Below are 452,458 nucleotides of genomic sequence, written 5' to 3' on the forward strand. Positions count from 1 at the left end.
GCGCCGACGTCGACGCCCCGCGTCGGCTCGTCGAGGATCAAGGCCGAAGGTTTGGCGGCAAGCCATTTGGCGATGACCGCCTTCTGCTGGTTGCCGCCCGACAGAAGGCTGATGCGCCGTTCGCCGTCGGGCGGTGAAATCGAAAACTGCTTGACCGAATCCCGGGCAAGCGCGCGATCGGCGCTGCGGCTGATGCGCCCGAAACGGGTCAGGCGGCGCAGGATGGGCAGGCTGATGTTTTCCCGGACCGACATTCCAGGCACGACGCCATCGCCCTTGCGATCTTCCGGAACATAGGCAATGCCTGCCCTGACCGCCTGGGATGGCGAGTTGATCGAGACCTCGCGTCCGTTGACGCTGACCGTGCCCTCGACAAGCCGCGACAGGCCGAAGATTGCGCGGGCAACCTCGGTGCGGCCAGCGCCCACCAAGCCGGTCAAGCCCAGTATCTCGCCGGCGCGCACTTCGAAGCTGACATCGCGGAAGCGCTGTCCGTCGCTGATATGCTCCACGCGCAACACGGACTTGCCGATCGCGGCCGGACTTTTCGGGAAGACGTTGCTAACTTCGCGACCGACCATCAGCCTGATCATATCGGCAGCCTTTATGCCCTTGATCGGACGCGTCTCGATCATTGAGCCATCGCGCAGCACCGTCACCTCATCGGCGATTTCGAGCACCTCCTTCAGCCGATGGCTGATGTAGACGATGGCGATGCCGTCATCGCGCATCTTGCGCAGGATCCGGAACAGCGCCGCCGTCTCATGCTCGCTGAGGCTGGATGTCGGCTCGTCCAGCACGATGATCCTCGGCTGCGCCGCATAGGCCTTGGCGATCTCGACGAGCTGCTGCTGGCTGATAGAAAGGTTGCCGAGCCGTTCACGCGGATTAATGGCCGCTCCGAGCTCGTCGAGGACGGCAGCCGCCGCCCTGACCATCTCGCGCTTGCGCAGAAAGGTCCATTTGCCGGGCATGCGGCCGAGATAGACGTTCTCGGCGACGGTCAGGTCGGGGACCAGATTGATTTCCTGGTGCACCATGCGGATGCCGAGCGCCTGGGCGTCGGCGGGCCGGCGCATGCGCACCTCGGCGTCACCGACTTTGATCGTGCCGCTGGTGGGCGCGTAGGATCCGTTGAGGATCTTCATGAGCGTCGATTTGCCGGCGCCGTTCTCACCCACGACCGCATGAACGGTGCCGAATTTCACGGCAAAATTGACGTTGGACAGAGCCTTCACGCCTGGAAAGTTCTTGCTGATGCCTCGCATATCCAAGGCGCAATCGGCGGCGACGGTCATATCTGGCTAGGTTCCTCCTGGCGGCCGGCCGGTGCGCTACATCGGCCTTCGATATGTTAGTATAATAGCGCTGCAAACGCAGTTCGGGCTTCTTCGAACAAGCTTGAATGGCCTGCGCTGTTGAAGATCCAGGCCTCAGTCCCGGACTGAATTTTCCATCGTTCATCCTCACTATTGCACTAATATAACAGTTCTGGCAAGCTGGATTCTGGCGGGTCGTCATGACGTCGTGCGTCACCGACCCCCACGCTTGTATTGGATGCGTTCCAATTGACATTCTAGTATTATCTGGCCATTTCTGGTGAACGAAGACACGGATTTGCAATGGACCTGGATCCTTCGACGCTCAATCGGGCTCTTCCGCTCCGCGATCAGATCTACCACAAGATCCGCAACCTGATCGTCGTCGGGCAGTTGAAGCCGGGAGAGGTCATCAACGAGGTCGCCATCGCGGAGGCCCTGGGGGTGTCTCGCACCCCCGTTCGCGAAGCGGTCAAGCGCATCAGCGACGAGGGCCTGGTCAAGATCCTGGCGCAGACCGGCACCTATGTTGCTCCGATCAGCCGGGCCGACCTGGAAGAAGCCTATGTCATCCGGCGGGCACTGGAGATGGAAAGCGCCCGACGCGCGGCCGCCAAGTTCACAGCGGCAGCCAGCGAATTGCTGGAAGACAACCTGGCGGCGCACCGGCTTGCCATATCCCGCGGCAGATATGCCACCGCGATACAACTCGACGATGTCTTCCACCGCACCATAGCCGAGATCTGCGGCCTGCCGATGATCTGGAGAGCCGTCGACATCTCGAAGGCACAGATGGATCGCGGGCGCTATCTCGCTATCCCAAGACCGGGTTATGGCGAACAGACGATCGAGCAGCACGAGGCCATTTTCGACGCGCTGAAGCGCCACGACGCCGAGGGTGCGGCACGGGCCATGGAACATCATCTCGAGACGTCGTTCCGCAACACGCTCGAAGTCGCCGCCGACCTTCTCGGCTGAAGCCCCGCGAGCAACCAGCATGCAAAGAATGGGACTTTGTATCGGCGTGAAAGCCGAGGCGATCGCGGACTATAAGCGCGTCCACGCCGCCGTCTGGCCCGAAGTGCTCGACGTCATCAGCCGCGCCAACATCCGCAACTATTCGATCTTCCTGCGCGAACCGGAGAACCTTCTGTTCGCCTGCTGGGAGTATTACGGCAGCGACTTCGCCAGGGATGCAGCGCGGATGAGCGAGTCGCCGGCCATGCGCAAATGGTGGGAACTGTGCGGCCCCATGCAGACGCCGCTGCCGACGCGCGCCGACGGCGAATGGTGGGCGGCCATGGAAGAGGTCTTCCATCTCGATTGACCAGAACGTTATCGGGCAGTCGCTTCCCGGATATGCCCCAACGACGTGGCGACCGGTCCGTCTTTCATGACGACCTCATCCAGTCTCCGGCCTTGACCTCTGACATTCTATTATATTAGTATTCCAAATCATTTCTTGTCTCTCGACCTCCTGTCGCGGAGAACTTTTTCAGAGTTTGGGTCATGGCGCGGTTCATCAAGCTTTCGGGGGCCGACAACATTCTTCTGGCGGTCGATCCGTTGAAGATCGGCGAAAAAGCCGGTGACGTGGCTGCCAGGGCACGCATACCGCGCGGGCACAAAATGGCCTTGCGCGACATCGGCTCGGACCAGCCGATCGTGAAATACGGCCAGACCATCGGTTTTGCGCGGGAACCAATCGTCGCCGGCGACTGGGTTCACGAGCACAATGTGTATCTGCGAAATTTCGAACGCGACTACGTCTTCGGCACGAATACCAGGCAAACCGAGATCGTTGGCGAGGCCGAGCGCGCTACTTTCATGGGTTACCGCCGGCCGAGCGGCAAGGTGGGCACGCGCAACTTCATTGCCGTCCTGACCTCGGTGAACTGCTCTGCCAGCGTCGCCCGGTTCATCACCGACGAGGTCAACCGGTCTGGCATCCTGCGCGACTATCCCAATGTCGACGGTATCATCGCACTCGTCCACGGCACTGGCTGCGGCATCGACACCAAGGGTCCCGCTTACGACCTGTTGAAAAGGACGCAATGGGGCTTTGCCACGAACCCCAATGTCGGCGGCGTGCTGATGGTCGGACTCGGCTGCGAAGCGTTCCAGATCCCACGCTGGATGCAGTCGTACAACATCGAGGAGAGCACGATTTTCCGCACGATGACCATCCAGGAAACCGGCGGTACGCGAAAGACGGTCGAGGCTGGCGTGAAGGCGATCGTCGACATGCTGCCTACGGTGAACGCCGCCGAAAGGACGCCGCAACCAGCCTCCGAACTGGTGCTTGCGCTGCAATGCGGCGGATCGGACGGTTACTCCGGCATCAGCGCCAATCCGGCACTAGGTGCTGCGGTGGACCTGCTTGTCGGGCAAGGCGGTACGGCGGTGCTCTCGGAGACGCCCGAGATCTATGGCGCCGAACATCTCCTCGCCTTGCGCGCCGAGAGCCGCGCGGTGGGCGAAAAGCTGATCGAACGCATCCGCTGGTGGGAGGATTATACCGCCAGGCACGACATGGAGATGAACAACAACCCTTCGCCCGGCAACAAGCTGGGTGGGTTGACGACCATCCTGGAGAAATCGCTCGGCGCTTCCGCCAAGGGCGGCACCACCAATCTGCGCGCGGTGCTGGAATATGCCGAGCCGATCAACGAGCGCGGCCTCATCTTCATGGATACGCCCGGCTACGACCCGGTCTCGGCCACCGGGCAGGTCGCCGGCGGCGCCAACATATTGTGCTTCACCACCGGCCGCGGTTCGGCCTTTGGCTGCAAGCCGACGCCCTCGATCAAGCTTGCCTCCAACAGCTTCATCTTCGAGCAGATGCGCGAGGACATGGATATCAATTGCGGAGACATACTGGACGGCGTCTCGCTGGCCGAGAAGGGCGAGGAGATCTTTGCCGAGATCCTGCGCGTCGCTTCCGGCGGGCGCACCAGGTCGGAAGCGCTCGGCTATGGCGACAACGAGTTCGTGCCATGGAGCCTTGGCGCGACCATGTAGCGATCGCCCGCCTGCACAGGCCGGCCTTTATCCCGGAAGTAGCTCAAACGGAAAGAACCGCTCGACATGAACAGGATCGATCTTGACGGCCAGCACGCTGTGGTCACCGGTGGCGCCCAAGGCCTCGGCTTCGCGATGGCCAGGCGTTTCGTCGCCTCCGGCGCGACGGTCACCTTGTGGGATCTCGATGAGGCCCGCCTCGAAACCGCCAAGAAGGAACTCGGCAACGCTGCCACGACAGAGATCGTGGACGTCGCCGATTGGACGTCGGTGGACGCGGCGCGCGCCAGGACCGAAGATCTGGCCGGCAAGATTTCCATTCTGGTCAATTCCGCCGGAATTGCCGGCCCTGCCGCCCCGCTCGACGTCTACGACATCGAGACGTGGAAGAAGGTCATCGACGTCAACGTAAACGGTACGTTCTACGTCAATCGCGCCGTGGTTCCCGGAATGAAGGAGCGCAATTACGGACGGATCGTCAATATCGCTTCGGTCGCCGGCAAGGAGGGCAACCCCAACGCCTCCGCCTATTCAGCCTCGAAGGCGGCGGTCATCGGCTTGACCAAGTCGCTCGGCAAGGAACTGGCGCAGTACGACATCGCCGTGAACTGCATCTCGCCGGCCACGGCACAGACGCGCATTCTCGAACAGCTGACGCCGGAGCACATCGAATATATGCGCTCGCGCATTCCGCGCGGCCGCTTGCTGGAGGTCGACGAAGCCGCGGCGATGGTCGCCTGGCTCGTCTCCAAGGAGAACAGTTTCACGACCGCCTCCACGTTCGACCTGTCGGGTGGGCGGACGACCTATTGAAGGGCAGTTGCCGTTCAGCCAGGCAACCGACCGAGGCCAGCCGCAAAGCGCGCCACCATCGCCACGCCGGTCTCGTTGGGCCGCATCGCCGGAGCCCGGTCGTGTATCGGGATGCCTGCGCGGGCGCCGAACAGCCGCTTGCCGTAGCAGATCAGGTTCTCGATGCCCTGCATGACGAAGACCGCTGCCGGCAGCATTCTTGCATACTCGGCCTCGGCCGTTGCTTGGTCACCGATCCGAAACGCATTGTAGGCGCGCACGGCGAGGTCGATGCCATCGGGCGCCAGGATCATGCCGCGGCAACCGATGCGGAAATTGTCGATCAGTTCCAGGCCGCCGCGTCCGTTGAAAACGGGTATCCGGCTTTCGGTGCGTTCGATCAATCCGGCAATGTCGGTGACCGGGCCTTCGCCCTTGATCAGCCTTATGTTGGGATGAAGCGTGACAAGTTCGCGGATCTCGTCCGATGACAGGCCGCGCCCGAAAAACGCCGGCGCGTTCTGGATCGCCACCGGCAGGTCGGTTGCCTCGGCGACGCGGCCGAAGAACCTGGTGTATTCCAGCGCACCATAGGATCCGACCGGCGGCGGCTGCAGGATCACCCAATCCGCTCCCACGCTTTCAGCATGGCGAAGCTGTGCCACCTGCTCAGCCACCGAAGCGCCGAAGATGGTGAAGGCAAGCGGCACTTTTCCAGCCGTATCTTCCGCCGTCCAGTCCATGATCGTCCGGCGCTCGGCCTCGGTCAGCTTGGCGACTTCCGTCGCCAGGCCGAGCGCCGCCATGCCGTGCACGCCCGTCGCCAGGCAGATCTCGACCTGCCGACGCATCGCCGCGCGGTCCAGTTGTTCGTTCGCGTCAAAGAGCGCGTAGAGAATGGCGTGAATGCCGTGGAAATCGTCAGGCCGGAAATTAGGCATGCTGGTCGGCCTCAATGGCTTTCGCGTGGAATGGCGTGGCCACGGCATCCGACGAGAAAGTCGAGATCGGCGCCGCGGTCCGCCTGCAGGACACGGTCGACGTAGAGGCCCTGATAGCCGCCGCGCATCGCCGGGACGGGCGGTAGCCAGGATTCACGACGCCGCGCCAACTCCTGTGCCGACACGTCGAGATGCAGCTTCCTTGCTTCGACGTCGAGCTCGATGAAGTCGCCGCTCCTGACCAGCGCCAGCGGGCCGCCGATGGCGGCTTCGGGTGCGGCATGCAGCACGACGGTGCCGAAGGCGGTGCCGGACATGCGGGCATCGGAGATGCGGATCATGTCGCGGACACCCTGCTTCAGCAGCTTCCGGGGCAGCGCCATGTTACCGACCTCGGCCATCCCCGGATAGCCCTTGGGCCCGCAATTCTTCAGCACCATGATCGACGCTTCGTCGACGTCGAGCGCGGGATCGTCGACGCGCGCCTTGTAGTCGTCGATGTCCTCGAAGACGACGGCGCGGCCGCGATGCTTCATCAGGGCCGGTGACGCGGCTGACGGCTTGATGATGGCGCCGTCGGGCGCCAGATTGCCACGCAGCACCGCGATACCGCCATTGGGAGTAAGCGCCTTGTCGCGCGGGCGGATCACCTCGGGATTGTAGTTTTGAGCGTCACGGATGTTGTCGCGCACGGTCTTGCCGGTGACGGTCAGCACGTCGAGATCGAGCAGATCGCCGATCTCCTTCATGACCGCCGGAATGCCGCCTGCGTAGCAGAAGTCCTCCATCAGGAAGCGGCCTGACGGCATCAGGTCGAGGATGGTCGGTACATCGCGGCCATACCGATCCCAATCGTCCAGTGTCAGTTCGGTGCCGACGCGGCCGGCAATCGCCAGCAGATGCACGACCGCATTGGTCGAGCCGCCGATGGCACCATTGACACGGATGGCGTTGGCGAAAGCTTCTTTCTTGAGGATGGCGGACGGGCGGAGATTCTCATTGACCATCTCGACGATGCGCCGCCCCGTCATGCGGGCGATGCGGCTGCGGCGCGCGTCGACCGCCGGATAGGCAGCGTTGCCCGGCAGCGCCAGGCCGAGCGCTTCGACCATCGAGGCCATGGTCGAGGCCGTGCCCATGGTCATGCAATGACCCGGCGAGCGTGACATGGCACTCTCGGCATTAGCGAAATCCTGCTCGCTCATCACGCCGGCGCGGACATCCTCGGAGAATTTCCAGACATCGGTGCCGGAACCTATCTCGCGGCCCTGGAAACGGCCATTGAGCATCGGCCCGCCGGAAATGACGATCGACGGCAGGTCGCAGGAGGCCGCGCCCATGACCAGCGACGGGGTGGTCTTGTCGCAGCCTGCCATCAGCACGACACCGTCCATCGGATTGCCGCGGATCGCTTCCTCGACATCCATCGAGGCGAGATTGCGGAACAGCATCGCCGTCGGGCGCAGATTGGATTCGCCGCAGGAGAAGACCGGGAATTCCAGCGGCAGGCCGCCGGCTTCCAGCACGCCCGCCTTGATGTGCTCGATCAGGCCACGGAAATGCACGTGGCAAGGCGTGAATTCGGAGAAGGTGTTGCAGATGCCGATCACCGGGCGGCCGTCGAAGGCATCGTCGGGCAGGCCGTTGTTCTTCATCCAGCTGCGGTGAATGAAGGCGTCCTTGCCCTGCCCGCCGAACCAGTGCTGCGATCGTCTCTTGGTCATGATTTCCCGGAATTCAGGCTGGATGCTGGAGCTGGCTCAGCCCACCATCTACGACGAGCGTGGCCGCATTCATGAACGGGCACTCGTCGGAAATCATGAACACCGCAGCCAGCGCAATCTCGCGCGCCGTGGCGATGCGGCCGCCAGGATGTAGCGCCATGGTGTTGGCGCGTGCTGTGGCCGGATCGGCAAAGCTGTTCCAGTAGTCGATCGCCTTCTGGGTTTCGACATAGCCGGGCGCCAGCGCGTTCACGCGCACGCCTTGCACCGCATATTCGAGCGCCAGCGATTTGGTCAGGCCGAGCAGCGCGTGCTTGGCGACCGGATAGGGAAAGGTGTGTGGGATGATGGTGAAGCTGTGCGTCGAGGCGATGTTGAGGATGGCGCCGCCGCCGCTCGCGATCATGCCCGGCAACACCGCCTTGCTGCAATTCCAGGCGCCCTTGACGTTGACGTCGAAGTTGCGGTTCCATTCCTCCTCGGTCGCCTCGAGCGGCGTCGAGAACACATTGACCCCGGCATTGTTGATCAGCGCGTTGATGGGGCCGATCTCGGCGGCCGCTTGGCTGACGACAGCGGCAATCGCGGCACCGTCGCTGATGTCGGCTGCCGCATGCCCGACATGGCCGCGCGGCACGGCGAGGCCCGCGACGGTCTTGTCCAGCAGTGCGCCGTCGCGGTCGACCAGGAACAGTCTTGCGCCTTCGGCAAGGCAGGCCTCGGCGATCGCCAGCCCGATGCCTTGCGCGGCGCCGGTCAGGAAGATGCGTTTGCCGGAAAGGCGCTCAGCCATGGTTGTCGCTCCAGTCGAAGACGGTCATTGCGAATCTTGCTCTGAGAACCTCGCCGGGGGAAAGTACCTTGATCCCCATTGGGTCGGCATCGAAATGCTTCAACGCATTTGGGGTATGGCTCATCGGCTCCAGGCAGAAGAAGCTTCGGTCCGTGTCCGGCGCAAAGAGCATGTAGCGGTCGAGCTCCGCGTCCGCCTCGATGTCGATCCCCAGACAGTGCTCCGGCCAGATGATGCGCGCGATGCCGCTCCACCCTTCGAAGCCATTGTTCAGCCAACGGTCGGGCAAATGGCGCGGCGTTGAGAAATCGACATCGTCGGCAATGGCGCTCCTGGACGCTGGAAGGTGCCCGTCGCGCTCTGTCCACCAGGTTTCGGCCGGCGCAAACAAGGTCGTCCGCGGCGTGCGCGGAAAGAATGGATGGAAACCGAGGCCGAATGGCAGTGAAATGACGCCGGTATTTTCGACGGCAAGCCGGAGTTCCAGCCGCGCGCCGGCGAGCCGGAACGACTGTCGCGCATGGTAGACATAGGGCGAGTCGACGCGGCGCGGCTGATCGAAGGCCAAATCGAGGCGGTCGACGCGATGCTCCTCGACCTTCCAGTTCGCCTGCCAGCCGTCACCGTGAATATAGAAAGGATCAGTCGTGTTGGGCGCCAGCGTGAAGTTTTGACCGCCGCATGAAAACGCATTGCCCTCGACGCGATTGCCGATCGGCACCATCGGAAAGCAAGCGCAGTGCACAACGTCGAACTCGGCCTCGCCTTGGTAGGGACGCAGGAATGGCACCCCGTCGGCCGTATGGCCGTTGACGATTGCGCTGCCAGAGGGGCTGATCTCGACGCACAGCCGATTGCTTTCCAGTAGTATTCCAGCCGACATGCCCTGCCCCGAGTCAACGCCGGCCCAAAGCCGACGAGCGCAGATTGTCGAGCAGCACGGCCAGGAGCAAAATAACGCCGCGCACGATGTACTGGTAAAAGGCCGGGATGTTGAGCAGGTTCATGGCGTTCTCGGCGATGCCCATGATCAGCACGCCGACGATGACGCCCGACATGGTGGCGCGGCCGCCGGCAAGCGAGACGCCGCCGAGCACGCAGGCCGAGATGACCGAGAGTTCCAGTCCGACCGCCGCGTTGGGCTGGCCCGAGGTGATGCGCGACGCCAGCAGGATGCCGGCGATGCCGCAGACGACGCCTTGCAGCGCAAAAATCCAGATGCGCGTCCGGTCGACATTGACGCCGGCAAGGCGCGAAGCCTCCGGATTGCCGCCGATGGCCAATGTGTTCTTGCCGAAGACGGTGCGGTTGAGGACGAAGCCGAAGATGCAAAACAGGATGGCGAGCACCCAGACCGGCGTCGGAATGCCGAGCAGTTTGGACAGCGCGAGCTGGTAGAAATCCGGGCTGTTGATGCCGACGGCGCGGCCGTCGGACGCAATCAGCGCAAACCCGCGCACGATCTGCATGGTGGCCAGCGTCGTGATCAGCGCGTTGATGCGGAATTTGGCGATGACGACGCCATTGATGAAGCCGACGAAGGCGCCGCTGGCAATTGCCGCCAAGAGGCCAAGCAGGATCGAGCCGGTGTAATTCGACGCCATCACAGCGACCATGCCGGCAAAGGCGACGATGGAGCCGACTGACAGGTCGAAGTCGCGTGCGGCAAGGCAGAACATCATGGTGCAGGCGACGATACCGACGGTGACCACCGACTGCAGCAGGCCGAGCATGTTGCGGTCGGTGAGGAAATTCGGCACCAGAGCCGAGACCAGCGCGAAGGCGACGACAAAGATGACGACGAGGCCCTGTTCGCCGAGCAGGATTTTTTTCAACTGGTCGGTCATGCCAAAAGTCCTCAAGATGCGATCGCGTCGGGGGTTTTCTGATCGGGGAGAGCGGCGGCCAGGATCGCCCTTTCGGCGAACTGGTCGCGGGTGAGCTCGGCGCTGACGCGGCCGCCGCACATCACCAGAATGCGATCGCAGATGCCCATCACCTCCGGCAGTTCGGACGAGACGACAACGATCGCCATGCCGTCCTGCGCAAGCTGGTAGAGCAGTTCATAGATTTCCGATTTGGCACCGACGTCGATGCCGCGCGTCGGCTCGTCGACAATGAGAACCCGCACCCCTTGTTCGGACAGCCAGCGGCCAAGAATGACCTTCTGCTGGTTGCCGCCGGAGAGGTTGATGATATCCTGCTTGCGCGACGGCGTGCGCACCTTGAGCTTCTTGATGAAGGTTTCGGCGGTGGCGATCTCGCTGGCGCGGTTCAAAACACCGAAGCGCGTGTGATGGCGCCGCGACGAGATGTTGATGTTCTCCTCGACCGAGCGGCCCTGGATGATGCCGTCATGCTTGCGGTCCTCCGAACACAGCACGATGCCGGCCCGGATCGTACCACGCGGATCGGTGGCAGGGACCAGCTTGCCATCGACGGTGATGGTGCCGCCCGAGCGCGGATCGGCGCCATAGACCAGACGCATCAGTTCCGAGCGCCCGGCGCCGATCAGGCCGAAGAAGCCGACGATCTCGCCTGCCCTCGCCTCGAAACTGGCCGGCGTCTTCAGTTTGGGGCCGCTGAGAGCGTCGACCTTCAGGCGGACATCGCCCGTTTTTCGTGCGCGAAAACCCCAGATATCCGAAATCTCGCGGCCGACCATTTCGGCGACGACCTGGTCGCGGGTGACGCCTTTCAGCGACGCATGGTGCGCCGCCAGCTTGCCGTCGCGCAGCACGGTCAGGCTGTCGCAGAGCCGGAACACTTCGTCGAGCCTGTGCGAGACGTAGATGATGACCTTGCCCTCGCCGCGCAGGCGGTCGATCAGGGCAAACAGGATTTCGCTTTCGCGCGAGGACAGCGACGAGGTCGGTTCGTCCAGCGCGATAGCGCGTGCGTCGAGCATGATCGCCTTGGCGATCTCGACCATCTGGCGTTCGCCGATGGACAGCGTCTTGACCTTGCGGCGCATGTCGATGTCGATGCCGGCCGATTTCAGCTTGGCGCCGACGTCGTCCAGCATCCGGCGGCCGGCGATGATGCCGGCGTTGGCAGGGAAACGACCGAGGCTGAGAATTTCGGCAACGGTGAGTTCAGGAACCAGCTGCAGTTCCTGATGAATGACGATGACGCCATTGTCGAAGGCATCCCGGGTCGACGTATAGGCCTGAACCCTGCCGTCGATGCGGATCTCGCCCTGATCGGCATGCTGGTCGCCGGACAGTATCTTGATCAGGGTGGATTTGCCGGCGCCGTTCTCGCCCATCAGGCCGTGCACGGCGCCTTTGTCGACGCCGAACGAGATGTCCGACAGCGCCTTGACGCCCGGATAGGTCTTGGTGATGTGCGAGAAGTCGAGAAAGGACACGGGCAGCGATCCTCTTGTGGAATGGCAAACAGGCGGCGGGATGAGCCGCCGCCTGTTTGTACAGGGAGGATTATTCGATGCCGAGGCCCTGGCGGACCTTCTGGTAGTCGTCGCGCTTGGCGAGTGCACCGGAAGTCAGGATCAACTTCTCCGGCTCCTTGTTGCTGGCAACCCAGTCATACATGTTGAGCGCCGTTTCGTAGCCATGACGCTTCGGCGAGATGATCACGGTGCCGACGAAGCCGGTGGCCGTCGGCTTCTTGAACTCGTTGATCGCCGAATCCGCGCCGCCAATGCCAACGCCGATCACGCTATCAGCGGGGATGCCGACGCTTTCGGAGGCACGCACCGCACCCAGCACCGCTTCGTCGTTGAGGCCGAAAGAAACCCACTTCTTGATCTCGGCATGGGCGTTGAGCACGACGGTCGCCGCATTGAGGGCAGCTTCCGTATCGGTCTTGGCCTGAGGGGCGTCAAAAATGTTCTCGGCCTTGAAGCCGTTTGCCTTGAGCACCGAGATGGCGCCTTCGACGCGGTCGACCGCGGTCGGCAGTTGGTCGTAAGAGACGCGGATGGCGCCGACCTCGTCGGCCTTCCAGCCGCGCGCCTTCATCTCGTCGACGATCGCCTGGCCAACCGCCTCGCCGATCTTGGTTGCCGAGATGCCCATATGCGGCACGTCTTCCAGCGCCTTGCCGTCGGCGCCGACCAGGCGGTCATCGACAGTCATCAGCTTGAGATTGTTGGCGGCGGCCTTGGCGACGATGCCGGGGCCGAGCTTCACGTCGGGCGTGCAGACGATGAAACCCTGCGCGCCCTGCGCGCCGAGATTGTCGATGGCCGACATCAGCTTCTCACCGTCTTCGGCGCCGATCTTGACCAGGGTAAAGCCCTTTTCCTTGGCGGCCTGGTCAGCGAACTTCCATTCGTCCTGGAACCACGGCTCCTCGGGCTGTTTGACGATGAAGCCGATCTTGGTGTCCTGAGCATATGCAGCGATGGTCGTGACGGACAGCACGGCAAGCGCGCCCGCGACGAGCGCGGTCTTCAAAAGTCGCATGATTACCTCCCAGCGATAGACCGGGCGCTCAGCCCGGATGCCGGAGTCTCTAATCGCTTTTATCATACTCGTCAATTGATCTGGTATGATAATTAATGTACATGCTCTGACCAGCGATCGCTGGCGCAATTGATCCGCATCCGTTAAGGCCGGACCGGTTGTGCGAAACCAGCGGTTCGCCGCCTTGGAGGAGGGCTGAGGTGACCGGGACTTTGAAGAAACCGCAAGGCGACACAGCCACTCGCCGCCCGCGCGTCATGCCCGACGTGACCAAGGCGATTGCCTCGGACATCTTTTCCGGGCGCTATCCGGCCGGCTCCTCACTGCCGACCGAAAACGAGCTCGGCGTCGAATACAGCGTCAGCCGCACCGTCATCCGTGAGGCCCTGAAAGTGTTGGCGGCAAAAGGGCTGGTGCTGTCGCGGCCACGCGTCGGCACGATCGTCTGCAATGAGGACGACTGGAACATCATCGACCCGCAGGTGCTGGCCTGGCACGCGCCGCATGCACTGGACGACAAGCTCTTCGACGCCATTCTTGAGACTCGCCGGGCCATCGAGCCGCTGGTTGCCGAACTCGCCGCCACGCGCGCGACGCTGCAGGAGATCGCCGATCTCGAAGCCACCTGGCGCGGCATGGCCGGCGCCGGCGAGGATCTCGCCGCCTTCTCGCGCAGTGACATCGCTTTCCACCAGATCGTCTATGCCGCGAGCCACAACCCGATCTTTCGCCAGATCGGCAATCTCATCGACACCGGGCTGAAATTCTCGCTGGAGGCGACGGCGGTGATTTCGCTCGACCGGCGCATGGAGGCCGTGGCGGCGCACCGCGAGGTGGTCGAGGCGCTGCGTATGCGCAATGCCGATGCCGCGCGTGGGGCGGCAAACAAGATCCTCGACCTCGCGGCGCGCGACCTCGTCAGCGCCAAGAAACTCAAAAGCAACTGAGACTGCGCATGAAAATCATCTCGCTCACCACCTACATCGTTCCGCCGCGCTGGCTGTTCCTGAAGATCGAAACCGATGCCGGCGTCGCCGGCTGGGGCGAGCCGGTGGTCGAAGGCCGGGCGCTGACCGTCGAGGCCGCGGTCAAGGAGCTTGGCGATTATCTCATCGGCAAGGATCCCCGGCTGATCGAGGATCACTGGACGGTGATGCACCGCGGCGGTTTCTACCGCGGCGGCCCGATCCTGATGAGCGCCATTGCCGGGATCGACCAGGCACTGTGGGACATCAAGGGCAAGGCGCTCGGCGTGCCCGTGCACGAACTGCTCGGCGGCAAGCTGCGCGACTCGATCAAGGTCTATTCCTGGATCGGCGGCGACCGCCCGGCGGAGGTCGCGGCCGGCGCCAGGGAAATGGTTGCGCGCGGTTTCCTGGCGCTCAAGATGAACGGTACCGAAGAACTGCAGATCGTCGACAGCCATGACAAGATCGACGCCGCTGTCGAACGCGTCGCCATGGTGCGCGAGGCCGTCGGGCCCAACATCGGCATCGCTGTCGATTTCCACGGCCGCGTGCACCGGCCGATGGCGCGCGCCCTGGTCAAGGAGCTGGAACCTTACAGGCTGATGTTCATCGAGGAGCCGGTGCTCAGCGAAAACCGCGAGGCGCTGAAGGAGATCGCCGCGCTTGGCTCGACACCGATCGCGCTCGGCGAGCGGCTCTATAGCCGCTGGGACTTCAAGTCCGTGTTCGAGGAAGGCGTCGTCGACATCATCCAGCCCGACCTGTCGCATGCCGGCGGCATCACAGAATGCCGCAAGATCGCGGCGATGGCGGAAGCCTATGATGTCGCGGTCGCGCCGCATTGCCCGCTCGGGCCGATCGCGCTTGCCGCGTGCCTGCAGCTCGACGCGGTCAGCTACAACTGCTTCATCCAGGAGCAGAGCCTCGGCATCCACTACAACGCCGCCAACGACCTGCTCGACTATGCCGCCAACAAGGATGTCTTCCGCTACGAGGATGGTTATGTCGCCATTCCCGACGGCCCGGGCCTGGGTGTCGAGATCGACGAGGATTATGTCAAGGAACGCGCCAGGGAAGGCCACCGCTGGCGCAACCCGGTCTGGCGCCACAAGGACGGTTCCTTCGCCGAGTGGTGATCCGGGCTGGCTTTCAGACTCCAAGCACTCCAGGAATAGTGAAGACTTTGTCCGGCGAGCAGTTGCTCTCGAGAAATGGCTCGTTCGTTCCGTTTGATCGAGGGGCCTTCAGCGGCATTGCCTGAATTGACCATCAAACGCAGATGACCGCAGTGCGGCACATTCATCGGCTGCGAATTGCAGAGGGACTGTTTGGTGGAGCCAATCGGGATCGAACCGACGACCTCTTGAATGCCATTCAAGCGCTCTCCCAACTGAGCTATGGCCCCACTTCCGGCAGTCAACCGGCGCCGTTTCCGGCGAAGAGATCCGGCGCGGGTTGGAGACCGCGCCGTTAGTGCAGGCGGCTTCTAACCCCGCCCTTCTCAGATATCAAGCCTTCGAGAGCCGCTTTTTCTTCACAGGCCTCGAAAGCCCGCAAACGCCCGCTTTCAAGGCCGATCAGACCTCGTCGTCGTCGTCGCCGACGCCGATCATGTCGGCAACGTCGTCATCTTCTTCCTCTTCGTCGGCGAGGAAGGTGTCATCTTCGTCGTCGCCGAGATCAACGTCGTCCTCGTCGTCGCCAAGATCCGGCAGGTCGTCGCCCTTGACGTCCTCATCAGCCTCTTCGAGCGAGACGACCTCAACGCCTTCTTCTTCCTCGGCGTCCACTTCCTTCTCGGCCACTTCCTCTTCCTCCTCGAGAGCGGCAATCTTGCCTTCCTCGAAATAGGAACGCGGATAGGTCTTGCCGGTGTAGGGCGAGACGATCGGGTCCTTGTTCAGGTCGTAGAATTTTCGGCCCGTCTCCGGGTCGATACGTTTTGTGCCAAGTTCGGTTTTTGCCACGGCAAGCCTCGTCAATAAAAGAGTGGTCCCCTTAACCACAGTTTGCAGCGCTGTCAAAGCGAAAAGCCGGCGTCACAAAACCATGCATTGAAAGGCCTCGCGTGAAGTGACGACCATGGGGATGACCATTTCGGCCCACCGTGGTACGAGACCGCCGCAACAAATGAAAAGCGCCGGCCCGCCGGCATTCCGTCCAGGGAAATTCCATGTCTCACGCCGCCGCCCCCAAGCCGGCCACCGCCCGCCAATCCCCAGCCCTTTCCGGCATCGCGCGCGTGCCGGGTGATAAGTCGATCTCGCACCGTTCCTTCATGTTCGGCGGCCTCGCCTCCGGCGAGACCCGCATCACCGGCCTGCTCGAAGGCGAGGACGTGATGCGCACGGGCGCGGCCATGAAGGCAATGGGCGCGCATATCGAGAAGAACGGCGACGAGTGGGTGATCCGCGGCACCGGCAACGGCGCGCTGCTGCAGCCGGAAGGCCCGCTCGATTTCGGCAATGCCGGCACCGGCTCGCGGCTGACCATGGGCCTTGTCGGCACCTATGACATGGAGACGACCTTCATCGGCGATGCCTCGCTGTCGGGCCGGCCGATGGGCCGTGTGCTGGAACCCTTGCGCCAGATGGGCGTGCAGGTGCTGAAGGCGACGCCGGGCGACCGCATGCCGATCACACTGCATGGACCCAAGCATGCCGCACCGATCACCTATCGCGTGCCGATGGCCTCGGCGCAGGTGAAGTCCGCAGTGCTGCTCGCCGGCCTCAACACGCCCGGCATCACCACGGTGATCGAGCCGGTGATGACACGCGACCACACCGAAAAGATGCTGAAGGGGTTTGGCGCCAATCTGTCGGTCGAAACCGACGAGCGTGGCGTGCGCCACATCTTCATCGAAGGCCAGGGCAAGCTGACCGGCCAGACCATCGCCGTGCCGGGCGACCCGTCCTCGGCCGGCTTCCCGCTGGTGGCCGCCCTGATCGTGCCGGGTTCGGACATCACGATCGAAAACGTACTGATGAACCCGACCCGCACCGGCCTGCTTTTGACGCTGCAGGAGATGGGCGGCAACATCGACATCCTCAACCCGCGCAATGCCGGCGGCGAGGATGTCGCCGACCTGCGGGTACGTTACTCCGAGCTCAAGGGCGTCATCGTGCCGCCCGAGCGGGCGCCGTCCATGATCGACGAGTATCCGGTGCTGGCGGTCGCTGCGAGCTTCGCCGAGGGCGAAACGCTGATGCAGGGGCTGGAGGAGCTGCGGGTGAAGGAATCCGACCGGCTGTCGGCCGTCGCCAACGGGCTGACGCTCAACGGCGTCGACTGCACCGAGGGCGAAGCTTCGCTTGCCGTGCGCGGCAAACCGGGCGGCAAGGGCCTTGGCGGCCATCCCAACGGCAAGGACACCACCGTGCAGACCCATCTCGACCACCGCATCGCCATGAGCTTTCTGGTCATGGGGCTGGCGACGGAAAAGCCGGTGACCATTGACGACGCCGCCATGATCGCGACCAGCTTTCCGGAGTTCATGGGGCTGATGACGGCGCTGGGCGCGGAGATCGGGTGACGGTCGTGGCAACCAATAGCCTTGGTACGTTGGCAGGCCAGCGCCCAACCCTTTCGGCGGTCTGCCAATGACACACGTCTTCACCATCGCCATCGACGGCCCCGCCGGCGCCGGCAAGGGCACCCTCGCCCGCCGGCTGGCCGACCACTACCGCCTCAACCTGCTCGACACCGGCCTCACCTACCGTGCCGTGGCCTATGCGCTCATCCAGCACGCGCTGCCGCTCGACAATGTCTCGGCGGCTGAAACCGCTGCCCGCCAGGTCGATCTGGCAAAGCTCGACCGGACGGTCTTGTCGGCGCATGCGGTCGGCGAGGCGGCCTCCAAGGTCGCGGTGTACCCGACCGTGCGGCGCATCCTCGTCGAAAAGCAGCGCGACTTCGCCAAGACGCCGCCGGGTGCGGTGCTCGACGGGCGCGACATCGGCACCGTGGTGTGCCCCGACGCCGACATCAAACTCTATGTGACGGCGAGCGCCGAGGTGCGGGCACAGCGCCGGCTGGCCGAGATCGAGAGCATCGGCGGGACCGCTGATTTTACCGAGATCCTCGCCGATATCATGCGCCGCGACGAGCGCGACATGGGTCGAGCGGACTCACCTTTGAAGCCGGCCGCCGACGCGCACTTGCTTGATACCAGCGAAATGGCTATAGAAGCCGCGTTTCTTGCAGCCATGGCGATCATCGATGACGTCTTGGCCAAGAGAGACTAGGCCTGATCCGGGTTTTTCCCTCGTCTTTCCGTTGTCGGAGGCGAAGAAAATACCCATATCGGGCACGAACCAGCCTGCCAGCATTCTTCATGCGCCGGAATTGCCGCTTAAAGAGCGGCCCAGGGCTTTTGTAGCCCGGAACGCCGGCAGGCCAACGCAACGCTAACCCACGGCGCCCGTCCCGCTTGAGATGCGGGCACTCCAGGAGAAACAATGTCAGCTGCAAATCCCACTCGCGATGATTTCGCGAGCCTGCTCGAAGAATCATTCACCACCGGTCACTCCGGCGAAGGCCAGGTCGTCAAGGGCACGATCACGGCGATCGAAAAGGACATGGCCATCATCGACGTCGGCCTCAAGGTCGAAGGCCGCGTGCCGCTGAAGGAATTCGGCGTCAAGGGCAAGGACACTACCCTCAAGGTTGGTGACACCGTCGAAGTCTATGTCGAGCGCATTGAAAACGCGCTTGGCGAAGCAATGCTTTCCCGTGAGAAGGCCCGTCGCGAAGAGAGCTGGGTCCGCCTCGAAGAGAAGTTCACCAAGGGTGAGCGCGTCGAAGGCGTTATCTTCAACCAGGTCAAGGGCGGCTTCACGGTCGACCTCGACGGCGCCGTGGCCTTCCTGCCGCGCAGCCAGGTCGATATCCGCCCGATCCGCGACGTCTCCCCGCTGATGCACAACCCGCAGCCCTTCGAGATCCTCAAGATGGATCGCCGCCGCGGCAACATCGTGGTGTCTCGCCGTACCGTGCTCGAAGAGAGCCGCGCCGAACAGCGTTCGGAAATCGTGCAGAACCTCGAAGAAGGCCAGGTTGTCGAAGGCGTCGTCAAGAACATCACCGATTACGGTGCGTTCGTCGACCTCGGCGGCATCGACGGCCTGCTGCATGTCACCGACATGGCATGGCGCCGCGTCAACCATCCGACCGAAATCCTCAACATCGGTCAGACGGTCAAGGTGCAGATCATCCGCATCAACCAGGAAACCCACCGTATCTCGCTCGGCATGAAGCAGCTCGAGAGCGATCCGTGGTCCGAGATCGGCACCAAGTTCCCGATCGGCAAGAAGATCAAGGGTACCGTCACCAACATCACCGACTACGGCGCGTTCGTCGAGCTGGAGCCGGGCATCGAGGGTCTCATCCACGTTTCGGAAATGTCGTGGACGAAGAAGAACGTGCATCCCGGCAAGATCCTGTCGACGACCCAGGAAGTCGACGTGGTGGTGCTCGAGGTCGATCCGGCCAAGCGCCGCATCTCGCTCGGCCTCAAGCAGACGCTCGAGAATCCGTGGCAGGCTTTCGCCTCGAGCCATCCGGTCGGCAGCCAGGTCGAGGGCGAGGTCAAGAACAAGACCGAGTTCGGCCTGTTCATCGGCCTCGAAGGCGACGTGGACGGCATGGTGCACCTTTCCGACCTCGACTGGACCCGTCCGGGCGAGCAGGTCATCGAAGAGTACAATCGCGGCGACATGGTCAAGGCGCAGGTGCTCGACGTCGACATCGACAAGGAGCGCATCTCGCTCGGCATCAAGCAGCTGGCCAAGGATACGGTCGGCGAAGCGGCGACTTCAGGCGAACTGCGCAAGAACGCGGTCGTCACCTGCGAAGTCATCGGCGTCAAGGATGGCGGTCTGGAAGTGCGGCTGGTCGACAGCGGCATCGAAACCTTCATCAAGCGCTCCGACCTGAGCCGTGACCGCGACGAACAGCGCCCCGAGCGCTTCACCGTCGGCCAGAAGGTCGATGCCCGCGTCATCGCCTTCGACAAGAAGACCCGCAAGCTGCAGGTCTCGATCAAGGCGCTGGAAATCGCCGAAGAGAAGGAAGCGGTCGCTCAGTACGGCTCGACCGACTCCGGCGCTTCGCTGGGCGACATCCTGGGTGCCGCGCTGAAGAAGCAGGGCAGCTAAGTCTTCGCACCGCGAAGCCTTCGCACAGGCTCCAAAACAAAACCCCGCCGGAGCGATCCGGCGGGGTTTTTCTTTGACCTAGGTAAAGGTTGGAAAGTTACGCCCTGCCGTAAAGCGGCACCAGCGTGCCGCTCATCGCCTGATTGGCCGGCGAGGCGAGATAGGCGATGGCCTCGGCGGCGGCTTCGAGGCTGACCCATCTTGTGACATCGGCATCCGGCATATCGGCGCGGTTTGCCGGCGTATCTAGCGTCGACGGCGCCACGGCATTGACCAGGATGCCCTTGTGCTTCAGCTCTTCGGCCATCGCCACCGTCATGGCTGCCACCGCCGCCTTGCTGGCGGCGTAAGCGACCATGCCGGCGCCGCGCCGCGGATCGAGCCCGGCGCGCGCGGTGACGTTGACGATGCGGCCCGCCGTGTCCGACGACAGCATCGAGCGGATCGCGGCGCGGCAGCACAGGAAGGCGGTGCGCGCATTGGTGTCCATCATCTCGGCAAAGGACGCCGACTCGATCTTTTCAACAGGCGCCGAGGTGAAGCCGCCAGCCAGATGGATCGAGCCCCAAAGGCCCGGAACCTGGCTATAGAACGCTTCGACCTTCGCGGGGTCCGAGAGATCGACGTTGTGCACCAACTGGACACGGTCATGCGAGGTAAAGGGGAAATGCGTAGGGGCGGCAGCATGAGCATTGGGCACATGGCAGATCGCGCCGTCGCTCAGCAGTTTGCCGACAACCGCACCGCCGAGCGCACCGGTCCCACCAGTCACGACGATATGCTTGCCTTCAAGTGTTTCCGTCATCTTGGACGCTCCTGTCATTTTTTTATCGTTAGGTCGTTTCTGTGCCGCCGACGCGAAGCGTCGCGCCTTTTGCGCCATCACTCAATTGACATCTCGACATGGCAGTTGTCGCGTCTTTGCATGCGTCCGACACTTCAGCCGTGGCCCGCCAAAACGGGAAACCCGCGCTTCAGTCAACTGTGATTTCGATGACGCGCGGCAGTCCGGTGGCCCGGGCGCGCTTCAGCGCGTCCGCGAGAGCATCGATATCGGCAAGCCGTTCGGCGCCGATGCCATAGGCCTCGGCCAGCTTGCAGAAATCCGGCGGCGCCGGCGATACGCCGACCGGCTCGACGCCGACATCGAGCATCGAGGTTTCGATCTCGCGGTAGCCTCTGTTGTTCCAGACGACGAAGATGACCGGTACCCGCGCGTCGAGCGCGGCGCCCAGTTCCGGCAGCGTGAACTGGAAGCCGCCGTCACCCGTGAGGCAGACGACCGGCGCATCGGGTATCGCAAAGGCCGCGCCAATTGCGGCCGGCGGGCCGTAGCCAAGCGCGCCGAAGCCGGTGGCGGCATTGAACCAACCGCCTGGCCGATCATGGTCGTAATAGAGGTTGGCCGCATAGATTGGCTGCGTCGAATCGCCGACGATGAGCGCGCCCGGCAAAGCGTCGCGGATCATCTCGACGGCGCGCACCTGCCCCTGCAGTGTCGGATTGAGCTCGGCAAAGGCTGCTTTGCGTGTAGTAGCGGCGCGCGACGAACCGCCCTCGCTTGCCCGGACATGGCGGGTTTCCAGAAGCAGTGCTTCGAGCGCCTCGGCGCAATCGGCCTGGATCGAAACCGTCGCCGGGCGGCGGGCAAGCTGGTCCGCGCCGATATCGATGCGGATCAGGTTGGCGGGCAGGACGAAGCCGCCATCGCTGTAGCCGTCATAGTCGGTCGGGCCGAATTCGGTGCCGGCGGCAATGACCAGGTCGGCGTCGGCCATCAGCGCCCGTACTGTCTTCAGGCTGGGACTGGCCGGCACGCAAAGCGGATGACCATGCAGCAGGCCGCGCGCATTGGTGGTCTGGACGACCGGCGCCCCCAGCCGTTCGGCCAGACGCCGCAGTGGCGCTTCGGCGCGTTTGGCGCCGCCGCCGACCAGGATCAGCGGGCGGCGCGCTGCACTGATGAGTTTGGCCGCGTTGGCAATTGCGACACCTTCCGGCACGGGCGGCGTCACATTGCTCAGCATGGCAGCGATGCCATCCGCCGGCTTGACCATGACGTCGGTCGGGATCTCGATATGTACCGGGCCGGGCCGGGCCGATGAAAACAGGGCGAAGGCCTGCGCCAGCGCGCCGGGCAATTCGCCAGCCTCGGTAACGCGCTGCGAAAACAGCGCCACCTTCTCCATCATGCCGCGCTGATCCGGCAATTCGTGCAGATGGCCCAGCCCCTTGCCCAGCGTCGGCGTGGCGTTGACGCCTGAGATCACCAGCATCGGCACCGAATCGGCGCGTGCCTGCCCCATGGCGGTGATGGTGTTGGTCAGCCCCGGTCCGGTGATGACGAAGGCGACGCCCGGTCTGCCGCTGGCGCGTGCGTAGCCATCGGCCATGAAGCCGGCGCCCTGTTCATGGCGCGGTGTGACGTGGCGGATCTTGGAGCGCGCTAGCCCGCGGTAGAGTTCTACCGTGTGGACGCCGGGAATCCCGAAGACCGTGTCGACGCCATGGGCTTCGAGCAGCGAAATGAGCGCTTCGCCGAGTGTCGTCATTGGTTTTCCTCCCCTTCCGGCGCGAGGCCTAGTTCGGCCTCGACGGCCTTGATGCCGATCGCCGCCAATTCGCCGGGCGAGAACATCTCGCCGGCCAGGCAGCCTTCGATCCAGAGTCCGTCGATGATCGCATTAATCGCGATGGCATGGTGGCGCAATTGGCTTGCGTCCGATTTGCGCCGTTCGGCGGCGAGCACCTCGGCCACAACCGCTTCCACCTCATTGCGAAAACCAAGGTAGCCTTCGCGGTGGGCGTGGGCCAAGGTCGGAGCCGCTCTGGCGCGGCCGATGAAGGTTGCCCAGAGCGAAAACACCCGCGCGTCGATAATCGGCGCATTGAGGTTGGCGGTGACGAAAGCCGCAAGGCGCTGGCGAGGCGAGGCATTCTCCATGACCAAAGCCGCTTTCGCCTGCTCGGTCATGCGGCCCATCAGCGCTGCATAGGCTTCCTGCAGCAATTCTTCCTTGCCGGGAAAATAGTGCCGGATCAGCCCGGCGGTGACGCCGGCACGCAATGCGATGGTGCGCAAGGTGGCGCCCTGCAGGCCATGTTCCGCCACGCTGTCCAGAGTGGCCTCGATCAGATCCTGCCGCCGCCGCTCCTCGCCCTCGCGACGGAACCTGCGGCGGGATGGCATATTCATTGGCGCAGGATCGGTCGCGTCAGGCATGTCGGCCCGCCCTCGCAGGCGATGCAGAGCGCATCCGCCTCGAAGATTTCGACCGTGCAGCCGGCGGCTTCCATCGCGGCTTTGGTCTTTGGAAAGCCCGCGACGGCAATGATCTTGTGTGGGCTGGTCGGCAGCACGTTCAGGCTAAGGCCGTTGGAAGCCGCGAACTCTTCGGCGTCGCCTTCGACCAGCCGGATGTTACGCGCCTTCAGCATCTGATAGAATGGGGCCGGCAAAAGCGGTGAATGGACCAGTGCGAGGTCGTCGGCCAGCGGGCTGATCACCGACATCAGATGCAGGCACGCTTCTTCGCCTTGCCACAGCGGAAGATCAAAGCCGTAGACGGAAACGCCCAGCGGCGTCAGCAGGTTGGAAACCTGCTGGATGCCTTCCTGGTTGGAGCGGACACCGCGCCCGATCACCAGCGTACGGGCATCGAGCCATACGCAATCACCGCCTTCGACCTGGCCAGGAACCTCGACGCGGCCCAGGATTGGAATGCCCAGCCTTCGGTAGGTTTCCTCATGCAGCGAGGGCTCCCTGGCGCGCAACGGCTTGCCCATGGACAGAATCAGCGCGCCGCGATCGGTCATCAGCGACGGGTCGTGCGTGAACACCGAGTCCGAAAGTCCATCCGCCGTGTCCTCGATCCATTCGATTTCGGCACCGGAAGCCGCCACCAGTTCAGCAAGGAGCGCGTGCTGCGATGCCGCTTTCGCCGGATTGAATCCCGGGCCATAGTGCCAGGCAACCCTGTCGGCATTGCGCATGGCGTTGGCCGCCGACCGCATCAGCACGCGGCGCAGCGGCGCCGCCATGGACTGTGATCCGAAAGCGCTCATCGAAGTCCTTTTTCGCTGAAAAAAATCGAGAAAATTTCATGGAAGGCTATTTATACACTTGCACAACAAGCTCGCAAGTGCCGTAATAAGCAGGATTGACGGGCTCTCGCCGTTGGGTCCATGCTGAAGTCTGGAGCGGGGCAGTACAGCGTATATGTTAATTAGCCGGATACACGTTCGACGAACCGCAGCCGACCCGATAGAGGTCACCCGGTGAGCGTGGTGGAAGCTGCCGCAGTCCGATCCGGCAAGGCGCAGGACGGCGCCGCCGAAGCCATCCATGTCGAGAACCTGCACAAGAAGTTCGGTGAGCTGCATGTGCTGAAGGGCGTCTCGCTGTCGGCGCGCGACGGCGAGGTCATCGCCATCATCGGCGGCTCGGGCTCCGGCAAATCGACCCTGCTGCGCTGCATCAACTGCCTGGAAAACCCGACCAGCGGCATCATTCGCGTCAATGGCGAGGAGATCAAACTCAAGGCCGACAGCCACGGCCACACCATTCCGGCCGACCGCAAGCAGATCGAGCGCATCCGCTCCAAGCTCGGCATGGTGTTCCAAAACTTCAACCTGTGGAGCCACATGACGCTGATCGAAAACGTCATCGAGGTTCCGGTGCATGTGCTTGGCGTCAAGCGCGATGTGGCGATCGGCGAGGCCGAGAAGCTGCTCGCCCGTGTCGGTCTGGCTGAAAAGCGCGACGTCTATCCGGCCTATCTGTCGGGCGGCCAGCAGCAGCGCGCCGCGATCGCCCGGGCGCTGGCCATCAATCCGCGCGTCATGCTGTTCGACGAGCCCACCTCCGCGCTCGATCCCGAACTGGTCGGCGAGGTGCTGAAGGTGATCGGCGACCTAGCGCGCGAAGGCCGCACCATGGTGCTGGTCACCCACGAGATGAAGTTCGCCCGCGAGGTCGCGACCCATGTCGTCTACCTCTACAACGGGCTGGTCGAGGAAGAAGGGCCGCCGGAGCAGATCTTCGGCGCACCGAAATCCGAAAGGCTGAAGCAGTTCATCCGCAACATCGGCTAGGCAAGCCGGGACGGAAGAAAACCGGGAACCAACAACAAACTGGGAGTCATGAAATGAAGACCGTTCTGAAGACATTTGCCGCAGCGCTGCTGCTCGGCGTCGCCGCCATGGGCGTGGCCAAGGCCGATCCGGTCAAGATCGGCGTCGCCGCCGAGCCTTATCCGCCCTTCACCTCGCCCGATGCTTCGGGCAAATGGATCGGCTGGGAGATCGACTTCATCGACGCCGTCTGCGCCGAGGAGAAGCTCGATTGCGTCATCACCCCGGTTGCCTGGGACGGCATCATCCCGGCTCTGACGACCAAGAAGATCGACCTCATCGTCTCCTCGATGTCGATCACCGCCGAACGCGCGAAGACGATCGATTTCTCGGACAAGTACTATAACACGCCGACCGCGATCATCGGCCCGAAGGACCAGAAATTCGGCTCCGCTCCGGACGACCTCAAGGGCAAGATCGTCGGCGTGCAAGTGTCGACGGTGCACGCTGTCTACGCCAAGAAGCACTTTGGCAGCACAGCCTCCGAGATCAAGGAATACCAGACCCAGGACGAGGCCAACAACGATCTGGCCGCCGGCCGTCTCGACGCGGTGCAGGCCGATTCCATCGCGCTTGGCGAATTCCTCAAATCCGACCAGGGCAAAGCCTGCTGCGACCTGAAGGGCATGGTCGCTCCCGATGACGAAGTGCTCGGACCGGGCGTCGGCGCCGGCGTGCGCAAGGAAGACACCGACCTGAAGGGCAAAATCAACGCCGGCATCAAGGCGATCCGCGCCAACGGCAAATATGACGAGATCTCGAAGAAATACTTCGATTTCGACATTTACGGCGGCGGCGGCGCGCAGTCGAACTGACGATCCTCGTATGAGCTGTGGGGTGTGGCGTCGCGCCATGCCCCACCTGCTCGATCTTTCCCAGGCATGTTTGCCGCCCACGCAGCCGTCGGCGGTTAGTCAGCACTTCGGGGGCGACGCTGATCGACGCACTTCTTTCGGCCTCCGCGGCCGGCATCACCGAGCTTCTCTCGCCCTACCCGCCAGGCTGGGGCGGGGCGCTTCTGGTTGGGCTGCTGCATTCGATCGAGATCGCGCTGGGCGCCACGTGCCTCGGCCTTCTGATCGGCACCGGCGGCGCCTATGGCAAGCTTTATGGCGGGCCGGTGGTGCGCGATCTCCTGGCGGTTTACACCACCATCGTGCGCGCCGTGCCCGAACTGGTGCTGATCCTGCTGCTCTATTACGCCGGCACCGACCTGATCAATCAGGCGCTGACGGCCATGGGTTATCAGCGCGTCGACGTGAGCGGCCTTGCCGCCGGCATCGCCGTGCTCGGCTTCGTCCAGGGCGCCTATTCGACAGAGGTGATACGCGGCGCGATCCTGGCCATTCCGCAGGGCCAGATCGAAGCCGCCCGCGCCTATGGAATGTCTCCGGGCCTGATGTTGCGGCGCATCACCTTGCCGTCAATGCTGCCCTTCGCTATTCCGGGCCTCGCCAATCTCTGGCTGATCGCCACCAAGGACACCGCGCTATTGGCTGTTGTCGGCTTCTACGAGCTGGCGCTGGCAACGCGGCAGGCAGCGGGCGTCACCAAGGCCTATTTCACCTTCTTTTTCGCGGCGGGCGTGCTCTATCTGCTTTTGTCGCTGTTTTCCAACCTCGTTATCGGCCGGGTCGAGACCTGGTCGCGGCGCGGCATGCCTTCGCTCAAGGAGGCGCGCTGATGGCCAACGAGGCGACCATCATCGACGTCGTCGCGCGAACGTCGCTGTGGCTGCAGCCGCACCGCATCGTGCTGATCCTGATCGCACTGGGCCTTGTTCTGTCGGCCGCCTTTTTCATGCGCTGGGACTGGCTGCCGCAATATTATGAAATGGGCTTGATCGGCCTCTGGCGCTCGCTGTGGATCCTGGCCGTCACCTGCGTGCTGGGCTTCCTGCTGGCCGTCCCGCTTGGCCTGGCGCAGGCTGCCGGCTCGTTCTGGTTCGCCGCACCCGCCAAGGTGTTCTGCACGGTGATCCGGGGCACACCGCTGCTGATCCAGCTCTGGCTGCTCTATTACGGCCTGGGTTCGCTGTTCCCGCAATATCCGTGGATCCGCGAATCCTGGATGTGGCCATATCTGCGGCAAGCCTGGCCCTATGGCGTGCTGGCGCTGACCCTGTCGTTCGCCGGTTATGAGGGCGAGGTGATGCGCGGCGCCTTCGCCGGCGTGCCCAAGGGGCAACTCGAAGCCGCCCGCGCCTTCGGCATGAGCCGCTGGAAGGCGTTCCGGCGGATCTGGCTGCCGCAAGCCATCTACCGGGCGCTGCCGACGCTGACCGGCGAGACCGTGCTGCAATTGAAGTCGACGCCGCTGGTGGCGACGATCAGCGTCATCGACATCTTCGCCGTTTCGTCCAAAGTACGGCAGGACACCTACCTCACCTACGAGCCCTTGCTGCTGCTGGCGCTGATCTACATGACGATAACCGGCATTCTGGTCTTCGCCTTCAGCAGGATAGAGGCCAGGATCCCGAACAAGATTGGTTAGAGGGGAGTAGGGGAGTAGGGGAGTAGGGGAGTAGGGGAGTATCAGGCCACTATCCACATTCACATTTCCATCCCCATTCGCTATTCACTGCCCACTGTCCCGTACTCCCCTATTTCCTTACTCCCCTACTCCCCTACTCCCCTACTCCCCTACTCCCCTAGGACGGCCATGATGCAACTCAGTCTCGACCAGGCAAAAGGACTGTGCCGGATGGCGGCACTTGGCGCCGGCGCCAATGAGGAAGCGGCGCAATCGCTCACTGCTTCGATCATATCAGCCGAGGCCGAAGGGCTTTCCTCGGTCGGTCTGTCGCATTTCATCGACTATCTCGAGGCGCTGGAAGCCGGACGCATCGACGGCAATGCCGACCCGGTGATCACCCGGCCGGCGCTGGCGGTCTATCTCTCCGATGCGCGCGGCGGGCTGGCGCATACCGGCTTCGACCGCACCATCGACGACCTCGCCAAGGCGGCAAAGCTGTTCGGTGTCGCCATCTTCTCGCAGAAGAACGCCTATACATGCGGCGCGCTCGGCTATTTCACCGGAAGGCTGGCAGCACAAGGACTGGTGTCGTTCGCAGCCACCAACGGCCCGGCCGTGCTTGCCGGCTCGGGTTCGGTCAAGCCGGTCTACTGCACCAACCCGATGTCGTTTGCCGCGCCTGCCGCCGACGGGGCGCCGCTGGTGATCGACCAGTCGTCGAGCGCCACCGCTTTCGTCAACATCCGCAAAGCGGCCGAGGACGGCAAGACAATCCCGGAAGGCTGGGCGCTGGACGCCAGCGGCAACCCGACCACCGATCCCGCCGCCGCCATGAAGGGCGCAATGCTCGCCTTCGGCGGTCAGCGCGGCGCCAACATCGCGCTGATGGTCGAGGTGCTGGCGGCGGGCCTGTCGGGCGCCAACTGGTCGCTCGACGCGCCATGGTTCAGCGGCGGGCCGGACAGCCCCGGCACGGGACTGTTCGTGCTTGCTATCGAACCCAAGCTGCTCGATCCAGATTTCGAGCAACGAATGAAGGACCAGCTTGACCGGCTGCGGCGGCGCTTCGGCGTGCATGTGCCCGGTCGTGCCCGCGCAGAGGCCGCCGAGAAGGCGCAAGCGCGCGGCATTACCGCATCGAAGGCCGTGGTGCAGCGCATTTCCGAATTCGCCGCACGCTATTCTTCCTGAACATCTATTAAATATCAATTAGTTATCTGGAATTCGCCCGCCGCAGGCGCGGCGCAGTGCGATTTTCTTTGCGCGCCGCTGAACCTTTCCGCGCCTTGCTGCGACCCAGCTTTGTCCAGGGCAAGGCGAGCTTGCCCGATCCACACCGAGGGAAGCAGCAAACCGAAATCGAAAGCCTGCATCACGCGAAGGCCGGTCCTTCGCGCCTCGGAAAACTCAACCCAAATCAAAGGAAATTGCCATGACCAACACCAAGATTACCATGCTGACCGCCGTCCTTCTGCTCGGCTCGTTCATGGGCGCCACACAGGCAGCCACCCTGAAGGCCGCACCGGTCAAGCCGTCCAGCCCGGGTGTCATCGCTGCCCCGAGCGGCGGGGCCACCGAAGACCACTACTGCAAGAACGGCCATGCAAAATTCGCCAATTGCAGCGCCGATTTCGTCGCCGCCTGCAAGAAGGTTGGTGGCACCATGTCGGATGTTCAGGGCTGGGTGGGCGTACTTGCTTCACGCCCTCCTGATACCGTCTCAGGTCAGGCCGCGCCGTCGGCCCCTGGCTTCGCATGGATGTCACCCGGAAAACCCCGCTTCGGCGGGGTTTTCTGCGTTTTGATCGCACGATGGTAAAACATTCTCGTTTTGGTCAACTTTTGTTTATTTGACTTCGACCAACCTGATCGGCCGTTTGCGCTGGTTGAGCAAAACAGAGGAGCTACAATGTCGGCAAGCACGGACAATCCCCGCAACGCCCTTGTCATCCCGGTCCTTGGCAGGTTTTACGCGGCCCTGCACGATGGTGCCGAAACCGTTCTTCGCGTCGTCGCCGGCGGGTTTCTCGCCATCCACGGTTCGCAGAAGATCGCCAATCCTTTCGGCGCTGCCGAGATGGTCGAGGGTCTCGGCTTCTATCCGGGCGCGTTGTGGTCGTTGCTTCTGGCCTGCACTGAATTCTTTGGCGGCATCTTCATCGCCATCGGCTTTTTGACGCGGCCGGCCGCCTTTGCCGGCCTGTTCGTGCTGCTGGTCACGGTCTGGTTCCACTGGGTCACCATGGGCCAAGGCTATTCGGGTGCGGAAAAGTCGCTGCTGTGGGCAGCGATCCTGCTCTTCTTCGTCATTCGCGGCGGCAACCGCCATTCGGTCGACAACCGTATCGGCAAAGCGTTCTGACAGGCTGATAGCGACGACGCGTCGCCCTTTGCCTTTGGCACGAAACGGATTATGAAACGGCTTCAGCCAAGCCTACGAGCGCCGGAGCCAGCCATGACCGAAATCCTGCAGACCCCAAAGCTCGTCGTCGTCTTTGGCGGGTCAGGCTTTGTCGGCCGCCATGTCGTGCGCGCGTTGGCCAAGCGCGGCTATCGCATCAGGGTCGCCTGCCGGCGGCCCGATCTCGCCGGCCATTTGCAGCCGCTCGGCAATGTCGGCCAGATCCAGCCGGTCCAGGCCAATGTGCGCGTGCGCTGGTCGGTAGACCGCGCCGTGCAAGGCGCCGACCATGTCGTCAATCTGGTCGCCATCCTGCATGAGAGCGGCCGGCAGAAATTCTCCGCCGTGCACGAGTTCGGCGCCCGCGCAGTGGCCGAGGCCGCGCGCTCGGTCGGCGCCGGCCTGACCCACATTTCTGCGCTTGGCGCCGATCTGGACTCCGAATCAGACTACGCGCGCACCAAGGCGCTTGGCGAAAAGGCTGTCCTGGAGACGATCAAGGACGCCGTGATCTTCCGGCCGTCGATCAATTTCGGACCCGAAGACGGCTTCTTCAACCGCTTCGCCAACATGGCGCGCTATTCGCCGGTGCTGCCGCTGATCGGCGGCGGCCAGACCAAGTTTCAGCCGGTCTATGTCGGCGACGTAGCCGAAGCGGTGGCGCGCTCGGTCGACGGCAAGGTGGATGGCGGCCAGATCTATGAACTCGGCGGACCGAAGGTGCTCACCTTCAAGCAGTGTATGGAAGAGCTGCTCGACGTGATCGAGCGCAAGCGGCTGCTGGTGCCGGTTCCGTGGTGGGTGGCCAACATCCAGGCCTCGATCCTCGGTCTCCTGCCCAACCCGCTGCTGACCAAGGACCAGGTGATGCAGCTGCGCGAGCACAACATCGTTTCGGACGCCGCCAACCAGACCAACAGGACGCTTGCGGGGCTAGGCATCCAGTCGCAGTCGATCGCGACGATCCTGCCCAGCTATCTCTGGCGCTACCGCGCCGCCGGCCAGTTCCAGCAACGCAAGCCCGCGGCCTAATTCAGCGCAACTGCCTGAAGGTGTCACGCCTAACGCGGCGTGACCTGCATCGGTAGACCGCCTTGCGGCTGCGTGGTCAGTTTCTGTACCGGCCAGGGTTTCGTTTCGGCGGTGGTGTCGAAGCGGAAGCGCGACAGCATGATCGCCAGCGCGATGATCGCCTCCTGCATGGCGAAGCTGGCGCCGATGCAGACGCGTGGGCCGGCGCCAAACGGCAGATACTGGAAGCGGTCGATCTTTTCGCGATTTCCCGGGTGGAAGCGCTCCGGCAGGAAGGCATCCGGCCGGTCCCACAGTTTCCTGTGGCGATGCACGACCCAAGGCATCACCAGCACCGCGGCGTGCTTGGGGATATGAAGATCCTTCCACATTTCCGGTTCGATCGGCTCGCGGTTGATCGACGGCGCCGGCGGATAGAGCCTGAGCGCTTCGTCGAAAGCCGCGCGCGTGAACGGCATGGCATCGAGCCATTTCGTCGGATCGGGCTCGCGCGCCAGCACCTGGTCGATCTCCTGCTCGACCCGGTTGCGCTCCCACGGTGATTCAGCCAGGCAATAGAGCGTCCAGCCCAGCGCACGCGCCGTCGTCTCATGGCCGGCGCCGATGAAGGTGATGATGTTGTCCTCGACCTCGGCCCGCGTCAGTCCGTCGGGTCCCTCGGCCTTGAGCAGCAGTGTCAGGAAATCCTGCGGCACGGCATCGGGATCGCGCTTGAATTTCGCTTCGCGCATCTTGACCGTGTCGGTGACGATCTTGCGGAAATAGGCCATGGTCTTGCGGCCACGGATGCGGGTCAGCCTCGGCAGCCAGTCGGGCGCACGCAACAGGTCGAGCGGATCGACGCGACCCATGGTCTCGAACAGGCGGTCGATCTCGTTGGCGAAACTGCCGGGCTCGCCTGATATCTCGCCGGAAAACAGCGTCTCGGCCAGGATGTCATAAGTGAGCAGCGTCATGTCATGGGCGATGTCAGACGTGCCGCCGTCTTCGTAACGGGTGACGAAGTCCTGCGTGCGCCTCAGCATCGGCTGGGCGAAGCCGAAGATGTGGCGCGGCGTGAACACCGGCGCCATCGCCTTGCGCGACCGCTTCCAGACCTCGCCCTCGGCGGTGAGCAGGCCGTCGCGCAGGATCGGCCGCAGTATCTTCTGGCGCACCGTCGCCATCTTGTAGTTCCTGGCGTTGTCGACCAGCACATGCCGGATCAGGGCGGGATCATTGGCGACGATCAGATGTCCGCCAACGCCGTTCGCCGAGATCCACGGCTCGTTGTAGGTATGCTCACCCCACAATTCGAGCGGGTTGCGGTAGACGATGCGGATCATCTCCAACGTCGAGGGCGGCGTCGTGCGCGGCTTCGGCGCCGGGGGAATGAAGGGGGCGGGCTGGATGTCCATGCTGTGCTCCGCTGATGACCCAATGTAGTGGGCCGCAAAGCAGGCGTCCATGTGACCGAACGGCAAGGCCCTACTCTCCGGAATGTGACCGGTTACCGCGAGGTGCCTTCTTGTTGCCCCGAGCGGCATGCCCTAGGTGGCAGTCACCAATGGATACCGCCACCGCAGGAGCCCAGCTTGAAGCACCAGTTGAACATCATCATCGGCAGCACGCGGCCAGGCCGCGCCGGACCGATTTTTGCCGAGTGGCTGGAGAGGTTCGCGCGCGAGCACGGGAAATTCGAGCCTGTACTGACCGACATCGATGCGTTCAAGCTTCCGGTGCTGGACGAACCGCACCATCCAAGGCTTGGCAACTACCAGAACGATCATACCAAAGCCTGGTCCAAGGCGATCGATGCCGCCGATGCCTTCGTCTTCGTGGCGCCGGAATACAATTATTTCGTGGCGCCGGCGATCGTCAACGCGATCGACTATCTCTCGCGCGAATGGAAGTACAAGGCAGCCGCCATTTTCAGCTATGGCGGCGTCTCCGGCGGCCTACGCGCGGCGCAAGCGCTGAAGCCGCTGCTGACCTCGGTAGGTGTCATGCCGATCCCGGAAGGCGTCGCGCTGCCGATGTACCAGAAACTGCTCGACGAAAATGGCGCTTTCAACGCCAGCGAACAGGTGCAGGGCGGAGCCAAAACCATGCTCGACGAGCTGCTGCGCTGGAGCGAGGCTTTGAAGCCGATGCGGGCAGGCTGAAAACGCTGGTCTTCCGCAAAAAACCCCGGTTTGCTGCCATAGAGAGGTGGTCGTGCACAGGAACGAGCTGGGGGGCAGTTCGATTTGCGCTTGCTGTTTGCCTTGCTGCCTATGCTCACCACCGCCACCGCAGTGGTGGCGCTTGGCCCTGGTCATCGCCAACGACGACCACCGCCTGATCCGGCCGCCCGCCCGACATGACGCCGGGGCGCGACCGCAGCAGGCGGCTGGCGCCGAGATACAAGTTCATGATCAAGGTTTCTCAAGGACCCGCTGGCCGAAGTGAAATGGGGGCCGGCGGAGGCCCGCCATTGGCAGCCGGCCATCCCCAGTGAAATGCCTGCAAACCTTGGAAAAACCGCCTTTTGCGCCTATATCTAGTCGATATCAGAGGCGCGATTCGGCGCGGATTTTTCGCGCTGTGCAGGCGGCATCCAGACAACAGGTTTTCATGAGCGATCAGATCGACAACAACAACGGCGCTGAAGCCGAATACGGCGCCGATTCCATCAAGGTTTTGAAGGGGTTGGACGCTGTCCGCAAACGCCCCGGAATGTATATCGGTGATACAGACGACGGCTCGGGCCTGCATCACATGGTCTATGAAGTGGTCGACAACGCCATCGACGAGGCGCTGGCCGGTCACGCCGACCTCGTCACCGTGACGCTCAACCCCGATGGTTCGGTCACTGTGATCGACAATGGCCGCGGAATTCCGACCGATATCCACACCGGAGAAGGCATTTCGGCGGCCGAAGTGATCATGACGCAGCTGCATGCCGGCGGCAAGTTCGACCAGAATTCCTACAAGGTCTCGGGCGGCCTGCATGGCGTCGGCGTCTCGGTGGTCAACGCGCTGTCGGCGTGGCTAAAGCTGAAGATCCGCCGCAACGGCCAGATCTTCGAGATGAGTTTCACGCATGGCAATGCCGACGCACCTCTGAAGGCGACCGGCACCTATGAGCAGGACAAGCAGCCGGGCACCTATGAGGGCCGCAGCGGCAGCCAGATCACCTTCTTCCCCTCGGCCGAGACCTTCACCATGGTCGAGTTCGACTTCGGCACGCTGGAACACCGGCTGCGCGAGCTTGCCTTCCTCAATTCCGGCGTGCGCATCATTTTGACCGATGCCCGTCACGCCGATGTCGTGCGCCATGAACTGCACTACGATGGAGGCCTCGAAGAATTCGTCAAATATCTCGATCGCGTCAAGAAACCGCTGATCGACAAGCCGATCGCCATCCGGGCGGAGCGCGACGGGATCACCGTCGAAGTGGCGATGTGGTGGAACGACAGCTACCACGAGAACGTGCTGGCCTTCACCAACAACATCCCGCAGCGCGATGGCGGCACGCATCTGGCCGGCTTCCGCGGCGCGCTGACGCGTCAGATCACCGGCTATGGCGAATCCTCTGGGCTGACCAAGAAGGAAAAGGTCTCGCTGATCGGCGACGATTGCCGCGAAGGTCTGACGGCGGTGCTGTCGGTCAAGGTTCCCGACCCGAAATTCTCCTCGCAGACCAAGGACAAGCTGGTCTCGTCGGAAGTCCGTCCTGTCGTCGAAGGCCTGGTCAACGAAGCGCTTGGCACCTGGCTGGAAGAACACCCGAGCGAAGGCAAGGTGGTCGTCGACAAGGTGATCCAGGCGGCGGCGGCGCGCGAAGCGGCGCGCAAGGCGCGCGATATCACCCGCAAGAGTTCGCTCGGCGTCACCTCCCTGCCCGGCAAACTGGCCGACTGCCAGGAACGCGACCCGGCGAAATCCGAAATCTTCATCGTCGAGGGTGATTCCGCCGGCGGCTCCGCCAAGGGTGGGCGTTCGCGCCAGAACCAGGCGATCCTGCCGTTGCGCGGCAAGATCCTCAATGTCGAGCGGGCGCGCTTCGACCGCATGCTCGGCTCCGACATGATCGGCACGTTGATCACGGCGCTCGGCACCTCGATCGGCAAGGACGAGTTCAACGCCGACAAGCTGCGCTACCACAAGATCATCCTGATGACCGACGCCGACGTCGACGGCGCCCATATCAGAACCTTGCTTCTCACCTTCTTCTTCCGGCAGATGCCTGAGCTGATCGAGCGCGGCCATCTCTACATCGCCCAGCCGCCGCTCTACAAGGTGACGCGCGGCAAGAGCTCGCAATACATCAAGGACGAGAGCGCGTTCGAGGAGTTCCTGATCGGTTCGGGACTGGAGGAAGCATCGCTTACGCTCGGCTCGGGCGAGGTTCGCATCGGGCAGGACCTGCGTGGCGCCATCGATGACGCGCTGGCGGTGCGCCAGCTGATCAACGGCCTGCACACGCGCTACAACAGAGGCGTCGTCGAGCAGGCGGCGATCGCCGGTGGGCTCAACCCGGACGTGTTCGCCGATCTCGGCCGCGCCAACGACATGGCGGAGCGGATTGCAAAACGCCTCGACATCATCGCCGAGGACACCGAGCGCGGCTGGACCGGCCGCATGTCGACCTCGAATGAAGGCGTTGGCGGCTATGTGTTCGAGCGCACGGTGCGCAGCGTCAAGGAATATGCGCATCTCGACCTGGCGCTGATCAATTCGGCCGACGCACGCCAGCTCGACCGCTACGCACAGCGCCTCAGCGAGGTCTACGGGTCGCCGCCGGTGCTGCGCCGCAAGGATGTCTCCGAAACCATCTCGGGGCCGCTGGCGATGCTCAATGCGGTCTTTGCGACCGGTCGCAAGGGCCTGACGATGCAGCGCTACAAGGGTCTCGGCGAGATGAACGCCGAACAGCTGTGGGAAACCACGCTCGATCCGAACGTGCGCTCGCTGCTGCAGGTCAAGGTCAATGACGCGACCGATGCGGATTCGCTGTTTTCGCGGTTGATGGGCGACGAGGTCGAGCCCAGGCGCGAGTTCATCCAGGACAACGCGCTGTCGGTCGCCAATCTGGATATCTGATCTGGACGTTAAATCTGAATTGGCGCGCTGCGGCGCGCCAATTGTTCCACCGGCGGCAACAAAATCAATTTGCAACGCGCCGGAACGGAAGTCCCTGCGAGACATTGTGACAATATCGATCACAATTTCTAACAGGAGGCTTCCATGGGACGCGGCATCTTGCTCTGGTTGCTCGGCATACCGATCCCGATCATCATTCTGATCATGCTGTTCGTACGATAGGGGGCACTTATGCAGTCCACCCTATCGGCTGTCGACGTTTCCACTTCAACAGAATCCTCCTCCACCGCCGTCAGTTGGGGACCGATCATCGCCGGTGCCTTCGCGGCCTCGACGCTGACCTTCATCCTTATGCTGCTGGGCTCCGGGCTTGGATTGAGCATGGTGTCGCCCTGGTCGGGATCCGGCGCATCTGTCACCACTTTCGCGGCATCCACCGCCGTCTGGCTGATCATCGTGCAATGGCTGTCCTCGGGTGTCGGCGGCTACCTTGCCGGACGCCTGCGTACCAAATGGGTCGGCATCCACACGGACGAGGTGTATTTCCGTGATACCGCCCATGGCTTTCTTGCCTGGGCGTTGGCCACACTGCTCGTCGTCGGCGTGCTTGGCTCCGCGCTTTCCGCTGCCATAGGCTCGGGCGTGCAGGCGGTGTCCACCATCGCGTCTGGTGCGGCCATGGGCGCATCGGCGGGGGCTTCGGCCAATGCCGGCAGCGCGTCGGCCGACAATGCGACATCCTACCTGGTGGATTCACTGTTCCGTCCGGCCGATCCGGGCAAGCTCGCGGCCGCCAATCCGGACAGCGATGCGGCCGCGGTTGGGCAGGCTTCGCGCATCCTGATCGCCGGCGCCGCGGCAGGCGAGGTTTCCGCAGACGACAAAACCTATCTGTCGCAGTTGGTCGCCGTTCGCACGGGGCTTTCGGAAGCAGACGCCAGGACCCGGGTGGATGCCGTCCTCGCCAAGGCTCAGGACGCCAAGGTCAAGGCGCAGCAGGCCGCCGACACAGCCAGGAAGGCCAGCGCGACGTTTGCCCTGCTTGGTGCGCTCTCGCTGGCCATCGGCGCCTTTATCGCCAGTGCTGCCGCGGCCCTTGGCGGCAGGCAGCGCGACGATGAGGAAGCGGTTTTTATCACCAACCGTTGAACTGCACTTGCAACAAAGCCACTCTGGCCCGCCCGGAGCGGCTTTGCTTTGAAGTTGTCGAGCGGCGCTGCCTTGGCCCCGCTGAAATCCGTTCTTATTTTCGGGGAGGAATCGCCGGCACTTCGGCTTGGCTCGGCTCCAGTTTGCGACCGAGGTCGACAGCGTCGCGCAGCACGGCGAGATGCGAGCGCGGCTGATCGCCGGCGGCAACCTCGCTACCGGTCGCCGCCAACGACCAGTACAGCGTGTGGGTGAAGACACGGCCGAGGGAACCGCGCAGCTCGACCTGAACGTTCTCCACGCCCGGGCCGAAATTCTCCGCCATCGGCCCTGAGATCGGATCGCCCGTCAGCCAACCGTTGCCGCGGTCGAAGATATTGGTCCAGCGCGTCGCAGCAAACACCGCGCCATGATGCACCGCCCGCTGCGGCTTGCCGGAAGAACGGTTGCGCCCTTCCTGATAAAGCACGGTGCCACCGGCCGCCGCTCCCTCGGCAATCGGCGGACATGCCGAGAACAGGCGTTCGGCGATGCCGCGCCTGAATTCGGCGAGATTGTGCGTCACCAGAAATTCGCTGTGGGTCAGCGGGCTACCAAGCGTGACGAAATCGCTGATCTTCCAAGGCCGATGGTTGTCGTCCCTGGTGCGCAGTTGGCGATAGAGCTCCCACTGATCGCGCCTGAACCCGGCAAGGTCGTCAAGGCTGCCGGGCCATGCCGAGCCGTCGGCAACAAGCGTCGCCTTGTCGATGGCGTGGATAGCCTTCAGTTTCGCCTTGTCGCGGATGGCCTCCAGTTTTCGGGGCCTGAAATCGGACCACAAGATCTGCAACAGGTCATAGGCGATCATCGAGCCGAGGCTGTGCGAGACCAGCACGATGCGATCGTAGGTATCGTCCATCATCAGACGCTTCAGCAGCTTCAGGCCGCGGTCGCGGATCAGCGCCCGCTTCTCTACCGTGGCCGCTTCAGCGCGCACATAGGCCGCGACATCGCCGAAATAGGGAAGGCCAAAACGGTCCACCGACCAGATGACGAACGAGGCCAGGATGGTGACGAGGACGCCGACGGTCCACGAAATCTGCTGCTGCCAAACCGACGTCGCAAGCGCGAGCGTCGCGACCAGGACGATGATGACGGCAACCAGAGTGACCAGATAGAGCTTTCGGGCGTCCGGCGGTATGTCGGCGGGCTTGCGCCACAGCAGATTTGTCACCCAGGCGGCAAGCCGGCCTCGCGTCGTGCCCTGCGTGATGTCGGCCCAGTAAAGCTCGTAGAAGTCGGTGCGGCGGCCATCGACATCGTAGGGCGTGGTGATGCGGCGAAGTTCGTACGAATTGGTCCGGCTGTCGGGAGTGATCCAGCTGTGGTTGATCTTCGCGCCGGCGGGGTCGGCCGGATCGGCGACATGGGCATAAAACGGCGCGCGGTTGGGGTCATGGCTCCAGACAGCCTGGACAAAGCCTCGCAGCGTATCCATCGGCCGCTGTTCGCCCATGCCATGCACGATCACCACCGCCTGGCCAGGCTTGCGCGGCGCTTTCCCGGCGGGCGGCGATGCGATCGGGTCAGGCACCAACGTCTCCGTCGACGACAATCCCGCCGTCGAGGCGGGAATTCGTCATCGTAGCGCCGAAATCGCCGTCAAGCCAAGAAAGCCTGCCAAGAAAAAGCCCGGCGCGAAGCCGGGCTCTTCTTGGCGTGTCCCGGCGCTTATCCCGGATCAGTGATCCATGGCCTTGACGATCTCTTCGGTCATCTTCTTGGCGTCGCCGAGCAGCATCATGGTGCCGTCCTTGTAGAACAGCGTGTTGTCGATACCGGCATAGCCGGAACCGAGCGAGCGCTTGACGAACAGGCAGGTGCGCGCCTTGTCGACGTCGAGGATCGGCATGCCGTAGATGGGTGAGGACTTGTCGTCGCGGGCGGACGGGTTGGTGACGTCGTTGGCGCCGATGACATAGGCAACGTCGGCTTGCGCGAACTCAGAGTTGATGTCCTCAAGCTCGAACACCTCGTCGTAGGGCACATTGGCTTCGGCGAGCAGCACGTTCATGTGGCCGGGCATGCGGCCGGCGACCGGGTGGATGGCGTACTTCACGTCGACGCCATTGGCCTTGAGCTTGTCGGCCATTTCACGCAGCGCATGCTGCGCCTGGGCGACCGCCATGCCGTAGCCCGGCACGATGATGACTTTCTGGGCGTTCATCATGAGGTAGGCGGCATCGTCGGCAGAACCCTGCTTGACCGTGCGTTCGATGCCGTCATCGGCGGCCGCTGCCGTCTCCCCACCGAAGCCGCCGAGAATGACCGAGATGAAGCTTCGGTTCATGCCCTTGCACATGATGTAGGACAGGATCGCGCCGGATGAGCCGACCAGCGCGCCCGTGATGATCAGCGCCAGATTGCCGAGCGTGAAGCCCAGCGCCGCCGCCGCCCAGCCGGAATAGGAATTCAGCATCGAGACGACGACCGGCATGTCGGCGCCGCCGATCGGGATGATCAGCAGGATACCGAGCACCAGCGAGGCGGCAACGATCAGCCAGAAGACCAGCTTGGACTCGGTGGTGACCAGCAACACGATCAGCACGACGAGCGCGATAGCAAGTGCGGCGTTGATGAAGTGGCGTGCGCCGATCATGATCGGCTTGCCGGACATGCGGCCATCGAGCTTGAGGAAAGCGATGACCGAGCCGGTGAAGGTGATGGCGCCGATGGCGACGCCAAGGCTCATCTCGATCAGGGCCTGGGCATGAATGTCGCCATCCGTGCCGATGCCGAAGCTTTCCGGGGCATAGATCGCGGCAGCCGCCACCATGACGGCGGCGAGGCCGACCAGCGAGTGGAAGGCAGCGACCAGCTGCGGCATCGAGGTCATGGCGATGCGGCGCGCGGTAACGGCGCCGACGCCGCCGCCAATGGCAAGGCCGAGCACGATCAGGCCGAAGCGGCCGGCGGACGGGGTCGCCAGAGCCAGTGTGGTGGCGATGGCAATACCCATGCCGATCATGCCGTAGAGATTGCCCTGGCGGCTGGTGGTCGGATGCGACAGGCCGCGCAGCGCCATGATGAACAGGACACCGGAGACGAGGTAGAGGAAGGACGCGAAGTTGGCGTTCATGGCGCTCTACTTGTCCTTCTTCTTGTACATGGCCAGCATGCGCTGGGTGACGAGGAAGCCGCCGAAGATGTTGACCGAAACCAGCATCAGCGCGACGAAGCCGAAGCCCGCGGCAATGCCGGAGGCGGCGATGCCGACGGCAAGCAGCGCGCCGACGACGATGACCGAGGAGATGGCATTGGTGACGGCCATCAGCGGCGTATGCAGTGCGGGGGTCACCGACCAGACGACGTAGTAGCCGACGAAGATCGCCAGGACGAAGATGGCGAAGCGGAAGACGAAGGGATCGATGGCGCCGCCGGAGAGCGCATGCGCGGCATCACCGGCCGCGTCAGTGCCGCCGGGCGCGGTCGCCAGATTGTGCACCGCCAGCCGGACGGCGGCGGAGGCCTGGTCGAGCTGGTCGAGGGCTTTCTGCAGGGTCTGGTCCATCACGCGATCCCTTTCGGCTTCGACGAGGGCGACTTGGGTGCGGCCGCCTTCTTGGGGCCGGTTTTCTTGGGCGAAGCATCGGCGACCATGGTCTTGGCCGGGATCGCGGCCGGCTCGACATATTGGCCCTTTGCCGGCTGCTGGTCGGCTTTCACGAAAGCCGGATGAACCACCTTGCCGCCATCGGTCAGCATCGTTGCCTTGACCAGATCGTCGTCGCGATTGATGGCAAGCGTCTTGGTCGTCTTGTCGACCAGCGTCTCGAGAAAGGCGAACAGGTTCCTGGCATAAAGCAGCGAGGCCGACGCCGCGATGCGGCCAGGCACATTGAGATGGCCGACAATCTTGACGTTGTTGGCGGTGGTGACCACCTTGCCGGCTTCGGCGCCCTCGACATTGCCGCCGCGCTCGACCGCGAGGTCGACGATCACCGAGCCCGGCTTCATCGAAGCGACCATCGCCGCCGAGACCAGCTTGGGCGCCGGCCGGCCGGGAATGAGCGCCGTGGTGATGACGATATCCTGCTTGGCGATGTGCTCTGATGTGAGTGCCGCCTGCTTGGCCTGATATTCCTTCGACATTTCCTTGGCGTAGCCGCCGGCCGTTTCGGCCGCCTTGAATTCCTCGTTCTCGACCGCGAGGAACTTGGCGCCGAGCGAGGCGACCTGTTCCTTGGCGGCGGGGCGAACGTCGGTGGCGGTGACAACCGCACCAAGCCGGCGCGCGGTGGCGATCGCCTGCAGGCCGGCGACGCCAACGCCCATGATGAAGACCTTCGCCGCCGGCACCGTGCCGGCCGCCGTCATCATCATCGGCAAGGCGCGGTCATATTCCGAAGCCCCGTCGATCACCGCCTGATAGCCGGCCAAATTGGCCTGCGAGGACAAGACGTCCATCGACTGCGCGCGGGTGATCCGGGGCATGAATTCCATCGAGAAAGCGGTGACGCCGGCCTTGGCAAGAGCTGCCACGGCGACATCGTTGCCGTAGGGGTCCATGATGGCGATCACAGCCGCGCCGGGCTTGTAGCTCTTCAGCTCGGCATCACCAGGCCGGCGCACCTTCAGCACCACATCGGCCTTGGCGACATCGGAAGCCTTGCCGATAGCAGCGCCGGCGCTCGCATAGTCGGCATCGATGATGCGCGATTTCAGACCGGCACCGGCCTCGACGACGACGTCGAAGCCCAACGCCGCCAGCCGTTTCACCGTATCGGGCGAAGCCGCGACGCGCGGCTCGTTGGCATCGAGCTCACGAGGGATGAAAACCGTCTGCCCCACCGCATGATCCTTTCGGCCGGAAGCTATTTCCCGCAAGACGCCGGCCGGCCTCGCGGCGGCGCCGTGGACAAGATGTCGGAAAAATCTATCGGAGGATAAAGGCGCCGACAGCCAGAATCAGGACGAACAGAATGGTCGCCGAGAAGAAGCCGCCCGCGAAGAAGCCGAAGGCCATCGCCAGGAGCAGGGCGCCACAAAACAGCGAGCCGTACTTGGCCAGCGCGAGGAAGCCCGCATAGGTGCGGTCATGCTCGGCATAGTCCATCTTCGCGCCCAGTTCGATAGGACCAGTCGGCGAGTGATCAGCCATAGGAATACCCCTTCGAAGACATCTTTCAGGCACATAGCGAAAAGCCGCGCCGAGAGCAATGGCGCTATTGCCGCACAACAACCGACAACTGCCTCAAAGAAAGATTGAAGCCAGCAGTCGACGCCGCGACGGAGTCCGATCGCTGGATTCTGATGCTTGATGCGGAACTCCGAAGGGCGGACGCTTGCGTGGCCTAAGCCGGCGCCTCAGCCGGCTAGATGCGGAAATAGCAACCCGACGACGATCAGATAGAGCGCGACGATGTAGTTCAACAGCCTTGGCATGACCAGGATCAGCACGCCGGCGATCAGCGAGATGAGCGGGGTTAGCGCAAGTGTGGAAATGGTCATGGCGGGTTCCCTCAAAAACCTCAGATCGACCCGGAGCGCTGCTCGTGGCCTCACCCAGAACGCCGAAGTCGCCAAAAGGCTCCTGTCGGCCCTGCAAAATCGTGTGGATCCCTGCCGTATCAGGCGGCTTCGTGATAGTATTTTGCCGTCGGCAGGATGGTCAGCGGCGCGAGTTCCCCGACATGCGGCGTATCGAACAGCATGCGCTGCTCCATTGGCGTCGAGCGGAAGAACGGGAACCGTGAGAAGGACCGCTCGCGGATTGCGTTGACGTCGGCGCGGTAGAGCACGACCTTGTTGAAAACGCCCGGATAGGCGCGCGACTCGCTGATTTTCTCCGAGTAGTAGATGCGCTTGTAGAAGCCGGCGTGATCCTCGCGAATGGTCGACAGGCAGTAGGGCGCGTTGAAATGGAAGCACGCCATGCCGGCCAGCCGCAGCGTCAGGTAGGGAATCTGCGGGTAGACGCGCGACCATTCGGGATCGGACGCAAACCGGCTGGGACAGATGAAGCTCAGCCCGTCACGAAGCATCGGCATGACGATGTCGCCAAAGGCCTTGGTGGAAGGCGACATCGGCGTCGCCAAGGTGACGTGATGGATACGCAGCGTGCTGACGAGTTCCTGGTCGATATAGACCCCGAAGCGGTACACATTCGGTGCCTCGTCGAGCTCATCGTGAATGGTATGGTTTTCGTTGTCGGGCACCATATCGTTCGAGCGATATGACTTGTAGCGCAGGCGGTAGATGTCCTCGAGATCTTCGCCCTTGTCGCAGCGGCGGTATTCTGTCCGCTCAAGCATCGCCGAAACGTTGCGGGCGAAGCTGGACATGGTGTCGGCGGCGTCCTTGCCGTCCTCGCCCGTCACCGGACGAAGCGAACTCAACTGCACAATCATCAACTCAATCCCCGTACATTGCCGCCGCGATCCGACACTACGACAGGGTCTTGGGATGTAAAAGATGAAAACAGGAAGCAGCCCGTTTACCAGTCATTAAGGTTAACGATTGCTAAAATAAAACTAAAATTGGTGGTTTTCTTCGTTTTCTGCGTCGCGACGGGGAAAGAGCGTATCTCGAACATGACGGGAAGCGGCTGAAATTCTGGCATGGCCCGCGATGTGCAAAGAAACCTCGAATGCAGTGAATGCCTAAAGCCTGGGCGCCTGTTCAATCCTGATGGAAACAGGGATGGGCTCTCAGTGCCTGGACACCATGCGCCAGGCGCCTCAAATCAGCGGCGTACCGCCTTTTTGGCGGTCCTGATATCCTTGGCGAAGGGCCATACCGTGTTCGACATCGTCTCGATACCGGAAGCGCTGAGCGCCGAACCGAACAGGAACCCCTGGACAAGATCAGGCTTGACCTGCAGCGCCAGGATCTTGAGCTGCTCGAAGGTCTCGACCCCTTCGACGGTCACCGAAAGCCCCAGCGGCCGCGACAGGTTGACGATACCCTTGAGCAGCTCGAGCGAACGGGGATTCTGGGTGACGTCCATCAGGAAAGAGCGGTCGATCTTGATCTTGTCGAGCGGCAGCTTGTGCAGGTAGCTCAGGCTCGAATAGCCGGTGCCGAAATCGTCGAGCGCGATGCGCACGCCAAGCTGCTTCAGCTCCTCAATATACTGGCGCGTCAGCGACTTGTCATCGAGCAGCGCCGTTTCGGTGACCTCGATCTCGAGCCTACTGGCGGCGAGGCCGGAGCCGGCCAACGCATCGCGAACCTTCTGGATGACATCGCGGCTGCGGAAATCCTTGGCCGAGAGATTGACCGAAACGCTGGTCTGGTCCGGCCATTTGGCGCATTCGGCGCAGGCTGCCTGCAGCACGAAGGTGCTGATCTCGGAAATGATGCCCATTTCCTCGGCAAGCGGAATGAAGATGCTGGGCGAGATTGGCCCGAGATCTGGATGATCCCACCGGCACAGCGCCTCGCAACTGGCGATACGCATGGTGCTCATCGCCACGATCGGCTGATAGACCACCCGCAGGCTCTTGCCCTCTACCGCGGTGCGCAGATCCGCCTTCATCAGCTGACGGTTGCGGAAGGCGGCATCCATCGAAGCTTCGAACAATCGCCAGCTGTTCTTGCCGAGTTCCTTGGCCTTGTAGAGCGCCAGGTCCGCCTTCACGATCATGGCGTCGACATCGGTATCCTTGACCCGTGACAGCACCGCGCCGCCGCTGGCCTGAATGCGCAGCCCGTGACCGGCGACGTCGACTTCCCCTTGCAGGCCGGCGAATATCTCGTCGAGCTGGCTGGTCAGATGGCTCTCATCCTCGACGCGGTCGAAGAAGATCATGAACTCGTCGCCACCGAAACGGCTGACCGTGATATCTTGCTTGGCAATGGCGCCAAGCCGCTCGGCAACGGCATAGATCAAGCCGTCGCCGATCGGATGGCCAAGCGTGTCGTTGACGCTCTTGAAATCGTCGAGATCGAGCACCGCAAGGCCGCAGAGACGGTCGCGATCGCCGGACGCCATGGCCTCGCCCACCAATTCATGGAAATAGGCCCGGTTGGGCAGGCCGGTGAGATTGTCGTAGCGTGCCATGAAGCGGATCTTGTCTTCCGCCTCGACACGGGCGGTGACGTCCTCGAAGGTGATGACGCCCAGTTCCTGGCTGCCCTCGCGAGCCGAGAACTCGTAATGCTGGCCGTTGGCGAGGGAAACCAGCACCTTGCGGTCGCGACCCTCACGCAGGGCACGCGTCAGCTGCGCCTCGATGTAGCGGCAATCCTTGGGCGCCAGCATGCCGCCGGCGACACCGCGCATCAACAGACCGTGGATCGACCGTCCGAGCAGCGCGTCGGGCGACTTGAGCGACATCAGATGCGCGGCCTCGGCATTGGCCACCGCGACGCGGCCGTCCGGACCGAGCATGACAAGGCCGTGCGACATGGTGTTGAGCGCCCGGTTGAAGCGCTGGGCAATGCGGTTGGCCTTCTTCTCTTCCGAGACGGCCGCAAAAAGCACATCGCGTACGGTGTTGGCGAATTTCCGGATGGCGAACAGGAACGGCGCCGACAGGAGCCCGAGGAGGACATGGTAGATGTCGCCGCGCAGCAGGAAGCCAAGCGAGATCGGCCAGGTCAAGGCAATGGTCAGGATGGTGACCATGCGCGGCGAGCCGTAGTTGCGGCCGGCGATGGAGGTCGCCGTCGCGAGCGTCAGGCAAACGGAGGCGATTTCGGCGAAACCATCGCGCGCGAAATAGATGCCGAGCAGGCAGAAAGCGCCAAGCGTCAAGCCATGCAGGGAGCCATAGAGAATGTAGTCATTCTCACGCTTGTGCGCCTCTTCCCAGGTCGTCGGCGACGGCATGCTGTTGTATTTTCGAAAGTTTCTCATGCGGAACACACCGACGAGAACCATCGAGATCGCGACCAGCAAATACCGCGGATCGCCGCTCTTCCACCAGACCAGGCCGATCAGGAAAGTCTGCGCGAGAATGCCGATCGAAAGCGTCAGCCCGTCGCGAAACAGGGTTTCCACGAACGGAATATAGACGTCGACCGGGATCTCGTTCTTTTTTCGCAGATTCAACGCCTGAATCCCAACCCTGGGGAGCCAAGCAGTGCCACATCCGCCTTAAGAAAGATTTAGAGAGACCCTCGCGCTCCTGCCGTCAAGCCGGGTGACGCAGCGGAAAGCAAGGAAACTGTCGTTCAGGTAAACAAGACGTATCGGTCATTCGGCGGCCTGAAGTTCGGGCCGCGCCGGCGTACTCGACAGGCGTTCGAGCAGCCTTTGGCGCTCGCCGGCGGCCTTTTGCGCGCTGGCTTGGCGGACGTGGCCATAGCCGCGGATGAGGGCAGGCACCGAGGCCAGCGCAACCGCCGCATCGACCCTGGCTGGGGCCAACGATCCGGCGATGAGCTCCAGATCCGCCTCGTACCGCGCCAGCAGCTGCCGCTCCATGCGCCGTTCGGCGGTGTAGCCGAACAGGTCGAAGGCGGTGCCGCGCAGGCCCTTCATCGCCGCCAGCACGCGAAAACCCTTCATCATCCACGGGCCGAAGCTCGATTTCCGCGGGCTTCCGTCATTGCCGCGACGGCCCATGATCGGCGGAGCGAGATGGAATTCAAGCCTTTCGTAGCTCTGGAACTGCTTGCCCAGTTCGGCGGCGAAAGAGCCGTCCGTGTAAAGACGCGCCACCTCGTATTCGTCCTTGATCGCCATCAGCTTGAACAGGTTCCTGGCGGCAGCCTGCGACACCGCGGTCGAACCAGGCACGGCCTTCGCTTCGGCGGCGCGCAACGCGGCCAGTTTTCCGGCATAACGCCTGCCATAGGCGGCGTTCTGATAGGCGGTCAGGAAGGCGACGCGGCGGGCAATGATGTCGTCCAGCGTCTCGGCGATATCCGTCTGGCCTGCCTTTCCAGCCGCGGTCGGACCCGGCTGGGCAACCAGCCCGCGCACGAAATCCGGCTGATGGGCAGCGCGACGGCCCCAGCGGAAGGCGGCGATGTTCATCGCCACGGCTTCGCCATTGAGCTCGATCGCCTTCTCGACCGCCTCGGCCGACAGCGGCAGGCCGCTGTGCTGGAAGGCAAAGCCAAGCATGAACATGTTGGCGCCGAGCGAATTGCCGAAAAGTGCCGTGGCAGTGCGGGTGGCATCGAAGAAATGTGCCTTGTCGTCGCCCGCAGCCGCGCGGATCGCCTTTTTCAGCCGCTCTATCGGCAACGAAAAATCGGCCGAGCGGGCGAATTCGCCGGGCATGATCTCGGCGGTGTTGGCGACGAAGATGGTGTGGCCCTCGCGCACCGCGGTCAGCACCTTCTTGGCGCCCGACACGACGAGATCGCAGCCAAGCACGAGATCGGCCTTCCCTGCCGAAACGCGGATCGCATGGATGTCGTCCGGGGTACGGGCGATGCGGACATGGGTGAACACCGAGCCGCCCTTCTGGGCGAGGCCGGCCATGTCGATCATGCCGCAGCCCTTGTCCTCAAGATGCGCCGCCATGCCGAGCACCGCACCGACGGTGACGACGCCGGTGCCGCCGACGCCGTCGATGATCGCCGCCCAGCCCTGCTCGCCAAGCGGGAATTGCGCCGGAACGGGCACGTCTTCCAGCGGATCGGCCTTGCCGGCCAGGCCCTCGGCCTTGCGGATCTTGGCGCCGTGCACAGTGACGAAGGACGGGCAGAAGCCGTTGACGCAGGAGAAATCCTTGTTGCAGCTCGACTGGTCGATCTTGCGCTTGCGGCCGAATTCGGTCTCGACCGGCTGGATCGAGACGCAGTTCGACTGTACGCCGCAATCGCCGCAGCCTTCGCAGACCAGTTCGTTGATGAAGACGCGCTTGTCGGGATCGGGGAATGTGCCGCGCTTGCGGCGGCGGCGTTTTTCGGCGGCGCAGGTCTGGTCGTAGAGCAAGACCGAAACGCCCTTGACGTCGCGCAGCTCGCGCTGGACGAGATCGAGGTCGTCGCGGTGATGGATAGTGGCCCCGGCCGGGAATTCGGCTTTGCCAGCATATTTGTCCGGCTCATCCGTGACGATGGCAATGCGGTCGACACCCTCGGCCCGCACCTGCCTGGCAATCATATCGACGGTCAGGCCGCCTTCGTGCGGCTGGCCGCCGGTCATGGCGACCGCGTCGTTGTAGAGGATCTTGTAGGTGATGTTGGCATCGCTCGACAGCGCGAAGCGGATCGCCAGCGTACCGGAATGGTTGTAGGTGCCGTCGCCAAGATTCTGGAAGATGTGCTCGCGCTTGGAGAACGGCGCCTGGCCGACCCATTGCGCGCCCTCGCCGCCCATGGCCGTGAAGCCGACTGTGTTGCGGTCCATCCACAGCGCCATGAAGTGGCAGCCGATGCCGGCCGCGGCGATCGAGCCGTCCGGCACCTTGGTGGACGAATTGTGCGGGCAACCGGAACAGAAGAACGGCGTGCGCGAGCCGATGTCGGTGGCCTCGGTGAGCATTGCCTGGAACTGGCGCAGTTTTGCCACCCGCGCCGAAATCTCTTCGGACGGGCCGATGGTCCTGACGATCCTCTCGCCAAGCGCGATGGCGATCTCGTTGGGATCGAGCGCGCCTTTGGCCGGAAACAGCCAGTCGCCGCGCTCGTCCTTCTTGCCGATAATGACCGGTTGGGTGGCAGTGCCATAAAGGCTTTCGCGCAACTGTACCTCGATCAGCGAGCGCTTCTCCTCGACGACGACGACGGTGTCGAGGCCGCGGGCGAAACCGGCGATGTGATGCAGGTCGAGCGGCCAGGGGCAGCCGACCTTGAACAGCCGCACCCCGATGCGGTTGGCGGCCGCTTCGTCGATGCCGATATCCTCCAGCGCCTGGCGAACGTCGAGATAGCTCTTGCCGAGCGTGATGATGCCGATCTTCGGATTGCGGCCGCCCGAATAGACGATGCGGTTCAGCCCATTGGCAAGGATGAAGGCGGAGGCCGCGGCGCGCTTGTGTTCATGCAGCCGCTCCTCCTGGCCGAGCATGTCGATCTCGTGGCGGATGTTGAGACCGCCAGGCGGCATGTCGAACTCCGGCACGACGATGTTCAGCCGCTCGAGCGCGGCATCGACCGAGGCGGTCGATTCGATGTTGTCCTTGACGCATTTGATCGCCGCCCACGTGCCGGCAAAGCGCGACATGGCGAAGCCGTAGAGCCCGTAGTCGATGATCTCCTGGACACCGGCCGGGTTGAGGATCGGCACCATCGTGTCGACGAACAGGAATTCGGTGGCGTGCGCATTGGTCGAGGATTCGGCCATATGGTCGTCGCCCATCAGCGCAAGCACGCCGCCATGCTTCGACGATCCGGCGAGGTTGGCGTGGCGGAACACATCGCCTGAGCGGTCGACGCCCGGTCCCTTGCCGTACCAGACCGAAAAGACGCCGTCATGAGTGCCCTCGCCCAGCAGCTCCGTCTGCTGCGCCCCCCAGCAGGCGGTGGCGGCAAGCTCCTCGTTGAGACCCGGCTGGAAGATGATGTCAGCCTGGGCGAGCTGTTTCTTCGCCTTCCACAGCTGCATGTCGAGGCCGCCGAGCGGCGAACCGCGATAGCCAGAGACGAACCCGGCCGTGTTCAAGCCGGCGCGACGGTCGCGCTCGCGCTGCATCAAGAGCATGCGAATGACCGCCTGCGCGCCGGACAGGAAGATGCGCTCCTTTGCGAGATCGAACTTGTCGTCGAGCGCGACGTCGTGCAGCGTCATCAGGCATTTCCTCTGCGGAGGCCACGCGGGGCAGGCAGCCAACGTCGGGGTCGGATGACGCATCCTTTCTCCCCTTGCAAGGCAGGTCAAACAAAATCGCAGATGCCAGGCAACGCGCAACGAACAGTCCGCGGCCATCCTGAATCGGGTATGAAACCGATCCGCGGACATTGCCCGGCGCATGAACATTACAGCTGCGGCGCGGCCGGCCGCGACGCGTCAGCCGCCTTTCGAGCAATCTGGCTTCGGCTCGCCCGGCAGCTTGCCGTCGGGATGGCCGACGAGATCGGGATTGGCGGTGTAGAGCTGGTCGATGACCAGCGGCCGGTCGGGCAGGATCGACTGGTCTTCCGTCGACATCAGCGTGGTGTCGATCTTCTGCAGGACCGCGCCGTCGGCGCCCTTGATGCTGATGGCAATCGCATAGGGCTTGTTCTTGACGACGCAGGTCAGTGCCGGGCTCTCCAGCGTCACCTTGTCGAGCTTCGGCCAGACCTTCTGCTCGACCACCAGAGGTGCGCCGCCGGCGGGATCCTGGAAGCTGGCGACCGCCACCTGGCCCTCTCCCATCGGCTTCAGCGGCCGCAGGGTCACCACATAAGTCGCCCTGGCGAGGCGGTAGTTGAAAACGAATATCTTGCCGGAAATCTCGAACAGCTTGCCTTCGGCGTCGCCGGTATCGCGGCAGGCGCCGAGCGCAACGGCCACGATGAGCGCCGCGCCAACAAGGATCGAACGGGAAAGGCCGCTACGCATTCTTGACCTCATTTTCCGCCATGCGACGACGGCGATAGTGACGGCTTGCCTTCTGACGGTTGCCGCACACCGCCATGTCGCACCATAGGCGGCTGGAATTGCGGCTTCTGTCGACGAACAGCCAGGTGCAGTTGGGACAGATCCTGAGCCTTGCGAGAGTATCGTCGCGCAGAAGCGATAGCGCCGAAACCGCCAGCGCCGCCTCGAAGGCGATCGGCGTCAGGGGATCACCGAATGGCCTTCCCGGCGCACCGATCTCGGTCCGGCTGCCGGCCAGACCCTCGGCGCAGGCGCTCAGGAATCCGGGCAGATCAGCGGTGGCGACCGCGCCCTTCGACACCGCTCCACGAAACAGCCGGTCCGTCGCCTCGCGGATCGACAGCACGACGGGTGCGATCGCCATCGCTGAGGATACCGCCAGCGGCCTTTCGCCAAGCTCGGCGGCGCGAAAGCGGCTCGCCGCGTCGGCGAAGCGGGCAATCTCGGCCGGATCTTCGAAGCGGTCGAACGTCCGCCCCGGATCGCCGCGCAGCACGACGGTGTTCGCCGTGTCGAGCGCAAGCAGGCCGCCGGTGAAGCGGTGCGGGGTCCATGATACCGTCATGGCGAAAATCTAACCGATAAATCATATTTGACAAGTTAGATTCAGCGATGCAACCTCACTCCGGGATGCGGTGGTCTCCGCAGCCTTTTGAGCATGCTGTTGGCCAGGACCGCTTCGCACTTTTGGGCGGCATGCTTCGAGGTTTTGCATGCTCTATTTCTTCCAGCAGGTGCTGAACGGGCTGCATTCGGGCGCGCTGTATGCGTTGCTCGCCTTTGGCTATGTGCTGACCAACGGCATCCTGCACCGCACCAATCTCGCCTATGGCGCGTTGTTCGCCTTTTGCGGCCAGACCATGATCCTGACCGCGGCCTTCGGCTATCAGGTGCTGTGGCTGACGCTGCTGGCGGCGGTGGCGCTCGGCGTCGTCGCTGCGTTCCTCTATGCCGCGCTGATCAGCCACGTGCTGTCGCGCAGTGTCTTCGAACCGTTGGCCGACCGCACGCCCAATGCAATCGTGGTGACGACGCTCGGCATCCTGCTGCTGCTGTCCGAAGCGAGCCGCATCGCCGCCGACACGCATGATCTGTGGCTGCCGCCGATGCTGGCGGAGCCCATCGTTTTCGCGCAGGGCGCGACCTTCAAGGCAACGCTGACGCTCATCCAGCTTATCGACTGCGCCGTGGTGGTGGCGGCAATCGCGCTGGCCAGCTGGGCATTTGCCCGATCGAGCTTCGGACGGCGCTGGCGCGCCGTCTCCGACGACCCCAAGGCTGCCGCGATGTGCGGCGTCGACGTACGCGCGGTGTTCCGGCACGCGGTGCTGTTCGGCGGCTTCTGCGCCGCGCTGGCCGGTGTCATGGCCGGGCTCTATTACGGCAATGTCAGCTTCGGGTCGGGCCTCGTCTACGGACTGAAGATCCTGTTCGTGACGGCGGTCGGCGGCTATCTCTCGCCACCGCGCGCGGCGCTCGGCGCGGCCGTCTTCGGCATGGCCGAATCGCTGTGGGCCGGCTATTTCCCGGTCGAGTGGCGTGACGCGTGGATGTACCTGTTCCTGGTCACGACGCTGATCCTCATCGGCGCCGGCCGCGACACCGGCAAAATCGCCTGAAAACGTCAGACTTTGGTTGCATGACGCGAGGGCAGATCGCCGGTATTGGGCACTGTCTGCCATGCGATGATATTCGCTGCCTCTATCCTTGTTGACCCGTCAGTCCACGCGCGGCATACCGTTGGACCACGTGGCGTGACGGACAAAAAGGGGGAAGCCGGCACGCCTCCGGTACAAGGGAGGAATGCATGGCAGGGCTTCTCGCTCTATCCAGGACTATTGATCGCGCCAACGAGTTCATCGGCAAATGGATATCGTGGCTGATCCTGCTGGCGATCCTGGTGAGCGCCGCCAACGCCATTATCCGCAAGGTGTTCGACATATCGTCGAACGCTTGGCTCGAGCTGCAATGGTATCTGTTCGGCGCCGCCTTCATGCTGGCCGCCGCCTATACGCTGAAGCAGAACGAACATATCCGCATCGACGTCGTCTACGGCCTGTTTCCACGCCGCGTGCAGCACTGGATCGACCTTTTCGGGCATGTCTTTTTTCTGATGCCGTTCGTGACGCTGATGGTGATCTATTTCGTTCCTTATGTGTCGCTGTCGTTTCGCAGCGGCGAGATGTCCAACAATTCCGGCGGCCTGATCATCTGGCCCGCCAAGGCCATCCTGCTCGTCGGGTTTTTCCTGCTGGCGCTGCAGGGCATCTCCGAGATCATCAAGAAGATCGCCATCATGCGCGGAGACATGGACGACCCCAATCCCTTCATATCGGTGCATGAGCAGGCCGAACTCGAAGCCAAGGCGCTGGCCGACGAGGTGCGTTCGTGATGGAGTTCATCGCGCAGAACATGGCGCCGATCATGTTCGCTTCGCTGATCATCTTCCTGCTGATCGGCTACCCCGTCGCTTTTTCCTTGGCCGCCAACGGCTTGATGTTCTTCTTCATCGGCGTGCTGCTGTCTCCCTATTCCGGAGGATCGATCAACCTCGCCTGGCCGCTCCTGCACGCATTGCCGGATAATTTCTACGGCAGCCGGGTGATGTCGAACGACACGCTGCTGGCCATCCCGTTCTTCACCTTCATGGGCATCGTGCTCGAGCGATCGGGCATGGCCGAAGACCTGCTCGACACGATCGGCCAACTGTTCGGGCCAATCCGCGGCGGCCTCGCCTATGCGGTGATCTTCGTCGGCGCGCTTTTGGCGGCGACCACCGGCGTGGTGGCGGCTTCCGTCATCGCCATGGGCCTGATCTCGCTGCCGATCATGCTGCGCTATGGCTATGACCGCCGGCTCGCATCCGGTGTCATTGCCGCCTCCGGCACGCTTGCCCAGATCATCCCGCCGTCGCTGGTGCTGATCGTGCTTGCCGACCAGCTCGGCCGCTCGGTCGGCGATATGTACGCGGGCGCGTTGATCCCGGGCCTCGTGCTCACCGGCCTCTATATGTCCTATATCCTGATCATGTCGATCATCCGGCCGAACTCGATGCCGGCGCTGCCGCTCGAGGCCCGTACACTTGGCCATGGCGTGATGTCGCTGCTGGTGGCTTTGCTGGTCACATCGGCGGTTTCCTACGCGGCATATCGTTATCTGGCGCCGGCGCATGGCGACAATGCCGACATTCTTGGCGCGACTGCCGGGGTGCTGTTCATCTACATCGTCGCCATTGCCGACAAGCGCCTGAACTTCAACATGATGTCCAGGCTCGCGCAGCAGGTGATCATCGTGCTGATCCCGCCACTGGCGCTGATCTTCCTGGTGCTGGGCACCATCTTCCTGGGCATCGCCACGCCGACCGAAGGCGGCGCCATGGGCTCGGTCGGCGCCTTGTTCATGGCGGCGGCCAAGGGGCGCTTGTCGCTTGACGTCGTTAAGCAGGCACTGGCCTCGACGACAAGGCTGTCGTCCTTCGTGCTGTTCATCCTGATCGGCGCACGGGTGTTCTCGCTGACCTTCTACGGCGTCAACGGCCACATCTGGGTCGAGCACCTTTTGACGTCGCTGCCGGGCGGCGAGGTCGGCTTCCTGATCGGCGTCAACATGCTCGTCTTCTTCCTCGCCTTCTTCCTCGATTTCTTCGAACTGGCGTTCATCATCGTACCGCTGCTGGCGCCCGCCGCCGACAAGCTCGGTATCGACCTGATCTGGTTCGGCGTGCTCCTGGGCGTCAACATGCAGACCAGCTTCATGCACCCGCCCTTCGGCTTCGCGCTGTTCTATCTGCGTTCGGTGGCCGCGCGCGTGCCCTATCTCGATCGTCTCACCGGCAAACAAATCGCGCCGGTGACGACCGGCCAGATCTATTGGGGCGCGGTGCCCTTTGTCTGCATCCAGGTGATCATGATCGGGCTGACCATCGCCTTCCCGCAAATGGTGATGCACTACAAGGGAACGACCGTCGATCCGGGCACCATCGACTACAAGGTACCGGAGGTGCCCGGCCTGTCGCCGCTGGGCACGCCGCCGGCGGATGGAGCGGCGCCCGCTGGTGGCGCCACGGCGCCGGCCGCCCCTGACCTTTCGCAACCGCCCAGTTTCGGCGATCCGACACCGGCAAAGCCGGCAGCGCCGCAGCCCGACCTGTCGCAACCGCCAAGCTTCAACTGAACCGGCATGGTCAAGACCATGAAAGCGGTGCGGCTGGACGCAGTGGGCGACATCACGCTGCGCGACGTCGACATGCCTGACATCGGTGCGGATGAGCTACTGGTGCGCATCGAAGCCTGCGGCGTCTGCGGCACGGACCGGCATCTGTTTCACGGTGAATTTCCTTGCACGCCACCGGTGACGCCCGGCCATGAGTTTTCCGGCATCGTCGAGGCGATCGGAAAATCGGTCTCGGGTTTTGCCATCGGCGATCGTGTTACCGGCGACCCCAACATAGCCTGCGGGCGCTGCGCACACTGTCACGCGGGACAAGTCAATCTCTGCAGCAATCTGTGCGCGATCGGCATTCATCGCGACGGCGGCTTTGCCGACTATCTTGCCTTGCCGCAGAAGCAGGCTTTCGTCCTGCCTGCAGGCCTGAACCCCCTGCACGGTGCCTTCTGCGAGCCGCTCGGCTGTTGCCTGCACGGCGTCGACCTTGCCGGTATCAAACCGGGCAGCTCGGTGGTCGTGCTTGGCGGCGGCGTGATCGGCCTGCTTACCGTGCAGCTGGCAAGACTGGCGGGAGCCACGACCATCATTCTGTCGACCAGGCAGGCTTCGCGGCGCGCCCTCGCCGAGGACCTCGGCGCGACAGCGACGATCGATCCGACAGCCACCAATGTCATCGATGCGATCGCCGGACCGGCCGGTCTGGCGCCAGGTGGCGTCGACGTCGTCTTCGAATGCGCCGGCGTGCGAGAGACCGTCGAGCAGTCCATGCGCCTGGCCCGAGCCGGCGGCACGGTCGTCATTATCGGCGTGACGCCGCAAGGCATGAAAGCGGAATTCGAGCCGTTCGACCTGTTGTTCCGGGAACTGAAGGTGCTCGGTTCCTTCCTCAATCCCTACACCCATCGCCGCGCCGCCGAACTCATCGCTTCCGGTGCGGTCGAGATCGACAGGCTGATCTCCAGGCAGGTGTCGCTTGAAGAAGCGCCAGCGGTGATCGCCAATCCGCCGGCGCCCGGCGAGGTCAAGGTTCTGGTGGTGCCGCGCCGCGGCTGAACCGCCGGCTTCGCCTCCCGGCATATACAGAAAAGCTCCCTGAGCGGGGTCCGCCCAGAGAGCTTTTGAGCAGAAGTCCGGCCGACTACAGCTTGCCGTTGCGCTGCTGGACCATCATGAAGGTGTCGTAATTGTATTCGGCCACCTGTGCCCAGAGATAATGCTCCTTGCGGAAGCCCTTGATCGATTCCCAGATCTTCTTGAACGGGGCGTTGGAGGCTTCCATTTCGGTATAGACCTCGTTGGCCTTTTCGAAGCAGGCGGCCATGATCTCCTGGCTGAACGGGCGCAGTTTCGCGCCGCCGGCCACCAGCCGCTTCACCGCCGCAGGGTTCAGATAATCGTATTTCTGCAGCATGTTGGCGTCGGCCGCCTGCGCGGCAGTGTGCAGCAGCGACTTGTACGTCGGCGAAAGTTCTTCGTACTTCGCCTTGTTGAACATCAGGTGGACGGTCGGGCCGCCCTCCCACCAGCCGGGATAGTAATAATAGGGCGCCACCTTGTAGAAGCCGAGCTTCTCGTCGTCATAGGGACCGACCCATTCGGCCGCGTCGATGGTGCCTTTTTCCAACGCCGGATAGATGTCGCCGCCGGCGATCTGCTGCGGCACGACGCCGAGTTTCTGCACCACCTTGCCGGCAAAACCGCCGATTCGCATCTTGAGGCCGGAAAGGTCGGCCACCGTGTTGATTTCCTTTCGGAACCAGCCACCCATCTGCACGCCGGTGTTGCCGCCCGGCAGGCCGAAAAGGCCCTGCGTGGCGAGAAACTCGTTGAACAGGTCGATGCCGCCACCATGGTAATGCCAGGCATTCATGCCGCGTGCGTTGAGCGAAAAGGGAACCGCCGCACCGAGCGCCCATGTCGGGTCCTTGCCCCAGTAATAATATGCCACCGTATGGCAGGCCTCGACCGTGCCGGCCGTGGTGGCGTCGGCGGCCTGCAGGCCAGGCACCAACTCACCGGCAGCAAAAACCTGGATCTGGAAATTGCCGTCGGTGGCTTCCGACAGCATCTTCGAGAACACCTCGGCGCCGCCATAGATGGTGTCGAGCGACTTCGGGAAGGACGACGCCAGCCGCCATGTCACCTTGGGATTGGACTGGGCGATTGCAGGCGCCGCCAGCGTGGCCGCCGCCGCCGCGGCACCGACGCCGGTGACACCGGCCTTGCGAATGAATGAACGACGATCCATGAAGTTCCTCCCTTTTGGATCAACAGGCCGACGTCAGAAAATCCTCGGTTTCCGTGTCGGTTCGTTCGAGACAATACACAGGCAAGAAGTCGAGTCCAGCAGGCCGGCCCGATTTGACGGCGAAGCCCGGCTGCACTGCAACTATAGTCTAACAGGCCGTTTCGTGGCCCATGCGACACGCCGAAACTTGGCATGGAAAAATAACGTGGGATCGCCTATTTTGAAGGCAGGTATCCCTTGCCCAAATGGAACACAGAGCCCAAATGCATCAGCCGCTCGTCGCCATATCGACCGACGTCCGTCAGTTCGACAACTACACCTGGCACGCCGCCCCACAACAATATCTGGAAGCGGCGATCACCGGCGCCGGCGTGTTCCCGGTGCTGGTGCCATCGTTCGGCGACCGGCTCGATTTCGACGAACTCCTGTCGTCGGTCGACGGCGTCATGGTCACCGGCTCAAAATCCAATGTGCATCCCTCGCTTTATGGCGGCGACGCCAGTGAAGCCAATGGCCCCTATGATCCGGCGCGCGACGCCACGACGCTGCCGCTGATCCGCCGGGCGATCGAACGCGGCGTGCCGCTGCTCGCCATCTGCCGCGGCATCCAGGAACTGAACGTGGCGTTGGGCGGCACACTCGGCACCGAGATCCAGGATCGCGAGGGCTCGCTCGATCACCGCGCGCCGGTGAGCGACAAGCAGGACGAACGCTTCGCCATCCACCAGACCATTTCGATCAAACCTGACAGTTGCCTGGCCGGTGTGTTCGGTGCCGGCGACATCAAGGTCAATTCGTTGCACCGCCAGGCGATCGACCGGCTCGGTTCGAAGCTGCAGGTCGAGGCCGTCGCCACCGACGGCACGGTCGAGGCGGTTTCGGTGCGGGACGCCCGCGCCTTCGCCGTCGGCGTGCAATGGCACCCGGAATACTGGGTCAAGTCGGACAGCAATTCGGTGAAAATATTCCGTGCCTTCGGCGATGCGGTTCGGCTGCACGCCGCAGCGAAGGCGGGCGCGCGGGCCGCAGCGGAATAATCAGTCGCCGGATTTTTTATCACGGGTGGCCGCCAGCGACAGCAGCGGCAGCGCCGGGGCATAGGATTCGTAGCCGTCGCCATCGGCAGCCGCGAAGGTGACGATTGGATCGGTGCCATTGGCGCTGAAGGCAACGGTGCCATCGTTTTGCTCGCGCCAGAACTTCGCCTGTTCTATGCCCGGCAAGAGCCGACGGCATTTGGGAGCAACGGTGAGCAACGACAAACCGTCCGAAATTTCGGCCCCGCGGCTGACTGCACAGACCGCCTCATCGCCATTGGCGACCAGCCTGTAGCTGTTGGACGGGGCGGCCTCGTTGGCTACGCTTTCCCGGCTGCCGCCATGAAACAGCTGAATGCCACCAAACAGCGCTGCGGCAGCGATCAATGCGGAAAGTGCTTTCATCATTCTTCATCCACGTACACGGACAGGTTGAACAATGATTCCAAAGGGTTAAGCTGACGTTAATAAATGTGGCAGCCACCGATCAGTTTCTAGCCTTCACATGCGCCGTCTCGGGCACCGGCGTCAGCGGCCGGCGCTCGGTGAACCAGGACACCAGATTGTCGACGCACAGATCCGCCATGGCGCGGCGTGTATGGTCCGAGGCCGAGCCGACATGCGGCAGCAGCGAGGTGTTGGGCGCGTCGAGCAGCGCCTTGGGCACGTTCGGTTCGTCGGCAAAGACATCGAGGCCGGCAGCGGCGATGGTGCCGTTGGCAAGGGCTGCCGCAAGCGCTGCCTCATCGACCGTGCTGCCACGGCCGATATTGACGAAGACGCCGTTGGCGCCAAGCGCCGACAGTATCTCGGCATTGACCGCCTTCTCCGTCGAGGCGCCTCCCGGCGCGACCGAAATCAGCGTATCCACGGCTTCGGCAAGCCCTTTCAGGGTCGCATGATAGTGGTAGGAAAGACCTTCGACACGGCGCCGGTTGTGGTAGGCGACCGGCAAGCCAAAGGCTTCCAGACGCCGGGCAATGGCCTGCCCGATGCGGCCCATGCCGAAAATACCCACACTGCGCCCGCGCAAGGTCAGCCGGCTCAGCGGATAGTTGCCCTTGCGCACCCAGCTGCCGTCGCGCAGCCAGGTCTCGGCGCGCGGCAGGTCGCGGATGGTGTTGATCAACAGCCCGATCGTGGTGTCGGCGACCTCCTCGGTCAACACGTCGGGCGTGTTGGTGACCATGATGTTTTTCGCCGCCGCATGACAGACATCGACCGAATCATAGCCGACGCCGAAGGAAGCGATGAGTTCGAGGTTGGGCAATGCATCCATCATCGCCGCGTTGATGCCGGCGAAGGAAGCGATGCCGCGCACATCACTGCGCATCTCGTCGGTGACGAGCGCCGGATCGGCGCGTTCAATTCTGACACGCCTGAACGTGCGGTTGATGCGGTCGACCGCGTGGTCGTTGAAATCGCCCGGCACCAGGATGGCGACGGTCTGCAATTGTTCGGCCTTGGTCATGCACGCTCCACCGGCTTGCCGGTCGACTGACGCACATGCAGTTCCGGCTTGATCAATTCCTGCGAGGGTCGCACCGTCTGCCCGTTGAGCTTGTCGAGCAGCGCGCTGGCGGCGCGGCGGCCAACCTCGCGCTGGCCGTTCCAGACTGTGGTCAGCGCCGGCGTCGCGATCGCCGCCTCTTCGAGGTCGTCATAGCCGGTGACCGAGATGTCGACGCCCGGCACCAGGCCGGCGCGGGCAATGCCGTTCATCAGGCCGATGGCGACGAGGTCGTTCCAGCAGCAGGCTGCCGTCGGCCTGTCCTTCAGCGCCAGGAACTGTCCGGCGGCCTCGAAGCCGGCCTGCTTGGTGCGCGGCCCGGCGATGCGCCAGGACGGCCTGACTTCCAGCCCGGCCGCCTCCATCGCGTTGATATAGCCTTGGTAGCGGTCACGGCCGGTCGAGGTCTGGTCGGTGCCGCCGATCATGGCGATGCGCTTGTGGCCGAGCGAGATCAGGTGGTTGGTGGCGAGGCCTGTTCCATAAGAGTCGTCGCCGCGAAAGACCGGCACGTCGGCACCCTCGACGGTGCGCGCGATCAGCACAGCCGGCAGGCCGTTCTCCTCGGCCATCACGATGTCGGAAGCCGGCGTGCCGATCGCCGGCGACATGATGACGCCGTCGGCGCCGAGCTGCAAAAGCGTATCGATGAAGGTGCGCTGCTTTTCGAGCTGATCATAGTGGTTGGACAGGATGAAGGTTTGCCGGCTGCGGTCGAGCTCGCTTTCGATCGAGCGCAGGATCTCGGCGAAGAACGGGTTCATGATGTCGTGCACGACGACGCCGACAATGCCGGAACGCGAGGTGCGCAGGCTGGCGGCGCGTCGGTTGTAGATATAGCCGATGGCGCGGGCATGTTCCTTGATGCGGTCACGGGTGGTCCCGGCAACAAGAGGGCTGTCGCGCAGCGCCAGCGAGACCGTGGCCGTGGACACGCCGAGCGCATCCGCGATCGTCGAAAGCTTGATTTTTTGTGCCAGCGACGTGTGCTCCCCGGACCTGACTTTCCAGACCTAAACTGTTTAAAGGCGGCGTTATGCCACCGATCGGGGGCAAATCAAAGTTTTTTTGCCAACGCCTCGGCCTCGACGTCCGAGGCCGCGCGGCTCCGCAGCCGAAGCCTATGCTCGCGATGGACGATGTAGAGGCCGCTGGCGACGATGATGGCGGCGCCGACCAGCGTCCAGCGGTCGGGAAACTGCTTGAAGACGATCCATCCGGAAATGATCATCCACACCATCTGCGAATAGGGATAGGGCGCCAAAGCCGTGGTCGTCGCCAGCCGGTAGGCCTGGACGAGCAGCCAGTGACCGACGCCGCCGAACACGCCGAGCATCAGCAGCACGAACCAGTGCCAGCCGTCATGCGGCAGGGAAAACGAAAACGGCAGCAGGGGCAACAGCAGCAGCGCCGGCGCCAGCGCCGAAAACAGGATGAGGCTCTCCGATGTCTCGGTCGCCGACATGCGGCGCGTCATGATGACGTAGAAGCAGTTCGACAGCATCGAGCCGAGCGCGAAGAGATGTCCGATGCCGAACACGCCCACGCCCGGTCGGGTGATGATGAGGACGCCGGCAAAGGCCGCCAGGATGGCCAGCCAGCGCCGCCAGCCCGCCCACTCGCCAAGCAGCGGACCGGCCAGCGCCGTGATCACCATCGGCCCAAAGAAATAGATCGAGGTTGTCTCGGCCAGTTGCAGGGATTTGAGCGCCAGGACATTGAATATGGTCGATCCGAACAGGAAAGCCCCGCGCAGGATATGCGCAGGCAGGTTGACCGGGCGAAACCGCATGGGTTGGCGCCAGCCGCGCAACAGGGTGCCGACCAGGATGACATGCACGGCAAAGCGCACCCAGGCAACGACCAGCACGGAAACGCCGGCAAGGACGAGGTATTTGCTTGATGTGTCGAGGAAGGTGAAGCAGACGTAAGTGGAAAGCATGCACAGGATCGCCACCGGGGGCGTCGCGCTTTCTACATGTCTTTGGGGAGCACTCACTTGCAGGCCGGGTGGGAGCTGGGCTGGACCCACCTTTGCGGGAATTGCCGGCTCCCGGCAAGCCAATTGTCGGCTGTCGCCACGCCAAAGCCGGCTGGCACAACAAGTGTCGGCGGCAGGCTTAGTCGATACTTTTGAAAGCTACGGGTGCATACGGGCGCCCTTGGTGATCTTGTCGACCAGCTTCTTGTCGGCGCGAAGCGCGATCCCGACCGCCTTGGCGTCTTCAGGCGCAAATTCGGCGAAGACGGCCCGGTTGGCCGCGTCAAAGCCGGTCGAAAACATCTCCTCGACATAGAGCGAGGTGGTCACGCCGCGCTCCAATGTGCGCCGGTGGATCGTGCCCAGCGTGGCCTGGTCGGCGGACAAAACGATGACCGGCTGGATCGACAGCGGGTTGTAGAGATTGCCGGCGCGGTCGCGATAGGGTTCACCGATGATATCGGAAAACTGCGCGACGATGCCGCTGGTCAGGAAGGCGGTGACGTTGAGTTTCTGCCAGACCGGCAGATCTTCCCTGAGCACGATTGCAAATTTCGTATCGAACATGAGACATTGGCCATTCGGTTTGTGCCCCAATGCGAGGCTTACGGAGACGATGTCGCACGATCTAGACAGCCAGGCTTTCGAGGGTCTTGGACGTTTGTGCATCGATGCGGCGGAAAACCGTATTATCTCCGCCCCCGATCCCGCAGGCATGGAGCGGATCGAGGCACGCTTCCATGGCAGCGCGTTCGACCTGCATCGCCACGACACCTATGCGATCGGGGTAACGCTGCACGGTGTGCAGACGTTTCGCTATCTTGGTGCTGCGCGTCACAGCCTTCCAGGCCAGATCATCGTGCTACACCCCGACGAACTGCATGACGGCGGCGCCGGCACCGAGGACGGCTTGCGCTACCGAATGCTCTATTTGGAGCCGTCGCTGATGCTCGACTGCCTCGGCGGCGCTTCGCTGCCTTTTGTGAGGGATGGCGTGGTGACGGACGCCGCCTTTTGCGCAACGCTGCTTTCGGCGCTGGGGCCGCTGGAGCAGGAACTCGACGACCTGTTCGTCGACGACTTCCTGGTCCAACTGATGCAAAGCCTGACCCGGCATGGCGGCCAGCCGGCAAAGCCGATGACCCGGACGGCGTGGCGGGCGGCTGCACTGGCGCGCGACTATCTCACGGAAAACCTGACCCGGCCGGTGCGCTCCGGCGAACTGGAAGCGATAACCGGGCTCGACCGCTATGCCTTGTCACGGCATTTCCGCGCGGCGTTCTCGACCAGTCCGCATCGCTTCCTGGTGATGCGCCGGCTTCAGCGTGCGCGGCGAATGATCGCCGCCGGCGAACCGTTGGCGCAGATCGCGGTCGAAGCCGGCTTCAGCGACCAGAGCCATTTCATCAGACAGTTCAAGAAGGCGTTCGGCATGACACCGGGACGCTGGTCGTCGCTGATCCAGGGCTCTGCCGCGGCGGCTTGATCGCCTGCCGCGACAATCCGCCAGTCAGTCGTCCGACTCGGCGTCGTCGTCGATGAGCACCAATTCCTCGTTCGAGAGGTTGGCCTCGATGCGGGCAAGCAGTTTGAACAGCGACTTCTGGTCCTTCTTGTCGAGGCCCTTCAGCGCCTGCTTTTCGGTCTTCTTCACCGATTTCTCGATGGCGTGGATGATGTCGCGGCCTGTATCGGTGAGAAAGATGTGGGCCTGGCGGGCATCGGCTTCAGAAGCGCGCTTCTCCAGGAAACCCTGGGCCTGCAGCCGGTTGATGGTCTTGGTGATCGTCGGCGGGCGCACGCCGAGACGTCCGGCAAGATTGCCCGGCGTCTGGCCGTCCTCACGGTCGAGCGCCAGCATGATCTGGTCCTGGCCGGCATAGAAGCCGTGCGCCAGAAGCCGGGCAGCCAGCGCCGTCCTTGCCAGCCTTGCCGCGGAATGCAGCCGGCTCATTGTCGCAGTCTTGTCCGCCTTGGCCATGGTCTTCCCTCTTCGGCCGTACCGGTGCGGGCAGCATAGAGGCAGCCGGCCGGTTGGCAATCGACGATCAAAAAGATTCCGGTGCTTCAAACAGCTTTGCCGGCAAGCATTGTGGTGTCCGCCGTGGCTAATGCCAGATGTTTATTTCAGTTAGATGACAAACGAATTCGTGACCGGAGTTTTCGCCGCTGACAAGGTGCGTGAGGGAACGCTCAGCCGGACTTCACCGCCACGATCATCAGCGCCTGATAGGCATCCTCCAACTCGCGCAGCGCAGCCTGCGATTGCGATCCGGCCCGCCTGGCGATGCCGTCATCGGCATTTGAAGTGTCGCGCTTGCCGGGCCGGTCATTGTAGGGCGCGACAGAGGTGAAGATCTGCTCGCTGAGGCTGTCGGGGAAAAACAACTGGCCGGTCATCACCGACCTGTCGTCGGGGAAGACCTTGAAATGGATGTGGGTGGTGCGGCCGCGATACCAGCCGGGATAGATCGTGGCGAAGGAGACGATGCCGCTTGCATCGGTTTTCTGCCAACCACGCAGGAAGGTCTGGCCCGACGTGTCGACGTCGCGGCCGTCACCCTGTCCGGGATAGCCGGAATAGGCGCCCTGCGCGTCGCAATGCCAGATATCGACGCGGGCGCCGGCAAGTGGGCGGCAGTCCACGTCGACAACCTGCAGCCGGACGTCAAGGGCAATACCTTTCTTGCCTTCGGTGACATCGGCACGTTCGAGTTTCGGGTCGAAATAGAACGGTCCCTCGGTCACTTCAGGCGTAATGGTGCAGACACCGGCGCCGTTTTCGAACAAGGCCAGTCCGGCATAGGGTGAAGCCTGGGCAGCCGAAGATTGAGCGGCCATTGCCGAGGCCGGCAGGAAGGCACCACCTCCGGCGGTGACCGCGATCAACCCGAGCGCCTGGCGCCGGCTCAATGAGAAGGAGGATGGCTTGCCGGACATATCTTGCCTCTCAAATTGACCTTCCGCATCCCGAGCTAGGCAATCACAGCGGCTTTCGCCAGTCAAAATCCGGTATTGTAGCAAGCCGGTTTGGCCCATCGGTTTGCCCCGTGCAAAAGCCCGGCACACATCCTATATGGAACCGACAATCCCTTTTGAGGGCCGGATCTTTTGCGGCCCAGCACTTTCGAGGCAAGCCATGAGCGACGCACAGACGCAAATCCCCGTAACCGTTCTCACCGGCTATCTCGGCGCCGGCAAGACGACGCTGCTCAACCGCATCCTGTCGGAAAACCACGGCAAGCGCTACGCCGTCATCGTCAACGAGTTCGGTGAAATCGGCATCGACAACGATCTGATCGTGGAATCCGACGAGGAAATCTACGAGATGAACAATGGCTGCATCTGCTGCACGGTGCGCGGCGACCTGATCCGTGTCGTCGAGGGCCTGATGCGCCGCCCCGGCCGCTTCGACGCCATCGTCGTCGAGACCACCGGGCTCGCCGATCCGGTGCCGGTGGCGCAGACCTTCTTCATGGACGACGATGTGCGCTCCAAGACCAGGCTTGACGCGGTGGTGGCGCTGGTCGACGCCAAGCACCTGCCGTTGCGGCTCAAGGATTCCAAGGAAGCCGAGGACCAGATCGCCTTCGCCGACGTCGTCGTGCTCAACAAGACCGACCTCGTCACGTCAGAAGAACTCGCCAAGGTCGAGGCAACGATCCGCGCCATCAATCCGGCGGCAAAGATCCATCGTACCACCCGCGCCGGCGTTGACCTGACCGAAGTACTCGACCGCGGCGCTTTCGATCTGTCCCGGGCACTGGAAAACGATCCGCACTTCCTCGAGGCGCATGACGATCACGATCATCATGACCACGACGGCCACGATCACCACCACCATGATCATGACGGGCACGACCACCACCATCACGCGCATGCTTCGGACATTCATGACGTGACGGTGCAATCGGTGTCGCTGCGCGGCGGCGAGATGGATCCGAAGAAATTCTTCCCCTGGATCGAGAAGATCACCCAGATGGAAGGCCCCAACATCCTGCGGCTGAAAGGCATCATCGCGCTCAAGGGCGACGACGAGCGCTATGTCATCCAGGGCGTGCACATGATCATCGAAGGCGACCACCAGCGCGCCTGGAAAGACGGCGAAAAGCACGAGAGCCGGCTGGTGTTCATCGGCAGGGAACTCGACGCCGAGCGGCTGAAGAAGAGTTTTGACGCCTGCCAGGCGGCTTGATTTCCAAGCCTTATAACGCTAGCGCTGCCCCTTCTGTCCTTCTCCCCTTGTGGGAGAAGGTGGCCGTGCGAAGCTCGGTCGGATGAGGGGTGCTCCAGCTGGGCACCGACGGCGATCCGTCCAACACCCCTCAACCGTCTCGGCGCTGCGCGCCGATCCACCTTCTCCCACAAGGGGAGAAGGTTGGCGCCACACCCGGCCGCGCTGGCGACTTCCCGGGGATGGCAACAAACTTCATTGGAATGGTTCCCTGATGCCCACAGTCGCCCCCCTAGACCTCGAAGGCCATTGCATCGCCGCCGTCTTTCTCGGCGACGTGCCGCATTTCGCGATGGCCGACGGTGCCATCCATCGGCTCGACCATGGCCACAAGACGGTTCAGGCCAATGACGGGCTGCTCGCCGCCTTCCATGATGCGGCCAATGACCGGTTGATCACCGGCGGCGAGGACGGCAAGGTGTTTGCCGTGAAAACGGGCGGCGAGGCCACGGAATTGGCAAGCGCGGCCAGGAAGTGGATCACCAGCGTTGCCGCCGGGCCGCAAGGCGCCATCGCCTATGCCTCAGGCAAGACTGCCTTCGTGCGCTTCGCCGACGGCAAGACCAGGGAATTCGTCCATCCGCGTTCGGTGGAGGGGCTGGCCTTCTCGCCCAAGGGCATGCGCTTCGGCGTCGCCCGCTACAATGGCGCGACGCTGCATTTCCCGGCCGCCGAGGGCAAGCCGGTGGAACTCGAATGGGCCGGCGCCCATACCGGCATCACCTTCTCGCCGGATGGCGCCTTCCTCGTCACCACCATGCAAGAAAACGCATTGCACGGCTGGAAGCTCGCCGACGGCAAGCACATGCGCATGACCGGCTATCCCGGCAAGGTCAAAAGCCTGTCGTGGAGCGTAAAGGGCAAGTGGCTGGCGAGTTCCGGCGCGCCGGCGGCGATCGTCTGGCCGTTTTCCGGCAAGGACGGGCCGATGGGCAAGGCACCGCTGGAACTCGGCACGCGCGGCAACGCCATGGTGACGGCTGTCGCCTGTCACCCGAGCCAGGATGTCGTCGCCGTCGGCTATGATGACGGCATGGTGATGGCGGTGCGTTTTGCCGACGCCAAGGAAGTGCTGTTGCGGCGACCGGGCAAGGGCGCCATCACCTCGATGATGTGGGACAAGGAAGAACGCCGCGTCGCCTTCGGCAGCGCGGCAGGCGACTGCGGCGTCATCGACATCACGGCCTGACCCCGCTCACTCCGCTCCGCACGACACTTTGCCGCTGATTTCAACCGGTTTGCCGTCCTGGTCCGTATCCGCCGCGGCGTCGTAGATGGAGAGCGTATAGCTCCCGTCGTAGACGCCTTCGTCGCTGGTCCTGGTCAGGATCGTCAGTTCGACCGAGTTGATCTTTTGCGCGGCCTCGTGCTCACGATAGATGTTCAGCCGCAATTCCTTGCCGTCGAGCCAGTACTGCGTCAGGTTGGAATCCTCAAACACGGTCTTGCGCAGGCTGTCGCTGGCAGGCCGGCTCAGAATTTCGAGGTTGCCGCGAAAGTTGAAGGTCGGCCCGCCCATGCCTCTGGTGACGCCGGCCTCGACCTCGAATGTCGCCGCCGGGTCGTCGGTGGAGCACCAGATGCCGCCCGAGGCGAAGGCCGCGCTCGCCGACGACAGGAGCATCGCCACACAGATGACCGTCCTCATTTTACCCCTCCCCCCTCAATTCCCGCTCATATTGGCGCCGACTTCGGCAGCACGGTCAAGCGCCGCCGCCAAAGGCTGAGCCAACGCAGGACAGATGCGCGGCCAATTGCGGATGCAGACACGGATTGGCTAAGAGGAATCGACCAGAGGGGTTTTCATGCACAGCGATATGTCCAAGACGTCCATCGGCGGCATCGGCCGCGACCGCATTGCCGATCTGCGCGAGACCGAGGGGGCAGCCTTCCGCAAGGCGCGGCCGCAATCTCAGGCGAAGGTCGGCAACGGCCTGCCCGGCTTCTTCGGCGGCGTGCCGATGCACTGGATGAACGACTGGCCGACGCCGTTCCCGATCCTGGTCGACAGCGCCAAGGGCGCCACGATCACCGACATCGACGGAAACAAGCTCGACGATTTCTGCCTTGGCGACACCGGCTCGATGTTCGGCCATTCGCCGCCGCCGGTGGCGCGCGCCATCCGCCGCCAGGCCGGACGTGGCCTGACCTATATGCTGCCTTCGGAAGATGCGCTGGCCATCGGGCCGCTGCTGCAGCAGCGCTTCGGCCTGCCATTCTGGCAGATCGCGACGACGGCAACCGACGCAAACCGTTTTGCATTGCGCGTCGCCCGCGCCGTCACCGGCCGGGAGAAGATCCTTGTCTTCAACGGCTGCTACCATGGCTCGGTCGACGAGACGATGGTGCGGCTGATCGACGGCAAGCCCGTCAACCGGCCGGGATTGGCGGGCGAGTTCCGCGACCTGACCCGTACGGCCAAGGTCATCGAGTTCAACGATATCTCAGCACTCGAAGCCGCGCTTGGGGATAAGGACGTCGCCTGCGTCATCGCCGAACCGGTGCTGACCAACTCCTGCATGGTGCTGGCCGATCCGGGCTACCATGACGCCCTGCGCAAACTGACACGCGCAGCCGGCACACTGCTTCTGATCGACGAGACGCACACGATCTCGACCGGCCCCGGCGGCTACACGAGGAAATATGGTCTCGACCCGGACTTCTTCGTCCTGGGCAAGCCGATCGCCGGCGGCGTGCCGGCCAGTGTCTGGGGCATGAGCGACGACGTCGCCTCGCGCTACGCGGACTACAACAGGACCAAGGAGCCGGGCTATTCCGGCATGGGCACGACGCTCTCGGCCAACCCGCTGCAGTTCGCAGCGATGCGCGCCGCGCTTGAAGAGGTAATGACGCCGGAAAATTATGACCGCATGGATCACCTGGCGCGGCGGCTCGATGCCGGGTTGACCGGCGTGATCGATCGCTATCGCCTGCCCTGGCATGTTTCCCGTGTCGGCGCCCGCGTCGAGTTCATCTGCGCGCCCGGTCCGCTGCGCAATGGCGCCGAGGCGGAAGTGGCGCATGCGCCGGAACTGGAGGCCGCGATCCATGTCGCGCTGGTCAATCGCGGCGTGCTGATCGCACCCTTCCACAACATGATGCTGATCTCGCCGGCGACCACTGCGACCCAGGTCAACCGGCTGATCACCGCCTTCGGCGCGGTTGCGGCAAAGCTTGGGGCATGAGACAAGCAGCGATGGACCATCCCAATGCCATAATGACCTCACCTTCGGGCTCGACATCCGCCGAGGCGCAAGCCTTTCTCGACGCCCATCCCGAGATCGAAGCCTTCGATATCGTGCTGACCGACGCCAATGGCGTCGGCCGCGGCAAGATCGTGCGCCGGCATGAACTGAAGAGCATCTTCGAGGGCGGCCGCCATATGCCGATCTCGATCCTGGGCCTCGACATCACCGGCGAGGATGTGCACGAGACCGGGTTGATTTGGACGACCGGCGACGGCGATCTCAGGGCATGGCCGATCCCCGGTACGCTGGTGCCGCTCTACGGCACGAGCCCGCCGCGTGGCCAGTTGCTGATGGCGATGTACATGCTCGACGGCCGGCCGATGTCGTCGGATCCGCGGCTGGCGTTGGCTCGGCAAGTCGACATCCTGGCGGCCAAGGGCCTCTATCCGGCCGGCGCCTTCGAACTTGAATTCTTCCTGCTGGCCAATGAGCGCGATGCCGACGGCAAGGTGCAGCCGGCGCGCGCCGTGCTCGACGGCCGCGTCTCGGGCAAGACGGAAGTCTATTCCGTCGACCATCTGCACGGCATGGAGCCGCTGTTCTCCGACATCTATGCCGCAGCCAAGGCGCAAGGCATTCCGGCCGAGACGGTCATTTCCGAATATGCGCCCGGCCAGTACGAATTGACGCTGAACTACCGCAAGGATGTGATGCGGGCGGCCGACGACCTGGTCATGCTTAAGCGGCTGGTGCGGGCGCAGGCGCGCCGCCACGGCGTCACCGCCTGCTTCATGGCCAAGCCGATCGAGAAATACGCCGGCTCGGGCATGCATTTCCATGTTTCGCTGCAGGACAGAGCCGGCCGAAACGTCTTTGCCGAAGCCGGCGGCGAGAGCTGGTCGCTGCCGCTGCTGCAAGGGCTCGGCGGCCTCATCCAGACCATGGCGGAATCGATGCTGGTGTTTGCGCCGCACGCCAATTCCTGGCGGCGCTTCGTCTCGCAATCCTATGCGCCGGTGGCGCCGACATGGGGCGTCAACAACCGATCGGTGGCGCTGCGTGTGCCGGCCGGCGACGCCAAGAACCGGCGCATCGAGCACCGGCCGTCGGGCGTCGACGCCAACCCGTATCTGATCGCCGCAACCGTGCTCGCCGGCATCATCAAGGGCATGGATGAAGGGCTCGATCCGGGGCCCGAAACGACCGGCAACGGCTATGAGGCAGCGGTCACGCGCACAACCATGCCTGTCGACTGGCGCGCCGCGATCGAATCGGCCCGGGCGTCCAGCTTCCTGAAGAACGCGCTCGGCGAGGACCTGCACCGGACCTTCGTGGCGATCAAACAGTCCGAATACCTGCGCGTGGCACGCACGGTCAGCGAACTGGATTACCACCTCTATCAGCACGAAGTCTGAGGGCCGGGCGGGCGATCACTTTTTCGCCGTTTCCATCAAATGAGGTGGCATAAGGGCGGATAAGAACATATCATGAACGGATGAGCGCACTCACCGTCCGTGAAAAACTGGCTGTCCTCTCCGATGCCGCCAAATACGATGCGTCCTGCGCCTCATCGGGTGCGGCGAAAAAGGACTCGCTGGAATCAGGCGGCATCGGCTCCACCGCGGGCATGGGCATCTGCCATTCCTACGCGCCGGACGGCCGCTGCATTTCGCTGCTGAAAATCCTGCTGACCAATTTCTGCATCTATGATTGCAGCTACTGCATCAACCGTTCGTCTTCCAACGTGCGGCGAGCCCGCTTTGGCATCGACGAGGTGGTGAAGCTGACCATGGATTTCTACCGGCGCAACTACATAGAAGGCCTGTTCCTGTCCTCGGGTGTCGTTCGCTCGCCGGACGAGACTATGGGGGAGATGGTCGAGGTGGCGCGCCGGCTACGCCTGGAGGAGAAATTCTCCGGTTACATCCATTTGAAGACCATCCCGGAAAGCTCGGCCGAACTGGTCGAGCAGGCCGGTCTCTATGCCGACCGGCTGTCGATCAATGTCGAACTGCCGACCGACGAGGGTGTGAAGCGGCTGGCGCCCGAGAAGAAGCCGGAGACAATCCGGCTTTCCATGGCCAGGCTGCGCCAGAAGATGGAGGAGAAGGCCGAGCCGACTTTGAAGACCAAAAAGCGCGAACGCTTTGCGCCGGGCGGCCAGTCGACGCAGATGATCATCGGCGCCGACAAGACATCCGACGACGGCATATTGCACACGAGCGCCAGGCTCTATGGCAGCTACCATCTGCGGCGGGTCTATTACTCGGCCTTCAGTCCGATTCCGGATTCGTCGTCGTCGCTGCCCCTGCAGAAGCCGCCTCTGATGCGTGAGCACCGGCTTTATCAGGCCGACTGGCTGATGCGGTTTTACGGCTTTTCGCAACCGGAAATCCTCGCCGGCAGCAGCGACGGCATGCTCGATCTCGCCATCGACCCGAAGCTGGGCTGGGCACTGCGCAACCGGGGGCAGTTTCCCGTCGACATCAATCGCGCCGACCGCGAAGCGCTGCTGCGGGTGCCGGGCCTCGGCACCAAGGTGGTGGCGAAGATTTTGGAGACGCGTCGGCACCGGCGCATGCGGCTCGAGGACGTCGGACGGATCGGCCAGTCGATCGCCAAGCTCAGGCCGTTCATCATCGCCGAAGGCTGGTCACCTGGCGCGCTGACCGACAAGGCCGGCCTGCGCGAAAAGATTGCCTCCTCCTGCGAACAGTTGTCGTTGTTCTGATCATGCGGCCGGCGGAACTCGATCTCGCCAGATACAGAGTTCGGCTCGACAGCGAGACGGATTTTGCGGGCTGGCGTGACGCGGCACGGCGGCTGGCCTTGAATGAGGTCAGGCCCGAGGACGTCGACTGGCATGTCGCGCCAGGCTCTGATCAGGCACAATTGCCTGAAGTGCCTGCGGGCGCGCAACTCGTCGTGCCGCGCGACTTCCTCGGGCATGCCGAAACGGCGTTCTGCCATTCCGATCCCGGCCGGTTTGCCTTTCTCTACCGAATGCTGTGGCGATTGCGCGACGAGGCTAAACTGCTGGAAATCGCGTCGGATTCCGACACCAGGCGGCTCGAGGCCATGGAGAAGGCGGTGCGGCGCGACAGCCACAAGATGCACGCCTTCGTACGTTTCCGGAAAATCGGCGACGGTGCCGATGAGCGCTATGTCGCCTGGTTCGAGCCGGATCATTTCATCGTCGAGCGCAACGCCGATTTCTTCGTCAGACGTTTCACCGGCATGCGCTGGACGATCCTGACCCCTTATGCCTCTGCCGACTGGGATGGCGAAAGGCTGGCGATCGGGCCGGGCGCGGCCAAGGGCGATGCGCCTGATCAGGACGATACCGAGGCGCTCTGGCGCACCTATTTCGAGAACATCTTCAACCCGGCGCGATTGAAGGTGAAAGCCATGCAGAAGGAGATGCCGAAGAAATATTGGCGGAACCTTCCCGAGGCCTCGCTCATTCCAGACATGATCGCAGGAGCGGACAAGGCCGCCAAGGACATGATTGCGAAGATGCCGACAACACCCGCGCCGCACCACGCAAAGGTGCAGGCACGGCATTGGCCGAAGCAGCCCGTCGAAGCACCGGAAGATGATGCAAGCACGATTCCGGAATTGCGCGAGGCAGCGAAAGGCTGCCGCCGCTGCCCGCTGTGGCGCGACGCGACGCAGACCGTCTTCGGTGAAGGCCCTGACAATGCCAAGGTGATCTTCGTCGGCGAACAGCCGGGGGATCAGGAGGACCTCGCCGGCAAACCTTTCGTGGGTCCGGCCGGCAAGGTGTTCGATACGATCCTGGACGATGCCGGTGTCGACCGGCAAAAGGTCTATGTCACCAACGCGGTCAAGCACTTCAAGTTCGAGCCGCGCGGCAAGCGCCGCATCCACTCCAAACCGAATTCCGGTGAGATTCGGGCCTGCCGCTGGTGGATCGACCAAGAATTCGAGCTGATCAAGCCGAACCTCGCCGTGGCACTCGGCGCGACAGCGGCGATGTCGCTGCTCGGCAAGGCGATTCCGGTGACAAAGATGCGCGGACAAGTGATCGAGCGCGAGGACGGATTGCGCGTGTTCATCACCATCCATCCCTCCTTCATCCTGCGCATCCGCGAACCCGCGGACAAGGAGGCTGAACGCGAACGGTTCCTGCAGGATATGAAGCTGGTGAAGCGGCTGATGGCCGCCTGATTGGTCTGTTTTGCGCGATTCCGGACGGAAAACCTTCCTGGAATTGCTGCGGCTACCTGATCAGAATTGCCCTGAGATCGTTGACATTCGTACCGGTCGGGCCGGGTACGAAGAGATCGTCAACCGCGTTGAAGGCCGTCCAGGCATTGTTGCCGGCAAGCATAGCCTTGGCGTCCACCCCGGCAGCGCGCATGCGCGACACGGTCGAAGCATCGGCAAAGGCACCGGCATTGTCTTCCGAACCGTCGATGCCGTCAGTATCGGCGGCCAGCGCATTGATACCGTCGACGCCATTGATGCCGATGGCGAAGGCGAGCAGGAATTCCGAATTGCGGCCGCCCTTGCCTTTTGCGCGCAGCGTCACGGTTGTCTCGCCGCCCGACAGGATCAGCACCGGCTTCGAGAAAGGCCTGTTGCGGGTCGCCACTTCACGCGTGATCGCGGCGTGGACACCGCCAACCTCGCGCGCTTCGCCTTCGATGGCATCGGAGAGGATAACCGCCTCGACGCCTTGCCGTTTCGCTTCCGCAGCGGCGGCTTCCAGCGATACCCCGGCCGAAGCGATCAGATGCACCTCGTTGCGCAAAAAGCGCTCGTCATCCGGGCTTGGCGCATCGGCGGCCGACGAATTGATATGCGCCATCACCGAGGCCGGCAGTTTCATGCCATAGGCCGATATCGAGGCCAGCGCGTCGGCGCGGCTGCCTGTATCCGGTACGGTTGGGCCGGAGGCGACCATTGCCGGATTATCGCCGGGAATATCGGAGACGATCAGCGACACCACCCTGGCCGGCCATGCGGCCGCCGCCAGCCTGCCGCCCTTGATGGTGGAAAGGTGCTTGCGGATAGTGTTCATCGCCGCGATCGGCGCACCCGAGGCGAGCAGCGCCTCATTGACGGCGATCTCGTCGGCCAGCGTCAAGCTGCCGGCCGGCGACGGCAATAGCGCCGAGCCGCCGCCGGAAATCAGCGCCACCACCAGATCGTCCGCCGTCAGCCCTTGCACCTTCGCCAGCAGCCGGCGCGAGGCTTCAAGGCCGGCAGCGTCCGGCACCGGGTGCGCCGCCTCGATGATCTCGATGCGCTCGCAGGTCGCGCCATAGCCATAGCGGGTGACGACCAGCCCTTCGATGGGGGCGTCCCACACTTTCTCGAAGGCTGCCGCCATTTGCGCCGAGCCTTTGCCCGCGCCGATGACGATGGTACGGCCCTTGGGCTTGGCCGGCAGATGATCCCTGATGGTTCGTTCCGGATCGGCGGCGGCGACGGCGGCGTTGAAGATGGAGACGAGGAACGATTTGGGGTCGAGCACGGTCATTCGGCTTCCCGAGGCAATGCCAAGCCGCGCTTGTCGACGCCCAAATGATCGCACAGCGCATCGACGACGACGCCGTGATCCTCGCGCTCCGGCAGTCCGGAAACGGCGATGACGCCAATGACGCCGGTGCCCTTGGCGGCCACCGGAAAGCCACCGCCGGCCAGCACGTAGTCGGCAATATCCAGCCCTTCACCAATCTTGAAGGTGCGGTCGGGGCGCTGCTGTTCCAACACCATGCGATAGGTGCTTCTCAGGAACCGTTTGACCACATTGATCTTGCGCCGCGCCCAGTCGGGATTGGAAGCGTTCGAGCCCGGCAGCGCGGCGTAGAACAGCGGCCGGTCCCACAGCCTGATGTCGACTATGATGGGTAGATCTTCGGCGATTGCACGATCGCGAATGGCGGAGCCGATTTTGAAAGCGACGGCCTCGTCGAAGGTCGCGAAGACAAGGGTCTCTTCCTGTCTCTTGATCAGAGCGATGTCGTCAGCAACGGCCATTTTCTTTCTCCGAAATCGTCACACGTCGTGTGTACGACAAGCTCCGCTCGGTCAAGCTTCCGTGGCGTGGCCACCTTCTCCCGAGGGGAGAAGAGACGAGCACGGGCCTCGGCTTCCTCCTCTCCCCTCGGGGAGAGGCCGGATTGCCCCGAATTGCCTTCGCAATTCGGTTGGCAATCCGGGTGAGGGGGTCTTACCCCGCGCTCATGTCAGCCTTGGCTGGCCGCCCCGCCACATAAACTTCGCGGACGGAGCGGTCGTCGCCCAGCGTCTGCAGGAGAAACAGTTCCTGCGCCAGCGTCTCGACCGTCTCCATCCTGAGCCGCATTCCCGGCGTTGCCCTGGCGTCCAGCACGACGATGTCGGCGTCGCTGCCTTCGTCCAGCGTGCCTATCTTTTCCACCACCGACAGCGCCTCGGCATTGCCGCGCGTCGTCTGCCAGAAGGACTGGAACGGGTTGAGCTTTTCGCCATTCAGCGCGATCACCTTGTAGCCTTCGTCCATGGTGCGCAGCATGGAGTAGTTGGTGCCGCCGCCGACATCGGTGGCGGCGGCGATGCGGATCGGCTTGTCGCGTCGGCGAAAGCGCTGATAATCGAAGAGGCCGGAGCCGAGGAAAAGGTTCGAGGTCGGGCAGAACACCGCCACCGAGCCCGAGTCCGAAAGCGCATCCGCTTCGCGCTCCGTCAAATGGATGCAGTGGCCGAACAGGCTCTTTTTGCCTAACAGCCCGTAATGCTCGTAGACGTCGGTGTAGTCGCGCGCCCACGGGTAGAGTTCCTGCGTGAAAGCGATCTCGGCGTGGTTTTCCGACAGATGCGTCTGCATGTGCAGGCCGGGATGTTCGCGGCACAACACGCCCGCCATCTCCATCTGCTCCGGCGACGAGGTGATGGCGAAGCGCGGCGTGATGGCGTAGTGCTGGCGGCCCTTGCCGTGCCACTCCTTGATCAGCGCCTTTGTGTCGTCATAGCCGGATTGCGGGGTGTCGAGCACGCCGTCGGGCGCATTGCGATCCATCATCACCTTGCCGGCGATGTTGAGCATGTTGCGGTCATGCGATTCTGCGAAGAAGGCTTCGGCCGAGGCCTTGTGCACCGAGCAGTAGGCGGCGACCGTCGTGGTGCCGTGGCGCACCATTTCGTCGAGGAACAGCCGCGCGATGCGGCGGCCGTGCTGGGCGTTGGCGAACTTCGTTTCTTCCGGAAAAGTGTAGGTGTTGAGCCAGTCGAGCAGTTCGGCGCCGTAGGAGGCGATGATCTGCATCTGCGGAAAATGCGCATGGGCATCTATGAAGCCGGGCAGCAGCAGATGCGGCCGGTGGTTAATCCTTTTCACCGTTTCGTCGGCTTGCTTTTCAACATCGGCATAACTACCCGCGGCGACGATCCTGCCGTCACGGATCAGCAGTCCGCCATCCTCCTCGTAGCGCCAGGCGGAATGGTCTTCGAGAGTTTGCGGCCAGCGCACAAAGGACAGCGTGCGGCCGCGCAGAAGTGTCGAATTCATGCTATTTCCCTGCGCCTTCGAACCAGGCCACCAGCAGCGCCCGTTCCTTGTCGGTGATCTGAGAGACGTTGGCGGGCGGCATGGCGTGGCTGCGGCCGGCCTGCAGATAGATTTCGCGGGCGTGGTTGGCGATATCCGCATCGGTGTCGAGCATCACGCCCTTGGGCGCATGATAGATGCCCTCATAGACCGGCTCCGCCGCGTGGCACATTGAACAGCGGCCGAGCACGGTGTCGCGCACCGCCGGGAAATGCGCTGAAGCGACATAGATTTGCGCCGACGCGGATTCCTTGGGTTCGCCGGTCAGCACCTTCGGCGCGGTCGACAGCCAAATGATGACGATGAACAGGACGAGTGCCGCCATCCAGGTCCAGGTCGGATTGCCCTTGCGCGCATGGACCGAGTTGAAATAGTGCCGGATCAGCACGCCGATGATGAACACCAGCGAGGCGATGACCCAGTTGAACTCAGTGCCGAACGCCAGCGGATAGTGGTTCGACAGCATCAGGAACAGGACCGGCAGCGTCAGGTAATTGTTATGGAGCGAGCGCTGCTTGGCGATCTTGCCGTATTTCGGGTCGGGCTTGCGGCCGGCTATGAGGTCGGCGACGACGATCTTCTGGTTGGGGATGATGACCATGAAGACATTGGCCGACATGATCGTGGCGGTGATGGCGCCCAGATGCAGGAAGGCGGCACGGCCGGTGAATAGGTGGGTCAGTCCCCAGGCGATGAACACCAGCACGCAATAGAGCACCAGCATCAGGCCGGTATCGCTTTTGCCCAGCGGCGAGCGGCACAGCAGATCGTAGACCACCCAGCCTACGCCGATCGTTGCCAGCGACAGCAGGATACCGACCGGCACCGACATCGGCAGCACGTTCGGATCGATCAGGAACAGATCGGCTCCGGCATAATAGACGACGCACAGCATGGCGAAGCCGGACAGCCAGGTGGCGTAGGATTCCCATTTGAACCAGGTCAGGTGTTCCGGCATTTCGGCCGGCGCCACCAGATATTTCTGGATGTGATAAAAGCCGCCGCCATGCACCTGCCATTCCTCGCCGAAGGCGCCGACGGGCATGCCGGGACGCTGGCGCAGGCCGAGATCGAGCGCGACGAAATAGAACGACGAGCCGATCCAGGCGATGCCGGTGACGACATGCAGCCAGCGCACGGCAAAACTCAGCCAATCCCAGAAAATCGCGAAATCCATCATTGAAATCGTCCCTGCCGATTGGGTGACTTTACGGGCTGGAGCGCAAACGGAAAGAGGCGAGGCGCACGAGGACTTTCAAAAAAAAATGGAAAATACTAGGTTGATCCTGCAAACCGGCGAAGGTGCTCCGCATGGCCTATCTTGACAATATCGCCGTCTTCGTTCGCGTCGTTGAACTCGGCAATCTGTCGGCGGCCGGGCGCGACATGCGCATTTCGCCGGCGGTCGCTTCCAACCGCATCAAGGAACTGGAGAAGCACCTTGGCGTGCGGCTGTTCAACCGCACCACACGGCAATTGATGCCGGCCGAGCATGGCACGGTTTTTTACGGGGGCGCCAAGCAGGTGCTGGAGGCAATCACCGAGGCGGAAGCGGCGGTCTCTGCCCTTTCCGGCCAGCCGCGCGGCACCATCCGCGTCACGGCACCGCTCGGCCTCGGCCGCCGGCTGGTCGCTTCGGGCATCCCCGATTTCCACGACAAATACCCTGATATCGAGGTGCGGCTCAGGCTCTCGGACCACAATGTCGACATCATGAAGGAAGGCATCGACGTCGCCTTCCGGCTCGGCATCATCGAGGATTCCAGCCTCAGGATGCGCGGCATCATGGAATGCGAGCGCGTGCTGGTCGCGGCGCCGAAATATCTCGAAGCGCGCGGCGAACCGTTGGAGCCGCAGGAGCTGATCGGCAAGAAGCACGACTGCCTGATGCTGCGTTATTCCGGCGCGCGCGAATATGTGTGGACGCTGCAGACCCCCACCGGCCCGCAGAAATTCGAGGTACACGGGCCCTACGACACCGACGATGGCGACGTGCTCACCGGCTGGGCGCTTTCAGGCCGCGGCATCATCAACAAGCCGCGCTTCGAGGTCGAGCCATTCATCCGCGACCGGCGGCTGAAGGTGATCCTGCCCAGCACGCCACCGACACCGGTGCAGTTCGCCGCCGTCTATCCGCACAAGAAGCTGCAGGACCCAAAAGTGCGGCTGCTGCTCGACTTCATGGCCGAGCGCTGCCAGCGGCTGATCAACGATCTTCTTGCTGGCAAGTAAAGGCTGGCCGGCAAATAGGGACTGGCCGGTAGGTGAGCGGCGGTTTGGCCCAGCGCCGGCGGTTGCCATCCCAGGATGTGGCGAACATAGTTCGGGTGGCATTTCATCTCATAGGGAACCCTCGATGGACAACGGCGCCACAATGCATCTTGCCGTTTCGCTCGCCGATCCATCACTCGAGACTGGGTTGGAATTCAGCCGCCTGGCTGGTTTCGTGCAAAAGGCTGAAGCAGCCGGGCTGGACATGGTGCTGCTTGCCGATGCCGCGCCAGCGTCCGAAAGCGAAGCCGCGAACAAACGGATGCCCTTCGAAGCGACGACCTTGCTGGCCGCTCTGGCGACTGTCACAAGCAGGATCGGCCTGGTTGCCGCTGCCTCGACAATTGCCCACCAACCCTACAATCTGGCACGCCGTTTCGCTTCGCTCGACGTTATCAGCCACGGCCGCAGTGGCTGGAACGCAACCATGACGCAAGCGCCACGGGAAGCAGCCAATTTCAGCCGGCCCGAAGGATTTTCGCCTAACGATTTCCGCCGTCGCAGTGAGGAATATATCGGCATCGTGCAAGGTCTGTGGCAGGGCTGGGATGCGGACGCGCTGCTGTTCGACCAGCGCGGCGGCCGCTTCCACGACCCCGAAAAGATGCACCTGCTGGAGCACAAGGGCGAATTCTTTTCCGTGCGCGGACCGCTGAACGTCGCCCGGTCGCCGCAGGATACGCCAGTGCTCGTCTTGTCGGGCCTGCAGGAATCCGACTTCGATATTGCCACTCGCACCGCCGATGTCATCCTGCTGGACGGCGGACTGGTGGAGGGCGCGACCGAACGCTATGACGATATCAGGCGCCGTGTCACGGCGTGCGGACGCGATCCGGATGCTGTGAAAGTGCTGACGAACGTCGCGCTTATCGCCGATAGTAAGCCGGCTGCCGTCGCCGAGAGGCTGGAAAAGGAATTCCGGGCGAGAGGCTGCGACGGGTTCAACATCCTGATGCCGGCACAGCTTTCTGCGCTCGACGATTTCGTCGATCTGGTCTTGCCGGCGCTGCGGCGGCGTGGCTTGTTTCGAGAGAACTATCGCGGCACGATGTTGCGCTCGCATCTCGGGCTTGCCGGCGGAGGTGACCGATGACCGCTCGCCAGATGAAGCTCGGCGCTTTTCTGTGGGCGACAGGTCATCACATCGCCGCCTGGCGCCACCCCAAGGCGCACGTCACCGCCGGCATAGACATCGATCATTACATCCAGCTGGCGCGCACGGCGGAGGCGGCGAAGTTCGACATGGTGTTCTGCGAGGACGCCGCCGGCCTGCGTGAAGCCAATATCGGCATTGCCAGCCAGACGTCGCGCTCGATCGGTTTCGAGCCGATCAGCCTGCTCTCGGCGCTCGCCGTCCAGACCAGCCGCATCGGCCTCGTCTCGACAGCGTCGACAAGCTACAACGAGCCCTATGGGCTGGCACGAACCTTCCTGTCGATCGACCATCTGAGCGGCGGCCGGGCCGGCTGGAATCTGGTCACCTCGGCCAGCCCCATCGAAGCAGCCAATTTCGGCGCGACGGGCCTCAAGCCCCATGCCGACCGCTACGAACGGGCGCGCGAGTTCGCTGAGGTGGTGACCGGCCTGTGGCACGGCAAGGCTTCCGGCCATAACGGCCAGAGCTTTTCGGTTCGCGATCCGCTCGACCTGCCGCGCTCGCCGCAGGGCGCGCCGGTGATGGTTCAGGCCGGCGCCTCGGATGTCGGCCGCGACCTTGCCGCCCGCACCGCCGATGTGGTGTTCACGGCGGCGCAGACCTTCGAGGAAGCCAAGGCCTTCTATGACGATCTCAAAGGACGTCTGCCGGCCTACGGGCGCGAGCCGGACGACATCAAGATCATGCCGGGCGTCGCACCGGTGGTGGCGGAGACCGAAGCGGAGGCCCGTGAAAAATACGAGGAATTGCAGGAGCTGATCCCCCACGATGTCGGCGTGGCGCTGCTGTCCAGCTATCTCAGCATCTCCGATCTGTGGCGCTATCCGATCGATGGGCCACTGCCGGAACTGCCGGAGAGCGAGGGGATGAAGAGCAGGCAAGCGCTGGTGATCGAGCAATCGCGCCGCGACGGCCTCTCCATCCGCCAGCTCGCCCGGCATTTTGCCGGCGCGCGGGGCCATTGGCGCATCGTCGGCACAGCGGCCCAAGTCGCCGACGAACTGCAGACGCGGTTCGAGGGTGGGGCGGCCGACGGTTTCAACGTCATGCCCTCATATTTCCCCGGGGAACTCGATGCCTTTGCCACGCTCGTCGTGCCGGAGTTGCAGCGGCGCGGCCTGTTCCGGACGGAATACCAGGGCCGCACGCTGCGCGACCATCTGGGTTTGAAACGGCCGGTTTAGCTGCGGCGCAGCTTAGCCTGCCATCACCCTGCCATGCGGAATTTGATGGTCGGCATTAAAGGCTGCGTTGTGATTGACCAACGCCGTCATGATCTCGGCCGCAGCCAGCGCCGCGATGACCTGAGGGCGCTTGTCCTTGACGGTGTCGCCGCCAATTGGCGAGACGAGGCGGGCAAACTCAGCCTGGCTGCCGTCCGCCGATTTCAGGAACCAGGTCCTGAACGTCGCTTTCTTCGTCTTCGAGCCGATCATGCCGACATAGGCGGTGTCACCGCGTTTCAGCGCTTCCGCGACGATCAGGAAATCCAGCGCATGATCGTGGGTCAGGATGGCGAAGGCGGCGCCGGCGGGGGCATTCCGCACCATCGCTTCCGGCATAGCTGTCAGCCGTGTCTCGATGGTTTCGGGCATGCCTTCCAGTGCTTCGGCCCGCGTCTCGATGACGACGCCGTGCACGGGAAGAAGTGCGATCGCCGATGCCAGCGCCTGGCCGACATGGCCGCCACCGAAGATGTAGACGTACGGCAGGTGCGCCTCCTCGGCTTCCGCGGCCGCAACCAGGTCGCCGGCAAGCGCAGCATCGACGAGCCGGATCAAGACTTCAACGCGCCCGCCGCAGCATTGGCCGATCTCGGGACCCAGCGGGACGTCTAGGGTAGCGCAGACTTCGTCAACCTCGATGCGGGCTTCTTTGCCCAACATCTGCCTGGCCTTGTCGATCGCCATATATTCGAGCTGACCGCCGCCGATGGTGCCAAAGATCGCCGTCTGCGAGACGAGCATGAAGGCGCCCTTCTCGCGTGGCGTCGAGCCTTTTGTTCCGGCCACTTCGACCAGGGCAACCCGACCGGCGCTGGCGAGAAAGGCTTTCAGGCTTTGCACTTTCGAGTTCATGGTTCACGTTCCCGAATGGGAAATATAGGTTTTTTCGGCCCGGATTGCACGCATTGCCGACCCTGGGGCCGGATTCAGGCGCCGGCCTCCTTCTTCAGCCGCTCGATCGCCATCAGAACCCGCTCCGGGGTCGCCGGAGCATCGAGGCGCGGGCAGATCCTGTTGTCGGCGACACTGGCCACCGCGTCCGATAGCGCATGCAGCACCGACATGCCGAGCGGGAACGGCGGCTCGCCGACCGCCTTGGAGCGGTGGATGGTTGGCTCGCCGGCTTCCGGCCAGTCGGCCAAGGTGACGTTGAAGATCTTCGGCCGGTCGGAGGCGAGCGGGATCTTGTAGGTCGACGGCGCATGCGTGCGCAGCCGGCCCTTGGCGTCCCACCACAGTTCTTCCGTCGTCAGCCAGCCCATGCCCTGGATGAAGCCGCCCTCGATCTGGCCGATATCGATCGCCCGGTTCAGCGAGCGGCCACAGTCATGGAGAATATCGGTACGCTCGACCATGTATTCGCCGGTCAGCGTGTCGACCGAGACTTCCGAGCACGAGGCGCCATAGGCGAAATAATAGAAGGGGCGGCCCTCGCCCTTGTCGCGGTTCCAGTGGATTTTCGGCGTCTTGTAGAAACCAGCCGCCGACAGCTGGATGCGGGCCATATAGGCCTGCTTGACGAGGTCGGCGAAGGCGATTTCCTGGTTGCCGATACGCACCCGGTTGGGCAGGAACAGCACCTGATCACGCGGCACCTGATATTTTTCGGCGGCGAAATCGGTCAGCCGATCCTTGATCTGGCGCGCGCCATTCTGCGCCGCCATGCCATTGAGGTCGGAGCCGGACGACGCTGCCGTAGCCGAAGTGTTCGGCACCTTGCCGGTCGTAGTCGCGGTGATCTTCACCTGGTCGAGATCGATCTGGAACTCTTCCGCCACCACCTGTGCCACCTTGACGTAGAGGCCCTGCCCCATCTCGGTTCCGCCATGGTTCAGATGCACCGAACCGTCGGTGTAGACATGCACCAGCGCGCCGGCTTGATTGTAATGCGTGGCGGTGAACGAGATGCCGAATTTGACCGGCGTCAGAGCGAGGCCCCGCTTGATGAAACGGCTGTTGGCATTGAAGGCCGATATTTCACGCCGCCGCCGCGCATAGCTCGCGCTTTGCTCCAGCTCGGCGACGATGCGCTGGATGATGTTATCCTCGACCGTCTGGTGGTAGGGCGTGATGTTGCGGCCCTCCTCGCTACTGGTGCCGTAGAAATTCTTCTTGCGGATTTCGAGCGGATCCTTGCCAACGGCAAAGGCCACCTCGTCGATGACGCGCTCGGCGCCGACCATGCCTTGCGGGCCGCCGAACCCCCGAAAGGCGGTGTTCGACACGGTGTTGGTGTAGAGCGGCGCCGACTGCGCATGCACCGCCGGCCAGAAATAAGTGTTGTCGCAGTGGAACAGCGCGCGATCGGTTACCGGGCCGGAAAGGTCCGACGAAAAACCGCAGCGCGCCGCGAAAATGAAATCGACGCCGAGGATGTTGCCCTCGTCATCGAAGCCGACCTCGTAATCGACGAGGAAATCATGACGCTTTCCGGTGGCGATCATGTCGTCGTCGCGGTCGGGCCGGATCTTCACGGCGCGGTGGTGCTTCTTCGCGGCGATCGCGGCCAATGCGGCAAACTGATTTCCCTGCGTTTCCTTGCCGCCGAAGCCGCCTCCCATGCGGCGGATTTCCACCGTGACGGCATTGCTCGGCACGCCGAGCGCATGGCTGACCATGTGCTGGACTTCGCTTGGATGCTGGGTCGAGGAATAGATGGTGACGTCCTGATCCTCGCCAGGAACGGCCATGGCGATATGGCCTTCGAGGTAGAAGTGTTCCTGGCCGCCGATGCGCATTTTTCCCTTTAGCCGGCGCGGCGCCTGACGGATCGCCGTAGCGGCATCGCCGCGCTTCAGGGTGAGAGGCGGCGTGACGAGCTTGTCCTTCTTCGGATCGAGCGCGCCGATGTCGGTGACGAAAGGCAATTCCTTGTATTCGACCTTTGCCAATCTTGTGGCGCGGCGCGCCTGCTCGCGAGTTTGCGCAATAACGCAGAAGATAGGCTGGCCGTAGAATTGCACCTTGCCGTCGGCAAGCACCGGCTCGTCGTGGCGGCCGGTCGGCGAAATGTCGTTTTCGCCCGGCACGTCACTGGCCGTCAGCACGTCGACAACGCCGGGCGCCGTGCGTACCGCCGAGAGATCCATGCTGGTAATCGTGGCATGCGTGGCACTGGAAAGCCCGAGGCAGCCATGCAGCGTGCCTGATGGTTCCGGCATGTCGTCGATGTAGACGGCGGTGCCGCTGACATGTTTGTGCGCGGAATCGTGGCGCTGATCGGTGGCGACGCCGCCAGCGATCTTTTCAGCCTTGAGGTTGGGGGCAGCGTGCTTGTTCATCGAATGCCTCTTTTCCCTTCTCCCCGCTCACGGGGAGAAGGTGGCCCGAAGGGTCGGATGAGGGGCGACGCTGACCCTGACTGGTTTGCAGATACCGATCGACGACGGCGCCGCCCCTCATCTGCCTGCCGGCATCTTCTCTCCGCGAACGGGGAGAAGGACCCTATTGGTTTGCTGGCGCTGATATGCATCACGCCGCCTCGTGCCGTGAGACCTGGAATGGCGCCTTGGTGCCGCTGGTCTCGGCAAAAAAACGCAACAGCAGGTTCTTTGCCGCCAGCGCCCGATATTCGGCGCTTGCCCGCATATCGGTCAGCGGCGTGAAATCATTGGCGTATTCGGCCATGGCCGCCTCGACCGTGGCCTCCGTCCAGGGTTTGCCGAGCAGGGCCTGCTCGACACCGAGGGCACGTTTAGGTGTCGCTGCCATGCCGCCATAGGCGATGCAAATGTCGGCCACCGTTCCGTCCTTGGCCAGATCCAGGAAAAACGCGCCAAGGGCCGCGGTAATGTCCTCGTCGCGACGCTTGGTGATCTTGTAGACGGCAAACTTCGTTTCCTTGGCCGGCACCGGCACATGCACGGCCTCGACGAATTCACCCGGCTGCCGATCCTGTTTGCCGTAGGCGATGAAGAAGGTTTCCAACGGGATCGTCCGCTGCTTCTTGCCCTTGCGCAAGGTGAGACTTGCGCCAAGTGCGATCAATGGCGGTGGCGTATCTCCGATCGGCGAGCCGTTGGCGATGTTGCCGCCGATGGTGCCCATGTTGCGCACCTGTTCGCCGCCGATGCGATCGAACAATGGCCCCAACGCCGGGATGCGCTTCGCCAATGTCGCGAAGGCGTCAGTGTAGGTGACGCCGGCGCCGATCGAAATGACGCCCTTGTCTTCCGAGATGGTGCAAAGCCCGTCGAGATCGCCGATGAAAATGGCCGGTGAAATATCGCGCATGTGCTTGGTCACCCACAGGCCGACATCGGTCGAGCCGGCCACGATGGTAGCGCCGGGTTCCTTGTCCAGCACGGCGGCGAAATCGTCGACATCGGCCGGCACGACCAGCCGCGCCTTGCCGGTTCCGATCTCGACCCGGGCGCCGTCACGCATGGCCTCGAGCCTCGCGGTGATCGCCTTGCGTTCCGTGGCCAGCGGGTCCTTTGCCGCCTTGCCGTAGCTGGAGATGGCCTGCGCGGCGCGCATGATCGCCTCGTAGCCGGTGCAGCGGCAGAGATTGCCTTGCAAAGCCTTTTCGACATCCGCGTTCGAGGGATCAGGCGACTTCATCCACAAGCCATAGAGCGACATGACGAAGCCGGGCGTGCAGAAGCCGCATTGCGAGCCGTGGAAATCGACCATCGCCTGCTGCACCGGATGCAACTGGCCGGGTGAACCGCGCAGATGCTCGACCGTCACGACATGGGTGCCGTCGAGCGAGCCGAGGAAGCGGATGCAGGCATTGACGCTTTCATAGACCAAGCCGCCCTCCGACAGCTTGCCGACCAGCACGGTGCAGGCACCGCAGTCTCCCTCGGCACACCCTTCCTTGGTGCCGCGCAGCGAACGGTCGAGCCGCAGCCAGTCGAGCAAGGTCGCGTCGGGTGCCACCGACGAAAGCGCCACATCCCTGCCATTGAGAATGAAGCGGATTTCGTTGCGGATGCTAATTTTGGTCATGCCTCAGCTCCCCCTGTAGGTCGAGTAACCGTAGGGCGAGACCAGCAGTGGCACATGATAATGCACAGGCTCGGCCATGCCGAAGCGGATCGGTATCACATCGAGAAAGGCCGGTTTCGGCAGGCTCAACCCCTGCTGGCGCAAATAGTCGCCGGCGGCGAAGACCAGTTCGTATTCGCCGGTGCGGAATTCCGCGCCGGCGAGCAGCGGCTTGTCGCAACGGCCGTCGGCATTGGTGAGAACGGTCTTCAGATGTGTCCGCTCCTTGCCCTCGAGGTGATAGAGCGCGATCGACAGTCCCGCCGCAGGCTTGCCGGTCGCCGTGTCGAGGACATGGGTCGTCAGACGCCCGCCGTCGGCTTTCGACGTTTCTGCCATTGGCCGCCTCCCATTTCCGGTACGAGCGAATTGGCCCGGTACGGTCAAGTATCAACAGTGAATTGTGCGCCAATTAAAGGCGATGCATAAGTCCCGGTCGAGCGGAGTGCGACAAAAACACTTTCAAAAATTTTCGGGGGAATGCGAGAAGCACCCTTTCGATATTCTGATCATACTTCGGGCCGTGCCCGGCGGGAGGGACGATGCGTTACAGCAGAGACATGCGTGGCTACGGAGCCAATCCGCCGGACCCGAAATGGCCTGGCGGTGCACATGTCGCCGTGCAGTTCGTCGTCAATTACGAGGAAGGTGGCGAAAACTGCGTGTTGCATGGCGACAAGGCGTCCGAAGCCTTCCTGTCGGAAATCGTCGGCGCCGCACCCTGGGTGGGTCAACGCCACTGGAACATGGAATCCATCTACGAATACGGCGCCCGCGCCGGCTTCTGGCGGCTGCTCCGGCTGTTCACCGAGTCGCAAGTGCCGATCACCTGCTACGGCGTCGCCACAGCGCTCGCCCGTTCGCCGGATCAGGTAGCGGCCATGCAGGACGCCGGCTGGGAGATCGCTTCGCACGGCTTAAGATGGATCGACTACCGCGACCACAGCGCCGAGGATGAGCGCCGCGACCTCGAGGCGGCGATCAAGCTGCACTACGAAGTGACCGGCGCGCGCCCGACCGGCTGGTATACGGGTCGCACATCGATCAACACGGTGCGGATTGTGGCGGAAGAAGGCGGCTTCGACTATGTGTCGGACACCTATGACGACGAGCTGCCGTACTGGTTCGAGCATGAGGGCGGCGCGCAGCTCATCATCCCCTATACGCTCGACGCCAACGACATGCGGTTCGCCACGCCGCAAGGTTTTAACTCGGGCGACCAGTTCTTTGCCTATTTGAAGGACAGCTTCGATACGCTCTATGCCGAGGGCAAGGCCGGCCGGCCACGCATGATGAACATCGGCCTGCACTGCCGCCTCGTCGGGCGGCCGGGCCGGGTGGCGGCGCTGAAGCGCTTCGTCGACTATGTGAAGTCGCACGACAAGGTCTGGCTGGCGAGGCGCATCGACATCGCCAAGCACTGGCAAGAGGTCAATCCTTATCAACCGGCGGCACTCCGTCCATCGAAGATGGAATTCGAGACCTTCGTCCACACTTTCGGCGGCGTGTTCGAGCATTCGCCCTGGATCGCCGAACGCGCCTACGAACTGGAACTAGGCCCGGCGCATGACACTTCGGGCGGCCTGCACAATGCGCTTTGCCGTATCTTCCGCTCCGCCAGCGAAACCGAACGGCTTTCGGTGCTCAACGCCCATCCCGACCTTGCCGGCAAGCTGGCCAAGGCCAAACGGCTGACGGCGGAATCGACCAGGGAACAGGGTCGAGGCCGGCCGAGGCCCGCCGAGACGTTCTCGCAATACATTGTCGAGGTCGCGCCCGGCGGCGGCAGCGATCGGCCGGAACCCGATGCCGGCGCCGAAGGCGCTCTGTTTGTGGTCGAAGGCGAACTGACGGTTCTGCTTGCCGGCAAGACGCATGTGTTGCGGCCCGGCGGCTTTGCCTTCTTGCCGCCGGCCAGCGGCTGGACGGTTCGCAACGAAAGCAGGGCCGCCGTGCGCTTCCACTGGATTCGCAAGGCTTACGAGGTGGTCGACGGTCTCGATGTGCCGGAAGCCTTCTTCACCAATGAGCAGGAGATCGCGCCAACGCCGATGCCCGGCACCGAAGGCCGCTGGGCGACGACGCGGTTCGTCGATCCGGCAGATTTGCGCCACGACATGCACATGACCATTGTCACGCTGGAACCCGGCGCGGTCATTCCCTTCGCCGAGACCCATGTCATGGAGCACGGTCTCTATGTGCTGGAGGGTAAGGCCGTCTACCGCCTCAACCAGGACTGGGTCGAGGTCGAGGCCGGCGACTATATGTGGCTGCGCGCCTTCTGCCCGCAGGCCTGCTATGCCGGTGGCCCGGGTAAATTCCGCTATCTGCTCTACAAGGACGTCAACCGGCACGCCAAGCTCGGCGGCGCCGGCATCGCAAGGCGCGCGCTGTGACCCGTATCGTCGCGCGGCCGCTGACCCGCGAGGGCTTTGCCCCCTTCGGCGATGTCATCGACATGGGCGGCGACAACCACTACCCGATCAATGGCGGCAGGGCCGAGCGCTATCATGATCTGGCTACCGCCGAAGCAACCGGTCCGAACGCCCGCGTGCTGATCTCGATGGTGCGCGGCACGCCCTACGAATTGCCCCTGAAATTGAGCATGGTCGAGCGCCATCCCTTCGGCAGCCAGGCCTTCATCCCGCTCTCGCCGCGCCCCTTCCTGGTCGTCGTCTGCCATGACGGGGAGCAGGGGCCGGGCGAGCCGCATGCCTTCATCACCGCACCCGGACAAGGCATCAATTACCGGCGCAATCTCTGGCATGGCGTGCTGACGCCGCTCGGCGAGGCTCAGGACTTCCTGATCGTCGACCGTGGCGGCGATGGCTCCAATCTCGAAGAGTTCCATTTCTCGCACGCCTACGAGATCCACTTGCCCAACGAGAGCCTCCTGTGACCGATATTTCACTGATCGACCGCCTGCTCGATGTGATCGAGCACGACATCGTGCCGAAGACGGCCGAGGGCGTTACCTATGGCAACAAGCTGTTCGGCGCGGCGATCCTGCGCAAGGACGACCGTTCGCTGGTGCTGGCTGAAACCAACAACGAGATGGAAAACCCGCTCTGGCATGGCGAGGTACACTGCCTGAAGCGTTTCTACGAAATGCCCAGGGCTGAGCGCGTCGATACGAAAGATGCCATCTTCATCGCCACGCACGAACCCTGCTCGTTGTGCCTGTCGGCGATCACCTGGACCGGCTTCGATAATTTCTACTATCTGTTCAGCCACGAGGATTCGCGCGACAGCTTCGCCATCCCGCACGACCTGAAGATCCTGAAAGAGGTCTTCACCCTCGATCCCGGCGGCTACAATGCCGAGAATGCCTATTGGAAGAGCTTTTCTATCCGCAGGCTGGTGCGAGCGTTGCCCGAGGCAGAGCGGCGACGGCTGGAGACCCGTATCGGCGCGATTTCGGCGCGCTACGATGAATTGTCCAACATCTATCAGGCGAACAAGGACGATAACGATATCCCGCTGAACTGACGCGGATTGACCAGCCGAATTCGTTGGCTGGCCCACGACGCGGCACGGCAGGTTCCATCATCTGGCGATCCTGGAGCATGCCATGAAAACCGTCACCGAATTTGCCCGCAAAATCGTCGAATTCCCGGATATGGGCATCGTCACGCCGGATGGCTGCCGCCTGTCGGCGCGGGTGTGGATGCCGGAGGATGCGGGCGACGATCCGGTGCCTGTCATCCTAGAGCATCTGCCCTACCGCAAGCGCGACGGCACCATCTTTCGCGATCAGCTGACGCATCCTTATTTCGCCGGCCACGGCTATGCTTCGATCCGCGTCGACATGCGCGGCAATGGCGATTCCGAAGGGCTGATGGACGACGAATATTCCGAGCAGGAATTGCAGGACGCCTGCGACGTCATCGCCTGGGCGGCAAGCCAGCCCTGGTGCAACGGCAATGTCGGCATGATGGGCATTTCCTGGGGCGGCTTCAACTGCCTGCAGGTGGCGGCCAAGCGGCCGCCGGCGCTGAAAGCGGTGATCAGCCTGTGCTCGACCGTCGACCGCTATGCCGACGACATCCACTACAAGGGCGGCTGCCTGCTGATCGAGAATTTCGGCTGGGCCTCGACCATGCTGTCCTACTCGTCGCGGCCGCCGGATCCGCTTTTGGCCGGCGACAACCGGTGGCGCGATCTGTGGCTGACCCGGCTGGAGAACCAATCCTTCCTGGCGCCGCTGTGGCTGAAACACCAGCACCGTGATGCCTACTGGAAGCGCGGCTCGATCTGCGAGGATTTTTCCGCCGTCAAAGCCGCCGTGCTGTCGATCGGCGGCTGGCATGACGGCTACCGCAACACCGTCTCGCATCTGGCGACCAACATCCAAGCCCCGGTCAAGGGCATCGTCGGGCCATGGATCCACAAATACCCGCACTACGCCGGGCCCAAGCCTGCCATCGGCTTCCTGCAGGAGGCCTTGCGCTGGTGGGACCGCTGGCTGAAGGGTGTCGACACCGGCGTCGAGGCCGACCCGGCCTACCGCGCCTATGTCATGGACAGCGTGCGTCCGGCGCGCTGGCACCCCGAGCGTCCCGGCCGTTGGGTGGCGGAGCAGGAATGGCCCTCGCCAACCATTAAGATGCAAACGGTCGATCTGATCTCCTCAACGGAAAAACCCGCCATCATCGCCTCTCCGCAAAGCTGCGGCCTGGCCGGCGGCGAGTATTTTCCCTTCACCTTCGGTCCCGAACTGCCCGGCGACCAGCGCCCCGACGATGCGCTGTCGGTGTGTTTCGACCAGCCGGAACTCAGCGAGCCTATCGACATCGTCGGAGCGCCGGAGGTCGAGCTGCGGCTGTCCTCTGATCGTCCGCAGGCCAACATCGCGGTCCGGCTTTGCGATGTGCATCCCGACGGCGCCTCGGAGTTGATCTCCTATGGCGTGCTCAATCTGACGCACCGCAATTCGCACGAATTCCCCGAGGCGCTGGTGCCGGGCGAAACCGTCTCGGTGCGCGTCGTGCTCGATCAATGCGCCTATCGTGTGCCGGCCGGCCACCGGCTGCGTGTTGCCGTTTCGAACGCCTATTGGCCTGCCATCTGGCCGTCGCCGGAGCCGGTCCAGCTCACCTTGTCGACGGCGACGCTCAATTTGCCGCTGCGGCCGCTGGCGACAGGCGACGAAGTAACGTTCGCCGAGCCGGAAGGTGCCACCCCCTGGGCAACAGAGACGATCCGCGCCGCCAATTCAGAGCGTCATGTCGATCGTGATGAGAAGACCGGAATGGTGACGCTTTCCATTGTTGACGATTTCGGCGAGGTGCGTGATCTCGCCCATGGCCTCGCCAATGGCAGCATCGCCCGCGAGACCTGGACGATCCATCCCGACGATCCGCTGTCGGCCTCGGGGAAGACGCACTGGACGCAGACCCTGTCGCGAAACGGATGGTCAGTACGCACCGAAACGACAGCCGAAATGCGATCGGATGCGCAAAACTTCATCGTCAGCGCCAGAATCGAGGCCTATGAGGACGAAACTCTCGTCTTCGAGCGCAATTTCGAGGGGAAGGTGCCGCGCGCGCTTCTTTGAATGCCGATTTGATTGGTCCAATTGCGACGTACGATTTACGCCACGGCATGTCGCATTCGGTCTTGCTTACCGCTTTCCCTTGCGGTCATTATTCTCCTCACAAGAAACAAGAAAAACGACCGCAGAGTCGAACCAACAGAGTGAGGAACTCAAAATGTCGAACGAACTGGAATTTCTTAGCCGGCGTGTCGCGTCGGGCAAACTGAGCCGTCGTGATTTTCTCGGCCGGGCGGCGGCGCTCGGTATCTCCGCGCCCTTCGCCAACTCGCTGCTTTCAAGCGCTGCACGCGCGGCAGGCCCGGTCAAGGGCGGCACACTGAAGGCCGGACTTGTCGGCGGCGAATCCACCAACAGCCTTGATCCGGCACTGTTCATGACTCAGGTGCCGTTCGCCTTCGGCAAGATGTGGGGCGAATTGATCGTCGAGCTTTCGCCGGAAGGCAAGCTCGAGAACCGCATCGCCGAGGAGATCGGCTCGTCGGACGACGCCAAGGTGTGGACGCTGAAGATCCGCGACGGCGTCGAATTCCACAACGGCAAGACAGTGACCGCCGAGGACGTGGCCGCCACACTTGAGCGCCATTCCGACGAGAAGTCGAAATCCGGCGCGCTCGGCTACATGAAAGGTATCGAGACCATCAAGGCCAGCGGCAAGGAAGTCGTGCTGACGCTGAAGGAGGCCAATGCCGATCTGCCCTATTTGCTCAGCGACTATCACCTGATCGTCCAACCAAATGGCGGCAAGGACAAGGCTGACGCAGGCATTTCGGCCGGTCCTTACAAGGTCACGACCAATGAGCCCGGTGTGCGCCATGGCGGCGAGCGTTTCGCCAATTACTGGCAGGGCGACAAGATGGGCCATGCCGACCAGATCGAGATCATCGTCATCAACGATGCGACGGCGCGCACGGCCGCCCTGCAGGGCGGCCAGGTCAACGTGATCAACCGCGTCGAGCCGAAGATCGTCGACCTGATCAAGCGCCTGCCGGGCGTCACCATCCGCAACCACGCGGGTCCTGGCCACTACGTGTTCATCATGCATTGCAACACGGCGCCGTTCGACAACGCCGATTTGCGCATGGCACTGAAGCTGGCCATCGACCGCGAGGAAATGCTGGACAAGATCCTGCGCGGCTACGGTTCGCTCGGCAACGACTTCCCGATCAATGCGTCCTATCCGCTGTTTACCGAGATCGAGCAGCGCAAGTACGATCCCGACAAGGCCAAGTTCCACTTCAAGAAGTCCGGCCACGACGGCGCGGTCCTGCTGCGGACCTCGGACGTCGCTTTCCCGGGCGCCGTCGATGCATCGCAGTTGTTCCAGCAGAGCGCGGCCAAGGCCGGCATTCAGATCGAGCTGAAGCGTGAGCCCGGCGACGGCTATTGGAACGAGGTCTGGAACAAGCAGCCCTTCTGCGCGTCATACTGGGGCGGCCGCTCGACCCAGGACCAGATGTACTCCACCGCTTATCTGTCGACCGCCGACTGGAACGACACGCGTTTCAAGCGTCCTGACTTCGATAAGATGGTGCTGGCGGCGCGCGCCGAGCTCGACGAGACCAAGCGCAAGCAGATGTATCATGACATGGCTGTCCTGGTACGAGACGAGGGCGGCCTGATCCTGCCGATGTTCAACCAGTTCATCGACGCTACCGGCGCCAAGGTCGGCGGCTGGGTCGACGATCCGCATCAGGAGCTGATGAACGGCTACGCGCTGGCGAAGTGCTGGCTCGAAGCCTGAGCTTGGCCTTGCGGATATGTCCTCACCCATCTTGAAACTGGTGGCCCAGCGCGTTGCGCTGGGCATTCTGCTCTTGTTGGCCGTTTCGGTCCTGATCTTCGCCGGCACCCAGATCCTGCCCGGCGACGTCGCGCAAGCCATTCTCGGACAGTCGGCGACGCCGGAGTCGCTTGCCAATCTGCGCGAGCAGCTCGGACTCAACCAGCCAGCCTATCTCAGGTATTTTCATTGGCTGGGCGGCGTGCTGACCGGCGATCTCGGCACGGCCATGTCGAGCGGGCAGGACATCGCCACGTCGATCAAGGGACGGCTGTGGAACACGCTGTTCCTCGCCTTCTGGGCGGCGATCGTCGCCGTGCCGCTGGCGATCATCCTCGGCCTGATCGCGGTGCGCTACCGCAATGGCTGGGTCGACAAGCTGATCTCCGGGCTGGCGCTGGCCTCGACCTCGTTTCCCGAATTCTTCATCGGCTATGTGCTGGTCTATTTCTTCGCCGTGAAATGGCAGATATTCCCCGGCATTTCGACCGTCTATGACGGCATGCCTTTTGGCGAACGGATGCAGGCGATCGCCTTGCCGGCGACGGCGCTGACGCTGGTCGTGCTCGCCCACATGATGCGCATGACACGCGCGGCGATCCTCAATGTCATGCAGTCGGCCTATGTCGAGACGGCGGAATTGAAGGGCCTGTCGGCCTTCAACGTCATCCGCAAGCACGCCTTCCCCAACGCCATCGCGCCGATCATCAATGTCGTCATGCTCAACCTCGCCTACTTGATCGTTGGCGTCGTCGTGGTCGAGGTGATCTTCGTCTATCCGGGCATGGGACAGTATCTGGTCGACCACGTCACCAAGCGAGACGTGCCGGTGGTGCAGGCGGTCGGCCTGATCTTCGCCGCCGTCTATATCAGCCTGAACATCATTGCGGACATAGCGGCGATCGTCGCCAATCCGCGTCTCAGACATCCGAAATAGGGGGCGGATATGCTCGATATCAAACGCATCCCCATCCCCGCGCTGATCGGCATCGTGCTGACGGCACTGTTCGTGCTTGCGGCGGTCTTCGCCCCCTGGATCGCGCCGCACGGCAATGGCGAAATCGTCGGCGATGTCTGGGAACCGATGTCGGCTGCCCATTTGCTGGGCACCGACAATCTCGGCCGAGACCTGCTGTCGCGCATGATCTACGGCGCCCGCATCACTTTGTTCATCGCGGTGCTGGCCACCGCGCTGTCGTTCTCGCTCGGCGCCATTCTCGGCTTCTCGGCGGCCGTCTTCGGCGGCTGGTTTGACACGCTGCTGTCGCGCCTCGTCGATCTCTTGATGTCGATCCCGACGCTGATCATGGGTCTCGTCGTGCTGTCGGTGCTGCCGACCAATCTGGTGACGCTGATCCTGGTGATGGGCATTCTGGATTCGACCCGCGTCTATCGCCTGTCGCGCGCGGTCGCCGTCGACATCAACGTCATGGACTATGTCGAAGCGGCGAAACTGCGCGGTGAAGGCAGCGGCTGGATCATCTTCCGCGAGATCCTCCCCAACGCATTGTCGCCGCTGGTTTCCGAACTCGGTCTGCGCTTCATCTACGCGGTGCTGTTCCTGTCGACGCTGTCGTTCCTCGGCCTTGGCGTGCAGCCACCGGACGCCGACTGGGGCGGCATGGTCAAGGAAAACAAAGACGGCATCGTGTTCGGCATCGCGGCCGCACTCATCCCAGCGGGGGCGATCGCGCTGCTGGCGATTTCCGTCAACCTGGTTGCCGACTGGGTGCTCAACCGGACGACAAGCCTCAAGGGAGGACGCGGGTGATGGCCGACACCAAAGCGAAGCTCGGGCAACCGAAGTCAGGCCTGCTGCTCGACATCCGCAATCTGCGCATCGAGGCTACCGTCTTCCCGCCCGGCGAACCGCCGAAGGACATCGTGCTGGTGCACGATGTCTCACTGACGCTCGAGAAGGGCAAGGTGCTCGGCCTGATCGGCGAATCCGGCGCCGGCAAGTCGACTATCGGCCTGTCGTCTATGGGCTACGGCCGCGGCGGCGTGCGCATCACAGGCGGCGAGGTGATCCTGAACGGCCGCGACATCCTCAAGGGCGGCAAGGACGGCTTCCGCAAATTACGCGGCCGCGAGGTCTGCTATGTCGCGCAGTCGGCGGCCGCGGCCTTCAACCCGGCGCACAGACTGATGGACCAGGTGGTGGAAGCCACCCTGCTGCACGGCACCGCGACACGCGCCGAGGCCGAGAAGCGCGCGGTTGCGCTGTTCAAGAAGCTCAGCCTGCCGAACCCTGAAACCATCGGCGAGCGTTTTCCGCACCAGGTTTCGGGCGGCCAGTTGCAGCGTGTGATGACGGCGATGGCCCTGTGCTCCGAGCCGGACCTGATCGTCTTTGACGAGCCGACAACGGCGCTCGACGTGACGACGCAGATCGACGTGCTGGCGGCGATCAAGGACGCCATCCGCGACACCCATGTCGCTGCGCTCTACATCACGCACGACCTTGCCGTCGTCGCCCAGGTCTCCGACGAGATCATGGTGCTGCGCCATGGAAGGCTGGTCGAATGGGGCGGCACAAGGCAGATCATCAAGGAGCCGCGCCAGGAATACACCAACGCACTGGTTTCGGTGCATGAGATCGAACACCAGGAGCAGAAGCCCGGCACGTCGCCGTTCCTGTCGGTGAAGAACGTCACCGCCGCCTATGGCCGCAGCCATATCAAGGTGCTGAAGGACGTATCCGTCGACATCTATCCGGGCCAGACGCTGGCCGTGGTCGGCGAGTCCGGCTCCGGCAAGTCGACGCTGGCGCGCGCCATCACGGGACTTTTGCCACCCGAACAGGGCACCGTCACCTTCGACGGACGCCCGCTGGCCAACAGGCTGGCCGACCGGCCGAAGGAGGATCTGCGCCAGTTGCAGATGATCTACCAGATGGCCGATGTGGCGATGAACCCGCGTCAGACCGTCGGCACCATCATCGGCCGGCCGCTGGAGTTTTATTTCGGCATGCGCGGCCGTGAGCGCGACAGGCGCGTTGCCGAACTGCTCGACAAGATCGAGATGGGCAAGGGATTTTCCGACCGCTACCCGGCCGAGCTTTCCGGCGGCCAGAAGCAGCGTGTCTGCATCGCCCGGTCGCTTGCCGCCAAGCCGAAGCTGATCATCTGCGACGAGGTGACCTCGGCGCTCGATCCGCTGGTGGCACACGGCATCCTCGAGCTGCTGCTGGAGCTGCAGAAGGAAGAGAACGTCGCCTATCTGTTCATCACGCATGACCTTGCCACGGTGAAGTCGATCGCCGATTCAATCGCGGTTATGTATCGCGGCGAGGTGGTGCGTTACGGCCCCAAGGGCAAGGTGCTGAGCCCGCCCTTCGACGCCTACACCGACCTGCTGCTCTCCTCCGTTCCAGAGATGGAAATCGGCTGGCTGGAAAAGGCAATCAAGGGACGGCGCATGGCCAGCGCGGGGAACTAAAGCAATTCCGGGAAAACTGGGAACCAATACTGCCGGAAGAAAAAGGCAGGCGCTTCCCCTGGAAATTGTGTCAGACCAAGCTGCCACATAGGGGCGTCAGCGACCGTCATCCGGATGCAACACTAGAGCGCCACACGTCCTTCGGGACCAGCGCCGCTCGCACGACTTTTAAACAGGGGTAGGACATGAAAACTGAACTCGATTATCTCGCCGAACTCGCCGGTCACGGCCGGATATCGCGCCGTGCCTTTCTTGGGCGCGCCGCCGCGCTCGGCGTATCGGCGGCCATGATGCCGGCGCTGGCCGGCAAGGCATTTGCCCAGACGGCGGTGAAGGGCGGTATCATCAAGGCTGGCCTGCAGGGCGGGGAATCCACCAACAGCCTCGATCCGGCGCTGAATCTCAGCCAGGTAACCTTCAGCTTCGGCAAGCTTTGGGGCGAGTATCTTGTGCGCCTCACACCGGACAACAAGCTGGTCAACCTGATTGCCGAAGAGATTGGCGCCTCAGCCGACGCCAAGACATGGACGATCAAGATCCGCGATGGCATCGAGTTCCACAATGGCAAGACGGTCGGCGCGGAGGACGTTGCCGCCACCATCGAGCGCCATGCGGACGAGAAGTCCAAGTCCGGAGCACTCGGCATCCTCAAGAACATCAAGGGCGTCAAGGCGAGCGGCAAGGAAGTCATCGTCACGCTCGGCGACGCCGATGCCGACTTCCCCTATCTGATGGCCGACTACCATCTCGTCATCCAGCCGAATGGCGGCAAGGACGATCCGAATGCCGGCATCAGCGCCGGACCCTACAAGGTCAGCGTCAACCAGCCAGGCGTGCGCCATGGCGGCGAGCGTTTCGCCAATTACTGGCTTGGCGACAAGGCCGGCCATGCCGACCAGGTCGAGATCATCGTCATCAATGATGCGACCGCACGGCTTGCAGCCTTGCAAGGCGGCCAGGTGCACATGATCAACCGCGTCGAACCCAAGGTCGTCGATCTGGTCAAGCGCATCGCGGGCGTTTCCATCGAGAACGTCTCGGGCAAGGGCTACTATCCGTTCAACATGTTCTGCGACACCGCACCTTTCGACAGCAACGATCTGCGCATGGCGCTGAAGCTAGCCATGGACCGCGACGAGATGCTGGAAAAGATCCTGCGCGGCTATGGCTCGGTGGGTAACGACTTCCCGATCAACGAGGCCTATCCGCTGTTTTCCGCCGATATCGAACAGCGCAAGTTCGATCCGGACAAGGCGGCGGCAGCCTACAAGAAATCAGGCCACAGCGGCTCGATCGTGCTGCGCACCTCGGACGTCGCCTTCCCGGGCGCCGTCGATGCCGCACAGCTCTATCAGCAGTCCTGCGCCAAAGCCGGCATCAAGATCGAGATCAAGCGCGAACCCGGCGACGGCTACTGGTCGGAGGTCTGGAACAAGCAGCCCTTCTCGCTCTCCTACTGGGGCGGACGCGCCACGCAGGACCAGATGTATTCCACCGGCTATGTCTCGACCGCCGACTGGAACGACACGCGCTTCAAGCGGCCGGAATTCGACAAGATGCTGTTTACCGCGCGCGGCGAGCTCGACCAGGCCAAGCGCCAGGCGATCTACCACGATATGGCAGTGATGATGCGTGACGAAGGCGGGCTGATCGTGCCCTTCTTCAACCAGTTCATCGACGCGGCCGCCACCAACAAGATCGGCGGCTATGCCAAGAGCCCTATCGGCGAAATGATGGACGGCTACGCGCTTGCCGAGTGCTGGCTCAACGCTTGAGCGGACCCTGATCGTCCGATTTCATCTATCAGAACGCCGTGTGCCCGGGACGGCACACGGCGTTCCCGTTTCAACCGCCAACCGCATGGAGCAGCCCGTGGCGCTCAAATCCAAGCTTCTGCTGATCATCCTCGATGGCGTGCCTTACCGGAACTGGCGCCGGCTGATGGGCAATCTCGAAGGCTGGGTGCAATCGGGCGAGGCGCGCGTCTGGAAGATGCGCTCGGTGCTGCCGTCGACCTCGGCCTGCTGCTATGCCTCGATCCACACCGGGGTTTCGCCGCAGGTGCACGGGATTCTCTCCAATGAGAACCGTTTCCGCGTCGAGCAGCCCGATATCTTCTCCGAGGTCAGCAAGGCAGGCGGCAAGACGGGGGCGGTGACCCATTCCTACTGGTCGGAATTCTTCCGCGCCTACCCGTTCGACCTGGTGGAGGGCATGGAATTCGACGAGCCAGGCGGGCCGATCACGCATGGCCGCTTCCACACCATGACCGGTTACAATCTCCGCAACCAGATGACGCCGAGCGATGTCGACCTGTTCGCGACGCTGACCATGCTGACGAAACGCCATGGCATCGACTACGGCATCCTGCACACCTGCACGCTGGATTCGATGGGACACCGCTTCGGCCACGACTGCCACGAGATGGACCATGCCGTCTATGCGATGGACGGCATGCTGGCCGCCTTCCTGCCACGCTGGATCGAAGCCGGCTATGAGGTGATCGTCACCGCCGATCACGGCCAGACCGATCGTGGCCATCACGGCGGCCATGACGACGAGATGCAGGATTTCGCGCTGTATTATTTTGGACAAGGCAAAGGGCCGGATGCGGACACACTACTCGACCAGCTGCAGCTGGCGCCGACGGTGCTGAGCCGACTGGGCGTTCCCGTGCCCGCGACGATGAAGGCGAAGTCTTTCTTGGAGTGAGAAGCGGTCCGCGAAGCTCTTCCCTTCTGCCCTTGTGGGAGAAGGAAGAGGCGCACCTCTGGCAACCTCCGCGCTCTTCGGTTAGCCTCCGCAAAATTCCTTGGCGGAGGATGAACCTTTTTGGGCCGATCAGCGACAGAGCAGACAGGAGCCAGGCGGCTCGACCGGCCATGACGGCAGCGACGGAGACCGATCGCGCGCTTGTCGACCGGGTCGCGAAGGGCGACCGAGCCGCCGTGCGGCTCCTGTTCATGCGTCACCACGCGCGGGTCTACCGCTTCGTGGCGCGCCAGACGGGATCGGAAATGATGGCCGACGATATCGCCAACGAAGTCTTCCTCGAGTTGTGGCGCCAGGCGCCCGGCTTCGAAGGGCGTTCCGAAGTCTCGACATGGCTGCTCGGCATTGCCCGTTTCAAGGCGCTGTCCTTTCTGCGCAAGAAGAAGGAAGACTGGATCGACGACGAGGCCGCCGCCGCGGTGCCCGACGGCGCCGACACGCCGGAAGTCGTCACCATGAAGGAAGACAAGGCGGCCGCCCTGCGGCGCTTCGTCGACGCCTTGCCGGAAGAGCATCGCGTCGTCATCGATCTTGCCTATTATCACGGGCAGTCGGTGAGCGAGATCAGCGAGGTGCTCGACATTCCGGTCGCCACCGTCAAGACCCGGATGTTCTACGCCCGCAAGAAACTCGGCGAGGCTCTCAAGGCCGCCGGTTACGACAGGGGGTGGCCATGAGCGCCGCTGAAAAGATGTCGCGCCGCGACGAAATGGAAACGCTGCTGCCGTTCTACCTGAACGGCTCGCTGGAAGGTTCCGACCTGGAAGCGGTCGAGGAATGGCTGGCCAGCGATCCGGCCGCACTTGCCGCCCTTGGCGAAGCTGAAGCCGAATTCTCCGGCGCCACGGCCGCCAACGAAGCAATCCGGCCGCCGGCCGATGCGCTCAGCCGCTTTGCCAAGGCACTCGACGCCGAGGCCGGGCCTGCGCGCAAGCCGGCAGGATCGTCCTGGCTGGCGCAGGCCTGGGGCCGCTTTATGGCGGTGCCGGTCGGCGTCGCCTGGGCGGCAGCCGCGGTTCTGCTGGCGCTGGTCATGGTGCAGTCGTTTGTCGAACCCGGCGGAAAGGGCAATGATTTCGAGATTGCCGGCGCGCAAGACGATCTGGCGAAAATGCCGTACGCCCTGGTCAAGTTCAAGCCGGATGCGAAGATGTCGGACATTTCCGCCTTCCTCGGCAGCAACGGGCTGAAGATCGTCGGCGGACCGACCGCCGACGGCGTGTTCCGGCTTGGCATCCCGGCTGCCAACGCAGCCGACTACACCAGGCAAATCGGCCTTGTTGCCGCCCAGGCTTTCACGGAGACTGTGATCGAGGGAAGGAAACCGGTTGATGGCGGCTGAGGCGGTCATTCGATTTGCGGCAATGCTTGCGGCGGCGATGACAATCGTCGCCGTGCCCGCGTCGGCGCAGACCAACGATCCCAATCCCGACCAGACGAAAATCGACTGCCGCGACGGGACCAATGCGGCAGGCGCCGACTGCGCCAAGGATGCCAGCGACACAGAGGGCGGATCGGATGCGGCGCAATCCGGCGCGGTGTTCCTGCCGGCCCTGATCGTCGACCTGTTTCCCAACCCGGCGGCGCCCCCGACCCCTGTGCCGACGCCACGGCCCGAACCGGCGACGCCGCCGGCCGACACTCAAGCCGGCCCCCCGCCCGGTGGCCCGATCGTCTCGCCGACCGATCTCATTGCCGTTCAGCCGCGGCGCGCGGTGATTGGCGATTTCGTGCCCGACGAGGTGCTGGTGACCGTCGACGGCGATGCCGGCGCTATCCAGCAGATCGCCGCCTCCTTCGGCCTGCAGGTGCGCTCGCAGCGCCAGTCGCGGCTGCTTGGCACCACACTGGTGCGCTTCGGCATTCCCGACGGCCGGCCCGTCGGCGTCGTGCTGGCGCAACTGGCCGCCGACGGCCGCACTCAGCGGCGCGAGCCCAATCACGTCTATTCGCTGCAGCAGGCCGCCGGCATCGTCAACTATGCGTTCGACCGCATTGCGCTCGATTCCAAGCAAGCCAGCGGAGAAAACGTCCGCATCGCGGTGATCGACACCGGCATCGACGACACCAACCCGGCGCTCTCGGGCGTCATTGCCGGGCAGTTCGACGCCATGCCCGACGTGCCGATCGAAAAGCGCGATCACGGCACGTCGATCGACGGGCTGATCGCCGGCGTCGGCACGCTGGAAGGCATGGCACCGGGCGCAAAAATCTATCACGCCCGCGCCTTCGAGGGCGGCAAGTCGACCATGGACGTCATCCTGTCGGCGCTCGACTGGGCGGCGGAACAGGACGTGCGCATCATCAATATGAGCTTTGTCGGGCCGAAGAACGATTTGCTCGGCGTCGCCTGCCGCAATGCCCGCGCGCTCGGCATGGTGCTGGTCGCCGCAGCCGGTAACAACGGGCCGAAGGCGCCCTATGGCTATCCGGCCGCCTTCGATAGTGTCATCGCGGTGACCGCCACCGATGCCAAGGACGGGCTGATGCCGCAGGCCAATCGCGGCGCCTATGTCTTCATCTCGGCACCCGGCGTCGAGATGGTGGCGCCGAGCGGCGCCGGCTCGGATGTGGTCACAGGCACCTCGTTTGCCGCGGCGATCGTGAGCGGCGCCATCGCCAATCTCATCCATGCCGCGCCCGATCGCTCGGCCGACGACATCGAAAAGGCGCTGGCGGCAACGGCCAGGGATCTCGGCCCCAAGGGACGCGACAATGATTTCGGCTACGGCCTGCTGGACATCAAGGCGGCGGCAAAGGACTAGTCTGCGACAGTCCAAGCCGCGGCTTGCGGAGGACGCACCAGAAAATAGAATGCGACGATGTGCGTGATCATCAGCAGCGGCACGTAAATGATCGGGATCGCGTAGATGGCGCCCAGTTCGCCCGCACGCTGGGGGAGGCCGACCTGGATGGCGTGGTAATAGTCCACGATCAGATCAACCGTCCCGACCAGATTGAAGGCGACGACGAGCGCCCAGAAGAGCTGAGGTATCCTCACCGTGAGCAGCGCCAGCATGGCCAGAACTCCTGTTGCAAGGTCGCCGTAGGCAGCAAACACGGCAAAGCCGGCAGGCAAATCGGGGCTGACGACACCCGGAACGAGGAAGACCAGCCCGAAGAAGCGGAAGCTGTGCAGAGTGGCAACAGCGCGCTGCGCCGCGACCCGGTCCATCGACCTGAGCCACGGCAAACCGTATAAACCGAAGCAAAGCAGCCACGCGACATAGCCCAGAACAAGATGGATTTGGAACACGATCTCGGTTGACATCTGGCCTCCCTCGGCAACTGGTTCATGCGGCCTCGAACACTGCGGTCAGGATACCGAGCCGACCTTGCATAAGATTTCGTCCGAGGTTGGCCGCAAGCTCAGCGAAGTCCGGTCCCATCACCACGCCGAGATTGGGCGAAGGCGGCGGCCCCGACGCGCGCAACTGTGCGAACCACGCCTTGGCGGCGTCGGTGTCGTCTTGCCATGCCAGCATGCGGAAGCTGGCCGGTTCGATCGCCTCGCGCGTCGCACCGGCTGTTAGGAGAAAGCTCGTCGCCGGCGTTCTCGCCCAGGGAAGCGGATAGTGCGGCTCGCCTCCAGACAACACGACGTCGTATGTGGCAAACCTGCCGCCTGGCTTCAGCACGCGCCGAATCTCGCTGTAGAGCAGCGTCCGGTCAGAGATGTTCATCGCCACGTGCTGCAACAGCACCGCGTCGAAACGGCCATCGTCGAATGGGAGCTCCAATGCGCTGGCGGTCTGGAACGACAGCTGCCCGCTCTGTCCCGTGCGCTCGGTCAGATAGCGCGCGGCATCCACGAAAGGCTCGCTGAGATCCACGCCAGTAACCCGGCAGCCATAGGTCGCAGCCAGAAAGCGCGCCGGCCCACCGACGCCCGAGCCGACGTCCAGTATCGACATGCCGGCAGCGATCCCCGCCAATTGGGCAAGCTCGGCGGTGGCAGCTAGCCCACGGGTGTGAAACTGGTCGAGAACGCCCAATTGTTGGGGCGTGAGGAGCTGGTCCTCCGGGCCGAGGGCAGCCAACACCGTCTTCAGCCGCTCGGTCAGGCCCGTCGCGCGATAATGGTCGCGTACCCCTTCAAGTTCATCGGTCATCGCATGATGTCTCCTAGGTTCAGCTCATACCTAGGCCCACTTCCATAATTCGACTACCCGGCGTAATAACAACAACCTATGAAGCAGAACTACACAGTCCGACATGGTGCGCTGGAGGGCATCGAGGCGTTCCTGGCTGTCGCCAGGCACCGCAACTTCCGCCGCGCCGCAGCGCAACTCGGCGTGACACCGTCCGCCGTGAGCCAGGCGGTGCGCGCGCTGGAGGCACGCATGGGTGCGGCGCTGTTCGTCCGCACGACACGGAGCGTCGGCTTGACCGAGCCTGGCCAGCGGTTCCTCGATCGTGCCGGCCCTGCTTTCGAAGAACTCGTCGCGGCCGGCGAGGCCGTGCGTGACATCGGCCAACGGCCGACCGGTCTGCTGCGCCTGTCCGTGCCCCGCGCTGTCGTGCCGTTGATCCTGGAGCCAATGATCGCGTCGTTCTGCCGGGCTTACCCCGAGATCGAACTGGAGATCGCCGCGAGCGACGAGATGGTCGATCTCGCGGCCGGCGGGTTCGATGCCGGCATCCGTCTCGGCCAGTTCATCGCGGTCGACATGGTCGCGGTGCGGCTAACCCCATCGTTTTCGTTCGTGGTCGTCGGCAGCCCTGACTATCTCAAACGCCACGGCCGCCCCGAACGCGTCGACGATCTGCGCAACCACGCCTGCCTGCGCTTGCGCCGTTCGAATGGCGCCATAGCGCCCTGGGCTTTCGTCGACGGCAACGAGGCGATCGAGGCGATGCTCTCAGGCCCGCTGATAGCGCACGATTATCCGACATTGCTCGGGGCCGCGATGCGGGGCGTCGGGCTGGCGCAGACGCCTCGACCAATCGCTGAAGCTCCGATAGCCGAAGGTAAACTGGAACCGGTGCTGGACGGCATCGCCGCCACGACGCCGGGCGTCTTCCTGTATCATCCCGGCAAGCGCCAAGTCCTGCCGAAGCTGCGCGCCTTCATCGACCACCTCAAATCCGCGGCGTGAGATATCGGAATCCGGCCCCCTTGCGGTGGTCTCCCTACTGCCGGCGTCGGGCGAGATTGATGCGGCGTGAGTGTCGCGTCTCAACTCGATCCCGCAGAGCACATGGATTTGATCTCCAGCTACGCCGGCGCACCGGCGACTGACCCTCTCACCACCAGGTCGACCGGCCAGACCTCGCCTCGCGCGCCCTCCTCCAGTCCTGAAATCCGTGCCGCCAGCCGCTCGGCGACACGGGCGCCGGCGAGACGGATCGATGAACGCGTCGTCGACAGCGGCACCGAGAAATTCTCCGGTCTCAGCCAGGGGAAGACATCGTCATGGGCGATCAGCGAGACGTCGCCCGGAATGCTCAAGCCGAGGTCGCGCACCGCACGCACGACGCCCAGCGCCATGATCAGGCTGGAGCAGGCGATCGCCGTCGGCGCGTCGTCCCCTTCCAGCAAACGCCTGGTGGCGCGATAGCCGTTCTCCTCGGTCATATCGACCGAGCAGACATGGCGTTCGATCAATGTCAGTCCGCTCGCGGCGAGTGCCCGGCGAACGCCGCGTTCGCGATGGATGGCGAAGGTCTCGCGGTCGTCACCGTTGATCAGCGCCAGCCGCCGATGACCGAGCTGGATCAGCAGCCTGGCCGCTTCGTGGAAGGCGCCCTCATTGTCGATATCGGTGAAGGCGTAGTCGAAATCGAAGCCCTCACTGCGGCCATGGACGATGAAGGGAATGCCGAGCGTGTTGACCAGCGCCACGCGCCGGTCAGCGGGCCTTGGAGAGGAGATATAAACAGCGTCGACCTGCCGGTTGGCGACGATGCGCCGGTAGGTCGTCTCCTGGTCGTCCGCGTCGGCCGGCGACAGCACAAGGTCGAGCTCGTGCGAGCGAGCATAGTCGCCAAGGCCGGACAGGAACTCGACGAAATGCGGATCGATGTCGACGGACGCACCGGTCGGCAGGACATAGCCGATCATGCCGGTCTTGCCGGTCGCCAGCCGGCGCGCGCTCGGGTTGGGCCGATAGCCATGGCGCTTGGCGGCATCCATGACACGCCTGCGCGTCTCCTCATTGACCTCGGGATAGCCGTTCAGCGCGCGGCTTACCGTGGTTTGCGAAAGTGCCAGCATGTGGGCGAGCTGCTTGAGGTTCACGAAAGTCTCCATTCCCTCAAAGCGCTTTTTAATTGAATCGACCCAAGTGCCATCGGGGCCGAGCCATACGAAGCCCAACCATAGACGCGGTTTGGGCATGTTTGAAACAAAAATTGCTGCTGCACTGCCATAATAGCATGCTGCGACGCACTTTTAGGGCGCAAATGCGCGAACCTAAATCGATTGATTCGCCAGCCTCTTGACTTCCCCGCGATTCAATGGCGTGATCGAAAAAGCCAAAGCGCTTTGGAAGACTCTTCGAAAGGTTGCGGTTCCTTTCCGACTGAGTCACAGTCCTGCGGCGTCGGCGGGCGGAATGGAGGTTCCGTCCGGTGTGTGAGACCCACTGGGAGGAATACCGATGAAGAAAATGGTTTTGCTGGGTGCTGCGTTTGCCACGTTCGCCCTGAACGCGCCCGCGCAGGCCGAACTGAAGTTCAAGCCCGGCGAAGACAAGCGCTTCAACTGGGCGAACTACGAAGAGCTCAAGAAAGTCGACCTCAAGGGTGAGACGCTGTCGATCTTCGGACCGTGGCGCGGCGAGGACGAAGGCCTGGTGCGCGGCGTTCTCGACTATTTCTCGGAAGCCACCGGCGTCGAGATCAAATACTCCTCCTCGGAGAATTACGAGCAGCAGATCGTCATCGACACGCAGGCCGGCAGCCCGCCCAACATCGCCGTGCTGCCGCAGCCGGGCCTCATCCAGGACCTGGCGTCGAAGGGCCTTTTGACGCCGCTCGGTGACGACACCGCCAAATGGGTCAAGGACAATTACGGCGCCGGCCAGTCATGGGTCGATCTCGGCACCTTCAAGGACAAGGACGGCAAGCCGGGCTTCTTCGCCTTCCCTTACAAGGCCGACGTGAAGTCGCTGGTCTGGTACTCGCCGGATAATTTCGAGGAAGCCGGCTACAAGGTGCCGAAGACCCAGGAAGAACTCGCCGATCTCGAAAAGAAGATCATCGCCGATGGCGGCAAGCCGTGGTGCATCGGCCTCGGCTCCGGCGGTGCCACCGGCTGGCCGGCAACCGACTGGGTCGAAGACCTGATGCTGCGCACCCAGCCTCCGGAGGTCTACGACAAATGGGTGAAGAACGAGATCCCGTTCAACGATCCGGCGGTGGTCAATGCCATCGACATTTTCGGCAAGATCGCGACCGACGACAAGATGGTCGACGGCGGCGCCAAGGCGGTTGCGGCGACCGACTTCCGCGACAGCCCGAAGGGCCTCTTTTCGGTGCCGCCGAAATGCTACCTGCACCACCAGGCATCGTTCATTCCGACCTTCTTCCCGGAAGGCACCAAGGTCGGCCAGGACGCGGACTTCTTCTACTTCCCGCCCTATGCCGCCAAGCCTGAACTGGGCACGCCCGTGCTCGGCGCCGGTACGCTGGCGATGATCACCAAGGACAGCAAGAGTGCGCGCGCGTTCATCGAATTCCTGAAGATGCCGCTCGCCCACGAGATCTGGATGGCCGAGGGCGGCTTCGTGACGCCGCTCAAGTCGGTCAACAAGGATGCCTATGCCAGCGACGCGCTGAAGAAGCAGGGCGAAATCCTCGCCAATGCCTCGACTTTCCGCTTCGACGGTTCCGACCTGATGCCGGGCAAGATCGGCGCCGGCGCCTTCTGGACCGGCATGATCGACCTGGTCGGCGGCAAGTCGGCGCAGGACGTCGCCACCGACATCCAGAAGAGCTGGGACGCCATCAAGTAGACGGCTGGCACGTAGACGACCAACCATTCTCGCACTGGATCCGGGCCCTACCGGCCCGGATCCGACGGCGGCCCGTGCCGCAGCCTTTCGTCATGAGCGCATTGACATGAAGCGCGATCGGCAATGTGCGCAAGCCGCCGATGACGCGCTCCAAACAACTGAATCGGCGCCTGGTCCCCGTCACCAAGGTCATTCCTTGTCGGGTCATGCGCAGGGGGAGAGGGACCCATGGCGGCTCAGATTTTCTCGGCCATATTCGTCATCATCGTCGGCGTCGGCGGTTGCGTCGCCTATTTCTGGGGCGCCAACAAACTGGTCGACCTGATATTCCCGTCACGCGGCGTCGCCGGTGCCGCGGCCATCGACAATCTACGCCGGCAAGGGCTGGTCCGCCCATGGCTGTTCGTCGGCCCGGCGATGATCATCCTCACCATTTACCTGATCTATCCGGTGGTCGAGACGCTGCGGCTGTCGTTCCTCGATCGCGGCGGCATCAATTTCGTCGGCCTGGCGAACTATGAATGGGCGTTCGGCGACCGCGAGTTCCGCAACTCGATCCTCAACAACATCATCTGGCTGGCGGTGGTGCCGGCCGCCTGCACCTTCCTCGGGCTGATCATCGCCGTGCTTACGGACAAGATCTGGTGGGGCACGATCGCCAAGAGCCTGATCTTCCTGCCGCTGGCGATCTCCTTCGTCGGCGCCAGCGTGATCTGGAAATTCATCTACGAATATCGGGGCGAGGGCCAGACGCAGATCGGCATCCTCAACGCCATCATCCAGCATTTCGGCGGCCAGCCGCAGGTCTGGATATCGCTGCCGTTCTGGAACAATTTCTTCCTGATGATCATCCTGATCTGGATCCAGACCGGCTTTGCCATGGTCATCCTGTCTTCCGCCCTGCGCGGCATCCCCGAGGAAACGCTGGAAGCCGCCGTCATCGACGGCGCCAATCCGTTCCAGATCTTCTGGAAGATCATGGTGCCGCAGATCTGGGGCACCATCGCCGTGGTCTGGACCACGATCACCATTCTGGTGCTCAAAGTATTCGACATCGTGCTGACCATGACCAACGGCCAGTGGAACAGCCAGGTGCTGGCCAATCTGATGTTCGACTGGATGTTCCGCGGCGGCGGCGATTTCGGCCGCGGCGCCACCATCGCCATCATCATCATGATTGCGGTCATTCCGATCATGGTCTGGAACATCCGACAGGCGAACAAAGAGACGGGAGGACATTGAGATGGCCGTCGCGACCGGAAATTCCTTCGCCAGCCGCTTCGGCGTCCACATCGCCGTGCTCATCTTCGTCGCGATCTGGACCATACCGACCCTTGGCATCCTGGTTTCGTCGCTGCGCGACAAGAACCAGATCATCGCCTCGGGCTGGTGGAACTCGTTCGCCAGTTCCACACAGACGGAAGCCGGCCGGCTGCCGCCCGCCTCGGCGCAAGTCGAGAAGAACGGCAAGTTCGTGCTCGAGGGCAATATCTTCGGCGACGGCGCCAAGCGCGACATCAGCGCCTTCGGGGTCAAATCGGCGGCACCGACGCAGTATCCCGCCGGCACCACAGCCGATCTCGGCGACGGCGTGACCTTGCAGCTCAATGCCGACGGCAGCTTCGTCATGCAGTCCCCGAAAGCGTTCGAAGGCGATCGCGGCCAGCGCGTCTATTATGCTTCGTCGGCGCCGCCGAAATTCACCACCGATAATTACAAAACCGTGCTGTTCTCCGAAGGCATCGGACGGTCTTTCATGAATTCTCTGACCGTCACCATTCCGGCGACCGTCATCCCGATCCTGATCGCCGCCTTTGCCGCTTATGCGCTGGCCTGGATGCGGTTTCCCGGCCGGGCGCTGCTGATCGCGGTCATCATCGGCTTGCTGGTGGTGCCGTTGCAGATGTCGCTGATCCCGCTGTTGAAACTCTACAACGGCGTCGGCGCTTTCTTCGGCATGCCGTCGAAGACCTATCTCGGCATCTGGCTGGCGCATACCGGCTTCGGCCTGCCCTTCGCCATCTACCTGCTGCGCAGCTACATTGCCGGCCTGCCGCGCGAAATCATGGAATCGGCGCGCATCGACGGCGCCAGCGATTTCGAGATCTTCGTCAAGATCGTCTTGCCGCTGTCGTTTCCGGTGCTGGCTTCGTTTGCCATCTTCCAATTCCTGTGGGTATGGAACGATCTGCTGGTGGCGATGGTTTTCCTCGGTACGGAGGCAGACCAGATCGTGCTGACCGCCAAGCTCAACGCCCTGTTGGGCTCACGCGGCGGCGACTGGGAGATTCTGACGACATCGGCTTTCGTGACCATCATCGTGCCGCTGATCGTGTTCTTCTCGCTGCAGCGCTATTTTGTCCGCGGGCTGCTTGCCGGCTCGGTGAAAGGAGGCTGAGACGATGCAATCCGCTTTGAAGGCCAGCTCGAAGCCTGACCTCGCCATCGATGGCGACTGGTGGCGGGGCGCGGTGATCTACCAGATTTATCCGCGCAGCTACCAGGACTCGAACGGCGACGGCATCGGTGACCTCAAGGGCATCATCGGGCGGCTACCCTACATCGCGGCACTCGGTGCGGACGCCATCTGGATTTCGCCGTTCTTCAAGTCGCCGATGAAGGATTTCGGCTATGACGTGTCGGATTACTGCGACGTCGATCCGATGTTCGGCACGCTGGCCGACTTCGACGCGCTGACCGCCGAGGCACACAGGCTGGGCTTGAAGGTGATGATCGACGAGGTGCTGTCGCACACCGCCGACAACCACCCGTGGTTCAAGGAAAGCCGGTCGAGCCGCAGCAACCCGAAAGCCGACTGGTACGTCTGGGCAGACGCCAGGCCGGACGGCACGCCGCCCAACAACTGGCTGTCGATCTTCGGCGGCTCGGCCTGGCAATGGGACACCAGCCGCCAGCAATATTACATGCACAATTTTCTGGCCGAGCAGCCCGACCTCAACTTCCACAACCACGAGGTCCAGGACGCGTTGCTCGACGTCACCCGCTTCTGGCTGGAGCGCGGCGTCGATGGTTTCCGGCTCGACACCATCAATTTCTACTTCCACAGCCAGGGCTTGGAAAACAACCCGCCGCTGCCGCCGGAAGAGCGCAACGACCAGACCGCGCCGGCGGTCAACCCCTACAACTACCAGGACCATCTCTACGACAAGAGCCGGCCCGAGAATCTCGGCTTCCTCGAACGGTTCCGTGCCCTGCTCGATGAATATCCGGCAACGGCAGCGGTCGGCGAGGTCGGCGATTCGCAGCGTGGGCTTGAAGTGGTGGCCGCCTACACCGCCGGCGGCAAGCGCGTGCACATGTGCTACTCCTTCGATTTCCTGGCGCCGGAAAAGATCAGCGCGGGCAAGGTCCGCTCGGTGCTGGAATCCTTCGGCAAGGTCGCCAGCGATGGCTGGTCGTGCTGGGCCTTCTCCAACCACGATGTAATGCGCCCGGCCTCGCGCTGGGCCGCCAATGAGCCCGACCCGACCGCCTACCTGAAGGTCATCTCGGCGCTGCTGATGTCCTTGCGCGGTTCGGTCTGCATCTATCAGGGTGAGGAACTTGGGCTCGGCGAGGCCGACCTTCGGTTCGAGGATTTGCAGGATCCCTACGGCATCCGCTTCTGGCCTGAATTCAAGGGCCGCGACGGCTGCCGCACACCGATGGTGTGGGACGGCGGCGCCAAGAATGGCGGCTTCTCCCAGGCAAAACCCTGGCTGCCGGTGCCGGCCAAGCATTTGGCGCAAGCGGTCAATGTCCAGCAGGGCGACGAGGCTTCGCTGCTCGAGCACTACCGGCGCTTTCTCACCTTCCGGCGTGCCCATCCGGCGCTGGCCAAGGGCGACATCACCTTCATCGAAAGTGAGGGAGATACCGTCGCCTTCACGCGCCGCGCAGGCAACGAGCAGATCGTCTGCGTCTTCAATCTGGGAGCCGGGCGGGCCAAGGTTGACCTTGGCGGCCGATCGCTGCAACCTCTGCCCGGGCACGGATTTTCGGGGCAGGCGAGCAGCGGTTCCATCGAGCTTGGCGGCTACGGCGCCTGGTTCGGGCGTCTCGACTGAATTTCCAATCACTGGAGGAAACCAATGGCCGATGTCACGCTAAGACAAGTGAAGAAGTCCTACGGCAATCTGAACATTCTCCACGGCATCGACCTCGATATTAAGTCGGGCGAGTTCATCGTCTTCGTCGGCCCGTCGGGCTGCGGCAAGTCGACATTGCTGAGGTCGATCGCCGGGCTCGAGGAAATCACCTCCGGCGAACTCAGAATAGCCGGCGAAGTGGTGAACGACGTGCCGCCGTCGAAGCGGGGCATCGCCATGGTGTTCCAGTCCTACGCGCTGTACCCGCACATGACCGTCTACGACAACATGGCGTTCTCGATGAAGATCGGCAAAGAGAACAAGGCCGAGATCGACCGCCGCGTGCGCCAGGCCGCCGAGATCCTGCAGCTGACCAAATATCTCGACCGCCTGCCCAAGGCGATGTCGGGTGGCCAGCGCCAGCGCGTCGCCATCGGCCGCGCCATCGTGCGCAATCCGAAGGTGTTCCTGTTCGACGAGCCGCTTTCGAACCTCGACGCCGCGCTGCGCGTCGCCACCCGCATCGAGATCGCCAAGCTCAAGGAATCGATGCCCAACACGACCATGATCTACGTTACCCACGACCAGGTCGAGGCGATGACGCTGGCCGACCGCATCGTGGTGCTCAAGGACGGCCATATCGAGCAGGTCGGCACGCCGATGGACCTCTACAAGAAGCCCGGCAATCTGTTCGTTGCCCAGTTCATCGGCTCGCCGGCCATGAACATCCTGCCGGCGACCATCGAAAAGACCGGAAACCCGACCGTCGTCAGCCATGTCGGCGGACGCAAGGCGACCGTGCCGATTGCGACGCCGGCTTCGGCAAAGGGCGCTGCGGTGAGCTTTGGCGTGCGGCCGGAGGACCTGATCATCGCCAGCGGCGCGGACTATCTGTTCGAGGGGACGGTCGACTATGTCGAGCAACTCGGCGAGGTGCAGCTTGTCTATGTCGACATCGGCCGCGCCGATCTGCCGCTGGTGACCAAGCTGCCCGGCAATGTCGAGGTCAAGCGCGGCTCGACATTGCGGCTGAGCGCCAATGGCGAGGACCTGCATATCTTCGACGCGGATGGACGTTCTTTCGCGTTGCATGAAGTGGAAGCAAAGGCGGCTTAACCGCAATTACCGTGTCAGGCACAAAAAGAGCGGCGGGCCGGGCCCGCCGCTCTTTGACTTGGAGATCGACTTCGGTTGTTAGTTGTTGCCGAAGAGGTTGCGGTCGGCACCTTGCGGAGCAGACTTCTGGGTGGTGTCACCCGACGAGTTCAGCAGCTTGTAAACCGGCGAACCGGTGTTGCGTACCGAAGAGGTGCGCGTGCTGTCGACCGAAGTCGTGGCGGCAGGCTGATTGGCACCATTGGAGCCAAAGTTGTCGCTGCCGGCGAAGGCACTGCCGGTGATGGCCAGAACGGCGGCGGCAGCAATAAGGATCTTGTTCATTTTAGTCTCCCGAATTCTGGATTTCGCCAGGACGGCAGACACAGCTGCCGTCGGTTGCGAAATTGGTTGTTAGCGACCGAAGAGGTTACGGTCGCTGCCCTGAGCGGGCGTCTGGGCAGCCGGTTCCGAGGTCTTGGTGGAAGCCGTGTACGACTGGTCCACAGCGGCGGCAGGCTGGTTGGGGCCGTTCGAACCGTAGTTGTCGCTGCCCGCGAAAGCGCTGCCGGTGATGGCCAGAACGGCGGCGGCAGCAATGAGGATCTTGTTCATCTTGAATACTCCTGAATGTCTGGATTTCGCCACGGCGGCGGGCGAGCCCGCCGTCGACCGGGAAACTGGGAATCGGCTGTTAGTTGTTGCCGAAGAGGTTGCGGTCAGCACCCTGGGCAGGCGCCTGAGCAGCCGGTTCCGACTTCTTGGTCGAAGCGGTGTACGAGCTGTCGACAGCAGTGGCTGCCGCGGCGTTGGAACCGTAGTGGTCGCTACCAGCGAAGGCGCTGCCGGAAATGGCCAGAAGGGCTGCGGCAGTGAGAATGATCTTTTTCATTTTTGGTACTCCAGTATCGTCTTTTTTCCGTCCGTCTAGCGGCGTGTCTTGGAAATGAAATCGCGTCGTTCGGACAGCCCCGATGTGGGAGGGCAAGGTCCTCTTTTCCAATCACGAAGTTGTTCCGTGTGGACCATGAATCCACACCTTGAAATTGTGCCAATGGAATCTAGGGATGCATTTTTCTTCTTCATATCAGTGTGTTAGGTGTAGCCACCTGATGGATCACTGACTGTTTCAGAGGCCCAGCGTTCACACCGTCCTGCACGCACCGTCAACAGAAACGAACCGTTCGGTTCGATTTTAGGGCGAGCTAATAGTCACTTTTCGAAACCATTAACCTTTTTTGACCCCCGCGAAGGGTCGGATTCGGGAAGATCGCAGCCGGCAAATGGCCGCCCGGGAGGTGAGATCTCGGCCCACGACGATCTGCAGTAGCGTTTCGCATGCCGTGTCGCGCCGCATGGATACGATGTCGTTTTCATGCCGACGGCGCGCCCGCGATCGTGGTTAGATCATACCATCTCAGGTGCCGCTTCGTGACGACGAGGCGGAGAATTGGGAAGCCGGTCAGAATCCGGCGCTGCCCCCGCAACGGTGGTGGAGTTCAAGTCGCAACGGGAGACCACTGGGCAACCGCCTGGGAAGGTGTCGCGATGGTCCGCAAGGACAACTCCAGAGCCCGGAAACCAGCCCGAGATTTTTAGACTCGACTGATCGCGGTGGGCGGTCAAGAGGTGGATAGCGCATGTCCGGCACACAGCCGGCCTGCGTTTCAATCCTTCCTCCGTCACCACCAGTTCAGTCCTTAGGAACGAGGACAGGACATGGATATCCGCAACGACATGCTGAGGCTCCTGAAGGGGCGCCGGCAAGGCTTTTCGCTGGAGCAGCCCTTCTACACCGATCCGGACTACTTCAAGCTCGACATGGAGCTGATCTGGTATCGCGACTGGCTGTTCATCGGCCATGATTGCGAACTGCCGAAGCCGGGCAGCTACATCACCGTGCAGGTCGGCGACTATCCGGTCGTCCTTGTCCGCGACCAGCACGGCAAGATCAACGCCTTCCACAATTCCTGCCGCCATCGCGGCAGCCGCGTGTGCAACACGGAGAAGGGTACCGCGGCAAAGCTCGTCTGCCCGTATCATCAGTGGACCTACGAGCTGGACGGCCGCCTGCTGTTTGCCCGCCAGATGGCCGACGGTTTCGACAAGAGTGATTTCGGCCTGAAGCCGGTCGCCTGCGAGAGCGTCGGCGGCTACATCTTCATCTGCCTGGCCAAGGAACCGGCAGATTTCGCGCCGATGCGGGCGATGATCGAACCCTATCTTTTGCCGCACCGGCTGCGTGAAGCAAAGATCGCCTTCGAGAGCACGATCGTCGAGAAGGGCAACTGGAAGCTGGTCTGGGAAAACAACCGCGAGTGCTACCACTGCGCCGCCAATCATCCCGAGTTGTGCAAGACCTTCCCCGAGGCTCCAACCGTAACCGGCGTCCATGGCGCCGACAGCGACCCTGAAATGGTCGCACACTGGGCCAGATGCGAGGCATCAGGCTTGCCGAGCAAATTCCGCATCGATCCGGCAGGGCAGTACCGCGCCACCCGCGCGCCCTTGCTGCGCGATGCCGTCAGCTACACCATGACGGGAAAACGGGCGGTCCAGAAGAACCTGTCCGACAGCGTTTCAACCGACCGCATCGGCTCCTTGCTGCTCTATCACTATCCGACGACCTGGAACCATATCCTCGGCGACCACGCCGTTACCTTCCGCGTGCTGCCGATCAGTGCCACGGAAACCGCGGTGACCACGAAATGGCTCGTCCACAAGGATGCGGTCGAAGGCGTCGACTACGACCTCGCTGAGCTCACCCATGTCTGGACCGAGACCAACGACCAGGACCGCCGCATCGTCGAGGAAAACGCCTTCGGCATCCTGTCGCCTGCCTATGAACCAGGCCCCTATTCGGAGCTGCATGAGGGCGGCGTGATCCAGTTCGTCGAGTGGTACGCGTCGTTCATCGGGCCGCGCCTTGCCGAAGGCGGCCGGCCGGCCCTGCGCAGCGTCGCCTAGCCAGGGGATAAGAGGATGAATGCGATGACGGACCTTGGCCTCTATCGCCATCTCGACCAGATGACGCCCTGGAACGACAGGCTGCAGGTGCTGGAAGTGATCGGCGTCAGCGACGAAGCGCCTGACGTGAAGACCTTCACCTTCCGCTCCGACAACCAGACCTGGTTCCGCTACAAACCGGGGCAGTTCGTGACTCTGGAACTGCCGACATCGGACGGGCCGCTGATGCGCACCTACACGCTGTCGTCCTCGCCGTCGCGGCCGTTCTCGATCGCGGTGACGGTGAAGGCGCAGGCGGGCAGCACCGGTACGCGCTGGATGTTCGACCATCTGACGCCCGGTTCGCACGTCAAGGCCTATGGGCCGACTGGCGACTTCTCGCTGCACAGCCACCCGGCGGCCAAATACCTGTTCATTTCGGCCGGCTCCGGCGTGACGCCTATGATGTCGATGCTGCGCTGGCTGAACGACTGCGCGCCATGGACCGATGTCGGCTTCGTCAACTGCGCGCGCCGCCCGGAAGAGATCATTTTCCGCAAGGAGCTCGAACTGCTCGGCAGCCGCATGCCTGGGCTGTCGCTCGGCTTCATGATCGAGGAGCGGTCGAGCCGCGAGGGCTGGTTCGGCCATATGGGCCGCATCGACGCGATCCGGCTGCCATTGCTGGCGCCCGATTTCCGCGAGCGCGAGATTTTCTGCTGCGGCCCCGATCCTTTCATGCGCGCCGTGCGCGGCATGCTGGACGCAGCCGGCTTCGACATGGCGAAATACCATCAGGAAAGCTTTGCCGCGCCTGCCGTGGAGGAGATCCCGGCGCCGTTCTCGCCGCCGGCGGAAGACGGCGCCGCTAACACCGTGGAGGCCGTGACACCGATCCGGTTCTCGCATTCCGATGTCGATGCCGAATGCGTCGCCGGCCAGACCGTGCTGCAGACGGCACGCGCCTCGGGGGTGCGGATTCCCGCCGCCTGCGAGTTCGGCCTGTGCGGCACCTGCAAGGTGAGGAAGGTCGCGGGCGACGTCGAGATGAGCCACAATGGCGGCATCCTCGATCACGAAATCGAGGACGGCTTTATCCTCGCCTGTTGCTCGAAGCCGCTTTCGGCGCTTGAAATCGAGGCGTGACCGGCAGGCACGGTCAGAGACTGTCCATGCCCGCGCGGCCTGCAGCTGCGCTCACCCGGGCCTACGCCATCTTGCCAAAAACCTTGCAAATGGTTAGACGCCTGCAACGGTGGGGTTGACCGTAGGGCCCGAAGATCATCTCCGCGGCCTGCTTCGGCGGGGAGCAAACATGCGACAATCCGGCGTATATGCCATTGCCAGCAAGGATATCGTCTTTGAATCCTTCGATGGCGAAGCCGTCGTTCTCGACCTGACCACCGGTAAATATTTCGGCTTCTCTGATTCAGGCAGCAGGCTTTGGGATGCACTGTCGTCCGGCGTGCCTGCCTCCGAACTGGTCGGCGCCGCGACCGGAATTGGCGCCCTCGATGCCGCCGCGATTGACGGCTTTGTTTCACAATTGCTGGAATTCGGTTTGCTGGCGGCCGTAACCGATGGCGTGGCAAGACCGGTTCCCAGTGAATTGCTGGCTCAGCTCGCCGCTGCCGGCGAGCCCCTCAAGGTCGACATCCATGACGACCTTGCCGACCTCATTGTCGTCGATCCCATCCACGAGGTCGAGGAGCCCCTCGGCTGGCCCGCGGTGAAGCAGGCCAACTGAGGCGCCCGCCAGGCTCTCGTTGCCGGACAGATCCGGAACAGGCAGACCATGCCAAACGTCACTCTCGAAAACCTGACTGACTACGCACGTCATGTCCTGGCGCAAGCGCAGAGCAGCGCCGCGCATTATCCACTGACCTGCAAGGTGGGCTTGCCGCATCTGGAGTTGACCGCGCATGTGAGTGCCGGCGCGTTGGCGGATGCCCTCGCTCATGGCTTTGTCACGGCTCCGGACAACCGAGCGCCTGCCGACATCTGCCGCATCTTCGTCGCACATCCCGGCATTGACGGCATCGCGGCACCGGCCAGATGGGGCCAAGGACCCTTCACGCAGCATGGCTTCGCCACCAGGCTGGCGGAAGCCGGATTGCGCGGCAACCATTTCCACGACCTGGATTTCTGGCAGTTCTATGATCCGCAACGTCGCGTTGGCGTGCAATTGATGGCCTCGGCCGATGCCTTTCCACCCTGGGAGCCGGGAGCGCCGCTGCGCCCCTTCTTCCATTGGGAATATGCGGCACGTGGCATGCGGCTGGCCCATGCGGGGACGCTCGGCACCAAAGGCAGGGGCGTACTGCTGGCCGGCGCGGGCGGCGCCGGGAAATCCGGGACCGTCGCCGCCGGCCTCCTCCACGGACTGGACAGCGTCGGCGACGATTATGTGCTGGTCGACCTCTCCAACGGCGTGACTGCCCGCCCGTTGTTTTCAACACTCAAGCAGGATCCCCAGGGATTCGCGCGACTTGGGCTGAAGCACCGGCTGAAGGCGCACGGTCCGCTCAACTGGCAAGGCAAGCATGCTTTTCACATTGTCGACATTGCGCCACGGCCGGTGCCCGAAACTCTGGACATCGTTGCGCTGCTGGTGCCACATATCGGCGGAGGCGGGGCAAGTTCGATCGTGCCGGTGTCGCGCAGGGATGCCATGATTGCCTTGGCGCCGTCCGGCATAGCGCAGATGCCGGGCGAGCGGGAGAGCGGCTTTCGCTTCTTCAGCGACCTGACCCGCCTGCTGCCGTGCTATCGTCTGTCGCTGGGGACGCAGCCACAGGAGATAGCCGGCACGATTGCGGACTTTCTTGTGCGGGGCGCTTCGTGAAACTGAGCGTGATAATGCCCGTCTACAACCGTGAGCGCTATGTCGTTTCGGCATTGCGCTCGCTGGTGCGGCAGCGGGACGCCGCCGATCTCGACATCATCGTCATCGACGATGGCTCGACCGACGGCTCTGCTGAGGCCGTACGCTCGATGATGCGCGAAAACCCCTGCATCCGACTCTTCCAGCAATCGAACATGGGCGTGGCCAGGGCGCGCAACGCCGGGCTGCGGCAACTGCCGCCGGATGCGGAGTTCGTGTCATTCCTGGATTCTGACGACATCTCGCTGGCCGGACGGTTCAAGGCCGATCTCGCCCGCTTCGAGGCTACCTCCGGGCTTGAGCTAACCTATTCGCTGATGACGCTGGTCGACCGGATCGACGACGAGAAGCTCGAGCCGGAGGCGGACTGCTGTACCATGACGCTTCGCGGAATTTCGCTGAGCACCGCTCTCTTCAGTCGAACGCTTGTCGATCGCATCGGCCATTTCGACGAGGACTTTGAGCAGTCCGAGGACACGGATTATCTGTTGCGAGTCTTCGAAACCGGTCCGCGCTACGAATTGCCGAACACCGTCGCGATCTACTACCGACGCCACGCCGGAAATGTCACCAAGGAACATAGCGGCAGGGTCCGCAACCACTTGCGTGCAATCCACAAGTCGATGCGGCGGCGCAAGGCCGATCCGTCACGGCGAGAGGTCCAGGGCATCTTCGAATTGAAGAGTCCCGCCGATTGGCGGATGCCATGATGCTCGACACAATCGGCTCGGATCAGCCAAGCCCGCAACGCTGCTGGAGACGCCGATGAGGCTGAGCGTCATCATGCCGGTCTACAATCGCGAACAATTCGTTGGCCTGGCGCTGCGCTCGTTGCTCAGGCAGCGCGAAGACATCGATCTCGACATCATCGTCATCGACGACGGGTCGACCGATGGCTCGGCAGCCGTCGTACGGTCGTTAATCGACGAGGCCCCATGCATTCGTCTTTTCCAGCAGATCAATGGCGGGGTCACCAAGGCGCGCAATGCCGGGCTGAAGCAGTTGCTGCCGCAGACGCGTCTGGTGTCGTTTCTCGATTCGGACGACATCTCCCCGATAGGCCGCTTCAAGGCGGATCTCGCCTGCTTCGAAGAGGATCCTGGCCTCGATCTGACCTATTCGCGCATGACGCTGATAGACAAGATAGATGGCGAGACACTGGAACCGGCCGCCGACAGCCACTCCATCACCGTGCGAGGAATCCACCTGTCCGCCGGGATCTTCGCGCGAGACCTCATCGAGCGCACCGGTGGTTTCGACGAGGATTTCAAACAGGCCGAGGACACCGACTATCTGTTGCGTATCTTTGAGAGCCAGGCAAAATACGTTATGCCCGATACGGTGGCTCTCTATTACAGGCGTCATCCCGGCAACATGACCAAGGAAGCCGATGTGCCCTTTCGCGAGTTCATGCGCGCCATTCACAAGTCGATGAAGCGTCGCCGGGCCGACCCCAGCTTGCGCCGGGTGGAGGGGATTTTCGACTTCAAGGATCTCGCGCAGTGGCGGTTCCTTTGATGGCAGGCTACGGCGTCGTCATTCCGGCTTTCAACGCGGCCGCCACCATAGGCGCTGCCCTGAACTCCGTTCTGGCCCAGACGGCAAAAGCGGAGGCCATCGTCGTGGTCGATGACGGTTCGACCGATGATACGGCCGCGGTGATCGATGCGATGAACTTGCCGGTGACGGTGCTGCGACAGGACAATACCGGACCCGGCAGCGCAACGACCCGTGGCATTGCGGCACTCTCGACGCCGCTCATCGCGACGCTCGATGCCGACGATTTGTGGTTGGCGGACAAGATCGAAAAGCAGCTGGCCTATCTCGACCGTCATCCCGGGACAGCGGGCGTCTTTACGCATTGGCGGACGTTTCGCGGCGACAGCCCCGATTTGCCCGATGCGGCCAGTGGAGCGGGCTGGTCGCGCACGACGATGATGATCCGCCAGGAGGTGGTGCAGAGCGTCGGTCCCATCATCGACCCACCAGGCGGTCGCGGCGAGATGATCGACTGGATCGCCCGGGTTCGTGAGGCAGGCTTTGTACTTGCCATGCTCGACGACGTGCTTGCATTGCGCCGCATCCGTCCGGGCAGCCTTTCCTACGGCCGCGATCCGGCACGCGACCGGGGCTATATCCAGGTCGCAAGGCTCGCCATGCAGCGGCGGGCCCAGAACAAGGCGGGCTCCAGTTGAACGCCAGGCCTGTTCGCCGCATCAGCCGCCGCTTCCCGGACTATGGCTGGTCGTGGCCCACTGGCCAGTTGGACCTGTTGCTGAAGGCGGCGCTGCTCTCCGATGAGGACGCAGCCGCTGCCTGCGCCGCGCGCTGGCTCGACGAGAACGACATCGACCTCGTCTCGTTTCGAGAACATCGTCTGCTCGCCGCCATCTCCGACAGGTTCGGCAGAAAACTGGCCGGGCATACCGCGCACCCGCGCCTCGTCGGCCTGCAGAAGATGCTGTGGACGCAGTCGCGCATGGCGATGCGCGAGGCCGAGCCGGCGCTGAAGGCGATGGCCGACGGCGGCGCCGACATCATGCTGATCAAGGGCGCCAGCCGCATTGCCTTGAACGCGTCGGCGCAGCGTGGTCGGGTGGCGCATGACATCGACATACTGGTGCGCCCGCGCGACATGGCTGCCGTCTTCGACATCTTGCGCGACCGCGACTGGCAGATCGCCTCGGGCGTCAGCGCGCAATATCTGCGAACCCGGTTGGCGTCGCTGCGGTCGATGAACTTCTTCAAGGGCCGTTTCGGCGACATCGACCTGCACCAGCTCGGCTATGATGGGTCGCAGACGAGCGCGGAAGACGACCTGGCGATCTGGCAACGGGCGGTCCCGGCACAATTCAGCGGCGTCGCGGTCTTCGTGCCATCGCCGGCCGATCGCATGGCACTGGCCATCGCCCATGGCGGCCTCGACGCCCACACCCACAGCGACTGGCTTGTCGACTGCGCGGTCGCCATCCATGCCGAAGACGTCGATTGGGGGATGTTCCTCGACATCGTCGGAAGACGCGGCCTGGCGGTTCCAGCGGCGGTGGCGTTATCCTATCTGGCGTTCGAGATTGGCATTCCGGTGCCGGAACGGACAATGGCCAGAATCTTCGAGATGGCCGACCGGGCTGGCCTGTCGCGTTGGTCGTCGGTTCTGCAAGCCAAGCCGCGCACGGATTTCGGCGGCCTGGTCTGGCTGTCGCGCGGCCTTGCCAAGCAGTTGCGCCTGAAGCGGAAGAAGGGCCGGTTGCAGCAGGAGCCGCCCGCCAAACCCTGGCGCGGGAGACCGGCCGCGGGCAAGCCGCAAGCCGCATCGGAGCCTCTGGTGTTTTCGCAGGCCATCGCCTGTCCGCAAACGACCGGCGACATGATGCTCGACATCACCGTCAGGATCGGCGTTCCGCCGGTCCGGCGCCGCATCGAAATGGAGATCAATGACGGTGGCGAGCATATCGCTCGCCTGCGTGCCGTGGCTATCAGCCGATCCGGCAGGGAACGCGTGCTGCATTTTCGCGGCAAGGTGACGCTCGACGGCGCGCGAGTTGCCTTGACGCTCGAGGCGCGACCATCGCGACAGTTTCGCGAGTGGAACGACGCGGCCACGGTGGCCGCCTATGGCGCCTTGCCTTTCCAGTTGCTGTCGGCGGGTTTCTTGCCGATCGGCTGAAGGCGAATCCGACGAACCTTTCTCGCAAGGCGGCGTCCGCTCAAACTCCGTAGCGTTCGGTGCGGATAATTTCGGCTGCAACGCCGGCATCGATCAGCGCCTGGGCTGCCGCGGAAACGAAGGCATTGGAGCCGCAGACGAAGGCGAGACCGGGCGGCTCGGGCAGCCGCGCCATGGCTTGCGCCATCATCGCGACGTCCACCCGCCGCGCATAGTCGGCCGGGCGGCGTGCGGCTTCGCGGGTCAGTGTCAGCACCAGCTCGAAGCCGTCCTGACGCTCGTCGAGGGCGATCAGCTCGTCACGAAAGATCACTTCGTCCCAGACCCGGGCCGAAAAGACCAGGACGACGGGCACCGCTGAATTCCGTGCGGCGCGGTGGCGGATCATCGACATCAAGGGCACGACGCCCGAACCGCCGCCGACCATCACAAGCGGCCCACTCTCATCCTTCGGCCAGACGAAATGCCCGCCAAGCGGCCCGCGCAGTTCGATTTCGTCGCCAATTGCCGCGACCTCGTGGAAGAAGGGCGAAACCTCGCCATCGTCGAGTTTTTCGATCGCCAGTTCGATTGCGCCATTCGTTTCGGGCGCGGAGGCGATGGAATAGGAGCGGCGCGCCTGATAGCCGTCCGGCGCCGTAAGCCTGACGTCGACATGCTGCCCGGCGCGATAGGCGAAGGGCCGAGACGGCTGAAAAAAGAAGCTGGTGACACGCGGCGTGCGCTTTTCGATGCGGACGATGCCGGCTGTTTGCCAGGGCGACTGCACTGCCGCCGTATCGCTCATGGATCGTCCGTGTAGCGTTGCTCGCGCCATGGGTCGCCATAGATATGGTAGCCGCGCAATTCCCAGAAACCGGGCTCGTCGCGCGTGGTGAATTGCAGGCCGTTCAGCCATTTGGCCGACTTCCAGAAATAGAGATGCGGCACCAGCAGCCTTGCCGGGCCGCCATGATCCGGTGTGATCGGCTTGCCTTCGTAGAGCAGCGCGACCATGGCCTTGCCGGCGGTGAGATCCTTGACCGGCACATTGGTGGTGTAACCGTCGAACGCGTGCGCCAGCGTGAAGCCGGTCGGCGGCTCCACACCCGCGTCGGCAAGGATATCGTCGACCAGCACGCCCTGCCACGGCGTGTCGAACTTGGTCCATGCGGTCACGCAATGGATGTCGCGCGTCATCTTGGTCAGCGGCAGCGCGTTGAACTCGGCCCAGTTCCATTTCTTGATCGGGCGTGGCCCATGTTTCAGCGTGAAAGACCAATCCTCGGTGCGCACGCGCGGCGTCGGACCGGCCGACAGCACCGGAAAACCCTGTTCAAGATATTGGCCGGGCGGGATGCGGGCATCGTCATCGGTTGGCGGGCGCCGTCCTGAAGAGAAACCTCGGGTGACCATCGCGGCAATCTCCTGCATCGGGCCGACATCAGCCTGATGCAATGTTCTCGAAGATGTCGTGGCGGGCAACCAAAATCTTGACGGGCGGAGGCCGGAGGGGATCGTCGCCGACGAACCCTGCCGGTCCCGTTCACGTCAAGGCCATTACTCAGCCATTGGCAAAAGGCACCGCGATGTAGATCTGAGCGTCGCCACGCTCGACCAGCAACAGCACCGACTTGCGGCCAGACTTGCCGGCTTGCGCGATTGCCTGGGTTACCTGCCTGGCGTTCTTAACCGGCACCTGATTGACGGCAACGATGATGTCGCCGGCCTGTATTCCGGAAGCGGCGGCGGCCTTGTCGGGATTGACGCTGGCAACCACCGCGCCGTGCTGCTTGCCGGCTAGGTTCATCTGCTGGCGAATGTCGGGCGTTATATCCATCAAGCCGAGCCCAATCGCCGGAGCGCGCCCGGCACTGGGCGTGTCGGACCCGTCATCCAGCGACGCGGTCTTCGCATCGGCGCTGTTCTGGCCGACATCGACGGAAATCCGCATCGGCTTGCCTTTGCGCCAGACATCGACCGTTTCCGTGGCGCCCGGCGCGACATCGGCGACCGCCCGCGACAGGTCCTTGGGGTCCTTTACGTCCTGCCCGGCAAAGCTGGTGATGACGTCACCCGTCTCGATGCCGGCCTTGGCCGCCGGCGAGCCGTCATTGACCTCTGAAACCAGCGCGCCGCCGGGATGGTCGAGCCCGATGGCGCTCGCGACATCCGGTGTCACCTCCTGGATCTGAACGCCGAGATAGCCGTACTGGATGGAGCCGCCCTTCATCAGCTTGGCCACCACCTTCTGGGCCTGGTCCGACGGAATGGCAAAGCCGACGCCGACGCTGCCGCCATTGGGCGAATAGATCGCCGTGTTGATGCCGACGACATTGCCCGCGACATCCACCAGCGGGCCGCCGGAATTGCCGTGGTTGATCGGCGCGTCGATCTGGATGAAATCGTCGAACGGCCCGCTATGCAGGTCACGGCCGCGCGCCGAGACGATACCTGCCGTGACGGTGGTGCCGATGCCGAACGGGTTGCCGAAGGCCAGCACCTGGTCGCCTGGCATAAGCTTGTCGGAATCGCCCCATTTGACGGTCGGCAGGGGTTTGTCCGACTTGATCTTCAGCACGGCGAGATCGTTCTTGGCATCGCGGCCGATGAGCTTGGCCGGAAGTTCGGTGCCGTCGTCGAGCGTCACCTTGATCGAAGAGGCCCCATCGATGACGTGATTGTTGGTGACGATGGTGCCGTCGGAGGCGACGATGAAGCCGGAACCCAGCGCCTCGGCGCGCTGCGGTTGCTGTTGCGGCGGCGTCTTGGGCGTCGGCATGCCCTGGTCACCGAAGAACTGGCGGAAATAGTCGTCGAAAGGCGAGCCGCCGTCGAAAGGAGAGGCATCGCTCATCGTTTCAGGCTGTGCCTTCATGACCGTGGTGACCGTCACCACCGCCGGCTTGTCGGCGGCAACGATGGGTGCGAACGAGCCATTGGGCGCAGTGATGCCGGCAACAGGTGTCTGGGTGGTCGGAACGGTGTTGCCCGCGCTTTGGGCGAAAGACATGACGAAGGGGGATATGATCAGCGCAGCGCCCAGCAAGGCCGCGACGCGATGCCTACGAAGGATATCTGACATGGTCGTTGTCCGGGCGAGAGTTGATCCAGCGCCGTGGCCTCCCATGCGGGAAATCGGTCATCGGCGTGTCGAGGTTGCAATTGCCCGTCTCGCCTACATGGCAGCCAACCGGATCGACGGCCTTGCATCTAGGGCGCGGATTGGCCCGATTTAGGGTTTTCGGGCGACCTTACGAAGATTTAATATCCGCACGGCGGCAGGGTCGCAAAGTCGTCGGGTCGCGCCTTGCTGCCTCGCTGGAGCCTCAGCCACCGGCGGTTCGTCCGAGATAGGCCGTAGCAATCTCGCGCATGCGCTTGCCGTCGAAGCTCGGTCCGTGTCCTCCATGACCGATACGGATCGGCAGGTCGAGCAGGCGCCGCATCGTACTGATATAGGCGGCCCGGTCGGAATCCGGCAGGTCGTCTATCAGCATGGCGTCGTAGATGGCATCGCCGCTGAAGAACAGTCCGTCGGCCTCGTCGAACAGCGCGATCGAATCCGGTGAATGGCCCGGCAAATGCAGCACGCGAAATTGCCGGTCGCCAAGATCGACGACATCGCCCTCGTCCAGGGTTCGCGTCAACGGCGCGGGCGGGATCCTGTAGTCGGCCGACTTCCATCCGGGCGCCGGCAGTTTCGAGACGGCACCCTCGAGGTCGTGGAACATGTAGGCGTAAGTCGCGGCCTCATCCATGGTCTCGAACCGAGCCGCGCTCATTCTTGGCCCGGCCCGCAACGGGAATTCATGCAGCGAGCCGACGTGGTCGAGATGGATGTGGGTGGCAACGACCAGCAACGGCTTGCCCTGCGGCGTCTCGATCTGCGGCGCCAGCGGACAGATGCCCATACCGGTGTCGACGAGCAGGTCGGCATCGCGACCGCGCAGATGCCAGATATTGGCCCGAACATAGGCATGCACGAAGGGCTCGGTCAGCATCGTCGTCTTGCCGTCGACCACGCTCCTGCTGAACCAGCTCGGCATCAAGTGTGAGTCCGGCATACGAAGTGAGCCGGGCATCAGGTGTGAGCCCGGCATCAGGTGTGAGCCCGGCATCAGACGAAGGGCTTCCCGACCTTGTACTTTTCCGGCACCAGCCGCTTGAGATAGGCCATGCCGGCATCCGACAGCTGATTGACGTCGGGCTTCATGAAATCGTCAGGCATGTGGCGGGTCTTGCCGGCGACGTTCTTGAGCGGCACTTTCTTCAGCACCGTTCTGGTGCCGTCATATTGCAGCGCCACCGAGCCGCCGCCCTGTTCGGCGACGGTGACCGCGAAAGCGCCGGCATCGAAAGCCTCCTGCGCGTCGACCGCGCTGATGGCGCCGATATAGCCGCGCGGCATGTAGCCGAGCGCGTCGACGCGGGCACGTTTGCCGGGCAGGCCTTCCGCCAACGCGCGCTCGAGTGCGGCCGGCAGGTCGCTGCCCGACAGCTTGACGTTGCCATGCGCGTCGCGCTCAAGCTTGTCCGGCGGCACCAGGCTTTCGACCAATGCCTTGCCGTCGGCGGTGCTGACGCCTTCCGAAACGGCGACGATGCAGCGCTTGTGGCGATCGAGCGTGGCACGCACGTCGTCGATGAAGCCAGCGGCCGAGAATGGGCGCTCGGGCACATAGACGAGATGAGGGCCGCTGTCGGGGTCGAGCTGCCAGGCAGCGGCAGCCGCGGTCAGGAAGCCCGCATGCCGGCCCATGACGATGCCGACATAGATGCCGGGCAGCGCGCGAAAATCGAGATCGACGGACAGGAAGGCGCCGGCGACGAACTCGGCCGCCGAAATAAAGCCCGGCGTGTGGTCGTTTTCCTCGAGATCATTGTCGATGGTTTTTGGCGCATGAACAAAGGCAATTGAGCCGCCGGCGGCGTCGGTCAGGATCTGCTGGGTACCCGACGTGTCGTTGCCGCCGATATAGATGAAGGCGTCGGCGCCGGCCTTCTTCAGGCCGTTGAGGATGACATCGCAATAGGCGGCGTCGGGCTTGTCGCGCGTCGAGCCGAGGGCGGCGCTCGGCGTGCCGGCAATCAGCCGCAGGCGGTCTTCCGGAATGGCGGAAAGGTCGACATAATTGCCGTCACGGATGCCGCGCACGCCATGGATCGAGCCCAGCACCTTGGCACCGGGATGCCGCTTGCGGATCTCCAGCGTCGCCCCGACAACCGTCTGGTTGATGACGGCGGTTGGGCCGCCGCCCTGCGCGATGACAAACGTTCCAGCCATGCTTGATTTCTCCCGGCGCGATGGTTTTCAAGGCACCTTGGCCTGTCTTGCCGCATCGCGCAACGGGAGTTTCGAGCGGCGCCAACACGCCGCATAAGCGTCAGACGACGACGACCGGATTTTTCTTGGAGACGCGGCTGTAGAGGTCGATGATGTCCTGGTTGATTAGGCGCACGCAGCCCGACGACATCGCTTGCCCGATGCTCCACCATTCGGGCGAGCCGTGGATGCGATAGCCGGTGTCCTTACCGTCCTGGTAGATGTAGAGGGCACGCGCGCCGAGCGGATTGGTTAGGCCGCCGGGCTGTCCGGCCTGCCATTTCACCAGTTCAGGCTTGCGGGCGATCATCTCCGGCGGCGGCGTCCAGGTCGGCCATTCCCTGCCGTACTGGATGTTGGCGCGGCCGGACCAGCGGAAACCGTCCTTGCCGATGCCGACGCCATAACGGATGGCATCGCCACCCGGCTGGACGAGATAGAGCATGCGCTCCTTGAGATGGACGACGATGGTGCCGGGCGCCTCGCCTGTCGTGTCGACGACGATCTGGCGGCGGAATTCCGGCTTGACCTTCAGATATGGCACTTCCGGCACGTTGAAGCCGCCGTCGGTCAGCCCGGCATACATGACCCCGGGGCTGGTGACGTTCTTGTCGACGCTGATGCTTGGCCGGATCGGCCGCACGGAACCCGTGGTGACGTCGTCGAGCTCGAGCGCCGGCAGGCCGCCGCCCGAGGTCGAGCAACCGGCGGCGCTCAGCAGCGCAAGCGCCCCTGCCCCGGACAGGATGGCGCGGCGGGAAAGATGATGATCGGTTTCGATTGCGTCGCCATTTCGCGGCGGCGTCAGACCTTGCGGCAACTCACGCATATACCCAGACCCTACGCTGTCGGCGGGAAGCACGGTCCGGCCGGATAGCAGGCATTTTCCTCATTCATGGTTGATAAAGCGTGAAGACCTTGCACAGCCTGCATTTGCGCATGGCCTTGGCGATGTTCGACCTTCTTGCCTGAACTTGAACGAAGGCTGCTGCACAAAAAGACCTCGGTCGAGTCATATTCCCGGCGCCGGCGTCTCCTACTCCTCGAACCATCAGCGAGGGGCCTCCATGTGCAAGACCTTAAAAACCGACATCAAGCTTTTTGCCGCTGCCATTGTCGCGGCGGCAACCGTTCTCGGTGCCAATGTCAGCCTGGCCGATATCGTGAGCACGCTGAGCGGCGCGAACTGACACCGATCTGCCGCTGGCGCAGTTAGGGAAATCGCCTCTTTACATTCTCCCGGGCCTAAGGATTTATCCTCTTCTTTAAGCTCAAAGGAGACGAGCATGTCCTTCGAAAACTGGGCCGCCTTCGCTGCCGCATCGACGATCCTTCTCATCATTCCAGGTCCGACCATCCTGCTGGTCGTGTCCTATGCGCTGGGCCAGGGCTGGCGTACCGCTCTGCCGATGGCCGTCGGCGTGGCGTTGGGGGATTTCACTGCGATGACGTTGTCGATGCTGGGTATCGGCGCGCTGCTGGCGGCTTCGGCGACCGTCTTCACCATCCTGAAGCTGATCGGCGCCGGTTATCTGATCTATCTTGGCGTGAAACTGTTTCGCGCCGGCGGCGCGTTGAAGGCCGAACCGCGCACCGACGCGGTCTCATCGGCCAAGATGATGGCGCACGCCTGGCTCGTCACCGCGCTCAACCCGAAAAGCATCACGTTCTTCGTTGCTTTCCTGCCGCAGTTCCTCGACCGGCACGCCGATTTCTGGACGCAGATGCTGATCTTCGAGACGACCTTCCTGGCGCTCGCCTTCGCCAATGCCTTCGGCTATGCGCTGATCGCGGCACGCGCACGCAACGTGGTGCGCAATCCCAAGGCGATCCGCATCTTCAACCGCACCGGCGGTACGCTGCTGGTCGGCGCCGGCATCGCCACGGTGGCGATGCGTTCCAGCAATTAAGCTGTCTTTTTGATCATGATCCCGAAACTGGTTTTCGGGATCATTACCGGCCTTACCATTTGACGCTGAAGCCCAGATTGCCTTCGAGGATCCGACGCTTGTCGCCACCGAGATTGGTGGTGTAGTCGCCGGTGGCGAAGATGCTGACCTTGTCCGTCACCTTGGCAATCACGCCGCCGCCGAACTCGAACGAGGTCGATCTGCCCTCGGTCGAGATGTCGGTGGTGTCGAAATTGACATGGCTGGTGCCGCCGAAATCGTGCCAGATGTTGGCCTTGAGATACGGCTGCAGCGCCATGCCATTGATCGCTGTTTCGCCTTGCAGCCGTGCGCCGAGCCGGCCGGTCACGCTGCCGTCCGTATCGAAGGAAACCGAAGCAAAGCGGTCCGACGCATCGTCGAGCGACAATTGCTGCCAGACCAGTTGCGCCTGCGGTTCAAGCGTCCAGCCTTGCGCCAGCGCGATGGGATAGCCGCCTTCCAGCGAAGCGGTGACGCCGGTCCCGCCGACGTCGATGCCAATGTCGCGCGACGATGTTGCGTTGCCGCCGAAGAAGGTGGCCATGAGGACGCCGTCCAGGTACCAGCCACCCTGACCGATCCGGGTCCAGTAGCCGCCGACACTGGTGCCGTTGATATCCATGCTGCCGACGGACAGATTGTCCCTGCCCAGCGCCTGGCCGCGCACGTCGCCATTCATGCTGGCATAGGCGACGAACAGGCCGGCGCGATCGGTCTGGCCCGACGCGGTTTCGCGGCCGAACAGATCGAAGCCCGCCTGGAGGCCGAACAGGGTGCCGTCAAAGGACGGCGATACCGTTCCTGAATAGGCCATCTTGCTGTCCTGACCGAAGATGCGGCCCCAGACCGGCGACAGCTCGGTGTTCCACAACAGGCTCTGCTCGCCGCGCCGTTCGTGGAAGGTACCGAGCGTCGTCATCGCCAGATGTTCGGCGACCGGCGGCAAGGCCGAATAGACCGGAACCTCGATGCGATAGAGCAGGATTTCCTCGCCCGCCGCCGGTGTCGGCAGGTCGGGCACCTCAGTTGGCACCACCGGCGGTGGCGGGGGCGGATCCGCCACTGGTGCCGGTGGTGGTGCCGGTGGTGTCGCGGGCGGCGGATCGGTCGGCACGACCGGCGGCGCCGGATCAACCGGATCGGGATCGCCGGGGGTGGATTCCGGCGGAGGCGGCGGCGCAGGGTCGATGGGCGGCGGCGGCGGCGGTTCGGCCGCCGGCGGCTCAGGTGCCGGCGGCGGAGCAGGCTCCAGCGCCGGCGGGGCTGCGGCCGGCGGGGCCGGCGTGTTCAGCGTCGAGCGCAGGTACCAGTTCTCCTCGCTGCCGGCGCTGACGCCGCCCTTGAACAGATAATATTCAAAGGCCCCGGCGGCGACCGGGGCGTCGAGCGCGAATGTCGTGGCGCCCGAGGTGGCGCCGTTGATTGCCTGGACGACCATGATGCCGTCCTGCGTGGTCGCAGCCCCCGCGCCGCCGAGATTGACCACGGAGATGCCGGTCGAACCGGAAGCCGTTCCGCTCGACAGGACCAACTTGTCGGATGCGGAGGAATCGTCACCGAGCTCGGTCTGGATAAGCAGCAGGCCACCCAGGCCGACATAATTGCCCGAAATCGTCAGGCTGTCGGTGGCGCCGGTGCTGCCATTGGTCAGGTCGATGCGCCCGGCATTGGTGACCTGCGCCAGCTGGCCTGCCGTAAACGCCTGGATCGCCGCATTGAAGCCGCCGCCGTAGAGCGTGCTTGCGGCATCGACACTGAGCGAACCCGTGCCGGTGCCGCTGTCGCCGAGCACCAGATTGCTGTCCATCGTCAGCTGGGTGTCATTGGTGGCGTCGATGCTTTCCCAGTTCTGGAGCCGGCTGACGCCATCCAGTTTGACGTTGTCCAGGGTCAGCGCATCGGTGCCGGCACCACCTGATATGGCATCCGTGGCACCGAGATTGGCATTGGTGAGGTTGCTGAGCCTGGCGGTGTCGTTATCGCCGCCGAGATCGACGGAACCATAGATGATGCCGCCACCGTTCCAGACGAAATTGTCGGCGCCAAAGCTCATCAGTATATCGCCACCGACCGTGCCGCCGGTGACCGTGACGCTGTCATTGCCGCCGCTGACGCTGATGTTGCCGCCGATGGTGCCGCCCGACAGGATGATCGTGTCCTTGTCGAAGCCGGTGACGAGGTTGCGGTCGATGGTGCCGCCTGACATGTTGAAATAGTTCTGATCGAGCTTCATGTTGACCCGGCCGATGCGGCCACCGGTCATCACGGCGTGGTCGCCATCGTCGAAGAAATCGACGATGCGTCCGCCGGTCATGGTGAAGGTGTCGAGGCCGTCGCCCTGGTTGAGCGAGCCGATCTGGCCGCCGCTCATGTTGAAGTCGTCGATGCCGGCGCCCTGCTGGACATTGCCGGCGACGGTGCCCGCGCCAATGGTGAAGAAATCCGTGCCGCCACCCTGATCGACGGCGCCGGTTATGGTGCCTGACTGCATGTCGATGCGGTCCGTGCCGACGCCAAAGGTCACATTACCTGATATCTGCCCGGTGCCGCCGGCGGGAAAATTCAGCGTGTTGTCGCCGTCGAGATCGGTGAGGCTGCCGCCTGAGTCGCCGCTGTCACAGGTGTAGACGGTGTTTCCGGCGGATGGAGCCAGCACGCATGCGGCAAACGCGGCGGAGTTGGGCAGCAACGCAAAAGCTGTAGTTGAGAGGATGCTAATAAGCCACGGATGTAACGGATGCGGCTTTCGCCGTTGCGAAGCAATTGTCACCTGCGCATCCGCCGAACGACTGTTCGGAAGCGAGTTCTTCACATGCCGCATCGCGTCCCCTCTCGATTCGCGATTTCCAGCCCCCGCCAGCCGCCGCAATGAAGACACAATTCATTCAATTTTACAAAGCCTAATCTGCCCCGCATGGTTGCTAAACTGCAAAGACTACTGAAAGGTCTGGCGTAGCGCACGGTTGGCGCGTCCGTGGCCTATGCTTTAGGATCGGTTTGGGCCGAAGGATCAAGGGCCTGTCACGGGTCGATAAAAGGACATCGCATGGCAACCAGGGACGCATTCGGCCTGGCACTTTCGGGCGCGACGGAGGCGGGATTCACGCCTTACAGCCAGGCAGTGCGTGAACTGCAGTGCTTCATCGGCGATCCCGTAGCCTCCGTCGACCGCGCCATCGCGGAAGATCCCGGCTTCGTCATGGCCCATGTCTTCAAGGGATATCTCTTCGGCCTCGCCACCGAGCGGGAGGCGACGGCCGTGGCCAAGGCTTGCCATGAGGCCGCACTGCCGCTTGCCGCGACCACGCGCGAGCGGGCGCATGTCTCGGCCCTTGGCCATCTCGCCAGCGGGCGCTGGCATGAGGCCAGCCGCGTTCTCGAGGACATCACCATCGAGACCCCGCGCGACGGGCTGGCGCTGCAGGTCGGCCACCAGATCGATTTCTTCACCGGCAATGCCCGCATGCTGCGCGACCGCATCGCTCGTGCCCTGCCTTCGTGGCAAAGCGGCATGCCCGGCTACCACGCCATGCTCGGCATGCAGGCTTTCGGGCTGGAGGAAATGGGTGACTATGTCAGGGCCGAGCAGCTTGGCCGCGAGGCAGTCGACATCGAGCCGCGCGACGGCTGGGCGCAGCACGCCGTCGCCCATGTCATGGAGATGCAAAGCCGGCAAAGGGATGGCATTGCCTGGATGCGCGCCAATCCGGAAGCGTGGACACGGGAGAGCTTCCTGCAGGTCCACAATTGGTGGCACCTGGCGCTGTTCCACTATGATCTCGGCGAGACCGACGCGGTGCTGGCCCTCTATGACGGCCCTATCTACAGCGTGCAATCGACGATGGCGCTCAACATGGTCGATGCCTCGGCAGTCCTGTGGCGGCTCCACCTCGGCGGCGTCGATGTCGGCGACCGCTGGGCGGCGCTCGCCGCCAACTGGGGCAAGGCGGGAGCGGGCCTTTATGCCTTCAACGACGCCCACGCGATGATGGCCTTCGTGGGTGCCGGGTTAGATGCGCCGGCCCTCGCCTTGCTCGAAGCTCAGCGCGAGGCCATGCGTGGCAGCGACGACAATGCGGCTTTCACGCGGGATGTCGGCCATCCGCTGACGCTCGCCATCAAGGCATTCGGTGAGGGCAGCTACGCCGAGACCGCGCGCCTGATCCGGCCGATCCGGGCGATCGCACATCGTTTCGGTGGCAGCCACGCCCAGCGCGACGTCATCGACCTGACGCTGATCGAGGCGGCCTTGCGCGCCGGTGAGGGTGCGCTGGCCAAGGCGCTCACGGCGGAGCGTTCGATGGCGCGGCCCGACAGTCCGCTGTCAGCGCTGTTTGTGCGACGCGCCGCCGATTTGTCGGAGAATTGACCCGAAGCGGATCTTGTTTTAAAAACTGGCCAAGCCAGATTTTTTCGAGACCCGAAAAAATTAACTGGCGTGGGAGGAAGACATGTATCTGGGCCTCGATCTCGGGACGTCGGGCGTCAAGGCGCTGCTGATCGATGCCGGGCAAACCGTCATCGGTTCCGGCCATGGTTCGCTTGATGTTTCACGGCCGCACCCCGGCTGGTCGGAACAGAATCCCGAGCACTGGATCCGGGCCTGCGAAGACGCAATCGCCGAGCTCAAATCCTCCCATCCGCATGAACTCGCGGCAGTCAAGGGCATTGGCCTGTCCGGCCAGATGCATGGCGCCACGCTGCTTGACGCCGCCGACAAGGTGCTGCGCCCCTGCATCCTGTGGAACGACACGCGCAGCCATGCCGAGGCCGCCGTCCTCGATGCCGATCCGCGTTTCCGCGCCCTGACCGGCAACATCGTCTTTCCCGGGTTCACCGCGCCGAAACTGGCCTGGGTGAAGAACAACGAGCCCGCTGTCTTCGCCAAGGTCGCAAAAGTGCTGCTGCCCAAGGATTTCCTGCGGCTCTGGCTTTCGGGCGAGCACATTTCGGAAATGTCGGATTCTGCCGGCACGTCCTGGCTCGATGTCGGCAAGCGGCGCTGGAGTGCGGATTTGCTCGCGGCGACATCGCTCGATGAAAAGCAGATGCCGTCGCTGGTCGAGGGTACGCAGAAGGCAGGAGCATTGCGCAGCGAATTGGCATCGAAGTGGGGCGTCCAGGCCGGCATTCCGATCGCCGGTGGCGCCGGCGACAACGCGGCCTCGGCCTGCGGCATGGGCACGGTTGGCGCCGGCCACGCTTTTGTTTCGCTCGGCACGTCGGGTGTGCTGTTTGCCGCCAACGCTTCCTACCTGCCCAACCCGGCTAGCGCGGTTCACACCTTCTGCCACGCGCTTCCGAACACGTGGCACCAGATGGGGGTCATCCTGTCGGCAACCGATTCGCTCAACTGGCTGTCGGAAATCACCGGGAAGAACGCCGGCGAGTTGACCACTGAGCTCGGCGACACATTGAAGGCGCCGAGCGGCGTGTCCTTCCTGCCATACCTCTCGGGTGAGCGCACGCCCTACAATGATTCCGCCATTCGCGGCGCGTTCACCGGGCTGGCGCATCAATCGAGCCGTGCCGTGCTGACCCAGGCCGTGCTGGAGGGTGTAGCCTTTGCCTTCCGCGACAGCCTCGAAGCGCTGGCCACAGCCGGCACAGCCTTGACGCGGGTGACGGCGATCGGCGGCGGTTCGCGCTCACGCTACTGGTTGAAGGCGATTGCCACCGCGCTTCAACTGCCTGTCGACATTCCTGCCGACGGCGACTTCGGCGCCGCCTTTGGTGCCGCGCGGCTCGGCCTGATCGCGGCGACGGGTGCCGATCCGCTCGAAATCTGTACGGCCCCGAGGACGGACGCAACTATCGAACCGGATGCGGCGCTCGGCGGCGCCTATGCCGATGCCTATCAGCGCTACCGGGCGCTTTATCCGGCAATCAGGGTCGCCACGGCGTGAGCGGTCTTTCGCCCACGCCGCGGCTGTCCGGCTCACTGCGCCGGCACCTTGTCGAGAAAACCGGTGACGCTCTTGAGGCGGCCGTTCTCGATGATTCCGATGTCGGTACCTTCGATCACCGAAGGCGTTCCCTCAGGTCCGAGATTCCACGAGAAGCGGATCTTGTCGGCAAAACCGTCCGGCGTACCCTTCAGCGAGAACCGGAAACCGGCAAAGCGCTGCTGCACGCCGTCGATCAGAGCCGCGACGCCTTCATGGCCATCACCCTGCATGAGCGGATCGCGGTAGCTGACGTCTTCCGTGAAGGTCGCCTTGAGCAATTCGGCCCGGCGGCCGGCATCGCTTTCGTTCCAGGCGGTGATGTAGTTTTTAGCGATCTTGGTGAGGTCGGTCATGGTCTGTCTCCTTCGTTTGGTGGCTTTGACATGACCCTTTTCAACCAGCGCCGGCGTGAAACCAATTACGCCTGAGGTAATGGCGTCAGAACTTTGTGAGAGGACAGAAATCATGAGCAGTGGATTTTTCGGCGACATCCAGAAGATCAAATATGAAGGGCCGGATTCGACCAATCCGCTGGCCTATAGGTTCTACAATCCCGATGAGGTCGTCGCCGGCAAGCGGCTGGAAGATCATCTGCGCTTCGCCGTTGCCTACTGGCACTCCTTTGCCTGGCCGGGTGGCGATCCGTTCGGCGGCCAGACTTTCGACCGGCCGTGGTTTCCCAAGGCCGGCGGCGTCGACACGATGGAGCTGGCAAAACTGAAAGCAGACGTCGCCTTCGAGATGTTCTCGTTGCTCGGCGCGCCCTACTTCTGCTTCCACGACGCCGATGTACGGCCGGAAGGCAAGGATTTTTCCGAGAGTGCGGCGCGCCTCGATGAGATCGCCGACTACTTCGCGGGCAAGATGAAGCAGACCGGCGTCAAGCTGCTTTGGGGCACCGCCAATCTGTTCTCCAACCGCCGCTTCATGTCGGGCGCGGCCACCAATCCCGATCCGGATGTCTTTGCCTACGCGGCGGCGACGGTAAAAAGCTGTATCGACGTCACCAAGCGGCTGAAGGGCGAAAACTACGTGCTGTGGGGCGGGCGCGAAGGCTATGAGACCCTGCTCAACACCGACCTTGCGCGCGAGCAGGAACAGGCCGGCCGGTTCCTCAGCATGGTCGTCGACTACAAGCACAAGATCGGCTTCAAGGGCACGATCCTGATCGAGCCGAAGCCGCAGGAGCCAACCAAGCATCAGTACGATTACGATGTCGCCACGGTCTACGGCTTCCTCAAGCGCTTCGGGCTGGAGAAGGAGGTCAAGGTCAATATCGAGCAGGGCCACGCCATCCTGGCCGGCCATTCCTTCGAGCACGAACTGGCTCTGGCCAATGCGCTCGGCATTTTCGGTTCGATCGATATGAATCGCAACGACTACCAGTCGGGCTGGGACACCGACCAGTTCCCCAACAACGTGCCGGAAATGGCACTGGCCTACTACCAGGTCCTGCAGGCTGGCGGCTTCAAGACCGGCGGCACCAATTTCGACGCCAAGCTGCGCCGCCAGTCGCTCGATCCGCAGGACCTGCTGATCGGCCATATCGGCGGCATGGACTCTTGCGCTCGCGGCCTGAAAGCCGCGGCGCGCATGGTCGAGGACAAGGCACTGTCGGCGCCGCTGGCCGAACGCTATGCCGGCTGGAACACGGCCGAGGGCAAGGCGATGCTTGCCGGCAAGCGCACGCTTGAGGATATCGCCGAGCGTGTCGTCAAGAAGAAGATCGAGCCGCAGCCGAGGTCCGGCCGCCAGGAACTGCTGGAAAACATCGTCAACCGCTACGTGTAGGGCGAGCGCCGCTTCATCTTTGGACCGACATCCGGCGCCACTGGCTGAAAGCCGCCGCCATCGCCATCTGCTAGTCAGCCCACTTCGCGACAAGCTGCCGAGGATCGCACAGATCTTCGGCAGCCTGCGTGGGACCAGGACGCTACACGTGTCACCGAAAGAGGGCCCGTGCGGCGGCATGTCGTCGTCCCAAACCGCTGTGCACTTTGGGCGACATGCATTGGCAGGAGACGGAAATGGCAGAGGATCGAATCATCGTGCGCCCTGCGCAGGCGAGCGATATTCCGGCGCTGAAGCAGGTGCTGCAGGAAACCTTCGAAGGCACCTGGCTGCCGAACATCACCGAAGCAGCCGCGCAACGCTATGTCGAGACGGATATTGGCGGGCGCTATGTCGACCAGAGCTGGCCTGAATTCGCCGTTGCCGAGATCGATGGCGAGGTCGCCGGCTTGATCCATTGGCGCGCGGATTTCATCGAGGCCCTGCACGTGATGGCATCCCGTCAAGGCCAAGGTGTCGGCCGCAAGCTGCTTTCCCATGCCGAACAGGCGGTCAGTGCGGCCGGATTGGCGCAGGCGCGGCTGGAGACCGACACGTTCAACCTGCCCGCACAAGCACTCTACAAAGCGGTCGGCTATATCGAGAAAAGCCGCTATCCCGATGACGAATGGGACAGTGGCTTCACCACGGTGCTGTTCGAAAAGCGGCTTTGAGCAATTCCAGGAAAAGTGGGTAACGGTTTCCCCGGGAAAAGCGTACAGCGCTTTGCCTTGGGAATTGCGCAATCCAACAATAGATTTCTCGTTGACCTGACCTGCCTGGGCGCAGGAACAGCTTTGCGCATGGCCCGGTCCAGCGACATGGTTTTGCCCTTCGACGCCCTTCAATGACCTCGCTCTTGCCTTCAAACTGCCGTCACGAATCTCGTATAAGAGTGGCTCGTGGCGGGAGAGGAAGAAGGAGGCGAACCGATATGCAGAACGAACGTGAAATCGACGCCCTGCTCTCACCTGGCGAGGCTGGATCGATCATCGACCGGCTGATGGCAATGCCGCATCCGAAGGACGGCACGCGCCGCTCGAACGAATGGGATCGCGCTGTGGCCAGCCGTTTCGAGACCCATCTTGCCAAGCAAATGCGCTCGCAGATCGACGGCGGCAGCGACCGTCAGAACGCTGCCTGATTCTATCATAGTCAGCCCCGGCGCAGCCTGACCGGCGCTTCGCCGAAAGCCCTTGAAAACGCTCTTGAAAACGCCGCGGCGGATGAGAATCCGGTCCGCCCGGCAATATCGGCCATGGCGATCCTTGTATCGACCACCAGCCGGCGCGCGGCGCCCAGGCGCAGCCTGAGATAATAGGCGCCCGGTGTCTCGCCGATCGATTTGCGAAAGATGCTCTCCAGCGTCCGTGCCGTCACGCCGGCGCGCTTGGCCACCGCTTCAATGGTCAGCGGCTGGTCGACATGCGCTTCCATCAGCCGGATGGCTTGCGCCAGCCGCGGATCGTAGCCATCGAGCCGGCCGAGCGAGACCAGCGGCTGTGCGTCGGTGGCGGCGCGCGCCTGGTCGTAGATGAAGACGCTGGCGACATCGAGCGCGACGGCCATGCCGAGCCTCGTGCGGATGAGATGCAGCATCAGGTCGAAGGTCGGCGACGCGCCGCCCGAGGTGAACACCGGCCCGTCGATGACATAACGGTCCGGACGCACGTCGACGCCGGGAAAGGCCGAGGAAAAATCCTCCATGTCTTCCCAGTGGGTGGTGGCGCTGCGTCCTTCCAGCAGGCCGGCGCGCGCCACCAGCCAGGTGCCGGCTTCGACGCCGCCGCAAGCGCGTGCTGTCCGTGCGGCCCGGCGCAGGCCGGACAACAGAGCCGATGTCGCATAGTTCTGGGTGCCGAAGCCGGCGACGACGACAAGAACGTCGGTCGACTCGCCCGCATCGAAGCGGCCGCCGACCGCCACCGGCAGGCCGCAAGTGGTGACTGGAGCCTCGCCGGTCACCGAGACCAGCTTGAAATCGAACAGGGTCTCGCCGGAGATGCGGTTGGCCGCGCGCAGTGGATCGACGGCGGATGCGACGCACATGATCGACGAACCGGAAAATACCAGCAGCGTGACCCTAAGCGGCGAGCGCTCGGCGCGAAAAATCGTTGGTTTTTCGCTTTTCGTCATGGAAGCTTCGTAAAACGCAAAACAGTTTCCGGCAAGTCGGGCATTGTTGAGGCCTATTTCTTTCGGAGGAGAGTTCCATGCCGCTTGCGATGAACCGTGAGGTCTTCATTACCTGTGCCGTGACCGGGTCCGGCGGGTCGCAGGACCGCAGCCCGCATGTGCCGCGCTCGCCCAAGCAGATCGCGGATTCCGCCATCGATGCGGCCAAGGCGGGCGCCGCCATCGTGCATTGCCATGTGCGCGATCCCGAGACCGGTAGGCCGAGGCGCGACGTACATCTCTACCGCGAAGTGACCGAGCGCATCCGCGCGGCAGAAGTCGACGTCATCCTGAACCTGACCGCCGGCATGGGCGGCGACATGGTGTTCGGATCGCCGGAAGCGCCGCTGCCGCTCAACGAAAAAGGCACCGACATGGGCGGTGCCACCAACCGCATGGAACATGTGCGCCAATGCCTGCCGGAAATCTGCACACTCGACTGCGGCACCATGAATTTCGCCGAGGCCGACTATGTCATGACCAACACGCCCGGCATGCTGCGCGCCATGGGCGGCATGATGACGGCGCTCGGCGTCAAGCCGGAGATCGAGGCTTTCGACACCGGCCATCTGTGGTTCGCCAAGCAACTGGTCGAGGAAAAGGTGCTCAACCCGGATGCGCTGGTGCAGCTTTGCATGGGCGTGCCGTGGGGTGCGCCTGATGATCTCAACACCTTCATGGCCATGGTCAACAATGTGCCGTCGACCTGGAACTGGTCGGCCTTCGCCATCGGCCGCAACCAGATGGCTTATGCCGCGGCGGCGGTGCTGGCCGGCGGCAATGTCCGCGTCGGGCTGGAGGACAATCTGTGGCTCGACAAGGGCGTGCTGGCCACCAACGCACAGCTGGTCGAGCGCGCCGCCAGCATCGTCACCAATCTCGGCGCCAGAATCCTTGGACCGGAAGAGGTACGGCAGAAGCTCAACCTCACCAAGCGGGCGCCGATCGCGGGAGGGTCGGCATGACTACCGTAAAATTCACCGCGATGAAGGATGGCGACCGGGACGACTACGAGTTCCTGACCGCGCATGAAATCGACTATGCGGCCAGGACCGGCGAGCGGCTGCTCGACGCGCTGGTGCAGCTCGACGCGGGTCTTTCCGGCTACAAGATCACCCGGCTCGGCCATTCGCTGCAGGCAGCGACACGTGCCTGGCGCGACGGCGCAGACACCGACTGGATCGCTTGCGCGCTGCTGCACGACATCGGCGACATCTATGCGCCTTACAATCACGACGAATATGCCGCTTCGATCCTGAAACCTTTCGTGCGCGAGCAGTGCACTTGGGTGGTGGAAAAGCATGGCGACTTCCAGCGGCTCTATTATGCCCATCATCTCGGCGGCAACCGCCACGCCCGCGACCGCTTTGCCGGCCATGCTTATTTCGACGATTGCGACCAGTTTTGCGAACGCTGGGACCAGTCCAGCTTCGACCCCGACTATGACACGCTGTCGATGGAATTCTTCCGGCCCTTCGTGCTCGAAGTCTTTGCCCGCAAGGCCTACGATCCCTCGGTGATCCGAGCCGGCGAGCGCGTACCCCTCATCGATCCCGCAACCGCCGCGACAAGAACCGGAGCTTCAGCATGAGCATCATCAACAAGGCAGCCGCCATCGGCGGCGGCGTCATCGGCGCCGGCTGGGTGGCGCGCCTGCTGCTCAACGGCATCGACGTGTCGATCTTCGATCCCGATCCCGAGGCGTCGCGCAAGGTCGGCGAAGTGATGAAGGGCGCGCGCCGCGCCTATAAGCAGATGGTGCCCGGCGGCCTGCCGAAAGAGGGCAAGCTGACCTTCGCCAAGACCATCGCCGAAGCGGTCGCCGATGCCGATTTCATCCAGGAGAGCGTGCCGGAGCGGCTCGACCTGAAACACCGCGTGCTGGCCGAGATCGACGCTCACGCGCCGGCCAACGCGATTGTCGGCTCCTCGACTTCCGGCATCAAGCCGACCGACATGCAGGTGGCGATGAAGAAGCATCCGGAGCGGCTGGTCGTCGGCCATCCGTTCAACCCGGTCTATCTCCTACCGCTGGTGGAGATCGTCGGTGGCGAGCAGACCTTTCCCGAGGCGATCGAGGTCGCCAAGGAGATGTATGCCTCGATCGGCATGAAGCCTGTCGTCATCCGCAAGGAGATCGAGGCCTTCGTCGGTGACCGCCTGCTCGAAGCGGCATGGCGCGAGGCGCTGTGGCTGATCAAGGACGGCATCTGCACGGTCGAGGAACTCGACGACATCATGCGCTACGGCTTCGGCCTACGCTGGGCGCAGATGGGCATGTTCCAGGTCTATCGCGTCGCCGGCGGCGAGGCCGGCATGCGCCACTTCATGGCGCAGTTCGGGCCGTGCCTGAAATGGCCATGGACCAAGCTGATGGACGTGCCTGAGTTCAACGACGAACTGGTCGACCTGATCGCCACGCAGTCGGACGAACAGGCGCATGGGCTGTCGATCCGCGAGCTGGAAAAGATCCGCGACGACAATCTGGTCGCCATCATGGATGCGCTGTCGAAACAAAACAAAGGCAAGGGCTGGGGCGCCGGCGCGCTGCACAAGGACTATACCAGGCAGCTGGCCAAGCTGGCGGCGAAGAAGCCTGTGGCCTCCAAGGCGGCCGAGAAGGCCAAAGCCTTGAAACCGGTCAAGAAAGCCGAAAAGCCGAAGAAAAAGACCGGCAAGAAGAAAGGCTGAGAGCATGGATTTCGGGCTGTCGGAGGAACAGAAGCTCATCGTCGAGACGACGCGCGCGTTCGTCGAGAACGAGCTTTACCCGCATGAGCGCGAGGTCGAGCGCACCGGTGTGCTGCGCCGCGACCTGATCGAGGAGATCAAGGTAAAGGCGATCGAGGCAGGGCTCTATGCCGCCAACATGCCGGCCGATGTCGGCGGAGCGGGCCTCGATACGGTGACCTGGCTGCTCTACGAGAAGGAACTCGGCCGCGCCAATTACGCGCTGCACTGGACCTGCGTGGCGCGCCCCTCCAACATCCTCCTGGCCGGCACGCCCGAGCAGCGCGAGAAATATCTGTTCCCCTGCATCCGTGGCGAGAAATGGGACTGCCTGGCGATGACCGAGCCGGGCGCCGGCTCCGACCTGCGCGGCATGAAGGCGACCGCCGTGCAGGATGGCGACGACTGGGTGCTGAACGGCACCAAGCATTTTATCTCCCACGCCGACCTCGCCGACTTTGCCATCGTTTTCATGGCCTCAGGCGAAGAGGATTCGCCGCGCGGAAAACGCAAGAAGATCACCGCCTTCTTCGTCGACAAGGGCACCAAGGGCTTTACGGTGCGCGACGGCTACCGCAACGTCTCGCATCGCGGCTACACCAACGCCATCCTCGAATTCGACGATTGCCGGCTACCCGGAGCCCAAGTGTTGGGCGAAGTCCACAAGGGGTTCGATGTCGCCAATTCCTGGCTAGGCGCCACCCGGCTGCAGGTCGGCGCCACCTGCCTCGGCCGCGCCGAGCGTGCGCTTGGCCATGCCGTCGAATACGCCGCGCAGCGCCAGCAGTTCGGCCAGCAGATCGGCAAGTTCCAGGGCGTGTCGTTCAAACTCGCCGACATGGCGACCGAACTGAAGGCCGCCGACCTGATGGTGTTTGAAGCCGGCTGGAAGTACGATCAGGGCACCATCACCGACCAGGACATGGCCATGGCCAAGCTGAAGGCCACCGAAATGCTCGCGTACGTCGCCGATGAAGCGATCCAGATCCATGGCGGCATGGGGCTGATGGACGATCTGCCGCTGGAGCGCATCTGGCGCGACGCGCGCGTCGAGCGCATCTGGGAAGGCACATCCGAGATCCAGCGCCACATCATTTCAAGGGCGCTGCTGCGCCCGTTCGGGGCATAACATATGCATAAACTGGAGCGTCTCCTGCGGCCTAAATCGATCGCCGTCTTCGGCGGTGCGCAGGCCGCAGCCGTCGTCGCGCAATCGATCAAGATGGGTTTTGCCGGCGAGATCTGGCCGGTGCATCCGACCAAGGACGAGGTTGCCGGTCGCAAGGCCTATCGTTCGGTGGCTGACCTGCCCGGCGCGCCGGATGCTGCCTTTGTCGGCGTCAACCGGCATTTGACCATCGAGGTGATCAAGGCGCTGGCCGAACGCGGCGCCGGCGGCGCCGTCTGCTTTGCCGCCGGCTTCCTCGAAACCGAGGCCTATGACGATGATGGCGAGCGGCTGCAGGCCGAGCTGGTCGCGGCGGCCGGCCAGATGCCGATCATCGGGCCGAATTGCTACGGCCTGATCAATTATGCCGACGGCGCGCTGCTGTGGCCCGACCAGCATGGCGGCATAAGACTGGCCGAGGGCGGCAAGGGCGTCGCCATCATCACCCAGTCCTCCAACATCGCCATCAACATGACCATGCAGAAGCGCGGCCTGCCGATCGCCTTCCTGATGACCGCCGGCAACCAGGCGCAGACCGGCCTGTCCGAAATGGCGCTCGGCCTGATCGAGGATGAGCGGGTCACGTCGCTCGGCCTGCACATCGAGGCCTTCGATTCGGTAGCCGGCTTCGAACGGCTGGCGGCACGAGCCCGCGAGCTGAAGAAGCCGATCATCGCCATGAAGGTCGGCCGTTCCGAACAGGCCAGGCAAGCGACTGTCTCGCATACCGCGTCGCTCGCCGGCTCGGACGCGGCCTCGGGTGCGTTCCTGCGGCGGCTCGGCATTGCGCGCGTCGATTCGATCCCTGCCTTCATCGAGGCGCTGAAGCTGCTGCACATCACCGGACCTTTGCCCGGCTATAGGCTGTCGTCGATGAGCTGCTCCGGCGGCGAGGCCTCCGTCATGGCCGACAGCGCCGAAGGCCGCTGGGTCAATTTCCCTGTGCTGACCGACAGCCACCGCGCCCATGTCAAATCGACGCTCGGGCCGCTGGTCGCGGTCGCCAATCCCTTGGACTATCACACCTTCATCTGGAACAACGAGCCGGCGATGACCGCCACCTTCACCGCCATGGTGTCGGGCGGTTTCGACCTCAACATGCTGGTGCTCGATTTTCCGCGACCCGACCGCTGCTCGGTCACCGACTGGTGGGCGACGTTGCGCGCTTTCGAATCGGCGCTCAAGACCAACAAGGCGCATGGTGCGATCGTCTCCTCGCTGCCGGAGAACCTGCCGGAGGAATACACTGCCGAACTGATGGCGCGCGGCATGGTGCCGTTGTTCGGCATTTCGGAAGCGATGGATGCAGCCGGCGCAGCAGCCTTCATCGGCTGGGCTTGGGCTGAACCGCAGGCGCAGCCGATCGACACGTCGGCCTCCGGCGCCTCTGGCGGGGACCACGTCACGCCCGACGAAGCCGAGGCGAAGTCACGGCTGATCAAAGCCGGCCTGCCGGTGCCGAAGGGCGAGCGCGCCGCCAATGCCGTCGAAGCGGTGATTTCGTCCATGGCGCTCGGCTTTCCCGTCGCGTTGAAGGCGCTCGGCGTCCCCCACAAATCCGAAGTTGGCGCTGTCAGGCTCAATCTCAGGGATGCCGAATCTGTCAGCACCGCAGCGCATGACCTGTTGCCGCTCGGCACCGGGCTCTATGTCGAGCGCATGGTGCGCGACGGTGTTGCCGAACTCATCGTCGGCTTCACCCGCGATCCGATGTTCGGCGCGGTGATGACGCTCGGCACTGGTGGCGTGCTGGTCGAGCTGTTGCGCGACAGCGTCACGCTGATGCTGCCGGCGACCCGCGACGATATCGAGGCGGCGCTGCGCGGCCTGAAACTGTTCCCGCTGCTCGAAGGCTATCGCGGCCGGCCGAAGGCCGATGTCGCGGCTGCCATCGATGCTATCTCTGGCATTGCCGCCTTCGTGCAGCAGAATGCCGGTGAGATCGAAGAACTGGACATCAACCCGCTGATCGTCTGTGCAGAGGGCAAGGGCGCCTGGATCGCCGACGCGCTGCTGGTGCTGGGAGAGAACAAGAATGTCTGACGTCATTTCGACCCGCCGCGAGGGCACCATCCTCGAAGTCACCCTCGACCGGCCCAAGGCCAACGCCATCGACCTGAAGACCTCGCGGCTGATGGGCGAGACCTTCAAGGCGTTCCGAGACGATTCGGAATTGCGCGTCGCCATCGTCAAGACCGCTGGCGACAAGTTCTTCTGCGCGGGCTGGGACCTCAAAGCAGCTGCCGGCGGCGATGCGGTCGACGGCGACTATGGCGTCGGCGGCTTTGCCGGCCTGCAGGAGCTGCGCGACCTCAACAAGCCGATCATCGCGTGCGTCAACGGCATGGCGGTCGGCGGCGGCTTCGAGCTGGCGCTGTCCTGCGACCTCATCTACGCCTCCGATCATTCCTCCTTCGCGCTGCCCGAGATCCGAGCCGGCACGCTGGCCGACGCGGCGACGATCAAGCTGCCGAAGCGCATCCCCTACCATGTCGCCATGGACCTTCTGCTCACCGGCCGCTGGATGGATGTCGCTGAAGCGCATCGCTGGGGCTTGGTCAACGAAGTGCTGCCCAAGGAAAAGCTGGAAGATCGCGTCTGGGAGATCGCCCGGCTGCTCGCAGGCGGCCCACCGCTGGTGTTTGCCGCGATCAAGGAGACGGCGCGCGTGGCCGAGGCGCTGACCTTCCAGGACGCCATGAACAAGGTGACCCGCCGGCAATTGCCGACGGTCGATGCGCTCTATGGCTCCGAGGACAATGTGGAGGGTTTTCGGGCTTTTGCGGAGAAGCGTCAGCCGGTGTGGAAGGGGAAGTAAGGATTGTTGCCTAAATGACGGCGCTTACCCCCCTCTGTCCTGCCGGACATCTCCCCCTCAAGGAAGGAGATTGGCAGCTTCGATCTCTGCACTCTTCTTGCGACGCAGAAGGTTGGCGAAAGCCTTCGCAACATCCGATCTCCCCCCTTGAGGGGGAGATGTCCGGCAGGACAGAGGGGGGCGCCCAGGCTCAGCCTTGGCCGCCTCTCCAGCACCCATGACCGACTACATCAAGCTCATCGACGCCGAGACCTGGGCCTTCATCGAGCGCACCAATTCCTATTACCCGCCCGATACGATCGACTACAAGATCGCGCAGCAGCGCGAGATTTACGACCGCATGTGCCGGGAATTCTTTGCCGGCTATCCCGAGGGCGTCGCTGTCGAAACCTCCGCCATCGCAACGCCGACGCATGACATCCCGATCCGCATCTACCGAAGCACACTTCAGGCAGCCGTGACGGTGCTCTATGTCCATGGCGGTGGCTTCATCCTTGGTGGGCTGGACAGCCACGACGATGTTTGCGCGGAGCTGTGCTCGCGCACAGGCTATGAGGTGGTCTCCGTAGATTACCGGCTGGCGCCGGAACATTTGCATCCAGCCGCCTTCGACGATGCCATGAGCGCCTTCGAATGGGCCGCCGCCAATCGCGATCATCCTATCGTGCTCTGCGGCGACAGCGCCGGCGGCAATCTCTGCGCCGCCGTCAGTCACGCCACGCGCGGCCATTCGAAAAAGGCCGGTCGGCCAGGTGCTGATCTATCCCGGCCTCGGCGGAGACCGCTCGAAAGGCTCCTATGTCAAGCACGCCGAAGCGCCGATGCTGACCGTGCGCGATCTCGAATTCTACAAGCACATTCGCACTGGAGGGCAAGACCGTAGCGGCGATGCGACGCTGGCCCCGCTTGCCGACACCGATTTCTCCAACTTGCCGCCGACAGTGCTGATCACCGCCGAATGCGACCCGCTGTCATCGGATGGCGAGACCTATCGCGACCTGATCATCACGGCAGGTGGCCACGCGACGTGGTTCGAGGAGCCGGGATTGGTTCACGGCTATCTCAGAGCCCGGCACACGGTTGGCCGCGCCCGCACCAGCTTCACCCGGATCGTCGATGCGGTGACCGCGCTTGGACGGGGCGGCTGGCGCTGGTGATCGCGGCCAAACTCTGAGGACCAAGTGGCGCCCCTTCACGCCACCGAGGCAGCCGCTGCCCGGCCGGCGCTGCGGCCGGAAAAGATGCAGCCGCCGAGGAAGGTGCCTTCGAGCGCCGCATAGCCATGCACGCCGCCGCCGCCGAAACCGGCGGCTTCGCCGACGGCATAGAGCCCGGCGACCGGCTGCCCATCTGCCCCCAGCACGCGGCTGTCGAGATCGGTCTGCAGGCCGCCCAGCGTCTTGCGGGTCAGGATGTTAAGCCGCACCGCGATCAGCGGGCCATTTGCCGGATCGAGCATCTTGTGCGGCTTGGCCGTGCGGATCAGCCGGTCGCCGAGATAGGCGCGCGCGCCGCGCAGAGCGGTGATCTGCATATCCTTGGAGAACGGGTTGTCGAGCTGCCTATCGCGGGCGCGGATCTCGCGCTCGACTTGAGCCACCTCAAGCAGCGCCTCGCCGCCGGCCAGCGCGTTCATGCGCGCGACCAGCGCCGGCAAATCGGCCTCGACGATGAAGTCCTCGCCCTTTTCCATGAACGCCTTGACGGGGCCCGGAATGCCCGATGTGGCGCGGCCGAGCACCTGGCGCCAGCTCTTGCCGGTCAGATCGGGGTTCTGCTCGGAGCCCGACAGCGCGAACTCCTTCTGGATGATCTTCTTGGTCAGGATGAACCAGGAATAGTCGAAGCCGGTGCTCATGATGTGGGAGAGCGTGCCCAGAGTGTCGAAGCCGGGATAGAGCGGCACCGGCAGGCGCTTGCCGCGCGCATCGAGCCACAGCGATGATGGGCCGGGCAGGATGCGTATCGCATGGTCGGTCCAGATCGGCGCCCAGTTCTTGATGCCCTCGACATAGTGCCACATGCGGTCGCGGTTGATGATCGAACCGCCGGCCTGTTCCGTGATCGCCAGCATGCGGCCGTCGACATGGTCGGGCACGCCGGTGATCATGCGCTTGGGCGCCGCGCCCAGCCGCTGCGGCCAGTTTTCCCGCACAAGCTGATGGTTGGCGCCGATGCCGCCGGAAGCGACGATCACGGCTTGCGCGCGAAGCTCGAAATCTCCTGATATTTCGCGCGAACTCTTGTGGCCGCGCTCGGCGGTGCTCGGTTGCAGGATGTCGCCGCGCACCCCGTCGACAGTCGCACCCGTGCGGGTCAATTCATCGACCCGATGGCGGAATTTGAAACTGATCAGTCCGCGCTTCTGCGCCTCGCGCACGCGCTGTACGAAGGGGTCGAGAACGCCGGGGCCCGTGCCCCAGGTGATGTGGAAGCGCGGCACCGAATTGCCGTGGCCGATGGCATTGCCGCCGCCTCGCTCGGCCCAGCCGACCACGGGAAAGAATTTCAGGCCGCGCTGTATCAGCCAGGAGCGTTTTTCGCCGGCGGCAAAGCCGACATAGGCTTCCGCCCATTTGCGCGGCCAGAAATCCTCGGGCCGATCGAAAGCCGCGGTGCCCAGCCAGTCTTCCAGCGCCAGGTCATGCGAATCGCGGATGCGCATGCGCCGCTGCTCGGGCGAATCGACGAGGAAAAGGCCGCCGAACGACCAGAATGCCTGGCCGCCGAGCGACTGCTCCGGCTCCTGGTCGACGATGATGATTTTCTTGCCGGCCTCGGCGAGCTCGGCGGCGGCAACCAGCCCTGCAAGGCCGGCGCCGACAATGATCACGTCCGCATCGTCAGCCATTTTTCCTCCCAGAATTAGCCGGCTATTTCAATGCAAGGAATTCAGACGGTCTCCCAGCCTTCTTTGCCGCCGGCGCGGAAGATGGCGTCGATGACTTTCTGGTTGAGCACCGATTCCTCCAGCGTGAAGACGCGCTCCTTGCCGCCCTGTGCCGCGCGCGCGAAGGTCTCGACCTCCAGCCGGTACTGCTGCGTGCCGGGAAAGCGGAAAACCTGCGCCTCGGTGTGGTTCTGGTTGTGTAGTTCGACGCGGTGGTGGTCGTAGAGCCCGGCATTGAAAGGCGAGAACAACTCGATGAAACCCTTCTCGCCGTGGAACACCATCACCTGGCGCGCCGCCATCTGCGTCGACAGATAGAACGACAGCTCGAAGTCACCGAAATCGGCACGGATCGAGGAGTAGATGTCGGTGCCGAATGTCTTGTCGCGCTCGATCGTCGCCTGCACGCGCAGCGGCTCCTTGCCGGTGGAAAAGCGCGTCGACACGGTCGGGTAAACGCCGATGTCGGGCAGCGCGCCGCCGCCGAGGTCGAGCTGGTTGCGCATGTTGCTGGGGTCGACGTTGTAGTAGGAGAACGCGCCCTGCACATGGCGCAGCCGGCCGATGGCGCCGCTGGCGATGAGCTCGCGCACCTTGATCCATTGCGGGTGGTAGATGACCATGAAGGCTTCGCAGACCAGCACCTTTTTCTGGTCGCGCAGCTTGATCAGCGGCAGGATGTCCTTGGCGTCGAGCGCCAGCGGCTTTTCGACCAGCACATGCTTGCCGGCTTCGATGGCCTTGGCCGCCCACTCGACATGCTGCGAGGTCGGCAGCGGGATGTAGACGCCGTCTACTTCTTTCGAGGCGAGCAGTTCCTCATAGGAGCCGAAGGCATGCCGCGCACCGAAGCGATCGGCCAGCGCCTTGGCCTTGGACAGATCGCGGCTGGCGATCGCCGACAGCACGCTATTCTCCGCCTCGACCATCGCCGGCAACAAATGCTCGCGGCCGATCTTGGCCGTCGACAACACACCCCATCGGAACATCAGGCTTCTCCATCACGATTACAGGCGACGAGGTTTGCCCGAAATCGCCGGAAAAGCCAATGACGAGGTCAGCCCCTTTTGCCGGTCAGCGTCATGTCGAAGTCGACGATGTTGGAATAGATCGGCGTGCCGACATCCATGCCGTAGCGCGACCTCAGCACCTTGCCGGTGACATGGAATTTGATCATGCCGGCCTTGAGACCGCCGAGCTCGGCCGTGAATTTTTCCGGGAACGTCTTGCCGCGCGCCGTCAGCCGGCCGCTGACGAGAGCCGTGGTGTCGCTGGTTCGGGTCACGCTGGTAGAGCGGAACTGGATTTCCGGGCTGTTGGCGGCATCAAACACCGCGTCGGAGCGCAGGAAGGCATCGATACGGCCCTGGCCGGTGCCGACGCTTTCGGGAAAAATGGTGAAATTGACAGCTGAGCGCCCGACATCGCTGTTGTCGATGCGGATCGAGCCCTTGAAGCGGGCGAAGGTGCCATTGAGGCCGCCGCCGCCGACCTTGCCGATGGAGAAGCGGATGCTGGAACTGGCCGGGCTGATCGAATAGCTGCCGGCGGCGTCACCCAGCGCGACGGCCGCAGAAACAGGCATGGCAAGGCAAGCGGCGACCGCCGCAAATCCGAGGATGCGCGTGTACATGGGGATGTTCCTTGTTGGAGGCAGCGCATTTCTTGCGCCCTCACTCCATGAACGAATGAACCGCTCGCTCTATTCCGAATCTGACGAAGGCGTGACCATGCGCGTGAGCACGCCATCCCTGAGCTGGAAATGATGCCGCAGCGCCGCCGCGACGTGGAGAGCCACAAGCGTCATGCCGGCATAGGCGAGATACCAATGTGCAGCCGCCCAGAAGCTCTCGGCACCATCCGATTCGGCCAGCGGCAGGTTCGGCATGACGAACAGGTTGAACGGCAGGCTGGGGATCTCCAGCATCGAGACCGACACCAGCGCCCAGCCGGACAAGGGCAAGGCAAGCTGAAACGCGTAGAGCGCAAGATGGGCCAACGGTGCTGCCCGACGCTCCAGGGTTCCGACCGAGCGCGGCAGCGCCGGCGTTGCATTGCCAAGGCGCCAGGCGATGCGCAGCAACACAAGCCCGAGCAGCAGGAAGCCGAAAGATTTATGCAGTTGGATCAGCTCGAAGGCGGTGCGCTGGCTGGTCAGCCGCACCATGACGAAGCCGAGCCCGAACTGGCCGATGAAAACGAGCGCAATCAGCCAGTGGAGAAGGATCGCGCCCCAGCCATAGCGGGTGGCGCTGTTGGTGATCGATGTTTGCATGGGGAGTGAACGAATGTTGGTTCGGCTTTCTTCCCGCGCGCTTCACCCTCCCCCTTGTGGGGAGGGTCGCGCAGCAAATGCCGCGAAGCGGCTTTTGCGAAGCGGGGTGGGGGTCTCGTAGGGCGCTACCCACCCCGTCCCTCAGCCGACCTACCGGGGCGAGCCGCCGATCTCGCCCGTCCTTCGGACTCCCATCAGGGCCCTCCGGAGGGAGACGAAAGGCGCGAGTTCGCCGAGCCTGGCTCCCTTCCTCTCCCTCCGGAGGGCCACAAGGGGAGGGGCGAGCCCGCTCTATCCACTCACCTTGAAGAAATCGACAAACGCCCGGAGCGCCGGGCGCATTTGCCGGCGGCTCGGATAATAGACGAAGAAGCCGTCGAAGGAGGGGCACCAGTCCTCCAGCACACGGATCAGCCTGCCGTCGGCGAGCGGCGCGCGGACATAATCCTCAAAGACGAAGGCGAGCCCAGCGCCGTCGACCGCCGCCTGGGCGATCAAATGGTCCTCGTCGAGGATCAGCGGTCCCTCCACCGCCATCTCGATCGCCTCGCGGCCTTTCTCGAACTCCCAGCGGTAGAGGATGCCGCTGGAGAAGCGGAAGCGGATGCAGCGGTGGTCAGCCAGGTCGCGCGGGTGACGCGGCTTGGGGTTGACCTCGAAATAGACCGGGGCGCCGACCACCGCGCCGCGAAGGTCCGGCCCGATGCGCACCGCGATCATGTCGCGCTGCAGGCTCTCGCCTAGCCTGACGCCAGCATCGAAGCCCCCTTCCACCACGTCGGTGAAACGGTCCTCGATGACGATCTCCAGCACGATATCGGGATAGGTCGACGCAAAGGCGCCCAACCGTGGCGTCAGCGCCAAATGGGCTGCGGTGCGCGGCACGGTCAGGCGCAGATTGCCGGCCGGCCGGTCGCGCGTCTCGATTGCCGTCTCCAGCGCCAGATCGATCTCCGACAGCGCCGGTCGCAGCCGTTCCAGCAACTGCGCACCTTCTTCGGTCGGCGCGACGCTGCGTGTGCTGCGCGCCAGCAGCCGAACGCCAAGCCGCGCCTCTAGGCTGGACACCGCATGGCTGACCGCCGAAGGCGCGATGGCCAATTCCCTGGCCGCGCCGCGAAAGCTGCCGCATTGGGCAACGGTTGCCAGCACGGCCAGTTGGGAAAGATGCGCTCGATTCATTGATCTATCTTCTAGAACAGCCCGTGCAAATGAGAGCCGATTATCGAACACAAGGCAAGGCGCTATTTCTGCCGCATCGCAACAAGGAGACGCGTTATGCAAACCCGCAAGCTAGGAACTGAATTGAACGTCTATCCCGTCGGCCTCGGCTGCATGGGCATGAGCTTCGCCTATGGCGGCCAGGCGGAAGCCGACGCAATCGCCACGCTGCACCGCGCCATCGATATCGGCGTCAATTTCTTCGACACGGCGGAGGTCTATGGCCCGTTCGAGAACGAGATCCTGCTCGGCAAGGCGCTGAAGTCCGCGCGTGACAAGGTGACGATCGCGACAAAATTCGGCTTCAGGATTTTGGAGGAAGGTACAGGCCTCGACCGCATGGCCGGCGTCGACAGCCGCCCCGAGCACGTCAAGGCGGTCGCCGAGGCGTCGCTGAAGCGGCTCGGCACGGATGTGATCGACCTCTACTACCAGCACCGTGTCGACCCCAACGTGCCGATCGAGGACACGGTCGGTGCCATGGCCGAGCTGGTGCGCGAGGGCAAGGTGCGCGCGCTCGGCCTGTCGGAGGCGAGTGCGGCGACCATCCGCCGGGCCCATGCCGTGCATCCAATTGCTGCCGTGCAGAGCGAATATTCGCTCTGGAGCCGCGACCCGGAAGACGAGGTGTTCGCCGTCTGCCGCGAACTCGGCATCGGTTTTGTTCCCTACAGCCCGCTCGGCCGTGGCCTGCTGACCGGCACGATCGCCAAGCCCGAGGCGCTGAGCGACGACGACTGGCGCCGGACCTTGCCGCGCTTCCAGGCCGAGGCGATGGAAGCCAACGCCGCTGTCATCGCGACGCTGGAAAAGCTGGCAGCTGAAAAGGGGGTAACTTCGGCCCAACTGGCGCTGGCCTGGGTGCTGCACCAGGGCGATTTCATCGTGCCGATCCCCGGCGCAAGAAGGATACGCCATCTGGAGCAGAATGCGGCGGCTGCCGGGATCGCGCTGAGTGCGGTCGAGGTGCAGGCGATTGGTGACGCGCTGTCGCCCGACAAGGTGGTCGGTAGGCGCTATGCGGAGAAGGAGCTCACGCTGGTCGATGGTTGAAAACTGGTGAGTAATCGGAAGGGGCGCCGCGCGCCCCTTTTTCGTACGCAGCGCGGTGCAGAAGGTGGGGACGCTGACGTGAAGCGCCCCCCTCTGCCCTGCCGACATTTTTACCAAGGCTCGACACTAATCTCCGGCCAATTCTCCCTTGCACGCTTACCCTTCGCCTCATGCGTGCGCTGATTGTCCATCACCCGGTTCGGCGTGATGTGAAACGAGAAAATGTCGTCAAGACCAAACGGTGCCACGATCTCGAGCTGCCCGTCAGCGTCGTATCGAACCCCGACGGCGTGCGTCTTCGAGGCAAAATGGCTAACGGATTCGCTGGCGCTCGAATAGCGCGGGCACGGCCGTCCGAACTTCTGCGGATACCACAGATGCACCCGCGCCTGGTTGCGCACCTCGACCGGCAACGCTAGCCCCTCGAAATGCTTCTCCGCCCGGCGGATCACCGCGTCCTCGGCCTCATAGGACAGGTCGCTGTCATCGAAGTAGAAAAGATCAACATCCTTGATGCCGTAGCCCGACGGTTTGCCGGTCAGGTGGTTCCAGATGCTGTTGTAGAGAGCGCCGGATACCACCAGCCAGTCCGGCAGGTCGAGCGTGCGAGCCCGCGCCACCGCGTCGCATAACAGCGGGTCGGCAGACACGATGGCGAGAAACGCCGCGCGCTGTTCTTCAAGGGGAAGGCCGGAATACCGCAGATGGTCCATCGCCCTTTGGAGGGCGATTCGCCATCTGCTCGCAAGTTTTTTAGCCCCGCAGAACGCCCCCGGTCTGCTTGCCGACATTCTCGATGATGCGCTTGGCCAGTGCCTCGAAATCCTCGTCGGTGAGCGTCTTTTCGACCGGCTGGATCGACACTTCGATGGCAATCGATTTTTTGCCCTCGCCCAGCGAAGCGCCTTCGAAAATATCGAAGATCGAGACGGCGGTGATGAGCTTCTTGTCGGCGGCGAGCGCTGCGCGCACCAGCGTGCCGGCCTCGACCGACTTGTCGACGACGAAAGCGAAATCGCGCTTGACCGCCTGGAAGGGCGACAGTTCCAGTTTCGGCTTGGTTTTCGTCGGCTTGGCCTTCGGTTCAGGCACGCCATCGACGAAGACCTCGAAGCCGCACAGCGGGCCGGAAACATCGAGGCCCTCCAGCGTCTTCGGATGGAATTCACCGAAAGTGCCGAGTACGGTTTTCGGGCCGAGCTTGATCGTGCCGGAACGGCCGGGATGATACCAGGCCGGGCCGCCGGCCTCGATCTGCAGCCGGTCGACAGGCGCACCGCAGGCTTCAAGTGCGGCGATCGCATCGGCCTTGGCGTCGAACACGCCGACTGGACCGGAATTGCCGGCCCAGTTGCGGCCGGAACCGTCGAGCTTGGCGGTTCCGCGACGCACGCCGGCGGCGACGCGCCGCTGCTGGTCGGCGCCGTCGCCCTCATAAGTGCCCGACACTTCGAACAGCGCCACGTCGCCAATACCCTTGTCGGCGTTGCGCTGGGCAGCCGCGATCAGCCCCGGCAGCAGCGAGGGCCGCATGTCGGACATATCGGCGGCGATCGGGTTGGCAAGCTTCAGCGCGGTCTGGCCGCCGCCGAACAGCTCGGCATGCTTGGCCGGAATGAACGACCAGGTAACGGCTTCCATCATGCCGCGCACGGCAAGCGCGCGCTTGGCCGTGCGGGTACGGACCTGCAGCGTGGTGAGGATCTTTGCATTGACCGCGTCATGCGCACCGAGCGGCTGCGGTGCGATGTTGTCGACACCGTGGATGCGCATGACCTCCTCGACCAGGTCTGCCTTGCCATCGACGTCGGGGCGCCAGGACGGCACGGCGACATCGACGACATCGCCCGAGCCCTCCGGCTTGAAGCCGAGGCGCGACAGGATATCGAGGCTTTCCGCGCTGGGAACTTCGATGCCGGTCAGCCGCTTCACTTCCGAAAGCGGGAAGGAAACGATCTTCGGCGTGTGACCGGCATAACCGACGACCTCCATTTCGGTCGGCGTGCCGCCGCAGAAATCGAGCACCAGTTTCGTCGCCAGTTCGACGCCCGGAACCATGAATTCGGGGTCGACGCCGCGCTCGAAACGGTAGCGCGCGTCGGTAATGATGCCGAGCGTGCGGCCGGTGCGCGCCGTGGTGATCGGATCCCAAAGGGCGGATTCGATCAGCACGTCTGAGGTGTTCTCGTCGCAGCCCGAATGCTCGCCGCCCATGACGCCGGCGATCGACTCGACGCCGTTGTCATCTGCGATGACGCACATTTCCGGCGTCAGCGTGTATTCGCGGCCGTCGAGCGCCTGCACCTTTTCACCATCGCGCGCGCGGCGCACGACGAGATTGCCGGCAACCTTGCTGGCGTCGAACACATGCAGCGGGCGGCCGCGGTCGAAGGTGACGTAGTTGGTGATGTCGACCAGTGCGCTGATGGGTCTCAGCCCAATGGCGATCAGCCGCTGCTGCAGCCATTTTGGCGAGGCTCCATTCTTGACGCCCTTGACCAAGTTGAGCGCGAAGCCGGGGCAAAGCTCCGGCGCTTCGATCGTCACCTTGATCGGACACATGCCATTGCCGACATGCGGCATGATGGCGCCGCCGACGAGGCGGCCAAGCCCGCTCGCCGCCAGATCCCTGGCGATGCCGTAGACGCTGGTGGCATCCGGCCGGTTCGGCGTCAAGTTGATCTCGATGACCGGATCGTCGATGTGCGCATAGGCGGCGAAGCTGGTGCCGACCGGCGCATCCTCAGGCAGGTCGATGATGCCATTGTGTTCGTCGGACAGCTCCAGCTCGCGCTCGGAACACATCATGCCGTGGCTTTCGACGCCCCTGATCTTGCCGACCGTCAGCGTTACGTCGATGCCGGGCACATAGGTGCCGGGCGCGGCAAAGGCGCCGATCAGGCCCGCGCGAGCATTTGGCGCGCCGCAAACGACCTGCACCGGTGGCTTGCCGTCGCCGGTGTCGACGGTCAGCACGCGCAGCCGGTCGGCATCGGGATGCTGAACCGCCGTCAGCACCCTGGCGATGACGAATGGTTTCAGGCTCGACTTGTCGTCGACATGCTCGACTTCGAGACCGATCGAAGTCAGCCGCTCGACGATCTCGTCGAGCGTGGCGTCGGTCTCGAGGTGGTCCTTGAGCCAGGAGAGGGTGAATTTCATGGGACTGTTCCGTCTGGTCTTTTGACGCTTGATTTCAGATGTCTCGGCAGGTCGTCGGACATATGCAGGAAGGCAAGCTGCTCGCCGATATAGGCATGCAGCGTCGGCTGGAAATCGGCCGGCATGTCCATGGCGCCGAGCATGAAGTAGATGTCTTCTTCCAGCCGCTCGTCGACATAGGCGATGGGTGAGCCGCAGGTGCCGCAGAAAGAGCGCGTCACCGGGCCGTTCTCATACATCTTCAGCGCCTTGCCGGTGAACGCGACCTGATCGACTAGGAAGCCGACAAAGGCCGACACCGGCGCGCCGCTGGCCCGCCGGCAATCGCCGCAATGGCAGTAGCTGACGTGATGCGGTTCGGCAGAGGCCTCGAACCGCACGGCGCCGCAGCGGCAGCCGCCGGCATAGGGCGCTGTCATGCGCTCAGGCCTCCGAACAAAGTCGGCATGTCGAGCGGCCGGAAGCCGTAGTGCGACAGCCAGCGCACGTCTGCATCGAAGAAGGCGCGCAGGTCCGGCATGCCGTATTTCAGCATGGCGATGCGGTCGATGCCCATGCCCCAGGCAAAACCCTGGTATTCGTCCGGATCGAGACCGCCATGGCGCAGCACATTGGGATGCACCATGCCACAGCCGAGGATCTCCATCCAATCGGAGCCTTCGCCGAAGCGCACTTCGCCGGGCCGCGAGCGATCGCACTGGATGTCAACCTCGAGGCTTGGCTCGGTGAACGGGAAGAAGGACGGCCGGAAGCGCATCTTGACCTGCGGCACCTCGAAGAAGGCCTTGCAGAACTCCTCCAGCACCCATTTCATGTTGGCGACGTTGGCCGTCTTGTCGATCACCAGCCCCTCGACCTGATGGAACATCGGCGAGTGGGTGGCGTCCGAATCCTGCCGGTACGTCTTGCCAGGAATGACGATGCGGATCGGCGGCTTCTTCGTTTCCATGGTGCGGATCTGCACCGGCGAAGTGTGCGTGCGCAAAAGCTTGCGCTCGCCCTTCTCGTCCGGCTGGAAGAAGAAGGTGTCGTGCATCTCGCGCGCCGGATGGCCTTCGGGGAAATTCAGCGCGGTGAAATTGTAATAGTCGGTCTCGATGTCGGGACCTTCCGCGATGGAAAACCCGAGGTCGCCGAAGATCGCGGCAATCTCGTCGATGACCTGGCTGATCGGATGGATACGGCCGCGCTCGGCCGGCGACTGCCGCACCGGCAGCGTCACGTCGACCTTTTCGGCGGCGAGGCGGGCGGTGATCGCCACATCCTTGAGCTCAGCCTTGCGGGCAGTCAGCGCGTCGGTGACGCGGTTCTTGAGGCCGTTGATGGCTGGGCCTTTGATCTGGCGCTCCTCGGCGGTCATGGCGCCAAGTGTCTTCAGCATCTCGGACACGCTGCCCTTCTTACCGAAAGCAGCGATGCGCACGGCCTCGATGGCCGGCTCATCGGCGGCCGAGGCGATCTCGGCCAGAAGTGAGTTTTCAAGCGTATCCAGGCCAGTGGTTGCGTCGTTCACGGTCAAACTCGCTGCGTTGGGAGGTCGGCCTCAAAGTGAAAGTCACTTCTAAAGTGAAATCACTCCAAGGATCAGGCAAAAGAAAAACCCGCGCCAGCCGTGCCAGCGCGGGTTCCCCAAATCAGAATTGCGAATGCTTGGGAAGCGCTGGTCTTAGGCGACAGCGCTTTCAAAAGCGTTCGGCGTGGTGTTCTTCAGATATTCGAGCGCCACCTTGGCCTTGGCGACCAGGGCCGCGAAAGCCTGCGGCTCGTGGATGGCCATGTCCGACAGGATCTTGCGATCGATCTCGATGCCCGACTTGTTGAGGCCGTCGATGAAGCGGCCATAGGTCAGGCCATGCTCGTGGGTCGCGGCGTTGATACGCTGGATCCACAGCGCGCGGAAGGAGCGCTTGCGGTTCTTGCGGTCGCGGTAAGCGTATTGCAGCGACTTTTCCACCGCCTGCTTGGCGATGCGGATGGTGTTCTTGCGGCGGCCGTAGAAGCCTTTCGCGGCTTTCAGGACCTTCTTGTGCTTGGCGTGCGAAGTGACGCCTCTTTTTACGCGTGCCATGTCATGATCTCCTTAAAAGCAATTCCAAGAAAAGTGCCTTGCGGTTTTCCGTTCGGAATTGCGTAAAACAAATGCGTGTCCGGACCGAATGCCTTAGAGGCCGTTCGGCAGAAAATTCTTGATGACCTTCTTGCCATCCGGTTCAGCCAGAACCATCGTGCCGCGGGCATTTCGAATGAACTTGTTGGAACGCTTGATCATGCCGTGACGCTTGCCGGCCGCAGCCGACAGGACTTTACCCGTACCTGTGATCTTGAACCGCTTCTTGGCGGCCGATTTGGTCTTCATCTTGGGCATTTTGCTACTCCGTATTGTTGGCGCACTATCGCGCTTCTTGTTCGCTTCAGGCCGACCAAAGCCCGAAAAGCAAATGAAACCGCCACGGCATGCCCTGCCGGGCGGTTTTCTTGAACGGCGGTGCTATACGTCAAAGACGGCCCGCGCGCAACACCTGTGGAGATGCGGCGCTGTGTCCTCGTCAGGGCAGCGTGAACCAGACCGGCAACATGCCTGACAGCTGGGCGCCGTCGATCAATTCGAAGGCCGGCAGCGCGATCAGAAACACCAGGCCGTCGAGCAGCGTGGTCAACAGCAGGCGCGGCTTGAAGTTTCCGGTATCGCCCTCCTGGTAGAGCGACAATTTTGGGAAGAAGCGCGGCACCCGCGCCAGATAGGCCTGATACGGCGCGCCGAGCGCTTCCTTGAGGAACTTCTCCTCGCGCAGGATGACGATATGGAACGCCCCCGCGCACAAAAGCCCGAAGAGGATGATACCGGAGAACGAACCGATCTGCGCGCCGACACCGGCTGCGGCTACGGTCGAGAACACATAGAGCGGGTTGCGGGTGATCGAGTAAGGCCCGCCAGTCACCACCTCGGACGATTTGCGCCCGCCTATGTAGAGTGTCGCCCAAAGGCGGCCCACGATGCCGAGGAAAATCAGCAGCACGCCGAACATTTCGATCGTCTCGTGCACGGCTGTGTCGGGCGGAAACGTCGATTGGCCAAATAGCAATGCTGCAAACAGCACGACCACGAGAACGGCAAGCACTATCCGGCGCATATGCTGGTAATTGCCCAGCCCGTGTTTGAAGTCCACGTCCGAAACCTTGACTTCATCGACCATAGTGAATCCGATCGTCAGGAATTTTGCCGGCGATCGCAGCGTCTGAACAAGAAGAAGGCGTCCCGCCGATCGCCGGGACGCCTTGCGATGTGATTCAGGCGGATTTAAGCGCGATGGCCAAGCCTGACGTCATCGTGATCCTAGATACGCGCCGATGCAGATCTTAGCGCGGCGACAGCACCATCATCATCTGGCGGCCTTCGAGCTTCGGTTCCGCTTCGACCTTGGCAATCGTCGCCACTTCCTCGCGGACCTTGTTCAGAAGCTGCATGCCGAGTTCCATATGCGCCATCTCGCGGCCACGGAAGCGCAGCGTCAGCTTGACCTTGTCGCCTTCCTCGAAGAAGCGGCGAACCGCCTTCATCTTGGTCTCGTAGTCATGGCTGTCGATGTTCGGGCGCATCTTGATCTCCTTGATCTCGATGACCTTCTGGTTCTTGCGCGCCTCGGCCGCCTTCTTCTGGTTGGCGTATTTCAACTTGCCGAGATCAAGGATCTTGACGACGGGGGGCACCGCGTTGGGCGATATCTCGACGAGATCGAGCCCGGCCTCTTCGGCCAGCAGCAATGCGTCGTTGATGGAAACATCGCCGCGGTTCTGGCCTTCGGCGTCGATAAGCTGGACCCGGGGAACCCGGATGTCACGGTTGGAGCGCGGGCCATCCTTGGTCGGCGCCGCTGCTTTGAAAGGTCTGCGAATGGTCGTGGTCTCCTTGGCCGTTTCGTTCAGGATTTGTCAGTGTTGATGCATGGACGCGCCAATGTGGTGAGCGCGCGGGCGGAGTCAATAGCACAGCATTGACAGAAAATCACCCTGATCGCTGTCCTGCACCAAACAAAGAACATAGTGAGCACTTTTCGCCACGCCACCGACCGTGCCACAAGAATCCCGCGCCAGAAGAGGGCCTGAGGAAAAAGCCATGACCGCAACGCCCCCCGTCTTTATGGATGTCGATGGATCGCGCATCGCGGTGCGCCATACTGCTGGCTCTACGCCCGGCATCGTCTGGCTCGGCGGCTACAAGTCGGACATGCTGGGCGCGAAGGCGCAGACGCTGTCGGACTGGGCGGCAAAAGAAGGCCGCGCCTTTCTGCGCCACGATTATTCCGGCCATGGCGAATCCGGCGGCGCCTTTGCCGACGGCACGATTTCGACATGGCTTGCACAAAGCCTTGCCGTGTTCCGGCATTTCACCAAGGGCAAACAGATCCTGGTCGGCTCCTCGATGGGCGCCTGGATCGCGCTGCGCATGGTGCAGGAATTGCGCAAGGCTGATGACAGCAACGTCGCCGGCCTGGTGCTGCTGGCGCCGGCACCGGATTTTACCGCTGAACTGATCGAACCGGTGCTGACCAAGGCGCAGAAGCGCGATCTCGCCAAAAAAGGTTTCTTCGAAGAGCCGTCGGACTATTCCACGGAACCCTACATCTACACACGCGCCCTGATCGAGGACGGGCGCGACAACCTGACAATGACAGGCCCGATCGACACCCATTGCCCGGTGCATATCCTGCAGGGCCTGGCCGATGCGGATGTGCCGGCAAGCCATGCACTGAAGCTGGTCAGCCTGCTGCCCGCCGACGACGTGACCCTGTCGCTGATCCCTGACGGCGACCATCGCCTGTCGCGACCGCAGGATCTCGACATGCTGGTGCGGGCCGTCGATGCAATGGCGCAGAGGGGAAACTGATGCGCCTTTCCATTCCGATATCCGCCTTCGTCGCGGCGATCGTCGGCTTCGGCGGCACGCTGGCCATCGTCATCGCCGCCGCCAACGCAGTCGGCGCGACGCAGATCGAGACGGCAAGCTGGGTGACGACGATCTGCCTGGCCATGGCGATCGAGAGCCTGTGGCTGTCATGGCGCACGAAAATGCCAGTCATCACCGCCTGGTCGACGCCGGGCCTGGCGCTGATCGCGGCATCGAGCGGCTTTTCGATGGGTGAGGCCGTCGCCGCCTTCATCGTCACCGGCGTCCTTCTGATCGCCACCGGGCTGTTTCGGCCCCTGACGAAGCTGATCTCGAGAATACCGCCTTCCGTCGCCTCGGGCATGCTGGCCGGCATCGTCGTCACCTTCGCGCTCAATGCGGTGAAGACCATTCCCATCGACCCGTGGCTGATCCTGCCGCTGATTGCAGCCTTCTTCGTCATCCGGCTGTTCAACCCGGCGCTATCGGTGCTGGCGGTGCTGATCGGCGGTGGCCTCGCCGCTTTCCTCACCGGCCGTGTCGGCGGCCTGCCGACACCGGAACTGTCGACGCTGACGCTGATTGCGCCTGATTTCACCGCCAAGGCGGTGATCGGGCTGGCACTGCCGCTCTATCTCGTCACCATGGCTTCGCAGAACCTGTCCGGCCTCGCCGTGCTGCGCGCCGCCGGCTACCATCCGGAGCCCGGCCCGCTGATCGGCGTCACCGGCCTGTTTTCGCTGCTGTCGGCGCCGTTCGGCGGCTCGACCACCAATCTGGCGGCGATCTCGGCGGCGATCTGCACCGGGCCGGACGTCCACCCCGACCCCGCCGAGCGCTGGAAGACCGGGCCGTTCTATGCGCTCGCCTATCTCATCTTTGCGATTTTCGGCGCTTCGCTGGTGGCGATCTTCGCGGTGCTGCCACAGAGCCTGATCGTACTGGTGGCGGGTCTGGCGCTGATGGCGTCGCTCGCCAACGCGCTTTCTATCGCGCTGAAGGAAGAGGCGGATCGCATGGCCGCCACCGTCACCTTTGTCGTCACCGCTTCGGGTCTGACGCTGTTCGGCGTTGGCGCCGCATTCTGGGGCCTGATTGCCGGGCTGGTCGTGCTTTTCCTCGATATGATCAAAAAGCGATAAACATTTCAGATGCTTGTCCGGATTTGGCGGACATTGTCTTGAATCGCCGTTTTTCTCTTCCCATTTCGATTCCACGCAGCCGGGTTTGGCTGTCTCCAACCGAAGGAATGGGAGAAAATGAACACATCCGCATTGATCCGTCCGGCCTGGACGCCGGCAACCATCGCGTTGATGGTTGTGGGTTTCATGGTGTTCTGGCCACTCGGCTTCGCCATGCTCGCCTACATCATCTGGGGCGACCGCCTCGATGGCTTCAAGCGTGACGTCAACCGCGCGACCGACGGCATCTTCGCCGGTTGCCGCCGCGGTTCCGACAAGGCCGCGCGCTGGGGCAATGGTTCCGCCCGCACCGGCAACGTCGCTTTCGACGACTGGCGCGAAAAGGAACTTGAGCGGCTGAACGAAGAACGCCGCAAGCTCGACGAGATGCTGACCCAGTTCGACGAGTATGCCCGCGAATTGCGCCGCGCCAAGGACCAGGACGAGTTCGACCGGTTCATGGCCAACCGCAACAAGTCGACGGCTCCGACGAAGACCGATCCGGGCACTGGAACGACGACCACCAAGCGTGGCAAGGGTTCGAACCTGCTTGACGACTGAGATCCGGCGACTGGTTACGTAAAAAAACGGCGTCGCGCGAGCGGCGCCGTTTCTTTTTTGTTCTAGTCGTTTTTCTCGAATCGCGTATCGTCCCGCCATGACTCTCGGCTTCTTTCGCAATCTGACAAAGCCCAAGCCCACGCCTGTCGTGGAGCGCGAATATTGCGTCGCCGGCCGCACGCTGCCGCTCAAGATCGTCGAGAGCGCCAGGGCGCGCCGAATGACGCTGCGTATCGATTCAGGCGGCCAGGGTCTGCGCATCACCGTGCCGCCAGGCCTGCGCCGCGGCGAAGTGGACAGGTTCCTCGAGCGGCATCAGGACTGGCTGGAGCAGCGACTGGCCAAGGTGCCGACGCGGCCGCAGGTGCGGCCCGGCATCAGGATCCCGGTGCGCGGCGTGCCGCACCGCATCGTCCATGAACCGTCAAAGCGCGGCACCGTCACCGTGTCGCGCGACGAACGTGGTCCGCTCTTGATCGTGCATGGCGACCGCATACATCTGCCGCGCCGCCTCGCCGATTTCCTCAAGCGCGAGGCCAAGAAGGAAATCGAGAAGCTGGTGGCCAAGCACACCGAGGCGCTTGGCAAGCGCGCCAAGGCGATCCGCTTCAAGGACACGTCAAGCCGCTGGGGGTCATGCACCTCCGAAGGCAATCTGTCCTTTTCCTGGCGCATCATGATGGCGCCGTCGCCGGTCATCAACTATCTCGTCGCGCATGAAGTGGCGCATCTCAAAGAGATGAACCACGGCCCGAAATTCTGGAAACTGTGCGAAAAGCTCTGCCCCGACACCGATCGCTGCAAGGACTGGCTGAAGCGCAATGGCGGTGCGCTGCAGGCGATCATGTTCGAGTAGATCGCTCAATCGTCGTTGGCGGCGTTCAAGTCTTCGGGCCGCAACCCCTCATCGCCATGATGCGGCCACGGCAGGAAATTGCCGTCGAACTCATCGCCGCCGAAATAGTCGAGCGCGCGGTGCGCCTCGGCGCCATTGAAGGCGGCCTTGTCGATCAGGTGCGCGATGACCTCGCGCGCCTGCGCAATCTTCTGCCTGAGTTCGGCTACGGTTCTGTCGGCCATGATCGTGCTCCCGCCTTGCGTCCTGTCCATCCATAGGTAGCGCCTTTGGCCGTGCCGGCAAACAGCATGCTTTTTCTCGACTCTTATCGCTTTTCATGCCAATTCCCGCGCCATGGCACTCGACATCAAGATCTGCGGCTTGAAGACCGACCGGGCAATGGCCGCGGCGCTGGCCGGCGGCGCCAGCCATGTCGGGTTTATCTTCTTCGCCAAAAGCCCGCGCTATGTCGAACCTGCCGAAGCTGGCCGTCTGCGCGAGGCCGCGCGCGGCAAGGCGATGGCGGTTGCCGTCACCGTCGATGCCGGCGACGCCTTCCTGGATGAAATCGTTGCCAAAATGCAGCCCGACATGCTGCAGCTGCACGGCGCGGAAACGCCCGAGCGCGTCGCCGAGGTCAAAGCCCGCTATGGCCTGCCCGTGATGAAGGCGCTGCCGCTCAGCGAGGCCGCCGATCTCGAACGAATGAAGCCATTCATCGGCATAGCCGACCGGTTCCTGTTCGACGCCAAGCCGCCGAAAGGCTCCGAACTGCCGGGCGGCAATGGTGTTGCCTTCGACTGGCGCATTCTCGCCGGCCTTGACGGCGGCGTCGATTACATGCTTTCCGGTGGGCTCAACGCCGCCAATATCGGCGATGCCCTTCGGCTTGCCAACCCGCCTGGGATCGACATTTCTTCAGGCGTGGAAAGCGCGCCGGGCGTCAAGGATCCGGCGCTGATCGAACAGTTTTTCCGGGCCGTCAGGGCCGCGCGGAACACCCGCGCAGCCTAGTGGTGCCTCAAACCAGAGCATGTCCCGGAAAAGCGGGAACCGGTTTTCCGACAAGGACATGCCTCATAGTCAAGATGCCAGGAGATCGGCGATGAACAAGCCGGCGACACCCAATTCCTTCCGCACCGGGCCCGACGAACAGGGCATGTTCGGCATTTTCGGCGGTCGTTTCGTTGCCGAAACGCTAATGCCGCTGATCCTCGATCTGGAGCGGCACTGGAACGAGGTCAAGAACGATGCGGATTTCAGGGCTGAGCTGACTGACCTGTCGACCCACTATGCCGGACGGCCGTCGAAGCTTTATTTCGCCGAAGGCCTCACGAAGCATCTTCGTGAGGTTTCCTCGGCCAGGGGCCTCGCGGGCGGCGCGAAGGTCTACTTCAAACGCGAGGATTTGAACCACACCGGTTCGCACAAGATCAACAACTGCCTCGGCCAGATCCTGCTGGCCAAGCGCATGGGCAAGAAGCGCATCATCGCCGAGACCGGCGCCGGCCAGCACGGCGTGGCCTCGGCCACGGTTGCGGCCCGCTTCGGCTTTCCCTGCGTCGTCTACATGGGCGCCACAGACGTTGCCCGGCAAAGCCCGAACGTCTTCCGCATGAAGCTGCTCGGCGCCGAAGTGCGCCCGGTGACCGCCGGCCACGGCACGCTGAAGGACGCCATGAACGAGGCGTTGCGCGACTGGGTGACCAATGTCGAGGACACTTATTACCTGATCGGCACCGCCGCCGGCCCGCACCCCTATCCGGAGCTGGTGCGCGACTTCCAGTCGGTGATCGGCATCGAGGCGCGGGCACAGATCCTCGAGCAGGAAGGCCGGCTGCCCGACACCATCATCGCCGCTGTCGGCGGTGGCTCGAACGCCATCGGCCTGTTCCATCCCTTCCTAGACGACAAGGAGGTCCGCATCATCGGCATCGAAGCCGGCGGTCGCGGTCTCGACGGCATCGAGCATTGCGCCTCGATGAATGCCGGCGCGCCCGGCGTGCTGCATGGCAACCGCACCTATCTCCTGCAGAACGCCGACGGCCAGATCATGGACGGCCATTCGATCTCGGCCGGCCTCGACTATCCCGGCGTCGGGCCGGAGCATTCCTGGCTGCGCGATTCAGGCCGGGTCGAATACGTGCCGATCCTCGATGACGAGGCGCTGGAGGCTTTCAAGCTGACGACGCGCGTCGAAGGCATCATCCCGGCGCTGGAATCGGCGCATGCCATCGCGCATGCGGTGAAGATCGTGCCTGCCATGGACAAGGATCAGATCGTCATCGTCAACCTGTCCGGCCGTGGCGACAAAGACGTGCACACGGTGGCTTCGATGCTGGGCATGGAGATCTGATCATGGCCACCCGCATCGACCGCCGCATGGCGAAGCTCAGGAACGAAGGCCGCCCGGCGCTCGTCACCTATTTCATGGGCGGCGACCCCGACTACGACACCTCTTTGTCGATCATGAGGGCGTTGCCGGGCGCAGGTTCCGATATTATCGAGCTCGGCATGCCGTTCTCCGATCCGATGGCCGACGGCCCGGCGATCCAGGCGGCGGGCTTGCGGGCGCTGAAAGGCGGCCAGACGCTGGCCAAGACGCTGAAGATGGCGGCCGACTTCCGCGCTGGCGACAATGAAACGCCGATCGTGCTGATGGGCTACTACAATCCGATCTACATCTATGGCGTCGACCGCTTCCTCAAGGACGCGATCGCCAGCGGCATCGACGGGCTGATTGTCGTCGACCTGCCCCCGGAGATGGATGAGGAACTGTGCATTCCGGCATTGAAAGCCGGCATCAACTTCATCCGGCTGGCGACGCCGACCACCGACGACAAACGCCTGCCCAAGGTGCTGCAGAACACGTCGGGCTTCGTCTATTACGTGTCGATGACCGGCATCACCGGCTCGGCGCTGGCCGACACCGGCAAGGTGGCGGCGGCGGTCAAGCGCATCAAGGGCCACACCGACCTGCCGGTCTGCGTCGGCTTCGGCGTCAAGACCGCCGAGCAGGCCCGGGTGATCGGCGCCAATGCCGACGGCGTCGTCGTCGGCACCGCGATCGTCAATGCGGTGGCCAATGTGCTGGGGCCGAAGGGCGAGAAGACCGCCGATCCGGCCGAGGCCGTCGCCACGCTGGTCAGCGGGCTTGCGCAAGGCGTGCGCTCGGCCCGCCTTGCTGCTGCCGAATAGTTTCCCTACGTCAGGTCTTGTGCATGTCGTTATCCCAAAACCGGTTCCCACTTTTGGGCGACATGCATTAGCAACTCTTCGTCAGGACAGGAGCCGAAGCGATGAACTGGATCACCAATTACGTTCGCCCGAAGATCAATTCGATGCTCGGCCGGCGCACCGACATGCCCGAGAATCTCTGGATCAAGGATCCGGAGACCGGCGAGATGGTGTTCCACAAGGATCTGGAATCGAACCAGTTCGTCATTCCCTCGTCCGGCCATCACATGAAGATCTCGGCCAAGGAGCGGCTGAAATTCTTCTTCGATGGCGGCAAATACGAGACCCTGGACAACCCCAAGGTCATGCAGGATCCGCTGAAATTCCGCGACGAGAAGCGCTATGTCGACCGGTTGAAGGACGCCAAGGCCAAGACCGGCCTTGAGGACGCGATCATCAATGCGCTGGGCACCGTCGAGGGTCTGCCGGTTGTGGTCACGGTGCAGGACTTCGCCTTCATGGGCGGCTCGCTCGGCATGGCCGCCGGCGACGCCATCGTGCACGGCTTCGAAGTGGCCCTGCAGCGCAAGCGGCCGCTGATCCTGTTTGCCGCTTCCGGCGGCGCCCGCATGCAGGAAGGTATTTTGTCCCTGATGCAATTGCCGCGGACAACGGTCGGTGTCGACCGGCTGAAGGAAGCCGGCCTGCCCTACATTGTCGTTTTGACCAACCCGACCACGGGCGGCGTGACCGCCTCCTACGCCATGCTGGGCGACGTGCACATCGCTGAGCCCGGCGCGCTGATCGGCTTTGCCGGACCGCGCGTCATCGAACAGACCATCCGCGAGAAACTGCCCGATGGCTTCCAGCGCTCCGAATATCTGATGGAGCACGGCATGGTCGACATGGTCGTATCCAGGCTGGAAATGCGTGAAACGATCGCGCGCCTGCTCAAGATGCTGCTCAAGCTGCCGGAAGAGCAAAAAACGCTGGAGCCGGAAATCCTGCCGCCGGCGGTGGTTGCCGCGGAAGCTCGGCCGCAAGCCTGAAGCGACACGAAGCGCCGCGACCGCGATTGCACGAGGGCTTCGGCGCGCTGTAGCCTTTGATTGCCATGGCCATCCGAAACCGATTCTGGTTTTCAGGCTCATGCGCTAGGATTCCACCATGACGACGCTTGCCGCCGACCGCGAAATCGAAGCCCTGATGGCGCTTCATCCGAAAGGCTTCGACCTTTCGCTCGACCGCATTTCGCGGCTGCTGGAGCGGCTTGACAATCCGCAGGACCGGCTGCCCCCGGTCATCCACATCGCCGGCACCAACGGCAAAGGTTCGTGCGCAGCCTTTTCACGCGCCCTGCTCGAGGCTGCGGACTACCGCGTCCATGTCCACACCTCGCCGCATCTGGTCAACTGGCATGAGCGTTACCGGCTGGCCGCCGATGGCGGCGGCAGGCTGGTCGAGGACAGGGTTTTCGCCGATGCCATTGCCCGTGCCGCCAGGGCCAATGAAGGCGAGAAGATCACCGTCTTCGAGATCCTCACCGCCGTCACCTTCCTGTTGTTTTCCGAACACCAGGCCGACGCTGCGATCATCGAAGTCGGGCTCGGCGGCCGCTTCGACGCGACCAATGTCATCAAGGAGCCGGCCGTGTCGGTGATCATGCCGGTGTCGCTCGACCACGAGGCCTATCTCGGCGACCGTGTCGAACTGATCGCGGCCGAAAAGGCCGGTGTCATCAAGCCCGGCTGTCCGGTGGTCATCGGCGCGCAGGAAAGCGAGACGGCGCTGCAGGTGCTGATCGAAACCGCCGAGCGGCTTGAATGCCCCACCTTCGTCTACGGCCAGGACTTCCTTGCCTTCGAGGAAAACGGCCGCATGGTCTACCAGGACGAAGACGGCTTGATGGACCTGCCACCGCCCAGGCTGCCCGGCCGCCACCAGTTCGCCAATGCGGCGGCGGCGATCGCCGCGGTCAAAGCGGCCGGTTTCGAGATCAGCCATCGCGCCGCCGAAAAGGCGATGGTCAATGTCGCCTGGCCCGGCCGCATGCAGAAGCTCGTGCAGGGCCGGCTGGCCGAACTGGCACCCAAGGGCGCCGATATCTGGCTCGACGGTGGCCACAATCCGGGCGCCGGCGTGGTGGTTGCCGAAGCGCTGGCCGAGCAGGAAGAGAAGAACCCGCGTCCGCTGTTCCTCATCTCGGGCATGATCAACACCAAGGACCAGAGCGGCTATTTCCGTGCCTTCAAGGGCCTCGCCCGGCATGTCTACACGGTGCCGGTGAGCCTCAGCGAGGCCGGCGTGCCGAACGACGAACTGGCGATCCGCGCAACGGAAGCCGGGCTGACCGCCGAGCCGGTGAGTTCCGTCGCCAGCGCGCTGATGCTGCTGCGCGACACCTGGGACGGCCCGTCGCCACGCATCCTGATCAGCGGTTCGTTGTATCTGACCGGAGCGGTGCTGGCCGAGAACGGCACCCCGCCGACCTGAAGCAGGCGACTATTCATGCCTTGGGTGGCTGCGGCGGCTGAGGCCGAACCTTGGCTTTCGACCTTCAGAAATCCCACGGTGAGATCAGATCAAGGCTGGTGGTGCCAAAGTCGCTGAGATTGCGCGTTGCCAGCCGGCCACCGTTCACGCGCGCTATCGCCGCAATCATGCCATCGGGGGCTGACATGCCGCGACCTTGGCGTGTCGCGGCCCCCATGATCTCGCCGTAAGCCAAGGCAGCATCTTCAGTCAATCCAAAAATCCGGCCGGCAAATCGATGGCGCCACCGGGAAAGTCCCTGCTCCAGCCGATCGGGCACGCTCATCAGGCCGTATTTTTTGGATGCCGAAGGCGATTTCAGCAATCGTCACTGTGGGAAGGGCCAGTTCAGCGTCATTGCGGACAAGCCACGCCAGGACAGCTTGGTCCGGCGCCTTCTTCAGACTCTCCGAAATCACGTTGGTATCGACGAAAATCAAAGCTCAAGTCCCGAATGAACCTGGCGGCCTTCGCGAATGATCTTTTCCAGATCGATGTCGGCGCCATGGTTTGCAGTCAAGCTGGCATAGAAGGTGGAAGCAGGTTCACGGCCAGCTTCACGAATTTCGTAGGATTCGAGCGCACGTTCGACCACATCGGCTATCGAACGATTTTCACGACGAGCAAGTCTATGAGCCAGGTCGCGTGCTTTTGCGCTTCGGACTGAGAGTTGTGGTTCGGCCATTTCGAACTCCCTTTTAGAACGGATATAGGCCGATCCACTGCTGCCATCAAGGTGGCAGCTGATGGCGTGCCATCACGCGGGATTTCCAGCGCATTGATAGGCGACGTTACTTCAGCTCGATCTCGATAAAGGCGTATTCGCCTTCATTGGCGTTGATGACGTCGTGCTCTACGCCCTCCTTGCGGAAATAGGGCGCGCCCTTCTTCATCTCGGCGAAGGATTCGCCGTCCTTGGTCAACAGCTTCACCTTGCCGTCCATCAGCGGCACGACGACGTAGTCGTGGCCGTGGCGATGCCAGCCGGTGTTCTCGCCCGGCGCGAAGCGGTATTCGGTGACGATGACACGCTCGTTGTCGATGAAGACGGTGGCCTTGGCGGATCCGGTCATGGAGTTCTCCTGTCTGGCTCAAGCAGATGACATGGAGTGCCCGGATGCGAGAGCCAGAGCCACGCACCGATGACGCCAACAAAAAGCCCGGCGCGAGGCCGGGCTTGATATCAGGAATTTCAGATGGGTCAGGCGAGGTTGCCATTGATCCAGTGCGACAGCGCGGTCTTCGGCGCGGCACCGACCTTCATGTCGGCCATTTCGCCGCCCTTGAAGATCATCAGCGTCGGGATCGAGCGCACGCCAAACTGGGCGGCAAGCTCCGGATTCTCGTCGATGTTGAGCTTGGCGATCTTGACCTTGGCGCCAAGTTCGGTGGCGATATCTTCGAGCGCCGGCGCAATCATCTTGCAGGGACCGCACCATTCCGCCCAGAAATCGACGACGACCGGTACGTTGGCGTCAAGCACGTCAGCCTGGAAGTTGCTCTTGTCGACCTTCACGGTTGCCATATGGAAAAATCCTTTTGAAAGTTTTTGTCCCACCAAATGTGGTGGTGATCGCGCCCTTCTTCAAGCAGGTGTTGTGTCACGCTCCCGTGAGTCGAGCAAGGGCGTCGTCCATGGCGCTGGCAGGCAGTTCGATCAGCCGCGGCGCCTCGGTGAAGAGCAAGGCCGCCTTGACCGTGCGGCCGGGATAGAGCGGCTGCAACAGCGCGCGGTAGAGCGCCAACTGCAGGACATAGGCCGGCGGCACCTCGGCCAGAGTGGCGGGCGCCGGCCGGTTGGTCTTGTAGTCGACAATCGATACCGTGTCCGGCGTTACCGCCAGCCGGTCGATCTTGCCGGAAATCGAGCGCTTCTTGCCCTTGACCTCCAAGCTGCCCATGATCGCAACCTCGGCACGCGACGATGGCGCAAACAGCTGACCGAAGCCGGGATCGGCAAGGATCGATGTGACCGACGCCAGGGCCTTTTCACGCTCTGATGGCGGCCAGTCCGTACCGGTTCGCAAGAGATAGCGTTCTGCCGCTCCCGCACGTTCGGGCTCGGCAATACCGGGCAGCATCTGCAGCAGTTTGTGGAGGGCGAGCCCACGCAGCACGGCAAAGCCGGGCTCGGCATCGGCGTCGAGCACCGGCGACGCCTTGTCGACAACGGCTTGCTTGCCTTCGTCGATCAGCGCCGAGGCGCCCGATGGCGACAACGGACGCGGCAGATCCTCGAAGGGCGGCAAGGGCCGGAACAGCGTCGCCGGCAAAGGCCCAAAAGCGTCGGCCTGCCGTACCTGCTCGGCGGAACTTGGCGCGACGGGGGGCAGCTTGGTGACATGGAAACGGTGCACCGGCTCGCCGCCGGCGGGATGCGCACGCTGCTCGCTCTCCGGCGCACCGATCAGCGCGCGGCTGACGATCGAGTGCCAGGTGCCGGCGTTCGGCGCCCGCTTGCCATGATAGCCGCAGACGATCAGCCGGTCCTCGGCACGGGTCATGCCGACATAGAGCAGCCGGCGGTATTCGTCGTCGGCGAGTTCCCGTGCCCTTGAGGCCGCTGCTTTCGAAAAACCGTTGGCGACCTCGCTGGCCGAGCGCCAGAGATAGCCCTTGCCATCCCAGTTCGCGCCGGAGCTATCGAAGGGCATCAGGCGCGGCAAATGCTGGTCGCTGAACGGCGCGGAACCGCCATCGACCAGGAACACGACGGGCGCTTCCAAGCCCTTGGCGGCGTGCACGGTCATGACCCGGATCTCGTCGCGGGTCTGGTCCATCTCGCGCTTGATCTCGGGACCGGCGTTTTCCAACGTCGACAGGAAGGCTTCCAGCCCCGGCAGGCCGGTTCGCTCCTCGGCGAGGCAGAAGCTCAGGAACTCGTCGAGAATATCGCCGGCTTCGGGCCCGAGCCGCGCGATCATCTTGCGGCGCACGCCATCGCGCGCCAGCAGGGCGGCATAGAATTCGAACACCGGCTTAAACGCGGCTTCGTTCGTCCAGATGTCGACCTGGGCGACGATCTTCGCCAGTCTCTCGCTGTCGCCGGCGTGCTGTCGCAGCGACGCGATCAGCGACAGACCCGACGGCCTCTGCGCGGCGAGCGTGAAAAGCGCCTCTTCCGGCAGATCGAAGATCGGGCTGCGCAACACGGCGGCAAGCGACAAATCGTCCTGCGGCTGGATGAGGAGGTGACCGAGCGCGATCAGGTCCTTGACCGCGATGTGCCCGGGCAGGCTCAGCCGGTCGGCGCCGGCAACCGGAATGTCGCGGCGTTTGAGTGCGCGGGTCAGGGCATGGACGAAGCGATCGCGCTTGCGCACCAGCACCAGCACATCGCCCGGCCGCAGCCGCTTGCCGCGGCCTTCGATGATTTCGCCACTGCCGATCCAGCCGGCGATTGTGGCGGCGACGTTCTCGGCCACGCGCACCGCTGGCGCATGGGCATGGTCGATGGCTTGTGTCCAGTCATCTGGCTCATCGACGGCTTCAGCGCCGACCGACGGCCACACCTCGACATAGCCCGGCGCGTCGGTGCGGATCGCCTGGTGGCGAAGCGGATCGGGATCATGACTGATGCCGCGCCGCACGGCTGGATCGGCGAAGACGCGGTCGACCGCGGTCAGAACATCGTCGGTCGAGCGGAACGACCAGGTCAGCTTGAGATCGGCGAAGGACGCCTCGGCGTCACGCACTCGTCCGGCAAACAACAGCCGGCTGTCGGCGAAGGAGTCTGGGGCCGCACCCTGGAACGAATAGATCGACTGCTTCTCGTCGCCGACGGCGAACACCGTGCGATGGACCCTGTCGCGTGCGCCAAAGCCGGCAAAGAATTCCTCCGCCAGCCGTTTCACCACTTCCCATTGGTCCGGACTGGTGTCCTGCGCCTCGTCGAGCAGGATGTGGTCGATGCCCTGGTCGAGCTTGTACTGCACCCAGGGGCCGGCGTCCGGCCGCGCCAGCAGGTTGACGGTGCGGGTGATCAGGTCGTTGAAATCGAGGAAGCCGCGGCTGCGCTTCAGCATTTCGTAGCGGGCGATCAGCCAGTCGGCGATGGTCAGCGCGGCAGCCGTGCCTTCAAGCATCCGGAACAGGGCCAGCCGATCGGTGGTTTCGACTATGGCGTTGGCGGCCGAGAGATAACGCTCCGCCAGATCCGGCAACCGGTCGACCAGGGCCCTCTTGAAGGCCTTTGCCGGGTCGTAAGCGTCGCCATCGGTCTTGAGGAAGGCTCGCGCGAGCAGTTGCAGGCGGCGAATGGGATCGCCCTCGGCAAAGGCCTGCCGCGCATAGGGCAGGATGTTGTTCAGTACCGATCTGGCGTCGGTGGCCTCGGCGGCGTGGGCGAAGCCGGCAAAATAGTCGGGCAGGAAGCCCGGCAACGGCCATACCGAAGCGGCTATGCCCTCGGCTGTCTGGCCTGGATGGAAATGGAATTCGTCGAACAGGGCCTGGAAGTGCGTGCCATCGCGCCCGACCGCGTCGATGAAATGGCGCAAGCCGTCGCGCTTGCGCACAATCTCACCCAGCAAGGCGTCGAGCCCGGCTTCGCCGCCCCGATCGAGAATGGAGGCAAAAGCCTCGGCCAGATCCCTGTCACCGGCGGACGTGCCCGAAATCATCTCGCGGCGCGCCGCGGCAAACAGCGATGCCTCCATCTGGCCGTCGAGCATCTCGAAATGGGCCGGGATGTTGGCCTCCAGCGGGAACTGGTGCAGCACCGATTCGCAGAAGGCGTGGATGGTCTGGATCTTCAGCCCGCCGGGCGTTTCCAGCGCCTCGGCGAACAGGCGCCGCGCCCGGCGCATGGTCTCGAGATCGGGCCGGCGCCCCTCCAGCGCCTCGACCTTTGCCGCCAGATCCACGTCACCAAGCGTCGTCCACTCCGACAGTGTCGAAAAGACCCGGTTCGACATGTTGGCGGCGGCGGCGCGCGTATAGGTCAGGCACAGGATCTTCGACGGATCGGTGCCGCGCAGCAGCAGCCGGATGACGCGCTGGGCCAGCACATGGGTCTTGCCGGAGCCGGCATTGGCCGACACCCAGGCGGAATTGCCGGGGTCGGCGGCGCGGGCCTGGCTGGTCGCGGTGTCGCTGGGAATGGGATAGGCCTTCTTCATGCCTCCCCTCCCTCGTCGCCGGCATCCCCGCCTGCCGACCATTCGAGCACGCGGGCAAGATGGTCGTAGTCGCCATCCGTCTCGCCTTCGCGGAACGGCAGCGCGCGCGACAGATACCCGGTCGCAGGGTCTGCATAGTGGATCAGCAGCTTTTCCAGCCGTGCCCAGGCCTCTTCGGCAAGATCGGTCGCGGTTCGCGGCTGGCGGTTGTGTTCGAGGATGGATTCCTCGAACACCTCGCCATTCGGCTTCAGCCTGATGAAAGCCAGCTGAGAGGGCTCACGCACGCCCAAATCCTTGAAGGCGCCGCGCCTGAGCAGCGCGCCCTCCAGCGCCAGTTGCGGCGCAAGCAGCGTGTGGGCCTGCACCTTGGACGGCGAGGAGCCAGTCTTGTAGTCCAGTATGTCGGCCATGCCGCCGGCCAGAAGGTCGACGCGGTCGGCGTAGCCGGACAGCGTCACGCCGGATTGGCCGACAACGGTCTTTCCGGCGCGCTCCTCGGCATGCCGCCGGATGACTGCGTCGGCGCGCGTGCGCTCCCACTCGATGATGTTGGCGGCGAGTTTCTCGAAACGCGGCCACCACACGGCCTCGACATCGCCAGGAAGGGCGGCTTCGGCAAAGCAGGCGCGGCCGGCGGCGATGAGGCCCGCAAGCGCATCGGGAGCGCGCGGATCGGCGACGCTGCCTGAGAACAGGTGCAGGATGGCGTGAAACAGCGTGCCGCGCTCGGCCGCACCGGGGTCGCGAATAACCAGATCGAGCGGCATCAGGCCGAGGATGCGTCTTGCATAGACGGCGTAGGGATCACGGCGCAGGGTCTCGATCTCGGTGACCGAGAAATGCGTCGGGCGCACCGACAGCGGCGGCTTCGGCTGCGGCCGTGGTGCGAAATCCTGCCTTGGGCCGGCATCCAGCGCGCGCGCCCAGGCGAGCAGCTCGTCGCCACGCCGGCGCAGCTCCGCTGCCTGGTCGCTGCCGATGAAGGTCAGCAGCCGCTGAAGCCAGCGCGACGGCACGGCGGGTGCATCGCCGGCACGTGCCGAGCGGGACAGCACCACCTTCCCGGCGCCCATGGCCATCTGGAAATCATGCGCGGCAAGGCCGATACGCCGCTCGGGCGGCTCGAGGTCGATGCCGGTCTTCATCAGCCGCGACATGAAGCGGTCGCTCTCTGGCTTGCGCGGCCATACGCCCTCGTTGAGCCCGCCGATGACCAGCGTGTCGACCGTCTGCAACCGGGCTTCCAGCGCGCCCCAGATGGCGATGTTCCGGTCGGTGCCTTGTGCCGGCTTGACCGTTTCAGGCGCGATCAGCGCCGCCATGATGTCGGGCCACTCGGTCGCCGCGAAGGACAGCGAAGCCGAAGCCGCGACCAGCCCGCGCAGCAGTTCGGCAAGCTTCTCGCCGGCGTCACCGGCATAGAGTTCGCCAAGGCCGCCGTCGGCGGTGCGGCCGAGATTTTCGAGTGTCACGACACTGGCCCTGACAAGCGCGGCAAGGTCGGCGTCATCCCGGCCTCGGAAGGCTGCGAGCGGCGCCAGCGCCTGCTTGAGACGTTCGAGCAAATTCCGCGCAGTTTCGATAGAGCGCACGGTCAGCCGGGAAAACCAGAAGGGCTGTCGGCTGCCGCCGCCCAAGCCGGTGAGGCGGGCTTCGAACAGTTCCGGTAGCGAAACGATGTCGGGGCGGCCTGTGCCGCCGCGCAACGCCACCAGTTCGATCAGCTCCGCCGCGTGGCGCACATCGGCCCGTTCGAGGCCGAGGCCGAGCAGCGGATGCTTGAGCAGCGACAGCAGGCCAACCGGATCGCCTGGCCGGAACAGTGCCTCGAGCGCCAGCCTGAGCAGGCTGGCTGCCGGGGTGTTGGCGAGCGGTGTGCCACCGGAATCGTCGGCAACGACGCCGAAGCGCTGGAGCTCGATCGAGACGCGCCGCGCCAATGCGCGGTCGCCGGTGACGAGAGCCGCCCTTTGGCCGGGCTGTTCGACCGCGCGCTTGAGCGCGACGGCGATGGCGACGGCCTCATCACGTTCGCTGGCGGCTTCGAGCAAGGTCACCTCGGCGAAGGCGCCGGCAATGTCGGACGCCGGGAAACCGGCACGTGTCTCGGCCCAGAGTTCGGTGGTTTCGGCCGGCCGCAGCGCTTCGCCGACAAGGGCAGCGCGAAGCGCACGTCGCGGTTCGGCCACGCCAATCTCCTCGACGTCGCCGCGCAATACGCCGATCTTGCCGATCAGCCTGGCCAAGCCATATTGCGGGTGGCCGAGTACGGCTGGACGCGCGCCAGGCGCGGCAATCGCCTGGAACGACGCTTCGTCCAGCGTCCGGTCGAGACCCGGCAGCACGATGGCGCCGCCGGGCAGGCGCGCGATCGCAGCAAGCAATTCGGCCGTCGCTGGTATCGAGCCGGTCGAGCCTGCGGCGATGACCGGGCCGACGGGCGGATTGCGCTGCAGCCGCGCCGCCTCGGCGCGGATCAGCGCGCTGCGATGCGCGGCCGGATTGGAGCAGTCGCTTTCCGCGAGGAATTTCGGCCAGGCTTCGGTGACGATGCCGAGGAATTCGAGCGTCACCTGCCACCATCCGGCAAGATTGCCGGTCACCAGATCGGTGAGCTTGGCCCAGTCGGTGCCTTCCGTCTCGATCTCGTCCATCAGCCGGGCGAGATCGCGCGCCAGCCAGATCGCGTCGGCGGTGGAAGCCGGGATGACGATCTCCTCGGCGAAAAGGGCGGCGACATGCGCCGGCAGCCGGCGTTTCCAGGCGCGCACCAGCGGCGTCAGCAGCAACAGGCGTTCGGTTGCCGAAATCGGCGGCGCCAGATCGATGGCCGCCGCTGCCTCGGTCTCGAACGCAGCCTCATCCTCGTCGAATTCGCCGAGTGGCCGGATGACCGGCAGGATCGCCGAGCCGCCGCCGCCGCGTGCCGCCAGGCTGTCGACGAAGACACCCCGCAAGGCACGCGCGGCACGGCGTGTCGGCACATAGATGGTGGCATCGGCCAAAGCGAGCGGGTCGCCGTCGAATCGAAACCCCGGAACAAGACGACCGGCAAGCAGCGCCTCGGCAAGCGTCGGCAGAAACGGCGCTCCGGGCGGGATCGAGAAGACGCGGCTGGAGCCGCTCATTGCGACTCGATGAGCGCACCGGCGACCGCCGCTTCCGCGAGCGGTACGGCATCGGGCGTGCCGACGGTGATCCAGTGGCCATGCATGGGCATGCCGAACAGGCGCCCTGCGGCGATGGCGGAATCGAAATAGGCGTTGAGCGAGCGCGGCCCGGCCGGTGCGCCCTTGAACAGGCGCGGATCGACGATCGCCGCGCCGGCATAGATCAGCCCCGCCGGATCCCCCTTTGAACGCCGCAAGCCGCCATCCGGCGCCACCAGGAAATCGGTGCTGCCGCAGTGTCCGGTCGCCTGTTGGAGATCCGCCAGCATCAGCAGAATATCCATTTTCGCCGCGTCCCATGCAAGGGCGAGGCGCTGGAGATTGAGAGGACCGTCATCGATCCAGAAGGTGTCGGCATTGAGGATGTAGAAGGGTCGCTCGCCCAGTTCCGGCAGCGCCTTGACGATGCCGCCGGCGGAATCGAGCAGTTGTTCGCTCTCATCGGAAATGACGATTTTTGGCGCGCGGCGCGCGGCGACATGGGCGAGGATCTGTTCGGGAAAATAGTGGACGTTGACCACGGCCTTCGCGACACCGGCGGCAGCCAGGCTGTCGAGGCTCCAGTCGAGCAACGTCTTGCCGGCAATCCTGACCAGCGGCTTGGGAATGGTGTCGGTAATCGGCCGCATGCGTTTGCCAAGGCCAGCGGCAAGTACGATGGCGGTGTCCGGTCCTGCTGTCACAGCGCTCGCTCCTCCAGCAAACCGTGGGCGTCGTAGAACTCGCGCAGGCTTGCCAGCGCCGGATGAGACAAGGCCCGGCGCAGATAATCGCGAATGCGCGGCAGGTGTTTTAGATAATAGGGCTTGCCGTCGCGCTTTTCGAGGCGGACGAAGATGCCGAGGATCTTGGAATTTCGTTGCGCCGCCATGATGGCGTAGGATTCCAGGAAGCTTGCCTCGTCGAAAGCACCGGCTGCGTGGCGCGCCGCGACATAGGCATCCAGCGTCTTTCTCTCGATCTCGGGCGACATCGTAACACGCGCGTCCATGGCCAGCGAGGCGACGTCATAGGCGGACGGGCCGATCAGCGCATCCTGGAAATCGACGATGCCCAGCCGATCATGCCCTGAACGGTCGCCGCGCCAGATGATGTTGGGCGAATGGAAGTCGCGCAGCATCAGCGTATATTCGCGGCCGTGCAGCCGGTCGAGGAGCGCGCCCCATTGCTTGTGGTAGCCGGCGCGCAAGGCACCGCTTGCCGGGCTGCCCGTTATTGCCGGCACGTACCAGTCGACCAGCAGATCGGCCTCGATCATCATGGCCTCGCGGTCGAAAGGCGGGACATCGTGGAAGCCGCCATGCCCTGTTTCCAGGCGCTGCGGCCAGGTCCTGCCATGCATCATGGCCAGCAGCTCGGCCGCCGCCGCGCAGCGCTCGGGCAGCGGCTGGCCATCGCTGCCGAGGAACCCTTCCGAGCCAAGATGCTCGAGTAGCAGGAATCCCTGCTCCTGGTCCTCGGCATGGATTTCCGGAACGCTGACGCCGCCTGCCCTTAAGGCGCGGTCGATGGCGACGAAAGCGGAAACCGACTGGGCGGTGTGGGCGATCTCGGCATAGGGCTTGCCGTCGCGGACCGGCGGGCCGAGCACCAGCCGTGGCGAGTTCATCAGCACTTGCGGCTTTTGGCCTGGCAGCGAAACGATCTCGTAAGAGCGGGCAGAAGCATCGCCAATGAAATGGCGGCGCTGCGCTTGCGCCCAGCCGGCGCTCACGAGAAAGTCGCGCATGGCCAGCGACCGTGCGGCCCGATCGAAGGCAGGTCCCTGCCCCGACAATCGTGCCAGCCGGCCGTTGCCATGCTGGACGAGCTCGATCAGGACCGTGGTTTTCGGCAGATGGGCTTCCGCCCGCTCCGGCCATTCGACCAAAGCAGCACCTTGCGCCAAGGCTTCGTCGAAACCAAGCTCATCGATCTCGTCGGCCGAGGACAGGCGGTAGAGATCGAAATGATGCACCGGAATGCGGGTGTCGTAGCTCTGCACCAGCGTGAAGGTCGGGCTCGGAACGTCGAGGCCGGCATCGTCGGCCAAGGTCCTGATCAAGGCCCGCGCCAGCGTCGACTTGCCGGCGCCCAGATCGCCCTTCAGGGCAAGCACGTCGCCTGGGCGCAGCGACAGCGCCAGATCTTCGCCCAGCCGCGCTGTCTGGGTCTCGTCGGCGAGTAATCGCTCCAGCACCAGTCCGGTCATCGAACGCGCTACTCGGCCGCGGCACGGATGCCCGGCATGTCTGGAAAGGTGCAGATGACGGTCGTGCCCTTGTCCTTGCCGGTTTCGATGCGAACGCTGCCGCCATGCAGCTCGACGAAGCTCTTGACGATCGACAGGCCGAGGCCGGCGCCGCGCCGGCGGCCACCATTGGCGCGCGGCTCGAAACGGCGGAACACCGAATCGAGCACATCGGGCGGCATGCCGGGACCGTCGTCATGGACCGAGAATTCCACCCCGTCCGCCAGATGGCGGCAAGTGAGCCGGATGGTGCTGGCTTCCGGGGCGTAATTGGCGGCGTTGCTGAGCAGATTGTAGAGGATCTGGCGGACGCGGACCTCATCGCCGTGAAACGTCTTCGGCGCCGAGGCTGCTTCGACCTCGAGCCTGATCGAATGCTCTTCCAGCCGGTCGGCCACCAGTTCGGCCGCAGCGGCGATGGTGCGATCGACCTGCACCTCGGAAATATCGAGCTGCATGATGCCGGCGTCCACCGTCGCCAGGTCGAGTATGTCGTTGACGATGGTGAGCAGGACCGCGGAGGAGGAGCTGACATGCTCGACATATTCCCGCTGCTTCTGCGTCAGCGGACCGGTCGTGGGCTGTGACAGGAGTTCGGTGAAGCCGATGATGTTGGTCAGCGGCGAGCGCAGTTCATAGGAAACGTGCTGGACGAATTCGTTCTTGAGTTGATCGGATTTTTGCAGCGCCTCGTTCTTGTCCTTCAGCGCCCGCTCGACATGGACGCTGTCGGTGACGTCGACGAAGGTCATCATCACCTGCCCGTTGGGCAGCGGGATCATGGCGTAACTCAACACGTTGCCGTTGTTGAGCTCGGTCTGTCCGTGGCGGTCGCGGCGCTCGTCGTCGAAGCCGGTGACGGCGGCAACAAAGCCGGGCCAGGGGCTGTCCGCCGCCTGCCGGTCGCAAAGGTCGCGGATGGTGGAAACATGGACGCTGGGCTTGGCCGCTTCGCCGCTCAATCCCCAGAGCGTGGCAAAGGCAGGATTCGACAGCCGGAGCCTGCCGTCGGGTCCGAACACCGCTACGCCTTCGGCAAGATTGTCGAGCGTCTCGCCCTGGACCCGCACCGCTGTCTGGTAGCGGCTCTCGAGGTCCATCTTCTCGGTCAGGTTCTCGAACACCCAGGTCACGCCGCCCTTGGGCTGGGGGTTGGCGACGACGCGGATGGTCTTGCCATCCGGCAGATGCCACCAATGTTCCTGGGATTCCACAGCGCGATAGGCGCCGAGCAGGCCTTCCTTCCAGCGGCGCCATTCAGGCTGTTCGGCGATCTTGCCTTCGCTGCGCAGCCGGTCGAGCAGCAAGGCATTGTCTGGAGCGCTGTGCAGGAAGCCTGCGTCCAGGCCCCAAAGCTTCTGGAAGGCCTGGTTGAAGAACCGCAGCTTCTCGTCGGTGTCGAAAATGGCGACCGCCGTGTTGAGCTGGTCGAGCGTGTCGGCGTGGCTTCGCACCGTCCGTTCGTATTCGCCGCGAACGGCTTCGATGGCACTGGTGTCGCAGGCAAGGCCGGCCGAGCCATCGCTGCCGGCGAAATCGGTGACCGCGAACACACGGCGATCGCCTTCGATCACGGTGGACAGCGACTGCTCGAAAACCGGATGCGTCCTGTGCTGGGCGGCAATCGCATCGCGCGCCTGGCCGCCGAGGAACTCTTTCTTCTCCCGAACCGCGGCTTCGGCATTTTCGGCTTCGACGGCATCGGCATAGGCGCGGTTGACCCACTTCAGCCCGCCATCCTCGCCGCGGAGCCACGCCGGCATGTTCAGCGCGTCGAGCAGGCCGATCATCGTGTCGTGGTCGGCGGCCAGCCGCTGGTTCTCGATCTTCAGTCTGGCCTGGCTGCGCTGCGTCTCCGAGAGCGAGAGGAAACGCACGAGCACATGCGCGGCACTCTTGCGGCCATGCACTTCGAGCGGCGCACCGGCCTGCGATTCGATGACCAGGTCGAAGGGTTTGGCCTTTTCGCGCAATCCCGCGACGGCATGTTCGAGTGCCGCCGCCGAACGCGGCATCAGCCAGCGGCCGAAAGCAAGAAAAGCGGCCCTATCCTCGGGAGCGCCGCTTTCGACGGGCAATGTGCCGATGAGCTCGGGCTTCTTGTTTTCCGCAGCCCAGACGACGACGCGCTGGTCGCGCAGATTGAGCAGCGCCTCGGAACGGCGGAGCGCCGCGTTGATGTCGGCGAGGCGGCTCCTGAGTTCGACATTCTCCGCCGAGGTGCGGGCTCTTTCGCGGATGAGAACGATGGCCGATATCAGTGCGGCACCCGTCACGCCGACGAACACTGCAAGCTGCATGACATCAATGGCACTCACCGACAGTCCGGCGACGCTGGCAACAGCGGTCTCGGCATGCGCGGCGGCGCCGGCCAAGGGCCCCGCGAGCGCGGAGGTGGCAAGGAATGTCGACGCGCGGGCGCGCCAGGACAGGCTCCCCCCTTCCAGGGCGGAGTCAGCAATCCCCGAATCGTCATGGCCGCCGGAAACGGCCCGTCCCGCTCTGTGCGGGTGTTGCCCCGGCATGTCTTGGTCCTCTCCGCCGCCTGAATGCAAGACCGCCCTGATGCGTGCCTCTCTTGACCCTCTCGGGCTGGAAGCATCGCCGAATCACCTGACAATAACCCCTCGCCGAATCGCCGTGAAGGCTGATGGCGCGCAAAAATAAGGCCGGGCGAAAAGTCAATCGCCCGGCCTCAATATCTGGTAGTAATTTTAGCTTTGGTTAATAGCGGTAGTGTTCCGGCTTGAACGGACCCTGCGGCGTGACGCCGATATAGGCGGCCTGTTCACCCGACAGTTCGGTCAGGCGGGCGCCGAGCTTGTCGAGATGCAGGCGCGCGACCTTTTCGTCGAGATGCTTGGGCAGGACATAGACCTGGTTCTCGTACTGGCCGGGCTTGGTGTAGAGCTCGATCTGCGCCAGCACCTGGTTGGTGAAGGATGCCGACATGACGAAGCTCGGGTGGCCGGTGGCGTTGCCGAGATTGAGCAGCCGTCCTTCCGACAAAAGGATCATCCGCTTGCCGTCCGCGAAGGTGATCATATCGACCTGCGGCTTGACGTTGGTCCATTTCAAATTGCGCAGCGCGGCGACCTGGATCTCATTATCGAAATGGCCGATGTTGCCGACGATGACCATGTCCTTCATAGAGCGCATATGGTCGAGGGTGACGACATCCTTGTTGCCGGTGGTGGTGATGACGATATCGGCGGTGGGGGCCGCATCTTCCAGCGTGACGACTTCAAAACCGTCCATCGCCGCCTGCAGGGCGCAGATCGGATCGACCTCGGTGACCTTGACACGGGCACCGGCGCCCTTGAGCGAGGCCGAAGAGCCCTTGCCGACGTCGCCATAACCGCACACGACAGCGACCTTGCCGGCCATCATCGTGTCGGTGCCGCGGCGGATGCCGTCGACCAGCGATTCCTTGCAGCCATACTTGTTGTCGAACTTCGACTTGGTGACCGAGTCGTTGACGTTGATGGCAGGGAAGGGCAGCAGGCCCTTCTTCTGCAGCTGGTAGAGCCGGTTGACGCCGGTGGTCGTCTCTTCGGTGACGCCGCGGATCGCCGCCTTCTGCTTGGTGAAGAAGCCGGGCGAAGCCTTCAGGCGCTTCTTGACCTGGGCGTAGAAATATTCCTCTTCCTCGCTCTGCGGGTTGGACAGCACGTCCTCGCCGGCCTCGGCGCGGGCGCCGATCAGGATATACATGGTGGCATCGCCGCCATCATCGAGGATCATGTTGGAGAGGCCGCCGTCGGCCCACTGGAAAATCTTGTCGGTGTAGTCCCAATACTCCTCGAGCGACTCGCCCTTGACGGCGAACACCGGGATGCCGGCTTCGGCGATGGCCGCAGCCGCGTGATCCTGGGTCGAAAAGATGTTGCAGGAGGCCCAGCGGATGTCGGCGCCAAGCGCCTTCAGCGTTTCGATCAGCACCGCCGTCTGGATCGTCATGTGCAGCGAGCCGGTGATGCGCGCGCCCTTGAGCGGCTGCTTGGGACCGAATTCCTCACGGCAGGCCATCAGGCCCGGCATTTCGGTTTCGGCGATCTCGAGTTCCTTGCGGCCCCAGCCGGCAAGCGAGATGTCGGCGACCACATAGTCCTTGCTACCCGTCATGGCAGTACTCCGATGCGAATGTTGTGCTTGCGAATTTGTTGCGGACACGCCCGCGCCGGTCGGCGCGTCCAAGGGCGCGAATTGCCGGCCTGACTAGCAGATCGGGGCAAGGACGACAATGGGATATAAAGAAATCTTTATCCCTGCATGTCTCGCGGGTGCATATCGCGCTCTACCAGATCAGCATTCCTCGCCGAAGCGGGACGCCACCAGTTGCTCCAGGGCGTCGATGACCTGCTGGGCCTCCGGCCCGCTGGCGGTGACGCGGATCGAATAGCCGGGGCTTGCCGCCAGCATCATCAGACCCATGATCGAGGTGCCGCCAACCTTGACGCCATCCTTCTCGACATGCACCGAGGCATCGAAGCCGCTGGCCAGCTGGACGAACTTCGCCGAAGCGCGCGCATGAAGGCCGCGCTGGTTGATGATGGGAAAATCCCGGACTATCTGATCTTTTTCCGGGGACAGCGCGGTCATTTGCTGCTCAGGAGCTGGCTGGCAACATTGATGTATTTGCGACCGGCGGCCTGGGCCTCATCAAGGGCGGCCGCCATGTTGTCGCCCTTGCGGATCGAGGAAAGCTTGATCAGCATCGGCAGATTCATGCCGGCGATCACCTCGGTGCGGCCGGACTCCATCACCGAGATGGCAAGATTGGAGGGCGTGCCGCCGAACATGTCGGTCAGCACGATGACGCCCGCCCCGGTGTCGACACGGGCAACCGCGTCGACGATGTCGCGGCGACGCTGCTCCATATCGTCGTCGGCACCGATCGCCACGGTTTCGAAATTGTCTTGTGGCCCGACGACATGTTCGACGGCATGTCGGAACTCGGTGGCCAGTTGACCGTGCGTTACAAGCACGAGTCCGATCATTCTTTGGTGGCTCCCGTCATCGCCGCTTCACAGGCGCATTTTATGCTCGCCAGCCAATCCAGGCGGCGGGAGCGCTATCTTGTCGACGCGCGGCCCGTTGACAAGCCCAAAATTGCGCAGGCGCATGCCATTTTGACGCATTGCAGCAAAAAACCCGGAGCGGATCATAGAAAAGGCGCGATCGACAGCCGCGCCATCACGACCGGTAAGGCCGCCGGGACATTGCGTTCGACCACATCGACCTGTGGCACCAGACAACCCACGATGCTGCTTGCGGCATCCTCCTGGAAGCGCGGCGCTTCATCGGCCGGCACCAGGTGGACATGCAAGTCGACGAGGCCTGCCGGCTCGAATGGCAGAGGCCGGGGGCCGAGCCCAGGCACCTCGACGAGGCCTTCTATGGCGGCGGGAGCGCGGCACAGCAGCCGCCCGGCATGCGCCTCGACAAAGAGCTGATCGTCACCGACGAGCCGCGCGAACGATCCGCGCTGGCGACAATGATCGATGAGCGCCAGCGCCAGCGCCGTCTTGCCCGAGCCGGAGGCTCCGGTGATGAGAATGCCGCGCTCGCCGATCAAAACCATTGTCGCGTGAATGTTTTCAGGCTGCACGGCTGGACCAGGCATGGTTGGAATTCATGCTCTCAGCCTTCGGCCGGCAACGTCACCACAAAACGCGCGCCTTTGATCTCGCCGGGTTTGGTGCCGGGGATGTTTTCGGCGGTTAGCGTGCCGCCATGGGCCTCGACGATTTGCCTGGATATCGACAGGCCAAGGCCCGAATTCTGGCCGAATGCCTCGCCGGCCGGCCGATCCGTGTAGAAGCGCTCGAAGATGCGGTCGATGTTGTCGGCGCGGATGCCGGGGCCATTGTCGTCGATGGTGACGATGTTGAACTTGCCGGCACGCGCCAGCGACAGGCTGATGTGGCCATGATCCTCGGGAACGAAGGAACGGGCGTTCTCGATCAAATTGGTGATGACCTGGCCGATGCGCAGATCATGGCCGACGACGACATAGCCTTTGACGCCCTGCGGCAGTTTGGCGGCCTTGAACTCAATCTCGACCGCCTTCTTGTTGCGCGTCGCTTCGCGCGAAACGGCGACCAGATCGGTGATGAATTTCTTCAAATCGACCGTTCCCGCATCTTCACGCGCGAGTTCCGCGTCCAGGCGCGATGCGTCGGAAATATCGGTGATGAGCCGGTCCAGCCGCCTGACATCGTGCTGGATGATATCCATCAGCCGGCCGCGCGAATCGTCGTTCTTGGCCAGCGGCAAGGTCTCCACCGCGCTGCGCAGCGACGTCAGCGGGTTTTTCAGCTCGTGCGAGACATCGGCCGCGAAGCTTTCGATCGCCTCGATCCGGGCGTAGAGCGCGTTGGTCATGTCGCGTATGGCGATCGACAGATTGCCGATCTCGTCCTGGCGGTCGGAAAAGTCGGGGATCTCCTCACGGCTCTTGACGCCGCGCCGCACTCGCACCGCCGCCGCCGACAGCCGGCGCAGCGGATTGGCGATGGTCGAGGCGAGCAGCATCGACAGGATGGCGGTGACAAGGGCCGCGATGCCGAAGACGCGCAGGATCGCCTTGCGCTCGGCGGCGACGATCTTGTCGATGTCGCCGCCTTCGGTCGACAGCATCAGCACGCCCAGGACGGCACGAAAACGCTGGATCGGCACCGCCACCGAAACGATCTGCTCGCCCTGCTCGCTGACGCGCACGATGGTCGAAGGGCTGCCGGTGAGCGCCTTGACCACTTCCGGGAAAGCGGCGCCATTGCCGCCCGGCTGCTCGTGATAGACCGGCAGCTCGGTGTTGCGGAAGAAGTCGAAGACGAATTTCTGGATGCGCTCGACCAGATCGGGCTCTTCTTCCTCGACCGGCGGCAGGTCGTAGCGCAGGATCTGGCCACGCGAATAGAGGTGGCGCGAATCGAGCAGCAGATTGGCGTCGCGGTCATAGATGCGGGCGCGGGTCCTGGTCGGCGAGATCAGCCTTCGCAGCACCGGGGCGACACGCTCCGGGTTGATGGGGAAATCGAGATTGTCGAGCTGGTCGGAGCCCGGCCCCAGGCTTTCGCCGGCCTGCAGTTCAAGCAGCTTTTCCGGGTCGATGCTGATCGAATCCGTCTCGACCGTCGCCGAAGCGGCGATGGCGCCGGCGATGATCTCGCCCTGGGTCATCAGGCTTTCGACGCGGGCGTCGATCAGTCCGTCGCGGAAGGTGTTGAGATAGAGGATGCCGGTCACCAGCACGGCGAGGCCGGCAAGGTTGAGGAACAGGATACGCCGCGTCAGGCTGGAAAAGATGTGATGGCCAAGGAAGCGGCGCATCGGCACCGTGATCTTCGAGACGAAGGACGGCATGATCCGCGACGGCCGCCTGGAGGCGCCCGCCGGTCTTGTTCGCTGTGCTTCCACTGCCATCGAATAGCAGGCCCTGCTACTTATGCTTCGCGGAACCGGTATCCGACTCCGTAAAGGGTTTCGATCATCTCGAAGTCGTCGTCGACGGCCTTGAACTTCTTGCGCAGCCGCTTGATGTGGCTGTCGATGGTGCGGTCGTCGACATAGACCTGTTCATCATAAGCCGAATCCATCAGCGCATCACGGCTTTTTACTACACCGGGACGCTGCGCCAGCGAATGCAGGATCAGGAACTCGGTGACGGTGAGCGTCACCGGCTCGCCTTTCCAGGTGCAGGTGTGGCGCTCCTGGTCCATGACGAGCTGGCCGCGCTCGAGAGAGCGGGCCTGCTGGCTGGGTGTCTTGGCGGCGGCCTCGCGGGCACTGGCGCGGCGCAGCACGGCGCGCACGCGCTCGACCAGCAGGCGCTGTGAGAAGGGTTTGCGGATGAAATCGTCGGCGCCCATCTTGAGGCCGAACAATTCGTCGATCTCGTCGTCCTTGGAGGTCAGGAAGATCACCGGCAGGTCGGACTTCTGGCGCATCCGGCGCAGCAGTTCCATGCCGTCCATGCGCGGCATCTTGATGTCGAGGATGGCAAGGTTCGGCGGGCGTGCCGCCAGGCCTTCCAGCGCCGACGCACCATCCGTGTAGGTCTCGACGCGATACCCCTCGGATTCCAGGGCGATCGACACCGATGTCAGAATGTTGCGGTCGTCATCGACAAGCGCGATTGTTGCCATTTCAAGCGGCTCCCTCATGAGCTGTCCCTTCTGTCGTAGAGAAGGGGCTTTTGCAGGACAAATTAGGTACAAAATGTGGCATAGGCCTTGTCCGCTGTCACGCGCGGCATGCCGGCGGCCACAATCCTACCTCGACATGGATTGGACGAACGTACATCGCCAATCCTTTGGGCAACCACGAAACTTTTTGCACATATAAACGATTTAAACAACTTTCAAAATATTTAAATCGATTAATGATTTGATATCATTTGGCTTTTCTGGTTCTGACCATCTCAGCCCGCGTGGTGGGCGTGCCGGGAAGGTGCCGGCAAAGATGCGGCAAATCCAAGAGGGACACTCGATGTCGGAAGTCGGCAAACGCAATTCCGCCTGCGCGATCGATCATATCGGCCTGAAAACCACCGGCGTGGTGCGCTATAATTTCGGTGCGGCTGCCCTTTATGAGGACTCGATCCGGCGCGGCGAAGCCCGCTTGACGGCACATGGCGCGCTGGTCGCCGAAACAGGCCAGCACACCGGCCGCTCGCCCAAGGACAAGTTTGTCGTCCGCAACAGTGACACCGAACCGCACGTCTGGTGGGACAACAACAAGGCAATTTCACAAGCCCAGTTCGACACGCTGCTCGCTGATTTCCAGGCGCATGCCGCGGACAAGGATCTATACGTCCAGGACCTGATCGGCGGCGCCGATGCGGAGCTGAAGCTGCCGACCAGGGTGGTCACCGAATTTGCCTGGCACTCGCTGTTCATCCGCAATCTGCTCATTCGTCCCGATGCCGCCGAGCTCAAGCATTTCGTGCCTGACATGACGATCATCGACCTGCCGTCCTTCCGCGCCGATCCCGCCCGCCACGGCAGCCGCACCGAAACGGTGATCGCCGTGGATCTCACGCGCAAGATCGTGCTGATCGGCGGCACCTCCTATGCCGGCGAGATGAAGAAGTCGGTGTTCACCATGCTCAACTATCTGCTGCCGGCGAAAGGCGTGATGCCGATGCATTGCTCGGCCAACGAGGGTATGGCCGGCGACGCCGCCATCTTCTTCGGCCTGTCCGGCACCGGCAAGACAACACTCTCGGCCGATCCCTCGCGCACGCTGATCGGCGACGACGAGCATGGCTGGGGACCCCACGGCATCTTCAATTTCGAAGGCGGCTGCTACGCCAAGACGATCAAGCTGTCGGCGGAAGCCGAGCCGGAAATCTTCGCCACCACGCAGCGCTTCGGCACGGTGCTGGAAAATGTCGTGCTCGACGCTGATGGCGTGCCGGATTTCAACGACGGAAGGCTGACCGAAAACACACGCTGCGCCTACCCGCTGGATTTCATCCCCAACGCCAGCAAGACCGGCCGCGCCAACCATCCGAAGAACATCATCATGCTGACCGCCGATGCGTTCGGCGTGATGCCGCCGATCGCGCGGCTGACCCCGGCGCAGGCGATGTATCATTTCCTCTCCGGCTACACCGCCAAGGTGGCCGGAACCGAAAAGGGCGTGACCGAGCCCGAAGCGACGTTTTCGACCTGTTTCGGCGCACCGTTCATGCCGCGCCATCCATCGGAATACGGCAATTTGCTGCGCGAGCTGATTGCCCGCCACGGCGCCGATTGCTGGCTGGTCAACACCGGCTGGACCGGCGGCGCCTACGGCACCGGCAAGCGCATGCCGATCAAGGCGACGCGCGCCTTGCTTGCCGCCGCACTCGACGGCTCGCTCAAGACGGCCGAGTTCCGCACCGACCCTCATTTCGGTTTCGAGGTGCCGGTGGCGGTTCGAGGCGTCGACAGCGCCATTCTCGACCCGCGCTCCACCTGGGCCGACAAGGCCGGCTATGACCGGCAGGCGGCAAGGCTGGTCGGCATGTTCGCCATCAATTTCGAGAAATTCGAAAGCCATGTCGATGCCGTGGTGCTGGGTGCGGCGCCGCGCATGCAGGAAGCGGCGGAGTAATCGCGCTACGGGGTTCAGCTTCGTTGAAAGGCCCGGTTCGATCGGGCCTTTTCTTTTTCGATCCGCCGCGCCATGACTGCGGCATGGCGAGCGACGACAATATCTTCATATCAGGCGATGCGGTGATCCATCCGGGCGACCTGCACGAGGATTTCATCCGCTCGTCCGGTCCCGGCGGCCAGAACGTCAACAAGGTGGCGACGGCGGTGCAACTGCGCTTCGACGCCGCCAACGCAGCGGGTCTGTCGGAGCGCGTGCGCGAGCGGACGATCAAGCTTGCCGGCCAGCGTGCCACCAAGGACGGCGTCATCGTCATCGAAGCGGGCCGCTTCCGCACCCAGGAACAGAACCGGGCGGATGCGCGGGCACGGCTGACGGCATTGGTCGCCAAGGCCGCCGAGCCGCCACCGCCGCCGCGCAAGAAGACGCGGCCGTCGAAAGGTGCCGTGGAACGGCGGCTGAAGAGCAAGGCCGGGCGCGGCACGATCAAGAAACTGCGCGGCCGGGTGGAGAACGATTGAGCACCGCGAAGCTGCAACGCGCGGGTGGCTTCCAATTCTGGGTTGCAGATGGCAAGCTGCGATCACCCACCACAGCAATGGAGACCAACGATGGGCATGTTCGATTTCGTCAAGAGTGTCGGCAAGAAACTGGGCATCGGCGGTGACGACGAAGCCGCACCCACGGCCGACACACTCAAGAAGGAGCTCGATTCGCACAAGCTCGGCACCGATGGCGTCGAGGTCGTCGTCAACGGCGACACGGCGGTGCTGAAGGGTGTGGTCAAGGACCAGTCGATTTTCGAGAAGGCGGTCATCGCCGTCGGCAACACACTCGGCGTCTCCAAGGTGCAGGCGGACGAATTACAGGTCGCGCCAGCACCCGGCACGGCCGCCGCCCCGGCCAAGGAGCCCACCTTTTACACCGTGAAGAAGGGCGACAATCTCTGGAAGATCGCCGAGAAAAGCTACGGCAAGGGCCAAGGCGTCAAGAACACGGTCATATTCGAGGCCAACAAGCCGATGCTGACCCATCCCGACAAGATCTATCCGGGCCAGGTGCTGCGCATCCCCGACCTCGCCTGATCGGCGACTGCCAATTCGACAAGAGCGGCGGCTTTCGGGTCGCCGTTTTCATTTGATCGTGACATTTTACGGTTCCGAACCATCCAAGAGGCGATCGAATCCGTGCTCGTTCTGCCCAAAGGCGTCCGCCACATGCCGGCTTACCTGTCACGCACCGTGCAGGAAGAACTGGTCGACGAGGTGAGACGGATCGTGCAGCAGGCGCCGCTGTTCGTGCCGGCCATGCCGCGCACCGGCAAGGAGATGAGCGTGCGCATGACCAATTGCGGGCCGCTGGGCTGGGTTACCGACAAGGAGCACGGCTATCGTTACCAGCCGGCGCATCCGCTAACCGGGGAACCTTGGCCGCCAATTCCGGATGCGCTGCTCGACCTGTGGCGCGAGGTCTCGGGCTATCCGCATCCGCCGGAAGCGTGCCTGATCAATTTCTACACGGCGGATGCGAAGATGGGCCTGCATCAGGACCGCGACGAGACCGATTTTTCGGCGCCGGTCGTCTCCGTCTCGCTCGGCGACGACTGCCTGTTCCGGGTTGGCCAGACCACGCGTGATGGCGCCACCAAGTCGTTCAGGCTGCAAAGCGGTGATGTCGTGGTGCTCGGCGGCGAGGGGCGGCTGTGCTTTCACGGCGTCGATCGGATCTATCCCTCGACCTCGGCGCTGCTGAAAAACGGTGGGCGGATCAATCTGACATTGCGACGGGTGACGAAGCCGGCCGTCACAGCTTCCTGAGCGCCACTTCCTCGATCAGGTGGTCGGCCCCCTTGCGCAGGATCAAGTCGGCGCGGGCCCGCGTCGGCAGGATGTTCTCGCGCAGATTCTTCAAATTGATGTTGGTCCACAGGCCTTCGGCGATGGCGCGCGCCGAACCCTCCGACAGCTGCGAGTAGCGGTGAAAGAAGGAGTCCGGATTGCGGAATGCGGTCTCACGCAGCCGCATGAAGCGGGAAATGTACCAGTTGTGGATCAGCTTCTCGTCGGCATCGATGTAGATGGCGAAGTCGAAGAAGTCCGACAGGAAAGGCACGATCTTGCCGTCCTGCGGCAGCTTGCCGGGCTGCAGGACATTGATGCCTTCGAAGATCAATATGTCGGGCCGGTCGATGGTGACGAACTCGCCGGGAATGACGTCATAGGTGAGGTGCGAATAGACCGGCGCGCGGACATCGGGCAGCGCCGACTTGATGCCCGACAGGAAGCGCAGCAGCGCGCCGACATCGTAACTGTCTGGAAAACCCTTGCGCTCCATCAGGTTCTCGCGGCGCAGGACCTCGTTGGGCAGCAGGAAGCCGTCGGTGGTGATGAGATCGACCTTGGGGCTCGACGGCCAGCGCGCCAAAAGCTCCTTCAGCACGCGTGCGGTGGTCGATTTGCCGACCGCGACGGAACCGGCGATGCCGATGATGAAGGGCGTCTTGACCACGTCGACCGCGTTGAAGAAGGCTTGGCGTTGCCGAAACAGCAGCTGGCTAGCTTCGACATGAGCCGACAACAGCCGCGACAGCGACAGATAGATGCGCGTGACCTCTTCGAGATCGACCGGATCGTTGAGCGACCGCAGGCGGCGGAATTCGTCCGCGCTCAGCGTCAGCGGCGTGTCGGCGCGGAATTGCGACCATTGCTCGGCGGAGAAGAAGCGAAACGGGGAATACTTCTCGGTCGGCGCGAGCTGATCCATCGAGATACCTGCCCTTCCTCGCGGTCAGCCCTTGGGCCGTGACGCCTTCTCGGCGATGCCCGAACGCCGGGTGCGGCCTTCGAGCTCCTTGAGCACGTCGCTCAGCGAAACCCCCGAGAGGCCGAGAACGACGAGCCAATGATATATAAGATCGGCACTTTCCGAAACGAGGGCCTGTTTGTCGCCCTTGACGGCGGCAATCACCGTCTCGACCGCTTCCTCGCCGAGTTTCTGCGCCGCCTTGTCGATGCCGCGCGCGAACAGTTTTGCCGTCCACGAGTCCGGGTCGCCGGAATGGGCGCGTTCCCTGATGGTTTCTTCAAGATCTGACAGCGAAAACTCAGCCATGGCGCCATCTATCTGCTTGTTTAGGCATGATCTTTTCCGAAAACCGGTTCCCACTTTTCGGGATCATGCTTTAGGGCCGATTATTCACAGAGTCCAGCCGCATCGGCAGCCCTGCGGCGGCCATATGCGCCTTGGCCTGCGCTATCGTGTAGGTACCGAAATGGAAGATGGACGCGGCCAGCACCGCGCCGGCATGGCCGTCGCGAATGCCTTCGACCATGTGGTCGAGCGTGCCGACGCCGCCGGAAGCGATGACCGGCGCGCGCACGGCGTCTGATATCGCGCGGGTCAGCGCGATGTCGTAGCCGGCCTTGGTGCCGTCGCGATCCATCGAGGTCAGCAGGATCTCGCCGGCGCCGCGATCGACCATTTTCCGCGCGAACTCGACCGCGTCGATGCCGGTCTTTTCGCGCCCGCCATGGGTGAAGATTTCCCAGCGGTCGGCCTCACCGGTGGCGGACACTTTCTTGGCGTCGATGGCGACGACGATGCACTGGTTGCCGAACTTGTCGGCGGCCTCGGCAACGAAATCCGGGTTCTTCACCGCCGCCGTGTTGATCGACACCTTGTCCGCGCCGGCCAAGAGCAGCTTCCTGATGTCGGCGACCTGGCGCACGCCGCCGCCGACGGTCAGCGGCATGAAGCATTGTTCGGCGGTGCGTGCGATGACGTCGAAGATGGTTTCGCGATTGTCCGACGAAGCAGTGATGTCGAGGAAGCAAAGCTCGTCGGCGCCGGCCGCGTCATAGGCCTTGGCCGCCTCGACCGGATCGCCGGCGTCGACGAGATCGACGAAGTTGACGCCCTTGACGACACGGCCGTTCTTGACGTCGAGACAGGGGATGACACGGGCTTTCAGCATCAGCGGCCCTCTATCGTGGCGATGAGATCGTTCAGCAATTGACCGACCAGCGGCGGCACATCGGCCTGCGCGTCGAAAGCCGGGTCGTAGGCGGAGACGGTGATGCCGACGACCGGCACCGCAATCGCCATGGCGCAAGTGGCGTCGCGCAACTGCTCCGGGCTCGGGCCGCCCGAAGTGATATAGCGGTTGGCCTGCAACTCGCGGGGATCATGCACGTCCATGTCGAGGTGCATGTGCACGCGTTTGGCGCCGGCGATCTTCAGTCTTTCGGTCGCCTGGGCCACTCCGGAGCATTCCGTCCGCACGATCGGCAGCGTCTCCAGCAGCCGCTTCTCGTCCGGATCGAGATCGCGCGCGTTGACGAGCACGCAACGCGACGGATCGATCGGCTTGAAGCCGGGAATGGCCGACGCCATCGGCCTCCAGCACAGGCCAAGCACCGTCGCCAGCGCCATGCCGTCGAGAAAGCCATATGCCGATGTCTCGGGCGTGTTGAGGTCGCCATGCTGGTCGGCCCAGAAGATCGCATCGGCGTCCTCGCCAGCGACCGCACCGGCTGATGTCAGGCAATTTCCCGCAAGGACGATGGGAAACCGACCGGCGTCACGGGCAAGGCGAACCTCGGTCGCAACCGCGTTGCAGACAGCAAAGCCGGTGGCGATCTCGCGCTCCTGGATGTCTCCGACCCTGCCGATGTCTTCCACCGTAACGTCATGGCCGGCCATGGTCAGCGCGTCGACGAGCCCGCCTGATATCAGCGCGTCCGGGCCCTGGCCCATGCCGCCATGGTAATGACCGCTGTCGTAGGAGGCCAGGATGATGGAGATTTTCACGTCCGCGTCTCCGCCCTGCCCTGGAGGATCGCCAGGGCCTCGGCCGGATCGATGCGGCCGTCATAGAGCGCGCGCCCGGAGATCGCCCCTTCGAGCTTTTGCGCATCGGGCATGGTCATGCGCACGATGTCGGCGATCGAGGCGAGGCCGCCCGACGCGATGACCGGGATCGATACGGCATCGGCGAGATCGATGGTGGCGTCCCAGTTGATGCCGGTCAAAACGCCGTCGCGATCGATATCGGTGTAGATGATGGCGGCGACTCCGGCGCCCTCGAATTTCCTCGCCAGTTCGACGACGCCGAGGCTCGACGCCTCGGCCCAGCCCTCGACGGCGACCTTGCCGCCCTTGGCGTCGATGCCGACGGCGACCTTGCCCGGAAACGCCTTGCAGGCCTGTCTGACCAGGTCCGGGTCACGCACTGCCACCGTGCCGAGGATGACACGGGCCAGCCCGCGATCGAGCCAGTCCTCGATCTGCGCCAGCGTGCGGATGCCGCCGCCGAGCTGCACAGGGTTCTTCGTCGCCTTGAGGATGGCGCCGACCGCCGCGCTGTTGACGCTCTGGCCCTGGAAAGCGCCGTTGAGGTCGACGACATGCAGCCATTCGAAGCCCTGTTGCTCGAAGGCCCGCGCCTGCGCTGCAGGATCATCGTTGTAGATGGTCGCGGTGGCCATGTCGCCGTGCTTCAGGCGCACGCACTGGCCGTCCTTGAGATCGATGGCGGGGAAAAGGATCATCCGTTCAGGCGCCTTCCACAATGGCGAAATGCGATGTCGAATAGAGACGTCGGAACTTCAGCGCCGCCTGGTATTCGGGCGAATGGAAGCAGGCGAGTGCGACCGCGTAGCTCTCGAACTCGATGATGACATGGCGATTGCCCGACGACCCTTCCGGGCTCGACGACTGACCGCCGCGGGTCAGGAATTTTGCGCCATATTTGTCGAAAGCCGCTTTGTTGGCGGCAATGTATAGCGGATAGTTTTCCGGATCGGTCACCTCGACCATCGCCATCCAGTAACCCTTCTTGCTCATCGGTTTCCCCTTTGCTTGAGCATGATCTCGGGACAAACGGGACCGTTTGTCCGAGAAAACCGGGGTCCACTTTTCGGGATCATGCTCTAGGGCCTCCAGCGCAGGAAATTGGTGATCAGGGCGAGGCCCAGCGCCTGGCTCTTTTCCGGGTGGAATTGCGTGCCGACGAGATTGTCGCGGGCGACGGCCGCCGTCACCGGGCCGCCATAATCGGCGACCGCCAGCACTTCGTCCGGCTTGCGCGCATCGAGGTGGTAGGAGTGCACGAAATAGGCGTGCAGCCCGTTGGTCCCCGTGGGAATGCCGGCAAACAGTGGATGCTGGCGTTTGAGTTCGATCGTGTTCCAGCCGATCTGCGGGATCTTCAGCGCCGGATCGGAAGGCATGATCTCCTTGACGTCGCCCGATATCCAGCCGAAGCCCTCGGTAATTGTCTTTTCAAGGCCGCGCTGCGACATCAGTTGCATGCCGACGCAGATGCCGAGGAAAGGCCGGCCCTTGACGATCGCGACATCCCCGACGGCTTCCCACATGCCTTCGACGGCCTGCAGGCCGGCCGCGCAATCGGCATAGGCGCCGACGCCGGGCAGGACGATGCGATCGGCCGTGCGCACCCGCTCGGCATCGGCCGTCAGGTCGATCTGCGCCGCGATGCCGGCTTCGCGCGCGGCGCGCTCGAAAGCCTTGGTGGCCGAGCGCAGATTGCCCGAGCCGTAGTCGATGATCGCAACCCGCATATCAGCTTCTTCCCGGAGTCATGTCAGTTTCTTCCCGGTATGTGGGTCAGCCCCAGCGCAATGCCCGGCTGCGCTGGCCGCGCGAAGGCAGCATCGGGGACCATGCGCGGCGCCGGCACAACCTCATCGGCAAGCGCTTCCGCCTCCAGCGCATAGCGTGTGTCGGCATCGTCGAGCCAACCGGCTTCGACCGCGCCCCACTCGTGCCAACCACGCCGGCGAAGTGCCGCGATGCGCAGGCCTTGCCCTTCCAGGCCGACATAGAGCGAAACCAGCAACGACAGCAGCGACCCAGCCAGACCAAGGCCGAGCTTCTGGCCCAGCATCGAAAGCAGGCCCATGACGACGAAGGCAAGTGCTGCTTCGATCCACAGCCGATGCCAGGCGAACCATAGCGGCGGCACCAGGAGGCCCAGCCAGGTGAAGCCATCGCGGACAAAGGCCGTCGCATCAGCCTTTTCGCTGCGGCCTGGCGGTTCCATCACGACGTAGGTGGCCATGGCCTTATCCCTTCAACGATCCCTTGGTGGAGGGAACCGCATCCGGCTGGCGCGGATCGCGTTCGAGAGCAGCGCGCAGCGCGCGCGCCACCGCCTTGAAGCAGGTCTCGGCGATGTGATGGTTGTTGGCGCCATAGTGGTTGGTGACATGCAGCGTAATGCCGGCATTCTGCGCCAGCGCCTGGAAGAACTCGCGCACCAGTTCGGTGTCGAAGGTGCCGATCTTCGGCGACGAGAACGAAACGTTCCAGACCAGGAAGGGACGGCCGGAGACGTCGATCGCCGCGCGCGTCAGCGTCTCGTCCATGGCAAGGTCGATCGAGGCATAGCGCATGATGCCGCGCCGCTCGCCGAGCGCCTTGGTCAAGGCCTGGCCGAGCGCAATGCCGGTGTCCTCGACCGTGTGGTGATCGTCGATATGCAGGTCGCCCTTGGCCCTGACCGTCATGTCGATCAGGGAATGGCGCGACAGCTGGTCCAGCATATGATCGAAGAAGCCGACCCCCGTGGCGATATCCGACTTGCCGGAACCGTCGACATGGACCGACACGGAGATGTCGGTTTCCTTGGTCTTACGGCTCGCTTCGGCGGAACGGGGCGGCATCACTCTATCCTTGTCCAGAGGTTCACATCGTGACCGGCTCAGAGGCTTCAAGCGCTCGCAGGCTTGAAAACGAAAGCCTTCTAGCAGCATGATCCGGCGATTGCCAGTTGCCTCCGGCATCGGTATCGGCCTTGCCAGAGAGCGATTTGCAATCACCGGCCCCATGCATACATATGGCCGATCAAAGTTACTCGTACCGCGCCAATCGCCTTACCGGGATGGCGCTGCTCGGAGCCCAAGAAATGTCCAATGAACTGACCATGCACGCCACGACCATCGTGACGGTGCGCAAGGGCAACAAGGTGGTGATCGCCGGCGACGGCCAGGTCAGCCTTGGCCAGACCATCATGAAGGGCAACGCCAAGAAGGTGCGCCGCATCGGCAAGGGCGGCAATGTGATTGCCGGTTTCGCCGGCGCCACCGCCGACGCCTTCACGCTTCTGGAGCGGCTCGAGGCCAAGCTCGAACAATATCCCGACCAGCTGACGCGCGCCTGCGTCGAGCTCGCCAAGGACTGGCGCACCGACCGCTATCTGCGCCGGCTGGAAGCAATGATGCTGGTGGCAGACAAGTCAGTCTCGCTGGCGCTGACCGGCACCGGCGACGTGCTCGAACCCGAATTCGGCGTCATGGCCATCGGTTCGGGCGGCAATTACGCGCTGGCCGCGGCCCGCGCGCTGATGGACAGCGACAAGGATGCCGAGGAGATCGCCCGCAAGGCGATGCAGATCGCATCCGACATCTGCGTCTACACCAACAACAATTTCGTCGTCGAAACGCTCGATGCCGCCTGAAGAGGTGGTGACCTATGATTTTCGGCCGGTGACGGAGAAAGACCTGCCGATGATCGCCGGCTGGCTTGCCCAGCCGCATGTTGCAGAGTGGTGGGACGATCCGGAGACGGAAATCGCCGGGATTAGCGATCATATCGACTCGATTTCCGTCGAGCCGCTGATCGTCGAGCTCGACGGCAAGCCGATCGCCTATCTGCAGAGCTACGACCCGCATCTGGAAGACGACCACCCCTACGCCGACCAGCCGTTCGGCACGCTCGGCATCGACGTGTCGATCGGCGTGCCGGAGCTGGTCGGGCGTGGCCATGGCTCGGCGATCGTGCGCCAATTTGTCGAACAGCTTTTCGAGGAAGGTGTTCCGCGCGTCATCATCGACCCGGATCCCGCCAATGTCAGGGCGATCCGCGCCTACGAAAAGGCCGGCTTTGTTGCCTTTGACACCAGAACATCGGAGTACGGGCCAGCCCTGATGATGGCGCGCGACGCGACGCAGGAGCCCAATTGATCAGCGCCGAAACCCTCGACAAGGCAGTCGCGAAAGGTTTGATCTCGCAGACCTTGCGCGATCAGTTGGAGGCCATGGAACGCGCTGTCGCTCTCGCCCCCGAGGCCAGGCGCGCCGATGATGAGAGTGACGAGGAAAACCTGCGGCTGGTCGGCGGCGGCAACGATCTGTTCGTCACCGTGGGAACCGTTCTGCTCAGCGCCGGCTTCTTCTTTGTCCTCACCACCTTGCTTCCAGGCCAGACATTCTGGATCGCCGGCATCCTTGCGGTTTTCGCCTGGGGGCTCGCCGAAATCGTCACGCGTCAGCACCGGATGAAGCTATCGTCGTCCGTGCTTGCCCTGATTTTCATGGCCGCCATTCTGGCCGCTCTGGCGCTGCAAGTGGAGGCCAGCTTCGGCATACGCAAGCCGGAAACCATCTGGCAGCTATTGGCGTTGCGCCAGACGGCGTCCCGGGCCGGATATCTGTTCCTGGGCGGAGGAATAATCGCGGCGGCGATCTATTTCCGGCGCTTTCGCGTCCCCATCATTGCCGGGACCATCGCCATCGCCTTCACACTGCTTGCCTTCCTGCAAACGGCGATAATCCTGTATGACAGCGTGACAACCGGCGCGATTGCGCCGCCGCGCCTCGAGGACGTTCCCGAATTGCTTCGCGCGGCCCTTTACATGCCGCTGATCTGCGGCCTGATCGTGTTCGCAACGGGTGTCGCTTTTGACATTTACGACAGGGATCGACGCAAGATCTGGTCCGATTGCGCTTTCTGGCTGCATGTCGTCTCGGCGCCGATGCTGGTGCATCCGCTCTTTATCATGGCAACCGGCCAAAACGTCGTATTCGGACATATCGCGCCGGATGCCAATGCAACCATCATGCTGACGATTCTGATCCTTGGCTTCCTCTATGTCGCGCTGGCCATAGACCGCCGTTCGCTTCTGGTTCCTACATTGGCTTACTTCGGCTCGCTGGGCATCTATTATCTGGTGAATTCCGCCTCCGATTCGACGGGCATCCCGCCTTTTGCCTTGATCCTGGTCGTTGTTGGCGCGCTGATTATTCTGTTCGGGGCCGGCTGGCAGCGTATCCGGCGGATTGTGGTCAACCCCACCTTGCCGGCGGCCGTGATCCGCCGGCTACCGCCGCTGAAGGCGTGACAGGGCTTTGTGATGGTCGAGACGGCGACGCGAAACGAGGGGGAATGAACCGATGACGACACCGGCCACGGAAAACAGCTATTCGGCCTACGAAGACAGCTGGCGGATGGGGCTTCTGCTGGTGCTTGCCCTGGTCATCTTCCAGGCCGGGGCGCTCTACGGCATGGGGCGGACGCCGATCTGCACCTGCGGCTACGTCAAGCTCTGGCATAGCGTGGTGAACAGTTCGGAGAATTCCCAGCACATTTCGGACTGGTACACGTTCTCGCACATCATCCACGGCTTCCTGTTCTATGCGCTGGCGCGGTTCCTGTTCCCGCGTTCGCCGATCGGCCTGAGGCTGGCGTTCGCCGTCTTCATCGAGGGCGGCTGGGAGCTGCTGGAAAACAGCCCGTTCATCATCGACCGCTACCGCGCCGGCACCATTTCGCTCGATTACTATGGCGACAGCATCATCAATTCGGTGTCGGACACACTGGCCATGGTGCTGGGATTTGTGATGGCGCGAAGGCTACCTATATGGGTGATCGTCAGCCTCGCCATCATCTTCGAACTCGGCACCGGCTACCTCATCCGGGACAATCTGACACTCAACGTGATCATGCTGCTGCATCCGTTCGAGGCCATCAAGCAGTGGCAAAGTGGAATTTAGTGATATGAGCACATTTTCGCCCCGCGAAATCGTTTCGGAACTCGACCGCTTCATCATCGGCCAGAAGGACGCCAAGCGCGCCGTGGCCATTGCCTTGCGCAACCGCTGGCGCCGCCAGCAGCTGGAAGGCCAGATGCGCGAAGAGGTGATGCCCAAGAACATCCTGATGATCGGGCCGACCGGCGTCGGCAAGACGGAAATCTCGCGCCGCCTGGCGCGGCTGGCCGGTGCGCCCTTCGTCAAGGTCGAGGCGACCAAGTTCACCGAAGTCGGCTATGTCGGCCGCGATGTCGAGCAGATCATCCGCGACCTGGTCGAGATCGCCATCGGCCTGGTGCGCGAGAAGATGCGTGAGGACGTCAAGGCGCGCGCCCACATCAACGCCGAGGAACGTGTGCTGGAAGCACTGGTCGGCAAGACGGCGAGCCCGGCCACCCGCGACAGTTTCCGCAAGAAGCTGCGCGACGGCGAGCTCGACGACAAGGAAATCGAGGTTGAGGTTGCCGACACCGGCAGCGGCGGCATGCCCGGATTTGAAATCCCCGGCATGCCGGGCGCCAATATCGGCGTGCTGAACATCAACGACATGCTGTCGAAGGCGATGGGCGGCAAGAAAACCAAGATGCGCAAGACGACGGTGAAGGAGTCCTACGACCTGCTGGTCAATGACGAGTCCGACAAGCTGCTCGATCAGGACGAGGTGGTGCGCCGGGCGCTCGATGCCGCGGAAAACGACGGCATCGTCTTCCTCGACGAGATCGACAAGATCGCGGCGAGATCGGACATTTCCGGCGGGCCCTCGCGCGAAGGCGTGCAGCGCGACCTGCTGCCGCTGGTCGAAGGCACCACGGTGGCGACCAAATACGGACCGTTGAAGACGGATCACATCCTGTTCATCGCCTCCGGCGCCTTCCACGTCTCGAAGCCGTCCGACCTGTTGCCGGAATTGCAGGGCCGCCTGCCGATCCGCGTCGAACTGCGGGCGCTGGAGAAGGACGATTTCGTGCGCATCCTGACCGAGACCGAGGCCAGCCTGATCAAGCAGTATATCGCGCTGATGAAGACCGAGGGCGTCGAGTTGACCTTCACCGAAGACGCCATCGATTCGCTCGCCGGCATCGCCGTCGATCTCAACGCCAGCGTCGAGAACATAGGCGCCAGGCGCCTGCAGACGGTGATGGAGCGGGTGCTGGACGAAATCTCCTACGATGCGCCCGACCGCAACGGAACGAGCGTCACTATCGACGCCGCCTATGTCGAAAAGCATGTCGGCGATCTGTCCAGGAATACCGACCTGTCGCGGTTCATCCTTTAAACGACGGCGCCGAAACGTTCCGGCGCCGGTCCAGGCAACATTTTCCGGCAAGCAAAATCATGTGTGGCCAGATGGTACCATCTGGCCACCTTTCGTCCTGCCGGGTGAAGGGGCGCTCTCGACTCGACCAAGAGCTTTACCTAGTTTGCGCGGCAATTCTCGATCTCTTGGTTGACGCAATTCCGGAAAACCGTTTCACACTTTTCCTGGAATTGCTTGGGCGGCGGGTGCATGAAAAAACTGATCCTGGTCATTCTCGGCTTGACGCTGGCGGCGACGCTGTTCGCCGCCGAGGCAGCGACATTGGTGCCGCCGGGAAATCGCAATGCCGTGCAGCCCGACATTCCCGGCGCCTCCAGCCGGCGTACGCAGGCCACCAACACCAGCTTCCAGGCGAAGTACCGCAAGGTCTATGCCCTGCTGCAGAACGACGCCGAATTGCGCGGCAAGATCAGGAAGGCGGCGGCCGCCTACGGCATCGATCCCCTGCACATCGTCGGCGCCATCGTCGGCGAGCACACCTACAACGTCGATGCTTATGACCGGCTGCAGACCTACTATGTCAAGGCGATCTCCTATCTCTCCAGCAAGCTGTCCTTCGCCTATGACGGCGAGGACATCACCGACTTCGTCCAGCGGCCGGAATTCAAGAAATGCGCGGGGATGTCCGACAGCTACGATCTGTGGGAATGCCGCGAACAGGTGTGGAACCGTTCGTTTCGCGGCAAGTCGGTCGGCGGGACCAGCTTTCCCGACGACCGCTTCGGCGCCACCTTCTTCCAGCCTTATTATGCCGGCCAGACCTTCGGCCTCGGCCAGCTCAATCCGCTGACCGCCCTGCAGATGAGCGATCTGGTGCACAAGGTTTCGGGCCTGCCCAAGCTCGACGTCGGCGATCCCAATTCGGTCTACAAGACCATCATGGATCCCGACCTGACGCTGCCCTACGTCGCCGCGACGATCAGGAAATCGATCGATGCCTATAAAGGCATTGCCGGCTTCGACATTTCGGGCAATCCGGGGCTGACCGCCACGCTCTACAATGTCGGCAATCCGGAGCAGCGCGCCTATGCCCTGAAGGCGGAGAACGACAGGCGCCGCGCCGCCGGTGAGCCCGAAAAGCTGCCGGAAGAGAATTATTATGGTTGGCTGGTGAACGACAAACTGCCGGAGCTGAAGGCGCTGTTTTAGGGCTGGGGTTCAGAGCCTTTACCTCCCCCTTGTAGGGCAGGTCGGACCGAAGGTTAGGGGCGGTGCCGCACTCCCATCCCGCAGCTGCGCAGCGACCCAAAAAAGGGGGAGCGTAGACTCAGGCCGCCAACAACGACTTCAGCTTCACGTCCTGCGAGCCCAGCGCTTCCGGCGCCGGCTTGGCCCGCTTGGCGATCAGCATTTCGGCCAGCCTGATGTCGCGGGCGACCGCGTTGCCGGGGCCGATGCCGCTCGCCGCGACCAGCCTGCCGTCTTCAGCCAGATGGAAGAGGATGAAGGCGCCGTTGCCGAGATCGCGGCGCACGGTGTTTTTGCCCTCGTCGGGGAGCCCGGCGATCTGCAGGGACAAACCATACTGATCCGACCAGAACCACGGCACCGCCGCATGCGCCTCGTCGGCGCCGAGCATGTTCCTGGCCGCCAGCGCGCCCTGTTCCTGGGCGTTGCGCCAGGCTTCCAGCCGCACCCGGCGGCCGCCATAGACGGCGAGCGGAAACGAGCAGCAATCGCCGGCGGCAAAGATGTCGGGATCGCTGCTGCGCAGCTCGGCATCGACTGCAATGCCATTGTCGATCGTCAGCCCCGCTTCGGCCGCAAGCCCGGTCACCGGCACGGCGCCGATGCCGATGATCGCGAGGTCGGCTGATATCTCCCGTCCGCCGGCAAGGGTGACGCGCACCTCGTTGCCATCGTCGGCGATGGACGCGATGCCGTCGCCGCACAGGATGTCGACGCCCTCGGCGACATGCGCCTCATGGATGATTTCCGCGATCTCCGCCGGCACGCCGCGCATCAGGATTCGAGGCTGCGCCTCGATGACGGTGACCGCGGCACCGAGCTTGCGGGCCGCGGCGGCGAGTTCGAGGCCGATAAAGCCGCCGCCGATGATGGCGATACGGTTGCCGGGGGTGAGATGCGCGCGAATGGCGAGCGCATCAGCGAAGGTTCTGAGATAGACGCAGCGCGGACCCAGGCCCGGCATCGGCAGCTTGCGCGGCGTCGAACCGGTTGCCAGCAGGAGCTTGTCGTAAGGCAGGACCGATCCGTCCGACAGGCGCACAGTATGCGCCGCGCGATCGATCGCGACGGCCTGGACGGAATGGACATGCCGGATCGATTTCTCGGCCAGAATTGCGTCGCTGGCGATCGCCTTGATCTCGGGCGCATCGCTGGCCATCGCCTCCTTGGACAGAGGCGGGCGCTCATAGGGCAGATGCGGCTCGTCGCCGACCAGCGTCACCGGCCCCTGATAATCGAGGTCGCGCAGCGCCAATGCCGCCCGCCCGCCGCATTCGCCGGCGCCGATGATGAGCATCCCCCCCGCCATACCGGTCATCCGATCTGGATCAGGACTTTGCCGGCATCGACCTTGACCGGATAGGTCTTGAGATTGATGCAGACCGGGGCGCCGCGGGCGTCACCCGTCTTGTAGTTGAAGCGCCCATTGTGCTTGGGGCATTCGATGATGTCATCCATCACCAGCCCGTCGGCCAGGTGCACCTTTTCATGCGTACAAAGGCCGTCGGTGGCGAAGAACTCGTCGTCGGGGCTGCGATAGATGGCGAAGGTGCGGCCGCCATGGTCGAAGCGCATCACATCCTCCTCGTCTATGTCGCCGGTGGCGCAGGCCTCGACCCAGTCGCTCATTCAAGTCCTCCCAAAAGCAAAAAAGTGCGCAGCGGTTTTCCGTCCGGAATTGCGTTAAATAAACAGTCTGGATCGAATGGAAGCACGATCATTCCGCCGCGGCGGCGATAGTGTCGTTGTGGAATTCCTCGCGATATGGCCGTGCGGTCGGCGGCAGCTCGCGCTTGAGGAAATAGTCCTCGTTGCGCAGCTGGCGCAGGAAGACCGGGATCATCTCGCGGTAGCCGGCCAGGATCGACGGTGTCGCTTCCGGCAGATCGTGCTTGATCAGTTCGTGCAGCCTCGGCAGCGCATGATAGGGCACCATCGGAAACATGTGATGCTCGACATGGTAGTTCATGTTCCAGTAGATGAAGCGGCTGATCGGGTTCATGTAGACGGTGCGGCTGTTCAGCCTGTGGTCGGTGACATTGTCGGCCAGGCCGCCATGCTGCAGCAGCCCTACCATGACATGGTGCCAGGCGCCGTAGAGCCTGGGCAGGCCGACCAGCATCAGCGGCAGGAACGAACCGGTGTAGAGCGCCAGCCCGACGGTGGCGGCATAGATCGCCGTCCAGATGCGGGCGACGCGGATCGCCTTGGGCTGTTCCTGTTCTGGAATGAAGGTCTTTTCGGCGGCGCTGACGGTGCCGGCGGCGTTGCGAAGCATATCGCTCATCGCATGCCAGGCGTCGAGCACGCCGACGAAGCCCAGCATGGCGCGAACCAGATCCGGCGGCCGCATGACCGAGATTTCCGGGTCGCGGCCGACGATGACGGTGTCGGTGTGGTGGCGCGTGTGGCTCCAGCGCCAGGTAACCGGATTGCGCATGATCATGAAGCAGGCGATCTGATAGACCGCATCGTTCATCCATTGCGTGCGGAAGGCGGTGCCGTGACCGCATTCGTGCCAGCGTGAATCCGTCGAGGAGCCGTAGAGCACGCCATAGACGAAGAAGAACGGCACGCACCACCATGTGCCCCAGAGCCAGGCGCCGCCGGCGCCGCTGACGATCAGGGCGGCGAACCAGATCGCCGTATCGCGGATCGCCGGCCCGTCGGAGCGCTGCATCAGCTCCTTCATCTGCTTGCGCGGTACGTCGGTGTGATACCACTCGGCCGCCGACAGGCCGGTCTCGACGGCGAGCTTGGCGTCGCGGCCGATCAGGCTGTAGTCACGCCGGGACGGCGCAGTGGACATGATTGCCTCCCTCGGCAAAGGCATCCGCCAGAGCGAATGCCATGAAATCCCTTGGCTTCAGGCGTCAAAGTAACGCCGACCGATGATAGACTCAACATCATAAAGATAGTTTCTATCATTTCCCATCAGAATGATGTACGGAGGGCTCGAGCAAACCCGACGAGGCAAGCATGGTGAAGCGGCCGACAATATCCGATCTGGCGCGCATCTCGGGCGTCAGTGTCGCCACCGTCGACCGCGTGCTGAACAACCGGCTGCCGGTGCGCGAAGAGACAGCGCGCCGCGTCTACGAGACCGCTACCGACATCGGCTACCACGCCGCCGGCCTTATCAAGCAGCGCATGCGCCAGGAGTTGCCGGAGTACCGCCTGGGCTTCCTGCTGCTGCGGGGCAACGATGCCTTCTACGGTGACTTCGCGCGGGAACTCGAACTGGCCATCTCGCAATCGCAGCGCTTCCGCGGCGTTGCGAGCATCGATTTCGCCAGCTCCCTGGCTCCCGACGAGATCGCCTTGCAGATGCGCAGGCTGGCGGCGAAATCGAGGGCCATCGCCGTTGTCGGTCCGGACCATCCGACCCTGACAGCCGTCGTGGAAACCTTGAAGGCGAGAGGGCAGCCGGTCTTTTCGGTGCTGTCCGATTTTGCCGCCGGCATCCGGGAGGGCTATATCGGCCTCGACAACCGCAAGGTCGGGCGCACCGCCGCATGGATGATCTCCAAGGCAGCCAAGCGGCCCGGCAAGGTCGCCCTCTTCGTCGGCAGCCACCGCTTCCACGGCCATGAGCTGCGCGAGATCGGCTTTCGCTCCTTCTTCCGCGAGCATGCGCCGGAGTTCAGCGTGCTTGAAACGCTGGTCAATCTGGAAGCCAACCAGGTGACCCATGACGCGATGATCGATCTTCTGGCGCGCTATCCGGATCTTGCCGGCTGCTACGTCGCCGGCGGTGGCATGGAAGGCGCGGTCTCGGCGCTGCGGGCAGCGAAGCCCGCGACTATGCCGGTGGTCGTCTGCAACGAGATCAACGCCGAGTCGCGCGCGGCACTCGCCGACAACATCCTCACCATGGTGATCTCGACCCCGCTCGCTGCTTTATGCCGTGAGCTCGTCGACCTGATGGCGCATGCCATCGAAACCGGCGCCGCCAACGCTCCGGGCCAGACCTTTCTGCCCTTCGACATCTATCTGCCGGAAAACATCTAGCCAGCCGCCGCGCGAGGTGCCGAGGCAAATGATAGAATCCATCAGAGCGATGCGTAAATCGGCCCGCAGGCCGCGGAATCGCCCTTGACGCCCCGATGTGAAATGGAATAAATATTTCATCATCTGTATATTTTGGTTCTTTCGTTCCGGAATATCTGTTTCAAACAGAGGGTTTGACGTTCCAGCCAACGGCAAGCGTCACCCGGAATAGAAATGACATCAGGGAGAGATTCCCCGGGGAGATCGGGGATTCCGGATAAATCGGTGAAACCGGACACCAATATGTGGAGGAGAAACACAATGAAGAAATTGATTTTAGGCGTCGCCTTCGCGGCGCTGATGAGTTCATCCGCTCTGGCCGCCAAGGTTGGCGTGTCGATGGCCAAGTTCGACGACAACTTCCTGACCGTGCTGCGGAACGGCATGATCGAGCAGGCCAAGGGTATGAGCGGCGTCGAGCTGCAGGTCGAGGACGCGCAGAACGACGTTGCCAAGCAGCTTGACCAGATCAAGAACTTCGCCGCTTCGGGCGTCGACGCCATCATCGTCAACCCGGTCGACACTTCGGCCACGCAGGCGATGTCGGATGCCGCCGCCGCAGCCAAGATCCCGCTGGTCTATGTCAACCGCGAGCCGGTCAATGTCGACACGCTGCCCGACAACCAGGCCTTCGTCGCCTCGAACGAAGCCGATTCCGGCACGCTCGAGACCAAGGAAGTCTGCCGCCTGTTCAAGGAAGCCGGCAAGAAGGAAGCCAATGTCTATGTGATCATGGGCGAGCTTTCCAACCAGGCCGCTGTGCAGCGCACCAAGGACATCGACGACGTGATCGCGACGCCGGATTGCAGCTTCATCAAGATCATCGACAAGCAGACGTCGAACTGGAACCGCGACGAGGCGCAGAACCTGATGACCAACTGGCTGTCGACCGGCAAGCCGTTCGACGGCGTCATCGCCAACAATGACGAAAGCGCCATCGGCGCCATCCAGGCGATGAAGGCCGGCAACATCGACATGAAGGCGGTTGTCGTCGGCGGCGTCGATGCCACCCAGGACGCGCTGGCGGCCATGCAGGCGGGCGACCTCGACGTAACCGTGTTCCAGGACGCCGCCGGCCAGGGCGCCGGCGCTCTCGATGCGGCGCTCAAGCTCTCCAAGGGCGAGAAGGTCGAGCACAAGGTCTACGTGCCCTTCCAGCTGGTGACGCCAGCCAACATCGACAAGTTCCTGAAGAAGAACTGAGCCGCCAGCGGTTCGATACGGAGCGGCGCTCTCGATCAAGACAGCGCCGCTCCCCTCTCTCCCTCAGCGCCGGCACGGCGCGAGGGCGACCGCGGCTGATGGAGGACAGAATACGTGGCACAGACATCTCATGGCGTCGGCGGCGTCGGTTATGATGCGAAGAAGCGCACATGGCCGGCCGAGTTCAATGTTTTCCTGGCCCTGGTCATTCTCGTCGTCATCTTCGAACTGATCGGCCGCATCTTTCTCGGCGACAGCTTCCTGTTCAACACACGCAGCGATGTCGGCGGCATCTTCAACGAAGCGCGCCTGCAGATCATCATCCTGCAGGTGTCGATCGTCGGCATCATCGCCATCGGCGTGACACAGGTCATCATCACCGGCGGCATCGACCTGTCCTCGGGCTCGATCGTCGGCGCGACCGCCATGATCGCCATGAGCTTCGCCCAGGTGGCGACGGTCAACGGCAACCCCAATCCCAAGGCGATGTTCCTGGCGCAGGGCTGGACCGACCTGCCTGTCATCGTGCCGCTGCTGGTGGCGATCGCCTGCGGCCTCTTCGCCGGCCTGGTCAATGGCGCGCTGATCGCCTACACGCGCATTCCGCCGTTCATCGCCACGCTCGGCATGATGGTGACCGCACGCGGCATCGCCAAATGGTGGTCCAAGGGCCAGCCGATCTCGTTTCCCACCGAGAGTTTCGCCAGCATCGGCAAAGGCCTGATGCCGGTCGTCATCTTCCTGTCGCTGGCCATCCTGTTCCAGCTGATCATGACCTATACGAGGTACGGCAAGCACTGTTACGCGATCGGCTCCAACGAGGACGCCGCGCGCATGTCCGGCATCAAGATCGCCAATCACAAGATCCTGGTCTACGTCATCGCCGGCATTCTCGCCGCGCTCGCCGCCGTGGTGCTGAGCTCCAAGAACCTGACCGCGCAGTCCGGCATGGGCGTGATGTACGAACTCGACGCCATCGCCATGGCGGTCATCGGCGGGGTCTCGCTGTCGGGCGGCCGCGGCTCGATCATCGGCACGGTAATCGGCTCGCTGATCTTCGGCGTCATCATCTCCGGCTTCACCTTCCTGCGCCTCGACGCCTACTACCAGGAGATGGTCAAGGGCGTGATCATCGTCGGTGCGGTGGTTCTCGACCAGTGGCGCCAACGCCTGCGGGCAATGAGGGCATGACCATGTCAGACATCGTCCTGAAGACCGAAAACCTGACCAAGCGCTATGGCGGCGTGCATGCGCTGGAAGGCGCGAACTTCGAGCTGCGCAAGGGCGAGCATGTCGCCATCATGGGCGACAACGGCGCCGGCAAATCGACCTTCGTGCGCCAGATCACCGGCGTCGAGCAGCGCACCAGCGGCCAGATCTGGTTCGACGGCAAGGAAGTGAATTTTGCCGGGCCGATCGAGGCCCGCACGGCGGGCATCGAGACCGTGTTCCAGAATCTGGCGCTGGCCGACGATCTCGACGTGCCGTCGAACCTGTTCCTCGGCCGCGAGAAGGTTTTGTTCAACCTCGGCCCGTTCTCGATCCTCGACCGCAAATACATGCGCAAGGCAACCGAGGCGGCATTGGTCCGCACGGCGGTGAAGATCCCCAATCTGTCCAACACCATCCGCCACATGTCAGGCGGTCAGCGCCAGTGCGTGGCGATCGCCCGGACCGCGACCTTCGCCTCCAAGCTGATCATCATGGACGAGCCTACCGCCGCCCTTGGCGTGCAGGAGACCGCCCAGGTCGAAAACATCGTGCGTACGCTGAAGGACAATGGCGAGCCGCTGATCCTGATCAGCCACAATATGCGCCAGGTGTTCGATCTCTGCGACCGTATCGTCGTGTTCCGGCGCGGCCGCATCGTCGCCAATCTGCGCAAGGAGAACACCGACGGAAACGATATCGTCTCCTACATCACCGGCGCCAAGACCGGGGAGGCGGAACTCGCGGCCTAAAACAGGATGGTCATCCTGTTTTCTGGCGCGCTCGAAAAATAGCCTTGCCACCTTTCCCCAAAAGCAAGGTGCGGACAACTCTCTCCAACCCATTCCCCAGAGGAAATACCCATGACCGTTCGCTTCGCTCTCCTCGGTGCCGGCCGCATCGGCAAGGTCCACGCCCGTGCCGTCGGCTCCAATCCGCAGGCCAAACTGGTTGCGGTTGCCGATGCGTTCGAGAAGGCGGCCACCGAACTGGCCAGCGCCTATGGCGCCGAGGTGCGCAGCATCGAGGACATCGAGAAAGCCGGAGATATCGACGCCGTCATCATCTGCACGCCGACCGACACCCATGCCGATCTGATCGAGCGCTTCGCCAAGGCCGGCAAGGCGATCTTCTGCGAGAAGCCGATCGACCTCGACGTCAAGCGCGTCGAGAAATGCCTGGCCGTGGTCGAGAAGACCAAGGCGACGCTGATGGTCGGCTTCAACAGGCGCTTCGATCCACACTTCGCCGCCGTGCGCAAGGCGATCGACGACGGCGCCATCGGCACCGTCGAGATGGTCACCATCACCTCGCGCGATCCCGGCGCGCCGCCGATCGACTACATCAAGCGTTCTGGCGGCATTTTTCGCGACATGACCATCCATGATTTCGACATGGCGCGCTTCCTGCTCGGCGAAGAGGTCGTGGCGGTCAGCGCCCATGCCTCGGTGCTGGTCGACAAGAAGATTGGTGATGCCGGCGATTTCGATAGCGTCAGTGTCATCCTCGAAACCGCTTCCGGCAAGCAGGCCGTCATCTCCAACTCGCGCCGCGCCACCTATGGCTACGACCAGCGCATCGAGGTGCACGGCTCGAAAGGCATGGTCGCGGCCGAGAACCAGCGCCCGGTGTCGATCGAACTGGCCAACGAGAAGGGCTATACCCGCCCGCCGCTGCACGACTTCTTCATGACCCGCTATCTCGACGCCTATGCCAATGAGATCGCTGCTTTCATCGCCGCAGCGACGTTAGGCAAGAAGGCCGCGCCGAGCGGCGCGGACGGACTGGTGGCGCTGAAACTGGCCGACGCAGCGCTGAAATCAGCGACGACCGGCAAGACCGTCCGTCTCGACAAGTAAGAGAACCCTTAGGAAAAACCACAGGAGCAGAGCGATGAGCGCATCAGCCGATCGCAATTCACAGACACGCGCCATCGTCACCGGCGGCGCGCAAGGCATTGGCTTTGCCGTCGCCGAGGCCTTGGCCGATGAGGGCTGCCGGGCACTGGCGCTCATCGGCCGCTCGCAGGAGAAGGGCGACAAGGCTGTCGCCCATTTCAAGAAAGCCGGCGTCGATGCCATTTTCATCAGCGCCGATGTGTCAAAAGTGGCGGACTGCAAGCGCGCGGTCGCCACCGCGATCTCGCATTTCGGCACCGTCAACGCGCTGGTCAACGCCGCCGCCACTTCGGCGCGCGGTTCGCTGGTCGAAACCTCCGAAGAGTTGTTCGATACGATTTTCGATACCAATGTGCGCGGCCCGTTCTTCCTGATGCAGGGCGTGGTGGCGCATCTCCTTGAGAAGAAGGCGCCCGGCTCGATCGTCAACGTGCTGTCGATGTCGGCGCATACCGGCCAGTCGTTCCTGACGCCCTATTCGACCAGCAAGGGCGCGCTGATGACGCTGACCAAGAACGTCGCCAATGCCTATCGCTACAACCGCATCCGCTGCAATGCGGTGCTGCCCGGCTGGATGGACACGGAAGGCGAGGACATCGTGCAGAAGAAGTGGCACGACGCGCCGGACGACTGGCTGGCGAAGGCCGAAGCGACGCAGCCGATGGGCCAGTTGGTCAAGCCGGACCAGCTTGCCCGTCTGATCAGCTACATGGTCAGCCCGCAGTCCGGTGTCATGACCGGGTCGCTGGTCGACTACGATCAAAGCATTGCGGGGGCGTCACCGGAGTAACGCCGGCGAGTCTCAAACGCCCATCACTTCGTCATCCACGGGCGGAGCAAGGAGCGTAGCGACGCAGCGCAGACCCGAGGATCCATGCCGCGACTTCTGAGCGTTGCTGCGGTGCGGAATTCTGCTCCGCTGCACCATTCGGCCAAAGTCACGGAATGGATCCCAGGGTCTCCGCGACGGAGCTTCGCTCCTGCTCCGCCCAGGGATGACGAAATTTGGGTGCTTCGGCCATCCCGAATTGTCTCCGCATCAGGGCACGTGACAAGTGCCTCCGCATCGACTATATGAGCCTCATGATCAACCTGACCGCCACATATTGGTACTTTAGGAGCTCGCTGGCGGCGGGAGGATTGCGCTCGATCTGAAGATTGCAGCAACAAGATCCGAACAGCCGCCATACCTGGCGGCTTTTTTGTTTTCAGCCGGCAGGTTTCCTCTAAATCAAAGAGGAGCATGATGTCGTCCGAAAACCGCTTCACACTTTTCGGCATCATGCTCTCGACAGGAGCAGAAAGCCGTGTTGACCACCACAGACGACCTCCGGGTCAAGGAAATCCGAGAACTGAGCACACCGGACGAGGTGATGCGGGAGATACCGCGCACTTTGACGGCGACGCGCACCGTCAGCGCATCGCGCAACGCAACCCATGCCATCTTGAACGGGACCGACGACCGGCTGCTCGTCATCGTCGGCCCGTGTTCGATCCACGATCCGGTCGCGGCCGTCGACTACGCCAGCCGTCTGGCGGCGCTGCGCGAGAGCCTGTCGGACCGGCTGGAGATCGTGATGCGGGTCTATTTCGAAAAGCCGCGCACGACGGTCGGCTGGAAAGGCCTCATCAACGATCCCGACCTCGACGGCAGCTTCAACATCGACAAGGGGCTACGGATGGCACGCAATGTGCTGTCGGCCGTCAACAATCTCGGCCTGCCGGCGGCGACCGAATTCCTCGACATGACCACCCCGCAATACATTGCCGACCTCGTCGCCTGGGGCGCGATCGGCGCGCGCACGACCGAGAGCCAGATCCACCGCGAACTGGCCTCGGGCCTCTCCTGCCCGGTCGGCTTCAAGAACGGCACCGACGGCAATCTGCGCATAGCCGCCGAGGCGGTGAAATCCGCCGCGCAGCCGCATCATTTCATGGCGGTGACCAAGGGCGGGCGCAGCGGCATCGCCACGACCACGGGCAATGAGGACTGCCACGTTATCCTGCGCGGCGGCGTTCAGCCGAACTATGACACGGCGAGCGTCGAAGCCGCCGCTGTGGAACTCGCCCGCATCGGCGTTGCGCCCCGTCTGATGATCGATGTCAGCCACGCCAACTCGGCCAAGAAGCCCGAGAACCAGCCCAAGGTGGCGGCAGATGTCGCCGGCCAGGTCGCGGCAGGCGACGAGCGCATCATCGGCCTGATGATCGAGAGCAATCTCGTCGCCGGCCGGCAGGACGTGGTGCCGGGCAAGCCGCTGGTCTATGGCCAGAGCATCACCGATGGCTGCATCGACTGGGCGACCACCGAGACCGTGCTGCACGGCCTTGCCGGCGCCGTCGAGTGGCGCCGCTCGGCACGCCGCGCCATGATCGACAACCGGCAGGGAGCTGCCTGACAGGGCATAGGGAAGTGGGCGGCGGTGACCGGGATTACGCCGCCCTTAATCCTTCCCATGCCGTGAACACCGATACGGCAAAGAGCAGCAGTCCGGCCGCGCGGCCGGCAAAAATGGTCGCCCGCGGATTGGCGATCAGAAGGTTGCGGCTGCGGCCGGCCGTGATAGCCAGCCCGCCATAGATCGCAGCCTGCGTCACCACGGTCAGCAGCCCCATGACCGTCGCCTGCATCCAGATCGGACCGTAGTCCGGTTTCAGGAACTGCGGGTAGACGGCAAGCACGAACAGGTATGCCTTCGGGTTGATCAGGCAGGTCACAAATCCCTGGCGAAACGCCTTCCATGCGGAACGGCTGCCGGCAGGCCCCTCCTGGCCGACGATGATGGAACTGCGCATCAGCGTGATGCCTATGAAGGCCATGTAGGCGGCGCCGGCAAGCAGCAGCGGCTTGAACAGGATCGGCACGAAATGCATCAGCAGGCCGACGCCGATGGCGCCGTTCAGCGTGTGCACCATGCCGCCGACCATGATGCCGCCGGTCGCGGCAAGGCCTCGGTCGCGGCCGCCGGTCAGTGCATTGGCAAGCACGAAGAGCATATCCATGCCCGGAACGGCGATGATGCCGAACAGCAGGATAAAGAAAAGCCAGAGATTTTCCGCATAGCCCATGTCAGTTGCCTGCCGCCTCGATCCGCCAAACCGCAGCGGAACCTGTTGATTTTCAATTCGATAGGCGCTCCTATAGGTCAGCCCAACTGACGATGGTGTGTCAGTTGTGATGGAAACCGGGCGAGAAAAATGCGCAAGGCGTCGCGCCTGTTCGAGATCATCCAGATCGTGCGGCTGGCGCGGCAGCCGGTGACGGCAGCGACGATCGCCGAGCGGCTGGAGGTGACGGTGCGCTCGATCTATCGCGACATTGCCGCCCTGCAGGCGATGCGCGTGCCGATCGAGGGCGGGCGCGGCATCGGCTACATCCTGCGTCCCGGCTTCGACCTGCCGCCGCTGATGTTCTCGATCGAGGAGATGGAGGCGATCGTCCTGTCGCTGGCGCTGCTGGAGCGCACCGGCGACAGCGAGCTCAAGCAGGCGGCCAAGCGCGTCAGCGCCAAGATCGCCGGCGCGGTGCCGCCGCCCTTGCGCCAGGTATTCGACGCCAATGCGCTGCATGCGTGGGGGTTCGCCGCGCCTTCGACCGGCGCGATCGACCTTGCGCTGGTGCGACGCGCCATCCGCGACGAGGAAAAGCTCGACCTCTCCTATCGAGACGAAATGGGCCGCGCCTCCGAGCGCCTCATCCGCCCGATCGCGCTCATCTACTACGCCGAAACCGCCAACATCGTCGCCTGGTGCGAGCTGCGCCAGGCGATCCGCAATTTCCGCAGCGACCGGATCGCGGATTGCCAGGCGACCGGGTTACGCTTCAAGGGCGAAGGCGACCGCTTGCGGCAGGTCTGGGTCAACGGGTGGGAGACGAACGCTGCGGTTGGCGGCTGACGCGATTTCCCTTCTCCCCTTGTCAAGGGGAGAAGGGGAAGCAGCCGCTCTACCGTACGTCCACCCAGCGCTTTTCCTCGAACGAGCGCGCCATCGCGTGCACCGTGCGCTCTATCTCCAGCCCTTCGGCAAACTCGATGAGCCGCGCCGGCCTGCCTTCAAGCCGCGTCAGCAATTCGTGGCACTCGATGATCTTGAGATCGTTGAAGCCGAGGCCATGGCCCGGCGCCGGCACGAAGAGGTCATAGGGCTTGTGGTGCGGCGCCACCAGGATGGTGCGGTAGCCCTGTTCGGTCGGCCGGTCTGATGTGAGATAGAGCTGGAATTCGTTCGATCGTTCCTGGTCGAACAGGATCGACCCTTTAGAGCCGAAGATCTGCACGGCGATGCGGCCCTTGCGGCCCCAGGCTGAGCGGTTGACCAGCAGCGTGCCGGCAATGCCGTTTTCCAGATGCATCAGCACGCTGGCGATGTCGTAGGTCTCCACCGCGCGACGGCCGCCGCTGGCCAGCTTGCGATCGGCATAGGGTTTAGCCATGTCGCAGATGACACTGGCGACGCGGCCGAACAGGGCTGAGACCAGAGACAGCGGATGCACGGCGAAATCGTCGAGCGCGCCATAGCCGGAAGCTGCTTCGTGCTTCCAGAAGAACAGCGCTTCGGGGTCGGCCATGAAGTCCTCGTCCATCTCGATGCGCAGATGGTTGACCTCGCCGATGATCTTCTCTTCCAGCAGCGCGCCGATATGGCGGATGGCCGGGCTCTGGATGTAGTTGTAGCCGAGGGCCGCGACCTTGCCGGACTTTTTCGCCGCGGCCGCCATCGCCTCGGCCTCGGCAAAGCTCGGCGCCATCGGCTTTTCGCACCACAGATGCTTGCCTGCCTGAAGAACCGCGATGGCCATTTCCGGATGGAACTGGTTGGGCGTGGTCAGCGAGACGATGTCGACTTCGGGATCGTTGACGACGGCGCGCCAGTCGCCCGACGCCTTGGCGAAACCGAACTCGCCCGCCTTGCGCCGGGCAAGCTCTTCATTGACCTCGCCGAGATGGACCAGCCGTGGCTTGGCCACGTCGGGAAAGACGGCGCTGACGGCACTCCATGCGATGGCGTGACACTTGCCCATGAAACCCGTACCGATGAGACCGACGCCGACCATTTTCCGTTTCTCCACTGCTTGAAGCGCTGCGTGGATGAATTAGTCCATTTTCTCCTGAAATGGAATGTCTGCCTCATTTTTTATGGTGTTCTTGCGCAGGCTCGCTATGATGAGGCACAGAGGACGCTTCACGCATGAGCCTGGACAGAGCGACGATGGACGAACGGGTACCTCGCGATTTCGAGACGCTGCGCACCACCATCCTGGAGCGGCGCGAAAGCCTGCCGAAGCGCATCGCCCAGATCGCTGCCCATGCGCTCGACAATCCCGACGATATCGCCTTCGGCACCGCCGCCAGCATCGCCGCTTCGGCGGGCGTGCAGCCTTCGACCCTGATCCGATTTGCCCAGCAGCTTGGCTTCGATGGTTTCACCAGCCTGCAGCAGGTGTTTCGCGAGCGGCTGCGCGAGCGCAATTCATCCTATGACGAAAGGCTGCAGGCGCTGCGCGTCAAGGCTGAGGGAGGCGCCGGCCACCGGGCGATCTTCGACGGCTTCGTCGCCGCCGCCTCGACCTCGCTCAACGATATCTCGCGCACGCTGGACGAAGCGCATCTGGAAGACGCTATTTCCCTGCTGGCAAAGGCGGAAACCATCTATGTGCTGGCCAAGCGGCGCTCCTATCCGGTGGCGTCCTACATCGCCTATGCGCTGGGCAAGCTGAAGATCCGCAACCAGCTGATCGAATCGGCGGCCGGGCTGAATGCCGAGATGATCGGCTTCGCCACGCCGGCGGATGCCGTGATCGCCATCTCCTTCTCGCCCTACGCGCCCGCCACGATCGAGGAGGCGCGCAGCATTTCGGAACAGGGCGTGCCGATCGTCGCCATCACCGACAGCTCGTTTTCGCCGCTCGCCCAGTTCGCCAAGGTCTGGTTCGAGGTTGCCGAGGCCGATTTCGCCGGCTTCCGCTCACTGTCGGCGACAATGGCGCTGGCCATGGCACTGACCGTCGGCGTCGGCGAGAAGCGGCGCGACACGGGCAGGAAGCGCAAGGCCTGATCCACCGCCGAAAAGGTACTTTTCATCGAAGGAATGCTCATTCCATATTGACTATGGATTGGAATTATTATTTCATATTCCCGGCGCCACGCTGCCGCTCGCGCGTGTACCCCAACACAACAAGGCCGACGGGAGGTTCCAATGAGCGAAGCCGTGGACGCTGAATACGCGCCGCTCGACGTGATCACCATCGGTCGCGCTTCCGTCGACCTTTACGGCCAGCAGATCGGCTCGCGGCTGGAGGACATCACCTCCTTCGCCAAGTCGGTCGGCGGCTGCCCGGCCAACATCTCGGTCGGCACCGCCAGGCTCGGCCTGCGCTCGGCGCTGCTCACCCGCGTCGGCGACGAGCAGATGGGCCGCTTCATCCGCGAGCAGCTGACGCGTGAAGGCGTCAATGTCGACGGGCTCAAGACCGACAAGGAGCGGCTGACCGCACTGGTGCTGCTGTCGGTCGAGGACGAAGGCGTCTCGCCGATGATCTTCTATCGCTCGGACTGCGCCGACATGGCGCTGGCGCCGGAAGACATCGATGAGGCCTTCATCGCCTCGGCGCGCTCGATCGTCGTCACCGGCACGCATTTTTCCAGGCCTAACAGCGATGCCGCGCAGCGCAAGGCGATCCGCATCATGAAGGCCAAGGGCGGCAAGGTGGTGTTCGACATCGACTACCGGCCCAATCTGTGGGGCCTCGCAGGCCATGCCGAAGGGTTCGAGCGCTATGTGAAATCGGACCGGGTCTCGGCCCAGTTGAAGACGGTGCTGCCCGATTGCGACCTCATTGTCGGCACCGAGGAAGAGATCATGATCGCGTCGGGCGCCGACGATTGCCTGAGCGCCTTGAAGACGATCCGCTCGCTGTCGTCCGCCACCATCGTCCTGAAGCGCGGCGCGATGGGCTGCATCGTCTATGACGGACCGATCAGCGACGATCTCGAGGACGGCGTCGTCGGCAAGGGGTTTCCGATCGAGATCTATAATGTGCTCGGCGCCGGCGACGCCTTCATGTCGGGCTTCCTGCGCGGCTGGCTGGGCGGCGAAGACCATGCGACGGCGGCGACCTGGGCCAATGCCTGCGGCGCCTTCGCCGTGTCGCGGCTGCTCTGCGCGCCGGAATATCCGACCTTCGAGGAGCTGCGGTTCTTCCTCAAGAACGGCAGCAGGCATCTGGCGTTGCGCAAGGACGAGGCGATCAACCACATCCATTGGGCAACGACGCGCCGGCGCGACATTCCCTCGATGATGGCGCTCGCCTGCGACCACCGCGTGCAGCTCGAGGATGTGGCGGCGAAGGCCGGTGCCGATCCCGCACGCATCCAGGATTTCAAGGTGCTGGCGGTCAAGGCGGCGGCGAAGGTTGCCGCCGGCCGCGACGGCTACGGCATGCTGATCGACGAGAAACACGGCCGCAAGGCGATGTTCGAATTCGCCAGGCATTCCTTCGCCTGGCTCGGGCGGCCGGTGGAACTGCCGGGTTCGCGGCCGCTGCGCTTCGAATTCTCGCAGGACATCGGCTCGCAGCTCACCGAGTGGCCGGTCGACCACTGCATCAAGTGCCTGTGCTTCTATCATCCCGACGATCCGGCCGCGCTCAAGGAAGAACAGCAGCAGAAGTTGCGCGCGCTGTTCGAAGCGGCGCGGAAGGTCGGCAGGGAACTTCTCATCGAGATCATTGCCGGCAAGCATGGCAAGCTCGACGACACGACGATCCCGCGCGCGCTGGAAGAACTCTATGCGCTCGGCATCAAGCCGGACTGGTGGAAGCTCGAGCCGCAGGCGTCGAGCGGCGCCTGGGCGAAGATCGAGGCCGTGATCCTGAAGCACGACCCCTGGTGCCGCGGCGTCGTGCTGCTGGGCCTGGAAGCGCCGCAGGACGAACTGGAAGCGGCATTCGCCGCCACCGCCAAGGCGCCCATCGTCAAGGGTTTTGCCGTCGGCCGCACCATCTTCGTCCATGCGGCCGAACAATGGCTGGCCGGCAGGATGTCGGATGACGAGGCGATCGCCGACATGGCGCAGCGCTTCGAACAGTTGACGGATGCGTGGCTTGCCGCGCGCGGCCGCAAGGCGGCATAAGAAGGCGCGGAATAGGACTGCGGAGGAAAACACCATGAGCAAGACAATCCGCCTGACGATGGCGCAGGCGCTGACCCGCTTCCTGTCGCGCCAGATGACCGAGATCGACGGTAGCAAAGTCCCGATCTTCGGCGGCGTCTGGGCGATCTTCGGCCACGGCAATGTCGCCGGCATCGGCGAGGCGCTCTATCAGGTGCGCGACGAACTGCCGACCTTTCGCGCCCACAACGAACAGGCGATGGCGCATGCGGCAATCGCCTACGCCAAGGCCAATTTCCGCCGCCGCTTCATGGCCGCGACCTCTTCGATCGGCCCCGGCGCGCTCAACATGGTGACGGCGGCGGCGCTCGCCCATGTAAACAGGTTGCCCGTCCTGTTTTTGCCAGGCGATGTCTTCGCCAACCGCATCCCCGACCCGGTGCTGCAGCAGGCCGAGGATTTTTCCGACGGCACGGCGACGGTCAACGACTGCTTCCGTCCGGTTTCGCGCTATTTCGACCGCATCACCCGGCCGGAGCAGATCATTCCTGCGCTGAGCCGTGCCATGGCCGTGCTGACCGATCCGGCCGAATGCGGCCCGGTGACGCTGTCGCTCTGCCAGGACGTCCAGGCCGAGGCCTATGACTATCCCGAGAGTTTTTTCGCGGAGCGGGTCTGGCACCAGCGCCGGCCGCGCCCGGATCGCCAGGAACTGGCGGCCGCGGTCGCCGCGCTCAAGGGTGCAAAAAAGCCGTTGGTGATCGCCGGCGGTGGCGTCCTCTATTCGCAGGCGTCGGACGAACTGGCGAAATTCGCCGAGAGCGGCGGCATCCCGGTCTGTGAGACGCAAGGCGGCAAATCCTCGCTGCCGGACAACCACCCGCTCAACATGGCGGCGGTCGGCGTCACCGGCACTTCTGCCGCCAACCGGCTGGCTGAGGAAGCCGATGTCGTGCTGGCCATCGGCACGCGCCTGCAGGATTTCACCACCGGTTCGTGGGCGCTGTTCAAGAATTCGGGCAAGACCATCATCGGACTCAACGTGCAGCCCTTCGATGCCGGCAAGCACCGCGCCCGGCCGCTGGTGGCCGATGCGGCCGAGGGCCTAGCGGAACTCGGTGCTGCGCTGAAGGACTGGAAGGCGCCGGCAAGCTGGACCGACAATGCGTCCTCCGGCAAGAAGGCCTGGGCGGTCGAGGCGGCCAAGGTGACGGCGTCGACCAATGCCGCCTATCCGTCCGATGCGCAGGTGATCGGCGCGGTGCAGCGCGCCATGGGCTCCGGTGTGACGCTGCTGAATGCCTCCGGCGGGTTGCCGGGCGAATTGCACAAGCTTTGGCAGGCGGGCGCGCCCGGCTCGTACCATGGCGAATACGGCTTCTCGACCATGGGCTATGAGATTGCCGGCGGGCTCGGCGCCAAGATGGCGAAGCCCGGCGAGGAGATCGTCGTCATGATCGGCGACGGCTCCTACCTGATGATGAATTCGGAGATCGCCACCTCGGTGATGCTCGGCCTCAAGCTGACCATCGTGCTGCTCGACAACCGCGGTTACGGCTGCATCAACCGGCTGCAGATGGCGACCGGCGGCGCCAACTTCAACAATCTGCTGAAGGACTCGCGCCACGAGGTTCTGCCCGACATCGACTTCGCCGCGCATGCGGCGAGCATGGGGGCGATTGCCGAGAAAGTGCCGTCGATCGCCGGGCTGGAAAACGCGCTGGCACAAGCCAGGAAGAATACGCGCACCACGGTGCTCGTCATCGACACCGACCCGCTGGTTTCCACCGATGCCGGCGGTCACTGGTGGGATGTGGCGGTGCCGGAAGTGTCAGTGCGGCCGCAGGTCAACGCGGCGCGCAAGGCGTATGACGAAAAGCGGCAGATGCAGACCATCGGCGATTGATAGAGGCGCCGAAGCTCCTCCTTCTCCCTGTCTCTACACGGGGAGAAGATGCCGGCAGGCAGATGAGGGGCGGCGCCAACGAGCAAGAAACTGTTTTAGGACCGGAGTGACGACTTGAAAGCCAAACTGGGCATGTCCCCCATTGCGTGGTGGAACGACGATCTTGCGGAGCTCAGCGATGACGTGTCGCTGGAAGAATGTCTGCGCCAGTCGCGCTCGGCCGGCTTCACCGGCATGGAGATGGGCCGGCGTTTTCCCAATGACCCCGAAATCATGCTGCCGATCCTGAAGGCCGCCGACGTCACGCTGTGCGGCGGCTGGTTCTCGGGCACGCTGGTCGCTGGGGAGATGGCCGACAACAAGGATCGCATCCAGCCGATGATCGACCTGTTCAAGGCGGTGAACGCGCCTTGCATCGTCTATGGCGAGGTTGGCCGTTCGATCCAGGGCGACCGCTCGAAGCCGCTGGCGACCAAGCCGAAGCTGTCGGACGACGAGATGAAGGCTTATGCGAAACGCCTGACCGCGTTTGGCGAATGGTGCGCCGAACAGGGCATGCCGTTGTCCTACCACCACCATATGGCGGCGGTGGTCGAGACCGAGCCGGAACTCGATGCCTTCATGCGCTATTCCGGAGCCGGCATTCCGCTGCTGCTCGATGCAGGCCATCTGGCATTCGCCGGCGGCGACGTGCTGCGCGCCATCGACAACCATCATACCCGGATCAGCCATGTGCATGTGAAAGACGTCCGCATGGGGGTGATCGAAAAGCTCGACCGCACGAAGCAGTCCTTCCTCGATGCGGTGGCGCTCGGCGCCTTCACCGTGCCGGGCGACGGTTCGCTGGACTTCGGCGCCATCGTGCAGCGCTTCGCCAACCATGGCTATGACGGCTGGTTCGTGGTCGAGGCCGAGCAGGACCCGAAGAAGAACCCGCCGCTCAGGATGGCGCAAGTGGGCTACAAGGAATTGATGCGCGTCATGACGGCGGCCGGATACACGGTCGAGACGCAAGGCTTTCCAAATGTCTAGTCTCCCAATGGCTGATGCGACGGGTTCCCGGCGAGGCCGATTGCTGTAGATTGGCCCGATGAAAGATTCCGAACACCCCTTCTTCCGGCCTTTGTGGCGGCGTGTCGCCGTCGTCGCGGTCTGCGTCATCTGGTCGATCATCGAGTTCGCCACCGGCACGCCGTTCTGGGGCATGATCGCGCTCGGCTTCGCCGGCTACGCCGTCTGGCAGTTTTTTTATCTCTACAAGCCTGCTGACGAGGCGAGGCCTCCGGTCGGGCCCGAGCCGAAGGAGTGACTGATCGCATGCGTCGGCGGTTAGCTTCCAGTGCTTCTAACTTCGTCATCCTAGGGTCTCCGCGACGGAGCTTCGCTCCTGCTACGCCCTAGGATGACGAAGTTGAGAGGCTTCGGCCGATCTCGAAGATTTGCGATAGGAGAGACAAAAATGTCGAAGCTGCTCGTCAAAGCCGACAAGGGCCACGGTCGCGTCGCCCATGTGACGCCGAAAAGCGCCGGCTGGACCTATGTCGGTTTCGACCTGCATCGGCTGAAGCCCGGCGAGAGCGCCTCCGGCAAGACGGAGGATCGCGAAGTCTGCCTGGTGTTCGTCACCGGCAAGGGCAAGGCTTCAGCCGGCGGCAAGGATCTCGGCCTGCTCGGCGAGCGCATGTCGCCCTTCGAGGGCAAGCCGTGGTCGGTCTACGTGCCTGAGGGTTCGGACTGGTCGGTGACCGCGGACACCGAACTGGAGCTCGCGGTCTGCTCGGCGCCGGGCCTTGGCGGCCGCCTGCCGGTTCGCGTCATCGGACCGGACGATCTCGGCCAGGAGGTGCGCGGCAAGGGCACCAACACGCGCTATGTCACCAACATATTGCCGGAGGGCAAGCCGGCCGATTCGCTGCTGGTGGTCGAGGTCATCACGCCCGGGGGGCATACGTCGAGCTATCCGCCGCACAAGCACGACCAGGACAATCTGCCCGCTGAATCCTACCTCGAGGAAACTTACTATCACCGCCTCAACCCGCCGCAGGGCTTTGCCTTCCAGCGCGTCTACACCGACGCCGACAAGAACGGCCATCGCGCGCTCGACGAAGCAATGGCGATCGAGGATGGCGATGTCGTGCTGGTACCCAGGGGTTATCACCCCTGCGCCGCCTGCAATGGCTACGACCTCTATTATCTCAACGTCATGGCAGGACCGAAGCGGACGTGGAAGTTCCACAATGCGCCCGAGCATGAATGGCTGATGAAGGCCTGATCGGTCGCTGCGTGAGCACTCGCTCCCTGGTCCAGCACGAAAAAATCGTCGGCTAATGACCCCGCCGCAGCGTTTTGTTACCTGAAAGCCAGCAAGGCTTCGTCAATTCGTCATGGAAATCACCTATGGCAGCGAAGCTGACAAGGACTTTCCATGCGCTACGCCCTCTATTTCACTCCCCGGCAGGACGAGCCACTGGCGCGGATTGCCGCCGACTGGCTGGGCCGCGACCCGTTTGGCGCCGCCACGAGGCCGGTCGAAGCGGTGGCCGACCTGTCGGCGGCGGAAGTCGCTTTCCACACCGCTTCGGCGCGCCGCTATGGTTTCCATGCGACGCTGAAAGCACCGTTCCGCCTGGCTGCCAACGAGACGGAAGTCTCGCTGCGCGCCGCACTCGACCATTTTGCCGAGGTGACGCCGGTGGTGACCATTCCCCGTCTCGTGGTCAGCCAGATCGACGGCTTCTTCGCACTGGTGCCGGAAGGGCCAGTGCCTGCGCTCAACCGGTTCGCCGATGACGTGGTGCGCGACTTCGACCGGTTTCGCGCACCGCTGAGCGAGGCGGAAATCGAGCGGCGCAGCCCGGATTCGCTGAAGCCGGCCGAGTTCCGCAATCTCTGCCAATGGGGCTACCCCTATGTCTTCGAAACCTTTCGCTTCCACATGACGCTCTCCGGCCGGGCGGGGTCACAGGAGAGCCCGCGTTTGCGCGCAGCGATCGACAGCCTGTTCGCGGAAGTGCTGCAACAGAAGGTGCTGGTGGATGCGCTGACCTTATTTGTCGAAACCGAACCGGGTGCGCCGTTCATGGTGCTCTCGCATCACGCGCTCGGGCGCCGCCCGGCCAGAAAAACCGCCTGAAGGACTGCCTGAAATGACCGCCGAGACTGTTCTCCACAATGCCCGCATCGTGCTTGCCGACGAGATCGTCGAAGGTTCGCTGGTGCTGCGCGACGGCTTTATCGTCGGCATCGAAGCCGGCGCAAGCTCTGGTTCTAGTCGCACCGGCGAGGATATGGGCGGCGACTATATTATTCCCGGGCTGGTCGAGTTGCACACCGACCATCTCGAAGGCCATTACGCGCCGCGGCCCAAGGTGCGCTGGAATCCGATCGCCGCCGTGCTCGCCCATGATGCGCAGGTGGCAACCGCCGGCATCACCACCGTGCTGGACGCCTTGCGCGTCGGCATGGACGAAGACGCCGACCTGACATCGGCCGACATCCGCAAGCTGGCCGACGCGATCGAGGACAGTGTGAAGCAGGACCGTCTGCGCGCCGACCATTTCATCCACCTGCGCTGCGAGGTTTCGGCTCCGGACTGCCTCAGGGCTTTCGCCAATTTCGACGGCGACGAGCGGGTGAAGCTGGCATCGCTGATGGATCATGCGCCAGGCCAGCGCCAGTTCGTCAATCTCGAAACCTATGCCTACTATTACCAGCGCAAGCTGAAGCTGACCGATCGCGACTTCAAGGTGTTCTGCGAAAAGCGGATGGCCGAATCGGCGCGCAATTCGGCGCCGAACCGGGCGGTGATCGCCGCCGCCTGCCAGGAGCGCGGCATCGTGCTGGCCAGCCACGACGACGCCACATCGGGCCATGTCGACGAAGCGATCGAGCAGGGCGTGCGGGTCGCCGAATTCCCGACCACGGAAGAGGCCGCCAGGGCCTCGAAAGAGGCCGGGATGGGTGTGCTGATGGGCGCGCCAAACGTTATGCGCGGCGCCTCGCATTCGGGCAATGTCTCGGCCCGTACGCTGGCCAGCGACGGCCTGCTCGACATCCTGTCGTCCGACTACATTCCCTTCAGCCTGATCCAATCGGCGTTCTTCCTCGGCGATGTCGTCGAAGGCATTTCCCTGCCGCAGGCCGTCGCCATGGTCTCGAAGAACCCGGCCGATGCGGTTGGCCTGACCGACCGCGGCGTCATCGAGCAGGGCCGCCGCGCCGATCTGGTGCGGGTGCGCGTCGACGACCATGTTCCGGTCGTGCGCACCGTGTGGCGGCAGGGACGCCGGGTGGCATGATGGTGTCGGCACTGATCGAGCGGGAACTTTCGGCCGAGACGTTTCCGATCCGCGATGGCGTTTTCGTGGCCGTCGTCGGCCCAAGCGGCGCCGGCAAGGACACGGTGATCGGCTACGCCCGCAACCATTTTGCCGACGAAACGCGGCTGGAGTTCGTCCGCCGGGTCATCACCAGGCCGAGCGATGCCGCAAGCGAGGATCACGACACGCTGGCCGACGCTGCCTTCGCCGAAGCCGAAGCCGATGGCGCCTTCGCCATTTCCTGGGAAGCACACGGCTTGCGCTACGGCATCCCCGCCGATGTCGACTGGTCTGTCGCCAATGGCCGTGTCGCTGTCGCCAATGTGTCGCGCGCGATCATCCCCTCCTTGCGCGAACGCTATGCCAACCTGGCCGTCGTCGAGATGACTGCCTCGCCTGAAGTGCTGGCCGAGCGTCTGGCGATGCGCGGCCGGGAGTCCCGCGGCGAAGTGCTGGCGCGGCTGGCACGCAGCGCCAATGTCACTCTGTCCGGGCCCGGCGTCACCTCGATCGACAACAGCGGCCCGCGCGAAGCCGCCGGCGAACGCTTCGCCGAGGTGCTGCGCAAGGCGATGGCCTTTTCCGACATGTCGGGCCTGATCTAGGCTAGCTATTCCGCAGCCTGGCCCGCCACGCCCTTGCGGGTGGCGTCGACCATCAGCCGCCGTTCCCGGAACACGCCCCATTGCTGGTCGACCAGCACGCCGATGAGGATGACGCCGCCCATCACCGCGAAGTTGAGCGAGGACGGGATGCCGAGCAGGTTGACGAGATTCTGCAGCTCCTGCAGCAGCACCGTGCCGAGGATGACGCCGATCAGCGAGCCTTCGCCGCCGCGCAACGAGAAGCCGCCGAGCACGGCGGCGGCGATGGCGTAGAGCTCGTAGAACTGGCCGTGGCTGGCCGGCGAGATCGAGCGCGTGTACATGGCGAAATAGATCGCCGACAGCGCCGTCAGCACACCGCAGATGACATAGGCGGCGATGACGACACGGCCGGTGCGGATGCCCGAATATTTCGCCGCCTCCTCGTTCTTGCCGATGGCGTAGAGATAGCGGCCGAACACCGAGCGGTGCAGCACCACCCACATGACGATCGAAATAACGATCAGCGCGATGAAACTGTTCGGCACGCCATAGGAGCGTCCGGCCGTCAGGAATTCGAGCTCGGGAAAATTCTGGCCGAACGCAAAACCCGCCGTGCCGTCGGCAGTGTAGAAGCGGGCAACACCGCGGTAGATCAACAGGCCGCACAAAGTGACGACGAAAGGCTGCAGCTTGAGCCTTGTGATCAGCCAGCCATGCACCAGGCCTATGACGGCGCCGAGGAACAGGATCAGCACGAAGGCCAGCGGCCAGCCCACCTCGCGCACGGCGATGAAGTCGATGAACAGCGTTCCAAGCAGCGCGACCACCGAGCCGACCGACAATTCGATGCCGCCGGTGATGATGACGAAGGCCTGGCCGATCGACAGGATGCCGAACAGGCCGATCAGGTTCGAGGTGTTGGCGAGGTTGATCGGCAACAGGAAGCGCGGATTGATGATCGCCACGATCGCCCCGACCACCAGGATCAGGATCAGCAGGCCGAGATCTTTCTTGCTCATCGTCGTCTCCCCAATGCCTGAGCAGATCGCGCTTGCGCGAGACCCCGGCAAAACTACTTCGGCTGCTTGCCCACCGCCAGCAGCAGCACGTTTTCCTGGCTGAACCGGTCCTTGTCGAGAATGCCGGAGATTTGGCCCTCATGCATGACGGCGATGCGGTCGGACACGCCGATCACCTCTTCCATGTCCGACGAGATCATCAGCACGGCGACGCCGGCATCGGCCAATGCGCGCATCAGGCCATAGATTTCCGCCTTGGCGCCGATGTCGATGCCGCGCGTCGGCTCGTCGAGGATCATCACCTTGGGGTTCATGGCCAGCCACTTGCCGAGCACGACCTTCTGCTGATTGCCGCCCGACAGCGTGCCGGTGCGCGTCTGCACCGAAGGCGCCTTGATGCCGAGGTCTTTCTTCTGCTTCTCGGCGGTGGAGGTCTCGGCGCTTGAGGACACCAGGGAGCGGCGCGCATGCGCGGGCAGATTGGGCAGCGAAATGTTCTGAGCGATCGACAGGTCGAGCAGGATACCGGTCAGCTTGCGGTCTTCCGGAACCAGGAAGATGCCGTGCGCGACGGCGTCGGCCGCGGAAGCCAGCGCAAGCGGCTTGCCGTCGAGTTCCAGCGCGCCGCCGAGCTTCGAATCGATGCCGAAGAACACCCGCGCCAGCTCGGTGCGGCCGGAACCGACAAGACCGGCGAGGCCGAGGATTTCGCCGCGCCTGACGTCGAGATCGACCGGGCGGCCGGGATAGGCAGGGGTGCGGATGGCCTTGGCCGCAAGTGCTACGGCGCCGGGCGCACGCGCCGCTTCCGAGGCCTTCTCGCGCTCCTTCAGCATGCGGCCGATCATCAGCTTGACCATCTGGTCGTGGCCGATATCGCTCTTCGGCAAGGTGCCGGCCAGCATGCCGTCGCGCAGCACCACGACGCGGTCGGCGACGCGCTCGACCTCGTGCAGGCGGTGCGAGATGAAGATGACGCTGATGCCGTCGGCCTTCAGCGCCTTGATGACGTCGAGCAATTTGTCGGTCTCGGCGAGCGGCAGGCTCGATGTCGGCTCGTCGAGGATGACCAGCCGCGCCTCGATCGACAGCGCCTTGGCGATCTCGACCATCTGCTGCTGCGCCAGCGACAGGGTCGCGACCGGCGTGTCGGCGGAAAAATTGGCGCCGACGCGCTTCAAAAGCGGCGCCACCATGGTGCGCAGCTTGGCGCGGTCGACGAGCTTGAGCGGCCCGGCGCGCAACGGCTCGCGGCCGAAGAAGATGTTGGCGGCGACGTCCAGATTTTCGAACAGGTTGAGTTCCTGGTGGACGAAGGCGATGCCCGATCCCATGCTGGCTTCGACGGAGAGCCTGTCATGCGCGGTGCCGTCGACGGTGATCGTGCCGCTGTCGGGCCTGGTGACGCCGCCAAGGATCTTCATCAACGTCGATTTGCCGGCGCCGTTTTCGCCGACAAGGCCGATGACCTCGCCCGGCCTGACCTCCATGGAGAAGCCGTCGAGCGCGACGACGCCCGGATAGGTCTTGCGCACGTTCTCAAGGCTGAGGAACGGGGCGGTCACGGATGCAGCAATGGATGTGTCGGAATAATTCATCATGCCTGACAGCGATTGGCGGGCCAATTTCTGAGCATGATCTTTTCCGAGAACCGGCTTCCACTTTTCGGGATCATGCTCTTGGCTTTTGGCAGACTGACGATCCTCGCGGTGTTCGTCAATGCGAGCAGCCGGCCCAAGCGACGTTGAGCCGGCTGAACTGCTTCAAGTCTTAGTTTCCGGCCATCGCCTTCAGATTGGCGGCGTAGGCGTCGACGTCATCCTTGCCGATGATCTTGGTCGGGATGATGATGAGGTTGCCTTCCGGGATGCCCGACTTGTCGCCCTTGAGATAGGCAGCCATCAGTTTCATGCCCTGATAGGCCCATTCGAAGGGCTGCTGCACGACGGTGGCGGCAATGGTGCCTTCCTTGACGCCGCCCAGCGTGATCGGATCGTCATCGAAGCCGACGACGGTGATCGAGCCGAGCTTGCCGGCATCGCGCAGCGCTTCATAGATGCGCGGCGTGTTGTAGGAGTAGAAGCCGACCATGCAGGTGACGTCGGGGCTGGCGACCAGCGCGTCCTCGACGTTCTTCTTGGCGCGCGCCTGGTCGATGTCGTCGCCGCGCACGTCGATCAGCTCGATCTTGGTGCCGGCCAGGCCGTCCTTCATGCCCTGGATGCGCTCCTTGGCATTGTCGGCGCCGAGCAGGCCGACGAAGCCGAGGCACTTGCCGCCATTGGGCATCGCCTTCTTGGCGATCTCGGCCGCCTGCTTGCCGGCATCGACGTTGGACGAGCCGATATAGGCGACGCGCTTGGTCTGCGGCGCGTCCGAGTCGGTGGTGAAAAGCGCGGTTTCCGAGGCGATCTTGTTGAGGCCATCGGTCGAGGTCTTGGGATCGACGGCCGAGACCATGATGCCCTTGACGCCGGCGGTCACCAGATCGTCCATCAGCCGCTGCTGGATGGCGACCGAGGACTGTTCGGGATATTTGAGCTCGAGCGTATAGTCGGGCAGTTCGCCCTGCGCCTTCTTGACGCCGGCTTCGGCGGCCTTCCAGAAATCGGAAGCGCCGTTGACGACGAAGGCCAGCGTCGGCTTGTCGTCGGCGCGCGCGATTGCCGTGGCCGACAGGCCAAGCAGCAGCGCGGTCGCGGCTACGGATGCATTGCGTATCAAGGATTTCATGTTCAACCTCCCGTTTGGCTCAGTCGTTGGACCGGCCGATCTTGCACTGACCTGATTTGCCGTTTGCAGCGTGGACGCCCTCCTCCTCAAAGGGGTTCCCGGCACCGAAAGAATGGCGTCGTTCCAGCCACGACAGCGACCTTAGAGACTCATCCTTCATTCGTAAATAGTCCGATTTGTCTGACATATCACATATCCGAGACAAGGCTTGCGGAGATAGCATCCGCTCGCCACCGGGCCATTTTTCGTACTCTCCCGCCGCCCCGGACGTGACCGGCCGGATGCGACGATTGACGGTACAGCGCATTTTTGTATTAGTAAACAGTATTAGTTCCGAGCCAATGCCAGCGGTTTCGCGGTGTGCCCGCCGGCGTGCCGCCCTCACCGCTGGGCAGCCGCCCAGGCCTTTTATTAATTGAGCTTTCGCTTGTATGGAGATGCGTGGCGGATGGACCTCCGGCATACTAATAGTTATAAACGAGCTCGACGTTATTCCGATAAATCGACGGCGTCACGCCACCTTGCCGGCCTGACCGGCCAGCCAGACTGGGATTTGCCATGAGCGAGACGACGGATCGGGCCAGCGACACGGCGAGGCGGCGCAAGGCGCCGGCCAAGGGCGCCAAGGGCCGCGTCACCATGATCGATATCGCCAGGGCTGCCGGCTGCTCGCAGGCGACCGTGTCCTTCGTGCTCAACAATTCGCCAGGGATCAAGCTGTCGCAGCAGACCCGCGAACGGGTGATCGAGGCCGCACGGACGCTTGGCTACACCGCGCCCGCTTTCGAGGCGCTTCACCCGGCATTGCCTGCCTTCGAGGGGCCCGCCTTCGAAGGGCTGGACGGGGTGATCGGCTTTGCCGTCGACCAGCTCGCCACCAGCCCCGAAGCCGTGGTCGCCATCGAGGGCGCGCGCCAGGCCTCGTGGAATGCCGGCAACGTGCTTCTGGTGGCGCAGACGCTGGGCGATTCCGTCATGGAGCCGCGCGCCATTTCAGCGCTGACCAAGCGGGGCATTTCGGCGCTGATCTACATGACCATCTTCACCCGCGAGATCACGGCGCCCGACTATCTCTACGGCCTCGACATCCCGGTGATCCTGCTCAACTGCTACACGGCGGACTACGCCTTCCCGGCCGTGGTGCCGAGCGAGATCGCCGGCGGCCAGAGCTCGACCCGCCATTTGATCAGCCACGGCCACCGCCGCATCGCCACCATCACCGGCGAGCCGTGGATGCAGGCGGCACAGGACCGGCTGAAGGGCTACCGCCGCGCGCTCGCCACGGCCGACATTCCGTTCGATCCCGAGCTGGTGGTCGAGGGCGACTGGTCGGCCAGCGCCGGCTATGCCGCCACCGTCAAGCTGCTGGCGCTCAGGGATAAGCCCACCGCCATCTTCTGCCAGAACGACCGCACCGCGATCGGCTGCTACGAAGCGCTGAAGGAAGCCGGCCTGCACATTCCGCAAGACATTTCCGTGGTCGGCTACGACGACGAGGAAATCGCCCGGCATTTGTTCCCGCCGCTTACGACCTCGATCCTGCCGCACATGGCGATGGGCCAATGGGCGATCGAACAGCTGGAAGCGCCGGCGGCGCCTGGACGGGGGCGGTATCCGATCACGAAGCTGGAGTGCCCGCTGGTGGAACGGGAGAGTGTGCGGGCGGTGGTAGGGTAACGCGACTCGGCGGGCCCGCGCTGGCTTACCTTCGACCGTTAGGGAAACCTGACCAGTGGGACGAAGAGCTGATGGCGGCAATGCAGACAATTCTTGCGCGGAAGGGGGTCAAGGTCGAAGTCCGAGACATTCATTCCCATTGGTGCAACAGACCGGCACGGTTGCGAATTTGGGGTTGGACACGCCGTGCCGGCCAGTGCTGGACACCCCAGCCCGATTACGCTACCGGCACAACAGGAATCCAGCAATTAAGCCTGATGGTCTAGATCGCGAGTGCAGAGCCTGTTCTCGCGCTTCAGGGGGCCTTTTTACCACGGGCATTACTTCTCCTCCGGGCAGTCCAGCATCTTCGCATGGCGATGCATTTCTTCGCACCCGTCCGACAAGGCCGGGCTTGAACCATTCCGCCTTGTCTTTCTTCAGGCCTTCGGCACTGGTCCGCTAACCTTGCCCTGCACGCGGTCCCACAGGCAGTTGCGTCTGCCGAACTTGAAATTGAGGTTGACGGAGCCGACTTGCGGAATCGGCTGTCGTTTCCTGGAGAAAGCAAAAAGCCCGCCACCTTTCGGCAGCGGGCTTTCCAAAACTGTAACTCTCTTGGTTAATCGATAATCCCGGATGAGCTGGGCGAAGCCGTCACTGACGACAGTCGCTCACGCTTCGTGAAAACGGGCTTCTGATAGATTTTCTTCATCGACATTCCCCTTTGCCAATAATGTGTCACTCTTTGCCTTCCGCCGGGCAGCGTGTCAATCGCGCAACAAAATGCCGCCACCTTTCGGCAGCAGGCCGGTCACGGCGGTATGTCGATGGCCATCACCGCCTCCACGGAAGGAACGCTGATGGCATTCCAACTTGCCCATCGTTTTCGGATGATTAACAAAAAGGGCAATTATGTAACTGACAAACCCGGCTCTTATTGGCGCTGGCTGTCAGGAAAGATCTGCCTGCGCCTTGCCCTTGCCGATAACCTTTGCTTGCCTACTGTCCCGACCATGAGAGGAGGCAAACATGGAACGGCTTTACCCGGTAGCTCTCGTGACGCTGTTTTGTAGCTTGATGATATTCGGAATGGCGGTGACGGTCGCGAGAACCCACAAGAAGACTGGCATACTGGCGCCCGCAATGACCGGCGACCCGCTCCTTGAACGAACCATCCGGGCACATGCCAACGCGGTGGAATGGTTCCTATCTTTATGCCGTCGATGTGGCTGTTCGCGATCTACTGGAATGCCGCGTGGGCTTCCGGCCTTGGGCTGCTCTGGATGATAGGTCGGATTGCATATTTCGTAGGGTATCGCACCGCGCCCTTGAAGCGCTATCCCGGCTTCTTCGTCCAGTCGATTGCAGCCTTCGCGCTGCTTTTTGGCGCTCTGGGCCGGATCATCTATCTGATGCTCTAGGCGCTCCCCAGCCGCGGGAGAACGGCACGGTGCCTCATAAGCGGAGATAGGGCGCACTCACTCCGATCGGTGTCGGGTCGGTAACATTGCTGGACGCGTTCGAGGGGCGCCAAATGCTCATCGCCTCCTATTACATGTGGTTCGACGGCCGGCCGGCAGCCGAGCAATGAGGGGTGCACCTTCTTCACGACGCAGGTGGCCCATTCGCGGGCTCGCGACACCCTCGCCGCCGAACGCTGGCGGTTGCCCTGGCTGGCGGTTGAGAAGAATTATGCCTTTGAAGGGCTGAAGGGCCGCGTGAGCCTGCTCGACCGCAAAGCTGCCCACGACAAACGCAGTGCCCCGAAACGGTCCCTACATGAACTGGCGCACCCGACAGGATTCGAACCTGTGACCTCTGCCTTCGGAGGGCAGCGCTCTATCCAGCTGAGCTACGGGTGCTTTCCGGAATCCGGAAAACGAACCAGCCGGTGAACCGGCAAGTCACGGCTTCTTAGCGGAAGCGGGCGCGGGCTTCAACGGGCAATTGGAGATTGGCGTAGCGACTTGGCCCGGTGCTCCTGGCTGCGGCCTATGAGGTTCCCGCCCCCGCCTTCACCGTCCGCCTTCCACGCACCGCCCGCTTCGGCTTCTTCGCACCGGCCAGTTCGTGCATCGCGTCCAGCTGCATCTGCTGCATTTCGGCCAGGCGCGTCCATTGGCGCGAGATGAGGTAGTCGAGTTTTTCGTGCAGATGGCGTACTTCGAGCTCGGCCTTGAGGTTGACGCGGTAGTCGTTGAAGGAGCGCAGGCGGTCCTTGGACTCCTGCCGCCGCTGGCTCATCATGATGATCGGCGCCTGGATGGCGGCAATGCAGGAGAGCAGCAGGTTGAGCAGGATGAAGGGATAGGGATCGAAAGCGGCGCTCATGCCGGCGACCAGATTGATGCCGATCCACACCAGAAGCACGCTGCCGAACGAGATCAGGAACCACCAGCTGCCGCCGAAGGCCGCCATGTTGTCGGAGACGCGGTCGGCGAAGGTGCGGTGCTCCTCGAATTCTTCTTCCGAGTTTTCGGAAATCGTGTCCTGCCTGGCGATCGATTCGACCACCTGGCGGTCGAGCTCGGAGAATTCGCCGTGCTCCTGCTGCAGCAGCTCCTCCATATAGCGCATGCGGTAGCGGCCGAGCTCGGCGCGGCTGATGCGGGCGCCGGCCGGCAGGTCGGGATGGTCCGAGCGGATGCGGTCGGCGAGGCTCGGGCGCAGCGTGTCGATGCGCACCAGATCGCGCTTGCGGAATTTGCGGCCCGATATCGCCGACGGCTTTTTCTTCGGCTTGCCACGGTGGGCGCCGGGGCCTGCCGGTTCGGAGTCCGGCACTTCGGGCGTGTCGAAGTGTTCGTCCGATACCGGATCGGCCTCCAGCTCACCGACGATCGGCGCCTCGAAATACTCGCCGCCGTCATCGTTCTGATTGTCTGCCGCCTGTTCGGGCGTTTTGGGGACGGTGCTCATGGTGGGCTCCTGAGGGTGCTGGGCGACGATAGACAGAGGTGGCGGCGCATAGCCAGCGCCGGGCACGGATTTCGCAGGCCGGACAAGTGTTTTTGATCGGAGAAGGCGATGTGGCTGGCGGCGGCTCGCCTCTCAGGGCGGGTGGAGACGTTCCAGATTGGCCGGAGCGGGAAGAACTTGCCCGATGTTTGCGCCAATCACCCCCCGCTGTCCTGCCGGACATCTCCCCCTCAAGGGGGGAGATTGGCTGTTGTCCCGGCTTTCGCCAATTTCCACCGTCACAGGAGTGAGCGGAGCGCCGAAGCTGCCAATCTCCCCCCGGGTTGAGGAGCGGTCCGCGCAGCGGGCGGAAAGCCAATTGCTTGGCTTTCCGAGCGACGAAGATCCGGCAGGACAGAGGGGGGCGCTGTCCCGCCAACGTGCACAAGGTTCTGCAGGGCGGCGGGCAACAAAAAACCCGCCTTGCGGGCGGGTCACGTTTCCAGTCGATCAGTTGGCGCGACTCAGCACCATACCGAAAATAGTAGCATAGCTGCCCTCAGGGTCAAGAAAAAATTCCTATCGATATCCGTCCCCGCGCAGCCTAGCGCGATGCTTGCTACCGGCAGCTCGCCCTTCGCAGGCTCAGGGCGTTCGTCGTTCAAAAAGCCAAGCAATTGGCTTTTTGTCCGCTACCCGGACCACTCCTCACTGTTCCGCGAACATCAGCCTGGTCTTGGCGCCGTCCGTGGTCGGCGACAGGCTGCGCTGGATCAGCGCTTCGACATGGTCGTTGCGCTGGCGGGCTGAGTCGGCGCCCATCACCACGACGATCAAATTGCGGCCGTCGGCATTGTAGGAGGTGACGATGTTGAAGCCCGACGCCCTGATGTAGCCGGTCTTGATGCCGTCGACGCCGCGCACGCGGCCGAGCATGTCGTTGTGGCCGCGCACCAGCCGGCCGCGGAACATGAAGTCGCTTTCGGAGAAATAGTGGAACTGCTGGGGAAAGCGCTGATGCAGCGCCATGCCGAGCACCGCCATGTCGCGCGCCGTCGTCATCTGGCCATCGTCGGGCAGGCCCGACGCGTTGCGGAAGGTGGTGCTGGTCATGCCGAGCTGGCGTGCCTTGGATGTCATCATGGCGGCGAACTGATCCTCCGAGCCGCCGAGATATTCGCCGACCGCCACCGCCACGTCGTTGGCCGATTTGACGACGATGGCGCGGATCGCGGAATCGACGTCGATGCTTTCGCCGCGGCGGAAGCGCATCTTGGTCGGCGGCTGCGAGGCGGCATGGTCCGAAACCGGGATCTGCGTCTGCTTGCTGACGCGGCCGGACTCCAGTGCCTCGAACAAAAGATACAGCGTCATCATCTTGGTCAGCGAGGCGGGGTAGCGCTGCGCCGTCGAGCTGACCTCGAACAGCTGCTTGCCGGTCCTGGCGTCGACCACGATGGCCGCATATTTCTGCGCCGGCGCGGGCACGGCCAGCACGCTGTCGGGCGGCGTCGTGGCGCAGCCGGCCAGCAGCACCAGCAGGGCTAGTGCCGCAAAAACTCTCTGGATGAGCGGAAGGGGGCGCAGGTAGGACAAGGGCTGGACTGTTCTGGGTCGGCTGTTGCTGAGATGAGACGACGCTAACGTAACGCGGCTGTTGCGTCCATTTGGTTAATGCCGGTTAGCCCCAGGATTGTCGAGGCCTCGCAAGCTTGGCATCCGCCCCGAAAACGCCGGTTTTCCCGTGTCTTTCCTTGCCAAGGCCGCGTTTCCCGTGGGAAGGAGCGTGGTATCGAGGGCTTGGGGGCTTGGCATGACGAACATCGGGGCCGGGGGCGCTGCGCCCTCGCTTATCAGGGCATCACTCAGCCGCACCGGCAAATGGGCCGGCAGCGTCGCCTTTGTCGGGGGTGCCGTATCCGACATCCTCAATCCGCTGGCGCCGTTCGCCGCCTATGTCGCGCTGGTCGCCGCGGTGGCCGCAATCATCATCGCCATTGCCATCGTGCTCCGGCTGGTGCTGGCGGCCAAGGCGCTGCCGGCCTTGATCTTCGCCACCAGTGCGGCGGCCGTCGCCGGCGGCGTCTACGGCCTGCAGCAGCAGACCAACGCCCAGCACGGGGTGATCGCCAGCCTGGTGCCGGCCGTTGCCGGGCTGCAGCAGTCGATGGGCATCGTTACCGAGAAAGTTGCGAAGATCGAGCAGACCGTCACGCAGACGCAAAAGACGGTGGAGGCGGTCAAGCAGTCGACCGACACGGTGGCGAAAAAGACCGACGAGATCGCGTCCGTCCAGCAGCAGCAGACTGAGCAGACGGCGGAAGTGCAGAAGACCACCGACGAGGTGAAGAAGGAGACCGAGACGCTGGTCGCCGGCCAGGCGCAGCAGCAGGCCCAGACCGAGAAGCTGCAAGCGACGACCGTGCAGATCGCCGCCTCGATCGACATCATCGCCAAGGGCTTTGCCGCCTTGGCCGCGCAGGGCGGGGCGATCGCCGAGCCGAAGCGGCCGGACGAGTTCTACCACAATGCCCGCGTCTACGAGTTGTCCGGCGACATGCTCAATGCGCGGCGCTCCTACCTCGCCTTTGCCGGCTTCGACGTCGACGCCATCGACCCCTATACGCGCTTTGCCACGCTGCTTCGGGTGCAGGACGGCAAGGCCGGCGCGCGTGAGGTGTTCGGCGCGCTTGCCGACAAGGGCAAGGCGCTGTCGATCAAGCTCGTGCATATCCAGCAGTTCGACGACGCCCAGCGCCTCGACAAGCTCAACGTCTTCATATCAGCCAATCCGGATTTCGCGCCGGCCTATTTCCTGTTGGCGCAGGAGTTTTCCGAAGACCGCCTCGGCGCCCAGACGCTGGCCGACAAGCGCAACGAGGCCAAGGCGCTGATCAAGTTCACGTCCTACGAAAAGGATGGCGGGCTGCTCAAATATTTCGTCGACCAGACGCAGTTGGCCGACTGGCTGGACCGCAGCCGCAGCCGGCTGGCGGCGCTTGGCGACGTGCTCGACCCCGCCCGCTTCGTGCCTTCGCTGACGCCGATGCGCTCCAACCAGGGCTGGTCGATGACCATCTCGCTGCCCGAGCCGGCGACCGCCATCTCCTGGCGCATGGGCGACAGCGGTTCTTTCACCGACACCGGTTTCCTGGCCATGAACGACCAGACGACCGGCAAGCCGATGGCCAATCCGAGCTTCGAGATGCCCGGCAGCACCGTGGCGGGGATCATTGCGATCAAATATCTCGACATCAGGGGCCGCGAGACCGGCCCGTTCGACATCCGCTTCGACCCCGAAACAGCGCTTCAGCAAGGCAACAAGCAGATCCTCGACCAGTTCTGGACCTCGTGGATCGCCTTCGATGCCAGCGGCAACCACGGCCTGGTCTATTTCACCCAGATGCTGTCCTACCGCTGCGCCATCAAACAGGTGCATTACAGCCTGAACGGCGCGGCACTCGACAAGGAGATCAAGATGCCGCCTTGCGACAAGAAGGACCCCTACGCCATCCCCTACGATTACCAACCCTATTTCAAGGTCGCCGACAGCGTGAAATCGATGTCGGTGCAGGTTACCTACACCGACGACACCAAGTCGCCGGTGCGGGAATACAAGCGACAGTAGCTCACCCTCCCCTTGTGGGGAAGGTGAAGGTGCGCGATGCAAAAATGCCCTGTCGCAGTGCTTGCGCAACCGCCGCCGAACGGTTCAGTTTGCGCCTTCAGAATCGGTGACAGCGCAATGACCATCCACACCATCAAGGCCAGAGGCATTTCGGTTTCGCTCGACCTCACGGTCGGCCACATCGCCGACATGGTCGTCGAGGGCGGCGGGCGGCAGCTGAAGCCGCTGCATCGCGCGCCCTGGGTCGATGCGAACGAGACGCTGCCGAAAGACCTGCCGGAAGGCACGGTTCGGCTGTCCGGCGATTTTCTCTGCGCGCCGTTTTCGCGCAGCGATGTCGAGGAAGCGCCGCTGCATGGCTGGCCGGCCAACAGCGCCTGGGATGTCGTCGAAAGTGTCGCGACCGACGATGGCTGGCGCGCCGTCTATCGCCTGCGGCACGAGGTGATGGGCGCTTCGGTCGACAAGATCCTGACGCTGCGCGACGGCCATCCCTTCCTCTACCAGGAGCATGTATTTTCCGGCGGTCATGGTGCGATCTCGATCGCCCATCACCCGATGACGGCCATGACCGGCGGCGGCAGGCTGGCCTTTTCGCCGAAGCGTTTTGCCGCGACGCTGGACGATCCGCTGGAGCCCGATCCCGCACGCGGCCGCTTCATGCTCGCCTATCCGGCTCGCTCCACCGATCTCGGCCATTTTCCCGCCGCCGGCGGCGGCACGCTCGACCTGACGGAATACCGCATGGATGACCGTCGCGAGGATTTCATCACGCTGGTCGAAGCCGACCATGGCGGGCCGGGATGGACCGCGCTTGCACGACAGGCCGAGGACGATCTGGTGCTGGTGCTGAAGAACCCGGCCGAACTGCCAATCACCATGCTGTGGTTCAGCAATGGCGGGCGCGACTACGCCCCATGGAGCGGCCGCCACCTTGGCGTGCTCGGCATCGAGGATGGCCGCGCTGCCGTCGGCCATGCCGCCTCGATCGGCGACAACTGGCTGAAGCGCGAAGGGGTGGCGACCGCTTTTGCGCTGGGCGAAGGCCAAAGCGTGTCCTTTCGCCACGTCATCGGCGTCCTGCCGCTGTCGGGCGGCGAGCCGCCGCGGGACGTCACGACGGCGGATGGCCGCATGCGGCTGCAAGCCGGTGGTTCGACGCCGGAGGTTCCCTTCGACAGCGATTTCCTGCGCATTGGCCAGCCGCTGGCCTCGTAGGTGTGATTGCGCGGCCGCAGGGTTTGAAATTTCCGTGAACTGTCGCCAAGATGTGGCCGAAATCATCATGCGGAACATGGTGGATCTGAAGCTCTGCCAGAGAGGCTCTCATGTCCGAAATCGCCCATCTCGCCGCCACCATCTTCAAGCGTGCCGGCAAGGCAAACCGCTTCATCGTCGCCATTGCCGGTCCACCGGGCGCCGGCAAGTCGACGCTGTCGGCAAGGCTGCATGAACTGCTGCCCGAAGGTGCAGCGGAGGTCGTACCGATGGACGGCTTCCACTATGACGACGCCGTGCTCGAGCGGCGCGGTCTGCGCGCGCGCAAGGGCGCGCCGGAAACCTTCGACTTTGCCGGTTTTGAGGCCTTGCTGAAGCGTATCCGTGCCGGTGAACCCGACATCGCCATTCCGGTCTTCGACCGCAGCATGGAACTGTCGCGCGCCGCAGCCTCGATCGTCGCCACAGAAACCAAGTTCATCCTGGTCGAGGGCAATTACCTGCTGCTCGACGAAGAGCCGTGGTCGCGGCTGGCGCCGCTGTTCGATTTCTCGATCTTCGTCGACGTGCCGCGCAACGAGCTCGAGCGCCGCCTGATGGAGCGCTGGCACGAGCATGGCCGCTCCGATGAAGATGCGCGCGCCTGGATCGCTTCCAACGACCTGCCCAACATCGAGCGCGTGCTCGCGCGGCGCAGTGCCGCCGATCTGGTGATCGGCCTTTCCGCTTGATTCGACGGATTGTGCAAGGGGAACCTTAAGACTTTCAGGCCGTTATCCCGACACGACAATTGTGCCAAAAGAGGGATTCGGTCCAATGGCAACCAAGGCAAAAAAGCCTGCGCCCGCCAAGGGCAAGGCGACCCAATCCAAAATCGGCGCCGGCCCGGCGATGACAGCCCGTTCCAAGGACGCCAAGCCGGCTTTCGGCAAGGCAGCGCCGAAGAAAGTGGTGCCGGCCGCAGCGAAAGCCGCGCCAAAAGCCGCAAAGCCGAAGAAGCCCGCGAGTTCCAGCCACTCCTTGGGCGGCAGTGCGATGCGCACGGCCAAGGCCACGGCCAACGTCGCTGCCGGCGCGGTCATGGTCGCCGCCCGAGGTGCTGCGTCGCTCGCTGCTTCCGTCATTGGCAAAGGCGGTTCGAAAGCCAAAGCGAAGGCGAAATAGCCGCGCTTCGGAGGCTGGTTTTGCTATCCCTTGGCCGGGATGGTCAGGCCTTTTTGCACCGCCGGCCGCGCCAGGCCGCGCTCCAGCCATGTTCCCAGATGGGCGAAATCGTCAAAGCCGACGAGTTCGCGCGCTTCGTAGAATCCGATCAGGTTGCGCACCCAACCGAGCAGCGAGATGTCGGCGATGGTGTAGTCATTGCCCATGATCCACTTGCGCCCTTTCAGCCGGCCGTCGAGCACGCCGAGCAGTCGCTTTGACTCGTCGCGATAGCGCTCCAGAGGGCGTTTGTCGGCGATCTCGCGGCCGGCGAATTTGTGGAAGAAGCCGACCTGGCCGAACATTGGCCCGACCGAGGCCATCTGGAAGAACACCCACTGGATGGTCTCGTAGCGGCGCGCGCCATCAATGGGCATGAGCAGGCCGGTCTTTTCAGCGAGGTAGAGCAGGATGGCGCCGGATTCGAACAGGCCGATCGGCTTGCCGTCCGGGCCGTTGGGATCGATGATCGCCGGTATCTTGCCGTTGGGATTGAGCGACAGGAATTCCGGTGTCCAGCTTTCGTTCTGGCCGATGTTGACCCAATGCGGCTCGTAAGGAAGGCCGAGTTCCTCCAGGGCGATCGATATCTTCACCCCGTTCGGCGTTGTCGCCGAATAGAGCTGGAGCTGGTCCGGATGCTTGGCCGGCCAACGCGTTGCGATCGGAAAGGCGGACAGGTCTGCCATGGAAACTCCTGGATGAGGATTCGCGCCGAGCGGCGCGGTTTTGGCGGGTCGGCCAAGGATTAGACGCGGCGCACGGCACGATCAATATGGCGGCGAAGGGTTTCATCGAGCACGGACAGTCAACGGAATGGCCGGCCTGGGGCAGATCCGCCCGCCCCTTAGATCAGACAGCCTTGAAGGCCAGCACGGCATTGGTGCCGCCGAACGCGAAGCCGTTGCTGATCGCGGCGCGCACCTTGCGCTCGCGCGGCACATTCGGCGTGACGTCGAGGTCGCAATCGGGATCGGCCTCACGAAAATTGGCCGTCGGCGGCACGATGCCTTCGCGGATCGCCATCACGCAGGCGATCATCTCCAGCGCACCCGATGCGCCGAGGCAATGGGCGTGCATCGACTTGGTCGACGACACCGAAAGCTTGTAGGCATGGTCGCCGAAGACGCGCTTGATCGCTGCCGTCTCGATCTGGTCGTTGGCCTTGGTGCCGGTGCCATGGGCGTTGAGGTAGTCGACATCCTCGGGATTGAAGCCGGCATCGGCGAGGCAGGCGCGCATGGCCGCCGTCGGCCCTTCGACGGTCGGCGCGACAATGTCGGAGGCATCGGCGGAGAGGCCGGCGCCGGCGACCTCGGCAAGGATGGTGGCGCCGCGCGCCATGGCGTGCTCGTACGTCTCCAGGACCGCCATGCCGGCGCCCTCGCCGAGCGACAGTCCCTGGCGGTCGGCCGAAAATGGCCGGCAGGTGTCGGGCGCCAGCACGCGCAATGCTTCCCAGCCCTTCAGGATGCCCCAGACCAGCGGCGCATCGGTGCCGCCGGCGACCATCACATCGGCGCGGCCAAGTCTGATCTGGTCGACAGCCGAGGCGATGGCGTGGTTGGACGACGAACAGGCCGAGGTGACGCCGAAGACCGGGCCGCGCAGGCCCAGATTCATGCTGACATGGCCAGAGGCCGCGCTTGGCATGACCTTTGGCACGGTGAAGATGCCGGCGCGGTTCTTGCCCTCGACCAGGATGGCCCGATAGCTCTCTTCGATCGCCTCCCAGCCGCAGACGCCGACACCGACGACCGTGCCCATCCGATAGGTGGTGGCTTCATTCGAGACCAGGCCGGCGTGCTGCATGGCTTCCCTGGCTGCGATCGTCGCCAGCAGGCTGAAGCGGTCCATCGACACGGTCTGCTTGCGGTCGATGCCGTGATCGGGAAGCGTCTTGATTTCGCAGCCGACCTTGACCTTCAGATCATGCAGTTGGGGGCTTGTGATCTGGCCGATGGCCGAGCGGCCGGCGCGCATCTCGTTCCAGATCGCGGGCGCGCTGGTGCCGAGCCCGCAAATGCCGCCCATGCCGGTGATGACAACGCGCTGCCGCATTCAGTTCAGGCTTTTTTCGCGATCAGCGCGCGCACAGCTTCGACCATGTCGCCGACGTTCTTCAGATTGCTCCAGGCGTCGACCGTGTTCATCTCGATCTCGATGCCATACTCTTCCTCAAGATCGAAGATAATCTCCGTCAGCTCGAGCGAATGGATGCCAAGCGAGGTCAATTCGGTGGTGGTGGTGATTTCTTCGCCGCCCGGCTCGGCATGAGCCTTGATCTTCGCGATGATATCCGTTGCCAGCTGGTCGGCCATTCGGTTCCTTCCCCACTATCTCGCGTTTCCCGACGCCGACTGAGCAGCGCCCCTTTTTCTCCTGGTATCAAGCCGCCGTCGTCGTTTAATACCCCCGCCAAGCGCAGCATGACCGTACCAAGGTGGTTCCCTCTATAGAAACCGAAACGTTGTCAAGCAACAAGCTATATCGAACTCCATATCGACAAAGCCGCCGGAGTGCTTAACGTGCAGGCATGGATATGGGCGAACATGGCGGGATTTCGACGCAGCGCGTTGCGGGCGTGGCGCGGCTTTCCTGTGCGCTTGGCGAGGGCCGCACGCGCTTGCGGCGCCTCTATCAGGACGGCGCCGCCAAGATAAGAATGCCGGCCGTCTCGGCCGATCCGCTCGAAGCGGTGCTGATCAACACCGCCGGCGGAATGACGGGCGGCGACCGTATCGCCTGGGACGTGGATGTCGGCGCGGCCGCTTCGGCATCGATCACCACGCAGGCCTGCGAGAAGATCTACCGGGCGGCATCCGACCATGCCGAAGTGCGGGTCAATTTGTCGGTAGGCGAAAACGGCCGCATCGCCTGGCTGCCGCAGGAAACCATCGTCTTCGACAGGGCGGCCTTTGCCCGTACGCTCGACGTCGAGCTTGCCGTCGGCGCCGAGGCGCTGGTGCTGGAAGCCGCCGTCTTCGGCCGCCTGGCGATGGGCGAACGCGCCACGCAGGGCAACTTCCATGACCGCTGGCGTGTGCGTCAGGATGGCGCCCTCGTTCATGCCGAGGATTTCCGCATCGGACCCGATATCGCCGCAACGCTCGATCGCCCGGCGGTTGCCGGCGGCGCGATCGCGGTGGCGACATTGCTTCTGGTATCGCCACGCGCCGAAGCCCTGCTCGATCCGGTTCTGGAGATCGTCGGCGACCAGGGCAGCGCCAGCGCCTGGCGCGTGAAGAAATCTGGCAAGCTTCTTGCGAGGCTCTACGCCGGGGATGGCTACCGACTGCGCCAGCGGCTGGTTCCACTCGTCGAATTGCTCAACGGAAGGGCGGGGTTGCCCAAATTATGGTCACTATAGGCCTGCCTCTACCAATCCAGGGAAACGCATGAACCTGACGCCGAGGGAAAAGGACAAGCTGCTGATCGCCATGGCGGCGATGGTGGCGCGCAAGCGGCTCGAACGCGGCGTCAAGCTCAACCATCCGGAAGCGATTGCGCTGATCACCGATTTCGTCGTCGAAGGCGCCCGCGACGGCCGTCCGGTCGCCGAACTGATGGAAGCCGGCGCTCATGTCGTCAGCCGCGCGCAAGTCATGGAAGGCATCGCCGAGATGATCCATGACGTGCAGGTCGAGGCGACGTTTCCCGACGGCACCAAGCTGGTGACCGTGCACGAACCGATCCGTTGAGGAGGACAGGATGCTGGAGCTGCGTCCCAACTGCGAATGCTGCGACAAGGACCTGCCGCCCGAGGCGACGGATGCGCTGATCTGCACCTTCGAGTGCACCTTTTGCGCCGGATGCGTGGAACAGGTGTTGGGCGGCATCTGCCCCAATTGCGGCGGTGGTTTTTCGGCGCGGCCGATCCGCCCGGCAGCGATGCTGAAGAAATATCCGGCGTCGAGCAAACGCGTTCTCAAGGCCGAAGGCTGCGGCCCCCGCAAGGCGGCGTGAACACCAGACCGAGCAAAACGAAAGGCAAACAGAATGATATCCGCCAAACGCCTCTGCCTGTCGGCGATCCTGCTGCTGGCCGCCGCCCTGCCGGCCTATGCCCATGTCGGCCTGGGTACCACCTCCTCCTTCACGGCCGGCTTCATGCACCCGCTCTCCGGCCTCGATCACATGACGGTGATGATCGCGGTCGGGCTGTGGGCGGCGCTCAAGGGCGGCAAGGCGGTTCTTGCCTGGCCGGCTGCCTTTGTCGGCGTCATGCTGGTTGGCGGCGCGCTGGGCATGCTGCATATGCCGCTGCCCTTCGTCGAACCGGGCATACTGGCATCGGTCGTGACACTCGGACTGCTGGTGGCGCTGGCGATCGATCTGCCGGTCTCGGCCGGCGTCGCCATCATCGGCCTGTTCGCACTTTTCCACGGCCACGCGCATGGCACCGAGGTGCCGGAGAATGCCGGCGGGCTTGAATACATGGCCGGCTTTGCCATCGCCACGCTGTTGCTGCATGTCACCGGCATCGCCGCCGGTCTCGGTCTCGGCATCCGGTTTCGTGGCCTGGCCCGCGCTGCCGGTGCCGCCTGCGCGGCGATCGGCATCGGTCTCGCCTTCGGCATCGTGTGAGGGTGACCATGATCCCCGGTGAAATCATCACGGTGGGCGGCGACATCGAGCTCAACAAGGGCCTGCAGACCGTCACCCTGAAAATCGCCAACAGCGGCGACCGGCCGATCCAGGTCGGCAGCCACTACCATTTCTTCGAAACCAATGAGGGGCTGAAATTCGACCGCGAACGGGCGCGTGGCATGCGCCTCGACATTGCCGCGGGCACAGCCATGCGCTTCGAGCCGGGCCAGGAGCGCGACGTCACGCTGGTGCCGCTCGGCGGGAAGCGCGAGGTCTACGGATTTCAGCAGAAGGTGATGGGCAAGCTGTGAGATCTTCCGGCGCGCTCAGCTCAGTTCGATGGCTTGGCCGCGGCGTAGATGACGATCTTTCCGGGATTGTCGAATTCGACGGCGAGGACATCCTGCGCCTGCACGCGCCGCGATTCGATGGCGTTGAACAGCAGCGCGTTGGCCTCGATCTCCTTGCGCAGCTCCGTAATGTCGTCCTGATGCTGCTTGACCTTGGTCTCGATCTCCGGCGGCGGGCCGCCTTCGCTGCGCGCGGCGTCGGTGAGGAACACGATGTCGACCTTGTCGAGCTTGGATGTCTTGCGCACCGTGCCGATGTTTTCACGCGTGCGGTCGATCGCCGAGTTGACGTTGCCGGCCTCAGAGTTGGCCTTGGCCTCTTCCTGCTTGACCTGCGAGCCGACGATGCGATTGACGGTCTCCGTGCTTTCCAGTCCTTGCGCCTTCAGTCCGGCAGCAGGACCAGCCGCCGCCAGGAACGTCATGGCGGCGACTGCCTGCATTCTGGTCGAGAAAGAAGTGATCGCCATCGCTCGCTCCTGAGAGAAATCGTTTCGGGGCGCGGGTTAGCGCGAAAAGAACAAAACGAATCCGGCCCGGCGAAGGTTCCTTTCCCGATGCGGCCGGCCGGCCGGATGCCGGCCCGCCATGCCGTGGCGTCAGCTCGCCTTCTTGGTGATCAGGGTCAGTGCGCCATTGGGTTCCATACTGGCTGCGACCACCTGCGCCGAGGTCATTCCCTTGGCTTCGAGCGCCGACTTGACCTTGGGTGTGGCGTCGATCGAGCTGCGCAGTTTCTTCAAGCCGTCATCGCCGCGCTGGGCGATCACCTGGTTGACCTGCGTCTGGGTGTCCTTTGGCAGCTCCGTGATGTCGACGATGTTGACGCTCTGGATCGTCGGAACGGCCGGCTGAGCCTGGGGCGTGGCTGGAGCAGGCGTTGCCGGCGCCGGAGCGGGCTGTGGCGCGGGTTGCTGCTGGGCACTGGCGGCGCCCGCCAGCATCAGGCTGGCGGCGGCGGCAAGAGCTATCGTTTTGCGCATGGATTTTCCTTTCCATCGATTGGCAAACGGTCGGTCTGGGGTGACCCCCTAACCTCAACCGCCAAATGGGATCAGAAGGTGTCGCCCAGCAGGTCATTGCGTGACCATAGGATGGCAGCAATGTGCAGCCGCGCTTCAATCCAACCGCATTTCGGCAAACCGCATTTCGGGAGCAATCGCTGATGGCCAGAATTACCCGCGCCGCCTACGCGCAGATGTACGGCCCGACGGTCGGCGACAGAGTACGGCTTGCCGACACCGAACTGTTCATCGAGGTCGAGAAGGATCTCACCATCCATGGCGAAGAGGTGAAATTCGGCGGCGGCAAGGTGATCCGCGACGGCATGGGCCAGAGCCAGGTTTCCAGGGCGCAAGGCGCCGTCGATACCGTGATCACCAACGCGCTGGTGATCGATGCCAGTGCAGGCGTCTTCAAGGCCGACATCGGCCTCAGGGACGGCCGCATCGCGGCCATCGGCAAGGCCGGCAATCCGGACACGCAGGATGGCGTTACCATCATCATCGGTCCCGGCACGGAGATCATCGCCGGCGAAGGCAAGATCCTGACATCAGGCGGCTTCGACGCGCATATCCACTTCATCTGCCCGCAGCAGATCGAGGAGGCGCTGATGTCAGGCATCACCACCATGCTCGGCGGCGGCACCGGCCCGGCGCACGGCACGCTGGCCACCACCTGTACACCGGGGCCATGGCACATGGCCCGCATGATCCAGTCCTTCGACGCCTTTCCGATGAACATCGGCCTGTCGGGCAAGGGCAATGCCTCGCTGCCCGCCGCGCTCGAGGAGATGGTGCTGGGCGGCGCCTGCTCGCTGAAGCTGCACGAGGACTGGGGCACGACGCCGGCGGCCATCGATTGCTGCCTGTCGGTCGCCGACGATTACGACGTGCAGGTGATGATCCACACAGACACGCTGAACGAATCCGGCTTTGTCGAGAACACGGTCGCCGCCATCAAAGGCCGCACCATTCACGCCTTCCACACTGAGGGCGCCGGCGGCGGCCATGCGCCCGACATCATCAAGGTCTGCGGCCTGCCCAACGTCATCCCGTCCTCGACCAATCCGACGCGGCCCTACACGGTCAACACGCTGGCCGAGCATCTCGACATGCTGATGGTCTGCCATCATCTGTCGCCGTCGATCCCCGAAGACATCGCCTTTGCCGAAAGCCGCATCCGCAAGGAGACCATAGCGGCGGAAGACATTTTGCACGACATCGGCGCCTTCTCGATCATCTCGTCGGATTCGCAGGCCATGGGCCGCGTCGGCGAAGTCGCGATCCGCACCTGGCAAACCGCCGACAAGATGAAACGCCAGCGCGGCTCGCTGCCGCAGGAGACCGGCAACAACGACAATTTCCGCGTCCGCCGCTACATCGCCAAATACACGATCAACCCGGCCATCGCGCATGGGCTGTCGAAAGACATCGGCTCGATCGCGGTTGGCAAACGCGCCGACCTGGTGCTGTGGAACCCGGCCTTCTTCGGCGTCAAGCCGGACATGGTGCTGATCGGCGGCATGATCGCCGCCGCCCCGATGGGCGACCCCAACGCCTCGATCCCGACGCCGCAGCCGATGCATTACCGGCCGATGTTCGGCGCCTATGGCAAGGCCAGGACCAACTCGTCGGTGACGTTCGTTTCGAAAGCAGCGCTCGAGTCGGGACTGCATGGCAGGCTCGGTGTCGACAAGCAGTTCGTCGCCGTCGAAAACACCCGCGGCGGCATCGGCAAGCATTCGATGGTGCTCAACGACGCCACGCCGCATGTCGAGGTCGATCCGGAAACCTACGAGGTGCGCGCCGACGGCGAGTTGCTGACCTGCGAGCCGGCGACGGTGCTGCCGATGGCGCAACGGTATTTTCTGTTTTGAAGCGGCGCTTCCACCGGGCGAGCATTATCCGTTGCAGCCCTTGGTGGAAGGCAGCACTATGCGGCCAACCAACAGCTGCATTGTGATCGAGCATGACCACCGAAATCGCTTCCGCCCACGACATCTTCCCGCACATTCGCATCGTCATGGGCATGGTGATCGGGCTTGGTGTCGCCCGCCTGCTGTCGGGGGTGGCGCGCATCGTCCAGCATCCCGGCCAGTACAAGCTCTATACCGTGCATCTGGCCTGGGTCGTCTCGGTGCTCCTGATGCTGGTGCATTTCTGGTGGTGGGAGTTCGGTCTCTACGCCGTCGAAACCTGGACCTTCGGCAAATATTTGTTCATCATCTTCTACGCGATCACGCTGTTCCTGCTGTGCGCGCTTTTGTTTCCCGATTCGATGCTGGACTACACCAGCTATGAGGATTTCTTCTATTCGCGCCGGGCGTGGTTCTTCGGCCTGCTGGCGGCGACCTATCTGCTCGACGTGGTCGACACGCTGCTGAAGGGGCCGGAGCATTTCGCCCGCTTCGGCAGCGAGTATCTGTTTCGCACGCCGGTCTTCGTCGTGCTCTGTATCATCGCGATCCTGGTGCGTGACCGCCGCTTCCACATCGCCTTTGTCACGGCGGCGCTTATCTACCAGATATCGTTCATCCTGCGGCTCTTCGACACCATCGTCTGAACGAACGCGATGGTCTAGCTTTGTTGGGGAAAGGCAGGGTTCGACATGTACAAGGCCATTGGATCGCGCGTGTGCGGGCACAAGCAAATGGGAAATCCATGAAATGAAACTCAACCTCAACACCGACTTCACCAAATTCCCGCGCGTCGTCTCGGTGCTGTCCGCCGGCGCTGCCGGAACCACCCTACCGTCCGGCCGGGCCATTCTCGCCCATGACGAGCGGCATCTGCGCCGCCGGGCCATCGAACTTGCCGACGGCAGCAAGGTGCTGGTCGACCTGCCCGAACCCGTCGCCTTGAACGATGGCGACCGGCTGGTGCTGGAGAATGGCGGCCATATCGAGATCATCGCGGCACCGGAAGAGGTCTACGACATCCGCGCCCGCGATGGCGTGCATCTGGCCGAACTCGCCTGGCATATCGGCAACCGCCATCTCGCGGCAGGCATCGAGGCCGGACGCATCCTCATCCTGCGCGACCATGTCATCAAGGCGATGCTGGAGGGGCTGGGCGCCACCGTGACCGACGTTTCCGAACCGTTCAAGCCGGTGCGCGGCGCCTATTCCGGCCATGCTGGGCAAAGCCACGATCACGGCCATGCGCATGCGCACGCCGAAGCGCACAGCCATTCTCATGGCGAAGCGCATTCCCATTCGCACAGTCATGCCGGCCATCACCACGATCATGACTGACCAGCCTTCGAACATCGCCCTGCTGCGGCTGATGGCGTGGCTGTCGCCTGCCTTTCCGGTCGGCGGCTTTTCCTACAGCCATGGTCTCGAGCGGGCGGTGCAGGACGGGTTGGTTGCCGATGCCGGGAGCCTCGCCGGCTGGCTGGAGACGCTGGTCGAGATGGGCTCGGGCTGGAACGACGCCGTGCTGTTCGCCGAGAGCTGGCGCCGGGCACGCGGCACCGGTGATCTCGATGAAGTGGCGGCACTCGCCGAAGCCCTGGCCGGCTCGCGCGAACGCCATACCGAGACCATGCTGCAGGGTGGAGCCTTCCTCAAAGCGGCGGCCGCCTGGCCTAATCCGGTGCTGGAGCGCCTGCCGGCCGAATGCGCCTATTGCGTCGCCGTCGGCGCCATTGCGGGTGGCAACGGCATCGCGCTTCAGGATGCGCTGTCAGCCTTCCTGCAAACCTTCTTCTCCAACCTTGTGCAGGCGGCGATCCGGCTTGGCATCGTCGGCCAGAGCGGCGCGACCGCGTTGTTGGCCGGCTTCGAGCCGCTGGCCCTGGCGACCGCAAGCCGCGCCGCGCGCTCGACACTCGACGATCTCGGTGGCTGCGCCTTCGTCTCCGATGTCATGGCGATGAAGCATGAAACCCAATATTCGCGACTGTTCCGCTCATGATTTTTCTCGCCTTCTCGCTATCCTTTGTCCTGCTGCTGATCACCGTTCTGCATGTCTATTGGGGCCTTGGCGGCATCTGGCCGGGCCAGGACGCAGCCTCCTGCGCTCGCGCCGTGGTCGGCTTTCGCGGCGTCGATGAGATGCCGACGCCGTTTGCCAGTTTCGCCGTTGCCGCGTGCTTGTGCCTGGCGACACTATGGCCGCTGGCGCTCATGGGAGTCTTCGCTTCACCCTTCCCCAAGGAGGGTCTCGCCGCCACGTCGCTGCTCATCGGTCTGGTGTTCCTGGGGCGCGGCATAGCCGGCTTCACGCCATGGTGGCGGCGGCTGACGCCTGAACAGCCTTTCGCGCGGCTCGATGTCCGCTATTATTCGCCGCTGTGCCTGTTGATCGGGCTCGGCTTTGCCATCCTCGCCATCACGGAGTTTCCCGCATGACACAGACAAATGGTCCGCTGCGCGTCGGCATTGGCGGCCCGGTCGGTTCGGGCAAGACGACGCTGACCGAAAAACTGTGCAAGGCGCTGCGCGACGAGTTTTCCATCGCCGTCGTCACCAACGACATCTACACCAAGGAAGACGCCATGATGCTGGCGCGGCTGCAGGCGCTGCCCGAGGACCGCATCATGGGTGTCGAGACCGGCGGCTGCCCGCATACCGCGATCCGCGAGGATGCCTCGATCAATCTGCAGGCGATCGCGCAGATGAACAGGAAGTTCCCGGACCTCGACATCGTCTTCATCGAATCCGGCGGCGACAACCTTGCCGCCACCTTCTCGCCGGATCTCGCCGACCTGACGCTCTATGTCATCTCGGTCTGCCAGGGCGAGGAGATTCCGCGCAAGGGCGGGCCGGCGATCACCCGCTCCGATTTCCTGGTCATCAACAAGAGCGATCTGGCACCCTACGTGAACGTCAATCTCGATGTCATGGAGAGCGACGCCGGCCGCATGCGCGGCAAGCGGCCGTTCGGCTTCACCGACCTGTCGCGCGGCAAGGGACTGCAGGAGGTGATCGATTTCATCATCGAGCATGGCGGCCTGCGAGCCGGCGCTGCCGCTGCCAGCACGGCGGCGTGAGCATCCCTGCACCAACCAAAACCGGTTGCGGGAATGGGCTGGCCACGGCATTCTTGCCGAAACCGGAGGATTTTTCGATGAGCCTTGCCCGTCTGCAAAAGGAAACGCTGACCAACCTGCCCTACTATGAGGAGCGCGTCGATCTCGCCTGCGCCTTCCGCTGGACGGCGCGGCTCAACATGCACGAGGCGGTGGCCAATCATTTCTCGCTGGCCGTCAACGATGAGGGCACACAATTCCTCATGAACCCCAACCAGGTGCATTTCTCGCGCATCAAGGCGAGCGACCTTCTGATGATCGATGCCAACGATCCGGAAACGCTCTCCGGCCCCAACGCGCCCGACCCGACGGCGTGGGGGCTGCATGGCGCCATTCATCGCAATGTGCGTCACGCGCGCTGCGTCATGCATGTGCACTCGATCCACGCTACGGTGCTGGCATCGCTCGCTGACTCGACATTGCCGCCGATCGACCAGAATTCGGCGATGTTCTTCAACCGCCATGTCGTCGACGCGCACTATGGCGGGCTGGCCTTCGAGGAGGAGGGCGAGCGCTGCTCGCAGCTTCTCGTCGATCCCAAGGTCAAGGTGATGGTGATGAGCAATCACGGCGTGCTGGTCATCGGCGACACGGTCGCCGATGCCTTCAACCGCATGTTCTATTTCGAACGCGCCGCCGAGACCTACATCAAGGCGCTGTGGACCGGCCGCCCGCTGCGCACGCTGTCCGACGCGATCGCCGAAAAGGCGGCGAGCGAGATGGACGATTATCCCGGCCAGGCCGAACGCCATCTCAGCGAGTTGAAGGCGATCCTCGACGAGCAGGAACCGGTCTACCGGAATTGAGCGTCCTTCTCCCCGTGCCGTCACTATACGGGGAGAAGGTGCCGGCAGGCGGATGAGGGACGGCGCCGACCTGGGCGGTTTTCCTCAGAGCCCCAGCTCTTTCCGCAATTCCTCGGCGCTGTTGATGACGACGGCGCCGGGCGGGCCTTCCATCGGCTTTTCCGGCCAGAAAATCGTCTTCATTCCCGCCGCCAGCCCTGCCATGGCGCCCGGCCAGCTGTCGTCGATCGCCACCGCCTGCGCGGGGCCGACATCGGCCAGATACGCGGCGCGCAGGAATGGCTCGGCATGCGGCTTGCCTTCGCGCACGTCGTTGCGGCTGATCGTCTTCATGCCGGGGTAGATCAGGCCGACCATGCTCAAATTGGCGTCGACGATCATCCGGTCCGAATTCGAGACCACGGCCTGCTGGATGCCTCTTGCACGCAGCTCGTTGAAGATCTCGATCGCGCCGGGGCGCGGCTTCAAGCTCTCCACCAGCGGCAGGTAGTGTTCGTATTTGCGCAGGATCCAGTCGTCGAAAGGCAGGTCCAGGCCGAACTCGTCGCGCATCATCTCGTAGACCGGCAAGGCGGCGACGCCGAGCACGCGCTCATGCAGATCGTCCGGCGGGACAAGGCCGACATTGCGCATCGCCGCCACCAGGGCAGCTTCGTGCAGCGGTTCGCTGTCGACCAGCGTGCCGTCCATGTCCCAGAAAACCGCTTTCGGCGTCATGCGAGGCTCCTTTTTGCCATCCCTTAAAGGGTTTGAGCCGGGAGATAAACCTTCGGAGCGCAAGAACGTGCCGCCTGCCGGGACCGCAGCCAAGTCTCTTGGCGAGACGGACATCGTGGGGAGACGAGAAACTGGGCCGTGCCTACGCCGAGGGACAGCAAGCAATTGCCCCCGAGATTTGACAATTGCGCAGCAGGCCGTTCCCTGCGAAAGTGGGCATGGGCCGCTCTCATGACCGGCGGTCTCGGGAGGCAGGACTTTGAATAGCCGGCAGGATGGTGGCAGCAACAGGCTGGACGATGCGGCACGTGCCGGCTGGCTTTATTATGTTGCCGGCAACACACAGGACCAGATCGCTTCGACGCTTGGCATCTCGCGGCAAACGGCGCAGCGGCTGGTATCGCTGGCGGTGTCGGAGGGCTTGATCAAGGTTCGCGTCGACCATCCGATCGCCAACTGCCTCGATCTGGCGGCACGGCTGAGATCGCGCTTTGCGCTCGATCTGGTCGAAGTGGTGCCGAGCGACCCCAACTCGTCCTCGACCACGATCGGCATCGCCGAGGCGGCTGCCGCCGAGATCGAGCGACGGTTGCGTTCACCGACGCCGATCGTCATGGCGATCGGCACCGGGCGCACGCTGAAGGCGGCGATCGAGCAGCTGCCGCCGATGGAATGCCCGCAACACAAGGTGGTGTCGTTGACCGGCAACATCTCGCCGGACGGTTCGGCCGCCTTCTACAATGTCATCTTCACCATGGCCGACAGGGTCAAGGCACGCTCCTTCCCGATGCCGCTGCCGGTCATCGCCTCGTCGCCGGAGGAGCGTGAGATGCTGCTCAACCAGCCGATGATCCAGCCGACGCTTGCGCTTGCCGCCGAGGCCGACGTCACCTTCATCGGCATCGGCGACCTCGGCCCCAAGGCGCCGCTCTACGAGGACGGCTTCATTTCGGAGAGCGAATTGAAGGCGCTGCAGAAAGCCGGCGGCATCGCCGAGATCGTCGGCTGGGTGTTCGATAGGGAGGGCCGCATGATCGAGGGCATCACCAACGACCGGGTGTCGTCGGCGTCGCTGCCGTCACGCGAGAAATCGCTGGTCATCGCACTGGCGATGGGAGAACGAAAGCTGCCGGGCATTCTGGCGGCCGCGAACCGGCGGCTGATCAACGGCCTCATCACCGATGAACGGACCGCCGCCGCGCTGCTCGCCAGCATCTGACCGGAAGCACAACTGATCTGCGATAAAACCAACCGCGCTAGCTGTGCCGCCCGAAAGGGTCGTTGCCATCGAGAAAACCGAGATCGCGCTGCAGATGCGGCGACAGGTCCCTGATGTCGAGATGTGCCCGTTTTTTGGCTGCGAACCAGCCGAATCCATCCGTCAGCCACGAAAACCAGCGATGATCGGGTGCGGAAGTGCATTTTTGCTGCGCCATGGTCATGATCGTCAACCTTCGCTATCCTGAACCCGAATGACGGGTTGACTGGAAATGTCGGTCTTGACGGCGGCCTTTGCCAATCGAACGTCGATAAGGACCCATAAGGAGGCTTTATGCCGGACCTCAGCTCTCGGCAGGTTTCACAGCTTCCGCCGCTGCAGGCGATCCGGGTGTTCGAAGCGGTGGCGCGGCATCTTTCCTTCACCAAGGCGGCCGAGGAACTTGCCATGACGCAAGCGGCGGTCAGCTATCAGATCAAGGTGCTGGAGGAACGGGTCGGCGCGCCGCTGTTCCTGCGCCGGCCGCGCCAGATCGCACTCACCGAGGCTGGACAGCGCCTTGCGCCAGCGGTCAGCGAGGCCTTCGCCATTCTCGGCCAGGCCTATGCGGCGGCGCGTGGCGGCGCCGACGGATTGCTGTGCGTCACGACGGTGCTGACCTTTGCCTCGAACTGGCTGGCGCACCATCTGGGCTCATTCCAGATCGCTCATCCCTCCCTTGCCGTGCGGCTCGAAACATCGAGCCGGCTGACGGATTTCGCCCGCGAGGATGTCGACCTCGCCATCCGGTCGGGCGGCGGCAAATGGCCGGGGCTGGAAGCCTACAAGCTGCTCGATGCCGATTTCACGCCGATGCTGAGCCCGAAGCTCGCGGCAAGCATCGGCGGCGTCAGGGAACCGGCGGACCTGTTGCGGCTGCCGATCCTCGATCCCGGCGACATCTGGTGGACACAATGGTTCGAGGCTGCCGGCGTGCACTCGCACGATCTCGCCAAACGGCCCGGCAGCAGCATGGGCGCGCAGGCCTATGAGGCCAATGCGGCGATCGCCGGTCATGGCGTCGCGATCCTGACCAGGGCGCTGTTCAAGGCGGAACTTGCCGGTGGGCGCCTGATCCAGCCTTTCGATCTGGTTGGCGACGACGGCCATGCCTTTTGGCTGGTCTACCCCGAAGCGCGCCGCAACGTGCCGAAGATCCGTGCCTTCCGCGACTGGCTGCTGGCCGAGATCGCCTGCTGACCGGCAGGCTTGCGGGCTGCACCTGGTCTCACAGATCCATCCGCTGTTGCCGCACTGTATCCGGCCAGGACGCTCTTCGTCCTGGCAATTTCCGCTCGTCCCGGCCTGCGGTGTCGCCCGGGTGCTGCGCTGCAGCATCGAATCCGACTTGACATAATTCACGCCAAGTGAGTAATTGCCCAAAGCCAAGGCAAATGCTCATCTTGGTTCAAGGGAGGAATTTGATGAAACTTCGCACGCTCACCCTGGGCTTGTTGTCGGCCAGCACGCTTGCGTTCGCCGCACACGCCGAATCCATCACCATCGCCACCGTCAACAATGGCGATATGGTCCGCATGCAAAAGCTGACCGAGGACTTCACCAAGGCGAACCCCGACATCCAGCTCAACTGGGTTACGCTCGAAGAGAATGTACTGCGCGAGCGCGTCACCACCGACATCGCCACCAAGGGCGGCCAGTACGACGTGATGACCATCGGCACCTATGAGGTTCCGATCTGGGCCAAGCAGAGCTGGCTTTTGCCGCTCGACAAGCTCGGCGACGACTACGACGCCAAGGACATCATCCCGGCCATTGCTGGCGGCCTTTCGGTCGACGGCAAGCTCTATGCCGCGCCCTTCTACGGCGAAAGCTCCTTCGTCATGTACCGCAAGGACCTGATGGACAAGGCCGGGCTGAAGATGCCCGACGCGCCGACCTGGGACTTCATCAAGCAGGCCGCCGACAAGATGACCGACCGCGCCAATGGCGTGAACGGCGTGTGCCTGCGCGGCAAGGCCGGCTGGGGCGAGAACATGGCTTTCCTGACCGCCATGTCGAACTCCTTCGGCGCCCGCTGGTTCGACGAGAACTGGAAGCCGCAGTTCGATCAGCCGGAATGGAAGAACACGTTGCAGTTCTATGTCGACCTGATGAAGGCCGACGGCCCCGAGGGGGCTTCCTCCAACGGCTTCAACGAAAACCTGGCGCTGTTCCAGCAGGGCAAATGCGGCATGTGGATCGACGCCACGGTCGCCGCGTCCTTCGTTTCGGACCCGAAGAACTCCACCGTCGCCGATAAGGTCGGCTATGCGCTGGCGCCCGACAATGGCCTGGGCAAGCGCGGCAACTGGCTGTGGGCCTGGTCGCTGGCCATCCCCGCCGGCACGCAGAAGGCGGATGCCGCCGAGAAGTTCGTCTCCTGGGCGACCAGCAAGCACTATGCGGAGCTCGTCGCTTCGAAGGAAGGCTGGGCCAACGTTCCTCCGGGCACGCGCTCCTCGCTCTACGCCAATGCCGAGTACCAGAAGGCCGCTCCGTTCGCCAAGATGACGCTGGACTCCATCAATGCCGCCGATCCGACACATCCGACGGTCAAGCCGGTGCCCTATGTCGGCGTCCAGTTCGTCGCCATCCCTGAGTTCCAGGGCCTTGGCACCACCGTCGGCCAGCTCTTCTCGGCGGCGCTTGCCGGCCAGTCGAGCGTCGACGACGCGCTGAAGCAGGCCCAGGACGCTGCCACCGCGGCAATGACCGAGGGCGGATACATCAAGTAAGGCTCCTCCCGGTGCCGACTGCCGGTCGCCTCCTTGACCGGCAACGGCCGCCCGAGTTCCCAGTTCGGGCGGCCGCCTTTAACGCCTTTGAAAATTCCGTCTGACCAGTGAAGGGTGACCGTCATGGCTACTCAGCAGACCCGTTCGCTTGCCCGTTTCATGATGGCGCCATCCGTGGTGCTGCTGTTCGTCTGGATGATCGTGCCGCTGGTCATCACCATCTGGTTCTCCTTCCAGCAGTACAACCCGCTCAATCCGATCCGCGACGGCTTCGTCGGCTTCTCGAATTACGCGCTGTTCTATTCCAACCCGGCCTTCCTGCAGTCGATCCTCAACACGCTCACCTTGGTGGTCAGCGTGCTCCTGATCACGGTGATCGGCGGTATCCTTCTGGCGCTGCTGATCGACCAGCCGATGTGGGGCCAGGGCATCGTGCGCATCCTCGTCATCTCTCCGTTCTTCGTCATGCCGCCGGTGGCCGCATTGGTCTGGAAGAACATGATCATGCACCCGCAATACGGGGTGTTCGCCGACATAGCCCGCTTCTTCGGGGCCCAGCCGATCGACTGGTTCGGGCAACATCCGATGCTGGCGATCATCATCATCGTCGCCTGGCAGTGGCTGCCCTTCGCGACGCTCATTCTTCTGACCGCGCTGCAGTCGCTCGACGGCGAGCAGAAGGAAGCCGCCGAGATGGACGGCGCCGGGTTCATCAGCCGCTTCATCTATCTGACGCTGCCGCACATGTCGCGCGCCATCACGGTCGTCATCCTGATCCAGACGATCTTCCTTCTCTCGGTCTATGCCGAGATCCTCGTCACCACCAATGGCGGCCCGGGATACGCCTCCACCAACCTGCCCTTCCTCGTCTACCAGAAGGCGTTGCTGGAGTTCAAAATCGGCCAGGCATCCGCCGGCGGTGTGATCGCCGTCATTCTCGCCAATATCGTTGCCTTCTTCGCCATGCGCGCCGTCGGCAAGAACCTGGACAAGTAAGGGAGGCTACGATGGCACGCTCAGTCACCACCCGGCACAAGACGATCGCGACGGTTGCCGCCTGGATCGTCGCCCTGCTGATCTTCTTCCCGATCCTCTACACGATCATCACCTCGTTCAAGTCGGAGCAGGAAGCCATCCAGGGCTTCAGCATCATCCCGTCGGGAACGTTCGAGAGCTATACCGAGGTCCAGGCACAGAGCGGCTACTTCAAGTTCTTCTTCAACTCGGTGCTGCTCTCGGTCGGCTCGACCATCCTGGCCCTGCTGGTCGCCATACCGGCGGCATGGTCGATGGCCTTCTCGCCGACCAAGCGGACCAAGGACATCTTGATGTGGATGCTGTCCACCAAGATGATGCCGGCGGTCGCGGTGCTGTTCCCGATCTACCTGATCTTCCGCGACACAGGCCTGCTCGACAGCCGCATCGGCCTCATGATCATGCTGATGCTGATCAACCTGCCGATCGTGGTGTGGATGCTCTACACCTATTTCCGCGAAATCCCTGGCGAGATCCTGGAAGCGGCGCGCATGGACGGCGCATCGCTGTGGAACGAGATCGTCTATGTGCTGACGCCGATGGCGGTGCCGGGCATCGCCTCGACAATGCTGCTCAACATCATCCTGGCCTGGAACGAGGCGTTCTGGACGATCCGGCTGACGACGACGGAAGCCGCACCCCTGACCGCCTTCATCAGCTCGTTCTCAAGCCCGCAAGGCCTGTTCTGGGCCAAGCTTTCGGCCGCCTCGACGCTGGCCATCGCGCCGATCCTGATCATGGGCTGGTTCAGCCAGAAGCAGCTGGTGCGCGGCCTGACATTTGGTGCGGTGAAATAACGGAATTGCCCGAAGCAATCGGCAGAAATAACCCCTCGGGGAGGAAACCATGGGAAACATCACGCTCAAGAACGTCTCTAAATCCTTCGGAGCGACGTCCATCATCCCCGGTCTCGACCTGGTGATCGAGAATGGCGAGTTCGTCGTCTTTGTCGGCCCGTCGGGTTGCGGCAAGTCAACGCTGCTGCGCCTGATCGCCGGGCTCGAGGACACCAGCGGCGGCTCCATCAACATCGACGGCCGCGACGTCACCGGCGAGGCACCGGCCAAGCGCAAGCTCGCCATGGTGTTCCAGTCTTACGCGCTCTATCCGCACATGACGGTGGCCAAGAACATCGGCTTCCCGCTGAAGATGGCCGGTGAGGACAAGGCGACCATCGACAAGAAGGTGGGAGACGCGGCGCGCGTGCTCAACCTGACCAACTATCTCGAACGCCGGCCCGGCCAGCTTTCAGGCGGCCAGCGCCAGCGCGTCGCGATCGGCCGCGCCATCGTGCGTCAGCCGACCGCCTTCCTGTTCGACGAACCGCTGTCCAACCTCGATGCGGCACTGCGCGGCACCATGCGGCTGGAGATCAGCGAGCTGCACCATCAGCTCAAGACCACCATGATCTACGTTACCCACGATCAGGTCGAAGCGATGACCATGGCCGACAAGATCGTCGTGCTGAACGCCGGCAACATCGAGCAGGTCGGCTCGCCGATGGAGCTCTACAAGACGCCGAAGAACCTGTTCGTCGCCAGCTTTATCGGCTCGCCGAAGATGAACCTGATCGAGGGCGCGCCGGCTGCCAAAAACGGCGCCAGGACCATCGGCATCCGTCCCGAACACCTGGAGATCTCGACCACGGCGGGCGAATGGAAGGCGGTCGTCGGCGTCGCCGAGCATCTCGGCTCCGACACCTTCCTGCACGTCCAGGCCGACGGCGTCGGTCCGCTGACCGTGCGCGCCGACGGCGAACTCGGCGTCCATCACGGCGACACCATTTACCTGACACCAGACAAGGCCAAGCTGCATCGCTTTGGCGCCGACGGAAAGGCAATCTGAACATGCGACTGGCCGGCAAATCCGCGCTGATCACGGGTTCGGCCCGCGGCATCGGCAGAGCCTTCGCCGAAGCCTATGCCGGTGAAGGCGCAACCGTCGCCATCGCCGACATCAATCTCGAGGCGGCGCAGAAGACGGCCGCAGAGATTGGCGGCAAGGCCTATGCGGTCAAGCTCGACGTCACCGACCTCGCCTCGATCGAGGCGGCGGTGAAAGCCGTCGAGACGAAGACCGGTGGCCTCGATATCCTGATCAACAACGCCGCCCTGTTCGACCTGGCGCCGATCGTCGAAATCACCAGGGCAAGCTACGACAAGTTGTTTTCCGTCAATGTCGCCGGCACGCTGTTCATGCTGCAGGCAGCCGCCCGCTCGATGATCGCGCGAGGCAAGGGCGGCAGGATCATCAACATGGCGAGCCAGGCCGGACGGCGCGGCGAGGCGCTGGTCGGCGTCTATTGCGCCACCAAGGCCGCCGTCATCTCGCTGACCCAGTCGGCGGGGCTCGACCTGATCAAGCACCGCATCAACGTCAACGCGATTGCCCCTGGCGTCGTCGACGGCGAGCACTGGGATCACGTCGATTCGCTGTTCGCCAAATATGAGAACCGCCCGAGGGGCGAGAAGAAGAAACTGGTCGGCGAGGCAGTGCCGTATGGCCGCATGGGCACGGCACAGGACCTCACCGGCATGGCTGTGTTTCTCGCCAGCAGCGACGCCGAATACATCGTCGCCCAGACCTACAATGTCGATGGCGGCCAGTGGATGAGTTGAGGGCGGGGGACGGCCTCTGCTCCTCGTCCCTCCGCGGGGAGCAGAGGCCGACTTCAGCGGGCGCGTAGCAAGTGCCACCCCTTATCCTCTCCCCGACGGGGAGAGGAGCATAACGAAGGCCGAAACCCGGCCAAAGGGTAAAACAGATGACCGTGAAACTCTCGTCCTCTAACCTCTCCAAGCTGCCCGCCAACGTCGCAGGTCCGAAGTATGACCGCGCGACGCTGAAGGCCGGCATCGTGCATTTCGGCGTCGGCAATTTCCACCGCTCGCATCAGGCCGTCTATCTCGACGATCTGTTCAATGCGGGCATCGGCCATGACTGGGCGCTGATCGGTGCCGGCGTGTTCGACGGTGAAAAGATCGGCCGCGCCAAGCTGGAAGAGCAGGACTGGCTGACCACGGTGGTCGAGCAGGACTCTGGCCATATGAATGCCCGTGTGACCGGCGCGATGATCGACTTCCTGATGCCCGGCGATGCGGCCGCTATCATCGAACGGCTTACCGACCCGGCGATCAAGATCGTTTCGCTGACCATCACCGAAGGCGGCTACTTTATCGATCCGGCTTCCGGCGTGTTCAACCCGACCCATCCCGACATCGTTGCCGATGCGCAGCCCGGCGCCACGCCGAAGACGGTGTTCGGCATCATTCTTGCCGGGCTGATGCGCCGCCGCGATGAAGGCACCGTGCCGTTCACCGTCATGTCGTGCGACAACATTCCCCACAACGGCCATGTCACCTCGGATGGCGTCATCGGCCTGGCCCGTTTGATCGACGAGGATCTGGCAAACTGGGTCAGCGAGCATGTCGCCTTTCCGAACGGCATGGTCGATCGCATCACGCCGGCCACCACCGACCGCGAGCGCGGCATCCTGGCCAAGGATTTCGGCCTCGAGGACAACTGGCCGGTGTTCTGCGAGCCGTTCCGGCAGTGGGTGCTGGAGGACCATTTCACCGATGGCCGGCCGCCGCTGGAAAAGGTCGGCGTGCAGTTCGTCAAAGACGTTGCGCCTTATGAACTGATGAAAATCCGCATCCTCAATGGCGGCCATGCAGCGATCGCCTATCCGGCCGGCCTGATGGACATCCATTTCGTGCATGAGGCGATGCAGGAGCCGCTGGTGAGCGGTTTTCTGGCCAAGCTCGAACGGGACGAAATCATCCCGACGGTGCCGCCGGTGCCGGACACGGTTCTGGAAGACTATTACCAGCTCATCGAGAGCCGCTTCTCCAACCCGAAGATCGGCGACACGGTGCGCCGGCTCTGCCTCGACGGCTCCAACCGCCAGCCGAAGTTCATCATCCCGACCATCGCCGACCGGCTGAAGGCTGGGAAAAGCGTCGCCGGCCTGGCCCTGGAATCGGCATTGTGGTGCCGCTACTGCTTCGGCACGACGGACAGCGGCGCCGTCATCGAGCCCAACGACCCGAGTTGGGACCGGCTACAGGCGACGGCAAAGGCAGCAAAGGACGCTCCCGCCGCCTGGCTCGCCATGGAGGACATCTATGGCGATGTCGGCCGCGCAACGGCGTTTGTCGAGGCCTTTGCCCATGCGCTCAACGTGCTGTGGGCGAATGGCGCGCGCGCCACGCTGACGCGCTACCTCGCCGGCAAGCTCTGAGAGCCATTCTCGGCCATGACGCCTGAACTGGTCATTTTCGACTGCGATGGCGTGCTGGTCGACAGCGAGGCGCTCTCCGTCTCGGCGCTGCTCGGCATGGTCAGGCTTGCCGGCGGCAGCGTCAGTGAGGATGCCGCCTACGAGCATTTCCTCGGCAAGAGCATGAAAAGCGTGCGCGAAATCCTCGGCCGCGACTTCGGGCTCGATATCACCGACCTGCACCTGACCGAGATGCGCGTCGAATTGATGCGCAAATTCCGCGAGGAGCTGAAGCCGATCGCCGGCGTCAAGAAGATGCTGCCGAAGCTTGGGCTGCCGTTCTGTGTCGCGTCCTCGGGCACGCTCGACCGCATCCGCTACGCGCTCGACGTCACCGGATTGCTTGGGCTGATGGAACCGCACCTGTTCAGTGCCACCATGGTGGCCAAGGGAAAGCCCGCGGCGGACCTGTTCCTGCATGCCGCCGCCAGCATGCGGGCCCATCCACGCAAATGCCTCGTCATCGAGGACAGCCCGGCCGGCATCATTGCCGCGCGGGCGGCGGGGATGCGCGTGTTTGCCTTCACCGGCGGCTCGCATGCCGGCAACCCGACCTTGAAAGCGCGGCTTGCGTCGAGTGAACCGGACTTTATATTCGCTGACATGCTGCAATTGCCCGATCTGATTGCAGGCCTGGGAGCGAGAGACAGAGCATCTTGACGAAACAGTTCGTTTGCGCGGTCGATGTCGGCACCGGGAGCGCTCGCGCGGGCATTCTCGACACCAACGGCACCTTGCTCGGCCGCGCCGAGCGGCCGATCGCCATGAACCAGCCGAAGCCCGATCACGCCGAACATGATTCGCGCGATATCTGGTCGGCCGTCTGCGCCGCCGTGCGCGCTGCCCGCGAAAAGGCCGGCATAGCTGCCGAGGAGGTCGTCGGCATCTCCTTCGATGCCACCTGTTCGCTGGTGGTGCGCGACCGGCAAGGCGGCCAGCTCAGCGTCTCGACCACGGGCGACAAGCGCTGGGACACCATCGTCTGGCTCGACCACCGCGCCATCGCGGAGGCCGACGAATGCACGGCAAGCGGCCATGCCGTGCTGAATTACGTCGGTGGCGTCATGTCGCCGGAAATGGCGACACCGAAGCTGATGTGGCTGAAGCGCAATTTGCCGGAGACCTGGAATGAAGCCGGCTATTTATTCGATCTCACCGATTTCCTGACCTGGCAAGCGACAGGTTCGCTGGCCCGCTCGCAATGCACGCTGACCGCCAAATGGACCTATCTGGCGCATGAAGAGGCCGGCTGGCGGCGCGACTTCTTTGCGCTCGTCGGCCTCGGCGATCTTTTCGAGCACGGCAATTTGCCGGAAAAGGCCAGTCCGGTCGGCGCTTATATTGGCCAACTGACCGCCCAGGCAGCAGCCGAGCTTGGGCTGAGCGAGAAATGCCGGGTCGGCGCCGGCGTCATCGATGCCTATGCCGGTGCGCTTGGCGTGCTCGGCGGCTTTGCCGGTGACCAACAGGACATCGGCCGGCATTTGGCGCTGATCGCCGGCACGTCGAGCTGCGTCATGGCGATGTCACCGGATCCGCAGCCCTTCGCCGGCGTCTGGGGTCCCTATTACGGCGCGGCGCTGCCCGGGCTGTGGCTGTCGGAAGGCGGCCAGTCGGCGACCGGCGCCCTGCTCGACCACATCATCCGCTGGCACGGCGCCGGCGGCGAGCCGGATGCCGCCATGCATGCGAAGATCGCCAGGCGTGTCGCCGAGCTGCGCGCCACCGAGGGCGACAACCTTGCCGCGCGGCTGCATGTGCTGCCCGATTTTCATGGTAACCGCTCACCGCTCGCCGATCCGCATGCCGTCGGCGTCGTCAGCGGGCTGACGCTGGACTCCTCCTTCGACAGCCTGTGCAAGCTCTACTGGCGCACCGCCGTCGGCATCGCGCTCGGCGTGCGCCACGTGCTGGAGGCGCTGAACGAGAACGGCTATCTGATCGATACGCTGCACGTCACCGGCGGCCACACCAAGAACCCGCTGTTGATGGAGCTCTATGCCGACGCCACCGGCTGCACGGTGATCGAGCCGCTGGCCGACGAGGCGGTGCTGCTCGGCACCGGCATGATCGCCGCCACCGCGGCCGGGCTGTTTCCCGACCTCAACGCGGCCTGTCTTGCCATGCAGCAAGGCGGCAGGAAGCGCGCGTCGAACCCGAAATCATCAGGGCGTTTCGACCGCGACTACAAGGTTTTCCTCGAGATGCACCGCCAGCGGCGGATGCTGGACGCGATCCGCTAGAGCATCGGGGCCGGTCCCTGGCTCAATCCGTTCCCTTCCCTCGTCTCTTGCCTTCATGTCGCGTTTCGTACAGAAGCTGACGCAAACGCCGCGAAGCCGAAGGTTTTGCCGTTTGACATGCGGCTTCCGGCTTTAATGCCGACGCGCCGTAGCTGGAAAGAGCGGAACAATGTCTGCGATCGAAGCCGGCGCTCGCGCGCCGGAAAATCTTTGGCGTCAGGAAATCAGGGCGACGCTGGCGCTCGCCTGGCCGATGGTGCTGACCAATCTCGGCCAGACCGCGATGACGGCCACCGACGTCATGATGATGGGCCGGCTGGGGCCGGATACGCTGGCCAGTGGCGCGCTTGGCGCCAACCTCTATTTCATGCCGCTGATCTTCGGCCTCGGCCTGATGCTGGCGACATCGCCGATGATCGCCACCGAGCTTGGCCGCCGCCGCTATTCGGTGCGCGACCTGCGCCGCACCGTGCGCCAGGGCCTGTGGCTGGCGATCCTGATCTCGATCCCGATCTGGCTCGTGCTTTGGCACGGCGAAGGCATTCTGCTGGCCATGGGCCAGGAACCGGCGCTGGCGCATCAGGCCGGCATCTATCTGCGCTGGCTCGAATGGGCGGTGCTGCCCTTCTACTTCTATATCGTGCTGCGCTCGTTCATCTCGGCGCTGGAGCGGCCGGGCTGGGCGCTGGTCATCGTCTTTGTTGCCGTCGCCTGCAACGCCTTCTTCAACTGGGTGTTCATGTTCGGCAATCTCGGCGTACCGTCGATGGGCATTGCCGGGTCGGGCCTTGCCACCTCGCTGTCCTCAACGCTGATGTTCATCGGCCTGGCTGCCGTGGTGATGCTGGAGAAGAAGTTCCGCCGTTATCGTCTGTTCGGACGATTCTGGCGATCGGACTGGCCACGCTTCAAGGGCCTGTTGCGGCTCGGCCTGCCGATTGCCGGCATTCTCGCCTTCGAGGTGACTATCTTCAATGCGGCCGCCCTGCTGATGGGCCTGATCGACGCGGATTCGCTGGCCGCGCACGCGATCGCCATCCAGATCGCCTCGATCTCCTTCATGGTGCCGCTTGGCCTCAACCAGGCGGTGACGGTGCGCGTCGGCCTTGCGCATGGCGCCGGCAATCCGCAAGGCGTGTCGCGCGCCGGCTGGACCGCCTTCGTCATCGGCGTCTCGTTCATGGCGCTGATGGGGCTGGTGATGATCCTGTGGCCGCATCCGCTGATCAGCGCCTTCATCGATCTGAGCAATCCGGCCAATGCCAGGGTGATCGAACTTGCCGTGTCGTTCCTGGTCTTCGCGGCGCTGTTCCAGGTCTTCGACGGCGCCCAGGCGGTGGCCGCCGGCATGCTGCGCGGCCTGCACGACACAAAGGTGCCGATGATCTATGCCGCGATCGGCTATTGGGGCGTCGGCCTGCCGCTCGGCGTGCTGCTCGCCTTCCATTTCGGCCTGCATGGCGTCGGCATCTGGATCGGCCTGTCGACGGGGCTGGCCGTGGTGGCCGCGCTGCTGCTGGCGCGCTGGCTGCGGCGCGACCGACTGGCGCCGCCGCTCGCGTTCGGGCATTGAACAGGACGGTTGGGCTCGGCGGCTGTTGTCCTGTGGACGTTGGCTCATTGAACGACGTCTTCAGAACTCCCTCGAAATCCGGCGCCGCGCTGGAGGCGGTCAGAATGTCGGCGGCGTGTTGACCCAGAGGATGCGGACCGTGGTCGAACCGATATTGCGGTAGCCGTGGCCGAGTTCGGAGTTGAAATAGAACGCGTCGCCTGCCTCGAGCGCCACCACGTTCGCCTCGACCAGCAATTCGACGGAACCTTCGAGCACGTAGCCGAACTCTTGTCCCTTGTGGCTGATCAACTCGGGGCTGCCGCCGCCGGCCTCGATCACATGAACGTTGATCTGCAGCAGATATTCCGGACCGGACGGCACCAATTGCTCGAGCACGACATGGTTGCCCGAACGCCGATGTCCCGTCTCCATGTGCGGACGCTCGTTTTGCCGCAAAACGAACACTTCCGAGGCATTGTGCTGCAGCGTGCCGAACATCGCGTTCATGTTGATGCCCAGTGCCTGCACCAGCCGGTGCAGAGCCGCCATGGACGGCGTAGCGCGGTCGTTTTCGATTTTCGAGAGATAACCCTCTGTCAGCCCGATGCGGGCGCCGAGCTCTTCCAGGCTGAGGCCAAGCACCTGTCTGGCATGGCGCAGCTTGACGCCGATCCTCGGGGTTCCGTTTCTGTCGCGCATGTCAGGTCCGCGTCTTCATCCAGTCCGCCAGCTTCGCCAGCAGGAAATCGACTTCCGCCTCGGTGTTGTAATGGGCCAGCCCGATGCGGACGACACCGTTGCGGTCCGCAAGCCCCAGCCGCTTGATTGGCTCCAAACCGTAATTGTGACCGTGCCAGAGATAGATGCCTTCCTCTGCCATCGCCTTGGCGATGTCCGCGGGATCGGTTCCGTCAACGGTGATCGACACGGTAGGCACACGGCGCGCCAGCGCCGCCACATCGGATATGCCCTGGATCAAGACGCCATCAATTCTGGACAATCCGGCAATCAGCCGTGCTGTCAGGACACGCTCATAACGGTCGGCGACTTCAATGCCGGCGACGATGCGCTCCCGCCGCGTCGCCTGCGGGTGGACGTTGCCGAAGGACTGTCCGAGCCAGGCATAGTGCTCGACGGCGCCAAGCACCCCGGCAAGCGCCTCGCGGCTTGTCGTTCCCGTCTCGAATTTTCCAGGTGGCGTATTGGAAGCCGCGCGCACCTTATAGGCGGTCAGCGCCTGCAGCAGATCGAAACGGCCCCACAACACCCCGTGATGCGGTCCAAAAAATTTGTAGGCCGAGCAAACCAGGAAATCACAGCCGATCTCCTGGACGTCGATCACCCCATGCGGCGCGAACTGCACCGCGTCGATATAGCTCAGCGCCCCGACCGCGCGGGCGCGCTGCGCGATCCGCTTCACGTCGTTGATCGTGCCGGTAACGTTGCTGGCATAGCCGACGGCGACCAGCTTGACGTCCTCGTCGATAGTCGCCTCCAGCGTCGACAGGTCGAGTTCGAAGGTTTTTGGATCGAGGTCGATCCAGCGTACTTCAAGCCCCCGATCCTCCGCCAGCATCAGCCAGGGTGCGACGTTGGCGTCATGATCCATGCGCGTCAGCACGATGGCGTCGCCGGCGTTCAGATCGCGGCCGATGACGCGCGAGACGGCGAAAGTCAGAGTTGTCATGTTCTGGCCGAACACCACCTCACGCCGGTCGGCGGCATTGAAGAAATCGGCCATCGCCTGATGCGCGTCGTCGACCATCGCCTGGGCCGCGAGTGAGGTTTCGAAATAGCCACCAAGATTGGCGTTGGTTTCGATCATGGCACACGTCATACGCTCGATCGAACGGCTCGCCATCTGGGTTCCCGCGGGATTGTCGAAGAAAATCCGCTTCTTCGGCTCGGCACCTCTCGCCATCGCCGGAAAAGCATCGCGGACTGTATCTATATCCATGTCTGAATTCCGTGTCTGATGATCGTTGTGCGGCGGCCCCTCGACCGCCGCCAGCAGCGGCTTCACGCGTTCAGCCGGCCGCTTCATGGATGGCGACAGCGCGAGCCGGGAAGCCAGATCCGGCCTTTGGCTTTGGCCAGCTTGCCATTATCAACGCGCCGGCTTCGGGCACCTTGTCGAGATTGGCCAAGAGCTCGATCTGCCAGCAGTCGCGCGACAGCACATAGTATTCCAGGCTTGCGTCACCTGCGGAAATGGCACGGCCGGGATCAGTGTCCATGCCCTCGTGCCCGATCGCAGCAACACCGCGGCGTTCCAAAAGCTCCTCCAGCACCGGCTTCGACCAACCCGGCGCATGCGAGATACCGTCGGCCGACTTGTTCCGAAACGCCACGGGGTCCGGCCAGCGCGGCCACCAGCCGGTGCGAAGTGCGACAAAACACTTTTCCGGGATACGGCCGTTCCGCGCCTCCCAGGCCGAAATGTCGTCGAGCGTCGGCGTCGCGTCGGGATCGGCGGCGACCCTGTCGCTGATGTCGAGGATGACCAGCGGCAGAAGCATCTCCGCCACCGGCAGTTGGTCGATCGAGCGGCCGCCGTCGATGAAGTGCACCGGCGGATCGACATGGGTGCCCCACTGTCCGACGAAGGCGTAGTGGTGGACCTGGAAGGCATCGCCCTTCGAAAAATCGAGCAACGCACTGCGCTCCTCGTCCGGGAAGGCCGGGAAATGCGGCTGACCCGGATGAAACGCATGCGTCAGGTCGGTGAAGGTCGCGGCGGAGAGCCGCGACCTGTAGATGTCCCAAAGGGAGCCCGGAGTGGACAAGATCACGGCTCCGCGACGAAGGTCGGTGCCGCTTCACTTGCCAGGACAAGCTTGCCGTCCTTGACACCAATGACCGAGACCGACTTGTCCGGCACCGAAATGCCCGGGCGGTAGGTGATCGTGCCGGTCACGCCGTCGAGCCCGGACGTAGCGGCCAGCGCGTCACGGATCTTGGCCGGATCCGGCGCACCGGCACGCTTGATCGCGTCGGCCATCAGCTTGACCGAGTCGTAGCCGAGCGCAGCGAACGCGTTCTCCGGGGCATTGCCGACCGACTTGGTGTAGGCGTCGATAAAGGCCTGCACCTTCGGGGTGGCGCCCTCACCGATATAGGCGTGGGTGGTGAAGTAGGTGTCCTTGGCCGCGTCGCCGCCGACCTGGATCAGCAAGGGCGTGTCGTAGCCGTCGCCGCCGACCACCGGCAGGTTGATGCCGGCCTGGCGCATCTGCTTCAAGATCAGGCCGATTTCCTCGGCATTCGACGAGGCATAGACGAAGTCTGGCTGCGGCGACAGCGCCTTCAGTTTGGCGATCTGCGCGGTAAAGGTCTTGTCGCCGATCTTGTAGGTGTCGCGCTCCAAAATCTTGCCCCCGCCATGCTCGTAGGCGGTGACGAAGTAGTCCGACAGCAGCGTTGTGTATTCAGTGCCGATGTCGGTCAGCAGGTAGGCGGTTTTGCCGTTCAGCTTGTTCAGCGCAAATTCCGCGCCAACCGCAGCCTGAACGTTGTCGCCGAAGGCGGCGAGGAAGATCTCGTTGCCGAGCTGGCTCGGCAATTTCGGCGAGGTCGCGCCTGGCGTTATGAACGGTATCTGCGCCGTCTGGACCTGCGGTCCGATGGCCAGCACCGAGTCGGAATCGGCGAAGCCGATGATGCCGACGACCTTGTCGCTGTCGATCAACTGGCTGGCGACGGTCGAGATCGTCGTCGAATCGCTCTTGGAGTCGTAGATCACCAGTTCTATCTGCTGGCCGAGCACGCCGCCGGCGGCGTTGATTTCGCTCGCTGCCAGCTTGGCGCCATTCAGCATCGGACCGTCGAGCGAGGCCTGGATGCCGGTCAGGTTTGCCGGATAGCCGATCTTGATGGTGTCGGCAGCAAGTGCCGTGCTGGCCGAGGCAAGCGCGAAGAATGCGCCAAGTCCCAGGCCGATGGTACCGCGTCGAGTGAGTTTGATCATCGTTTTCGTTCCTCTGTCTGGTTCACCGTTGCCGATCTTTGGGTTGATCCGAACGTAAGTTCCCGGTCCCCCATGATCCCCTTCGGCCGGAAGATCATGACTAGAATGAAGATGAAGCCGAGCACGATCTGGCTGGCGCCAAACAGGGCCGGCACCGCGAAATCGCCGATCGTGAAGCCGCGTTCGACCGAGCGCAGGATCTCCGACAACAGCGAAACGCAGATGACACCGACCACCGCGCCGGTCAGGGAGCCCATGCCGCCCAGCACCAGCATTGTGATCAGACTCATCGTCAGCGCGAAGTAGAACGTGTTCGGCGAAAACGAGCCGAGATAATGCGCATAGAGCGACCCGCCGACGCCTGAGAAGAACGCGCCGATGACGAAGGCGATCAGTCTGGTCCGCAGCACGCCGATTCCGACAGCGCTGGCCGCGATCGTGTCGTCGCGCACCGCCTTCATGGCGCGCCCGAAAGGCGAATAAACCAGGCGTGCCAGAACGAACACCGTGATGGCGAGCCAACCCATCACCCAGGGCAACGTCGTCTCCAGCGGCACGCCGGTAAACGTGCGGGCGCCTCGGGTGAAATCCGACGCATTGATCAGCACCACGTTGACGATAATCAAGAATCCCATCGTCGCCACCGAAACGAAATAGCCCGACAGGCGCATCAAGGGATAACCGACGACCACCGCAAGCAGTGCCGTCAGAACGCCTGCCACCAGCGTCGCCGGCAGGAAGGGGAGACTGAAAGCATGCAGAAACGCCGGCAAATGCGGCAGCAATGCCATCTTCTGCTGCACCGGGATCGACAGGATCCCCGAAATATACGCGCCGGCGCCGATGAAGCCGACATGACCGAGCGAAAACACGCCGGTAAAACCGTTGCTCAGCGACAGCGCCAGCACCAGGATTGCATTCAGCGCGATCAGCAGGATAATCCGGACGAAATAGTCGCTCAGCACGTGCGGCGCACCGAATGCGACAGCTGCCCCCGCCACCAGGGCGACGAGGACGAGGAGTGTGATCCGCGCTTCCCGGCTCACAGCTTTATCTCCCGGTTTGGCTGGAGCAGCCCGCCCGGGCGCACCAAGAGAAAGGCGATCAGCACGGCGAAGACGATTGCGTCGCGATAAGACGAGACGCTGCTCGGCAGGAATGCGACGATGAATATCTCCAGCGCGCCCAATATGTAGCCGCCGACCAGGGCGCCCGCGATCGACCCGAAGCCGCCGATGATTGCCGCCACGAAAGCCTTCAGGAGCGGCGTGAAGCCCATCTGCGGCTGCACCACGCCGGCCTGCGCCGCCCACAAAATGCCGGCGAGGCCGGCATAGGCGGATGCGACGATGAAGGCGACGATGATCAGCCGGTTGACGTTCAGACCGACAAGGTGTGCCGCCGACATGTCCTCGGCTGCGGCGCGCATGCCGAGCCCAGTCGTGGTGCGCGTGATAAACCAGCCGAGGAGCAGCAGCGACACGAAGGTCAGCGCGATGGTCAGGAGATTGATGCTGGTGAAGGTGATGGCGCCGTTCGACATTTCCCAGGAGGTGTTGAGAATATCGGGGAGTGGAAAATTGCGCGGCGAGGAGGTGAACACCAGGATGCCGACATTCTCGATGATGTAGGTGACGGCGAGGCTGGTCAGCAGTCGCGCGACGTCGGGCGCGTCGCGGATCGGGCGGTAGGCGATGCGTTCGATGAGGAAGCCGGCGACGGCGGCCGCGGCGATGCCGCAGATCACGGCGACCGGGAACGGAACGCCGATGCCGACCAGCAAGGCAACCCCGAAGGCACCTACCATCATGACGTCGCCATGCGCGAAATTGGTGAGCTTGAGGACGCCGAAGACGATCGACAGACCGACCGCCACCAGTGCGTAGAGGCTGCCGAGGCTCACCGCATTGACGATCTGCTGCAGGATATAGTCCAGCTGGGTCATGTTGCCGCCCCGAGATATGCCTGCGCCACGCGTTCGCTGTCGCGCAGTTCCGCGGACCGGCCCGACAGCGCCACCTGACCCGTGCGCAGCACATAGGCGCGGTCGGCGAGGTCCAGCGCGAGCGTGATGTTCTGTTCCACCAGAAGCATCGTCATGCCCTGGCGCTTCAGTTCGGCAAGCGCGCTGAAGATGTGGCGCACCAGCAGCGGCGCAACGCCGAGCGAAGGCTCGTCGAGCAGCAGCAGGCGCGGCGCCGCCATCAGCGCGCGCGCCAAAGCAAGCTGCTGCTGTTCGCCGCCCGACAGCGTGCCGGCCAGCTGCTTCAGCCGCTGCTTGAGAATCGGGAACAGCATGAACATGCGCTCGCTGTCTCTGACGACGGCCTCCTTGTCGGTGCGGGTGCAGGCGCCGAGCCGCAGATTGTCAGCCACCGTCAGGCCGCCGAACAGGCGCCTGCCCTCCGGGCTCTGCGCGATGCCCAGACTTACGATGCGCGACGGAGCGATACCTCCAATCGGCTTGCCATCGAAGATGATCCTGCCGCCGCGCGGCCGCGACAGGCCGGAAATGGTGCGCAAGGTCGTGCTCTTGCCGGCGCCGTTGGCGCCCACCAACGCCACCACCTCGCCGGCATGGACGTCGAGCGAAATGCCCTTCAGCGCACGCACCGCGCCGAAATTGACCTCGAGGTTCTCGACGCTGAGCAGAACGGGGCTAGGCGTGGCCAAGATACGCCTCCCGCACTTTCGGGTGTTCGCGTACCTGCTCCGGTGTTCCGACGCAGATCACCTCGCCAGTCGCCAGCACCTGGATGCGTTCGCACAGCGCCATGATCAGGTCCATGTCGTGCTCGACAACGACCACCGTTACGCCATAGCGGTCACGGATCGTCCGGATCAGCGCTGCCAACACCTTGGTCTCGTTGGAATCAAGACCGGCAGCGGGCTCATCGAGCAACAGCAGTTGCGGGCCGGTCGCCAACGCACGCGCAATCTCCAGCCGCCGCTGATCGCCGTAGGGAAGATCCGCGGCGACCCTGCCGGCCTGATCTGTCAGGCCCATGAGGTCGAGGAGTTCGTCGGCCTTCTGCCGGGTCGCGGCCACCCGCTCGCGATAACGCCGACCGCGCAGCACGGTATCGGCGGCGCCGACAGGATGGCGCAACTGCGCCGCCGTCAGCACGTTCTGCGCGACGCTGAGGCTGCCGAACAGGCGAGAGCCCTGGAAGGTGCGGGCGATGCCCATCGCGACGATCTGCGATGTGCGCAGGCCGACGATCGACCGGCCCTCCATCTCGATGCTACCGGAATTCGGCTGGGAGAAGCCGGTGATCAGGTTGAAAAGCGTGCTCTTGCCCGAGCCATTCGGCCCGATTACCCCAACGATTTCACGTTCGTGGAGCTCGATGGAATGATCACGCAGGGCAACCAGCCCTCGAAAGGCTTTTGTCAGCCCGACCGTCCTCAACAGCACTCGACTCGACTGTCTATCCACCCGCCGGTTTGCCCCTGTCCCTCGCCGCCCCGTTCGGCCCGGTCAAGCTTCAAATGGACAATTCGAACGGCAAGATGTCAAGTCCTATTCCCAACAGGAAAGCTGTATGCCTGCCTCGGCTCGACCGTTGCCGCGACAGCACCGGAATCGATGCAGGGCCTGCAGTCCAGCGCGCCAGCGCTCGCTTCTCGAGCCTCCGCGCATAGTGCGTGGGCGCAAGGCACGAGACGAAGACGATCGGCGCCACCGGCCCGTAGACCTTGGGCGTCCTCGGACCGCGCTTGTGCTAGCTTGTTATCTGTTCGGCGACAGCTTCTTCGAGGCCGGCTGCGGCCTGGGCGGCGAGAGCGCGCGCCGCCGCCTGTGAATCGTAGAATTCCTCGAGCGCATGAACCCTGCCCCACCGCAGCGTGAACACGTGGAGACCACGGTTGACGTAGGACGTATCGCCGTTGAGCAGGGTAGCGGTGCCATCCCACTGGGCAAACACGGTGGTATGCCACGGCCAGCCCTTCACCCACACGTGGTTGACCGTGAGATGGAGAGTGGGCAGGACACGGCCGAGGCGCTCGAACCACCGGCGCAGGGCTTGCTTGTCGTGACGCTCGCCACCAAGCGCGTGTGCGCCACCAACCCGGTGATGAACATGCGGCGCGATGGCCTTCACCGCCGCATCCCAGCGATGGTTGTTGACGTCGTCGAAGCTCTGCCGGATCGATTTCTCGACAAAATAGCTGTAAAGCATATGACCTCTCTCCAAACTTATCGGTGGCGCGCCGTTCCGACGCGAGACCCCGGCCAGCATCGCTCGGCCGCGGCCTGCGCGTCAGGTCAGGGCATTGTCGCGTCGGCTCGCAGGGATGTGTCCGTCTCGGTCGAGACCGTCACCTCCTCACCGGACCTTGAGAACGCGTAGAGCGGGCCCGGGTGGCCAGGTATGGAAAACGCCACGGAGTCACTGTTGGCGAGGCCCATGACAACCCGCAGCGGATCACCCCCGGCCTTCGGTGCGAAAGTGGCGGTGACCTCAAGCAGGTCGCCGCGCGGAACGTAGTAGGCCACCATGTCCAGGTGTCCCTGGTGCAGGCTACCGCCTTCGATCGGGCGCCCGATGGTGGCTTCCTCGGCAAGAGCCGGGGTTGCAAGAAACAGCGCCGCCAGCAGCGAGGCGCCCAAGGTTTTGCGGATCATCTCATTTGTCCTTTTTTAGATTGCGTTCACCCTCTATATAGGGTATAGATTACGAATGCAATCTAAAAAAGGAGATGACGATGCGTGTAAGTCGCACTCAGGCCGCGGAAAACCGTGAGACCGTGATCAATGTGGCAAGCCGGCTTTTTCGGGAGCGCGGGTTCGACGGCATCGGCCTCAAGGATCTGATGAAAGGGGCCGGGCTGACCCAGGGCGCCTTTTACAAGCAATTCGAGTCGAAGGACGATCTGGCGGCGCTGGCGTCCAGGCGGGCGATGGAAAGCGCCACCCACAAATGGTCGGCCGCGACCGCGGCAAATCCCGGGAACCCGCTCGACGGGGTGATCTCATTCTACCTCAGCATGGATCATCGCGGAGAAAAGATGGACGGCTGCCCGGTCGTTGCGCTGGGCTCGGATGCGGCCAGGCAAGGTGCCGAGGTGAAGGCATCATTCGAAGCCGGCATCAAGGCGTACCTTGAGATGCTCGGCGGTTGGGTTGGCGAGGGCGACAGCGAAAAGACCGGCAACAAGGCAATGGCCGTTCTCTCGACGATGGTCGGCGCGGTCGTGCTCTCGCGGGTCGTCAACGACCCCGACCTTGCGCAGGCTTTTCTGGATGCGGCGGCCGATCAGGTTCGCGAAGCAGTCGCTACTTGAACGGCGCGAGCAGCGCCGCCAGCACAGCAAGGATAGGAGAGCAGATGGAACGGATTGTCGTCACGGGCATGGGTGCGGTCACGCCCCTTGCCGCCAATGTCGAAGCGTCCTGGTCACGCCTGCTTGCTGGCCGGTCTGGCGTTCGCAGGCTTCCTGACGATGTGGTGGGAGAGCTACCGGCTAAGATTGGCGGCGTGGTTCCCTCCCTGGGCGAAGACCCCGAGGCTGGTTTCGATGCCGATGCCGTCCTGTCCGCGAAGGATCAGCGCAAGGTAGACCGGTTCATTCTCTTCGCGCTGGCGGCGGCGGAAGAGGCGCTTGCGCAGGCGCAATGGAAGCCTGCCTTGGAGACGGATCGCCTGCGCACGGCCACGATCATCGCTTCAGGTGTCGGCGGGTTCCCGGCCATCACCGAGGCGGTGCGCACGGTGGACCTGCGTGGCGCCCGCCGCCTGTCTCCCTTTACGGTGCCGTCCTTCCTGGTGAACCTCGCGGCGGGCCACATCTCGATCCGTCATGGCTTCAAAGGTCCACTCGGCGCACCGGTGACGGCGTGCGCGGCGGGCATCCAGGCGATCGGCGACGCCGCCCGCCTGATCCGCGCCAACGAAGCCGACATCGCCGTGTGCGGCGGAACGGAAGCGTGCATCAATACCGTCAGTCTCGGCGGTTTCGCCGCCGCTCGTTCTCTTTCAACCGGCTTCAATTGGGCACCGGCTCAAGCCTCGCGCCCTTTCGACACATCGCGGGACGGCTTCGTCATGGGCGAAGGGGCCGGCGTGCTGGTCATCGAGGCGTTGAGCCACGCGTTGGCGCGCGGCGCAAAACCGATTGCTGAGCTCGTCGGCTACGGCACGACGGCGGATGCCCATCACGTCACCTCCGGGCCAGAGGACGGCGACGGCGCGCGCCGGGCCATGCAGATCGCGATTGCCCAGGCAGGGATTTCGCCACGCGACGTTCGTCATCTCAATGCGCATGCGACCTCCACGTCAGTCGGCGACCTGGGTGAGATCGAAGCGATCAAGAGCGTGTTCGGGCGCGATTTCGCGATAGCTGTCAGTGCCACGAAATCGGCGACCGGACACCTGCTCGGAGCGGCCGGCGGGCTTGGTGCGATCTTCGCAATCCTGGCGCTCAGGGATCAGGTCGCCCCGCCAACCCTCAACCTGGGCGAGGCCGATCCGGCCGGCGACGGAATCGACTTCGTCGCCAACGCACCCCGGCCCATGGAGATGGAGTACGCGATCTCCAATGGCTTCGGCTTTGGCGGCGTGAATGCCAGCGCCCTGTTCAGACGCTGGAACTAGCGGTGGCCAGACGCAGTCATGACCGACGCCCTTTGCCCCGGCCTATCTCAATGCTTTTCCCAATCCGATCCAACGCAAAGAAGGATATGAATCCATGAACAAGACCAGTCCCGGCGTCGCCCTTGTCACAGGGGCATCTTCCGGCATCGGGCGCGCTACCGCCGACGCCTTGCTCGGCGCTGGCTTTCGCGTCTTCGGAACCAGCCGTCGCACGGCCTCACAGCAATCCGCCGGCGTGACCATGCTGACCTGCGACGTGACCGACGACGCGTCCGTCGCGACAATGGTCGATGACGTTCTGGCCGCGGCCGGACGCATCGACGTGCTTGTCAACAATGCCGGCATGGGGCTGTTTGGCGGCGCGGAGGAGTCCTCGACCGCCCAGGCCAAGGCGCTGTTCGACGTGAACGTCTTCGGCGTCTTGCGCGTGACCAACGCGGTGCTGCCGGCAATGCGGCGCCAAGGGAAGGGCAGAATCGTAAATTTGAGCTCGGTACAGGGGTTCATCCCCGCTCCCTATTTCGCGCTTTACTCGTCGACCAAACACGCCATCGAAGGGTATTCCGAGTCGCTCGATCACGAATTGCGCCCCTTCGGCATTCGCGTTTCGCTGGTGGAGCCCGCCTATACCCGCACATCATTCGAGGACAATCTTGCCGCCCCCGACCGGTCGCTCGAAATCTACGACTCCGCGCGCGCCGGGATGACTATGTCAGTGCGGAAATCGATGGAAAAAGGCGATGCGCCCGAAGTGGTCGCCAAGACCATTCTGGCAGCAGCGACCGATCCCGCGCCGAAGAAACGCTATGCGGCGGGAAAAATGGCGCGCCAGGTCAGTTTCCTGCGCCGTTTCGTCCCCGCATCCGCATTCGACAAGAGCCTGCGCAAGCAGCTTGGGTTGCCGGTCTGAAATCGGGCGCTGCCTTGGCGCGTCAGCGAGCAGCCGCCTGTTTCTCGAGCCTGCGGGCGTATTGCGTCAGCGGAAAGCACATGACGAAGAAGATCAGCGCCACCAGTCCGTATACCTTGAACGGTTCGAAGGTCGCATTGTTGATGGCGTTGGAGGTCCGCACCAGCTCCTCGAAGCCGATGATCGAGGTGAGCGCCGTCGATTTGATCAGCTGCACCAGGAAGCCGACCGTGGGTGCGCGGGTGATCGAAAACGCCTGCGGCAGGATGATCAGCCTGAGTTCCTGCAGATAGTGCAGGCCGAGGCTGGCACCGGCGTCCCATTGACCGAGGGGTAGCGCCGCGACGCCGGAGCGCCAGATCTCGGCGAGATAGGCGCTGGCGAAGAAGGTGAGGCCGAGCGCCGCCGCGGTCCAGGGTTCGATGCGCAGGCCCAGCATCGGCAGGCCGAAGAACATCAGGAACAGCTGCATCAAGAGCGGCGTTCCCTGGAAGAGGGCGATGTAGCCGGAGGCGACACGCCTGCTCCACTTATTCTTGGCGATCCTGAAGAACAGCACGATCATGCCGACGATGCCGCCGCCGATAAAGGCGGCCAGCGATAGCAGCACCGTCCACCGGGCGGCGAGCAGTAGGTTGCGGACGATGTCCCAGAAGGTGAACTCGATCATGACACACCGGCTCCGAGCGCGCGGCGCCCGCCTGACACCAGCAGCCGGCGCAAGGCCATCGACAGAGCGAGATAGACCAGCGTCACGACGAAATAGGTCTCGAAGGAGCGGAAGGTGCGTGCCTGCAGCATGTCGGCCTCGTAGGTCAGCTCACGCACGGCGATCTGCGACACGACGGCGGACTCCAACATCATGATGACGATCTGGCTGGTGAGCGCGGGGTAGATGATCTTGAGCGCCTGCGGCAGCACGATCTTGACGAACACCTGGCGTGGCCGCAGCCCAAGGGCCAGCGCTGCTTCCGTCTGCCCGCCGGGCACGGCGTCGAGCCCGGCGCCGACGATCTCGATGGTGTAGGCCGCCATGTTGAGCGTCATCGCCAGCATGGCGGCCAGGAGCGGGTCGAGCCGGACGCCCAGGCTGGGCAGCCCAAAGAAGATGAAGAACAACTGCACCAGGAACGGCGTGTTGCGCATCACCTCGACATAGCAGGCGATTGCCCGCTTGAGCAGCACCGGGCCGTTTCGCCGCCCCGCGGCACCCAGGATGCTGAGCAGCGTTCCGGCCAGCGTGGTCACGGCGATCAGCAGGATCGTCGTGGCCGCGCCATGCGCGATGTCGCCCAGGGCACCCGGGAGCCAGGCAAAGGCCACGGAAACTCAATCCTTGAGATTGTCGGGATTGAGCGGCGTCTTCAGCCAGGCTTTCGAGCTTTCGTCCAGCTTGCCGTCGGCCAGCATCTTGGCGACCGCATCGTTGACGGCCTTCTTCAGGCCGTCTTCGTTCTTGTTGAGGCCGATATGCGAAGGCGAGGTCAGAAGCTGGAACTTCTGCTCCGGCTTCAGTGCGTCCTGCTTGGCCAGCACCTGCGCGCCGACGTCGTTGCCGACGACCATCAGCTGCGTCTGGCCGGAGATGAAGGCCTGGATCACCGAATTGTAGTTGTCGAAGCGCTTTATGTCGGCCGATGCCGGTGCTGCCTCGGTGAGCGAGGTGTCTTCCAGCGTGCCGCGATTGACGGCGATCGACTTGTCGGCGAGGTCTTCCTTGCCTTTGACGGCAAGCGCTGCCGGACCGATCACGGCGATGTAGTAGGGCGCGTAGGCAGCGGCGAAGTCGATGACCTGCTCGCGTTCCTTCGAATAGCCGACGCTCATCAGCAGGTCGACGCGATGATCGTTCAGATACGGGATGCGGTTCTGGCCGGTGACGGCGATGGGATTGAGCTTCACCTTGAGCGTATCGGCGATGTATTGCGCGACATCCATGTCATAGCCCTTGAGGCTCATGTCGGCGCTGGCCGAGGAGAAGGGCGGAAAGTCGGCGAAGACGCCGACATTGATGGTGCCGGCCTTGGTGATGTCCGCCAGCGCATCGGCGCTAGCGGCCTGAACTGCGAGGCCGAAACCGGCCGTGCCGAGCATCAGCACGGCGGCGATGGAGGCAAATGTCTTACGGATTGTCATTGTCATTCCCCTGTCTGGAAGCTTTGTTTGTTCGGGTCGGCCGCCGGCTCCAGCGCGGCGGCTGCCTTTGCTTTTCTAGACGTCAGGCGCCCTTGCCTGTTATCGCCGGGCTGAACACCATCAGGCTCAGTATCTCGAACAGCACCTGCGCCGCAGCGTGCGCCGTGTTGGTGGTGGCGTCGTATTGCGGCGCCACCTCGACGACGTCGCCGCCGACGATGTTGAGACCTTTGAGGCCGCGCAGGAGTTCAAGCACTTCGCGCGTCGTCAGCCCGCCGACCTCCGGCGTGCCGGTGCCCGGCGCGAAGGCCGGATCGACGCTGTCGATGTCGAAGGAGACATAGGTCGGGCCGTCGCCGACGATCTTGCGCGCCTTCTCGATGATCGCCGGAATGCCGAGGCCGGTCACCTCCTCGGCATGCACCACGGTCATGCCGGACTCGTAGGTGAACTCCCACAGATATTCGGCCGAGCCGCGGATGCCGATCTGGATCGTGCGCGTCGGGTCCAGCACGCCGTCAAGCACCGCGTTGCGGAACGGGCCGCCATGGTGGAACTTGGTCATGTCGAACAGGCCACTGGTGTCGCAGTGGGCGTCGATATGGATCAACCCCACCGGGGCCTTCTTGCCGACGGCCTTCAGAATTGGATGGCTGATCGAATGGTCGCCGCCGATCGACAGCGGAATGACCCCGGCATCGACGATCTGGTTGGTGCGGCGCTCGATATCCTCATGGCTGGTCTCAAGCCGGTAGCGGCTGCGGAACGGCGTGTCACCAATGTCGGCGACCCTGAGCTCATGCGTCGGCGCGCATTCCAGCACGTGATTGTAGGGCCCGATGCGCTCGATGGCGCGCAACGCCCTTGGCCCGAAGCGCGAGCCCGGGCGGTTGGTGACGCCGAGATCCATCGGCACGCCGATCATCGCCACCTGCAAATCGCCGAAATCCGGATTGTCGGCCGATATTTCGCGGTAGGGCGCGGCAAGAAAGGTCGGGATGCCTGAATAGGGCGCCAGCCGCGTGCCGCTCTTGGAGAAGATCTTGTCGGCGACCTTGCGGAATTTCGGGTCGAACATCTCGCCGCCATGGCTTTCACCATATTTGCGACGCAACGCATCGAGCTTGCCGCGATCGTATCCCATGTCCGCTCCTCCTGGGCTGATGCAGTGCCGGCGCGGGTGACGCCTGCGAACCGACCGTCATCCGGCCGGGCCGCTGTCCCGCTGGCTGCCTGCAGATTTCATGTCTTGATGCTGTTCTAAACTCAAGTGTCTGGCAGTGGCATTGAAAAATCAATTGATATTGTTAGGGTGTTTTCTGTGAGAAAATCTCACAACAAAGTGGTACCATGACCAAGCGCCTGCCACCGCTCAATCCGCTGCGCGCCTTCGAGGCAACGGCTCGCCATGGTTCACTGACCAAGGCGGCGACTGAGCTGAACGTCACTCATGGCGCCGTCAGCCACCAGATCAAGGCGCTCGAGCAGTCGCTCGGTGTCAAGCTGTTCGAGCGGGTCGGCCAGCGGGTCAAGCTGACACCGCATGGCGCGGAGCTTCTGCCGGCGGTGTCGACCGCGTTCGACGGCATCGCCGCCGCCACCCAGCGCATGACAAGGCCGGCGAGCAGCGGCACACTTTCGGTCTCCTGCGTGCCGGCGCTACTGTTGCTGTGGATGACACCGCGGCTCGGCAGTTTCATGGCGCAATATCCCGACATAAGGCTGACGCTTATTCCGTCCAACGATCCCAAGGATTTGCGGGCGCCCAATATCGATGTCTGCGTGCATTATGGCGACGGCAGCTGGACCGATTGCTGGATGCGCAAATGGTCGGGCCTCGAACTGTTCCCCGTGGTCAGCCCGACCTTGATCAACAACCGGCCGATCCGCAGCGTCAGGGATCTCGCCGATCATGTCTTCCTGCATGGCGATGACGGCCGCGAGTGGCACACCTGGCTGGCTGCCGCCGATGCGCTGGACCTGGAGCGGGGCCGCCGCCATCACTTCGGCGATGCGCGTATGGCGACCGAGGCAGCGGTGCACGGCCATGGCGTGGCGCTGGGCGACTCGGTGACGGCAAGCGCGCTGCTGGCCAGGGGCATGCTGGTCGCGCCGTTCAGCCTGTCGGTGCCGGCGGTCGACGATTTTTATGTCGTCTGCCGCAACGAGATGCGGACGACGCCGATCGTGCAGGTGTTCGTCGACTGGCTGTTTGCCGAGAAAGCGGGGGACGATGGGCGCGCCGACGCCCCTGTGGCCGGCCGCATCGTCAGCCGCCGCAAGCGTCCGGCGCTCAGGGTGATGGGCGGCAAATCCGCAAGCTGATGCCGGGCTGCGCGCCGCCGCATGCAGGCAGCTCTTTTTGTCGGGCCAGCCTGAAAGCGGGCAGCGTTGCGGCCGATTCGATGCTATGAGGCCTGTCGCGATTGTGGATGGCAGGCAGCGAAGGCGGTGTTGAAACATGGCTAAGACCGATATTGCGCGGCGCGTCTACAACCACACCTGGAAGCTCGACCCGATCGTGCGCAGCCTGCTCGACACGGATTTCTACAAGCTTTTGATGCTGCAGATGATCTGGGGCATGTATCCCAAGGTCGACGCAACCTTCTCGCTGATCAACCGCACGACCTCGGTGCGCCTTGCCGACGAGATCGACGAGGGCGAATTGCGCGAACAACTCGACCATGCCCGCACCTTGCGCTTCTCCAAGAAGGAGATGATCTGGCTCGGCGGTAACAATTTCTACGGCCGCAAGCAGATCTTCGAACCGGAATTCCTCGCCTGGCTGGAAGGCTTCCGGCTGCCCGAATACGAGCTGTCGAAGCGCGACGGGCAGTATGAACTGACCTTCAGCGGGGCGTGGATGTACACCACGCTGTGGGAAATCCCGGCGCTCGCCATCATCAATGAACTCCGATCTCGCGCAGCCATGCGGGCGTTCGGGCCTTTCGCGCTCGACGTGCTCTATGCCCGCGCCAAATCCAAGATGTGGGCCAAGACCGAGCGGCTGAAGGCGCTGCCCGGCATCCGCATCTCGGACTTCGGCACGCGCCGGCGCCATTCCTTCCTATGGCAGCGCTGGTGTGTCGAGGCGTTGAAGGAAGGCATCGGCGAGGCGTTCACCGGCACCTCCAACGTGCTTCTGGCCATGGACAACGACCTCGAAGCGCTCGGCACCAACGCACATGAGCTGCCGATGGTGTTTGCCGCGCTTGCCGACTCGGAAAAAGAGCTGAGACAGTCGCCTTACAAGGTGCTGCAGGACTGGCAGCGCTACTATGGCGGCAATCTGCTGATCGTGCTGCCCGACGCCTTCGGCACAGCATCGTTCCTGCGCGATGCGCCGGACTGGGTGGCCGACTGGACGGGCTTTCGCCCCGACAGCGCGCCGCCGATCGAAGGCGGCGAAAAAATCCTGTCCTGGTGGCGCGACAAGGGCAAGGACCCCAAGCAGAAACTGCTGATCTTCTCCGACGGGCTCGAGGTCGAGACCATCGAGGAGACCTATCGCCACTTCAAGGGCAAGGTGCGCATGTCCTTCGGCTGGGGCACCAATCTGACCAATGATTTCGAAGGCTGCGCGCCGACGGAAACCAACAGCCTCGACGCCATATCGCTGGTTTGCAAGGTCACCGAGGCCAATGGCAGGCCAGCGGTCAAGCTGTCGGACAATCCGGCCAAGGCGACCGGCGATGTGAAAGAGATCGAGCGGTATCTCAGGATTTTTGGCGAGAAGGACCGCGTGGAGCAATTGGTCAAGGTGTGAGGGGTGGGGTGGTGGGGCTCTTGGATAGGCCGAGTTCCTTGGCGCCCCCCTCTGTCCTGCCGGACATCTCCCCCTCAAGGGGGGAGATTGGACTTGGTCTCTGCTTTCGCCAATCTCCAACGCTTGAAGAATGGCGCCAACAGGCCGTTCTGCCGATCTCCCCCCTTGAGGGGGAGATGTCCGGCAGGACAGAGGGGGGCCTCGTAGAGCACTGCCATCAGCTGTTGGCGTTATTATCTGCGGCGCTGTTTGCCCTCCTCCCCACCCCAGCCTTCGCCCATGCCTCCGACCGTGGTCATGTCCTGCTGCTGCCGACCGGCTATTATCTCGCCGGCGGCGCTTTCGCAGTGGCCGTCAGCTTCCTCGTGCTGGCCCTGCTGCCGCCCGTGGCTCTCGACAAATTCTGGCGTCGGCGCTTGCAACTCTTCACCATCAGCGACAGCGCCCGCGCCGCCATCAGCCTGATATCCTTTGCCGGCTTTGCAATTCTCATCGCCGCCGGCCTTTTCGGCAGCCACGACCCGCTTTCAAACCCGCTGCCTTTGGTGATCTGGACCCTTTTGTGGGCCGGCGTCACGCTGTTGCAAGGCCTCTTCGGCGATCTCTGGTCATGGCTGAACCCCTGGTATGGACCATGGCGTATCGCCTCGCGCCTGTTCGGGACCGGGACATGGCGCCTGCCCCGATGGGTCGGCTGCTGGCCTGCGGCCATCTTGTTCTTCGCCTTTGCCTGGTTCGAACTCATCGATCCGGCGCCCGACGATCCGGCGCGTCTGGCCGTGGCCGCCGGCCTCTACTGGCTGTTCTCTTTCCTCGCCATACTGGCGTTCGGCTATCGCGGCTGGAGCCGCAGCGGCGAATTCCTGACGGTCTTCTTCTCCATGGTGGCGCGTTTCGCAATTGTGGTACGGAACGAACATGGCCGGCTTGCCCTGTGCTGGCCGGGCGCCAAGCTGCTGGCCGCGGAGCCCTTGCCGGCCAGCGGCATGGCTTTCCTGCTGCTCGCCCTGTCGTCGGTGTCCTTCGACGGCCTGTCGAAAACCTTCTTCTGGCTCGGCCTGTTCGGCATCAACCCGCTCGAATTTCCCGGCCGCACGGCGCTGATCGGCAGCGGCACTTTCGGGCTGATCCTGACATTCGCGCTGCTGGCGGCGGTGTTCCTGCTTGCCGTCTGGCTCGGCCAACGTCTTGCCGGCAGCGACCACATTCTTAACCAGGCGGCCGGTCAGCTGGTGTGGTCGATCGTGCCGATCGCGCTTGCCTATCACATTGCGCATTATCTGACGGCGCTGCTCGTCGACGGCCAATATGCGCTTGCGGCACTTTCCGATCCGTTCGCGATGGGCTGGAACCTGTTCGGCACCGCCGATATGCAGATCGAGGCCGGCATCGTTGCGGGGGCGGACTCTGCGTGGTGGCTGTGGAATATCCAGGCCGGCGCCATCATCCTGGGCCATGTGCTCGCCGTCCTCGTCGCTCACGGCTTCGCCTGGCGCCTGCACCCACAGCCCTCCCGCGCAGCCCTCAGCCAGTTCCCGCTTACCTTGCTGATGATCGCCTACACCGTCTTCGGCCTCTGGTTGCTTGCCACGCCGACTGTCGGATGAGAAAAGGCGACCAGCATGCCTTCGGGGAAAGCCCGCTTGCCACGTCGGGGCTTTGGTGATTTAGTTTGTACACATGCGATTTTTTGCCTCGTTGCAGCCAGTCAAAACTCAAAAACAGGGGAACTGCCGTGACTGACAAGAATGGGTTTTTCGATCTCTCCAGATCCACGCTCACCCGCCGCACCGCACTGAAGGGTCTGGCCGCAGGCGCCGGCCTCGGCCTTGCCCCTGGCTTCGTCCGCTATTCCCAGGCGCAGAGTTCGGCGCCGATCAAGATCGGCTTCCAGTCGCACCGAACCGGCATCGGCGCCGCCTATGGCCGCTGGTACGAAAAGACCACGGCTGCCGCGGTCAAGGCGATCAATGCCGCCGGCGGCATCAATGGCCGTCAGGTCGACGTGATCATCGAGGATGACGGCACCGATCCCGGCCGTGGCGCCGAGGTGGTCGGCAAGTTCGCCACCCAGCACAAGACCGACATCGTCTTCGGTACGCTGTTTTCACATGTCGTCATCGGCTCGGCGCCCGCCGCCGGCGAAAACAAGATGCCCTATTTCGTCGTCAGCGAAGGCCATCACGTCGCCTCGACCAAGCTGAACCGCTATGTCTTCCAGCCCGGCATCACCGACGTGAAGAGCCAGATCCAGTCGATGGCGCCGTGGATCGCGGCTAACGCCGGCAAGAAGGTGACGCAGATCTTCCCGGATTTCGCCTTCGGCTACGATCACCGCGACTACCTGCCGCCGGCGCTGAAGGCGCAAGGCGGCGAGGTCATCGCGCAGATCGCCATCCCGCCGACGGAATCGTCCTTCACCAAGTATTTTCCGCAGATCCCGGCCGAGACCGAGGTGATCTACCACGTCATGGTCGGCCCGGCCGTGCTCACCTTCGTCAAGGAGCTTGGTGAGTTCTACGGCTCCAACCGGCCGCAATTGTTCGGCTTCATCGATTCGCTCGAAGCCACCGACATCAACAGCCCCGGCCTCGAATTCCTCGATGGCAGCCATTTCTGGGAAGGCTCGCCGCGCTATGCGCAGGCCGATGATTCCGAGGCGCAGAAGGCCTATCGCGCTGCTGTCGGCATCGACGACAATGGCGCCGCCGTCGGCGACCCCAAGGACGTCTCCACCGCAGCCCACATGTTCGGCTGCTGGGAAACGCTCTACGTCGTCAAGAAGGCGATGGAGGACGCCGGCTACAAGGGACCGGAAGACCGCGCCAAGCTGGTCGAGGCGACCGAGGCGCTGACCGAATTCGCCGAAGGTCCGGAACATCCGCAGGGACCGAAGACCTTCAACGGCAAGATCCACCAGTGCTTTGGCATCCAGAACATCTCCAAGATCGAAGGCGGCAAGCTCAAGGTCGTGCACAAGACCAAGATCGAAGACGGACTTTACGAGGCCGAAGGGGATTATACGACGCAGGCGCTGTGAGCTGCTCCAGCACAAGCGTGAGCGCCAGGCCGCCCCCCTCTGTCCTGCCGGACCCGGCCCTTCGCTGTCGCTCCGGGCGTTCGTCGTTCGGAAAGCCAAGCAATTGGCTTTCCGTCCGCTGCGCGGACCACTCCTCACCCCCCGCCAGGGGCGCGATTGCGCTATCGCTGGGCGTGTAGCATGCACTTCGGTCCCCACCTCCTCCTCGCCGCCCTCGAAGGCCTCGTCACCTCAGCCGTGCTGGCGCTGACCGCGCTCGGCCTGTCCTTGGTGTTCGGCGTCATGCGGGTGGTCAATGTCGCGCATGGTGAGTTCTTCATGCTGGGCGCCGTGCTCGCCTGGGCGATCACCACAGCCATTGGCGGCCATCCGGCGCTCGGCTTCCTGGCCGCACTTGTGATTGCGCCGCTGATCGTCGGCGCCATTGCGCTGGTCGCCGAACGGCTGGTGCTGCGCCGGCTCAACTACAATCCGGAAGCCACCATCGTCGCCACCATCGGCATGCTCTACATTATCCAGCAGCTGGCGCTGACCTTCTACGGTCCGGAGGCGCGACCGGTGGAGCCGCCGTTCAGCTACCGCATCCTTTTGCCGTGGTTCGGCTACTCCGGCTACAAACTGTCTGTCATCGCCGCCTCCGCGCTGCTGCTCACCGCGACATGGCTGGTGCTGACGCGCACCAGGATCGGCCTCGTCATGCGCGCCACGCAGTATGACAGCGAGACGGCGCAGGCCTTCGGCATTCCCGTCGGCCGCGTCTATGGCGGCGTCTTCGCGCTTGGCGCCATGCTGGCGGCCATTGCCGCGGTGCTGATCGTGCCGATCAGCCAGGCGCATTACCTGATGGGGCAGGACCCGCTGCTGCTCTCCTTCATCGTCGTCATCATCGGCGGCCTCGGCTCGCTGCGCGGCACGGTCGTCGCCGCCGTGCTGATCGGTCTCTCCGACGGCATCATCTCGATGTTCTTCTCGCCGACGCTGGCCAAGATCATCGCCACGCTGCTGGTCGCCATGGTGCTGGTGTTCCGTCCGCAAGGCTTGTTCGGGACGAGGTCGCGATGAGCGAAGCTTCGCCGGTAAAAGCCTATGCCCTGCATCTCGGCGTCGTCGGGCTGCTTTTCGTGCTGAGCTTCCTTCTGCCGGAATACTATCACGGCCTGCTCGCCCGCATCATGGTGCTGGCGGTGTTCGCCATGGGCTACAACATGCTGTTCGGCTATGTCGGCCTGCTCAGCCTCGGCCATGCCATGTTCTTTGCCGCCGGGCTCTATGGCGCCGGCCTTGCCGTCATCCAGCTCGGCTGGAGCGTACCAGCGGCGTTCGCCGCCGGGCTTGCCTGTGGTGTTGTTGTGTCACTCGTGATCGGCCTGCTGGCGCTGCGCACCACGGGCGTCGCCTTCATGATCGTCACCATGATGTTCGCGCAAGTGTTCTACCTCCTCATCCTCTACTTCGCGACGTGGACCGGCGGCGACCAGGGCATGGTCGTGCCGCAGCCGGCCCGTGTGCTCAGCTTCGGCGCGACATCGCTCGAGCTCACCAATCCGACCGTTCGCTACATGACGGCGCTGGCGCTGTTTTCCATCGTGCTGCTCGTCACATTGGGCGTCGTCCGCTCCCGCTATGGCCGCGTGCTGGTCGCCATCCGCGAAAATGAGGAGCGCACGAAGATGCTCGGATACGACACGTTTTCGAACAAGCTCGCCGCCGTCGTCATCTCCGGCATCATCTGCGCGGCCTCGGGTGCCGCCTATGCGCTGCTGTTCGGCTATGTCGGATCGAGCTTCGCGTCGGTGCAATATTCGATCCTGCCGCTGCTGTGGGTGCTGCTGGGCGGTGCTGCAACAACGCTCGGGCCGCTGATCGGCACGCTGTTCATGTACTATGTCATCGATATCACCAGCGGCTACACCTCCGCCTATCTGCTGATCGTCGGCATCGCGCTGATCCTTCTGGTGCTGTTCTTCCCCAAAGGCATTCTGGGCAGCATTAGGCAGCGCTGGCTCGGGTGGCTGCCATGATGCCGCTTTTGACCACCAAGGGCCTTTCTCGCGACTTCGGCGGCCTGCGTGCCGTCGACCGTGTGGATTTCTCCTTGATGCCGGGCGAAATCCGCGCCGTTATCGGCCCTAACGGGGCGGGCAAGACCACCTTCGTCAGCCTGGTCAGCGGCCGCATCCAGCCGTCTGCCGGCATGATCGTCTTCGACGGCGCCGACATCACCAATCTGCCTGCCTATGTCAGGGTCCGCAGGGGGATCGCCTACACCTTCCAGCTCACCAGCGTCTATGCCAACCTGTCCGTCTACGCCAACGTCGCGCTGCCCGCGCAACTGACGCTGCGGCATGGCAGCCATTCCAGGAGCGCGATACAGGCCGCTGTCATGACCGCACTCGAACGCACCGGCCTGGCCGATCGCGCCCACATGCCGGCCGGGCAGTTGTCCTACGGCCATCAGCGCCTGCTGGAAGTGGCGATGGGCCTGGCGCTGAAGCCGCGCCTGCTGATCCTCGACGAGCCGACGCAAGGGCTGGCCGACAGCGAGATCGACAATTTCGTCACCCTGGTGCGAGAGATCGCCAAGAATGCCACCGTGCTTCTGATCGAGCACAACATGCCTGTCGTCATGCAACTGGCCGACCGCATCACCGTCTTCAATGCCGGCAAGATCCTCGCCGAAGGCACGCCCGAAGCGATCCGCGAAAACGTGGCGGTGCAGGAAGCCTATTTGGGGACTGCCCCATGACCGAGGCAAACCAGGCCGAGGCCACGCCTCAAGCACTCACCATTTCGGGGCTCGACTGCTTCTATGGCGAGGTCCAGGTGCTCTATGGCCTCGACCTGGTGCTGAACAAAGGCGAGGTGCTGTGCCTGTTCGGCCGCAATGGAGCCGGCAAGACGACGACACTCAAGGCCATCATGGGGCTGGTCCCCTCGAGCGCCGGCTCGATCAGGCTCGATGGCAAGGAGGTGACCGGCCTGCCGGCGCATGAGGTGCCGAAGGCCGGCGTCGCCTATGTGCCGCAGGGAAGGCGACTGTTCGCCGAAATGACGGTGGCGGAAAACATCGAGATCGGCCTGATGGCGCGCGGCAAGGGCAAGGCGACGCGTGAAAACGTGCTCGACCTCTTTCCATTGCTGCGCCAGCGGCTGCGGCAGCGTTCCGGCACACTGTCCGGCGGCGAACAGCAGATGCTGGCGATGGCGCGTGCACTCTGCCTCGAACCGCAGGTGCTATTGCTCGACGAGCCGACCGAAGGGCTGATGCCGTCGATGATCGCCAAGATCCGCGAGACGGTGTCGACGCTGCGTGACATGGGCGTGTCGACCATCCTGGTCGAACAACGGGTCGATGCAGTGCTTTCTGTCGCCGACCGCGTTGCCTTCGTCGAAAACGGCCGCAACCGCGAGACAGTCGATGTCCAAGAACTGCGCGCCGATCCGTCAGCGGTGCGCCGTTATGTCGGCGTGGGTTGATCAGCCGAAGAACAGAAAACCCGCTACCAAAAATGTCGGGATCAGCACCAGGCCCGACCATGCCATATAGCCGAAAAAGCCCGGCATCTTCACGCCGCGATGTCGGGCGATGGCGTAGACCATGAAGTTCGGCGCATTGCCGATATAGGTGTTGGCGCCCATGAACACCGCGCCGGCCGAGATCGCGGCAAGCGTCGAAGCGAACTCCGTCATCAGGTGCCGGGGGTCACCGCCGGCAAGCTCGAAGAACACCAGATAAGTCGGCGCATTGTCGAGGAAGGATGACAGCGTCCCCGTCAGCCAGAAATAGGCGAGATCGTTGGGCTGGCCGGAGGAAGAACTCACAAGCGACACCAGCGGCGCCAGCGCACCCACACGGCCTGCCCTGAGGATGGCGATGACCGGCACGATGCAGATGAAGATGCCGGCAAACAATTTGGCCACCTCTGCTATCGGACCCCAGTTGAAGCCATTGGCCTCGCGGTATTCCTTGCGCGAAATGACAAGTGAAACGAGGGCGAGCGCCAGGATCATGGCGTCGCGCACCAGGTTCTGCAGTTCCAGGCTGACGCCGAACACGGAGAAGCTGACGCCCGGCTTCCAAGCCGCCGATAGCAGGATGGCGACGATCACCCCCGCCAGCAGCGGAAGGTTGGCCAGGCCGCGCAGGCGCACCTTGGTATCCGGTGTCGGGTCCTTGATCTTCGGCGCGCCAGCCTCGCGCCGGTGCAGGATGATGTCGATCACCAGAAAAATGCCCAGGACGACACCGCCGACGAACAGCGTCTCGCGCCAGAGGTTCGTCGTCGTCCAGAAGAAGTCGACGCCGCGCAGGAAGCCGACGAACAGCGGCGGATCGCCAAGCGGCGTCAGCGAGCCGCCGATGTTGGACACCAGGAAGATGAAGAAGATGACGACATGGGCGTTGAACGGCCTGTTATCGTTGGCGCGGATGATCGGCCGGATCAGGATCATCGAGGCACCGGTCGTGCCGATCACCGAGGCCAGCAGCGCGCCGACCAGCAGCAGGCCGGCATTCACCAGCGGCGTGCCGTGAATGTTGCCGGCAAGGAGAATGCCGCCGGAAATGGTGAACAGCGCAAACAGCAGGATGATGAACGACATGTATTCGGTGAGCAACGCATGCAGCACCGCTTCGGTCGCTGTGGGGACACCGAAGGCAACCGCCAGCGGCAGGACCACCAGAGCGCCCCAAAGGGCCGCGATCTTGCCGTAGTGATGCTCCCAGACATGAAGAAACAGCAGCGGACCAGTGGCGATCGACAACAGCAGCCCGGCAAAGGGCAGCGCCCACCACAGCGACATCGAAGCGCCGGGCAGGCCGTGTTCCTCCGCCCCGAAAGCCTGTGCCGGAAACAGCACGGCCACGACGATTGCCGCTTTCGTCGCGACCCACAAAAAGCCCCTCTTGTGCCTCACGATCCGTCAGTCCGACAAAGGGTCTTCGAGCCTCACGCCGGCGTCGCGCATGCGCTGCAGCATGGCATTGAGCGAACCGTTGAGATCGATGCCGCGGCAGGCATCCAGCCGCACTGTGGTTTTGAAGCCCTGGCTGACGGCATCCAGCGCCGAAAAGCCGACGCAGAAATCGGTCGCCAGCCCGACCAGGGTCAGCGTGTCGATGCCGCGCTCCCGGAGGTAGCCGGCAAGGCCGGTCTGGGTCGTGCGGTCGTTCTCGAAGAAGGCCGAGTAGCTGTCGATATCAGGCCGAAATCCCTTGCGAATGACGAGCTCGGCCTTGGTCCAGGCGAGGCCGGAATGGAAATCCGAGCCCAGGCTGCCCTGGATACAGTGGTCCGGCCACAGCGTCTGCTGGCCGTACGGCATTTCGATCATGGTGAAGGGCTGCGCGCCCGGATGGCTGGAAGCAAAGCTGGAGTGACCGGCGGGATGCCAGTCCTGCGTCAGCACGACATGGTCGGTTCGCCTGATCAGGTCGTTGACCAGCGGCACGATCTCGTCGCCGCCGGCAACCGCCAGCGCGCCGCCGGGACAAAAATCGTTCTGCAGGTCGATGACGACAAGCGCTTCGTCGGCCATGGGCTTTCCTCTTCCGTATGCAGGCTCCAGTGGAAAATGCCGCTGACGCGACCGGACGCAGAAACTTGACCAGATGGCCGGCCGCGTCAACCTCTCAAGCCATAACAAATGCGTGCCGGCGGCGCGGCGGCAAACTCCGGCTTTGACAAATCCTGCCAGCTTGATATCATTTGCATACGAATGAATTTTCCGACCCCTGTGCTGGAAGGATCTTTCGAAGTACCAGCTCTGGAAGGCCTCTTTTCGGGAAGGCAAAGCGTGATCCGTTACGCGAAACCCACCTCGGTCGACGAAGCGCTCGCTTTGCTTGGCGAGGGCGCCTGGCGCATCCTTGCCGGTGGCACCGATTTCTATCCGGCACAGGGCAGCAAACCGATCCGCGACAATGTTCTCGACATTAACGGCCTGGCGGCGCTGTGCGGCATTGCCGAGGCGAGCGACCATTTCGTCATCGGCGCGCGCACGACCTGGACCGACATCGTCCGCCATCCCTTGCCGCCGGCCTTCGAGGCGCTGAAGCAGGCGGCGCGAGAGGTCGGCTCGGCGCAGATCCAGAACGTCGCCTCGGTCGCCGGCAATCTCTGCAACGCCTCGCCTGCCGCCGACGGCGTGCCGGCCCTGCTCGTCCTCGATGCCGAGGTCGAGCTGCGCTCGGTGGCAGCGACGCGGCACCTGCCGTTGCAGGACTTCATTCTCGGCAATCGCCGCACGGCTCTGCTGCCCGGTGAGATGGTCACGGCGATCCGCGTGCCGAAGCCCAGCGGCACGTCGGCTTTCGTCAAGCTTGGCGCCCGGCGCTACCTCGTCATTTCCATTGCCATGGTGGCGGCACGTCTGGCCGTCGACAATGGCACCGTCCGGCAAGCGGCGGTCGCAGCCGGCTCCTGTTCGGTGGTGGCCAAGCGGCTGGCCGGCGTCGAAGCCGCGTTGTGCGGGCTGCCGGTGGATGGCGAGCTTGCCGATGCGGTCCTGTCCGCGCCGATGAGCGAACTGTCGCCGATCGCCGATGTGCGCGGCAGCGCCGAATACCGGCTTGATGCAGTGCGCGAGATTGTTGCCCGCGCCGTGCTTGCGGCTGTGGGGCGGACGACTGGCGAAGAGGTGGCGGCATGAGCCAGGTTCAACCTGACGTGCGTGAAGCAGTGCCCGACCTGGGCGCCGTTCGGCCTGCTCGCGGCCCGGAGCGCGTTGACATCGCCTTCGAGGTCAATGGCAGCGCCGTATCGGTCAATGTGCCGCCGCTGCGCCGGCTGTCCCTGGTGCTGCGCGACGAACTGGGGCTGACCGGCACCAAGGTCGGCTGCGATGCCGGCGATTGCGGCGCCTGTACGGTGCTGGTCGACGGCGATCCCGTCTGCGCCTGCCTGATGTCGGCGGCGTCCGCTGCCGGCGCATCGGTGACGACCGTGGAAGGGCTTGCCAACGGCCGGCTGTCGGCGTTGCAGGCCTCTTTCCTCGCCCACGGCGCGGCGCAGTGCGGGATTTGCACGCCCGCCCTGTTGGTTGCGGCGACGGCGTTGCTGGAGAAGAAGGCGAGCCCCACCGAGGTCGAGGTACAGGACGCGCTCGGCGGAATTCTGTGCCGCTGCACCGGCTACCGGAAGATCATTGCCGCAGTGATGGATGCCCCCCTGCAGGCAGCAAGCCTGGATTTCCGCTTGCCCCGGTCAGGCCACGCGATCGGTTCCTCGCCCATCCGGCTCGACGGCGTGCCGAAGGTCACCGGGGCTGAGAAATTCGGCAGCGATTCCTTCCCCGCCGATGCACTGGCGGTACTGGTGATCCGCTCTCCGCATTATCACGCCAGCTTCGCCTTCGGTGACCTCGATGGCTGGGCGAAGGCACATCCCGGCGTTGCCGGCGTCTTCACCGCAGCCGACATTCCGGGAAAAAACTGTTTCGGCGTCATCGGCCCGTTCGCCGACCAGCCGGCACTGGCCGAAGGGTTTGCCCGCCTTCGCGGTGAGGCGGTGGCGTTGGTCGCTGGCGAGCGCGAGGCGATGCTCGATATCGACCTCTCGGATTTTCCGATCCGCTGGACCGAATTGCCGCATGTTCTCCAATCCTGCGAAGCGCGCGCCGGCGGTGCCAAGCTCATCCATGAGAACAGACCGGCAAACCTGCTGACCTCCGGCTTCGTCGAACGCGGCGATCCGGAAGGGGCCCTTGCCGGTGCAGCGTTCACGGTGTCCGGCGTCATCGACACCTCCTATGTCGAGCACGCCTATATCGAACCGGAAGCCGGCTATGCCTATGTGGACGGCGACACGCTGGTCGTCGTCGCCTGCACCCAGGCGCCCTATATGGACCGCGACGAGACGGCGAAGGTGCTCGGCCTTGCCGTCGACAAGGTGCGCATCGTGCCGACCGCGACCGGCGGCGGTTTCGGCTCGAAGCTCGACGTCACGCTGCAGCCGCTGATCGGCCTTGTGGCGATGAAGACAGGGCGGCCGGCGGCACTTGCCTACACCCGCACCGAATCGATGATGTCGACCACCAAGCGCCATCCGGCCGAGATGAAGGCGACCATCGGCGCCGATGCCGACGGCCTTGTCACCGGCATGATTTTTGAAGGCGATTTCAACACCGGCGCCTATGCAAGCTGGGGCCCTACCGTGGCCAACCGCGTGCCGGTGCACGCCTCCGGACCCTACGCGACGCCGAACTACCGCGCCGAAGGCCGCGCCATCCATACGCATGGGCCGATCTCCGGCGCCTTCCGCGGCTTCGGCGTGCCGCAAGCGACGATCATGCAGGAGACCCTCTATGATGAGCTGGCCGGCAAGCTCGGCATGGACAGGCTCGATTTTCGCCTGAAGAACTGCCTTCGTAACGGCTCCGAAACGGTCACAGGACAGCTTCTGGACTCGGGCGTCGGCATTGCCGAATGCCTCGAATCGCTGCGGCCGCACTGGGCGCGCGCAGCGGCCGATGCGGAGGCATTCAACAGTGCCAACACAGATAGGAAGCGCGGCCTCGGCGTCGCGTCCTGCTGGTATGGCTGCGGCAACACCTCGCTGCCCAATCCGTCGACCATTCGGGTCGGCATCGCGGCCGACGGCACGGTCATCCTGCACCAGGGCGCTGTCGATATCGGCCAGGGTTCGAACACGGTCATCGCCCAGATCTGCGCCGACGCACTCGGCCTGCCGCTGGAGAGATTCCAGCTGAAGAGCGCTGATACATCAATTACTCCCGATGCCGGCAAGACATCGGCCTCGCGCCAGACCTTCGTCACCGGCAAGGCGGCCGAAAAGGCCGGCCGCGCCTTGCGTGAAAAGATCCTGCGTTTCGCCAATGTTTCGGAAAAAGCCGCTCTCCAACTCGACGGCCCGGCGATCGTCATCCGCGAAGGCGAAGCCACGCGCCGCATCGACCTCACGACGTTGGACCTGGATGCCGAGGGCTTCGTCTTCCGCGCCGAGGAGAGCTACGACCCGCCGACGCTGCCCCTCGATGCCAAGGGCCAGGGCAAACCCTACGCCGTTTACGGCTATGGCGCGCAGATTGCCGAACTGGAGGTCGATCTCAAGCTCGGCACGGTGAAGCTCATCAAGATCACCGCCGCGCATGATGTGGGCAAGGCGATCAACCCGCTGCTGGCCGAAGGCCAGATCGAAGGCGGTATCGCGCAAGGCATCGGCATGGCGCTGATGGAAGAGTACATCCCCGGCCGCACCGAGAACCTGCACGATTATCTCATCCCGACCATTGGCGACGTGCCGCCGATCGAGACCATCCTGATAGAAGTTCCGGATCCGGAAGGACCCTTTGGCGCCAAGGGTTTGGGCGAGCATGTGCTGATCCCGACTGCGCCGGCAATCCTCAACGCCATCCGCCACGCCACCGGCGTTCTGATCACCAAGGTTCCGGCGACGCCGACGCGTATCCGCGCTGGCATCCGCGAAAAAGATGGCATCCGCGAAAAGGAGGCACGCCGATGAGCGAGCTTGCCGAACGCTTCGAGACCCATGATCCCGGTGAGAAGCTGGTGGCGGAGAAGATCCGCTGCGATGCCTGTCCGGTGATGTGCTACATCGCTGATGGTCGCACCGGCGCCTGCGACCGCTACGGCAATGTCGGCGGCAGGATCGTGCGGATGGACCCGCTGACCATCCTCGACCATGCGGCCGAGGCCGGCGCGGCAATCGTGCCCTTCGTCGCCGAGGGCGAACAATGGGACGGCGAACTGGTCAACACCGGCCGCCGCTTCGTTACCGCCATTGGTGCCGGCACCACCTATCCCGACTACAAGCCGGCGCCGTTCATCGTCAGCCAGGAAGTCGAAGGCATCGATCTCGTCACCGTCGTCACGGAAGGCATTTTTTCGTACTGCGGCGTCAAGGTGAAGATCGACACCGACCGGCATATCGGACCCGAGACGGCTATTGTGCGATCGCAAGGCGAGGCAATCGGCCATGTCACGACGGGTGAGTATGGCTCGCAGATGCTGTCGCTGGGCGGCGTACATCATCTGACCGGCGGCTCGAAGGCCGAAGGACGCGCCACCTGCGACGCGCTGCTCAATCTGTGCAACCGCAAGCCGGTGGAATTCGCCATCGACGGCGGCGCCACCATAACAGTCGAAGCCGGCAAAGCGCCTGTCATCGACGGCAAGCAGGAACATCGCATGCGCGTCGGCTGCGGCTCGGCGACCATCGGCATGTTCGCCACGCAATGGCGTGGCCTTGTCGACGAGGTGGTGGTGGTCGACGACCACATCACCGGCGTCGTTTCCGAGCATCAGGCCGGCAAGGTGCTGGGCTGGCAGGACACAGGGATAAAGATCCTCGGCCGCCGTTCGACGCCGGGCCGCTATTTCAAGGTGTCCGAGCCAGGCCTCGGCTGGGGCGGCACCAGCATTTCAGACCCGCTGTCGATCCTTGGCGAGTGGAACGCCAAGAAGGGTGCGCGGCCGGGCCTGTCGCTGCTGATGGTTTCGACCACCGGCGAGCAATTCGCCTATTACGAGCTCGACGACGAGTTGAAGCCGGTGCAAAAGCCGTTTCCGGAACGGCTGCAAAAGTCGGTCGGCCTGATCGAGGACAATTGCGAGCCGGCTTTGTGCACGGTGCTGTTCATCGGCGGCGCCGGCGGTTCGCTGCGCGCCGGTGTCACCGAAAACCCGGTCAATCTCACCCGCTCGGTTCAGGGCCTGACCACCTATGTCACGGTCGGCGGCGCGCCGGTCTATGTCTGGCCGGGCGGCGGCATCACGCTGATGGTCGATGTCACACGGGTGCCGGAAGGCGCCTTCGGCTATGTGCCTACACCGGCGCTGGTGGCGCCGATCGAATTCACGCTGCGCCGCGACGACTATGTCAGGCTCGGCGGGTACGAGGCCGAGATCCGCAGCGTCGAGGATATTGTCGCAAAAGGCGGTGAGTACCTGAATCCGCGCCGCGGCACAGGCGCCGAAACCAACAATCCATGGCCGCCACTCGCGCAGCTACGTCGTGCCGGCTCGAACGGGGCCGGGTGATGCAAGGCCCGCAAGCCCATTGGCTGCAGGACGGCAAGCGGCTGCATCTCAACCACGGGCCGATCGACCTGATCGTCGAGGTTTTTGGTGAGGCGGATGAATGCCGCCGAGCCTATGAACAGGCCATAGCGCGGTTCCAGACGATCCTGGTGGAGCTGGTCGAGGAACTCCCCGAATTGCGGCTGCCGGCGTTTTTCCTGGCGCCGCGCACCTTCGCCGGCCCGACGGCGCGCCGCATGGAGGCAGCCGTCATGCCCCTGGCGGAATGCTTTATAACTCCGATGGCGGCCGTCGCGGGATCGGTAGCCGACGAAATGCTCGCCGCATTGCTTGCCGGTCGCAAGATCGAGCGCGCCTATGTCAACAATGGCGGCGACTGCGCGCTCCATATCGGCAAGGGCCAGTCGATGGGTCTGGCGGTAGCCGGTACCGGCAACGGCATGGCCGACCGGATCACGATCCGCGCGGAAGATGGCGTTCGCGGCGTCGCCACCAGCGGTTGGCGTGGCCGCTCCTTCTCGCTTGGCATTGCCGACGCCGTCACCGTGCTGGCGCGGACCGGCGCCGAAGCCGATGCGGCGGCGACGCTCATTGCCAACGCGGTGGACCTGCCCGGCAATCCCGCCATCAAGCGCATTTCCGCACACGAACTGTCGCCCGACAGCGATCTCGGCTCGCGGCTGGTGACGCAAGGCGTCGGCACGCTTGCCCTTGGCGAAGTGGCGCGCGCGCTGGACAATGGCCTTGCCGTCGCCGAAGATTTTCGCCGGCGGGGGCTTATTGCCGGGTCGGCGCTGTTTCTCGGCGGCGAGATCCGCATCAGTGGCTCGGTTGCGCTGGCCGCGCCCAACGAAACTTCGAGGGAGGAAGTTGCCCATGCCTGAGTTTCCGATCCGCAAGATCGCGGTTCTGACCGAAGAGATCTTTCACGAGGGCGGGCCGGTGGCCAAGGTGCCGCGCCGCCGTGCCGCCGCCATGGCGCTGGTAAAGAACCCGTTCGCCGGGCGCTATGTCGAGGAGCTGCAGAGCGCCATGGACGATCTCAAGCCGCTCGGCCTGCTGCTCGCCGACCGGCTGATCGCGGCGCTCGGCGGCGACGTCAAGCAGATCGACGGCTACGGCAAAGGCGCCATTGTCGGCACCGCAGGTGAGCTGGAACACGGCGCGCTCTGGCATGTGCCCGGCGGCTACGCCATGCGCGAGCGGCTCGGCGACGCCAAGGCGATCGTGCCGTCGGCCAAGAAGGTCGGCGCTTTCGGTTCGAAGCTCGACGTGCCGCTCGGCCACATCAACGCCGCCTATGTGCGCAGCCATTTCGACGCCATGGAAGTCGGCATGTCCGATGGTCCGCGCCCCGACGAGATCCTGTTCTGCCTCGCCATGACTTGTGGCCCGCGCATCCACGATCGCATGGGTGGTCTCGCGGCCGATGACATCAAAGCCTGGGATGGGCTGCGGTGAGCGGCGAGGACAATCTGCTCAAGCTGGTCGAGGTCGAGGCGCCGGACGACCAGGATTACCTCCTGCAGGAGCAGGTCGGCTTCATCCTGCGCAAGGCGCATCAGCGCCATGTCGCGATCTTTGCCGCGCATATCGGCGATCTGACGCCGCCGCAATTTGCGGCGTTGGCCAAGCTGCGTGACGTCGGCGAGACCTCGCAGAACCAGCTCGGCACGCTGATCGCGATGGATGCGGCGACGGTCAAGGGCGTCATCGACCGGCTGAAGGCGCGCGGCCTGGTCGAGCTTTCCAGGCACGAGGTCGACAAAAGACGGCTGCTGGTCAATCTGACCGCGGCAGGCCGCGATGCCATCGAGCGCCTGATCCCGCTGGCGCGCGAGATCACAAAGGAGACGCTGGCGCCGCTCTCGGCCAAGGAGATCGCCACCTTCATGAAGCTGCTGGTGAAGCTGGCTTAGACCCGCCGGGCGCCAAAGGAGCACCCGGCAGGAAGTTTGCCTCAGAGGCCGTTGTCCTTCAGCACCTGGGCGGCGTTTTCCTTGGTGATCTTCTCGGTTGGCAGGGTAATGGTCTTTTCGACTTTCTCGCCGTTGAGGAACTTGATCGCCTGGCGCAGGCCTTCGGCACCGGGAGTGACATAGGTGAAGGTCGCCGTCAGCTCGCCCTTGTTCACCATCTGCACGCCTTCATTGGGCAGGCCGTCGATACCAATGAACTTGATGTCCTTCTCGCGGCCGACATCCTTGGCGGCGAGATAGGCGCCATAGGCCATCGGGTCGTTGTGGCCGTAGACGAGATCGATCTTCTCGTTGCTCTTCAGCGCGTTGGCCATCAGATTGTAGGCTTGGTCCTGCTTCCAGTCGCCCGATTGCTGGTCGAGCAGATATTTGATGCCCGGCTCCTTGTCGGTGAATTCGTGAAAGCCGTCATGGCGGTCATGCGCCGGCTGGGTGCCCATGCCGCCCCAGATCTCGACGACGTTGCCTGCAGCCTTGCCCTTGCCGCCCAGCAGTTCGACGGCATATTCGCCGGCCGCGCGGCCGATCAGCGCGTTGTCGCCGCCGACGAACTGCGTGTAGTCCTTGGTGTCGACATTGCGGTCGAGCACGAAGACCGGGATCTTGGCGTCGATCGCCTGCTGCACGACGCCGGTCAGGCCGGCCGATTCCTTCGGTGACACCAACAGCGCATCGACCTCCTGGCGGATCAGGTTCTCGACATCGGCGACCTGCTTTTCGGTCTTGTCCTCGCCGTCGGTGATGATCAGCTCGACCTCGGGGTGCTTGGCGGCTTCGGCCAGGATGTCCTTGTTGAACTGCGCGCGCCAGGGCTCGATGGTCGTCACTTGGGAGAAGCCGATCTTCCACTTCTTGTCCTGAGCGTAAGCGTTGCCAGTGGTCAGCAGCGCGGTGGTGGTCAGCAGTGCCGCGGTCACGGCGGCAAGCTTCAGCATGTCACGTCGTTTCATTTTTTGTTTCCTCCGAGATTGAGAGACGGTGTCTCTTGCGACGGCCGCTTTGCCGCGGCCGTTTCCTTGTGCGCCGATTGCCCGCCGGGCAGGCGCAGATAGGCCAGGAGATCACCGGCATTGCGCTCCTGCACGAGCACGGTGCCGATGATGATCATCCCCTTCAGCACCAGCTGAAGGTTCGAATTGATGTTGTGGAGCTGCAGGATGTTGGAGAGCAGACCGAAGATCAGCACGCCGCAGAACGTGCCGATGAGGCTGCCGCGCCCGCCCATCAGGCTGGTGCCGCCTATGACCACAGCGGCAATGGCGTCGAGCTCCAGCCCGGCGCCGGCATCCGGCTTGCCTTGCCGGTACTGCGCGACATAGAGCACGGCGGCAATGCCGGCGAGCAGCCCGGAGACGGCATAGGTGGCGATCTTGACGCGGCCGGCGGCGATGCCGGAGAGGCGCGCCGCCTCCTCGTTGCCGCCGATGGCATAGACATAGCGGCCGAACGGCGTGAAGCGCAGCACCGCGCCGTAGATCACGATGGCGCCGAGGAAGAACAGGCCCGGCATCGGGATGATGCCGAACACCAGCGAGCGCAGGATCTCGAAATCGGCGGTGGCGTTGGAGCCTGTATAGACCGGCAGCACCGCATTGTTCTGGCCGGCGGTCAGCCGTGCGATGCCGAGCGCCGTCACCATCATAGCCAGGGTGACGATGAAGGGCTGCAGCCGTCCGGCAACGATGATGAAGCCGTTGAGCGCGCCGAACAGCAAACCAACGCACGGCGCCACCAGCAGCACGCCGAGCACGCCGAATTTCGGCTCGATCTGCGGCAGCAGAAACCACAGCGACAGGCAGCACAAGACCACGCCGACGACGGCGGGCGTGATCAGGCCGCGAATCCCGTCCAGCCTGATCTCGCGGACGAGATCGGCGCCGGCACGGGACTTTGCCAGGTTCTGGAAGATGAAGCGGGTGACGACGAAACCGAGGCAAAGCGCCACCAGCGCGACGGTCGGCACGCCCAGCACGACGCCCGGCGTCACGCCTGGGACCGTCAGCAGCATGGCACAGACCACCGAGCAGATGGCCATCAGCGAGCCGACGGAGAGATCGATGCCGCCGGTGATGATGACAGCCGTCATGCCGGTGGCGATCAGCCCGGTGGTCGAGACCTGGCGCAGCACGTCGAGCAGGTTGCCGTAGGAGAGGAAGATGTTGTTGCCCTTGGAACTCATCGGCGAGCCCAGCACGCCGATCAGGAAGATGGCGATCAGGCCCCAGTAGAGCTTGGTACGGGACAGGAGTTTCAGGGCAGTCATGCGGCTGGTCTCGATATGGTCCTGCGCGGGGCGGCGAGACGCATGATGGCCTCCTCGCTGGCCGCGTCGCGGGAAAGAATGCCTGTCTGGCGGCCATCGGCCATCACCAGGATGCGGTCGGAGAGATGCAAAAGCTCCGGCAGTTCGGAGCTGATGACGGCGATGGCCAGTCCATCGCGCGCCAGCTTGAAGATCAGGTCGTAGATCTCGCGTTTGGCGCCGACATCGATGCCGCGCGTCGGCTCGTCCAGCAACAGCACCCTTGGCCTGGTCGCCAGCCACTTGCCGATGACGACCTTCTGCTGGTTGCCGCCGGACAGCGTGCCGGCAGGCTGGTCGATGTCCCGGCAGCGGATGCCGAGCGCCTTGACCGCCTGCCGCGCCAGCCCCTGCTCGGCGGCCAGCGAGCGGATGCCGAAGCGGGACAGCGACCCGACCAGCGGCAGCGCGACATTGTCTGCGATCGAAGCCTGCAGATGCAGGCCTTGCGTCTTGCGGTCCTCGGTGACCAGTGCAATGCCCAGCCGCCTTGCGTCGCGGGGCGAACGGATATCCACAGGCCGGCCGTCGACCTGGATTTCGCCACCGGTGCGGCCATCGCTCGAGCCGAAGATCGCTTCCAGGATCTCGGTTCGGCCCGAACCCAGCAGCCCGCCAATGCCGAGGATCTCTCCGGCGGCAAGATCGAAGCCAACGCCGTCGATCACCGTGCGCCAGCCATGCGCATCGGGCTTCGAGAGCGACAGGTTTTCGACCGAAAGCACAATGTTGCCGCCGGAGTGGCGCTCTTCCTGGGAGGAAGCGAGCAGGTTGCGTCCGACCATCGCCGAAATGATCGCATCTTCGTCCAGCCTGGCCATCGGCTCGGTCAGTACATGGCGGCCGTCGCGAAACACGGTGACGCGGCTGGCCAGATGCATGACCTCGTCGATGCGGTGCGAGATGTAGACGATGGCGACACCGCTCTCGGCAAGCTGGCGGATGATGCGGAACAGCCGCTGGCATTCGGCCGGCGACAGCGCCGAGGTCGGCTCGTCCATGATCAGGATGCGTGCCGACATCGACAGCGCCTTGGCGATCTCGACCAGCTGCTGCTCGCCGACACGCAGGGCACCGACGCGGGCTTGCGGATCGAGCTCGATGCCGAGCCGCTGCAACAAAGCGCCCGCCGCGCGGCTGCTTGCCTTGCGGTCGACAATCAGCCCGGCGATCAGCTTCTCGCGGCCAAGGAAGATGTTGTCGGCGACGCTGAGTTCGGGCACCAGGTTGAGCTCCTGATGAATGATGGCAATGCCGGCATCCTCGGCGTCGCGTACGCCAGCGAAATTGACAGGGTGGCCATCGACGCTGACCGTGCCTTCATGGCCGGTGTAGACGCCGGAGAGGATCTTCATCAGCGTCGACTTGCCGGCGCCGTTCTCGCCCATCAAGGCATGAACCTCGCCGCGCCGCAGCTCGAAGCCGACATCGACCAGGGCGGCGATGCCGCCGAAGCTCTTGGAAATATGCTCGGCGCTCAGAACGGTGTCCGACCGATCGGCAGCGCCGTGCTGCGGGGAAAGGGAACTGCTCTCTCGCATGACAATGGCGGCCTCCCTTCCGTCGTCGTCAACTTCCCGCAAACGCTAATCTAAACGTTTCGATCATGTCAAGCTGATATGAGGTACCGCATGTTTACTGCATTTCGATTCTTGCTAAAAAGGACAGGATTCCGTACGTATTGGCCGGCAAGGGTGGCGAAACGTTTCGAAAATGACAGCATCAGGGCAAAAAAAACACCGGAAATCCACCGCGCCCACCATGCTTCATGTGGCTGAAGCGGCGCGTGTTTCTGTCGCCACCGTTTCGGCGCTGATCAATGGCACGGCGACGGTCAGTCCGGAGCTTAGCCAGCGCATCGAACAGGCGATCCGCGATATCGGCTACAAGCGCAACGCGATCGCCCGCAGCCTGAAGATGGGCACGACCCGCACGATCGGACTGACCGTGCCGCACATCACCAACCCATTCTTCACCGATGTCGTCTCGGTCATCCAGCAGGCCTTCGACCGGGCCGGCTATGCCGTCATGCTGTGCTGCACGGACGAGGATTTGAATACCCAGGACGATCAGATCAAGCTGCTGCTCGACCGCATGGTCGACGGGCTGATCGTGGCGCGCGTCGGCGACGGCGCGATCCTCAAGCGGATCGTCGACGACGCCAACGTGCCGGTGGTGCTGCTCGATCGTATCTGCAAAGGCGTCGACACCGATGCCGTGGTGCTGGACAACCAGCGCGCGGTGTTCGACGCCATCACCTATCTGATCAATCTCGGCCACCGGCGCATCGGTTACATCACCGGCACGTCGGACATTTCGCCGATGCATGATCGCATGGCGGGATATCGCGAGGCGCTTCACGCCGCCGGCCTGCCGATCGCGGAGGAGTTGATCCGCTTCGGCAATTTCCACGAGATCGACGGCTACAACGCGACCATGCAGATGCTGTCCTCGCACGATCGGCCAAGCGCGATCTTCTCGGCCAACAACCCGATGGTGATCGGCACCATGAAGGCGATCCGCGACATCGGCCTGTCCTGCCCGGAAGACATTTCAGTTGCCTGCTTCGACGACTTTCCATGGTCCGACGTGTTTCAGCCGCAGCTGACCACCGTCGCGCAGCCGGTGCAGGCGATCGGCGAACAGGCGGCCAATCTGCTTCTCGACCGTCTCGCCGGCAACAGGGACGCGCCGCCGCGCAAGCTTTTGCTCAAGGGCCGGCTGATGATCCGCAATTCATGCCGCCCGCTCGGGGCGATTGCGCAGAGCGTGAGCGCATAGTTTTTCGCCCAGCATATATCGTACCAGAACTTCTCAGGCCGCCTGCGACAGCGATTTGTGCGCCTCGGCCAGAATCTCGAACGACCGCACCCGCGCCGCATGATCAAAAATCTGCGCGGTGACCATCAGCTCGTCGGCGCCGGTGCGGCGCACGAAGGCGTCGATGCCTTGCCGCACCGTTTCCGGGGAGCCGACGACGGCGCAGGACAATGCCTGGCCCAGCATGGTCTTTGCCATCGGATCGAGATCGCGGTCATAGTTCTCGACAGGTGGCGGCAGCCGTCCGGCCCGGCCGGTGCGCAGATTGACGAAAGCCTGTTGCAGCGAGGTGAACAGCAAACGAGCCTCGGCATCGGTGGGCGCGGCAAAGACGTTGAGGCCAAGCATGACATGCGCCTTGTCGAGCTGCTCGGAGGGCTGGAAGCGCGAGCGGTAGACATCCAGCGCGTGATCCAGATCCGCCGGCGCGAAATGCGAGGCGAAGGCATAGGGCAGGCCGAGCATGGCGGCAAGCTGCGCGCCGTAGAGGCTGGAGCCGAGGATCCAGACCGGCACGCCCTGGCCTTCGCCGGGCACGGCACGGATGCGCTGGCCTTCCTCGGCCGGCTGGAAATAGCCCATCAGCTCGACGACATCCTGCGGGAAATTGTCGACCCCGGCCTCGAGATTGCGGCGCAAGGCGCGGGCGGTACCCATGTCGGTGCCGGGCGCCCGGCCGATGCCGAGATCGATGCGGCCCGGATGCAATGCGGCCAGCGTGCCGAACTGCTCGGCAATCACCAGCGGCGAATGGTTGGGCAGCATGATGCCGCCAGCGCCGACACGAATGGTCTTGGTGCCGCCGGCGACATGGGCAATGACGACGGCTGTGGCGGCACTGGCAATACCCGGCATGTTGTGATGCTCAGCCAGCCAGAAACGCTTGTAGCCCAGGCGCTCGGCATGACGGGCAAGATCGAGCGAATTGGCCAGCGACTGCGAGGCATCGCTGCCTTCGACGATCGGCGACAGGTCGAGAACGGAAAGGTCGGTCATGGGTGGGATCCTGTGTCAGGAGCGCATGTAGGAAGCATCCGGCGGCGCCGCAAATTCAAAAATATTGATCAGCCTTTGACAGCTTCGGGGTCGGCGATGTCGTCCTCCTCGACGACAACCGCGTGCTGCGCGGCGAGAAAATTGCCGACATGGCTGAGCCCATCGAAATGATCGCAGAACACCTTGATGACGACCAGCAGCGGCACCGCCATCAGGGCGCCGACGAAACCCCACAGCCATGACCAGAAGGCGATGGCGATAAAGATCGCCACGGCGTTGATCTCGAGGCGCCTGCCGACCACCATCGGCGTCACGAACTGGCCTTCGACGATGTCGCACAAGATCACGAAGGCCGGCGCCAGAAGCGCGTAGAAGATGGTATCGAAGCTGATCAACGCCATGACCGTGACAAGCACGATGGTGATCAGTGCTCCGACATAGGGCAGGAAATTGAGCAGGGCGGCAGCAACGCCCCAGACCAGCGGATTGGGCACGCCGAGCGCCCAAAGACCGAGAGCGATGACCGTGCCGAGGCCGGCATTGATGATGGTGACGGTGAGCAGATAGTGCGAGATTTCGCGTTCGACGTCATAGACGACGCGCAGCGCCCGCTTCTTTTCGCTGAGGCTGGCGAAGGACTGGATGATCTTTTCATAAAACATCGTGCCGGAGGCGAGCAGGAACAGCGACAGCACGAAGATAATGGTGAGGCCTGTTCCCGCCGACAGGATGTTGCTGGCGGCCGCCGACAGGATGCCGGACTGCGCTACCGCCACCTTCTGAATGCCCGACTCCTGCGAGGTCTCGGTCAGTTGTTCGATCTGATGCGAAATCTGCATGATCTTCTCGAGCGGCTGTCGCAATTGCGCCAACCGTTCGGTGAGCTTCTGGCCGATCGACGAGGTGTTGTTGATAAGATCGATTATCGGGCCACTGAGCAGATAGCCGGCGGTGGCGAACACACAGAGGGACAACAGCACCAGAAGGGTTGCCGAGATCACTTCCGGGATACCGTGCTTGCGCAGCAGCCGGACGATCGGCGTCAGCGTCAGCGCCAGCAGGAAAGCCAGAAGCACTGGCATGAAAAAGGCGCGGGCGAAGTAGAGCGCGTAGATGGCCATGAACAGGAAGATGCCGATCAGCAACGAGCGCATCAGACGCGTGTCGGCGCGAGCCGCGGCACGCGATTCCGGTTCATCGGAAACGTCCTGACCCCAGGCTGTGGGTTCGGTTTTCATGGTCACCCCTCAAGCCGGCGCCCCTTCGCACGGCAATCGCCTCCATGAAACGCAGAATTACGGGCGAGGGTTCCATGAGCCGGCTTCGGGATTGAGGCCGCTCGCGCCGGCTCCGGGTCAAGCTGCCGGCGACGTGACGGCTGTGGCGGGCTTGGCTGTTTCCTTGCGCACGATCGGCGCCACCCTGGTGCCGTAGAGTTCGATCGCCTTCATGATCTTGGCGTGCGGCATGGTGCCGATCGCCATCTGCAGCAGGAAGCGGTCATTGCCGAAGATCTTGTGCTGGGCGACGATCTTTTCAGCCACTTGCTCGGGACTGCCGACGAACAGGGCGCCTGTGGGGCCGCGCGACTGGTCGAAATGCGCCCGCGATGTCGGACCCCAGCCGCGCTCGCGGCCGATGCGGTTCATCACCTCCGCCTGCGGGCCGTAGAAATCGTCGGCCGCCTGCTCGGTCGTCTCGGCGATGAAGCCATGCACGTTGATGCTGGTGGCAAGGCCCGCCGGATCACTGCCCGCGCGCTTGGCGGCTTCGCGGTAGAGATCGAACAGCGGCGCGAAACGCGCCGGCTCGCCGCCAATGATGGCGAGCGCCAGCGGCAGGCCGAGCGCGCCAGCGCGGGCGGCAGACTGCGGCGTGCCGCCAATGGCGATCCAGACCGGTAGCCTGTCCTGGAAGGGCCGGGGATAAACGCCGCGATCGTTGATCGGCGCACGCAGATTGCCCGACCAGGTGACCTTCACGCTGTCGCGGATGGCAAGCAGCAGATCCAGTTTTTCGGCGAACAGCTCGTCATAATCCTCGAGGTTGAAACCGAACAGCGGGAAGGATTCGATGAACGAGCCGCGCCGGCCATGATCTCGGCGCGGCCGCCCGACAGAAGATCGAGCGTGGCAAATTGCTGGAAAACGCGCACCGGGTCATCGGAAGACAGAACGGTGACCGCGCTGGTCAGCTTGATGCGCTTCGAACGCTCGGCCGCCGCGGCCAGGGCCACGACCGGTGCGGAGGCGGCATAGTCGGGCCGGTGATGCTCGCCGAGGCCGAAGACGTCGAGGCCGACCTGGTCGGCCAGCACGATCTCCTCGATCAGGTTGCGCAGCCGCTCATGCGGGCCGATGGCACCGGGGCCCGGCTGCGGGCTGACGTCGGCGAATGTGTAGAGACCGAGTTCCATTTGATGTCATCCTGGTGTTGGGTTTTCGGGTTAGACGTAGCGACGCCTCAGCCGCGCCGCCAGTGGGGCGGACGGTGAACAGTGCATGTCGGTTTCGGCTCTATCTCTTCGTCGCCATTCCGGACGGAAAACCGCTTCACACTTTTCCTGGAATTGCTCCAAAGGCGTCTCCCGAGTGCAACAGCCGACAATTTCATGGCTGCCATGCCGTTTTGGCGCTTGAACTCTCGGTTTTCGCGCGTATGTAAGCGTCGCGAATTGACTTCAGGGAAGTGGACTTGGCTATCTACAGGGAAAAAGACGTTTTCGAGCGGCGCAATGCCGCAAACGAGGCAAAGAAGGCGCTCCTCGAGCGCTTCAAGGCAAAGCCGGCGGCGGATGATCCCGCAGTGCTGGCGCGGCAGGCTGAACGCAAGGCTATCCTTGCGGCCCGCGAAATCCGCGAGGCCGAAAAGGCCCGGCTGAAGCAGGAGAAGCTGGCACGCGAAGCGGTCGAGAAGGCCGAGCGCGAGGCAGCAGCCGAAGCGGCACGTATCGCCGCCGAGGAAGCTGCACAGGCCGAGGCCAAGATTCGGGAATCCGAAGAGAACGAGCGCATCGCCCGTCTTCTGGCCGACGAAGCCGAACGCAAGGCCAAGCGTGACGCGCGTTATGCGGCACGCAAGCAGCGTACCGGCAGGACGCCTCCGGGCTTCTCCGCCCGCTAGCTCTCGGCTACGGAGCAATCTGCTTCGAGAATCAGGGTCGCTCGCAGCGGCCCTGAACGTGTTTGTCCCATGCATGTCGCCCTGGTCCCGGCTCTGGGAGGACGACATGCGCAAACCAAGAGACCTAAGCGTTACCGTCAGGCGGCGAACTTCAGCCCCATGATGCCGCAGACGATGAGCGCGATGCAGGCCAGCCTGATCGCGGTGGCCGGTTCGCCGAGCAGCCAGATGCCGAGCAGTGCCGTACCGACGGTGCCGATGCCGGTCCACACCGCATAGGCGGTGCCGACGGGCAGCGCCTTCAGCGCCAGGCCGAGCAGAGTGAGGCTGACGACCATCGAGGCAACGGTCAGCACGGTCGGCACCAGCTTCGAGAAGCCATCGGTGTATTTGAGGCCGATTGCCCAGCCGATCTCGAACAAGCCAGCGAAAAAGAGAAGAATCCACGACATCGACAACGCTCCATCAGAGCATCGGACCGAAAAGTGACTTCGGCGTCCGACGATCAGTCAAACAATGGCGGGTCGTCCCGTCCGGATTTGGGGAAGCGCGAGGTCGTCCCCGCCACGCCAATATAAGAATTTCGGGCGCTCGATCAACAGCGACCGGCAACAAGTGTCGCCGGCCGTAATCTTATTGCGAAGTGGATCGCCGGACCTACTTGTCCTTGAGCTTCATCGCCTTGACCGGCGGCGCCTTCAGCGCCGGAGCCGGAGCGGGCTTCTTGGCGTCCTTCTTCGGCTTGCGGGCTTCCTTGCCTGCCTTCATCGCACCTTTAGCCATGATTCGTTCCTCCTGATGTGAGAAGCCAAGTGAAACAAGAGAACCGCCCGACCGCAAGGGGTTAGCGACTGTTGCCGCCGACAGCGGATCGCTTTCAACCGGTTTCTAGAGCAATTCACCGTTTCGCGGAAACAGCGAATTGCTCTAACTCTTTGTTTTGACGCAATTCCGGACGGAAAACCGCTTCACACTTTTCCTGGAATTGCTCTAATTTGCTCGTAAACCATGGCGGTCCGTGCCATGGTCATTTTCGCACTGCAGCATCGACCCGAGCTTCGCCGGGTGATCGTCAGGCAGGCCGTCAGGACGACAATGCGAATCCACATCGGCTGCGAGATGAGCTTCGACTTTCCGCAGGAAACGCCGCTCATCGCGATGCTGAATGTGCACTATTCGCGGGCCTCCGATCTTGAGCGGCCGGATTTCCTGATTTCCAATCCACCGGTGCCGATCGAAAGCTATCGCGACAGTTTCGGCAATTGGTGCAACCGGCTTGTCGCGCCGCCCGGGCGCTTCACCTTCGGCACCGACGCGGTGATCCGCGACCCCGGCACCTTCGAGATGGGCGACCTGATGGCCTGGCAGCACGAGGTGCGCGACCTGCCGGCGGACACATTGCTGTTCCTGCTGCCCAGCCGTTTTTGCGAAAGCGACCTTCTGGCTGACGAGGCGTGGCGGCTGTTCGGCAACACGCCGCTGGGTATTCCGCGCGTGCAGGCGGTCTGCGACTTCGTCCACAGCCACATCGTCTTCAACTACGGCAATGCACGGCCGACGCGCACCGCGGCGGAAGCCTATCGTGAACGGAGCGGCGTGTGCCGCGACTACGCGCATCTCGCCGTCACCTTCTGCCGGGCGCTCAACATCCCAACACGCTATTGCACCGGCTACATCAGCGACATCGGTATGCCGAAGCCATGGGCAAGCATGGATTTCTGCGCCTGGGTGGAAGTCTATCTCGGCGGCCGCTGGCATGTCTTCGACCCGCGCAACAATGCACCGCGCATCGGCCGCATCCTGATCGCCTCCGGCCGCGACGCCGCCGACGTGCCGCTGACCCATATTTTCGGCCCGGGAACGCTTGCCGGCTTCAAGGTGTGGACCAGCGAGATCATCGAGTAGTCGCCGTTTTCCATAGACCGATCTCTCATGGCCGCTGCCGTGGACGACCCGACATTCGCGCGGTGTGATGCCTGTGGAGCTTTAGCGGCCTGGCCGCTAGACTGCGCCTTGAACGGGGCAAATGCCATGGCCGGGCACGGCGGCTCAAAAAAGGTGATCTACGCGGCGCTCGCCGGCAATCTCGCCATCGCGCTGACCAAGTTCGCCGCCGCCGCCTTTACCGGCAGTTCGGCGATGCTGTCGGAGGGCGTCCATTCGCTGGTCGATACCGGCAATGGCGGCCTGCTGCTCTACGGCATGCACCGCGCCGCTCGCCCGGCCGATCGCACGCATCCGCTCGGCCACGGCCGCGAACTCTACTTCTGGAGCTTCATCGTCGCGCTCCTCGTCTTCGCGCTGGGCGCCGGCGTGTCGTTCTACGAAGGCGTGGTCCATATCATGGCGCCGGAGCCGGTCGCCAACGCCAAGGTCAACTATATTGTTCTGGGCCTTTCCTTCCTGTTCGAAGGCAGTTCGTGGTGGGTGGCGCTGAAGGAGTTTCGCCGGCAGAAGGGCAGGCAAGGCTGGCTGCAGGCCGTGCAGTCGAGCAAGGATCCGAGCGTCTACACCGTGCTGTTCGAGGACAGTGCGGCACTTCTCGGCCTGATCGTCGCTTTCGCCGGCATATTGGCGGCGGAACTGCTGGAGATGCCGGAGCTCGACGGCGCCGCCTCTATCGGCATCGGGCTGATCCTTGGCGCGACCGCGATCTTCCTGGCCCGCGAAAGCAAGGGCCTGCTGATCGGCGAGCCGGCGTCGCCCGAGGTGCAGATGAAAGTGTTGGCGATCGTCCAGCAGGATCCGGCGGTGCAGCGGGCGAACGGCGTCCTGACCGTCCATATGGGGCCGACAGAGATCGTCGCCGGGCTCAGCATCGAGTTCGAGGACCATTTGACGGCGCCCGAGATCGAAGCTTGCGTCGAGCGCCTGGAGGCGCAGTTGAAGAAGGAAATGCCGGAGATCACACGGCTGTTCGTCAAGCCGCAGACGTCAGGCACCTGGGAGCAGCGGCGCAGGCTGATCGATTCCGCATCCGATCCTGCCCTGGACTAAAACCGTGCCATTGCCTCACGGCCTTGCGCCGCTAGATTGAAGGGGCTTTGGAGGAACGAAGATGAGAATAGACGGCGGCTGTCATTGTGGCGCCATCACCTACGAGGCGGAGGTCGATCCGGAAAAGACCACGATCTGCCACTGCACGGATTGCCAGCAACTGACTGGCACGGCTTTTCGCCTTACGGTTCCGGCGCCGGAAAGCAACTATCGCATCACCAAGGGCACGCCGAAAATCTACATCAAGATCGTGGCGAGCGGCGCCAAGCGCACCCAGGCCTTTTGCGCCGACTGCGGTTCGCATCTTTACGCCACGTCTGTCGGAGATGGTCCGAAGGTCTATGGAATTCGCGTGGGGACCGCGCGGCAGCGCCAGGATTTGATCCCGACACAGCAGAAATGGCACCGCTCGGCGCTGCACTGGCTGCCTGAATTTCAGGGCATGACCACGTTGGAGGAGCAGTAGCGCCGGTCCGGCACCGCGCCTCAATCGTCGCCTTCGACGACCCTCAGCCTGAGCTGCCCGGTTTTCGAATCGGCAACGCGCGCGCCGGTATCGACCTTGGCGGCGGGACCCCGTGACGCGGCGTCTACGGCGGCATCGCCGTCGGGCTGCGCGCCGAATTCCAGCGCCTCGATCTTCTGGCCGCGCTTGGTGACCTTCGACGTCGAAACCAGTATGTCGTCGATGTCCTTGGCCGACTGGCCGAAATGCACCTGCAGCTTGCGCACCCGCTCATCGACACGCGCAACATCCTCCATCAGCCGGATGACCTCGCCCTGGATCAGGTGCGCCTGTTCGCGCATGCGGGCATCCTTGAGGATCGCCTGGATGACCTGGATCGACAGCATCAGCAGCGACGGCGAGACGATGACGACGCGCGCACGGTGCGCCTTGTGCACGATCGCCTCGAAATTCTCGTGGATCTCGGCGAACACCGATTCCGACGGCACGAACATGAAGGCAGTGTCCTGCGTCTCGCCCTGGATCAGGTATTTTTCCGAGATATCGCGGACATGTATCTCGATGTCGCGGCGGAAGGCCTGCGAAGCTGCCTTCTGCAGATCGGCGCCATCGGCGGCGCGGATGGCGTTCCAGGCTTCCAGCGGAAATTTTGCATCGATGGCCAGCGACGGCGCGCCGTTCGGCATCTTCACCAGGCAGTCGGGCCGGCTGCCGTTCGACAGCGTCGCCTGGAACTCATAGGCACCGTGCGGCAGGCCGTCGGCAACGATCGCCTCCATGCGCGACTGGCCGAACGCGCCGCGCGTCTGCTTGTTCGAGAGGATCGCCTGCAATTGCACGACCTGGCCGGCGAGCGACTGGATGTTGCCTTGCGCGACGTCGATGACCGCCAGCCGTTCCTGCAATTTGGCCAGGCTCTCATGCGTGGATTTGGTCTGCTCGGTCATGGTCTGGCCGAGCCGGCCGGTCATGGCGTCGAGGCGTTGGCCGATCGATTGCGTCAGTTCCGCCTGCCGTGCGCCGAACACTTCCGCAATGGCGCCCATGCGGCCCTGCATTTCGGCCTGGCTTTGCAGAATGCCGGCCATCCGCACTTCCGCATCGCGGGCATGATCGGCGGCTTCCGCGGCCGCCACGGCGCGCGCCTTGGCCGACCGCCACAACGCAATGACCAGCGCCACGAACAGGGCCAGAAACAGCAAAACGCCGAAGGCCAGCGCATGGCCGAGCGTGATCGTTGTGGCGCCAAGCCGGGCGACAGGCTCCGAAAGGATGGTGCTCAAATCATTCATGTGGACAGCATAGACGATTCGCCGCGATAGCACAGATCAAAACGTGAACGCGCCTGATGCCAACCGGTTGACGCGTTTCGCTGGAGGTCTTAGGTGGAACGCCATGCCGATCAAGCCGCTCATCATCCTTCCCGACCCCATCCTGCGCCAGGTTTCCAAGCCCGTAGAGCGTGTCGACGCGCCTTTGCGCAAATTAGCCGACGACATGCTGGCGACCATGTATGATGCGCCGGGCATCGGGCTGGCGGCAATCCAGATCGGCGAGCCGCTGCGCTTGCTGGTGATCGATCTCGCCAAGGAAGACGAGACGCCGGCGCCGCATGTCTTCATCAATCCGGAAATCCTGGAGAGCGCCGACGCGCGCTCCGTCTATGAGGAAGGCTGCCTGTCGATCCCGGATTATTACGCCGAGGTCGAACGCCCCGCCGCCGTGCGGGTCAAATATCTCGACCGCGACGGCAAATTGCAGGAGATAGAGGCCGAGGGGTTGATGGCGACCTGCCTGCAACACGAGATCGACCACCTCAATGGCGTCCTGTTCATCGATCACATCTCGAAGCTGAAGCGCGACATGGTGGTAAAGAAATTCAAGAAGCTCGCCAGGGACAAGGCGCCGGGCAAGCTCGCGGGATAAGGTACGGGAGTCCCCTCCAGGCCTATTGTCGGCAGGATTGCCACCAAATGGAGATGCCGACGGTCGACATGCTGATCAGGGACATTCCTGAGCCTTTGAAGCGCGAGATCGAACTGGCGGCGCGCGAGGTCGGCCAGAGCGTCTCGGACAAGGCCATCGGCCTTCTGCGCAAAGGCATAGTTGCGGAGAGGCCGGCCCGAGAGGAGTCGAGCCTCTCGGCGTGGGCTGCAATTCGCTCGGCTTTCGTATCTGAAAGCGCAATTGGCGATGAATACGCGGAAATCATGGAGAAGATCGAAGCGGAAAGATAGCGCGACGGTCGTCCCGCGACTTCGACGGCCTTGACCTGAAGCTCGTAAACCCGTTTGAAGCGGATGCCTGAGCCGGCACACTGCGCGAGCAAGAAGACAGGATACCAGAAGAAAAAATGCCCCTTCGCGTCATCTTCATGGGTACGCCGGAGTTTTCGGTGCCGACCTTGCGCGCGATCGCCGAGGCTGGCCATGAGATATCAGCCGTCTATACCCAGCCGCCGCGCGCTGCCGGACGACGCGGGCTGGAGCTGACGCCGTCGCCGGTGCAGCGCGAGGCGGAGCGACTGGGCATCGAGGTGCGGACGCCGGTTTCGCTCAAAGGCGAGGCCGAACAGGCCGCTTTTCGCGCCTTGCAGGCCGATGTGGCGGTGGTCGTCGCCTATGGCTTGCTGCTGCCGAAGGCGGTTCTGGAGGCAACCCGGCTCGGCTGCGTCAACGGCCATGCGTCGCTTCTGCCGCGCTGGCGCGGCGCCGCCCCCATCCAGCGCGCCATCATGGCCGGTGACCTGGAAAGCGGCATGATGGTGATGCGCATGGAAGAGGCCCTGGACACCGGTCCGGTCGGGCTGGTTGAAAAGTGCGCCATCGAACCCGATATGACAGCCGGCGATCTGCATGATCGGTTGATGAGTGTCGGTGCTGCCTTGATGGTGGAAGCGCTGGCGCGGTTGGAAGGGAACACCCTGACATTCACCACACAAGCTGTGGATGGGGTGACCTACGCCAAGAAAATCGATAAATCCGAGACTCGCGTGGACTGGACTCGCTCGGCAAGTGAGGTCCACAATCATATTCGTGGCCTGTCGCCCTTTCCAGGCGCCTGGTCGGAGATAGGAATTGGCGGCCGCCAGGAGCGGCTGAAACTGCTTCGCTCGACGCTGTCGCAAGGCCTGTCGCCTTCGGAAGATTTGGGCGAGTCGGGAGGAATTCTCGATGACCGGCTGACGGTCGCCTGCGGGGCAGGCGCGATCAGGCTGGTCGAAGTTCAACGGGCGGGCGGAAAGCCCGCTGCCGCGTCGGAATTCCTGCGCGGGGCCAAGATCGAAAAAGGACTGAAATTCTCATGAGCATGATGTCGATACGCGCGGCAACGCCGCGGGATCGCGAGGCCATCCGCCTCGTCGAGGAACACGCTTTCGGCCAGCAGGCGGAGGCCGGTCTGGTCGACGCGCTGGTGACCGGCGGCGACGCGGTTGCCGAACTGGTTGCGGAAGAGGACGGCCAGGTGGTCGGCCATATCCTGTTTTCGCGGCTGTTCGTCCAGAATGGCGGCAAGACCTTCGCGGCCGTAGCGCTGGCGCCGCTGGCGGTGGAGCCCTCGTTCCATGGCAGCGGCATTGGCGGCGCGCTGATCCGCGAGGCGCATATCCGCCTCAAGGATGGTGGTGAGACGCTGGCCGTGGTGCTGGGCGACCCCACCTATTACGGGCGTTTCGGCTATAGCCACACGCGTGCCGAGAACTTCGAAAGCGAATACCAGGGCGAAGCGCTGCAGGCGCTGGCCTGGGGTGACGCGCCAGAAGCAGGCAGGCTGGTCTACGCCTCCGCCTTCACCGCTCTCGCCGCGTAGAACAGTCAGCCGTTTTCACGGAAACGGCGAACTGTTCTCCTCTTTGTTTTAACGCAATTCCGAACGGAAAACCGTTTCACACTTTTCCTGGAATTGCTCGAGGCGAGAGCTCTAGCCGCAAATGCCGCGTTTTCGCCTCGACATCGAATATGACGGCAGCCTGTTTGCCGGCTGGCAGCACCAGGCGGATCAGCCTTCGGTGCAGCAGGCGATCGAACAGGCGATCGAAAAATTCTGCGGCGAAGCGATCAGGCTGCGCGCCGCCGGCCGCACCGATGCCGGCGTGCATGCGACTGCGCAGGTGGCGCATGTCGACCTCGTCAAGGCGTGGCCGAGCGACAAGGTGCGCGATGCCGTCAACGCCCATCTGCAGGCGGCCGGGGCGCGCATCGCCATCCTGAAAGCGACGGTGGTCTCCGACAGTTTCGACGCCCGCTTCTCGGCCATTGGCCGCCACTATCTCTACCGCATCCTGAACCGCCGCGCGCCGGCCGCGCTCGACAAGGGCAAGGTGTGGTGGGTGCCGAAGCGGCTCGACGCCGGCGCCATGCACGAAGCGGCAAAGGTCCTGCTCGGACGGCATGACTTTACCACCTTCCGCTCGACCCAGTGCCAGGCCAACAGCCCGATCAGGACGCTGGAACGGCTCGATGTGAGCCGACAAGGCGACATGATCGAGGTCAGGGCTTCGGCGCGCTCGTTCCTGCACAACCAGGTGCGTTCGATGGTCGGCTCGCTCAAGCGTGTCGGCGACGGCGGCTGGAGCGCGGCCGACCTGAAAACATCGCTCGAGGCGCGCGACCGCGCCGCCTGCGGCCAGGTGGCGCCGCCCGACGGGCTGTTTCTCACCGGTGTCGATTATCCGGTCGAGACGAGCCCGGAAAGGCTCTGAACTCCGACATCGTCCGGGACGGTGATGCCGAGCAACGTCTGCAGGCCGAACAGCACCAGCAGCGACGCAATGAACATGCCGACGAAAACGGCCGTGCCGACCGCTGCGCCCCTGCCCATCGTGGCATTTGTCATGCGCCAGGTCAGCACCATAGAAAGGGCAAAGAGGAACAGCGACACAAGGCTCGAAACCTGGCTTGCGGACGACAGGAAAAGCCGGATCAGCGCCGAAGGCAGCATCAGCCAGGCGGTGATGGCCGAAGCCCAGTTGCTGGCAACGACGTAGTGGACGAAGCGGCCGCCTATGCCGGCGCGCGGCGCGATGAAAGCGAGCGCAACCAGCGGCAGCACCCAGGAGCCGATGTCGACCGTCGCCAGGCGCACCAGCATGCTGAAGCGCCCCGCGAAGGCGTCGGGATCGCCGATTTCGTTGGCGATGCCGACCCAGCCGACGATCAGCGCCGGTGCTGCAACGACAATGGCGAAGAAGGAATTCCAGAAGCCGTCGGCCGACAGGTCGAGCAGGCGCAGGCCGTCGGCTCTGCCGAGCATCAATCGCCAGGCGCCCGTCAGCGAAGCTTGGGTTTCGTCCGCCGAAAGCATGCTGTTCAGCCCTGTCCGAACCAGTCTTCTATGAAGCGCTGGTAGATTTGCGTCAGCGTCTCGAGGTCGGCAATGGCGACGCGCTCGTCGACCATGTGCATGGTCTTGCCGACCAGCCCGAACTCGACCACCGGGCAATAGTCCTTGATGAAACGCGCATCGGAGGTTCCACCGGAGGTCGACAGCGTCGGCTCCTTGCCGACCGCCGACTTGATCGAGCCGCGCAGCGTTTCGATCAGCCTGTCGTCACGGGTCAGGAAGACATGGCTCGGCCGGTCGCGCCAGACGAGCTCGTAGTCGACCGGCGTCTTCTTGCCCTGCCGGTACTTCTTGCGCCTGGCCGCCTGGTCGAGCCGGTTGTGGATTTCGGCCTGCAGGGTCTCGTCCGTCCAGGTGTCGTTGAAGCGGATGTTGAAGGTCGCGGTCGCTTTGGCCGGGATGACATTGGTGGCCGGGTTGCCCACATCGATGGAGGTGATCTCCAGATTGGTCGGCTGGAAATCCCTGGTTCCCTTGTCGAAAACCGGATGCAGCAAGGCATCGACCAGGCTCATCAGCCCGCGCACCGGATTGTCGGCAAGCAAGGGATAGGCGACATGGCCCTGGCGGCCATTGACGGTGACGGCGCCGGACATCGAGCCGCGGCGGCCGATCTTGATCATGTCGCCCAGCGCATCCGGGTTGGTCGGCTCGCCGACGACAGAGGCATCCCATTTCTCGCCCCTGGAAGCCGCCCATTCGAGCAGCTTGACCGTGCCGTTGATCGCGGGGCCTTCCTCGTCGCCGGTGATCAGCAGCGAGACCGAGCCTTTCGGACCGCCATTGGCCTCGACATGGCGCGCCACGGCGGCGATGAAACAGGCGATGCCGCCCTTCATGTCGACGGCGCCGCGGCCATACATCTCGCCATTGGCGATCTCGGCGGCGAAGGGCGGATGCGTCCAGGCGGCTTCGTCGCCGACCGGCACCACGTCGGTGTGGCCGGCGAACATCAGATGCGGGCCATTGCCGGAACGCCTTGCATAGAGGTTTTCGATATCGGGCGTGCCGTCTTCGGAAAACACCGGCCGATCGACCAGGAAGCCGAGCGGTTTGAGCATCGTCTCCAGCGCGGTCAGCGCACCGCCCTCAGCGGGCGTCACCGAAGCGCAACGGATAAGGGCGGCGAGGTTTTCGGCAGGATCGGTCGGCAGCGTCATGGCAAAAGCGATAGTCGAAAGCGCAGGGCCTGTCACGGCCAGACATAGGGGCCAGCCTCATGGCTGGCGATACCGCCGATATTATGGTTTTCATGTCGTATAGTTGCGACCCGGCGCGGGCGACAGGATGGCAGACAAGGACAAACGGATCGTCATAGCCGGTGCCGGCAGCATCGGCTGCTATGCCGGCGGCTGCCTGGCGCTGGCCAGCCGAAAGGTCATTCTGCTGGCCCGGCCGCGCATCGAGGCAGCGTTGCGGCAGGGCGGATTGCGGGTCAGCGACCTCCAGGGCCGCGATCGCTCGATCAAGCCGGAGGCGCTTGCCGTCACCACCGATCCGGCCGCCACCCTGCCGCAGGCGGACGTGATCCTGGTCACGGTCAAGAGCGGCGCCACTCAGGACATGGCGGATCTTATCAAAGCTCATGCCCGGCCCGACGCCGTGGTGATCAGCCTGCAGAACGGTGTCGACAATGCCGACAGGCTGCGTGCCGGACTTGGCCGGCGAACGGTGCTGGCCGGCATGGTGCCGTTCAATGTGGTGCAGTCGCCGGACGGCGAGCTGCCGCTGCGCGTGCACCGCGCCAGCGACGGCAAGGTGATGGTCGAGGATGGCGATGCCGGCCTGGTCGGCCTGCTTGGCGTCGAAGGGTTTGCGGTTGAAGCGCATGGCGACATGAAGGCGGTGCTGTGGGGTAAGCTGCTGATGAATCTGAACAACGCGCTGGTGGCGCTTTCCGGCCTGCCGCTGGCAACCGAACTGGCCGACCGACGCTGGCGGCTGATCCTGGCCGGCCAGATCGACGAGGCGCTGACGGCACTGAAAGCGTCCGGCATCGAGCCGGCGCGGGTCGCCGGCCTGCGGCCGGCGCTGCTGCCGAAAGTGCTCAGGCTGCCGGACTGGCTGTTCAAGCTCTTGGCGCGGCGCATGCTGGCGATCGACCCGCAGGCGCGCTCGTCGATGTGGGACGATCTTCAGCGCGGCCGGCCGACGGAGATCGACGATTTGCAAGGTGCCATCTTGCGGCTGGCGGGGAAGGCCGGCACGCCCGTGCCGACGGTTCAGCGGATCATCGCCTTGGTGCGCGCAGCGGAAGCGGAGCGGCTTGGCTCGCCGGGCCTGGCGCCGGAGCAGATTGTTGCACCGGCCGGCCGTCGATCAACGTGATCTTCTGCCAGATTTTCCGCGACAGGTTGGACGCCAGGCTCTCGATGTCGTTGACGCCGTCGATGACCACGTCGTCATTGACCGACTGCGCGAACAATGCGGCGATCTTGCCGGTGATCGACAGCATTTCGGAGCAATAGTCGAGGTAACGCGCCAGGTCGGCGGCATTGGTGATGCGGGCGGGCGAATGCGACGTCGGCTTGAAATCGGCCGACAGCGCCGCCGGATCCTTGGTCAGCTGGTGCATGTCGATGACGTGGATCAGCGAGCGCAGGCCATGCAGCTGGCGAAAGACCTGCTTGCGCTTGATGCGCTCCTCGGAGCGGATCAAGGCGAGAAATCCGACAATGGCGAGGATGAACATGTTGAGCGAAGCTTCGATGCCTTGCACCGACTGGACGGCATCACCCGGTTTGGAAATGCGGTCGAATGGCAGGACGGTGCCGACGAAGATGAACATCAGTGCGCCGGCAACGACAGCGGCGACGATGAGGCCGCGCAGCCACCAGATCGGCGCTTCCAGGGCCTTGGCGCCCTGTGCCAGGTCGCGCGACAGCGAGACCAGTTCGGCGGCAACGCCGCGCAGGCCGGCATCGGGGAAACGCTCCGCAACGCGCGTCTCCAGCCGTTCTGCGGTCTCGATGATCAGCTTCGGATCAAGCGTACGGTAGCGCATGTCCGATCGAACCTCAGGGTTGTGCTGGCTCGTTGGTGCGCCGGCCGTAGCGGTTGGGTCCAGGCTGCCCCGGAAACAGGCACAACACAAGGAAGGCCACGATCGAGACCACCGGCACGAACAAGATCAGCGCCGCAATGCCCGGCTTGTCCAAATCGTGCAGCCGCTTGACCGCCAGGGCAATGTTCGACCACAGCGAGGCGATGAAGGCGACGAAGAAGATGAACGACCACATGTTGCTCTCGGCCGAACCTTCCGGCACCAGCGTGAAGCGGTAGAGCGGGAAGGCCTGGATGATGGCGACGAGCAACCCGCCAAGAAAATAGGCCGCGCGACTGACGCGGCCCGAGGTTTTGAAGAAAAGCCAGGTGAGATCTGATCTGTCAGGCAAGCGGGTCCGGTCCATATTGATTGGCGCCCCTGGCGCCTTCGAGAATGCCGCATTCCACCAGAAACCAGATCGGGCCGATCAATGGCACCAGCATGATCAGGCTCCACCAGCCCGACTTGCCGCGATCATGCCAGCGCTTGGCGTAGACTGCGAGTGCGAAATAGATCGAGGCCAGAGCGATGAGAATGCCGATGATGCCGATCTGGGCGCCACTGGCCGTGGTGATGCGTGTACCGAGGATCGCATCGAGAATAAAGGCAACGATGCCAATGACGATGAAAACGCCAATCGCGGCCCAGAACTTGCCACGGTTGATGCGACCGTCAAAACTTGTGAGCAGATACTTCCAGTCCATGTCACCCCTCCATGATGAACCCGCGCGACCGATTGTCGCGCCGGCGGAAGGTGCGCCCGCTTTGCGCAAAGATCAATCGCGCAGCAATTCGTTGATCGAGGTCTTGGACCTGGTTTTGGCGTCGACGCGCTTGACGATGACGGCGCAGTAGAGGCTCGGACCCGGCTCGCCGTTCGGAAAGGGCTTGCCCGGCATCGCTCCGGCGACGACGACGGAATTCGGCGGCACTTCGCCATAGAAAATCTCGCCGGTAGCGCGGTCGACGATCTTGGTCGACTGGCCGATGAAGACGCCCATGCCGAGCACCGAGCCTTCGCGCACGATGCAGCCCTCGACCACTTCCGAGCGCGCGCCGATGAAGCAATTGTCCTCGATGATGGTCGGACCTGCCTGCATCGGCTCCAGCACGCCGCCGATGCCGACGCCGCCGGAAAGATGCACGTTCTTGCCGATCTGGGCACAGGAGCCTACCCCGACCCAGGTGTCGATCATGGTGCCTGTATCGACATAGGCGCCGACATTGACGAAGGACGGCATCAGCACGGCGCCCGACGCGATATAGGCCGAGCGACGCACGATCGACCCCGGCACGGCGCGAAAGCCCTCCTTTTCGAAATCGACAGCGCCCCAGCCATCGAACTTCGACGGCACCTTGTCCCACCACGTCGCTTCGCCGGGACCACCCTTGATGATCTCCATCGGGTTGAGCCGGAAGGACAAAAGCACGGCCTTCTTCAGCCACTGGTTGACATGCCACTTGCCGTCGGCCTGCCGCTCGGCGACGCGGACGGCGCCGCGGTCGAGCAGGTCAAGCGCCGACTGGATGGCATCGCGCGTTTCGCCGCGCGTCGCAGTCGAAATCGCATCGCGTTCCTCGAAGGCCTTCTCGATGCTCTTTTCGAGGCTCGCCAGATCGGGCTTCGACATGAATTCGCTCCATTACCAAGCTGTTAAGGGGCTGAGCCTTAACCTGTTTTGAAAGTCGCGCGGACCCTATGTTAAGGCTTAATGGGGGTCAATCGCGTGTGCGTCACGGGACGGCGCAGTTAAGGGAATTGGACGGGTAGTTATGACTCCTATGGAAAAGGCGGGGTGGACGCCGCTGCCGCATTCGGACGAGGATCTGGAGCGGTCGAAGAGCGTGCCTGACACGCCGCAGACGCGTGCCGAAACCTACCGGCTCGCCTGGAACGATCCCGACTTCATGACGCGGCGCGAGTTGCGCGCGGTCAGGCTGCAACTCGAACTCCTGAAACCGGAAATGATCCTAGCCGAACGCGGTATTCGCTCGACGGTGATCCTGTTCGGCGGCGCGCGCCTGCCGGAACCCGGCGGCGAGGCCTGGGCGGCCAAGAACGAGACGCAGAAGAAGAACCTCGAAGAGAACAGCAAATACTACGAGGAAGCGCGCAAATTCGCCCGCCTCTGCTCGCAGCAATCGGCTACCTCCTATTACCGCGAATATGTCGTGGTGACCGGCGGCGGGCCTGGCGTGATGGAAGCGGGAAACCGCGGCGCCGACGATGTCGGCGCGCCGTCGATAGGCCTCAACATCGTCTTGCCGCACGAGCAGGCGCCGAACATCTATGTGACGCCGGAGCTCTGTTTCAACTTCCATTATTTCGCTATCCGCAAGATGCATTTCGTCATGCGCGCCAAGGCGGTCGCGGTGTTTCCGGGCGGCTTCGGCACGATGGACGAATTCTTCGAGACGCTGACCCTGATCCAGACAGGGCGCATGGAGCGCGTGCCGGTGATCCTGTTCGGCAAATCCTTCTGGAAGCGGGCGATCGATCTCGATTTCCTCGCCGAGCAGGGCACGATCAGCCCCGGCGATCAGGACATCATCGACTTCGTCGACACCGCGGATGAGGCGTGGGGGATTATCAGCCGGTTCTATAAGTTAGGAGAGTAGGGCTGGGGATCGGGGAATTGAAGAATTGAAGAATTGAAGAATTGAAGAATTGAAGAATTGAAGAATTGAAGAATTGAAGAATTGAAGAATTGAAGAATTGAAGAATTGAAGAATTGAAGAATTGAAGAATTGAAGAATTGAAGAATTGAAGAATTGAAGAATTGAAGAATTGAAGAATTGAAGAATTGAAGAATTGAAGAATTGAAGAATTGAAGAATTGAAGAATTGAAGAATTGAAGAATTGAAGAATGAAGGGATTGTGGCTCTGCGTTCGGATCAATCCCCAATTCGTCATTTCATCATTTCTTCATTTCCCCTCCCCCCTCTCCACAATCGCCGTCAGAAACCCCGCCAGATCGTCGGTGACGAAATCGACATCATCCTCATTGGCCGGGTCGCGCTCCCATATCTCGGAAAAGGTCGGCTCGAAATTGCGCGGCACGATCAGCACCGTGGTCATGCCGAGCGACTTCGGCACCGAAAGGTTACGGGCAAGATCCTCGAACATCACCGCATTGTGGCCGGTGACGGCGTGGAGTTCGGCGAACTTCTCGTAGGTCTGGCGCGCCGGCTTGGGATTGAGCCCCGCAGCGACGATGTCGAAGATGTCGTCGAAATGGTCGAGGATGCCGAGCTGGCGCGCGGTGCGCTCGGCGTGCCTGCGGTCGCCGTTGGTGAAGATGAACTTGCGGCCGGGAAGCTGGCGGATGGCGGTGCCGAGAACGGGATCGGGCACCAGCCATGAATAGTCGATGTCGTGGACCTTCTCGAGGAAATCGTCGGGGTCGATGCCGTGGCGTGTCATCAGGCCGTTCAGCGTCGTGCCATATTCGCGGTAGAGCTCCTTCTGCAACTTGCGCGCATCGTCGCGCGGCAATGCCAACAGTTCGCCGACATAGGCGGTCATCTTGACGTCGATCTGCGAGAACAGATTCGAATGGTGCGGATAGAGCGTGTTATCGAGATCGAAGACCCAGTCGGTGACATGGGCGAAGCGGGCGGGGTCAGGGAGCGTGGTCATGGACTCCTTATGGCATGAAACGCGCATTCCGAAAGCGACTTTATCCACAACTTCTGCTCGTTGAGGTTGCGTAAATCGTCTCACGATTCAAATTTTAGGCATCTGGGAAAGGTGGCCTTCAGGGCTTGCTGGCAGAGAGGCAGTCTTGTGGGAGCAAGCGATGAACAGCATAATTCTGAGATCCGCCGCCGTTGCTTTCGCCTCAGTCGCGGCCTCTCTCCTGCTGACCCTGATCATCGTTCCGGCCATGGGATTTCCGGTCAACCGGACGATCTGGCTGACCTCCACGCTCTGTCCGCTGGTGCTGGCGTGGGCCGCCAGCGCAAGCACTTTCTGGCAAAGCGACAGGCTGAAAAACGCGCATCGCGATCTCGCCCGAGCCCATGCCCAGCTCGCCGCCGCGCATCGCCGCCTGGCGGAAAAGGCGAGCCGCGACGACATGACCGGCATGCTCAACCGGGAAAGCTTCTTTGCCGCGCTCGACGGTTCGCGCCGCAAGTCCGATCGCGGCGCGCTGCTGATCATCGATGCCGACCACTTCAAGACCATCAACGACAATTTCGGCCACCTGACCGGCGATGACGCGCTGCTTTTGATCGCCAGCGCGATTCAGCGCGGCGTGCGCAGCGGCGATGTGCTCGGCCGCATCGGCGGCGAGGAATTTGGCGCCTTTCTGGTTGGCGCCACCGAGCAGGAGGCCAAGCGCGTCGCCGAGCGCATTCGCCGCGAAGTCGAGCTGATCCGCTTCCGGCCCGTCGACGAGCGGACCATTCCGCTCACGGTCAGCATCGGCGGTACTGTCTGCGGCGAGGAAGCCAGCGTGTCGGAGTTGATGCGCGCCGCCGACCGGCGCCTCTACCAGGCCAAGCACCAGGGCCGTAACCTGACGATCATCGACACCGGCATTTCCGAGGCGGCGTGATCCGATCTGCCGCAACCGGCCTGTTAAGAAAACTCTAACCCTGTTTGCACTCGGTTGTACCGCTTAGCCGGGTTTTCACTGCTTTGCGGCCAGACTTGGCACGATACTGGCTTCCACGGTGATGCATGTGTCGTTCCGGGAATTGCCGTTCTGGGAACGCCATGCAGTGCCGAAGCCCAGCCGAGAGACCAGCCATGAGTTTCATCATCAAGAAAATGTCACGCCGCGCGCTCGTGCAGGCGTTGATCGCATTGCCTGCCCTGTCCTTGTTCCGCAAGCTGCCTGATGCCGATGCCGCCGGTCCAAAGCCCGACCCGAACGAGATCGTCGAGGTCGATGGCTGGATCCTGAAGCGGAGCGACCTGGCATGATCTTCGACAGCTACGAGGCGTATCGCGCTGCGAACTTCACCCCGAAGGTCTGCATCCTCGGCTCCGGTCCGGCCGGCATGACCATTGCCCGCAAGCTTGGCGCGGCCGGCATTCCGGTGGTGGTGATGGAGGCCGGTCCGCGCGAATTCAGCGACGACTCGCAGGACTTTTACCGGGGCAGCACGGTCGGAGATTTCTATTTCGATCTCGACATCACCCGGCTGCGGTTCATGGGGGGCAGTTCCAACCACTGGGCAGGCTGGTGCCGCGTGCTCGACAAGCAGGATTTCGAGCCGAAGGCCTGGGTACCCGATACGGGCTGGCCGATCGCCCGCACCGACATCGAACCCTATCTGCCGGAAGTGCGCGATATTCTCGACCTTCCGGCCCTCCGGCCCGATATGCCGATCTCGGACGACATTCGCTGGGTGCAGCTGATCAAGAGCCCGGCCGTGCGCTTCGCCGAGAAGTTCGGCGATGAACTCGACAAGGCCACGAACATCGCGGTGGTGCTCAACACTTGTGCCACCGAACTTGCCGGCGACGGCAGACGCGTGACTGGCGCCAGGCTGTGGTCGAACGGACAGGATGCCGGCTCGTTCAGCGCTGACTATTTCATCGTCTGCACCGGTGGGCTGGAGAATTCGCGGCTGCTTCTGTGGTCCAACCAGCGCTCGAACGGCGGCGTCGTGCCGAATGCAACTGCGCTTGGCCGCTACTGGATGGAGCATCCGACCTTCGAGGGCGGCAACGCCATCCTGGCCGACTACAACGCGTTCGAGGTCGACGCCGTCAACGAGGCCTTCTTCTCGCCGACGTTTGCCGCCATGGAGCGGCTGCAGATCATGAACTTCGGCATCCGGCTGATCGAGACGCCGTATCCCGGGGTCAAGAGCCTTATCGCCGACCTCGCCTGCACGGCGCCCAGCATGGCGGAATGGATGTCCTACCAGCTCAGTCAGCGACTGCGCTGCGCGGCCCAGCTCTACGTCGCCTGGGAACAGGCGCCGCTGGCCTCCAACCAGATCGAGTTGTCGAAGACCGATGTCGACCATGCCGGCGTGCCGCGCATCGAACTGCACTGGAAGAAATCCGAACTGGAACATCGCACCCTTCTCGAAGGGCTCAGACTGTTCGGCGCAACGCTGATCGAGAAGAATCTCGGCCGCGTGCGCATTGCCGACTGGATCAGCAATGGTCAGGACTATCCGACCAACGACGAGACGGCGGGCCATCACCATATGGGCGGCACGCGCATGGGCACCGACATCAGCAAGAGCGTGGTCGACGCCAACTGCAAGGTGCACGGCATGGACAATCTCTATGTCGGCGGCTCCTCGGTGTTCTGCACGTCGGGTCAATGCAACCCGACGACGACGATCACCGCGCTGGCCTGCCGGCTGGGCGACCATCTCAGCAAGGTGGTCACCGCCTGACGGCTGCAGGGCAGCATGCTGCCTAGGGCAGTTCACCGTTTCACGGAACGGCGATCCGCTCTAACTCTTTGTTTGACGCAATTCCGGACGGAAAACCGTTTCACACTTTTCCTGGAATGCTCTAGAGCGTCGCCGGATCGAGCGCCGGCTGGTCCTTGCGCCGGGCGACGATTGCCGCGAAATCGGCGGTCTGGAAGGCATCGCGCAAGGCGTCGAAGGACGGCAGCACGAAATAGGCGCGCTGGAACTTGTCGATCTCGTAGCCGGTGCGCATCACCGTTTCCAGGTCGAAGGGCACGTGGTGGGCGTCCTTGCCTTCGACGGCGAACTGCAGCTCGGTAAACGACGACATAAGGCCGGCGCCAAAGGCCTTCAGCGGCTGGCCGGCCTCCCGCATCAGGCCATATTCGGCCGTGTACCAGTAGAGCCGGGAAATCATCTCGTCGCCACCCAGCGCGATGATGTCGCCGGCCTTCTCGCCATACATCTGCATGAAATCGGCGAACACCGGTTGCGACAGCGCCGGCACATGGCCGAAGAAATCATGGAACATGTCGGGCTCGACAATGTAGTCGAGCTCCTGCCTGGTCCGCAGCCAGTTGGTGACCGGGAAGCGGCGATCGGCGAGATGGTCGAAAAACGGAGCCGCGGGAATGAGCCCCGGCACCGCGACGATCTCCCAACCGGTCAGTTTGCGCAGCTTGGCGCTAACCTCGTCGAAGTCGGGAATACGGTCGAGCAGGCCGAGTTTTTCGACGCCGTCGAGGTAGGAATGGTGGGCGAGCTTGCGCGTCAGTCTGGTCTGGCGGTCGCACAGCGTGCGCCACACCGCCTGCTCTTCATCGCTGTAATCGTAACCCTGCGACACGGTGAAATCGGCACGGCAGACCGAGTAGTCGCCGCGCAATCCTTGCGCCGCGCAGTCGCGGGCGTATTCGGCAACGCTCATCGTCGTCATGGTTTTTCTCCTCGCAAAGCAAATCGCTGACGTGCTGAACGTTAAGCGGATTTGCGGAGGCGAATCGGTTTTGATGATGGCTCGAATTCGGAAATCGGGATAATATTCACTCAGAAATTCCCAGGAAGGAGTGAAAATGCCTCGATTCGATGATTTCGAGATCAAGATGCTCGATGTCCTGCAGCGCGACGGGCGCAAACCGGTTTCCGAGCTGGCGCAAGAGATCGGCCTGTCGACGACACCATGCGCGCGGCGCTTCGAGGCGCTGCAGGAGGCCGGCATCATCAAGGGATTTGCCGCCGTGATCAGCCGCCGCGCTGTCGGGCTGATGGTCGAGGTGTTCATCCAGGTGCGCCTCGTCAGCCACAGCGACGGCTCGCCCGAAAGCTTCATCGCCGCCGTGCAGCGCATGGACGAGGTTTCCTCGTGCTGGACGATGACCGGCGACCATGACTTTCTGCTGCATGTCATGGTGCCGTCGGTCGACGAGCTCAACGCTTTCGTCATGCACCGGCTGATGCGGCTCGACGGCGTGCGCGACGTCCACACGCAGTTGGTGCTGCAGAACATCAAGGGCCCGGGCCATGTGCCGCTCGGGCATCTCAGGCGATGACAATGCCTGCCCTTCGCACTCCTTGAGGAAAAGCTGCACGCAAACTGCTGAAACGGGCCAAGCACGTGTCCACATCGCCGGCCAGCTTGTGCGGACCAACTGCCCAGGAGGTCCGCCATGAAAATCGTCCTGATCAATCCGCCGCACACCGCCATCGGCAGCCGCGTGCCCGACGATCACCTGCCGCCGCTCGGCCTGCTGGCGATCGGCGGGCCGCTGATCGATGCCGGCCATCAGGTGCGCCTCGTCGACGCCGAGTTCGGGCCGATGCCGCTCGATGACGTCGTGCGCAGCGCACTGGAGGACCACCCCGACTTCGTCCTGATCGGCCATTCCGGCTCGACCTCGGCGCACCCGACCGCCTTGGTGATCGCGCGCATGATCAAGGAGCGCGAGCCGGCGACCATCATCATCTATGGCGGCGTTTTCCCGACCTATCATTGGCGCGACATCCTGGCCGCTACCGATGCCTTCGACTTCATCGTGCGCGGCGAGGGCGAAGCGACGGTGGTGGCGCTGATCGAAGGGCTGGAGATGCGCCAGCCGCCGGCGGGCGTGGCCGGCATCGCCTATCGCGACGATCTCAGCCGCCCCTTCGCCACACAGGCGGCCATGACCATTGCCGACCTCGACGCCTACCGCGTCGGCTGGGAACTGATCGACCATCCCAGTTACAGCTACTGGGGCGGCAAGCGGGCCGTGGTCATGCAGTTTTCGCGCGGCTGTCCGCATCTGTGCAACTATTGCGGCCAGCGCGGCTTCTGGACCCGCTGGCGGCATCGCGATCCGGTGAAATTCGCCAGGGAGATCGCATGGCTGCATCGCCAACATGGCGTCGAGCTCATCAATCTTGCCGACGAGAATCCGACGGTCTCGAAGAAAGCCTGGCGGGCCTTCCTCGATGCCCTGATCGCCGAGAACGTGCCGGTGCTGATCGTCGGTTCGACCCGTGCCGACGACATCGTGCGCGATGCCGACATCCTGCATCTCTACCGCAAGGCCGGTGTCATCCGCTGGCTGCTCGGCATGGAAAACACCGACGAGCAGACGCTTCAATTAATCCGCAAGGGCGGCAGCACCTCATCCGATCGCGAGGCGATAAGGCTGCTGCGTCTCAGCGGCATCCTGTCTATGGCGACCTGGGTGTCCGGCTTCGAGGACGAAGGGTTTCGCGACCTGTGGCGCGGCTTTCGCCAACTCATCGCCTACGACCCCGACCAGATCCAGGCGCTTTATGTGACGCCGCATCGCTGGACGCCGTTCTTCCGCATCGCGCGGGATCGCAAGGTGATCCAGCAGGATGCGCGCCTGTGGGACTACAAGCACCAGGTGCTGCAGATGACGCGGCTGAAGCCGTGGATGCTGTTCTTCAGCGTCAAGCTGATCGAGCTGGCGGTGCAATCACGGCCGAAGGCGCTGGCCCGCATCCTGTTCCACAAGGATCCCGAGCAGCGCCATTCGATGCGCTGGTACACACAGATGGGCCGCCGCGTGTGGTTCCGCGAGGTCTGGGGCTTTCTGGTCCGCGACATCAGGGTGAAAGACGGCCCGACGCTGGCCGAATTCTGGGGCGCGCCGCAGGATGCCGAGGAGGAATCGATGTCCGTTCGACGCCCGGCCAGAAAGCCCGCCATTCCCACCATCGACAATATTGAAGATGCCGAGGCGAGAAAGTTAGCCGGCTGACGAGCCCCTCAGGGCACGATCAGCGTGCCGGCGCCATGTTCGGTGAACAGTTCCAGCAGCACCGCATGCGGGGTCTTGCCGTTGAGGATGACAACGCCTTCGACGCCGCGCTCGATCGCTTCGATGCAGGTCTCGACCTTGGGGATCATGCCGCCCGAGACCGTGCCGTCCTTGATCAGCGCCTTGGCCTCGGCCACGGTCAGTTCGTCGATCAGCTTCTTGTTCTTGTCGAGCACACCCGGCACGTCGGTGAGGAATAGCAGGCGCGTCGCCTGGCAGGCGCCGGCAATGGCGCCGGCGAAGGTGTCGGCGTTGATGTTGTAGGTGTGGCCATCGCGTCCCGGCGCCACCGGCGCCAGCACCGGGATCATTTCGGAGCGTGCCAGAAGATCGAGCAAGGTACGGTCGACCTCGACCGGCTCGCCGACGAAGCCGAGATCGAGCACGCGCTCGATGTTGGAGTCCGGATCGATCATGGTCTTGCGGGCCTTTTCGGCGAACACCATGTTGCCGTCCTTGCCGCACAGGCCGATCGCCCATTCGCCCTCGGCGTTGATCAGCGCGACGATCTCCTTGTTGATCGAACCGGCCAGCACCATTTCGACGATCTCGACCGTCTTCTGGTCGGTGACGCGCAGGCCGCCTTCGAACTTGGATTCGATGCCCATCTTGGCCAGCATGGCGCCGATCTGCGGGCCGCCGCCGTGGACGACGATCGGGTTGACGCCGGATTGCTTGAGCAGCGCGATGTCGCGCGCGAAGGCCTTGCCGAGCTCGATGTCGCCCATGGCATGGCCGCCATATTTCACCACGACCGTCTTGTGCTCGTAGCGCTGCATGTAGGGCAGCGCCCGCGACAACAGGGCTGCCTGCATTTCGGCGGTGGCGGTTATTTCCGTCATCGGCTTTTTTCCCTGGAGATCGGTAAGGACGGCGGCGTCTTAGCGGGAATTGGCGCCGCCCGCAAATGGCTTTGCTGTCATATTCGAGCGCTTCACGACCTCGTCATCGTGTCGGCACCATCAGCGGCGCCCTGCGACCCAGCCAACCCGAGATCTTCTCCATCTGCGCGGCGAGCGACAAAAGCGTCTCCTCGTCGCCCGGACGGCCGGCAGCCTGGACGCCGATCGGCAGGCCGGCGTCGGTGACATGGACCGGCAGGGCGATCGATGGCTGGCCGCTGACATTCTGGATCGCCGGCCAATGGGTGAACCAGAGGCTCTTGTCCATCAACTGGCCGAAGAACGGCTTCAGCTTCAGCAAGGGCGTCAGGTGAAGCTTGTCGAGCAGGTTCTCGATGAGGTCGTCGGCGCCTTTCGGATCCATTGCGCCGCAGGCAAGCGGCGGGTGGGCAATGATCGGCATCAGCACGGCGTCATACTGCGCGGTCTCTGCGATCAGCCGCCGTGAGGCGGCATGCAGCCGCTGCAGGTCGGCATAGGTCTCGCCGGCCGACACCAGTTCGCCGAAGCGGGCGAGCACGCGCGTGGCCCGCTCGATGTCGCCAGCAACGGAACGGCCGACGCGCAGCGCTTCGGCCCGCATCGTGCCAGCGACGGCGGAGGCAACCGTCCTGCAGAAATCGGCGAAGAAATCGCGGCCGATAAAGGGCAAGTCGATCTCCTCGACCGTGTGGCCGCCCTCGCGGGCAAGCGCCACCGCCGTGTCGAGCGCCTTGAGCGTCTCGTCCGAGATCGGCAGGCGAAGCGGCGATTTGCGGTACACGGCCAGACTGAGCTTGCCGGGATCGCGTGCGGCGGCAGCCGCGAACGTGCCTTTCGGCCGCGGCGCGGCATAGGGCGACAGAGGATCGGGCCCGTGGGTCAGGTCGAGCAGCAGCGCGCAATCGCGCACCGAACGGGTGAGCGCATGGTCGACGACCATGCCGTACCAGCTTTCGCTCACCAGGGGCGTCAGCGGTATACGGCCGCGCGACGTCTTCAGGCCGACAAGTCCGGTGCAGGCGGCAGGCACACGGATCGAGCCGCCGCCATCGGAGGCATGCGCCACCGGCACGACGCCGGCTGCGACCAGTGCTGCCGAACCGCCCGAAGAGCCGCCGCTGGTATGGCCGGTGTTCCACGGATTGCGGGTGATGCCAAAGGCCCTGGATTCGGTCATCAATCGAAGCCCGTGCTCCGGCGATGTCGAGGTGACGATCGGGATAAGTCCGGCAGCGAGATAGCGGTCGGTCAGCGCCGAATTGACATCGGCCAGCCATGCCGGAATGCGGCTGCCGCCATGCGTCGGCACGCCCTTGATGGCGATGCCGAGATCCTTGATGGCGAAGGGAACACCAGCCAGCGGCAGCGAGGGGTCGACGGTCTTGGCGCGGGCGCGGGCGGCATCGTAGAGCGGTTCGGCCGTGGCATTGATGTCGGGACGGGTGGCCTCGGCGCGGGCAATCGCGGCGTCGGTCAGTTCGACGGCCGAAACCTCGCCCTTGCGGACCAGATTGGCGAGGCCGGTGGCATCTTCTTCCCAAAGGATCCGTTCGACCGACATGCGCGCTCCCCCATCAATGAAGGCAAGCTAGCCAGTGGCAATTCCATTGGCAATCGACCGACGGATCCGGGCCGGCGACACACAAAAGCTTAGGCGTGCACAAGGTTATTTCCGTCGTTGCAAATACATGGCAATCGCCTAATTTGCCTGCAATGACGCCGCAGGACATCACCAAGCTGATCGTTCGGACTTCGATGAAGGATCGGGCCGCGTTCGATCTGCTTTACCGGCAGACCAGCGCGAAACTTTTTGGCGTCTGTCTTCGTGTATTGAACGACCGGGGAGACGCGGAAGAAGCGCTGCAGGAAGTCTTCGTCAAGATATGGACGAAGGCCGACCGTTTTGCTGTTTCCGATCTAAGCCCGATCTCCTGGCTGGTGGCAATCGCGCGCAATCATGCGATCGATCGCATCAGAGCGCGGCGCAACCCCGCCGCCGACATCGATGCCGCGCTCGACGTGGCCGATCCGGCGCCGGGGCCTGAAGCGATGGCGGTGGCGGGCGACGAATCCGAACGTATCCACCATTGTCTCGATGAGCTGGAGAAGGACCGGGCAGCAGCCGTCCGGGGCGCCTATCTCAAGGGCGAGAGCTATGCCGAACTGGCGGAGCGCCATGGCGTGCCGCTGAACACGATGCGTACATGGCTGCGCCGCAGCCTGTTGAAACTCAGAGAATGCCTGGAAAGATGACGCTGGCAGAAGACACAGGACCGGAACGTGGAGGCGACGACCTGCTCGCCGCCGAGTACGTTCTCGGCGTGCTCGATGCCGACGAACGCCAGATCGTCTCTCGCCGCATCGATGCGGATACGGTTTTCGCCCGTCTTGTCGAGGACTGGGAGGTCAGGCTCTCACCGCTTGCCGCCGCCTTTCGGGAAGTCGAGCCGCCGGTTTCGGTGAAGACCGCGGTCGACCGCCGCCTGTTCGCTACCGCTGCCGCGGTGAGCAGGCCCGCCGAAGTGCGCGGCGGCCTTTGGTCCAGCCTGGCCTTCTGGCGCGCCCTTGCCGCAGCCGCGGTTGCGGCACTGGCGATTTACATCGCCGTGCCCGTCTTCAACCCGCCGGTCGAGCAGCCGCAGGCGCGCCTCGTCGCTTCGCTGGCCGCCGAAGGCAGCGACGTCAGATATCTTGCCGTCTACGACGCCGCGCATCACGAAGTCGGCCTGTCGCATGTCTCCGGTGAGCGTGCTTCCGGCAAGGACTTCGAGCTGTGGATGATCGAGGGCAAGAACCCGCCGGTCTCGATGGGCGTCATTCCGACCGGTGCTACGGCACATATCGTCGTCTCGCCGGCGGCCCAGCAGAAGCTTGCCCAGGGCGCGGTGCTTGCCGTCAGCCTCGAGCCGTCGGGCGGTTCGCCGACCGGACAGCCGACCGGACCGGTGGTTGCCGCTGGCGACCTGAAGAGCATCTGACCGGCTCTTCACCTGAAAAATCACAACAGACTATCATAAGTCTATCCTTCGCTGAACATGCCCATAGACAGCATGTCGGCAGGCGGCCGACGGCTCGGGAAATCCCTCTGCGCCATGGATAAAATCAAAAATCACAATATTTCTGAAACTCGGGCGAGTTTGTTCCGTATCTCCTCGCGTCCCCAAAAATGGGAAGAGAAAAACCCGAGGAGTTCGACATCATGCGTAGATACGCCACCCTTTTGCTCGCCGGTACGATCGCCGTTTCGGCCCTTGCCACCGCCGCCTACGCCGAAAACCCGATGGTTGGCGGCGCCCCCATGTATGCCAACAAGAACATCGTCGAGAACGCCGTGAACTCGAAGGATCACACCACGCTGGTCGCCGCCGTGAAGGCCGCCGGCCTTGTCGAGACGCTGCAGGGCGCCGGTCCGTTCACCGTGTTCGCGCCGACCAACGAAGCCTTCGCAGCCCTTCCGGCCGGTACGGTCGAGACGCTGCTCAAGCCAGAAAACAAGGACAAGCTCACCAAGATCCTGACCTGCCATGTCATCGGCGCCAAGGCGATGGGAGCAGATGTCGCCGCGATGGCCAAGGCTGACGGCGGCACCCACAAGGTCAAGACGGTCGGCGGCTGCGAACTGTCGCTCAAGGCCGACGGCGGCAAGGTCACGGTCACCGACGAGAACGGCAATGTCGCCAATGTGACGATCGCCGATGTCGAACAGTCCAATGGCGTCATCCACGTCATCGACAAGGTTCTTTTGCCCAAGATGTAACAAGGGGCTTGCTGCCGGCGAACTGACGGCAAGGACCCTTCGTCGATTGCACGATCCCGCTCCCGTGATCCGCAATTGGCCCGTGCACTTCGCGCCCGCCTGCATTCGGATGTGGGAGGGCGCGGAGTGTTCGTTCGAGGGGCTACCGTCACCGGCTTTTGATTTCCGCGCGGCGGTGTAGTTTGGCAAAAGGACATCAGGAGGAACTGGTCATGAACCGTCGCGACTTTCTTTTGAGCGGTGCCGCCGCCATCGGCGTGATCGGGGCCGCGGCAACGATGCTGCGCATGGGCGATCCGCAGGCAGCACAAGCGGCCGAGAGCTTCGAGGTCGTCAAGACCGACGCCGAGTGGAAAGCCATCCTGTCGCCGGCCGCCTTCGACGTGCTGCGCAAGGAAGGCACGGAGTACCCCGGCACCAGCCCGCTGCTCAACGAACACCGCAAGGGCATTTTCGCCTGTGCCGGCTGCGACCTGCCGGTCTATTCGTCGGAGACGAAATTCGATTCCGGCACCGGATGGCCGAGCTTCTGGCAAGAGATCCCCAAGGCGATCGGCACGACCGTGGACAGGTCGCTCGGCATGACGCGTACCGAGGCACATTGCCGCCGCTGCGGCGGCCATCTCGGCCATGTCTTCGACGACGGTCCGGCGCCGACCGGCCTGCGCCACTGCATCAACGGCGTCGCGCTGACCTTCAAACCGGCCACGGCCTGAGTCCATAGACCCGAATGCAAAAAACTCCGGGCTTGCGGCCCGGAGTTTTTTACGCGGTCAGAGCTTTTCGGGCGTGGACTGGAGGAGCTTCCCGAAACCGCTGCCCACGTATCCTTGTCTTGTCGCAATCTCCAAGGGAAAGCGCTGCGCGCTTTTCCTGGAATTGCTCCGTATCAGTGCCCCCCACCACCGCCGCCCGGTGCGGCCGGCTTGCGGATCAGCATAGTGAACAGGCCAAGCGTCGCAAACAACACCGTCAGCATGAAGAACACGTCCATGAAGGACAGCAACGCCGCCTGCTGCTGGACCATGCCAGACAACTTGGAGATCGCAGCGCTTGTCGCGTCGAGGCCGGGGGTCTGCTCGAAATTGCGGGTCATGTTCTGCAGCTTGGCCTGCGCGGCTTCACTGCCCCATTGCACATGCTCGGAGAGCCTTGCGTAGTGGAAGGCGTTGCGGTCGATCAGCACGGTGTTGATCAGCGCAAGGCCGACGGCACCACCAAGGTTGCGGGTGAGATTGAACAGGCCGGACGCATTCTTCAGCCGCTCGGGCGGCAAGGTGCCGAGCGCGATGTTGTTGATCGGAACCATGCACAGCATCATCGAACAGCCGCGCAGGATCTGCGGGATGAGCAGCTCGTAGAAATCCCAGTCGGCGGTCAGATGCGTCATCCACCAGGTGCCGGTGGCGAAACCGAAGAAGCCGACCATCATCATCAGCCGCGGGTCCATCTTGTTCGACAGGATGCCCGAGATCGGCGCGGTGAAGAACATCGCCAGGCCGCTGACGAACAGAGCCTCGCCGATCATCATCGAATCGTAGCCGCGGATGCGCCCGAGGAACACCGGGTAGAGATAGGTCAGGCCGTAGAGGCCGATGCCGATGACGAAGGAGAACAGCGAGCCGAAGGCGAAATTGATGTTGGCGAAGGCCTTCAGGTCGACGATCGGCTCCTCGGCGGTGAACACGCGCCAGAAGAACAGCACCGCGCCGATGCTCATGACGACGGCGCAGATGAAGACGCCCTGGTCCTGCAGCCAGTCATTGTTGGGGCCTTCCTCGAGCACATATTCCATGCAGCCCAGGAAGGCTGCCATGCCGGCGAGGCCCCACCAATCGAACTTGCTGAACAGCTTGAGGTTAGGCTTGTCGAAGTCGATCAGCGTCCAGGCCGCCGTTGTCACCAGGATGCCGGGCACGACGTTGACCAGGAACAGCCAATGCCAGGACATGGCATGGCTGATATAGCCACCGACGGTCGGGCCGATGGTCGGCGCCAGCGTCGCCACGAGGCCGATCATCGGCGAGACGACGGCGCGGCGCGAGGGCGGGAAGATGGTGAAGGCAGCGGCAAAGACGCTCGGTATCATGCCGCCGCCGATGAAGCCCTGGACGGCGCGGTAGACGATCATCTGGTCGATGTTGGTGGCGGTCGCCGCCAGCGCACTGGCCGCGGTGAAGCCCGCCGCCGAGATGGTGAACAGCACGCGCGTCGACAGCATCCGGCTGAGAAAGCCGGACAGCGGGATCATCACCACTTCGGCGATCAGGTAGGCGGTCTGCACCCACGGAATTTCGTCGGAGCTGGCGCTCAGGCCGGCCTGGATCTCCGACAGCGAGGCGGAGACGATCTGGATGTCGAGGATGGCCATGAACATGCCGAACACCATCGCCAGGAAGGCGATAACGCGCCGCGTCGAAATGGTGTCAGGCACAGCCGGCCTCGCCGGCGGCGCTCCTGCTGTCAGGGTTGCGGTTGCCATGGCATTGCTCCCCGGCCGCCGCTCAATTCGACGCTGCCACTGACGCCGACCCGGATGGGGCGGTGCGGCTGTCGACGGCGACGACGACGCTCAGGCCGGCGCGCAGCTTACCGCTCTTCAGCGCATCGGCCGGCACATCGATGCGGACCGGAACGCGCTGCACGACCTTGGTGAAGTTGCCGGTGGCATTTTCGGGCGGCAGCAGCGAGAACACGGCACCCGAAGCCGGCGCCAGCGACGAAACGGTTCCCTCGAAGTCCTGGCCGTCGGTCGCATCGACCGAGATCCTGACCTTCTCGCCGGGAACCAGCCGGGCAAGTTGTGTCTCCTTGAAGTTGGCGACAATGTAGAGCTTGTCCATCGGCACGATGACGGCGAGCTTCTGGCCGGGGCTGACAAGGTCGCCCTGCTCGACCGAGCGGTTGCCGACGATGCCGTCATATGGCGCCTTGAGCACGGTGAAGGAAAGATCGCGCAGCGCCTTGTCATGGCTGAGCTGCAGGGACGCCAGCGTGCTCGCCGATTCCGCGCGCTGCGCCTGCAGCACGCCGATATTGGCTTGCGCGGCGGCGATCTGTGCGTCGGCGCCGACAAGGGCGGCATCGGCCTGCTGGACCGCGGTCTGGGCGTCGTCCAGCTGCGCCTGCGTGCCGACATGGGTCTTGAGCAGCTGGGAGGCGCGCGCCGCGACCTTGGCTGCATTGTCGGCCGCTGCCTGGTCGGCGACCTTCTGCGCCTGGGCCTGCTGCAGCGAGGCGCGGGCCGCGTCGGTCTGGGCGTCGATACGGTCGAGCGTCTTGCTCAAGGTGGCGATCTGCGCCTCGGCCTGGGCGACGGCAATCTTGTAATCGCCGTCATCGACGACGAGCAGCGGATCGCCGGCCTTGACCAGCTGGTTCTCGCTGACCTTGACCTGATCGACATAGCCGGAAATCTTGGGCGAGATGAACGCCATGTCCGCCTGGACATAGGCATCGTCAGTCGAGATCATGAAGCGGCCCGTTGTCCAGTAGTCGTACCCATACCAGGCGCCGGCGCCCAGCAAGGCAACACCGATGACCGGCAGCAGGAAGGAACGCACCGAACGCTTCTTCCTGGCCGGAGCCTCTGCCGGCGGCGACGAGACGGGCTGGACAGGTACTTCCGGTGCTTCCGTCGCCGGCGCAACCTTGGCGTTGGGGAAGGGACGGACTTCGGCAGTGGTCGGCGCGTTCGAGGACATGACATCTCTCTAAAGTTATAATATAATACTGAACCGTTCGGTTCGATCCGGCCGTTGACATAGCGCGTAAAGAGGACCATATCAAGGGCAATCGAACCGCTTGGTTCGAATTATTTTCGAGGTGTGACTTTCATGGCCGAGACCCCGCCCAATGTCGAAAACGAGTCGTGTGACGACCTGTTGGAAAGCTTGCGCCGTGGCCGCCCGGCCGCGGGGCAGGATCCGGCCAAGCGCAGCCAGATCATCGACGGCGCCCGTCGTGTCTTCATCGACAAGGGCTTCGAAGCCGCCTCGATGAACGACATCACCCGCGAGGCCGGCGTCTCCAAGGGTACGATCTACGTCTACTTCGCCAACAAGGAAGAGCTGTTCGAGGCGCTGATCGAGGAAGAGCGCGGCACCATCTTCAAGAACATGTATGACGTGCTGGACAATGCCGACAACCTGCGCGAGACGCTGGTGAAGTTCGGCAAGGTGCTGGCTCTCAAGATCACGTCGGCCAAGGTCGTCCAAGCGCAGCGCACGGTGATCGGGGCATCAGACCGGATCCCCGACATGGGCGCGCGTTTTTACGAGCGCGGTCCCAAGCGTGGCCACGACAAGGTCGCGGCCTTTCTCAATGCCGCCATCGAGCGCGACCTGCTGCGCATCGACGATGTCGATCTTGCCGCCTATCAGTTCACCGAACTGTGCCTGGCCGGTCTGTTCCGCCAGTGCATCTTCGCCTACCGCACCAAGGCCCCGACCCAGGACGAGATCGACCACATCGTCAGGTCAGGCGTCAGCATGTTCCTGAAGGCCTACGGCACCGAAAGGCTTGTGGCGGAAGAAGGCCATCAGACGATTGCTATCGAGGCCAAGCCCTAGCCAGACCATGCTCTAACTCTTTGTTTAGACGCAATTCTGGACGGAAAACCGCTTCACACTTTTCCTAGAATTGCTCTAAGGTGCGGATGCTTTAGCCGCCATTGGCGGCAAGCACGATGGCTGCCTGCAATTCCTGAAGGCCCTCGGCCTTTTCAGAAGAGGTGGCCAGCACGAACGGGAACGCCGCCGGCCGCTTCTTGATCTTTGCCAGCGTCTCCTCGATCAGCCTCGGCACGCCGGCAGTCTTGATCTTGTCGGTCTTGGTCAGCACGATCTGGTAGGACACCGCCGCCTTGTCAAGCAGCGACAGCACTTCGTCGTCCTTGGCCTTGATGCCATGACGGGCGTCGATCAGCACATAGACGCGTTTCAGCGTGACCCGGCCCTTGAGGTAATCGAAGACCAGCTTGGTCCACTCGTCGACCTTCTCCTTCGGCGCGGTGGCGTAGCCGTAGCCGGGCATGTCGACCAGCGCCAAGGGCGGCAGGTCGGCGCCCTCGCCCGAAAATCCATCCGGCACGAAATAGTTGAGCTCCTGCGTGCGCCCCGGCGTGTTGGAAGTGCGCGCCAGCCCCTTCTGGTTGACCAGCGCATTGATCAGCGACGACTTGCCGACATTCGAGCGGCCGGCAAAGGCGATTTCCGGCGGCCCTTCCGGTGGCAGGAACTTCATCGCCGGCACGCCGCGGATGAAGATCCACCCTCGCGTAAACAGTTCGGTGCCGATTATGCTGCTGTTCAGAGCGTTCAAGCTGCTGCCTCCAGAAGAGAAATATTGGCACCCCGGATAGCATCGAGGTTGCGGCTGACCTTGTCTACCGGCCAGTCCCACCACGCCACCGCCAGCAGCCGCCTGATTGTCCGGTCGTCGAAACGCATCTTTACCACCTTGGCCGCGTTGCCGGCGACGATCGCATAGGGCGGCACGTCGTGCGTCACCACCGATTTCGCAGCGACGATGGCGCCGTGGCCGATTTCCACCCCGGGCAGGATCACCGCCTCCATCCCGATCCAGACGTCGTTGCCGACGATGGTGTCGCCGCGCACCTCCTTCGACCAGGTCGCCGGGTCAAAACCCTTTTCCCAGCCATGGCCGAAAATATTGAACGGATAGGTCGAAAAGCCGGACATGGCGTGGTTGGCGCCGTTCATGATGAAGCGCGCGCCCTCGGCGATGGCGCAGAACCTGCCGATGATCAGCTTGTCGCCTATGAACGGATAGTGATGCAGGACGCATTTCTCGGCGAATTTGTCCGGCCCGTCGGGGTCGTCATAATAGGTGAAGTCGCCGATCTCGATGTTCGGCGCGTTCACCAGTCCCTTGAGGAAGCCGACGCGGGTATGCATCGGGATCGGGTGCTTGATGTCTGGGTTGGGTCCGTCCATGTCGAAATCCGTCAGAGAAATGGCCGCCAGGTGCATCCGAAACTCGAATGCGCCCGTTCAAAATAGCGTGATCCGCCCTATAGCACCAATCGGGCGACGAGCGAGCTTTCCTTGACGGCCTTGCTCATTTGCTGCCGCGGCAAATCACGATCGGATCGGACAGCGCACTGTCGAAACCGCTGCCCTGATAGACGGTGACATTCGTGGCGCCGGGCGGCAGCATGAAGCTGCCTTCAACGATTTTCTGGTCGCCGGCCGGCATGTGGAGAGCCCAGCTATAGGTGCAAAACTGAGGCGGCGCCTGGGGTTCGACGTGGCTGCAGTTCAATTGCGCGCCACCCAGCATGGCGGCGCCGCCGCAACTGACGGCGCCCTTTGCGAGCGCAATGCCCGGCCATCCCGCAATGGCCGCCACGGTCGCGATCTTCAGCCAATTCATCGTCGTATCCTTGCCCGGCAACAGCCCGCTACCTGAGCCTTTGGGTGGGTCGCAGCCCATGCGTCATTTTTTCCAGGCGGGCTTAGTCCGTCTTGCGCACCGCGTCCAGCAAGATTATGTGCATGATGATAATAAGCATGCTCACTAACAGTCGCGCCGAAAAACTCCAGTACCTCCCATGCCATCGTCACCCAACATCAGCTTCGTGCTGCACGATGTCGCGCGCCTGCTTCGAAAGCGGTTCGAGCAGAGGTCGCGGGCATCGGGGCTGACCCGCGCCCAGTGGCAGGTGCTGGCCTATCTCAGCCTGCATGAAGGCATCCACCAGAACAAACTGGCGGACCTGATCGAGATCACGCCGATCACGCTCGCCCGGCTGCTCGACAAGATGGAAGCAAGCGGCTTCATCGAGCGCCGGCCCGATCCCGCTGACCGCCGGGCATGGCTGCTGTACCTGAAGCCGCAAGCCCATCCGCTGATCGAAATCATGCGCGGCAATGGGCGGAAGACGCGTGACGAGGCCTTTGTCGGCCTTTCCGCGGATGCGCAACTGCATCTGCTGCAAACCCTATCCCTCATCAAATCCAATCTGCTCGCGGCTTGCGCCCAGCCTGCCGCCGACCGGGAGAAAACACATGGCTGAATCAACCTCACCAAAGAAGCCTGTCGAAGAAGACGGATCCGCCGCCGACCGGGCGCGCGACCAAGTCATCCGGCTGAACAGCGAACGCGAGCAAAGGCGAGCCAGCACCGTCATCGACAATGACGAGCTCGAAGCACCGGTCGCCCTGGAGCCGGCGGCGCTCGAGGCTCCGTCCAAGGAGCCACGCCAGGCCGGGGTTGCGGTGGCGCCTCCGGCGCCGGTCAAGCCCAAGCGCGGCCGGGCACGGCCGATCCTGTTTGCCCTGCTTCCGGTCGCGCTGGTCGTCGGCGGCTATTACTACGTCATCGGCGGCCAGGTCATGACGACCGACAATGCCTACATCCAGGCGCAGTCGCTCGGCGTTTCCACCGATGTCTCCGGCACTGTGTCCGAGATCGACGTGCACGAGAACGAGGCGGTGAAGAAGGACCAGGTGCTTTTCCGGTTGCGGCCGGCCTCTTTCGAAACCGCTCTTGCCGCCGCCCAGGCACAGCTCGGCACAGTGCGCAACCAGGTGCTGACCTTGCAGGCGAGCTACCAGCAGTCGCAGGCGCTGATCGAGCAGGCGCAGGCCGACATCCCCTACTACGAGGCCGCTTTCCAACGCCAGCAGGATCTGCTCAAGACCTCCACCTCCTCCAAGGCGACCTTCGACAGCGCCCAGCACGACCTCGTCGCCGCCCGCCAGAAAGTGTCCGTTGCCCAAGCGCAGGCACAGGCGACGCTTGCCCAGCTCGGCGGCGACGCCAGCCAGCCGGTGGAGAAGAACCCGTTCTATCTCCAGGCGCAGTCGGCGGTGGACGACGCCCAGCGCAACCTTGCCGATTCCATCGTCAAGGCGCCATTCGACGGCATCGTCACCAATGTCGACGCGCTTCAGGTCGGCAAGTACCTGCCGGCTTCGCAGCCGGCGTTCAGCCTGATTTCGGCGACCGATCTGTGGATCGCGGCGGAGCCTAAGGAAACCGAACTGACCTATGTGCGGCCGGGACAGACGGCGACGATCAGCGTCGACAGCTATCCCGGTGCCGTCTGGCACGGCAGGGTCGCCTCGATCAGCCCGGCGTCGTCGTCGAGCTTCTCGCTGCTTCCGGCGCAGAACACCACCGGCAACTGGGTCAAGGTCGTGCAACGCATTCCGATGCGCGTGACGGTGGACGATCTCCAGGGCAAGCCGCCGCTGCGCGGCGGGATGAGCGTCGTGGTCGGCATCGATACCGGCCATGCGCGCGGCCTGCCGGACTTCGTGACGGACCTCCTCGGTCGGTTCGGCCAAAAGTCATGACCGGCGCGTCCGCGACAGGTGGCGTGGTCGCCAATCGCGGCGCCATCACCGCGTGCGTGATCCTGGCCGTGATCATGCAGGCGCTGGACACCACCATCGCCAATGTGGCGCTGCCCTATATCCAGGGCAGCGTTTCGGCAAGCGCGGACCAGATAAACTGGGTGCTGACGTCCTACATCGTCGCGGCGGCCGTCATGACGCCGCCTTCAGGCTATCTTGCCAATCGCTTCGGCCGCAAGCGCATCCTGCTGATCTCCATCACCGGCTTCGTCGTTGCATCGGTGCTGTGCGGCTTCGCGCAGTCGCTGCCGCAGATCGTCGGCTTCCGCCTGCTGCAAGGCCTGTTCGGCGCAGCCCTGGTGCCGCTGGCGCAGAGCATCCTGCTCGACATCTACAGCGTCGAGGAGCGCGGCTCGGCGATGGCGCTGTTCGGCGTTTCGGTGATGGTCGGGCCGGTGCTCGGGCCGGTCATCGGCGGCTGGCTGACCGAGAATGTCAGCTGGCGCTGGGTGTTCTACATCAACGTACCGATCGGCGCGCTGGCTTTCGCCGGCGTCTCGATGTTCGTCCAGGAAACCAAGACGGACCTCAAGGCCAGGCTGGACTGGCTGGGCTTCGGCATGCTCAGCGTCACCATCGCGTCGCTGCAGATGTTCCTCGATCGCGGCGAGCAGCTCAACTGGTTCTCGTCGTCCGAGATCATCGTCGAGGCGCTGATCTGCGCGTCGGCCTTCTACATCTTCCTCGTCCACACCTTCACCGCCAAAAACACCTTCGTGAACCCGCGGCTGTTCCTCGACAGGAATTTCGCCGTCGGCATGATCTTCATCTTCATCATCGGCATCACCTATCTGGCCTCGCTGGCCCTGATGACGCCCTATCTGCAGACCCTGATGGGCTATCCGGTGGTGACGGCCGGCATCGTCATGGGGCCGCGCGGTCTCGGCACCATGGCTTGCATGTTCCTGGTCGGCAGGCTGATCGGCAAGGTGGACACGCGCTGGCTGCTTCTAACCGGCCTGCTGGTCACCGCCTGGGCGATGTACGACATGACCGGCTGGACCCCTGATGTCTCGCAATGGACGATCATCAGCACCGGCTTCATCCAGGGCGCGGGCCTGGGTTTCCTGTTCGTGCCGCTGACCACCATCACCTTCGCCACGCTGGCGCCGGAGCGGCGCGCGGAAGGCACCGGCCTGTACAATCTGTCACGAAACATCGGCTCCAGCGTCGGCATCTCGGTGGTCACCGCGCTGTTGACGCAGAACGTGCAGATCAACCACGCCAACATCGCCACCTATGTGACGCCCTACAACCAGGCGTTCGGCAATCCGGCGATCTTCCAGGCGATGAACCCCTACAGCGCCGCGGGCCGCGCCGCGCTCGACGGCGTGGTCACGCTGCAGGCCACGATCATCAGCTATATGAACGACTTCAAGCTGATGATGATCCTGTCGCTTGCCGCCATTCCGCTGGTTCTGTTGCTGCGCAAGCCGGCGACTCCGGCCAAGATCGACCACAGCGCCGTGATGGAGTGACGACGCTCGAAACTTATCCGGCTGCACAGGCAACAGCCAAAAAGAAACCGGGGTCCTGTGAGGGACAGGACCCCGGCCGATGCCGATACGACTTCCCAAGAAACATGGCACCTCGTCATGAGGCGGGGATGGCAGGCCCGAGAAAGCCCCAACGGACCTGCCTTGATCCCCTTTGCCGAAAGCCGTTACTTCGGCAACAACACCTTGTTGACGACATGGATGACGCCGTTCGACTGGTTGACGTCGGCGATCGTCACTCGCGCCTCGCCGCCTGACTCATCCATGATGTAGAGCTTGCCCTTCTTGACTTCGGCGGTCAGCGTGTCACCGGAGACGGTCTTCATCTCGTACTTGCCGCCCATCGCCTTGGCCTTCTTCATCATCTCGGCGCCGGAGATCTTACCGGCCACGACATGCGCGGTCAGCACCTTGGTGAGCTTGCCCTTGTTCTCCGGCTTCAGCAGCGTGTCGACGGTGCCCTTGGGCAGTTTCGCAAACGCTGCGTTGGTCGGGGCAAAGACGGTGAACGGGCCAGCGCTTTGCAGCGTGTCGACCAGGCCGGCAGCCTTGACCGCAGCGACCAGCGTCGTGTGGTCCTTCGAATTGACGGCGTTCTCGACGATGTTCTTGGTTGTGTACATCGGCGCGCCGCCGACATTCGGGTTCTTGGCATAGGCGGGCGCGGCAATCGCCACGCCGGCGACGAGTGCGGAAAGGGCGATGATCCTGAATGACGGCAAGCGCATGTGGTCTTCCTCCGTGTGAGGGCTGATCGGAATTGATAGCCTTTGGAAACGCACAGGCAGTCACGCCGCCGAGGGGGCGCAAGTTTCGCCGATCACGGGAACGTGATGCCGGAGCTGCTTAAACGAAAAGCCCCGCGCGAGGCGGGGCTTTGAAGACTGGAGAAAGCGCTGCGCCTTCTATTCGGCCGGTGATGGTTTCTTTCGGAACAGCGCGACCAGATTGTCCCACAGCTCGATCTTGGCGCCCTGGCGCTTCATGATGATGCCCTGCTGGAGGATCGACAGCGTGTTGTTCCAGGCCCAGTAGATGACCAGGCCGGCCGGGAAACCCGCCATCATGAAGGTGAAGATGACAGGCATCCAGGTGAAGATCGCCGCCTGCGTCGGGTCCGGCGGTGTCGGGTTCATGCGCATCTGCAGGAACATGGTGACGCCCATGATCAACGGCCAGACGCCGATCATCAGCATGTGCGGCAGGGTGACCGGGATCAGGCCGAACAGGTTGAACAGCGACGTCGGATCGGGCGCGGCCAGATCCTGGATCCAGCCGAAGAACGGCGCGTGCCGCATTTCGATGGTGATGTAGAGCACCTTGTAGAGCGAGAAGAAGACCGGGATTTGCAGCGCCACCGGCCAGCAGCCGGCAAGCGGGTTGATCTTCTCGGTCTTGTACAGCTCCATCATCGCCTGCTGCTGCTTCATCTTGTCGTCCGCGTATTTCTCGCGGATCTCGAGCATTTTCGGCTGCACCTTCTTCATGTTCGCCATCGACGCGTACGACTTGTTGGCGAGCGGATAGAAGATGGCCTTGACGATGACGGTGGTGGCGAGAATGGCCAGGCCGAAATTGCCGAAGAATTTGTAGAGCGTGTCGATCAGCCAGAACATCGGCTTGGTGATGAAGTGGAACCAGCCCCAGTCGATCAAAAGGTCGAACCGCTTGATATGACGGTCTTCCGCATAGGCGTTGATCTTGCCGACTTCCTTGGCGCCCGCGAAGATCTCGCTCTCCACCGTCGCCGACTGGCCGGCATCGACGGTGATCGGGTCGGTGAGGAAGTCGGACTGGTAGCGATGGCGGCCGTCCTCGAAATAGGCATAGCGCGGCTGGAACGGCTGCTTCTCGGTCGGCACCAGCGTCACCGCCCAGTATTTGTCGGTGATGCCGAGCCAGCCGTCGGTCGACTTGCCCGGCGTGAACTGCTTGTCCTTCTCGATGGACGCGTATTTGTGTTCCTGCAGGCCTTCCGTGCCGGTGAAGCCGATCAGGCCCTCATGCAGCACATAGGTGCTTGCAACGAGCGGCTTGTCGAAGCGGGTGACGCGGCCGTAATTGGACAGCGAGACGGCGGCCGTGCCGGCATTCTGCACCGTGTCGGACACCGTGAACATGTAGTTGGTGTCGACGGAAAAGGTGCGCTTGAAGGTCAGGCCCTTGTCGTTCGAATAGGTCAGCGTGACCGGGGTCGTCGGCGTCAGTGTCGCATTGCCGTCGACAGCCCACACTGTTTCGGGACCGGGCACCGCGCCGGTCTTGTCGTTGCCGACGAAGCCGATCTCGGCATAGTAGCCATTGGGCAGTGCCGCCGGGTTGAGCAGGCTGATCTCGGGCGAGTTCTTGTCGACCGTCTCGGTGTAGTGCTTGAGCTTGAGGTCGTCGAGACGGGCACCGGTCAGGTTGATCGAACCCTCGAGGCTCGGCGTGTCGATCTTCGCGCGGGTCGTCGTGGCGAGCGCCTGTTCGCGGCCGGCCGGCGTCACGGCATCGGTGCCGGGTGCGTTTGGAATGGCGCCAGGGGCGGCGGGCGTTCCGGTGTCGGTACCGGGATTGGTGCCGGCGGCCTTCTTCTGCTCCTCGACGCGCTGCTGTTCGACGCGGGCGGCCTCGCGCTGCGCTTCGCTGCGCGGCAACACATAAAAATATTGCCATACCGCCAGGATCAGCACCGACAGCGCGATGGTGATGAAGAAGTTCCGGTTGTTTTCCATCGAAAGCCCTTGGCCTATCGTGTTCCGCGCAGTCGGCGGGAGAGTTCGGCCTTCAACTGGCCGAACGGAGTGGTAAGCACGTCTTCGCGCCCGACGATGACATAGTCATTGCCAGGCGCCATGTCACTTGCCGCATGCGTACGGACGGCTTCTCGCAGCCGCCGCCGGACGCGGTTGCGGACAACCGCATTGCCGACCTTCTTGGTGACGGTGTAGCCGACGCGCGGCGACAGGCCGTCGCCGCGGTCGAGAACTTCGACGAGAAAAAGCCGCCCGCGTCGTTTTTCACCACGACGGACAGCCAGGAATTCCGCGCGCTTCAGAAGCCGCTTGGGATTTGGTCCCACTGGCTTGCCGGATGCGGGCAACGATCTCGTCTTCCGTTCAGGCGCTGAGCCGCTTGCGACCGCGGTTGCGGCGAGCTGCGACGACGCCGCGACCACCCTTGGTGGCCATGCGGGCACGAAAGCCGTGCCGACGTTTGCGGACGAGTTTGGACGGTTGGTAGGTACGCTTCATTTGTTTTAATACCGCGGGGTGCGGCCCTTCTTGATTCTGTCACTGTGTAACAGGAGCTTTGCCGGGCCGGCTTTGGCGCGATCGAAACCGCGCCGGGACGAATGGCCCGAGCGTGTGCGGGCTTATAGAAAGAAGGCTTTTGGAAGTCAATCCGGAGTCGTCGGGCCGAAAGCTTCGCCATTCAGGCCGGTTTATGTTTGCGACCAAGGATGAAATTGGCAAAAAAGCCGTAATCGCCTAATCTGCGTTGATCAAGTGATCGTGAAGACATTAGCCGCATGAGCGAAACCATACAGGCACAGGAAGGGATTGGCACGGCGGGGTCCACCGAGGCGCCGGCCAGCGTGCGCACGGTTCCGCTGTCGCGCGGCCTGTCGACCAAGCTGCTGCTACTGACCATCGTCTTCGTGCTGCTGGCCGAAGTGCTGATCTTCCTGCCCTGGATCGCCAGCTACCGGCTGAACTGGCTGAAGGAGCGGCTGAGCACGGCGGCGGCGGTGTCGATCGTGCTGGTGCAGGGTGAACCCACCTCGCTGTCGCGCTCGGCGCAGAACGACGTGCTGATGGCGATCGGCGCCAAAGCGATCGCGGTGCGCGACGGCGGCGTCTCGCGGCTGCTGGTGGTGGCCGAAATGCCGCCGAAGGTCGACGAACACATCGATATCGCCTCGATCGGCATGATCAAGGGCATGACCGGCGCGCTCGACACGTTGTTTTTCGGCGGCGACCGTATGCTGCGCGTCTTCGGTCCGGTCGGCGACTCGGACAAGGAGTTCGAGCTGATCATGCCCGACAACAGCCTGCGCAACGCGATGCTGCGCTATTCGCGCAACGTCGCCTTCGTCTCGCTGCTGATCTCGCTGTTCACCGCCATGCTGGTCTACGCCGCCATCGACCTGATCATGATCGGGCCGATCCGGACGATGACGCGCTCGATGCTGTCTTTCTCCGAAGCCCCTGACGATCCCGGGCGGATCATCCATCCGGCTGCCCGCGCCGACGAGATCGGCGTTGCCGAGCGCGAGCTGTCGCAGATGCAGGAACGGCTGCAAAAAATGCTCTCCGAGCAGAAGCATCTTGCCGATCTCGGCCTGGCGGTTTCCAAGATCAACCATGACATGCGCAACATCCTGGCTTCGGCGCAGCTGATGTCGGACCGCTTGCGTCAGGTCAAGGATCCGACGGTGCAGGCCTTCGCGCCGAAACTGCTGCGCGCGCTCGACCGCGCCGTGTCTTATTCCGAAGGCGTGCTTCACTACGGCCGCACGCAGGAGCCGCCGCCGGCGCGCCGACGCCTGAGGCTGCGGCAACTGGTCGAGGACGTGCATGGCCTGCTTGACATCGAGCAAGGCATCGAGTTCGTCAATTCGGTTGAGCCGGCCTTCGAGGTCGATGCCGATTCCGACCAGTTGTTCAGGGTGCTGACCAATCTGTGCCGGAATTCCGTGCAGGCGATGGCGACCGACAGTGAAAGCGCCCTGGTGCGCCGCCTGGCGGTGTCGGCCGTGCGCCTGGGCAGCGTCAGCCGCATCGCCGTCAGCGACACCGGCCCCGGCCTGCCGCCCAAGGCGCGGGAAAACCTGTTCGCGGCCTTTCGCGGCTCGGCGCGCAGCGGCGGCACCGGCCTTGGCCTGGCGATCGCGCACGAACTGATCCGCGCGCATGGCGGCACGGTCGAGCTGGTCGAGAGCATTGGCGGGCGCACCACATTCGCCGTCACCATCCCCGACCAGCCGGTCCGGCTCGACCAGGCCCGCAACGGCCTGCGCCGCCCGGCGTGAGGTTCTTGACCGGTTTCCGCTTGGCAACACCTAGCTTTTCGGTCTCACCCCTTCCTTCCAGAAACATGTCGCCCGCGAAACGGCCTTTTGCCCTGAGAGGCGGCATGCATGGAAAGCGCATCGTCTGAACCACCCAGACACGATGCGCTTTGGTTGTTTTGAGGCGCCGAGAAGCGAGCGGTCATTGCCGGATGACACGCCTGCGACAAAACTTTTGCCGGATCGGCTTGCTTTTCGGAAATTCAGTCGCTAGGGAACACGTCTCGTCGCGACCGGTCGTTCACGATCGGATCGCGGGGTCATGGAAAGCATGGCCTGTTGCGCGCCCGTAGCTCAGCTGGATAGAGCACCAGACTACGAATCTGGGGGTCAGGAGTTCGAATCTCTTCGGGCGCGCCAAAACCATTCATCGTTTCCCTGCGACGATATAGCTGCCGAATTGGTGCCTACGCGACGAGCGGGGAATAGCCTGCGAGCGAAAAAGCGTAGAAACGGCGGCGTTAGGCAGTAAAGAGTTCGAATCTCTTCAGATTGGCGGAGTTCCGACGCGGCCGGAGCGGAGTTCCAAGCGGTGATTGATGTGGATGGTGCCGACGACGATCTAACAGCGATCTCCCGATAGGCGAGCATCATTTGTATCAGATCATGGATCGACGTCAGCAGGCGCTCATACCACTTGGTCGGCGTGTGTCAGTCACTCGAAACCTGCTTCGGTTTTCCGGCATCCGCGGCATTGTCCCCATGCGCAGCGGCCTTCCCGGGTTCAGGAAAGCATTTCGACGCGCAGCGGATGTTCTCCGCGCGTCAGAAGCGGCGCCGGGCCCTGGTCCAGTCGCCCGAGCCGGATCAGGCCGCGCGACCAGCGGTAGGGACCATGAAACATCGCCAGATTGCCCCAGGGGGCGTAGTAGCAGAGATCGCCAGTCGCCTCGTTGCCGAAGCGACCGCTGCCTTCCTCGGTGAGCTTGCGCGGCAGGTAGGCGATCTTCTCGTTGGTCGAATAGTCGTCGATCGTCAGATCCAGCGGCAGGATCGAGACCAGATCGTGCGCGGAAGGATTGTCCTCCAGCGTCGCCGTGAAATCCTGATCCCCGAAGATGAATCTAAGGCGCATGGTGGCTCCTTTCCTATCCGTGGCTGCGTCGGTCTGAGAGCGCACCGAAGAGGGGAGCGCGAGGCTGGCAGCACCTGCCAGCAAGGTGCGGCGTGAAAGCCATACGGCGGCGCGTGTCATTTAAAGTCTCCCGGTCGGTGCGGCCATGTCCATCGTTCCTGCACACGGCCGCACCCTTCGACGATACGACCTGGTCAGGCAGCGAGATGCTGATTGAAGAAGCTGGTCAGCTTGTCGAACGGGATCACGTCCACCTTGTCGTAAAGATCGGTGTGGCTGGCGCCTGGAATGATCATGAGTTCCTTCGGCTCCGCCGCTGCCGCGAAGGCGGTTTCGCTGAAGTAGCGCGAATGGGCCTTTTCGCCATGGATGAACAGGATCGGGCGCGGCGAGATTTCAGCGATGTAGGTCAGGATCGGCATATTCATGAACGACAGCGGCGTGGTCTGCGTCCAGGAATTGCCTGAGTTGACCGCGCGCGCATGGTAGCCGCGCGGCGTCCTGTAATAGTCATGGTAGTCGACCAGGAACTGCGCCTCGCCGCCGTGCAGGTCGTTGTAGGGTGGTTGATAGGCTGGCGCGCCGTTTTCCGCATCCGTCCAACGCTGCCGACCCAGTTGCTCCAATGTCTGTGCGCGCTGTTCGGGGGTCAGGCTGTCGTTGTAGCCCTTCGACATAACACGGGTCATGTCGTACATGGTGCTCGCCACCACGGCCTTGACGCGCTTGTCTGCGGCGACGGCATTCAAAGCCATGCCGCCCCAGCCGCAGATGCCGATGACGCCGATGCGCTCACGGTCGACGGCGGCGTGCAGGCCGAGATAGTCGACGGCCGCGCTGAAATCCTCGGTGTTGATGTCCGGCGAAGCGAGATTGCGCGGCTCGCCGCCGCTTTCGCCGGTGTAGGACGGATCGAAAGCCAGTGCGACGAAGCCGCGCTCGGCCATCGTCTGCGCGTAAAGGCCAGAGGATTGCTCCTTAACAGCGCCGAACGGACCGCCGACGGCAAGCGCCGGCAGACGTCCGCCGGCCCGGTCCTTCGGCAGATAGAGATCACCCGACAGTGTGATGCCGTAGCGGTTCTTGAATGTGATCTTCTCGTGATCGATCTTATCGCTGAGCGGAAAGACCTTATCCCATTGCTTTGACATATTCTGAGCCTTTGCTTTGAAGGGGTTGGATATTGAAACTGCACCGAAGGCGGCGACGCCTGCGCCGGTCAACTTCAACAGTTCGCGCCGGTGGATGACGCTTGCCGAATTTTTCGTGTCAGGGGTATTCATGGGCATTTCCGATCTCCTGTTGGTATGAATTGGGATTGGGCAGTTCGTTGAACGAACGTCAGTGCGGGGCGTCCGGGCTTCAGCAACCGCCGGCCATTGCCGATCAGGGCGATTGCAAGGCCGGCGAGAACCACGCTGCCGGCGAAGGTCGCGAAGACCGTCATGCCATCCAGCAGCAGCGCGCCGACCACGGCACCGAGCAGGATCGACGCCTGGATGGCTGCGACCATCAGGCTTCCGGCGGCTTCCGGCGCATCGTCCGCGTTTTGGGACATCCACGTCATCCAGATCACAGACATTGCGGTGTTCGTCGCGCCCCAGAGAGCAAGGAAGAGGCCGGCGGCGGCTACCGAGCCGCCGAGAAGCAGGAGCCCCAGCGTGCAGCCGCCCATCAGCAGCGCGGGCAACCGCAGCAGCGGTGCGACATTGCCGCTCACGAAACGCCCTGTCGCCCATGTTCCGAGGAAGCCCGCACAGCCCAGTACAAGCAACAGGATCGAGAGCGTCCCCACGTTGACGCCCGTCACCTGCTCCAGGAAGGGGCGCAGATAGGTGAACATGGTGAAGGCCGAGCCCCAGGATAACATCGAGGCAATAAGGCCGCGCAGGAAATGGGGGCGCTTCAGCAGGCCGAACATCGTCCGGAAATCCTGCCGCTGGCGCGCGGGCAACGACGGCAGCGCGATCAAGTGCCAGACGAGGTTGATGGCGACGATTGGCGTCAGCGCCCAGAACACCGCGCGCCAGCCGAACACGGCGCCGAGATAGCTGCCGATCGGCGCGGCGAAGGCCGCAGCGATCGCCTGTCCGCCATACATCAAGGCGAGCGCGCGCGGCACATCCCTTTCAGGGACCAGCCGCATGATGACGGCGGTGGCCAGTGCCCAGAAGCCGCCGATGCAGATGCCCAACAGGCCTCGACCGAGCATCAGCACGGAGAAATTCGGGGCCGCCGCAACCAGAACCAGTGACAACAGCATGAAAGCCGTCATCGCGACCAGAACCCATTTGCGGTTCAGCGTTCCAGCGGCAGTGGTGATGACCATGCTCGCCGCTATGGCGAAAAGACCGCTGATCGAGATCGCCTGTCCGGTCTGTCCCTCGGTTGCGCGCAATCCTTCGGCCATGGGGGTGAGCAGGCTGACCGGCATGAATTCCGAGGCGATCAGCATTGCCACACACAGTGCCATCGAAAGAACCGCGCCCCAGGCGGCGTCCGGTTTGCTATCCGCATCGGTTGCGGCGGCAATCGCCATGTCGTTTGCTCCTGCTGAATTGTTGCAACGCAAAACTAGTGGCTTTGCCATAAAGCGATTAGCCATCGAAATTCGCATGAACTAATCGACCACATCGAATAATGTGCTGCGGCATGGCAAACGAGAGAAGCTCATAGCCAAAACCGACCTCAATCAACTGACGTGGTTTCAGGCCGTCGCCGAGGAGCGCAGCTTCACCAAGGCGGCGGCAAAGCTCGGCGTCGCGCAGTCGACGCTCAGTCACAGGATCAAGCAGCTCGAAGCGCAAATGGGCATACGCCTCCTGACCCGCACCACGCGCAATGTCGCGACGACCGCCGCAGGCGAGCGGCTGTTACAGACGATCGCCCCGCGCATCGGCGAAATCGAGGATGAGATCGCCGCGTTGATGGCGTTTCGTGAAAAACCCTCGGGCTCGATCAGGCTGACGCTGTCCGACCACGCGCTTGAAAGCGTGGTTTGGCCCAAGCTGAAGCCGATCCTCAGCGCCTATCCCGATATCGGTGTCGAACTGATCCTGGACAGCACGTTCCGCAACATCGTCGAGGAGGGCTTCGACGCGGGCGTCCGGTTGGGAGAGAGCGTCGAGAAGGACATGATCGCGGTCCGAATTGGTCCGGACTGGCGTTTGGTGGCCGTGGCTTCTCCCGACTATTTCGCCGCGCGTGGTGTGCCTGAGCACCCACAGGACCTGATCCGCCACGTCTGCATCAATATGCGTCACGAGACCGCCGGCGGTCTTTATGCATGGGAGTTCGAGAAGGATGGGCAGGCGTTGCGCGTCCGGGTAAACGGCCAGCTGACCTTCAACAATTCCTACGCCATGATCGACGCAGCCGTGCACCGCTACGGCATCGCCTATGTGCCCGAGAACATCGTGGAGCAGCACATCGCCTCGGGCCTGCTGGTGCAGGTTCTCGATGATTGGTCGCCCTTCTTCGACGGTTATTTCCTCTATTATCCGAGCCGTCGTCAGAATCTTCCCGCGTTCAAGGTCATCGTCGACACGCTACGACATCGGAATTGAGACAAGAGGATCTAACCCGCGCGATTGGCTGCACGCCGAGCCCGTTTCGCCCCGCTCGCATAGCACCCACCTGCGGAAGACACGGTATTTTCCGGATCTCGGGCATCAAGATCGTCCTTGCCACGCCCGCTCTATCGCCACGCCTCGTTCGGCTCGTCTTCGCACGTCGAGAACGCAAAGCGGGGCGGGATGTTGCAGAGCAAATCTTCGCAGCGCCATCACCCCAATGTGCGTGGTAAGACCGCGACAGGCGCAACCAGCGGAGCCTGATTTGACCATGACCTCTACCCCCATCAAGCGCGCTTTGATCACCGGGGCTGGTGCGGCCGACGGCATCGGCTTTGCCATTGCCCGGCAGCTCGGCCAAGCCGGCCATGCCGTTTTTCTCACCGGTGCCAGTGCACGTGTGCTCGATCGCGCCGTTGAGCTCCGTGCCGAAGGCATCGATGCCAGGGCCGCAATCGCCGATCTCACCATCGCTGCCGATGTCACGCGGCTGCGGGCCGATGTCGGCGCGGTCGATATACTGGTCAACAATGCCGGCATGGGCTCGCTGGCATCGCCATCGGTCGACAAGGCGTTTCTCGCCATGACCGAGGCCGACTGGGATCAGGGGATCGACGTCAGCCTGAAGACGGCATTCCTCGTCACGAAGGCGTTTCTGCCGGCGATGGTCGAAGCGGGCTACGGGCGCATCGTCAATGTGGCGTCGGTCACCGGGCCGCTGGTGTCTTTCGAAGGCACATCAGCCTATTCCGCCGCCAAGGCCGGCATGGTCGGCCTGACGCGGACGCTGGCGCTCGAAGTGGCGAAAAGCGGCGTGACCGTCAATGCCGTGGCTCCCGGCTGGATCGAAACAGGGTCGTCGAGCGAGATGGAGCGGCAAGCCGCCCTGAATACGCCGCCGGCGCGGGCCGGGCGACCGGATGAGGTGGCCGCCGCGGTCGTGTTCCTGGCCTCGGAAGGCGCCAGCTATGTCAACGGCGCCCTGCTGGTGGTCGATGGCGGCAACAGCCTGCAGGAGCGCAAGGGCTGAAGCCGTCCAACGCGTCGGGTGCGAGAATTCAGCCTTTGCCCGAGCTTTTGCCTGCCCCCGGCGCTTCCGGCCTGAGATAGACGGCCAAGCAGCAGCAACAGATCGCCAAGCCCGCGACTGGATATTTCAGGGCGACCAGCCCCGCCAGCGCGAATAGGCAGAGCGTCGCGAGCGACCGGATGCGCATGCGCTTGCGCACCGCGAGCGGAACCGCGTTCTCCGGCATCGGGTCGATGAGTTCGCGGATCAGAAGAATGTAGGTCAGGTTCACCAGGAAGAAGACGGCGGCATAGAAGGCGACCGGCTGCGGCGCCAGCTCGCTGACCGCCATCCACGCGGTCGCCAGCGGCAGCAGCGAAACCGAGAACAGATGCGCGAAATTGTACCACATCAGGCTGGCTGTCGCCTCCCTGGCGTGGCGTAACAGATGATGATGGTTCGCCCAGACGATGGCGATGAAGAGATAGCTGACGCTGTAGCTCAGCCATGTCGGCCAGAGCTCCAGAAGCGCCTTGAACGTCGGCAACTCCGGCGGGCGCAAGTCGAGGACCAGCACCGTGATGAGGACGGCGAACACGCCATCCGAAAATGCGCTCAACCGATCGAGCCCTGTCGAGGGAAGCACTGGACCGTCCTCGTCGCAGTTCGTGAGACATATAGTAGTGCTGTCGATAGCAATATCCATGGCCGCTCGGACCATCTGACGCCGCCGCCAGCGCCGCTCAGGACGCCTTGGCCAGAAAACTCTGGTAGTCCGATTTCGCCTGCAGCAGGCGCAGCACATTGTCGCGCGAGCCCCTTACGTGGGCGCGGGCCAGCGTGCCGGCTCGGGCGGCATCGCCGGCGCAGATCGCCTCGACGATCTCGGCATGCTCGTCGCGGGCGATCTTCCATTCGTCGAGCCACAACAGTTCGGTCCAGACATAGTGCTGGCACTTGTCGAGGATGCCGCACAGCATGCCATGCAGCATCGCATTGCCGCTGATTTCGGCGATGACGCGGTGCAGGTCGATGCCGACTTCGAGCTCCTGGAATTTTTCGCGCGTGGTGCGCTCCGGAATGGCGGCCAGCCGCTCGCATTCGGCCAGCATGGCACGCAGCCGCGCCTTGTCCTGTTCCGTCGCAGCAGCGGCGGCCAGTTCCGTCGCGTGGCCGTCGAGCAGTTCGCGGATCTCGAAGGCCTCGCGGAACATGTTGATGTCGAACTCGGTGACGACATAGCCCTGGCGCGGCCGGCCGGTGACCAGGCCGTCGCGCTCGAGGCGGTTGAAGGCCTCGCGCACCGGCGTGCGGCTGACATTGAGTTTTGCGGCGATGTCGTTCTCGGTGACGCGCGATCCCGGCGGGATCTGGCCGGTCACGATCATCGCCTTGAGCGCGGAATAGACCGAGTCGCGCAGCGTGTTTTTGGTTTCCTTGGCCAAGTTCCGTTTCCAGTTCTCCGGTCTTTCCGCCGGCATATGTTCTCACGCATAGCTGTATTCAAAGTCGGCGCGGTTTGCCACGCCCCGGCGCCCCATCTCCCAGCCCGGGTCGACGACCCCAGGCGCGCCGATCGGTGTTGACATCGCTGATCCCGAAGCTACACTCAAAATTGTATACAAAATAGCATGCGAAATCAAAAACAATGGGAACACCGGTGGAGAGCCGAAAATGAACAGGACCAGAAGCATCAGCGTTGTCGCGGTGGCCGCCCTCATGGCAGCGGTCGCGGCCCCCGCAATGGCGGGCGACACCATCACCGTCGCCTCGTGGGGCGGCACCTACCAGGAAGCGCAGACCAAGGCGTTCTTCAAGCCGACAGCCGACGCGCTCGGCATCACCATCAAGGAGGACACCACCAACGGCCTCGACGACGTCCGGCTGCAGGTGACCGGCAATGCAGTGAAATGGGACATCACCGAACTTGGCGCCGACGAATGCGCGCGCGGTTCGAAGGAAGGGCTGTTCGAAAAGCTCGACTACGGCATCATCGATAAGACCGGCATCAACCCGAAGCTTGTCCACGATGACTGGGTCGGCATTTCCTACACCTCCGTCGTGCTGATCTACCGGACTGATGTGTTCGGCGACAAAGGCCCCAAGACCTGGGCCGACTTCTGGAACGTGGAAAAGTTTCCGGGACGGCGCGCGTTGAGCGGCAGCCAGGCGACCGAAACGCTGAGCGTCGCGGCTCTCGCCTCGGGCCTGCCGATCGACAAGGTCTATCCCGTGGATGTCGACGGCGCGCTGAAATCGGTCGACAAGATCCGTGGCCATGTCGACGCCTGGTGGACCTCCGGCGCGCAGGCCATGCAACTGGTGAAAGACGGCGAAGTCGACATGGCGAGCATCTGGAACGGCCGCGCCGGCACCTTGAAGAAGGAAGGCGCGCCGGTCAGCTTCTCCTTCGATCAGGGCGTGCTGACCGCCGACTGCATGGTCATCCCCAAGGGTGCCAAGAACAAGGAAGCCGCGATGAAGGCGCTTGCGATGTTCGTCAGCCCGCAGCTGCAGGCCAATCTGCCGCTCTACGTCGACAATGGCCCAGTAAACGAGAAGGCTTTCGAGACCGGCAAGATCCCGCAGGACAGGATCAAGGACATCAATTCGGCGCCCGAAAACGTCAAGAAACAGGTGCTGCAGGACGCCGAGTTCTGGCGCGACAATCTGGTCGAGGCGACGGAGAAGTTCAACAATCTGGTCCAGCAATAGGCTGCGGACACAAGCTTACGGCGGGCAGCGTAACCAGCCACTGCCTCGCCACCTGTTCTCTGCGGCTAAGGAGCGAAAAATCTTGTCCATTGCGCCATCCGCGTTGCCCATCGGCATGCGCGGGATCGAGAAACGATTTGGCAGCGTGCCTGTGCTGCGCGACCTTAACCTCGATGTCGAGGCCGGCGAATTCCTGACGCTGCTCGGCCCTTCCGGTTCCGGCAAGACGACGCTGCTGATGATCCTGGCCGGTTTCGTGCGGGCCAATGCCGGCTCGATCAAGGTCGGCGGCGACGAGATCATCACCACGCCGCCGCACAAGCGCAACATCGGCATGGTGTTCCAGAACTACGCGCTGTTTCCGCACATGAACGTCTTCCACAACATCGCCTTTCCGCTGAAGCAGCGCGGCGTCGCCGCCGCCGAGACGGCCGAACGTGTCGAGAAGGCGCTCGATCTGGTGAAATTGCAGGGCCTGGGCGAACGCCGGGTCGACCAGCTTTCCGGCGGCCAGCGACAGCGCGTGGCGCTGGCACGCGCCATCGTCTTCGAGCCGCGCATCGTGCTGATGGACGAACCCTTGTCGGCGCTCGACAAGGGCCTGCGCGAGCACATGCAGATCGAGCTGCGCGCCCTGCATCGCCGGCTCGGCATGACCACCGTCTATGTCACGCACGACCAGCGCGAAGCCATAACCATGTCCGACCGCATCGCGGTCATGAACGCCGGGCGCATCGAACAGCTCGACAAGCCTGAAACCCTCTACGCCAGGCCGCAAACGCGATTTGTAGCCGGCTTCATCGGCGAATCGAATTTCATTCCGGTCGAGTGCCGCAACGGCTCCGTCTGGTACGAGGACCGGAGAATCCATACCGCGGCACCAGTGCCGGCGGCAGGCCAGCACCTGATGGTGGTGCGGCCGGAAAAGCTGCGGCTCCTGGCAGACGCCGAACCGACAAGCGGCGTCAACGTGCTCGAGGCGAAAGTCAGCGACATCATCTATCAGGGCGACAGCTTCGTCTGCTACGCGGCGTTGCGCGACGGCCGCCAGCTGACTTTGCGCGACTATTGCCGCAGCGATGTGCTGGCCAAAATGCCGGCGCCCGGCCAGCCAGTCTCATTCGGTCTCGATGCGCAGGACACGATCCTGGTGGCGGCAGACTGATGAGCGCGCAGCCCGCCCTCATGGAAGAGATCGGCAGCGCCGCAGGCCGGGAGTTCAACACGCAGGGACTTCACGCCGACGCCCGGCGTGAATCACTACGGCTGCTGGCGCTGTTGTCGCCAAGCCTGCTTCTGGTCTTCGCCATCATCATCGTGCCGATCGGCTGGCTGTTCTGGCTGTCGCTGTTCGACGAAGCGGGCGGCTTCAGCGCCGCCAATTATGCGCGATTCTTCGAGCAGGCCTCCTACATCAAGACCTTCATCACCACCTTCAAGGTCGCCTTCATCGTCACCGGCGCCTGCGTGCTGCTCGGCTATCCCTTGGCCTACATGCTGTCGCAACTGCCGCGGCGGGCGGCGTCGATCTGCCTGATCTTCGTCATCCTGCCGTTCTGGACATCGGTGCTGGTGCGCACCTATGCCTGGCTGGTGATCCTGCAGCGCAAGGGACTGATCAACAGCTGGCTGATCGATCTCGGAATCATCAGCCAGCCGCTATCGCTCGCCAACAATTTTTCCGGCGTCGTCATCGGCATGACGCACATCTTGCTGCCGTTCCTGGTGCTGCCGCTCTACGCCTCGATGAAGACCATCGACACCGACTGCCTGCGCGCCGGCATGAATCTCGGCGCCGGCCCGACTGCCACCTTCCGGCAGATCTTCTTTCCGCTGTCGCTGCCAGGCCTCGCCTCGGGCGTGGTCATCGTCTTCGTGCTCTGCCTGGGCTTCTTCGTCACGCCGGCTTTGATGGGCGGCGGCAAGGTGATCATGTGGGCGATGCGCATGGAACAGACCACCAGCCTCTATTCAAACTGGGGCGCGGGTGCAGCACTGGGCGTGGTGCTGCTGGTGGTGACGCTGGCGCTTCTCGGCCTGTTCCAGTGGCTGCTCGGCGCGCGTGCCACCGGCGTGTGGAGTTCGAGATGAGTAGGGATCTCGGCCTGCCTATCTCGCACCGGCAACGCCTATGGCTCTATTGCTTCGGCGGCCTCGTGCTGCTGTTCCTGATCGCACCGTCGATCATCATCGTCATCATGTCGTTTTCCGATTCGACGCTGCTGCAATTCCCGCCGCAGCAATGGTCGCTGCGCTGGTACCAGGCCTATTTCGGGTCGCTGGAGTGGCGCGATGCCACGATCGTCTCGGTCAAGGTGGCTGTCATGACCGTGCTGGTGGCGACGCCGCTCGGCACCGCGGCCGCCTATGCCATCAACCGGGGCACGCTGCGCTTCAACGGCACCATCAACGCGCTGCTGACGGCGTCGCTGATCGTCCCTGTGATCCTGATCGGCATCGGCACCTTCTTTCTCTATGCGCGCATCGGCCTCAACAACACGCTGACCGGCCTGGTCATCGCGCATACGGTGCAGGCGCTGCCGTTGGTGGTGCTGACCGTGCTGTCAGGATTGCGCTCCTACGACATGAACCAGGAGCGCGTGGCGCGCAGCCTCGGCGCCGGCCGCGTCGCCGCCTTCTGGCAGGTGACGATGCCGCAGATCCGCTTCTCGATTGTCTCGGGCGCGCTGTTTGCCTTCATCACCTCCTTCGACGAAGTGGTGGTGTCGCTGTTCATCTCGGGCGGCGAGACGACGACATTGACGCGCCGTATGTTCAATGCGCTGCGCGACCAGATCGACCCGACGATCGCCGCCATCTCGACCTGCCTGATCGTTCTGTCGGTCGTGCTGTTGTCGGTTGCGCAGATCTTCGGCCGGCGGCATTGATTCACCAGATCAATTCGCAGAAGTGACCAATTTGCAGAAGTGACTAGGGGATATCCAGACAGAATGCGTGATTTCCAGTTTCCCGGCCGCTCGCCGGTTCGTGCCACCGAGGCGGTTGCCGCGACCTCGCATCCGCTTGCAACGCTTGCGGCCATCGACATGCTGCGCTCCGGCGGCAATGCCATGGACGCCGCGGTCTGCGCCGCCGCCGTGCAGGGTGTGGTCGAGCCGCAATCGACGGGCATCGGTGGCGACTGCTTCGTGCTTTATTCTCCCGGAGGACAAGGCAATGTGCTGGCCTTCAACGGCTCGGGGCGAGCGCCGGCCAGGGCGACGGTCGGCTGGTATCTCGAAAAAAGCTTCGACCGCATCCCGCTGCAGGGTCCGCATGCGGTCACCGTACCGGGCGCCGTCGACGCCTGGAGCCGCCTGCTCGAAGACCATGGCCGCAAGGGCCTTGCCGAGGCGCTGGCGCCGGCCATTCACTATGCCGAGAACGGCTATGTCGTGCACGACCGCGTCGCCTTCGACTGGGCCGAGCCGGAGACCGACCTGTCGGCCGACGAGCATGCCGCGCGCATCTTCCTGCCCGGCGGCAGGGCGCCGAAGGCGGGTGACGTCCATCGGCAGCCGGAACTGGCGGCGACCTTGCGCATCATCGCCAAACACGGCCGGTCCGGTTTCTACGAAGGCGCGGTCGCCGACGATATGGTGAGCCGGCTCAACGAATTGGGCGGACTTCATACGGCCGAGGATTTTGCCGCGACCAGAGGCGACTATGTGGTGCCGGTCAGCACCTCCTATGGCGGCCATGAGATCCACCAGATGCCGCCGAACAATCAGGGGCTGACGGCGCTTTTGATGCTCAATTTGCTGTCGGGCTTCGAGCTTGGCGGGCTCGACCCCAACGGCGCCGAACGCCTGCATCTGGAGATCGAGGCCGGGCGCCTGGCTTACCGCGACCGCGACCGCTATGTCGGCGACCAGGACCATGTCCCGGTGCCCCTGAAGCAGCTCCTGTCCGGCGCCTATGCCGACCGGCTACGCGCCGAGATCGACCGCGACCGCGCCATGACGCATCTGCCGCGCGTCGAGCTGCCCGGCAGCGACACGGTCTATATCTCCATCGTCGACCGCGACCGCAACGCGGTCTCCTTCATCAACTCGACCTATTATTCGTTCGGCAGTGGCGTCGTCGGCCCGAAGACCGGTGTCGTGCTGCAGAACCGTGGTTCGAGCTTCCGCCTCGACCCGGCGCATCCGAACGCGATCGCGCCGGGCAAGCGGCCGATGCACACGATCATGCCGGGCATGGCGACCAAGAACGGCCGCGTGGTGATGCCGTTCGGCGTCATGGGCGGCGGTTACCAGCCGTTTGGCCATGTCCACCTGCTCACCAACATGATCGATTTCGGCATGGACCCGCAGCAGGCACTGGATGCGCCGAGGGTGTTTTACAACGATGACACAGTGGAAGCCGAGCGTGGCGTTCCCACTGATGCAACCGAGGGCCTGCGCCGGCGCGGCCACCGCATCGCCGAACCGCATCATCCGCTTGGCGGCGGGCAAGTGGTGCTGATCGACTGGGAGGAGGGGACGCTGACCGGCGCTTCCGATCCGCGCAAGGATGGTTTGGCGCTTGGCTATTGAGGCGATCCGTTGTCCAATGGCGCCCATATCGAGGCAAGCCCGTCAGAAGGGCTCTCGCCAGTAATCGTTCGAAATCCAGCCGGTGATCATGACCCAAACTGAAACCCACGCAGATCTCTCCCGCCGTCTGGCCGCCGGCGCCGACGACGCCCCCGCCATTCTGGCGCCCGACAGGGCGACGCTCAGCCATGGCGGATTGCGCAGCATGATCGCCGACACGGCAAAACAGCTGCATGCGCGCGGCATCGGCCGCGGCGACAGGGTGGCGATCGTGCTGCCGAACGGGCCCGAGATGGCCACCGCCTTCGTCGCCGTGGCGGCCGCCGCCTCGACGGCGCCGCTCAACCCCACCTACCGGGCCGACGAGCTCGATTTCTACCTGACTGACATCGGCGCCAAGGCGATCCTCGTCGCGGAGGGTGAGACCGGCCCCGCGGTGACGGTGGCCGAACGCCTCGGCATCGGCGTGCTGCGGCTTGTCGTGCAGCCGAACACACCGGCCGGCAGCTTCACGATCGAGGGCGCGGCGATCGGACCGAAGGCCGCGCCAGACATGGCGCAAGACAGCGACATTGCGCTGCTGCTGCATACCTCCGGCACGACATCGCGTCCAAAACTGGTGCCGCTCAGCCATGCCAACATCGCGGCCTCGGCAGCCCATATCGGCGGCACCCTTGGCCTGACGGCCGATGACCGTTGCCTCAATATCATGCCGCTGTTCCACATTCACGGCCTGATCGCGGCCGTGCTGTCGTCGCTGGCTGCCGGTGGCAGCATCTACTGCACGCCGGGTTTCAACGCGCTGCGCTTCTTCCAGTGGCTGAGCGAGGCGCAGCCGAGCTGGTACACGGCGGTGCCGACCATGCATCAGGCGATCCTGGCCCGCGCGGCGCGCAACACCGAGGCGCTGGCGGCGGCGCGCCTGCGCTTCATCCGCTCGTCCTCGGCGTCGCTGCCGGCGCAGGTCATGACCGAGCTGGAAGCGACCTTCGGCTGCCCGGTGATCGAATCCTACGGGATGACCGAGGCGGCTCACCAGATGGCCTCGAACCGGCTGCCGCCGGGCCAGCGCAAGCCCGGCAGCGTTGGTGCCTCCGCCGGGCCGGAGGTGGCTGTGATGGCGCCCGACGGGCGGCTGCTCGATGCAGGCGAGACCGGCGAGATCGTCATCCGCGGGCCCAATGTCACGACGGGCTACGAAAAGAACCCGGATGCCAACGCCACGGCTTTCGCGCATGGCTGGTTCCACACCGGCGACCAGGGCGTGCTGGACGGGGACGGCTATCTCAGGGTCACCGGTCGGCTCAAGGAGATCATCAATCGCGGCGGCGAAAAGATCTCGCCACTCGAGGTCGACGATGTGCTGATGGACCATCCGGCGGTGGCGCAGGTCGTCACCTTCGCCATGCCGCATGGCAAGCTTGGCGAGGAGGTGGCGGCGGCGGTTGTGCTGCGCGAAGGCATCAGCGCCACCGAGGGCGACATCCGCACCTATGCCGCGACGCGGCTTGCCGACTTCAAAGTGCCGCGCAAGATCCTGATCCTGGACGAGATCCCCAAGGGCGCGACCGGCAAATTGCAGCGCATCGGCCTTGCCGCCAAACTCGGGCTTTGACGATGAAGATCACCATCTTCGGCGCCGGTGCGATCGGCGGCTATCTCGCTGCCAAGCTTGCCGCCGCCGGCCGCACCGATCTCTCGATCGTCGCGCGCGGCGCCCATCTGGAAGCGATCAAGGCAGATGGCCTGCGCCTGATCGAGGATGGCCAGGAGACGTCCGTCCCCGTCCGGGCCGCCGCCAAGGCCGAGGAACTTGGCGTGCAAGATTATGTCGTGCTGGCGCTGAAGGCCCATTCCCTCACCCCGGCGCTCGACCAGATCGCACCGCTGCTTGGGGACCACACATCAGTCGTCACCATGCAGAACGGCGTGCCGTGGTGGTATTTCCACGGCGTCGGCGGGCCACTCGAAGGCACCAGGCTGAACGCGGTCGATCCCGGCGGCGCGATCTGGCAGCGGATTGGACCGGACCGCGTCATCGGCTCGGTCGTCTATCCCGCGGTCGAGGTCGATGCGCCGGGGCTCATCCGCCATGTCGAGGGCAAACGCTTCTCGCTCGGCGAACCCTCGGGCGAGCGCAGCGAACGGGTCACGCTTCTGGCCGAGGAGATGGTCAAGGGCGGCTTGCAGGCGCCGGTGCGCGAAGACATCCGCAGCGAGATCTGGGTAAAATTGTGGGGCAATCTCTCCTTCAACCCGATCTCGGCGCTGACCGGCAGCACGCTTGCCGCGATCGTTGCCGACGAGGGCACCCGCACGCTCGCCCGCACCATGATGCTGGAGGCGCAGGCGATCGGCGAAAGCCTCGGCGTGCGTTTTCCCATCGCGGTCGATCGGCGCATCAAGGGCGCCGGCGATGTCGGCGAGCACAAGACCTCGATGCTGCAGGACCTGGAGCGTGGCCGGCCGATGGAGATCGACGCGCTGGTGAGCGCGGTGCAGGAACTTGGCAGGCTAACGGACAAGCCGACCCCGACCATCGATGCCGTGCTGGCGCTGGTGCGGCGGCTGGCGGTGGAACGCGGGTGTTATGGGTAATGGGCTCGGGGTTGATCAGCACCGTGGCGAGGGCGCGACGATCCAGGCCTTGAAGCGCCTTGGCCTCATCTCCCAGCTTGACCAGGGTTAGCAGCATGCTGAACGCCATTCACCACGTCGCGCTCATCTGCACCGACTACGACCGGTCGCGACGGTTCTACGTCGAACTCCTCGGCCTCGATCTGATCCGGGAGGTTTATCGGGAGGAGCGGCAGTCATGGAAGGCGGATCTGCGGATCGGGTCGGCCCAACTGGAATTGTTCTCCTTCCCTGCACCGGCGATGCGGCCGTCCCACCCAGAGGCTACAGGCCTGAGACATCTGGCATTCGCGGTGGCTCATCTTAAGCCCGTGATTATCCGCCTGGAAGCCGCAGGCGTTGCCGTCGAGCCAATCCGGATCGACCCATACACAGACCAACGGTTTACCTTTTTCAGGGACCCGGATGGATTGCCGCTGGAACTCTACGAAGCCCCATAAGGAACGGTTCGCTTTCACGACGGGCGCTTTGTACTGACGGTCTCGGTATCGGCGGACCGCGAATCTGTGCTAAGCGCGGCCCAACCAACCAAAGGACGACACCAATGAGCGAACTGACCGTGGCCGAGGCGACCGAGAGCATCTATGCCTCGCTCCGGGCGGACAATGCCGACATCGACACACATATCGCGGCGCTTAAGGCGGCGCTGACGCGAGAGGGGATCAAACAGGCGGTGTTCGATCCGACCAAGCTGGCGCAGAACAACCGCTCGGGCCGCAAGTTGATGCAGGCTTATTTTCGGCAACGCGGCGTGAGCGTGACGTTTTCGGACCAGTAGAACCGCGCACGGGCGATCTCAACCGTGTGATTGGTTGGTTTCGGACGCATGTTCTCCGACGCTCCGAGCCCTCCCATTTGGCCGGCTCAATAACAGCTATCCGCCGCCGCAAGGGCTTCGGCACGGTGAGCTTGGTCCAGTGCGCCAATCCGTCGGACTGACGCATAGAACCTGACATAGTCGCCCGAGCACAGATCGAACAGGCGGAGAAACGCGGTCACCCGATCGCTATAGACGGAAGTCGCGGCGAGCTTTGCATTGTTGATCGGGGAAGCGAACCAGGCATCGTATCCCCGGTATCGGCCCCAGCGCCTGTCGCGCATGTGTCGGTAGCGCATCCGCAGCCGTTCGATCGCGGCCGTCTTCGCGGCCAGTTTTTGCTCCGAGGTTCCGGCGTTGGAATAGACTTTCGCCAACTCGTCCCGTGTTTGCGACACCAGCGCAAGAAATTCAGCTTTGCGCCTCCGGGCGGCTTCGTAACGGCGCAATGCGGCGGTATCGCCAGCCGCGCGCAGCCATTTTCTCACGCCGGTCGTTTCGACGGCGACAGCGAACGACTCGTTGAATGCGGAATCGTCGTGCACGTAGACGCGCTGGTGGGCCAGTTCATGGAACACCAGCCCTGCAAGATAGGTTTTATCCTCGCTGAACATCGTGCTCAGCAGTGGGTCACTCGACCAGCCAAGCGTGGAATATGCGGTGATGCCCGTCACATAGACATCCATGCCGTGTCCTTGAAGTTCGGCAGCGGTTTCAATTGCGGACTTCCTGGAGAAATACCCCCGGTAGGGCACGCAGCCGAAAACGGGAAAACACCATGTTCGCGGCGTCAGCGAGAATGCCGGCGCGGCGAAGACGGCCCATGTCACCGAATCCCGGCCGATATCGACATAGCTGCGGTAGCTGCTGTTGTCGGGCAGCGCCAGTTCATCCGTTGCGAACTGTCGTATGGCGCTCGCCGATGCCATTCGAGCGCGCAATGCCTTCGGCGTCGAAGGGTCCTCGATCAGTTTTCCGACGTCCTGGCGCGCCGTCATGATCCGCAGATGACCCTGCACGGATTGCGCATAGTAGGAAACACTGGTGCAGCCGGTCACGCCGGACACCACGATCATAACGGCAACCAATCGAAAGAATGCGCGCATCACGATTTGCCCACAGCAGTGCTCCCGTACCGATCGGGCGATTGTCGCGATTGCCCCAGGTCCCAAGCAGCCGCATCGATTTGATCGAGGTCTATAGCTTTCTAAAGAATCCGGACAGGATATTCGGACCCACTTCCCCAGGGCGCAGTCTGATCCCGTCCTCGAAGCAGTTCAGCGTCATGCATTCGAAGCCGCTGTGTGCGAGGAGTGCCACCAGCGAGTCACGATCGAAGTGGTGGAGGTGCTCGTCGGGAAGACGCATACGCCACGTCCGGAACCAGGCGTCGCCGTCGGCGCCGAGCTCGCGCCAGCGGCAATAAGGGACGGCGACGGCCAGGTAGCGGGCCTTAAGCCGGGCGAGGAAACCCAGATCCGGGATATGCTCAAGCACATCGAACATGGCGACGAGATCCCACGAGTTGGAGAGCGCCTCATCCCAATCGACGAAGCGGACGCCCTTGGGCAGCGGAAACCTGGTTATGTCGCAGCCGGCGCAGTCGGCGACCCCGGTTATTTTCGCGGCTTCGATGAATGTGCCGGTGCCATATCCAATCTCCAGCACGGACCGGGGGATCTCGCCAGTGATCCCCAGCACCCAGCCGAGTCGCTGATATCCGAGCTTGATGGTCCGGTCACTCAGGTCCTCGTAATAGGAAATGTACTGCTTGTCATACTTGATCGGTTTGGAGTCGACCTGGTGGATCACGCCAAACCCGTCCACCGCGTAGTTGTCCAACATTGGCGTGCGGCCCCCAGGTTCCGGTGCTCAGTCCTTGCCCGCCCGCTTGAAAATCCGCGCATAAAATTCGCCGACGATGCCGCGCCGGAAGATCAGCACGCACACCATGAAGATGAGGCCGGTGGCGATGGTCACCGGAAAGCCGGAAGTGGCAAGCGTGTTTTCCAGGCCGATGACAAGGCTGGCGCCGATGATCGGCCCGACCATGGTGCCGATGCCGCCGAGAAGCGTCATCAGGATCACCTCGCCCGACATCTGCCAGGTGACGTCGGTGAGCGTGGCGAACTGGAAAACGATCGCCTTGAGCGAGCCGGCCAGCCCGGCCAGGGCCGCCGACATGACGAAGGCGCCCAGCTTGTAGTTGGCGACGGAATAGCCCAGCGAAATGGCGCGGTTCTCGTTCTCGCGGATCGAGCGCAGGATCATGCCGAACGGCGAGTTGACGATGCGCCAGATGGCGAAGACGCCGATCAGGAACACCGCCAGCACGAAGTAATACATGTTCAGCGAGACGTTCAGGTCGAGGACGCCAAGCAGCATGCCGCGCGGCACGCCCTGAATGCCGTCCTCGCCTTGCGTGAAGGGCGACTGCACGCAGAAGAAGAAGAACATCTGCGACAGCGCCAGCGTGATCATGGCGAAATAGATGCCTTGCCGGCGAATGGCGAAAAAGCCCATGACAAGGCCGAGCAAGGCCGCACCCGCCATGCCGAGCAGAATGCCGGCTTCCGGCGGCCAGCCCCAGACCTTGACGGCATGCGCGGTGAAGTAGGCGGCGCCGCCGAAGAAGGTGGCGTGGCCGAACGATAAGAGCCCGGTATAGCCGAGCAGAAGATTGAACGCGCAGGCAAACAGCGCGAAACACAGCATCTTCATCAGGAAGATCGGATAGATCAGGAAAGGCGCTACCAGCAGCGCCAGGATGCCGAGCCCGACCAGCATCCATTCCAGCCGTGCCGAGGTTTTGGCCGATGCCTCGCGAAGCGTCAGTTCGGTCATGTCAGATGTCCCTTCCGACATGTCAAGCGTCCCTTCCGAACAGGCCAGCCGGCCGGACCAGAAGCACGATGGCCATGATGACGAAGACCACGAGATTGGAGGCCTCGGGGTAGAAGACCTTGGTCAGGCCCTCGGCGAGGCCAAGCATGTAGCCGGTGACGATCGCACCGAGGATCGATCCCATGCCGCCGACCACCACCACCGCGAAGACGACGATGATGAGGTCCGATCCCATAAGCGGGCTCACCTGATAGATCGGTGCTGCTAGAATGCCGGCAAGCCCGGCCAGCGCGGAGCCAAGGCCGTAGGTGAGGGTCAGCAGCAACGGCACGTTGACGCCGAAAGCCTGGACGAGACGGGGATTCTCGGTTGCCGCGCGCAGATAGGATCCAAGCCTGGTCTTCTCGATCAGCGCCCAGGTGCCGAAGCAGACGATCAGCGAGGCGACCACGACCCAGCCGCGATAGTTGGGCAGGAACATGAAGCCGAGATTGGTGCCGCCGGCAAGCAGCGGCGGCACGGCGTAAGGGTTTCCCGAGACGCCGTAATAGTAGCGGAAGATGCCTTCGAGCACGAGCGCGAGGCCGAAGGTGAAGAGCAGCCCGTAGAGCGGATCGAGATCGTACAGCCTCGACAGCGCCAGGCGCTCGACCACGACGCCGAAGACGCCAACAATCAGCGGCACAAGGATCAAAGCGGGCCAATAGCCGATGCCGAGATGGGTGAGAAGCAGGTAGCCGACGAAGGCGCCGAACATATACTGGGCGCCATGGGCGAAATTGATGACGCGCAGCAAGCCGAATATGACAGCCAGGCCCAGGCTCAGCATGGCGTAGAACGAGCCGTTGATCAGGCCGACCAGCAACTGGCCGAGGAAGGCCTGAACCGGGATTCCGAAGATCATCGTCATGGCGCCATCATACACCCAGGACTTCGTGGAGCTGCGCCATGCGGTCCGGCAGTTCGCCGACCGGAAACCCCGCCACCACCTTGCCGTGCTCCATCAGATAGAAACGGTCGGCGACGCGACTGGCGAAGCGGAAGTTCTGCTCGACCAGCAGGATCGTCATGCCGCGCTTTTTCAACGTCGCCAGCAACGCGCCGATGCGCTGCACGATGACGGGAGCGAGCCCCTCCGTCGGTTCGTCGAGAAGCAGCATCTTCACGCCGGTTCGCAGCATGCGCGCGATCGCCAGCATCTGCTGTTCGCCGCCCGACAGCCTGGTGCCGGGACTGTTGCGCCGCTCCTTCAGATTGGGGAACAGATCGAATATCTCTTCGACGCTCATGCCGCCCTGCGCGACGACCGGCGGCAGAACCAGATTCTCGTCCACGGTCAGCGTTGCGAAGATGCCGCGCTCCTCCGGCACGAAGCCGATGCCTTGATGGGCGGTGCGGTGCAGCGGCAGCCGCATCAGGTCCTTGCCGTCGAAGGCGATCCGGCCGGTCCGCTTGCGGATCAACCCCATGATGGCGCGCAGCGTCGTCGTCTTGCCGACGCCATTGCGGCCGAGCAGCGTGACCGTCTCGCCGGCAAACACTTCCAGATCGACACCGTGCAGCGCATGGCCCTCGCCATACCAGGCGTTGAGGCCGGTGACGGCAAGCAGAGGTGCGGCACTAGTCATCGGCGGTGCCCATATAGGCGATCTTGACGCGCTCGTCGCGGCTAACGGTGGCGTAGTCGCCAGCGGCCAGCACCTCGCCGCGCTGCATGACCGTTATCCAGTCGCAAAGGTCGGCCACCACGGTCAGATTGTGCTCGACCATCAGCACGGCGCGATGCCTGGCAACCGAACGGATGAGGCTGGAAACCGTGGCCACGTCCTCATGCCCCATGCCGGCCATCGGCTCGTCCAGCAGCAGCACTTTCGGATCGAGCGCGAGCGTCGTGGCGATCTCCAGCACGCGTTTCCTGCCATAGGAAAGATCGCCGGCGAGCCTGTTCCTGGCGTCGTCGAGACCAACCGAGCGCAGCAATTCCTCGGCGCGCGGGGTCAGCCGGTCGAGCGCCGCGAGCGAGCGCCAGAACTGAACGCCGAGCCCTCCCGGCCGCTGCAGCGCGACGCGGACATTGTCGAGCACGCTGAGGTACGGAAAAATCGCCGATATCTGGAACGAGCGCACCAGCCCCATCCGCGCAACCCTGGCCGGCGAGGTGCGGGTGATGTCGTGGCCAAGCAGCTCGATCCTGCCGCTGGTCGGCGCCAGGAACTTGGTGAGCAGGTTGAAGACGGTCGTCTTGCCGGCGCCGTTGGGTCCGATCAGGGCATGGATGTTGCCATGGCGGACATCGAGATCGACGTTTTTGACGGCGATGAAGCCGGCAAAGTCGCGTCGCAACCCGCGGGCGGAAAGCACAACCCGCGGCTCGTTCGCGTCCAGGTCAGTCGGCGCCATCGGCCGCGCCGATCACTGGCCGGCCGTCGGACAGCCGCTTTCCTTCTCGCTGAGGAAGGCCTCGTTGCCTGGAATGGTGGCGAGATATTTGTAGTAGTCCCAATCCTTGGTGCTCTCGGCTGGCGACTTGACCTGGTAGAGGTACATGTCGTGGACCATGTTGCCGTCCGCCTGCACCTTGCCGTTGGTTATCACCGCGTCGTCCACAGGCATCGAATGCAGCTGCTTGGCGACGGCTTCGGTCTCGTCCGTGCCGGCCTTGTCGATCGCCTTCAAATACTGCGTCACCGCCGAATAGGTCGCGGCCTGGATCATGTTCGGCATGCGGTTGGTGCGCTTGAAGAAGCGCTGCCCGAATTCGCGGCTCTTGTCGTCGCGATCCCAGTAATAGCCTTCGGTCAACACGACGCCCTGCGCCGCCTGAAGGCCAAGCCCATGCACCTCGGCCAGCGTGAACAGGAGTGCGGCAAGACGCTGACCGCCCTGCACGATGCCGAATTCGGCCGCCTGCTTGATGGAGTTGGAGGTATCGAGGCCGGCATTGGCCAGGCCGATGACCTTGGCGCCCGACGATTGCGCCTGCAGCAGGAAGGACGAATAATCGGTCGATCCCAAGGGATAACGCACCTCGCCCAGCACCTTGCCGCCATGGCTTTCGACGAACTTGGTGGTCTGATCCTTCAGCGAATAGCCGAATGCATAGTCGACGGTGACGAAGAACCAGCTGTCGCCGCCCTGCTGCACGAGAGAGCCGCCGGTACCCACCGCCTGCGAGTGAGTGTCATAGGCCCAGTGGAAGCCGTAGGGCGAGCACTGTTTGCCGGTCAGCTCCGTGGTTGCCGCGCCGGTGACGATGTCGATCTTCTTCTTTTCCTTGGAAATCCCCTGGACGGCGAGCGCTACCGAAGAGGTCGTCAGTTCCATGATGGCATCGACTTGCTCGGTGTCGTACCACTGCCGGGCGATGTTGGAGGCGATATCCGGCTTGTTCTGGTGGTCGGCGCTGATGATTTCTATCGGCGCTCCCTGCACCTTGCCGCCGAAATCCTCAACGGCCATCTTGGCCGCCTCGACCGACCACTTGCCGCCGAAGTCGGCGTAGACGCCCGACTGGTCGTTGAGGATGCCGATCTTGACCTTGCCGTCGGAAATTTCGGCGGCCGAAGCGGGGATCGCGGATGCGGCGAGAAGTGCCGCGGAAACGAAAAGGCTTACCTTCATGGTTGACTTCCTCCCATAGCGATAAATCCGACCGACCCTCCTACGATCGATCATCGCAATGGTATTGAACATGAGGAAGATAGGGACAGAGGGCAAGAGGCCGTTAGGGATTTAGTGTTCGAAGCGATACGGTTTGGCGGCGGAACGCGAGCCTTGGGCGAGAGATAGAGACACAAACATGTGAACCGCCCGGCGGCAGTGCCGGCTCAGCCCTCGGCGGCGACGAGGTGGCCGTTGCCGACATCCCTCAGCGCCAGTTTCAGCGGCGCCTCGCCGATCCTGCGGGTGGCGCTCGGGATTTCCTGGTCGAGGCGCGCGAAGCGGCTTCTGCGCTGCGCGGGATCGGGCACGGGCACGGCTTCGATCAGGCGCCTGGTGTAGGGATGGCGCGGGTTGGAAAAGACCTGGTCGCGGGTGCCCATCTCGACGATCTGGCCGAGATACATGACGGCGACGCGGTCGGAGATGTTCTCGACCACCGCCATGTCATGCGAGATGAAGAGATAGGCGACGCCGAATTCGCGCTGCAACTCCTTCAACAGATCGAGCACGCGCGCCTGCACCGAGACGTCGAGCGCCGAGACGCTTTCGTCGGCGATGATCAGCTTCGGCCGCAGTGCAAGCGCGCGGGCAATGCAGACGCGCTGGCGCTGGCCGCCGGAGAATTCATGCGGATAGAGTTCCATCTGGTCGGCCGACAGGCCGACGCGCTCGAACAGCGCCGCGACACGCTCGCTGCGCTCTTCCTTCGAGGCGATACCGTGGATCAGCAGCGGCTCGGCGACGAGGTCGCCGACACGCATGCGCGGGTCCAACGAGGCATAGGGGTCCTGGAAAATCATCTGCACGTCGCGGCGCACCGCCTTGCGCTCGTCGCGGCCGAGGCCGGACAGATTGCGGCCGCCAATGGCGATGTCGCCGCTGTAGGGCACCAGTCCGGCCAGCGCCTTGGCGGTGGTCGACTTGCCACAACCGGATTCGCCGACCAGCGCCAGCGTCTCGTTGGGCGCGATCGAGAAGCTGACGCCTTCGACGGCGTGGACGCGACGAGTGACCCGGCCGAAGAAGCCGCCATGCAGGTCGAAACGGACATGCAGGTCCTTGACGTCAGCGACATTGGCCGGCGTTGCCGTCTCGGCACTCCTGGATTCCTGGCGACCGATACCGCTGCCGATGCGCGGCACGGCAGCCAGCAGCTCGCGCGTGTAGCCGGCTTGCGGCCTGGCGAAAATGTCAGCGGTTTTTCCCTCTTCGACCATGCGGCCATGCCGCATGATGATGACGCGGTCGGCCATTTCGGCGACGACGCCCATGTCATGAGTGATGAGGATGACGCTGGTGCCATGCTGGCGCTGCAGATCGCGCAAAAGTTCCAGCACCTCGCCTTGCACGGTGACGTCGAGCGCCGTCGTCGGCTCGTCGGCGATCAGCACGTCCGGCTCGAGCGCCAGCGCCATGGCGATCATCACCCGCTGGCGCATGCCGCCGGACAGTTCGTGCGGAAACTGCTTTAGCCGGCTTTCGGCTTCCGAAATGCGCACCGCCTTCAGCGCCTCGATGGCACGCTGGCGAGCCTCGCTCTGCGACAGGGAGGTATGCGCCTCGATGGATTCGGTGAGCTGCCGGCCGATCGACAGCACCGGGTTGAGTGAGGTCATCGGCTCCTGGAAGATCATGGCGATGCGGTTGCCGCGAATGCGCCGCATCCGGCGCTCGTCCAGAATCGTCAGATCTGTATCGCCGAGATGGACCTTGCCGGATGAAATCCTGGCGGCAGGCTGCGGCAGAAGCTGCATGATGGCCAGAGCGGTCATCGATTTGCCGGAGCCGGATTCACCGGCAATGCACAGCGTCTCGCCACGAGACAACGTCAGCGACAGGTCGGAGACGACCTCGCGCTCGCCCTCCTCGCCGCGCACGCTGACGGAGAGGTTGGCGATGTCGAGTATGGGTTCGCTGGCGGCGATCATTGCGCGCGTGACCTGGAGAGGGATTTACTCCGGCACACCCCCCTCCTCATTCAAACACGCAGCGCGGAAAGTAGAACGACACCACCCAGTTCGGCATGTCGACGATCTCGCTGATGCGGAGATCGCCGCAGACCGAGGCCAGCATATAGGCCTCGACTGGGTCGATGTGATAACGACCGGCGAGCAGGTCGACCATCTGCGCAACCGCTTCCCTGGCGCCGGTCATCAGGTCCGGACCGATGCCGGTCGTCACCTCATAGCCCTTGGCGTCGAGATGGCGCGTCACCGGGCCTGGCGTGGTGAAGCGCGGCGTCTTCAGCCTGGCATCCTTGACCAGGTCGAGCTTGAGCACGACGTCCATCGGACTTTCGATCGCCGTGCCGCAGACCTCGCCGTCACCTTGCGCGGCATGGGTGTCGCCGGCCGAAAACAGCGCGCCCGCCACTTCCACCGGCAGATAGAGCGTGGTGCCGGCGGCGAGATCGCGGATGTCGAGATTGCCGCCGACGCGCCTTGGCGGCACCACCGAGTGGTGGCCCTTTTCCGCCAGCGCGTTGCCTATGGTGCCGGCGAAGGGTTTCAACGGCACACGCGCATTCTTGCCGAACAGCGCCGGCTCGAGCGAGGCGGCGTCGTATTTCCAGATGTTCAGCGCCGGCTCCTTGAAGTCGTCGGCGAGCAGCCCAAAGCCCGGAATGTTGGCCGTCCAGCCGAAGCCGGACGGCTTGAACATCTCGATCGTCACCTTCAGCGCGTCACCCGGCTCGGCGCCCTCGACGAAGATCGGCCCGGTCACCGGATTGACGGTGGCGAAGTCGAGCTTGGCGACGTCGGCGACCGTGCTGCCGGCCTGCAACTGGCCGCCGGAGGAATCGAGGCACTGGAACTCGATCGTCGAGCCGGGCGCCACCCGCTCGGCCGGGGCAAACGAATTGTCCCAGCCGAAATGATGTTGGCGCCCGTGGATGGTGTAGTCGCAGTTATTGCACATCTTTTACGTACACATTGTCGTAGTTGATCGGGATATGAACCGGGTCGACATAGAGGTTGTCGGCGCCGCCCATGCGCGCCGATTTCATGGTGAAGCGCTGCTCGTTGAAGACCGGCGCCCAGGGCGCGTCTTCCATCACCTTGTCGTAGATGGCGCTCCACATCTTGTCGCGTTCGCCTGATTTAGCCGGGTCGACCACCGAGTCGGCCTCGGCCGCCTTGGCGTCGAGATCCTTGTTGCAATACCACGACCAGTTCCAGCCGCCCGGCACCGCACCGGCGCAGCCGAGGATCGGGCCGTAGAAGTTCGACGGATCCGGGAAGTCGGCGATCCAGGCCATGCCGCCGGACCAGATCATCGGTGCGCCGGCCTTGTCGCCGCCGGCGGCAATCACGTTTGCCTGCGCCAGCGACTGGATGCTTGCCTTGATGCCGATCGCCGCCAGATCCTGCTGGATCGCCTGGGCGATGCGCGGGTTGGGATCGGTGTTCATGGCAAACAGCTGTGTCTCGAAGCCGTCGGGGTGGCCAGCCTCTGCGAGCAGCGCCTTGGCCTTGGCGACGTCATAGGGATAGCCCTTGTATTCCTTGTCGTAGCCCGGCATCGACGGCGGCAGCGGCTGGTTGGCCGGCACGGCGCGGCCGTTGATGATCTGGATGACGCGCGCCTTGTTGATCGCCATGTTGACCGCCTGGCGCACCTTAACATTGTCGAACGGCGCCATGGTGGTGTTCATGGTGACATAGCCGGTGTGCAGTTGGCCGCCTTCGACGACGCGTGCCTTCTGCTCGGGATCGGCCATCACCTCCTGGAATTTTGCTGGCGGAATGCCGTCGCCGGGGACGTCGATCTCGCCCTTCTGCAGGCGCAGCAGCGCCACGATCGGCTCCTGGCCGATCTCGAAGGTGATCTTGTCCAGATGCGGCAGGCCCTTGTGCCAGTAGTCCGCATTGCGCTCGAAGACGATGCGCTGGCCGAGCGTCCACTCGGCGAGCTTGAAGGCGCCGGTGCCGACCGGATGCTTGCCGAAATCGGCGCCGTATTTCTCGACCTCTTCCTTCGGCACGACATGGGCGAAGTTGATGGCCATCACATGCAGGAAGGTGGCGTCGGGGCGGGTCAATTCGAACTTGACCGTGTAAGGGTCGACGACGGTGACGCCGGAGAGGCTCTCGGCCTTGCCGGCGGCGACATCGTCATAGCCCTTGATCGAGCCGAAGAAGCCGGCGCCGGGGCTCTGCGTCTTCGGATTGGTGACGCGGTCGAGCGAATATTTCACGTCGTCGGCCGTCATCTCGCGACCATTGTGGAATTTCACGCCATGGCGCAGCTTGAAGGTGAAGGTCTTGCCGTCGGGCGAAATCTCGTAGCTTTCGGCGAGGTCGGGTTTCAAATTGGTGGTGCCCGGCTCGTAGTCCATCAACCCGTCGAACAGGCTCTTGATCATCGACCAGTTCTGCCAGTCATAGCCGATCGCCGGATCGAGCGTGGCGACGTCGTCCTTGTAGGTGATGGTGATGGCGCCGCCCTGCTTGGCGTTCGGATCGACGGCGTCCTCGGCGCGAACGCTCGTCACGCCGAGCATCAGCGCCAGCGCCGATGCCGCTACCGTGGATGCGAGAAACTTTTTCATTTTTATGTTCCCTTTCTCTGTTTGGTTTTCATTTCATCTGAGCTTGATGCGGGGGTCGATGAAGGGCGCGATAATGTCGGCCAGCAGATTGCCCAGCACGATGGCGAAGGCCGACACCAGCGTCACACCCATGATGATCGGGATGTCGACGCGCTGGATGGCCTGCCAGGCGAGCTGGCCGATGCCGGGCCAGCCGAATACGCTTTCGACGACGACGATGCCGCCCATGAAGATGCCTATGTCGATGCCGATCATGGCGATCACCGGCAGGATGGCGTTGGGCAGCGCATGGCGGAACAGGATAGCTCGCCGCGCCAGGCCTTTGGCGCGGGCGGTGCGCACGTAATCCTGGCGCAGCACGTCGATCATCGACGAGCGCATCATGCGCGCGTACCAGCCGGCGCCGAGGATTCCCATGGTCAGTGACGGCAGCACCAGATGACGCCAGGTGCCGTAGCCGCCGATCGGGAACCAGCTGAGCCGCACGGCAAAGACGTAGAGCAGCAGCAGACCGACGACGAATTGCGGCGCCGAGACGCCGACGAAGGAGGCGACCATCAGCGTCTGGTCAGTGGCGGTGCCGCGCTTGACGGCGGCGATCAGGCCCATGCTCAGGCCGAGCAACAGCTCGCACAGGATGGCGCCGACCATCAGCAACAGGCTGGCCGGCAGCCGCGAAACGATCAGCTCGGTGACTTCGGAGCGCTGGATGTAGGAGCGGCCGAGATCGCCGCTGACGAGCTTCGTGAGATAGCGCCAGTACTGGACGACGAACGGCTGGTCGAGGCCGAGCTGCTGGCGGATGTTCTCGACCGTCTGCGGCGTGGCACTGCGGCCGGCGATCTGGCGCACCGGATCGGCCGGCAGGAGATAGAGCAGAGCGAAGGTGATCAGCGAGACGCCGAGCAGGATCAGCAGCGACTGGATGAGGCGGCGGCCGAGATAGGCGATCATGCCCGGCCTCTTTGCGTCGGATCGAGGATGTCGCGCAGCGCATCACCGATCAGGTTGAAGGCCAGCGCCAGCGCCAGGATCGCGGCACCGGGGAAGAACACCAGCCAGGGTGCGGCCTGGAAATAGGTCTGGTTCTCGAAGATGATGTTGCCCCAGGACGCCGTGGGCGGCTGGACGCCGATGCCGAGGAAGGAGAGTGTCGCCTCGAGCAGCACGGTGGTCGAAATGCCGAGCGTGCCCCAGACGATGATGGTCGGTAAGAGATGCGGCAGGATGTGGCGAAACAGGATGCGCGGCGCGCTCGCGCCGATGGTGCGTTCGGCATCGATGAACTCACGCTCCGCCAGCGATGAGGTCTCGGTGTAGATGACGCGGGCGGTCTGCACCCAGTTGACCAAAGCGATGACCATGGCGACGATCCACAGGCTGGGCTCGAACACCGCGGCCAGGCAAATGGCGAGCAGCAGTGCCGGAAACGCCATCATCAAATCGGTGAAACGCATCAGCGCGCTGCCGATCCAGCCACGGAAATAGCCGGCGACAACACCGACCAGCGTGCCAATGAACAGCGCCACGCCATTGGCGACGATGCCGATGATCAGCGAGGTGCGGGCGCCGTAGAGGATGCGGGTCAGGAGGTCGCGGCCGAGCAAGTCGGTGCCCAGCCAGAATTTTGCATCCGGCGGCAAGGGCGAGCCCTCGATGGTCAGGCCGTCGAACATCTGCTCGTTGGGATCATAGCCGGTCAGCCATGGCGCCAGCACGGCGCCGGCAACGACGATGGCGACGATGACCAGCCCGAGCAGTGCCAGACGGCGCCTGACCAGCCGGCGCCAGACGCCGACGCGCGGCTTGAGCGGCATGCGCCCTGGCGCGGTGAGATCAGGCGCGATGGGACTGGTCATCGCCGCCTTCTTCCCCTGTTGCTTCTTCACTTGTCATGGCCACGATCCGCCGCGCGGCATCCTCGACGCTGATCTGCCAGCTCATCGCCAGCGAGCGCAGCTGCGCATAGGCGCGGCCGTCATCGGCGCCTTTCGCCAGTGCCGTCACCGCGCGCACGATGGTCTGGCGCTCGGCAACGCGCTGGCGAAGCGAGGCGATCTCGCTGGCCAGGTGTTTTCGCGCCTCGAAACTCTGGCGCGCGATCAGCAGCGCGCTGTAGACGCCGGCATTGCCGACCGGCTTCAGCAGCTGCGCATCGGCCTTATGCGACAGCGCCCATTCGATGCGGCCCGGCGCCTCGGAACCGATCAGCGCCACCAGCGGCATCGGCGCTTCACCCGGCTTCCAGGGGAATTGCTCGTCAAAGCCGAGATCGGCGTCGAAGAAGACGAAATCGGCGGCCAGCGCCTCGGGCGGCAGTTCCGGCCAGCAATCCAGCGTGATCAGCCCGATGGCCGACAATTGCCTGTTGATCGCCTGCACCGTCGGATGTGGGCGATGCAGGATAAACGCCCTGGCGCCGCCGAGATTGGGGATGCGTGGGGCTCTGGTCACGACACCACCCTCAGGCGCGGGCGGCCGAATGTTTTTGCCGGGTCGTAGCGCGACAGATACGGATCCGGCGCGACTTCGTCCTCGCGGCTGACAACCTCGAAGAAGCCATCCGCGATCCGCCCGATGATCACCGGCAGTGTCGCGTGCTGCGAGTGGGCGTCGATGGCGATCGGACCGAGCCGGGTGGAGAAGCGGCGTTCGGCGAAGGCTTTGGAGAATTCCGCCGGACCGGCGTCGGGATTGCTGGAGAGCACGTCGGCCATCACCTGCACCGAGGCATAGGCGGAGGCCTCGAAGGATGAGGCAAAGGCAGCCGGGCGCGGCGCGAAATACGGCCCGACCGACAGATGTCCCTTGCCGGATTCACCGATCGCCGGCAGCTCACCTTCGGTCAGGTTGCAGGAGATGACGGGGCAAGTCCCGGGACTGAAGGCGGCATCCTCGTGACCCAGGTCGCGATAGGCCGCGAGGAAGGCGTAGGACGAGGTGCCGATCAAATTGTTGAGGATGAAGTTCGGCCGCGTGGCGCGGATCTCCGCGATCAGCCGCGACACGTCGGTCTCGCCGATGCGCAGATAGCGTTCGCCCAGCACCTTGCCGCCGGCATCCGCGATCAGGTCGCGCGCGACGCGATTCATCTCCCAGCCCCAGATGTAGTTCGAGCCGAGCAGGAAGCCGTTGGCGCCGAAACGCGGCACGACATGCGCCATCAGCGGCACCAGATGCTGGTTGGGGCAGGCGTGCATGTAGACGACATGCTCATTGGCTTCGAAGCCCTCATAGGGGCAGGCGTACCAGAGCATGCCGCCGGCTTTCTCCAAGACCGGAATGGTTTCCTTGCGGCTCCAGGAGGTGACGCAGCCGATGACATGGCGTGCGCTGCTGGTCTTGAAGATATCTTCGCAAAGCGTTGCGTAGCGGTCCGCATTGCTTTGCGGATCGCGCTCCACCGGCACCAGTTCGATGCCTGAGCTGCGATCGGCGTTGATGTCGGCTATGGCACGCATGGCACCGATGCGGCACGCATCGGAGACGAGCCGATAGCTCCCCGAGCGGGAATACAGGATGCCGATCTCGATGCGCCGTTTCAAACAGGACCCCAGAAATGACAATGCCTCGCAGCCTGCGCCGGAAGGGCGAGGCATACGAGGCATTTTTGCCGCCCGGCGATCAGAGCCGGTATTTTGCGCTAGCGTATTCGGTCCGGCGGGTCAGTCAAGCCCTCAACGATATCCGCCAAGGCTACGAACTCAGGTTAACGGGTTTCTTCGGAGCCTTCGCCGGCGCGCTGGCTGACGGAGCATCAAAGAAAAACCCGCCTGTACGGCGGGTCACTGGCGCAAATCAGCACCATAGGCAAAAATGTAGCATAGCTGCCGTCACCGAGTCAAGAAAAAATTCCTATCGTGAAAAGCTGCCAGCACAAAGGCTGCCGACACCCGCCGAACTGGCCGTTGTCAAGCCTTTTGCTAACCTGGGTTCGGAGCCCTGCTATCTGGCTGCCGGCCGCTGACCATGTTGGCGAGCATAGTCCACACAGGCGTCCACCGTGCTGACACAAAGCGCGTCGCGCCTGTTCGGCAAATTGTTGTCGCCGGCATAGGCAACTTCGGCGACACGGCCATCGACCATGCGAATTTGCGTATCGCAATAGCCGCCGGGAGCGACATTGACGGAGCCGCCGACCGCCAACGTCGGAACCACAATGCTGAGATTGCCGCGCTGGACGATGCGCTTGTAGGTCCAGATCTGGCCCGATTGGCCGGCGTCGGCGGTGGCGGTCGGAAACCCGGCGCACATTCGAACATCGGCTTCGCTGAGGCCGACCATCTCCTTGCGGGCAGCCGCCGCCGTTGGATCAATCTTGGCGATACGCGACGTATCGTCGGGAACGACGCAGGAAGACTGGATGCCGACACAGAGAGCAGCGAGGCCAAGCTTTCGAATGCAGGAAAATATCATGCCGACTGTCAGATTTGCCCGATTGTCAGATTTTGCGTGGCGCCCGCCGCTCCTTTCTACCTAGGCAGACAGGCGAGCGGATCAACCCGTTCAGCTTCACGAAAAAGTGGCTGTGGCTGCATCATGGCCGGTCGGGAAGCCAACGCCCTGGCGGAAGCGGGCTCGCGCCGGAACGGCGCGCCAAGGTCCGCATCCATGGTCACCCATCAATGACCCTGCAACTGTTTCCGCCGCCAGGACGCGGGCGCTTCGCCGACCCGCGCGCGAAAGAATCGTGAAAAATACGCCGGGTCGTCGAAGCCGATCTCGTAGGCGATGTCCTCGACCGTGCGTACGGTGAACAACAGCAGCCGCTTGGCCTCCAGCAGCCGTCGCTCACTGATGACGCGTTTGACGCCGCTGCCCAGCACCGCGCGGCTGGCCTTGTCGAGAAGATGCGACGTCGTGGCCAGCGCCTCGACGTAGCGATCAACAGGCCAGTTGTCGCGGAAATGCGCATCGGCGAGCCGGCGCAGCCCCAACGCCAGTGAGGCATCAGAAGACGCCGTGGCATCCTTTGTCTCGGGACTGAGGCGCGCGATGTGGGAGAGCGCGACGGCGATCAGCGCCTGCAGGACCCTGTCATTGCCGGCTTGCGCCTCGGCGTATTCGGCGGCGATCATCTCCAGCACCGCCGCCAATCTGGCCCACGCTGCGTGCTGCGGCATGCCGTCGGCAAAGACCGGCCGGTCCAGCGGCAGCAGGCTGTGAGCCGCGATGGCCGCAAGCGCGCCGTCGGCGACCGAGACGACGATGGCGTCGGTGCCGGGGCCGATCGAGAAGCCGTGCACGATAGTGCTCGGCACGAAACTCACGGCAGGCGCCGAAAAGTCCCAGGATCGGTCTTCGATGCGGTAGGTACCGGAGCCGCTGGTCCAGAAGGTGATCTGACCCATCTGCGGGTGCTTGTGCGCGGCGACCTCACCAAGATGGATATTGCCGCGCGCAAGCACCGTCTCGACATGCAGAAAACCGACATCGAGCGGCCGCACCGGCTCGCCATAGACGAAGAAGTCGGGGATGGATCTCTGGCTCATGACGCCGGAAAAAGTCCAATCGGTTTTGCCGTTCCGTCCATAACCGATCGATGCCCAGGGCGCTAGGGTTACGGCTTAAGAGGAGGACCATCATGCGATCAGAAGACTTCCGCACTGATAAGGCACGCCCGTTCACCGGGGCCGAGTATCTGGAGAGCCTGCGCGATCGCCGCGAGGTCTATATCAACGGCGAACGCATTGCCGACGTCACCACGCATCCGGCGATGCGCAATTCGGCGCGGTCGCTGGCGCGCCTCTACGACGCCCTGCATGATCCAAAGCGGCGGGACGCGCTGACCTCGCCGACCGACACAAGCTCGGGCGGCTACACCCACAAATATTTCCGCGTTGCCAAATCTTCCGCCGAGCTTGTTGCCCAGCAGGCGGCGATCGCCGAGTGGTCGCGCATGTCCTATGGCTGGATGGGCCGCACGCCCGACTACAAGGCGGCGCTGATGAACACGCTCGGCGCCAATGCCGACTGGTACGGGCCGTTCAAGGACAATGCCCTGTCCTGGCACAAACGCGCGCAGGACGCCGCGTTGTTCATGAACCACGCCATCGTCAACCCGCCGATCGACCGCCACAAGCCGGCCGAACAGGTGAAGGACGTCTTCGTCCACATCACCAGGGAGACGGACGCCGGCATCTACGTGTCCGGCGCCAAGGTGGTGGCGACGTCTTCGGCGCTGACGCACTACAATTTCCTGGCGCAAGGGTCGGCGACGGTGACCGAGGATCCGTCGCTGTCGGTGATGTTCATCGTGCCGATGAATGCGCCGGGGATAAAGATGTTCTGCCGCGTCTCCTACGAGCAGACCGCCAACACGATGGCGGCACCCTTCGACTATCCGCTGTCGTCGCGCTTCGACGAGAACGACGCGATCCTGGTGCTCGACAATGTCTTCATCCCCTGGGAGGACGTGCTGGTGCTGCGCGATGCGCAAAAAATCCTGTCCTTCCATCCGGCCTCCGGCTTCATGCATGGCTACTGCTTCCAGGGCTGCACGCGTTTCGCCGTCAAGCTCGACTTTCTCGCCGGCCTGCTGGCCAAGGCGCTGCGCGCCACGGGCGGCGATGCTTTCCGCGGCAACCAGGCGGCACTGGGCGAGGTCATTGCGCTCAGGCACATGTTCTGGAGCTTTTCCAACGCCATGGCCTACAACCCGATCCCATGGGCGAATGGCGCCGTCCTGCCCAACCTCGAAGCCGCCCTTGCCTACCGCACCTTCATGTCGGAAGCCTATCCGCGCGTCATCGACACCGTGCGCCGGGTGATCGCGTCCGGGCTGATCTACCTGCCGTCGTCGGTGCGCGACTTCAACAACCCCGAGATCGACAAGTATCTGGCGCAATATGTGCGCGGCTCCAATGATATGGGCCACATCGAGCGCATCAAGATCATGAAGCTGTTGTGGGACGCGACCGGCACCGAGTTCGGCGGCCGTCACGCGCTCTATGAGCTCAACTATGCCGGTGCGCCGGAAGAGGTACGGCTGCAGGTGCTGAAAGGCGCCGAGCGCGGCGGGCGGCTGAAGGCGATGGAAGAGCTGGTCGACACCTGCATGGCCGATTATGACGAGAATGGCTGGACCGGCGATACCTGGTTCAATCCGCTTGTCTCAACGGCCGAGTGAAATCACATGGCCACGCAGATTTCGAAAGCCGATTTCCGCGACGCCATGGCGAGGGTCTGCGCGCCGGTCAACATCGTCACCACAGACGGGCCGGCAGGACGCGGCGGCTTCACCGCCACCGCCATGTGCAGCGTCTCGGACGAGCCGCCGACGCTGCTCGTGTGCATGAACGGGCGCTCGACGCAGGCCGCCATGTTCCTGTCCAACCGGCGCTTCTGCGTCAACGTGCTGACGCATGACCACATGCATCTGGCGGGAAAGTTCGCCGGCGCGACCAGGGACATGGAGGCGCGCTACGCCTCGGCGCGTTGGCAGACGCTGACCTCCGGCACGCCGGCGCTGTCGGATGCGATCGTCAACTTCGATTGCGAGATCGAGACTGTGCATGTCGTCGGCACGCACAATGTCATGATCGGCCGCGTCATCGATGTCCGGCACGGCAGCGGCGGCTCGGCCCTGCTCTATGTCGACCGGAATTATACGCAGCCGACACGGTTGGGCAGCTTTGGCGGGTGAGCCTGGACGAAACGGCCAGGACCGACCGCTCAGCTCTCGCCGTCGATCAAGCTCTCCAAGAGGTCGAGGAGCTGCTCCAGCTTCTCATGCCCAAAACGCTGTTCGATGTCGTCATAGATGACGCGACGCTCGGGCGACAGGGCGTCGATCAGGGCGGAGCCGGCAGGCGCAATGGTCAGCACGACGCGGCGGCCGTCGCCTTCGGCCTTGTTGCGGGTGATGAATTTGCGTCCCTCGAGCGCCTTGATGATGCGCGTCAAGCTGGGCGGCAAAACCGAGGCGCGATCGGCAAGTTCCGTCGCCTCGACCGGGCCGGCTTCGCTGAGCACACGCAGCACGCGCCATTGCTGTTCGGTCACGTCATGCGCCGCAAGCATCGGCCGAAACCGCGCCATCACCGCTTCGCGGGCATGAAGCAGCGCCATCGGCAGGGAACGACGGGTATTTTCAGGCAGCAAAAAAGAGCCTCCCACGCTTGCGATCGAAACAGGCCTTCCCTCGGTCGAATCCGCCTGCCGGGGCCCGTTCCTGCCATCCCGTATCGTTGCGCCAAGGCCGATGCAAGACTTGACTTCGCGGATGCCGCATGTAATTAACGCGTTAACTACAACAAAGCAATAACCCAGGGAAACGAAGCGCCGTGCCTCACTTCTCCATCGAGTATTCGGCCAATCTCGATGCCAAGGTCGATATGGACGAATTGTGCGCGCTGGTGTTGCGCACAGTGCTGGACACCGGGCTGTTCGAGACCGGCGCCGTGCGGGTGCGGGCCTTTCGCGCCGAGGCCTACGCGATGGCCGACAGCCTGCCGGAAAACGCTTTTCTCGACATGTCGTTTCGCATCGGCACCGGCCGCAGCCCGGACGAGAAGAAGCGGACCGGCGAGGCTGTCTTCGCGGCGGTGAGCGAATACCTTGCCACCCTGTTCGAGACCCCGCATTTCGCCCTGTCGCTCGAAATCCGGGAAATCGACCCGGTGCTCAGCTGGAAGAAAAACGCAATCCACCCGCGGCTGCGCGGCAAGTGACGGAACCCGACATGTCCGACCTGCAAGGCAATCTGAAAAAGGCCGAGGCCTATCTGGCCCGCTTCAAGCGCGATGGCGTTTTGAACCAGATCGGCGGCGAGGCGGTGCCGGCCCTCGATGGCGCGACGTTCGAAACGCTGTCGCCGGTCGACCTCAAGCCGCTGGCAAGCGTCGCGCGCGGCGGCGCCGCCGACATCGACCGCGCCGCCAAGGCGGCGAAGGCGGCGTTCCCAGCCTGGGCGGCCATGCCTGGCGAGGCACGCAAGAAGCTGCTGCACAAAATCGCCGACGCAATCGAAGCGCGCACCGAGGAGATCGCTTTTGTCGAATGCATGGATACCGGCCAGGCGCTGAAGTTCATGGCCAAGGCAGCGCTGCGCGGTGCCGAGAATTTCCGTTTCTTCGCCGACCGCGCGCCCGAAGCGCGCGACGGCGAGACACTGCGTACGACAGGCCAGGTCAATATGACGACGCGGGTGCCGATCGGCCCGGTCGGCATCATCACGCCGTGGAACACACCGTTCATGCTGTCGACGTGGAAGATTGCGCCAGCGCTGGCGGCCGGCTGCACCGTGGTTCATAAGCCGGCTGAATTCTCGCCGCTGACCGCCCGCCTGCTGGTCGAGATCGCCGAGGAGGCCGGCCTGCCGAAAGGCGTATGGAACCTGGTCAACGGCCTTGGTGAAGACGCCGGCAAGGCGCTGACCGAGCATCCCGACATCAGGGCGATCGGTTTTGTCGGCGAAAGCCGCACCGGTTCGATGATCATGAAGCAAGGCGCCGGCACGCTGAAGCGCGTGCATTTCGAGCTTGGCGGCAAGAACCCGGTGATCGTCTTTGCCGACGCCGATCTCGAGCGCGCCGCCGACGCCGCCGTGTTCATGATCTATTCGCTGAATGGCGAGCGCTGCACCTCGTCGTCGCGGCTTCTGGTCGAAGCCTCGATCTATGAAAGCTTCACCGCCAAAGTCGCGGAGAGGGCGAAGCGCATCGTCGTCGGCCACCCGCTCGATCCGAAAACGGTGGTCGGGCCGCTGATCCATCCGGTGCATGAAAAGAAGGTGCTGTCCTATATCGACATCGGCAGGTCGGAGGGGGCGACGCTGGCCGTCGGCGGCGGCAAGGTCGATGGACCGGGAGGCGGCTGTTATGTCGGCCCGACCCTGTTCACCAACGTGACCAACGGCATGCGCATCGCGCAGGAGGAGATTTTCGGGCCGGTGCTGAGCGCCATTGCGTTCAACGACGAGGCGGAAGCGCTGGCGCTGGCCAACGACACGCAATACGGCCTGACCGGCTATCTCTGGACCTCTGACGTCACCCGCGCCTTCCGTTTCACCGATGCGCTGGAGGCCGGCATGATCTGGGTTAACTCCGAGAACGTGCGGCATTTGCCGACCCCCTTCGGCGGCGTCAAGAATTCCGGCATCGGCCGCGACGGCGGCGACCATTCCTTCGACTTCTACATGGAGACGAAGAACGTCGCCTTCGCGACGACGGCGCACGCGATCCAGAAACTCGGCGGCTGACCGGAGGAAATCGGATGCCCTTGCCCAAACCCAATCTCTACCCCGCCTTCAACATCGTGCGCCTCAGCCATGTCGAGTTGGCTGTCACCGACCTCGCCAAATCCCGCGCCTTCTATGTCGACACGCTCGGCCTGCAGGTTACCGACGAGACATCAGGCGCCATCTACCTGCGCGCCATGGAGGAACGTGGCCATCACTGCATCGTGCTGCGCAAGGCGACGACGCCGGAAGCGCGCGACCTCGGCTTCAAGGTCTTTTCTAACGACGACCTCGACAAGGCCGAGTATTTCTTCAAGGGCAAGGGCCTGCCGGTGGAATGGGTCGAGCGGCCCTACCAGTCGCGCACTTTTCGGACGCGCGACCCGCACGGGATTCCGCTGGAGTTCTATGCCCAGATGGAAAGGCTGCCGCCGATCCATCAGAAATATGCGCTCTACAAGGGCGTCAAGCCGCTGCGCATCGACCACTTCAACTGCTTCTCGCCCAATGTCGACGAGTCCGTCGCCTTCTACAACGAGCTCGGTTTTCGCGTCACCGAATACACCGAGGATGCCGCAACCGGGAAGCTTTGGGCAGCTTGGACGCACCGCAAGGGCGGCGTCCACGACATCGCCTTCACCAACGGCATCGGCCCGCGCCTGCATCATGTCGCCTTCTGGGTGCCGACGCCGCTCAACATCATCGACCTGCTCGACCTGATGGCAACCACGGGCTATTTGCCGAACATCGAACGCGGCCCCGGCCGGCACGGCATTTCCAACGCCTTCTTCCTTTATGTCCGCGACCCGGACAACCACCGCATCGAGATCTACTGTTCGGACTACCAGACGGTCGATCCCGACCTGGAGCCGATCAAGTGGGACCTCAAGGACCCGCAGCGCCAGACGCTGTGGGGCGCACCGGCGCCGAAAAGCTGGTTCGAGGAGGGCAGTGCGTTTGCCGGGGCGGAGGCGCGCCAGCCGGATTTGGCGGCTTCGCCGATCATTGCGCCGTGAGTGGATTCTAATCGATGTCAGCGTTCCTTCGCGCCCCCCTCTGTCCTGCCGGACATCTCCCCCTCAAGGGGGGAGATTGGCTAGGCCCATGGTCAGCGCCTCTCTTGCAGCGTTGGAAATTGGCGAAGGCAGAGATGACATCCGATCTCCCCCCAAGAGGGGGAGATGTCCGGCAGGACAGAGGGGGGCGCCGTAGAGCTCCAACCTCGCCCACCACCATCGCCGGAGCCGCAGCATGAACCACGCACGGCTCGCCACCTTCACCGTCGGCGGTAAGGCGCGCTATGGCGCGGTCACCAGCAAGGGTGTCGTCGACCTGTCGGCGCGCCACGGCCAGTGGCCGACGCTGCGGGAGGTGATCGAGGCCGGCGCCTTGCGGCGGCTGGCGGAAGAGGCAGAGGCCTTCCCAGTCGATTTCCCGCTCGACGCCATTGCCTACGAAATTCCGATCCCGTCGCCGGAAAAGATCATCTGCGTCGGCGTCAACTACCCCGACCGCAACGAGGAGTACAAGGACGGCCAGGCAGCACCCTCGAATCCGTCGCTGTTCGTCCGTTTTCCCCGCTCCTTCGTCGGCCATGGCGCGCCGCTGGTGCGGCCGCCGGAATCCCCGCAGCTCGACTATGAGGGCGAAATCGTCATCGTCATCGGTAAGGCGGGACGGCGCATTGCCGAGGCCAACGCGCTCAGCCATATTGCGGCACTGTCGCTGTGCAATGAAGGCACCATCCGCGACTGGGTGCGGCATGCCAAGTTCAACGTCACGCAAGGCAAGAATTTCGACCGCAGCGGCTCGATCGGCCCTTGGCTGGTGCCGTTCACCGACGCGGAGCAGATCGCCGACATCGCGCTGACCGCCCGCGTCAATGGCGAAATCCGCCAGCAGGACCGCACCAGCCGGATGATCTTCTCGTTTCGCAAGATTATCGCCTATGTCTCGACCTTCACCACACTGGTGCCGGGCGACATCATCGTCACCGGCACGCCGACGGGCGCCGGCGCCCGCTTCGAGCCGCCGATCTGGCTGAAGCCCGGCGACGTCATCGAGGTCGAGGCAGACGGCATCGGCGTGCTGCGCAACAGCGTCGTCGACGAGGAAGCAGCATGACCCCGGAGCAAGTGGAAGACGCCGCGGCACGGCTGTTCGAGGCCGAGCGTTCACGCCGCCAGATCCGGCTGCTCAGCCTCGATTTTCCCGAGGCGACGATGGAGGATGCCTATCGCGTGCAGGCAGCGCTGGTGACGCGCAAGATCGATGCCGGGCTGAAGCCGAAGGGCTGGAAGATCGGCCTGACCTCCAAGGCGATGCAATATGCGCTCGCCATCGACACGCCGGATTCGGGCGTGCTGTTCGACGACATGTTCTTCGACGATGGCGCGACCATTCCCGCCGGCCGCTTTATCCAGCCGCGCGTCGAGGCCGAGATCGCCTTCATCATGAAGGCGCCGCTGAAAGGCCCCGGCGTGACGATCTTCGACGTGTTCAACGCCACCGACTACATCACGCCGGCGCTCGAAATCCTCGATACGCGCATCGAGCGCGTCAATGCGGAGACGAAGAAGGCGCGTACCTTCTTCGACACCATTTCGGACAATGCCGCCAATGCCGGCATCGTCATCGGCGGCCGGCCGCAGCGGCCTGATGAGACCGACATGCGCTGGATCGGCGCCATCGTTTCGCGCAATGCCGAGGTCGAGGAGACCGGGCTTGGCGCCGGCGTGCTCAACCATCCGGCGATGGGCATTGCCTGGCTGGCCGACAGGCTCGCCCGCTACGGCATGTCGATCGCTGCCGGCGAGGTCGTTCTCTCCGGGTCGTTCGTGCGTCCGGTCGAGGCGCGACCCGGCGACACGATCGTCGCCGATTTCGGCAGTTCGGGCACGGTCAGCATCCATTTCGCGAAGGGCTGACGGTTCCGCCAGTTCTTATCAATCGGCCTTATTCGCCATGCAGATAGGCAATCACCACATCGGCTGCGATGGCCGACATGCGCAGGCCGACCTCCCTGGTGATGTCGCCTTCGACGCGGCTCTGCACCCAGCCGAGGAAGGCGAAGGCCCGCAAGGCAGAAAACAGCGGCAGCGCGGCGATGTCGCGCGCCGTCAGTTCGCGCTCCTGCCGATAGCCCTTGAGCAAAGCGTCCTCGATCAGCGGATAGATCGCCTCATCGCGGTTCTGGTAAAGCGCGACGGCAAGGTCGTATATGTGCCAGCCATGGCCGCAATCGTCGAAGTCGATGATGCGGATCGCACCATCATGGACGAGCACATTCTCGCGCACCAGGTCGGCGTGGATGATGCCGAAATTGCGGGCACTGCGTTCATACGTCAATAGCGCGCGCACGGCCTTTTCGCGCGCCCGCAAAACCAGTTCGCGGCGAGGACCGTCGAGGAAGGGCGAGGTCTCGAAACGCCCCCAATTCGGGTTCGCGCCGAAGAAGCCGTCGAAATCCCAGGCATGGCGGGCAAAGCCGGACGGAGGCGTCCAGGCTGCTGTGACATTGTGCATGTGGGCGATGGTTCGCCCGATCTCGGTAAAGATCTGTCTTGCCTGCTCGGGCGTAAAATCCAGCGGCACGCCTCGCGCGCCGACGGCGCGGCCTTCCAGCCAGCTCAGGCAATCGACTTGCCGGGGTTGCATTGAGGCGTTCGCGCTGACAAGCACGAACAGATCGCCAGCCGGCGTGGCGACCGCAGATGGCGTGGCGATGCCGGCCGATTGCAGAAAACCCATCCATTGCAGTTCCGAGCGCAGGGCGGCGTCCGTGTGATAGCCAAGCCGGTGAATGCGCATGGCGGCCGGCTGGCCATCGGGCAGACGGATCCGGAAGACCGCGTTCTCGCGGAATTTCAGCAGCTCCGGCTCACCCTCATCAATGCCCCAATGGGCGAGCGCGCGCCTGGCCAGCGCCGTGACGTCGGCTGCCGTCTCGGGTTCGGATTGCGCGGAGACTGCGCTCACGCCTTCACTCCGCGGACTTCGCCAAGCACTTCGTCGAGGACGCCGATCAGGAAGTCGGCATTGTCGCGGGAGAACGGCATTGGCGGGCGGATCTTCAACACATTGCCGTGGATGCCGGTCTTGCCCATCAGCACGCCGCGCTGGCGCATCCGGTTGGCGACCTGCTCGGCAATGTCGGGCGCCGGTTCGCGCGTCTTGCGGTCGTGAACCAGTTCGGCGCCGAAGAACAGGCCAGCGCCCCTGACCTCGCCGATACATTCATGGCGATCGGCGAGCGGGCGCAGCAGGTTGAGTGCATAGGCGCCGACGTCACGCGCGTTGGCAACGAGATCTTCCTGCTCGATGACGTCGAGAACGGCATTGGCCACCGCGCAGGAAACCGGATTGCCGCCGAAGGTGTTGAAATAACGGAAGGCGTTGCGGAAGATCGCCAATATCTCCCTTGATGTGACCACGGCGGCGATTGGATGGCCGTTGCCCATCGGCTTGCCCATGGTGACGATGTCGGGAACGAAGCCTGCGCGCGGGTGGCCCCAGAAATGACTGCCGGTGCGGCCGAAACCAGGCTGCACCTCGTCGGCGATGACCAGTCCGCCGGCGTCACGCACCGCGCGCATCGCGTCGTCGAAAAAGCCGGATGGGAGCGTCGGAAAGCCTTCATTGGCGAGCAGCGGACAAAGGATGATGCCGGACAGGCCGATACCGTCCTTTGCCAGCGCGGCGATGGCTTCGCGCACCGCGTCGCCAAAGGCTTTGCCGTTGGCCATCGCATCCGGATGGCGATAGCTGTCAGGCGCCGGCACCAGCCTGACGTGACGGGCGCGGCCGCCGACCGGCGGCATGCGGGTGCTGAGCTGCGAAACCGCCGCGGTGTTGCCATGATAGGTGGCGTCGGTGGCGATGATGCCCATGCGGCCGGTGGCGGCCTGCGCCATGCGCAGCGCGATGTCGTTGGCCTCACTGCCGGTGCAGGTCAGGATGGCGGTCGGCAGGCTGGCATCGAAGGTCGCGGTCAGCCGCTCGACATAGTCGAGGATGGCGGTGTGCAGATAGCGCGTGTGGGTGTTGAGCAGGCTTGCCTGCCGGCACAGGGCCTCGACCACATAGGGGTGGCAGTGGCCGACATGGGCGACGTTGTTGTATGCGTCGAGATATTTGCGGCCGTCGGCATCGTAGAGCCAGACACCTTCGCCGCGCACCAGGTGCACGGGCTCGTCATAGAACAATTGCGATTTCGCACCGAGCAGGCGCGAGCGCCGGCTAACCAGCGCTTCTTGCGGTTGAGTCATTGCGTCTCGAAACTCCGTTCTCTCCAATAAACCGTCAGACCTTCGACAGGCCTGCATCCAATGCTTCGCCGATCCTCGCGACATCCGCGGCGCTGACGATAAGCGGCGGCGACAGGATGATGGCGTTACCGGAGACGCGCAGCATGACGCCGGCCTCGTAGGCCGCCTCCGAAACCAATGCCATGGTCTTCTTGTCGGCGGGCTTTTTCGTCGCGCGGTCCGAGACCAGCTCCAGCGCCGCCATCAGGCCCTTGTACCGGACATCGCCGACGATCGCATGCTTCGCCTTCAGCCCCTCCAGCACGGCTGCGAGTTCGACACCACGCGCGGCGGCGTTCTCGTTCAGGCGCAGCCGTTTGGTCTCGGCAAGCGCCGCCAGACCCGCGGCGCAGCCGACAGGATGGCCGGAATAGGTATAGCCATGGCCGATGGCGCCGAAGCTGGTCTTGTCGGCCTCGAAGACATCGGCGACCTTGGCGCCGATCAAAGTGGCGCCGAGCGGGAAGTAACCCGAAGTGATCGCCTTGGCGATGGTCATGAAATCGGGCTTCACGCCGGACAGCCGCGAGCCCGACCAGGCGCCGGTGCGGCCGAAGCCGGTGACAACTTCATCGGCGATCAAAAGGATCTCGTGGCGGTCGCAGATCTCGCGCACCAGCGGCATGAAGCTCTCATGCGGAACGATGACGCCGCCGGCGCCGAGAACCGGCTCCATGATGAAAGCGGCGATGGTATCGCCGCCCTGGAAGGCGATTTCGTCCTCCAGCGCCTTGGCGCAGAGTTTTGCCAGCCGCACTGGGTCGGTCTCATCGAACGGGTTGCGGAAGGTCCAGGGCGCGGGAATGTGGAAGACGCCCGGCAGCAGCGGCTCGTAGTTGCGGCGGAAATTGGCATTGCCGTTGACCGACGCGCCGCCGAAATGCGTGCCGTGATAGCCTTTCTTCAAGGCGATGAATTTGGTGCGGTCGGCCTGGCCACGGATCTTCCAGTACTGCCGCGCCAGCCGAAGTGCCGTTTCGACCGAATCCGAGCCGCCCGAAGTGAAAAACGTCCGCACCATGCCTTCTGGCTCGAACCATTCGCAGAGTTCGTAGGCGAGCTCGATCGACGGGCCGGTCGAGGTGCCGCGAAAGCCGGAATAATAGGGCAGCGCGCCAAGCTGGTCGGCGATCGCTTTCTTGATCGGGTCGCAGCTGTAGCCGAGATTGACGTTCCACAGGCCGCCGACGGCGTCGAGCACGGTGTTGCCGGCGATGTCGGTGACCATCACACCCTCGCCTTTCATGATCACCTTTGGCGGGTTGGCCCGCATCTCGGCCGGATGCGCCATCGGATGCCAGATCGGCTTGGCGTTGGTTTCGGTGAGAAAATTGATGTCGCGCATAATGGACTCCGCAAAAATCTCAGGCAACTGGGACGAGGTCGAAATGGCCGAGGGCCTCGGCATAGGAATGAGCCGGGCGAGCGACGTCGAAATGCACCGTGCGCATGCCGGCAGCACAGCCGCCATCGACATTGCGCCGCTGGTCGTCGACGAAGACGCAAGCGCCGGCAGGCAGGCCAAGCGCCTCGGTGACGAAGGCATAGGCACGCGGGTCGGGCTTGAGGATGCCGGTGTAAGTGGCGTCGATGATAACATCGAACAGGCCGAGCAACGGCAGCCGCTGGCGGAAGTCGGCGCCGTAGAACAGGTCGAGTTCATTGGACAGGATGGCCAGTCGAAAACCGGCGGCATGCACCGTGCGAATGGTGCTGTCAGCCTCCGGCCGCACCACCTTTTCCGGCTCGGCCCCTCGCGCGCGCCGGACGAAGGTCTCCATCGCCTGCCAGTCCTCGCCCACCAGACGGCCGACCTCGCTTGTGCGTGTGCGCCAATAGTCACGCTCGCTGATCTCGTCGGCCTGCATGGCGCGCCACAGCGGATCGCTGCCCGGATCGAACGGCCCGCGCCATTGCAGCGTCCCCGGCGCGAGGCCGAGCGCCTGTTCGGTCAAGGCGTGGGTCTCGAACAGCGTGCGGGTGACGACGCCGCCGAAATCGAGGACAAGCGCCTGGGCGGGAACAGCACTCACGCCGCCACTCCCTCGGCCGGCTTGCCGCGCGGGACGATGCCTTCCTCGACCCAGCGGTCGAAGATCTCGAGCGCCTTGCCGACGAAGTCGTCGCTGTTGATGTGAGCGTCGATCTCGTGGAACTCGACGCCGGCGGGAATGACCTTGCGAATTTCGTCAGTGAAGGCGGCCAGGGCTTCCGGCTCATAGAGCGGCTCGCCCTCCACGTCCCATTCCTGGATGCCCTGGGACGGCAGGATGAAGGCGGAGCGGCCTCTGGCGGCACCGAGCTTGGCGGCGATGGTCCTGGCGACCTGGCGGCGATCGTCGGCATCGACGGTGATCGAAGCGATCAGCCTGTTATGGGCATGAAACGGTCGCGTCGAGAATTTAGCCGGCAAATCCTGCCAGGTCGGCAGATCGACCATGTCGACCGCACCAGGCGCGGCGATCTGCGGAACGCCGCGAGCGCCGGCATTCTCCAGCCGGTCGGTGCCGGAACTGACGACGGATCCCGCGAGATGATTGGTGATTTCCTGCAGGCTGAAATCGAACACCGCGCAGAAATGGTCCTGACCGGCAATCGATTCGAAGGCACGGCCGCCCATCCCGGTGGTGTGGAAGACGGCAACGTCATAGCCGCGCTGTTCCAGCGCCGGCTTCAGCGTCTTCATGTAGCGCAGGCAGCTGCTGCCGAGCGAGGTCATGCCGATGGTCGGCCCGATTGCCGGAGCCGACATGCGAGTCTCCAGCACGATCCTGGCCGCGCCGACGACCGCACCACAGGCCTGTGACAGGACCAGCCTGCAGATCGAGTTGAGGCCGTACAGCCCGCCCGCCCAGAGGATCATCATCAGGTCGGGCGCGACGCGCTCGGGTGGGATGAGGTGCGAATAGGCGATGGTCGAGACGACGAATTTCGGCACGCCGAGCGGCAGGCAAAGCGCCACGTCGAGCGCCAGATCGGTTCCCATCGAACCGCCGATGGCGATGAAGGCGTCGATCTCGCCGTTTTGATGGAGCTTGCGCACCAGTTGCACGGCGCCGCCGGCCATCAGCGTCATGGCGGTGTTCTCGTCACCGCTCGAAACGATCTCGGCGATCGTCACATCCACCGCCCGCGCCACGGCGTGCTTATCGTGGTCCGGGCTGTAGGGCGGGTCGCCCAGCACGCTGACATCCATCATCACGGCGCTGCCGCCCGACTGCTCGATGCACTGTTTCATGAACAACAGCTCTTCGGCCTTTGTGTCGCCCGTGCCGATGACCAGGATGCGGGGTGCTGTCTCCGAGGGCATCAGGCCTGCCTCCTCAGGGTTTGCAGGTTTTCACCGTTGAGGCGCATGGAAATCTCCCGTGCCGCCGCCCTCACGGCAAGTCCCCGCTCCGTGATCGCGGCCGCCGTCGTTCTGGCCTTTGGCGCCGCCACCGCGATGGTGCCGAGCGCAAAGCCATCCGCCCCGCGGATTGCCGCCGCGACGCTGATCACACCTTCCTCATAGCCCTGGTCGCAGATCGAATAGCCGCGCTCGCGCGCCTCGCCCATGGATCTTGAGATGGCGGCCGGCTCGATCAGCGTATGGGCCGTGAAAGCGTCGAGCGAACCCGTCAGGCACGCTTTGACGGCCTCGTCACGGGCGAAGGACAGATAGGCGATGCCCGACGCGGTCGAATGCAAAGGCAGCAACTGGCCGATGTCGATGTTGACCCGGTTTGCCCATGCTGGATGCTCGACGTGGACGGTGACCAGCCTGTCGACGCCGAATTCCGACAAATGCACGGTCTCGGCCGTCGATGCGGCCAGGTCCCGCACCAGCGGAACGGCCGTCTGCAGGAAGGGAAAGCGCGCCTCGCGGATGCGCGCCAGCCGCGACAGCCCGGCGCCGAGGCGATAGTGCCGCGTACCCGCATCCTGCTCGACGAAACCACGGCCGGCCAGCGCTACCAGCAGCCGCCTTGTCGTCGCCTTGTCGAAGCCCGAGCGGCGCGCCAGATCGGACAGGCCGAGCTCGGGCTCGTCGACGTTGAACAGCTCCAGAAGCGAGATCGCTTTTCCGACCGTACTCAAATTTGCCTCCCGGTTCGGGACAATCATTTAACGTGTGAATTAACTTGACAGGCATCAGCATTGTTTGCAAGTCTATATTCAAAATAACGGTTCAAATAATGAACCAACCACCAGAGTGCATGGGACAGGCCATTCGGCCGGCGAACTCAAGGGTTTGCAAACAGGAGGGATCAATGACAGCAGTCTCGGAACAGGCGCCGGCCAACAGGCTGCGCAAGAACAGTCTTGGCGTCGGCGCCATCACCTTCATGGTGATTTCTGCGGCCGCCCCACTCACGGCAGTCGCCGGCGGCACGCCGCTTGCATGCTGATGGGCAATGGCGCCGGCTTTGCCGGCACCTATCTCATCGTGACCGTGCTGCTGCTTTTGTTCGCGGTCGGCTATGTCGCCATGTCACGCCATGTCGGCAATGCCGGCGCCTTCTATGCCTACGCCGCACGCGGCCTCGGCAGCATGGCCGGCGGCGCCACGGCGCTGATCGCCATCCTGTCCTACAACGCCATGCAGATCGGCGTCATGGGCCTGCTGGGCGCCGCAACCGCCGGCCTGTTCGCCGGCTGGGGCATCAACCTGCCCTGGTGGGTGTGGAGCTTCATCGCCATCGCGCTGGTCGCCGTGCTCGGCTATCGACAGGTCGACCTCTCCGCCAAGATCCTGACGGTGCTGGTGCTGTGCGAATATCTTGTGGTGCTGATCCTCGACGTCGCCATCCTCAAGACCGGCGGCGATAGCGGCCTGTCGGCGGCGCCATTCAGCTGGAGCCAGATCGTCAGCGGCTCGCCGGCCATCGCCATCCTGTTCTGCTTCGCCGCCTTCATCGGTTTCGAGGCGACGACGATCTATGCCGAGGAAGCCCGCGATCCAAAGGTCACCATTCCGCGCGCCACCTATTTCTCGGTCGTGCTGATCGGCGTCTTCTACATGCTCACGGCATGGCTGATGGCGGTCGGCGCCGGTGTCGACAAATTGCTGCCGACGCTGCAGGGATTGCAGGATCCGACGACCTTCCTGTTCGGCCTGTCCGACCGCTACGCCGGCACGATGCTTTCGCAGGCGATGAGCATCCTGTTCGTGTCGAGCCTGTTTGCCGGCGTGCTGGCGTTCCACAATGCGGTTGCGCGGTACATCTACGTCTCGGGCCGCGAGAAGCTGTTGCCGCAGACGATCGGCGTGACGCATCCGGTGCACCAGAGCCCACATGTCGCTTCCGTCGTCCAGAGCGTGCTCGCCGCGGTCGTTGTCGGCCTGTTCGCCGTGCTCGGCCTCGATCCGGTGCTGGCGCTGTTTTCGTGGCTGACCAATGTCGCGACGCTCGGTGTCATCGTGATGATGGCGGTGGCATCGCTTGCCGTGGTGATGTTCTTCCGCGCCAACCCGGCGGCCCACGAGAATGCGCTGAAGACCACCATCCTGCCCGGGCTGACCTTCATCGCCTTCGTCATCATCATCTATTTGATCGTCATCAATTTCGGCAGCCTGTCGGGAGCCGGCGGTTTCCTTGGCGTGTTCCTGCCGGGGCTGGTGCTGATCGCCGCGATCGTCGGCCTGCTGCTGGCCAGCGCGCTGAAGAGCCGCGATCCGGTCGCGTTCAAAAACCTCGGCCAGCCGCTGAAAGATTGAGAAAAGCAAAGGGGCGGCATGCCACGCCGCCCCTTACACCACAAGGGGAGTGGCGGATTTGAGCTTTGCCGAAAATATCACCGTCGAGGCATTGGAAGCCGATCCCTACCCGATCTATGCAGAGCTCAGGCGCAGTGCGCCGGTCGCTTTCGTGCCGGCGGTCAATCTTTGGTTCGTCACCCGCTGGAAGGATGTCGAGAGCGTCGCCAAGTCGCCCGAGATCTTCTCCGCCGTCGTCGGCTCGTCACCAGTTGAGCGTTCCTTCGGCAAGCCGACCATCCTGACCACCGATGGCGAGACGCACAAGCAACTGCGCCAAGGCGTCGACCCGAAATACCGGCCGCGCACCGTCGCCGCCTATGCCGGCGACCTCGTGCGGTCGATTGCCGAACCTTTTCTGGACCGGATCGTCAACCAGGGCTCCGCCGAGCTGATGGCCGATTATTTCGAGCCGGTGTCGACGCTCAGCCTGGCGCGCTCGCTCGGCCTGACGCGGCAGACGACGCGGGCAGTCGAGCTTGGCGGCGTGACGATCCCGGCCGGCGCTGCCGTCGCCGCCCTCGTCGCTTCGGCAAGCCGCGACGAGAGCCGCTTTGCCGATCCCGACCGCTTCGACATCAACCGCAACGAAGGCAACCATGCCGCCTTCGGCTTCGGCCATCATTTCTGTTCGGGCCGGTTCTTCGCACGCGAGCAGATGTGCCTTGCGGTGCGGCTGTTGCTCCAACGCTTCCCCGATCTCAGCCTTGTGCCGAGCAGGGAACCGGTGTTTCGCGGCTGGGAATTCCGCGCGCCAACCACATTGCATGTTTCCCTTGGAGTCCGTCACCAATGATCAGTCAGAATGCCATCGAAACGCTGCGCAAGACGGAGATCGGCGCGCAGGGCCTGTTCATCGATGGCGTGCAGGTCGAGGCAACAAGCGGCACAAGCCTGCCGGTGACGTCGCCGATCGACGGCCGACCTTTCGCCAGCATCGCCGACGGCAACGCCGCCGATATCGACCGCGCCGTGAAGTCGGCGCGCAAGGCGTTCGAGAAGGGCTCGTGGTCGCGCGCCGCACCCGCCTTTCGCAAGAAGGTGCTGACGAAATTCGCCGAGCTGGTCGAGAAACACGCCGATGAGCTCGCCGTGCTCGGTGTGCGCGACAACGGCACCGAGATCGGCATGGCCTACAAGGCAGAACCGCTGTCGGCGGCAGGCACCATCCGCTACTATGCCGAGGCCATCGACAAGGTCTATGGCGAGATCGCGCCGACGGCCGAGAATGTGCTCGGACTGATCCACAAGGAGCCGCTCGGCGTCGTCGGCGTCATCGTGCCCTGGAATTTCCCGCTGATGATCGGTGCCTGGAAGATCGCGCCTGCACTTGCCGCCGGCAATTGCGTGGTGGTCAAGCCGCCTGAGATCGCCTCGCTGACGCTGCTGCGGCTGGCCGAACTGGCAAGCGAGGCCGGCTTGCCCGCCGGTGTGCTCAATGTCGTCACCGGCCGTGGTTCGGTTACCGGCGAGGCGCTCGGCCTGCATATGGATGTCGACGCCATCGCCTTCACCGGTTCCGGCCCGGTCGGCAGGCGGCTGCTCGAATATTCCGCTCGCTCCAATCTGAAGCGCGTCTTCCTCGAACTCGGCGGCAAGTCGCCGAACATCGTCTTTGCCGATGCCCCCGACCTGAAACAGGCGGCGGTCGTCTCGGCCAACGGCATTTTTCGCAATTCCGGCCAGGTCTGCGTCGCCGGCTCGCGCCTGCTCGTCCAGGCGTCGGTCTATGACCGCTTCATGGATGAGCTTCTCCAGGCAACGATGCGGCTGAAAGTCGGCGATCCGCTCGATCTCGCCAACGATGTCGGTGCGGTGTCGAGCGCCGAACAGCTGGACAAGAACCTCGGTTTCGTCGCCAGGGCCACGGAAGAAGGCGCCCGGTTGGTCACCGGCGGCGAGCGCATGCTGACCGAGACCGGAGGGAGCTACATGGCGCCGACGATCTTCGAGAATGTGACACAGGATATGCAGTTGGCGCGTGAGGAGGTGTTCGGGCCGGTGCTCGGCGTCATGCGCTTCGAGACCGAGGAGGAGGCGGTTCGGCTTGCCAATTCGACCGTCTACGGGCTTGCCTCCGCGGTGTGGACCGCCAATCTCTCCACCGCGCATCGCATGGTGCGCGCCATCAATGCCGGCGTCGTCCACGTCAACACCTATGGCGGCGCCGACATCACCGTGCCGCTCGGCGGCGTCAAGCAGTCCGGCTTCGGCCGCGACAAGTCGCTGCACGCGCTGGAGAAATATTTGGAACTGAAGACGGCCTGGATCGCGCTTTGACGGCACGCTGAGCTCTCTGAGAATCTGACGACCTCCAGACGCGCGCAAGATCGCGCCGCGATCCGCTGCGGCCGGTCAAGCAGCGGCTTTTGCTCACGCTCTTGAAAATTTTGAGAGAATATTCCCGGCTTTGGCGAGAATGGCGAAACGCGTTCTTTGATAAACTTGATAGAATTTCTGAGGATGCGACCAAGGCTAGGCAATCCGCCTCGCTGCCATGACTTCACAACCGCAGAGATCAATCATGACTGACTTCAAGAACACTTTGCCATCTTCCCCCGGGTCAACCGTCAACCGGCGCAGTGGCCTTGCTCTGCTGTTCGCCTCGGTCGTCGCGATCGGCAGCCTGATTGCACCGCATGCGTCGTTTGCCGAGGACAAGAAGGCGCTCAAGGTCGGCATCATCAGCGGCGAGGACGAGGACGTCTGGCGCGTCGTCGTCGCGCAAGCCGCCGAAAAGGGCCTTGCCATCGAGACGGTGGTATTCAACGACTACACCCAGCCCAACGAGGCGCTGGAGCGCGGCGAGATCGACGCCAACGCCTTCCAGCACCAGCCCTATCTCGACAACCAGATCAAGACGCAAGGGTATCACATCGTCCGTGTCGGCTATACCGGCGTCTGGCCGATCGGCCTCTACTCTAAGAAGTTCAGCAAGGTTGCCGACCTGCCCGAGGGCGCGGTCATTGGCGTGCCCAACGACCCATCCAATGAAGGCCGGGCGCTGCGCGTGCTGCAGAACGAGGGCGTGATCAAGCTCAGGGATGGCACCGGCATTCTGGCCACCACCGCCGACATCGCCGAGAACGCGAAGAAGGTGGTGATCAAGGAACTTGACGCCGGTATCGTCGGCCGCTCGGTCGAGGATCTCGATGCGGCCGTAGTCAACACCGACTGGGCGCTGAAAAGCGGCCTGTCGCCGGAAAACCGCATCGCGCAGGAGCCTATCGCCGACAATCCCTACCGCAACTTCATCGCGGTGAAGACCGGTAACGAGAACGAGGCCTGGGTGAAGACGCTGGTGGCTTCCTATCAGAACGAGGCGGTGAAGGCCGAGTTCGACAAGGTCTACAAGGGCACCGGCCTCAGCGCCTATTGATCCGGTCCTCGGCCGGAAGCCCGGTTCGAGAGCAACAGCGGTCCGCGCTCAGGCGCGGGCCGCGATTGCGTTTTCGGGAACAGGAATATTCATGAACCAGCATATCACGGCATCCGGGAAGACCGCCGATCCGACCCAGACCCGGCCCGACGCATCTCAGGATGTCGTGCGCCTTGTCGACCTGAAGCGCCATTTCGGTGTGACGGCGGCGCTCGACGGCATTTCGCTGACCGTGCGCAAGGGCGAGATCCTCGGTATCATCGGCCGCAGCGGCGCCGGCAAATCGACGCTGATCCGCTGCCTGAACGGGCTGGAACGGCCTGACTCCGGCGAGGTGTTCATCGAGGGCCGCGAGATCAGCCGGCTCGGCGAGCGCGACCTGCAGCCGCTGCGGCGGCGCATCGGCATGATCTTCCAGCATTTCAACCTGCTGTCGGCCAAGACCGTCGAGGACAATGTGGCGCTGCCGCTGAAGATCGAGGGCCGGCCGAAAGCCGAGAGGCTGAAGCGCGCCGCCGAACTGCTCGATCTTGTCGGCCTGTCGGAGAAAGCCAAGGCCTATCCGGCGTCGCTGTCGGGCGGCCAGAAGCAACGGGTCGGCATCGCCAGGGCGCTTGCCGCGCGCCCGGCGCTGCTCCTGTCGGACGAAGCCACCTCGGCGCTCGATCCGGAGACGACGCGCTCCATCCTCGCACTGCTCAAGGACATCAACCGGCAGCTTGGCCTGACCATCCTTTTGATCACCCATGAGATGGAGGTGATCCGTTCCATCGCCGACCGCGTGGCGGTGATCGACGCCGGACGCATCGTCGAGCAAGGGCCGGTCTGGTCGGTGTTTGCCGACCCACAATCAGACATCACCAAAAGCCTGCTCGGAGCCATCCGGCCGCAGCTGCCAGCCGAACTGGCGGCCCGGCTGCTGCCGGCGGCCGGCGCGGAGACGATTCTGCGCGTGGATGTGGCCGGCGAAGCGGCAAGCAGGCCATTGCTGTCCGACCTTGCCACGGCTGTTCCAGGCGCCTTCCGCCTCGTCCATGGCGGCATCGACCATATCCAGCAGCAGCCGGTCGGCACGCTGTTCCTTTCGGTTCCCGGCAGCGATGCAAATCATCTTGCTGACATCATCACATTCCTGAAGGCCCGCCAGGCGCGGGTGGAGGTCCTTGGCCATGTCGCCAATCCTGTTTGAACTTCTGCTGCGTTCGATCTGGGAGACGGTGCTGATGACGGCCGCCTCCGGCCTCATCTCGCTGGTCTTCGGCCTGCCGCTCGGCCTGGCGCTGATTGCTACCGAACGCGGCGGCATTGCCGAAAGCCTTTGGGTGAACCGGGCGCTCGGCGCCATCATCAACGGCTTCCGCTCGGTGCCCTTCATCATCCTTCTGGTGGCGCTGATCCCGGTGACGCGGCTGATCGTCGGCACCTCGATCGGCACATGGGCAGCCATCGTGCCGCTGTCGATCGCCGCCACGCCCTACTATGCGCGCATCGCCGAAGTGTCGCTGCGCGAAGTCGATCGCGGGCTGATCGAGGCGGCGCGCGCCATGGGCGGCAACCGCTGGACGATCATCCGCGAGGTGCTGGTGCCAGAAGCCCTGCCCGGCATCGTCGCCGGCTTCACGGTGACGCTGGTGACGCTGATCGGTGCGTCAGCCATGGCCGGCGCCATCGGTGCCGGCGGCCTCGGCGACCTCGCCATCCGCTACGGCTACCAGCGTTTTGAGACGTCGGTGATGATCGCAGTGGTCATCGTGCTGATCATCCTGGTCTGCGGCATCCAATGGGTGGGGGATTGGTTGGTGGCGAGGCTGGATAGACGGGGGTGATTGTTAGGCCGACGAACGAGGCGATGATGTCTTCTATCAGTGCTTGCAATGACGCTTCTGAACCGCTGAAACTGTCGATCATGGCTTGAATGACGCGATCCCGTTCAAGGATGTCGTCATTGAATGTCAGGCCCGCGTGCTCGGCGAGCATCGCAAGGAAGGTGAGCTGGGTTCGGCCGTTGCCTTCGCGAAACGGATGCACGGCGTTGATCTCCGCGACGATGTGCGCCAGATGCTTCGCAAAGCTGGTGCCGTCGAGATGAGCTAAGCGGTCGGGATTGCCGAGTTCGCGAAAGACCCGCGCCATCTCGGTGGCGATGTGTTCGGAATAGCAGAACCAATTGCCGGCCTTGCCGATGCGGATGGTGCGCGGCTGACCGGCCCAGCCACACATCCTGGAACAGGTGCCGGTGCAGGCCGAGATAGTGACGGTAGTCGAGTTCGCCTGCCGGCAATGGCTCGTCAGCGCGAGTCAGGAACAGCGCGAGCTCGACTTCATCAAGCTCAGCCTGGTCGCGGATGTCCAACAGGTTAATGAGCACCGTCGTGCCGGGGTAGCACAGCGGATCGAACTCAGCGGCGTAGACCAACGTCTATTTCTTCTTGCGGATTTCTTCCTTGATGAGCGAACGCCGCTCATCACCGGACAGTCCGTGTCGTACGCCTAGGGCGAGTAATTTCGCCATGCGAGGCGATAAGGTCATGCCTTCCACGGCGCTGATTTTCTCGCCGCGCTCGCTGGTCAGCACGAACTGGCCGGTCTTGGCTGAACGGCTGGCTCGTGAGCTAGGAGACTTCATTTCGAGACAATATCATAACCATTGAGGAGAGACCAAAATGATTTCCAGGGTAAGCCCAGTTAGCCGCGCAACCTCCCCCCCTCGGGATCGAAGAACGGTATCGGCGCCACGACCGCCCGGCTGGGCTTGCCATCGATGTCGATGCTGAGTTCGGTGCCAATCGCGGTGAAAGGCAGCCGCAGGTGCGCCGTGGCCAGCACCTTGCCCAGGGAATAGCCGTGGTCGCTGTAGGTGACGGTGCCGGCGTCCTCGCCATCTGCCAGGACCCTGGCATCGGTGGCGGCCGGCGTGTCGCCGTCGAGGATCAGGCCGACCCATTGCTCTTCGAGGCCCTTGTCGCGGACCTTGAGCAAAGCTTGCCGGCCGACGAAATCGCCCTTGTCGAACTTGATCCAGCGGTCGAGGCCGACATGGAACGGCGTGCGGCTCTCATCCATGTCGATGCCGTGTGCCGGATAGGCTTTTTCCAACCCGAGCGTGAACATTGCCAGCACGCCATAGGGTTTCAGGCCAAAGTCCCGGCCGGTCCGCATCAGCGCGTCCCAGACTGAAGCGGCCTCGTCGGCCGGCACGAACAGCTCGAAGCCGAGCTCGCCGGTGACCCCGGTGCGCGAGATCAGCACCCGCGTGCCGTTGATGTGGCCTGACGTGAACGACCAGCGTTTCAGCCCGTCCAGATCGGCATCCGAGATCATCGCCTTCAACAGTTCGCGCGAGCGCGGACCCTGGATGGTCGGGAAGGCGATGGCTGCGGTTATGTCGGTGACATAGGCTTTGCGACCCTGCGCGTGATGCAACAGCCAGGGCAGCATCTTCAGGCGGTTGACCGAGCCGGTTACCAGCATGAAGTGCTCCGGACCCAACCGAAACACGGTGAGGTCGTCCATGATGCCGCCATCCTCGCGGCACACCGTGGAATAGCGGACCTGGCCCGGTTTCATGGCAGCGGCATTATTGACGATGACATGGTTGACCAGCGCCTCGGCGTCCGGCCCCTTGATGTCCATCTTGCCCATGGTGCTGAGATCCTGCACGCCGACATTTTTGCGGGTGTTCAGATGCTCGTCGGCAATGCCGGAATAGGTTTTGGCCGAGATGAAATCGCCCCCGACACGACCCATGGTCGCGCCCAGCCCGACGATGCTGCTGTAGAAAGGGGAACGCCGCTCAGCCAAGGAAGTCTCCATCATGAATTGCGATCCAGAGACCGTTTCGAAATTCGCTCTGGCGAGTCATATGATGGTGGTTTCGAGAACCGGAGCGCAGCGGACATTCAGGTCCGTGAGCACCGGAAGCGCAGAAAACGCCTTCAGATGGCCGCCAGAGTAGAGTTTCCAAACGGTCTCAGCTGCCGTAGACGTCGAACGAGAAGTACTTGTCGTTGATTTCCTTGTACTTGCCATTGGCGCGCAGCGCGTCGATGGCCGCATTGAGCTTGTCGGCCAGTTCCTTATTGCCCTTTTGCAGCGCGATGCCGACGCCAGGGCCGTGAATGGCCGGATCGGCGGTCAGCGTGCCGAGCAGCTTGCAGCAGGCGCCGTCTGGCTTCTTCAACCACTCGGTCAGGATGATCGAGCCGTCCATGATCGCGTCGAGGCGGCCATTGGCCATGTCGGTGCGGGCATCGTCGCCCGTCGGATAGGCCTTGACCGTCGAGCCTGCATATTTCTGGTCGGCGAATTTCTGGTGGATGGTCGCGGTCTGCACGCCGAGCGCCTTGCCTTTCAGGTCTTCAGGCGAAGTGCCTGCGATGGTCGAATCCTTCGGCACGGCGATGGCCGGCGGCGTCTGGTAGTATTTGTGGGTGAACTCGACCTTCTCGGCCCGTTCGGGCGTGATGGTGATGTTGATGATGGCGTCGAACTTGCCGGCCTGCAGCGCCGGTATGGAACCATCGAAATCCTGCACGCTGAATTCGCACTCAGCCTTCATCTCATCGCACAGCGCCTTCCCCAGCTCGATGTCGAAGCCGCCCAGCGTGCCGTCGGCGCTGGCGTAGTTGAAGGGCGGATAAGCGCCTTCGGTGCCGATCCTGAGTTTTTTGTCCTGGGCGGAGGCGGCACCCGTGGCAAGGGTGAGGGCGACGGAAGCGGCAAGCACGAAACGACCGAAAAGACGCATGTTCGAGATCCCCGTTGAAAGCGGGAAGTCTACGGTCTTCCAGGCGCGCGGCGGAGACGGAAACGACATGCGCTGCGGCGATCGCGGCGCGGCGAGCAGACCAGTCGAGCGCGGTGATGTGTTAGCCGACGCGCTGCTTGTCGGTGGCCGTCTGGTCGATGGCCAACTCCCCGGCCGAGAGGACAACGCCAAACTTCTCGGTGGCTTCCTCTGATGTGTAGTACCCCAGCGCCACGTCGCGCAGCACAAGATCGGCATCGCGCTGCAGCGGATCACCATAGCCGCCGCCGCCCGGCGTACCGACGCGCACGCGGTCGCCGGCTTTCAGCGCGATATCCTGTTCCTTGGACAAATGCGGCGGCACGTGTTCCTCGCCGTTGCGGAAGACGGTCACCGTGTTGACGGCGCCGTCCTTGCCGCCAAGCGCGCCCTGCGGGCCGAACCGGCCATGGTCCATGACGAAGGAAGCGCGGGCGTCGCCACGCAGGATTTCCACCTCATAGGCGAGGCCGAAACCGCCGCGATGCTTGCCGGCGCCGCCGGAGCCTTCACGCAAGGCGTAGTGGCGGTAGAGCACCGGGAATGCCTGTTCCATGATCTCGACCGGCGGCGACTTGGAGATGCCGATGGTCGAGCAGCCATTGGTCAGGCCGTCATGGCCTGAATTGCCGCCATAACCGCCGCCGGAGATCTGGTACATGACGTAGTCGCGGCCGCGTGCCGGGTCGTTGCCGCCGAGTGCGAAATTGCCGCTGGAACCGGCGGGTGCGGCGGTCACCTTGTCCGGCAATGCCTGTACCATCGCCGCGAATACCGCCTCGGCGATGCGCTGCGACACCTCGGCGGCGCAGCCCGAGACGGGGCGCGGATATTTGGCGTCGAGGAACGTGCTTTCCGGCCGCTTGACGATCAGGGGTTCAAACGCGCCGGCGCTGATCGGCACATCCGGGAAAATGTGGCGCATGGCGAGATAGACCGAGGATAGGGTCGTCGCCAGCACGCTGTTCATCGGCCCGGCGCAGGGCTTTGACGAACCGGTGAAATCGAAGGTCAGCGTGTCGCCCTGTTTTTCGACGGCGAGCGCGATGATCAGCGGCTCGTTGACCACCCCATCGGAATCGACAAACGCCTTCGAATGGTAGGTCCCGTCGGGAATGGCTGAGATGTTGGCGCGCATCTGTTCGGCCGCGCGGCGGCGCAGTTCGGCGATCGCCTCTACAACCGTTTCATCCCCGTAACGATCCAGGATTCCATTCAGCCTGTCCCGACCGATCAGCAGTGCGGCGGCCTGGGCCCTGATATCGCCGATGCGCTGGTCGGCGACGCGGATGTTGGAGCAGATGATGGCGTAGATTTCCGGATCGAGCACGCCCTTCTTGAACAGTTTTACGGGCGGCAGTCGCAGGCCTTCCTGCTCCACGGCAGTCGCCGAGGCTGAAAATCCGCCCGGCACCGAGCCGCCAATGTCGGGCCAATGGCCGGTGTTGGATAGCCAGCAGAAAATCTTGCCGTCCCGGTAGACCGGCATGGCGAAGCGCACATCCATCAGATGGGTGCCGCCGAGATAGGGGTCGTTGACGACGTAGATGTCGCCTGGTTCCGGCGGCAGGCAACGGCCGTCGGCGATCATCTCGATCACCGTCCTGGTCGAATACTGCATGACACCGACGAACACCGGCAGGCCCTGGCTGCCTTGCGCGATCAGCGAACCGTCGACAGCCGAATAGATTCCGTCGGAGCGGTCATTGGCCTCGGCGATGACAGGCGAGAAGGCGGCGCGTGAGAAGGTCAGGTCCATCTCGTCGCAGACCTGCTGCAGGGCCGCCTGGAGGACCGAAAGGGTGATGGCGTCGAGCTTTGCCATATCAGGCCTCACCAATGTCGATGATGATGTTGCCGTCAGCGTCGCTGCGTGCGCGGTCGCCGGGTTCGAGCACGGTGGTGGCATCCATCTGTTCGAGGATCGCCGGGCCTTCGATGATAGCATCGAGCGGCAGCTTTTCACGCGCATATACGGGCGTGTCGTGCCAACGGCCGGCATACCAGACCGGCCGGATTTCGCGCCGCGCCTCGTCCAGCGTTGCTGCGCGCCCCTCCGGATCGATCAGGCGCGACAGATCGATCGCCAGACGCACGCCGGTGACCGATGTATTGAGATTGACGAGATTGGCTCGGATTTCCGGCAGCTCGACCTTGAAGCGGGCGAAATAGGCCTTTTCGAAAAGCTGCTGCAGCGTTGCCCGGGTCACCGAGGAGGACGGCAGCGCCACGTTGATGATGTGGGTCTGGCCGACGAACTGCATGTCGGCGGAGTGGGTGACGCGGATCGTCTCCGGCTTTACCGCTTCCTTGCCGATCAGTTCCTCGCCTTCGTTTCGGTGCCGTTCCAATACCGCGTGAAGATGCGTTTCGTCGAGCACCGACACCGGCTGGTTGATGGTGTTGACGAAGTCGTGGCGCAGGTCGGCAACGACGCAGCCGAGCGCATTGGTGATGCCTGGACGCGCGGGCACCAGCACCTTGGGCAGGCCGAGTTCGCGCGCCAGGGCAGTCGCATGCAGCGGCCCGGCGCCGCCGAAGGCGAACAGCGCGAAATCGCGGGGGTCATGACCGCGTGACACCGACACCATGCGGATGGCGCCGGCCATCTTCATGTTGCCGAGCCGCAGCACCGCGCCCGCCGCCTCGACGCCGGACAGGCCGGTCGGCTTGCCGATTTTCTCCTCGAAGATGCCGGTGACGCGCTCTGATGTGACCGGGTTTTCGACTGCCAGCAGCTTCTTCGGCGCCAGCCGGCCGAGCACCAGATTGGCGTCGGTGATGGTCGGCTCGAGGCCGCCGCGCCCGTAGCAGATCGGGCCGGGATTGGCGCCGGCGCTTTCCGGGCCGATCTGGATCAGGCCGGCCGCATCGACGCGGGCGATCGAGCCGCCGCCGGCGCCGACCGTGTGCACCGCCACCATCGGCACATGGATCGGCATGGCATATTCGATCTCGATCTCGTTCGAGACAGCCGGCTCGGCATTGCGGATCAGCGCCACGTCGGTCGAAGTGCCGCCCATGTCGTAGGTGACGAGGTTTTCGAAGCCGGCACGTTTTCCGGTATAGGCGGCGGCGATGACGCCGGAGGCCGGGCCGGACATCACAGTCTTGGCCGATTCTCGTGTGACGAAGCGGGCCGAGATCATACCGCCATTGCCGTTCATGATCAGGAAGTCGCGGGCATAGCCTTTTGCAGCCAGTTCCTTGCGCAGCCGCTCGACATAGCGCTCGAGGATCGGCTGCACCGAGGCGTTGACCGAAGCGGTGACGCCGCGCTCGAACTCGCGCGCCTCCGACAGCAGCGCATGGCCTGCCGTGATGTAGCCGTTCGGCCAGAGCTCGGCGGCAATTTCGGTGGCGCGCCGCTCGTGCGCCGGATTGGCGTAGGAATGCAGGAAATGGATGACGAGGGATTCGCAACCGGCCGCGATCAGCGTCTGCACCGCCTCGCGCATTTCGGCCTCGTCGAGCGGTGTGCGTATCGCACCCGACGCCTCGACGCGCTCCGACACTTCGAGCCTGAGATTGCGCGGGATGATCGGCACGAAGCTGCCGGTCATGCCATAGGCCTGCGGCCGCGTGCGCCGGCCAAGCTCGATCACGTCGCGAAAACCGCGCGTGGTGATCATGCCGGTTTTCGCCAGCCGGCGTTCGAGCACCGCATTGGTGGTGGTGGTCGTGCCATGCACGATGAGGTCGATGCCGTCGATCGGAAATCCGGTGGCGCCGAGCGCCGAAACGACACCGAAGGCCTGGTTGTCGACCGTGGTCGGCGTCTTGGCCAGATACACCCTGCCGCCATCGCTTCCGTCGATCAGGAGCAGGTCGGTGAAGGTGCCGCCGACATCGATACCGGCAACGACATTTCCCTGGGGAACGCGCGCTTGCGCCGAAATATTCTCTTCCATCGTCGAAACCCGAAATGCGCGGACTACGGATATGCGTCAGTTTGGAAAGCTGTTTTAAGGGAGCATCTTGACGCAAATATCGTTTGTATACTAATAAATTCCGGACACAAGAGCTTGCCGCTTTGGAGTGTGCGAACAGCACGCCGGGACCTGAATGGTCCGGGCGCGCAGGTGAAGGTTTGGCGCCCGCGTCCGTGAGCTGGGCCAGAAGGTTGGATTTGATGAACACCACATCCGCTCTCAACACCGTCGGCGCCCGACCGCTGCAGTTCCCGATTCCGGCCAATGTCTATGCCGAAACCGTGGTCTCGGTGAAGCACTACACCGACCGGCTGTTCTCGTTCCGCATCACCCGTCCGCAGTCGCTGCGCTTCCGCTCCGGCGAGTTCGTCATGATCGGCCTGCCCAATGCAGAGAAGCCGGTGTACCGCGCCTATTCGGTGGCGAGCCCGGCTTGGGACGAAGAGCTGGAATTCTTCTCGATCAAGGTGCCGGACGGCCCGCTGACTTCGGAGCTGCAGAAGATCCAGGTCGGCGACACCGTCATCATGCGCCAGAAGTCGACCGGCACGCTGGTGGTCGACGCGCTGACGCCGGCCAAGCGGCTGTTCATGATCTCGACCGGCACCGGCATCGCGCCCTTCGCCAGCCTGCTGCGCGACCCCGACACCTACGAAAAATTCGATCAACTGATCCTGACCCATACCTGCCGCGACAATGCCGAGCTGACCTATGGCCAGGAGCTGGTCGCAGCACTTGAAAGCGACCCGCTGATCGGTGAACTGACCACTGGGCGCGTCACGCTCTACAATTCGACGACCCGCGAGGAATCGGCACGCATGGGCCGCATCACCGCGCTGATCGGCTCCGGCAAGTTCTACAGCGATCTCGGCATCGACAAGCTCAACCCGGCAACCGATCGGATCATGATCTGCGGCTCGATGCATATGCTGAAGGACGTCAAGGAACTGGCCGAAAGCCTCGGCTTCGAGGAAGGCTCGCTGAGCCATCCGGCGACTTTTGTCGTCGAGCGCGCCTTCGTCGGCTGAGCCGCACCAACATCTCGAGTCTACGCTTTTGACCGCACGGTCAAAAATTGCTGCTTTCGCCGCCTTTTTCGGTTATGACCGCCCGCAGGACTCGTGAAGTACGGCTTCACGGGCTATCTTCGGCACACGTCGCTGAATGAAAGGGCAGGAGATGAGCAGCACAATCCGCGAAGCCGATGTCGGCTCGTCCAAGGTGACGCCGCTGCCGGCGCGTGCCGCCGCCAATACAGCCGTTCCACCGGACCATCGCGTTGCGCGCAACCCCGGCATGAAGCTCGACCTTGGCTTCATGGAATCGGTGCGCAGCGTCAATCGCTCGGCGCTGGAACGGCGCGTCGCCAGCCTGACCAAGCGGCGCTCTATCAAGGCCGACAATCAGGCCGCCTGGCTGCTGCGCGCCGTCGCCTGCATGGATTTGACGACGCTGAATTCCAACGACACCGAGGAGCGCGTGCGCCGGCTTTGCGCCAAGGCGATCAATCCGTTCCGCCGCGACATTGTCGAGGGCCTCGGCATATCAGGTGAAACCATCCGCCCGGCCGCCGTCTGCGTCTACCACCCCTTCGTTGCCACCGCCGTCGATGCGGTGCGCGGCACTGGCATCCATGTCGCCGCCGTCTCCACCGCCTTTCCGCATGGCCTGGCGCCGCTGTCGACCCGTTTGCAGGAGATCGAGGCCTCGGTCCGTGACGGCGCCGACGAGATCGACGTCGTCATCCCGCGCGGCCTGGTGTTCGGCGCCAAGTGGCGGGAGCTTTACAATGAGATCGTCTCGATGCGCGCCGCCTGCGGTGATGCGCATCTGAAGGTCATCCTCGGCACCGGCGACCTCGCCACGCTGCGCAATGTCATGCTGGCCTCGATGGTGGCGATGATGGCGGGCGCCGATTTCATCAAGACCTCGACCGGCAAGGAAAGCGTCAACGCGACGCTGCCCGTCGGCCTCGCCATGGTGCGTGCCATCAGGGCCTATTTCGAGGAAACCGGCTATCTCATCGGCTTCAAGCCGGCCGGCGGCATTTCCACGGCCAAGGCCTCGCTCGACTGGCTGGTGCTGATGAAGGAAGAGCTCGGCCGGCCATGGCTGGAGCCGGACCTGTTCCGCTTCGGCGCGTCTAGCCTCTTGACCGACATCGAGCGCCAGCTCGAGCACCATCTGACCGGACATTATTCGGCCAATCATCGCCACGCGATGGCGTGAGCCTTTACCCCCACCCCGATCGGCTTTTGCCGATCGACCCTCCCAGGCGGGAGGGTGAAGGAGGCACCTGATGAACATTCTCGACCGCTACCACGCCATGGAGTACGGCCCGGCACCGGAGGCCCGCAACGAGGCCGACGCCTGGCTTGCCGCGCGCGATTTCGGCAAGGCGCTGTTCATCGGCGGCGACTGGAAAGCCGCTGCCGGCGGCAAGACCTTCGAGACCAGCGAGCCGTCTTCCGGCAAGCTGCTGGCCGAGGTCTCGGACGCCAATGCCGCCGATATCGACGCGGCGGTTGCGGCCGCCGCCAAGGCGCTGCCGAAGTGGTCGGCAGCCTCAGGCTATCAGCGTGCCAAGGTGCTTTATGCCATCGGCCGCGCCATGCAGCGGCATCAGCGCCTGTTCGCGGTGCTTGAGACCATCGACAACGGCAAGCCGATCCGCGAAAGCCGCGATATCGACGTGCCGCTGGCGATCCGCCATTTCATCCACCATGCCGGCTGGGCGCAGGCGCTGGACAGGGATTTCCCCGGCCATAGGGGTGTCGGCGTCGTCGGCCAGATCATCCCGTGGAACTTTCCGTTGCTGATGCTGGCCTGGAAGATCGCGCCGGCGCTCGCCGCCGGCTGCACCGTGGTGCTGAAGCCGGCCGAGTTCACGCCGCTGACCGCCATCCTGTTCGCCGAGATTTGCGAGCGTGCCGGCGTGCCGAAGGGCGTCGTCAACATCGTCCAGGGCGGCCCTGAGGCCGGCGTCGCCATCGTCAACCATCCCGGCGTCCAGAAGATCGCCTTTACCGGCTCTTCCGAGGTCGGCAAGATCATCCGCAAGGCCACCGCCGGCTCGGGCAAGAAACTGTCGCTGGAGCTCGGCGGCAAATCGGCTTTCATCGTCTTCGAGGATGCCGATCTCGACAGCGCCGTCGAAGGCCTGGTCGACGGCATCTGGTTCAACCAGGGCCAGGTCTGCTGCGCCGGTTCGCGGCTCCTGGCGCAGGAAGGCATAGCCGACGCCCTGATCGCCAAGGTCAAGACGCGGATGAGCCGGCTGCGCGTCGGCAGCCCGCTGGACAAGAACACCGATATCGGTCCGCTCGTCGATCTGACCCAGCTTGACCGCGTCAAGGGCCTGGTTGCCGAAGGCGCCAGACAGGGCGCTGTCTGCTGGCAGCCGGATGCCGCGCTGCCGTCCTCCGGCTACTACCATCTGCCGACGCTCGCCACAGGTGTTTCGCCGGCTAACATATTGGCGCAAGAAGAGGTGTTCGGCCCTGTTCTGGCGACCATGACCTTCCGCAACACCGAGGAAGCGATCGAGCTCGCCAACAACACGCGCTATGGCCTCGCCGCCTCGGTGTGGAGCGAGAACGTCAACCTTGCCCTGCACGTCGCGCCCCAATTGAAGGCCGGCGTGGTCTGGGTCAACGGCACCAACATGTTCGACGCCGCCTGTGGCTTCGGCGGCTACCGCGAGAGTGGTTTCGGTCGTGAGGGCGGGCGCGAGGGCATGTTCGAATATCTCACGGCAAAATTGCCGCTCGGCCCGGTCATCAAGCCGGCGACGATGTCGGCGCAACCGGTCGAGCAGGCCGACGGCGCGGCAATCGACCGCACGGCAAAGCTGTTCATCGGCGGCAAGCAGGTACGGCCGGACGGCAATTATTCGCTCGCCATCGCCACCGCCAAGGGCAAGCTTGCCGGCGAAGTTGGGCTCGGTAGCCGCAAGGATATCCGCGATGCCGTCTCCGCCGCCCGCGGTGCCAAGGCCTGGCCGGAGGCGACCGCCTATAACAGGTCCCAGGTGCTCTATTATCTGGCCGAGAACCTTTCCGGCCGCGCCGGCGAGTTCGCCGCCCGTCTCACCGAATTGACCGGCGCTACGCCCAAGGCCGCGCGGGAAGAGGTAGAACAATCCATCGAGCGCCTGTTCCTCTATGCCGGTCTGGCCGACAAATTCGAGGGCCGCGTGCACCAACCGCCCGCGCGTGCCGTGACATTGGCGCTGCACGAGCCGGTCGGCGTCGTCGGCATCGTCGCGCCGGATGCCTCGCCGCTGCTCGGCCTGATCTCGCTGATTGCACCCGCACTCGCGATGGGCAACACCGTGGTCGCAGTGCCGTCGGAGCGCTACCCGCTGCTGGCGACCGATCTCTACCAGGTCATCGAATATTCCGACATTCCCTCAGGCGCCATCAACATCGTCACCGGTCGCAGCGCCGAACTCGCCGGCGTGCTGGCCAAGCATGACGATGTCGACGGGCTTTGGGTGTTCGCCGATGCCGAGACCTGCGCCAAGGCGGAAGCCGAGTCCATCGGCAACCTCAAGCGCGTCTGGAGCGGCAATGGCCGCGGCATCGACTGGGCATCCGACCAAGCCGCCGGCGACGCCTTCCTGCGCCGCGCCGTCGAGGTCAAGAATGTCTGGGTGCCTTACGGCGATTGATGGCCTGCCGGTACTGTTCAGATCGTGTTCGGGCTTGACGCCCGGACAGATGTTCTTTAACGAGAAAAAACATCTTTATCAGTGAACGGTCAACGGCGCAGGCTGCACGATCACGCGTGACTGGCACATGACGCCTTGGCCAGCCGCAGGTAGACCCGGACTATCCCAGCGGACGAGGAGAACAGCATGGCGGATCTGGCAGGCAAGGTCGTTGTCGTCACGGCAGCGGCGCAAGGGATCGGCAAGGCGAGCGCACTGGCCTTCGCAAAAGCCGGCGCCATCGTCTACGCCACCGACATCAACGAGACGCTGCTGGCGGAACTCGCCAAGACGCCAGGGATCAAGACCCGCAAGCTGGACGTGCTCAACGACGAAGCCGTCAACGCCGCCTTTGCCGAGATCGGTGTCGTCGACGTGCTGTTCAATTGCGCCGGTTTCGTCCATTCGGGCTCGATCCTGGAGATGAAGGACGGCGACCTCGATTTCGCGCTGAACCTCAATGTCCGCGCCATGATCCGCACCAGCCGGGCCGTGCTGCCCGGCATGCTGGAACGCGGCGACGGATCGATCATCAACATGGCCTCGCTGGCCAGTTCCACCAAGGGCGTGCCCAACCGCTTCGTCTATGGCCTGACCAAGGCCGCGGTCATCGGCCTGACCAAGGCGATAGCCGCCGACTATGTCGGCAAGGGCATACGCTGCAACGCCATCTGCCCCGGCACGGTCGAGAGCCCATCGCTGCAGGACCGCATGCACGCGCAAGGCGACTATGATGCCGCCCGCGCCGCCTTCATCGCCCGCCAGCCGATGGGCCGGCTCGGCACGCCGGAGGAAATCGCCGATCTGGCCGTCTACCTGGCCGGCGCCACGTACACGTCCGGGCAGGCCTACAATATCGACGGCGGCTGGTCGATCTGACTGCGGAAATCTTGCGTGGGCCGGACGATCTGGCCCGTTGCCGGCGTTTAACAGGGGATCGAACAGTCTGAAAATCCCGCGCGCCGGCTATCTTGTATGGCGATCGCGCTTGTCCGGAGTCAGGTCGGTGGGTACGGTCCGCCGGTTCCTTGAAGGAGCAATCGCCTTGGCGGAAAGTTTGCAAAAGGCCACGAGGCCGCAATCAGGAGAAGGATTTAGATGAAACTGCTGCGCTATGGCGAGGTGGGAAGCGAACGTCCCGGCCTGCTCGATGCGGATGGAACGATCCGTGATCTCTCCGCTCACGTCACCGATATCGGCGGCAAGGCACTCGATCCGGCATCGCTGGCAGCACTCGCCAAGCTAGATCCGAAGTCGCTGCCGGCGGTTTCCGGCAGCCCGCGCCTCGGCGCCTGCGTTGCCGGCACGGGCAAGTTCATCTGCATCGGCCTGAACTATTCCGACCACGCCGCCGAGACCGGCGCCACCGTGCCGCCGGAGCCGATCATCTTCATGAAGGCAAGCTCGGCCATTGTCGGGCCGGATGACGACGTGCTGATCCCCCGCGGCTCGGAGAAGACCGACTGGGAAGTCGAGCTGGCCGTGGTCATCGGCAAAACCGCCAAATATGTCAGCGAGGCCGATGCGCTCGACTATGTTGCCGGCTATAGCGTTGCCCACGACGTCTCCGAACGCGCCTTCCAGGCCGAGCGCCAGGGCCAGTGGACCAAGGGCAAGAGCTGCGACACCTTCGGCCCGACCGGCCCATGGCTGGTGACCAAAGACGAAGTGGCCGACCCGCAGAACCTCAAAATGTGGCTGACCGTCAACGGCAAGACGATGCAGAACGGCTCGACCAAGACCATGGTCTATGGCGTCAAGTATCTGGTTTCCTATCTCAGCCAGTTCATGTCGCTGCACCCCGGCGACATCATCTCCACCGGCACGCCGCCCGGCGTCGGGCTGGGCATGAAGCCGCCGGTGTTCTTGAAGGCCGGCGATGTGGTTGAACTGGGCATTGAAGGCCTGGGGCAGCAGAAGCAGACGTTCAAGGCGGACGTTTAGGCAGTACATTTCGGGGTCAGCGCTGCCCCCTCATCCGGCCGCTTCGCGGCCACCTTCTCCCCGCTGGGGAGAAGAGACTGGCGTCGGCGCTGACAATCTCCTCTCCCCTCGGGGAGAGGTCAGTCGAGCGAAGCGGAGGCTGGGTGAGGGGGCTGCGCCGCCGCGCTACTTCAGCACCTTCCCATCAACCCCAAACCGATACGTCTTCGCCGGATCCGGCGTCGCATACAGCGTGGCACCCGGCTCGGCATCGTACACCCCAAAAATCCGCACGGTGATCAGCCCGGCCTTCTCGCAGTCGAGATAGAGGTTGGTGTCGGCGCCGAGATGCTCGGCGTGCACCACCGTTCCCTTCCAGGAGCCGGATTTCGGATCGACGGTCAGATGTTCCGGCCGCACGCCGATTGTCCTGGCGGTTTCGCCGAGACGGGCGCCGTCGACGAAATTCATCTTCGGTGAGCCGATGAAGCCGGCGACGAACTCATTTGCCGGCGAATTATAGAGCTCCATCGGGCCACCGATCTGCTCGATTTTCCCTGCGTTGAGCACCACGATCTTGTCGGCCAGGGTCATCGCCTCGACCTGGTCGTGGGTGACGTAGATCATCGTCGCCTTCAGCCGGCGGTGCAGCTGCGCGATCTCCAGCCTTGTGTTGACGCGCAGTGCCGCATCGAGGTTGGACAATGGCTCGTCGAAGAGAAACAGCTTCGGCTCGCGCACCACGGCGCGGCCGATGGCGACGCGCTGACGCTGGCCGCCGGAGAGTTCGGCCGGCCGCCTTTCGAGATAGGGCTCGAGCGACAGCATCGACGAGGCGATGCCGATGCGGCGCTCGATCTCCGGGGCGGGCGTGCCGGCCTGCTTGAGGCCGAGGCCCATATTGTTCTTCACCGTCAGATGCGGATAGAGCGCATAGGTCTGGAACACCATGGCGATGCCGCGCTTGGCCGGCGGCGTGGCCGAGACGTCCGCGCCGTCGATGACGACGCGGCCCGAAGTCGAGTCCTCCAGTCCGGCGATGACCCTGAGCAGGGTCGACTTGCCGCAGCCGGACGGCCCGACGAAAACGACGAACTCGCCGTCGTTCACTTCGAGGTTGATGCCCTTCAGCACCTCGACCGGCCCAAAGGCCTTCTTCACGTTCTCGATGTTCAGCGAGCCCACGGCTTCGTCCCTGTTCTAGAGTTTGACGGCGGCGCCGCTGCGCACGCTCTCGTCGGCTGCAAGGCAGACGGCGAGCGATTTGACCGCGTCGTCCATGTGTTTGGCGAGGTCCAGATCCTCGCGGATTGCCTTCAGCACGAAGGCCTGTTCGAGGTCGCAGAGGTCCTGATGGCCGGGTTCGCCTGCCATCGACAGCATTTCGTCGGCCTTGAGAAACTTGCCGTCCGCGTCGGTCGCCGCATTGTGCAGGCGGATGGTCGAGGTCTTGGTGTGGGTGTCGATGTCATCGGACTTCACACCTTCCTTCATGACGATCGACACGCAGCCATTGGGCGAGATGACGTCCTTCACGAAGAAGGCGGTTTCCGAAATCATCGGCCCCCAGCCGGCCTCATACCAGCCGACCGAACCGTCATCGAACAGCACCTGCAAGTGGCCGTAATTGTACATCGAGGGCGCGACCTCGTCGGTCAGCCGCACGCCCATGCCGCGCACTTCCACGGGCTTCGCATCGGTGATCTGCAGCATGACGTCGAGATAGTGCACGCCGCAGTCGACGATCGGCGAGGTCGTCTGCATCAACTGCTTGTGCGTCTCCCAGGTATGGCCCGAGGATTGCTGGTTGAGGTTCATGCGGAAGACGTAGGGGCCGCCGAGCTTGCGCGCTTCGGCGATGAGCCGGATCCAGGACGGGTGATGGCGCAGGATGTAGCCGATCACCAGCTTCCTGCCGTTGGCCTTGGCCGCCGCGACGACGCGCCTGGCATCGGCCACCGTCGTTGCCAGCGGCTTTTCGACGAAGACGTGGCAACCGGCCTCGAACGCCTTCACCGCATAGTCGGCATGGCTATCGGAATAGGTGGCGATGCAGGCGACATCGGGCTTTTCGTCACGCAATGCCTCGTCGAAGGAGCGCCTGATGCCGTAACCCGACAGCCCGTCCGGCAGCGGCACGTCGGAGCGATTGATCAGCGCCGCGATCTGGAAACCTGGATTGGTATGGTAGGCCAGCGCATGGCTGCGACCCATATTGCCGAGGCCGGCGACGACGACACGCAGGGGTTGGGCCATTTCAATTCGCCTTTTCTTGACTGCGGGCTGCGAGAGCCACCATCACCTGTGGCTCACATTCATCTGCGACCCGCAGGGCTGCTTCTTCGCTGTCACACCGGGACAAAAGTCGAAAGCCATAGGCATCAACTCCGTCCTTGACCAGTGAAAGCCTCTGATCATCAGGCAAGGGATGCTCAAGGTTGAGCGCCTGCTCGAACGCTTTCGACTGCTCGTCTTCCATCTGGGAATTGACGCGCCAACGAATGTGACAATTGTATTCCTTCGGCCGGCGCTCCGGCCCAAGCCGTGCAAACCAGACAGCAGCGTTGATATAGAATTGCGGACCCCAGGAAGACTTCTGAAGGTTCAGCACACAGATCGTCTCCGGCCACTCTCGGTAGAAATTTTTGGCGCGAACGCCCCGGAATCCATAGTGGCTCGCTGTCTCGACGAGGGCCTGTACGATAGCTTCTTCCCCGCCGCTCACTTCACCGCTCCGGAAGTAATGCCGCGGATCAACTGCCGCGAGAAGATGACGTAGAGGATAAGCACCGGCATGATCGCCAGCGACAGCGCCGCCAGGATGGCGTTCCAGTTGGTGACGAACTGGCCGAGGAAGAGCTGCGCGCCGAGCGTCACGGTCTTGGTGTCCTCCGACGGCGCCAGGATCAGCGGGAACCACAGGTCATTCCAGATCGGGATCATGGTGAAGACGGCGACGGTTGCCATCGAGGGCCTGACCAGCGGCAGCACCAGGCGGAAGAAGATGGTGTATTCCGACAGGCCGTCGATGCGGCCGGCATTCTTCAGATCGTCGGACACCTGCTTCATGAACTCCGACAGGATGAACACGGCAAGCGGCAGGCCTTGCGCGGTGTAGACCAGGATCAGCGCCGTCAGCGTGTTGACCAGCCCGCTCGCCACCATCAATTGCAGGATGGCGACGGTGCCCAGCCGGATCGGGATCATGATGCCGAGCGCCAGATAGAGCCCCATCAGCGAATTGCCGCGGAAGCGGTATTCCGACAGCGCAAACGCTGCCATGGCGCCGAACAGGAGCACGAAGAACAGCGAGGCGACAGTGACGACGAGGCTGTTCTGGAAATAGTGGAAGAAGTCGCCCTGGCCGATGACGGTGGTGTAGCCGATCAGGTCGAAGGTCTTTGGCGTCGGCGGCGTCAGCGGCGCGCCGAAGATGCCGGCGCGGGACTTGAACGAGTTCATGATCACCAGGATCACCGGAAACAGCGCGATCACCGTGTAGGTCAGCAGGATCGCATGGGCGCCGATGGTGCGGGGCACGGAACGGGTGGCGGTGCTCATCTCTCGGCCCTCAGAACTGGTAGCGACGCAGGCGCGTCTGGACGAGAAAGAGATAGACGCAGACACCGCCGAGGATGATCAGGAACATCATCGTGGCGATCGCTGCGCCCATATTGGGGTCGCCGACCTGCAGCTGGAAGCCGAAGAAGGCGCGGTAGAGGAAGGTACCGAGAATGTCGGTCGAATAGTTCGGCCCGGCGAGCGCGCCTTGCGCGGTGTAGATCAGGTCGAAGGCGTTGAAATTGCCGACGAAGGTGAGGATCGAGATGATGCCGATCGACGGCAGGATCAGCGGCAGCTTGATCTTCCAGAACTGCGCCAGGCCGGTGATGCCATCGCATTCGGCGGCCTCGATCACCTCTTCGGGGATCGACAGCAGGGCGGCGTAAATCAGCATCATCGGGATGCCGACGAACTGCCACACCGAAATCAGGCTGAGTGCGGTGAGCGCATATTGTTCCTTGCCGAGCCATGGCGTGAACAGGCTTTTCAGGCCGACGAGATCCATCAGATGCGGCGCTACGCCCCACAACGGGGACAGGATCAGCTTCCAGGCGAAACCGACGATGACGAAGGACAGGATGGTCGGCACGAAGATCGCCGTGCGGTAGAAGGCCGCGAACCTCAGTCTCGGGCTGGACAGAAGCGCGGCCAGCATGACGCCGATCGGGTTCTGCACCAGCATGTGGATGATGAAGAACCAGGTGTTGTTCCTCAGCGCGTTCCAGAAACCCACCGACCAGTTGGGATCGCCGAACAGCATGCGGAAGTTTTCCAGCCCGACGAAGACCTGGTGCTGCTCGATGTTGCGGAACAGCGAGAGCTGCAGCGTGCCGGCGAGCGGCAGGATCATGATTGCCGTGTAGACAAGCACCGCCGGCGCCAGGAAGACGCCTATATGCCAGCGGAACGGTCTTTTCGGTCTGATATCTGCGGCCATGAGTTCGGTCCCCGCCGTCTCTCGGTTCCAAAGGGTATCGATCTAGATGATGCCTCGATGCACGGCCCGACCATTCCTGCCGATGCGGCAGGAACAAAGGCCTGCGACTGATCAGCTAGCCTTCCCCGAAGAGAGGGTAAGGCCGGGAGGCGGTGCCGACAATCGCAATCTGAATAGGCGCACTTTGAATGAGGTAGTCCGGAACCGGCCAGGCGTGCGCCGGCCGGTTCCATTACCTGAGCTCTTACTTGGCCGGATGGTACCAGCTGTCGAGGCCGGTCTGCAGCTTCTTGGCCGCCGCTTCCGGCGTATCGGTGCCGTTGATGACGTTGGCCGATTCAACCCAGGTCTCGTTCTCGAGGTTCGGCGTGCCGCGCGACAGGATCTGGTAGGTCGAGCGGATCGTCGACTTGCACTTGCCGCGCCAGGAGACGAATTCCTGCGCCAGCGGGTCTTCCATCTTCACCGGCGAGGAGTTCAGGCTGAAGAAGCCCGGCAGTGCGTTGGCGTAGATGGTGGCGAAATCCGGCGAGGCGACCCAGGACAGGAAGGTCTTGGCCGCATCGGCGTTCTTCGAAGCCGCATTCAGGCCCATGCCGATATCGGTATGGTCGGAGATGTAGCAGGTGTCGCCGGCCTTCTCGACCGGCGGCGGGAAGGCGCCCATCTTGAACTGCGCCTGGGTGTTGAACAGGCCGATCTCCCACGAGCCGGCCGGGTAGATGGCGGCGCGGCCGAGCGTGAACAGGTTCTGGCTGTCCGGATAGGTCTGCGCCTCGAAGCCATCGCCGAGATAAGGCTTCCACTTGGCCAGTTCCTCATACGGCGCGACCCAGTCCTTGTCGGTCAGCTTCTGATCGCCCTTGATCAGCGCCGCGCGGCCGTCCTCGCCCTTCCAGTAGTTGGGGCCGATGTTCTGGTAGCCCATGGTCGCGGCTTCCCAGAGATCCTTGGTGCCCATCGCCATCGGGATGTAGGTGCCGTCGGCCTTGATCTTGTCGAGCGCGGCGAAGAACTCGTCGCGGGTCTCCGGCACCTTGATGCCGAGCTTGTCGAAGGCGTCCTTGTTGTAGATGAAGCCGTGGATGACCGAGGCCATCGGCACGCAGAAGCTCGCCTTGCCGTCGTCGGTCTGCCAGGCGGACTTGGCAACCGGCGAAAAGTTCTCCATGCCGGGCAGCGCCGAGAGATCGGCAAGGTTGCCCTTCTTGAACAGCTCAAGCGACTTGTCGAACGGGCGGCAGGTGATCAGGTCGCCCGCCGAGCCGGCGGCGAGCTTGGCGCCGAGCGCGGCGTCATATTCGGTCGGAGCCGAGGGTGCGAACACGACCTTGATGCCCGGGTTCTTGGCTTCGAAAGCCGGGATCAGCTTGTCCTTCCAGATGGCAAGGTCGTCGCCGCGCCAGCTTTCGATGTTGAGCGTTACGTCGTCGGCGTGAGCCAACCCGGCCGAGCCGAGAATGCTGGTGCCCAAAAGCAGTGCCGTCAGTAGTTTCGTTGTCATGCTCAGTCTCCCTGTTGACCTTTTTCAGGTTCGGTTTTGATGAGAACAGAGGCTTTTGAGCCCTTGCTCCCCTCTATAGCGGAAAGGGCCGGCCGCAACTTCTGGCCGGCCTCTTCCAGTATCTTCTGCGCCGCGTCAGTGCTGTCGGCGCCGGCGGCGAGCAGAATGGCGGTCTTGACCGCGCCGCCGCTCTTTTCGAGCAGGCGGGCCGCTTCGTCCGTGCCGCGCCCGCTGACGGCGGCGACGATGCGCGCCGCGCGGTCGCGCAGCTTGATGTTGTCGGCCATGAGATTGACCATGTAGCCGTCATGCACATGGCCGAGATGGATGGCGGTCAGCGTCGACAGCATGTTGAGCGCGATCTTCTGGGCAGTGCCGGCGCCCATGCGCGTGGAGCCGGCGATCAGTTCCGGCGGCGTTTCGAGCAGGATGGCGGTTTGTGCCTGGCGCAGCAGCGCAGAGTCCCTGTTGTTGGCGATGCCGATGGTGGCAGCGCCGCGGCGGGCAGCCTCCTCGATGGCCCGCACGGCATAGGGCGTCGTGCCGCTGGCGGAAATGGCGATCAGGCAGTCGCCCTTGCCGAGGCCGGCCTCGGCGACCGCTGCCGCGGCTTCCTCGGTATCGTCTTCCGGCCCGCCGGCCAGCGTGCGGAAAGCGTCGTCGCCGCCGGCGATCAGGATGGCGATGCGGTCGCGGTGAATGCCGAAGGTGCCCGGCAGCTCCAGCGCATCGGCCAGTGCCATCAGGCCTGAGCTGCCGGCCGCGGCGTAGGCAAGCTTGCCCCCGCTCTTCAGCCTGCCGGCGATGATCTCGGCGGCCCTGGCGATGGATGGAATGGCATGGCGCACCACCTTGGCGGCTTCGATCTGCGCATCGGCCAAATAGGAAAGGATGGCGTCCGGAGGCTGGATATCCAGCCCCTCGGCATTTTTGTGAAGCGCTTCGGTGCGCGTTTCGGCCATCCCGGTTCCTCCAATACCAGAACAATACCAAAAAAATACCACTTGTCCACACGCATTAACGAATTCGCGGGCCGGAAATCGCTGAGCCGCCGAAATACGCAGATTTTTCAATAAAATACGGCTTAAACTTTTTGAAACGGAAATTAACCCTTGGCTATTGGTATTTTATTGGTATTATCCGCCCGGAGGAGAAATCAACGTGAATTTCGTGCTCGGAATCGATGGCGGCGGCACCAGCTGCAGGGCCGCCCTGGCAACGGCGGACGGCACGGTGATCGGCCGCGCCAAAAGCGGCGCCGCCAACATCCGCACCGACCTGACCGGCGCTCGCTCGAACATCGTCGAGGCCGCCAGGCAGGCGTTCCTCGTCGCCGGGCAGGATCCGGAACTGATCCCGCGAACGCCCGCAATTCTCGGCCTTGCCGGCGCCAATGTCGGCACCTACCGGCAGCAGCTCGAGGCGATCCTGCCATTCAGCATCAGCCGCGTCGAGACCGACGCCGAAATCGCGCTGGAAGGCGCTGTCGGCTCCGGTGACGGCGCCATGGCGATCCTCGGCACCGGCACCGCCTATATGGCGCGCAGACAAGGCAAATCGCGCGCCATCGGCGGCTGGGGCTTCCAGGTTGGCGACCAGGGCAGCGGCGCCCGTATCGGCCGCGACCTGCTCGAACAGACACTGCTTGCCTATGACGGCGTCCGCGCGGGCTCGCCGCTGACGCAGAGCATGCTGGCCGTCTTCCGCAACAACCCGGAGGATGTCGTCGAATTCACCACCAATGCCAAGCCCGGCGATTTCGGCGGCTTCGCACCCAAGGTGTTCGAACACGCCGAGAAGGGCGACAGCGTCGCCAACTGGATCCTCGACAGGGTGGTTGCCGATGTCGAAGCCTCGCTCGGCGCGCTCGACCTTGCCGACGACGCGCCGCTGTGCCTGCTCGGCGGGCTGGCGCCGCTCTACGCGCCGCGCCTGTCTGCCCGCTACCGGGCGCTGCTGAAGCCGCCACTCGACGACGCGCTGGGCGGCGCGGTGCAGATGGCGGTTCGCCTCCTTGCCGGACACGCGGAGGCAACTCGATGAGCGAGGCCGCCGACCAGATCTTCGCCACGCTGAAACATCAGGCGCAAAGCGGCGCGCCGCTTTATCTGCAGCTGCGCAAGAGCATCGAGGACGCGGTCAACCGCGGCCTGATCGGGCCGGGCGACGCGCTGCCCTCCGAGCGCGACATCGCCACCAAGGCCGACATTTCGCGGGTCACCGTGCGCAAGGCGGTGCAGGACCTGGTCAAGGGCGGCATCCTGGTGCAGCGCCACGGCTCCGGCACCTTCGTGGCGCCGCGCATGGAGCGTGTCGAACAGTCGCTGTCGCGGCTGACCTCGTTTACCGAGGACATGGCGCGGCGCGGCATGGTGGTGCGTTCGGCATGGCTCGACCGCGGCCTTTACGCACCTTCGCCCGACGAAATGATGGTGCTCGGCCTGTCGTCGAACGAACTGGTGGCGCGCGTGGCGCGCCTGCGCATTGCCAACGACACGCCGCTGGCGATCGAGCGGGCCTCGCTGTCGGCCAGCGTGTTGCCCGACCCGGCCGACATAGGCTCCTCGCTCTATGCCGCGCTGGAATTGACCGGCAATCGGCCGGTGCGGGCGGTGCAGCGCATTTCCGCCGCCAATCTCGGCGACAGCGACGCGCGCCTGCTCGAAGTGCCGCCAGGCATTGCCGGCCTGCACATCGAACGTATTTCCTATCTGGCGAGCGGCAAGGTGATCGAATTCACCCGCTCTATCTACCGGGGCGACGCCTATGATTTCGTCGCCGAACTGCGGCTGACAGGGCCGAGCGAAGAGGGCCGACCATGAGCACGACAGAGCCGACCATGTCGACAGAGATGACCCATATGCGGCGCGAGATCGAGGAGGTCCCGCAGGCCGTCGCCCGCCTGCTCGACGGCTCCGGCGCCGTGCTGACCGAAGCCGGGCGCGACATCCGGGAACGCGACCCGCAGTTCGTCGTCACCGTGGCGCGCGGCTCGTCCGACCATGCCGCCACCTTCATGAAATACGCCGTCGAGCTGACCGCGGGCCTGGCCGTCGCATCGGTCGGGCCGTCGATCGCCTCGATCTATGGCCGCAAGCTCAGGCTCGCCGGCTCGGCCTGCCTGGCGATCTCGCAGTCGGGCAAGAGCCCCGACATCGTCGCCATGGCCGAAACCGCGCGGGCGGGAGGCGCGCTGACCGTCGCCATCACCAACACCGCCGATTCGCCGCTGGCGCGTGCCTCGGACTATGCGATCGACATCCTGGCCGGCCCCGAGCGCAGCGTCGCGGCCACCAAGACCTTCATCAATTCGGCCGTCGCCGGCCTCGCTCTGATGGCGCATGCCACCGGCGACGATGCGCTGCTGGCGGCGCTTGCCCGCCTGCCAGAGCATTTCGGCAAGGCGATCGCCTGCGACTGGATGAGCGTGCTCTCTGAGACGATCGAGAAGCAGAAGTCGTTGTTCATCCTCGGCCGCGGACCGTCGGCGGCGATGGCCAATGAGGCTGCGCTGAAATTCAAGGAGACCTGCGGCATGCATGCGGAAGCCTACAGCGCCGCCGAGGTCATGCATGGCCCGCTGGCGCTGGTCGGCCCCGATTTTCCGGTGCTGGCGCTGGCCGCGCGCGACGCGTCCGAACCGTCGATTGCCGAGGCCGCCGACAGCCTGGCGGCCAAGGGCGCGCCGGTGTTCGTCACCTCGGCACTTGCCCAACGCGCCGTGCGCCTGCCGCATGTCGCCACAGGCCATCCACTGACCGATCCGCTGACGCTGATCGTCTCCTTCTACATGTTCGTCGAGGCGTTTGCCCGCCATCGCGGTCTCGACCCGGACACGCCGCGCAATCTTCGCAAAGTGACGGAGACCGTATGAGCAATCGCTTTGCCCTGACTGGCGCCCGGATTTTCGACGGCGACGATTGGCATGAAGGCCACGCGCTGGTCGTGCGCGACGGTCTCGTCGAGGCCATTTTGCCCACGGGCGCCGTCCCCTCGGACATCGCCCTCGTCGACGCCGGTGACGGCCTGCTGGTGCCGGGCTTCGTGGACCTGCAGGTCAATGGCGGCGGCGGCGTCATGCTCAACGACCATCCCGATGTCGCTTCCATCGAGACCATCTGCCGCGCGCACGCGCCCTTCGGCACGACGGCGCTGCTGCCGACGCTGATCACCGACACGCCTGCAATCACGGCCGCCGCTGTCGCCGCCGGCGAGGCGGCGGCGCGCCAGAAGGTGCCTGGCTTTCTCGGGCTGCATCTCGAAGGCCCGCATTTGTCGGTCGCCCGCAAGGGCGCGCATGATCCGGCGCTGATCCGGCCGATGACGGATGCCGACCAGGCGATGCTGATCGCGGCGCGGCAAAAGCTGCCGGTGCTGCTGACCACCATCGCGCCCGAATCCGTCGAGCCGGCTCGCGTCGCGGCGCTGACTAAGGCCGGCGTCATCGTCAGCCTTGGCCATTCCGACACCGGCTACGCCACCGCCAGCGCCTTTGCCGCGGCGGGCGCCTCGATGGTTACCCACCTGTTCAATGCGATGAGCCAGATCGGCAATCGCGAGCCTGGCCTGGCGGGCGCCGCCATCGACATCGGCACCTTGTCGGCCGGTCTCATCGCCGACGGCATCCATGTCGATCCGGCCACCATCAAGATCGCACTGCGCGCCAAGCAGGGGCCGGCCAGGATCGTTCTGGTCACCGACGCCATGGCGACAATCGGCACCGACATGACGTCGTTCACGCTCAACGGCCGTACCATCTATCGCAGGCATGGCAGCCTGCGGCTCGGCGACGGAACGCTGGCGGGCGCCGATCTCGACATGATCTCGGCCATTCGTTTCACCCACCGCGTCATCGGGGTCGAGCTTTCCGAGGCCTTGCGCATGGCTTCGCTCTATCCGGCGCAAGCAATCGGCCAGTCGCACCGGCTTGGCCGATTCGCCAACGGCACGGCTGCGGATATTGTCGCGCTGTCGGACGATCTCGACCCGAAGGGCGTCTGGATCGGCGGCGAAAAGGTTTTTGGAGCCGGCTCCGGCACTGCGCATTGATATCGGCTGTCGTCGTGAAACCTTTTGATTTTGAGGTCGTTGTCGGAGCGTATGTCCGAGGCGAAACCCAAATTGAAACAGGCCGACGGCATCAAACCGCGCGGTGCCTTGAAGCCGCGACAGCAAGCGCCGCGTGACCACAGGCCGCGCCACGAGGATCTGCGCGAAAAAAAACCGCCGACTGCCGAAGCTGCCCCCGAGGTCGACGGCCAGCCGGGACCGCCACCGGAGGCTGTCGAGCCGGATCCGCAACTGACGCCCGAAGAAGCCGAGCAGGCGCGCCGGAAATACCTGCTGCGGCGTTTCTGGATCAGCGGGCGCGGCTACTGGGCCAGGCGGGGCGATGGGCTTGCCTGGCCGCTCACGATCGGGCTGTTGATCCTGATCTGCGTCAATGTCGGCTTTCAGTACGGGATCAACGTCTGGAACCGCTCCTTCTTCGACGCTATCGAGCAACGCAACGTCCACACCGTCTATGTGCTTAGCGCCATATTCCTGCCGCTCGTCGCTGGAAGCGCGGGCCTTGTGGTCGCGCAGGTCTATCTGCGCATGACGATCCAGCGCCGCTGGCGTTCCTGGCTGACCACCGCCGTCATCGCACGCTGGCTTGCCAATGGCCGCTACTACCAGTTGAATCTCGTCGCCGGCGACCACTCGAACCCCGAAGCCCGCCTCACGGAGGATCTGCGGATCGCCACCGAGTCACCCGTCGATTTCATCTCCGGCGTCCTCAATGCGTTCCTGTCGGCCTCGACCTTCATCGTGGTGCTGTGGACGATCGGCGGCGCGCTCACTTTGCCGATCGGTGGCGAAAACCTGACCATTCCCGGCTTCCTCGTCATCACCGCAGTCATCTATGCCGCCATCACCTCCACGTCGATGGTGGTCATCGGCCGGCATTTCGTCCGCCTCTCCGAGCAGAAGAACCAGGCGGAAGCCGAATTCCGCTACACGCTGACGCGGGTACGCGAAAACGGCGAGAGCATCGCATTGCTCGGCGGCGAGGAGGAGGAGCGCAGCGGCATCGACAGGAATTTCGGTCATGTGCTCAGGCAATGGGCGCTGCTGACGGGCCAGCACATGCGCACGGCGCTGGTGTCGCAGGGGTCGAGCCTGTTTGCGCCGGTCGTGCCGGTCCTGCTTTGCGCGCCGAAATTCCTCGAAGGCTCGATGTCGCTCGGACAGGTGATGCAGGCTGCCTCCGCCTTCGCCATCGTGCAGGGCGCGTTCGGATGGCTGGTCGACAACTACCCGCGTCTTGCCGACTGGAACGCCTCGGCGCGACGCATCGCCTCGCTGATGATGTCGCTCGACGGGCTCGAGCGTGCGGAGCAGAGCGACGCGCTCGGACGCATCCAGCACGGCGAAACCGAAGACGGTGCGATGCTCAGCCTCGACGATCTCTCCGTCACGCTCGACGACGGCACCTCCGTGGTCAAGGAAACCGAGGTTGCGATCGAACCGGGCGAGCGTGTGCTGGTGGCTGGCGAATCCGGCTCGGGCAAGTCGACGCTGGTGCGGGCCGTTGCCGGCCTGTGGCCGTGGGGCGGCGGCAGCGTCAATTTTCACGCCGACAGGCGACTGTTCATGCTGCCGCAACGCCCCTACATCCCCTCGGGCACGCTTCGCCGCGCGGTCGCCTATCCCGCGGCCGCGGACAAGTGGACGATCAAACAGATCAAGGCCGCCCTCGACAAGGTCGGCTTGGCCTATCTTGCCGAAAGGATCAAGGAAGAAGCGCCATGGGACCAGACGCTGTCGGGCGGCGAAAAGCAGCGTCTCGCTTTCGCGCGCCTGCTGCTGCACCGCCCCGATATCGTCGTGCTGGATGAAGCAACGTCGGCGCTCGACGAGAAGAGCCAGGACGCCATGATGGCGACGGTGATCCGCGAATTGCCCGATGTCACCATCATCAGCGTGGCGCACCGTGCCGAGCTGGAAGCCTTCCACAGCCGCAAGATCACCCTCGAACGGCGCGAGGGCGGCGCCAAGCTTGTCAGCGACATCAACCTCGTGCCGCGCAAGCGCAACCTGCTGAAGCGCGCCTTGTGGGGCTCCGGCAGTCGGGTCGAAAGGGCGCGCAAGGAGTAAGGCGCCGCTGCCCCGGGCACCGCGCAACTATGATGCGTATATGTCCTTGTAGGTGTCGCGCAGCAGGTTCTTCTGTACCTTGCCCATGGTGTTGCGCGGCAGTTCATCGACGAAGATCACGCGCTTCGGATGCTTGTATTTCGCCACCCGTCCGGCGATGGCGCCGAGAATTTCGGCACCGGTGATCCGCGATGACGGCGCCCGCACGACGACGGCGGTGACGCCTTCGCCGAAATCCGGATGGGCAACGCCGATGACGGCGCTTTCGCTAACCCCGTCGAGCGCATCGATCTCGCTTTCGAGCTCCTTCGGGTAGATGTTGTAGCCGCCCGATATGATCAGGTCCTTGCCGCGGCCGACGATGTGGACATAACCGTCGGCGTCGATCGTGCCGAGATCGCCGGTGATGAAAAAACCGTCGGCGCGGAATTCCGCCTTGGTCTTCTCCGGCATGCGCCAATAGCCGTCGAAAACATTTGGGCCCTTCACCTCGATCATGCCGACCTCGCCCTGCGCAAGCGCTGCGCCGCTGTCTGGATCGGCGATGCGAAGCGTGACGCCGGGCAAGGGGAAACCGACGGTGCCGGCGCGCCGCTCGCCCTCATAGGGGTTCGAGGTGTTCATGTTGGTCTCGGTCATGCCGTAGCGTTCGAGGATCGCGTGGCCGGCGCGCTCGCGCCAGGCCTTGTGCGTCTCGGCCAGCAGCGGCGCCGACCCGGAAATGAACACACGGATGTTTTTCGCCGCCTCATGGTCCAGCCCCTCATGCTGCAGCAGGCGCACGTAGAAGGTCGGCACCCCCATCAGGGCCGTGGCACGCGGCAGCAGCGAGACGATGCGGGCCGGATCGAACTTCTGCTCGAACAGCATCGAGGCGCCGGCCATCAGGACGACGTTGGTGGCGACGAACAGGCCGTGCGTGTGGAAGATCGGCAATGCGTGGATCAGCACGTCGTCTCCGGTGAAACGCCAGTGCTCGACCAGCACGCGCGCGTTCGAAGCAAGGTTCTCGTGGCTGAGCATGGCGCCTTTCGAACGACCGGTGGTTCCCGACGTGTAGAGGATTGCCGCGAGGTCATCCGACCCGCGCGCCACATCATGAAAATCCGTCGGCAGCCGCGAGGCCTGCTCGGTCAGCGATCCCCGGCCATCGCGGCCGAGCGTGACGGTGACGGCGCCCGTCTTTTCCGCCAGCGCGCCGATGTCGGCCGCTCTTGCCGGATCGCAGACGACCAGGCGTGGTTCCGCGTCGCCGAAGAAATACTCCAGCTCAGCCAGCGTGTAGGCGGTGTTGAGCGGCAGGAAGACGGCGCCGGCGCGCAGGCAGGCGAGATAGAGCATGACCGCTTCCGGGCTCTTCTCGACCTGCACGGCAACGCGGTCACCGGGCTCGACATCCAGTTGCAGGAGCGCATGCGCAAGCTGCGCCGAGCGGGCCAGCATATCGCCATAGGTGATCGAGCGGCCATCATCGGTTTCCATCAGCAAGCGCGCTGGCTTAGGCATCCGGGACCGGAACGCATCGAACAGATGATTGCTCATGAAGACTTCCCTGGGGTGCTGCGGCGCTGAGCATGCGCCTGTCGCGGCATGCCTCGGCGGCGAGAGTTCGCGGTTCTTGGCCGCGCCGTCAAGCCCGCCGACAGCGGTTCACGCCGGTCGCGCCGACGCAGGTTGCGTGCAAGAAACGAGCACAAGAGACCCGCCAGGAAACGACTGCTATCGCCGAGCGCGTTTGCCGGCGATTTCTTTCGTTTCCTCGTCCTGCTCGAAGCGCTTCATGCACATGGCCGCAGTCAACCGGTAGTGGTTGAGCAGGGCCTCGACGGCACCGTCGGCATTACCGTCGAGGGCACATTCGGCGATCAGACGATGCTCGCCGAAATCGTCGCGCTGGACGCCTTCGCCATCATTGGCCATTTGCCGGTAGCGATAGGCGTGATCGGAGAGCTGGTCGCAAAAGCCCACCAGCCATTGCGACCGGCAGGCCGAAATCAGCACCCTGTGGAAGATGCGATGCAGCCTCTCCCAATCGGGATTGAGCGAGAAGAGATTCTGCGGTGCCAGACGTGACGCGCGTCCCAGGCGATGCAGCGCCAGCACGAGCTGTTCTTCCCATTCGGCGGTGCGGTGGGTGATGGATTCGCGAAGCGCTCGCTCCTCGAGCCAGCAGCGGGTGCGCGTCAGCTCCTCGAGTTCCGAGGCGCTGACCGGCATGATGAAGAAGCCGCGCTGGTCGTGCCGGCCGAGAAGCCCTTCCGAGGCGAGGCGATTGAGGGCTTCGCGGACAGGCGAGGCGCCGGCTCCATATTTGGAGACCACCCACTCGACCCGCAGCTTGCTCTCGGCTTCAAGGACACCGCCGAGAAGATCGTCCCGCAATTGCTGATAGACCGTAGTGGCAAGCGTGCTCTTCGGTCCGGCAGCGTCGTCGTTCAGATTGGCAGCTCCGTATGTCAAAGCGACTCCTTGTCCCCAGGACTTGTCCCGGGCGATTCGAGTCCGAAAGCATTCGCCTTCTCGTACTTGTACCATACAGCGCGAAGATTCGCCTGCTCAAGCAGAAGATCACGTTATTGTACTTTAGCACAAAGGAATATGCGGCATTTCGGAGTTCAGTGCTGTAATTCCGCGCTTTTTCACAACCTGCGGGCACTTAACATGTTTTGTATGCACGCAGGAGAATCTGTTCTTTTTGTTCTTTTGTATTCGCGCGAGATCAACTGTCTGCTTTGGGCATAGACGACGGAGCTGAAAACCGAATCAGGCAATCGCTCACATCCGATGCCGTTGCCCCAAAAGCTTCACAAACCCGCCCGGCACCAGAACCTTAGCCGGCATGCAGGACTGACGCGGGAACACTGCTGGTCAACCGGCTGCCTTATCGGCTGCCGTCCTGATCGCCTGGATGTTCTGCCGATAAGCCTCGACGCTGCCGCCTTTGAAGATGGCGGCGCCCGCCACCAGCACATCGGCGCCGGCAGCGGTGACCAGCGGCGCGGTTTCGGCTGAAACACCGCCGTCGATCTCGATGCGGATCGGCCGGCCTCCGATGAGGGCCTTGACCCGCGTCACCTTGTCGACGATCGCTGGGATGAAGGCCTGGCCGCCGAAGCCCGGATTGACGGTCATGATCAGGATCAGGTCGAGCCGGTCGAGCACGTATTCGACCACGCTTTCCGGCGTCGCCGGATTGAGCGACACACCGGCCTTCTTGCCAAGATTCCTGATGGTCTGCAGCGAGCGGTCAAGATGCGGGCCGGCCTCGGCATGGACGGTCAAACCGTCGCAGCCGGCCTCGGCGAAAGCGGCCAGATAGGGGTCGGCCGGGGCAATCATCAGATGGCAGTCGAAGAAGACCTTGGTGCGGTTGCGGATCGCCTTGATCACTGGCGGGCCAAAGGTGATGTTGGGCACGAAATGCCCGTCCATAACATCGAGATGTATCCAATCGGCGCCGGCTGCCGCTACCGCTTCGACCTCATCGCCGAGTTTGGAAAAATCCGATGCCAGCACCGATGGTGCAATCAGGGTCTTTCTGCTCATGGATGCGGCCTTTCCGAGTGTCCTTCTCGTTGGCCACCCTATCGACTGCCTAATGCGCCGCAGCCGACTTGTCGAGGGTGCAGGCGCGGTCGACGCGCAGGCTGGGACGCGTGCCGTTATCCGCGATCATGCTGCGGCCAATTCCCGCTTGTCCCCACAGCTGCGAAGAAAAACCCGCCGGATTGCTCCGGCGGGGTTTCTGGTCTCGTGTCGAGCAGGTGGTTATTGCTGCTGGAGCTTCAGGATTCTGTCTGGAACCTGGTCCTGCCGCTGTTCGACTTGCGGCCTGCGCCGTGGCAGCACCTGCTGCAGCAGCAGGCCGGGGTTCAGCTCCAGCGACGGTTGTCCGCGGACCGCCCGGCAGTTCGGATAGCGCCCGATCGTGCCTTCCGGGCAGCGCCTCCTGATGATCGGCTGGCACTGGCCATCGATCATCTGCGAGCCCGGTGCGCATTCCACCTCCTGCCTGCGGCATGCGCCGTTGATCACCTCGGTGCCGCGCGGGCAGACACATTCGCCGCGCTTGTTGTGGACCTGGCCGCGTATGTCGCACTGCTCCTGCGTCGGCTGCTTGCGCCGGCAGGCATTGCCCCGCACCTCGGTACCCCTCGGGCAGACACAATTGCCGTCGGCGTCGTGGACCTGGCCACGGATGGTGCACTGGTCAGGCCTTGGCCGGATCGAGCGGCAGGCGCCGTTTCTGACCTCGTTGCCTTGCGGGCAGACGCAGTCTCCGTCGGCGTCGTGGACCTGGCCACGGATGATGCACTGCTCAGGCTTCGGCCGGATCGGACGGCAGGCGCCATTGCGCACCTCGGTCCCTCGCGGGCAGACACAGTCTCCATCGGCATCGTGGACCTGGCCACGGATCGTGCACTGCTCCGGCTTTGGCTGGATCGGGCGGCAGCCATTGCCCCTGATCTCGGTTCCCCTGGGGCAAACACAATCGCCATCCGCATTGTGGACCTGGCCACGGATAGTGCACTGCTCGGGCTTGTCGGTCCTGACGCACCTGCCGTTCTCGAGCCCGGTTCCGCGTGGGCAGACGCAGCGGCCGTCCTCGGTGCGGATCTGGCCCTCGAGCAGCACACAGCGTTTCGGCTGTTCCGGCTTCGGCACGATACCACCGCCCGGCGAGCACTGGCCGTTGCGGTAGGTGGTGCCTTCGGGGCAAACGCAGCGGCCGGCATCGTTCATGACGAAGCCTTGCGAGCATTCCTTCCTCGTCTCCTGGCTAATGGTGAAGGGATGGCAGGCATAGGCCTTGCCGCGATCGCCCTGCACATTGATCTGATCGCCGCCAAGCACGTCGCCACCGCCCTGCACCCGTGTGTCGGGAGACAGCACGCCGACGCAATTCTGGCCGCTGACATTGCCCTGCAGATTGGCCAGGCGGCCGTCGTCGGGAATGACCACGGTGACATGGTGTACCCGGCTTTCGCCGGCGCCGAGCGTCAGGTTGGCAATGCAGGACGCAGGCAAGGTTGCCGGTTCCGGCGAGCAGCCGAAGGGCGGATCGATCGAGGTGATCTCAACGCCTTCCAGCCTGCCGAGCCCCTCCACGCCGATCGCATCGCCGATGCGGACCGGCCCGGAGAAGGCGGTCGCTCCGTCATTGGTGATGGTGATCTCGAACGAGCAGGGTTGGCCGAGCCTGCATTCGCGGTCGCCGGTCTTTTCGACACGGATGGTCGAAGAACCGCCGCCCTTGGCGCAGGCCTGGCCAAAGGGATAGACGACGTCGTCGCCCGGCGCAGGCCCATAGGAGCCGCGCGCGCAGTTTTCGAACGCGCCATTCGCCGAGACCGTCACGTCGAAGTGGCGGCTGGTTCCAGGTGTCATGACGGCACCGGGAATCTGGCACGACAGCGCATTGGCCGGAACCGGTCCGCACGCCCATTCCGCGCCGTCGGGGGTGACGGTCTGGATCTGGACGGGCGCGCCGCCGGCCACCAGCGTGGCGGCATCGTTGACCCGCACCGGACCGTTGGGGGCAGCGGTGCCAAGGCTGATGACGGTGATGCGGCAAGAGACGACCGCGGCACCGGCGAGCGAGCCGTTGCACACCTTGGTGATGCGCAGGGTCGGCTTGCCGCCATTGGGATGACGGAAGCGTTCCTTGGCGCAGGCCTTGTTGTTGGTGAGGTCGTTTTCACCGGCGATGGGCTTCACCTCAGCGCAATTCTCGACAGTGTCCGACTGGTAGCCGGCCGGCATGACCGCCTTCACGAAGATCGGCGTCGAGGCGCCCGCAGGCAGCGAGATGCCGGCATTGTCGCAGCGGAACTGGCCGGGGCCGTTCGGTCCGCATGTCCAGGGCGGGCTCGGCCCGAAGGTCGAGGAGGACGGCGCGCCGCCCGGATAATTGTCGATCACCGTCAGCGGTCCATTGTAGGTGGCGCTGCCGTTGTTGATGATGTCGATCACGAAGGTGCAGATGCCGTCGGCCGAGCAGACCGGGACGCGGGCACGCTTCTTCAGGATCAGGTCGACCTTCTTCTCCACCGGCGGCCGGCAGTCGCGGTCACGGTCGCCGCGCCGGCAGATCGGGATCGAGGCACAGCCGCGATCGTTCGACTGGCTGCCGAACAGCGGCTTGCCGCTGGCGCCATAGTTATAGGTGGCGCAGTTGCGTAAAGCACCGCCTTGCCAGCCTCCGGCCGGCTTGAAACCAAGCTTGAGGTCGACGGAGGCCCCCGGATTGAGCGTGGTCACCGGATAGGTGCAGGTCATCGGGGTGGTTCCGGGTACGCAGACCCAGGGCGGATTTGGCCCTGAATCGAGCGTCGAGCCGGCCGGCAGCGTCACCTCGTCGAGCACGATCTTGCCGTGGTAGGCACCGGTGCCGACATTGGTGACCCTGATGGTGAAGTCGCAGCCGCCGCCCATCGTGCAACGCGTCACGTCGGCGCGTTTCTCGACCTTGAGGTCCGGCTCCTTGTCCCTGGGCGGGCACCTCTGGTCTCGCGGGATGACGATGTCGATCGTCTGCGTGCAGCACAGGCCCCAGCCTTCCTTCGGACCGGCATAGGTTTCGATGCCGGTGACGATGAGGTGGATGACGTCGCCGGGCGAGGCACCGACGATCTTCCAGTTGAGCACACCGCCGCCCGCCGGCACCAATTGGGTATCGGGGATGATGTTGATGCCGGGCGTGCTCGTCGACACCTGCACCCACTTGCCGCCCATCTCCGGGCCGACCGGCATGTGGTAGATGAAGGCGCCGCCGCCGGGCACGCAGTCGACCGTGCCGCGTTCCACCTTGAAGCATTCCTTGCCGGGAGGTGGCGGTGGCGGATTGCACTTGGTGACGTCGATCTTGATCGAGGTCTTCACGCCGGTCTTGAAGTCACCGTCGTCGGGCTTGCCCGGATCCTGCGACGGGATGATGGTCCCGGTGCCCGGTCCGGCCGTCACCTTGATCATGCCCTGGTTGTCGACGATCATCGGCGCGGGAAATGCCGCACGATCGATCTTGGCCGTGATCGCGAAGTTGATCACACGCTCGTTGGCAGCGCCGACGCCGTCGACATCGGACGTGGAGATCCGGAAGTCCGAAACCGTGGCAGTATCGTTCGGGTCAGCCGAAGTGCTGATCGTTGCACCCGGCAGTGATCCGCCGGACGAATCCGTGCCGTCGCCGGACACGTTGACGTTGATGATCGCAAGGCCGTGCGGAAGCTGGTCCTTGAAGTCGATCCTGACCTTCTTCAGCCTGGCCTCGAGGCTCGGGTCGGCAAGGCCCTGCGGATCGCCGCGCAAGCCGAAGCTCAGCGAGTAGACGACGTAATCGCAGCCTCTTTGAACGCCTGTCTTGGTGAAGAAAGGCACCACCTGGTCAGGCCTCGGAGTGACGACGCGCGAACTGTCAAGATCGAGCTTCAGCTCCGGGGTGATCGAGGCAGCGTCTTCTGCAAAGCCTTGCACCGGGGTGAACATGGCGACCGCGATACCGGCCGCCATCAGCCAGCGCGCGCCGCGCCTGGCGTATGACAGGGGTTTCATGATCGTCTCCATGACGGTTGTTTGGGCGTTCGTTGCGAGCGGGGAGAGTGCGAGATTTTTCATCTTCCCCTCCTCAACGTTCGCAGCTGGCGGCTGGGGTTCTGAGCGGCAAAGTCATCTTGCAGCAAGGGTAATAGCCACCCTTGTCCTTGTCGGACTTCCTGTAGAAGCAGAGCCCGACATCGACTGTGTCGCCCGGATAGTGGCCGGTGATGTCGATCGTGTAGGGCTTGCCGGGCGCATGCGACTGGGATGATGTCACCCCGACGCCTGGCGTCCTGGACTGGACCTTGATCGAATCGCCGCCGAAGCCGGCATGGTCATGGAGATAGAGATCGGCCTCGAGGCCGGAAGGCGTGCAGTAATACTGGACGTCGTCGACGTCGAGACATGGAGGCAGGTTGCCGGGTGGTGGGAAATCCGGCGGGTAGAAGGGGGGCAGGTAGCCGCCCGGGATTTCCTCGTAATAGCCGGCGCGGCCCTCGCAAGGGTGCCAGACGGCAACATCGCCGACATGGCCCTCGACCTCCGGGTCTTCGAAATAACCGTCGAAGTCGACGAACCATGAGCCGAAGGGCGGCACATTGGCCGGCTTGACCAGCTCTTTCGGCGTGATCTGCACACCGTGTACGGCCAGCGGCCCGCCGGCTGCGAGCTGTTCGGCGAGTGAAGGATTGTCGCGCAGCTTGTCGCCCGTGTTGACCAGCGTCTGCGTGCAGACGGAGCTGTCGAGATTGCCGTCGGCATCATAGCCATATTGCAGATCAAGACCGCCGGCCGACTGCCGGTTGCCTTGGGGGAAGCCGACCGCATATTCCTGCGGCACTTCGACCCAGAGCGATTCCGTTTCCGGATCGTCCGGGTTCTCCCGGAAGTAGCGGATGACCTCGCCTTTACCGGAATCGGCGAACTGGCTGTAATCGTAACGGTTCTCGACCGGACCGCGCTGGGCCAGGTACATGAAGCCGCTGTTGTCGAAGGCGATGTCGGTGACGGCGTAGTCCTTGTCGGCCCTGACCGTCAGTTCCCAGCGCGGGTCACCGGCAAAACTGCCGTCGCGAGCGATGCCCACCGACCAGATTTCCGACTTTTCGCCGACCGAATAGTAGAGCCGGCCGCCATGGTAGGAGACACCCCAGACGCGGCGCTCGTCCTGCGTGTAGCCCCAGCTGTCGGGGTCTTCGCTATCGAAGGCGGCACCTTGTATGTCCATCACCGAACCATCGTCGGCGACGGGAGCGAGCCCATGCGTGGGCCGGCCGGCAACGCCGTGATCGAAGCTGTCGATCAGTCTGCCTTCGGCGTCGATGCGATGGATCAGGCCGGTGTCGAGATCGGACGCAAAGAACTCGCGGTGAGTGGCGTCGAAAGTGAGATTGCCGATGCCGGGACCGCTGTTGGTGTCGATGTCGGCGAATTTGGAGACCTGGCCGGTGATGCCGTCGATCTTCCAGACGGTGCCCGGCCCGCCACCGTTTTCGGTGCCGAACTGGCCATCCATGAAGGTGGCGCCGGCAGCGCCGCGGCGCTGCCTCTCGGGGCGGCCGTCATCGTCGGCATCCGGGGTGACGATACGGATGCCGTGCAGCGAGGTGGCGCCGGCATAGAGATTGGGAATGCCCGATGGAACGCCGTCGCGCACGCCGTCATCATAGGTGACGCCGAACACCTGGCCGATCTGCTCCGCCGTCACCTCGAAGGGCGGCGGCGTGTTGACCAGCTGGCCGGAGGCTGGGCCGCCCAGATGCGAAACGTCGAACACGCGCAAGGTGGCGCGCGTGGGGTCGATGAAGGTTTCGTCGACCGGATCGACGCCGGGCGGCAGGCCCTCTTTTTCGGAATCAGGGGGGTCGAAATTGGGAATGATGGTGCCGGAGAATCCGGTCACCGCCATCGAGCCGGGATAGATGATCCGGGTTTCCTGCGCCTGCGCGGCGCCCAGCCACAGGCCGAGTGCCAGCGCCAGCAACCCGCCTGGATGCACAGCACGGCGCAAGCCGCCATCAAGAGACGACACGAACGAGCCGCGGATGCGAGACATGACACTACCCCCCGTAGTCGACGGGAGAACGTCGGGGCTGGCCGCGCAAATCAGGGCAAGGCGCGGCGGTCCGGCTCGTTCTTCCCTGATCGAATTGTCTGCTTTCCTCAAGACGACGATACGCCTGGTCTTACGCAGGGTCAACGGAATCAGCGGAAAGCCCAGCGCATCGACCCCGTCCCGAAGGCGGTGGTCGCGCCGAGCTCCTGTTGTTCCCGGAGACCTCAGAGCCTCTGGGTTATTGGTCATGGGGGCTTCCTTTCCGGGCCGCACCATGCGGCACCTGGAGATCAGTCGCGGGCGGAGATGGAAAGGTTCATGGAAGGCCTGCGCAGAATGCTTGCGCGCGATGCCGCCTGTTCTTATATACGCGCCAAGCCGTTCGGCGCCGGAATGCCGGTTGCCGGAACGGGATTTCTTGTGAACAGGGGCTTTCGTCGGAACGCCTGTACGGGTCCTGAGAGCCTGCTTAGCGGAGAGACTAGAGAAATGGCAAAAGTAATCGGTATCGATCTCGGCACCACCAACTCCTGCATCGCCATCATGGATGGCAAGGAGCCCAAGGTAATCGAGAATGCGGAAGGCGCGCGCACGACGCCTTCCATCGTCGCCATCTCGGGCGACGACGAACGTCTGGTCGGCCAGCCGGCCAAGCGCCAGGCGGTCACCAATCCTGAAAACACCATCTTCGCGGTCAAGCGCCTGATCGGCCGCCGCTATGACGATCCGGTGACGGAGAAGGACAAGAAGCTTGTCCCCTACAAGATCGTCAAGGGCGACAATGGCGATGCCTGGGTCGAAGCCGGCGGCAGGAAGCAGTCGCCCTCGCAGATTTCGGCCATGATCCTGCAGAAGATGAAGGAGACGGCGGAAGCCTATCTCGGCGAAAAGGTCGAGAAGGCGGTCATCACCGTTCCGGCCTATTTCAACGACGCCCAGCGCCAGGCGACCAAGGATGCCGGCAAGATCGCCGGCCTTGAAGTGCTGCGCATCATCAACGAGCCGACCGCGGCAGCGCTTGCCTATGGCCTCGACAAGAAGGAAGGCAAGACCATTGCCGTCTATGACCTTGGCGGCGGCACGTTCGACATTTCGGTGCTCGAAATCGGCGATGGCGTGTTCGAGGTCAAGTCGACCAATGGCGACACCTTCCTCGGCGGCGAGGATTTCGACATGCGCCTGGTCGAATACCTGGCGGCCGAGTTCAAGAAGGAACAGGGCATCGACCTGAAGAACGACAAGCTTGCCCTGCAGCGCCTCAAGGAGGCGGCTGAAAAGGCCAAGATCGAGCTGTCGTCGACCACCCAGACCGAAATCAACCTGCCCTTCATCACCGCCGACGCGACCGGGCCGAAGCACCTGACGCTGAAGCTGACGCGCGCCAAGTTCGAGCAGCTGGTCGACGACCTCGTCCAGCGCACGATTGCCCCTTGCAAGGCGGCATTGAAGGATGCCGGCCTGAAGGCGGGCGAGATCGACGAAGTCGTCCTGGTCGGCGGCATGACCCGCATGCCCAAGATCCAGGAAATCGTGAAGCAGTTCTTCGGCAAGGAGCCGCACAAGGGCGTCAATCCGGATGAGGTCGTCGCTCTCGGCGCCGCCATCCAGGCCGGCGTGCTGCAGGGCGACGTCAAGGACGTGCTGTTGCTCGACGTGACGCCGCTGTCGCTCGGCATCGAGACGCTGGGTGGCGTGTTCACCCGCCTGATCGAACGCAACACGACGATCCCGACCAAGAAGAGCCAGGTGTTCTCGACGGCCGAGGACTCACAGTCGGCAGTGACCATCCGGGTCTTCCAGGGTGAGCGCGAAATGGCCGCCGACAACAAGGCGCTCGGCCAGTTCGACCTGGTCGGCATTCCGCCGGCGCCGCGCGGCGTACCGCAGATCGAGGTCACCTTCGACATCGACGCCAACGGCATCGTCAACGTTTCGGCCAAGGACAAGGGCACCGGCAAGGAGCACCAGATCCGCATCCAGGCATCGGGTGGCCTTTCGGACGCCGACATCGAGAAGATGGTCAAGGACGCCGAGGCCAATGCCGAGACCGACAAGAAGCGGCGTGCGCTGGTCGAGGCCCGCAACCAGGCCGAAGCGCTGCTGCATTCCTCGGAGAAGTCGCTGAAGGAATATGGCGACAAGGTTTCGGAAGGCGAGCGCACGGCGATCTCCGACGCGATCGCGGCGCTGAAGACCGCGACCGAAGGCGACGACGCGGCCGACATCGAAGCCAAGAGCCAGGCGCTGGCCGAGGCTTCTATGAAGCTTGGCCAGGCCATGTACGAGGCTTCGCAGAAGGAAGCGGCGGAAGCCGACGCCAAGGCGGACGCCGCCAAGGACAGTGACGTTGTCGACGCCGATTTCGAGGAAATCGACGAGGACGACGACAAGAAGAAGTCGGCCTGAACCGTTTGACGGCAAGATAAAGCGAAAAGCCCGGCGAAGGCCGGGCTTTTTTGCAACCCCTTGCAGAAAAACAGCGGGCCTTGCTGAAAAAATGCAGGCAAAGCCGCGTCGACACTGGCATCCCCCTTCCATCGCACCTAAATCGAAGCGTCAGTGCCGGCAAGAGACGCAACAATGCTTCAAGACGTTGAGCATCCGGACAGCGGGAAAAAATGAAAGCTGATTTCTACGAGACGCTGGGCGTGCAAAAGGCGCCGATGAGAAGGAGCTCAAGAGCGCTTTCCGCAAGCTCGCCATGCAATTCCATCCCGATCGCAACCCCGGCGACCATTCCTGCGAGCACAAGTTCAAGGAAATCAACGAAGCCTACGAGACGCTGAAAGACCCGCAGAAGCGCGCGGCCTATGACCGCTTCGGTCACGCCGCCTTCGAACAGGGCGGCATGAATGGCGGGGCCCAAGGCTTTGGCGCCGGCGGCTTCGCCGACATTTTCGAGGACATTTTCGGCGACATGATGGGCGGGCGCCAGCGCCGCTCGTCGGGCGGCCGCGAGCGCGGCGCCGACCTGCGCTACAACATGGAAATCACCCTGGAAGAGGCTTTTGCCGGCAAGACCGCACAGATCCGGGTGCCGGCGTCGATCTCGTGCTCTGAATGTTCGGGCAGCGGCGCTAAGCCCGGCACCCAGCCCGTCACCTGCTCGATGTGCAACGGCCACGGCAAGGTGCGCGCCACGCAAGGCTTCTTCTCGATCGAGCGGACCTGCCCGCAATGCCAGGGGCGCGGCCAGACGATCAAGGATCCGTGCCCGAAATGCGCCGGCCAGGGCCGCGTCACCGAGGAGCGTTCGCTGTCGGTCAACATCCCGGCCGGCATCGAGGACGGCACCCGCATCCGCCTTGCCAATGAGGGCGAAGCCGGCCTGCGCGGCGGGCCCTCGGGCGACCTCTATATTTTCCTGGCGGTCAAACCGCACGAGTTCTTCCAACGCGACGGCGCCGATCTCTATTGCAAGGTGCCGATCTCGATGACGACGGCAGCCCTTGGCGGCTCCTTCGAGGTGACGACGCTGGACGGCACGCAGACCAAGGTCAAGGTGACCGAAGGCACACAGAACGGGCGCCAGTTCCGCCTCAAGGGCAAGGGCATGCCTGTGCTGCGCCAGCCTAATGTCGGCGACCTCTACATCCAGACCGCGGTCGAGACGCCGCAGAACCTGACCCGGCGCCAGCGCGAACTTCTGGAGGAGTTCGAACAGCTCTCCTCGCAGGACAATTCGCCTCAATCGAGCGGCTTTTTCGCCCGTATGAAGGATTTCTTCGAGTCTTTCGGCGAGCGTTGATGCACTTTGGCCCGCGTAAGCCGATTTGCCACGCGTAAATCCTTGAATCGCGTCGCCCCTTGAGACGCGACGAAAATTATCTTATCCACGACATGCGTCCGGCCGCGCCTTGCCTAGCACCGCTCAGGTGCTAAGTAACTTTGCGGGGAGCGCTGAGGAGAGCTTGCATGACACGTGGCCCTGGACTGCGGAAGGCGCTTGTCGAAAAGTTCGACGACGAACTCAAATTCTTCAAGGGCTGGATCGACAAGCCGAAGACGGTTGGCTCGATCGTGCCGACCAGTTCGATCACCGCGCGCAAGATGGCCTCGATCGTCAATCCTAAATCCGGCCTGCCAGTGCTCGAGGTCGGTCCCGGTACCGGCGTCATCACCCGCGCCATCCTCGCCCAGGGCGTACGCCCCGAAAACCTCTACGCTGTCGAATATTCCACGGATTTCGTTCGTCACCTGCGGCGGCTCTATCCCGGCGTCAACGTCATCGAGGGCGACGCCTTCAACCTCAACGCCACGCTTGGCGACAAGAGCGGGATGATCTTCGATTCCGTCGTTTCGGGCGTGCCGCTGCTCAACTTTCCGGTCGCCCAGCGCATCGCCTATATCGAGAGCCTGCTCGACCGCATCCCGGCCGGACGGCCGATCGTGCAGCTGACCTACGGACCGATGTCGCCGATCCCGGCCGGCCGCGGTGACTACACGGTCAAGCATTTCGATTTCATCCTCCGCAACATTCCGCCGACGCAGCTGTGGATCTATCGCCGCGAAGCGCACTAGTGAGAAGGGAATAGGGCAATAGGGGAGTAAGAGAGTAGGGATGAAGGGTTCCATTTCCAGGCTATTTTCTACTCCCATATTCCCTACTGCCCTATTCCCCTATCCAGCCGTTGATTTGAGCCGTCCTTGGCTGTACCTGTCCGGGAACAAGGGTGGCCAATGGCAGTGATCCCGAAAATCCTCGTCTTCGCCGGCTCGGTGCGCAGCGGCGCCTATAGCGGCAGGGCCGCCGACGTGGCGCAAAAGGAACTCGCCATGCAAGGTGCCGAGGTGACCCGCATCTCGCTCGCCGAATACCCCCTGCCGATCATGGACGAGGACCTGGAAAAGGAAAAAGGCGTTCCCGAAAACGCCCAGAAACTCGGCCGTCTGATTGTCGCCCATGACGGGCTGCTGATCGCCACACCCGAATATAACGGCTCCATTCCGCCGCTGCTCAAGAACACGATCGACTGGGTGAGCCGGGTGCGCAGGGATGGTGGCCGGCCAGTCAGGCCGCTGGCCGGCAAGGTCGTTGGCCTCTGCTCGTCCTCCAACGGGCACTTTGCCGGTATCCGCTGCATCAACCATCTGCGCGCGGTGCTGGTGCGTTGCCAGATGGAGGTGGTGACGCCGGAATGCTCGGTGCCCGACGGCGGTGACGCCTTCGACGAGGATGGAAATTTCCGTGACGAAAGACTGCACAAATCGATGGAGCACCTATGCCGCACGCTGATCGAGACCTCGCGCCTGCTGTCCACCCGGATCGAGGCATGATCGCCAATAGCATGCGCGACCGGCTCATCGTCGGCCTCGACGTGCCGACAGTGAAGCAAGCCGAGCAGGCAGTGCGCGAACTCGACGGCATCGTCTCCTTCTACAAGATCGGCTACCAGCTTGCCTTCGCCGGCGGGCTCGACTTCGCCAGGGAGCTGGCCAGCGGCGGCACCAACGTCTTCCTGGACATGAAGCTGCTCGACATCGACCACACGGTGGCCAAGGGTGTCGAGAACATCGTCAAGATGGGCGTGACCATGCTGACCATCCACGCCTATCCCAAGGCCATGCAGGCCGCCGTAGAGGCGGCCAGAGGCAGCGACCTTTGCCTGCTTGCCGTCAGCGTTCTGACCTCGATGGACGAGCAGGACATGATCGACGTCGGCTATGAGTACGATCCGCATACGCTGGTGCTTAGGCGCTCGGAACAGGCGCTGCATGCCGGCATGGGCGGCATCGTCTGCTCGGCCGCGGAGGCCGAGGCGGTGCGCCGGATCGTGGGACCCGACATGGCGGTGGTGACGCCCGGCATCCGGCCGGCGGGCAGCGACCATGGCGACCAGAAGCGCGTGGTGACGCCGGGCCAGGCGATTCGCAACGGCGCCAGCCACCTCGTCGTCGGCCGTCCGATCATTGCTGCGGCCAACAAACGGGAAGCGGCCGAAGCCATCCTCGACGAGATGCGCTCGGCCTGAGATTTCCAGGAACAAGTTCGGAGACCAAGAAAATGCCCAAAGGATACTGGATCGCTCGTGTCGATGTGCGCGACGCGGAAGGCTACAAGGACTACGTGGCCGCCGCCAAACCCGCCTTCGAGCGCTTCGGCGCGAAATTCCTGGCGCGCGGCGGCGAGCATGAAAAGGCCGAAGGCCCCGGCCGCGCACGCAATGTCATCATCGAGTTCGAATCGCTGGCTGCCGCACACGATTGCTACCACTCGCCGGAATACCAGCGCGCCGCCGCCATCCGGCAGAAGGTCGCCGATGGCGAGATTGTCCTGGTCGAGGGCGCCTGAGGTCCCCTGCAAGCATAGTTCCGGTTCTAGCCGGAGACGTGCTCAAAATCGGATAGAGCCTGGCGGCGTTTGAAGCCTCGCAGGCTCATTTTACATATCTTTGCTCCGCGATTTCACGGTGATCTGCCTGGCGCAGTTGCCAGGTGCGGAGCCGTGCCGACGAGCGGTCATTCAACGCCGGTCGGATTGCCGGTTGACATGCAGGTATTTACCTGCATATTATGCCTTACAACAGAGTGAGGCAGATGGACGCCGACAAGGTTTTCAAAGCGCTGGGCGACCCGACGCGCAGAAGGCTGCTCGACCTTCTGTGCGAGCAGAACGGGCAGACGCTCGGTCAGCTTTGCGATCATCTGGACATGGCCAGGCAATCCGCCACCCAGCACCTCGACCTGCTGGAGGCGGCCAACCTGGTGAGCACGGTCAAGCGCGGCCGCGAAAAACTACATTTCATCAATCCCGTGCCGCTGCACGAAGTCTACGAGCGCTGGGTACGGAAATTCGAACGGCAGCGGCTCAGCCTGCTGCACGACCTGAAGCAGGAACTCGAAGGAGAAGACCAATGACCACCAGAGAGACCACGAGCTTTGTCTACGTGACCTATATCCGCTCGACGCCGCAGAAGGTGTTCGAGGCGATAATCAAGCCCGAGATCGCAAAGCGCTACTGGGGCCACGAGAACGTCTCCGAATGGACGCCGGGCTCGAAATGGGAGCACATCCGCGCCAAGGACGAACGGACCGTCGAACTCGTCGGCAAGGTCGTCGAGATTTCGCCGCCGACCCGCCTCGTCATCACCTGGGCGAACGCTTCGCAGGCGGACGATCCGTCAAAAACCAGCCGCGTGACGTTCGCCATCGAGGAATACGACACCATGGTGCGGCTGACCGTCAGCCATGACGAGCTCGAGGCCGGCAGCGGCATGGCGAAGGGCGTCAGCCAGGGTTGGCCGGCGGTGCTGTCCAGCCTGAAATCCTTCCTCGAAACCGGCAGCGGCATCGATATTTTCGCCAAGCCGAAGTCGGCCTGATGTTGCGACCTCGAGCAGAATCAGACCCGTGGAGAATAACAATGACCCAGCGCTATACCGGCGGCTGCGCATGCGGCGCGATCCGTTACGAGACCAATGACGAGCCTATCTTCCAGAACCACTGCCAATGCAGCGATTGCCAGAAGCGCTCAGGCACCGGCCACGGATCCTACCTGACCTTCGGCCAGCGCGCCGATATGGCCATTACCGGGGAGGTGAGCACCTGGCGTGTGGCGGGCGCCAGCGGCAATGAAAAAATCCACACCTTCTGTCCAACCTGCGGAACGCCGGTCTTTCTGATATCCGTCGCCATGCCGGAATTCATAGCGGTCCATGCGGCCAGCCTCGACGATCCGGAACAGTTCAGCCCACAGATGGTGACTTACACGAGCCACGGCCATGCCTGGGACAAGATGGATCCCGCCTTGCAGGCGGTCGAGCGAATGCCGTAGTGAAACGCGTCCGCCGGTCGGCCCGCGATCTGCCGTAGCGCCTTCAGGCGCGATGCTCTTGGCCGATCAGCCGGCTCGCCGCTGTCTCGGCTATGGCATCGGCAAGCTCGAGGCCCCATTGCTGGCGGCAATAGGCGCGGAAATCGAAGCAGGGCAGGCCGGGGCAGACCTCGAACTCGATGAGGTGGACGGTGTCGTCGGCCTCGACCCTGAGATCGATGGAAAACACGTCGCGCAGGCCGAGCCCGCTCATCAGCCGCCCGGCGATCGCACGAATCCTGGCGTCGGCGGCCGGCTGGCTGTCGGCGACCGCGACGAGCTCCGGCTCGGCGTAATGTCCCGCCGCTTTCGCTGCCTCGCCAGTGTCGCCGTAGAGCGCCAGGCTGTCGGCCATGGTCTGGAAATCGGCGCCTGAATCGACAAAGGCCACGCCAAGCACTTCGACTCCCGCGCCCGGCATCAGGCTAAGGAAACTGGCGCGCACGTTGCGGCCGGCGACGTAGGGCTGGACGACGACATCGTCGCGATAGGCCGAAAAGACGCGCCGGCTGAGCTCCAAAGCGTGGGCGAGATCGCTGCAGCGCGACTCCGGCCAGATGCCGATCTTGGCGCCGAGCCGGTTGGGCTTGACGAACCAGCCGGCGGGCGAGGCCGGCGGCTCGACCAGCCATTGGCCGTCACGCGCGAGCCCAGCCTGTGGCACCGGCAGGCCGAGCGCGCCGAGCACGGCGCCGGAGCGGAACTTGTCCTGGCAGAGCGCGAACAGCGCATCGTCGGCGCCGATTGTCTTGAAACCGCCCAGTCGCGCCAAAGCGGGCGCCGCGCCGCCGCGGAAATAGGCGATGCCGTCGGTCAGCGTCCAGACCACCGTTGTGCTGGGATGCTCGCCGGCGAGCACGCTGGCAGCGTCGTCGAGCCCCACCGGCGCGAACGACAGGCCGCGTGCCTGGCAGGCACGGCCAAGCACGTCGAATTCAGGAGCGAGATCGGTCGACTGCGCCAGATAGGACGCGATTTCGGTTGCGCGCTGCGGCGCATGGCCGTCGGCGACCAGACGGTCGAAACAAGCCTTTTCCGGCTCATGGACGAGTATCAGTTTCGGCTTAGGGCTTGGCATGAGATGAACGATCCCCGGCGGTACGATCACCTACCATCGCATGGTCGAGACGTCAGGCTCTCGCGAAACCGACACGGTGCGGGCGGTGGCGTGACAACGCACCGTCCGACCATAGAATCCAGTTCGATCAGGCGATCAGCACGCGCGGCTCGAAGCGGCCGTTGACGGGAATATCGAGCAGAAAGGTCATGCCGCCCTGCAGATCCAGCAGACGCTGCTTCTCATCCTTGCCCGACCAGGCGGAGGTGACCGCCAGCCGGTCGGCCTTGGCGCCGACGAAGGCTGGGCAGGATGGCTGCGTCACCGGCATGGCGACCGTGCGGACGAGCTTGCCGTCGGGTTCGTAGGCTTCGATGACGCTGCCGCCCCAGACGGCGTTCCACAGGATGCCGTCGCGGTCGAGCACGGATCCGTCGATATAGCCTTTGGCCGAGCGGTGGTCGACGAACAGCTTGGGCTCACCGGCAGGCAGACCGGTCGCCGGGTCGCAGGCGACGCGCATCAGCATCCCGGTCGAGGTGTCGGTGTAGTAAGCGATCGCGCCATCCTCGGTAAAACAGATCGAATTGGAGACGGTGATGTCCGAAAACAGCTGGCGCAGTTCGCCCTTGAAAAACCAGTAGATCGAACCCGCGCCTTTTTCCTCGCCCTTGCCCATGGTGCCCATCCACAGGGCGCCGCAGGGATGGACGCGGGAATCGTTGGAGCGCGTGACCGGATTGTCGGCCTCGACAGGCGTGTGCAGCGTCAGCTTGCCGGTCGCGACATCGCGGACATAAAGGCCGGTCTCGGCGGCGATCAGCTGGCGCTTGTCGTCGATGACGGCGATGGCGCTCGCCATTTGGCCAAGCTCATGGACGGTGGTCGCGCCGCCGGACAGCCGCTTTTCCAGAAGCTGGCTGTTGACGATGTCAAACCAGTAGAGCGTATCGGTGGCGGGATCGTAGCTCGGCCCCTCGCCGAGCTGGCAGACGTGATCGGAAAAAACCGAAACGATCGCTTCGCTCATCCTGCTTCTCCGAACACCGCATCCCAGGCCGCGACGGCAGCGTGCGCACGCGCGGCCACCTCGTCGACGCTCATGCCCGGCTTGAACAGGCTGGAGCCCAGACCAAAGGCGGTCACGCCGGCAGCCTTGTAGCCGGCAAAATCTTTTTCAGAGACACCGCCGACGGCGCCGACCAATGTCTGCGCCGGCAACACCGCGCGCATCGCGGAAATGCCGCCGGCGCCCAGCACGCTCGCCGGGAAGAATTTCAGGGCCGAGGCGCCGAGCTTGATCGCCAGGAAGGCTTCGGTCGGCGTGAACACGCCGGGCATCGTCACCATGCCGTAATGCATGGCGCGCGCCATCACCTCGGCATCGATGTTGGGACTGACCAGCAGCCGCCCTCCGGCCTGGTGCAAGCCATCGACATCGGCCGGCGTCAGCACCGTGCCGGCGCCGACCAGCGCCGTTTTCGGCAGCACTTGGACGATGCGGGCGATCGACGAGAACGGTTGCGGCGAGTTGAGCGGCACTTCGATCGCCTCGATGCCGGCGTCGAACAGCGCCTGGCCCATGGCCATCGCCTCGGTGGGCTTGAGCCCGCGAAGGATGGCAACCAGGCCGCGCTTGAGTTTTGGAAACGGTGCGGTCTGGCTCATCGGGCAACTCCAATTCTGGCGATCATGCCGTTCTCGCGCGCCGCCTCGACGAGACCGGCACGCACTGCCTCGTCGGCGTCGACGGCCCGGACCTCAAGCCCAGCAAGACCAAGTGCGGCCTGGTAGAGTGCGGCCAGCGCGCCGGAGGCAATCAGCACCACGGGTTCGGCGCCGGCGCCATGCCGGCGGCTGGCGGAGGCGATCTCGCCGCCGATCAAAAGGCCGGACAGGCAGGCGGCGGCATCGTCGGCTTTCAGATCCTGCAGCAGGCCGGCGGCGCGGATGGAAAACAGCCGCGAGGTGACATCGCCGCCTTCGCCCAATGCGGTTTCGCACCAGCGGCGGAAGAACGGATTGTCCGATGTGACGGGCTTCGGATGTTCGCCGAGCGAATGGCGCAGGATCGAGTGCGCGGCTAGCACGGAAAACAGCTCGCCGGTCGGCCAGGTGCCGAAGCCGGCAACCGCGCCATCCTCGACCAGCACCCATTTCGAATGGGTGCCGGGCATG

At 63.6% G+C, this 452,458-nt stretch carries 431 protein-coding genes, 3 tRNA genes, 7 pseudogenes and 1 riboswitch (2 of these 442 only partly in view); of the genes and pseudogenes, 234 read left to right on the forward strand and 207 right to left on the reverse strand.

Going from position 1 to position 452,458, the window contains the following annotated elements; all coding sequences use genetic code 11:
* A protein-coding gene (locus RPF88_RS20015) for a sugar ABC transporter ATP-binding protein (protein WP_063171062.1) crosses the window boundary here: on the reverse strand, nucleotides 1–1,298 show its 5' portion. Its footprint begins 205 nt before the window's first position; 1,298 of the gene's 1,503 nt are visible here — the first part of the coding sequence; it begins with the start codon at nucleotides 1,296–1,298; its stop codon lies beyond the left edge, outside the window.
* A gap of 324 nt (nucleotides 1,299–1,622) precedes the next feature.
* Here RPF88_RS20015 and RPF88_RS20020 point away from each other — a divergent pair, with 324 nt between their 5' ends.
* The 4 genes from RPF88_RS20020 (at nucleotide 1,623) to RPF88_RS20035 (ending at nucleotide 5,153) form a co-directional block, all read left to right on the forward strand.
* Nucleotides 1,623–2,297 carry a GntR family transcriptional regulator gene (locus RPF88_RS20020; protein ID WP_337123064.1) on the forward strand — a complete coding sequence of 225 codons (675 nt, stop codon included), beginning with the start codon at nucleotides 1,623–1,625 and terminating at the stop codon, nucleotides 2,295–2,297.
* 19 nt (nucleotides 2,298–2,316) lie between these two features.
* Nucleotides 2,317–2,646 (forward strand): L-rhamnose mutarotase, encoded by a 330-nt coding sequence (locus RPF88_RS20025; RefSeq protein ID WP_337123065.1) that lies wholly within the window; start codon nucleotides 2,317–2,319, stop codon nucleotides 2,644–2,646.
* A 182-nt stretch (nucleotides 2,647–2,828) separates the two neighbouring features.
* Complete coding sequence (locus RPF88_RS20030) at nucleotides 2,829–4,340, forward strand: UxaA family hydrolase (RefSeq protein WP_337123066.1); 1,512 nt, start codon at nucleotides 2,829–2,831, stop codon at nucleotides 4,338–4,340.
* Nucleotides 4,341–4,406: 66 nt separating this feature from the next.
* Entirely contained in the window at nucleotides 4,407–5,153 is a 747-nt protein-coding gene (locus RPF88_RS20035; RefSeq protein WP_337123067.1) for an SDR family NAD(P)-dependent oxidoreductase, read from the forward strand.
* Between the two features lie 14 nt (nucleotides 5,154–5,167).
* Here the strand turns inward: RPF88_RS20035 and RPF88_RS20040 are convergent, their stop codons facing one another.
* The 7 genes from RPF88_RS20040 to RPF88_RS20070 form a co-directional block, all read right to left on the reverse strand.
* Complete coding sequence (locus tag RPF88_RS20040) at nucleotides 5,168–6,073, reverse strand: dihydrodipicolinate synthase family protein (RefSeq protein WP_337123068.1); 906 nt, start codon at nucleotides 6,071–6,073, stop codon at nucleotides 5,168–5,170.
* Between the two features lie 11 nt (nucleotides 6,074–6,084).
* Nucleotides 6,085–7,797 carry an IlvD/Edd family dehydratase gene (locus RPF88_RS20045; RefSeq protein WP_337123069.1) on the reverse strand — a complete coding sequence of 571 codons (1,713 nt, stop codon included), beginning with the start codon at nucleotides 7,795–7,797 and terminating at the stop codon, nucleotides 6,085–6,087.
* Nucleotides 7,798–7,810: 13 nt separating this feature from the next.
* Nucleotides 7,811–8,590: an SDR family oxidoreductase gene (locus tag RPF88_RS20050; protein ID WP_127367573.1), complete on the reverse strand. Its 780-nt coding sequence runs from the start codon at nucleotides 8,588–8,590 to the stop codon at nucleotides 7,811–7,813.
* Nucleotides 8,583–9,473 (reverse strand): aldose 1-epimerase, encoded by an 891-nt coding sequence (locus RPF88_RS20055; RefSeq protein ID WP_337123070.1) that lies wholly within the window; start codon nucleotides 9,471–9,473, stop codon nucleotides 8,583–8,585. The genes RPF88_RS20050 and RPF88_RS20055 overlap by 8 nt, the downstream gene beginning before the upstream one ends.
* Before the next feature lie 13 nt (nucleotides 9,474–9,486).
* Complete coding sequence (gene araH, locus RPF88_RS20060) at nucleotides 9,487–10,437, reverse strand: L-arabinose ABC transporter permease AraH (RefSeq protein ID WP_013528175.1); 951 nt, start codon at nucleotides 10,435–10,437, stop codon at nucleotides 9,487–9,489.
* A gap of 11 nt (nucleotides 10,438–10,448) precedes the next feature.
* The gene (gene araG / locus RPF88_RS20065; protein WP_337123071.1) at nucleotides 10,449–11,960 is read right to left on the reverse strand and encodes an L-arabinose ABC transporter ATP-binding protein AraG; all 1,512 of its coding nucleotides are present in this window, start codon (nucleotides 11,958–11,960) and stop codon (nucleotides 10,449–10,451) included.
* Nucleotides 11,961–12,030: 70 nt separating this feature from the next.
* Entirely contained in the window at nucleotides 12,031–13,020 is a 990-nt protein-coding gene (locus RPF88_RS20070) for an arabinose ABC transporter substrate-binding protein (RefSeq protein ID WP_024501894.1), read from the reverse strand.
* Between the two features lie 257 nt (nucleotides 13,021–13,277).
* Here RPF88_RS20070 and RPF88_RS20075 point away from each other — a divergent pair, with 257 nt between their 5' ends.
* The gene (locus tag RPF88_RS20075) at nucleotides 13,278–13,967 is read left to right on the forward strand and encodes a FadR/GntR family transcriptional regulator (protein WP_050596413.1); all 690 of its coding nucleotides are present in this window, start codon (nucleotides 13,278–13,280) and stop codon (nucleotides 13,965–13,967) included.
* Nucleotides 13,968–13,975: 8 nt separating this feature from the next.
* Nucleotides 13,976–15,124, forward strand: coding sequence for a galactonate dehydratase (gene dgoD / locus RPF88_RS20080; protein ID WP_337123072.1), 1,149 nt, complete (start codon nucleotides 13,976–13,978; stop codon nucleotides 15,122–15,124).
* Nucleotides 15,125–15,317: 193 nt separating this feature from the next.
* On the opposite strand, the gene RPF88_RS20085 is transcribed toward dgoD, so the two are convergent.
* Nucleotides 15,318–15,393: transfer RNA gene (locus RPF88_RS20085), tRNA-Ala, on the reverse strand.
* Nucleotides 15,394–15,565: 172 nt separating this feature from the next.
* Nucleotides 15,566–15,955, reverse strand: a complete 390-nt coding sequence (locus RPF88_RS20090) for a TIGR02300 family protein (RefSeq protein ID WP_013528180.1) — start codon at nucleotides 15,953–15,955, stop codon at nucleotides 15,566–15,568.
* Between the two features lie 206 nt (nucleotides 15,956–16,161).
* On the opposite strand from RPF88_RS20090, the gene aroA reads away from it, so the two are divergent.
* The 3 genes from aroA (at nucleotide 16,162) to rpsA (ending at nucleotide 20,143) form a co-directional block, all read left to right on the forward strand.
* Nucleotides 16,162–17,520 (forward strand): 3-phosphoshikimate 1-carboxyvinyltransferase, encoded by a 1,359-nt coding sequence (gene aroA, locus RPF88_RS20095; protein ID WP_013528181.1) that lies wholly within the window; start codon nucleotides 16,162–16,164, stop codon nucleotides 17,518–17,520.
* Nucleotides 17,521–17,587: 67 nt separating this feature from the next.
* Complete coding sequence (gene cmk / locus RPF88_RS20100) at nucleotides 17,588–18,232, forward strand: (d)CMP kinase (RefSeq protein ID WP_013528182.1); 645 nt, start codon at nucleotides 17,588–17,590, stop codon at nucleotides 18,230–18,232.
* A 213-nt stretch (nucleotides 18,233–18,445) separates the two neighbouring features.
* Nucleotides 18,446–20,143, forward strand: a complete 1,698-nt coding sequence (rpsA, locus tag RPF88_RS20105) for a 30S ribosomal protein S1 (RefSeq protein WP_013528183.1) — start codon at nucleotides 18,446–18,448, stop codon at nucleotides 20,141–20,143.
* Between the two features lie 97 nt (nucleotides 20,144–20,240).
* On the opposite strand, the gene RPF88_RS20110 is transcribed toward rpsA, so the two are convergent.
* The 4 genes from RPF88_RS20110 to RPF88_RS20125 all read right to left on the reverse strand — a co-directional run bounded on the left by RPF88_RS20110 (nucleotide 20,241) and on the right by RPF88_RS20125 (nucleotide 24,208).
* On the reverse strand, nucleotides 20,241–20,948 hold the full coding sequence (locus RPF88_RS20110; protein WP_063171055.1) for an SDR family NAD(P)-dependent oxidoreductase: 708 nt from the start codon (nucleotides 20,946–20,948) through the stop codon (nucleotides 20,241–20,243).
* A 169-nt stretch (nucleotides 20,949–21,117) separates the two neighbouring features.
* Nucleotides 21,118–22,695 carry a 5-guanidino-2-oxopentanoate decarboxylase gene (locus tag RPF88_RS20115; protein WP_337123073.1) on the reverse strand — a complete coding sequence of 526 codons (1,578 nt, stop codon included), beginning with the start codon at nucleotides 22,693–22,695 and terminating at the stop codon, nucleotides 21,118–21,120.
* Complete coding sequence (locus tag RPF88_RS20120) at nucleotides 22,692–23,339, reverse strand: TetR family transcriptional regulator C-terminal domain-containing protein (RefSeq protein WP_337123074.1); 648 nt, start codon at nucleotides 23,337–23,339, stop codon at nucleotides 22,692–22,694. The genes RPF88_RS20115 and RPF88_RS20120 overlap by 4 nt, the downstream gene beginning before the upstream one ends.
* Nucleotides 23,336–24,208 carry a dimethylarginine dimethylaminohydrolase family protein gene (locus tag RPF88_RS20125; protein ID WP_063171053.1) on the reverse strand — a complete coding sequence of 291 codons (873 nt, stop codon included), beginning with the start codon at nucleotides 24,206–24,208 and terminating at the stop codon, nucleotides 23,336–23,338. Before RPF88_RS20125 ends, RPF88_RS20120 begins: the two co-directional genes overlap by 4 nt.
* Nucleotides 24,209–24,421: 213 nt before the next feature.
* On the opposite strand from RPF88_RS20125, the gene RPF88_RS20130 reads away from it, so the two are divergent.
* The 8 genes from RPF88_RS20130 to RPF88_RS20165 all read left to right on the forward strand — a co-directional run bounded on the left by RPF88_RS20130 (nucleotide 24,422) and on the right by RPF88_RS20165 (nucleotide 31,184).
* A complete protein-coding gene (locus tag RPF88_RS20130) occupies nucleotides 24,422–25,237 on the forward strand; it encodes an ABC transporter ATP-binding protein (protein WP_013528188.1) in 816 nt (271 codons plus the stop codon).
* A 53-nt stretch (nucleotides 25,238–25,290) separates the two neighbouring features.
* Nucleotides 25,291–26,091 carry a transporter substrate-binding domain-containing protein gene (locus RPF88_RS20135; protein ID WP_063169843.1) on the forward strand — a complete coding sequence of 267 codons (801 nt, stop codon included), beginning with the start codon at nucleotides 25,291–25,293 and terminating at the stop codon, nucleotides 26,089–26,091.
* A 155-nt stretch (nucleotides 26,092–26,246) separates the two neighbouring features.
* Nucleotides 26,247–26,960, forward strand: a complete 714-nt coding sequence (locus RPF88_RS20140; protein WP_196815384.1) for an ABC transporter permease — start codon at nucleotides 26,247–26,249, stop codon at nucleotides 26,958–26,960.
* Nucleotides 26,960–27,769 carry an ABC transporter permease gene (locus RPF88_RS20145; protein ID WP_013528191.1) on the forward strand — a complete coding sequence of 270 codons (810 nt, stop codon included), beginning with the start codon at nucleotides 26,960–26,962 and terminating at the stop codon, nucleotides 27,767–27,769. Before RPF88_RS20140 ends, RPF88_RS20145 begins: the two co-directional genes overlap by 1 nt.
* Before the next feature lie 171 nt (nucleotides 27,770–27,940).
* Nucleotides 27,941–28,942, forward strand: coding sequence for an Ldh family oxidoreductase (locus RPF88_RS20150; protein ID WP_024501902.1), 1,002 nt, complete (start codon nucleotides 27,941–27,943; stop codon nucleotides 28,940–28,942).
* A gap of 241 nt (nucleotides 28,943–29,183) precedes the next feature.
* Entirely contained in the window at nucleotides 29,184–29,570 is a 387-nt protein-coding gene (locus RPF88_RS20155; protein ID WP_337123075.1) for a hypothetical protein, read from the forward strand.
* A gap of 90 nt (nucleotides 29,571–29,660) precedes the next feature.
* On the forward strand, nucleotides 29,661–30,113 hold the full coding sequence (locus RPF88_RS20160) for a DoxX family protein (RefSeq protein ID WP_224618375.1): 453 nt from the start codon (nucleotides 29,661–29,663) through the stop codon (nucleotides 30,111–30,113).
* 93 nt (nucleotides 30,114–30,206) lie between these two features.
* The gene (locus tag RPF88_RS20165; protein WP_013528195.1) at nucleotides 30,207–31,184 is read left to right on the forward strand and encodes a complex I NDUFA9 subunit family protein; all 978 of its coding nucleotides are present in this window, start codon (nucleotides 30,207–30,209) and stop codon (nucleotides 31,182–31,184) included.
* A gap of 29 nt (nucleotides 31,185–31,213) precedes the next feature.
* Here the strand turns inward: RPF88_RS20165 and RPF88_RS20170 are convergent, their stop codons facing one another.
* Nucleotides 31,214–32,581, reverse strand: a complete 1,368-nt coding sequence (locus RPF88_RS20170; RefSeq protein WP_013528196.1) for a cytochrome P450 — start codon at nucleotides 32,579–32,581, stop codon at nucleotides 31,214–31,216.
* A 177-nt stretch (nucleotides 32,582–32,758) separates the two neighbouring features.
* Between RPF88_RS20170 and RPF88_RS20175 the strand changes: the two genes are divergently transcribed.
* The 3 genes from RPF88_RS20175 (at nucleotide 32,759) to RPF88_RS20185 (ending at nucleotide 37,400) form a co-directional block, all read left to right on the forward strand.
* Nucleotides 32,759–33,328 (forward strand): NADPH-dependent FMN reductase, encoded by a 570-nt coding sequence (locus RPF88_RS20175; RefSeq protein ID WP_024501906.1) that lies wholly within the window; start codon nucleotides 32,759–32,761, stop codon nucleotides 33,326–33,328.
* A gap of 451 nt (nucleotides 33,329–33,779) precedes the next feature.
* Nucleotides 33,780–36,251, forward strand: coding sequence for a DNA topoisomerase (ATP-hydrolyzing) subunit B (gyrB, locus tag RPF88_RS20180; protein ID WP_013528198.1), 2,472 nt, complete (start codon nucleotides 33,780–33,782; stop codon nucleotides 36,249–36,251).
* A 231-nt stretch (nucleotides 36,252–36,482) separates the two neighbouring features.
* The gene (locus RPF88_RS20185; protein WP_013528199.1) at nucleotides 36,483–37,400 is read left to right on the forward strand and encodes a hypothetical protein; all 918 of its coding nucleotides are present in this window, start codon (nucleotides 36,483–36,485) and stop codon (nucleotides 37,398–37,400) included.
* A 94-nt stretch (nucleotides 37,401–37,494) separates the two neighbouring features.
* Here the strand turns inward: RPF88_RS20185 and RPF88_RS20190 are convergent, their stop codons facing one another.
* The 11 genes from RPF88_RS20190 to RPF88_RS20240 all read right to left on the reverse strand — a co-directional run bounded on the left by RPF88_RS20190 (nucleotide 37,495) and on the right by RPF88_RS20240 (nucleotide 51,436).
* Entirely contained in the window at nucleotides 37,495–38,976 is a 1,482-nt protein-coding gene (locus RPF88_RS20190; RefSeq protein WP_337123076.1) for a hypothetical protein, read from the reverse strand.
* Between the two features lie 147 nt (nucleotides 38,977–39,123).
* Entirely contained in the window at nucleotides 39,124–40,521 is a 1,398-nt protein-coding gene (locus RPF88_RS20195) for an NAD(P)(+) transhydrogenase (Re/Si-specific) subunit beta (protein WP_013528201.1), read from the reverse strand.
* 6 nt (nucleotides 40,522–40,527) lie between these two features.
* Nucleotides 40,528–40,953: an NAD(P) transhydrogenase subunit alpha gene (locus RPF88_RS20200; RefSeq protein WP_032809881.1), complete on the reverse strand. Its 426-nt coding sequence runs from the start codon at nucleotides 40,951–40,953 to the stop codon at nucleotides 40,528–40,530.
* The gene (locus tag RPF88_RS20205) at nucleotides 40,953–42,233 is read right to left on the reverse strand and encodes a Re/Si-specific NAD(P)(+) transhydrogenase subunit alpha (RefSeq protein WP_337123077.1); all 1,281 of its coding nucleotides are present in this window, start codon (nucleotides 42,231–42,233) and stop codon (nucleotides 40,953–40,955) included. Before RPF88_RS20205 ends, RPF88_RS20200 begins: the two co-directional genes overlap by 1 nt.
* Nucleotides 42,234–42,318: 85 nt before the next feature.
* Entirely contained in the window at nucleotides 42,319–42,543 is a 225-nt protein-coding gene (locus tag RPF88_RS20210) for an aa3-type cytochrome c oxidase subunit IV (protein WP_337123078.1), read from the reverse strand.
* 206 nt (nucleotides 42,544–42,749) lie between these two features.
* Nucleotides 42,750–42,893 carry a DUF3096 domain-containing protein gene (locus tag RPF88_RS20215; protein ID WP_337123079.1) on the reverse strand — a complete coding sequence of 48 codons (144 nt, stop codon included), beginning with the start codon at nucleotides 42,891–42,893 and terminating at the stop codon, nucleotides 42,750–42,752.
* Between the two features lie 119 nt (nucleotides 42,894–43,012).
* Nucleotides 43,013–43,792 (reverse strand): N-acyl amino acid synthase FeeM domain-containing protein, encoded by a 780-nt coding sequence (locus RPF88_RS20220; protein ID WP_013528206.1) that lies wholly within the window; start codon nucleotides 43,790–43,792, stop codon nucleotides 43,013–43,015.
* Between the two features lie 335 nt (nucleotides 43,793–44,127).
* The gene (locus tag RPF88_RS20225; protein ID WP_013528207.1) at nucleotides 44,128–46,440 is read right to left on the reverse strand and encodes a putative bifunctional diguanylate cyclase/phosphodiesterase; all 2,313 of its coding nucleotides are present in this window, start codon (nucleotides 46,438–46,440) and stop codon (nucleotides 44,128–44,130) included.
* A gap of 144 nt (nucleotides 46,441–46,584) precedes the next feature.
* A complete protein-coding gene (locus tag RPF88_RS20230) occupies nucleotides 46,585–50,076 on the reverse strand; it encodes an indolepyruvate ferredoxin oxidoreductase family protein (protein WP_337123080.1) in 3,492 nt (1,163 codons plus the stop codon).
* 219 nt (nucleotides 50,077–50,295) lie between these two features.
* Nucleotides 50,296–50,832 (reverse strand): hypothetical protein, encoded by a 537-nt coding sequence (locus tag RPF88_RS20235; protein WP_013528209.1) that lies wholly within the window; start codon nucleotides 50,830–50,832, stop codon nucleotides 50,296–50,298.
* Nucleotides 50,825–51,436: a CGNR zinc finger domain-containing protein gene (locus RPF88_RS20240; protein ID WP_013528210.1), complete on the reverse strand. Its 612-nt coding sequence runs from the start codon at nucleotides 51,434–51,436 to the stop codon at nucleotides 50,825–50,827. Before RPF88_RS20240 ends, RPF88_RS20235 begins: the two co-directional genes overlap by 8 nt.
* A 148-nt stretch (nucleotides 51,437–51,584) precedes the next feature.
* Between RPF88_RS20240 and RPF88_RS20245 the strand changes: the two genes are divergently transcribed.
* The 4 genes from RPF88_RS20245 to RPF88_RS20260 all read left to right on the forward strand — a co-directional run bounded on the left by RPF88_RS20245 (nucleotide 51,585) and on the right by RPF88_RS20260 (nucleotide 56,091).
* Nucleotides 51,585–52,490, forward strand: a complete 906-nt coding sequence (locus RPF88_RS20245) for a branched-chain amino acid ABC transporter permease (protein WP_013528211.1) — start codon at nucleotides 51,585–51,587, stop codon at nucleotides 52,488–52,490.
* A 188-nt stretch (nucleotides 52,491–52,678) separates the two neighbouring features.
* Nucleotides 52,679–53,263 carry a TRAP transporter small permease subunit gene (locus RPF88_RS20250; protein WP_013528212.1) on the forward strand — a complete coding sequence of 195 codons (585 nt, stop codon included), beginning with the start codon at nucleotides 52,679–52,681 and terminating at the stop codon, nucleotides 53,261–53,263.
* The gene (locus RPF88_RS20255; RefSeq protein ID WP_013528213.1) at nucleotides 53,263–55,044 is read left to right on the forward strand and encodes a TRAP transporter large permease; all 1,782 of its coding nucleotides are present in this window, start codon (nucleotides 53,263–53,265) and stop codon (nucleotides 55,042–55,044) included. Before RPF88_RS20250 ends, RPF88_RS20255 begins: the two co-directional genes overlap by 1 nt.
* An 18-nt stretch (nucleotides 55,045–55,062) precedes the next feature.
* Nucleotides 55,063–56,091 carry a zinc-dependent alcohol dehydrogenase family protein gene (locus RPF88_RS20260; protein ID WP_337123895.1) on the forward strand — a complete coding sequence of 343 codons (1,029 nt, stop codon included), beginning with the start codon at nucleotides 55,063–55,065 and terminating at the stop codon, nucleotides 56,089–56,091.
* A gap of 85 nt (nucleotides 56,092–56,176) precedes the next feature.
* On the opposite strand, the gene RPF88_RS20265 is transcribed toward RPF88_RS20260, so the two are convergent.
* A complete protein-coding gene (locus tag RPF88_RS20265; protein ID WP_013528215.1) occupies nucleotides 56,177–57,286 on the reverse strand; it encodes a TRAP transporter substrate-binding protein in 1,110 nt (369 codons plus the stop codon).
* Nucleotides 57,287–57,549: 263 nt separating this feature from the next.
* Here RPF88_RS20265 and RPF88_RS20270 point away from each other — a divergent pair, with 263 nt between their 5' ends.
* Nucleotides 57,550–58,323 carry a gamma-glutamyl-gamma-aminobutyrate hydrolase family protein gene (locus RPF88_RS20270; protein WP_337123081.1) on the forward strand — a complete coding sequence of 258 codons (774 nt, stop codon included), beginning with the start codon at nucleotides 57,550–57,552 and terminating at the stop codon, nucleotides 58,321–58,323.
* On the opposite strand, the gene RPF88_RS20275 is transcribed toward RPF88_RS20270, so the two are convergent.
* From RPF88_RS20275 to RPF88_RS20295, 5 genes are all read right to left on the reverse strand, one after another.
* Nucleotides 58,324–58,728 (reverse strand): hypothetical protein, encoded by a 405-nt coding sequence (locus tag RPF88_RS20275; RefSeq protein WP_024501916.1) that lies wholly within the window; start codon nucleotides 58,726–58,728, stop codon nucleotides 58,324–58,326. It abuts the gene before it with no gap.
* An 82-nt stretch (nucleotides 58,729–58,810) separates the two neighbouring features.
* The gene (locus tag RPF88_RS20280) at nucleotides 58,811–59,794 is read right to left on the reverse strand and encodes a 2-hydroxyacid dehydrogenase (RefSeq protein WP_337123082.1); all 984 of its coding nucleotides are present in this window, start codon (nucleotides 59,792–59,794) and stop codon (nucleotides 58,811–58,813) included.
* Complete coding sequence (locus RPF88_RS20285) at nucleotides 59,791–60,813, reverse strand: LacI family DNA-binding transcriptional regulator (RefSeq protein ID WP_081714208.1); 1,023 nt, start codon at nucleotides 60,811–60,813, stop codon at nucleotides 59,791–59,793. The genes RPF88_RS20280 and RPF88_RS20285 overlap by 4 nt, the downstream gene beginning before the upstream one ends.
* 77 nt (nucleotides 60,814–60,890) lie before the next feature.
* Entirely contained in the window at nucleotides 60,891–61,775 is an 885-nt protein-coding gene (locus RPF88_RS20290; RefSeq protein ID WP_032809875.1) for a DMT family transporter, read from the reverse strand.
* Nucleotides 61,776–61,973: 198 nt separating this feature from the next.
* Nucleotides 61,974–62,381, reverse strand: a complete 408-nt coding sequence (locus RPF88_RS20295; RefSeq protein ID WP_337123083.1) for a DUF2000 family protein — start codon at nucleotides 62,379–62,381, stop codon at nucleotides 61,974–61,976.
* Nucleotides 62,382–62,430: 49 nt separating this feature from the next.
* Between RPF88_RS20295 and RPF88_RS20300 the strand changes: the two genes are divergently transcribed.
* A complete protein-coding gene (locus tag RPF88_RS20300; RefSeq protein ID WP_027164197.1) occupies nucleotides 62,431–63,300 on the forward strand; it encodes an AraC family transcriptional regulator in 870 nt (289 codons plus the stop codon).
* Nucleotides 63,301–63,324: 24 nt separating this feature from the next.
* Here RPF88_RS20300 and RPF88_RS20305 read toward each other — a convergent pair whose 3' ends face one another.
* Nucleotides 63,325–63,795, reverse strand: coding sequence for a MarR family winged helix-turn-helix transcriptional regulator (locus tag RPF88_RS20305; protein WP_013528223.1), 471 nt, complete (start codon nucleotides 63,793–63,795; stop codon nucleotides 63,325–63,327).
* Between the two features lie 212 nt (nucleotides 63,796–64,007).
* The gene (locus RPF88_RS20310) at nucleotides 64,008–64,754 is read right to left on the reverse strand and encodes an intradiol ring-cleavage dioxygenase (protein WP_063169833.1); all 747 of its coding nucleotides are present in this window, start codon (nucleotides 64,752–64,754) and stop codon (nucleotides 64,008–64,010) included.
* A 199-nt stretch (nucleotides 64,755–64,953) separates the two neighbouring features.
* Here RPF88_RS20310 and RPF88_RS20315 point away from each other — a divergent pair, with 199 nt between their 5' ends.
* Nucleotides 64,954–66,009, forward strand: a complete 1,056-nt coding sequence (locus RPF88_RS20315; RefSeq protein WP_063169832.1) for a CobW family GTP-binding protein — start codon at nucleotides 64,954–64,956, stop codon at nucleotides 66,007–66,009.
* 253 nt (nucleotides 66,010–66,262) lie between these two features.
* Nucleotides 66,263–67,237, forward strand: a complete 975-nt coding sequence (locus RPF88_RS20320; protein WP_027163812.1) for a WD40 repeat domain-containing protein — start codon at nucleotides 66,263–66,265, stop codon at nucleotides 67,235–67,237.
* 6 nt (nucleotides 67,238–67,243) lie between these two features.
* Here RPF88_RS20320 and RPF88_RS20325 read toward each other — a convergent pair whose 3' ends face one another.
* Nucleotides 67,244–67,696, reverse strand: coding sequence for a hypothetical protein (locus RPF88_RS20325; RefSeq protein ID WP_027163811.1), 453 nt, complete (start codon nucleotides 67,694–67,696; stop codon nucleotides 67,244–67,246).
* 157 nt (nucleotides 67,697–67,853) lie between these two features.
* Between RPF88_RS20325 and RPF88_RS20330 the strand changes: the two genes are divergently transcribed.
* The 4 genes from RPF88_RS20330 (at nucleotide 67,854) to RPF88_RS20345 (ending at nucleotide 73,427) form a co-directional block, all read left to right on the forward strand.
* Nucleotides 67,854–69,233, forward strand: coding sequence for an aspartate aminotransferase family protein (locus RPF88_RS20330; protein WP_024501925.1), 1,380 nt, complete (start codon nucleotides 67,854–67,856; stop codon nucleotides 69,231–69,233).
* 32 nt (nucleotides 69,234–69,265) lie between these two features.
* Nucleotides 69,266–70,651: a glutamine synthetase family protein gene (locus RPF88_RS20335; protein WP_442921304.1), complete on the forward strand. Its 1,386-nt coding sequence runs from the start codon at nucleotides 69,266–69,268 to the stop codon at nucleotides 70,649–70,651.
* An 80-nt stretch (nucleotides 70,652–70,731) separates the two neighbouring features.
* Complete coding sequence (locus tag RPF88_RS20340) at nucleotides 70,732–71,967, forward strand: putative DNA modification/repair radical SAM protein (RefSeq protein WP_337123084.1); 1,236 nt, start codon at nucleotides 70,732–70,734, stop codon at nucleotides 71,965–71,967.
* Nucleotides 71,968–71,969: 2 nt separating this feature from the next.
* Nucleotides 71,970–73,427 carry a UdgX family uracil-DNA binding protein gene (locus tag RPF88_RS20345; RefSeq protein WP_337123085.1) on the forward strand — a complete coding sequence of 486 codons (1,458 nt, stop codon included), beginning with the start codon at nucleotides 71,970–71,972 and terminating at the stop codon, nucleotides 73,425–73,427.
* A gap of 52 nt (nucleotides 73,428–73,479) precedes the next feature.
* On the opposite strand, the gene RPF88_RS20350 is transcribed toward RPF88_RS20345, so the two are convergent.
* The 4 genes from RPF88_RS20350 to RPF88_RS20365 form a co-directional block, all read right to left on the reverse strand.
* The gene (locus tag RPF88_RS20350) at nucleotides 73,480–74,745 is read right to left on the reverse strand and encodes a glycerate kinase type-2 family protein (protein ID WP_337123086.1); all 1,266 of its coding nucleotides are present in this window, start codon (nucleotides 74,743–74,745) and stop codon (nucleotides 73,480–73,482) included.
* Complete coding sequence (locus RPF88_RS20355; RefSeq protein WP_337123087.1) at nucleotides 74,742–75,245, reverse strand: heme-degrading domain-containing protein; 504 nt, start codon at nucleotides 75,243–75,245, stop codon at nucleotides 74,742–74,744. Before RPF88_RS20355 ends, RPF88_RS20350 begins: the two co-directional genes overlap by 4 nt.
* A 193-nt stretch (nucleotides 75,246–75,438) precedes the next feature.
* Nucleotides 75,439–76,755: a guanine deaminase gene (guaD, locus tag RPF88_RS20360; RefSeq protein WP_337123088.1), complete on the reverse strand. Its 1,317-nt coding sequence runs from the start codon at nucleotides 76,753–76,755 to the stop codon at nucleotides 75,439–75,441.
* Nucleotide 76,756: 1 nt separating this feature from the next.
* Nucleotides 76,757–77,974 carry a urate hydroxylase PuuD gene (locus tag RPF88_RS20365; protein WP_027163804.1) on the reverse strand — a complete coding sequence of 406 codons (1,218 nt, stop codon included), beginning with the start codon at nucleotides 77,972–77,974 and terminating at the stop codon, nucleotides 76,757–76,759.
* Nucleotides 77,975–78,105: 131 nt separating this feature from the next.
* Here RPF88_RS20365 and RPF88_RS20370 point away from each other — a divergent pair, with 131 nt between their 5' ends.
* The 3 genes from RPF88_RS20370 to RPF88_RS20380 all read left to right on the forward strand — a co-directional run bounded on the left by RPF88_RS20370 (nucleotide 78,106) and on the right by RPF88_RS20380 (nucleotide 81,405).
* Entirely contained in the window at nucleotides 78,106–79,026 is a 921-nt protein-coding gene (locus tag RPF88_RS20370; protein WP_337123089.1) for a LysR family transcriptional regulator, read from the forward strand.
* Nucleotides 79,027–79,150: 124 nt separating this feature from the next.
* Nucleotides 79,151–80,158: an LLM class flavin-dependent oxidoreductase gene (locus tag RPF88_RS20375; RefSeq protein WP_337123090.1), complete on the forward strand. Its 1,008-nt coding sequence runs from the start codon at nucleotides 79,151–79,153 to the stop codon at nucleotides 80,156–80,158.
* Nucleotides 80,155–81,405, forward strand: coding sequence for an LLM class flavin-dependent oxidoreductase (locus tag RPF88_RS20380; protein WP_337123091.1), 1,251 nt, complete (start codon nucleotides 80,155–80,157; stop codon nucleotides 81,403–81,405). The genes RPF88_RS20375 and RPF88_RS20380 overlap by 4 nt, the downstream gene beginning before the upstream one ends.
* A 12-nt stretch (nucleotides 81,406–81,417) precedes the next feature.
* On the opposite strand, the gene xdhC is transcribed toward RPF88_RS20380, so the two are convergent.
* From xdhC to uraH, 4 genes are all read right to left on the reverse strand, one after another.
* The gene (xdhC, locus tag RPF88_RS20385) at nucleotides 81,418–82,299 is read right to left on the reverse strand and encodes a xanthine dehydrogenase accessory protein XdhC (RefSeq protein ID WP_063171036.1); all 882 of its coding nucleotides are present in this window, start codon (nucleotides 82,297–82,299) and stop codon (nucleotides 81,418–81,420) included.
* 74 nt (nucleotides 82,300–82,373) lie between these two features.
* Nucleotides 82,374–84,728 (reverse strand): xanthine dehydrogenase molybdopterin binding subunit, encoded by a 2,355-nt coding sequence (xdhB, locus tag RPF88_RS20390; RefSeq protein ID WP_337123092.1) that lies wholly within the window; start codon nucleotides 84,726–84,728, stop codon nucleotides 82,374–82,376.
* A 190-nt stretch (nucleotides 84,729–84,918) separates the two neighbouring features.
* The gene (gene xdhA / locus RPF88_RS20395; protein WP_337123093.1) at nucleotides 84,919–86,400 is read right to left on the reverse strand and encodes a xanthine dehydrogenase small subunit; all 1,482 of its coding nucleotides are present in this window, start codon (nucleotides 86,398–86,400) and stop codon (nucleotides 84,919–84,921) included.
* A 3-nt stretch (nucleotides 86,401–86,403) separates the two neighbouring features.
* Nucleotides 86,404–86,778 carry a hydroxyisourate hydrolase gene (gene uraH, locus RPF88_RS20400; protein ID WP_064992888.1) on the reverse strand — a complete coding sequence of 125 codons (375 nt, stop codon included), beginning with the start codon at nucleotides 86,776–86,778 and terminating at the stop codon, nucleotides 86,404–86,406.
* Between the two features lie 203 nt (nucleotides 86,779–86,981).
* Between uraH and puuE the strand changes: the two are divergent.
* The 14 genes and pseudogenes from puuE to RPF88_RS20470 all read left to right on the forward strand — a co-directional run.
* Nucleotides 86,982–88,157: pseudogene (gene puuE, locus RPF88_RS20405) on the forward strand (allantoinase PuuE); the annotation flags it as partial.
* Entirely contained in the window at nucleotides 88,131–88,835 is a 705-nt protein-coding gene (locus RPF88_RS20410; protein ID WP_337123897.1) for a bifunctional allantoicase/(S)-ureidoglycine aminohydrolase, read from the forward strand. The pseudogene puuE and the gene RPF88_RS20410, both read left to right, overlap by 27 nt.
* Nucleotides 88,832–89,338 (forward strand): ureidoglycolate lyase, encoded by a 507-nt coding sequence (locus tag RPF88_RS20415; protein ID WP_013528245.1) that lies wholly within the window; start codon nucleotides 88,832–88,834, stop codon nucleotides 89,336–89,338. The genes RPF88_RS20410 and RPF88_RS20415 overlap by 4 nt, the downstream gene beginning before the upstream one ends.
* Complete coding sequence (locus RPF88_RS20420) at nucleotides 89,335–89,928, forward strand: nucleoside deaminase (protein WP_024501941.1); 594 nt, start codon at nucleotides 89,335–89,337, stop codon at nucleotides 89,926–89,928. The genes RPF88_RS20415 and RPF88_RS20420 overlap by 4 nt, the downstream gene beginning before the upstream one ends.
* Before the next feature lie 82 nt (nucleotides 89,929–90,010).
* Nucleotides 90,011–91,996 (forward strand): CocE/NonD family hydrolase, encoded by a 1,986-nt coding sequence (locus tag RPF88_RS20425; protein ID WP_337123094.1) that lies wholly within the window; start codon nucleotides 90,011–90,013, stop codon nucleotides 91,994–91,996.
* A gap of 154 nt (nucleotides 91,997–92,150) precedes the next feature.
* Nucleotides 92,151–93,737, forward strand: a complete 1,587-nt coding sequence (locus RPF88_RS20430; RefSeq protein ID WP_013528248.1) for an ABC transporter substrate-binding protein — start codon at nucleotides 92,151–92,153, stop codon at nucleotides 93,735–93,737.
* Between the two features lie 16 nt (nucleotides 93,738–93,753).
* Complete coding sequence (locus tag RPF88_RS20435; protein ID WP_013528249.1) at nucleotides 93,754–94,713, forward strand: ABC transporter permease; 960 nt, start codon at nucleotides 93,754–93,756, stop codon at nucleotides 94,711–94,713.
* Nucleotides 94,714–94,722: 9 nt separating this feature from the next.
* Nucleotides 94,723–95,547, forward strand: coding sequence for an ABC transporter permease (locus RPF88_RS20440; protein ID WP_013528250.1), 825 nt, complete (start codon nucleotides 94,723–94,725; stop codon nucleotides 95,545–95,547).
* Nucleotides 95,547–97,217: an ABC transporter ATP-binding protein gene (locus tag RPF88_RS20445; protein ID WP_027163791.1), complete on the forward strand. Its 1,671-nt coding sequence runs from the start codon at nucleotides 95,547–95,549 to the stop codon at nucleotides 97,215–97,217. Before RPF88_RS20440 ends, RPF88_RS20445 begins: the two co-directional genes overlap by 1 nt.
* A 185-nt stretch (nucleotides 97,218–97,402) precedes the next feature.
* Complete coding sequence (locus RPF88_RS20450) at nucleotides 97,403–98,992, forward strand: ABC transporter substrate-binding protein (protein ID WP_024501943.1); 1,590 nt, start codon at nucleotides 97,403–97,405, stop codon at nucleotides 98,990–98,992.
* A gap of 97 nt (nucleotides 98,993–99,089) precedes the next feature.
* Nucleotides 99,090–99,929: an alkaline phosphatase family protein gene (locus RPF88_RS20455; protein WP_084015589.1), complete on the forward strand. Its 840-nt coding sequence runs from the start codon at nucleotides 99,090–99,092 to the stop codon at nucleotides 99,927–99,929.
* A 170-nt stretch (nucleotides 99,930–100,099) separates the two neighbouring features.
* Nucleotides 100,100–100,666 carry a sigma-70 family RNA polymerase sigma factor gene (locus RPF88_RS20460; protein ID WP_027163789.1) on the forward strand — a complete coding sequence of 189 codons (567 nt, stop codon included), beginning with the start codon at nucleotides 100,100–100,102 and terminating at the stop codon, nucleotides 100,664–100,666.
* Entirely contained in the window at nucleotides 100,663–101,331 is a 669-nt protein-coding gene (locus RPF88_RS20465) for an anti-sigma factor (RefSeq protein WP_082826721.1), read from the forward strand. The genes RPF88_RS20460 and RPF88_RS20465 overlap by 4 nt, the downstream gene beginning before the upstream one ends.
* A complete protein-coding gene (locus RPF88_RS20470; RefSeq protein WP_337123095.1) occupies nucleotides 101,321–102,754 on the forward strand; it encodes a S8 family serine peptidase in 1,434 nt (477 codons plus the stop codon). Before RPF88_RS20465 ends, RPF88_RS20470 begins: the two co-directional genes overlap by 11 nt.
* Here RPF88_RS20470 and RPF88_RS20475 read toward each other — a convergent pair.
* Nucleotides 102,751–103,260, reverse strand: a complete 510-nt coding sequence (locus RPF88_RS20475; RefSeq protein WP_337123096.1) for a hypothetical protein — start codon at nucleotides 103,258–103,260, stop codon at nucleotides 102,751–102,753. The genes RPF88_RS20470 and RPF88_RS20475 overlap by 4 nt on opposite strands.
* Nucleotides 103,261–103,282: 22 nt before the next feature.
* On the reverse strand, nucleotides 103,283–104,101 hold the full coding sequence (locus RPF88_RS20480; RefSeq protein WP_024501949.1) for a class I SAM-dependent methyltransferase: 819 nt from the start codon (nucleotides 104,099–104,101) through the stop codon (nucleotides 103,283–103,285).
* Nucleotides 104,102–104,179: 78 nt separating this feature from the next.
* Between RPF88_RS20480 and RPF88_RS20485 the strand changes: the two genes are divergently transcribed.
* Nucleotides 104,180–105,088, forward strand: coding sequence for a LysR family transcriptional regulator (locus tag RPF88_RS20485; RefSeq protein ID WP_063171028.1), 909 nt, complete (start codon nucleotides 104,180–104,182; stop codon nucleotides 105,086–105,088).
* A 119-nt stretch (nucleotides 105,089–105,207) separates the two neighbouring features.
* Here the strand turns inward: RPF88_RS20485 and RPF88_RS20490 are convergent, their stop codons facing one another.
* On the reverse strand, nucleotides 105,208–106,230 hold the full coding sequence (locus RPF88_RS20490) for a LacI family DNA-binding transcriptional regulator (protein ID WP_224618329.1): 1,023 nt from the start codon (nucleotides 106,228–106,230) through the stop codon (nucleotides 105,208–105,210).
* Nucleotides 106,231–106,591: 361 nt separating this feature from the next.
* Here RPF88_RS20490 and RPF88_RS20495 point away from each other — a divergent pair, with 361 nt between their 5' ends.
* The 5 genes from RPF88_RS20495 (at nucleotide 106,592) to RPF88_RS20515 (ending at nucleotide 113,151) form a co-directional block, all read left to right on the forward strand.
* A complete protein-coding gene (locus tag RPF88_RS20495; RefSeq protein ID WP_337123097.1) occupies nucleotides 106,592–107,947 on the forward strand; it encodes an ABC transporter substrate-binding protein in 1,356 nt (451 codons plus the stop codon).
* Nucleotides 107,948–108,175: 228 nt separating this feature from the next.
* Entirely contained in the window at nucleotides 108,176–109,189 is a 1,014-nt protein-coding gene (locus RPF88_RS20500) for a carbohydrate ABC transporter permease (RefSeq protein ID WP_013528262.1), read from the forward strand.
* A 1-nt stretch (nucleotide 109,190) separates the two neighbouring features.
* Nucleotides 109,191–110,345: a carbohydrate ABC transporter permease gene (locus RPF88_RS20505; RefSeq protein ID WP_337123098.1), complete on the forward strand. Its 1,155-nt coding sequence runs from the start codon at nucleotides 109,191–109,193 to the stop codon at nucleotides 110,343–110,345.
* A 4-nt stretch (nucleotides 110,346–110,349) separates the two neighbouring features.
* A complete protein-coding gene (bglA, locus tag RPF88_RS20510) occupies nucleotides 110,350–112,014 on the forward strand; it encodes a beta-galactosidase BglA (protein WP_337123099.1) in 1,665 nt (554 codons plus the stop codon).
* A gap of 24 nt (nucleotides 112,015–112,038) precedes the next feature.
* Nucleotides 112,039–113,151, forward strand: a complete 1,113-nt coding sequence (locus RPF88_RS20515) for an ABC transporter ATP-binding protein (RefSeq protein WP_013528265.1) — start codon at nucleotides 112,039–112,041, stop codon at nucleotides 113,149–113,151.
* Nucleotides 113,152–113,229: 78 nt separating this feature from the next.
* Here the strand turns inward: RPF88_RS20515 and RPF88_RS20520 are convergent, their stop codons facing one another.
* The 3 genes from RPF88_RS20520 to RPF88_RS20530 form a co-directional block, all read right to left on the reverse strand.
* Nucleotides 113,230–113,475, reverse strand: coding sequence for a DUF680 domain-containing protein (locus RPF88_RS20520; protein WP_013528266.1), 246 nt, complete (start codon nucleotides 113,473–113,475; stop codon nucleotides 113,230–113,232).
* 69 nt (nucleotides 113,476–113,544) lie between these two features.
* Entirely contained in the window at nucleotides 113,545–113,745 is a 201-nt protein-coding gene (locus tag RPF88_RS20525; protein ID WP_013528267.1) for a DUF680 domain-containing protein, read from the reverse strand.
* A 79-nt stretch (nucleotides 113,746–113,824) separates the two neighbouring features.
* A complete protein-coding gene (locus RPF88_RS20530) occupies nucleotides 113,825–114,022 on the reverse strand; it encodes a DUF680 domain-containing protein (protein WP_013528268.1) in 198 nt (65 codons plus the stop codon).
* Nucleotides 114,023–114,532: 510 nt separating this feature from the next.
* Nucleotides 114,533–114,734, forward strand: a riboswitch (cobalamin riboswitch).
* Nucleotides 114,735–114,849: 115 nt separating this feature from the next.
* Here RPF88_RS20530 and RPF88_RS20535 point away from each other — a divergent pair.
* The 8 genes from RPF88_RS20535 to RPF88_RS20570 all read left to right on the forward strand — a co-directional run bounded on the left by RPF88_RS20535 (nucleotide 114,850) and on the right by RPF88_RS20570 (nucleotide 122,627).
* Nucleotides 114,850–116,097 (forward strand): aromatic ring-hydroxylating oxygenase subunit alpha, encoded by a 1,248-nt coding sequence (locus RPF88_RS20535; protein WP_013528269.1) that lies wholly within the window; start codon nucleotides 114,850–114,852, stop codon nucleotides 116,095–116,097.
* Nucleotides 116,098–116,121: 24 nt separating this feature from the next.
* A complete protein-coding gene (locus RPF88_RS20540) occupies nucleotides 116,122–117,222 on the forward strand; it encodes a hybrid-cluster NAD(P)-dependent oxidoreductase (RefSeq protein ID WP_337123100.1) in 1,101 nt (366 codons plus the stop codon).
* Nucleotides 117,223–117,391: 169 nt separating this feature from the next.
* Nucleotides 117,392–117,823 (forward strand): PqqD family protein, encoded by a 432-nt coding sequence (locus RPF88_RS20545; protein ID WP_024501955.1) that lies wholly within the window; start codon nucleotides 117,392–117,394, stop codon nucleotides 117,821–117,823.
* 48 nt (nucleotides 117,824–117,871) lie between these two features.
* Entirely contained in the window at nucleotides 117,872–118,921 is a 1,050-nt protein-coding gene (locus RPF88_RS20550; RefSeq protein ID WP_337123101.1) for a serine kinase, read from the forward strand.
* Complete coding sequence (locus tag RPF88_RS20555) at nucleotides 118,918–119,670, forward strand: glycosyltransferase family 2 protein (protein WP_027160995.1); 753 nt, start codon at nucleotides 118,918–118,920, stop codon at nucleotides 119,668–119,670. The genes RPF88_RS20550 and RPF88_RS20555 overlap by 4 nt, the downstream gene beginning before the upstream one ends.
* Before the next feature lie 55 nt (nucleotides 119,671–119,725).
* The gene (locus RPF88_RS20560; RefSeq protein WP_013528274.1) at nucleotides 119,726–120,478 is read left to right on the forward strand and encodes a glycosyltransferase family 2 protein; all 753 of its coding nucleotides are present in this window, start codon (nucleotides 119,726–119,728) and stop codon (nucleotides 120,476–120,478) included.
* Nucleotides 120,478–121,155, forward strand: coding sequence for a glycosyltransferase family 2 protein (locus RPF88_RS20565; protein WP_013528275.1), 678 nt, complete (start codon nucleotides 120,478–120,480; stop codon nucleotides 121,153–121,155). The genes RPF88_RS20560 and RPF88_RS20565 overlap by 1 nt, the downstream gene beginning before the upstream one ends.
* Nucleotides 121,152–122,627, forward strand: a complete 1,476-nt coding sequence (locus tag RPF88_RS20570) for a nucleotidyltransferase family protein (protein ID WP_337123102.1) — start codon at nucleotides 121,152–121,154, stop codon at nucleotides 122,625–122,627. The genes RPF88_RS20565 and RPF88_RS20570 overlap by 4 nt, the downstream gene beginning before the upstream one ends.
* Before the next feature lie 40 nt (nucleotides 122,628–122,667).
* On the opposite strand, the gene RPF88_RS20575 is transcribed toward RPF88_RS20570, so the two are convergent.
* The 6 genes from RPF88_RS20575 to RPF88_RS20600 all read right to left on the reverse strand — a co-directional run bounded on the left by RPF88_RS20575 (nucleotide 122,668) and on the right by RPF88_RS20600 (nucleotide 128,761).
* Entirely contained in the window at nucleotides 122,668–123,414 is a 747-nt protein-coding gene (locus tag RPF88_RS20575; RefSeq protein ID WP_337123103.1) for a ferredoxin reductase, read from the reverse strand.
* Complete coding sequence (locus tag RPF88_RS20580; protein WP_127367079.1) at nucleotides 123,411–124,022, reverse strand: sulfite oxidase-like oxidoreductase; 612 nt, start codon at nucleotides 124,020–124,022, stop codon at nucleotides 123,411–123,413. The genes RPF88_RS20575 and RPF88_RS20580 overlap by 4 nt, the downstream gene beginning before the upstream one ends.
* A gap of 148 nt (nucleotides 124,023–124,170) precedes the next feature.
* Entirely contained in the window at nucleotides 124,171–125,691 is a 1,521-nt protein-coding gene (locus tag RPF88_RS20585; protein ID WP_275953198.1) for a DegQ family serine endoprotease, read from the reverse strand.
* 244 nt (nucleotides 125,692–125,935) lie between these two features.
* Nucleotides 125,936–126,655 (reverse strand): MBL fold metallo-hydrolase, encoded by a 720-nt coding sequence (locus RPF88_RS20590; protein ID WP_337123104.1) that lies wholly within the window; start codon nucleotides 126,653–126,655, stop codon nucleotides 125,936–125,938.
* Between the two features lie 71 nt (nucleotides 126,656–126,726).
* A complete protein-coding gene (locus tag RPF88_RS20595; protein WP_013528281.1) occupies nucleotides 126,727–127,893 on the reverse strand; it encodes a diphosphate--fructose-6-phosphate 1-phosphotransferase in 1,167 nt (388 codons plus the stop codon).
* A 100-nt stretch (nucleotides 127,894–127,993) separates the two neighbouring features.
* Entirely contained in the window at nucleotides 127,994–128,761 is a 768-nt protein-coding gene (locus tag RPF88_RS20600) for a L,D-transpeptidase (protein ID WP_024501964.1), read from the reverse strand.
* 238 nt (nucleotides 128,762–128,999) lie between these two features.
* Here RPF88_RS20600 and RPF88_RS20605 point away from each other — a divergent pair, with 238 nt between their 5' ends.
* Together RPF88_RS20605 and RPF88_RS20610 are read left to right on the forward strand one after the other, a co-directional pair.
* The gene (locus RPF88_RS20605) at nucleotides 129,000–129,122 is read left to right on the forward strand and encodes a hypothetical protein (protein WP_013528283.1); all 123 of its coding nucleotides are present in this window, start codon (nucleotides 129,000–129,002) and stop codon (nucleotides 129,120–129,122) included.
* 96 nt (nucleotides 129,123–129,218) lie between these two features.
* Nucleotides 129,219–129,842: a LysE family translocator gene (locus tag RPF88_RS20610; protein ID WP_023761181.1), complete on the forward strand. Its 624-nt coding sequence runs from the start codon at nucleotides 129,219–129,221 to the stop codon at nucleotides 129,840–129,842.
* Nucleotides 129,843–129,894: 52 nt separating this feature from the next.
* Here the strand turns inward: RPF88_RS20610 and RPF88_RS20615 are convergent, their stop codons facing one another.
* On the reverse strand, nucleotides 129,895–132,684 hold the full coding sequence (locus RPF88_RS20615) for an autotransporter family protein (protein ID WP_337123105.1): 2,790 nt from the start codon (nucleotides 132,682–132,684) through the stop codon (nucleotides 129,895–129,897).
* Nucleotides 132,685–132,909: 225 nt separating this feature from the next.
* On the opposite strand from RPF88_RS20615, the gene RPF88_RS20620 reads away from it, so the two are divergent.
* Together RPF88_RS20620 and xylB are read left to right on the forward strand one after the other, a co-directional pair.
* Nucleotides 132,910–134,232 (forward strand): tetratricopeptide repeat protein, encoded by a 1,323-nt coding sequence (locus RPF88_RS20620; RefSeq protein WP_337123106.1) that lies wholly within the window; start codon nucleotides 132,910–132,912, stop codon nucleotides 134,230–134,232.
* 82 nt (nucleotides 134,233–134,314) lie between these two features.
* Entirely contained in the window at nucleotides 134,315–135,769 is a 1,455-nt protein-coding gene (gene xylB / locus RPF88_RS20625; RefSeq protein WP_337123107.1) for a xylulokinase, read from the forward strand.
* A gap of 32 nt (nucleotides 135,770–135,801) precedes the next feature.
* Here xylB and RPF88_RS20630 read toward each other — a convergent pair whose 3' ends face one another.
* Nucleotides 135,802–136,164 (reverse strand): nuclear transport factor 2 family protein, encoded by a 363-nt coding sequence (locus RPF88_RS20630; protein ID WP_013528288.1) that lies wholly within the window; start codon nucleotides 136,162–136,164, stop codon nucleotides 135,802–135,804.
* A gap of 112 nt (nucleotides 136,165–136,276) precedes the next feature.
* Here RPF88_RS20630 and xylA point away from each other — a divergent pair, with 112 nt between their 5' ends.
* The 3 genes from xylA to RPF88_RS20645 all read left to right on the forward strand — a co-directional run bounded on the left by xylA (nucleotide 136,277) and on the right by RPF88_RS20645 (nucleotide 138,785).
* Nucleotides 136,277–137,602: a xylose isomerase gene (xylA, locus tag RPF88_RS20635; protein ID WP_027161006.1), complete on the forward strand. Its 1,326-nt coding sequence runs from the start codon at nucleotides 136,277–136,279 to the stop codon at nucleotides 137,600–137,602.
* Between the two features lie 236 nt (nucleotides 137,603–137,838).
* Nucleotides 137,839–138,315, forward strand: coding sequence for a GNAT family N-acetyltransferase (locus tag RPF88_RS20640; protein WP_013528290.1), 477 nt, complete (start codon nucleotides 137,839–137,841; stop codon nucleotides 138,313–138,315).
* A gap of 260 nt (nucleotides 138,316–138,575) precedes the next feature.
* Entirely contained in the window at nucleotides 138,576–138,785 is a 210-nt protein-coding gene (locus RPF88_RS20645; RefSeq protein WP_013528291.1) for a hypothetical protein, read from the forward strand.
* A gap of 11 nt (nucleotides 138,786–138,796) precedes the next feature.
* Here the strand turns inward: RPF88_RS20645 and RPF88_RS20650 are convergent, their stop codons facing one another.
* The gene (locus RPF88_RS20650; protein ID WP_024501969.1) at nucleotides 138,797–139,777 is read right to left on the reverse strand and encodes a GlxA family transcriptional regulator; all 981 of its coding nucleotides are present in this window, start codon (nucleotides 139,775–139,777) and stop codon (nucleotides 138,797–138,799) included.
* A 77-nt stretch (nucleotides 139,778–139,854) separates the two neighbouring features.
* On the opposite strand from RPF88_RS20650, the gene RPF88_RS20655 reads away from it, so the two are divergent.
* The 7 genes and pseudogenes from RPF88_RS20655 (at nucleotide 139,855) to RPF88_RS20685 (ending at nucleotide 147,689) form a co-directional block, all read left to right on the forward strand.
* Complete coding sequence (locus tag RPF88_RS20655) at nucleotides 139,855–140,781, forward strand: 3-keto-5-aminohexanoate cleavage protein (protein WP_337123108.1); 927 nt, start codon at nucleotides 139,855–139,857, stop codon at nucleotides 140,779–140,781.
* Nucleotides 140,778–141,407, forward strand: a complete 630-nt coding sequence (locus RPF88_RS20660; protein WP_013528294.1) for an HD domain-containing protein — start codon at nucleotides 140,778–140,780, stop codon at nucleotides 141,405–141,407. The genes RPF88_RS20655 and RPF88_RS20660 overlap by 4 nt, the downstream gene beginning before the upstream one ends.
* Nucleotides 141,404–142,507, forward strand: a complete 1,104-nt coding sequence (locus RPF88_RS20665) for a carnitine 3-dehydrogenase (protein WP_224675070.1) — start codon at nucleotides 141,404–141,406, stop codon at nucleotides 142,505–142,507. Before RPF88_RS20660 ends, RPF88_RS20665 begins: the two co-directional genes overlap by 4 nt.
* A gap of 4 nt (nucleotides 142,508–142,511) precedes the next feature.
* The gene (locus tag RPF88_RS20670) at nucleotides 142,512–143,675 is read left to right on the forward strand and encodes an acyl-CoA dehydrogenase family protein (protein ID WP_337123109.1); all 1,164 of its coding nucleotides are present in this window, start codon (nucleotides 142,512–142,514) and stop codon (nucleotides 143,673–143,675) included.
* 3 nt (nucleotides 143,676–143,678) lie between these two features.
* A complete protein-coding gene (locus RPF88_RS20675; RefSeq protein ID WP_337123110.1) occupies nucleotides 143,679–145,757 on the forward strand; it encodes an acetate--CoA ligase family protein in 2,079 nt (692 codons plus the stop codon).
* On the forward strand, nucleotides 145,750–146,532 hold the full coding sequence (locus RPF88_RS20680; RefSeq protein WP_337123111.1) for a carnitinyl-CoA dehydratase: 783 nt from the start codon (nucleotides 145,750–145,752) through the stop codon (nucleotides 146,530–146,532). Before RPF88_RS20675 ends, RPF88_RS20680 begins: the two co-directional genes overlap by 8 nt.
* Before the next feature lie 217 nt (nucleotides 146,533–146,749).
* Nucleotides 146,750–147,689 (forward strand): annotated as a pseudogene (locus RPF88_RS20685) (alpha/beta hydrolase).
* A gap of 35 nt (nucleotides 147,690–147,724) precedes the next feature.
* Here RPF88_RS20685 and RPF88_RS20690 read toward each other — a convergent pair.
* The 5 genes from RPF88_RS20690 to RPF88_RS20710 form a co-directional block, all read right to left on the reverse strand.
* Entirely contained in the window at nucleotides 147,725–149,383 is a 1,659-nt protein-coding gene (locus RPF88_RS20690; protein WP_337123112.1) for an FAD-binding dehydrogenase, read from the reverse strand.
* Between the two features lie 41 nt (nucleotides 149,384–149,424).
* Nucleotides 149,425–150,411 (reverse strand): Gfo/Idh/MocA family protein, encoded by a 987-nt coding sequence (locus RPF88_RS20695; protein ID WP_337123113.1) that lies wholly within the window; start codon nucleotides 150,409–150,411, stop codon nucleotides 149,425–149,427.
* A gap of 68 nt (nucleotides 150,412–150,479) precedes the next feature.
* Entirely contained in the window at nucleotides 150,480–151,055 is a 576-nt protein-coding gene (locus tag RPF88_RS20700) for a YceI family protein (RefSeq protein WP_013528302.1), read from the reverse strand.
* A gap of 69 nt (nucleotides 151,056–151,124) precedes the next feature.
* The gene (locus RPF88_RS20705; protein ID WP_337123114.1) at nucleotides 151,125–151,697 is read right to left on the reverse strand and encodes a cytochrome b; all 573 of its coding nucleotides are present in this window, start codon (nucleotides 151,695–151,697) and stop codon (nucleotides 151,125–151,127) included.
* Nucleotides 151,698–151,988: 291 nt separating this feature from the next.
* The gene (locus RPF88_RS20710) at nucleotides 151,989–152,879 is read right to left on the reverse strand and encodes a LysR family transcriptional regulator (protein WP_064992868.1); all 891 of its coding nucleotides are present in this window, start codon (nucleotides 152,877–152,879) and stop codon (nucleotides 151,989–151,991) included.
* A gap of 96 nt (nucleotides 152,880–152,975) precedes the next feature.
* Here RPF88_RS20710 and RPF88_RS20715 point away from each other — a divergent pair, with 96 nt between their 5' ends.
* Entirely contained in the window at nucleotides 152,976–153,971 is a 996-nt protein-coding gene (locus RPF88_RS20715; protein ID WP_337123115.1) for an aldo/keto reductase, read from the forward strand.
* A gap of 110 nt (nucleotides 153,972–154,081) precedes the next feature.
* Here RPF88_RS20715 and RPF88_RS20720 read toward each other — a convergent pair whose 3' ends face one another.
* From RPF88_RS20720 to infC, 8 genes are all read right to left on the reverse strand, one after another.
* Complete coding sequence (locus RPF88_RS20720; protein WP_337123116.1) at nucleotides 154,082–154,684, reverse strand: nucleotidyltransferase family protein; 603 nt, start codon at nucleotides 154,682–154,684, stop codon at nucleotides 154,082–154,084.
* A 40-nt stretch (nucleotides 154,685–154,724) separates the two neighbouring features.
* Nucleotides 154,725–157,133 carry a phenylalanine--tRNA ligase subunit beta gene (gene pheT, locus RPF88_RS20725; protein WP_337123117.1) on the reverse strand — a complete coding sequence of 803 codons (2,409 nt, stop codon included), beginning with the start codon at nucleotides 157,131–157,133 and terminating at the stop codon, nucleotides 154,725–154,727.
* Nucleotides 157,130–157,552: a GFA family protein gene (locus RPF88_RS20730; protein WP_013528308.1), complete on the reverse strand. Its 423-nt coding sequence runs from the start codon at nucleotides 157,550–157,552 to the stop codon at nucleotides 157,130–157,132. Before RPF88_RS20730 ends, pheT begins: the two co-directional genes overlap by 4 nt.
* Nucleotides 157,549–158,646 (reverse strand): phenylalanine--tRNA ligase subunit alpha, encoded by a 1,098-nt coding sequence (gene pheS, locus RPF88_RS20735; protein ID WP_013528309.1) that lies wholly within the window; start codon nucleotides 158,644–158,646, stop codon nucleotides 157,549–157,551. The genes RPF88_RS20730 and pheS overlap by 4 nt, the downstream gene beginning before the upstream one ends.
* A 153-nt stretch (nucleotides 158,647–158,799) precedes the next feature.
* Nucleotides 158,800–159,201 carry a 50S ribosomal protein L20 gene (gene rplT, locus RPF88_RS20740; protein ID WP_013528310.1) on the reverse strand — a complete coding sequence of 134 codons (402 nt, stop codon included), beginning with the start codon at nucleotides 159,199–159,201 and terminating at the stop codon, nucleotides 158,800–158,802.
* A gap of 93 nt (nucleotides 159,202–159,294) precedes the next feature.
* Complete coding sequence (gene rpmI / locus RPF88_RS20745) at nucleotides 159,295–159,498, reverse strand: 50S ribosomal protein L35 (RefSeq protein ID WP_006201248.1); 204 nt, start codon at nucleotides 159,496–159,498, stop codon at nucleotides 159,295–159,297.
* 181 nt (nucleotides 159,499–159,679) lie between these two features.
* Entirely contained in the window at nucleotides 159,680–160,327 is a 648-nt protein-coding gene (locus RPF88_RS20750) for a methyltransferase family protein (protein ID WP_013528311.1), read from the reverse strand.
* 163 nt (nucleotides 160,328–160,490) lie between these two features.
* Nucleotides 160,491–161,027, reverse strand: coding sequence for a translation initiation factor IF-3 (gene infC / locus RPF88_RS20755; protein ID WP_013528312.1), 537 nt, complete (start codon nucleotides 161,025–161,027; stop codon nucleotides 160,491–160,493).
* A 220-nt stretch (nucleotides 161,028–161,247) separates the two neighbouring features.
* Here infC and RPF88_RS20760 point away from each other — a divergent pair, with 220 nt between their 5' ends.
* The 4 genes from RPF88_RS20760 to RPF88_RS20775 all read left to right on the forward strand — a co-directional run bounded on the left by RPF88_RS20760 (nucleotide 161,248) and on the right by RPF88_RS20775 (nucleotide 164,616).
* Nucleotides 161,248–162,018, forward strand: coding sequence for an alpha/beta hydrolase (locus RPF88_RS20760; RefSeq protein ID WP_337123118.1), 771 nt, complete (start codon nucleotides 161,248–161,250; stop codon nucleotides 162,016–162,018).
* A complete protein-coding gene (locus RPF88_RS20765; RefSeq protein ID WP_013528314.1) occupies nucleotides 162,018–163,160 on the forward strand; it encodes a benzoate/H(+) symporter BenE family transporter in 1,143 nt (380 codons plus the stop codon). Before RPF88_RS20760 ends, RPF88_RS20765 begins: the two co-directional genes overlap by 1 nt.
* Before the next feature lie 117 nt (nucleotides 163,161–163,277).
* On the forward strand, nucleotides 163,278–163,760 hold the full coding sequence (locus tag RPF88_RS20770; protein ID WP_013528315.1) for a DUF2852 domain-containing protein: 483 nt from the start codon (nucleotides 163,278–163,280) through the stop codon (nucleotides 163,758–163,760).
* Between the two features lie 97 nt (nucleotides 163,761–163,857).
* The gene (locus RPF88_RS20775) at nucleotides 163,858–164,616 is read left to right on the forward strand and encodes a M48 family metallopeptidase (protein ID WP_013528316.1); all 759 of its coding nucleotides are present in this window, start codon (nucleotides 163,858–163,860) and stop codon (nucleotides 164,614–164,616) included.
* A gap of 5 nt (nucleotides 164,617–164,621) precedes the next feature.
* Here the strand turns inward: RPF88_RS20775 and RPF88_RS20780 are convergent, their stop codons facing one another.
* A complete protein-coding gene (locus RPF88_RS20780) occupies nucleotides 164,622–164,840 on the reverse strand; it encodes a hypothetical protein (RefSeq protein WP_013528317.1) in 219 nt (72 codons plus the stop codon).
* A 112-nt stretch (nucleotides 164,841–164,952) separates the two neighbouring features.
* On the opposite strand from RPF88_RS20780, the gene RPF88_RS20785 reads away from it, so the two are divergent.
* The 5 genes from RPF88_RS20785 to RPF88_RS20805 all read left to right on the forward strand — a co-directional run bounded on the left by RPF88_RS20785 (nucleotide 164,953) and on the right by RPF88_RS20805 (nucleotide 170,268).
* Nucleotides 164,953–165,612, forward strand: coding sequence for a phosphoribosylanthranilate isomerase (locus RPF88_RS20785; protein WP_337123119.1), 660 nt, complete (start codon nucleotides 164,953–164,955; stop codon nucleotides 165,610–165,612).
* Between the two features lie 91 nt (nucleotides 165,613–165,703).
* Nucleotides 165,704–166,954, forward strand: a complete 1,251-nt coding sequence (trpB, locus tag RPF88_RS20790; RefSeq protein ID WP_027161021.1) for a tryptophan synthase subunit beta — start codon at nucleotides 165,704–165,706, stop codon at nucleotides 166,952–166,954.
* Between the two features lie 2 nt (nucleotides 166,955–166,956).
* On the forward strand, nucleotides 166,957–167,796 hold the full coding sequence (trpA, locus tag RPF88_RS20795) for a tryptophan synthase subunit alpha (protein ID WP_337123120.1): 840 nt from the start codon (nucleotides 166,957–166,959) through the stop codon (nucleotides 167,794–167,796).
* A 101-nt stretch (nucleotides 167,797–167,897) separates the two neighbouring features.
* On the forward strand, nucleotides 167,898–168,824 hold the full coding sequence (gene accD, locus RPF88_RS20800; protein WP_013528321.1) for an acetyl-CoA carboxylase, carboxyltransferase subunit beta: 927 nt from the start codon (nucleotides 167,898–167,900) through the stop codon (nucleotides 168,822–168,824).
* Nucleotides 168,825–168,942: 118 nt separating this feature from the next.
* Nucleotides 168,943–170,268, forward strand: a complete 1,326-nt coding sequence (locus RPF88_RS20805) for a bifunctional folylpolyglutamate synthase/dihydrofolate synthase (RefSeq protein ID WP_337123121.1) — start codon at nucleotides 168,943–168,945, stop codon at nucleotides 170,266–170,268.
* A 64-nt stretch (nucleotides 170,269–170,332) separates the two neighbouring features.
* Here the strand turns inward: RPF88_RS20805 and RPF88_RS20810 are convergent.
* From RPF88_RS20810 to RPF88_RS20880, 15 genes and pseudogenes are all read right to left on the reverse strand, one after another.
* A pseudogene (locus RPF88_RS20810) lies at nucleotides 170,333–170,747 on the reverse strand (type II toxin-antitoxin system VapC family toxin).
* Nucleotides 170,744–170,992: a type II toxin-antitoxin system VapB family antitoxin gene (locus RPF88_RS20815; protein WP_013528324.1), complete on the reverse strand. Its 249-nt coding sequence runs from the start codon at nucleotides 170,990–170,992 to the stop codon at nucleotides 170,744–170,746. Before RPF88_RS20815 ends, RPF88_RS20810 begins: the two are co-directional and overlap by 4 nt.
* Nucleotides 170,993–171,098: 106 nt before the next feature.
* Nucleotides 171,099–171,380, reverse strand: a complete 282-nt coding sequence (locus RPF88_RS20820; protein WP_013528325.1) for a cupin domain-containing protein — start codon at nucleotides 171,378–171,380, stop codon at nucleotides 171,099–171,101.
* Nucleotides 171,381–171,508: 128 nt separating this feature from the next.
* Nucleotides 171,509–171,832, reverse strand: a complete 324-nt coding sequence (trxA, locus tag RPF88_RS20825; protein ID WP_013528326.1) for a thioredoxin — start codon at nucleotides 171,830–171,832, stop codon at nucleotides 171,509–171,511.
* 76 nt (nucleotides 171,833–171,908) lie between these two features.
* A complete protein-coding gene (gene addA / locus RPF88_RS20830; RefSeq protein WP_337123122.1) occupies nucleotides 171,909–175,427 on the reverse strand; it encodes a double-strand break repair helicase AddA in 3,519 nt (1,172 codons plus the stop codon).
* Complete coding sequence (addB, locus tag RPF88_RS20835) at nucleotides 175,424–178,558, reverse strand: double-strand break repair protein AddB (RefSeq protein WP_337123123.1); 3,135 nt, start codon at nucleotides 178,556–178,558, stop codon at nucleotides 175,424–175,426. Before addB ends, addA begins: the two co-directional genes overlap by 4 nt.
* The gene (locus RPF88_RS20840) at nucleotides 178,555–179,283 is read right to left on the reverse strand and encodes a nucleotidyltransferase family protein (protein WP_337123124.1); all 729 of its coding nucleotides are present in this window, start codon (nucleotides 179,281–179,283) and stop codon (nucleotides 178,555–178,557) included. The genes addB and RPF88_RS20840 overlap by 4 nt, the downstream gene beginning before the upstream one ends.
* Nucleotides 179,280–180,791: a bifunctional tRNA (adenosine(37)-N6)-threonylcarbamoyltransferase complex ATPase subunit type 1 TsaE/phosphotransferase gene (locus RPF88_RS20845; protein WP_013528330.1), complete on the reverse strand. Its 1,512-nt coding sequence runs from the start codon at nucleotides 180,789–180,791 to the stop codon at nucleotides 179,280–179,282. The genes RPF88_RS20840 and RPF88_RS20845 overlap by 4 nt, the downstream gene beginning before the upstream one ends.
* A gap of 8 nt (nucleotides 180,792–180,799) precedes the next feature.
* A complete protein-coding gene (locus RPF88_RS20850; protein WP_337123125.1) occupies nucleotides 180,800–183,355 on the reverse strand; it encodes a sensor histidine kinase in 2,556 nt (851 codons plus the stop codon).
* A gap of 199 nt (nucleotides 183,356–183,554) precedes the next feature.
* On the reverse strand, nucleotides 183,555–184,955 hold the full coding sequence (gene ahcY / locus RPF88_RS20855; RefSeq protein ID WP_013528332.1) for an adenosylhomocysteinase: 1,401 nt from the start codon (nucleotides 184,953–184,955) through the stop codon (nucleotides 183,555–183,557).
* A gap of 180 nt (nucleotides 184,956–185,135) precedes the next feature.
* Nucleotides 185,136–185,432, reverse strand: a complete 297-nt coding sequence (locus RPF88_RS20860; RefSeq protein WP_013528333.1) for an HPr family phosphocarrier protein — start codon at nucleotides 185,430–185,432, stop codon at nucleotides 185,136–185,138.
* Nucleotides 185,429–185,830 carry a PTS sugar transporter subunit IIA gene (locus RPF88_RS20865; protein WP_010912939.1) on the reverse strand — a complete coding sequence of 134 codons (402 nt, stop codon included), beginning with the start codon at nucleotides 185,828–185,830 and terminating at the stop codon, nucleotides 185,429–185,431. The genes RPF88_RS20860 and RPF88_RS20865 overlap by 4 nt, the downstream gene beginning before the upstream one ends.
* 164 nt (nucleotides 185,831–185,994) lie before the next feature.
* Nucleotides 185,995–186,456 (reverse strand): HPr kinase/phosphorylase, encoded by a 462-nt coding sequence (locus RPF88_RS20870; RefSeq protein ID WP_337123126.1) that lies wholly within the window; start codon nucleotides 186,454–186,456, stop codon nucleotides 185,995–185,997.
* Nucleotides 186,457–186,473: 17 nt separating this feature from the next.
* Nucleotides 186,474–188,258 carry a sensor histidine kinase gene (locus RPF88_RS20875; protein WP_024501992.1) on the reverse strand — a complete coding sequence of 595 codons (1,785 nt, stop codon included), beginning with the start codon at nucleotides 188,256–188,258 and terminating at the stop codon, nucleotides 186,474–186,476.
* Nucleotides 188,259–188,278: 20 nt separating this feature from the next.
* Nucleotides 188,279–188,980 carry a response regulator transcription factor gene (locus RPF88_RS20880; protein ID WP_013528337.1) on the reverse strand — a complete coding sequence of 234 codons (702 nt, stop codon included), beginning with the start codon at nucleotides 188,978–188,980 and terminating at the stop codon, nucleotides 188,279–188,281.
* A 343-nt stretch (nucleotides 188,981–189,323) separates the two neighbouring features.
* Here RPF88_RS20880 and RPF88_RS20885 point away from each other — a divergent pair, with 343 nt between their 5' ends.
* The 4 genes from RPF88_RS20885 (at nucleotide 189,324) to RPF88_RS20900 (ending at nucleotide 192,751) form a co-directional block, all read left to right on the forward strand.
* On the forward strand, nucleotides 189,324–190,934 hold the full coding sequence (locus RPF88_RS20885; protein WP_337123127.1) for a phosphoenolpyruvate carboxykinase: 1,611 nt from the start codon (nucleotides 189,324–189,326) through the stop codon (nucleotides 190,932–190,934).
* Nucleotides 190,935–191,017: 83 nt separating this feature from the next.
* Entirely contained in the window at nucleotides 191,018–191,455 is a 438-nt protein-coding gene (gene arfB / locus RPF88_RS20890) for an alternative ribosome rescue aminoacyl-tRNA hydrolase ArfB (RefSeq protein ID WP_027161031.1), read from the forward strand.
* A 90-nt stretch (nucleotides 191,456–191,545) separates the two neighbouring features.
* Nucleotides 191,546–192,019, forward strand: a complete 474-nt coding sequence (gene lysM / locus RPF88_RS20895) for a peptidoglycan-binding protein LysM (protein ID WP_013528340.1) — start codon at nucleotides 191,546–191,548, stop codon at nucleotides 192,017–192,019.
* 102 nt (nucleotides 192,020–192,121) lie between these two features.
* Nucleotides 192,122–192,751: an alpha-ketoglutarate-dependent dioxygenase AlkB family protein gene (locus RPF88_RS20900; protein WP_127369979.1), complete on the forward strand. Its 630-nt coding sequence runs from the start codon at nucleotides 192,122–192,124 to the stop codon at nucleotides 192,749–192,751.
* Here RPF88_RS20900 and coaA read toward each other — a convergent pair.
* The 9 genes from coaA to hisB all read right to left on the reverse strand — a co-directional run bounded on the left by coaA (nucleotide 192,738) and on the right by hisB (nucleotide 198,619).
* Nucleotides 192,738–193,697 carry a type I pantothenate kinase gene (gene coaA / locus RPF88_RS20905; RefSeq protein WP_013528342.1) on the reverse strand — a complete coding sequence of 320 codons (960 nt, stop codon included), beginning with the start codon at nucleotides 193,695–193,697 and terminating at the stop codon, nucleotides 192,738–192,740. The two genes, RPF88_RS20900 and coaA, sit on opposite strands and share 14 nt — an antisense overlap.
* Nucleotides 193,698–193,721: 24 nt before the next feature.
* Nucleotides 193,722–194,045: a phosphoribosyl-ATP diphosphatase gene (locus RPF88_RS20910; RefSeq protein WP_063170995.1), complete on the reverse strand. Its 324-nt coding sequence runs from the start codon at nucleotides 194,043–194,045 to the stop codon at nucleotides 193,722–193,724.
* Nucleotides 194,046–194,115: 70 nt separating this feature from the next.
* Nucleotides 194,116–194,910, reverse strand: a complete 795-nt coding sequence (gene hisF / locus RPF88_RS20915) for an imidazole glycerol phosphate synthase subunit HisF (protein WP_024501998.1) — start codon at nucleotides 194,908–194,910, stop codon at nucleotides 194,116–194,118.
* Nucleotides 194,907–195,743, reverse strand: coding sequence for an arginase family protein (locus RPF88_RS20920; protein ID WP_337123128.1), 837 nt, complete (start codon nucleotides 195,741–195,743; stop codon nucleotides 194,907–194,909). Before RPF88_RS20920 ends, hisF begins: the two co-directional genes overlap by 4 nt.
* Complete coding sequence (gene hisA, locus RPF88_RS20925; RefSeq protein ID WP_013528346.1) at nucleotides 195,740–196,483, reverse strand: 1-(5-phosphoribosyl)-5-[(5-phosphoribosylamino)methylideneamino]imidazole-4-carboxamide isomerase; 744 nt, start codon at nucleotides 196,481–196,483, stop codon at nucleotides 195,740–195,742. Before hisA ends, RPF88_RS20920 begins: the two co-directional genes overlap by 4 nt.
* 4 nt (nucleotides 196,484–196,487) lie before the next feature.
* Entirely contained in the window at nucleotides 196,488–196,778 is a 291-nt protein-coding gene (locus RPF88_RS20930; protein WP_013528347.1) for a DUF1330 domain-containing protein, read from the reverse strand.
* Nucleotides 196,779–196,864: 86 nt separating this feature from the next.
* Complete coding sequence (gene hisH, locus RPF88_RS20935) at nucleotides 196,865–197,515, reverse strand: imidazole glycerol phosphate synthase subunit HisH (RefSeq protein WP_275953224.1); 651 nt, start codon at nucleotides 197,513–197,515, stop codon at nucleotides 196,865–196,867.
* 23 nt (nucleotides 197,516–197,538) lie between these two features.
* The gene (locus RPF88_RS20940; RefSeq protein WP_337123129.1) at nucleotides 197,539–198,015 is read right to left on the reverse strand and encodes a DUF2628 domain-containing protein; all 477 of its coding nucleotides are present in this window, start codon (nucleotides 198,013–198,015) and stop codon (nucleotides 197,539–197,541) included.
* A gap of 4 nt (nucleotides 198,016–198,019) precedes the next feature.
* The gene (gene hisB / locus RPF88_RS20945) at nucleotides 198,020–198,619 is read right to left on the reverse strand and encodes an imidazoleglycerol-phosphate dehydratase HisB (RefSeq protein ID WP_063169777.1); all 600 of its coding nucleotides are present in this window, start codon (nucleotides 198,617–198,619) and stop codon (nucleotides 198,020–198,022) included.
* A 242-nt stretch (nucleotides 198,620–198,861) separates the two neighbouring features.
* On the opposite strand from hisB, the gene hslV reads away from it, so the two are divergent.
* The 6 genes from hslV to RPF88_RS20975 all read left to right on the forward strand — a co-directional run bounded on the left by hslV (nucleotide 198,862) and on the right by RPF88_RS20975 (nucleotide 204,233).
* Nucleotides 198,862–199,413 carry an ATP-dependent protease subunit HslV gene (gene hslV, locus RPF88_RS20950; protein WP_013528351.1) on the forward strand — a complete coding sequence of 184 codons (552 nt, stop codon included), beginning with the start codon at nucleotides 198,862–198,864 and terminating at the stop codon, nucleotides 199,411–199,413.
* Nucleotides 199,403–199,918, forward strand: a complete 516-nt coding sequence (locus tag RPF88_RS20955; protein ID WP_024502003.1) for a GNAT family N-acetyltransferase — start codon at nucleotides 199,403–199,405, stop codon at nucleotides 199,916–199,918. The genes hslV and RPF88_RS20955 overlap by 11 nt, the downstream gene beginning before the upstream one ends.
* On the forward strand, nucleotides 199,915–201,075 hold the full coding sequence (locus RPF88_RS20960) for a hypothetical protein (RefSeq protein WP_337123130.1): 1,161 nt from the start codon (nucleotides 199,915–199,917) through the stop codon (nucleotides 201,073–201,075). The genes RPF88_RS20955 and RPF88_RS20960 overlap by 4 nt, the downstream gene beginning before the upstream one ends.
* A 52-nt stretch (nucleotides 201,076–201,127) precedes the next feature.
* Nucleotides 201,128–201,727 (forward strand): DUF2585 domain-containing protein, encoded by a 600-nt coding sequence (locus tag RPF88_RS20965; RefSeq protein ID WP_442921282.1) that lies wholly within the window; start codon nucleotides 201,128–201,130, stop codon nucleotides 201,725–201,727.
* Between the two features lie 4 nt (nucleotides 201,728–201,731).
* Nucleotides 201,732–203,042: an ATP-dependent protease ATPase subunit HslU gene (gene hslU, locus RPF88_RS20970; RefSeq protein WP_127384671.1), complete on the forward strand. Its 1,311-nt coding sequence runs from the start codon at nucleotides 201,732–201,734 to the stop codon at nucleotides 203,040–203,042.
* 231 nt (nucleotides 203,043–203,273) lie between these two features.
* Nucleotides 203,274–204,233 carry a DUF1402 family protein gene (locus RPF88_RS20975; RefSeq protein WP_337123131.1) on the forward strand — a complete coding sequence of 320 codons (960 nt, stop codon included), beginning with the start codon at nucleotides 203,274–203,276 and terminating at the stop codon, nucleotides 204,231–204,233.
* Nucleotides 204,234–204,351: 118 nt separating this feature from the next.
* Here RPF88_RS20975 and RPF88_RS20980 read toward each other — a convergent pair whose 3' ends face one another.
* The 3 genes from RPF88_RS20980 to RPF88_RS20990 all read right to left on the reverse strand — a co-directional run bounded on the left by RPF88_RS20980 (nucleotide 204,352) and on the right by RPF88_RS20990 (nucleotide 207,081).
* Nucleotides 204,352–205,590 (reverse strand): NAD(P)/FAD-dependent oxidoreductase, encoded by a 1,239-nt coding sequence (locus tag RPF88_RS20980; protein ID WP_337123132.1) that lies wholly within the window; start codon nucleotides 205,588–205,590, stop codon nucleotides 204,352–204,354.
* Nucleotides 205,587–205,901 carry a MocE family 2Fe-2S type ferredoxin gene (locus tag RPF88_RS20985; RefSeq protein WP_013528358.1) on the reverse strand — a complete coding sequence of 105 codons (315 nt, stop codon included), beginning with the start codon at nucleotides 205,899–205,901 and terminating at the stop codon, nucleotides 205,587–205,589. Before RPF88_RS20985 ends, RPF88_RS20980 begins: the two co-directional genes overlap by 4 nt.
* A gap of 88 nt (nucleotides 205,902–205,989) precedes the next feature.
* Nucleotides 205,990–207,081, reverse strand: a complete 1,092-nt coding sequence (locus RPF88_RS20990; RefSeq protein WP_337123133.1) for a fatty acid desaturase family protein — start codon at nucleotides 207,079–207,081, stop codon at nucleotides 205,990–205,992.
* 170 nt (nucleotides 207,082–207,251) lie between these two features.
* On the opposite strand from RPF88_RS20990, the gene RPF88_RS20995 reads away from it, so the two are divergent.
* From RPF88_RS20995 to RPF88_RS21025, 7 genes are all read left to right on the forward strand, one after another.
* Nucleotides 207,252–208,283 carry a LacI family DNA-binding transcriptional regulator gene (locus tag RPF88_RS20995; protein WP_013528360.1) on the forward strand — a complete coding sequence of 344 codons (1,032 nt, stop codon included), beginning with the start codon at nucleotides 207,252–207,254 and terminating at the stop codon, nucleotides 208,281–208,283.
* A 300-nt stretch (nucleotides 208,284–208,583) separates the two neighbouring features.
* A complete protein-coding gene (locus RPF88_RS21000) occupies nucleotides 208,584–209,525 on the forward strand; it encodes a sugar ABC transporter substrate-binding protein (protein ID WP_024502009.1) in 942 nt (313 codons plus the stop codon).
* A 114-nt stretch (nucleotides 209,526–209,639) separates the two neighbouring features.
* A complete protein-coding gene (locus tag RPF88_RS21005; protein ID WP_013528362.1) occupies nucleotides 209,640–210,716 on the forward strand; it encodes an ABC transporter permease in 1,077 nt (358 codons plus the stop codon).
* Nucleotides 210,717–210,718: 2 nt separating this feature from the next.
* A complete protein-coding gene (locus RPF88_RS21010) occupies nucleotides 210,719–211,486 on the forward strand; it encodes an ATP-binding cassette domain-containing protein (RefSeq protein WP_023810655.1) in 768 nt (255 codons plus the stop codon).
* 111 nt (nucleotides 211,487–211,597) lie between these two features.
* Nucleotides 211,598–212,593 (forward strand): inositol 2-dehydrogenase, encoded by a 996-nt coding sequence (gene iolG, locus RPF88_RS21015; RefSeq protein ID WP_013528364.1) that lies wholly within the window; start codon nucleotides 211,598–211,600, stop codon nucleotides 212,591–212,593.
* Nucleotides 212,594–212,627: 34 nt separating this feature from the next.
* Nucleotides 212,628–213,422 (forward strand): SDR family oxidoreductase, encoded by a 795-nt coding sequence (locus tag RPF88_RS21020; RefSeq protein ID WP_013528365.1) that lies wholly within the window; start codon nucleotides 212,628–212,630, stop codon nucleotides 213,420–213,422.
* Nucleotides 213,423–213,939: 517 nt separating this feature from the next.
* Nucleotides 213,940–215,031 carry a 3-deoxy-7-phosphoheptulonate synthase gene (locus tag RPF88_RS21025; protein ID WP_013528366.1) on the forward strand — a complete coding sequence of 364 codons (1,092 nt, stop codon included), beginning with the start codon at nucleotides 213,940–213,942 and terminating at the stop codon, nucleotides 215,029–215,031.
* A gap of 34 nt (nucleotides 215,032–215,065) precedes the next feature.
* On the opposite strand, the gene RPF88_RS21030 is transcribed toward RPF88_RS21025, so the two are convergent.
* Nucleotides 215,066–215,701 (reverse strand): LysE family translocator, encoded by a 636-nt coding sequence (locus tag RPF88_RS21030; RefSeq protein WP_027161048.1) that lies wholly within the window; start codon nucleotides 215,699–215,701, stop codon nucleotides 215,066–215,068.
* Between the two features lie 129 nt (nucleotides 215,702–215,830).
* Here RPF88_RS21030 and RPF88_RS21035 point away from each other — a divergent pair, with 129 nt between their 5' ends.
* On the forward strand, nucleotides 215,831–216,529 hold the full coding sequence (locus RPF88_RS21035) for a helix-turn-helix transcriptional regulator (RefSeq protein WP_337123134.1): 699 nt from the start codon (nucleotides 215,831–215,833) through the stop codon (nucleotides 216,527–216,529).
* 49 nt (nucleotides 216,530–216,578) lie between these two features.
* Here RPF88_RS21035 and RPF88_RS21040 read toward each other — a convergent pair whose 3' ends face one another.
* A complete protein-coding gene (locus RPF88_RS21040; RefSeq protein ID WP_064992841.1) occupies nucleotides 216,579–217,688 on the reverse strand; it encodes a Gfo/Idh/MocA family protein in 1,110 nt (369 codons plus the stop codon).
* 155 nt (nucleotides 217,689–217,843) lie between these two features.
* On the opposite strand from RPF88_RS21040, the gene RPF88_RS21045 reads away from it, so the two are divergent.
* The 9 genes from RPF88_RS21045 to phnN all read left to right on the forward strand — a co-directional run bounded on the left by RPF88_RS21045 (nucleotide 217,844) and on the right by phnN (nucleotide 227,574).
* Complete coding sequence (locus RPF88_RS21045; RefSeq protein ID WP_024502014.1) at nucleotides 217,844–218,689, forward strand: MurR/RpiR family transcriptional regulator; 846 nt, start codon at nucleotides 217,844–217,846, stop codon at nucleotides 218,687–218,689.
* A gap of 141 nt (nucleotides 218,690–218,830) precedes the next feature.
* Nucleotides 218,831–220,765, forward strand: coding sequence for a bifunctional 5-dehydro-2-deoxygluconokinase/5-dehydro-2-deoxyphosphogluconate aldolase (locus tag RPF88_RS21050; RefSeq protein WP_027161050.1), 1,935 nt, complete (start codon nucleotides 218,831–218,833; stop codon nucleotides 220,763–220,765).
* Between the two features lie 34 nt (nucleotides 220,766–220,799).
* Nucleotides 220,800–222,650: a 3D-(3,5/4)-trihydroxycyclohexane-1,2-dione acylhydrolase (decyclizing) gene (iolD, locus tag RPF88_RS21055; RefSeq protein WP_337123135.1), complete on the forward strand. Its 1,851-nt coding sequence runs from the start codon at nucleotides 220,800–220,802 to the stop codon at nucleotides 222,648–222,650.
* Between the two features lie 114 nt (nucleotides 222,651–222,764).
* Complete coding sequence (gene iolE / locus RPF88_RS21060; protein WP_337123136.1) at nucleotides 222,765–223,682, forward strand: myo-inosose-2 dehydratase; 918 nt, start codon at nucleotides 222,765–222,767, stop codon at nucleotides 223,680–223,682.
* A 58-nt stretch (nucleotides 223,683–223,740) separates the two neighbouring features.
* Complete coding sequence (locus RPF88_RS21065; protein WP_027161053.1) at nucleotides 223,741–223,959, forward strand: hypothetical protein; 219 nt, start codon at nucleotides 223,741–223,743, stop codon at nucleotides 223,957–223,959.
* 150 nt (nucleotides 223,960–224,109) lie between these two features.
* Entirely contained in the window at nucleotides 224,110–224,922 is an 813-nt protein-coding gene (gene iolB / locus RPF88_RS21070) for a 5-deoxy-glucuronate isomerase (protein WP_337123137.1), read from the forward strand.
* 153 nt (nucleotides 224,923–225,075) lie between these two features.
* Nucleotides 225,076–225,783: a DUF1045 domain-containing protein gene (locus RPF88_RS21075; RefSeq protein ID WP_013528376.1), complete on the forward strand. Its 708-nt coding sequence runs from the start codon at nucleotides 225,076–225,078 to the stop codon at nucleotides 225,781–225,783.
* Nucleotides 225,784–225,796: 13 nt separating this feature from the next.
* A complete protein-coding gene (locus RPF88_RS21080; RefSeq protein ID WP_337123138.1) occupies nucleotides 225,797–226,948 on the forward strand; it encodes an alpha-D-ribose 1-methylphosphonate 5-triphosphate diphosphatase in 1,152 nt (383 codons plus the stop codon).
* Nucleotides 226,945–227,574 carry a phosphonate metabolism protein/1,5-bisphosphokinase (PRPP-forming) PhnN gene (gene phnN, locus RPF88_RS21085; RefSeq protein WP_337123139.1) on the forward strand — a complete coding sequence of 210 codons (630 nt, stop codon included), beginning with the start codon at nucleotides 226,945–226,947 and terminating at the stop codon, nucleotides 227,572–227,574. The genes RPF88_RS21080 and phnN overlap by 4 nt, the downstream gene beginning before the upstream one ends.
* Before the next feature lie 5 nt (nucleotides 227,575–227,579).
* Here the strand turns inward: phnN and RPF88_RS21090 are convergent, their stop codons facing one another.
* The 3 genes from RPF88_RS21090 to RPF88_RS21100 form a co-directional block, all read right to left on the reverse strand.
* Nucleotides 227,580–228,575, reverse strand: a complete 996-nt coding sequence (locus RPF88_RS21090) for an ABC transporter permease (protein ID WP_063170981.1) — start codon at nucleotides 228,573–228,575, stop codon at nucleotides 227,580–227,582.
* Nucleotides 228,576–228,628: 53 nt separating this feature from the next.
* The gene (locus RPF88_RS21095) at nucleotides 228,629–230,173 is read right to left on the reverse strand and encodes a sugar ABC transporter ATP-binding protein (RefSeq protein WP_337123899.1); all 1,545 of its coding nucleotides are present in this window, start codon (nucleotides 230,171–230,173) and stop codon (nucleotides 228,629–228,631) included.
* 172 nt (nucleotides 230,174–230,345) lie between these two features.
* Nucleotides 230,346–231,308: a sugar-binding protein gene (locus RPF88_RS21100; RefSeq protein ID WP_013528381.1), complete on the reverse strand. Its 963-nt coding sequence runs from the start codon at nucleotides 231,306–231,308 to the stop codon at nucleotides 230,346–230,348.
* 558 nt (nucleotides 231,309–231,866) lie between these two features.
* Here RPF88_RS21100 and RPF88_RS21105 point away from each other — a divergent pair.
* The 4 genes and pseudogenes from RPF88_RS21105 to RPF88_RS33420 form a co-directional block, all read left to right on the forward strand.
* Nucleotides 231,867–232,985, forward strand: coding sequence for a LacI family DNA-binding transcriptional regulator (locus RPF88_RS21105; RefSeq protein ID WP_337123140.1), 1,119 nt, complete (start codon nucleotides 231,867–231,869; stop codon nucleotides 232,983–232,985).
* Nucleotides 232,986–233,794: 809 nt separating this feature from the next.
* Complete coding sequence (locus RPF88_RS21110) at nucleotides 233,795–234,040, forward strand: hypothetical protein (RefSeq protein WP_127223424.1); 246 nt, start codon at nucleotides 233,795–233,797, stop codon at nucleotides 234,038–234,040.
* A gap of 126 nt (nucleotides 234,041–234,166) precedes the next feature.
* Nucleotides 234,167–234,388: an MAPEG family protein gene (locus RPF88_RS21115; protein WP_337123141.1), complete on the forward strand. Its 222-nt coding sequence runs from the start codon at nucleotides 234,167–234,169 to the stop codon at nucleotides 234,386–234,388.
* 195 nt (nucleotides 234,389–234,583) lie between these two features.
* Nucleotides 234,584–234,643, forward strand: a pseudogene (locus tag RPF88_RS33420) (hypothetical protein); the annotation flags it as partial.
* Between the two features lie 109 nt (nucleotides 234,644–234,752).
* On the opposite strand, the gene RPF88_RS21120 reads toward RPF88_RS33420, so the two are convergent.
* From RPF88_RS21120 to RPF88_RS21130, 3 genes are all read right to left on the reverse strand, one after another.
* A tRNA-Arg gene (locus RPF88_RS21120) sits at nucleotides 234,753–234,829 on the reverse strand.
* Nucleotides 234,830–234,959: 130 nt separating this feature from the next.
* The gene (locus RPF88_RS21125; protein ID WP_024502026.1) at nucleotides 234,960–235,886 is read right to left on the reverse strand and encodes a DUF1003 domain-containing protein; all 927 of its coding nucleotides are present in this window, start codon (nucleotides 235,884–235,886) and stop codon (nucleotides 234,960–234,962) included.
* A gap of 687 nt (nucleotides 235,887–236,573) precedes the next feature.
* The gene (locus tag RPF88_RS21130) at nucleotides 236,574–237,461 is read right to left on the reverse strand and encodes a D-alanyl-D-alanine carboxypeptidase family protein (RefSeq protein WP_013528386.1); all 888 of its coding nucleotides are present in this window, start codon (nucleotides 237,459–237,461) and stop codon (nucleotides 236,574–236,576) included.
* A 217-nt stretch (nucleotides 237,462–237,678) separates the two neighbouring features.
* On the opposite strand from RPF88_RS21130, the gene RPF88_RS21135 reads away from it, so the two are divergent.
* The 4 genes from RPF88_RS21135 to RPF88_RS21150 all read left to right on the forward strand — a co-directional run bounded on the left by RPF88_RS21135 (nucleotide 237,679) and on the right by RPF88_RS21150 (nucleotide 241,875).
* Nucleotides 237,679–239,493, forward strand: coding sequence for a methyl-accepting chemotaxis protein (locus RPF88_RS21135; protein WP_337123142.1), 1,815 nt, complete (start codon nucleotides 237,679–237,681; stop codon nucleotides 239,491–239,493).
* Between the two features lie 117 nt (nucleotides 239,494–239,610).
* Nucleotides 239,611–240,711, forward strand: coding sequence for a hypothetical protein (locus tag RPF88_RS21140; protein ID WP_337123143.1), 1,101 nt, complete (start codon nucleotides 239,611–239,613; stop codon nucleotides 240,709–240,711).
* Nucleotides 240,712–240,821: 110 nt separating this feature from the next.
* On the forward strand, nucleotides 240,822–241,442 hold the full coding sequence (locus RPF88_RS21145) for a nucleoside triphosphate hydrolase (protein WP_013528389.1): 621 nt from the start codon (nucleotides 240,822–240,824) through the stop codon (nucleotides 241,440–241,442).
* 85 nt (nucleotides 241,443–241,527) lie between these two features.
* Entirely contained in the window at nucleotides 241,528–241,875 is a 348-nt protein-coding gene (locus RPF88_RS21150) for a hypothetical protein (protein WP_064992833.1), read from the forward strand.
* A gap of 23 nt (nucleotides 241,876–241,898) precedes the next feature.
* Here the strand turns inward: RPF88_RS21150 and RPF88_RS21155 are convergent, their stop codons facing one another.
* From RPF88_RS21155 to RPF88_RS21165, 3 genes are all read right to left on the reverse strand, one after another.
* A complete protein-coding gene (locus RPF88_RS21155; RefSeq protein ID WP_027161063.1) occupies nucleotides 241,899–242,603 on the reverse strand; it encodes a glutathione S-transferase N-terminal domain-containing protein in 705 nt (234 codons plus the stop codon).
* A gap of 163 nt (nucleotides 242,604–242,766) precedes the next feature.
* Nucleotides 242,767–243,975, reverse strand: coding sequence for a beta-ketoacyl-[acyl-carrier-protein] synthase family protein (locus tag RPF88_RS21160; RefSeq protein ID WP_063170976.1), 1,209 nt, complete (start codon nucleotides 243,973–243,975; stop codon nucleotides 242,767–242,769).
* Between the two features lie 5 nt (nucleotides 243,976–243,980).
* The gene (locus tag RPF88_RS21165; protein ID WP_013528393.1) at nucleotides 243,981–244,235 is read right to left on the reverse strand and encodes an acyl carrier protein; all 255 of its coding nucleotides are present in this window, start codon (nucleotides 244,233–244,235) and stop codon (nucleotides 243,981–243,983) included.
* 215 nt (nucleotides 244,236–244,450) lie between these two features.
* Between RPF88_RS21165 and RPF88_RS21170 the strand changes: the two genes are divergently transcribed.
* The 5 genes from RPF88_RS21170 to RPF88_RS21190 are packed head-to-tail and all read left to right on the forward strand — an operon-like array spanning nucleotide 244,451 to nucleotide 246,815.
* Nucleotides 244,451–245,284, forward strand: a complete 834-nt coding sequence (locus RPF88_RS21170; RefSeq protein WP_064992832.1) for an urease accessory protein UreD — start codon at nucleotides 244,451–244,453, stop codon at nucleotides 245,282–245,284.
* A gap of 28 nt (nucleotides 245,285–245,312) precedes the next feature.
* Nucleotides 245,313–245,615, forward strand: coding sequence for an urease subunit gamma (locus RPF88_RS21175; RefSeq protein ID WP_013528395.1), 303 nt, complete (start codon nucleotides 245,313–245,315; stop codon nucleotides 245,613–245,615).
* A 10-nt stretch (nucleotides 245,616–245,625) separates the two neighbouring features.
* Nucleotides 245,626–245,880 carry a DUF1272 domain-containing protein gene (locus tag RPF88_RS21180; protein WP_027161066.1) on the forward strand — a complete coding sequence of 85 codons (255 nt, stop codon included), beginning with the start codon at nucleotides 245,626–245,628 and terminating at the stop codon, nucleotides 245,878–245,880.
* Between the two features lie 33 nt (nucleotides 245,881–245,913).
* A complete protein-coding gene (locus tag RPF88_RS21185) occupies nucleotides 245,914–246,501 on the forward strand; it encodes a HupE/UreJ family protein (RefSeq protein WP_337123144.1) in 588 nt (195 codons plus the stop codon).
* An 8-nt stretch (nucleotides 246,502–246,509) separates the two neighbouring features.
* Nucleotides 246,510–246,815 carry an urease subunit beta gene (locus RPF88_RS21190; protein WP_127366072.1) on the forward strand — a complete coding sequence of 102 codons (306 nt, stop codon included), beginning with the start codon at nucleotides 246,510–246,512 and terminating at the stop codon, nucleotides 246,813–246,815.
* A gap of 20 nt (nucleotides 246,816–246,835) precedes the next feature.
* On the opposite strand, the gene RPF88_RS21195 is transcribed toward RPF88_RS21190, so the two are convergent.
* Nucleotides 246,836–247,324 carry a hypothetical protein gene (locus RPF88_RS21195; RefSeq protein ID WP_337123145.1) on the reverse strand — a complete coding sequence of 163 codons (489 nt, stop codon included), beginning with the start codon at nucleotides 247,322–247,324 and terminating at the stop codon, nucleotides 246,836–246,838.
* 129 nt (nucleotides 247,325–247,453) lie between these two features.
* Nucleotides 247,454–247,837, reverse strand: coding sequence for a hypothetical protein (locus tag RPF88_RS21200; protein ID WP_064992829.1), 384 nt, complete (start codon nucleotides 247,835–247,837; stop codon nucleotides 247,454–247,456).
* Between the two features lie 182 nt (nucleotides 247,838–248,019).
* On the opposite strand from RPF88_RS21200, the gene ureC reads away from it, so the two are divergent.
* The 7 genes from ureC (at nucleotide 248,020) to RPF88_RS21235 (ending at nucleotide 253,696) form a co-directional block, all read left to right on the forward strand.
* Nucleotides 248,020–249,732: an urease subunit alpha gene (ureC, locus tag RPF88_RS21205; protein ID WP_442921283.1), complete on the forward strand. Its 1,713-nt coding sequence runs from the start codon at nucleotides 248,020–248,022 to the stop codon at nucleotides 249,730–249,732.
* 92 nt (nucleotides 249,733–249,824) lie between these two features.
* The gene (locus RPF88_RS21210; protein ID WP_024502037.1) at nucleotides 249,825–250,418 is read left to right on the forward strand and encodes a hypothetical protein; all 594 of its coding nucleotides are present in this window, start codon (nucleotides 249,825–249,827) and stop codon (nucleotides 250,416–250,418) included.
* Between the two features lie 103 nt (nucleotides 250,419–250,521).
* Nucleotides 250,522–251,109 carry an urease accessory protein UreE gene (gene ureE / locus RPF88_RS21215; protein ID WP_063169755.1) on the forward strand — a complete coding sequence of 196 codons (588 nt, stop codon included), beginning with the start codon at nucleotides 250,522–250,524 and terminating at the stop codon, nucleotides 251,107–251,109.
* Complete coding sequence (locus RPF88_RS21220) at nucleotides 251,102–251,773, forward strand: urease accessory protein UreF (protein ID WP_337123901.1); 672 nt, start codon at nucleotides 251,102–251,104, stop codon at nucleotides 251,771–251,773. Before ureE ends, RPF88_RS21220 begins: the two co-directional genes overlap by 8 nt.
* On the forward strand, nucleotides 251,770–252,210 hold the full coding sequence (locus RPF88_RS21225) for a DUF3995 domain-containing protein (protein ID WP_024502040.1): 441 nt from the start codon (nucleotides 251,770–251,772) through the stop codon (nucleotides 252,208–252,210). The genes RPF88_RS21220 and RPF88_RS21225 overlap by 4 nt, the downstream gene beginning before the upstream one ends.
* Complete coding sequence (gene ureG / locus RPF88_RS21230) at nucleotides 252,207–252,851, forward strand: urease accessory protein UreG (protein WP_013528407.1); 645 nt, start codon at nucleotides 252,207–252,209, stop codon at nucleotides 252,849–252,851. Before RPF88_RS21225 ends, ureG begins: the two co-directional genes overlap by 4 nt.
* Nucleotides 252,852–252,928: 77 nt before the next feature.
* Nucleotides 252,929–253,696 carry a class II aldolase and adducin N-terminal domain-containing protein gene (locus RPF88_RS21235; RefSeq protein ID WP_337123146.1) on the forward strand — a complete coding sequence of 256 codons (768 nt, stop codon included), beginning with the start codon at nucleotides 252,929–252,931 and terminating at the stop codon, nucleotides 253,694–253,696.
* Nucleotides 253,697–253,780: 84 nt separating this feature from the next.
* On the opposite strand, the gene RPF88_RS21240 is transcribed toward RPF88_RS21235, so the two are convergent.
* The gene (locus RPF88_RS21240) at nucleotides 253,781–254,413 is read right to left on the reverse strand and encodes an HAD family hydrolase (protein ID WP_337123147.1); all 633 of its coding nucleotides are present in this window, start codon (nucleotides 254,411–254,413) and stop codon (nucleotides 253,781–253,783) included.
* Nucleotides 254,414–254,672: 259 nt separating this feature from the next.
* Here RPF88_RS21240 and RPF88_RS21245 point away from each other — a divergent pair, with 259 nt between their 5' ends.
* Nucleotides 254,673–255,632 carry a sugar-binding transcriptional regulator gene (locus tag RPF88_RS21245; RefSeq protein ID WP_013528410.1) on the forward strand — a complete coding sequence of 320 codons (960 nt, stop codon included), beginning with the start codon at nucleotides 254,673–254,675 and terminating at the stop codon, nucleotides 255,630–255,632.
* A 37-nt stretch (nucleotides 255,633–255,669) separates the two neighbouring features.
* On the opposite strand, the gene RPF88_RS21250 is transcribed toward RPF88_RS21245, so the two are convergent.
* On the reverse strand, nucleotides 255,670–255,855 hold the full coding sequence (locus tag RPF88_RS21250; protein WP_013528411.1) for a hypothetical protein: 186 nt from the start codon (nucleotides 255,853–255,855) through the stop codon (nucleotides 255,670–255,672).
* Between the two features lie 110 nt (nucleotides 255,856–255,965).
* Between RPF88_RS21250 and gcvA (RPF88_RS21255) the strand changes: the two genes are divergently transcribed.
* The 10 genes from gcvA (RPF88_RS21255) (at nucleotide 255,966) to RPF88_RS21300 (ending at nucleotide 267,539) form a co-directional block, all read left to right on the forward strand.
* Nucleotides 255,966–256,871, forward strand: coding sequence for a transcriptional regulator GcvA (gene gcvA / locus RPF88_RS21255; RefSeq protein ID WP_013528412.1), 906 nt, complete (start codon nucleotides 255,966–255,968; stop codon nucleotides 256,869–256,871).
* A gap of 224 nt (nucleotides 256,872–257,095) precedes the next feature.
* Nucleotides 257,096–258,406, forward strand: coding sequence for an ABC transporter substrate-binding protein (locus RPF88_RS21260; protein WP_013528413.1), 1,311 nt, complete (start codon nucleotides 257,096–257,098; stop codon nucleotides 258,404–258,406).
* Nucleotides 258,407–258,529: 123 nt separating this feature from the next.
* Nucleotides 258,530–259,402: a carbohydrate ABC transporter permease gene (locus tag RPF88_RS21265; protein WP_013528414.1), complete on the forward strand. Its 873-nt coding sequence runs from the start codon at nucleotides 258,530–258,532 to the stop codon at nucleotides 259,400–259,402.
* 11 nt (nucleotides 259,403–259,413) lie between these two features.
* On the forward strand, nucleotides 259,414–260,238 hold the full coding sequence (locus tag RPF88_RS21270; protein ID WP_013528415.1) for a carbohydrate ABC transporter permease: 825 nt from the start codon (nucleotides 259,414–259,416) through the stop codon (nucleotides 260,236–260,238).
* 49 nt (nucleotides 260,239–260,287) lie between these two features.
* The gene (locus RPF88_RS21275; protein ID WP_337123148.1) at nucleotides 260,288–261,286 is read left to right on the forward strand and encodes an ABC transporter ATP-binding protein; all 999 of its coding nucleotides are present in this window, start codon (nucleotides 260,288–260,290) and stop codon (nucleotides 261,284–261,286) included.
* Nucleotides 261,287–261,288: 2 nt separating this feature from the next.
* Nucleotides 261,289–262,059, forward strand: coding sequence for an L-iditol 2-dehydrogenase (locus tag RPF88_RS21280; protein WP_013528417.1), 771 nt, complete (start codon nucleotides 261,289–261,291; stop codon nucleotides 262,057–262,059).
* 146 nt (nucleotides 262,060–262,205) lie between these two features.
* Entirely contained in the window at nucleotides 262,206–263,684 is a 1,479-nt protein-coding gene (locus tag RPF88_RS21285; protein ID WP_337123149.1) for a mannitol dehydrogenase family protein, read from the forward strand.
* Nucleotides 263,685–263,699: 15 nt separating this feature from the next.
* The gene (locus tag RPF88_RS21290; RefSeq protein ID WP_337123150.1) at nucleotides 263,700–264,383 is read left to right on the forward strand and encodes an HAD-IA family hydrolase; all 684 of its coding nucleotides are present in this window, start codon (nucleotides 263,700–263,702) and stop codon (nucleotides 264,381–264,383) included.
* On the forward strand, nucleotides 264,380–265,966 hold the full coding sequence (locus tag RPF88_RS21295) for an FGGY-family carbohydrate kinase (protein ID WP_337123151.1): 1,587 nt from the start codon (nucleotides 264,380–264,382) through the stop codon (nucleotides 265,964–265,966). The genes RPF88_RS21290 and RPF88_RS21295 overlap by 4 nt, the downstream gene beginning before the upstream one ends.
* 169 nt (nucleotides 265,967–266,135) lie before the next feature.
* On the forward strand, nucleotides 266,136–267,539 hold the full coding sequence (locus RPF88_RS21300) for an MATE family efflux transporter (RefSeq protein WP_013528421.1): 1,404 nt from the start codon (nucleotides 266,136–266,138) through the stop codon (nucleotides 267,537–267,539).
* A 99-nt stretch (nucleotides 267,540–267,638) separates the two neighbouring features.
* On the opposite strand, the gene RPF88_RS21305 is transcribed toward RPF88_RS21300, so the two are convergent.
* From RPF88_RS21305 to RPF88_RS21350, 10 genes are all read right to left on the reverse strand, one after another.
* Entirely contained in the window at nucleotides 267,639–268,220 is a 582-nt protein-coding gene (locus RPF88_RS21305) for a cupin domain-containing protein (protein ID WP_013528422.1), read from the reverse strand.
* Between the two features lies 1 nt (nucleotide 268,221).
* Complete coding sequence (locus tag RPF88_RS21310) at nucleotides 268,222–269,478, reverse strand: cysteine desulfurase-like protein (protein WP_337123152.1); 1,257 nt, start codon at nucleotides 269,476–269,478, stop codon at nucleotides 268,222–268,224.
* Between the two features lie 70 nt (nucleotides 269,479–269,548).
* Complete coding sequence (locus RPF88_RS21315) at nucleotides 269,549–270,307, reverse strand: cyclase family protein (RefSeq protein ID WP_337123153.1); 759 nt, start codon at nucleotides 270,305–270,307, stop codon at nucleotides 269,549–269,551.
* Nucleotides 270,308–270,309: 2 nt separating this feature from the next.
* The gene (locus tag RPF88_RS21320; RefSeq protein WP_013528425.1) at nucleotides 270,310–271,488 is read right to left on the reverse strand and encodes an ABC transporter substrate-binding protein; all 1,179 of its coding nucleotides are present in this window, start codon (nucleotides 271,486–271,488) and stop codon (nucleotides 270,310–270,312) included.
* Entirely contained in the window at nucleotides 271,485–272,534 is a 1,050-nt protein-coding gene (locus RPF88_RS21325) for a branched-chain amino acid ABC transporter permease (protein WP_337123154.1), read from the reverse strand. The genes RPF88_RS21320 and RPF88_RS21325 overlap by 4 nt, the downstream gene beginning before the upstream one ends.
* Nucleotides 272,531–273,433, reverse strand: a complete 903-nt coding sequence (locus RPF88_RS21330) for a branched-chain amino acid ABC transporter permease (RefSeq protein WP_013528427.1) — start codon at nucleotides 273,431–273,433, stop codon at nucleotides 272,531–272,533. Before RPF88_RS21330 ends, RPF88_RS21325 begins: the two co-directional genes overlap by 4 nt.
* Nucleotides 273,430–274,161 (reverse strand): ABC transporter ATP-binding protein, encoded by a 732-nt coding sequence (locus tag RPF88_RS21335; RefSeq protein ID WP_275953262.1) that lies wholly within the window; start codon nucleotides 274,159–274,161, stop codon nucleotides 273,430–273,432. The genes RPF88_RS21330 and RPF88_RS21335 overlap by 4 nt, the downstream gene beginning before the upstream one ends.
* Complete coding sequence (locus RPF88_RS21340; protein ID WP_337123155.1) at nucleotides 274,148–274,906, reverse strand: ABC transporter ATP-binding protein; 759 nt, start codon at nucleotides 274,904–274,906, stop codon at nucleotides 274,148–274,150. Before RPF88_RS21340 ends, RPF88_RS21335 begins: the two co-directional genes overlap by 14 nt.
* Nucleotides 274,907–275,213: 307 nt before the next feature.
* Nucleotides 275,214–275,672: a nuclear transport factor 2 family protein gene (locus tag RPF88_RS21345; RefSeq protein WP_013528430.1), complete on the reverse strand. Its 459-nt coding sequence runs from the start codon at nucleotides 275,670–275,672 to the stop codon at nucleotides 275,214–275,216.
* A gap of 86 nt (nucleotides 275,673–275,758) precedes the next feature.
* Nucleotides 275,759–276,118, reverse strand: coding sequence for a hypothetical protein (locus RPF88_RS21350; protein ID WP_337123156.1), 360 nt, complete (start codon nucleotides 276,116–276,118; stop codon nucleotides 275,759–275,761).
* 80 nt (nucleotides 276,119–276,198) lie between these two features.
* Between RPF88_RS21350 and RPF88_RS21355 the strand changes: the two genes are divergently transcribed.
* The 3 genes from RPF88_RS21355 to RPF88_RS21365 all read left to right on the forward strand — a co-directional run bounded on the left by RPF88_RS21355 (nucleotide 276,199) and on the right by RPF88_RS21365 (nucleotide 278,997).
* Nucleotides 276,199–276,777 carry a TetR/AcrR family transcriptional regulator gene (locus RPF88_RS21355; RefSeq protein ID WP_027161084.1) on the forward strand — a complete coding sequence of 193 codons (579 nt, stop codon included), beginning with the start codon at nucleotides 276,199–276,201 and terminating at the stop codon, nucleotides 276,775–276,777.
* Nucleotides 276,778–276,821: 44 nt separating this feature from the next.
* Entirely contained in the window at nucleotides 276,822–278,087 is a 1,266-nt protein-coding gene (gene fabF, locus RPF88_RS21360; protein ID WP_013528433.1) for a beta-ketoacyl-ACP synthase II, read from the forward strand.
* Nucleotides 278,088–278,181: 94 nt separating this feature from the next.
* Nucleotides 278,182–278,997 (forward strand): oxidoreductase, encoded by an 816-nt coding sequence (locus RPF88_RS21365; protein ID WP_337123157.1) that lies wholly within the window; start codon nucleotides 278,182–278,184, stop codon nucleotides 278,995–278,997.
* 22 nt (nucleotides 278,998–279,019) lie between these two features.
* On the opposite strand, the gene RPF88_RS21370 is transcribed toward RPF88_RS21365, so the two are convergent.
* The 4 genes from RPF88_RS21370 to speB form a co-directional block, all read right to left on the reverse strand.
* Nucleotides 279,020–279,667, reverse strand: a complete 648-nt coding sequence (locus RPF88_RS21370; protein ID WP_013528435.1) for an amino acid ABC transporter permease — start codon at nucleotides 279,665–279,667, stop codon at nucleotides 279,020–279,022.
* The gene (locus RPF88_RS21375) at nucleotides 279,664–280,320 is read right to left on the reverse strand and encodes an amino acid ABC transporter permease (protein WP_027161086.1); all 657 of its coding nucleotides are present in this window, start codon (nucleotides 280,318–280,320) and stop codon (nucleotides 279,664–279,666) included. Before RPF88_RS21375 ends, RPF88_RS21370 begins: the two co-directional genes overlap by 4 nt.
* A gap of 6 nt (nucleotides 280,321–280,326) precedes the next feature.
* Entirely contained in the window at nucleotides 280,327–281,133 is an 807-nt protein-coding gene (locus RPF88_RS21380; protein WP_013528437.1) for a transporter substrate-binding domain-containing protein, read from the reverse strand.
* An 82-nt stretch (nucleotides 281,134–281,215) separates the two neighbouring features.
* The gene (speB, locus tag RPF88_RS21385) at nucleotides 281,216–282,277 is read right to left on the reverse strand and encodes an agmatinase (protein WP_024502058.1); all 1,062 of its coding nucleotides are present in this window, start codon (nucleotides 282,275–282,277) and stop codon (nucleotides 281,216–281,218) included.
* Nucleotides 282,278–282,483: 206 nt separating this feature from the next.
* Between speB and gcvA (RPF88_RS21390) the strand changes: the two genes are divergently transcribed.
* The 8 genes from gcvA (RPF88_RS21390) (at nucleotide 282,484) to RPF88_RS21425 (ending at nucleotide 291,416) form a co-directional block, all read left to right on the forward strand.
* On the forward strand, nucleotides 282,484–283,458 hold the full coding sequence (gene gcvA, locus RPF88_RS21390; protein WP_337123158.1) for a transcriptional regulator GcvA: 975 nt from the start codon (nucleotides 282,484–282,486) through the stop codon (nucleotides 283,456–283,458).
* Between the two features lie 136 nt (nucleotides 283,459–283,594).
* Entirely contained in the window at nucleotides 283,595–284,899 is a 1,305-nt protein-coding gene (gene pncB, locus RPF88_RS21395; protein ID WP_027161087.1) for a nicotinate phosphoribosyltransferase, read from the forward strand.
* 176 nt (nucleotides 284,900–285,075) lie between these two features.
* Nucleotides 285,076–286,506, forward strand: coding sequence for a hypothetical protein (locus RPF88_RS21400; protein WP_337123159.1), 1,431 nt, complete (start codon nucleotides 285,076–285,078; stop codon nucleotides 286,504–286,506).
* A gap of 128 nt (nucleotides 286,507–286,634) precedes the next feature.
* Entirely contained in the window at nucleotides 286,635–287,939 is a 1,305-nt protein-coding gene (locus RPF88_RS21405) for an ABC transporter substrate-binding protein (protein ID WP_024502061.1), read from the forward strand.
* Nucleotides 287,940–288,119: 180 nt separating this feature from the next.
* Nucleotides 288,120–289,001 (forward strand): branched-chain amino acid ABC transporter permease, encoded by an 882-nt coding sequence (locus RPF88_RS21410; protein WP_013528443.1) that lies wholly within the window; start codon nucleotides 288,120–288,122, stop codon nucleotides 288,999–289,001.
* Nucleotides 288,998–289,960, forward strand: a complete 963-nt coding sequence (locus tag RPF88_RS21415; protein WP_337123160.1) for a branched-chain amino acid ABC transporter permease — start codon at nucleotides 288,998–289,000, stop codon at nucleotides 289,958–289,960. The genes RPF88_RS21410 and RPF88_RS21415 overlap by 4 nt, the downstream gene beginning before the upstream one ends.
* Nucleotides 289,957–290,685 carry an ABC transporter ATP-binding protein gene (locus RPF88_RS21420; protein WP_337123161.1) on the forward strand — a complete coding sequence of 243 codons (729 nt, stop codon included), beginning with the start codon at nucleotides 289,957–289,959 and terminating at the stop codon, nucleotides 290,683–290,685. Before RPF88_RS21415 ends, RPF88_RS21420 begins: the two co-directional genes overlap by 4 nt.
* Nucleotides 290,682–291,416 (forward strand): ABC transporter ATP-binding protein, encoded by a 735-nt coding sequence (locus RPF88_RS21425; RefSeq protein WP_127366620.1) that lies wholly within the window; start codon nucleotides 290,682–290,684, stop codon nucleotides 291,414–291,416. The genes RPF88_RS21420 and RPF88_RS21425 overlap by 4 nt, the downstream gene beginning before the upstream one ends.
* Here the strand turns inward: RPF88_RS21425 and RPF88_RS21430 are convergent, their stop codons facing one another.
* Nucleotides 291,417–292,835: a sodium:proton antiporter gene (locus tag RPF88_RS21430; RefSeq protein ID WP_337123902.1), complete on the reverse strand. Its 1,419-nt coding sequence runs from the start codon at nucleotides 292,833–292,835 to the stop codon at nucleotides 291,417–291,419.
* 27 nt (nucleotides 292,836–292,862) lie between these two features.
* Nucleotides 292,863–293,477 (reverse strand): bifunctional nicotinamidase/pyrazinamidase, encoded by a 615-nt coding sequence (gene pncA / locus RPF88_RS21435; RefSeq protein WP_013528448.1) that lies wholly within the window; start codon nucleotides 293,475–293,477, stop codon nucleotides 292,863–292,865.
* 258 nt (nucleotides 293,478–293,735) lie between these two features.
* Between pncA and RPF88_RS21440 the strand changes: the two genes are divergently transcribed.
* Genes RPF88_RS21440 through RPF88_RS21465 form a run of 6 tightly spaced genes read left to right on the forward strand, consistent with a single transcriptional unit; the run spans nucleotide 293,736 to nucleotide 300,878 of the window.
* Nucleotides 293,736–294,590, forward strand: coding sequence for an FAD binding domain-containing protein (locus RPF88_RS21440; protein ID WP_063170426.1), 855 nt, complete (start codon nucleotides 293,736–293,738; stop codon nucleotides 294,588–294,590).
* Nucleotides 294,587–297,421 (forward strand): molybdopterin-dependent oxidoreductase, encoded by a 2,835-nt coding sequence (locus tag RPF88_RS21445; RefSeq protein ID WP_337123162.1) that lies wholly within the window; start codon nucleotides 294,587–294,589, stop codon nucleotides 297,419–297,421. Before RPF88_RS21440 ends, RPF88_RS21445 begins: the two co-directional genes overlap by 4 nt.
* The gene (locus RPF88_RS21450) at nucleotides 297,418–298,959 is read left to right on the forward strand and encodes a 6-hydroxynicotinate reductase (RefSeq protein WP_337123163.1); all 1,542 of its coding nucleotides are present in this window, start codon (nucleotides 297,418–297,420) and stop codon (nucleotides 298,957–298,959) included. Before RPF88_RS21445 ends, RPF88_RS21450 begins: the two co-directional genes overlap by 4 nt.
* The gene (locus tag RPF88_RS21455) at nucleotides 298,959–299,843 is read left to right on the forward strand and encodes a UPF0280 family protein (protein ID WP_027161095.1); all 885 of its coding nucleotides are present in this window, start codon (nucleotides 298,959–298,961) and stop codon (nucleotides 299,841–299,843) included. Before RPF88_RS21450 ends, RPF88_RS21455 begins: the two co-directional genes overlap by 1 nt.
* A complete protein-coding gene (locus RPF88_RS21460) occupies nucleotides 299,836–300,420 on the forward strand; it encodes an amino acid synthesis family protein (RefSeq protein WP_024502071.1) in 585 nt (194 codons plus the stop codon). The genes RPF88_RS21455 and RPF88_RS21460 overlap by 8 nt, the downstream gene beginning before the upstream one ends.
* Nucleotides 300,417–300,878, forward strand: coding sequence for a MarR family winged helix-turn-helix transcriptional regulator (locus RPF88_RS21465; RefSeq protein ID WP_013528454.1), 462 nt, complete (start codon nucleotides 300,417–300,419; stop codon nucleotides 300,876–300,878). Before RPF88_RS21460 ends, RPF88_RS21465 begins: the two co-directional genes overlap by 4 nt.
* Nucleotides 300,879–300,919: 41 nt before the next feature.
* Here RPF88_RS21465 and RPF88_RS21470 read toward each other — a convergent pair whose 3' ends face one another.
* Genes RPF88_RS21470 through RPF88_RS21480 form a run of 3 tightly spaced genes read right to left on the reverse strand, consistent with a single transcriptional unit; the run spans nucleotide 300,920 to nucleotide 304,781 of the window.
* Nucleotides 300,920–301,888, reverse strand: coding sequence for a substrate-binding domain-containing protein (locus RPF88_RS21470; RefSeq protein ID WP_013528455.1), 969 nt, complete (start codon nucleotides 301,886–301,888; stop codon nucleotides 300,920–300,922).
* Nucleotides 301,885–303,201 (reverse strand): ABC transporter permease, encoded by a 1,317-nt coding sequence (locus RPF88_RS21475; protein ID WP_013528456.1) that lies wholly within the window; start codon nucleotides 303,199–303,201, stop codon nucleotides 301,885–301,887. The genes RPF88_RS21470 and RPF88_RS21475 overlap by 4 nt, the downstream gene beginning before the upstream one ends.
* Entirely contained in the window at nucleotides 303,198–304,781 is a 1,584-nt protein-coding gene (locus RPF88_RS21480) for a sugar ABC transporter ATP-binding protein (RefSeq protein WP_337123164.1), read from the reverse strand. Before RPF88_RS21480 ends, RPF88_RS21475 begins: the two co-directional genes overlap by 4 nt.
* A 220-nt stretch (nucleotides 304,782–305,001) precedes the next feature.
* Between RPF88_RS21480 and RPF88_RS21485 the strand changes: the two genes are divergently transcribed.
* Nucleotides 305,002–306,021, forward strand: a complete 1,020-nt coding sequence (locus tag RPF88_RS21485) for a LacI family DNA-binding transcriptional regulator (protein ID WP_013528458.1) — start codon at nucleotides 305,002–305,004, stop codon at nucleotides 306,019–306,021.
* A gap of 33 nt (nucleotides 306,022–306,054) precedes the next feature.
* On the opposite strand, the gene RPF88_RS21490 is transcribed toward RPF88_RS21485, so the two are convergent.
* From RPF88_RS21490 to RPF88_RS21500, 3 genes and pseudogenes are all read right to left on the reverse strand, one after another.
* Nucleotides 306,055–307,056 carry an LLM class flavin-dependent oxidoreductase gene (locus RPF88_RS21490; protein WP_337123165.1) on the reverse strand — a complete coding sequence of 334 codons (1,002 nt, stop codon included), beginning with the start codon at nucleotides 307,054–307,056 and terminating at the stop codon, nucleotides 306,055–306,057.
* Nucleotides 307,057–307,124: 68 nt separating this feature from the next.
* Entirely contained in the window at nucleotides 307,125–308,294 is a 1,170-nt protein-coding gene (locus tag RPF88_RS21495) for an AI-2E family transporter (protein WP_337123166.1), read from the reverse strand.
* A 117-nt stretch (nucleotides 308,295–308,411) separates the two neighbouring features.
* A pseudogene (locus RPF88_RS21500) lies at nucleotides 308,412–309,472 on the reverse strand (LLM class flavin-dependent oxidoreductase).
* A gap of 278 nt (nucleotides 309,473–309,750) precedes the next feature.
* Between RPF88_RS21500 and RPF88_RS21505 the strand changes: the two are divergent.
* The gene (locus RPF88_RS21505; protein ID WP_013528462.1) at nucleotides 309,751–310,179 is read left to right on the forward strand and encodes a DUF6481 family protein; all 429 of its coding nucleotides are present in this window, start codon (nucleotides 309,751–309,753) and stop codon (nucleotides 310,177–310,179) included.
* 137 nt (nucleotides 310,180–310,316) lie between these two features.
* On the opposite strand, the gene sugE is transcribed toward RPF88_RS21505, so the two are convergent.
* Together sugE and RPF88_RS21515 are read right to left on the reverse strand one after the other, a co-directional pair.
* Entirely contained in the window at nucleotides 310,317–310,631 is a 315-nt protein-coding gene (gene sugE, locus RPF88_RS21510) for a quaternary ammonium compound efflux SMR transporter SugE (protein ID WP_013528463.1), read from the reverse strand.
* Between the two features lie 205 nt (nucleotides 310,632–310,836).
* Nucleotides 310,837–310,962 (reverse strand): hypothetical protein, encoded by a 126-nt coding sequence (locus RPF88_RS21515; RefSeq protein ID WP_013528464.1) that lies wholly within the window; start codon nucleotides 310,960–310,962, stop codon nucleotides 310,837–310,839.
* Nucleotides 310,963–311,274: 312 nt separating this feature from the next.
* Here RPF88_RS21515 and RPF88_RS21520 point away from each other — a divergent pair, with 312 nt between their 5' ends.
* From RPF88_RS21520 to RPF88_RS21530, 3 genes are all read left to right on the forward strand, one after another.
* Complete coding sequence (locus tag RPF88_RS21520; protein WP_127368434.1) at nucleotides 311,275–312,084, forward strand: transglutaminase-like domain-containing protein; 810 nt, start codon at nucleotides 311,275–311,277, stop codon at nucleotides 312,082–312,084.
* Between the two features lie 126 nt (nucleotides 312,085–312,210).
* A complete protein-coding gene (locus RPF88_RS21525; RefSeq protein WP_337123167.1) occupies nucleotides 312,211–313,176 on the forward strand; it encodes a cation diffusion facilitator family transporter in 966 nt (321 codons plus the stop codon).
* 61 nt (nucleotides 313,177–313,237) lie between these two features.
* Nucleotides 313,238–313,642 (forward strand): GFA family protein, encoded by a 405-nt coding sequence (locus tag RPF88_RS21530; RefSeq protein WP_013528467.1) that lies wholly within the window; start codon nucleotides 313,238–313,240, stop codon nucleotides 313,640–313,642.
* A 20-nt stretch (nucleotides 313,643–313,662) separates the two neighbouring features.
* Here RPF88_RS21530 and RPF88_RS21535 read toward each other — a convergent pair whose 3' ends face one another.
* Entirely contained in the window at nucleotides 313,663–314,934 is a 1,272-nt protein-coding gene (locus tag RPF88_RS21535) for a DNA recombination protein RmuC (protein WP_024502080.1), read from the reverse strand.
* A gap of 103 nt (nucleotides 314,935–315,037) precedes the next feature.
* On the opposite strand from RPF88_RS21535, the gene def reads away from it, so the two are divergent.
* From def to truA, 5 genes are all read left to right on the forward strand, one after another.
* Complete coding sequence (gene def / locus RPF88_RS21540) at nucleotides 315,038–315,568, forward strand: peptide deformylase (RefSeq protein ID WP_064992801.1); 531 nt, start codon at nucleotides 315,038–315,040, stop codon at nucleotides 315,566–315,568.
* Nucleotides 315,569–315,615: 47 nt separating this feature from the next.
* Entirely contained in the window at nucleotides 315,616–315,879 is a 264-nt protein-coding gene (locus tag RPF88_RS21545) for a hypothetical protein (protein ID WP_013528470.1), read from the forward strand.
* A gap of 116 nt (nucleotides 315,880–315,995) precedes the next feature.
* Nucleotides 315,996–316,949 carry a methionyl-tRNA formyltransferase gene (fmt, locus tag RPF88_RS21550; RefSeq protein ID WP_337123168.1) on the forward strand — a complete coding sequence of 318 codons (954 nt, stop codon included), beginning with the start codon at nucleotides 315,996–315,998 and terminating at the stop codon, nucleotides 316,947–316,949.
* Nucleotides 316,946–317,452, forward strand: a complete 507-nt coding sequence (locus RPF88_RS21555; RefSeq protein WP_013528472.1) for a GNAT family N-acetyltransferase — start codon at nucleotides 316,946–316,948, stop codon at nucleotides 317,450–317,452. The genes fmt and RPF88_RS21555 overlap by 4 nt, the downstream gene beginning before the upstream one ends.
* A gap of 121 nt (nucleotides 317,453–317,573) precedes the next feature.
* A complete protein-coding gene (truA, locus tag RPF88_RS21560; RefSeq protein WP_224620822.1) occupies nucleotides 317,574–318,344 on the forward strand; it encodes a tRNA pseudouridine(38-40) synthase TruA in 771 nt (256 codons plus the stop codon).
* On the opposite strand, the gene RPF88_RS21565 is transcribed toward truA, so the two are convergent.
* Both RPF88_RS21565 and dapE read right to left on the reverse strand, forming a co-directional pair.
* Nucleotides 318,311–318,946: a hypothetical protein gene (locus RPF88_RS21565; protein WP_013528474.1), complete on the reverse strand. Its 636-nt coding sequence runs from the start codon at nucleotides 318,944–318,946 to the stop codon at nucleotides 318,311–318,313. The two genes, truA and RPF88_RS21565, sit on opposite strands and share 34 nt — an antisense overlap.
* A gap of 5 nt (nucleotides 318,947–318,951) precedes the next feature.
* The gene (gene dapE / locus RPF88_RS21570) at nucleotides 318,952–320,145 is read right to left on the reverse strand and encodes a succinyl-diaminopimelate desuccinylase (RefSeq protein ID WP_013528475.1); all 1,194 of its coding nucleotides are present in this window, start codon (nucleotides 320,143–320,145) and stop codon (nucleotides 318,952–318,954) included.
* Between the two features lie 127 nt (nucleotides 320,146–320,272).
* Between dapE and RPF88_RS21575 the strand changes: the two genes are divergently transcribed.
* A complete protein-coding gene (locus RPF88_RS21575) occupies nucleotides 320,273–321,313 on the forward strand; it encodes a 2-dehydropantoate 2-reductase (RefSeq protein ID WP_013528476.1) in 1,041 nt (346 codons plus the stop codon).
* Here the strand turns inward: RPF88_RS21575 and RPF88_RS21580 are convergent.
* The 4 genes from RPF88_RS21580 to dapD all read right to left on the reverse strand — a co-directional run bounded on the left by RPF88_RS21580 (nucleotide 321,216) and on the right by dapD (nucleotide 323,662).
* On the reverse strand, nucleotides 321,216–321,989 hold the full coding sequence (locus tag RPF88_RS21580) for a hypothetical protein (protein WP_013528477.1): 774 nt from the start codon (nucleotides 321,987–321,989) through the stop codon (nucleotides 321,216–321,218). The two genes, RPF88_RS21575 and RPF88_RS21580, sit on opposite strands and share 98 nt — an antisense overlap.
* Nucleotides 321,990–322,002: 13 nt before the next feature.
* On the reverse strand, nucleotides 322,003–322,380 hold the full coding sequence (locus RPF88_RS21585) for a DUF805 domain-containing protein (RefSeq protein WP_024502086.1): 378 nt from the start codon (nucleotides 322,378–322,380) through the stop codon (nucleotides 322,003–322,005).
* Complete coding sequence (locus RPF88_RS21590) at nucleotides 322,373–322,735, reverse strand: DUF805 domain-containing protein (RefSeq protein WP_013528479.1); 363 nt, start codon at nucleotides 322,733–322,735, stop codon at nucleotides 322,373–322,375. The genes RPF88_RS21585 and RPF88_RS21590 overlap by 8 nt, the downstream gene beginning before the upstream one ends.
* A gap of 72 nt (nucleotides 322,736–322,807) precedes the next feature.
* Nucleotides 322,808–323,662 carry a 2,3,4,5-tetrahydropyridine-2,6-dicarboxylate N-succinyltransferase gene (gene dapD / locus RPF88_RS21595; protein ID WP_337123169.1) on the reverse strand — a complete coding sequence of 285 codons (855 nt, stop codon included), beginning with the start codon at nucleotides 323,660–323,662 and terminating at the stop codon, nucleotides 322,808–322,810.
* Nucleotides 323,663–323,804: 142 nt separating this feature from the next.
* Between dapD and RPF88_RS21600 the strand changes: the two genes are divergently transcribed.
* A complete protein-coding gene (locus RPF88_RS21600; protein WP_013528481.1) occupies nucleotides 323,805–324,650 on the forward strand; it encodes an LOG family protein in 846 nt (281 codons plus the stop codon).
* A gap of 307 nt (nucleotides 324,651–324,957) precedes the next feature.
* On the opposite strand, the gene RPF88_RS21605 is transcribed toward RPF88_RS21600, so the two are convergent.
* The gene (locus RPF88_RS21605; RefSeq protein WP_013528482.1) at nucleotides 324,958–325,671 is read right to left on the reverse strand and encodes a pyrimidine 5'-nucleotidase; all 714 of its coding nucleotides are present in this window, start codon (nucleotides 325,669–325,671) and stop codon (nucleotides 324,958–324,960) included.
* 160 nt (nucleotides 325,672–325,831) lie between these two features.
* Between RPF88_RS21605 and RPF88_RS21610 the strand changes: the two genes are divergently transcribed.
* From RPF88_RS21610 to RPF88_RS21620, 3 genes are all read left to right on the forward strand, one after another.
* Complete coding sequence (locus RPF88_RS21610) at nucleotides 325,832–326,593, forward strand: GGDEF domain-containing protein (RefSeq protein ID WP_013528483.1); 762 nt, start codon at nucleotides 325,832–325,834, stop codon at nucleotides 326,591–326,593.
* Nucleotides 326,594–326,787: 194 nt separating this feature from the next.
* Nucleotides 326,788–326,964, forward strand: a complete 177-nt coding sequence (locus RPF88_RS21615; protein ID WP_082826619.1) for a hypothetical protein — start codon at nucleotides 326,788–326,790, stop codon at nucleotides 326,962–326,964.
* Entirely contained in the window at nucleotides 326,961–328,400 is a 1,440-nt protein-coding gene (locus tag RPF88_RS21620) for a GMC oxidoreductase (RefSeq protein ID WP_063169723.1), read from the forward strand. The genes RPF88_RS21615 and RPF88_RS21620 overlap by 4 nt, the downstream gene beginning before the upstream one ends.
* A gap of 121 nt (nucleotides 328,401–328,521) precedes the next feature.
* Here RPF88_RS21620 and phhA read toward each other — a convergent pair whose 3' ends face one another.
* Nucleotides 328,522–329,358 (reverse strand): phenylalanine 4-monooxygenase, encoded by an 837-nt coding sequence (gene phhA / locus RPF88_RS21625; protein WP_063169722.1) that lies wholly within the window; start codon nucleotides 329,356–329,358, stop codon nucleotides 328,522–328,524.
* Nucleotides 329,359–329,494: 136 nt separating this feature from the next.
* Between phhA and RPF88_RS21630 the strand changes: the two genes are divergently transcribed.
* Nucleotides 329,495–329,971 (forward strand): Lrp/AsnC family transcriptional regulator, encoded by a 477-nt coding sequence (locus tag RPF88_RS21630; RefSeq protein ID WP_024502088.1) that lies wholly within the window; start codon nucleotides 329,495–329,497, stop codon nucleotides 329,969–329,971.
* Between the two features lie 117 nt (nucleotides 329,972–330,088).
* Nucleotides 330,089–331,657 (forward strand): magnesium-protoporphyrin IX monomethyl ester anaerobic oxidative cyclase, encoded by a 1,569-nt coding sequence (gene bchE, locus RPF88_RS21635; protein ID WP_337123170.1) that lies wholly within the window; start codon nucleotides 330,089–330,091, stop codon nucleotides 331,655–331,657.
* Between the two features lie 8 nt (nucleotides 331,658–331,665).
* On the opposite strand, the gene argB is transcribed toward bchE, so the two are convergent.
* Nucleotides 331,666–332,559 carry an acetylglutamate kinase gene (argB, locus tag RPF88_RS21640; RefSeq protein ID WP_013528489.1) on the reverse strand — a complete coding sequence of 298 codons (894 nt, stop codon included), beginning with the start codon at nucleotides 332,557–332,559 and terminating at the stop codon, nucleotides 331,666–331,668.
* Nucleotides 332,560–332,662: 103 nt separating this feature from the next.
* The gene (locus RPF88_RS21645) at nucleotides 332,663–334,162 is read right to left on the reverse strand and encodes an amidase (protein WP_063169720.1); all 1,500 of its coding nucleotides are present in this window, start codon (nucleotides 334,160–334,162) and stop codon (nucleotides 332,663–332,665) included.
* Between the two features lie 152 nt (nucleotides 334,163–334,314).
* Here RPF88_RS21645 and RPF88_RS21650 point away from each other — a divergent pair, with 152 nt between their 5' ends.
* The 4 genes from RPF88_RS21650 to msrB all read left to right on the forward strand — a co-directional run bounded on the left by RPF88_RS21650 (nucleotide 334,315) and on the right by msrB (nucleotide 337,074).
* Nucleotides 334,315–334,854, forward strand: a complete 540-nt coding sequence (locus RPF88_RS21650) for a sigma-70 family RNA polymerase sigma factor (protein WP_063169719.1) — start codon at nucleotides 334,315–334,317, stop codon at nucleotides 334,852–334,854.
* The gene (locus RPF88_RS21655) at nucleotides 334,851–335,579 is read left to right on the forward strand and encodes an anti-sigma factor (protein WP_082826618.1); all 729 of its coding nucleotides are present in this window, start codon (nucleotides 334,851–334,853) and stop codon (nucleotides 335,577–335,579) included. The genes RPF88_RS21650 and RPF88_RS21655 overlap by 4 nt, the downstream gene beginning before the upstream one ends.
* Before the next feature lie 221 nt (nucleotides 335,580–335,800).
* Nucleotides 335,801–336,358 carry a fasciclin domain-containing protein gene (locus RPF88_RS21660; RefSeq protein WP_337123171.1) on the forward strand — a complete coding sequence of 186 codons (558 nt, stop codon included), beginning with the start codon at nucleotides 335,801–335,803 and terminating at the stop codon, nucleotides 336,356–336,358.
* A 212-nt stretch (nucleotides 336,359–336,570) separates the two neighbouring features.
* Nucleotides 336,571–337,074, forward strand: coding sequence for a peptide-methionine (R)-S-oxide reductase MsrB (msrB, locus tag RPF88_RS21665; protein ID WP_013528493.1), 504 nt, complete (start codon nucleotides 336,571–336,573; stop codon nucleotides 337,072–337,074).
* 173 nt (nucleotides 337,075–337,247) lie between these two features.
* On the opposite strand, the gene RPF88_RS21670 is transcribed toward msrB, so the two are convergent.
* Together RPF88_RS21670 and RPF88_RS21675 are read right to left on the reverse strand one after the other, a co-directional pair.
* A complete protein-coding gene (locus RPF88_RS21670; protein WP_337123172.1) occupies nucleotides 337,248–338,840 on the reverse strand; it encodes a DHA2 family efflux MFS transporter permease subunit in 1,593 nt (530 codons plus the stop codon).
* A gap of 22 nt (nucleotides 338,841–338,862) precedes the next feature.
* The gene (locus RPF88_RS21675) at nucleotides 338,863–340,062 is read right to left on the reverse strand and encodes an HlyD family secretion protein (protein ID WP_013528495.1); all 1,200 of its coding nucleotides are present in this window, start codon (nucleotides 340,060–340,062) and stop codon (nucleotides 338,863–338,865) included.
* 132 nt (nucleotides 340,063–340,194) lie between these two features.
* Between RPF88_RS21675 and RPF88_RS21680 the strand changes: the two genes are divergently transcribed.
* A complete protein-coding gene (locus RPF88_RS21680) occupies nucleotides 340,195–340,929 on the forward strand; it encodes a TetR/AcrR family transcriptional regulator (protein WP_013528496.1) in 735 nt (244 codons plus the stop codon).
* A 91-nt stretch (nucleotides 340,930–341,020) separates the two neighbouring features.
* On the opposite strand, the gene yihA is transcribed toward RPF88_RS21680, so the two are convergent.
* The 3 genes from yihA to RPF88_RS21695 all read right to left on the reverse strand — a co-directional run bounded on the left by yihA (nucleotide 341,021) and on the right by RPF88_RS21695 (nucleotide 342,754).
* Nucleotides 341,021–341,680: a ribosome biogenesis GTP-binding protein YihA/YsxC gene (gene yihA, locus RPF88_RS21685; protein ID WP_024502094.1), complete on the reverse strand. Its 660-nt coding sequence runs from the start codon at nucleotides 341,678–341,680 to the stop codon at nucleotides 341,021–341,023.
* The gene (locus RPF88_RS21690; RefSeq protein ID WP_027161114.1) at nucleotides 341,677–342,315 is read right to left on the reverse strand and encodes a CatB-related O-acetyltransferase; all 639 of its coding nucleotides are present in this window, start codon (nucleotides 342,313–342,315) and stop codon (nucleotides 341,677–341,679) included. The genes yihA and RPF88_RS21690 overlap by 4 nt, the downstream gene beginning before the upstream one ends.
* A gap of 124 nt (nucleotides 342,316–342,439) precedes the next feature.
* Complete coding sequence (locus RPF88_RS21695; protein WP_024502096.1) at nucleotides 342,440–342,754, reverse strand: hypothetical protein; 315 nt, start codon at nucleotides 342,752–342,754, stop codon at nucleotides 342,440–342,442.
* Between the two features lie 178 nt (nucleotides 342,755–342,932).
* Here RPF88_RS21695 and RPF88_RS21700 point away from each other — a divergent pair, with 178 nt between their 5' ends.
* From RPF88_RS21700 to RPF88_RS21710, 3 genes are read left to right on the forward strand one after another with little or no spacing between them, the layout of a single operon-like run.
* The gene (locus RPF88_RS21700; protein ID WP_013528500.1) at nucleotides 342,933–343,397 is read left to right on the forward strand and encodes a MarR family winged helix-turn-helix transcriptional regulator; all 465 of its coding nucleotides are present in this window, start codon (nucleotides 342,933–342,935) and stop codon (nucleotides 343,395–343,397) included.
* The gene (locus RPF88_RS21705; protein ID WP_337123173.1) at nucleotides 343,390–344,682 is read left to right on the forward strand and encodes an HlyD family secretion protein; all 1,293 of its coding nucleotides are present in this window, start codon (nucleotides 343,390–343,392) and stop codon (nucleotides 344,680–344,682) included. The genes RPF88_RS21700 and RPF88_RS21705 overlap by 8 nt, the downstream gene beginning before the upstream one ends.
* The gene (locus RPF88_RS21710) at nucleotides 344,679–346,220 is read left to right on the forward strand and encodes a DHA2 family efflux MFS transporter permease subunit (protein ID WP_337123174.1); all 1,542 of its coding nucleotides are present in this window, start codon (nucleotides 344,679–344,681) and stop codon (nucleotides 346,218–346,220) included. The genes RPF88_RS21705 and RPF88_RS21710 overlap by 4 nt, the downstream gene beginning before the upstream one ends.
* A 185-nt stretch (nucleotides 346,221–346,405) precedes the next feature.
* On the opposite strand, the gene RPF88_RS21715 is transcribed toward RPF88_RS21710, so the two are convergent.
* The 4 genes from RPF88_RS21715 to rpmH all read right to left on the reverse strand — a co-directional run bounded on the left by RPF88_RS21715 (nucleotide 346,406) and on the right by rpmH (nucleotide 349,474).
* The gene (locus RPF88_RS21715; protein WP_013528503.1) at nucleotides 346,406–346,966 is read right to left on the reverse strand and encodes a fasciclin domain-containing protein; all 561 of its coding nucleotides are present in this window, start codon (nucleotides 346,964–346,966) and stop codon (nucleotides 346,406–346,408) included.
* Between the two features lie 177 nt (nucleotides 346,967–347,143).
* Entirely contained in the window at nucleotides 347,144–348,955 is a 1,812-nt protein-coding gene (gene yidC, locus RPF88_RS21720; protein ID WP_013528504.1) for a membrane protein insertase YidC, read from the reverse strand.
* Between the two features lie 14 nt (nucleotides 348,956–348,969).
* Entirely contained in the window at nucleotides 348,970–349,323 is a 354-nt protein-coding gene (gene rnpA / locus RPF88_RS21725; RefSeq protein ID WP_013528505.1) for a ribonuclease P protein component, read from the reverse strand.
* 16 nt (nucleotides 349,324–349,339) lie between these two features.
* Complete coding sequence (gene rpmH, locus RPF88_RS21730) at nucleotides 349,340–349,474, reverse strand: 50S ribosomal protein L34 (RefSeq protein WP_008833937.1); 135 nt, start codon at nucleotides 349,472–349,474, stop codon at nucleotides 349,340–349,342.
* A gap of 278 nt (nucleotides 349,475–349,752) precedes the next feature.
* Here rpmH and RPF88_RS21735 point away from each other — a divergent pair, with 278 nt between their 5' ends.
* Both RPF88_RS21735 and RPF88_RS21740 read left to right on the forward strand, forming a co-directional pair.
* Nucleotides 349,753–351,255, forward strand: coding sequence for a HAMP domain-containing sensor histidine kinase (locus RPF88_RS21735; RefSeq protein ID WP_337123175.1), 1,503 nt, complete (start codon nucleotides 349,753–349,755; stop codon nucleotides 351,253–351,255).
* Between the two features lie 322 nt (nucleotides 351,256–351,577).
* Nucleotides 351,578–351,654, forward strand: a tRNA-Arg gene (locus tag RPF88_RS21740).
* 364 nt (nucleotides 351,655–352,018) lie between these two features.
* On the opposite strand, the gene RPF88_RS21745 is transcribed toward RPF88_RS21740, so the two are convergent.
* The 3 genes from RPF88_RS21745 to RPF88_RS21755 all read right to left on the reverse strand — a co-directional run bounded on the left by RPF88_RS21745 (nucleotide 352,019) and on the right by RPF88_RS21755 (nucleotide 354,908).
* Nucleotides 352,019–352,489, reverse strand: a complete 471-nt coding sequence (locus tag RPF88_RS21745; RefSeq protein WP_024502099.1) for a cyclophilin-like fold protein — start codon at nucleotides 352,487–352,489, stop codon at nucleotides 352,019–352,021.
* 74 nt (nucleotides 352,490–352,563) lie between these two features.
* On the reverse strand, nucleotides 352,564–353,658 hold the full coding sequence (locus RPF88_RS21750; RefSeq protein WP_337123176.1) for an alpha/beta hydrolase: 1,095 nt from the start codon (nucleotides 353,656–353,658) through the stop codon (nucleotides 352,564–352,566).
* A complete protein-coding gene (locus tag RPF88_RS21755) occupies nucleotides 353,649–354,908 on the reverse strand; it encodes an MFS transporter (protein WP_337123177.1) in 1,260 nt (419 codons plus the stop codon). Before RPF88_RS21755 ends, RPF88_RS21750 begins: the two co-directional genes overlap by 10 nt.
* 133 nt (nucleotides 354,909–355,041) lie before the next feature.
* Between RPF88_RS21755 and RPF88_RS21760 the strand changes: the two genes are divergently transcribed.
* Together RPF88_RS21760 and RPF88_RS21765 are read left to right on the forward strand one after the other, a co-directional pair.
* Nucleotides 355,042–355,935, forward strand: coding sequence for a LysR family transcriptional regulator (locus RPF88_RS21760; RefSeq protein ID WP_064993020.1), 894 nt, complete (start codon nucleotides 355,042–355,044; stop codon nucleotides 355,933–355,935).
* Between the two features lie 277 nt (nucleotides 355,936–356,212).
* On the forward strand, nucleotides 356,213–356,971 hold the full coding sequence (locus tag RPF88_RS21765; RefSeq protein WP_337123178.1) for an SDR family NAD(P)-dependent oxidoreductase: 759 nt from the start codon (nucleotides 356,213–356,215) through the stop codon (nucleotides 356,969–356,971).
* A 28-nt stretch (nucleotides 356,972–356,999) separates the two neighbouring features.
* Here RPF88_RS21765 and RPF88_RS21770 read toward each other — a convergent pair whose 3' ends face one another.
* Complete coding sequence (locus tag RPF88_RS21770; protein WP_027161123.1) at nucleotides 357,000–357,569, reverse strand: TMEM175 family protein; 570 nt, start codon at nucleotides 357,567–357,569, stop codon at nucleotides 357,000–357,002.
* 124 nt (nucleotides 357,570–357,693) lie between these two features.
* Entirely contained in the window at nucleotides 357,694–358,395 is a 702-nt protein-coding gene (locus RPF88_RS21775) for a GntR family transcriptional regulator (protein ID WP_027161124.1), read from the reverse strand.
* A 229-nt stretch (nucleotides 358,396–358,624) separates the two neighbouring features.
* On the opposite strand from RPF88_RS21775, the gene RPF88_RS21780 reads away from it, so the two are divergent.
* From RPF88_RS21780 to RPF88_RS21820, 9 genes are all read left to right on the forward strand, one after another.
* Complete coding sequence (locus tag RPF88_RS21780) at nucleotides 358,625–359,665, forward strand: ABC transporter substrate-binding protein (protein ID WP_337123179.1); 1,041 nt, start codon at nucleotides 358,625–358,627, stop codon at nucleotides 359,663–359,665.
* 82 nt (nucleotides 359,666–359,747) lie between these two features.
* A complete protein-coding gene (locus RPF88_RS21785) occupies nucleotides 359,748–360,830 on the forward strand; it encodes an ABC transporter ATP-binding protein (protein ID WP_063169709.1) in 1,083 nt (360 codons plus the stop codon).
* On the forward strand, nucleotides 360,830–361,756 hold the full coding sequence (locus tag RPF88_RS21790; protein WP_337123180.1) for an ABC transporter permease: 927 nt from the start codon (nucleotides 360,830–360,832) through the stop codon (nucleotides 361,754–361,756). Before RPF88_RS21785 ends, RPF88_RS21790 begins: the two co-directional genes overlap by 1 nt.
* Nucleotides 361,753–362,553: an ABC transporter permease gene (locus RPF88_RS21795; protein WP_127369843.1), complete on the forward strand. Its 801-nt coding sequence runs from the start codon at nucleotides 361,753–361,755 to the stop codon at nucleotides 362,551–362,553. Before RPF88_RS21790 ends, RPF88_RS21795 begins: the two co-directional genes overlap by 4 nt.
* A 63-nt stretch (nucleotides 362,554–362,616) precedes the next feature.
* Nucleotides 362,617–364,203: a gamma-glutamyltransferase gene (ggt, locus tag RPF88_RS21800; RefSeq protein ID WP_337123181.1), complete on the forward strand. Its 1,587-nt coding sequence runs from the start codon at nucleotides 362,617–362,619 to the stop codon at nucleotides 364,201–364,203.
* Nucleotides 364,204–364,291: 88 nt separating this feature from the next.
* Nucleotides 364,292–365,818, forward strand: a complete 1,527-nt coding sequence (locus tag RPF88_RS21805; protein ID WP_337123182.1) for an acyl--CoA ligase — start codon at nucleotides 364,292–364,294, stop codon at nucleotides 365,816–365,818.
* 2 nt (nucleotides 365,819–365,820) lie between these two features.
* A complete protein-coding gene (locus tag RPF88_RS21810) occupies nucleotides 365,821–366,801 on the forward strand; it encodes a 2-dehydropantoate 2-reductase (RefSeq protein ID WP_013528521.1) in 981 nt (326 codons plus the stop codon).
* Nucleotides 366,802–366,896: 95 nt separating this feature from the next.
* The gene (gene gloA2 / locus RPF88_RS21815) at nucleotides 366,897–367,280 is read left to right on the forward strand and encodes an SMU1112c/YaeR family gloxylase I-like metalloprotein (protein WP_337123183.1); all 384 of its coding nucleotides are present in this window, start codon (nucleotides 366,897–366,899) and stop codon (nucleotides 367,278–367,280) included.
* Nucleotides 367,281–367,384: 104 nt separating this feature from the next.
* Nucleotides 367,385–367,618 carry a hypothetical protein gene (locus RPF88_RS21820; RefSeq protein ID WP_024502111.1) on the forward strand — a complete coding sequence of 78 codons (234 nt, stop codon included), beginning with the start codon at nucleotides 367,385–367,387 and terminating at the stop codon, nucleotides 367,616–367,618.
* Between the two features lie 86 nt (nucleotides 367,619–367,704).
* On the opposite strand, the gene RPF88_RS21825 is transcribed toward RPF88_RS21820, so the two are convergent.
* From RPF88_RS21825 to RPF88_RS21890, 14 genes are all read right to left on the reverse strand, one after another.
* On the reverse strand, nucleotides 367,705–368,733 hold the full coding sequence (locus RPF88_RS21825; RefSeq protein WP_442921284.1) for an aminopeptidase: 1,029 nt from the start codon (nucleotides 368,731–368,733) through the stop codon (nucleotides 367,705–367,707).
* Between the two features lie 121 nt (nucleotides 368,734–368,854).
* A complete protein-coding gene (locus tag RPF88_RS21830) occupies nucleotides 368,855–369,502 on the reverse strand; it encodes a class I SAM-dependent methyltransferase (protein ID WP_013528525.1) in 648 nt (215 codons plus the stop codon).
* Between the two features lie 27 nt (nucleotides 369,503–369,529).
* Nucleotides 369,530–370,501, reverse strand: coding sequence for a branched-chain amino acid ABC transporter permease (locus RPF88_RS21835; protein ID WP_024502115.1), 972 nt, complete (start codon nucleotides 370,499–370,501; stop codon nucleotides 369,530–369,532).
* A gap of 22 nt (nucleotides 370,502–370,523) precedes the next feature.
* Entirely contained in the window at nucleotides 370,524–371,411 is an 888-nt protein-coding gene (locus RPF88_RS21840; protein WP_024502116.1) for a branched-chain amino acid ABC transporter permease, read from the reverse strand.
* Between the two features lie 7 nt (nucleotides 371,412–371,418).
* The gene (locus tag RPF88_RS21845; RefSeq protein ID WP_013528528.1) at nucleotides 371,419–372,129 is read right to left on the reverse strand and encodes an ABC transporter ATP-binding protein; all 711 of its coding nucleotides are present in this window, start codon (nucleotides 372,127–372,129) and stop codon (nucleotides 371,419–371,421) included.
* A complete protein-coding gene (locus tag RPF88_RS21850) occupies nucleotides 372,122–372,901 on the reverse strand; it encodes an ABC transporter ATP-binding protein (RefSeq protein ID WP_337123184.1) in 780 nt (259 codons plus the stop codon). Before RPF88_RS21850 ends, RPF88_RS21845 begins: the two co-directional genes overlap by 8 nt.
* 12 nt (nucleotides 372,902–372,913) lie before the next feature.
* A complete protein-coding gene (locus RPF88_RS21855; protein ID WP_013528530.1) occupies nucleotides 372,914–374,122 on the reverse strand; it encodes an ABC transporter substrate-binding protein in 1,209 nt (402 codons plus the stop codon).
* Nucleotides 374,123–374,328: 206 nt separating this feature from the next.
* A complete protein-coding gene (locus RPF88_RS21860; protein ID WP_064992775.1) occupies nucleotides 374,329–376,092 on the reverse strand; it encodes an ABC transporter ATP-binding protein in 1,764 nt (587 codons plus the stop codon).
* Between the two features lie 46 nt (nucleotides 376,093–376,138).
* Nucleotides 376,139–377,083 carry an acetamidase/formamidase family protein gene (locus RPF88_RS21865; protein ID WP_337123185.1) on the reverse strand — a complete coding sequence of 315 codons (945 nt, stop codon included), beginning with the start codon at nucleotides 377,081–377,083 and terminating at the stop codon, nucleotides 376,139–376,141.
* The gene (locus RPF88_RS21870; RefSeq protein ID WP_127369941.1) at nucleotides 377,073–378,716 is read right to left on the reverse strand and encodes an ABC transporter substrate-binding protein; all 1,644 of its coding nucleotides are present in this window, start codon (nucleotides 378,714–378,716) and stop codon (nucleotides 377,073–377,075) included. Before RPF88_RS21870 ends, RPF88_RS21865 begins: the two co-directional genes overlap by 11 nt.
* A 33-nt stretch (nucleotides 378,717–378,749) precedes the next feature.
* Nucleotides 378,750–379,670: an ABC transporter permease gene (locus tag RPF88_RS21875; RefSeq protein WP_024502122.1), complete on the reverse strand. Its 921-nt coding sequence runs from the start codon at nucleotides 379,668–379,670 to the stop codon at nucleotides 378,750–378,752.
* On the reverse strand, nucleotides 379,667–380,533 hold the full coding sequence (locus RPF88_RS21880) for an ABC transporter permease (RefSeq protein WP_337123904.1): 867 nt from the start codon (nucleotides 380,531–380,533) through the stop codon (nucleotides 379,667–379,669). The genes RPF88_RS21875 and RPF88_RS21880 overlap by 4 nt, the downstream gene beginning before the upstream one ends.
* Nucleotides 380,534–380,552: 19 nt before the next feature.
* Entirely contained in the window at nucleotides 380,553–381,170 is a 618-nt protein-coding gene (locus RPF88_RS21885; protein ID WP_337123186.1) for an ANTAR domain-containing response regulator, read from the reverse strand.
* On the reverse strand, nucleotides 381,167–382,261 hold the full coding sequence (locus tag RPF88_RS21890; protein WP_337123187.1) for a transporter substrate-binding protein: 1,095 nt from the start codon (nucleotides 382,259–382,261) through the stop codon (nucleotides 381,167–381,169). The genes RPF88_RS21885 and RPF88_RS21890 overlap by 4 nt, the downstream gene beginning before the upstream one ends.
* Before the next feature lie 14 nt (nucleotides 382,262–382,275).
* On the opposite strand from RPF88_RS21890, the gene RPF88_RS21895 reads away from it, so the two are divergent.
* Nucleotides 382,276–382,683 carry a hypothetical protein gene (locus tag RPF88_RS21895; RefSeq protein ID WP_337123188.1) on the forward strand — a complete coding sequence of 136 codons (408 nt, stop codon included), beginning with the start codon at nucleotides 382,276–382,278 and terminating at the stop codon, nucleotides 382,681–382,683.
* Here the strand turns inward: RPF88_RS21895 and RPF88_RS21900 are convergent.
* Both RPF88_RS21900 and RPF88_RS21905 read right to left on the reverse strand, forming a co-directional pair.
* The gene (locus RPF88_RS21900) at nucleotides 382,662–383,132 is read right to left on the reverse strand and encodes a hypothetical protein (RefSeq protein WP_337123189.1); all 471 of its coding nucleotides are present in this window, start codon (nucleotides 383,130–383,132) and stop codon (nucleotides 382,662–382,664) included. The genes RPF88_RS21895 and RPF88_RS21900 overlap by 22 nt on opposite strands.
* A 206-nt stretch (nucleotides 383,133–383,338) precedes the next feature.
* Nucleotides 383,339–384,208, reverse strand: coding sequence for a helix-turn-helix domain-containing protein (locus RPF88_RS21905; RefSeq protein ID WP_337123190.1), 870 nt, complete (start codon nucleotides 384,206–384,208; stop codon nucleotides 383,339–383,341).
* Nucleotides 384,209–384,300: 92 nt separating this feature from the next.
* Between RPF88_RS21905 and RPF88_RS21910 the strand changes: the two genes are divergently transcribed.
* On the forward strand, nucleotides 384,301–385,845 hold the full coding sequence (locus RPF88_RS21910; protein WP_337123191.1) for a 4-hydroxyphenylacetate 3-hydroxylase N-terminal domain-containing protein: 1,545 nt from the start codon (nucleotides 384,301–384,303) through the stop codon (nucleotides 385,843–385,845).
* A 6-nt stretch (nucleotides 385,846–385,851) separates the two neighbouring features.
* Complete coding sequence (locus tag RPF88_RS21915) at nucleotides 385,852–386,361, forward strand: flavin reductase (RefSeq protein WP_013528541.1); 510 nt, start codon at nucleotides 385,852–385,854, stop codon at nucleotides 386,359–386,361.
* Nucleotides 386,362–386,390: 29 nt separating this feature from the next.
* Here RPF88_RS21915 and hpaR read toward each other — a convergent pair whose 3' ends face one another.
* Complete coding sequence (hpaR, locus tag RPF88_RS21920) at nucleotides 386,391–386,786, reverse strand: homoprotocatechuate degradation operon regulator HpaR (protein ID WP_224620863.1); 396 nt, start codon at nucleotides 386,784–386,786, stop codon at nucleotides 386,391–386,393.
* A gap of 215 nt (nucleotides 386,787–387,001) precedes the next feature.
* On the opposite strand from hpaR, the gene RPF88_RS21925 reads away from it, so the two are divergent.
* The 5 genes from RPF88_RS21925 (at nucleotide 387,002) to hpaH (ending at nucleotide 391,823) form a co-directional block, all read left to right on the forward strand.
* Nucleotides 387,002–387,388 (forward strand): 5-carboxymethyl-2-hydroxymuconate Delta-isomerase, encoded by a 387-nt coding sequence (locus RPF88_RS21925; protein WP_013528543.1) that lies wholly within the window; start codon nucleotides 387,002–387,004, stop codon nucleotides 387,386–387,388.
* A gap of 11 nt (nucleotides 387,389–387,399) precedes the next feature.
* Nucleotides 387,400–388,917 (forward strand): 5-carboxymethyl-2-hydroxymuconate semialdehyde dehydrogenase, encoded by a 1,518-nt coding sequence (gene hpaE / locus RPF88_RS21930; RefSeq protein WP_337123192.1) that lies wholly within the window; start codon nucleotides 387,400–387,402, stop codon nucleotides 388,915–388,917.
* A gap of 14 nt (nucleotides 388,918–388,931) precedes the next feature.
* Entirely contained in the window at nucleotides 388,932–389,912 is a 981-nt protein-coding gene (gene hpaD, locus RPF88_RS21935; protein ID WP_337123193.1) for a 3,4-dihydroxyphenylacetate 2,3-dioxygenase, read from the forward strand.
* Nucleotides 389,913–390,147: 235 nt separating this feature from the next.
* Entirely contained in the window at nucleotides 390,148–391,020 is an 873-nt protein-coding gene (locus tag RPF88_RS21940; RefSeq protein ID WP_337123194.1) for a fumarylacetoacetate hydrolase family protein, read from the forward strand.
* Nucleotides 391,017–391,823: a 2-oxo-hept-4-ene-1,7-dioate hydratase gene (gene hpaH, locus RPF88_RS21945; RefSeq protein WP_337123195.1), complete on the forward strand. Its 807-nt coding sequence runs from the start codon at nucleotides 391,017–391,019 to the stop codon at nucleotides 391,821–391,823. The genes RPF88_RS21940 and hpaH overlap by 4 nt, the downstream gene beginning before the upstream one ends.
* Nucleotides 391,824–391,851: 28 nt before the next feature.
* On the opposite strand, the gene RPF88_RS21950 is transcribed toward hpaH, so the two are convergent.
* From RPF88_RS21950 to RPF88_RS21975, 6 genes are read right to left on the reverse strand one after another with little or no spacing between them, the layout of a single operon-like run.
* On the reverse strand, nucleotides 391,852–392,874 hold the full coding sequence (locus RPF88_RS21950) for a phosphotransferase enzyme family protein (RefSeq protein WP_337123196.1): 1,023 nt from the start codon (nucleotides 392,872–392,874) through the stop codon (nucleotides 391,852–391,854).
* Nucleotides 392,871–394,163 (reverse strand): aminotransferase class III-fold pyridoxal phosphate-dependent enzyme, encoded by a 1,293-nt coding sequence (locus tag RPF88_RS21955; protein ID WP_337123197.1) that lies wholly within the window; start codon nucleotides 394,161–394,163, stop codon nucleotides 392,871–392,873. Before RPF88_RS21955 ends, RPF88_RS21950 begins: the two co-directional genes overlap by 4 nt.
* Before the next feature lie 34 nt (nucleotides 394,164–394,197).
* Nucleotides 394,198–395,547, reverse strand: a complete 1,350-nt coding sequence (locus RPF88_RS21960) for an aminotransferase class III-fold pyridoxal phosphate-dependent enzyme (RefSeq protein ID WP_063170913.1) — start codon at nucleotides 395,545–395,547, stop codon at nucleotides 394,198–394,200.
* 19 nt (nucleotides 395,548–395,566) lie between these two features.
* A complete protein-coding gene (locus tag RPF88_RS21965) occupies nucleotides 395,567–396,235 on the reverse strand; it encodes an HAD family hydrolase (RefSeq protein ID WP_337123198.1) in 669 nt (222 codons plus the stop codon).
* Entirely contained in the window at nucleotides 396,232–397,512 is a 1,281-nt protein-coding gene (locus RPF88_RS21970) for a Tm-1-like ATP-binding domain-containing protein (protein WP_063170912.1), read from the reverse strand. The genes RPF88_RS21965 and RPF88_RS21970 overlap by 4 nt, the downstream gene beginning before the upstream one ends.
* On the reverse strand, nucleotides 397,512–398,282 hold the full coding sequence (locus RPF88_RS21975; RefSeq protein ID WP_337123199.1) for an IclR family transcriptional regulator: 771 nt from the start codon (nucleotides 398,280–398,282) through the stop codon (nucleotides 397,512–397,514). Before RPF88_RS21975 ends, RPF88_RS21970 begins: the two co-directional genes overlap by 1 nt.
* A gap of 173 nt (nucleotides 398,283–398,455) precedes the next feature.
* Between RPF88_RS21975 and RPF88_RS21980 the strand changes: the two are divergent.
* The 6 genes and pseudogenes from RPF88_RS21980 (at nucleotide 398,456) to RPF88_RS22005 (ending at nucleotide 405,147) form a co-directional block, all read left to right on the forward strand.
* Nucleotides 398,456–399,903 (forward strand): annotated as a pseudogene (locus RPF88_RS21980) (APC family permease).
* A gap of 49 nt (nucleotides 399,904–399,952) precedes the next feature.
* Nucleotides 399,953–400,738: a cytochrome P450 gene (locus RPF88_RS21985; protein ID WP_337123200.1), complete on the forward strand. Its 786-nt coding sequence runs from the start codon at nucleotides 399,953–399,955 to the stop codon at nucleotides 400,736–400,738.
* The gene (locus RPF88_RS21990) at nucleotides 400,735–402,222 is read left to right on the forward strand and encodes an aldehyde dehydrogenase (protein ID WP_337123201.1); all 1,488 of its coding nucleotides are present in this window, start codon (nucleotides 400,735–400,737) and stop codon (nucleotides 402,220–402,222) included. Before RPF88_RS21985 ends, RPF88_RS21990 begins: the two co-directional genes overlap by 4 nt.
* A 244-nt stretch (nucleotides 402,223–402,466) precedes the next feature.
* Nucleotides 402,467–403,321 (forward strand): MetQ/NlpA family lipoprotein, encoded by an 855-nt coding sequence (locus tag RPF88_RS21995; RefSeq protein WP_337123202.1) that lies wholly within the window; start codon nucleotides 402,467–402,469, stop codon nucleotides 403,319–403,321.
* A 91-nt stretch (nucleotides 403,322–403,412) separates the two neighbouring features.
* Nucleotides 403,413–404,510 (forward strand): methionine ABC transporter ATP-binding protein, encoded by a 1,098-nt coding sequence (locus tag RPF88_RS22000; RefSeq protein WP_027161151.1) that lies wholly within the window; start codon nucleotides 403,413–403,415, stop codon nucleotides 404,508–404,510.
* Nucleotides 404,491–405,147, forward strand: coding sequence for a methionine ABC transporter permease (locus RPF88_RS22005; protein WP_013528559.1), 657 nt, complete (start codon nucleotides 404,491–404,493; stop codon nucleotides 405,145–405,147). Before RPF88_RS22000 ends, RPF88_RS22005 begins: the two co-directional genes overlap by 20 nt.
* On the opposite strand, the gene RPF88_RS22010 is transcribed toward RPF88_RS22005, so the two are convergent.
* Nucleotides 405,080–405,541, reverse strand: coding sequence for a Fic/DOC family protein (locus RPF88_RS22010; protein WP_337123203.1), 462 nt, complete (start codon nucleotides 405,539–405,541; stop codon nucleotides 405,080–405,082). The two genes, RPF88_RS22005 and RPF88_RS22010, sit on opposite strands and share 68 nt — an antisense overlap.
* 16 nt (nucleotides 405,542–405,557) lie before the next feature.
* Here RPF88_RS22010 and RPF88_RS22015 point away from each other — a divergent pair, with 16 nt between their 5' ends.
* Nucleotides 405,558–405,815: a hypothetical protein gene (locus tag RPF88_RS22015; RefSeq protein ID WP_244514377.1), complete on the forward strand. Its 258-nt coding sequence runs from the start codon at nucleotides 405,558–405,560 to the stop codon at nucleotides 405,813–405,815.
* Between the two features lie 191 nt (nucleotides 405,816–406,006).
* Here RPF88_RS22015 and RPF88_RS22020 read toward each other — a convergent pair whose 3' ends face one another.
* From RPF88_RS22020 to RPF88_RS22035, 4 genes are all read right to left on the reverse strand, one after another.
* Complete coding sequence (locus RPF88_RS22020; RefSeq protein ID WP_337123204.1) at nucleotides 406,007–407,137, reverse strand: aminomethyltransferase family protein; 1,131 nt, start codon at nucleotides 407,135–407,137, stop codon at nucleotides 406,007–406,009.
* A 154-nt stretch (nucleotides 407,138–407,291) separates the two neighbouring features.
* The gene (locus RPF88_RS22025) at nucleotides 407,292–408,068 is read right to left on the reverse strand and encodes an ABC transporter substrate-binding protein (protein ID WP_337123205.1); all 777 of its coding nucleotides are present in this window, start codon (nucleotides 408,066–408,068) and stop codon (nucleotides 407,292–407,294) included.
* A gap of 121 nt (nucleotides 408,069–408,189) precedes the next feature.
* Nucleotides 408,190–409,932 (reverse strand): hydantoinase B/oxoprolinase family protein, encoded by a 1,743-nt coding sequence (locus tag RPF88_RS22030; RefSeq protein ID WP_337123206.1) that lies wholly within the window; start codon nucleotides 409,930–409,932, stop codon nucleotides 408,190–408,192.
* A 1-nt stretch (nucleotide 409,933) separates the two neighbouring features.
* Nucleotides 409,934–412,018 (reverse strand): hydantoinase/oxoprolinase family protein, encoded by a 2,085-nt coding sequence (locus RPF88_RS22035; protein ID WP_337123207.1) that lies wholly within the window; start codon nucleotides 412,016–412,018, stop codon nucleotides 409,934–409,936.
* A 221-nt stretch (nucleotides 412,019–412,239) separates the two neighbouring features.
* On the opposite strand from RPF88_RS22035, the gene RPF88_RS22040 reads away from it, so the two are divergent.
* From RPF88_RS22040 to RPF88_RS22060, 5 genes are all read left to right on the forward strand, one after another.
* Complete coding sequence (locus RPF88_RS22040) at nucleotides 412,240–413,067, forward strand: ferredoxin--NADP reductase (protein ID WP_013528564.1); 828 nt, start codon at nucleotides 412,240–412,242, stop codon at nucleotides 413,065–413,067.
* Between the two features lie 151 nt (nucleotides 413,068–413,218).
* Nucleotides 413,219–414,268, forward strand: a complete 1,050-nt coding sequence (deoC, locus tag RPF88_RS22045) for a deoxyribose-phosphate aldolase (protein WP_024502140.1) — start codon at nucleotides 413,219–413,221, stop codon at nucleotides 414,266–414,268.
* A gap of 70 nt (nucleotides 414,269–414,338) precedes the next feature.
* Nucleotides 414,339–416,711, forward strand: coding sequence for an aldehyde dehydrogenase family protein (locus RPF88_RS22050; protein WP_337123208.1), 2,373 nt, complete (start codon nucleotides 414,339–414,341; stop codon nucleotides 416,709–416,711).
* A gap of 186 nt (nucleotides 416,712–416,897) precedes the next feature.
* Entirely contained in the window at nucleotides 416,898–417,629 is a 732-nt protein-coding gene (locus RPF88_RS22055) for an SDR family oxidoreductase (RefSeq protein ID WP_013528567.1), read from the forward strand.
* A 219-nt stretch (nucleotides 417,630–417,848) separates the two neighbouring features.
* Entirely contained in the window at nucleotides 417,849–418,694 is an 846-nt protein-coding gene (locus RPF88_RS22060) for a fumarylacetoacetate hydrolase family protein (protein WP_024502142.1), read from the forward strand.
* Nucleotides 418,695–418,859: 165 nt separating this feature from the next.
* On the opposite strand, the gene RPF88_RS22065 is transcribed toward RPF88_RS22060, so the two are convergent.
* From RPF88_RS22065 to RPF88_RS22095, 7 genes are all read right to left on the reverse strand, one after another.
* Entirely contained in the window at nucleotides 418,860–419,858 is a 999-nt protein-coding gene (locus RPF88_RS22065) for an ABC transporter ATP-binding protein (RefSeq protein WP_337123209.1), read from the reverse strand.
* Between the two features lie 15 nt (nucleotides 419,859–419,873).
* Nucleotides 419,874–420,929 (reverse strand): Gfo/Idh/MocA family protein, encoded by a 1,056-nt coding sequence (locus RPF88_RS22070; RefSeq protein WP_224674745.1) that lies wholly within the window; start codon nucleotides 420,927–420,929, stop codon nucleotides 419,874–419,876.
* A 1-nt stretch (nucleotide 420,930) separates the two neighbouring features.
* Nucleotides 420,931–421,398 (reverse strand): DUF4304 domain-containing protein, encoded by a 468-nt coding sequence (locus RPF88_RS22075; protein ID WP_337123210.1) that lies wholly within the window; start codon nucleotides 421,396–421,398, stop codon nucleotides 420,931–420,933.
* Entirely contained in the window at nucleotides 421,395–422,234 is an 840-nt protein-coding gene (locus RPF88_RS22080; RefSeq protein WP_064992751.1) for a carbohydrate ABC transporter permease, read from the reverse strand. The genes RPF88_RS22075 and RPF88_RS22080 overlap by 4 nt, the downstream gene beginning before the upstream one ends.
* Nucleotides 422,235–422,244: 10 nt before the next feature.
* Nucleotides 422,245–423,174 (reverse strand): carbohydrate ABC transporter permease, encoded by a 930-nt coding sequence (locus RPF88_RS22085; protein ID WP_013528573.1) that lies wholly within the window; start codon nucleotides 423,172–423,174, stop codon nucleotides 422,245–422,247.
* Nucleotides 423,175–423,418: 244 nt separating this feature from the next.
* The gene (locus tag RPF88_RS22090; protein WP_013528574.1) at nucleotides 423,419–424,678 is read right to left on the reverse strand and encodes an ABC transporter substrate-binding protein; all 1,260 of its coding nucleotides are present in this window, start codon (nucleotides 424,676–424,678) and stop codon (nucleotides 423,419–423,421) included.
* 2 nt (nucleotides 424,679–424,680) lie between these two features.
* Entirely contained in the window at nucleotides 424,681–425,640 is a 960-nt protein-coding gene (locus RPF88_RS22095; protein ID WP_027161162.1) for an N-acetylmuramic acid 6-phosphate etherase, read from the reverse strand.
* A 199-nt stretch (nucleotides 425,641–425,839) separates the two neighbouring features.
* Here RPF88_RS22095 and RPF88_RS22100 point away from each other — a divergent pair, with 199 nt between their 5' ends.
* From RPF88_RS22100 to RPF88_RS22120, 5 genes are read left to right on the forward strand one after another with little or no spacing between them, the layout of a single operon-like run.
* Nucleotides 425,840–426,721 (forward strand): N-acetylglucosamine kinase, encoded by an 882-nt coding sequence (locus RPF88_RS22100; RefSeq protein WP_337123211.1) that lies wholly within the window; start codon nucleotides 425,840–425,842, stop codon nucleotides 426,719–426,721.
* The gene (locus RPF88_RS22105) at nucleotides 426,718–427,500 is read left to right on the forward strand and encodes a GntR family transcriptional regulator (protein ID WP_063169682.1); all 783 of its coding nucleotides are present in this window, start codon (nucleotides 426,718–426,720) and stop codon (nucleotides 427,498–427,500) included. The genes RPF88_RS22100 and RPF88_RS22105 overlap by 4 nt, the downstream gene beginning before the upstream one ends.
* A 17-nt stretch (nucleotides 427,501–427,517) precedes the next feature.
* Nucleotides 427,518–428,552, forward strand: coding sequence for an SIS domain-containing protein (locus tag RPF88_RS22110; RefSeq protein ID WP_337123905.1), 1,035 nt, complete (start codon nucleotides 427,518–427,520; stop codon nucleotides 428,550–428,552).
* Nucleotides 428,549–429,727, forward strand: a complete 1,179-nt coding sequence (gene nagA / locus RPF88_RS22115) for an N-acetylglucosamine-6-phosphate deacetylase (RefSeq protein ID WP_337123212.1) — start codon at nucleotides 428,549–428,551, stop codon at nucleotides 429,725–429,727. Before RPF88_RS22110 ends, nagA begins: the two co-directional genes overlap by 4 nt.
* A gap of 51 nt (nucleotides 429,728–429,778) precedes the next feature.
* Complete coding sequence (locus RPF88_RS22120) at nucleotides 429,779–431,818, forward strand: ABC transporter ATP-binding protein/permease (protein WP_013528580.1); 2,040 nt, start codon at nucleotides 429,779–429,781, stop codon at nucleotides 431,816–431,818.
* A 27-nt stretch (nucleotides 431,819–431,845) separates the two neighbouring features.
* Here the strand turns inward: RPF88_RS22120 and RPF88_RS22125 are convergent, their stop codons facing one another.
* From RPF88_RS22125 to RPF88_RS22145, 5 genes are all read right to left on the reverse strand, one after another.
* Nucleotides 431,846–433,360, reverse strand: coding sequence for a malonate--CoA ligase (locus RPF88_RS22125; RefSeq protein ID WP_337123213.1), 1,515 nt, complete (start codon nucleotides 433,358–433,360; stop codon nucleotides 431,846–431,848).
* A 177-nt stretch (nucleotides 433,361–433,537) separates the two neighbouring features.
* Nucleotides 433,538–434,278: a GntR family transcriptional regulator gene (locus RPF88_RS22130; RefSeq protein WP_024502152.1), complete on the reverse strand. Its 741-nt coding sequence runs from the start codon at nucleotides 434,276–434,278 to the stop codon at nucleotides 433,538–433,540.
* Nucleotides 434,279–434,686: 408 nt separating this feature from the next.
* On the reverse strand, nucleotides 434,687–435,364 hold the full coding sequence (rpe, locus tag RPF88_RS22135) for a ribulose-phosphate 3-epimerase (protein WP_337123214.1): 678 nt from the start codon (nucleotides 435,362–435,364) through the stop codon (nucleotides 434,687–434,689).
* A 222-nt stretch (nucleotides 435,365–435,586) separates the two neighbouring features.
* Nucleotides 435,587–439,432: a DUF7929 domain-containing protein gene (locus tag RPF88_RS22140; protein WP_337123215.1), complete on the reverse strand. Its 3,846-nt coding sequence runs from the start codon at nucleotides 439,430–439,432 to the stop codon at nucleotides 435,587–435,589.
* A 10-nt stretch (nucleotides 439,433–439,442) separates the two neighbouring features.
* Nucleotides 439,443–441,686, reverse strand: coding sequence for a hypothetical protein (locus RPF88_RS22145; protein ID WP_337123216.1), 2,244 nt, complete (start codon nucleotides 441,684–441,686; stop codon nucleotides 439,443–439,445).
* Between the two features lie 213 nt (nucleotides 441,687–441,899).
* Here RPF88_RS22145 and dnaK point away from each other — a divergent pair, with 213 nt between their 5' ends.
* The 9 genes and pseudogenes from dnaK to RPF88_RS22190 all read left to right on the forward strand — a co-directional run bounded on the left by dnaK (nucleotide 441,900) and on the right by RPF88_RS22190 (nucleotide 449,184).
* On the forward strand, nucleotides 441,900–443,816 hold the full coding sequence (gene dnaK / locus RPF88_RS22150) for a molecular chaperone DnaK (protein ID WP_024502156.1): 1,917 nt from the start codon (nucleotides 441,900–441,902) through the stop codon (nucleotides 443,814–443,816).
* A 212-nt stretch (nucleotides 443,817–444,028) separates the two neighbouring features.
* A pseudogene (gene dnaJ, locus RPF88_RS22155) lies at nucleotides 444,029–445,158 on the forward strand (molecular chaperone DnaJ).
* A gap of 167 nt (nucleotides 445,159–445,325) precedes the next feature.
* Complete coding sequence (gene pmtA, locus RPF88_RS22160; protein ID WP_027161171.1) at nucleotides 445,326–445,931, forward strand: phospholipid N-methyltransferase PmtA; 606 nt, start codon at nucleotides 445,326–445,328, stop codon at nucleotides 445,929–445,931.
* 159 nt (nucleotides 445,932–446,090) lie between these two features.
* Nucleotides 446,091–446,687 (forward strand): NADPH-dependent FMN reductase, encoded by a 597-nt coding sequence (locus RPF88_RS22165; protein ID WP_024502157.1) that lies wholly within the window; start codon nucleotides 446,091–446,093, stop codon nucleotides 446,685–446,687.
* Nucleotides 446,684–447,382 carry an orotidine-5'-phosphate decarboxylase gene (gene pyrF / locus RPF88_RS22170; protein WP_013528590.1) on the forward strand — a complete coding sequence of 233 codons (699 nt, stop codon included), beginning with the start codon at nucleotides 446,684–446,686 and terminating at the stop codon, nucleotides 447,380–447,382. Before RPF88_RS22165 ends, pyrF begins: the two co-directional genes overlap by 4 nt.
* A 32-nt stretch (nucleotides 447,383–447,414) precedes the next feature.
* Nucleotides 447,415–447,702, forward strand: coding sequence for a DUF1330 domain-containing protein (locus RPF88_RS22175; RefSeq protein WP_013528591.1), 288 nt, complete (start codon nucleotides 447,415–447,417; stop codon nucleotides 447,700–447,702).
* Between the two features lie 245 nt (nucleotides 447,703–447,947).
* Nucleotides 447,948–448,268, forward strand: coding sequence for an ArsR/SmtB family transcription factor (locus RPF88_RS22180; RefSeq protein ID WP_013528592.1), 321 nt, complete (start codon nucleotides 447,948–447,950; stop codon nucleotides 448,266–448,268).
* Complete coding sequence (locus RPF88_RS22185; RefSeq protein ID WP_337123217.1) at nucleotides 448,265–448,732, forward strand: SRPBCC family protein; 468 nt, start codon at nucleotides 448,265–448,267, stop codon at nucleotides 448,730–448,732. The genes RPF88_RS22180 and RPF88_RS22185 overlap by 4 nt, the downstream gene beginning before the upstream one ends.
* A 41-nt stretch (nucleotides 448,733–448,773) precedes the next feature.
* Nucleotides 448,774–449,184, forward strand: a complete 411-nt coding sequence (locus tag RPF88_RS22190) for a GFA family protein (RefSeq protein ID WP_337123218.1) — start codon at nucleotides 448,774–448,776, stop codon at nucleotides 449,182–449,184.
* 43 nt (nucleotides 449,185–449,227) lie between these two features.
* Here the strand turns inward: RPF88_RS22190 and RPF88_RS22195 are convergent, their stop codons facing one another.
* The 4 genes from RPF88_RS22195 to RPF88_RS22210 form a co-directional block, all read right to left on the reverse strand.
* Entirely contained in the window at nucleotides 449,228–450,301 is a 1,074-nt protein-coding gene (locus RPF88_RS22195) for a D-alanine:D-lactate ligase-like protein (RefSeq protein WP_337123219.1), read from the reverse strand.
* A gap of 127 nt (nucleotides 450,302–450,428) precedes the next feature.
* Nucleotides 450,429–451,310, reverse strand: a complete 882-nt coding sequence (locus RPF88_RS22200; protein WP_337123220.1) for an SMP-30/gluconolactonase/LRE family protein — start codon at nucleotides 451,308–451,310, stop codon at nucleotides 450,429–450,431.
* Complete coding sequence (locus RPF88_RS22205; protein ID WP_337123221.1) at nucleotides 451,307–451,948, reverse strand: 2-dehydro-3-deoxy-6-phosphogalactonate aldolase; 642 nt, start codon at nucleotides 451,946–451,948, stop codon at nucleotides 451,307–451,309. The genes RPF88_RS22200 and RPF88_RS22205 overlap by 4 nt, the downstream gene beginning before the upstream one ends.
* Nucleotides 451,945–452,458 carry the 3' portion of a 2-dehydro-3-deoxygalactonokinase gene (locus RPF88_RS22210; protein ID WP_337123222.1) on the reverse strand. The gene runs 440 nt beyond the window's last position, so 514 of the gene's 954 nt are visible here — the last part of the coding sequence; its start codon lies off the right edge, out of view; the stop codon is at nucleotides 451,945–451,947. Before RPF88_RS22210 ends, RPF88_RS22205 begins: the two co-directional genes overlap by 4 nt.

This window comes from Mesorhizobium sp. ISC11, from assembly GCF_037162595.1.
Lineage (GTDB): Bacteria > Pseudomonadota > Alphaproteobacteria > Rhizobiales > Rhizobiaceae > Mesorhizobium > Mesorhizobium ciceri.

Coding starts and splice junctions, on each gene's coding strand:
- RPF88_RS20020 (WP_337123064.1), top strand. CDS start 1,623: ATGGACCTGGATCCTTCGACGCTCAATCGGGCTCTTCCGCTCCGCGAT.
- RPF88_RS20025 (WP_337123065.1), top strand. CDS start 2,317: ATGCAAAGAATGGGACTTTGTATCGGCGTGAAAGCCGAGGCGATCGCG.
- RPF88_RS20030 (WP_337123066.1), top strand. CDS start 2,829: ATGGCGCGGTTCATCAAGCTTTCGGGGGCCGACAACATTCTTCTGGCG.
- RPF88_RS20035 (WP_337123067.1), top strand. CDS start 4,407: ATGAACAGGATCGATCTTGACGGCCAGCACGCTGTGGTCACCGGTGGC.
- RPF88_RS20040 (WP_337123068.1), bottom strand. CDS start 6,073: ATGCCTAATTTCCGGCCTGACGATTTCCACGGCATTCACGCCATTCTC.
- RPF88_RS20045 (WP_337123069.1), bottom strand. CDS start 7,797: ATGACCAAGAGACGATCGCAGCACTGGTTCGGCGGGCAGGGCAAGGAC.
- RPF88_RS20050 (WP_127367573.1), bottom strand. CDS start 8,590: ATGGCTGAGCGCCTTTCCGGCAAACGCATCTTCCTGACCGGCGCCGCG.
- RPF88_RS20055 (WP_337123070.1), bottom strand. CDS start 9,473: ATGTCGGCTGGAATACTACTGGAAAGCAATCGGCTGTGCGTCGAGATC.
- araH (WP_013528175.1), bottom strand. CDS start 10,437: ATGACCGACCAGTTGAAAAAAATCCTGCTCGGCGAACAGGGCCTCGTC.
- RPF88_RS20070 (WP_024501894.1), bottom strand. CDS start 13,020: ATGCGACTTTTGAAGACCGCGCTCGTCGCGGGCGCGCTTGCCGTGCTG.
- RPF88_RS20075 (WP_050596413.1), top strand. CDS start 13,278: ATGCCCGACGTGACCAAGGCGATTGCCTCGGACATCTTTTCCGGGCGC.
- dgoD (WP_337123072.1), top strand. CDS start 13,976: ATGAAAATCATCTCGCTCACCACCTACATCGTTCCGCCGCGCTGGCTG.
- aroA (WP_013528181.1), top strand. CDS start 16,162: ATGTCTCACGCCGCCGCCCCCAAGCCGGCCACCGCCCGCCAATCCCCA.
- cmk (WP_013528182.1), top strand. CDS start 17,588: ATGACACACGTCTTCACCATCGCCATCGACGGCCCCGCCGGCGCCGGC.
- rpsA (WP_013528183.1), top strand. CDS start 18,446: ATGTCAGCTGCAAATCCCACTCGCGATGATTTCGCGAGCCTGCTCGAA.
- RPF88_RS20110 (WP_063171055.1), bottom strand. CDS start 20,948: ATGACGGAAACACTTGAAGGCAAGCATATCGTCGTGACTGGTGGGACC.
- RPF88_RS20115 (WP_337123073.1), bottom strand. CDS start 22,695: ATGACGACACTCGGCGAAGCGCTCATTTCGCTGCTCGAAGCCCATGGC.
- RPF88_RS20120 (WP_337123074.1), bottom strand. CDS start 23,339: ATGAATATGCCATCCCGCCGCAGGTTCCGTCGCGAGGGCGAGGAGCGG.
- RPF88_RS20125 (WP_063171053.1), bottom strand. CDS start 24,208: ATGAGCGCTTTCGGATCACAGTCCATGGCGGCGCCGCTGCGCCGCGTG.
- RPF88_RS20135 (WP_063169843.1), top strand. CDS start 25,291: ATGAAGACCGTTCTGAAGACATTTGCCGCAGCGCTGCTGCTCGGCGTC.
- RPF88_RS20145 (WP_013528191.1), top strand. CDS start 26,960: ATGGCCAACGAGGCGACCATCATCGACGTCGTCGCGCGAACGTCGCTG.
- RPF88_RS20150 (WP_024501902.1), top strand. CDS start 27,941: ATGCAACTCAGTCTCGACCAGGCAAAAGGACTGTGCCGGATGGCGGCA.
- RPF88_RS20155 (WP_337123075.1), top strand. CDS start 29,184: ATGACCAACACCAAGATTACCATGCTGACCGCCGTCCTTCTGCTCGGC.
- RPF88_RS20160 (WP_224618375.1), top strand. CDS start 29,661: ATGTCGGCAAGCACGGACAATCCCCGCAACGCCCTTGTCATCCCGGTC.
- RPF88_RS20165 (WP_013528195.1), top strand. CDS start 30,207: ATGACCGAAATCCTGCAGACCCCAAAGCTCGTCGTCGTCTTTGGCGGG.
- RPF88_RS20170 (WP_013528196.1), bottom strand. CDS start 32,581: ATGGACATCCAGCCCGCCCCCTTCATTCCCCCGGCGCCGAAGCCGCGC.
- gyrB (WP_013528198.1), top strand. CDS start 33,780: ATGAGCGATCAGATCGACAACAACAACGGCGCTGAAGCCGAATACGGC.
- RPF88_RS20185 (WP_013528199.1), top strand. CDS start 36,483: ATGCAGTCCACCCTATCGGCTGTCGACGTTTCCACTTCAACAGAATCC.
- RPF88_RS20195 (WP_013528201.1), bottom strand. CDS start 40,521: ATGAACGCCAACTTCGCGTCCTTCCTCTACCTCGTCTCCGGTGTCCTG.
- RPF88_RS20200 (WP_032809881.1), bottom strand. CDS start 40,953: ATGGACCAGACCCTGCAGAAAGCCCTCGACCAGCTCGACCAGGCCTCC.
- RPF88_RS20210 (WP_337123078.1), bottom strand. CDS start 42,543: ATGGCTGATCACTCGCCGACTGGTCCTATCGAACTGGGCGCGAAGATG.
- RPF88_RS20215 (WP_337123079.1), bottom strand. CDS start 42,893: ATGACCATTTCCACACTTGCGCTAACCCCGCTCATCTCGCTGATCGCC.
- RPF88_RS20220 (WP_013528206.1), bottom strand. CDS start 43,792: ATGATTGTGCAGTTGAGTTCGCTTCGTCCGGTGACGGGCGAGGACGGC.
- RPF88_RS20230 (WP_337123080.1), bottom strand. CDS start 50,076: ATGACGCTGCACGACGTCGCGCTCGACGACAAGTTCGATCTCGCAAAG.
- RPF88_RS20235 (WP_013528209.1), bottom strand. CDS start 50,832: ATGCGTAGCGGCCTTTCCCGTTCGATCCTTGTTGGCGCGGCGCTCATC.
- RPF88_RS20240 (WP_013528210.1), bottom strand. CDS start 51,436: ATGACGGTATCATGGACCCCGCACCGCTTCACCGGCGGCCTGCTTGCG.
- RPF88_RS20245 (WP_013528211.1), top strand. CDS start 51,585: ATGCTCTATTTCTTCCAGCAGGTGCTGAACGGGCTGCATTCGGGCGCG.
- RPF88_RS20250 (WP_013528212.1), top strand. CDS start 52,679: ATGGCAGGGCTTCTCGCTCTATCCAGGACTATTGATCGCGCCAACGAG.
- RPF88_RS20255 (WP_013528213.1), top strand. CDS start 53,263: ATGGAGTTCATCGCGCAGAACATGGCGCCGATCATGTTCGCTTCGCTG.
- RPF88_RS20260 (WP_337123895.1), top strand. CDS start 55,063: ATGAAAGCGGTGCGGCTGGACGCAGTGGGCGACATCACGCTGCGCGAC.
- RPF88_RS20265 (WP_013528215.1), bottom strand. CDS start 57,286: ATGGATCGTCGTTCATTCATTCGCAAGGCCGGTGTCACCGGCGTCGGT.
- RPF88_RS20270 (WP_337123081.1), top strand. CDS start 57,550: ATGCATCAGCCGCTCGTCGCCATATCGACCGACGTCCGTCAGTTCGAC.
- RPF88_RS20275 (WP_024501916.1), bottom strand. CDS start 58,728: ATGAAAGCACTTTCCGCATTGATCGCTGCCGCAGCGCTGTTTGGTGGC.
- RPF88_RS20280 (WP_337123082.1), bottom strand. CDS start 59,794: ATGACCAAGGCCGAACAATTGCAGACCGTCGCCATCCTGGTGCCGGGC.
- RPF88_RS20290 (WP_032809875.1), bottom strand. CDS start 61,775: ATGCTTTCCACTTACGTCTGCTTCACCTTCCTCGACACATCAAGCAAA.
- RPF88_RS20295 (WP_337123083.1), bottom strand. CDS start 62,381: ATGTTCGATACGAAATTTGCAATCGTGCTCAGGGAAGATCTGCCGGTC.
- RPF88_RS20300 (WP_027164197.1), top strand. CDS start 62,431: ATGTCGCACGATCTAGACAGCCAGGCTTTCGAGGGTCTTGGACGTTTG.
- RPF88_RS20305 (WP_013528223.1), bottom strand. CDS start 63,795: ATGGCCAAGGCGGACAAGACTGCGACAATGAGCCGGCTGCATTCCGCG.
- RPF88_RS20310 (WP_063169833.1), bottom strand. CDS start 64,754: ATGTCCGGCAAGCCATCCTCCTTCTCATTGAGCCGGCGCCAGGCGCTC.
- RPF88_RS20315 (WP_063169832.1), top strand. CDS start 64,954: ATGAGCGACGCACAGACGCAAATCCCCGTAACCGTTCTCACCGGCTAT.
- RPF88_RS20320 (WP_027163812.1), top strand. CDS start 66,263: ATGCCCACAGTCGCCCCCCTAGACCTCGAAGGCCATTGCATCGCCGCC.
- RPF88_RS20325 (WP_027163811.1), bottom strand. CDS start 67,696: ATGAGGACGGTCATCTGTGTGGCGATGCTCCTGTCGTCGGCGAGCGCG.
- RPF88_RS20330 (WP_024501925.1), top strand. CDS start 67,854: ATGCACAGCGATATGTCCAAGACGTCCATCGGCGGCATCGGCCGCGAC.
- RPF88_RS20335 (WP_442921304.1), top strand. CDS start 69,266: ATGACCTCACCTTCGGGCTCGACATCCGCCGAGGCGCAAGCCTTTCTC.
- RPF88_RS20340 (WP_337123084.1), top strand. CDS start 70,732: ATGAGCGCACTCACCGTCCGTGAAAAACTGGCTGTCCTCTCCGATGCC.
- RPF88_RS20345 (WP_337123085.1), top strand. CDS start 71,970: ATGCGGCCGGCGGAACTCGATCTCGCCAGATACAGAGTTCGGCTCGAC.
- RPF88_RS20350 (WP_337123086.1), bottom strand. CDS start 74,745: ATGACCGTGCTCGACCCCAAATCGTTCCTCGTCTCCATCTTCAACGCC.
- RPF88_RS20355 (WP_337123087.1), bottom strand. CDS start 75,245: ATGGCCGTTGCTGACGACATCGCTCTGATCAAGAGACAGGAAGAGACC.
- guaD (WP_337123088.1), bottom strand. CDS start 76,755: ATGAATTCGACACTTCTGCGCGGCCGCACGCTGTCCTTTGTGCGCTGG.
- RPF88_RS20365 (WP_027163804.1), bottom strand. CDS start 77,974: ATGATGGATTTCGCGATTTTCTGGGATTGGCTGAGTTTTGCCGTGCGC.
- RPF88_RS20370 (WP_337123089.1), top strand. CDS start 78,106: ATGGCCTATCTTGACAATATCGCCGTCTTCGTTCGCGTCGTTGAACTC.
- RPF88_RS20375 (WP_337123090.1), top strand. CDS start 79,151: ATGGACAACGGCGCCACAATGCATCTTGCCGTTTCGCTCGCCGATCCA.
- RPF88_RS20380 (WP_337123091.1), top strand. CDS start 80,155: ATGACCGCTCGCCAGATGAAGCTCGGCGCTTTTCTGTGGGCGACAGGT.
- xdhC (WP_063171036.1), bottom strand. CDS start 82,299: ATGAACTCGAAAGTGCAAAGCCTGAAAGCCTTTCTCGCCAGCGCCGGT.
- xdhB (WP_337123092.1), bottom strand. CDS start 84,728: ATGAACAAGCACGCTGCCCCCAACCTCAAGGCTGAAAAGATCGCTGGC.
- xdhA (WP_337123093.1), bottom strand. CDS start 86,400: ATGACCAAAATTAGCATCCGCAACGAAATCCGCTTCATTCTCAATGGC.
- uraH (WP_064992888.1), bottom strand. CDS start 86,778: ATGGCAGAAACGTCGAAAGCCGACGGCGGGCGTCTGACGACCCATGTC.
- RPF88_RS20425 (WP_337123094.1), top strand. CDS start 90,011: ATGAAAACCGTCACCGAATTTGCCCGCAAAATCGTCGAATTCCCGGAT.
- RPF88_RS20430 (WP_013528248.1), top strand. CDS start 92,151: ATGTCGAACGAACTGGAATTTCTTAGCCGGCGTGTCGCGTCGGGCAAA.
- RPF88_RS20435 (WP_013528249.1), top strand. CDS start 93,754: ATGTCCTCACCCATCTTGAAACTGGTGGCCCAGCGCGTTGCGCTGGGC.
- RPF88_RS20440 (WP_013528250.1), top strand. CDS start 94,723: ATGCTCGATATCAAACGCATCCCCATCCCCGCGCTGATCGGCATCGTG.
- RPF88_RS20445 (WP_027163791.1), top strand. CDS start 95,547: ATGGCCGACACCAAAGCGAAGCTCGGGCAACCGAAGTCAGGCCTGCTG.
- RPF88_RS20450 (WP_024501943.1), top strand. CDS start 97,403: ATGAAAACTGAACTCGATTATCTCGCCGAACTCGCCGGTCACGGCCGG.
- RPF88_RS20460 (WP_027163789.1), top strand. CDS start 100,100: ATGACGGCAGCGACGGAGACCGATCGCGCGCTTGTCGACCGGGTCGCG.
- RPF88_RS20465 (WP_082826721.1), top strand. CDS start 100,663: ATGAGCGCCGCTGAAAAGATGTCGCGCCGCGACGAAATGGAAACGCTG.
- RPF88_RS20470 (WP_337123095.1), top strand. CDS start 101,321: ATGGCGGCTGAGGCGGTCATTCGATTTGCGGCAATGCTTGCGGCGGCG.
- RPF88_RS20475 (WP_337123096.1), bottom strand. CDS start 103,260: ATGTCAACCGAGATCGTGTTCCAAATCCATCTTGTTCTGGGCTATGTC.
- RPF88_RS20480 (WP_024501949.1), bottom strand. CDS start 104,101: ATGACCGATGAACTTGAAGGGGTACGCGACCATTATCGCGCGACGGGC.
- RPF88_RS20485 (WP_063171028.1), top strand. CDS start 104,180: ATGAAGCAGAACTACACAGTCCGACATGGTGCGCTGGAGGGCATCGAG.
- RPF88_RS20495 (WP_337123097.1), top strand. CDS start 106,592: ATGAAGAAAATGGTTTTGCTGGGTGCTGCGTTTGCCACGTTCGCCCTG.
- RPF88_RS20500 (WP_013528262.1), top strand. CDS start 108,176: ATGGCGGCTCAGATTTTCTCGGCCATATTCGTCATCATCGTCGGCGTC.
- RPF88_RS20505 (WP_337123098.1), top strand. CDS start 109,191: ATGGCCGTCGCGACCGGAAATTCCTTCGCCAGCCGCTTCGGCGTCCAC.
- bglA (WP_337123099.1), top strand. CDS start 110,350: ATGCAATCCGCTTTGAAGGCCAGCTCGAAGCCTGACCTCGCCATCGAT.
- RPF88_RS20515 (WP_013528265.1), top strand. CDS start 112,039: ATGGCCGATGTCACGCTAAGACAAGTGAAGAAGTCCTACGGCAATCTG.
- RPF88_RS20520 (WP_013528266.1), bottom strand. CDS start 113,475: ATGAACAAGATCCTTATTGCTGCCGCCGCCGTTCTGGCCATCACCGGC.
- RPF88_RS20525 (WP_013528267.1), bottom strand. CDS start 113,745: ATGAACAAGATCCTCATTGCTGCCGCCGCCGTTCTGGCCATCACCGGC.
- RPF88_RS20530 (WP_013528268.1), bottom strand. CDS start 114,022: ATGAAAAAGATCATTCTCACTGCCGCAGCCCTTCTGGCCATTTCCGGC.
- RPF88_RS20535 (WP_013528269.1), top strand. CDS start 114,850: ATGGATATCCGCAACGACATGCTGAGGCTCCTGAAGGGGCGCCGGCAA.
- RPF88_RS20540 (WP_337123100.1), top strand. CDS start 116,122: ATGACGGACCTTGGCCTCTATCGCCATCTCGACCAGATGACGCCCTGG.
- RPF88_RS20545 (WP_024501955.1), top strand. CDS start 117,392: ATGCGACAATCCGGCGTATATGCCATTGCCAGCAAGGATATCGTCTTT.
- RPF88_RS20550 (WP_337123101.1), top strand. CDS start 117,872: ATGCCAAACGTCACTCTCGAAAACCTGACTGACTACGCACGTCATGTC.
- RPF88_RS20560 (WP_013528274.1), top strand. CDS start 119,726: ATGAGGCTGAGCGTCATCATGCCGGTCTACAATCGCGAACAATTCGTT.
- RPF88_RS20565 (WP_013528275.1), top strand. CDS start 120,478: ATGGCAGGCTACGGCGTCGTCATTCCGGCTTTCAACGCGGCCGCCACC.
- RPF88_RS20575 (WP_337123103.1), bottom strand. CDS start 123,414: ATGAGCGATACGGCGGCAGTGCAGTCGCCCTGGCAAACAGCCGGCATC.
- RPF88_RS20580 (WP_127367079.1), bottom strand. CDS start 124,022: ATGGTCACCCGAGGTTTCTCTTCAGGACGGCGCCCGCCAACCGATGAC.
- RPF88_RS20585 (WP_275953198.1), bottom strand. CDS start 125,691: ATGTCAGATATCCTTCGTAGGCATCGCGTCGCGGCCTTGCTGGGCGCT.
- RPF88_RS20590 (WP_337123104.1), bottom strand. CDS start 126,655: ATGCCGAGCTGGTTCAGCAGGAGCGTGGTCGACGGCAAGACGACGATG.
- RPF88_RS20595 (WP_013528281.1), bottom strand. CDS start 127,893: ATGGCTGGAACGTTTGTCATCGCGCAGGGCGGCGGCCCAACCGCCGTC.
- RPF88_RS20600 (WP_024501964.1), bottom strand. CDS start 128,761: ATGCGTGAGTTGCCGCAAGGTCTGACGCCGCCGCGAAATGGCGACGCA.
- RPF88_RS20605 (WP_013528283.1), top strand. CDS start 129,000: ATGTGCAAGACCTTAAAAACCGACATCAAGCTTTTTGCCGCTGCCATT.
- RPF88_RS20610 (WP_023761181.1), top strand. CDS start 129,219: ATGTCCTTCGAAAACTGGGCCGCCTTCGCTGCCGCATCGACGATCCTT.
- RPF88_RS20615 (WP_337123105.1), bottom strand. CDS start 132,684: ATGCGGCATGTGAAGAACTCGCTTCCGAACAGTCGTTCGGCGGATGCG.
- RPF88_RS20620 (WP_337123106.1), top strand. CDS start 132,910: ATGGCAACCAGGGACGCATTCGGCCTGGCACTTTCGGGCGCGACGGAG.
- xylB (WP_337123107.1), top strand. CDS start 134,315: ATGTATCTGGGCCTCGATCTCGGGACGTCGGGCGTCAAGGCGCTGCTG.
- RPF88_RS20630 (WP_013528288.1), bottom strand. CDS start 136,164: ATGACCGACCTCACCAAGATCGCTAAAAACTACATCACCGCCTGGAAC.
- xylA (WP_027161006.1), top strand. CDS start 136,277: ATGAGCAGTGGATTTTTCGGCGACATCCAGAAGATCAAATATGAAGGG.
- RPF88_RS20640 (WP_013528290.1), top strand. CDS start 137,839: ATGGCAGAGGATCGAATCATCGTGCGCCCTGCGCAGGCGAGCGATATT.
- RPF88_RS20645 (WP_013528291.1), top strand. CDS start 138,576: ATGCAGAACGAACGTGAAATCGACGCCCTGCTCTCACCTGGCGAGGCT.
- RPF88_RS20650 (WP_024501969.1), bottom strand. CDS start 139,777: ATGACGAAAAGCGAAAAACCAACGATTTTTCGCGCCGAGCGCTCGCCG.
- RPF88_RS20655 (WP_337123108.1), top strand. CDS start 139,855: ATGCCGCTTGCGATGAACCGTGAGGTCTTCATTACCTGTGCCGTGACC.
- RPF88_RS20660 (WP_013528294.1), top strand. CDS start 140,778: ATGACTACCGTAAAATTCACCGCGATGAAGGATGGCGACCGGGACGAC.
- RPF88_RS20665 (WP_224675070.1), top strand. CDS start 141,404: ATGAGCATCATCAACAAGGCAGCCGCCATCGGCGGCGGCGTCATCGGC.
- RPF88_RS20670 (WP_337123109.1), top strand. CDS start 142,512: ATGGATTTCGGGCTGTCGGAGGAACAGAAGCTCATCGTCGAGACGACG.
- RPF88_RS20675 (WP_337123110.1), top strand. CDS start 143,679: ATGCATAAACTGGAGCGTCTCCTGCGGCCTAAATCGATCGCCGTCTTC.
- RPF88_RS20680 (WP_337123111.1), top strand. CDS start 145,750: ATGTCTGACGTCATTTCGACCCGCCGCGAGGGCACCATCCTCGAAGTC.
- RPF88_RS20690 (WP_337123112.1), bottom strand. CDS start 149,383: ATGGCTGACGATGCGGACGTGATCATTGTCGGCGCCGGCCTTGCAGGG.
- RPF88_RS20695 (WP_337123113.1), bottom strand. CDS start 150,411: ATGTTCCGATGGGGTGTGTTGTCGACGGCCAAGATCGGCCGCGAGCAT.
- RPF88_RS20700 (WP_013528302.1), bottom strand. CDS start 151,055: ATGTACACGCGCATCCTCGGATTTGCGGCGGTCGCCGCTTGCCTTGCC.
- RPF88_RS20705 (WP_337123114.1), bottom strand. CDS start 151,697: ATGCAAACATCGATCACCAACAGCGCCACCCGCTATGGCTGGGGCGCG.
- RPF88_RS20710 (WP_064992868.1), bottom strand. CDS start 152,879: ATGAATCGAGCGCATCTTTCCCAACTGGCCGTGCTGGCAACCGTTGCC.
- RPF88_RS20715 (WP_337123115.1), top strand. CDS start 152,976: ATGCAAACCCGCAAGCTAGGAACTGAATTGAACGTCTATCCCGTCGGC.
- RPF88_RS20720 (WP_337123116.1), bottom strand. CDS start 154,684: ATGGACCATCTGCGGTATTCCGGCCTTCCCCTTGAAGAACAGCGCGCG.
- pheT (WP_337123117.1), bottom strand. CDS start 157,133: ATGAAATTCACCCTCTCCTGGCTCAAGGACCACCTCGAGACCGACGCC.
- RPF88_RS20730 (WP_013528308.1), bottom strand. CDS start 157,552: ATGACAGCGCCCTATGCCGGCGGCTGCCGCTGCGGCGCCGTGCGGTTC.
- rplT (WP_013528310.1), bottom strand. CDS start 159,201: ATGGCACGCGTAAAAAGAGGCGTCACTTCGCACGCCAAGCACAAGAAG.
- rpmI (WP_006201248.1), bottom strand. CDS start 159,498: ATGCCCAAGATGAAGACCAAATCGGCCGCCAAGAAGCGGTTCAAGATC.
- RPF88_RS20750 (WP_013528311.1), bottom strand. CDS start 160,327: ATGGTCGATGAAGTCAAGGTTTCGGACGTGGACTTCAAACACGGGCTG.
- RPF88_RS20760 (WP_337123118.1), top strand. CDS start 161,248: ATGACCGCAACGCCCCCCGTCTTTATGGATGTCGATGGATCGCGCATC.
- RPF88_RS20765 (WP_013528314.1), top strand. CDS start 162,018: ATGCGCCTTTCCATTCCGATATCCGCCTTCGTCGCGGCGATCGTCGGC.
- RPF88_RS20770 (WP_013528315.1), top strand. CDS start 163,278: ATGAACACATCCGCATTGATCCGTCCGGCCTGGACGCCGGCAACCATC.
- RPF88_RS20775 (WP_013528316.1), top strand. CDS start 163,858: ATGACTCTCGGCTTCTTTCGCAATCTGACAAAGCCCAAGCCCACGCCT.
- RPF88_RS20780 (WP_013528317.1), bottom strand. CDS start 164,840: ATGGCCGACAGAACCGTAGCCGAACTCAGGCAGAAGATTGCGCAGGCG.
- RPF88_RS20785 (WP_337123119.1), top strand. CDS start 164,953: ATGGCACTCGACATCAAGATCTGCGGCTTGAAGACCGACCGGGCAATG.
- trpB (WP_027161021.1), top strand. CDS start 165,704: ATGAACAAGCCGGCGACACCCAATTCCTTCCGCACCGGGCCCGACGAA.
- trpA (WP_337123120.1), top strand. CDS start 166,957: ATGGCCACCCGCATCGACCGCCGCATGGCGAAGCTCAGGAACGAAGGC.
- accD (WP_013528321.1), top strand. CDS start 167,898: ATGAACTGGATCACCAATTACGTTCGCCCGAAGATCAATTCGATGCTC.
- RPF88_RS20805 (WP_337123121.1), top strand. CDS start 168,943: ATGACGACGCTTGCCGCCGACCGCGAAATCGAAGCCCTGATGGCGCTT.
- RPF88_RS20815 (WP_013528324.1), bottom strand. CDS start 170,992: ATGGCCGAACCACAACTCTCAGTCCGAAGCGCAAAAGCACGCGACCTG.
- RPF88_RS20820 (WP_013528325.1), bottom strand. CDS start 171,380: ATGACCGGATCCGCCAAGGCCACCGTCTTCATCGACAACGAGCGTGTC.
- trxA (WP_013528326.1), bottom strand. CDS start 171,832: ATGGCAACCGTGAAGGTCGACAAGAGCAACTTCCAGGCTGACGTGCTT.
- addA (WP_337123122.1), bottom strand. CDS start 175,427: ATGAAGAAGGCCTATCCCATTCCCAGCGACACCGCGACCAGCCAGGCC.
- addB (WP_337123123.1), bottom strand. CDS start 178,558: ATGAGCGGCTCCAGCCGCGTCTTCTCGATCCCGCCCGGAGCGCCGTTT.
- RPF88_RS20845 (WP_013528330.1), bottom strand. CDS start 180,791: ATGACCGGACTGGTGCTGGAGCGATTACTCGCCGACGAGACCCAGACA.
- RPF88_RS20850 (WP_337123125.1), bottom strand. CDS start 183,355: ATGCCGGGGCAACACCCGCACAGAGCGGGACGGGCCGTTTCCGGCGGC.
- ahcY (WP_013528332.1), bottom strand. CDS start 184,955: ATGACGGGTAGCAAGGACTATGTGGTCGCCGACATCTCGCTTGCCGGC.
- RPF88_RS20860 (WP_013528333.1), bottom strand. CDS start 185,432: ATGACCGCGCTGTCCCCGGAAAAAGATCAGATAGTCCGGGATTTTCCC.
- RPF88_RS20865 (WP_010912939.1), bottom strand. CDS start 185,830: ATGATCGGACTCGTGCTTGTAACGCACGGTCAACTGGCCACCGAGTTC.
- RPF88_RS20870 (WP_337123126.1), bottom strand. CDS start 186,456: ATGCCTGGTCCAGCCGTGCAGCCTGAAAACATTCACGCGACAATGGTT.
- RPF88_RS20875 (WP_024501992.1), bottom strand. CDS start 188,258: ATGGCAGTGGAAGCACAGCGAACAAGACCGGCGGGCGCCTCCAGGCGG.
- RPF88_RS20880 (WP_013528337.1), bottom strand. CDS start 188,980: ATGGCAACAATCGCGCTTGTCGATGACGACCGCAACATTCTGACATCG.
- RPF88_RS20885 (WP_337123127.1), top strand. CDS start 189,324: ATGTCGGAAGTCGGCAAACGCAATTCCGCCTGCGCGATCGATCATATC.
- arfB (WP_027161031.1), top strand. CDS start 191,018: ATGGCGAGCGACGACAATATCTTCATATCAGGCGATGCGGTGATCCAT.
- lysM (WP_013528340.1), top strand. CDS start 191,546: ATGGGCATGTTCGATTTCGTCAAGAGTGTCGGCAAGAAACTGGGCATC.
- coaA (WP_013528342.1), bottom strand. CDS start 193,697: ATGGATCAGCTCGCGCCGACCGAGAAGTATTCCCCGTTTCGCTTCTTC.
- RPF88_RS20910 (WP_063170995.1), bottom strand. CDS start 194,045: ATGGCTGAGTTTTCGCTGTCAGATCTTGAAGAAACCATCAGGGAACGC.
- hisA (WP_013528346.1), bottom strand. CDS start 196,483: ATGATCCTTTTCCCCGCCATCGATCTCAAGGACGGCCAGTGCGTGCGC.
- RPF88_RS20930 (WP_013528347.1), bottom strand. CDS start 196,778: ATGAGCAAGAAGGGTTACTGGATGGCGATGGTCGAGGTGACCGATCCG.
- hisH (WP_275953224.1), bottom strand. CDS start 197,515: ATGCGGGTTGCGATCATCGACTACGGCTCGGGCAATCTGCGCTCGGCC.
- RPF88_RS20940 (WP_337123129.1), bottom strand. CDS start 198,015: ATGGCCACCTACGTCGTGATGGAACCGCCAGGCCGCAGCGAAAAGGCT.
- hisB (WP_063169777.1), bottom strand. CDS start 198,619: ATGCCGCCCCGTTCCGCCGAAGCGAGCCGTAAGACCAAGGAAACCGAC.
- hslV (WP_013528351.1), top strand. CDS start 198,862: ATGTCCAATGAACTGACCATGCACGCCACGACCATCGTGACGGTGCGC.
- RPF88_RS20955 (WP_024502003.1), top strand. CDS start 199,403: ATGCCGCCTGAAGAGGTGGTGACCTATGATTTTCGGCCGGTGACGGAG.
- RPF88_RS20965 (WP_442921282.1), top strand. CDS start 201,128: ATGACGACACCGGCCACGGAAAACAGCTATTCGGCCTACGAAGACAGC.
- hslU (WP_127384671.1), top strand. CDS start 201,732: ATGAGCACATTTTCGCCCCGCGAAATCGTTTCGGAACTCGACCGCTTC.
- RPF88_RS20975 (WP_337123131.1), top strand. CDS start 203,274: ATGAAAAAACTGATCCTGGTCATTCTCGGCTTGACGCTGGCGGCGACG.
- RPF88_RS20980 (WP_337123132.1), bottom strand. CDS start 205,590: ATGACCGGTATGGCGGGGGGGATGCTCATCATCGGCGCCGGCGAATGC.
- RPF88_RS20985 (WP_013528358.1), bottom strand. CDS start 205,901: ATGAGCGACTGGGTCGAGGCCTGCGCCACCGGCGACATAGACGAGGAG.
- RPF88_RS20990 (WP_337123133.1), bottom strand. CDS start 207,081: ATGTCCACTGCGCCGTCCCGGCGTGACTACAGCCTGATCGGCCGCGAC.
- RPF88_RS20995 (WP_013528360.1), top strand. CDS start 207,252: ATGGTGAAGCGGCCGACAATATCCGATCTGGCGCGCATCTCGGGCGTC.
- RPF88_RS21000 (WP_024502009.1), top strand. CDS start 208,584: ATGAAGAAATTGATTTTAGGCGTCGCCTTCGCGGCGCTGATGAGTTCA.
- RPF88_RS21010 (WP_023810655.1), top strand. CDS start 210,719: ATGTCAGACATCGTCCTGAAGACCGAAAACCTGACCAAGCGCTATGGC.
- iolG (WP_013528364.1), top strand. CDS start 211,598: ATGACCGTTCGCTTCGCTCTCCTCGGTGCCGGCCGCATCGGCAAGGTC.
- RPF88_RS21020 (WP_013528365.1), top strand. CDS start 212,628: ATGAGCGCATCAGCCGATCGCAATTCACAGACACGCGCCATCGTCACC.
- RPF88_RS21030 (WP_027161048.1), bottom strand. CDS start 215,701: ATGGGCTATGCGGAAAATCTCTGGCTTTTCTTTATCCTGCTGTTCGGC.
- RPF88_RS21035 (WP_337123134.1), top strand. CDS start 215,831: ATGCGCAAGGCGTCGCGCCTGTTCGAGATCATCCAGATCGTGCGGCTG.
- RPF88_RS21040 (WP_064992841.1), bottom strand. CDS start 217,688: ATGGTCGGCGTCGGTCTCATCGGTACGGGTTTCATGGGCAAGTGTCAC.
- RPF88_RS21045 (WP_024502014.1), top strand. CDS start 217,844: ATGGACGAACGGGTACCTCGCGATTTCGAGACGCTGCGCACCACCATC.
- RPF88_RS21050 (WP_027161050.1), top strand. CDS start 218,831: ATGAGCGAAGCCGTGGACGCTGAATACGCGCCGCTCGACGTGATCACC.
- iolD (WP_337123135.1), top strand. CDS start 220,800: ATGAGCAAGACAATCCGCCTGACGATGGCGCAGGCGCTGACCCGCTTC.
- RPF88_RS21065 (WP_027161053.1), top strand. CDS start 223,741: ATGAAAGATTCCGAACACCCCTTCTTCCGGCCTTTGTGGCGGCGTGTC.
- iolB (WP_337123137.1), top strand. CDS start 224,110: ATGTCGAAGCTGCTCGTCAAAGCCGACAAGGGCCACGGTCGCGTCGCC.
- RPF88_RS21075 (WP_013528376.1), top strand. CDS start 225,076: ATGCGCTACGCCCTCTATTTCACTCCCCGGCAGGACGAGCCACTGGCG.
- RPF88_RS21080 (WP_337123138.1), top strand. CDS start 225,797: ATGACCGCCGAGACTGTTCTCCACAATGCCCGCATCGTGCTTGCCGAC.
- phnN (WP_337123139.1), top strand. CDS start 226,945: ATGATGGTGTCGGCACTGATCGAGCGGGAACTTTCGGCCGAGACGTTT.
- RPF88_RS21090 (WP_063170981.1), bottom strand. CDS start 228,575: ATGAGCAAGAAAGATCTCGGCCTGCTGATCCTGATCCTGGTGGTCGGG.
- RPF88_RS21095 (WP_337123899.1), bottom strand. CDS start 230,173: ATGAATTATTCCGACACATCCATTGCTGCATCCGTGACCGCCCCGTTC.
- RPF88_RS21100 (WP_013528381.1), bottom strand. CDS start 231,308: ATGAAATCCTTGATACGCAATGCATCCGTAGCCGCGACCGCGCTGCTG.
- RPF88_RS21105 (WP_337123140.1), top strand. CDS start 231,867: ATGAGCGAGACGACGGATCGGGCCAGCGACACGGCGAGGCGGCGCAAG.
- RPF88_RS21110 (WP_127223424.1), top strand. CDS start 233,795: ATGGCCATCACCGCCTCCACGGAAGGAACGCTGATGGCATTCCAACTT.
- RPF88_RS21115 (WP_337123141.1), top strand. CDS start 234,167: ATGGTTCCTATCTTTATGCCGTCGATGTGGCTGTTCGCGATCTACTGG.
- RPF88_RS21125 (WP_024502026.1), bottom strand. CDS start 235,886: ATGAGCACCGTCCCCAAAACGCCCGAACAGGCGGCAGACAATCAGAAC.
- RPF88_RS21135 (WP_337123142.1), top strand. CDS start 237,679: ATGACGAACATCGGGGCCGGGGGCGCTGCGCCCTCGCTTATCAGGGCA.
- RPF88_RS21140 (WP_337123143.1), top strand. CDS start 239,611: ATGACCATCCACACCATCAAGGCCAGAGGCATTTCGGTTTCGCTCGAC.
- RPF88_RS21145 (WP_013528389.1), top strand. CDS start 240,822: ATGTCCGAAATCGCCCATCTCGCCGCCACCATCTTCAAGCGTGCCGGC.
- RPF88_RS21150 (WP_064992833.1), top strand. CDS start 241,528: ATGGCAACCAAGGCAAAAAAGCCTGCGCCCGCCAAGGGCAAGGCGACC.
- RPF88_RS21155 (WP_027161063.1), bottom strand. CDS start 242,603: ATGGCAGACCTGTCCGCCTTTCCGATCGCAACGCGTTGGCCGGCCAAG.
- RPF88_RS21160 (WP_063170976.1), bottom strand. CDS start 243,975: ATGCGGCAGCGCGTTGTCATCACCGGCATGGGCGGCATTTGCGGGCTC.
- RPF88_RS21165 (WP_013528393.1), bottom strand. CDS start 244,235: ATGGCCGACCAGCTGGCAACGGATATCATCGCGAAGATCAAGGCTCAT.
- RPF88_RS21170 (WP_064992832.1), top strand. CDS start 244,451: ATGGATATGGGCGAACATGGCGGGATTTCGACGCAGCGCGTTGCGGGC.
- RPF88_RS21175 (WP_013528395.1), top strand. CDS start 245,313: ATGAACCTGACGCCGAGGGAAAAGGACAAGCTGCTGATCGCCATGGCG.
- RPF88_RS21180 (WP_027161066.1), top strand. CDS start 245,626: ATGCTGGAGCTGCGTCCCAACTGCGAATGCTGCGACAAGGACCTGCCG.
- RPF88_RS21185 (WP_337123144.1), top strand. CDS start 245,914: ATGATATCCGCCAAACGCCTCTGCCTGTCGGCGATCCTGCTGCTGGCC.
- RPF88_RS21190 (WP_127366072.1), top strand. CDS start 246,510: ATGATCCCCGGTGAAATCATCACGGTGGGCGGCGACATCGAGCTCAAC.
- RPF88_RS21195 (WP_337123145.1), bottom strand. CDS start 247,324: ATGGCGATCACTTCTTTCTCGACCAGAATGCAGGCAGTCGCCGCCATG.
- RPF88_RS21200 (WP_064992829.1), bottom strand. CDS start 247,837: ATGCGCAAAACGATAGCTCTTGCCGCCGCCGCCAGCCTGATGCTGGCG.
- ureC (WP_442921283.1), top strand. CDS start 248,020: ATGGCCAGAATTACCCGCGCCGCCTACGCGCAGATGTACGGCCCGACG.
- RPF88_RS21210 (WP_024502037.1), top strand. CDS start 249,825: ATGACCACCGAAATCGCTTCCGCCCACGACATCTTCCCGCACATTCGC.
- ureE (WP_063169755.1), top strand. CDS start 250,522: ATGAAACTCAACCTCAACACCGACTTCACCAAATTCCCGCGCGTCGTC.
- RPF88_RS21220 (WP_337123901.1), top strand. CDS start 251,102: ATGACTGACCAGCCTTCGAACATCGCCCTGCTGCGGCTGATGGCGTGG.
- RPF88_RS21225 (WP_024502040.1), top strand. CDS start 251,770: ATGATTTTTCTCGCCTTCTCGCTATCCTTTGTCCTGCTGCTGATCACC.
- ureG (WP_013528407.1), top strand. CDS start 252,207: ATGACACAGACAAATGGTCCGCTGCGCGTCGGCATTGGCGGCCCGGTC.
- RPF88_RS21235 (WP_337123146.1), top strand. CDS start 252,929: ATGAGCCTTGCCCGTCTGCAAAAGGAAACGCTGACCAACCTGCCCTAC.
- RPF88_RS21240 (WP_337123147.1), bottom strand. CDS start 254,413: ATGACGCCGAAAGCGGTTTTCTGGGACATGGACGGCACGCTGGTCGAC.
- RPF88_RS21250 (WP_013528411.1), bottom strand. CDS start 255,855: ATGACCATGGCGCAGCAAAAATGCACTTCCGCACCCGATCATCGCTGG.
- gcvA (WP_013528412.1), top strand. CDS start 255,966: ATGCCGGACCTCAGCTCTCGGCAGGTTTCACAGCTTCCGCCGCTGCAG.
- RPF88_RS21260 (WP_013528413.1), top strand. CDS start 257,096: ATGAAACTTCGCACGCTCACCCTGGGCTTGTTGTCGGCCAGCACGCTT.
- RPF88_RS21265 (WP_013528414.1), top strand. CDS start 258,530: ATGGCTACTCAGCAGACCCGTTCGCTTGCCCGTTTCATGATGGCGCCA.
- RPF88_RS21270 (WP_013528415.1), top strand. CDS start 259,414: ATGGCACGCTCAGTCACCACCCGGCACAAGACGATCGCGACGGTTGCC.
- RPF88_RS21275 (WP_337123148.1), top strand. CDS start 260,288: ATGGGAAACATCACGCTCAAGAACGTCTCTAAATCCTTCGGAGCGACG.
- RPF88_RS21280 (WP_013528417.1), top strand. CDS start 261,289: ATGCGACTGGCCGGCAAATCCGCGCTGATCACGGGTTCGGCCCGCGGC.
- RPF88_RS21285 (WP_337123149.1), top strand. CDS start 262,206: ATGACCGTGAAACTCTCGTCCTCTAACCTCTCCAAGCTGCCCGCCAAC.
- RPF88_RS21290 (WP_337123150.1), top strand. CDS start 263,700: ATGACGCCTGAACTGGTCATTTTCGACTGCGATGGCGTGCTGGTCGAC.
- RPF88_RS21300 (WP_013528421.1), top strand. CDS start 266,136: ATGTCTGCGATCGAAGCCGGCGCTCGCGCGCCGGAAAATCTTTGGCGT.
- RPF88_RS21305 (WP_013528422.1), bottom strand. CDS start 268,220: ATGCGCGACAGAAACGGAACCCCGAGGATCGGCGTCAAGCTGCGCCAT.
- RPF88_RS21310 (WP_337123152.1), bottom strand. CDS start 269,478: ATGGATATAGATACAGTCCGCGATGCTTTTCCGGCGATGGCGAGAGGT.
- RPF88_RS21320 (WP_013528425.1), bottom strand. CDS start 271,488: ATGATCAAACTCACTCGACGCGGTACCATCGGCCTGGGACTTGGCGCA.
- RPF88_RS21330 (WP_013528427.1), bottom strand. CDS start 273,433: ATGACCCAGCTGGACTATATCCTGCAGCAGATCGTCAATGCGGTGAGC.
- RPF88_RS21345 (WP_013528430.1), bottom strand. CDS start 275,672: ATGCTTTACAGCTATTTTGTCGAGAAATCGATCCGGCAGAGCTTCGAC.
- RPF88_RS21350 (WP_337123156.1), bottom strand. CDS start 276,118: ATGATCCGCAAAACCTTGGGCGCCTCGCTGCTGGCGGCGCTGTTTCTT.
- RPF88_RS21355 (WP_027161084.1), top strand. CDS start 276,199: ATGCGTGTAAGTCGCACTCAGGCCGCGGAAAACCGTGAGACCGTGATC.
- fabF (WP_013528433.1), top strand. CDS start 276,822: ATGGAACGGATTGTCGTCACGGGCATGGGTGCGGTCACGCCCCTTGCC.
- RPF88_RS21365 (WP_337123157.1), top strand. CDS start 278,182: ATGAACAAGACCAGTCCCGGCGTCGCCCTTGTCACAGGGGCATCTTCC.
- RPF88_RS21370 (WP_013528435.1), bottom strand. CDS start 279,667: ATGATCGAGTTCACCTTCTGGGACATCGTCCGCAACCTACTGCTCGCC.
- RPF88_RS21380 (WP_013528437.1), bottom strand. CDS start 281,133: ATGACAATCCGTAAGACATTTGCCTCCATCGCCGCCGTGCTGATGCTC.
- speB (WP_024502058.1), bottom strand. CDS start 282,277: ATGGGATACGATCGCGGCAAGCTCGATGCGTTGCGTCGCAAATATGGT.
- gcvA (WP_337123158.1), top strand. CDS start 282,484: ATGACCAAGCGCCTGCCACCGCTCAATCCGCTGCGCGCCTTCGAGGCA.
- pncB (WP_027161087.1), top strand. CDS start 283,595: ATGGCTAAGACCGATATTGCGCGGCGCGTCTACAACCACACCTGGAAG.
- RPF88_RS21400 (WP_337123159.1), top strand. CDS start 285,076: ATGTCCGGCAGGACAGAGGGGGGCCTCGTAGAGCACTGCCATCAGCTG.
- RPF88_RS21410 (WP_013528443.1), top strand. CDS start 288,120: ATGCACTTCGGTCCCCACCTCCTCCTCGCCGCCCTCGAAGGCCTCGTC.
- RPF88_RS21415 (WP_337123160.1), top strand. CDS start 288,998: ATGAGCGAAGCTTCGCCGGTAAAAGCCTATGCCCTGCATCTCGGCGTC.
- RPF88_RS21420 (WP_337123161.1), top strand. CDS start 289,957: ATGATGCCGCTTTTGACCACCAAGGGCCTTTCTCGCGACTTCGGCGGC.
- RPF88_RS21425 (WP_127366620.1), top strand. CDS start 290,682: ATGACCGAGGCAAACCAGGCCGAGGCCACGCCTCAAGCACTCACCATT.
- pncA (WP_013528448.1), bottom strand. CDS start 293,477: ATGGCCGACGAAGCGCTTGTCGTCATCGACCTGCAGAACGATTTTTGT.
- RPF88_RS21445 (WP_337123162.1), top strand. CDS start 294,587: ATGAGCCAGGTTCAACCTGACGTGCGTGAAGCAGTGCCCGACCTGGGC.
- RPF88_RS21450 (WP_337123163.1), top strand. CDS start 297,418: ATGAGCGAGCTTGCCGAACGCTTCGAGACCCATGATCCCGGTGAGAAG.
- RPF88_RS21455 (WP_027161095.1), top strand. CDS start 298,959: ATGCAAGGCCCGCAAGCCCATTGGCTGCAGGACGGCAAGCGGCTGCAT.
- RPF88_RS21460 (WP_024502071.1), top strand. CDS start 299,836: ATGCCTGAGTTTCCGATCCGCAAGATCGCGGTTCTGACCGAAGAGATC.
- RPF88_RS21470 (WP_013528455.1), bottom strand. CDS start 301,888: ATGAAACGACGTGACATGCTGAAGCTTGCCGCCGTGACCGCGGCACTG.
- RPF88_RS21475 (WP_013528456.1), bottom strand. CDS start 303,201: ATGACTGCCCTGAAACTCCTGTCCCGTACCAAGCTCTACTGGGGCCTG.
- RPF88_RS21480 (WP_337123164.1), bottom strand. CDS start 304,781: ATGCGAGAGAGCAGTTCCCTTTCCCCGCAGCACGGCGCTGCCGATCGG.
- RPF88_RS21485 (WP_013528458.1), top strand. CDS start 305,002: ATGCTTCATGTGGCTGAAGCGGCGCGTGTTTCTGTCGCCACCGTTTCG.
- RPF88_RS21490 (WP_337123165.1), bottom strand. CDS start 307,056: ATGACCGACCTTTCCGTTCTCGACCTGTCGCCGATCGTCGAAGGCAGC.
- RPF88_RS21495 (WP_337123166.1), bottom strand. CDS start 308,294: ATGAAAACCGAACCCACAGCCTGGGGTCAGGACGTTTCCGATGAACCG.
- sugE (WP_013528463.1), bottom strand. CDS start 310,631: ATGTCGTGGATTCTTCTCTTTTTCGCTGGCTTGTTCGAGATCGGCTGG.
- RPF88_RS21515 (WP_013528464.1), bottom strand. CDS start 310,962: ATGGCTAAAGGTGCGATGAAGGCAGGCAAGGAAGCCCGCAAGCCGAAG.
- RPF88_RS21520 (WP_127368434.1), top strand. CDS start 311,275: ATGCGAATCCACATCGGCTGCGAGATGAGCTTCGACTTTCCGCAGGAA.
- RPF88_RS21525 (WP_337123167.1), top strand. CDS start 312,211: ATGGCCGGGCACGGCGGCTCAAAAAAGGTGATCTACGCGGCGCTCGCC.
- RPF88_RS21530 (WP_013528467.1), top strand. CDS start 313,238: ATGAGAATAGACGGCGGCTGTCATTGTGGCGCCATCACCTACGAGGCG.
- RPF88_RS21535 (WP_024502080.1), bottom strand. CDS start 314,934: ATGAATGATTTGAGCACCATCCTTTCGGAGCCTGTCGCCCGGCTTGGC.
- def (WP_064992801.1), top strand. CDS start 315,038: ATGCCGATCAAGCCGCTCATCATCCTTCCCGACCCCATCCTGCGCCAG.
- RPF88_RS21545 (WP_013528470.1), top strand. CDS start 315,616: ATGGAGATGCCGACGGTCGACATGCTGATCAGGGACATTCCTGAGCCT.
- fmt (WP_337123168.1), top strand. CDS start 315,996: ATGCCCCTTCGCGTCATCTTCATGGGTACGCCGGAGTTTTCGGTGCCG.
- RPF88_RS21555 (WP_013528472.1), top strand. CDS start 316,946: ATGAGCATGATGTCGATACGCGCGGCAACGCCGCGGGATCGCGAGGCC.
- truA (WP_224620822.1), top strand. CDS start 317,574: ATGCCGCGTTTTCGCCTCGACATCGAATATGACGGCAGCCTGTTTGCC.
- RPF88_RS21565 (WP_013528474.1), bottom strand. CDS start 318,946: ATGCTTTCGGCGGACGAAACCCAAGCTTCGCTGACGGGCGCCTGGCGA.
- dapE (WP_013528475.1), bottom strand. CDS start 320,145: ATGACGCTGCCGACCGATCCTGCCGAAAACCTCGCCGCCCTTATCCGT.
- RPF88_RS21575 (WP_013528476.1), top strand. CDS start 320,273: ATGGCAGACAAGGACAAACGGATCGTCATAGCCGGTGCCGGCAGCATC.
- RPF88_RS21580 (WP_013528477.1), bottom strand. CDS start 321,989: ATGCGCTACCGTACGCTTGATCCGAAGCTGATCATCGAGACCGCAGAA.
- RPF88_RS21590 (WP_013528479.1), bottom strand. CDS start 322,735: ATGGACTGGAAGTATCTGCTCACAAGTTTTGACGGTCGCATCAACCGT.
- dapD (WP_337123169.1), bottom strand. CDS start 323,662: ATGTCGAAGCCCGATCTGGCGAGCCTCGAAAAGAGCATCGAGAAGGCC.
- RPF88_RS21600 (WP_013528481.1), top strand. CDS start 323,805: ATGACTCCTATGGAAAAGGCGGGGTGGACGCCGCTGCCGCATTCGGAC.
- RPF88_RS21605 (WP_013528482.1), bottom strand. CDS start 325,671: ATGACCACGCTCCCTGACCCCGCCCGCTTCGCCCATGTCACCGACTGG.
- RPF88_RS21610 (WP_013528483.1), top strand. CDS start 325,832: ATGAACAGCATAATTCTGAGATCCGCCGCCGTTGCTTTCGCCTCAGTC.
- RPF88_RS21615 (WP_082826619.1), top strand. CDS start 326,788: ATGAGTTTCATCATCAAGAAAATGTCACGCCGCGCGCTCGTGCAGGCG.
- RPF88_RS21620 (WP_063169723.1), top strand. CDS start 326,961: ATGATCTTCGACAGCTACGAGGCGTATCGCGCTGCGAACTTCACCCCG.
- phhA (WP_063169722.1), bottom strand. CDS start 329,358: ATGACGACGATGAGCGTTGCCGAATACGCCCGCGACTGCGCGGCGCAA.
- RPF88_RS21630 (WP_024502088.1), top strand. CDS start 329,495: ATGCCTCGATTCGATGATTTCGAGATCAAGATGCTCGATGTCCTGCAG.
- bchE (WP_337123170.1), top strand. CDS start 330,089: ATGAAAATCGTCCTGATCAATCCGCCGCACACCGCCATCGGCAGCCGC.
- argB (WP_013528489.1), bottom strand. CDS start 332,559: ATGACGGAAATAACCGCCACCGCCGAAATGCAGGCAGCCCTGTTGTCG.
- RPF88_RS21645 (WP_063169720.1), bottom strand. CDS start 334,162: ATGTCGGTCGAACGGATCCTTTGGGAAGAAGATGCCACCGGCCTCGCC.
- RPF88_RS21650 (WP_063169719.1), top strand. CDS start 334,315: ATGACGCCGCAGGACATCACCAAGCTGATCGTTCGGACTTCGATGAAG.
- RPF88_RS21655 (WP_082826618.1), top strand. CDS start 334,851: ATGACGCTGGCAGAAGACACAGGACCGGAACGTGGAGGCGACGACCTG.
- RPF88_RS21660 (WP_337123171.1), top strand. CDS start 335,801: ATGCGTAGATACGCCACCCTTTTGCTCGCCGGTACGATCGCCGTTTCG.
- msrB (WP_013528493.1), top strand. CDS start 336,571: ATGAACCGTCGCGACTTTCTTTTGAGCGGTGCCGCCGCCATCGGCGTG.
- RPF88_RS21670 (WP_337123172.1), bottom strand. CDS start 338,840: ATGGCAACCGCAACCCTGACAGCAGGAGCGCCGCCGGCGAGGCCGGCT.
- RPF88_RS21675 (WP_013528495.1), bottom strand. CDS start 340,062: ATGTCCTCGAACGCGCCGACCACTGCCGAAGTCCGTCCCTTCCCCAAC.
- RPF88_RS21680 (WP_013528496.1), top strand. CDS start 340,195: ATGGCCGAGACCCCGCCCAATGTCGAAAACGAGTCGTGTGACGACCTG.
- RPF88_RS21690 (WP_027161114.1), bottom strand. CDS start 342,315: ATGGACGGACCCAACCCAGACATCAAGCACCCGATCCCGATGCATACC.
- RPF88_RS21695 (WP_024502096.1), bottom strand. CDS start 342,754: ATGAATTGGCTGAAGATCGCGACCGTGGCGGCCATTGCGGGATGGCCG.
- RPF88_RS21700 (WP_013528500.1), top strand. CDS start 342,933: ATGCCATCGTCACCCAACATCAGCTTCGTGCTGCACGATGTCGCGCGC.
- RPF88_RS21705 (WP_337123173.1), top strand. CDS start 343,390: ATGGCTGAATCAACCTCACCAAAGAAGCCTGTCGAAGAAGACGGATCC.
- RPF88_RS21710 (WP_337123174.1), top strand. CDS start 344,679: ATGACCGGCGCGTCCGCGACAGGTGGCGTGGTCGCCAATCGCGGCGCC.
- RPF88_RS21715 (WP_013528503.1), bottom strand. CDS start 346,966: ATGCGCTTGCCGTCATTCAGGATCATCGCCCTTTCCGCACTCGTCGCC.
- yidC (WP_013528504.1), bottom strand. CDS start 348,955: ATGGAAAACAACCGGAACTTCTTCATCACCATCGCGCTGTCGGTGCTG.
- rpmH (WP_008833937.1), bottom strand. CDS start 349,474: ATGAAGCGTACCTACCAACCGTCCAAACTCGTCCGCAAACGTCGGCAC.
- RPF88_RS21735 (WP_337123175.1), top strand. CDS start 349,753: ATGAGCGAAACCATACAGGCACAGGAAGGGATTGGCACGGCGGGGTCC.
- RPF88_RS21745 (WP_024502099.1), bottom strand. CDS start 352,489: ATGACACGCGCCGCCGTATGGCTTTCACGCCGCACCTTGCTGGCAGGT.
- RPF88_RS21750 (WP_337123176.1), bottom strand. CDS start 353,658: ATGCCCATGAATACCCCTGACACGAAAAATTCGGCAAGCGTCATCCAC.
- RPF88_RS21755 (WP_337123177.1), bottom strand. CDS start 354,908: ATGGCGATTGCCGCCGCAACCGATGCGGATAGCAAACCGGACGCCGCC.
- RPF88_RS21765 (WP_337123178.1), top strand. CDS start 356,213: ATGACCTCTACCCCCATCAAGCGCGCTTTGATCACCGGGGCTGGTGCG.
- RPF88_RS21780 (WP_337123179.1), top strand. CDS start 358,625: ATGAACAGGACCAGAAGCATCAGCGTTGTCGCGGTGGCCGCCCTCATG.
- RPF88_RS21790 (WP_337123180.1), top strand. CDS start 360,830: ATGAGCGCGCAGCCCGCCCTCATGGAAGAGATCGGCAGCGCCGCAGGC.
- RPF88_RS21795 (WP_127369843.1), top strand. CDS start 361,753: ATGAGTAGGGATCTCGGCCTGCCTATCTCGCACCGGCAACGCCTATGG.
- ggt (WP_337123181.1), top strand. CDS start 362,617: ATGCGTGATTTCCAGTTTCCCGGCCGCTCGCCGGTTCGTGCCACCGAG.
- RPF88_RS21805 (WP_337123182.1), top strand. CDS start 364,292: ATGACCCAAACTGAAACCCACGCAGATCTCTCCCGCCGTCTGGCCGCC.
- RPF88_RS21810 (WP_013528521.1), top strand. CDS start 365,821: ATGAAGATCACCATCTTCGGCGCCGGTGCGATCGGCGGCTATCTCGCT.
- gloA2 (WP_337123183.1), top strand. CDS start 366,897: ATGCTGAACGCCATTCACCACGTCGCGCTCATCTGCACCGACTACGAC.
- RPF88_RS21820 (WP_024502111.1), top strand. CDS start 367,385: ATGAGCGAACTGACCGTGGCCGAGGCGACCGAGAGCATCTATGCCTCG.
- RPF88_RS21825 (WP_442921284.1), bottom strand. CDS start 368,733: ATGATCGTGGTGTCCGGCGTGACCGGCTGCACCAGTGTTTCCTACTAT.
- RPF88_RS21830 (WP_013528525.1), bottom strand. CDS start 369,502: ATGTTGGACAACTACGCGGTGGACGGGTTTGGCGTGATCCACCAGGTC.
- RPF88_RS21835 (WP_024502115.1), bottom strand. CDS start 370,501: ATGACCGAACTGACGCTTCGCGAGGCATCGGCCAAAACCTCGGCACGG.
- RPF88_RS21840 (WP_024502116.1), bottom strand. CDS start 371,411: ATGACGATGATCTTCGGAATCCCGGTTCAGGCCTTCCTCGGCCAGTTG.
- RPF88_RS21845 (WP_013528528.1), bottom strand. CDS start 372,129: ATGACTAGTGCCGCACCTCTGCTTGCCGTCACCGGCCTCAACGCCTGG.
- RPF88_RS21850 (WP_337123184.1), bottom strand. CDS start 372,901: ATGGCGCCGACTGACCTGGACGCGAACGAGCCGCGGGTTGTGCTTTCC.
- RPF88_RS21855 (WP_013528530.1), bottom strand. CDS start 374,122: ATGAAGGTAAGCCTTTTCGTTTCCGCGGCACTTCTCGCCGCATCCGCG.
- RPF88_RS21860 (WP_064992775.1), bottom strand. CDS start 376,092: ATGATCGCCGCCAGCGAACCCATACTCGACATCGCCAACCTCTCCGTC.
- RPF88_RS21865 (WP_337123185.1), bottom strand. CDS start 377,083: ATGTGCAATAACTGCGACTACACCATCCACGGGCGCCAACATCATTTC.
- RPF88_RS21870 (WP_127369941.1), bottom strand. CDS start 378,716: ATGAAAAAGTTTCTCGCATCCACGGTAGCGGCATCGGCGCTGGCGCTG.
- RPF88_RS21875 (WP_024502122.1), bottom strand. CDS start 379,670: ATGATCGCCTATCTCGGCCGCCGCCTCATCCAGTCGCTGCTGATCCTG.
- RPF88_RS21880 (WP_337123904.1), bottom strand. CDS start 380,533: ATGCCGCTCAAGCCGCGCGTCGGCGTCTGGCGCCGGCTGGTCAGGCGC.
- RPF88_RS21895 (WP_337123188.1), top strand. CDS start 382,276: ATGACAATGCCTCGCAGCCTGCGCCGGAAGGGCGAGGCATACGAGGCA.
- RPF88_RS21900 (WP_337123189.1), bottom strand. CDS start 383,132: ATGATATTTTCCTGCATTCGAAAGCTTGGCCTCGCTGCTCTCTGTGTC.
- RPF88_RS21905 (WP_337123190.1), bottom strand. CDS start 384,208: ATGAGCCAGAGATCCATCCCCGACTTCTTCGTCTATGGCGAGCCGGTG.
- RPF88_RS21910 (WP_337123191.1), top strand. CDS start 384,301: ATGCGATCAGAAGACTTCCGCACTGATAAGGCACGCCCGTTCACCGGG.
- RPF88_RS21915 (WP_013528541.1), top strand. CDS start 385,852: ATGGCCACGCAGATTTCGAAAGCCGATTTCCGCGACGCCATGGCGAGG.
- hpaR (WP_224620863.1), bottom strand. CDS start 386,786: ATGGCGCTGCTTCATGCCCGCGAAGCGGTGATGGCGCGGTTTCGGCCG.
- hpaE (WP_337123192.1), top strand. CDS start 387,400: ATGTCCGACCTGCAAGGCAATCTGAAAAAGGCCGAGGCCTATCTGGCC.
- hpaD (WP_337123193.1), top strand. CDS start 388,932: ATGCCCTTGCCCAAACCCAATCTCTACCCCGCCTTCAACATCGTGCGC.
- RPF88_RS21940 (WP_337123194.1), top strand. CDS start 390,148: ATGAACCACGCACGGCTCGCCACCTTCACCGTCGGCGGTAAGGCGCGC.
- hpaH (WP_337123195.1), top strand. CDS start 391,017: ATGACCCCGGAGCAAGTGGAAGACGCCGCGGCACGGCTGTTCGAGGCC.
- RPF88_RS21955 (WP_337123197.1), bottom strand. CDS start 394,163: ATGACTCAACCGCAAGAAGCGCTGGTTAGCCGGCGCTCGCGCCTGCTC.
- RPF88_RS21960 (WP_063170913.1), bottom strand. CDS start 395,547: ATGCGCGACATCAATTTTCTCACCGAAACCAACGCCAAGCCGATCTGG.
- RPF88_RS21970 (WP_063170912.1), bottom strand. CDS start 397,512: ATGCCCTCGGAGACAGCACCCCGCATCCTGGTCATCGGCACGGGCGAC.
- RPF88_RS21990 (WP_337123201.1), top strand. CDS start 400,735: ATGATCAGTCAGAATGCCATCGAAACGCTGCGCAAGACGGAGATCGGC.
- RPF88_RS21995 (WP_337123202.1), top strand. CDS start 402,467: ATGACTGACTTCAAGAACACTTTGCCATCTTCCCCCGGGTCAACCGTC.
- RPF88_RS22000 (WP_027161151.1), top strand. CDS start 403,413: ATGAACCAGCATATCACGGCATCCGGGAAGACCGCCGATCCGACCCAG.
- RPF88_RS22005 (WP_013528559.1), top strand. CDS start 404,491: ATGTCGCCAATCCTGTTTGAACTTCTGCTGCGTTCGATCTGGGAGACG.
- RPF88_RS22010 (WP_337123203.1), bottom strand. CDS start 405,541: ATGTGTGGCTGGGCCGGTCAGCCGCGCACCATCCGCATCGGCAAGGCC.
- RPF88_RS22020 (WP_337123204.1), bottom strand. CDS start 407,137: ATGATGGAGACTTCCTTGGCTGAGCGGCGTTCCCCTTTCTACAGCAGC.
- RPF88_RS22025 (WP_337123205.1), bottom strand. CDS start 408,068: ATGCGTCTTTTCGGTCGTTTCGTGCTTGCCGCTTCCGTCGCCCTCACC.
- RPF88_RS22030 (WP_337123206.1), bottom strand. CDS start 409,932: ATGGCAAAGCTCGACGCCATCACCCTTTCGGTCCTCCAGGCGGCCCTG.
- RPF88_RS22035 (WP_337123207.1), bottom strand. CDS start 412,018: ATGGAAGAGAATATTTCGGCGCAAGCGCGCGTTCCCCAGGGAAATGTC.
- RPF88_RS22040 (WP_013528564.1), top strand. CDS start 412,240: ATGAACACCACATCCGCTCTCAACACCGTCGGCGCCCGACCGCTGCAG.
- deoC (WP_024502140.1), top strand. CDS start 413,219: ATGAGCAGCACAATCCGCGAAGCCGATGTCGGCTCGTCCAAGGTGACG.
- RPF88_RS22050 (WP_337123208.1), top strand. CDS start 414,339: ATGAACATTCTCGACCGCTACCACGCCATGGAGTACGGCCCGGCACCG.
- RPF88_RS22055 (WP_013528567.1), top strand. CDS start 416,898: ATGGCGGATCTGGCAGGCAAGGTCGTTGTCGTCACGGCAGCGGCGCAA.
- RPF88_RS22060 (WP_024502142.1), top strand. CDS start 417,849: ATGAAACTGCTGCGCTATGGCGAGGTGGGAAGCGAACGTCCCGGCCTG.
- RPF88_RS22070 (WP_224674745.1), bottom strand. CDS start 420,929: ATGGCCCAACCCCTGCGTGTCGTCGTCGCCGGCCTCGGCAATATGGGT.
- RPF88_RS22080 (WP_064992751.1), bottom strand. CDS start 422,234: ATGAGCACCGCCACCCGTTCCGTGCCCCGCACCATCGGCGCCCATGCG.
- RPF88_RS22085 (WP_013528573.1), bottom strand. CDS start 423,174: ATGGCCGCAGATATCAGACCGAAAAGACCGTTCCGCTGGCATATAGGC.
- RPF88_RS22090 (WP_013528574.1), bottom strand. CDS start 424,678: ATGACAACGAAACTACTGACGGCACTGCTTTTGGGCACCAGCATTCTC.
- RPF88_RS22095 (WP_027161162.1), bottom strand. CDS start 425,640: ATGGCCGAAACGCGCACCGAAGCGCTTCACAAAAATGCCGAGGGGCTG.
- RPF88_RS22105 (WP_063169682.1), top strand. CDS start 426,718: ATGAGCGAGGCCGCCGACCAGATCTTCGCCACGCTGAAACATCAGGCG.
- RPF88_RS22110 (WP_337123905.1), top strand. CDS start 427,518: ATGTCGACAGAGATGACCCATATGCGGCGCGAGATCGAGGAGGTCCCG.
- nagA (WP_337123212.1), top strand. CDS start 428,549: ATGAGCAATCGCTTTGCCCTGACTGGCGCCCGGATTTTCGACGGCGAC.
- RPF88_RS22120 (WP_013528580.1), top strand. CDS start 429,779: ATGTCCGAGGCGAAACCCAAATTGAAACAGGCCGACGGCATCAAACCG.
- RPF88_RS22125 (WP_337123213.1), bottom strand. CDS start 433,360: ATGAGCAATCATCTGTTCGATGCGTTCCGGTCCCGGATGCCTAAGCCA.
- rpe (WP_337123214.1), bottom strand. CDS start 435,364: ATGAGCAGAAAGACCCTGATTGCACCATCGGTGCTGGCATCGGATTTT.
- RPF88_RS22140 (WP_337123215.1), bottom strand. CDS start 439,432: ATGAAAAATCTCGCACTCTCCCCGCTCGCAACGAACGCCCAAACAACC.
- RPF88_RS22145 (WP_337123216.1), bottom strand. CDS start 441,686: ATGGTGCGGCCCGGAAAGGAAGCCCCCATGACCAATAACCCAGAGGCT.
- dnaK (WP_024502156.1), top strand. CDS start 441,900: ATGGCAAAAGTAATCGGTATCGATCTCGGCACCACCAACTCCTGCATC.
- pmtA (WP_027161171.1), top strand. CDS start 445,326: ATGACACGTGGCCCTGGACTGCGGAAGGCGCTTGTCGAAAAGTTCGAC.
- RPF88_RS22165 (WP_024502157.1), top strand. CDS start 446,091: ATGGCAGTGATCCCGAAAATCCTCGTCTTCGCCGGCTCGGTGCGCAGC.
- pyrF (WP_013528590.1), top strand. CDS start 446,684: ATGATCGCCAATAGCATGCGCGACCGGCTCATCGTCGGCCTCGACGTG.
- RPF88_RS22175 (WP_013528591.1), top strand. CDS start 447,415: ATGCCCAAAGGATACTGGATCGCTCGTGTCGATGTGCGCGACGCGGAA.
- RPF88_RS22180 (WP_013528592.1), top strand. CDS start 447,948: ATGGACGCCGACAAGGTTTTCAAAGCGCTGGGCGACCCGACGCGCAGA.
- RPF88_RS22185 (WP_337123217.1), top strand. CDS start 448,265: ATGACCACCAGAGAGACCACGAGCTTTGTCTACGTGACCTATATCCGC.
- RPF88_RS22190 (WP_337123218.1), top strand. CDS start 448,774: ATGACCCAGCGCTATACCGGCGGCTGCGCATGCGGCGCGATCCGTTAC.
- RPF88_RS22195 (WP_337123219.1), bottom strand. CDS start 450,301: ATGCCAAGCCCTAAGCCGAAACTGATACTCGTCCATGAGCCGGAAAAG.
- RPF88_RS22200 (WP_337123220.1), bottom strand. CDS start 451,310: ATGAGCGAAGCGATCGTTTCGGTTTTTTCCGATCACGTCTGCCAGCTC.
- RPF88_RS22205 (WP_337123221.1), bottom strand. CDS start 451,948: ATGAGCCAGACCGCACCGTTTCCAAAACTCAAGCGCGGCCTGGTTGCC.